The organism is Sediminibacterium sp. FW305-C-61, assembly GCF_058231065.1.
In genome coordinates this window covers 1-461,373 of the sequence record NZ_JBIQXR010000001.1, presented here as the reverse complement: position 1 = coordinate 461,373, position 461,373 = coordinate 1, and the positions used below count along the sequence as shown (strand labels likewise).

The window sequence follows — 461,373 nt, the reverse complement described above, 5'->3', positions numbered from 1 at the left end:
ACTATGCTTTTTAACATAAGCGGCAATATCTGCATCAGTTACTTTAACTGCGCTGTCAGAAATAGCAGCATAAGGCATATATACATAAGATATATTTGCTATTGCATTATTATCTGCCTGTTGTTTTTCAACCAGCCATTTTGGTACATAAGAAGCTTGTTGTAATAAAGCCAGGTATTTGCTTCTCAGGGTTTGCTCAATCGTTGGTTCGATATAAGCCTTGTTAATCATTTCAACCTGTTCCTTATTGGTACTTTTCTTAAGCTGATTAAAAGCTTGTCTGGCTTCGGCAACTTTAAATTCACCGGTATTAGGATCTGTGAACTCCTGACGTAAAGGGGAATTAGGTCCAAATAAAATATCGCTTAACTCTTTAGGGGAAACCTGTAAACCAAGTTTATTGTATTCCTGATCTAACACAATTCTTTCAACTTCCTGCATCCATAATGCACCAATTAATTGATCACGTTGAGCACCTTGTGCACCATACATACGCTCCTGCATAGCAAGCTTAGATTCAAAATCCTGGCGGTCGATTTTCTGACCATTTACTTTACCAATAACAGTTGTATTGGAAAAAGCGCTACCACCTCTTCCTACACCATCCTGGAGGATAAAAGCAATCAGGGCCAATGCAATAATAGCAAAAACGATCCAGGCACCTTTGTCACGAATTCTTTGAATAACAGACATAAATCAGTTTAATTGGTACAATAAATAAAACCGCCTATATGGCGGGAGGCAAAAATAGGGGATTAAAGCATTAGAACAAATTGTGGATAACCTATTTTAAGCTAGACTGGACAATGAAAGGAGAATGGTTGATGTCTGATCGCTAATGGAGGATATAAATAAAAAATATTATACAATATTATAAATCATAATACAAAAGCGTAAATCAATTGTCTGAGAACAAAAAGGAATCAACAAAATCCACATCCTCCTGTTCATAAATCAGTATTTCGGTGGAAAACTGCACTTTTTCAATTTTAAAATGTGGAAAGCACTCGAATAAATACACCCAAATCCTCCATCAGCGATCAGACATCAGAGATTCTCATCATTTTACCCCGTATTAACGCACAGTGAAACAAAAGTGAATTGTTAAAATAGGGGTATGTGTATTTACTTATTAACGGGTGTGGGTTAAAAGCAGTTTATTCAATATTACCGGAATGTTAAGCCGTGGAAAAACATGTTAATTAGGGTGGATAAACTCATACAGGTTAACTTTGCGCAATGGGGATAAATAAGTTATCCCGAAATCCACACCCCTAATAGTAATAAGTGATTTATATAAATAGGTATTATTAATTATTATTACCGTGATTATGAACATTGTTGAAGCAAAAGAAAAAATACAGGAAAAAGGTTTCCTTGATTTAGAAATAGATGCGCGTCTGGATATTTTTGCCGAGATTGAGCGACTAAAGAAAGAAAAAAATGCGGTTATACTCGCTCACTACTACCAGGAACCAGATATTCAAGACGTGGCAGACTTTATTGGAGATAGTCTTGGGTTGGCCCAAAAAGCCCGCGAAACCGATGCCAGCATTATCGTATTTGCCGGCGTTCACTTCATGGCAGAAACAGCCAAGATCCTGAATCCAACCAAAAAAGTACTCTTACCCGACCTAAAAGCGGGTTGTTCTTTAGCCGATAGTGCCCCTGCGGGACCATTTAAGGCATTCAGGGATAAACACCCCGATCATATCGTAATCTCTTACATAAACTGTACTGCAGAGATTAAGGCACTGTCTGATATCATTTGCACCAGCAGTAATGCAGAAAAGATTATTGAAAGTGTACCAAAAGATCAGCCAATCATTTTTGCACCCGATAAAAATCTAGGTGCCTACCTGAGTAAAAAAACAGGAAGAGAAATGTTACTTTGGAACGGCGCTTGTATGGTACACGAAATATTCAGCCTCGAAAAGATAACCAAACTAAAAGTTCGTCACCCCAACGCAAAAATAATCGCACACCCTGAATGCGAAGAAGCTGTGTTAGCAGTAGCAGATTATATTGGAAGCACAACCCAGTTATTAAAGTATTCTCAAACCGATAGTACCCAGGAATATATCGTTGCAACAGAAACGGGCATTCTGCACCAGATGCAACAAGCTAGTCCGGAAAAAACATTTATCCCTGCACCACCTACTAATAACTGCGCATGTAATGATTGTCCACACATGAAACTGAATACACTCGAAAAACTGTATTTATGTATGATGTATGAACAACCAGAAATCCACATGGAAGAAAATCTGCGCCTCGCAGCAAAAAAACCGATGGACCGAATGTTGGAGATTAGTAAAGCAGCAGGACTTATCGGATAAAGAACAGAAGAATAAGAAATAAGGAATATGAAATGAGAAAGTGATTGTGTAGGAGAAATTTAAAATTCTGCCTATTTCAAAAAAACTTCCTTATTTCATATTCCTTATTTCATATTCCTTATTTCTTATTTCTCATTTCCCTCCTATCTTACCTCTATGAACACTCCAGGTCCTATATTAATTGCCGACCGTATTCCGGCGCTTGATCAGAAATTGGTTGAGTTATTGGAAAACTTATCTCCAGAAGACTGGAAAAAACAAACCATTGTACCGAAATGGAAAGTGGAAGATGTGGTATTGCATTTATTGGATGGAAACATCAGGATCTTATCCATACAGCGAGATGGTTATTTTGGAGATCCTCCCGGAAGTATCAATAGTTATGATGATTTATTGGCTTACCTCAATCAGTTAAATGCTGACTGGATTAGGGCAGCAAAAAGAATGAGCCCAAAACTGGTGATTGAATTATTAAAACAAACCAATAAAGAAATAGCAGATTACCTCACTATTATAGATCTTTTTGCACCGGCTTTATTTTCTGTAGCCTGGGCGGGCGAAGAAACATCTGCCAACTGGTTTCATTGGGCAAGAGAATACACAGAAAAATGGCACCACCAGCAACAAATAAGACTGGCTCTAGGAAAAGAAAAAGAACTGTATAAAAGAGAATGGTATCACCCACATTTGGAAACATCTATGCGCGCACTACCACATCATTACAGAAATTTTCCGGCAAAGAAGGATGAAGTATTATCCTTTGAAATAACCGGAGAAGCGGGCGGCATCTGGCATCTATACCATGATGGGAATAAATGGATACAGGCAGAAAATCTGCCAATAACTGAAAACCTCATCACAATTGAAGGCGAAATTGCCTGGCGTCTATTTACAAAAGGAATAAAAAAAGAAGAAACCATAATCAAGATACAAGGCAATAAACTGGCAGGAGAATATTTACTTTCGATGCTCGCGGTGATGGCGTAGGAAAAGAAGAACAGAGGAACAGAGGAATGTCCAATTTCCAAGTATTTGGATATTGGGTGTTGGATATTTCTCTGTTCCTCTGTTCTTCTCCCGTCTCGTCTTATATTTACAGAACAACTATAAGTATGAAAAATCTACTCATTGTTTTCTTATTTATTTCAACAACTGCCATCGCCCAACAAACTCAAAAACCACCACTGCATGGAAAAAACTGGATGGCGATTACAGGAAAGCCACTGGCGGCTACTGCAGGGGCTATGATTTTTCAGAAAGGAGGTAATGCAGTGGATGCATCATGTGCCATGCTTGCTGCAACCTGTACCATGTGGGATGTGTTGAGCTGGGGAGGGGAAACACAGGCATTGATACATAATCCAAAGACAAAAAAAGTTATTGCTATTAATGCGATGGGAGTAGCTCCTACGGGCGCAACGCCGGAGTTTTTTAAAGCGAAGGGAATGAATTTCCCGCCACAGTATGGTCCGTTGGCTGCCACTACACCAGGTACACCCGGAGGTATATGCTATATGCTGGCAGAATATGGCACCATGAGTTTGAAAGAAGTATTAGCACCCGCTATGGATCTAGCTGCAGGTTATCCGATTGAAGCGCAGACGGCCAATAGTATTGAAAGAGGAAAAGACCAGATTAAACAATGGCCATATAGTAAGAAAGTTTTTCTTACCCATGCCGGACAAAAAAGAGAAGCACCGGAGGCAGGAGAAATATTTGTGCAGAAAGACCTGCTAAATACACTTACAAAAATGGTGGAAGCAGAACAGACTGCGCTGAAGGCTGGAAAGAACAGAAAAGCTGCTATCTATGCAGCTTATGACCGGTTTTATAAAGGAGATATAGCAGATGAATTTGTTCGTGGTGCACAGGAACAGGGAGGGCTGATCACCAAAGCAGACCTGGCTAATTGGAAGCCAATAGAAGAAGAGCCCCTGCAAACTAATTATAAAGGAATAGAAGTATACAAATTGAAACAGTGGACACAAGGACCGGTTATGTTACAAGCGTTGAATATCCTGGAAAATTTCGACCTGAAAAATATGGGCTATAATTCAGCGAAATATATTCATACGATTTATCAGGCGATGAACCTGAGTTTTGCGGATCGCGATTTTTATTATGGCGATTCTTATGCTGCACCAGAAGAGCCGATGAAAGGTTTATTGAGTAAAGCATATGCAAAACAAAGAGCAAAACTAATTGGTATGGAAAGAAATGATGCAAATGCTGGTCCTGGAGATCCATATCCATTTGAAGGAAAAACAAATCCATATATAGAATTATTAAAAAGTCGCGGATACGATGTAAAAGATACCAGCAGTAAGAGAGGATTTACACCTGCACATGATCAGCGACAAATGGCATCATTATCTGATGCGGAATATAAAGAAGCGCTATGGATGGGAACCACATCAGTGGAAGCGGCAGATAAAGATGGATGGGTTGTATCTATAACCCCCAGTGGAGGATGGCTGCCTGCATGTATCGCAGGAAATACCGGAGTAGGTATGAGCCAGCGCATGCAAAGTTTTGTATTAGACTCATCAATAAATCCTTTTAATGTAGTGGCACCCGGAAAAAGACCAAGAGTAACACTTACACCGTCTATGGCTTTGAAAGAAGGAAAACCATGGCTTTCTTTTGCTGTGCAAGGTGGTGATACACAAGATCAGAACCTGTTACAGTTTTTCCTGAACATGGTTGAATTCGGGATGACGGTGCAAGAGGCAAGCGAGGCGGCCAATATAAATACCAATCAATTATGGCTATCCCTCGGAGGAAATAAAACAGCAGACAGAGCACCACGCCCGGGAAACCTGTTGTTACACAGCAATACACCCGATTGGGTGCGAAAAGAATTAAGATCAATGGGATATACCCTAAGCTTTGAAGACCGCACCAGCGGTCCAATAAATGCTATCTGGTTCGATTGGAAACACGGGAGCTTCTGGGGAGGCAGTAGTAATCACGGGGAAGATTATGGGATTGGCTGGTAGACATATTTTGTGACAATAAAAACGTACAAAACGACCAATATCCTTTAGAAGCAGAAACGAAGATTAATTCATAATAATCTGTGGCTAAAATAATATATTCATACTACCAATCACACATGCTTGTATGAATACAAACACCCACTGGAATTTTACCCAAAAACTACTCTTCAGGTTTTTCTTCGTTTACTTCATGATATCCATAGCACCGTGGACATGGATCGAAAACCTGCCTTATGTTTCTGTCGTAACGCAACCTTGGTACTGGTTGCAGGAACAGCTTGTTCAGTTTGCGAATAAAAACATCTTTAAGGTATATAAAGAATTAGTACCACTAAATGGTAGTGGCGATACATCCTGGGCCTGGACACACTTATGGTTCTTTACGTTATTTTCTCTGCTTGTATCCTTAATATGGACGGTTGCAGATAAAAACAAAAAAGGATATCCCAAATGGAATTATTTACTGGTTACCATCGTACGCTATAATGTAGCCATGGTGGCATTTGGATATGGTATTATTAAAGTATTTGCCTTACAAATGTATTTTCCATCGCTAAGTCAACTTGCTACTCCATTGGGAGAGTTTTTACCAATGAGGTTATCGTGGTTATTCATCGGCTATTCAACCCCATACCAGGTATTTTCAGGAGTTGCAGAAGTAATAGTAGGACTATTGTTATTCAACAGAAAAACAGCCACAGCGGGGGCCTTAATGGCATTGGCCGTTTTTGCCAATGTAATGGCCATGAACCTGAGCTATGATATTCCTGTAAAATTATTTTCAACACATCTGGTGGTCATGTCGATGTTTCTGGTAATACAGGAGCACCAGCGAATTGCAGCTTTTTTTATACATAATAAAACAGCACCAGTAAGTACGATATATGATATTACGATCAATAAAAAATGGCAGCGCATTACCCGTTATGTATTAAAGGGCTTATTTGTTGTGCTGATCATTATACTACCATTTTATAATTCGTATGAACGTTACCAGGGTATGCAAAACATATCCGATCAAAAACCAATTCGTTCAGGAGTGTACGATGTAGCCGATTTCGTAGTAAACAAGGATACGATACCTGCTATCATCGGCGACTCAACACACAGATGGAGCCAGCTTATTTTTCAACCCGGAACAAGCGGCAGTATGCTGAGCGCTGATACCATGTTCAGACGTGTATATGGAAGAGCTTATTTCGGATATTTTGTTGATACGGTCAAACAACAAATGACTTTCCGTTGGGCGGGGCCTCAATCTGATAGCTTGTTCACATTGAAATACAGCATTCCAGACAGCAGCACCATAACCTTGAGGGGCCCGGTAAAAGGCGATACATTATTTATAAGACTCAAAAGAACCAATAAACAATACCGTCTTGCCGAAAAACAATTTCATTGGCTGAGTGAGTATAACAGATAAGCTATAAGCTTTGGGCTGTGAGCCACGAGCGGTTTGTATAAGTAAACAACTCTGCGAAATCCCCATTTCCTCTCGTTCTCTGCGGTGAATATTCGGGTAAAATCACCGCAGAGAACGAGAGGAAATGGAGTTAACGCAGGGAAAAAACCCTAACATTGCTTTATTATGAAAAAAATGATTTTCTCCTTGCTGGTTATCCTTTCTTTTACTGCTGCTGCACAAAAGAAACAACCATACATCATCTATAATGCTAAGGGCAAGAAAGTGAGCTATGAAAAAATGCTCAAAGCTATCGCAGATAAAGACATTTTACTTTTTGGGGAATTTCACAACAATGCTATTGCTCACTGGTTGCAGTTGGAAGTAACAAAAGACCTGAGTGGAAAACGCGACCTGGTGCTCGGAGCAGAAATGTTTGAGCAGGATAACCAGGAAGCCTTAGACCTATACCTTGCCGGATCCATTAAACAGAAACAACTTGATTCGATGGCAAGACTTTGGAAAAACTACCCGACTGATTATGCGCCATTGGTAAATTTCGCAAAGGAAAATAAAATTGCCTTTGCGGCAAGTAATGTACCACGCAGGTATGCTTCAATGGTAGCAAAGAGCGGCTTCGGTGTATTAGATAGTTTGCCTACCAAGGAAAAAGCATGGATAGCCCCATTACCGATTGCTTATGATGCGGAATTACCGGGTTATAAAAAAATGATTGAAATGATGGGTGGACACGGAGGCGAAAACTTACCCAAGGCACAAGCCATTAAAGATGCTACGATGGCGCATTTTATGCTGAAATATTATAAGCCAGGGTCATTGCTGATACATTATAATGGGGCATACCATTCTGATTTTTATGATGGATTAAACTGGTACCTCAAAAGACAAAACCCGTCATTAAAAATAGTCACTATTAGTACTGTTTCACAAAAAGACATCCACAAACTCAGCGCCGAACATTTAGGCCGTGCAGATTTTATTATTTGTGTAGATGAGGATATGACGAATACATATTAGTAAGGGGTCCGGAAGACCGAAAGTAGGCAAGACCGGCTTTAGAGGATGTTTTGGTTTTAATTCCTCCATGTAACGAAGAGCTTCACTTAGTGAAGCTATCGGACTTTCCGACTTTCGGTCTTCCGGACTCACCCGCAATGTGCAAAACTCGCCCCAAAATCAGGTATAAATACGCGATCCCGGCAAAAAACAAACCCCTACTTTAGCACAATAAGGCCAAACTAAAGACGTTAGTAAAAAAAATACTAAAAAAATTAGTTTATTTGATTCCCGGGAACTATTTTTACAGTCCCATTAAATTCAAAAAAGAAAACCATGAGTAACGCAGAAAAATTAAAAGCCCTGAAGCTGACAATCGATAAGATTGACAAAGATTTTGGAAAAGGCAGTGTGATGATGATGAATGAGAGAACACAAGATGCTATGGAAGTAATTTCCACAGGGTCTATTGGTCTTGATACAGCATTAGGTGTTGGCGGTTTACCCAAAGGAAGAATCATTGAAATATATGGACCAGAATCATCTGGTAAAACAACCGTTGCTATTCATGTAATTGCAGAAGCGCAGAAAAAAGGCGGTATGTGTGCCATCATTGATGCGGAACACGCATTCGACAGCTCATATGCAAGAAAGCTTGGGGTGGATGTAGACAACCTGCTTATATCTCAGCCAGACTATGGCGAACAGGCATTAGAAATTGCCGACAGGTTAATATTATCTGGTGCGTTAGATGTTGTAGTGATAGATTCTGTTGCCGCGCTGGTGCCAAAAGGTGAGCTGGAAGGCGAAATGGGTGATAGCAAAATGGGATTGCAGGCGCGTTTGATGAGCCAGGCTTTAAGAAAACTTACAGCAACCATTAATAAAACAAATACAGTTTGCATATTCATTAACCAGTTGCGCGAAAAAATTGGGGTAATGTTTGGCAATCCTGAAACAACAACCGGTGGTAATGCCTTAAAATTCTATGCTTCTGTACGACTTGATATTCGTCGTATGACACAAATCAAAGATGGCGATGAAGCTGTAGGAAACAGGGTAAAAGTAAAAGTGGTAAAAAATAAAGTAGCACCACCATTCCGCGCTGCCGAATTCGATATCATATTCGGAGGAGGTATTAGTAAAGTGGGAGAAATAATTGATATGGGCGTAGAACTAGGAATCGTTCAGAAAAGCGGATCCTGGTTCAGCTATGAAAGCAATAAGCTAGGTCAGGGTAGAGATGCCGTTAAACAGTTACTCAACGATAATCCAGAATTATCTAATGAGATAGAAGGCAAAATAAGAGCCAAACTGACAGAAGCCAAAGCCGTTGCCGAAGCCTAAATTTTTTTGAGATGGGTTAGTAAATATGAGCCGCCTCCTTTCCAGGAGGTGGCTTTTTCTTTGGAAAAATCTCCCTGCAATAGCTTATTACCAAATGACAATAGAAAAAAACTAAATAATAGCTGCTAAACCACCCTTTTTCCTCAGATCTTAATTTGAACTTACTGTATTTTTAAGCAAAACAACGGATTGATCTATAGCCTGATAAAACTGCCAATTAGACTTGCACTCAAAATTTTCTGTGTAGATATCCAATTGGTAAACCAGGAAAACGGGTATGCAAAAGGACCCCTATTACTTGTAGCAAACCACCCGAACTCATTCCTCGACGCCATTGTAATAGCCGCCCAATTTAAAGAACCGATTTACTTTCTGGCCCGGGGTGATGCTTTTCGTAAACCATGGCATCGCTTTTTACTTGGTCTGCTGCACATGATACCTGTTTATCGTTTATCCGAAGGAAAAGAAAACCTGCACCTCAATGAACATGCTTTTAACCGCTCTGCAGAATTGCTGGAAAAAGGGAAAATAGTATTGATTTTTATTGAAGGCATTTGTTTACATACACATCAACTACAACCATTCAAAAAAGGGGCAGCAAGAATAGCACTTACGGAAAAAAAGCAAGGCAGAATAACTGGAATAATGCCCGTATCAATCGCCTATAACAGCTTTCACCAATTTGGCAAAAACATTCGGATACAATTTGCAAAACCCTATAAAACAGAGGACCTGTTTAAGCATGAGCAAGATGCCCAAAACATGCAGGAATTTAATCGTATACTGTTTGATTCAATACAAGAAATGATTCAACTACCCGTAAAAGAGCAAAAAAATTCAAACCCGCTATATGCTTTATTGTCTTCCATTGGCTTGTTTTTACACATACCTATATATGGACTGATCAAACAATTCGTAAAAAGGAAAACCAGGAATACTGTTTTTTATGACTCGGTATTATTTGGTATGCTGTTGTTGCTTTATCCTCTTTATTTATGCCTCTTAACTGCTTTGCTTTTTACGCTGCATTTACCCAATTATCTTATTGCTATCATATTGCTAACCCATCCAATAACAGCGTGGTACGCGGTACACTATAAAATAAAACCGTAAACGTCAGCGAAGCAAAAAGAAAAAGTTATCTTTCTGTCGCATAAGAAACAACTGCAAAACATGTCAGCAATAAAGAAATTAGGACAGCGAAAAAAAATTGCGCTGGTGGCACATGACCATAAAAAAGCCGACCTCATGGAATGGGTTGCGCATAACCGAGAAGTACTTTCCAAACACGAACTATTTGCTACAGGCACTACCGGAAAACTTATTGAAGAAAAAATGGATCGACCGGTAAAAAAACTCATGAGCGGCCCGATGGGAGGTGATCAGCAAATTGGTGCGATGATAGCAAATGGTGAAATTGATATGATGTTTTTCTTCTGGGACCCAATGGAAGCACAACCACACGATAGTGATGTAAAGGCATTGCTGAGGTTATGTGTTTTATGGAATATTCCCATGGCATGCGACAGAGCAACGGCCGATTTCCTGATCACATCACCATTTATGCACCAGGAATACGAATCGCAATTACCCGATTATAGCGATTACCTGAACAGAACAATAAAGAAACAAGATGATTGATATTGTTTTGAGACCCTGGCAAAAGCAAGATGCCCAGTCCCTTGCATCAATAGCCAATAACCGGAATATTTGGAACAATATGCGTGATTTTTTTCCAAGTCCCTATACGGTTACAGATGCATTACAATGGATAACAAAATCAGCGACGGAAAAACCAGTTCAGCACTTTGCTATAGTATGGCAACAGAAAATTGTAGGTGGTTGCGGCTGTACTTTGAAAGAAGATGTATATAGGAAAAACATTGAAATCGGGTATTATATAGGAGAGCCATATTGGGGAAACGGAATAGCCACAGAAGCATGTAGATTGTTGTGTTCATACATCAGCGAACAAATGGAAATGAGCAGAATAGAAGCGTATACATTTCAAAACAATAAAGCATCCATGCGGGTATTGCAAAAGAACGGTTTTATCCTTGAGTCGATAAAGCGAAAAATGGTTTTCAAAAACAATGAATTATTGGACCAATATGAGTGGGTAAAAATGCTGGCTGAATAATTCGACAAACCTAAAATCAAAAATTCAAACATAATATGCGTTGGCAGGGAAGAAGACAAAGCGATAATATAGATGACCGGAGAGGGAATACAAATCCATTCTTTTTTACGGGTGGATTAGGTGCGGTTGCACTTATTGCAATCTATATTTTATTTGGAAGAGACCCGAATGAAGTAATACAACAAACCCTTCAGCAAACAAATGCGCCCACTCAGGTCTTTAGTGAACGCGAAGAAAAATTAGCCAGCTTCACAAAAGTAGTACTGGCAGATACCGAAGATGTTTGGGATTCAATCTATCAGTCTATCGGAGATCGTTATCAGCAACCTACATTAGTTTTATTTTCCGGCTCCACCTCATCTGGTTGTGGTTTTGCAAGTGCGGCTTCAGGACCCTTTTATTGCCCATCAGATAAACAGATATATATAGACCTGTCGTTTTTTGATGAACTATCACAAAGATTTGAAGTGGAAGGTGAATTTGCAATGGCTTATGTGATAGCGCATGAAGTAGGTCATCATGTACAACAACAAATGGGCACAACCACAAAATTACAGCAGATGAAATCTGGTATAAGCGAGATGGAATACAACAGGTTATCTGTAAAACTTGAATTACAGGCAGATTTTCTTGCTGGTGTTTGGGCACATCACGCACAGAAACTAAACAATATACTTGAAGTCGGAGATATTGAAGCGGCACTTAAAGCAGCCAATGCAATTGGCGACGACCACTTGCAAAAATCGGCAGGAAAAATGGTTAATCCCGATGCGTTCACCCATGGTACATCGAAACAAAGAATGTATTGGTTTAAAAAAGGATTTGAAACAGGAGATATTACAAAGGGCAACACTTTTTCTTCAACAGAATTGCCATAAAAATGTTAGTAGCTAAGCGACTACTATTTTTTCTACTATAACAAAATAAAAAAATGAGAAAATCCATAACTGCTGCATTATTACTATTTTCTTCTGTGATACAGGCCCAGGATACCCTTTCTAAAAAAGACATACCCGCTGCTGCAAGGTTATTCGACCTGAATTTTACACAGAAGGAAATCGATACCATGTATGGTGGTATAAAAGAAAATGTGGAAGTATACCAGCGAATGCATAAACTAACGTTGGCAAATAATATCGTTCCAACACTTTCGCATAGCGCTATTTTACCCGGAATGGTCTTTAATGAAAAGCAACAACCTATTAAATGGAATATTCCAGATAATGTGTCACTTCCTAATGATTTGAATGATCTTGCCTGGTACTCTGTTGCCCAACTTTCGTCTATCATCAAAAACAAAAAACTTAGTGCTACTGCCCTCGCTAAATTCTTTATCAATCGCATAAAAAAATATGGCGATAGTCTGCAGTGTGTAATTTCTATAACAGAAGATATTGCATTAGCAGAGGCGGCAAAAGCGGATGCAGAAATAGCGGCTGGTAAATATAGGGGTCCTTTGCATGGCATTCCTTATGGACTAAAAGACCTGTTTGCGGTAAAGGGAACCAAAACAACCTGGGGAGCTGAACCCTATAAAAACCAGGAGATTGACGAAAACGCATTTGTGTATAATCAACTAAAAGAAGCAGGTGCGGTACTGGTGGCCAAGTTTACCCTTGGTGCACTTGCTATGGGTGATTATTGGTATGGTGGCAGAACCAAAAATCCATGGAACACCAGATTTGGTTCATCTGGCTCATCAGCGGGGTCCGCTTCTGCAACGGTTGCGGGATTAGTACCCTTTGCGATCGGTACAGAAACCTGGGGATCCATTATTTCACCGGCATCAACCTGTGGGGCAACAGGATTAAGACCAACATTCGGAGCAATCAGCAGATCAGGCGCTATGACATTGAGCTGGAGTCTTGATAAAATTGGCCCAATATGCAGAAGTGCGGAAGACGCGGCAATCGTTTTTAATTATATCAGGGGTACAGACGGAAAAGACATGAGTGCGATAAATAAACCGTTTAACTATTCACCCAAAACAGATATAAAGAAACTGCGTATCGGTTATGCAAAAAACTACTTTGATCGTATTACAGATACAAGCAGAACGGAATGGAAGGTTTTAGAAACCTATCGTTCAATGGGAGTAGAATTAATTCCAATGGATTTTCCGGATAGTGCGGTCTACCCTTTTAATATTATGGATATAGTAATCAGTGCAGAATGTGCAGCAGCTTTCGACGATTTTACCAGAAATGATATTGACGATCAGATGACAAGACAAGGGCGCAACGACTGGCCGAATACATTTCGTATATCCAGGTTTGTTCCGGCTGTAGAATATATAAACGCTAACAGACATCGAAATATATTGATGCAAAAAGTAAATGAAGTAATTAACCAGTTCGATGTGATTATTTGTCCGACCCGAGGAAGCGGAAACCAGTCGGCTATAACAAACCTTACTGGTCATCCGGTTGTATGCGTTCCTACTGGTTTCGATAAGCGATCAAATACACCCACCAGCATTTCTTTTGTAGGTAGGTTATTTGGTGAAGCCAACATTTTGCTGGCCGCTAAATGGTACCAGGAGAAAACAGGTTGGGATGAAATGCATCCACCGGCATTTAAGTAATGAATAAAACTAATCACGAAAAGCCCGTAATCCGGGCTTTTTTCGTATTGTTATGTACTGAACGAGCGAAGAGCTATGTTATTAAAATCCATCCCCAAAATACCGTTGTTGATTACAGGCACTATCCTGCTTTTTATATTAATGTTCTGGGGTTCTTATAACCTAACCAACTTCAGCAAACACTTCAGCAAACCAATATTTAGCGTAACACCCGATAGTGTTAATTATAGTGTAGAAGAAGCCGCTAACGCAATTGAAAGCAATGCACAAAATATCAGTAACGGAATTTTTAATGCGGGGTTTACCAAGCAGGTTTGGTGGGTAAAGCTTTCTATAAATCCAACAGAAAAAAGCTGGATTCAGGTGGCCAACCCGCACATCAATGATATCAGCATTTATGAGCAGCAACAAGGAAAATGGCAAAGAGTATACCAGTCCGGTGATTATTATCCCTATGCGCAGCGCGTGCTTGATGCACCGGATTACTGGTATCCGGTTGAAGCAGTACCACATATCTATTTAATTCGGATTGATAAAAAAGGAGAATCCCTAAATATACCATTACGACTGATTAAGGACTCATCACTGGCATCGTATTTATCAGATCGTCATTTCTTTTTTGGTATTTTTTTGGGATGGATTTTTTTTCTGCTCGTGCTTAATTCCTTTTTATGGGTATCGCTGAAAGATCATATCCATTTATTTTACAGCTTATATGTAATCTGTTCTGTATGCTGGATTATTTCACAATGGGGAATCGGATTCAGAAGCTTATGGCCCGAATGGCCGGAATTTACAAGCAAATCTCGTCCGTTCTTTTCTAATATATCTTTTATCTTTTTACTTGAGCTAACAGCTCGCTTTTTTACCATACCTAATACACAAAGAAGTTATACCAAAACTATTCGCATATTACAGTTCCTCTTATTGTTTTCAAGTGTAGGTTTATTACTGACTGATATTCCCAGCAGCAGCACTTTACTTCGATATGGATACCTTACTACGATGAACCTCATTTGGGTATTTGTATTGGGACTGATCATAACCTTTATCTGGAAAGGATATGGAAAACAAAAATACCTGTCGCTTTTCTTCCTGATGGCGGTTTGTTTTTTTAGCGTATATATTTTGTTGATTTTATTATCTCAATATAATATTGGCGGCGACCTTATGTTTTATGCGAATATGTATGGATCTCCGGTAGGGTTTCTGGGAGAGAGCACCATTCTTTCATTTGGTTTGACACAACGATATAATTTTTATAAGAACGAAAAAGAAAAGGCCGAACAGGCGCTTGAAAAAGAGAAAAGAACCATTGCAGATAAAATGATCCAGACACAGGAAATTGAAAGAAACAGATTGGCAAGAGAATTGCATGATGGTTTAGGAGGATTACTAGGAGGTATTAGAATTGGGGCACATCATCGCCTGAAACCTTATCCGGAAGAACAGGTATGGGTATCTGATCAGCTAGACCAGGCAATTAATGACTTACGTAATATTGCACATGATCTGATGCCGGTTCACCTGGAGGAATCGGGGCTTGAAAGGGTACTGGAAAAAGCGATAGCAAGATGGAATACGGGTGAAACATTTAATATTAACTACCATAGTTCCATACCAAGACGCTACCCGCTTGAAGTTGAAGCAGCATTGTATCGGATTGTTTTAGAGTTAATACATAACATAAAAAAACATGCATCAGCATCCGAAGTAAATATTGAAATTTGGGAAGAAGAAAAAACAAACCGGCTGACTTTAATGGTTGAGGATAATGGAAAAGGCTTTCAACCCGGAGAAGGAGAAGGCATTGGCTGGAAGAGTATCAGACAAAGGGTAAAATACATGGAAGGGAAACTAAATGTAGACAGCAGCAAGTTTGGAACAACTGTTATTATTGAAATAATCATGGAAAAGGAAAGCGAATAGTATGAGAAAAATCAGCATAGCGATTATAGACGACCATAAAATATTTGCAGAAGGTATTCAAAGTGTAACCAAAGAAATTGGCTGGTTGAATTGGGTGGGTGAGGCCTTTAATGCAAAAGAAGGACTGGCATTATATAAAGAACAAAAGCCGGAGGTTTTACTGCTTGATTACCACTTGCCAGACGCCAAGGGAATTGATGTGGCAAGGACGATATTAAAAGAGAACCCATCGGCCATAATACTTATGTTGAGCATGGAAAACGATAATGATATCATTTACAAATGTAAAACCGAAGGGGTAATGGGCTACCTGATAAAAAACCTTTCTTCAGATGAATTATTATCGGCTATTGAAGAAGCTATTTCAGGTAACCCGGTATTTATGTGGTCAGCAGAGAAACAGGAGCTTAAATCAAACGCCGATGTACTGAGTAAAAGAGAGAAAGAGATCATTATGCTGATCAGGCAAGGATTAACAAGCCACGAAATAGCCAATAAATTATTTCTCAGTACTTATACAGTTGATACACACCGCAGAAATATTCTCCGCAAATTAGATTTAAAGAATACTGCCATGATGGTATTGTATGCCCAGCAGAATCATTTGTAGAGCAGAACCATTTATGTCTGGGGAAAACGGCTACAAGCCGCAAGCTACAAGCTACAAGGTTTGATGGGTGCTTATTATAGATTTTCTGCTTTAGATGGCTGTTATTGCCCAATCTGTTATTAATAGGAAACGGATCTTCATGATTTTCAAGATCTATCATGACAGATCATGAAAATCAGTGTTCCATCATACGCGATAAGTAAAGCTTTAAGTCAAATTTCTCAGGACAGCAGTGATTGCAAAATGTGGTTCTAAAGTACGTCTCTCCATTCGGGCGTTTTTTTGAAAACACTATTGGCAAAAGGACATAAAGGAATAATCTTAATACCCTTTTCTCTGGCAAATTCAACGGCTTTAGCCACCATTTGTTTTCCTGCATTTTTACCTTTCAGCACTTCGTTAACTTCCGTGTGGTCTATAATAAAGCGTTCTGTTCCTACCCAGGTGTAGGTCATTTCGGCTTCTGTTTTACCATTTATAAGTATATAAAACCGGCCTTTCTTACCATTATCTTCCTGTAGAACTTCCATAGTTTAAATAATTGAGGTGTTAATGCACTTTGGTAGGAAAGCATTTTTGAAAACCGATATTTCCTGATAACGTTTAATAAACGTTCCTTCATTCCTTCCCTGAATACTGTTTTACTATAGATTCGGTTTCATCTATAACAAATGTACCGTTGCGCCTAATAACTTCAATATAAATTTCTACCCACCATTGTTTGCGATAAAACTGCAGCCTATACGCAATACCCACAGGATCAATAATATCCTTATTTTAGGGTAGAGACAGATTATTTTTTTTGAAAACAGTCTCCTTACTGCGCTAATATTTTTTGTAGATTTATCTAAAGATTGCTATATGAAAAATATCCTGCTTATCGTGTTTATATTTTATGGTATAATGGTGAAGGCGCAGGATCTATCTGCCTTTGAATCAAAACTATTTATCCAGGGAAATGATACGCTCCGTTACCGGATTCTCTACCCGGAAAACTATAAAAAACACCGCGCTTATCCCCTGGTGATGTTTTTGCACGGAGCCGGGGAAAGGGGCAATGATAATAAAGCGCAGTTAACACATGGTGCAGCTTTGTTCCTCAAACCTGAGAATAGAAAATATTTCAAAAGTATTGTCATATTCCCTCAATGTCCAACGAATAAATCCTGGTCTAAATTTAAAAGAGTAGATGGCAAAATGATTACTGATTCTGAATCGGAGCCACCGGTTGAGCAATTATTGGTTAAAGCATTGATGGACAGCCTCCTGGAAAACAGGAAAATCCTTGAAAGACAAATATACCTTGGTGGGCTTTCCATGGGAGCATTCGGTAGTTATGATTTATTGATCCGTAACCCGGATTATTTTGCGGCAGCTTTTCCCATATGCGGCATACCTGATATTCCTAATTATGTAAGTAAAGTGAAAGATGTACCCGTTTGGATTTTCCACGGAGAGAAAGATCCCGTAGTTTCTCCGGAACCCAATCGGGAATTATACAAAGCATTGATGACAGCCGGCGCAACAGATGTTACTTACTCAGAATATCCAGGTGTAGGGCACGATAGCTGGAACAACGCATTCGCAGAACCCAAATTATTGCCCTGGGTTTTTTCACATAAAAAGAAATTGAAGAAGAAATAAACCAGTTCTAAGTTTAAAATTTAGGCCACAGATACACGGATTAGACATGATAAATCTGTGTGTCTGTGGCTTAAATTGCATTACTACAATACCAAAATATTGAAACTAATTCTTATTCCGGTCACCCTACTATTGCTGATTGCATGTAATGGCATTAAAAAAGCAGGTAGCGTAAAATTACCAGTATCATTAAAACTGCTGGATGTGTACACGATACCGCATGACTTTCGTTTTAAAGAAACAACTGTGGGCGGATTGTCGGGTATTGATTATGATGCTGGCTCGAATTCCTTTTATACTATCAGCGACGATAGATCAGACCGGGAACCGGCACGGTATTATCGTTTCAGTGTTTCCTTGTCGGCAGAAAAAATTGATACCGTTCTTTTACAGGAAGTCGTTTTCCTGCTGCAACCCAATGGAAAAACTTATCCATCTATAAAAGAAAACGGAAGCCTTACACCTGATCCGGAATCTATCCGTTATAATCCCAAAACAAAAGAACTGGTTTGGACAAGCGAAGGCGAAAGACTCATGAACGCTAATGATAGCCTGATACAGGATCCTGCTATTCATATTATTCAAACATCGGGTAAGCATAAACGTACACTACCATTACCAGACGGTTTAAAAATGCAAAAAACATTAAATGGTCCACGACGCAATGGTGTATTGGAAGGAGCTTCTTTTTCATCAGACTATAAAAAATTATACGTTAGCCTGGAAGAACCCAGATATGAAGATGGTTCACAGGCGGCTTTGGTAGCTAATGATGCATGGGTGCGTATTTATACATTCAACACAGTTGATGGAAAAAATACGGCACAGTATGCTTATAAGTTAGACCCAGTTGCTTATGCTCCAAATCCTCCGGGAAGTTTTATGGTAAATGGTATTCCTGATATATTATATGCAGGCAACAATAAACTGCTTGTGATGGAAAGATCTTTTTCAACAGGCCGAATTCCCTGTACCATCAAAATATACCAGGTTGATTTAAAAGAGGCGGAAGATATCAGGCACATCAATTCCCTGAAAAATAATCCACCCAATAAACCATTGCAGAAAAAATTATTACTGAACCTTGATGAATTGGGTATTTATACCGATAATGTGGAAGGTATGTGTTTTGGTCCAACCCTTCCGAACGGCAAGAGAACATTATGGATGATAGCCGATAATAATTTCTCAAAGGCAGAACAAACACAAATTTTTTTATTTGAATTGAAAGATTAGTCATGTACCGCAACCTGTTGATATTATTCGTTTTGTTATGCACGATAAGCTGTGCTGAAAAGAGCAACAAAGGAAATCCAGTTGTAGAAATAGAGACTAAATATGGTAAAATTGAAATCGAATTATATATCGACAAAGCGCCAAAGACTGCCGGGGCATTTCTAAGTTTTGTGGATGCTGGTTTATATGAAAACACTTCATTTTATAGGGTACTTAATGTGAGTAATCAACCATCCAATGCACCCAAAACTGAAATATTACAGGGTGGTTTATGGAGAACGAAAAACGAAAAAGCAAGAAGTATTCCCGGTATTCCACATGAAAGCACAGGAACTACTGGTATAAAACACAAAGACGGTGTTATATCGGTAGCACGTTTGGAACCAGGAACGGCCAATTGCGAATTTTTTATATGTATCGATGACCAGCCTGGTTTAGATGAAGGCGGAGAAAATGTAGCAGATAAATTGGGATATGCTGCTTTCGGGAAGGTAATTCATGGCATGAGTGTAGTTAGAAAGATATATATGCAAAATGACCGCAATCAATATCTCGACCCACCAGTTGCGATTTATAATATTCGGAGGAAATAGTCGATAGTCCATGGTTTATATACCATGGACTATCGACTTTCATCCCACATAAACTACTCATTTTCAGGTATTTTTTATAACTTACCTACAGCCTAATTTTACTATAATGCATACAGGGGGATTTCGGCTGCGGTTTATATTATTAGTCATGTTATTTGCGTGCTGCAAAACAGACCTTTTTGCTCAGGTAACCGATACCACACAGCAGGTTCAAAACGACAAGTTTGGAGATACAACCGGAGGATATGGTTTTATGTACCTGTCTACCACCTGTATCGAGTGTAATCCGAAAGGATCAGCGCATTATAAAAAATTTGCGATTATAAGTGGTATTTATAAGGCAAAGGATTTTTATAGTGCAATAGCAACGCGATCAGTAGGGCATTTCAAAACAAAGTTTGAAAAACTGGGCTATTTTAAAAATAAAGTAACACAAACATGGAAGTCGCCCAGATTATTTGAATCATTAGAAGAGATTTTGGAATATAAAAATGATCTTATTGCTAAACTGAAATCGGAAAACTATGTAGTGGTTTCCTTTGATGATAAGATCAACACAGAGGAGCTTGAGCGCGAAGAATAAAACATATACCAGGATTGCGTTGATATTGCTGCCCCTTATCGCAGGAACCTTGATATACCTGAAAGGAAGAAAATACCCGGTTCTTTTTGAAACCTGGTTCTACCAAACAAAAGAAACAAGTTCTTTTCCTGGTTCAGGATGGATTCCTGATTATCTATGGTGCGTTTCATTATGTTCTTGCTTTGTGTGGATATGGAATGGATGGCAAAATATTCCGCTGTTCTGGAAATGGTTTTTGTGGCTGCTCATCAGCTCAACAGAAATTTTTCAATGGTTGGGGTGGATAGCAGGAACGGGTGATTGGATAGATATATTGATGTACCAATTGGCTTTTTTAACTGTATATATGCTTCAAAAAAATAATCTCGTATGAAAAACAAAACCCACTTACTGGCATCATTTGTAGTAATCGCTTATGCTGCATTGTATATTGCCAGTTCTGCTCCTAAGCAGGCGGCGCCTCCTCCGGTACCTACTATTAAAGCACCTAACTACGACTATGAGCCACCTGAGAAAGCACCCGCTAAATCTGCACAGGTAGTTTTTCTGCTGGTAGACCCGGCTTATCAGGAGAAATTTGCTTTCTCTAACTATAAAATCTTCAGTGATTTTTCTAAAGCCATGGCTGCAGATTATAACGAATCACTAACTGCAAAGGGATATTCTGTTCGCGGACCATTTGAATATTATGACCAGGTGGTATATAACGATAAAAAAGAAAGCGACCTGCTATTACAGGTTGAAATAGACTTCGATATCAACGGTTCTAACGTAAACTGGAGTTCATACCAGGAATATGTATCTGGAAAAGGTCGTTATATCACTTATAGAACTGCTTATAAGTATGCCGGCTTTTTTATCTTATCCGGAAAAGTAAACCTGGTTGCTGCTGAGCCATTGACCAAAGAGAAACTATGGGCAAAAAGCATCCCACTGAAACAAAAACAGGTGTATATAGCCCCTGTTTACAATACCCTTGAAAGGACCTATAACGTAGGCTTTAGCCGCGATCCGGGAGTAATTAACCCTATGATTGAAGCATTACAAGACTACTATAAGCAGGTATTTAATACCTCCTGGAACCACCTCGACCCTAATGAACTTGCACCTTTGAAGAAAGAAGTGCTTGAAATCAGGGAGAAGAAAAAGTATTAAATAATCAATGTCCAACATCCAATATCCAACTTCCAAATTGGATATTGGACATTGGATATTGTGTGTTTAAAACACGTTTGGCGGCCTACACGGGCCGCTTTTTTTATTTCCAGGAAAAAAATCCGGGTAATTTGTGTAACATAGAGAAAAATCCTGCGATTAGATAACTACAAGTACTCAGGCAAACAGATTTGGAACAGGTTTTCATAATAAAACACGATGAGGTAGTGGAAAGATGTAAAAGGGGCGATTCGTCCGCTTTTACAGAATTGTACCACCAATATTCGAAAGAGGTATACAATACTATTTTCCGGCTGGTACAACATACCGGTGAGGCCGAAGACCTGTTGCAGGAGGTATTTGTGGCTGCTTTTCAAGCCATCCACAAATTTGAACACACGGGCGGATTCAGGGCATGGATAAAAAGAATTGCCATTAATCAATCCATCTCCTGGATGCGTAAACAGAAATTGAAACTCGTGGAAATAGATGATAGTAAATCTATACAAGCCGAAGAAGAACCCATCGATGAAGCACAGTTCAGTTTTAAGGTAGAAGAAGTTAAAAGAGCGATTGAAGAATTACCCGATTCGTATCGGACCATAGTTCAACTATATCTTTTTGAAAATATACCACAGGAAGAAATTGCGACGATGTTAGGTATATCTTATAACAATGTGCGGATACAATACCATCGATCGAAACAAAAAATTTTGAAAAGCCTTAGCAAAGGAGGTGAAGCATGAAACAAGGATTAGAAAAATTTATTACAGAAAACCGTGAGGCATTCGATGATCGGGTACCCAATCCGGATGTGCTTTCACGTATACAACAAAGAATGGCGCAGCCCGCCCAGGAGCCTTCAAAAAAAGGAATCGTAATTTCTTTTACTGCCATGCGTTGGGTAGCCGCGGCTTGTGTAGTGGTACTCGCCGGAATTGGTATTTGGTGGATGAATTCAGATAATAGCAACCAACAAACATTGGCTGGACTTACACCCAATAAGCAGGAGGTAAAAAAGGAAATACCTAATGATAGGGAAATAATAGAAAAAGAACCTGCGGTAATAACCGGTACAACAGATAAAGAACCAACAACAGCTTTTGTAACTGCAAAAGTGGATCAACGCAAAGAAATGTTGTTTGCAAGCTTAAACAATATGGAATCTGCCAGCACACGTATTGCTGCAGCCATGAAGGCATATGAAATGAAAAATGCCGACAAAGATATTGTGGATGCCCTGTTCCATTCAATGAACAACGACCCCAATACGAATGTTCGTCTGGCAGCACTGGAAGCCATTGCAAGATTTCACCGTGAATCGTATGTAAGAAAAAAACTTACTGCTTCACTCAAAAGCCAGAAAGATCCGGTAGTTCAGGTGGAGTTGATTCAACTTCTTACCAAAATGAAACAAACCAGCATATTGAGTGAGCTCGAAAAAATGGTGAAAGATGTAAATACTACTGAGGCAGTAAAAGACAGAGCTTATTCTAGCATCCTTACACTTGGATCCTAATATTTACCATAAACAACAAACGGAAATAAGTCGGTTCATGCATGACGATCAAATTCCGAAAACCCTCATCAAAAACGTAAAAACGAAAACAGCAATGAAAAAGATCATATTCAGCACAATCGCAGCATTATTGGTTACTGCCAGCTCATTTGCACAAGAATATAAACTAGCTAAATCTACCGGAAAACTGGTTATCAGCACTCCTGGTGTAACAGTAGAAGGTTATGATGGCAATGAAATTATCTTCACCGGTAAGGAAAAAGATGGTGATGAAGACGAAAGGGCCAAAGGACTTCGTCCTGTAAACGCTTCTGGTTTACAGGATAATACCGGACTGGGCATTAATGTAGCAGATAAGGGAACCACCGTTGAAGTTACCCAGGTAGGAAAAGGTGCCGAAAAAATAAAAATCAAAGTACCTAAGGGCATTTCAATTTCTTATTCATTCAACAAAGTAATGGGTAATACAACTGCAACATTCAAAAACATAGAAAGTGAAATTGAAGTATCAGTACAGTACAATAAAATAAACCTCGAAAATGTAACCGGCCCCCTCACCATTAAATCTGTATACGGCGGTATTGATGTGAAATTCGGACAGAACATTAAAGGACCTGTTTCACTTGTATCCGTGTATGGTTATGTGGATGTTTCAATGTCAACAGCTACCAAAGCCAACCTGAAAATGAATACATCATGGGGTGAAATACTGGCATCGGCTGACTTTAAAATTGAGATTGAAAAATCTGGTTCAGCCGATATGGTTAGCTACAGCGATAATCATATCAAAGGAAAACTGAATGGTGGTGGAATTGATATGACACTTACCTCAAGCTACGGAAAAGTATACCTCCGTAAATCAAACTAGTCGATTCAACATTCAGCAATAGAAATCCGTTTTTATTGCTGAATATAATACTGTTCCTCTTATCGATTTAGGTTAAAATCTATAAAACCAAGCAGATGAAAACAATATTAACCCTGCTATGCGGCATAATATGCTTAGCATCGCAGGCACAGCAAACTATTACCAAAACTTATCCGGTTAAAGCCGGACAAGAACTGGAGCTTTCTTTTGATTATCCTAAAGTAGTTAAAATAAGCACCTGGGATAAACCCGAAATATCAATCACCGCTACAGTAAGCATCAATGATGGTGAAAACAACGAAGCTTTTCAACTTGTTGAGTCTACTAACGGATCAGTATTGAGTATTAAGAATATTATCAAGGACCTGGAAAAACTTCCGAAACGTTATACAGTGATTCAGAATGGGAAGAAAACCGTATATGCTACCAAAGAAGACTTTAAAAAACTTACAGTCGATTTAAAAGGGGCAAGGTCATATTCCGAAGGGGTAGACATGGAAATAACCCTCGATATCAAAATACCGCAAAGCCAGCAAAAAACCTTTGTGAAAGCCAAATACGGAATCGTAGAGCTGGTAAATTATAAAGCACCGATAAAAGTTGATGCAACCTATGGTGGTATCGACGCATCGATCAACGAAACCGCAACAGGTAAACTATCAGCTACCACCCATTATGGCCAGATTTATTCAAACCTGAAACTCAATATTACCGATAAGGAAGAAAGGGATTTCTATACATCTATTACTTCCTCCATGGGTAATGGTCCAGCGTATGCTTTAAAATCAACCTACGGTAACTTATACCTCAGAAAATCGTTACAATAATACTTACCAACTGTTTCTACAGACAGTAATAGTTCTCATGTGTATCCGGGCCGCTACTCAGCGGCCCTTTTGTTGGTTTAATACCTATTCCTGGCAGGGGAAAATTGACAGCAAGCGTATGGCTTATGATTCTTAGCGAATGATATTTAGACCATAGTCCATAGACCATGGTCCATGGTCTATGGACTATGGACTATGGTCTTGGAGCTTTAACGCAATATTGACAAATATTTAGGCCATTTTTTGCAATTGCGGGCATGAAGATTGAATGTATATCAGTGTATACATATTCAATAATTAAAACCGCATACTATGAAAAGAGTTCAATGGCTGACCGCACTGGTAGTGGTAATGATATTAAGCAGTTGCGGAAGAACAGCATATGTACAGAAAGACAATGATGTTGACTTTAGTAAAATAAGAACCTATAGTTGGGTGTCTACTAAGGCAAATAAGGAAACAGCCTCCGATAAAATAAAAAATGACGACCTAACGAATCGAAAAATTCGTCAGGCAATCGACAAAAACCTTACAGCCAAAGGGTGGAAAGAAGTTAAAAGGAACCCGGATGTGTACCTGGTTTATGATGTGATGATTGAAGAAGAAAACAAACGAACAACCACGCCCGTATATGCACAACCTTTTACACGTTGGTTCTTTAACCCACGAAACAGAAGATGGGTACCTGTGTTTTACCCGTCAAGGTTTATGGGTTATGATGAAGACATTGAGAAGGTAAAAGAAGGCACACTAACCCTAACACTAATGGATGCTGATACAGATAAAACAATCTGGCAGGGTTGGACAACCTCCGAATTATCAGGAAGAAAATTAACCGATAAAGAAATTGAAAGTAAGGTAAAGGCAATTGTATCGAAGATTTCCAAATAGATAATTGATCTGGAATATTGAATTAATTCGAAGCAACTTTTTCAATTCGTAGCTGTAGTATTTTTTGTTCTGCCAGAGAGCTGGTTATGGATTGTGCTTGCTTCAGGTATGACAGAGCCTTGATATGGTTACTCAATTTCATATAGAGATAACCCAATACCGACGCATATTGGTGATCAGATCGGATAAGTTGATCGATTCCTGGAATTGCTAATACCTCAGTAATAGCTTTTTCAGTATCGCCCAACTGTGATAAAACAATTGCTCGGTTTAGCACGATTGCCGGACTGTCATTTGCCTGTATTAAAAGATTGTAGAGTGTCAGGATGCGATTCCAATTGGTAGAGGCAAATTCTTTTGCCATACAATGCTCTGCAGCAATGGCCGCTTCAATATGGTATTGACTGATGACTTTCGATGATGAGGCAAGGTTAAGGTAATGGTAACCTACTTTAATCAGCGCATGGTCCCAAAGCGATCTGTCTTGTTCTTCTAATAAGATTAACTCATTTGATTCAGAAATACGACTGTCGAATCGGGCAGCATGTAAACAGAAAACAGCAAGCAGTGCAAAGTTGATGGGATCTTTGGTAACAGGATGTTCTGTAATAATTTTTGTACACCTGATGGCTTCCATACAAAGATCGTGGCGGATAATTTTTTCTTTGTTGAGCGAGAGATAACCTTCGTTGAATAAAAGATACAGCGTGGTTCTGACGATGGCCATTCGTTCCTGCAGTTGTTTTCCGGAAGGAATTTCAAGCTTGATTTTCCCTTTTTTCAAAACGTCTTTTGCGCGTACCAGTCTTTTTTGCATAGCGGCATCTGTAACAACCAATGCTCTAGCAATTTCTGATACGGAAAATGAAAAGACCAGTTTAAGCGTTAAGGCAACCTGATCTTCTGCAGAAAAAGAAGGGTGACAACAGGCAAACATCATTCTAAGTTCACTATCACTTATTTCTTTTTCGTGAAAAAAGGCAGCAACTTCCTGATCGGGATTAAAATCGTTCTGCGATTGTACATAACGGGAATGATAATGCATTCTTCTAAGCAGATCAACGGCTTTGTTTTTGGCAACCTTCATAAGCCACGCTTCAGGATCCGGCGGAATACCTTTTAGTTTCCAATGCTGCAGAGCCCCAATAAAACTATCCTGCACCAGATCCTCCACCAGGTGAATTTGTTCAAGTCCTACGATATGACTCAATACAGCAACCATCTTTCCCGACTGGTGCCGGAAAAGATGGTCAATAAGTTGTTCTGTATGTTGTGGGGATGAAATCATCCGAATACCACTACATCGCGAACTTCAACAGAACCACCAAGTTCAAGATCAGGGCATCCCTTGGCGATTTCAATAGCGGCTTCCAGACTATCTGCTTTTACTACAAAGAAGCCACCTACCATTTCCTTGCTTTCCATATAGGGGCCATCTTTAATTACATGGTCCTTGTGTAATGTTTTTCCGGTAGGCATAAGTGCTTCACCGGCAACATACACACCAGATGCCTGTAGCTCTCCTACCCAGGCAAACCATTTTTCCATGTTTTGTTGCATGGCTTCAGGAGATGCGGTAAATGGATCCAGACCTCCGCGGAAAAGGAACATAAAATTGCTCATTGTTGTTGTTTTAAGGATTGAATGATTGGTTTACGATAACATAACGATTACCAGAAACCAGATCAGACAAAAAGATAAAAAATTTTTTTACCCGAAATACCAGGGTAGTGATGAGTGGGAAATATACTAGTTTGGCCTGTAGGCATAAACCACCTCATAAGCCTGCTTTTTTAAAGAAGGAAGTAGTTGACCTAGTTTAAGGTCCTTTTTTTGAGGAGTAGGTTCACATACCCAATAAGGTTCGCCGTTATAAAGTATTGGAGTGCCAACCGGTTTATCAAATTGTATCGCTACAGTAATATGGGTAGGATAGGATAAAACAATCATCGGTAATTTATAAATTTCTTTTACCAGGAAAAAGAAAAAAGCAGAGCGGTCTTCACAATCGCTGTACTCATAAAAAAGCGTTTGCTCTGGCGAAAGACGTTTTTCTTTACCATAAGCCTTGGTATCTGTTTCGAAAAGAAATGCTGAACGGGTAAAATGCATCAGATAATCAACACCTTTTTGCTGGTTCATGCCCTTCACGGCCTCTTTTAATAATGGCACCAGTGAGTTATAAGTCGTTTGGCTTAGTGGAATACTGAACTGAGAAGCATAGTCTACAACAGGGTAGTTTGTAAAAATCTTCTGCACCTGTTTATCCAACATTACATCGAATTTGTATTCCTTGTTTTGATAATCAAATTGCAGTTGTTTAACAGTAAAATTATTATTCCTGATTTGTGGAAGCTGTGTTACTTTATAGGAGAAACGATTGTTCCCCCCTTCGTTTAAAGCTATTGTAGTAAAAGGCTCCGCTTCAATATTGATCTTATTGTCATAATCATGATAGTTCAAACAAACATATTGCTTGTCGTTTACCATGTAATAAGGGATGTCGTAAATATTTTCTTCGCTTCTTACATACAATAACAAAGTGTCGTTCCGGAAACGAAGTGTTGCATTATACCCAGACTCATTTAGTAAAAACCATTTGTACAAAGTATACCGATGATAATTATCTGCTTTAGGACTTAATTTTTCCGCAGTAGTACGGATAAGCTGGTAATAAAACCAATCGTCTAGTTGTTTATTATCCCGAAAGGCAAGTAAATGTTGGATAACAGGTTTATAGTTACCGGATTTAAGCTGCGAATAAAAATCGGCAATAGTTTTCTTTGAAATCGGGTTGGTAAATTGAATATTTATAGAAGGGTCATTGTTCAGGTAAAGAGAATCGCCATAGAAATCCAATACAAGCTCACCGGTTTTATTAGCAATTTGTGAATAGCCCGTGGAAATGTATAAAGCCGTGATAATGAATAATATGTATGCTTTTTTAGGCAAATCCAAGTGTTTCAGTACACTATGAATTTACGAAATGGTAACAATTAATTAATATTAAGTTTTGCAAAAAGAACTTAACTCATTGATTTTCAATTAATAAATAGAGTGGGTTATATTCTGTTTATGTCGATAAAGCACATTTTTGCCGTTTTGACTGGCTGGTTTCCAGCGTGGACTTTCTTTAATAACCCGTAGCGACTCCATGTCTACGGACCATTCAATGGACCGATCAATAAATAAGTCGGTAACCTTACCCTCAGTATCAATTGTAAAGAGAACAACAACAGTTCCCTTACCCCCGTTACCTACAACACTTTTGAAACGCTCAGGTGTTTTGAGGTTTTTTTCGAGGTAGCGTGTCCAGCCCTGAATACCACCTTTAAATTCAGCAGGAGTTTGAACAACCGTAACTTTTTTTGCTTCAACAGTATCTTTTTTCGGGGCATTATGATCTTCAACGGTTCCATCAGCATAAAAAGTTTTTTGACTGACATAGTCTTTTGTCCAAACACGTTTGCCCTTATCAAATAATACGCTCATGGTTAATTTTCCATCAGCAGCTTTAAAGTCCCAGTATCTGTCTTTTTTGCCATTACTTACCATTCCCAAACTGTCTACCAGGCCTTGTTCATTATACCAAACAAAACGACCATGTGGTATTTCCAGTTTTTCGTCTTTATAGGTTTCACTTTTAACCATCGGACCAAACAACCGGTAAAAGCGACATACATAAGTAGTGTCGTTCTCTTTTACACGATGCATAAAATAGGTTGCGAGATTAATATTATTAATGGGTGACCAATCTTCCCGAAAGGCAAAAAAAGCTTCTTTTCCATTTTGTGCATAACCGATAACACTACTAAAAATCAGTAAACACAAAATTGCACACCTTGATTTTAGCATAAATATTTATATAGGTTAAATTTATTGATGGGGAAATTTAATGATAAAAGAAGTTCCCTTATCTGGCTCACTATTTACGGTAATTGCACCACCCATGCTAGTAATGTGGTGGTGTAAAAGGTATAAACCAATGCCTTTGCTGTCTTTTTCATCATGAAACCGTTGCTGCATCCCAAAAATGCGGTCTTTTACTTTATTCATATCAAACCCACGGCCATTGTCTGTAAAACTTAAAAGAAGCTGATCATTTTCTATCCAACTATGAAGTTCAATAAGTGGTTGTCTGCCAGGAAATGCGTATTTAATAGCATTTGTAATCAGGTTTAGGAAAATACTTTCTAAATAGGAGCGATTAAAATGTATAACAGGTAATGAAGCAAAATCTGTTCTAATCTGTGCTTTCGAGTCGGCAATTAATGTTTGAATTGACTGGGTAACTTTTTCAAACACTTCTTCCAAACGAATATCTTCTTGTTCAATTCTTACATGTTTGTTTGTACTAATAAGGTCAACATATTCGTTCAGTGTTTCTTTCAAGCGTTCAGTTCCTAACCTCAACATAGCCAGAAAACGATGCACTTCTTCGTCTTCAATAGTTCTATTGCTTAACAGGTTAAAAACGTTGAGCATATTGTTCACCGGCGATCTTAAATCGTGTGAAGTAGTGTACGATAATTGTTTTAAATCTGTATTTAGCTTGTTTAGTTCGGTAATTAATTTATTACGGTCTGCTTCTTCAGATTTTTTATGACTGATATTTTTGGCGATGGCATAAACCAGTTCTTCTTCAGGTACGGGCATGGAAGTCCAGGAAAGCCAAACAACTTCTCCCGTTTTCGTGATATATCGGTTTTCGAAATGCAGTAATGGCTCGCCTTGAATTAATTCATTCCGATAACGGGCTGTTATTTGGCGATCATCGGGGTGAATAAAACTCGAAATGGCAGAAGACATCAATTCTTGCTCCGTAAATCCAAGGGTTTTACAAACAGCGCTGTTTATTTTTCTGAAATATCCGTCATATCCGGCAATACAAAATAAATCAGCAGAGAGTTCGAAAAAATGTTCGAGGTTATAAACAACTGAAACAGTTTTTTCATCAGAAGCAGGGTGCATACAACACAGATATTTAATATCGTTCTTAACTAAAGTAAATATACAAAAGAGGATTACTTATTTCATAAGTTTTCCTTCAGCCATAATAATTAGGCAGTAACTTTATGATCTTTTCAAGTAACCAGTTATGCCTTTCAAATTACATTCATCCTACCAGCCGGCAGGCGATCAGCCTTCTGCCATTGCCCAACTTACTGACGGTATTTTGAATGGAGAGCAGTACCAAACACTATTAGGTGTTACGGGCAGTGGTAAAACATTCACGATGGCCAATGTTATCAATAATGTACAAAGGCCAACCCTGGTACTTACCCATAATAAAACACTGGTAGCGCAACTGTATGGAGAATTTAAACAGTTCTTTCCAGATAATGCAGTGGGTTATTTTGTTAGTTATTACGATTACTACCAGCCCGAAGCATATATGCCGGTTAGCGATACGTATATTGAAAAAGACCTCAGCATAAATGAAGAACTGGATAAACTGCGCCTGCAAGCTACTTCTCAATTATTAAGCGGAAGAAGGGATATTATAGTAGTAGCTAGTGTAAGTTGTATTTATGGCATGGGTAACCCTACAGAATATGAAAACGGAATTATCCGGATACATAAAGGACAGGTAATTTCCCGTCAAGGATTTTTACACCAACTGGTGAATGCATTATACAGCAGAAGTCAGGAAGAATTTAAAAGGGGAACATTCCGTGTTAAGGGAGATACTATTGATATTAACCTTCCTTATGTTGACTTTGGTTACCGTATTAGTTTTTTTGGTGATGAAATAGAAGAAATAGAAAGTATTGAAACAGCAACCAATAAACGCATAGGTTTAATGGATACTGCTGCAATCTTTCCAGCCAATCTATACCTGGCACCCAAAGACATGATTCAGCAGGTGATGAGTGAAATACAGGATGAAATGATGGCCCAGGTAGAATATTTTAAAAATATCGGAAAATTTATCGAGGCCCAGCGATTGAAAGAAAGAGTAGAATTTGATTTAGAAATGATTCGGGAACTTGGTTATTGTAATGGTATAGAAAACTATTCCCGTTTTTTTGACCGAAGAAACCCTGGTACCAGACCATTTTGCCTGTTAGACTATTTCCCAAAAGATTTTCTGTGTGTGATTGATGAAAGTCATCAGACCATTCCACAGGTAGCTGGTATGTATGGCGGCGACAGAAGCCGGAAAATGGTGTTGGTGGATTATGGATTCCGGCTACCTAGTGCTATGGATAACCGTCCGCTGAATTTTCATGAGTTTGAATCGCTTGTTGGACAAACCGTATTTGTTAGTGCAACTCCCGGCGACTATGAACTGGAAAAAACGGGAGGTGTTGTTGTGGAACAAGTGGTGCGTCCCACGGGCTTATTGGACCCTCCCATTGAAATACGCCCAAGTGTAAACCAAATAGATGATTTGTTGGATGAAATCGATAAGCGGGTAAAAAAAGGAGACAGGGTATTGGTAACAACACTTACCAAGCGGATGGCAGAAGAAATGGATAAATACCTGGGCCGTATCAATATCAAATCAAAATATATCCATAGTGATGTTGATACGCTGGAACGTGTAGAAATATTACGTGACCTTAGGTTGGGTGTTATTGATGTATTGGTTGGTGTTAACCTGCTCCGTGAAGGATTGGATCTTCCCGAGGTTTCATTGGTAGCTATTCTCGATGCTGACAAAGAAGGATTTTTGAGGAATGAAAGATCATTAACCCAAACCGCCGGAAGGGCAGCAAGAAACGTGGACGGACTGGTTATCTTTTATGCAGATAAGATGACGGAAAGCATGCAAAGAACCATTGATGAAACAAGTAGAAGAAGAGAAAAGCAGATAGCCTATAATATTACCCATAATATCACCCCAAAAACAGTGATCAAAAGCAAGGAACAGGTATTTGCCCAAACATCAGTGTTAGATATTAAAGGATATGACCCATCAAATCCATATGCTTTACAACAAGAACAACAATTAATTACCGCCGCAGCCGAAGAGCAGATAGAATACAAAACCATTCCACAAATTGAAAAAGCCATCGCTTCAACCAAAAAACAGATGGAAAAAGCTGCCCGCGACCTCGACTTCATAGAAGCAGCCAGGCTGCGCGACGAAATGTTTGCGCTGCAGAAGAAATTTGAAAATTTGAAAATTTGAAAATGAAAGAGCCTTGGTTAATGCGATTATTTTATAATTATAACATAAAATAACATGGCCGCAGGCCCTTTAATCATTTTCAAATTTTCAAATTTTCAAATTTTCAAATTATCTTGTCTCCAACTGCTTGCCCATGAGACTACTCTGGAAACTCTACCTGTGGATGACGGGATGGAAGATTCAGCCTGATTTCCCGCATCATATTCCTAAATATGTCATTATTGTTGCGCCCCATACCAGCGCCTGGGATTTTATCATTGGTTTGGCAGTACGCAGTGTACTAAGACTACATCATGTTAAATTCCTGGGTAAGGCAGAATTGTTTCAGGGGAAATTTGGTTTTTTCTTTCGCCGTTTAGGTGGTTATCCTGTTGACAGGTCGAATAAGCACAATATGGTAGATCAAGTTGTTTCATTGTTTAACCAACACGAAAAATTTGTATTGGCACTATCGCCGGAAGGAACGCGCAAAAAAGTAGACCGTTTAAAAACGGGCTTTTATCATATCGCCAAAAAAGCGGGAGTGCCGATCGTAATGGTAGCATTTGATTTTGGTAAGAAGCAGGTTTATTTTGATCAACCCTTTTATACGACGGAAGATGAGGAAGCAGACTTTAGAAAAATCCTTCGTTTTTATGCACCTGTTCAGGGAAAAATAGCAGAACAGGCTTTGACACACTTGCAACCTCCAACAACTTAATCATCCATCAAACGCCGGCTATGTACTATCCAAATATTGTAGAAAAATTTTGTCAATACGAGTCTGAAAAACCTCAGCAATTGTTTTTGGCAGAACCTGTAAAAGGTACTTATCGAACATTTACCTGGGAGGAAGCTGGAAATCAGATTCGAACAATGGCCGCAGCATTAAATGCCATGGGATTCGGTAAAGATGATAAGGTGGCAATATTGAGTAAAAACTGTGCACACTGGATCATGGCAGATTTAGCTATTGCAATGGCAGGTTGTGTTTCAGTACCGTTATACCCTAACATCAGTGCAGATACTTTACAAGAAATAATTTTACACAGTGAAAGCAAAGCCATTTTTACTGGCAAACTTGATCAGCCGGAAGAAATAAGGAAAGGTGTACCAAACAATCTTACACAAATTAGTTTCCCTTTTTATCCTAACCATGGTTGTTTGAATTGGGATGAACTGGTAGAGGCTCATGAACCAATAAGAAATATTCCTAAACTGGACCCACAGGCATTAGCCTGTATAGTTTATACTTCAGGAACAACTGGTCAATCGAAGGGGGTGATGCATACTTTTCATGCAATGGCATTTGCAGTTGATCAATTCTTAATGAATTTTCCAGACATCAAAACAGAAGTTTTCTTTTCTTATTTACCACTCTGCCATGTTGCGGAAAGAATGCTGGTAGAATGCGGAACTATTTTTACCGGAAGTACGGTTTATTTTGTAGAGTCAATAGATAGTTTTGCAGCAAACCTTGCCCACACACAGCCAACCGTATTTTTAGCTGTACCACGTATATGGGAAAAAATGCAAGAAGGAATCCTCAAAAAAATTCCCCAAAAGAAACTCGATACACTGCTAAAAATTCCACTTGTATCCTCACTCATTAAAAAGAAGATCAGGAAGAAATTAGGCTTGGGGAAAGCAAGACATATTTTCACCGGAGCATCGCCGATTAATCCCGCTTTATTATACTGGTATGCTAAACTTGGCATTATTATACAGGAAGCGTATGGTATGACAGAAAACGTAGCACTTTCACATGTCAATAAAAAGCACCATGCAAAATTTGGAACGGTGGGCCAGCCATATCCTTTGGTGGAAGTTCGATTAGGGAAAGACAATGAAGTACAGGTAAAAAGCGATGCCTCTATGTTGGGTTATTATAAAGAACCTGAACTATCAGCATCCTGTTTTGAAGACGGTTACCTGAAAACGGGCGACGAAGGTTCAATTGACGAAGAGGGGTTCTTAACCATCACTGGAAGAATCAAAGACCAGTTTAAAACAGGGAAAGGAAAATATATTACCCCGGCACCCATGGAGAATCAATTATCAGCACATGAGTACCTGGCCCAGGTATGTGTGGTTGGTTCCGGACAACCAGCAGCAATGGTTTTGTGTACTTTGAGCGAACAGGCGAGTGGACTAAATCCCGAACTATTGGCAACAACGCTCCTAAATTTATTGAACGAGGTGAATCAAAAAGTTGAACACCATGAACAACTGGCCCGGATTATTATTTGTAAAGAAGAATGGACGATTCAAAACGAGCTTTTAACCCCTACACTAAAGATTAAAAGAAAAAATATAGATGCGCGGTATAGTAGTCAATATGCAGACTGGTATAAGGCCGAAAGCATCGTTATTTTTGAATAGCATAGCATTTTTTCTTCTTGTGCAATATTTTGGTATGGTTTTTCGTTGTATAGCTGGATAAAAATGTAGAGCTATGAAAACCAATCATTTCATCGTGGCAGTGGCGTCGTCTATGCTGCTGTTTTCATGCGTAAGTACCAAGAAATTTAAAGAATCTGAGGCAAAATATACCCAGTTAAGCGGAGCCTATCTTGATATGCAGGGCAAATACCGCGAATTACAGGATCAGATCAAAGACCTCGAAAACCAACTGGCAAAATCAAAAAGTCAAAACAGCGAGCTTAACACCCGTAAACAGGCGCTTGAGGAGCAATTGGCTGATCTGAATAAACAAATCGATTTCTTAAAACAAAACAATACCACTGTTTTGAATCAGTTGAAAGACCTTTCTGTAGTAACAGGAGCTCAGGCTGAAAGCATCAAGAAATCACTTGAGAACATCGGTGCAAAAGACCTTTATATTAAAGACCTGCAGGGTTCAATTGCCCGTAAGGATTCCCTGAATATGGCCCTTGTTATGAATTTGAAAGGTGCTATAGGGAACCTTAATGATGAGGACATTAATATCAAAGTAGATAAGGGAGTAGTATACGTTGATATTTCTGATAAACTTTTATTTAAAAGCGCAAGCTATGAAGTAACCGACCGCGCAAAAGAAGTGTTGGGTAAAGTTGCTAAAGTATTGAATGCACAACCTGAAATTGAATTCATTGTTGAAGGTCATACAGACTCAGTTCCCATTAAAACCAATGGAATTCTGGACAACTGGGATCTGAGTGTTAAACGTGCTACAACGGTTGTACGTATTTTACAAGATACTTATGGTATAGATCCAAAAAGGATGACTGCAGCAGGAAGAAGCCAGTATATTCCATTGAAAGATAATGGCACCGCTGAAGGTAGAGCGGCTAACCGCAGAACAAGAATCGTTATCCAGCCAATGCTTGATCAGTTCTTTAAACTGCTCGAAACAAAGCAATAATAGCTTACTTACTAACCGACCATATACCAGAGAGGCCCTCCATTTGGGGGCCTCTTCTTATTTATACAGTTGAATAAGCTTATACCAACTCTACCAACAGAGCTTCCTGTATTTGCTGAAGTTGTGCATTCGGTAAAGCACTCGATGCCAGCGACATCATATTTTCAAATACAAAAGGAGGCGCCATTTGCTGAATGGTTTTAAACCAATCAATGATTTCGTGCGTTGCCAATCCTTTTAACATCCAATAGCTGTAACGGGCATTTTTTTCCGGCGGAATATCAGCAAGTATTTCATTCGTCATCTGATGTAACTGATCATCCGTAAAATGTTGCCATAAAAGATTTTTAATAATCACTTCTTCCATATTCATATGGCTGAGGTTAAACGCGGTAAACTCAGCAAGTGAAAATTGCAATTGGCGACCTGCAAAAACCTTATCCGATTGTTTTGATGCTGCTTCATATTGTTCGATACATCCTTGTAAATGGGTAGCCAGTATATGGTCTTTTTCATGTTGTTTTTCAAAATCGGCTACCACATCTGGTGCCTTTGATTCAATTAAACTGAAAACTTTAGTATCTTCTGTATGCGCATGACTTTCAAATAGCCAAATAAGTTCTTTAATTGATAAGATTAATTTTTCTGATTCTTTATCATCTAAAAAATCAGTCTGCTGAACTTGTAAAGAATTATGATAGAGCATGGCGCGTAGACCCTGGTGTATCATGTGAAAGGGATTGTAACGTGTTTCGTGTTTCATACTAAGCTTTTATAGATTGAAAGGCAAATCTGAAAGAAATATCAGCGCAGCAAAACCACATAAGAATGTGGTTGAGGATCAATGGTAATAAGGAAAGCTAGTCGGCATTATACTTACAGGAGTGAAAAGAACAAATTTTACAAGGAAAGCTGTTGATTAATTCGGAACTTCGCAAAAGTTTTAAGTAAATTTAAAGCGAAAGCATTGTAACACTTGCGGTTAACCTATACGTAAGCAGATGAAACTGTATCCAAGATCCCAAAACCTTCTAATAAAGGGTTTTATTTTTTTTATTGTCCTGAGCCTGACTGCCAACATGTATGCGCAAAAACCTTTGGCAGCTAAAGGAATTATTGACCTTCGATCAACAGATTTATCAAAACAAACAATAGCACTGGATGGAGAATGGGGTTTATGTTGGCAACAACTTTGTGAGCCAGGTAAGCCAGATGGTAAAATGACAGGTATGATCCCCTTTCCGAAAAGATGGGATGATACACTAATTAGTGGAAAACATATTTCAGCTAAAGGATACGCATCGTATATGTTAACTGTTTTGATGCCAAAAGGGGCAAAAAACATAGCACTCGATGTTCCTGATACTTATACCAGCTATAAACTTTTTGTTAATAATGACCTCTTTGTACAATCAGGTGTGCCTGGTATTTCTGCTGAAACAACCATTCCTCATTGGCAACAGTTTACCCGTGAAGTTTCAATTACAAGCGATACCTTAAAATTAATACTTCAGGTTGCCAATTTTCAGCACTCTAAAGGAGGTCCTTATAAATCAATTCTGATCGGAAATAAAGAAACACTTTTCAGGGAAAGAGAAAAAAACAATGCCCTTGATTTTATTTTAATGGGTAGTATCATAATGTGCGGGCTATTTTTTTTCGGTCTCTACTTTTTTGGACGCTATGATCGAACCATACTCTATTTTGCCTTATTCTGTATAACCTACAGCTATCGTATAGTAGGTTCATCTCAATATGCACTGCATAGTATTATTGGAAATGTTTCATGGATTGTTACGGTACACCTGGAATACCTTTCGCTATTCATCAGTGTAATATTCTTTACTCAGTATACCCAGAAGCTATATCCAAAAGATTCAAATAAATATATTACAGCCATTGAAATGTGGGCCTGTATTATACTCTCGCTAATTACCATCATATTCCCACCTTCCGTGTTCACACAGTTGATCAATCCTTTTCTGGTGGTAATGTTTTCCGTAATTGCTTACACGTTTTATGTTTATATAATTGCTTATAAGAAAAAAAGACTCGGAGCTGGATATGCATTATTGAGCACTGGAGTTGTAATGCTGGTTTTTGTAATCATTAACCTCCAGTATTTTGGTTTTGTTGCGCCACAAAAAGAAGTACTGTTTTTTGGTTATATCGCATTCTTCTTCCTGCAATCCTTGATACTTTCTTATCGGTATTCTTACCTTCTGAACAAAGCCAAGCGGGAAGCAGAAGAAGGATTACTTGCCAAGAGCGATTTTCTGTCGAATATGTCGCATGAAATCAGAACACCTTTGAATTCCGTGATTGGTCTGTCTCATATTTTATTAGAAGATAACCCAAGACCAGATCAGAAAGAACAGTTGAATGTGTTACTGTTTTCTGCTAATAACCTGCTTACAATTGTAAACGATATACTTGATTATAATAAAATCGAAGCTGGTAAAATTAACTTCGAATACATCGATATGGACTTGGTAAAAGTGTTTCAGGATATTTTATCCGGATTGAAAACACTGGCTGCCGAAAAAGATATTGAGCTGATCCTCGAAAAGGACCCGGCATTTAATACCCGAATTATTTCTGACCCCACGCGCATAAGCCAGGTGGTTGGAAATCTTTTACAGAATGCCATTAAGTTCACCAAAAAGGGACATGTGAAGTTGGTGATTAAGCAGGAGAAAATGAATAAGCAACACGTAACGCTTACCATTAAAGTAGAAGACACGGGAATAGGTATTGCCGCCGAAAAACAAAAACTCATTTTCGATCGCTTTACTCAAGCCGATACATCAACTTCAAGAAGCTTTGGCGGAACGGGATTAGGACTGGCTATCTGTAAAAAAATACTTGAGTTACAAGGCTCACAGTTACAATTGTCTAGTGAAGCTGGAAAAGGATCGGTATTTTTCTTCACACAAACCTTCCCTGTTTCACAGGCATTTTCATTTACCCAGGAAGACCAGCAACCAGTTGTTGAAATTGAAAAGGGAAGACCATTGAGTGGTGTTTCAATGTTGATGGCTGAAGACAATGAACTCAATGTTCTTGTGGCCAAAACCTTCCTGGAAAAATGGGGGGCAAATATTGATGTTGCTGTAAATGGAGAAGAAGCAGTAAAAAAATTAAATCCGGACATACATAAACTGGTACTTATGGATATGCATATGCCAGTTATGGATGGTTATGAAGCTATTTCCATCATTCGTTCAAAAGGAATCAATATACCCATCGTTGCGTTAACCGCCAGTCTTCCATCGGAAGTGGAAGAAAAAGCCAGAAACCTGTCCATCAATGGAATTGTAACCAAACCTTTTGAACCAGATGATTTTTTGAAATTGCTGATAAAAATTCTACATCGTCAGTGATGAAAGAAATTATTTAGTTGTTCCACTAACAAACCAATATTTACCTGTTCAATTGGATGAGGGGTACCTTGTAAAATGAAGATAGAACCCTGTTGTAGGCATTGCTTTGTTGCTTCTGTTTCTTCTATACTAACCATATTGTCTTTTTGGCCAATGAGTAATAAGACTGGCAGATCGATTTTTTGTAAAACATCTTTGGTCAGAAGCGGATTGTTGCCAAGCCCCGTCAGCATTGTAGCAGTATTATTTAATAATAGCTTCCAATAATCTTTGCCATGTCTGGTTGCGAGTATCTGCGCAAATGCAGGCACTTTTTCTTCAATGGCAGATGGGTTCAACATCTTTACTTCCTTAGCAGCAATTTCAGGAGTCCAGTTAAATTTGGTTCCCAAAGTGCATACTTTTTTAAATATACCAGGATACTTTGAAGCAAGGAAAAGCGCAACATATCCACCCATGCTATAGCCAAAAACTAGGAGTTTACCTAAACTATGTTCCTGAATATATTGATATACTTCTTCTCCAAACTGCTCTATTGAAAACTGATTGGTTGACGACTTTCCGCCATGTCCGGAAAAATTAATACTATGTACTTCGTAACCGGCTAAAGAAAGCTGATCGCGTAATGGATACAATTGTTCCTGCGAACCGATAGCGCCATGGAGTAAAAGGACCTGTTGCATAAGTCAAATATATCAACAGTGTTTCAATCAGCGGTTACAGGACTCCTTGGAGAAATGGCTTTAAGCTACAAGCCGCAAGCTGCAGGCTGCAAGCCAGAACTGTCCGGGGAAAATAGGCTGCGAGCTATTCCAAGAGAATCATTCTGACTAGCCTCTTGCCTTGCTTGCAGGCTGCAGCTTGTAGCCAATTCTTCCTGCTCAAATAATATCAGATGCAAAATTTTTGTTAAGGCCGAAGGGTTTGCGGCATTCATGCTTCTAATGAATAATGTTATAACCTAATAGCCTGCAGATGAAAACAAAAATCAGCCTGTTTATCATTGGAATAAGCGTACTGTTTCAGTATTGCTCGAGTAAAGAAACTGCAGCGCTAGTTACGAATACCGGACCTAACGAAACGAATACAAATTCAAATACTGCTCAAGCACCTAGTTTACCCGCAACACCCTATAGTTATGCAAATGTTGGTCTCCCCTCCCATATAGCAACGGCCCTGGCGCAACAGGATAATACACCTGTCGATAATCCGGTAACAGATCATGGGGCAACTTTAGGAAGGGTTTTATTTTATGATGTAAAGTTGTCGAAAACAAATACCATTAGCTGTTCCAGTTGTCATCAGCCATCATTATCTTTTTCAGATTCTGCTGTAAAAAGCAAAGGTTTTGCTGGCGGTTCAACAGCACGTCATTCCATGTCTTTGCTGAATCTTCGTTTCTATAAATCTGGTAAAATGTTTTGGGATGAAAGAGCAGCCAGTTTAGAACAACAGGTTTTAATGCCTATTCAAGACATGACTGAAATGGGTTTAACGCTTGATGAATTACAGCAGAAGGTCGCGGCACAAACATATTACCCCGCACTGTTTCAAAATGCATTTGGTACCACACAGGTAACAAGTGACCGGATTGCAAAAGCATTGGCTCAGTTTTTACGATCTATTATAACTACCCAATCAAAATATGACCAGGTGAAACAAGGACAGGCTCAATTTACCCCGGATGAAGCTGTTGGCGAGAATTTATTTTTGAATGCCGGTAATATAACCTGCGCTAGTTGTCATGCCCCGCCCATGTTTATTACTTCTTCTCCTGCTGCACCATTTGGATTGGCGGACCCCACTGATCAGGGAATTAATGGAACAAGAGCGTTTAAATCGGGATCACTCAGAAATGTAGCCAATACAGCGCCTTATTTTCATAATGGATCTATAAGCAATTTGCAAAATATGCTGGCAGGAGCGAATAACCCAATTCCACAACATACGGTTGCTCCGCAAGACAGGCAACGTTTACTTGCTTTTATGCAAACCCTAAGCGATGTAACCAGTATTCAGCAGGAAAAATTTGCCAACCCCTTTAAGTAATGTAAAAAACTGACAGCGTTATCTACGAAAACATCCGTTGAATAGGCTTGTTTAACTGTTCAACAGAATATGGTATCCTACTCTTTTGCCGGAACAGATATTTGGTTGATAAACGGATACTATGAGAAAAATTTACCTGTTTTTGGTATGCTTTGCATTGCTCTTTGCTAATGGTTATTCGCAAGTTCAGCGTGTAGGTAAAATTACCCTTACAGTTCAAACTGCACAATCAACAGGGGTTGAAAATGCTACTGTTGAATTATTAAGGGCCAGGGATTCTGGATTAGTGAAAGCAGCTATTTCTGACAAAACGGGATTGGTGTTATTTGATCAGCTTTTAATGGGCGAATACCGTATCAGGATATCAGGGGTAGGATTTACTACATTGATTACTGCACCAATTATAATTACCGCACAACAACCAGAGCAGCTTGCAGGTCCGTTTCAATTAACACCCGCACCCACATCGGTAAGTGAAGTAACCGTTACCAGCCGTAAACCATTTATTCAGAAACTTACCGACAGAATTGTAGTAAACGTTGAAAACAGTATTGTGAGTGCAGGAAGCTCTGCACTAGATGTGCTTGAACGATCTCCAGGGGTTACCGTGGACCAAAACGATGCGATTGGCTTAAGAGGAAGACAGGGGGTGATAATAATGATTGATGGAAAGCCTACGCCTATGACAGGTGCAGACCTTGCCAATTACCTTCGCGGACTTCCTGCCAACACCATTGACAGAATTGATATTATCACCAATCCATCTGCTAAATATGATGCTGCTGGTAATTCAGGTATAATAGACATCCGGATGAAAAAAGACCAGCGAATGGGAACCAATGGAACGGTAACCATGGGTTATGGTCAGGGTGTTTATCCGAAATCGAATGCCGGATTAACTTTTAATCACCGCAATAAAAAAATCAATCTCTTTGGAAACCATTCCTATGGTTATCGGATGAACCTGAATCACCTGATACTCGATAGAAATTTTTATGACAATAACCAGGTTTATACCGGCGGTGACCTAAAAGACAATTACACCAAAACACCCGTACACTTTCATAATACGAGAGTAGGACTCGATCTGTTTCCATCCAATAAAACGATTATCGGTGCAGTGGTTAGTGCAAACTTTAATAAGATCGGCAGAAAAAATATAAATGGATCAGAAGTGCTAAACGCACTTCGACAAAAGACATCCACATTTCAAACCATTGCTACCAATAATGACCATGCTGAAAATGTAGTGGCCAATATTAATTTTAAACATGCGTTTAATAATAACGGTAAAGAATTAACAGCAGATGTTGATTATGGAGAGTACAATTCAGCCTCACTTTCACGGGTAGCCACAAAATATTTTAACCTCAGCGGAGGAAGTCTGCAACCCGATTATATTCTTGATGGCGATCAGGATGGTAAACTGATTTTAAAAACGGCAAAAGTGGATTATACAAACCCCTTAAAATCAGGAGGAAGAATTGAAGCCGGAGCTAAAACAAGTTATGTTTCTGCAGATAATGATGCGAAGTTCTACGACATGAGTAACGGTACTCCACAGGATGATGTTAATAAAACAAACCGTTTTAAATACAATGAATATAATAATGCAGCATACCTGAATTTTAATAAGGAGTTTAAAAAGTTCAGTCTGCAATTAGGATTACGAGGCGAACATACTAAAATCAATACCCATCAGATAAAAGGAAATATACGTTTCGATAGCTCCTATTTCCAGTTGTTCCCAAGCGCCTTTTTTAATTACAAGTTGAAAGATGATCATACTATCGGTGTTTCTGTAAGCCGAAGAATCGACAGACCAGGTTATTCGCAGTTAAATCCATTTTTGTTTTTGATAGATGTAACGACTTACTCAACAGGCAAACCGGGTTTATTACCACAGCTTACCTGGTCTTATGAATTGAGCTATACCATGAAGCAACTAAACTTTACACTGGGTTATAGTCATACAAAACAAAACCAGAATATTGCCATAGCACGCTTTAAAGACGTGTTTCCGAATATACCATCCGATGATAATGTAACCGTACAAATTCCGGTAAACCTTAGTTCTCAGGATTACTATGGTTTAACCGTTTCCGCACCGATACGCATAAACAACTGGTGGAATATGGTTAACAACGGAAATGTATTCTACAATCATTTTAACGGGAAGCTTGGAGGTACTACACTCAATAATGGTAAACCTGCATTTGATCTGCGTACGAATAATAGTTTTACCATTGGAAATGGATGGGTGAGCGAACTAAATGTAAACTACAACTCTGGGGGACAATATGGCTTTATGGTGCTTGATCCGCAATGGGGGTTGGCTTTTGGAATACAGAAAACGGTACTGAAAAGAAAAGGAACCATTCGTTTCAATATTACCGATATCTTCTGGACAAGCTTACCGAAAGCAGTGATAACCTATAATAACTACATCGAAAAATGGAGGGCATACCGTGAAACAAGGGTAGCGAACCTCACTTTTACTTATCGATTTGGTAAGAACACGGTACAAGCTGCAAGGAGAAGAGCAACAGCATCAGAAGAAGAAAGAAGCAGAGCGGGGAACTAACGATGTGAATTGTCAATGGTGAATGGTCAATAGGAGTGGTTAATCATTCACAATTAAATTGACCATTCACCATTGACAATTCACTCCTATGTTTACCATGAAGCTTTTCCAGTAATTTCAGGTGTGGCTGTAATTTTTTGATCGTATTTTTTTGCAGAAAGCTTCTCAAGTGTTTGTAAAAATGGCTATGGTCGTAATAACCATAGTCAGCACTTTTAAAACTCGCTGGATCGTTTACCAGGTGTTCAGTAGCTTTTCGTATGCGCATGATTTGTATGGCAGTTTTTGTACTGATACTGGTTGCGGTTTCAAAATAGCGTTGAAGGGTTCTGGAAGAAATTCCATATTGTTTGGCAAAATCTTCTACGGGTGTAATAAAGTCACGTTTGGTTTCGCAATGCGCCAGAATTTCAGAAACAATCTGAATAGGTTTAAGCGACCCCGAATATTGTTCGATAATATTTTTAAAATATGCTGTAAGAATAGCTACCCGCTCTTCAAAGTTTTGCGCTTTTTTTACTTTGGCTATAATACCTGCATCCATCAGGTAGCTAAGCGGAAAAATATATTCCCTGTATTCAGAGAAGTTTATTTTCTTTTCGAAGATAACCGGCGAAATCTTGAATTTAATACCAAATAGTTTATTTCCTGGCTGATGAAAGCATTCAATTGCCCGATGTCTGGGAAGGAAACCATCGGTTTTCATTTCAAATTTCTTATCACCTACCTGCATTACAAAAGGAGTTCCGAGGTTTAGCAGGTAAGTATATCCCGTATTCGGAAATAACGCGTCGGAAAAACCTTTGGGAAACTGATCCCATAAATCATCAAAACTGGTTTCCCAGAAAAAATCGATGAAATAGGAAATAGCATCATCCGCTTTCAGGCGTTGATAGTTTTGGTTGAAATGTTCTGTATGAAAAAATTCTACGTGTTGCACCTTAAACTAAAGGTAGACAGTTGGCAAGGGCAAAAACTTGTTAAAATATGATGTTCGGTTATTAGGAAGGATCAAATTAACTTAGACAGTTTTGAATAAACTTTGACCGGGGAATAAATGAAGAGACAGGACTTGTTTTCGATGGTTTCAATAAGTGCTTTATGAACCTCTTCCGGTATGGCGGGACAACCCTGACTTCTTCCCAGATAACCCTGCTGAATGGCAAAAGTTTCAGAAGCATAGTCTGCACTGTGTATTACAATACCCCTTTTCATGGCCTGGTCATTGATTCCTTTTTCCATTCCAATCAGTCGTAATGAATAACCATGTTTGCCAAAATAGGTAGATCCGGTTGTGTATAATCCTAAACTGCTTTGGTAGCTGCTGCTTTTATTGGAAAAATTTTTAGCCATCAGCTTTCCGGAATTTTTTCCGTGGGAAACATAGGTATGAAAGAGTAGCTTATCGTTTTCCAGGTCAATAACAAAAAAGCGCTTTTGTGTGGAAGGAAGGCTGAAATCAATTACAGAAATTACCGCATCATTGAAAAGCTTTCCGGTTTTCTGTAAATGTTTATACCCCTTAAGTGCGTATAAAAATGCTTCACGCGAAAGCCCCATTTTTTCCAGGTCCAGGTTTTCGTAAAGATCCAGTGTTTCATTATGAGAAGAATCGGACCGGCTGTTTAATACGATTGCTGTGTTGTTCTTTTTTTCAGAGAAAGCGGTTAAGCCAAATACAAGACAAAGCAGCAACAGACTGATGCCACCGAGAAAAAGCCTTCTTTTTTGAAATATTACCATACGCACATTTATCCCTTAACACATTGGGGGAGGGCAAAAGTACAATTGATTGCTAAAGGGTAAACAAATCAGCCAAAGCTTTAACAGGGCATTGATAGATAAAAAAATCCCGTCATGTTGAAATGACGGGATCGCAGTTGGTTGTTGGTTGTTAAACTCTTATATAATTAAGACATTCTTTGGTCTATCTCGCTGCGTAGTAATGAAAATATTTCATCAACCGTTCCTTCCCCTTTAATATGCACCACTTTATCAAAACCTGCGTAATAGTTGGCTACTACAGTGGTTTTCTGGTGATATTCAGTAATTCTTGCACGTATAACTGTTTCATTCGTATCATCACTGCGGCCGCTGGTTTTACCACGGTTAAGCAGGCGCTTAACCAGTTCTTCCTCGCTAACATCCAGTGCAAGTACCACACCTATTTCCGTATTTTTAAGTTTTAGCAGCTTATCCAGCGCAATACTTTGGGCCTCTGTACGGGGAAATCCGTCGAAAAGAAAACCTTTTGCCTGTGGATTTTGTTCTAATGCTGAACTGATCATCCCAACCACAACCTCATCCGGAACAAGTTGGCCTTTGTCCATAATAGCTTTGGCTTCCATCCCAAGTGGTGTTTGGGCTGCAATTTCAGAACGTAATAAATCGCCGGTAGATAAGTGCTTTAATCCGTAAGTTGCAATCAGTTTCTCACTTTGTGTGCCTTTTCCGCTACCGGGAGGTCCAAACAGAATAATATTAAACATGTACAAACTAACCTTGCGTGAACTACAAATATAAGCCCAAACCCTTAAAAATCATTTAACAAACCATTAAAACATTGAATAAAACAGATTCGTAAGGAAAAAAACAAGTGTTCGTCTGTATTTAAGGGGCATTTTATAAGCGCAACAAGACAAAATTAATGTATAAAACAATTTATTATATGAAATTTTTAGCGGTAATAGTCCTGACAACATTCATTGCACAGGGTTGTTATTCACAAAATAACCAGGAGAAACAGCAAAAAATGGACACTACACAAAAAAATAATAACCCGGCTTATTCCCGGACCGATAAATCTAAAGTGATTTTGAAAGACGAAGAATGGAGAAAAATACTTTCACCAGAGGTATACTATATAGCCAGGGAAAAAGGAACAGAACGTCCTTATACAAGCAAGTTTGAGAATTTTAAGGAAATCGGTACTTATTATTGTGCGGTTTGTGGCAACGCATTATTTAAAAGCGATACCAAATTCGATAGTGGATGCGGATGGCCAAGTTTCTATCAACCGATTACCAAAAGTTCCATAATATACCTTCCGGATAATACCCATGGAATGGTAAGAACCGAAGTACAGTGCGGTAGATGTAAAAGCCATTTAGGCCATGTTTTTGAAGATGGTCCACCACCAACTGGTTTACGTTATTGTATCAATGGTGTAGTGCTCGACTTTGAAAAAGCAGAAGAGGCGAAGAAAAAGTATGAAGCAGGAAAAGATAAGAAAGGCTAATAAATAGAATAAACATTTCTCTGTCCTGCAGGTTCATAATTCAATGTTTTTTCAATGGTTAATCTGGCCATCAGATAACTTATAGTTGATTCTGCGCCCTGATTCAGGTTAACGTTGTGTTCTTCAATTCCATCATAACACCCACCGGTACAAGGATTATAAATAATTCTCTGAAGGTGATTGTTTCCGAGGAACCAACTGAAAGCCAGTTTCATTTTTTCAAGGTATACAGGTTCCTGAAAAGCATGATAAAATTTATCAAGCGTAATGATGGTATAGGCAACATCAATAGGTTGTTCACCTCCTTTAACTTGTAATATCGGGAAATTTGTTTTTTGTAACCAGGTTTTATTCGAGATCACACGAATACCTTTTGGTGTAAAAGTTTTTTCAATCAGGAAATCAAAAGAAGCTAAAGCAATGTCTTTGTATATGGGATTATCTGTAACAATCCAGGCACAAAGTAAAGCTTCAGGCAAAATGCTATTTGCATACGTCAGATAACTTTCAAACCAATGCCAGCCATCTTCACTTTCGTGGGTATACATTTTCACCAAGCGGTTAGCAAGTGTATCAAGTAAATTTATTTCTGATGTGGTATGCAACTGCAGGTTTCTGTAATAAAGTCCTTTTATTACAAAAGCAATAGCTCTTGTTGAAAAAATAGTAGTGCAATTCGTTAAAGTAGCCTGTAATAATTGCTCTGCATCGGTAATAACAGATTCAGGAAGAATATTTTTGAGCGAAATAAGATAACCCAGTGCCCATATGGCTCTGCCATTGGCATCGGCTAAATTTTCCTGATGATTCTGTTCTGAAAAAACCTGTTGATGATCAATATAATTCAGATAATGACCTGAAGGTTGAAGACAGTGTTTGATAAAGTTGAAATAGACATGAATGTACTGGAGATCAGAAAAATCATTGGTTAATTCGTAATGCTGACAAAAAGCAATTAATGCTCTTGCATTGTCGTCAAGGGTATATCCAGAGTCTAAAGCAGGACGATTTATCTGCGAGAACTGTATCATACCAAATCCACTAGTCATTTTCTTGATATGTAACAGATTAATCGGTGGAATCTGGTACTGCAGATTTAATTCTCCCAGGCTTATTTTTTCAAAAAGCATTACATGGGCAATAGCTACATTTTCCCAAGCTGTAGAAGCCATTTTATGTAAGCCATTTGAACTGATGGTAGCGCGTAATAAATCGTTTTCAAGTAAGCTGTTTACTACAGCCGCTAATTGATCTGATTGGCCAAAATCGAAGAGTACACCGGCATCCTCACTTAATACTTCTCTCGCATGCGGAATAGGTGTAGATACAACCGTACAACCGCAACTCATGGCATATGAAAAAGTGCCACTTACAGCCTGATTGGGATCGCGGGAAGTAAACAGATAAAGGTCGGTAAGCTGAAGGTATTCAAGTAATTCGGGTAACGGGAGAAAATAGTTGATCAGAGATACATGCTTTTCAATGTCTAACTCTTTTATTAATGCTTTTAATTGATTCCTGTACTTTTCTCCCTGTTTGATGAATACACCCGGATGTGTTTTGCCAATGATTAAAAAAAGAACATCCGGATGCTCAGGAATAATGGCAGGAAGCGCACGAAGTGTTGTTTCAATGCTTTTGCCTTCACTCAAAAACCCAAATGTGGAAAGTATTTTTTTATCGGTAAGTCCATATTTTTCTTTGAGTAAAGTTTTGTCTGCATGTACCACCAGGTGTGTTCCGTGCGGAATCACAGATATTTTTTCATCACTGATCTGATAATCTCTGATCAATATTTCAGAAGAAGTATGGGTCATCACAACAATGCCAGAAACCGTTTCGGCAATTGCCTTCACATAAGTCCTGAGTATTTCATTCGGATGTGGAAGCACAGTATGGAAAGTAATAATGACAGACTTATCTATGGCTTTCAGAAATAATAGAAACTCATTCATCGTCTTTTCAAAAAATCCAAACTCATGTTGAATCATTACTAGTATAATACGACGATTATTATTGATTAAACCGGCGAGGGTACAAAATGAACCAGGCACATCAGTGTTCAGCACATACTCTGTATCTGTATTATAAACATGTTTTTCATTCTCTGATTCAAGCGGACATATTTTAATACTAAAACCATCACCAATGGTTTTATTTAAAGCAGTTATCAGATCGTAAGAATAAGCAGCAATCCCACATTCCCGAGGGGGGAAAGAACTGATTAACAATAACTGACTGGCAGGTATTTCGTTGATAAGAGATTCATTATTTTTTATACTGATGCCGTGCATGGTTACAATAATATCGATACAAGGAATTGTTTATTTGGGCTCTGCATGTTGGTAGCTGAGCAATTCTTCCAATAAAGCAGATAAGTTAAGAGTAGCACAGGCAATCTGTTCATCGGCAGCACCATAATAGATATATAATTCCTCCCCGATTACAATAGCACCTGTAGGAAAGCATACATTATTGACTTCTCCTTTTAATTCCCACTCCTGATCTGGTTTAAAAAGCGCATAGGGTAATCTGGAAATTTCTTTTTTTGGTTCATTAAGATCCAATAAGGCGGCGCAGGCACAATATACATAACCTTTAATGGTATCGAATACACTGTGATAAATGACGAGCCATCCGTCTTTTGTTTCTATAGGGGGACAGCCACCACCGATATAACTAACTTCGTGTTTAAATTTCGGTGTAAGGAGAATATGTTCATCTAATTGCAGAAAATAATTTTCCCAGTACTCATTATTCAACTCAGCCAGTTCATTAACCATCACCAATTGGATATCAGGTTTAATTCTATGCATAAAGCATAGCTTACCATTGATTCTTCGGGGGAAGAAAATGACATTTTTATCCCACAGGTAAATGTCTTTATCCTCTTTATTCCTGAAACGCTGATTGTCATTGTAGCGTAAATACTTTTCGTTTACATCGTTCTTGGTATCTGTGAGATTATAAAAACAGTGATACGTCATTTTCGGAACAATAAGACCTGCTTTATCGAAATACTTGAGGTCTCTTGATAAAGCCAATGCACCTAACGCATTGTTTCCGTCGTAGGCTGTATAACTGAGATAAAATAAGTCATCTATTTTTACAATTCTCGGATCTTCAACACCGCGCGATTCATAATCGAATTGAGGGAAAAGAAAAGGCTCATCATTTCTGGTATCAACCACCAGCGGATCAATAAAACTGCAATAGCCAATAGTTGAATAATTACCCTTCCTCACTGCCCGGTAAAACATATGTATGATATTATCTTCCATGATAACAGCCGGATTCAAAACACCTTCATTTTCAAACTCCAGCTCTCTTTTTCTGAGCACAATTCCTTTTTTATTTACAGGGATCATTTCTTATATATAAAGGGTGAGATATTATTCTTTAGGTTCTTCCGTGCTGTCTGGTGTTTCTTTGGGATCTGAAAGATTGAATAAATCACTCCCCCATTTTTTTATGCTCTCTTGATTTTTAGAAATCAGACTGGTAACGCAATACATAGCGGCCGTACCCAGGAATTTTTTAAACACGCTCTTGGTTCCTGATTCAATCATTTTCTTCGATATGTAACCGGCAGAAATACCAATTAACATATTGGTAAGCGTGTCTTTTAGTTTTCCCGATTCAGCTACTTTAGTGAAGGTCTCTTTAATGAGTTTTATCGGTCTGAAAATATCCAGTGCATCTCTGAAATGTTGATGTAATTCTACTGCATCCTGTTTATGTGCAGATTCCATTTCACTAATGGTAAGTTGTAATTCTTGGTACAGATTCGGCTTTCCCATATACTATTTTTTCTTTAATACTTTTTTGATGATCAGATTGGCAAGAGGTTTTTTAATCCATTTATGCAGGAAGAAATAACTGATAATAAATACAACCAAATAAGACCCTGAAACAATAAAAAAGCCGTATGATAGTTTACCGAATAATTCACCTAAAAAAAGAGCAACACTTACAGATACCAGGAGAATAAAAAGAAACAAGACTAAAATAACACCAGAATAAGAAGCCAAATTGGTAAAGAGCTGTATGGAATGTTTAAGAAATTTTAGTTTGTAAAGCTCAAAACTTTTTTTGCCATAAAGCTCAATTTTTTCAATCAGTTTTTCAATAGGAGTACCTGAATCTGTCATGGTTGTTAAATATTAATGCCTGCTCAACAGGGAACTTATCTTTAGCTGATAAGCCACCTGTATGTTGCAGGCATATGATTTGATTAATATTAATGAATGGCTGACCGAATTTCTTCTCCTGCATTTTCCAGTTTAACTTCACCATTGGCAGCCATTTTCTTTGCCTCTGTTTTTATGGACTCTAATTTTTTACTGATCGAATCAATAAAACGGTCGAATTTTTCACCCAGCTCATCTGTGTAGTCGTGACCCTTGTCTGCAATTTTCTTTCTGGTTACAGAACCTTTATCCGGCGCAAATAAAATACCTAATGCGGCACCTACTACAGCACCAGCCAATACACCCACTAAAACTTTCCCTGTCTTCATAATTTATATTTTTAAAGTGATAATTAATACTGGCAAGTTGACTATAAATACCGGACTTTCTATTACACCATTTAGCAAAAGAATTGTAAGACTCACAGGTATCTAAACCATGGCAACTGAACTAACATGCACTTTTTCAGTAGTAATAGAATCTTCTGCTACTCCTAGTCTTGATAATTGCTCCTGAATAGCATCCATCATACCCGGAGGCCCGCAGACATAGTATTTTCTGTTTTTGCCACCATTATTTTTGCTGATAAAATTTTCAGTGATCTCGCCATTCGCAAAGCCAGACACTTTTTCATCTGAAAGAATATTTATAAAGTTGGTACCCAGTATGCTGATAAATTCTTTTTCTAAAATAATATCAGCTCTTGTTTTGTTTGCATAAATAAGTCTGTTACTTCCAATCTGCTCAATAGATTTGAGATACCTGAAAATCGAAATAAAAGGTGTTACACCTGTGCCACCTGCAATAAAAACACCTTCACCAGTGTATTTGATGGTACCAAAAACATCGTGCAGCATGAGGTCATCACCCACTTTAAGCCCCAATAATTTTTTTGTAAAGCCATTATGCTCAGGATAAGTTTTGATAGTAAACTTCATTAAATGTTGTTTAGGAAGAGAGGTAAATGAGAAGGGGCGCATCTCAGATATTTCTTCTAAGGGATAAATGGAAATATTGGCGGCTTGCCCTGGTTCAAATACCAGATCAAGCGGCTTTTGTGTTGTTATTCTGATTACATCGGGTGTCAATTGATCAATCGCGGTAATTTTTACAATGCTGTCTTTCATATAAGTACTAATGTATATCGCCACTTCAGCTAGAAACAGGATATTCTTTTGATTCCTAAAGATTGGAAAGAAATAAGCGGAACAGTTATAGTATTCAGTGAAAGAGTTTCACAAATCACAGGTCTTTCTAGCGACCCCGCTGTTTTATGTTAAAATAGAAGTAAAAGAGAAACTTCCATTTCTTCTTGCTATATAGTATTGTAATGAGTTCTGCTTCTGGTATCAGAAAAGCACCTATCTGCGGATAAAGACTGGGTAAGAAAGAATGGAACAGAGAAATATCTAATTTCTAAGTTGGAAGCTCGACATTCAATATAGTATTAGGCAGAATAAACACAAAACCTTCTCTGTATTAGTTTGTGCTTCCGGCCTAAGAAAAAAAGTAAACACACGGTAAGGCTTTAGTGATGAGGCCTTGAAATTAAAATACCTAACCTTACAGTCACTATTCATTATGCAGCAGATTGTACAAAAGCTTTTACGATATCCTCCACAGACTGATACAATAATGTTTCATTGATAGTAATCAGGGTCTGATTATTAGTATCGGGTCTTCCTATCCGAATATTGAATTTTTGGTTGAGGTTGCTCTGAAAATGTTTACCATCAATATTTTTTGCCAGTTGTAGTTTATAGATATTACTGCCATTATCTAATGCCGATACTGTAAACCGCCCCGTTTTTTGTAATGCAACGAATAATTTCTCTGCCTGTATTTTGGCGTCACTAAATCTTTTTTCTGCGCCCTCCATTCTGTGTAAAGCCATGGCGGCATTGGTCCAGTTACCATACATGGAGCCACCATGTATTTTAATAAGGTGCACCATCTGATCAATCACTGCAGCATCTCCACAAAGAATAGCACCACCACTTGCGCCCAGGTATTTATATAAGGAGATATATACTGTATCGAAATAACTGCTGTACTCTTTAATAGAAACACCAGACCATGCAGAGGCGACATACAACCTCGCACCATCCAGGTGCATAGGAATTTTTTGCTGCTGGCAATAGGCCCTGATCTTTTTTATTTCATCCAGCGGTACAAGTCCACCATCCGTTCTTCTTACCGGATTTTCAATTGAAACAGCACCAATGCCTGTGTTAAAAGCTTCTTCGTTTCCCATTTCACGAATAGCTGTTTCCAATTGTGCGGCTGTAAAATAAGTTTCATTTTTAGCCAAAGGCATTAACCTTTTTTGAAAAACCGTTTGCCCGGCATCAGCTTCATCGCGGTAAACATGACTTACCTCCTGCACAAAAACCTTGCTTTTTTGTCCGCTTAGAACAGCAATAGCAAGCTGGTTGGCCATGGTTCCGCTTGGCATGAAAATGGCTTTTTCTTTTCCGGTAAGCGCAGCGAAATTTTTCTCCAGTGCTTCTACTACACCTCCTACACCATAACGGTCTTTAGCGATGGCAACAGTTTTATCCGCTTCTGCCAACACACGTATATAATCCGATGGTTCATACATTTCACCATCTCCAAAAAACTTAACCAAAGGTTTTGCAGGTAAATCACTCTCCTGCTGATTGCTATTTGCGAGCAAGCCAGAAAATGGTAATACTGCTGGAATGGCAATGCTACCTGAACTACGTAAAAAATTTCTTCTGTTGATATTAGACATAGTAGGGTTTTTACAAGGATAACTTATGTTCTCGATGTTTGATTTCTTTATGATACTTCCTCCAAAAATACCATGCTGCATAAATAGTAATCAATGCGCCAACCACAGATAAAATCAGCACACTATTGGAGAAAAAGGTAACCCAGTTAAGTTGCACTTTAAATATTTCCTTGCTTAATAATACACTTACACTGCCAAGATAACCAAAAGAATCTGCTAGGTAAATCAAAAAACCAACATTTCCTGTAAACCTGAATGCAGCAATCATTCTTTCGAAGAATACGGCATTAAACGGAATATAAACCATGTAAAGTCCAAGTCCTACAAGAATCATCCACCACATCGGTGAAACCATCTCTTTGGTAAACATCCAAGTACTAATGCCTGCCAGTACAAAGCCTAAAGCAATCAATACATGTGCAACCATCAGTGCCCTGAAACTATTCTTAATCATTACCATGCTACCGATTAAGACCAGTACAATTAGCGAGATAGGTGTTTCTGTTTTAGAAAAGATGGCAGGTTGATTTATATAACCCATTTCCTTCCACATATCAGCACTGAAATTATCGCGTATATCACGAAACAGGGTAGCGAAAGTATATATCACAATACAGGTTATGATGCCGGGTAAAAATTGTTTTATAAAAGATTTTCTTTGGTCGGCGCTCATGGGTATACGGCTCATTCTCAAAGCCTCATCGGCCTCATCGGGAGGAGGAATTTTTTCCATCAGGTAGATAAAAAACAAAAGGGGCAATGCAAATACAAGTCCAGTACAAAAGGGAACCCAGAATTCAGAAACACCCCATTGTATCAACCAACCACCTACAGATTTCACAAATCCCGATGAAAATATAAAACTCACTGCCAGTGCTGCGCCAATGAAATCGGTACTTCTTCTGCCTTCAACATAAGAAAACACAACTCCCCATAGCATACCTAAAGGAAATCCATTGATGAATAGAAAAGGAATATTATAAGGAGCCGGAATTAATGCAAAACACAGCCATGCCATCCATGCTATGCCTACCAATAACAGGATGATTTTATTGCGTCCGAATCTTTTTAATTCAGCGATGAATTTTATGCCATAAAACTTAGCCATCAGATAGCCCATCATCTGGCTAAGCACTAAAACTGTTTTATAGCTAAGGCTACCTACGGTCATACCATCAAATGTGCAAACGGTAAAAGATTTACGGAAACCGAATATCATGGTATAAGTAAGAAATGCAGCGAGTGCTGCATAAATACCTACATATATGGGTGAGCCGGTTACAAAACGGTTCTTATTCAAAATGGATGTTTCGTTAAATATAGACCGAAAGTGGGGAAGTCCGAAAGTGAAGCAGCATCCATTCTGTGATTTTCTGCGTATTCTGTGGCAAATTTTAATGGCACTGAAAGCACAGAAATACACTGAATTTGTTTTCCGATCTTTTTGACGCTAATCTACCCACCCATCCTTCAGATTTGGCAGACTGCCCATCATTTCGGAAATTCCGAACTCCAAAAACCAATTGAATGAGAAAACTACTGTTAGGTGCAATGCTTTTCGGCACTGCACTTGTTTCATTTGCCCAGCAGGCAGATCTTTCCAAACATTTTAAAGAATTAAAGCCGAGAAGTATTGGTCCAGCAGGAATGAGTGGTCGTGTTACCGCTATAGATGCTGTATGGGCTAATCCAAACATCATTTTTCTGGGTACTGCCAGTGGTGGTGTATGGAAAACGGAGAATGGCGGAGCTAGCTGGAGTCCTGTATTTGATGATCAACCTATCTTAAATATAGGAGCAGTTGCCATAACACAGAGCAATCCAAGTATAGTATGGGCAGGTACGGGTGAGGGTAACCCCCGCAACTCTATCAGCCTTGGTGGAGGTTTGTATAAAAGTATTGATGGTGGCAGAACCTGGAAAATGATGGGACTGGAAAAAACCAGCAATATTCACCGTATCATCATCGATCCAACCAATCCTGATGTGGTTTATGTAGGTGTAATTGGTAATCCCTTTGCGGCACATCCTGAACGTGGTGTATATAAAACAACCGATGGCGGTGCTACCTGGAAACAAATATTATACACCAATGAAACATCTGGTGTGGGTGATATGGTGATGGATCCATCAAACCCGAATAAGCTGTTTGTAAATATGTACCAGCACCAGCGCACTCCATGGAGCTTACAGGGAGGTGGAAAAGGAAGTGGTTTTTATATGACACTTGATGGTGGTAAAAACTGGACCAAACTGGGTAAAGAACATGGTTTACCAGCCGGTGATTATGGTCGTATCGGTATTACGATTGGACGCAATGATCCAAATCGTGTTTTTGCCTTAGTAGAAGCAACTAAAAATGGTTTATATAAAAGTGATGATGGTGGTAATACCTGGGAGCTTGTAAATAGCGAATCATCTGTTGTTACCAACCGTGCTTTTTATTTCCAGGATATTGCTATTGATCCTACCAATGAAAACAGGTTGTATAATATCAACCAGATTATTACCGTAAGTGAAGACGCTGGTAAAACTTTCAAAACAGTAATACCTTATGCAGGTATACATCCTGATCACCATGCATTCTGGATACATCCTAAAGATGGCAACTTTATCATTGATGGTAACGATGGTGGTATTGCCATTACACGCGACCGTGGTAAAAACTGGCAGTTTGATGAGAAACTACCACTTGGACAATTCTACCACATCAATGTAGATAATAATATTCCTTACAATGTAATGGGTGGTTTACAGGATAATGGTAGCTGGCATGGTCCGGCCTATGTATGGAGACAAAGCGGTATCCGTAATGCTTTCTGGCAGGGAGTTGCTGGTGGCGATGGTTTCGATGTGATGCCCGATGCAGAAGATCCAAACTGGGTGTATTGTATGAGTCAGGGCGGTAGCGTAGGCCGTTATAATATTGCAACTGGTGAAAGATGGAGCATTCGTCCGCCAACTACTGCAAGCGGTATACGTCAGCGCTTTAACTGGAATGCTGCAATAGCGCAGGATCCTTTCGATAAAAAAACGATTTATTATGGAAGTCAGTTGCTGAACATGAGCACAGATAAAGGTGCATCGTGGACACAAATTTCTGGTGACCTGACTACCAATGACAGTGTAAAAATTGACCAGAGTAACAATGGTGGATTATCAGTTGATATTACCGGCGCAGAAAATTATTGCACGATAATCTCAATCGAACCATCAGCAAAAGAAAGAGGTGTTATTTGGGTTGGTACCGATGATGGAAATATTCAACTAACCAGAGATGGAGGTAAAACCTGGACCAATTTCCGCGGCAAACTACCTGGAATGCCAGCCGGAGCATGGGTGCCACAAATTCGTGCATCAAAACACAATGCAGGTGAAGCTTATGTGGTAGTGAATGATTATCGCAGGGGTAATAACAAACCCTATTTATACAGAACAACTGATTATGGTAAAACCTGGACAAATCTTGTAGATGAGAAAAAAGTTACAGGTTATACTTTATGTGTAATACAAGACCCAACTGAACCGAACCTGATATTTGTAGGAACTGAACAAGGACTATTTATCAGCTTTGATTATGGTACCAGTTTCCAGCAGTTTAAAAATGGATACCCATCTGTATCAACCTATGATATGGTTATACAAGAAAGAGAAGCCGATCTGGTAATCGCCACTTTTGGGCGTGCTATTTATATCCTCGATGATATCAATCCACTGCGCAAACTGGCTGCAAATAAGGGGCAGTTGTTTAGTAATAAACTTACTGCATTCGCGGCACCACAAGCTTATCAGGCAAAACGTAAACTGGCATCTGGTATTGAATATAGTATCTGGGGTAGTTATGAGGGTGAAAACAAAAGAGGCGGAGCACCTATCAGTTTCTTTGTTAACAAAACAGCCAGTGATACCGGTAAAAACAGGATCAGTGATACTGTAACCTTACGTATTTATGATGCAAAGAATGAGCTGGTAAGAACACTGCGCACCAAAGTAGATACAGGCTTTAACAAATACTATTGGGGAATGGAAGGTAAAGGTGTACGCACAGGTGGTGGTGCTGGTGGTCGCGGCGGCGGCGGTGGAGGAAGAGGCGGTGCAGGAGGTGGTTTTGGCGGATTTAATGCTGAACCTCCGGGATTGCCAGTTGATCCGGGAACCTATAAAGTAGTGCTTAGTTTAGGAAGAAACCTGAGCGATAGTACCATGGTGGTAGTAAATGACGACCCTTATGCACCAACTCCGAAAGAAGTACGTGATGCGATTCGCAAAGCAAACGATAGGCTGAATAATTCTGCTATTCGTTTAGGTAGCTTGAACGACAGGATGGTGGATGCTGAAACTATTATGAATAAAATAGAAACAGCTTTACCTAACCTTGACGCCAAGAAAGCAGATACCATACGCAAATCGATAAAAGCTGTTAAAGATGGTTTAACCAATATTCGCACTATGCTAAATGGTAAACCACAAACCAGACAGGGTTATGGAAATATTCCTCAGGTAACTGTAAATACTTACCTGAGTGAGGCCCGCTCTAATGTAATGGGTAAATCAACCATGCCTGGCGAACAGGAAGAAAGATTAATGAAAGCTGCAGAAGATAAAATCAGCGAAGTGATTACCATTGCAAATCAACTTTTTGATACCAAATGGAAAACACTGCGTTCAGTGGCAGATACCATTGAATTGAAATTATTTAAAGATTACAAGACACTAGAATAAACCAATTCAACGCATTATCTAAAGGGCCGCAAGAAATTGCGGCCCTTTATTTTTTCAATTCATTCACGAAGTATTAATAGAACACAGATTTTCATGATTCTCAAGATTTATCATGATAGATCTTGAGAATCATGAAAATCTGTGTTCCATCCTACGCAAAATTTGCCGTTTATAAATCAACCGTTTACTGCTACGCAATAAATTATTTATTTTACTACATGCTTACATTCCTTGTTTGGATAATATTATTTGTACTATGCTGGCCACTAGCCATTCTGGCCTTAGTTCTTTATCCGATATTTTGGATACTAACGCTTCCTTTTCGTTTACTTGGTATTGCGGTAGATGGCGTGTTCAGTTTGTTAAAAGGAATCATCCTGTTGCCCGGAAAGGTATTGCAGCGCAAATAACAATCGTAGATCATATAAACGACAGGTAAAAGGCCATAGATGCACCGATTGCAGCACGAATAATCTGTGCATCTGTGGCTTAAATATCAAGTCATACAAAGGTCAAATCTAATCTCAGCTCCTGTAACCCGATAGAAAATAGTAGTTTTGCCGCCGGATCAAATACTATGAATTATGAGTGCACCGAAACTGAGTCATTTAGCTGAAACATTATCTGGTAGTGAAATTGTAAAGCTGGGTAATGCCATCAGCGAGCGAATCCGCAATGGAGAGAAAATTTATAACCTCACTATCGGTGATTTTGATCCGGCTGTTTTTCCTATTCCTACCGAATTGGAAGAACTCATTATTGAATCATATCGTAACAGAAATACCAGTTACCCTGCTGCGGAAGGAGTACTTGATTTACGTAAATCTGTTGCTGCTTTTATCAAAGATTGGGAAGGACTTGATTTCGACACAAGCGAAATACAGATTGCTTCTGGTGGACGCCCGCTGATTTATACCTTATTCAAAGCAATTGTAGACAAAGGTGATAAAGTTATTTACGGGGTACCATCATGGAACAATAACCATTATGCACATCTTACCGATGCGGAACATTGTATCATTCAATGTTCTCCTGAAAACGATTTTATGCCTACCGTGGAAGATGTGCGTAAGCATATTTCCGGCACAACACTAATTTGTATCTGTACACCTCAAAATCCAACAGGTACTACCCTGAAAAAAGAAAGCCTGGAAGCTATCTGTGATCTGATATTGGAGGAAAATGCCAAGAGAGGTGAAGGTCAAAAGAAATGCTATCTCATGTTTGATCAGATGTACTGGACACTAACTTATGGTAACACTGTTCATTACAATCCACTCGCATTGAGACCAGCAATGAAGGAGTACACCATTTTTATTGATGGAATTTCCAAGGTATTTGCTGCAACAGGTGTACGTGTGGGATGGGCATTAGGTCCTTCAACGGTTATAGCAAAAATGAAAGCTATCCTGAGCCATGTGGGTGCCTGGGCACCAATGGCAGAACAGAAAGCTGTAGCGAAGTATTTATTACAGAAAGAAAATATTCAACGATACCTCCAGCATTTTAAAGCTGAAATAGAACTTCGTTTAAGAAATATACATGATGGCTTCAAATCCTTACAACAAAAGGGTTACAGCGTAGATGCCATTGCGCCACAAGCCGCCATCTATCTTACCATTAAATTAGACCTTACCGGTAAAAAAACTGCTGAAGGAAATATATTAGAGAAACAATCAGATGTAACTTCTTATATACTGGCGGAAGCCAAGCTAGCCGTTGTTCCATTCTCCGCATTTGGAGCAGGAGCCAATAACCCATGGTATCGCTTAAGCGTAGGTACCTGTAAAAAAGAAGAAATACCAGAAATGTTAGGTAAGCTGGAAGCTGCGTTGGAAAAACTTAAATAAGATTTTATAAAAGCTTCAAGCCGCAAACTACAAGCTGCAAGCCTTGATCGGAGTGTATTTAAGGCTATCAGTTTGCGGATTGATGCCATTCTTGTTCGTGGTAATTTAACCGCGAGCTGTAGGTGTCGCGTATGATGGAACACGGATCTTCATGATTTTCAAGATCTATCATGATAGATCCTGAAAATCATGAAGATCCGTGTTCTATTAATAGCAGATAGTGCATTTACAGCAATCAAAAATTTCTTTAAGCAACCGGCTTTAAATTTTCTAATTCACACGCCCCCTTTATTTCCATTAAAAGTAGAAAGTCTATAATAAGCACCCATCAAAGCTTGTCCGAAGGACTCCTGTGGAGTAGCTTGCGGCCTGCAGCTTGAAGCCTTCTTTACTTCAATTCAGGTTATTTACAAACACAAAGGCCTTCAATTCCCTTTCTTTCAAAATGCCTTGCATTAAATGAGGTTTGCGGATAATTTTATGTCGGTTAATATCGAGGATTTCGTGGGCCACGCAGAAGTTGGGCCAACTTTCGGTATGGTACAATATGGTATTTAACAGGTTCACCTGACGATCCAGCTCAGACTGGGTCATATAATCTTCTTTGCAAAGCAGCCAGAGATCCCGGTTCATGTCTTTCATACCAAACAGTGCTTTAACGAACATTATTGGGGCAGTTACATCCGCCTTTACTGTTTCTTCCTTTTTGGAAAATACCGCAAGAGCTGCCCGCTAATGCAATAACTAACAGTAAAACGATTATTTGGTTTATTTTCCGTTTCATAATGATGTTCTAAAGTACATCATTCACCCAAAAAATAAGAGTCATAGCCATTTTGTCTGCCGATTTTAACATACAAACCATCCTGATAGCCCCGCTCGACTGGGGTCTTGGACATGCCACCCGTTGTATTCCATTGATCCATAACCTGCAATTTTTAGGATATAAGGTTATAATCGCGAGCGATGGTCCCCAGGAAATACTCCTGAAAAAGGAGTTTCCAAACCTTGATTTTCTTCGGCTTCCAGGCTATCAAATACGTTATAGTCGAACCAAAGGTTGGCTGCCAGTAAAAATATTACAGCAAATTCCCGCAATTTACCTGGCGGTCAAGGCGGAAAACCGTTGGTTGGATGATGTAATTGAGCAGCACAAAATAGACCTGGTTATTGCTGATAACCGATATGGTTTATGGAGCACTAAAGTTCCTACCGTTTTTATTACCCACCAACTTACCATAAAAGCACCCTACCCCTGGTTGGAAAAGCTGATTCAAAAATTCAATTATCACTATATCAACCGCTTTACAACCTGTTGGGTACCCGATATGGAGGAAGGTGGTGGTTTGGCTGGCGTACTATCACACCCACAACAAAAACCCAACATTCCAATCGCTTACCTGGGCCTTCTAACCAGGTTTCAACGAAAAAAAAATCCCACGAAACAAGGTATTACCGTTTTGCTTTCTGGTCCTGAACCACAACGCAGCTTACTTGAGGAGAAAATAGTTGATCAGGCAATAGGTTTACAACAGCCTTTGACAATCGTACGTGGACTTCCATCTTCCAAAGAAAAATTGCCATTGCCCTCGTTTATAAAACAGTTTAACCATCTTAATGCTACCGAGCTGGAAGACTTGTTGGCGACATCCGAAATTGTCATTGCCCGTAGTGGATATTCAAGTTTGATGGACCTGATGCTACTTCAGGTAAAATCAATACTGATTCCAACTCCCGGACAAACAGAACAGGAATACCTGGCAAAAATTTTGGGTGAAAAAAATTATGCCTTATCGGCAAGTCAGGAAACATTCGATTTGGCCAAACTTATTGATCAGGCCCGATCATATGATTATAAATTTCCGGAAGTTTCACTTTTAAATACCGCCGATCTGCAACAATTGATAAAAACTGTTTCATCGCAATTCGAAAAATAGAGCCGCACAGAAAATCATATTTTTGTGTTTTACATGAGGAATCATACAAAAGCACATCTGGCCGTTTTAGGAGCCAACCTGATATTCGGGTCGGGATATGCAGTCGTAAAAACAATTACACCTCAATACATAGCACCGTTTGCACTGAACGTGGTTCGTGTATTATCGAGTCTTATTTTATTCTGGCTAGTCTTTTTAATGAAGCCCGGAAAAGCTGGTATTGATAAGAAAGACCTTCCACGCTTTTTATTATGTGCATTAACCGGTGTGGCCATCAACCAATTATTTTTTATCAAGGGCCTGTCTCTTACAACGGCTATACATAGTTCCCTGTTATCACTTGGCACACCTATTTTTATTACCATCATCGCTGCATGGCTGCTACGAGAAAAATTAACCATCAGAAAACTGATGGGCCTTGCTTTAGGTATCGGCGGCGCATCTATGCTGATTCTATCGAAAGATATGCAGCAAAATGGGAAAGACATATTACTTGGTGATCTGATGATTATTGTAAATGCCATTTCTTATGCATTTTACCTGGTGATGGTTAGACCATTAATGGAGCGATATAAACCCATTCATGTTTTAAGATGGGTATTTACATTCGGCACATTCATGATTCTTCCTTTTGGGATAGACCAGTTTATACATACCGACTGGCAGGCATTCGGAACAGCTCAATGGATAGCCCTTTCATTTGTGGCCCTGTTCCTTACATTTATTGCTTACTTATTGAATGTATATGGACTCGCCGTACTTAGCTCTTCAGCAACAGGATCATATATATACACACAACCCGTATTTGCTGCCATCATCGCAATGGTCTTCATGGGCGAACATTTCACTATCACCAAGGCCCTGGCAGCACTCAGTATTTTTGCTGGTGTATTTTTGGTGAACAGGAAAGCTCCATATACTTATGCATGCAAATTAAAAATGTGACATCTGGGATTTCAATTCAAAATTCAAAATTCAAAATTCAAAATTCTTTTGGGTATTGAAAAAACCAGAAACTTTTCTTTGCAGTACTGAAATCGCTCCAATGATCGCTATCTATCTGTATGGCAAAAATACCACAGGTAGGCATGTTATCGACCCGGGTTTCAGTCAAACCGTTTACAAAATCAGTGATACCTGGATTATGTGAGAAAAGAGCAGCAGTGGTAATGCTATCTGAAGTCTTTTTAATTACCTCATAAAAAACCGCTTTCGGAGCATGGTAAAGCTCAGGGAACAGCAGGATGTCATTTTGTGTTTTTCCATAAGCTTCCGCAAAATAGACTGCAGTAGTGAGGGCACGGTTAGCGGTACTCGACAGAAAAGCCTGTACATTAACGCCTCTCGCTTTAATTTTTTCTGCCATGCGAGGCGCATCTCTATGGCCCCTGTCGTTCAATGGTCTATCAAAATCGCCACTAAAAGCATTGGCCCAGCTACTTTTTGCATGCCGAATAATCAAAAGTTCTTTCATTACCGAAAAGTTACAATAAAGTCCGCTTACTTTGTAAATATGCCGATAACCCGACTTCTCATAGAAGATTTTATCACACAGTCTCAGGGACAGCCCGTCTTTGATGTTAGAAGTCCGGCTGAATACGAACACGCTCACATCCCATCTGCACATAGTTTACCACTATTCACCAATGAAGAAAGAAAAGTAGTTGGAACTGCCTATAAACAAGAAAATAAACAAAAGGCTGTAAAAATAGGGCTTGATTATTTTGGCCCAAAGATGGTGAAAATGGTAGAAGAAGTTGAATCAATAACAGGTGCTATAAATGAAAAATCGAAAAAGCCGGATCAGGTAAAAAAAGTATTTGTGTACTGCTGGCGTGGAGGAATGCGTAGTGCAGGTGTAGCCTGGTTATTGGATCTTTACGGTTTTAAAGTTTATACACTTGTTGGCGGATATAAAGCCTATCGAAACTGGGTATTGAAACAATTTGAAAAAGAATATCCCATCTCTATTATTGGTGGTTATACAGGAAGTGGTAAAACTGAGGTATTGCATCATTTGCATAACATGAAGGAATCTGTGCTTGATTTGGAAGGACTTGCAAACCACAAAGGCTCTGCATTTGGTAACCTCGGTTTACCCCCACAGCCAAAACAGGAAATGTTTGAAAACAAACTGGCAACAAGGCTCTACGAATTAATGGAACTGCAAAATGCTACGCATATTTGGACAGAAGATGAAAGCCAGCGCATTGGAGAAGTGAATATACCAATGAGTCTTTTTGCTTTTTTAAGAACCAGGAAGCTATATTTCCTGGATATTCCATTTGAAGAGAGATTGAATTATATCGTTGAGCATTATGGAAAATTTGAAAGAGAAAAACTGATTAATGCAACCATTCGAATTCAGAAAAGGCTTGGAGGACTCGAAACGAAAACAGCGGTGAATTGTCTACTGGAAAACGATATACATGGTGCCTTTGCAATACTCTTAAAGTATTACGACAAGTTTTACAACAAGAGTATGCACAACCAACGAGCGCAAGTTGAGGCAATCATGCAAAAAATAAGCATTGATAAAGTAGAGCCACTTGTTAATGCGCAAAAGGTGAAAAGAGCGCATCTAATGCTGGTTAACTCAACCAGCCTTTGATGGTTAAATAGCTCATATACGACATTAATCCAACTACGAGCCAGCCACTGACACTAAGCCAAACCGGATGTTTATATCCGTCTATTTTTTTCTTGTGCATCACAAATAAAATGGCTGCCAATGCTACAGGGAGTATTAAACCATTTAATGCACCTACGGTTACCAGTATTTTAACAGGGTTACCAACCGAAACATAAATTAATCCGGAAAGCAAAATAAATGCAGTGATTAACCAGCGATAATTTTTTTCAATGAAGGGATGAAAACTTCGCAGAAAAGAAACAGAAGTATATGCCGCACCAACTACTGAAGTAATAGCAGCGCACCACATAACCACACCAAAAAAACGATAACCTATTTCACCGGCTGCAATTCTGAATACAGAAGCTGGTGGGTTTGCAACATCAAGTTGATTGCCGGCACTTACTACACCAAGTACTGCAAGGAATAAAACGATGCGCATAATGGCAGTAACACAAATACCAGTTACCGCGCTTTTGGTAACAGAAGGAATTGCTTCTACTCCTTTATAACCCGCATCTAATAAACGATGTCCTCCTGCAAAACAGATATAACCACCCACAGTTCCACCAACCAATGTTACAATGGCTTTTGCATCTATGGTAAGGGGAACCATACTTCTTTGAATTGCTTCAGTAACGGGTGGATTTGAACTAATGGCTACATAAATCGTAAGCAGCACCATTAGTATTCCAAGTATTTTAGTAAAGCCATCCATAAACAAGCTGGCTTCTTTTAACCAAAAAATAAACAGGGCAATACCACAACTGATAACAGCACCATAAACATTCGGCAAACCGGTAAGTACTTCTATACCCAATCCACAGCCACCAATATTGCCAATATTAAAAGCAATTCCACCAGCTATAATAAGTGCAGCAAGTACGTAACCGAGTCCGGGTAAAGTCTCATTGGCTATATCCTGTGCGCGCTTACCGGTAACAGCCAATATGCGCCAGATATTTACCTGCGCAACAATATCCAACAAAATGGAAATAAGGATCACAAAGCCAAAGCTGGCCAGTAATTTTTGCGTGAAAACGGTTGTCTGCGTAAGAAAACCTGGTCCGATTGCAGAAGTAGCCATTAAGAAAGCGGCACCCGAAATGGCTGTATTTTTTACTTTTATTTTCAAGGAAGAACAGTGCTAACGCTTATTTGGTGATGTATTAATGATTCGCGAATCTGTTTCGCGAAGCTAACAGCATGTTCACCATCGCCATGAATGCAGATAGTGTCTGCCAGAATAGGAATAATTTTACCGTTGGCACTTACTACTTCTTTTTTCTGGATCATTTGTAAAATCTGTTGTTCACATTGTATAGGATCGGTAATTAGCGCATTGGAAAAACTGCGTTTTGTAAGTGATCCATCATCCTGATAGGTTCGGTCTGCAAAAACCTCATTGGCTGTTACAAGACCTATATCTTTTGCAGCCTGAATACTTACACTACCACTAAGGCCATATAGAACAAGGTTACTATCAATTTCATAAATGGCATTGGCAATGGCGGCAGCAAGTGAATAATTTCGGGCAGACATATTGTATAAAGCGCCGTGTGGTTTTACATGATGCAGTTTACCTCCCATAGCAAATACAAGATCCAATAGAATATAGACCTGTTCAGAAACAATGGAAACAATATCCTCTTCCGGAAAATCCATTTCAGTTCTTCCAAAATTTTCCTTGTCTGGAAACCCTGGGTGTGCGCCAATTGCAACATTATGTTTAATGGCCAGCTCAATGGTACGGCGCATGGTATCTTCATCGCCTGCATGAAATCCACAAGCAATATTGGTGCTGCTTATAAACGGCATCAATAAAGCATCGTTTCCCATGCCCTCACCCATATCGCAATTAAGATCAATAAACATAGAAGAAGATGTAGGATTTATGATCGCTGATGTCTGATTTGTTATTAATATCATGCATCAGCGATCATACATCCTCAATTTACAAGCTATTTCAATTTGTTTCAAATGTAAATTCAATGCCCGCAATCTGTTATGGGCCTCTGTTATTGAAATTTCTTTAAATTGGATAGTATCACCGGGTGCAAATTGTGCGAGTTTTGGGATATCGGCACTGATAACATGACCCATTCTGGGATAACCACCCGTTGTTTGGTGATCAGCCATTAAAATTAGTGGCTGTCCATTAGGAAGTAACTGAATGGTTCCTTTGGTAACAGCTGTTGAAATCAGCTCTGTTGCTACTGAAAGATGAACAGCTTCTCCATGTAAACGGTATCCCATACGATTGCTGTTTTGATCAATCTGGTACAAGCTTTGCTGAAACCTACTTCTTCCCGATTCATCTATTAACAACCATTCTTTTCCTGTTGTAAAATGAATAATCTTATCAGACAGGTTAATAGGTGATTGGATATGCCAAGGCAGAGAACCATTTGCTGAAACAGCATAGGCAGATGAATATTTATAAGACAATGTATCTCCTGATTTTAAAATTGCTCCACCATAGTTTAATTGTACATGAGTGCTATTGCTTTTTAGCCAAGGTTGAAGATCAAACCCACCGTGTACAGCCATATAAATCCGTGCACCGGATAATATTTTTTTAAAAGAAAGTTGGCTACCAGCTTTTACAAAATATTTTTTATTGTTCTCTACCAGTACCGTGTCATCTAAATGAGCAATAACGCTTGCCCCGGTGATGGCAAAACAAGTATCATGCTGAAATTGAATAACAGGTGCGGGCCAGTGCATTTCAATTACCGCTTCCTGTTCACTGTTTCCAGTTAAGGTATTGGCCAATCGCATAGAAATAAAATCCATCACACCATTCGGATTAATTCCCAGGTGCTGATAGCCATATCTTCCATAGTCTTGTATGGTATCCAGTAATCCCTTTTTTATAATACGGATACTCATAAAGGCTTGCAATGTTGAAATTCATCTAATGATATAGGGTAGAACTGCACTTCATCTCCAGGCTGTAATAAACAAGGCTTATGAGAAAGAGGATCAAATAAGGTAACGGTAGTTTTTCCGATGAGTTGCCAACCGCCAGGAGAGTCGAGGGGATAAATACCGGTTTGACTTCCTGCAATTCCAACACTGCCTGCTGGTACAACTTTGCGTGGACTTTGGTGGCGAGGAGCAGCGATACGATGATCGACCGAACCCATATAAGCAAAGCCTGGAAGAAAGCCATTCATAAAAACACGATAAGGTTTTGACGTATGAATGGATACAAGACTATCTGCGTTCATCTCCAGCTTGCTGCACAATGCTTCCAGATCTGGAGCAACAGAAGGGTGGTAACAAACAGGAATACGAATAACAGATGGATGTTCGATTGATTGATCCAGTGCAGATAGATGGATTGCATCTGTAAAGCATAGATGAATAATTTCTTCCGGATCCTCATGGGGTAATGCTAATGGATCGTATACAATAGTAATACTACTGTAAGCCGGAATTATATCGAGGATAAATGAGGGTTTATTATGTTGGAGTGCTTTAAAAAGACGGATTATAAAACGATTTGTACCAACATTAATTTGTTGGCCCAAATCTAATGTATAAGCATGGTCGCCACAGGCATATATTTCATAAGCAGGAAAAGAAAGCATGCCACAATTTAATACATTCCCCTAACCCACCATTGCCGAGGATTTAATTGCCAAGGTATTTTTTGTCGATTGGTTTTTTTGAATCCCCATCCCAGAAAATAGAAACGATATAAAATCTTTTTCCATCATTAAACAGTTGAATGCTGTTGATGCCACGTACCTGCTGCGGGCTTCCATTTACGGTTAGATCAGATTGATAAGTAGAAAACATTTGTGTAACAGCTCCATGGGTTTCTGTAATCCGGTGTAATTCTTTTTCAACAAAACCAATTTCCTGCAAGCGGGTGCCATTCCTCTGTATATATTGTTCAGGAGTTATAGTGCGTATTACCGTGCCACTGTCTTTATGGGGAACAGCCGTCATCAGGTGCGCATCATTGCCAAATAGAAAGCGAAACCGATTCCAATCGCGGGCCTGGGTACTTGGTCCGGAAATTACTTCATATAAAGCTTTAATGATAGCATCTGCAGAACTTACATCCAGCTGGTATTGTGCATTGGCTTGTATGGAAAAAAAGAGAAAGAGTACGAACAATATTTTTTTCATGCCCAGAATTTAAAACAAATTACTGATTCTAGGTTTGTTTAAAAAATGTAAAAACTTTTAAAACAACCTGGATACAAGAACCGGGAACGAGACTGATACGTACATATTAAATTTTTGTTTTCGCTACAACTGTTCGTAGTAAAGGCTTTTATGGCTTTTAAGATTTTTGGCACGGAACTTGAAAAGAGGTAAACAGAACACCAATTGATCACCAAAATCCATCTATCATGAAAACAATGATGAAAACCACCGCAGCATTAGCCGGTCTGTTCTTTTTTCAGGCAGCAGATGCACAGTTAGGATTAGGCGTACGAGGTACAACTACGGCAACAGCCAGAGCTACTGTAAATGCTACCAGGGCAGCAACTGCCGCTACCAATGCAGCAGCAAGAACCACGGCTACTATTGGTAAAACCACCAGAGCAACCGTAAACGCTACCAGAGCAGCAACTGTAATGGCAGCTAACTCGGTGCAGCGAGTAAAAGCGAATACCAATGTAAATGCAAATGCATCACTGAAAGCATCATCCAGTGCAGAACTTAACAGTAATGCGGGTGGTGAAGAAAGAGGACTTGTGCGTGCTGCTACACGCTCAGAAGCAGAAGTTCATGCCAATGCTAATGCACAGTTGCCAATGCGCGAAACTGCAGAAATTGTAGTTGAGCAGAAAGATATGGCAAAAGAAAAATTAGCAGATGCAAAAGAGAAAGCTGAAACTGCTAAAGAAGCCGGACTAGAAAAAGCACAACAAGCGAAAGCGAAAGTAAAAGACGCAACGCCGTCTGCCTCTGCAAGTGCAGAAGTAAAAGCGAAAGCAAAAGCAAAATCTGGTAAGTAATCAGACCCCTCCCCTTGATTTTTTGATAAGCCGCTGACTTAACCATACTAAAACGAAACTTATGAAACTGTCCAAAAGCAGGCAAATGCTTTGGTTAGCCATCGTATTGCCTTTTGTTTCCCTGGCACAAGATGCCGGCGAAACCAAGAATGAATTCAATGCATCCGTTAACTATCAGTCTGCACTCCATTTTTTTGGTCGCACAGATAGTTTAAGAAGCAGTGGACTATTTCCAATGTTGGGTTTCCAGTTCAAAAATGGATTGTATGCCCAGGGTAATTTCATATTCGTTCAAAATAGTATGCAGTCAGCGGCTTATACAGGGGCTACCATAGAAGCCGGGTATCGCTTTCCGCAAACCGATCATTTTGCGGGCAATATTTTCTTCTCCCGGTTTCTGTATAAAGACCAGAGCACACTTGTTCAATCAGCTATACGCTCACAAACAGGTGCAAACCTCAGTCTCCTGAATAAGGTGTTAAACCTTAATGGCGGACTTAGCCTGTTGTTTAGTGATAAAACAGATGTGAATACAAGTTTAGGTGTAGATCATTTTTTCATTTTTACAAAAGGTTTGAATGGTGCGGCTATAGCAATAGCACCATCTATTACCGCCAATCTGGGCACACAACAATTCAGCAATACTTATCTCGAAAGAAAAAATGTGCTGGGTATTCCTGTAACACAACAAACTACAGAACGAACAACCCAGTTCAATATATTATCCTATGAAATGTCCGTACCCGTTGTTTTTGTGAAAGGCAAATTCAACATGTCTGTCACACCATCCTATGTGATGCCACAAAACCTGGTAACCGTAGCTGGCCGACCCGATTTATCGGAGAGAGGAAAGAATATGTTTTATGTAACGCTCTCAGCAGGAATACGGTTGTGAAACTGAAGAATAATGAATAATGAATGTTGAATTTCCAATAAACTACAGTCACAACTTCGACATTGAAAATTGAATATTGAAAATTCATTATTCAAAGAGTCTCTCTGTTTTCCATAGGTTTCCCGCCAGGGAAGAGCCCGGTATTCTTGCCGGGCTTTTTTGTGAATGGTGAATTGTCAATTGTGAATGGTCAATATTAAAACGATTTCATTCACCATTCACAATTGACCATTCACTACCCGCCTATCACCTGCAACAACAATATCCATCCCGATACTTGTTTTGTCCATACGCGCATGTAGGGGCCAGTGGTGGTTTTACCATAGGTGTAGGCAAGATCTTTAGATGAGGCAATACCGCTATTGACGTATTGAAAATTGTCTGGTACTGTAATGGTTTTTAGTAAATCGCCAATATTTCTAGCGCCCATAGAAGGAGCATGGTTGTTTACACTGAACCAGCTTTGTGCGCCAAGAAAGGGTTGAAAAGCAGCACTGCCTTTTTCTTTTAGAGAGGTATTAAGTTGTTGGTCCAGGGTGGTAATATCTTCTAATGAAAATGTTTTGGCAACCGCTTTTTTCAGATCCAGTTCTGCAGCAGTATTTGGAATAGTACGGTCATCGTTATACCTGTTGCCCATATCAGCGAGTACTTTCCATTGTCCATCTTTGTTAATATGCCAGATACTATTGTATTGTCCACGGCCGCTGATGGTATCATTTGCAGATCTGCGTAAGTGATAGGGTCCTGTTGTAAAACCAAAATCGCCCGAAGCACTGATCACGGCATATTCTGGTCCCCAATTAAGTTGAGCGGCTCCTCCCGGATTTTTACTGTATAGGGTAAGTCCGTTTACCGCATCACCCGCTGGAAATACCACACCATTGCTGTCTAAAAACTGCAGAAATCCTTTTTTAATACCATTAGCAACAGTAAAAGAAGCAAAAGAACGTTCAGCATGAATGAGTGCAGTGATATTATTTTGAGCCTTAAGCGAAAGGGATGAAATGATTAAAAGTGTGCACAACAAGTGTTTCATTCTAAATGTATTTATGCGAAACTATTAAGCTGGATTTTATTATGCATTCAATTTCTATAAGCGGCAGGAAAATAGTCGTATTTTTAAATGAACAATATTAACTGATGCAAAAGATCATTTTTTTACCGGTACTATTGGTTTTGTTGATGGGTCATTTTATGGATGCATCTGCAAGTACATCGGTTATAAAAGATACAATTATTAAAAGCCAGATTACCCTGCAACAATTTCCGATAACCAACCTGACTGGTATTACAGATTTAAGCGTAAAGAAAGAGGATCCAAAACTGTATTATGGTAAATGGCAATGGACAAACAACGAACAGGATACATTTACCGTTACTATACAACCCAACAGAGGGCAGTCGGTTAAAAATGGTAAAAAAAGCAAATCAGATGTGCTTTGTTATTACAACATAATTAAAAAGGGGAAATTGGTATATAATTCGATGGGTAATGAAGGAAACAATCCCGAACAATCATTTTCTTGTGGATATGCATCAGAAAAAGCCCTGCTGATTGCACCTGAAGAAGCCAGAATACTGAATTTGGATGAATACAATTTTTTTGTGTTTCAGTTAGTATCAGATAAAAATGATTTTGCCAATCTAAACAAGGGTAGCTCACTTCCTTTTTTTGAAGCTGCATTTAATAAACAGATATATCCGTCTGCCAGAACTTTTCCGGTTGATTTAATCATGAAGAAAATTTCAGATAGTTACTAAAAATGAGAACAGGTTACACACTTGTTGTGTAACCTGTTGCTCTGCTTCTAACATACTGCTTATAAAAAACCCAAACTTGCCAAATTTGTTTTTGTTGGTCAACGACGACCAACAATGGCGTCCCTTTTCAGGGGTCCGGCTTACGGGCCGGACCGGTATATTGCTATAGATTCCTGGGTTAAAGGGTTGTCGCTTTTTTACCACCAGCCATCACCGCAATAATCAGGGCTGTGGTAATATATTTTCCTTTCATTTTTTTATTCTTTGTTTGATGATGCAAAAATGCAACGGAAAAAAAGCCTGTTCAACCGCATGTAAATGTGAAAGTTTATGCCTGCATGTATTTGCCGGAATCAGTTTTTAACACGCAAAACAACTCATCCCCTTTTCTCACCGTTTGTCAGTGAATTTGATAAAGCATGTTAAAAAACACATCACATAATTATGTGGTTTTACGGTGTGAAATTTTGTGGAGGGTTGAGGGAATGCTAACTTTAAAAGAAAGGAGGTGAATTGTCAATTGTGAATGGTCAATATTAAAACGATTTCATTCACCATTCACAATTGACAATTCACCCCCCCTCTCTAACATTATTATGCGATAGTCTGCAAAGCATTCATCTGTTAGCTTTGTAACTGTAAAAAGACCTTATGACCAAATTATTGATTTACGAAGACAACCCCCAGTTACGTGAAGGATTAACGATGCTCATCAACGGGTCTGATGGTTTTGAAGTGCTTTCAGCTTTTAAGAACTGTAACAATGTTGAAGATGAAGTGAGGGCCTTTAAACCAGATGTAATACTGATGGATATAGATATGCCAGGAACCAATGGTATTGAAGGACTAAAAAAAATACGTGAGATTGATACGGATGTAAAAATTCTGATGCTTACCGTATTCGACGACAACAAGAATGTTTTCGATGCCATTAGTAATGGCGCAAATGGCTATGTACTTAAAAAAACACCACCCGCCAGGTTACTGGAATATATTCAGGAAGCTCAAACCGGTGGAGCACCAATGACATCTTCTATCGCCACCCAGGTATTGAAAATGTTCTCTTCACTTAACAACGAAAAAGGACAAGACTACGATCTTTCTGAACGCGAAAAACAGGTTCTGCAATTATTAGTGAATGGGTACAGTTATAAAATGATCGCCGCAGAAATGTTTATCGCCATTGATACCGTTCGCTCGCATATAAAAAAGATTTACGAAAAACTTCATGTAAACAGCAAGAGCGAAGCTGTTGCGAAAGCTTTCAGGAATAAAATTGTGTAAGGGAAGTCCGAGGTCCGGAGACCGAAAGACTGAGGCTTGGGTGATTGCTACTTGGCTTATACGATTTTTCTTCCCGTCTTCCGGACTTCGGACTCCCGGACTTTCCGACTCTACAACCCATTCACCACTCACCATTCACATCCCCCTCTCATCCTAACCACATTTTTGTGTGATAGTTTGCAGGCTTTTGCGGGTTTATGTTTGTTGCATAATTGGAAATCAATTCCCATTTTACTGTATACAAAAACATTAACAATGACATTAAAAAACAAAACCCTGAACCTGGCAATCATTGCTTTGTCTGTTATGGCCACTGTTGCAGCCTGCAGCGAAGCCGGAAGCAAAGAAACAGCAACCAAGAAAGAAGATATCACTGAAGTAAGACAAAAAGAAAAAGACGAACTGATAGCAAGAGGAGAATACCTGGTAACCGTTGCCGGATGCAACGATTGTCATTCTCCTAAAGTCATGACACCAATGGGACCAATGCCAGACACCACAAAACTGATGTCAGGATACCCTTCTGAACATGGAATACCAACGCTTACAGAAGCATTGGCAAAAGACCAGCAATGGGTAAAAATGTCGCCCGATGTAACAGCTTTTGCAGGTCCATGGGGTATATCGTTTGGTGCAAACCTTACACCTGATGAAACAACTGGTATTGGTAACTGGACAGAAGAAGTGTTTGTAAAAACCCTTCGCACAGGAAAACACCTGGGTCAGGAAGGCGGTCGCCCGGTGATGCCACCTATGCCTTGGTATAATGTTGCAAAAATGACGGATGAAGATCTAAGTGCTGTTTATAGTTATTTAATGTCTTTGCCCGCTATTAAAAATCCTGTACCTGCACCAATTCCTCCTACTGAAGTAAAAGTGATTAAATAGTTGAAATAAAATGAAAAGAAGTTTACAGCAGACGATGAAACTAACAGGCGTATTACTGGCAATCGTTTTGATGATTACAGGTTGTACAAAAGAATTCGATCCAGGTACTGTGGTAGATCCCGGACCAATAGGCGGCCAGAAAAAGTTGAGCAAGATAAATTACGATGATGGCAGCTACCTGTCTGTGCAGTATAACAATGCCGGACAACCAAGTAAAATAACTACCCTGCAAAAAACAACCAGTGGGGATGATATTACTGTGTATCAACTGGCCTATAATGCCGACAAACTCACAGAAATGTCTGCAAGTGATGGTTCAAAATATAAGTACACTTACACTGGTGGTGATATCACTAAAGTAGAAGTGGTAACAGGAAATAATGTGGTTATTGCTACTTATCAATACACTTATAAAGAAGGTCGCTTATGGCGCACCGATATTTTCAGCAGTTTTGCTGGCCCTATCGGTACCGCTCCCTCGATGCGTTTTGAAGTAGATTATTATGCCAATGGCAATATTAAAACAATGAGTTCCTGGTACAAGGATTACAACACTGGTTCCCTTGAAAAAACCGATGTTTATGAAATGAGCAGTTATGATACTAAAAGGAATACCAGTCTTTTGTTTGAAAACAATCCTTACCTGCCTACATTGATCGCAATGCCTAATAACCCGCTTACCGAAAAACACTACGATAAATTGGGTCAGCAATATGCATCGGTAACGCACACATATAATTATGATAATGATGGCAACCCTTTAAAAAGAACAACGGTAGTAAAAGAAACAGGTCTGCCCGATGAGGTAACTGAAACAACATTTCAGTACTAATTAATTGAATTTCAATATTTTATAAAAATATCCCTGTGTAAACCAACCCCGACCAACTGCGTCGGGGTTCTTTTTTATGTGATTTACAAACCTGCAAAAACATGCATTTCACATGTTTGTGTGGTTGCAAACCGGCATAAACAGGAATACTTTTGCATCGTAACAATAAGGAATATGAAAGCAGCATTCAACAATTTACTCCGCTACTTGCTATGTCTGGCAAGCGTTGTATTGGCTGCCCCCAACCAATCAACCTTATGTACAGCAAACAACGACAAACAAGCAAGTAGCGATTATGCAACGCCGTTTGAACGGCAAAATCCAGTATTTACCCAGGCAAAAGAGCGGGTAAATAGTGAGACTTACATATTGGAAGGCTCAACCAGGTTTGCCATCTGGTAGGTTTTACAGGTTTTCGATATCCGAAAAAAGCCCCCCGACACTTTCGGTATTTTCCCTGATCCCCCAGCTTTTGATTATTTTTGTAGTATGACAGGCAATAGTCTGGCATAGGTTAAAAGACAAAATATGATCAAAACAGGAAATCCCGTAATCAGTATTTACACAGAAATGACTCCTAACCCGGAGACCATGAAGTTTGTTGCGAATAAACTGCTTTACCCGGGAAAAAGCATTGATTTTGCAGAAGAAGCATTGGCTGGTCCCTCACCGCTGGCAAAGGAACTGTTTAGCTTTCCCTTTATCAGAAGCGTATTTATAGCGAGTAATTTCGTTACACTTACCAAAACCGCAGATACCGAAGACTGGCAGGATATTATACCCACCATTAAAGAGTTTTTGAAAGAATACCTTGAAAATGGCGGTGTGGTGGTTAATGAAGAAGAAGTTGCAAAGGTTAAACAGGAAGCATCCAATGCGGTTAGCGCTGATGACGATGATATTGTAAAAAGAGTAAAAGAACTGCTCGAAAACTACGTAAAACCCGCAGTTGAAATGGATGGCGGGGCCATTCAATTTAAAAGCTATAACGATGGGGTGGTTAACCTGATGCTTCAGGGAAGCTGTAGTGGTTGTCCTTCGTCAATGATTACCCTGAAAGCCGGAATCGAAGGCATGATGAAAAGAATGATTCCGGAAGTAAAAGAAGTAGTAGCAGAAGCTGAATAATACTTTGTTTGTTTTTTTTGAAAGCGTTGTACCAATAGGGTACAGCGCTTTTTTTTGCAATCGGTAACAATACAAAAAGCGGGAAACATAGTACAATTAATCGCAAACTTTTAATTACCAAAGCACAACATCATTATATTTGCTTAGAACCCAACCCTGCTAAAACTACCAAATGGAGAAAGAGGCCATCCTGCAGCTCCTGCAGCAAAACTATGCTCAGTTAATTGAACAGGTATCTCAACTCAATGACCGTGCACTGTTATATGCACCCACAGACAAATGGAACGCACTCCAGCAGGTTGACCATCTCATCAAAAGTGTAGCACCCGTTAATAAAGCATTTTCTCTTCCCAATTTCATCCTTGGTTGGCGTTTTGGTTATGCAAACAGACCCTCCCGAACCTACGATGCCCTGGTAGATCGTTATCATATCAAATTACAGGCAGGAGGAAGAGCATCCGCTGCATTTATTCCCGGCCCTGACGTACCCGTATCAGAAAAAGACAGGCTACTGTTGCAGTTGGATGCGGAAGTTCGTCAGCTTATTAAGAAAACCAGCAGGTATAAAGAATTCTCCTTAGATAAATACATCCTGCCACACCCATTACTGGGTATGATTACCCTGCGTGAAATGATCTATTTCACTGCATACCACGCTTCGCACCATGGCAAGAGTATCGAACATGGACTCGTATCGCTTGTTTAATCAGGCATCCCAGATACCCTGTTTTCAATAAAAACAGTATTTTAGACGTTATCCTTACAAAATCTGTTAAAAGAAAGGAAAGGCAACCTAAATGGTATGCTGTTTGTAATATTGCCTATAATGAAACTGAAGCTCACGATATTGATGGTTTTGTTCGCGACTTCGCTGATAGCGCAAAGGACAACATTTTATGTGGCGGATACCAAGGCAGACTGCTACGGAATCAGCAATAAGCCTTGTTTACAGGTAAAGGAAAAACCAGGCGAACCCTATGCACTGTTTTATTCAGGGATCGAGGGATTTACATACGAAGAAGGATATAACTACAAACTGGAAATAATGAGGGTGAAAAGAGATAATCCACCCGCTGACGGTTCGGCATATGCTTATTACCTTATAAAAGTGCTTTCCAAAGAAAGGTCGAAAACCTATGTACAAAGAACCATTCCAATTCCAGACCAGGTTTCCTTGCCATTGGCAAGAATCAGCCGAAACGGGAAAATGGAACAGGTGAATGGTAGTAATATACCCGATATACAATTTGATAGAAAAACAGGCAGGATATCCGGAAAAGCAATCTGTAACCGTTATTTCGGGAAAGTAATCATCGACAATGGAAAGATGGCTATTTCCGGGGTGGCATCTACAGAAATGGCCTGCCTCGACATGCAAATGGAATCACTTTACTTAAAACATCTTTCCGCAGTTAACCGCTACCAGTTTAACAGCGGCATCCTTCAATTATATAAAGACCAGGAACTGCTTTTGCAATTTACCATTCCGGAAAACTAACACCATCATTACGGATACTATCCTTATTTGCAATTGAATCTGTATTTTGCTGCACCATGATGAGTTTCCAGGAATTGTTGCAACAGTTTACCAACGGCATTCAGCAAACAGGCCCACTTGAATTTATTGCAGTAATAGCAGGTATAGCCAGCGTATGGTTTAGCAGAAAAGAACATATACTTGTTTACCCCATCGGACTCATCAATACCCTGATCTATATTTACCTGAGTATTAAAGGACAACTTTTCGGAGAAGCCAGCGTTAATTTTTATTATTCGGTAATGAGTATTTATGGATGGATACTTTGGACAAGAAAAGATACACAGACAAAAGCATTCGTATTACATATTACCAATAGCACGAAGAAAGAATGGGTACAACAGCTTTTGTTCTTTGGTGCTTTTTATGTGCTGATTTTTATTCTGTTAAGCTGGTTAAAGAATGGGTTTGCTCCAGAAGCTATTCCCTGGGCCGATGCATTCGCAAGCGCTTCCGCATATACAGGCATGTGGTTGATGGCAAGAAAAAAAACAGAAAGCTGGATATGGTGGATCGCAACAAATATGGCTTCTATTCCGTTGTATTTTGTGAAAGGTTATGTTTTTACAAGTGTTCAGTTTCTTGTTCTATTAATTCTGGCTATTGCAGGACTAATAGAATGGAAAAAGAGAGCTAGGGATAAATAAGATATTCTGGCCCTCAGTGGCAATTAATTTGCCACAGAAGTCACTGAATACCACAGAAAGAGAAACATGATTCATAAGATCGTCATATTAGGTCCAGAGTCTACAGGTAAGAGTACGTTGTGTGAATTATTGGCACAACATTATAATACTTTGTGGTGCCCGGAGTTTGCGAGGGAGTATTTAACGACCCATGGAATGGATTACGATTTCGATGATCTTTTGTCGATCGCCAAAGGCCAGTTGGCATTGGAGAAAGAATATGAGAACATGGTCAATAGGCAATGGTCCATGGCAGAAGGATCAAATCCGGGAGAAGCAAAACGATGGGTTAATGTAAAAACACTTCGCTCACAAAATCATCCACCGCTTTTGTTTGTTGATACAGATATGTATGTGATGAAAGTTTGGTGTGAATACGTTTTTCAAAAATGCCATCATTTTATCCTCAATGAAATAATTCAGCAAACCACTAACTTCTACCTGCTCTGTAAACCCGATTTACCCTGGGCAGAAGATGTGCTTCGTGAATACCCTGATGAAAAACCACGTCTGGAATTATACCAGATATACCGCGATATTATGATCAATCAAAAAGTACCCTGGGTCGAAATTTTCGGTGATTATGATGCTCGTTTGGAAAAAGCAATATCAGCTATCGACAAATTTATCGGGGCTCAATAACTATTTTATTTTAGCAAGGATTGCAGTTCCGCATCATCTTCAATATTCTGCATTTGCTTTAGTATCTGTGGATAGCGCCAGGCAACACGGCGACTCATTGGTTTAGGTAAAAACTTTTTCGGATTAGGAAGACTCGCTACGATCATGGCAGCTTCTGCGCGGGATAATTTTTCGGCTGGTTTGTTGAAATATTTTCGTGAAGCTGCTTCTACGCCAAATAATCCAGGACCCATTTCAATTACATTGAGGTAAACTTCCAGTATCCTTTGCTTACCCCAGATCCATTCAATCATTTTCGTGAAATAGAGTTCCGGCACTTTTCGAATATACTTTGTAATGCCACCTGCCTGCCATAGAAAAACATTCTTGGCTGTTTGTTGTGAAATAGTACTTGCACCACCACCTAATGGGATCTTCGTTTTCTTACCTTTTTTCTTTGGCTTCATGCTTCTTTCGATCGCATCCCAATCGAAGCCGCTATGATCAGGAAAGGTTTGATCCTCACTTGCTATTACTGCGAGTTTAATATTATACGGAAGCTTATTCCAGGAGATATAATCACGATTCAACCCATAACTGAAACTATTGGATAATTGCGTAATGGTAATAGGCGGCATAACCCACCTGCAAATGATGATATAGGCCAGCGATGTAAGAAACATCCAAACAGCTGATCGCCATATAAAACGCCAGATTCTTTTTCCCAGGGGTCTTTTTTGTGCCATTATACAACAAGATACTGCTTAACCCTATTGGGTGGAAATGATCTGCATAGAATATTTTCTTCTTATGCGGATATATGATTTGTATTTGAGCGATTGAAGATGCCCGATTAAAAATACACCTGCGGCAATGCCAATATTCCTTAAGTTATTACTTGCAAAAAGGGGTTCGCCATTTTCAAGACTATTAAACAGGTTTAGAAAAACATAACCAGCGCTACCCAATTTTAATAATGAACCATTCGTAAAAATGCCACTCTTAAATTTGTTTCCGGGCATTCCGATGATCTCTGAAATATGAATACCCATAACGCCAAACCAGGAAGTATCTATTGTAGGAAAACCAAACTGGTTAGGTATTTGCCGGGTAATAAAACAATTCACAAAAATGGAATCTTTATCAATACGTTTGATTTTTCCATCGAGCCATTGTGTGGTAACGTATTGAAACCGGATAAAATTATCTTTTGTCCAACTCTGTATATTTTGGTTCTTTTTCTTAAATACTAAAATACCGGATTGTGCCTGGCTATGGGTGCAGGTAAATGCAAGTAAAAAAAGCAGTAGTAGTGCCGGCCTCATGGAACTGAAAGATAAAAAGGAAATATATCTTTTTCTTTAATCCTTTGTTAAACCTATTTAAACAGGGCAAGTACACCCCAGCATAAGGCAATGCCAAATCCTATAAGTATAAGTCCGGAAAGTTTATTAATAAAATGCAGGTTTTTGGCATTTAGTCTGGAACGAAGTTTTCCTGCAAGTACTACTTTTAAAATATCAGAAAGCAGTACAAAAACAAGACAGGTAGTAAATACAATAAAACGGTATTCTCCGGGATGGGTGGCAGTTTGTGAATCGGCCATAATTAAGGTTGTCCAGGCAAACCAGAAAAGAAACACACCCGGGTTAAGCATATTCATAAAGTAGCCCGACAGAAAAATTGCTGCATAATCTCTTTTGCGGAAGTTTTTTGTGATGAGTTTATTTTCTTCATCAACCGGCACTTTTTTAAAGAACAGGGTATAAATGCCGATCGCAACGAGAAAGATGCTACCCGCTATTGCAATGGTGTTCTTATATTCAAGTGCTATATTAAACAGGGAAGTAAAAAAATTACACACTAAAACCAAGGTAATATCGCTGGCAGATACACCCGCAACAAAAACATACCCGGCCTTGTGTCCATTATTGATACTTTGCTTGATGATGGCAAAGATGACGGGTCCTACAGAAATACTGAGAATAACACCCAGTATTAATCCTTTTATCAATGGAGCTAGCATTCAGTGGTCATTGGGTTATACACCAAAATAAGCGGATAATTTTGAAAAACCTTTTATCTGTGATTAACGGAAGAAATTAATGCAGAATTTTTGCTGAAATAATCATGTCAAGTCCAGGGAAATGATCATCCAGATAAGTATTTCCATACAGATAAATAGAATCCTGGATAGCTGCAATGGTTTTACCATATTTGCCGTTAAGGCGCGACAATACCTCCATTCCCTTTATCACTTTTCCAATGGGGGTATAACCTTTAACCCCCTCTCTAATGGTAGTATCCAGTTCAGGGTTGTCTTTCATATTGATGAAAAGCTGGGTGGTCCTGCTATTGGCTTTACCCCGCACAAATGCGACAATACCTTTTTTGTGAAGTTGTAAAACCGGTTCATCCTTTAATTTTTTGGTGTCCCAAAAAACATTCTTCTCAATATCATCTGCTATACCAAACTGAACCAGGTAATTAGGTTCAACCCTGAAGAATGCTGTTGAGTTATAATAACCTGTTATAACCAGTTGATAGAGGCGATCAACGCCTATTGGCGACCATCTTCTATAAGCTTCCAGGATAAAATCGCCCTTGGTGGTTTTAAACAATACCTGAAAACTTTCAGGTGCTTTTCTTTTCAGGATACTGATATTGGGTTCTTGTGCCGACGCAGTAACAGACACCATTAATAAAAGAAGGAAAATATATTTCATTAGGATACCAATTCTTTTTTTAAGAAAAGCTGCCAGTCTTCCAGCATTTTACCTTTTAATACCCTAGGAAATTTATGCTGCCCGCCCACTTTTCCTTTTGAACGCATAAACTCCATAAACTGTTCTTCCGACAAAACGTCGAGGAAAACCTCTTTTAGTGCGCTTTTTCTCTCCACAGCATAATCGTCGTTCAATTCTTTTAATTTATCATCAATCAACTGAATCAATCTCTTTTTATCTACCTGGTCGTTGCAGGCAACATACCAGTGATGCGCAAAAAAGCTATCGTAAGGTACGCCCGCTACGGTAAACTCCGGAATACAGATATTCAATTGCTCACTGGCCAGTTGAATAGCTTTATTCATATTGTCTACACTCAGGTGCTCACCTACCAGACTTAAAAAATGTTTTGTTCGGCCGGTAATAATGATTTCGCATTTCTCTTTATCTACAAAACGAACCGTATCACCAATTAAATAACGCCAAGCACCTGCTGCAGTGCTGATTAGTAATGCATAGTCTTTACCCTCTTCTACTTCATGTATCATTAATGCTTCCGGGTCTTTTACCATTTCGCCGTTAGCATCAAAGTTTTTATCATCGAAGGGAACGAACTCCATAAATATATGTTCACCCGTAACCAAACGCATGCCCTTACCAAACTGACGATCCTGGTAGGCGATAAAACCTTCACTGGCCAGATAGGTTTCTATATAGGTAATAGGTTTACCCAATAATTTTTCAAACCCTTTTTTATAAGGTTCGAAGCTTACACCGCCGTGTACAAAAAAGGCCAGGTTAGGCCACATTTCATGGATATTATTAAGCTTATAGCGCTCAATAACCATTTCCATACACATCTGTATCCAGGCAGGTACACCTACCACAAATCCGATATCCCATTCAGGTGCTTTGTCAACAATCTCTTCCAGTTTTTTGTTCCAGTCTTTTTGCTTGGCAATTTTTTTGCCCGGTTTATAAAAAGGCTGAAACCAGAAAGGCGCTTTTTTCTGCGTAATACCACTTAAGTCTCCGGCATAATAACCTGGACCTTCTTTCTGTAAATCAGTACTTCCACCAAGGGTTAACCAACCTTTACTGATAGAACTATAGGGAATGTTTTCATAATTCCTCAGACTAAGCAATTGCTTAATCATCACAATTTTATTACCACTCAGGAGATCGTTGGTAACGGGAATATATTTACTGGCAGCTTCACTGGTTCCGCTGCTCAGTGCGTAATAGCGGATTTTACCGGGCCAGCAGATATCAGGAATACCTTCGAGGGTTTTATGCCACCACTCTTTGTGAATGGTATTATAATTATAGGTAGGAACCAATTCCTGAAATTTTTTGCCTGGGTGTTTTGAAAGCAGGATCTCATCGAATCGAAATTGCTGACCAAAAGCTGTAAACCTTGCTTTTCTCAATAATTTTTTTAACACCTTGATTTGTTGCCTGCGTGGATTGTTTTGGGGAAGCCTTAATGCTTTTAAAATACGGTTAGGCAATTTAATATCAAGGATAGACATCGTTAGACTCGGGTTAATTGAATATACAAAATTACACTAAAACAGCTAAATCAATGGTATCGGTTGATAAAAGGTAACGCTATTGTTGGACAATGAATCTGTGGCTTAAAATTGCTTTTCAATAAAAAAACGGCTATTTGTTAAAGGGTAAGGCCCTTGAAACCGCAAACAAGAAACGGAAAAATACATTTTTCGATCCTTCCATCGCTGGTATGATCTCTTCTAAGGCATAATCGGGAACATACACCAGCACCTGCGACAACTGCTGTTGACTGATTACAGAGGCCAGTCCAGATATCAGATCAACTTTTCTACCATCTTGCTCTAATACCAATGCAGTTTGTTTAAGGATATCGCTATGCCCCTTTTCTGTTAACACGTTAATGATCTGCTCACAACCAAACTGTCCGGCCATCATACATGCTGTACCTGGCTTATTTAATAAAGTGAGCATGTTATCCTTCGGCAATAACCATTGTTTTACCAAACTTAATCCCTGAACGAAAAATATAAAGGGTATAAGTAACCACCCAGCTTTATAATGCTTATGTACAAACTGTCGCATAGCCTTATAAAACAACGCATGTTGTTTGCCTGATCTGTTCCGGGAGCTTTGTCCTTTATAATGAATAATGGAAACTTCGCCCAAATAATAAATATCATATCCCAGCTTACTTATACGAAGTGAAAGATCAATGTCTTCTCCATACATAAAAAAAACCGGATCGAAGCCCTTCATTGATTCAAGCAAGGCTTTCCGGACCATCATAAAAGCCCCAGCCAACACATCGATACGGTGGTTTTCATTTTTTGAAAGTTGTCCGAGTGCATAGTTATTAAACAACCCCGATGTCGGAAAAAGGGAGGCCATACCGGTAACTTTAAAAAAGGTATTTGAAAGAGAAGGTTTGGCTCTTTTGCTTTCCGGTAAAAAATTTCCAAAGCCATTGATCATTTTTACGCCTACTGCCCCGGTTTGCTGGTGATTATTAAGGAAGCTGACACAATAGGCAATGGTATTTTCAGGAACCAGTGTATCCGGGTTCAGGAAAAGAATATAATTACCCTTTGCCTTACTCAACCCCAGGTTACATGCCCTGCCAAATCCGATATTGGTTTCTGCTTGCAAAAAATGAACATCCGGAAAAAGGGGGGCCAACTTTGTAATACTATCGTCGGGTGAGGCATTGTCTACCACGATGATTTCGCCATTAAGCTGTTGCATGGCATTTTTTACCGTAATCAGGCATTGTTCCAGAAAATCGGGTACACAATAGTTTACTATAATAACGCTGAGTTCCAAATACTGCTTTTCACTGCAATAATAAGCAGGTTTAACGACCTTCTTAATTGCTTATTTCTTATTCCTAATTCTATATTCTTCTGCCGGTTTGTTACTTTTGCGGATATGTTGAAACAAACGCTCATCAAAGCTACCGAGGCCGGAGCTGCGGAATTACAACGCTTTTTTAATGGCCAGTTTAAAATAAGTAATAAAGAAGGGGTTAATAACCTGGTAACAGAGGCAGACCATGCGGCTGAAAAAGCCATCTTCGAAGTAATCAGACAAGATTATCCAGATCATTTTATTTTAAGTGAAGAAACAGGAGAAATTGTGCAAGACTCGGCCTATAAATGGATCATTGACCCCATTGACGGCACTGTAAATTTTGCCAATGGTATTCCCATTTGTTGCGTAAGTATTGGTATTGAGCAGAATGGGGAAATGATACTTGGTGCAGTATATAATCCATTTATCAACGAGTTTTTCTTTGCCCAGAAAGGATTTGGCGCCACGCTGAATGATAAAAAAATTCATGTAAGCGAAAAAACGCAGGTCATCAAAAGCTGTCTGGTAACCGGTTTTCCATATACCTATCTTGATATGGAAAATGGTCCGCTGCAGGTATTCGAAAAGCTTATTCGTAAAGGTGTACCAGTGAGAAGACTGGGAAGTGCTGCTATTGATCTGTGTTGGGTAGCAGCCGGTAGGTTTGATGGGTTTTATGAACACAAACTACAGGCATGGGATAGTGCAGCCGGATTTTTAATCGTAGAAGAAGCAGGAGGTAAAGTAACCGATTTCAAAGGCAATCATTACTCCCCCTATCAGCCACATATTATTGCCACCAACGGAAAAATACACGACGAGCTGGTAGCGATAGTAAATGGAGCACCTGTAACAGAAGAGTAAATAAACAGCGTAATATCCAATAACCAATTTCGAAATTGGTTATTGAACTTTCAATATTTTTTTATGAGTGAAGTTAGAACTGAAGTATCTGATCTGGGTGAGTTTGGTTTGATTGATCATCTTACCCGAAATTTTGAAATACACAATGCATCTACCGTATTAGGCGTAGGTGATGATGCAGCGGTGATTGATCATTTTGGAAAGCAAACTGTAGTTACAACCGATCTATTGCTGGAAGGGGTGCATTTCGATTTGATGTATACACCCCTGAAACACCTGGGTTATAAAGCCGTGATGGTAAACCTGAGTGATATCTATGCCATGAATGCTACTCCTACTCAGATTACCGTGAGTATTGGCATGAGCAATAGGTTTAGTGTGGAAGCCATGACAGAGTTATATGAAGGTATTCATATCGCCTGTGAAAAACATGGAGTTGATCTGGTAGGAGGTGATACATCTACTTCACAAAAAGGATTGATCATATCAGTAACAGCCATAGGAGAAGTAGCACCTGATAAGTTTGTAAAAAGGAGTACTGCATCAAAGGGAGACCTTATTTGTGTGAGTGGCGACTTAGGCGGTGCCTATTTAGGTTTAACTTTAATGGAAAGGGAAAAGAAAATTTATCTCGAGAATCCACAGATTCAACCAGACCTCGAAAACGAAAGTTATATCGTCGGCAGATTATTGAAACCAGAAGCAAGAAAAGATATCATCAATTTTTTCGAAACCAATAATATTACACCTACTGCAATGATGGATGTAAGCGATGGTATCAGCAGTGAAGTGCTGCACCTTTGTAAGCAAAGCAACCTTGGTTGCCGTATTTATGAAGAAAAACTACCCATTTCGGAACATAGCCGCAAAGCTGCATTCAAATTTGGATTAGATCCAACCGTTTGTGCACTGAATGGTGGGGAAGATTATGAACTCATCTTTACCCTGAAGCAGGAGGATCACGAAAAAATTACCTTAAATGAAGAGATCAGTGTGATCGGATATATGACCGAATTGGAAGAAGGTTGTAAATTACTGACCAAAGGAGGCAATACCTTTAATATTACCGCACAAGGCTGGAATGCATTTCAGCAATAAATAAATATGAAGACAGTCCGCATCACGCTATTTTTTCTTGCATTGATCATCGGACTATCTGCTAAGGTGGAGGGACAATACATTCCACCACCACTCCCTAAAATGGCGGCTAAGCCATTGGTAGAAGATATAGTGTTGCTGAAAAAAATACTGGAAGCCAATCATCCAAGTCTTTATTGGTACACACCCAAAGACAGCATCGATTACTATTTTAATGAAACCATTGCGGGCATCACCGATTCGCTGAATGAAGTGGAGTATAAAAACCGTGTGTCTAAACTTATTGCACATATAAGGTGCGGGCATACCACCGTTCGATTCTCAAAAGCCTATGGTAAAGTGGCGAATATGTACCGCTTTCCTCAATTCCCCCTTTCTTTAAAAGCATGGGATGATAGTCTGGTAGTATTGGGTAGTGCCTACCGAAACGATAGCATATTTAAAAGAGGTACTATCGTAACAGCGATTAATCAGCGTAAACCCGCAGCACTACTGGATACCATTTATCAATATATCAGTACCGATGGCTATGGGGTAAACCATAAAAGTCAGATTATCAGCAGCAATTTTCCAGGCTGGTATAAAACCATATTGGGTGATGCTGATTCAATATATAATATTCGTTATATCGACTCAACAGGTATCGAAAAAGAAACTACGATAAAAGCCTATCGTCCGGTAATAGATACAGGAAGAAAAAAGCCAACAGTCCGGGCTCCAGAGTTAACCAGAAGGGAGTTGAGAAAACTAAGCCTGCTGAATAAGCGAACGATGATTATTGATACTGCAACAAGTACGGCTTTTATTCGGCTTACCACATTTACCGGAGGAAGACTGAGAAGCTTTTTCAGGAAGTCTTTCAAAACACTTGCAAAACTATCTATACAAAACCTGGTAATTGATTTACGGGAGAATGGAGGAGGTAACGTAAGTAACAGCATTAAATTAACCCAGTATTTGGTTGATAAGCCATTTAAAATAGGCGATACAGTCGCGGCCATCAACCGAAAGTTTACCTATGGTAAGTATATAAAACCCAAACTGATTTATTGGTTTGCTATGAATTTCGGAGCAAAGAAAGAAGCAGATGGAAAAATTCATTACCGCCGTTATGAGCGACATTATTATTCGCCAATCAACAAACATCATTTTAATGGCAAACTGTATTTAATACAAGGTGGGTATACATTCTCAGCGGCAACGATGTTTATATCCCAATTACAGGGCCAGGCCAATGTAAAAGTTGTGGGTGAGGAAACAGGTGGCGGTTACTATGGAAATTCAGCCATGCATATCCCCAAAATCACTTTACCTAATTCCGGTATAGTAGTGAGTTTGCCGATGTATAGACTGGTAATGGATAAAGAACGCCCCAAAGGTTATGGTATTATGCCCGATATTTTCATTAAACCATCTTCTCAGGCTATTAAGGAAGGGTATGATATAAAGATTGCCGAAGTGCGAAAGATGATTGGAAGCGGAAATGATAAAAACTAATTGTCTCACTCACTTTCTATCCGACCGATTTCGTCCGTATTTTACATATTATAATAAAATGTAAATTTTACTAACTAATTCTCCTTCCTGTTTTATATTCACTGTAAATAAGGGCAAGCACTTTACACTTAATACACAACCAATATTTATGAAGCAGAGGTGTTTTTTGTACCTGCTCACGATGGTAGGGTTAACTTTTGTATGCAGCAGCTATATTAAAAAAACTGGATCAGCACAGAAAGCTGGTGAAACAGCCGACTATATTAAAAGTATAGACAGCCTGTTAAAAACCAGTTTACCCAGACCATTTAATGGCGTTGTTTTGATTACAAAAAATGGCAAACAGTTATATAAAAAAGCTGTTGGTTATGCTGATTTTTCTAAAAAAACGCCCCTTACATTAAGGGATAATTTTAGGATACAATCGAACAGCAAACAGATTACTGCGGTATTGGTATTAAAGGAAATTGAAAAGGGAAGTATAAAATTAGACCAGCCCATCCGGCAATATTTGCCCGATCTGAAACAGAGTTGGGCAGATACTGTTACGGTACACCAGTTATTGAATATGTCGGCTGGTTTAGTGCATCTCGAAAAACCATTGTCTTTTAAACCCGGTACCGGTTTCCATTATAGTAACCCAGCCTATGGCTTATTGGGACTGCTGATTGAAAAAACAACAGGGAAAACATATATCGAAGCAGCAAATAGTTTGTTCAAAGAACTGGGAATGCTGAATACGTTTTGTTATGAAATGGAAAAGTCCAATAAGGGACTGGTAAACGGATATTGGCGTACCAATGATTCACTAGAATTGGTGGATTTTAAAAGCATGAACTTCACAAATGAATCCTGGGCCAATTTTATTCCTGCTGGTGGAATAATTTCCAATGCCCTGGATCTGAATACCTGGGATACCAAACTGCATTCAGGAAAAATACTGCAGCCTGGGTCTTATACAGCCATGGTGAACTCTGGAATAGTAGATGAAGACTATACATTCAGTGCGCAAAAATCGAATTATGGTTATGGCGTAAATATAAATGAAGGATCACCGCATAAATATATTGGTCATGCAGGCAGGGGAATAGGCTTTGTAAGTCTGAAAATTTATGTGCCGGCTAAGGATTTAGACATCATTATACTCGAGAATGTTTACAACCGGGATGTAAGTATTGTCTATCATTTCGAAAAGAGTATCAGACAAATAGTAATGAATAGTAGTCTGGTGAAATAAGAAATGATTGATTCTTTTATGCATTTCAATCTGCAAGTCAAAGCCTGACCATGACCTGCATTGTTGAAATTCAATAAAATATTCCAGGGAAAGAGACTATGAAAAAATTATTTCAATAAAACAATTTTAAAAAATAAAGGTCGTTTTTGAGATGCGCTGCAACCAAGTAATCCCGCACCATCACAATTACATTCCCAGTGAAACATAAATTATACGGACTTGATCACTTAAGGGCCCTGGCCATTATTTTAGTTTTCTTTTTTCATTATTTCATCATCAGCGGTGGAGAGCCAGCATGGCTTCCGGATATTGCGTCTTTCGGATGGACGGGTGTGGATCTGTTTTTTGTATTGAGCGGATTTTTAATTTCGGCCCAACTATTTGAACAAATAAAACAGGGAGAGCTGGTTTCATTCAGAAAGTTCTTTTTAAAACGTTTTTTCAGGATTGTACCGGCATTTCTGGTTACCGTAGCACTTTATTTTTGGTTCCCCTTTTTCAGGGAAAAAGAAGCACTTCCGCCGTTATGGAAATTCCTGACTTTCACACAGAATTTAGGATTAAATCTAAAGGACTACGGCACTTTTTCTCATTGCTGGTCGCTCTGTGTAGAGGAACATTTCTACCTCTTCCTTCCACTTATTTTAATAGCCATTCAAAAGGGCAAAGGGATCAAAAATGCATATTGGCTATTAATAGGTGTATTTCTGGCAGGATTTGCAATAAGAATCTACAGCTTTAACCAGTTGTATTTACCTAATATATCGGATAAGAACAATTGGCTTTATTGGTATAAGTTTATTTACTACCCAACCTATAATCGTTTAGATGGATTACTAATTGGAGTAGTGATTGCGTCGATATATGTATTTAAATCAATCTGGTGGCAAAATATAGCTAAGTATGGGAATCTGCTGATCGTATTGGGCTTGATTACTTTAACAGGCGCCTATTTTTTATGCGAAGACCAACAAACATATGATGCATCTGTTTTTGGATTTCCGGTTATTGCAATTGGATTTGGATTGATGGTATCAGGAGCGATTAGCCCTGCAAGTTTCTTGTATAAATGGAACTCAAAGCTTACAACATTTATAGCAACTCTTTCTTATGCTATTTATCTAACACATAAAGGTGTTATTCACTCAACACAGCAGATTTTGTCTGAGTATAACCTCAACAGTAACATCGTACTGTTAATTTGTATCATCACCTGTATTGCTTTTGCCTATCTATTGCATCTGGTTGTAGAAAAACCGTTTATGAAACTGCGGGATAAAATTGTAAGTCGATGATTCCAAAAAAATACAAGACAGAAAATTTTCGGCAATCCTTATCGTAGAAGCACTCGTACTTCTGTATTTCTTTGAGCATTTGTTTTGGGAAAAAACGGCAAAACAAGAAGTAATTAAGAAGGAGTGCTATTTCTCCTTCCCATACGCTTAACTCATCGCTCATTGTTTAGCTATAGTTCTAATTTTCAATAATATCTTATTAAATTAGCATTTATATTTTGCCCTTTAACCAATTAATGATCTGCCTTCATAAATCCCAGAACAGTAAAGGCAATCATAACAAAACGAATACAACCTCAGATTGAAATGAAAATACTTATAACTATACTAGCACTTCTAAACGGTGGCTATATGCTGCTTGACGGAATTTTTGTAACAGTTAAGGGAAAATATATCGGTCCAGAAAAACCAGGACCCTGGGCTGAAATTTTTTACAAACTGAACGTTAATGTTTTTAAGCTTGGATGGCTCTTTATATTGTATGGGTTAATTTGGCTTACCTGGGTTTATGCCTTATCAACAAACAAAGAGTGGGCTTACAGTCTTGGATTAATCATTAGCTTACTTACAATATGGTATCTACCCTTCGGAACATTGATTTCTATTATAGTTTTAGCAACCCTTTTGTTTTGGAAACATAAAGTCGGCCTATGAAAATATTTATCATCGACTTTTCAAACGATACGGAAATTGAAAAAAGAATTTCGCAAGACATAGAAATCCATAGAGAAAATATGGACGGAGGCCAGGCGTATAAGTTGATAAGTGACATAATGCCTGACCTGATTTTTGTAAACGCTGACAAAAAGCCCAGTCACGGATTACAGACAGCTATATCTGTTAAACAGAGAAAGAAGACATCGAAAATTCCAATCATTTTTATAGGAAACGACCAAAAACAAAAAGATAAGCTGAACGAAATCGGTAAACTAATAAGCTTTGATCATATTGAGTCCTACCTGCAAGCGGCAAGAAATACCAAGCACTAAATCGGTTTGTGGTAAGAAAACTGAAGCTCTATATAAATAGGTTTGTGCTACCAATAAAGCGGAAAGCATACTAGCTTTTTGAAAAAATCCAACATTTTCGAAAAGCCTATCCTCATCACTCATCCACCACTTTCAACACTTCCAGTGTCTCCGTCAATCCCACCATCGCAACATTATATCCCTTTTCAATTCTTCCGGTTCTGTGAGATAAACCCATAACCTGTGCAGGGTACAAACTACACATACGCAATGATTCATCCATTGGTATCTGTGCTTTTTGTACCAGGTTTCGGGCACAGGCGGCCATATTTAATGCAGAGCCACTAAGCGTTCCATTAGACTCATACTTATCACCATTGAGTTTGTGTGGATAAGCACCGCTGGTGGTACCGGTTACTGCATCGGTAATAGCAAACAGTCTTTCTTTCATTTGTTTCTTGGCAATACGTATGGCTGCGAAATCTACATGATAACCATCGGGCACTATGCTACACATCACCGTTTCATGATCGAATATTGCACCAACCAATCCGGGTTCCCGATGTTGCAACGCACTCATGGCATTAAAAAGATGCGTGGCAGTAGGAATACCATTGTTAAATGCATCAATACCTTGTTGATAGGTGGCATTGCTATGTCCCGCAGAAATTACAACACCATAAGACCTGATCAAATTCACTATTTCTGGTGAACAAATTTCCGGAGCGAGGGTAATCATCGTAATAATACCTTTTCCATAATCCAGTAATGATTTTACCTGTTCTACAGTAGGTACATGAATAAATTCTTCCAGATGTGCACCTCTTTTTACCGGATTAATCCAAGGGCCTTCTATATGCAAGCCGATGCAACCTATACCCCTATTTTTCTGGTAAGCAGCAACTGCATCAATTGCCTGTTTAAATACCTCATAACTATTGGTTGCAACCGTTGGTTGAAAATAAGCAGCACCTCCTTCCCTGCAATACTTATACAACAATTCTAAAGATTCGATATTCGGATATACAGAAAATAGTTTTTCATAAGCACCATAAATCTGAATATCCATAAAAGCGGGTGCAATAATGGGGTATTGAGCCGTATAGGGCTCATGTATTACTTTAGCCGGAACAATATCAACTATAGCGCTACGCTCAGTAACAACAACCTGTTGTTCAAGCCAACGGCTACCAGTAAATAAACGGTTAGCAAAATAAGTATTGCGCTCACGCATAGAAAGCTTTTTTAAATTTCTTAGAGAAAGACATAATCAATATCGAATGATGAATATCGAATTCTCAATTATTCATATTCGTCATTCCATCTTCATCATTCAAACATCTGTAATCAAAAACTGATCAGCGTCTTTCCAGAAGGGGAATTTTGTACGAACATCGTCTACTGCATTTTTTTGCAGGGTGATGGTAAAAATGTCTTCATCGTGTTCCTTATGGTAAAGCACTTCCCCTAGCGGATCAACTACCATACTATTACCACTGTGGTAAATTTTATTACCATCATTTCCAACCCGGTTAACACCTACTACAAAAGACTGGTTTTCGATTGCACGCGCGGTGAGTAAAGTCTTCCAGGCATGGTTTCTTCTTTCCGGCCAGTTGGCAACATAAATAATGGCATCAAACTCCGGACCATGTTCATTAGTTTGCTGACGGGCCCAAACCGGGAAGCGCAGATCGTAACAAATCTGAAGGTTTATTCTCCAACCTTTTACCTGTGCTATCAGTCGTTTATTACCTGCAGCATAATGTTGGTCCTCACCCGCAAAAGCAAAACGGTGTCTTTTATCGTAATATCCCAATGTTCCATTCGGAAGCACCCATAATAATCGATTGTAAAATTGATCTCCATCCCGGATAATCAGGCTTCCGGTAATCACCACTTTCTTTTTAGCAGCAATATGTTTCATCCACTGAACCGATGGTCCGTCCATGGGTTCAGCCAATACTTCGGGGCGCATACTAAAACCAGTACTAAACATTTCGGGCAATACCACGATTTCTGTTTTTTCCGAAATGCTGTTAATCTTCTCCTCAAACATATTGAGGTTGGCGGTTTTGTCTTCCCAGAAAAGAGACGACTGTATCAAAGAAAAGCTAAGCGATGACATGTTTGCAAGGTAAGGAGAACAGAGGAACAGAAGAACAGAAGAACATCGAATATCCAATGTCCAAATAAATATTACTTGAACATTGGACATTCGATGTTCTTCTGTTATGTTCCTCTGTTCTTCCCTTCTTTTGTTTCAAAACATCAAAACCCCCATCTGAATAGATCCATAGCTTTGACTGTTAAGCTGGCCGGCGGTTTCTTTTGATTGATGTATAAAGGCAATCCTGGTATTAAAGCGTTTTTGGGCGTAGCAAATTCCCCATTCCTGTTCAAAAACCCATGTTTCCGGATTAGTAAGCACGGCCCCGTTTTTATTGCTGAATAATCCACCTTGTAAACTCGCATTATAAACCTGGGCTTGCATAGAGGGGTGGACATAAAGAAATAATTCCATTTTCTTTTTTGGGGCTGCATAACCACTGCTCATCCTGGTATTGAAAAGTAAAGAACTATGATTGCTTTCATAAGAACCGATACAAAAAACGGTTCCCAGTTTTGCGTTGGTAAACTGTGTCCCCAAACTCGCAGATAAAACCGGCACCATTTTGAATACTTGTCCAAGGTTAAACAAGGTTTGGGCATATGATGCAGTAAGATCAATACCCAGTGCATTCGGCACCTGGTATTTCCATCCCTCAAATTTTTTAAAATTCAGTAAGCTATGATAGCCATTCTGTAGCGCCTCACCAAGGGAAGATTTTCCTACTAAACCCAATGTTAGACCCCATTGCAATAAAGCATCGTTGCGATAGCTGCTGATGGAACGATAATCTGCATATAAATAACCGCAATAGGGCCGGTCTATTTCATGGGTGGTTTCTGCCTTTTTGGATAAGGGGGTAAATATTTTCTGTCCTAATTCAAAAGCATGAATACGTTTAACCCTGGTAGATGTATCAGCAATTCGGTAGTTTAATTTAATACCATTGGTATAATAAGCATCCTTTATCTGAAACAGGTATGCATCGTTTTCTGTGGTAACAGTAAACGCTTTTCGGGGAATAAATTTCTGCTGCGCATTACTGCATATCAACAATAACGAGCTGGCAATCGTTAAAAAAAACCTCATTAGGGGGAAGTAGTTTCTGCGTCTAAGGTAAACTTAATTAATGTTCAATGTCCAATGTTCAATGTCCAATTTCGAAATTGGACATTCAATATTCTACATTCATCATTCCTATTGCTTCCCTGATCAGGTCTTGTTCGAAACCTTTTTGCAGGAGGTATTGGGTGGTTTTTGCACGGCGGGAAATGGGGGTTTCCTTTTTTAGGGTAAGCCATTTGGTGCGGGCGAGTTTTTGTAAAATGGTCCGATAATCATCCTCATCTATTTCTTTTAAGGCAGATTTAATGTTGGGGGCACTGATCCTTTTTTGTTTTAATTCGTACACAATTTTAACCCGCCCCCATTTTTTTAAGCGGAAATGACCACCGGCAAATTGGGTGGCAAAACGGGCTTCATTCAGGTAATCTTCTTCAATTAAACGGCTTATCAGGGTTTCAACGGCTGTTTTTGGCAGACCATAGCCATACAGTTTTTCCCTAACCTCAAAATGGCATCGCTCCTGATAGGCACAATAATGCTTTATTTTTTGCCATGCCTGTTCTGGGGTAAGCTTGTTTCGAAGGGTCATGCGTACAATAAATTGTGTTATTATTAGTTATATTTGTTAGAAACCGAGAACTCTTTACATGAACCTTATTCAGCATGCAGTTTGTTTGATTGATGATGACAAGATCTATCAATTCACCGCACGAAAAATGCTGGAAGCTACCGGTATGGCCAAAACCATACAATCCTTCTACGACGGCAGTGAGGCACTCGCTTTTTTCACCAGTGAAAATAGTAAGGATGCAGCTAATTTACCCGATGTGATTTTTCTCGACATCAATATGCCGGTAATGAATGGCTGGGAATTTCTGGAAGAGTACGAGAAACTCAATAAAAAGCTGCCCAAAACCATGTCGCTCTATGTGGTAAGTTCTTCGGTAGATGATGCCGATATTCGCCGCTCACGCGAGTTTACCACCGTTACAGATTATATTGTAAAGCCTATTACACGCATGCGTTACCAGGAATTACTGGAAACCATTGGCTCAATTTCCTGAGTCAATTCACAACTGATTAACATTGACCGTTTTTTAGAACCAGGTACCTCCAATTTAGGTTGCGGAATATTAACAATTTGCATTAGGTTTGTTGCAAACCTAAATTCCACAGAATGAAATTTATTGTTTCTTCCTCTTCTCTCTTAAAACACCTGCAGCAGATCAGCGGTGTAATTAATGCGAATACGGTGTTGCCGATTCTGGAGGATTTTCTATTTGAAATACAGGATAAAAAACTGAATGTAGTTGCTACCGATCTGGAAACCGTGATGCGTGTTCAGATGGATGTTGAAAGTAAGGTAAATGGCAAGGTTTGTGTTCCAGCCAAAATATTGATGGATTCTTTAAAAAACATTGCAGATCAACCACTTACGTTTAATATCGACAAAAATTTCGCCATTGAAATCACCAGCGATAATGGTAAATACAAGGTAATGGGTGAAAACCCCGATAATTTCCCCAAAGAACCCGCTGCCGATGATACAACCGGTTTTGAAATGACGAGTGGAGGACTGCTTACCGCCATCAATAAAACACTGTTTGCTGTTAGTAACGATGATTTACGTCCGGCTATGACAGGTGTGTTCTTTGAACTGTCGAAAGAGGGTGTTCAGTTTGTGGCTACCGATGCTCATAGACTGGTTAAATATAAACGCACTGATGCAAAAGCTACCAAAACAGACTCTTTCATAGTACCTAAAAAGCCTTTGAACCTGTTAAAGAATGCCCTGCCAGACAACGACGATGCTATTACCGTTAGCTATAACAGTAACCATCTTTTTGTAAACCACGGTTCAACACAAATGATTTGTCGCCTTATCGATGCGCGGTTCCCGGATTATAAAGTGGTAATTCCAACAGATAATCCTTATAAACTGATTGTAAATAAAGCTGACTTCCAGAATGCCCTTCGTCGTGTAAACGTATTTAGTAATAAGAGTACCAATCAGGTAGCATTAAGTATTACCGGAAGCGAATTACAAATGGCTGCTCAAGACATCGACTTCAGCTTTGAAGGAAATGAAAGAATGAGCTGTCAATATGATGGAGAAGATCTGCAGATTGCTTTCAACGCGAAATTCCTGATTGAAATGCTTAACGCAGCGGATACAGAAGACGTTAAAATGGAACTTTCAACCCCTACCAAAGCGGGATTGATCAAGCCAACTGAACAAGCCGAAGGCGAAGACCTGCTAATGCTGGTTATGCCGCTGATGCTGAATAACTAGGCTTCTGATTTTAATAATTATAAGACCCCGGAGTTATTTCCGGGGTTTTTTTGCGTTAGTTCGAAAGTCCGGGAGTCCGGAAGACAGGAGGATTCGGCGTAAAGTTTTGAGACTCCTTAATAAGACAATCATCTTTCCGACTCCGGACTATCGGACTCCCGGACTTTTCAATTTCCCCCAACATTTACTAACTTGAAGCAACAATTGCACCCCATATGATCGACTCAATCATTCAATATTTCAGTAGCATTCCCAGTTTGCACAGGGCCTTGATTCTTGCGGGCGGCATTACTTTTTTCTGGATTATTGAAGGAGCTATTCCATTATTCAAATTCCGCTATAATAAATGGAAACATGCCTCCATTAATATATTCTTTACCATTACTACCATTGTCATCAATTTTGCTTTTGCCCTGGTGATAGTAAAATCGAGCGACTGGGCTATAGCAAATAAAATCGGCATCCTTCAATGGATTGAAATGCCGCAATGGGTATTTCTAATCGGCGGGTTAATGCTGCTCGACCTGGTCGGAGCCTGGTTCATTCATTTTATTGAACACAAGGTAAAATGGATGTGGAAATTTCACATGGTACACCATGCCGATACCCATGTAGATACCACCACCGCCAACCGACATCATCCGGGTGAAAGCGTATTCCGTGCTGTTTTTACTACGATTGGGGTAGTTGCTTGCGGGGCTCCTATGTGGCTGGTGATGTTATACCAAAGTTTGAGCGCGGTTCTATCGCAGTTCAACCATGCAAATATCCGCTTACCCCTTTGGCTGGATAAAGCCATAAGCCTGATAATTGTATCGCCCGATATGCATAAAGTGCACCATCACTACATACGACCACAAACCGATTCCAACTACGGCAATATCTTCTCTCTGTGGGATCGCCTGTTCGGTACGTTTAATTATACTCCGGTGGAACAACTTCGCTATGGACTTGATGTACTCGATGACAACACCGATGGTAAACTGGGCTATCAACTTAAAATACCGTTCGACAATAGCGTTAAGACGGATAGATAAAGAGAGGAATTTTGAATATCGAATATCCAATTTCCAAGTTAAGCAGTATCCTATTTCAAAATTGGACATTGGATATTGGATATTCAACATTCATTGTCCTTCCGATTGCTCATCTTTGCTGAAATTTGATCCATGAAAATTGCTGCTTTTATACCGGCACGATATGCCGCCACCAGGTTTCCGGCAAAACTCATGCAACTACTGGGAAACAAACCTGTTATCAGACATACCTATGATAATACGGTGGCAACAGGTTTATTCAATGATGTTTATGTAGTTACTGACAGTGATATTATTTTCCAGGAAATTACAAATAATGGTGGTAAAGCCATTATGAGTAAAAAGAACCATGAAAGCGGCAGCGATCGTATTGCAGAGGCAGTAGCAGATTTGGATATTGATATTGTAGTAAACGTTCAGGGTGATGAACCCTTTGTAAAAAAAGAGCCACTGGCACAGTTATTACAGGTTTTTGAAGGCGAAGAGGGTAAACAGGTACAAGTGGCCTCTTTGATGCAGGTACTGAAAGAGCAAAAGTTTATTGAAGATCCGAACTATGTAAAAGTGGCCATTGACCGAAACTTTAATGCACTGATGTTTTCAAGAAGTGTGATACCCTATCCCAGAAGCACTGAGAGCCCGATCACCTATTATGAACATATTGGTGTATATGCGTTTAGAAAACAGGCACTGTTGAATTTCACGTCCTGGGCCATGACTCCACTGGAATCAGCTGAAAAAATTGAATGTTTGCGCTATCTTGAAAATGGTGTTACTATTAAAATGGTGGTAACAGATTATATGGGTGTAGAAATTGATACCCCTGAAGACCTCGAAAGAGCTGCAGCCTTATTGGCTTGATAAAAGCGGGCAAATACATACAACAGTGGCGGGCAAAACCTATCTTTACAGAACCCCGGTTTTTACCCAAACTGATTGACGCATGAGTACTTCCCAAAAGAGCAAAGCACCTAAAATGTATGGCAGGGTTCGCTGGTTATTTTTTTTCTCAATACTTACCCTGGTATGTTTGGGTGGGGTGTTATACCAGCAACAGCAAAACCTAACTAAAACCGGTAACTGGCTTTCGCATACTTATTCTATACTGAAAGAAGTATCACAACTGAAATCGGTTATAGCCCAGGCTGAATCTTCCACAAAAGATTTCATGCTATCGAAAGATACTGCCTGGAAACCACAAGTGCTGCATATACAAGCCGAAGCAAAACAACTGATACAACAACTGGAAACCAGGTTTAAAGGAGATACAGCTTTTTCAATCGACCAGCTTTCAATCCTTAAACAATTGGTGGCTAATAAAAGTGAATTTCAAATAGGTGTACTCCAAGGTAACCAATCGCCCACAGCAATTTCGGATAGAATAGGTTATGATGGAGAAGGTAACATGGTTGCGCATTCAATCTATAAAATACTGGATGATATTACGGCAGAAGCAGAAACATTACTGATAGCCCGGGGTACAGTTAATGAAAAAACCTATTCCAGTATTGGTTACACTTCTTTAATTGGCGGTGTAATTGCATTTTTAGTTGTACTGATTTTAATCATACAACTGAACAGAGACTTGACCCTCCGTAAAAAAGCGGAAGAAAGTGTTGGCTATAGTGATGAAAAGTACCGTAACATCATCGAAAATGCCAGCGTGGTAATGTATACGACCGATGTAAACGGAACCATAACATTTGCCAATAAACAAGTAGGAGAGCTAACAGGGTATACAGTAGACGAATTAATTGGAAAAGACTTTTCTTTTTTATTACATCCATCCTGGTTACAACAGGTGTTTAATCATTATACCAACCAGTTTCAGCAAAGAATTCCCTCAACTACATTAGAATTTATTACCAGAACAAAAAATGGTCAGCAAAAATGGGTAGAACAAACTGCGCAACTACTTACCAAGGATAATATTGTAATCGGCTACCAGTGTATGGTAAAAGATATTACAGAAAAGAAAAAAATCGAACTCGAGTTAAAAGAATCAGAACAAAGAAGGAAAGAGAATCAATTAAGACTTGAATCAATCATGGAGAATACAACTTCCCTGATTTTTATCAAGAACCTCGATGGCAAATACATAATGATTAACAGGCGATTCAGGGAAGTAATGGGTGTTACCGACGAAATGGTGATCAATAAAACAGATTATGATTTTAGTGAAAAGGAAACAGCAGATCATTACAAACGCTTAGATGATGAAGTATTCAGCACAAGAAAACCGGTTGAGTCAGAAGAGTGGATCTATGGTCCGGAAGGAAGAAAAAACCTGTTGGTGATTAAATTCCCGCTGATGGATCATAAAAAGAAAATCTTTGGCATCAGTGGTATAGCAACAGATATAACAGACAGGGTACTCTATCAGCAAAAACTTATTGAAGCGCGAAAAAATGCGGAAGAGGCAAAGCAATTGCAGGAGCAGTTTCTGGCCAATATGAGCCATGAAATACGAACCCCTATGAATGGTATACAGGGTATGACAAACCTGCTTTTGCAAACCCAGCTTGATGAGCAGCAGAAAGAATTTACCGGAATGATTAAACGATCGGTGAATAATCTGCTGGTGATTGTAAATGATATCCTCGACTTCTCAAAAATAAAAGCTGGCAGGGTTACGATCGATAAAACAGCTTTCAATATTAGGGAAGTGATTAGTGGAATTAAAGCTCAGTTCGAACATGAAATCAATCGTAAAGAATTACAATTACTGGTTGAGTGCGAACCAGGTCTACCGGAAACAGTAATAGGAGATCCTTACAGGCTGAACCAGGTACTGGTAAATATTATAGGCAATGCCATTAAATTCACTGTTGCGGGTCAGGTTAAATTAACGGTTGAACAGTTAAATCTACAGGGAACAAAAGCTGAATTCCTGTTTACGGTAGCTGATACCGGGATTGGAATACCTGACGATAAAAGAGAAGTCATTTTCGATGCGTTTACACAAGCTGGTCCGGATATAGCGAGAAACTATGGTGGTGCCGGTTTAGGACTGGCTATATGTAAGGGTTTGGTTGAGTTACAACACGGTACTATTTCCGTAACAAATATACCCGGTGGTGGTTCTATCTTCTCGGTTAAATTACCCTATGAAATAGTCGCCAAAGAATCTGCAGAAGATGTTGAAGACGAATCACTCTTATTAAAGGGTAAAAATTTTCTGGTGGTAGAAGATAATGAGGTTAATCAGAAGCTGGTGAGTTATGTACTTAAAAAAGTTGGCGGTGTGGTAGACATTGCAAATAACGGGCAAATGGCGATCGACCTGGTCGAAAGCCATTTAGATAAATACGACCTGATCATTATGGATATTCAGATGCCAGTTATGGATGGTTATGAGGCCACAGAGTATATAAGAAAGACCTTACAGCTTAAAACGCCCATTATTGCTATGACGGCAACAGCCCTGAAAGGTGATCAGGAAAGGGCCGAACAGGTGGGAATGAATGAATTTATGCTCAAGCCATTTGAATTTGATGATTTGTATAAAAGATTATTAAAACTACTTTCACCAAAGAATGTATTGAACAACCCAAATACAACCATAATGAACGAAGAAAAATTGTATGATCTTTCTTTATTGGAAGGATTAGATGATAAAGATTCTTTATTGGATGTTTTAAACCTTTTCCTTGAAAACACGCCGGATCAGATTAAAGAGCTTCAGGCTATCGGAACTACGGAACAGTACGATGATATTTATAAACTGGCCCATAAACTTAAAGGAGCTTTGGCAATGCTGCAAGCATCCAGGATTTCAGAATTACTGGGTAAAATAGAAGCAGACGCAAGAGAAAAGAAACATACAGAAATGATTGAAGAAAAAATTAAAGAAGTGAGTCAGCTTTTTGATAAAATGCAGGCCCAGTTGTTGGAAGAAAAACAACATATCATGGGTCAATAAGAGAAAACACGTACTTTTAAATTCAATATCCAAATTACCCCGACCGAATATGAAAATTCTTGTAGCTGAAGATGAACCCATGTTGTTGAAAACAATCGAGCTTAAGCTTAAGAAAGAAGGCTATGAAGTAATTACAACACATGATGGTAGAGAGGCCATTTCACAAATAGAAGCACTTAATCCCGATCTGGTAATTTCTGATATCATGATGCCATACGCATCCGGATTAGAAATTACCGCTATGCTTAAACAAAAAACAGATAAACAAATACCCATTATCATCTTATCTGCAATGGAGCAAGAAAAAGTGGTAATGGAAGCATTTGAACTCGGAGCCGATGATTATATAACAAAACCATTTAGCCTGAACGAGCTATCCATCCGGGTTAAAAGACTGATGGCCCGTTCCGGAAAATCCTGATCAAAGATAATTTAGTCAGTAGCCATGCGATTATCAGCAATCTTTAAATACTGTTGTTTTTCAATCCTGTTTCTTATAGCTGAAAAAGCTATTTCTCAGATTGACACCACCAGCTCTGATGGTTTATTGATAGCAGCCAAAAAAGCCGCTTTTGATGAAGATAATTATCCTAAGGCTAAAACCTATTTATACAAAGCACTCGCGATTAGTCCGAATTATGCGGATCTGCGTGTGTTTCTGGGAAGAATTTATACCTGGACCAGAAACTATGATAGTGCAAAAATTTGCTTTGAAATAGTACTAAAGCAAACACCAGGTTATGAAGATGCCTGCAATGCCTATGCAGACATGACATTTTGGAAAGATGATTACCAGAAATCATTAAATGTAGCGGAGGAAGGTCTTTCACATCACCCCAAATCTGAAAGTTTACTATTAAAGAAAGCCCGGGCATTAAATGCCATGCGCAGGTATATAGATGCAGATAAGGCGGTGCAGGAACTGGTAACATTGAATAAAAACAACACAGAAGCCAGGGCTTTGGCCAACCGCATTCGGGAAAATGCTGCAAAGAATAAAATAGGGGTTAGCTACGATTTTGTAACTTTTGATAAACAGTTTGCTGACCCATGGCACCTGATTAGTGTAGATTATGGAAGAAATACAGGGATTGGTTCCATAACCGGCAGAATAACTTATGCAAACCGTTTTAAAACAAACGGATACCAATACGAACTGGAAGCTTATCCAAGAATATCGAATACCTTTTATAGTTATGTTGGTTTAGGTTATTCTGATCAGGTAGGTGTATTTCCGCAATGGAGAGGTGGATTTTCATTGTATGCCAATCTTCCCAAAAGTTATGAAGCAGAGCTTGGTGTTCGTTATTTAAAATTTACCGGATCACCTACCTGGGTATATACCGGCTATCTCGGCAAATATTATAAAAGCTGGTTGTTTGGTGCCAGAACCTATATTACCCCAAGTACATTTACCAGCACCGTTTCCTCTTCGTACAATATTTCTGCACGTTATTATTATGCGAGTGCAGACGATATGCTGGGATTTAATGTAGGCTATGGTATTTCTCCGGATGATCGATTTAATGCCATTCAAATCAACGGTAATACCAAACTTATCTCTTACAAAGCAGGCATTATATTTAAAAAGAAAGTAGCACGATTTAATGTATTTACGATCGACGGTGGCTGGTTTAACCAGGAATACCTACCGAAAACAATCGGCAATCAATATCAAATCAGCGTTGCATGGCTGAGAAGGTTCTAAAGAAAAATACAAAGCGAATCTCCATATCCTGGAGAGGCATGCTTGTGCTGTCTATTTTTTTATTCCCCTTCCTGATGATGTTGGTTTGGTACCTCACCCCCAACAGAAAATTATTAATCGCAATTGTTGATAAAACAGTCGTTCAATATCCCGGGCAAGAACATATCTCCTTGCATTGGGTCTTGAACCAGGAAAAGTTCACCAAGAATAAGTCTGAACGATACGACCCGGACATAGATTATTTTGGTTTTTTTCCAATGGATAAGGAAAAATATAGGTTGAAAGGACTCGAGCGGTTTGATTCTGCACAACTCGCAAACCTTAGTAAAACGGCTGATGCAGCATATATAACGGATGCTTATGGCGTATTTAGAACTGAATGGTTTAAGGTTGGGGATGTAAAAGATAGATCAGGACTGGTTTACGGTGGAATGAGTAAACAGGATCTACTTTTTTTAAAAATTATGAAAGCTCAAAAAAAGCTTATCATAACTGAGTTTAACTCCATTGGGTCACCTACCGATACATCTATCAGGCGACAATTTGAGGAAATGTTTGGCATGAAATGGTCGGGATGGATTGGCCGGTATTTCGAAACATTTGATACTACCATTAATAAGGAACTACCCCAATGGCTGATTAAAAACTATCAAAGAACACATAAAAACCAATGGCCGTTTAAAAAAAGTGGTATCGCCCTTATTCATGCAGGAAATGATCAGGTAGTCATATTGGAGAATGAAACACATCTTCAAAGAGCATTACCTTTTATCTATTCAACGAAAGAAGCAAAGGATCATTATGGTATACCGGAAAGTATCAAATATTCTTTTTGGTTCGACATTATTAGCGTCGATCATAAGCAAAACGAAGTACTTTCAAATTTTGATATCAGTGTGAATAACAATGGGGCAAAAGAACTGGCAAAATATAATATACCACAACGGTTTCCCGCTATTACTGCTCACCGGAACAATGATTATCGTTTCTTTTATTTTTCAGCCGACTTTTGTGACAATCCGGTTTCGCTTAATTCTTCCTATTTTAAAGGCATAGGTTATTTTAAATGGATGATGTATACAAGAGGAGAACCACTTGAAAGAAAGAGTTTTTTCTGGAATCTTTACCGGCCACTGCTCACTACTATTTTAAATGATTACTATCGCTCTTTGCATTAGTAATTATTGACCACCAAATTTTCTCACAAGGCTGTCTGGCATTAAGCGACCACTTTTCATAAAATCATTATTCATTTGTTTAAACCTGTTGAATGCAGATTTAAGGATCATGGTTTGTTCCGGATTATTATCTGGTTCAAGGTCCATTTTAGGAGAGATTTTGAATAAATTATCTCCGTTCAACATATAGTTACCGCGTACAAAATCATTTAAATCAGGTTTGGTTTGTTTTAACGGAATTGCATGAATATTCCTGAATCCTACAGCGGTATCAATACCATTACCGATCCATGCTCCGATAGAAGGCATATCAAGTCGATAACTATATTTCAGCCAGGCAGATAAGGTTGGTGCTATATCGAAATGACTTGAAACAGAAGAAAACTTTCTGGTAGTATTCAGCATTGGAGAGTAAATGAGCAAAGGCACGTGGTATCGGTCTAATTTTGTACTCATGGGTATTTCAGGCATACGGTGATCGCCTGTTATGAGAAACACTGTATTCGTAAAATCTGCCCTCTTACTATAAGCTTTGATAAACTGTTCTATAGCCTGATCGGCATATAGTATACTTGCATATTGTTTTGAATAATTCCGGTATTGTTTCTTTTTATCCTCAGAAAAATTAAGCTCTTGCATTCTTTGCTCAAAACGGTTGATGTAAAACGACTCATTATTGATCAGAAACGGATTATGCGTAGCAACGGTGAAAATAACTTTTAGAGAAGGAGTAATCGTATCAGTATCCGTAAGTACATATTTTAACAAAGAGGCATCGTCATAACCCCAACTGAAGCCAGCAGATGATTTTGGCAATTTTTGGTAACCTGTAGTTGGGAAAGTTTTTTCATCGTAAATATGTTTGATGCCGGATTTGTTTAAAAACCCGGACATGTTGTCGAATGAGGCGTCGCCACCATAATAAAAGGAGGTATTATATCCGTTATGGTTTAAAAGATTAACGAGTGAATTGTGTTTTGGCATTCCATTGCCAAGCTCATTGAATCCTGTTTGTGCAAAAGGAAGTGACCCTAAGATAGAAGGTAAACCTGCAAAACTTCTGCCACTTGTACTCAGGAAATTTTCCCAATAAAGGCTCCTGGTTGAAAGAGAATCCAGAAAAGGAGTAAAGCTTCCGAGGTATGCGTTTCGGTTACTGAATGCACGTCCCAACCCTTCAACCAATAGAATAACAATATTAGGTGGGGTTGAATCAGGACTATTGAAAAACGGCGCTAATACATTCGCGCTGCTATCTGTACGGTGTAGGAATGGATAATTTTTATCGAGTTGTATGTTTTCAAGTGTTTCGCTTGCAAAGTAATCATCACTATAAATATCCTGGTCTGTTGCAGATGGGAAAAAATGATCGAATGATGCTTTGTAAAAATGATAGGATTTATTCAGTGATAGATTATTACTGAATTCCTGTCCGGGCAACATATTATTGGTAATCTTCGTAATATCCCTAATACCTGCAATAGAGATCGAAAGGATAAAGAAAACTACGATGCCATCATTCGGAATGAGGAGACGAGGTAATTTGATCAGACTTATCAGATAAAAAAGGCAACAACCGATGATCAGTAAAATAGAATAAACGGAAACACTACCGGAAGAGCCGACGGTTTGCTCTATATCTGCCCATGAATAACTCCATAAATCCGCTCCTAAGGGAACAAGCGAGCTTACAAAGTATTGCGAAAGCATGAGCTGTGAAAGCATAAGCACGGCTCCAAATATGATAAAGCCAACATGTGCAACTTGTTTCCTGATAATAAACAATAAGGTAAAAGGCAGGTATCCCCAGATGGTAATTAAAGTTGCAAAAGCCACATCTTTAGCCATTCCATATAATAAAATCCGATCCAAGTGTTCAGGCTTTCCATGTGAATAGTAATCTAGACCCAACTCTATAGATCTTCCTACAAGTAACAGAAACAACAGTACCAATATATGTGCTATATAATAGCGGAAGGATTCAAATAATGTACCAGGTATTTTAGCAATAAAAGGTCCGATGTTTCTTTTATAGAAAGAAAGCTTTGGTTGCTCAACAGATTCTTCAATAATTACTGGTTCAGGTACAACAACTACAGGAACTTCTTCTATTGGTACTGGGGTATTGTCTGCCGTCTTCTTTGCAAAACCTTGTCTGGTCATTTCACCCCAGCTCTTTTTCTTCCTGAAATAATCAATATAACCTTTGATAGCACTCCACACTACAAATGGATGAAAATAGAAGGGCTCGGTTACTGCCGTTAATATAAGTATTAGTATATCCGTTCGCCGTTTATATTGGTTGTAGGTAATTACTTCCATTAAAATTGCGAAGGCAGAATAGAGATAACCAAAGGATATAATAAAAAGCAGGTAAGCAAAAAAGAAACCCCAGTCCATCAACCCGAATGCTGCAAAAATGAAGAAGCAGACAAATCCGAAGAACTCAATTACGGGTGCGCACATTTCAAAGAAAAACCAATAAGGGTAACTCAGCATTCCTAATAAACCGTACTTAGGATTGAAAAACATTTTTTTGTGAAACTTAAGTGTTTCAATAGTGCCTCGGGTCCATCTGTTTCTCTGGCGACCAAGGATATCAAAAGTGCTGGGCGCTTCTGTCCAGCAAAGCGGATCGGGAATATAGGTAACCCTGTATTTCTCATTACGCTCTTCCATATACCTACGCATGCGAACAACAAGTTCCATGTCTTCACCTACAGTATTATGGTCGTACCCGCCACATTTAATGGCAATTTCTTTATCAAAAGCACCAAAGGCACCGGAAATAAGCATTAACCCATTCAATCGGCTCCATGCCATTCTACCTAATATAAAAGCGCGGATATATTCAAGTATCTGCATCCGTGGCAGGTAGTCGGAAGCCAGTTTTACTTTAACGAGTTTACCATCTTCTATTACACAGGAATTGGCAATTCGAACCACACCACCGGAAGCAATTACTTTTTCTCCTGATTCTTCCAGGAATGGTTTAATCATTTTCAGCAAAGCATCTTGTTCCAGGATACAATCAACATCAATACAAACAAGGTATTTATTGGAAGAAATATTAATACCCACATTAAGTGCATCTGCTTTTCCACCGTTCACTTTATCAACTACCAATAGTTTCTGGTAAATAGGATTGCGACTTTTATATACACCTCTTACTTCTTTGGTTTTTATTTTATAGTCTACGAAGTAATCTACTTTTTCAAGCTCATAAGCTGTAATTAATTTTTGCAAACAATCATCTTTACTGCCATCATTGATAACAATTAATTCGAGGTTTGTATAATAAATAGATAAGAGAGATCTTACATTTTCAATAATAGTCATCCCCTCATTATAAGCGGGTGCCAGAATACTTACTGAAGGTGAATGTACCGAAGAGGCAAGTACCCGGTAATCGGTAAAACTATTTTTATTTACATACTTACGTGTTTCACCAATTGAAAATATGGCTATTGCTATATAAGATAATAATAGCAATGTGGAATATATAAATATCCCGTAAGTAAGTAGATCAAATAATATGTCCTTTATTAAAGTCCAGTTCATTTAACAGTTTTAACATGACCAAGTATTCGCAAAAATGGTTCAGGTTCCAGCGCAGCCTTTTTTTCGAGTATAGCTATACCGTCTGTACAATTATTTGCAAGAACGATGGCTGCTTTTAGTTTGATGATATTTTCCGGCGCATCTAATAATTTTTCTAAGAACGACTGCTGTTCATCGGTCGCCATGCTTGCGAGGCTATTTAAAATATGTACCTGGTTTTCTAATGTTTCTTTTGAATAATATCCGGTCAAAACAAAAGGAGTTTGCTCATCTGCTAGTACGATCAAGGTTTTAATGGCGCGTGTTCGTACAGCCGGAGAAGGATGTACCAGGCAGTTCATTATTGCATTTTTAACCCCAAATTGCTGGTATTCTGCTGCCAGCCTCAAAGCAAAAATAATAACCGTATCATTCTTTGAAAGCAGCCAGCGCGGAATTCTGTCAGACAGGTCTTCTTTCTTACCAAATAACCTCAATTGCTCCAATAGTTTAATCTGCTGCCAAAGGGTTAATGGGTAAGATATTACATCAAGAAAGCGAAGGCCTTTAAATCCGGTGAGGTATAGTATGGCAATTTGTGCTTCAGAACGAACAAATTCATTTGTACTATTGGTTTCCCGGTAAATTTTTGTCAGCAGCTTTTTCTGGTCCATTAAATAAAGCTCCTGTATGCCTTTAGCTTTCACATACCATTTTCGCTTATTATTCATTTTATTAAGCGAGTCTTCATTTAAGCCTAGTTTATTATAAAGGCTCACAATATTTTCTGCAACCAGTCCGGAAAAATTCTTTTTACAATTAACCAGTTCATCAATGGCTACCTGTCGGGCCTTTGGATCGTCGAGTAAGCGGTAAAATTTTTTGGGAATCTCAATGCCATCAACTGATTCTTCCAGAATAATCTGGCTGATCCACACTTCAATATTATTTCGGATGCGGGTTATATGAAAATGCATCCTTTTTTTGGCCATTAACTGGGCATAGATAAGAATGATAATCAGCATAATACCTACAGCCATTACCTGTACACCGATCAGTAGGTTCTCCGGACTCATAAAAGTCAGGAAGTCTTTACCAATCGAACCTTTAAGCAGAGGTGCTGTTAGTATTTGCTGCAACATTACAAACATGTAAACTTATCAATACTTTGAAGCAGTAAAATACATCAAACCTCGAAATAGAAGGAAAAAACCTTCCCTGTTAAATTCCTGAAAATTCCTTTCTCTTTGATTTTCGGGAAGTAAATGCTTCTGAGTATGTTTGCATAATCTTATTAAAAACAACGATCATGAGCTTCCGGAACTTTAAAATGGTTGATTACGTAGTGTTTGGACGTGGTGCTTTTAACCAGCTAGACGAAATACTTGCGCCCAGAAGAAAGGCTGATGCGCCAATGATATTCCTTGTTGACCATTTTTTCGAGGGGAAGCCCCTCGCTAGTCGTGTACCGCTGCGTGGGAAAGACGAAATTATCTTTGCAGATGTTACCTATGAACCCAAAACCACACAGGTAGATGCACTGGCGAATAGTTTAAAAGAGAAATTTGGAACCGTTAGTGGCGTAATTGGCATCGGGGGAGGTTCAACTATGGATTTGGCCAAAGCCGTGTCACTGATGATGAATAACCCAGGTTCTTCGGCCGATTACCAGGGTTGGGATCTGGTGAAATTTCCAGGCGTTTACAAAGCGGGTATCCCAACACTCAGCGGCACCGGCGCAGAAGTAAGCCGTACAACCGTTTTAACTGGTCCAACCAGAAAATTGGGGATGAATAGCGACTTTACTCCTTTTGATCAAATCGTACTTGATCCTGAACTAACCCAAAACGCGCCGGTAAATCAGCGTTTTTATACCGGTATGGATTGCTATATACATTGTATAGAAAGCCTCGAGGGCACATACCTGAATGAGTTCAGTAAGAGCTACGGCGAAAAAGCCCTTCAACTTTGCCAGAAAGTATTTGTAGAAAAAGATCACTGGGATGATGAAAGTGATGATCAACTGATGATGGCATCTTATGCAGGAGGTATGAGTATTGCCTATTCACAGGTGGGTGTGGCGCATGCAGTAAGTTATGGACTTAGTTACTTATTAGGTACTAAACATGGTATCGGTAACTGTATTGTGATGAACCACCTGGAAGAATATTATCCTGCCGGCGTGAAAGAGTTTAAATACATGGTTGAGAAGAACCATATTGAAATTCCACAGGGAATATGTAAAGGGCTTACCGACGAACAGTTCGACACCATGATCAATGTATCAATGGGCATGAAACCACTATGGGAAAATGCTTTAGGTAAGGATTGGGAGAAAATAATGACGAGGGAAAAACTCAGGAAATTATTTGAAAAATTATAACCACTCTTTCGTAGTACCTTTACCAGCAACGCTCAAATTATAATTCAACTATTTTGAAGTTTACTGACTTAGGACTGGATCAACGCATACTGGATGGTATAGACGCTATGGGATATGAAACAGCCACACCGGTTCAACAACAGGTGATGGTTCCCATACTGGAAGGAAAAGATATTATTGCATCCGCACAAACAGGCACTGGTAAAACAGCCGCCTTTTTATTACCACTGATACATAGGTTATTAACTGTTCCGCATTCAGTGAATGATATCAATGCCATGATTATTGTTCCAACCAGGGAGCTGGCTATTCAAATTGCTGAAGGACTTGAAGGCTTATCTTATTTTACCGATGTGAGTTCTATTGCAGTGTATGGTGGAGGTGATGGTAATTCATTCAACAGTGAAAAAAAGGCATTAACACAGGGAGTTGATATAGTGGTTTGTACACCTGGTCGAATGATAGCCCACCTGAATATGGGTTATGTGAAGCTGAAAGGACTCAAATACCTTGTATTGGATGAAGCCGATCGGATGCTGGATATGGGTTTTAATGATGATATCATGAAAATCATTTCCTTCCTGCCAAAAGAACGACAGAACCTGCTTTTTTCAGCCACCATGCCACAGAAAATGCGGGAGCTGGCCAGAAAAATATTGCATGAGCCTGTTGAAATAAATATCGCTATTTCAAAGCCACCAGAAAAGATTGTACAAAAAGCATTTATTGTATATGAAGCACAAAAAGTGCCGATTATAAAAGATATGCTGAGCAGTAAAAAATTTCAGAATGTAATTGTTTTTTGCTCGAAGAAACAAAATGTAAAACAACTTACTGCTGAACTAAAAAAAGCAAAACTTTCTGCAGAAGAAATTCATTCAGACCTCGATCAACAAAAACGTGAACAGGTATTACAAGACTTCCGCAACAAGAAATTAAATATCCTCGTTGCTACAGATATCCTCAGCCGGGGAATTGATATTGAAGATATTGACCTGGTAATTAATTACGATGTACCGAATGATGGAGAAGATTATGTACACCGTATCGGGCGAACAGCCCGCGCAGCCAGTACCGGCACTGCGTTTACATTGGTGGGTGAAAAAGAACAAAATAAAATGGCCGCAATAGAATCATTGTTAGGCGAGCCCGTTCCAAAAGGAAATGTTCCTGAAGAGTTTGGTCCTACACCAGCCTATTCTCCCCGGGCACCAAGATCTGGTGGGCAAAATAGGGGCTACCAGGGTAGAGGAAGATCTGGTTCAAACAGAAAACAACAGCGATAATAAGCTAGAAGATGAAATACCTTGTTTATATCCTTCCTTTAATGGCAGGATTAACCATTACAACCCAGGCTGGTGTAAACAGCCAGTTAAAAGTAGCTGTGAATAATCAATGGGTAGCAGCTTTTATCTCCTTCCTGGTTGGCACCATCGCACTGGCACTCATTATTGCCATTACCCGACAGCCACTGCCAGGCACACAGCAATTGCAACAAATAGAATGGTATAAATTCACGGGCGGACTGCTGGGTGCATTTTTTGTTACCGTTATCATCTATTCGGTTCAGCAAATAGGATCAGCCAATGTTTTTGCACTGGTTATTGCCGGGCAACTGCTCTTTGCACTGGTCTTTGACCATTTCGGACTATTTGGTTTTCGCCAAAGTCCTATTAACTGGACTAAATTACTAGGTGTAGCGATGTTAATCTGCGGCGCATACCTCATTAACAGAAAAGGCTGATTAAATATTATTTATTGAGCAATTTTCTATTTCATAACAGCGTTATAGGAATAAATAACCTGTTATGGCCTCTTTCAGAAGTTTTGTAGGTTCAGAATTGATGTCGTTCAGACAGCATATCGCCGCATTGAGAAATATGTTGCCGCAGAACATAAAACTGAAACCTACGGAACGCAGGAGTATGTTTAAACTGAACGACAAGAAAAAAGAATTTGTGGAAAAAGCGGTGCTTTACATGCGTAAAAATCCGGCAACAGTACCTTCTTATGTAGACGTAAACACCTGCAATAATTATGTTCAGTTATATAAACAATACAATGAACTGATTGCTGAACTGGATGAAGTAAGAACCAAAATGGAAGATGCCAAATTATTACTCGGTAATGAAATACTAAAACAAACAAGGGCATATTTCCATAATTCAAAAAATGCCGCATTATCTGGCAGTGAACAATTTAACCAGATATACAAAGAACTCAAACCACACTACGCTGTCGGCAGAAATACTTCTAAAAAAGAAAGAGAGACTTTTGAGTAATTATAGCAGTTAGCCTTTAGCTAATGATGCGAACCAAGAGTTCAAACTGTATGTAAGCGGAAAAGGAACGCAGATTTATCATGATAACCATGATAAATCTGCGTTCTATCTAAACAGCCTGATAAAATTGGGTCTATTTTTCAACACTTTACTCGCTTTAACAGCCGCTAATACCTAATACCTAACACCTAACACCTAATACCTAACTCCTAACACCTCATCCCTTACCTTTTTTCCCCTTACCCTTACTATGCCCAACGGCTCTGCCTGGGTGGTTTCTGTAACGGTCATCATCACTATCACGAATTACAATCTGTTTTGGGCCTTTCCATCCCTTGTATTTAACACGATATACATCGGCTCTTAAATATGGCTTGGGTTCATTGATAACAATTTTGGGAGTGGCATATAAATTAACTCTTCCAAACCTTGTTGGTAAAGAAGCTGCAAAAATCCAGCGACCAGCATCGAGGTAAATAAACCTGCGTTCAGGTACGTAATAATAAACATCCATGTCGGGCAGGTAATAATAATCTACATAATCATAACCCACAGGCCCCCACAAAGGCTGTGTACCGATATTAATGTTCGCATTGATGCGTATCTGTGCCTCAGACTTCTGAACGATAAACACACTAAATACAATTCCCAGAATGATAATAATCTTTTTCATGATGCATTGTTTTGTACCCATTAATAGGCAAATAGGATGCCAAAACAAATTTGATCAAGATAAAGTATTGGTTATCAATAGATTATTTTCCTGTTCCGTCCAATAATCATCCATTCGTTTTTTGCCTGTTGATCTTCAACAGCATAAGCTCTTTCATATAATGCGCAGGTTGGACAAATATGATAAGGCAATCCATATAAAATGTCACCTGGCTTGTAGGTATGATCTATGGGTGCTTTTAAAACCAGGTGCTCTTCACTTTGTGATACAGGTATAAGGTCTGTTGCATTTAAAAATATCACCCGCTTATCAATGGTGTTTTCTGCAGCAATTGATTTATGACCAAGGTCTGTACAAATCATACCAGGTGCAGGTAATGATACAATGCGTGTCATGACCAATGCAGCATGTTTAAATGGTTGTTCTGGAAAAGAATAACCATAACCATAATCCCAATACACGAATGTACCCGGACTGCATACCACTTCTTCTCTTTGGGCGTGAATGGGAAAACTTGGACTGCCACCTGCAATAATGGGGAGGTTAAATTGGTATTGCTGATTGATCTGTGTTTGTAAATCGGTCACTCTTTTAAATCCTTGATCACATTCCTGTTTTCTTTTTTCAGGATCAGGGTTACGTAAATGTCCATCATAAGCGTGTAACCCCATGAGTTTTAGACTGGGTTGCTGAAGGCAAAATGCAACCAGCTCTAAAGCAGACTCAGGTACAATACCGGTTCTGTTCATGCCAACGTTTAAATCGATGTAAACGGGTATTACAAATTTATGTTCCGCTGCTTTTAATGCTATGGTTGTAGCGGAGGTAATATTATCTGTAAGACAGGCATACACGGTATTCTTATAATGATGCATTAGCGCAATAAAGCGATCCAGTTTTGGTCCAAGGGGCTGATAGGCAAGCAATACATCTCTTGCACCGGACATACCAAGCAGTTCAGCTTCGGCAATGGTGGCGCATTTAAATTGGTGTACGCCATGCTTCATAAGTAAAGCCGTTACTTCTTTGGTTTTATGTGTTTTAATATGTGGTCTTAGTCTGTCAGGGTTGCCTGTCATGTTAATCGCCGCCACAATATTTTGTTCAACCCGGTCCGGGTAAACCAATAATGCTGGTGTATCTATTTTATCTGCATCCTGCAGCGCGTACCAGTTTGATGTTGAAAGCATGGGAATATGATTAGGTTCAGCTATGTAATTCAAAGATGGCTTCAATTTCAACAGGAATATTTCCAGGAAGCGAACTCATGCCCACTGCACTTCTTACGCCAATACCATTCTCTGGTCCCCATATAGCAGCAAATAATTCACTACATCCGTTGATGACAAATGGGTGATCTGAAAATCCCTGTACCGCATTAACCATTCCTAATACTTTGATGACCCTTTTTATTTTATTGAAGCTACCCAAAGATTGCCTGATGGTAGCCAACATGGCAAGCCCGACCTGTCTGGCTGCAAGTTTGGCTGTTTCATTGTCCATATCCAATCCAACGATACCAACAATCCAACTCCCATCATTTTGTAAAGTACCATGTCCGGAAAGGTAAAGGTGATTACCATCAACCAAACAAGGTTTATAAACGCCAAGTGGTGCAGGTGCAGGCGGAAGTGTTAATTGAAGTGCCTCGAACGCTTCATCAGGTGTAAGGATTTCCATAACAGCAGGTTTAGTGGATTGAAAATAATGGATTTCGTACAGTTACCAATATAGAGGGAAGTCCATGGTCCATGGTCGATAGTCCATATTTAAGCAGATTGTAGTACGATGTATTGTCTATGGTCTATGGACTATGGACCATGGACCATCTCCCATAGCCCCGCACCTATTGTGCATAATTCCCAGTTAAATGTGAACTAATACCCTTTCTATATCCCTATCGGTGCTAGAGTATTTTGTACTTTAAAGAGTTAATCCTGAGGCCTGATGATACCTTTACCATTGGTAATTCCGGAAGTACCGACCATTGCAAAAACAGAGTTTGCAAAAGTGTTCAGAAATCCTGCAAGTGGACAATTCTCTTTGCACGCAACTGCATTTTTTGATGCGGGAGATATCATCTGCACTTTTGCAGCGATTGAAACTTTCACTACACCCAATTATCTTACTTTACAAACAGGTTCACAAAAACATATTTCTTTATCACCTGAATGTTTGCAGTTCACAAATCATAGTTGTGACCCTAATGTTTTTTTCGATACAGATGCTATGGAACTGATTGCGTTAAAGCCTATTCAGCCTGATGATGAAATGGTATTTTTTTATCCGTCAACTGAATGGCAGATGGCATCACCATTTTCCTGTAATTGTGGTAGTGCAGCTTGCCTGGGAACCATTGGTGGCGCTGCTTCGTTAAGAGATGAACAACTAAATGGCTATCGCCTGACAAAATTTATTCAGATGCAAATTCAAAACAGATAGTTATTTATTCCGCATGTATAGTTACAAGTTAAGTTCGGCACAAATAAGTAAAATGCGCATTTGGGTACTTGCACCTTATCTGCAAACCAATGATCCTAATCTGGATTACTATTACGATTTTACCCAGAGCATCGCAGAATATACCAGAATATTTGAAGCATTAAATATGAGCTGGCAATGGCAACCGGTTACGTTGGATAATTATGCTTCAATCATAGCAAAAATACAGGCAGAAAAAGAATTGGGCGATATTACACCTGTTGTACTAAATCTTTGTGATGGGGATGAAATTAATGGTACACCGGGTATATCAGTAGTGCGGATGTTGGATGCTTCAGGACTAATTTACACTGGTGCCGATGCTTATTTTTATACAGTTACTACTTCTAAAATACCCATGAAAAAAGCTTTTGATGCTGCAAAGCTCCCTACTGCACCATGGGCCGCTATTTATAAACCGGATCAAATTCCCGATAAACTAATAGAGCAACTGGGCGCACCACTAATTGTTAAACCATCGGTATCTGGCGGTAGTATGGGAGTGGGTATTAGAAATGTTGTTGAAGATGAAGCGGCACTGGCCACGCAGGTAAAAGCGATGTTCAATGGGTATAGAGGATGGAACCTTGCCGCTGATGGCCTCATCGCTGAAACTTTTATTGAAGGTCCTGAATTTACAACCATGGTCGTTGGGTCCTGGACATCTCCGCAACATTGTACGGTATACAAAGCTGTTGAAAGGGTATTTCATTCATCGTTACCCGCGAAAGAAAAATTTCTTTCATTCGATCGACTCTGGGAAATTTATGAGGAAGAAACACCAATGCCCGGTAATGAACATTTTTATGAATACAGAGAAGCCCCGGCCGATTTACAGGATGCCCTTAAGCAATTAAGTCTGGAAGCATTTCTCTCTGTGAAAGGAACGGGTTATACGCGGATAGATATAAGACAGGATATACATACGGGCAAATTGTATGTGTTGGAAGTAAATGCGCAATGTGGTTTGAGTGAAGATGAAGATTATACATCTATTGGTGCTATTCTGAAAATAAATCACCAAAGCTTTGCAGATCTTATCATGGAAATAATAGGAGAAGCGGTGGATAGACATACCAAACAACAACATAAATCAACAGAAGTGCTTCGCAGTTCATCAGTCAGTTAAGGAAATGGAAAAACAAGGGAAAGACTTCGACAAAAATTGGGCGCAGGGAATGAAGATTGCGGTGTTGCAACCAGATTATTCAACAACCGATGTTGACTATAAAACTTATGATCCACCGCGTGACCTGAGTAAGCTGCTTCCCGGTGCAACAGTTGACCATATCTTTTTAAATAAGCTTACCACTTACAAGCAGTTGAAAGCAGTTCAACAAAAAGGCTATGATATTTTTGTAAACCTATGTGAAGGTTATCTTGAATGGGAAGTGCCATCTATTGATGTTATTTACACGCTTGATTTACTTGGTCTTCCTTATACCGGACCAAATACACAGTTATACGATCCATCCAAAGAAATGATGAAATACCTGGCTTATTGCGAAGGTATTAAAACACCGGCCTATATGCTGGTTGATGCTTCAACAGATATATCAAAAGCAACTGAACTTGGGTTTCCATTATTTGTAAAACCAGCTAAGGCTGGTGATAGTTTGGGTATTGATCAGGCATCGCTTGTGTATGATGAAACCGCACTTAGACAAAAAATTAACGCACTTCTTCCCGAGTATCCGCAATTATTGGTTGAACAGTATATAGCAGGAAGGGAGTTTACTATTTTAATTGCTGCCAATGAAGATGGTCAAACAGCAACAACATTTAATCCGGTAGAATTTATTTTTCCTGAAGGATATACATTCAAAACCTATGAATTAAAAACATCAGCCTTACATCCTTCTGCAAATATTCCGTGTACAGATCCGCATATCAATCAACAACTCAAAGAAGCTGCACAAAGAATTTTTAAGGGATTCAATGGAGTTGGTTATGCGCGTCTCGATTTCAGGATGAATGAAGATGGGGCATTATTTTTTCTGGAAATTAATTTCACCTGTTCTGTTTTTTATACAGATGGGTATGAGGGGTCGGCCGATTATATACTGCAATATGACGGAATAGGACAAGCAGGATTTTTAAAACATATAGTGCAGGAAGGAATTGCCAGACACTTACGCATGCAAAAAAACTACCAGATCAAAGGAAATGCAGTTGCTGGTTACGGTATTTATGCGAGTAGAGATTTAATGTGTAATGAATTGGTCTTCAAAGGTGAAGAGCTTTCCCAGCGCATCGTTACCCGCCGTCATGTAGAGCAAAATTGGAACGATGTTGAAAAAGAAATTTTCAGGAGATATGCCTATCCCCTGAGTAATGAAGTATTTTTGCTGTGGGATAATAATCCTGCAGCATGGGCTCCCCAAAACCATAGTTGTACACCAAACACTGCTTACGATGGTCTTAATGTAAAAGCCATCAAACCCATACAAAAAGGAGAAGAACTAACCCTCGACTACGCCAGTTTTCTGGATGAACACATGGAGCCCTTTCAATGCAAATGCGGTACTAAAAACTGTAGGCAATGGATAACCGGTACACCCGGTAATACCGTTACGCAAAGAGAAATGCAACAGCGTTCTTAAACTACCGCACGGGATTTGGGTCATAGGTGCTAGGTGTTAGGTATTAGGTGTTAGGTGTTAGGGTATTTCGCCAAAGGCGAGATACACAATTTGAAGGAAACGCCCTAAAACCTAAAACCTAATACCTAACACCTAGTACCTAGCACCTAGTACCTAGCACCTAACTGCTAGCCCCACTAAACAGGATAAAGGATTAACTATGTTGAACATGAGCGTATTGAAAAAACTGATCCGGCAACACAGGATGCGACTGGGGATTACCTATACCTTGTTTTCTTTGGAAATGACAGGTGCACTATTGCGTCCTTTTTTCCTGGGTATGGCCATTAATGATCTGATGCAAGGTTCGTATAGAGGGTTAATACTTTTATCAGTTGTGCATTTTGCATGGTTGGTAATCGGTACTTTGAGACATAGGTATGATACCAGAACCTATTCTACTATTTATACCGCACTGGTTACAAAATTTCTTTCAAGAAAAATTAAACAAGCAGAAGTATCAAAACTTAGTGCGCATTCAACACTTGCCAGAGAATTTGTTGATTTTCTGGAATTCGATCTCGTGTATATAATAGAAGCTGCCTACAATATTCTGGGATCAATGATCTTATTATTCTTCTATCAGTCTTCGGTTGTGTTTTTATGTCTGGGTATATTATTACCTGTTATGACCATCAGTTATATCTATGGCAAAAAAATGAAGCGGTTAACACGGCTAAAAAACGATGAACTGGAGAAGCAGGTGAATATTATTTCTTCCGGCGATAAAAAAGCCATTCACCAGCATTTTAATAACCTGCGCAAATGGCAGGTACGCATAAGTGATCAGGAAGCCTGGAATTTCGGTATTATGGAGATGATGGTTATGATCGTAATCGCACTATCCTTACTAATAACCTATAAAGTAGCCGGAACAACTGTTTTAGCAGGTAATATCATTGGTATCTATAATTATATCCTCAAATTTGTATCTGGCCTTGATACCATTCCATATACCGTACAGCGAATGGCCGCTTTAAATGATATTACACAACGTATACAATTGCAAATGAACGATAAGCCTGAAGCAGAAAACGTGATTCAGACACTTATTCCATCCATTAAAGCAAAAGAAACAGCAGCATAAGCATTCTGGTTTGCAGAAATCTTCCTAAATTATAGCCCCTAAAAGGAAGTATAAGCTTATGTCATCGAGAAGAAAATTTTTACACCAGTCTGGTCTATTAACCGGCGGTGCATTGCTGGCCTCCTCTTTAAGCCAGTATGGCTTTGCGCTTTTCAATAATGGTATTATGCCCAGTGATCAGGTACGTATCGGCGCAATCGGTATCAATGGAATGGGGTGGTCTAATTTAACTGCCGCTTTAAAAGTTCCGGGAGTAACCGTTGCTGCTATATGCGATGTAGATCAAAATGTAATTGACAAGCGACTGGCTGATCTTGAAAAAATGGGTATCGATACAAAAAAAGTACAGGTATACCGTGATTACAGAAAGCTACTCGATCAAAAAGATATCGACGCTGTAATTATCGGCACACCAGACCACTGGCATGCTTTACAAATGATTCATGCATGTGAAGCAGGTAAAGATGTATATGTTGAAAAGCCGGTAGGTAATTCCATCGTAGAATGTAATGCAATGGTGGCCGCACAAAAACGTTATGGCCGTATCGTACAGGCTGGACAATGGCAAAGAAGTCAACAACATTTTACCGATGCCATCAACCTTGTTCACAGCGGTCAACTGGGTAATATCCGAACAGTAAAAGTATGGTGTTACCTCGACTGGAAACAGCCCCTCGATCGGAAACCGGATGCTGCGGTTCCTCCGGGAGTTGATTATAAACAATGGCTTGGTCCGGCACAAAACCGTCCCTTTAACCCCAACAGGTTTCATTTTACCTTTCGTTGGTTTTGGGATTATGCGGGTGGACTAATGACAGACTGGGGTGTGCATTTACTCGATTATGCATTGATGGGTATGAAAGCCGATACACCTAAATCTATTGCAACCCTTGGAGGCAAATTTGCGAAACCAGATTCTGCTGATGAAACACCAGATACACTGATGGCAATGTATGAGTTCGATAATTTCAACATTGTTTGGGATCATGCACTGGGTATCGGTAATGGCAATTATAACCGCGATCACGGTATCGCATTTATTGGCAATGCCGGCACTTTGGTGCTCAACAGAAATGGCTGGGAAGTGATAGAAGAAAAGAAAAATGAACCGAAACTGGTAGTGCCATTCCAGAAATCATCAGATAACGGACTTAATAAGCACTGGGAAAATTTTATTGCTGTTGTACGCTCGCGTAAGGCAGAGCAGTTAAACTGTTCTATCCAGGAAGCAGCTAAAATTGCGCGCTTATCACAAATGGGTAATATTGCTTACAGGACCAATAGAAAATTATTCTGGGATAATGGCAAAGGTCAATTCACAGATAATAGCATTAACCAACAATACCTGGCAGCCAAATATCATAATGGATATAAGCTGCCCGTAGTTTAAACAGAAAAATCTCTCAGTGCCCTTCTGTGTCTTCAGTGGCAAATTAGTCCGGAAGTCGGGAAGTCCGGAAGACCGAAAGTCGGGTGGAGATTGCCACTGAAGACACAGAAGGGCACTGAATAAAAATATTAATTACTAACGAAGCAATAGTTCACATGAAAAAACAAACCATCTTATTACCACTGGCCATTATGGCTCTTGGTATTACACAAGCACAGAACAGAAATATTAATATGGATAGCCTGGTAAAGCTTTCCAGTAAAACAGAAGTATGGGAACCTGTTCCGGCTAAAGTAACGCCCGGGAAAACGGCAGCCGATGCTCCATCAGATGCCATCGTAATATTCAATGGCAAAGACATGAATGCTTTTCAGAAAAAAGGTGGCGGCGCTCCAGGGTGGAAAGTTGATAAAGACGGATCACTTACTGTTGTAAAAACATCCGGTGATCTTCAAACCAAACAAAGTTTCGGTAGTTGCCAGTTACATATTGAATGGAAGTCACCGGCAGTTGTTGCAGGAAGTAGTCAATCAAGAGGCAACAGTGGTATTTTTTTTATGGGTCAATACGAACTACAGGTACTCGATTCTTACGATAACCCCACATATGTAAACGGACAAGCGGGTAGTATTTACAAACAACATATTCCCCTGGTGAATGCAAGCAGAAAACCTGGTGAATGGCAGTCTTACGATGTAGTATTTACAGCACCTCAGTTTTACGCCGATGGAACCATACAAACTCCTGCACGAATAACTGTTTTTCATAACGGTGTATTGGTACAGAATAATGTAGAAATAAAAGGCGGTACCGTTTGGATCGGCACTCCTGTCTATAAAAAGCACAACGACAAAGAACCATTGGTACTTCAAGACCATGGAAATGATGGCGGCAACCCGATGAGCTACAGGAACATTTGGGTGAGAGAGCTGTAGGAACAGAAGAACAGAGAAATGTCCAATATCCAATGTCCAATTATAGTGTAGAAAATCATTTCTTCCTTGGAAGTTGGATATTGGACATTTCTCTGTTCTTCTGTTGATTTAGCGTATAAATACCTATTGTCATTCCCCCTTTTTCGGACTTATCTTGCAGGCCGAACATTTTTAACTGATTCATGAAGCGAATAGCAGAGCCAGCAGCGATTTTAGAAACCGTATTCGGATACAACGAATTCAGGCATAACCAGCAGGAAATTATAGAGCATATTTTGAATGCCCGCGATGCAGTTGTGTTGATGCCAACGGGTGGGGGTAAAAGTCTTTGCTACCAGGTACCTGCCCTATGTATTGAAGGGGTAACAGTAGTAGTGAGTCCGCTGATAGCTTTAATGAAAGACCAGGTAGACGCATTGATACTGAATGGTATTCCAGCAGCATTTTTAAACAGCACCCAGCATCCCTCTGAAAGAGAAAATATTTTGCAGCAACTCAGAAGGAATGAATTAAAGCTGTTGTATATAGCCCCTGAAAGATTAGTGGGTGCTGAAATTAATTTCCTTCAATTTTTAAAAACAGAAGCAAAACCCGCACTTTTTGCCATTGATGAAGCGCATTGCATCAGTCAGTGGGGGCACGATTTCAGACCGGAATACCGAGTACTTAGTGAATTGAAAACACAATTCCCTGAAATACCTGTAATAGCACTTACAGCTACAGCTGACTCATTAACAAAGAATGATATCATTGAGCAGCTTCACCTTAAAACATACAGGGTATTTGAAAATAGTTTTAATCGTCCCAATATCACCTATTATGTAAAGCCAAAGCGTAATTATTATGATGAACTGGTAGATTATATATCAGAACATAAAACAGATAGTGGCATCATTTATTGTTTAAGCAGAAACGCAACAGAGAAACTTGCGGAAGACCTGAAAGAAGATGGTTTTAATGCAGCAGCCTATCACGCAGGCTTAAACAAAGCCACCAGAGATGAGCGGCAGGATCTTTTTCTGAAAGATGATATACAGATTATTGTTGCAACCATTGCTTTTGGTATGGGTATCAATAAAAGCAATGTACGTTTTGTAATACATGCAGATCTCCCCAAAAATATAGAAGGCTATTACCAGGAAACAGGAAGGGCAGGGCGAGACGGACTACCCAGCGAAGCCATTTTATTCTATGGCGCAGGTGACGTGATGAAACTCAAACATTTTGCCCAGGTAGAGAATAACCCGGACCAAACCAGGATATTACTGGAGAAGCTTGACAAAATGGTTGCATTCTGCGAAACCAGACAGTGCAGAAGAAAATACCTGCTGAATTATTTCGGTGAAACAGCTGCCGAATATTGCGGTGCATGTGATACTTGTTTACACAAACCCGAACTCTCCGATCAGACCATTGTGGCACAAAAAATAATGAGCACCGTTGCCCGGATCAACGAAAGGTTTGGCTTAGGATATGTAGTAGATATATTGAGAGGAAGTGCCAGCGAAAAAATTAAAGCTGAACATAAACAGTTATCAGTTTATGGTATTGGAAGAGATAAACCAAAAGAAGAGTGGATACATTATACGAGAGAATTACTGGCAAGTGGCTATCTGGAAATGAGCGACGGACAATACCCGCTACTCAAACTAACCGAGAAAAGTAAAGCGGTATTATTTAAGGGTGAAAAAGTATACCTGCACGCTCCGATACAAATTGTAACGGCGAAAGAACCAGTTATTTACCAGCAGCATGCTTATGAAAAAGAGCTTTTCGAAAACCTGAAGAAGTTGCGCAATAAAATGGCACACGAGGAAAATGTGCCGGCATACCTTATTTTCAGTGATAGCAGTTTAATTGACCTGGCAACCTATTTACCATTGGTAGAAAACGACCTCAGTAAGATATCGGGATTCGGTGTTTATAAGATAGAGAAATACGGCCAGCCCTTTTTAGAAATGGTACAGGATTATTGTAATGAACATGGTCTTGATACCCGCATTGAACTCAAGCAACCGAAACGGGAAAGAAAAACATCTGCTGCAAGGGAAAGGGAGACAGATACAAAAAAAATCAGTTTCGATTTATTTAAACAAGGAATGAGTATTGAATCTATTGCCGAACACCGTAAGCTATCACCAAACACCATCGAATCGCATTTGGCATATTATGTTTCAAAATCAGCGTTGGAGTTAACATCATTGGTGCCGGAAGATAAAATTGAATTAATAGAAGCTGCCATCAAACGCTATGGCAAAAGCAGTTTGAAACAACTGAAAGAAAACCTGCCGGAAGAAATCAGTTATGGTGAAATTAGAATGGTTGTTGCAAGGGAAGGGAATATTACAGAGTAATGTTTGGTGGAAAGGAAATTCGGCTGCAGGCTTCATGCCGCAAGCTACAAGCCTTGATGGGTGCTTATTATAGACTTTCTGCTTTTACTGAAATAAATATTTAGGCTTGCGAATTCGATATATAAAATCAGCTTCTAAAGAAATACTTGATTGCAGTAGATGCACAATCTGCTATTAATAGAACACAGATCTTCATGATTTTCAAGATTTATCATGATAGATCTTGAAAATCATGATAATCCGTGTTCTATCCTACCCTTTACTTGTAGTTGTATTTACTAAACATAGCCGACTATTAAATTTTAATAACAAAACAATGCTACCAAGACGAATATCTATACTCATTGCCGACGATCACCTGATTTACCGGGAAGGATTAAAACTATTATTGGCGAGGGACCCGCAGTTTTATTTAAAGGGAGAAGTAACGAATGGAAAAGAGTTATTACTAAAAGTCAGACAACTGGCACCCGATATCATTATAACCGATATAAAAATGCCTTTTATGAATGGCATAGAGGCGGTAAAAAAATTGAGCAGGGCCTTTCCTGGAATCAGGATAATTGCACTTAGTTCATTTAGTGATGATTACCTGATTGTAGATATGCTGGAAGCTGGCGCAAAAGGTTTTCTTTTAAAGGGGGTGGGATTTGAAGAATTAGGCCTTGCCATTAGAACCGTTTATAAGCGCAAGCCTTATTTTTCTCCGGAAATAACAGAGAAAATCATCCGGATTGTGTCCGGTAAATTCAATGGACAAAAATTTCATTACCATATTTCGCTTACGGAAACAGAAAAGCAGATCATCAAACTGATCTGTAAGGAATTAACGAGCAAAGAAATTGCCGACAGCTTATCTGTCGGAAAAAGAACCATTGAAAGCTACCGGGTCCGGATAATGGATAAACTGGGAGCAAAAAGCGTGGCCACCATCATCACCTATGCCCGCAGGTCGGGTATATTAAGACCCGGATACTGATATTAACCAATAAATAGGCACTATTCAAGGGTAAAAAGATGGGAAAACAGTGATTTGACTAATTTTTAACCACTTCAATGCAGCCAATTCTGTTATTTTTGCGCCCTATTGCCATATATTGGCGCAACGAAAAGAGAACATGAAATAAGCCGCGACAAAATTCGATAAGATGGGAATTAAACATTGGCTAATTCCATGTGGCTATAATCAACGAAACGAACGCATGAAAAAGACATTATTACTGCTTTTGGCCTTTACAGGAACCCTGCTGGCTACCGCACAGAACAAAGAAACCAAGAAAAAGACTGATTGGAGCAAGATTGATCTGTCAGACCGCCCTGCAGACCACCTGATGATTCAATATGGTGGCGATAGCTGGACCAACCGTCCGGATAGCGTACGCACCGGAAATGGCTTTAGCAGACATTTCAATATTTATTTTATGGTAGACAAGCCATTCAAGAGCAATAAAAAGATGAGTATTGCTTTTGGTGCAGGCCTGGGAGCAAGTAATATGTTTTTCAAGAATACCAAAGTAGATATTAAATCGCCTACCACCCGTTTACCTTTTACCAATATAGACAGTACCAACCACTTCGATAAGTTTAAGCTTACAAGCATATACCTTGAAATACCGCTGGAATTGCGTTATTATTCAAATCCCGAGAATCCAAGTAAATCATGGAAAGCGGCTATTGGTATGAAACTGGGTACCCTGTTAAAATCTTATACCAAAGGAAAGAACTACGTAAATAAAAACGGTCAGAGTCTTTATGGTACTTCTTATGTTGAGAAAGAAAGCAGTAAAAGATTTATTAATGGAACCATGCTCGCAGCAACTGCCAGAATTGGTTATGGTATCTTTTCCATCGATGCCGGTTACCAGTTAAATGGAGTGCTGAAAGATGGTACTGGTCCAACAATGAGGAAGTTTTCTATAGGTGTTACCTTTAGTGGACTGTAGGAACAGAGAAACAGAGGAACAGAGAAACAGAGGAACAAAAGAACAACGGAACAGCAGGATATTCAATTTCGAAGTTGGAAGTTGAATATTCTGCTGTTCTTCATTTAATAATCCCGCAGGGATTATGTTTACCTTTGCAAAAAAGAGGAGTAGATTTTGATTGAGAAGCAACATAAAATTAAGGACGAAGAAACAGCCGTATTGGTGGGGGTAATTCAAAAAGAACAAACCCAGGAACAGGTATATGAATACCTGGATGAATTGGCATTTCTGGCAGAAACGGCTGGGGCCATTACGGTTAGAAAGTTTACCCAGAAACTGCCCCATCCCGATAGCCGCACATTTGTAGGTAAAGGAAAACTGGAAGAGATCAAAGCATATGTATCAGGAAAAAAAATAGACCTGGTAATATTCGATGATGAACTTACCGGTTCACAAATCACCAATATTGAAAAAGAACTTGGGGTAAAAACCATTGACCGTAGTGACCTTATCCTCGACATCTTCGCCCGCAGGGCTAGAACCGCCCAGGCAAAAGTGCAGGTAGAGCTTGCCCAATACCAATACCTGTTACCAAGGTTAAAAGGTATGTGGAAACACCTTGAAAGACAAGGTGGTGGTATCGGAACGAGGGGGCCGGGTGAAACCGAGATTGAAACGGATCGTCGAATTGTAAAAGATAAAATTTCATTACTCCGCAAGCGATTGGGTGAAATAGATAAGCAGTCGTTTACACAGCGCAAGGAAAGGGGTGAGTTGATTCGTGTATCGCTTGTAGGGTATACGAATGTGGGTAAGAGTACCCTAATGAATCTTTTGAGTAAGAGCGACGTATTTGCTGAAAACAAGTTGTTTGCAACATTGGATACAACTACCAGGAAGCTGGTGTTTGAAAATACCCCCTTCTTATTGAGTGATACAGTAGGTTTTATTCGTAAACTACCACACCATCTTGTAGAAAGTTTCAAGAGTACATTGGATGAAGTAAGAGAGGCAGATATTCTGTTGCATGTGGTAGATATATCGCATCCCCAGTATGAAGATCAGATAGGCGTGGTAAATAAGACATTACAGGAATTGAAAGCATTTGAAAAACCCATTCTCACCATCTTCAATAAAATGGATCTCTATGAGGAGAAGACATTCGATGAATGGCTGGAAGATGAAGTGAAACAGGAAATATTACTGGAGCTGCGTGAAAAATGGGAAAGGGCAACAGAGCATAATTGTGTTTTTATCTCAGCATTGGAGCGTAAAAATATTGATGCATTACGAGAATTGATATTAAACAAGGTAAGAGATATGTACCAGGTACGTTACCCATACAAAACAGTTCATTTCTAATCTCTCTCTCTCTCTGCGAAAACTTTGTGTTCTCATGTTCTCTGCGGTGTCCTTCCTTTGTCAGGATGACGTTAGGAATCCAACCGCAGAGAACATGAGGGAATGGAGTTTTCGCAGAGGGGTTAAAGTTCTTTCAGCCAATGAATGCTATAGGTGCGGTTATCGCTGGAAGCGCCGCGCATATTGAAGCCGAGACTCCACCTTGTTTCCCAGGCTTTACCCATTCTGATGCCCGCTCTGAAAACGGGATCGAAGCTATCGAAGGGAACTTTACCAACCGAAGTATAAATTTTGGTATAACTGTATTGGTAACCGCCACCTACATAAATACCGAGTGCACGTTTCGAATCGTCGGAAGCAGAAAGCAGTCCAAAGTTAAGGTCGGCTACCAGGGGAATTTCAAAAGCAAGATGACCACCATGTTTACCGGTAATGGTATCGTTTTTAGTGCCATCGAAATCGATGGAACGATAACGGTTGGTATAGCTTACGCCCAGCATCATGGGAGAGGCGATGCTTACAGAGCCCCATCCCCAGGTAACCAGTTGTTTCCGGATGGTATATACGATACCTATTTGTTTAACACGCATTGAATATTGTGCATCAATGGCAGAAGAATCGGTGCGGTACCTGGCTAGTCCATTTATATCTGCTTTGCTACCGAGTAAGCCAAAAGCCTGATCAACGCCGCGTTTTTGAGAAAAAGCCTGAAATTGAAAGAATATACATGTGATAAATAAACTAAGTATAGCTTTATACATCTATTGGATATTTAATAAAGGCGCGAAAGTAATTATATTATAATAAGAAAACATGTTAAAATGTTTGAATGGGTAAAAAAATGGCATAAGATCGGTGATTCGGTAGCAGAATTTCAGTGGCAGGGTAACCAGATGTGTATTATAGAAGTAGATGGAAAGAAAATTACCCTGGCAAGGTACCAGGAAGGGCTATTTGCGTTTGCGTATAAATGTCCGCATGCGAGTGGTATAATGGCCGATGGTTTTGTGGATGGGTTGGGTCAGGTGGTATGTCCGCTGCACCGGTATAGGTTTAGCTTAAAAAATGGCCGGAATACCAGTGGGGAGGGGTATTATTTAAAAACTTACCCAATAGAAGAGCGGGCAGATGGCATTTATGTATCATTTTGAGTATTTTTTTGGATATAGATTTTGCCGGAATGCATTTTTCCCTATTTTTGCCACCCCGAAAGGGAAAAGGTATTCAGAAAGTTTTGCTTTTGGATTACCATTACACTCCCAAATGGATCAGTTGGTTAGAGTATTCCGCCGCGGCGGATTAATCAACGGGTCTACGAAAGGAGAAACATAAAATTCCCAAATAGCTCAGTTGGTTAGAGCATTCCGCCTCAGGCGGATTAATCAACGGGTCTACCAAAGGAGACATATAATATTCCCAAATAGCTCAGTTGGTTAGAGCATCTGACTGTTAATCAGAGGGTCGCTGGTTCAAGTCCAGCTTTGGGAGCAGAAGCCTTCACAGAGATGTGAAGGCTTTTTGTTTTTTTGGATTTTGAAGTAAAAGGCTAGAGCATTCCGCCGCGGCGGATTAATCAGAGGGTCGCTGGTCCCGACGCTACGGTCGGGATGCAGACAAGATCGTCTGCATTCAAGTCCAGCTTTGGGAGCAGAAGCCTTCACAGAGATGTGAAGGCTTTTTGTTTTTTTGGATTTTGAAGTAAAAGGCTAGAGCATTCCGCCGCGGCGGATTAATCAGCGTATAACAAAAGCTTGAGCCTTATTCACCAGCTTGCTTTAAAGCTTGCAGTTCAACTTCAATAGATAATCTAAAGTCTGTTTTTTTGATTTCAGCCAATATCGGTTTGATACTGGGAATAAGGCCTTGTAATTTAGCTTTCACAATAATACCAATAGTACCGGTATAAGTGAGGCCAAGCTGACTGGCTATTTTTCTTGCTTTATAATCGTCAAGTATAATGGTGCTGTCGTGAATTTCTAAAGCCAATGCTATAGCACTGGATTCGCCTTTATCAATTTGAAGCTCCAGGAGTCTTTGTTTAGATATATCAGCAGGATTTACGATTTCTATCCATTCTGGAAGTACTTCCCCATATTCAGTGGCAATATCCAATGTAGTAGTGATATTCCCATAAAGCTTATGCAAGAGTTCAAGCTCACCAATATTAGACAGGATAATCAGACAACTTGTGTCAGAAATAATTGTTTTATGCATTGGCTACATCTCTGGATATGTCAGATGCGGGATAATTGAAAATAGAAACCTGATAAGATCCCAGTAATTCCGCAAAAGTTCTTTTTGTAAGTCCGGCGAGTTCTGCAGCTTGCCCGAGTGATAATTTTCCTTGCTCATACAATTTACTCGCAACAAGCATCGCTACCTGCATATCATCAAGATCTACATTGTCGGGTATATTGAGTGTGAGAACTTTCATGAAACAAATTTAACTATTTTGGCTGAATCATCAAATTACATGAATTTCAACTGTAACTATATGTGTTTTGGGGAAGTAACCAGTAAAACTATTAAAAATAAGATCTGTATTTAAACTTGAATTTTATCAAAAAATCTACGCAGAACCTTGAAAAAGCAACCCATTGGGGAAATAAAAATCATTTATTCAGCATTCTCAAAAGCTGATTGATGTTGCTAAGTAAAAGAGGTTGGTCCTGTTTCGCTTTATTTAATTTATCAACAATAACACTTAAATCAGCGGTCTTGAACAATATTGAACTTGCACCCATATATTTTTCACGCGTATTAAAATACCTGACTTCAAGGTCTTTTTTATAGAATAAAGGATATTTAAATGAATGATTCTCATAAGCTACATCAGCGGTAGTTGAATCTATATCAGGCATGATAATATCTATGTTATGGTAATTTGTATTTGTACTCAATGGTATTGTTAGTATATCAAATCCATCTATTTTTTTTACTATTGTTAAGTTTTGATTTCCCAAACTCCTTGCACGTACATTTGAAAAATAACCATTTCGATCTGAGCCGATTTCATATTTTCCATTCAAAACAACTGAAGCATTAGCGATGTCTTTTCCTGTAGCGCTTTTTAAATGACCTTTTATTATTACAGAATCAAATGGGGGTTTTGTTTCTGTTGTATATTGATAGCTGGCATTTTGTAAAATGGGAAAGATAGTTTCGCTAAAGGTGAATTTGATGAAGCCTGGTTTGGTAATACTCCATTTCCCTGCGTCTAAATATTTTATATACTTACCCTCAAAGCTTAAAAAAATAAATGTAGAGTCATGGTTCAAAATCCACGTTGTTGGAACATGGTCGAATGTAAATCCTTCATAAATGCCGTAGTTCAACTTGGCTTTTTGTCCATTTGCATGTAAGAAAATGCAAATGGCTAATAAAGTAATAATTAATGATCGCTTCATAACAAGTAATTTTATGGCCAAATATGCCTATTGGCCTCTGTGGCTGGCGCATAGCGGAGAATGACCGATAAATCTGCGGTTAAATTAATTATTGTCATTGATTTGATGCTGATTATAGGTCAGGCGACCAAACAACGCGAAGAAATTATGCTAAAAGAACTTCCGCAGGAATACTAAACTCCCTGTGAAATAATTTTGCCAGCTCCAGCGTAAGTGGTTTACGTTTATTCAATAATGCAGATACATAACCTTTGCTGCCAACTTTACCTACTAAATCTTTGTTCTTCAAACCCAGGTCCTGCATCTTCAATTTAATTACTTCTATTGGATCGGGCACAGGAATTGGAAAATGAATATCCTCATATTGTTTTATCAGCAAAAGAGCCACCTGCACTTTCTCTCCTTCAACACTGCCAGGCTTAATACGTTTATCAAATTGCTCGTCAACCCAATCCAGGTATTCCTGGTACTGCTTTTTAGTTTTTATTATTTTGAGTTCCATAATTAACTGTTTTTAAACTGAATCGTTTTAACATCTATCTTGTCATATTCGGCATGAGTTCCAAACCATTTAACCTGAATTGCCTTAAAATCAAATACTATTCTTACAACCAACCTGTATTTATTCCCCATAATATTAAAGACAACCCTGTTATCAGCCACAAGGCTGGCATTTCCATACACTTTTTTTAACTCATTAAAGTTTTTAAAATCAGCATTAACCAGTTCATGATACCACTCCTGTAATGCAGTTGAAGCAGCCGGATATTTCTTGCAATACTCCAACAATGTTTTTCTGGTTATAATATTAAACACGGCCCAAAGGTAAATAAAAGTTTTCTATTAGAAAACCATTTATTAATTTGTTAACATGGAACCTGGCTTATATAATAAGCATTAAATCTTCAAAGATCAGGTTCACAGTTATCTTTTAAAAGATAGCAAATGAGATGATGATTTACCAAATGACTTCCGGAAAATAGGAACTGAAGTGTTCCATTTAGCAATAACTTCAATAATCAAACCTTTCCCATGAAACAGGTATTAAAACTCGAATCCCTTGGATTATTCTTATTATTCACCGGAGCTTATTTTTATATGTATCCAGGCAGCTGGGGCTTTTACCTGGCCCTGTTTTTTGTGCCTGATCTTTCATTCCTTTTGTACCTGATTACCAAAAAACTGGGTGCCATTGCTTATAATATTTTTCATCACCAGGGGGTATGGGCTGCTATGTTAATAGTGGGTTATTATATCGAGATTGAAGAATGGATGAAAATATCGTTGGTATTCCTGGCGCATTCCACATTCGATAGAGTAGCCGGGTATGGACTTAAATACTTTGATAGCTTCGATCACACCCACCTGGGCTGGATCGGTAAAAGCAAACACCTGAATAAGGAATAGATATTTTATTCACTTTGTTAAGCGAGATTTGCTTTGAGGCAGATATCAGATTAAAAGGGTTATACTTGTTGTGTACATCCCTTTTTGTTTATGAATAAGTTGAATCAGATTTTTTACCCTAAGTATAGCTTCTTTGCTGCTTGCGTGCTTGCACTGATTACTTTAAACGCTGCTGGACAGTCAGCTCAGCAACGGAATTGGGTGGATACTAAAGTTACTTATAGTACTTCCTCTAAACAATCCATAATAGTAACCAATAGTTTACCCAGAGGAGGCGGCCTAGTGCAACATAAAGGGAAAGAATATCATTATTTTATTTTTTGGACCAGCATACTGAATGAGTCTGCCTCAACTATAGAATTGGATATTAAATTTCCCGCAATAAATTTCTTCCCTTCAAAGGAATCTCACTTTATGGTGGCATTTACTAAAGCTACTATGTCATTAGACAAATTGCAGGAATTAGACTACGGAATCACCGATGTGCCTTCTCTTTTAAACAGTGAATCAAATCGATTACCGCATCTTAGTAATAAGGTGTTATCGAAAAAGGAGTATTTGTTTTATACGCCCGTCTTTATTCATAAAACAAAATGGCCGGTTAGAACTGCGCTTATTGTAAAGGATAATAAGTTGTTGTTTAAAATTAAAGCAGGGGCGGATTCCGTTATGGTTCCTTGTGGAGCAATAAAGTTTATAAATTAAATATGTTGAAATTGCGCCGAAGCATCTACAAAAACAACTATAAATTTTCGTTTATTGGAGAGATTATTTTTTAGCCACAGATTCACAGATTATGTACGATTAATCTGTGAATCTGTGGCTAAAATAAATTAGCTGTGTTTATTGGTTAGGCTAACAACAATGGAGAAATCTGTATAGAACTAAAAAACGCGCCCCCCAACCGGGAGGCGCGTACCACTTATTCCACTTCCTCTTTCTTTACGAGCTGACTAACAGCACCCAATACACCACCAGCTACTGCTGCATAACCTGCTAAAGTTACCAGGGTTGCCGGTAGTGATACCGGGGCTGTAAGTATGGCGGCTGAGATACTGGCCAGTGCCACACCTATATTTCTTAGTCTGCGAAAGAAAAGAGGTGGGGGCGTTTTGGCCCTTTCTATCACTTCTTTCATACCATTGTTTTATGTATGCCCAGATGTTGAGCTTACGGTGAGTAAAATGGTTTCCTGTTCACTTAAGGCTTTGTTTACCAGCAGCATCAGCTTTTGAAGGGCTTTTGCTGAATCTGATCCCATACCTTCTCCGGTAATACGGGTTACCGGTGCAATACAACCACGTAGTTCTTTTATGGCGTTATTAGCGGGGTGTATGAGAATCATACTACGACCCGGTACATTTTGCAGGTGCAAGTGCCATCCGAACCGCTTGCTGTATCGCTTAAGTATTGGGTAAGACCCTTCAGGTATGCAGGAAACCTGTTGCTGGTTATTGCGCCAGGGCAATTCAATGCTGTAACAAACCTGTTGATCACCCAGGTAAATACAGCCATTCACGCCCTGTGCACCATAACTGCGCAAAAGCTTAAAGTGTACCATCAGTGTGTAACGGTAATTAATCCCGTATAACGACTGTCAGACGTATTCGCTTCATTATCTGACATAAAGAAGAACCAGCTATGCACTTCTTTGCCAGTAAAGTTTACTGCATCAACTACTAGTTCAAGGTAGTTTCTGCGCACATTGAAATCGCTGATGAGGAAGAGGTTGTCTTCGGGGCAGTACAATACACCAATTGCCTTGTCTACCTCACTGGCTTTATTACCTGCATCGAGGGCAAGGTCCCAACTGAACCTAACCATATTGTCGGCCATAGCGGCACAGTTAATGGTTGAAACTACCGGGAGACTTCCATGAGACAGTTTTACTTTTTCATAATCGATGCTGAAAGGAAATTCATCACCGAGTATGGCATTTTTGATGTTTTGAGAAAAGGCTTCCTGGAAACCGCTTCTGCCATTTTTCCCATTTTTAAATGAAAGGTTGAGCAGAAAATCAATATTGCGCAGGAAAGACATCATCAGTTTAAATTTTTCCTGCTGGTCTAACTGGGCAGTAGTGAAGGTTCTGTTCTTTTTAAACACTGGTTTTGCACGCATAACCGGTTTACCTCTCCATGAGCTACCGATAACGGGTCCGGCTTTTCCTGAAAAGCCACCCAATATGCCTTGTGAAATGATTGCCATAAAATGTTGTTTTTTGTAATGATTAAATTGGTTTTTTGTTATGCCTGCTGCAGTCAGGTACACCGGTGTTCATAACAATGCAAACCTAGCTATGAAAAAAACGCCCTGGGGGTGGCGGGGGTGGCGCCACCCCTTTTAACCAATTGAAAATGAGTTCATAGAAATTTTAAAATTGATATTTCTCAACGTAAAAAACAGGCAAAAGGGTGGCGGTCTTCGGAAGCGCTTCGGGAATATGGTAGTTTTCTTCGGGCATCCTTCACACATCCTTCGGGGATCCTTCGGGAAACCCCGAAGCCGCTTCGGGAATTACCGAAGAAACACTGAAGAAAACACGACTTTGATACGAGGAATATTCAGTGACCTTCTGTGCCTTCAGTGGCATTTTTTATTGCCACTGAAGGCACAGAAATACACAGAATAGAAGATCATCTATTTAAGTAATGCCATCAACACATTACGCATGAGGGTATTGTATTCCATCATTATTTGCACAGCTGCCCTGTCTGGCTGGTGGTAGTTATTGTATAAACTCTTAGGGCTTATAGTAGCAGCCCTGTTACTAACTGCGTGTTTGGCAAAGTGCCTAAGCATTTCTGTAAGGTTATTGGTTTTTATGGTGCCACTATCAACCAGCATCCTGAAATAAACAGCTAGTTGCGAAACGGTAAGATTGTATTCATAGGGAAGATTGTTTTCACTAACAACAGCAGTTTCAGTATAAAACTGATCTGCGTTTAATTCGTTACGAAACATGCGCAGTAAACATTTTTTACAATCTTCTTCCTCTTTAAGTAAACTACAACCAGATACCGGAACTATTCTGTTTATTTCCTGAAAAGCCTGTAGCCAGTAAAGGGCAGGTTTATCAGATAAGCAAATATTAGTTGCATAGTAATTAAACAAGTGATGAAGAAACAGACTATGGTTAAAATTAAAACGAAGCAGCGTGTACATCTCAACACTTAGCTTGCCTTCTGTATAAGGCTGTTTAAGTTGCAAAGCCTCCATTAATTTTTGCCAATAAATAGCATCGCTGTATGAAACCGAACCTGCTGAAGTTGTAATTTTAAACACATCATTAATAACATGTAACAAATCCGTATCAGTAATAGTATTTTGTAATAAAACGCAAAACTGTTCCTGTATAGGAAGCCAGAGTAGTCGCGGCATGGTGGCATCGTAATCGAAACATTTACCACCATAGTTTTTAAGAAATTGCAGAAAATTACAAAGGTGTAAGGCAATTTCTGCCAGTATGGGTTTATGCTCTATTTGTTGTTGTGTGTAAATTTTTTCTAACAGCCAGTAAACAATATGTTGAACCTGCTGTATATTTTTTTTCATCGACCTGTTACCGGCATCATGGTAAATATGTTGTTGAAAGTAGTTACTGAGTTTACTGGTTTCGGCAATAAGGTTGCGCTCCTGTATTTTGGTGAGTTTACGGGAGTCTTCAATTACATAAAGTAAATGTTCGTTACCAGGAAAGAAACTGAGTTCTTTCATTCAGTTTTTCTTGTTTGAACAAAAAAATTAGTTCAAAACCAAACTGAACACAACTAAATAGGGCATTAGTTTTTGCAAATTCAAAAAAAGAGTAATTACCACCAGATTTTAGGGTATTTCTACGTGATTTTTTATTGAATTTTTTTTCTTATTAAAAGAACTGAAACATTCGTTTAACATTTTTTGCAAAAAAGAACCCCGACGAGTTGTCGAGGTTTTTTTTGAAAGAAAAACGAATTAATCTAATGTTGTTTAGGTCTAAAGTGCACCCCCCGGCGTAAACCATTTAAAAACAACTCAACAATTAATTACGTTATTCAAACAAAGTGGTTGTTGCTGTTTTATAAACAATCAGCGTTTAATATAGTCCTAGGATTTGTTGGCAATGCACTACATTATTTTTTATCAGTTGAAGGAATTTGATCATTTGCGCTGTTCACCAAATGTTCAGGCAAACTTTTTTTGGCCTTTACGCCCAGTTCTTTCAGCTTGTTTGCCTGTGTAACCAGATTATCATTTCCGGTAGACAATTGCTTATATGCATCATCATATTTGTTTTGTGCTTTTTGCAAATGATCACCTACATCTTCCAGGTTGGCGACAAAGCCTACGAACTTATCGTACAATTTTGCGCCACGTTCTGCAATTTCATTGGCATGCAAGTTTTGGTATTCCCTTTTCCAGAGGTCGGCTATAAGCTTCAACGATGTGATGAGGTTGGTGGGGCTTAATAACAATATTCTTTTATCGTAAGCATAATTCCACAGTTCTGGGTCGGCCTGTAATGCTGCTATATAAGCCGGTTCACTCGGAACAAACATCATCACAAAATCAAGTGTTTTGTTATAGTCATCATATCCCTTAGCGCTAAGATTGTTGATATGTCTTTTTAGTGAAGCAACATGTTCATTCAACTCATTTAAGCGGGTAGCTTCGTCTGTTGCATCAACACAGCGGGTAAAGGCATTGAGTGATACTTTGGAGTCTATGATTACGTGGCGATTGTCGGGGTATTTGATCACCGCATCGGGACGCATCTTTTTATCTTCTGCATCTGAACGTAGAGGGTTACCCTGCTCATCATATAACTGGTGTTCCATAAAGTACTCACGGTCTTTTACGAGTCCCGACCGTTCCAGTATATTTTCCAATATCATTTCACCCCAACCGCCCTGGGTTTTCGATTCTGATTTTAAAGCACGGGTAAGGTTATTCGCTTCTTCACTTATTTTTTTATTCAATTCAGCAAGTTCTTTTACTTTTTCACCCAAAGAGAAACGCTGCTGCGATTCTTTTTGGTATACTTCTTCCACTTTTGATTTAAACTCGGTGATGTTTTTTCCTAGCGGTTCAAGAATGGAGTTTAGGTTTGTTTTATTGAGCTCAGTAAATTTTTCTGTTTTTGTTTCCAGTATGCGGTTGGCAATATTTTCAAATTCGGTGTTGAATTTCTTGTTCAGGGCTGCCATTTCTTCTTTCTGCGTGCTGAGTTTCTCCTGCAGGGCTTCGTTGTTGGCAGTTTGTGTGGCAAGCCGTTGAGATACAGTTGTAAACTCATGTTTTATTGATTGCAGTTCTGCTTTCAGGGTTTCTAACGCTTGTTGTTTATCTGCTATCAGTTTATTAGCTGCTACCAGCTCTGCCTTAGCACCTGCAAGCGATGCACCAGATGCTGCAAGCTGTTGCTGGGTGGCTGCGCTTTTTTGTTCCCATTCGGTGCGGGATTTTGATTTTGCAAGTAACCAGCCGATGAAGGTGCCGATTGTGATGCCGAGGATAAGGTATAGGATCATTTCCATATAATGTAATATAGTAAACGAGCGTTAGAAAAGATAAGAGGTCAATTAAGAGATTGACCTCTTATCGTTGAACATGAAAGGTCCTTTTTTCATCAAGCTAATTGAATAAGTATCCAAGTAACGGCTTTCCCATCATAAGGAGGCATGGTGTTACCCTTAGCAATAGGGGCCGTTGTACTAGGAGTACCTTGTACTTTCCAAATTCCACTTTCCGGACACTTTTCACCGGTTTTAGCTGTTGTTCCTACTGGCATTGTTATTCTAATTAAGTTGTTCCCAAAAGATGAGAGTGGGAACCTTCTCTCTGAATCAGCCAGTCGAAAATAAAAATCATAAAACAGGAAATTTTACGGGAAACCGTTGCAATGTGAAAAAGCTATGTGCTTACTTTACATCAAACCTTTGCAGTTCTGATTTTCTGATAATGATCTTATCATTCTCACAAGTAATGTCGATTGTATGACCAGCCTTAAAACCAGCATCTCGCAGCCATTTACCACATAGCAGTATGCTGGGGAAGTATACACAATTGCTGGGTTGGCGAATAAAGCCTTTATTGCATACAGTGAGTCGTCTTTTTTTTGCTGTTATCATAGGGAAAATTTTATGCAGCAAAGAACCACTACGCAGCCGTTGTATCCTACCGGGCTATCTTGTATTTTACGGGTTGTTATATGTATTTTACATTTTTATTGCCGGATAAATATTGTAATTTTCCATTTATTGTAACCTGAAACTTTTATATGCTACACAATACTAAAACGAACCATAAAGTGCACGAGGGGCGCAACGTTAAAAGATTTCGTGAAATGCTGGGTATTAAGCAAGATGTGCTGGCTCTTGAACTTGGAGATGACTGGAACCAACAAAAAATATCACTGCTCGAACAAAAGGAAACCATTGATGCTCCCCTGCTGCAACAAATTTCTGCTGCATTGAAAATACCGGTGGAGGCGATACAGAATTTTGATGAGGAACAGGTAGTAAATATTGTTACAAATACATTTACTGATTTTAAGGATAATGCGGTAGCATCGCCTGTTGCTATGAATTATCAATGCAATTTCAGCCCTATCGACAGGATTATTCAACTTCATGAAGAAAAGATTGCATTGTATGAGAGGATGCTGAAAGAGAAGGATGAGATGATGGGAAGGTTGGAAAAGTTGATTGAGACAAAATAATAGTTAGACTCATTCCTGGTTGTCGGACTATTCGCTCTTACTTCTTCACAAAGCCAACACACAAAACATTCAGCGTAGTATCCGTTACTATCTTTCATGTAACGAAGTCATCGTATATAAAATCCTTGAATAAAACTCTGCAATAACATTACCCTTCATAAAAGGTGCTTCTAATAGTTCAAAAATGTATCTATGAATGAATATGCTAGGACATTGTTGCAGAATAAAATAAGAAAGGTCTTATCAGATGCTAAAACGTTAAGTAGCATTAAACATCCAGGCTTGATAGGCCAATTGAAAGAGAGCTTTATTAGTAATTTGCTTTCTCCATTTTTGAATAAAGAGTATTCAATCGGTTCAGGAAAGGTAACTGATTATAAAGGGACAAAGTCTACGGAAATAGATTTATTAATCTATTCAAATTCAATACTGCCTCCATTTTTCTTTCAAAAAGAAGAAAAAATAAAAGTGTATCCAATAGAATCCGTGCTAAAGTGCATTGAAATTAAATCGACTTTAACTAAACAAACATTAGCATCAACATACAAAAAATGTAAGTATTTAGAAGATAACTTACTAATGACAAGCGGGTACTTTGACGATTTCGGTACACCAAAATCACATGTGTATACACAAGTCAAATATGAGTTTTTTGCTTTTGAGTGCAGTGCAAAATCCGATTTCAAAGATTATTTTCTAAACGCTTACAAAAAGATAGACCCATTATGGAATAGTGACCCTTTAATTACAAGTATATGCGTAGCAAATAGGGGGTGGTTTGCTTTTACAAACCTTGGTTGGACATATCTTCCTTACGACGAAGTCAACAACCAAAACGAAGAAATAATTGGATACTTATGTTCTTCTGTACATGGCCTAGAAAGTATTGCTTTAAGTAGGGGCTATCCCAGGATTGGTCAATACCTGATAAAGTCTAACAAGGGCTTCTTTGAATATACAAACACACCAATAGAGAAAAAGCCGACTATAGGTAAGCTAGGTTAATTCTTGTAGAAGAAAGAGGTTATAAATCTTCCAACTCTTTCTTTTTAATGATACTGGCCAACTTTGTACGGATTTCATGTCGATTGTATCCAAAGTGTGCTTCCCTATGACAATTGGGACAAATAGCAGAAACATTTGAAGGCAAATCAGGACCATCATCGACTAAACTGTATATATGATGCACTTCTAAAAAAGGATAATTGCTACTAGATATAAATGGTGCGTTTTTCCCACAAAGCTCACATATTCCATTTGCTCTTAAAAGTGCATATTTTTTAACTTGCGCACTTCGAGCTTTATATTCTGTAACACTTAATGACTTTCCTGCTACTGATTTTTGTTCATCAGTTAAAATTTTCTTTCTAAGATCGATAAGAAAATTAGGGGATTGTAAGCCAGTAAGCTCAAGGTTACTTTCATAAATATTAGCCGCAGGAATTAGGTGGAAAACTAATAACTTATCTCCTGCTCTTTTCCCCTCTTTAGGAGAATTGAAACCATAAGACAATACTTTGTAAATACCTTTAAATGTATATCGCTTTCGTTTATTGCCTCTTTCTCTTTGTTCTTTAGAAGAAGGTTCCCTGGTTACAAATAACAAAACATCACGCTTTTCATTTATAAGCAGGGCATTTGCATAATTGTTTACGCTCTGGTTGCCTGTTGAGCCTTGTCCAATATAGTTCCATGTACCATCAGGGTTCTCTATATCGCCATACCCTGCACTATCACTATGCTTTCCGCCAGAAGTGACAATTACGCATCCTGGTTCTTTATCGCCCCAGATAATACCCGATTGATTTTGCTTGCTTCCTATAAAGCTTAATAGCTCCTGACGATCGTATTCTAAGCCTTGTTTAAATAAAAATTCCATTATTGTAATAAAGGCAATTTATTGTCACCTAGTATTTTTATATCCATCTTCAGTTGGTATAAATAATCTGTTAGTAAGTGTCTTCCAGCCACTGTTTTATCTCCCCGTAAGTAATGAGCTATTCGTTGATTAGTTATGAAATGAATAATCTCTTTGAGCTGGCTGAAATTATAGTTATTATCAATGCCTAATTCAAGACTGCGTTTAATAATATAGTTCAACTCAGTTTTCATTAACCTGACAATATCGTTATTAACAGTAGGGAATCCATCATCTTGAAACTCCGATACAGAAGTAGGGATGTTCCCAAAACCAAGAAAAGTTTTAACCCCTTTATCCAAAGCATAGCTTGAGATTTTATCATTTGAATTACAAGCTAAACAAAACACTTTCTTTCCATCAAAAACGTCTATATTATCTTGATTAATAAAATTATCGTTATAATAATACCTATCCGGCTGTTCGGCTATTGCCTCTTGGCTTACAAACTCCTTATTTGCGTATAAATCTCCTTTACTTCCGTAAAGTTTTGTCGTTCGTCCATGTCCAAAAAAAATTACAACCCCTTTTTCATTATTCGCCTTTATCCTATCTAAACATTGTTGATGGGATTCATCATTGGGTTGGATATTGAAGTGATGAATTTTGTCTCCAAATTTTCCAAGTAAGTGACTTTTGACTTTGTCAAGAAATGAAGTGGTTTTATCATTTGGATGGACAATTAAAATTGGTTTAGCTATCATTTATATGCTTTCAGTTAGATGAGCTATAACCTGTTGAACAATTTCTTTTTTGAAATCGTTTCGTAAATGATCATGTTCCTCTAGCATTCCTGCTATTTCTTGAAAAGTTTTACCACTGAAACTTGCGTTAACAAACTTATTTGAAAATTTAAGATTAGGAAATTTTTCAAGTTCGTTCTCAATTATCAGATCCAAAGTGTCATCCGTTGCTTTCAAAACTTTAATAATATCGGTTTCATAATTTTCTCTTCCAACAAAGTCTTTGATATCTGCTCTTATGAGGGTCTTGATAATGTTAATTAAGCCCTTTCTATCAAGCTTACCATTCTTAAAGTCATCAATTTTGGCCGCTAGCTTTTCCTCTAATAAGCCTGAGTACAATAGCTTCGGTGTAGACTTCAGTATTTTATGATGCGGTAGTAATCTTATTAATTCTACTCCGTTGATATGATCATCATTGAGATCCCAGTCAAAAGCAGCAAGATCAAAAGTCTGCCCTTTAAACCTTCTTTTATACTCTGCGACAACTTTACTTATATCAATATTGCCATTTGTTAACAATTCACCTTCAGCCGCACTCCCTACATTAAACTGTTCACATTCAATAGTAATGCCTGTTTTTTGAGCATCACGCTTGAGTTTGATTATCTCATCAGATTGATCGTCGTTATCTATGATAATACATTTCTTTACCACCATCACTAGTTAATTAAAATTTCAAAACAAGCTCCTTTTAATCCTCCAACGTTGTTTCCTACAAATTCTATTGTTCCTTTAAGTGATTTCAAAGCAGTTCTTACTGAATTCAATCCAATACCAGACCCGTCTGTAGTAGTAATACCTAATTCAAATATCTTATCTGGGTTATCTAAAAATTTCTTTTGAACTCCTCGTCCGTTATCTGAAAACTGGATCAATAGCGTGTTATTCTTTGGATTGTTCATTTCAATCAAAACCTTTGATGCTCCTGCTTTTTCAGCATTCGAAATCAAGTCGTCAAGAATTAGTGATACGTCAAGTACGCTTAATTTCTTAGTTAACGAAGCCTCATCACTATTTACCGTAAACTCTAATTCACTTTCGGCATATATGTCCGAATAAATATCTATATATTGGTGAATGTACTTGACAATATCAATGACCTGCTCGTTTTTATCAGTATTGAAATTTGCTCTTGTTATAAGGTTACTTACTTTTAAGGCCTTCTCAGCTTGAAATTTAATAATCCCTAATGATCGTAAGATCTCGTTATTCTTAATAGACCCATTCAATATCTTATCGTATAAGTTATCTACGTTTGTGCTTATCTTTTTTGAAGTAATTTTTATATTATGAACCAATCCTTTTGCATCTTCACTCAAGCTTCTTGAAGATGTTCTTAAATATGTATTTTTTTCCCTCTCAAGCTCAAGCTCTCTTTCAGCATCTTCTTTCTCTTTCCTTTCTTTTTCCTTAGCTTCTTGTTCTTCTTTAAGTTGTTTTTCTAAATCTGTTTTTTCTTTTAATAACTCGGCATACTTTGAATCAAGTGCATTCTGTATATTCTTAAGTCCTTTAATTTCACTTTCATTTGCTTTGGAATAATTTTCTAGGATACTCGAAAAGTTATTTAAAACTTTTGAATTTCGTGATAGATTAGAAAGCACTTCTTCAAGAACACTAGGATCTATGTCGTCTGATTTTTCTTTTAATGTGTTTAAGACATTTTCAAGCTCTGCTTTTGCCCTCTCACTTTGCTCAATGATGATTTGCTTAACGAAATCATCATTAATTTTTAAGGAAATAATGTCGCCTTTTTTGGCATCTATAATATTTTTGACTACTGAAAGAACTCGCTTGTTCCTATCAAGGGAATCCTCAACATACTTCTCCTTTGATTCATCCCATTTCTTATCATAAACTTCTTTTTCAATAATATTCGAATCAACTGGTGTACTATCCCATTTTATACCTTCTACTACAAACCTTTCCAACCTTCTAAAGGTTTTATAATAAAATCCAAATGGATGTTCAGATTTAGTAAGCTGATCAAAGGCCGTATTGTTAACGACTCCCGACCTATTGGAAATGATTTTAAATTTTTCATTTTCATCAAATATTTCTATCCTTCCTACAATTTCTCTAGTTCCTAAATATCGACTATGCCCTTGCCCTTTTCTCATTTCAATACCTAACCAATCATCCCCCTCATCCCCGTAGGGTGGTATCCTGAAACCATTAATAAATAGAAATATCGAACCAAAGTTTACTGATTTAATTCCTGTTTGCCTCGTAAAGTAAGCTTTGGCATATGTACTTAAATAAAAGATGGTAATATCAATGTTATTTAAGGCACCAAAAGGATTCTTCTCTTTTAGTAGAAAGACCTCATTACCCCTATCTTGTAGTGTTGTAGTAATGTATTCGCCATTTGAATCAATAGATGCGTGAATACTTGTACTTTTAAAATCGAGATTTTCAAAAATCCTATTTTTAACAGGGCCATTGATTTTGTTATATTCTTCCTGTCCCTTGTCTTGTTGTAAAAAATCATTCGCAGTAATTTTTACTCCAAATTGATTTTTCTTAAACGCTTGGTTTGGATTTATGAGCCGCTCTAATTGACGTTTTAAACTTAGTACTTTATCTGGTTGCCAATATTCTCGCAAACAGGATATTTCGAGTATTGTACCATTAACAAAACCATTGTAACCTGTTTGTTCTACAAACTCCTTCTCTGACAGGTCGTCAATATCAAATTCAACATCCTGTATATTGAAGTCAATTTTAGGGTCCACTTCAAATACACTCCAATCAATGAATAGCTTATTATATGGCTTGCCTTTTTTTCGAGTATAAATAGTTAGAAAACGGCCGAGCCTATCACAAGAAAATCGACCAACTCCTTTATTTCCTGCTAGTACACGACCAAAATCTTCTTTTTTTTCTTTTTTTTCGGAGTATGCAATATTCAGCCACTTATCTTCCAAATCAGATTCAGACATTCCAATGCCTTTATCTTGTATAATTAGCTTAGAAGATTTTTCAGTAGGTTTTTTTAATTTTTTTGAGTCATCATTTTTTTGGATATTCTCGAAGACTATATCAACACTTTTAGAACCTGCATCAAATGAATTTTTAACTAGCTCTAATACAGCAAGATTATCATCTGTTATTAAATCTTTACCAATAATGCTTTTTAATAAGGCATTTGTTCGAAAGCTAGCTTTGCTCATCTATTTTATTAAAGATTTTAATGCGATACCGCTTTGTTCGCCAAATAAAGGAGGAATAGCGTTACCAATTTGAGTATAACGAGGGACTTCTTTTACACGCTGCTTGCCGCCTGTAGTATATTTACCTCGGAACTCATACCAATCTGGAAAACTTTGGATACGAGCATACTCCCTAACTGTTAGGATACGGGGTTCTTTGTAGTGAATATAATCATCAGGCAAAGTAGTAATTGTTGGAGCGGGCTTTTGAGCCGCCAATGGAATAATTACATGTTTATTAATATTTAAGGCTTTTTTAAAGTCTGCATGTAGATTTTTCCCTTGAGGCTCTTTTAAGAATGACTCAAATTTCTCAATAATATCAGGCCTGTGATTAGGAAAACTATGGCTATTTGGTATTTCATTTTTGTAGCCTGCTCTCAAATACACTTGGTAGGCAGATTGCGGCTCTACATATTTGCCGCTCGAAAACTTTTTACCCCTATCAGGAGTAGGTTTTACCCCATTTTTTTTAAATAGGTCTGAAATGGCATCTTTAAGTTTAGGGTTTTGAGGAAGATTTTTACTTACTAAAAACTGCTTTTTATGAGCTGTTATTCTTTTAAAAAAAGCCTTTGCATTTACTTCTTTTGATTCTGCAATATCTGTCCTAATGCCTACCAGTATAAACCTAGTCCTTTTTTGAGGGACACCATACTTTGAGAAATCGACCATCCTTCCCTCCACGTTATACCCAATTCGTTTTAGTATACTCACTACAAATTCTGAATAAGCAATACCCCTAGCCCTTGCAACTTTCTTCATCTCGGTTTTGTTCTTCTTAAATTCGAGGGTGAAGCCTTTTACATTTTCAAAAAAAATAACTTTAGGGCGAGTATACAGTATGAAGGTTAAATAAGAGCGAATTAAACCATTACGCACATCGTCTTCATTACGCCTGCCAGCAATAGAAAACCCTTGACACGGCGGCCCTCCAGCCACGAGATCTACCTTACCACGTAACGCAATTAATTGCTCCTTATAGTCGCTTAATACTTGATTAATATCGTGTTTTTGCTTGGGTAACCAATCAGGCCAGTTGAAGTGCTTTTTATTATTGATTAGGTTATGCTCGAGGGTATCAAATGCATCTTTACTTTTTTCTATAGCAAATAGACCCTTCCATCCTGCGTTATGTAGGCCAAGGGAGAGCCCTCCGCAACCTGCGAATAAGTCAATATACGAATATGTGGCAGCCATGGTATTTTACATAATATTATACAGATTTACCAAATTTAGTGATTTCGAATAAAAGACGCGAATATTAGATATTAATGTAATATCATATTTAATATACCTTTTCAGGCAAATAATAGATGCAAAGTCTAAAAGCCACTGGTTGTTCCGTACCGCTTTATTATAATAGACACTTGTATTCTTTGGATATTTTCCTAATATAGTTTCTTCATTTTAATAACAATACCCACATGCTTTCCTATGTCTTTCTTTTGCAGTAGCAATATTCACCGCTTCAATAGCAGTACTGCATTTTTGTAACCCTTCGCACTGGCTTGATTTATGATAAGCTTTTGATTGCGGGCCATTACATAGATACACTTTATCACTGTCGTTGCAACCCAATAGGCATATCATAATTAAAATGGACAGCTTACTCATTTATCATTTATCAACTACTACAATACTAATTTTTTAAAAAAGCCTCTACTTGCGTTTTTGTAATACCATTAGCTTGTTCTCGCTGAATAAAAGAAACTTTATTAGTTCCAAGTCGGTTTAACCAGTCTTCCCAATAGGCTTTTAAAATCTCAAAATCTTTAGTTTTACCTGATCGTCTTTCATTTACTTCACAAACCAAAACATCTGTATTCGACAGATCAATTGACACTTTTGGTATGCCTAAACCTGATATTGTAATCACATCTTTAATGTTTCCAATTGCAACTGATTTATAAAGCGAGGGGGTAAGTTTTGTATCAGTTCTATGTCCTGCTTCTAAATAACCATCTGTTATAATTATTATCTTATTAACATAGCTTTCAAACAGCGTAGATTTTTTGATGCGATTAACCAGGTATCTTTTAAAGTAGAATAGGTAATCGGCACCCAAAGGTTTTTGCTTTGCAGAATTGTACATTTCAACCACAGCACTTTCAAACTGTTTAGTTTTATCTTCCGTAAAGTACAGGCGATTACTTTTTCCTTTATGCAAGGAGAGGTCGAACCTCAACTTATCAGCTACTCTATTAAACTGCCCTTTAGCTTGATCAATATCAGTTACGTCTACCATCAAATAGTCTTTGGTGTCCTGCCTCAATTTGGAAAAATCCATAAAAGAATGCCAAATAGTATTCAACACAAATAGATCGTTTTCAATTTGTTTGGGATTATTTATGCTATCAGTGATACGTCTTGACAGATCAGGTATTACAATAACGTTCATACTCTTTTTTGATGGGGGAAGCCATGCTAAACAATCTTCAACTTCTTTATCTTTGAGATTGAACGAATTTAATTTGTTCCGAACCGCATCCTGAAACTCAATAGATACAATCTTATTACCATTGTCATCGCTTTCTAAAAGTTCGAATTTATACCGTTCAAAAAGAGATTTTACGTCATTCACATTACTGCAAGCTTGGATTTGATTTATAACTTTATTTTGTAATGAGGGTTTTGTAATGAAATAAATGAATACAATAAATAGTAACAGAAATGCCAAAAGAATATAAATGGGCTTTCTGTCTTTCTTTTTTCTTTTAATTTGTTGAAGCTGCTCCATTATTTAGTCTCAATATTTATACTGTCAATTTTATTACTTAACCACTTATTTTGATTTTTAATAGCGTCATCTACGAAATTTTTTGCCCTTATTTGCGAAAAATTTCCATATGTATAGTTTTGCCAGCCTCCCATAAATTCACCAACAGAGCCTCTTAATGAAGCAATATTTACCGGAATAACGCCGTTTTCATAACCGATAATATCTTTTTGCTTTGCTTCCACATTATCATCAATAGTTATGATTTCACTTTCCAGTTTATGAATTTTTGCAACGATCTCTGAAAGGTCATTGCGTCTTTCTGAGATTTTGCTGTTCAGATTCTCGATCAGCAGTTTCACTTTTTCACTTTCTGTTTTCAAATATGGATGGCTTAATACATAATGCAATAAGAAACCCCATATCACATAAACAACAAAGCCGAGAATAAGTACCAGATAAAAATTAATGTCAAAAAAGATCATATTAAATTTCCAGAGTTCATTTGTTCTGCCTGCATTAAATTCATTTGTATGAACCCCTTCGGAAATTTTATAGCCAATAAAAGAATCTGCAATCAGCGTAATCAGAAGTAAGGTAAAAATCAGCCCAAATCGCTTAGATTTTTTTTCACTGACTAGTTTTTTATTTTTTTCGAGAGAATCATGAATTAGAAACCCAAGACCTAGAAAAATAACTGGAAATAATATAATTAATGAAATTACACCACCTCCTTTATTTGTTGCATCTGCGAAGACATTTGGGTTTATAAATCCAAGACTTCCTGGTTTGATACCATAAAACGCGGAGTATCCTGACGAGGAATAAAATACAAACAAATAAAGCGTAAGTAATATTGTAATAAAAGCACCAATGACAAACGGTGCAGTGCTACCAGCTTCGTTATCTCCGTTTCGTACATCAATTTTTTCAAGTTCTAGTTCTTCTATTTCTTTTTCTTTATCTTCCTTATTCCGTTTGCTTGCATTTGAATTGGCAATAAGTTCTTGCTTTCTTGCCTTATCTTGTTGTACATCTGCTCTTAATTTTGATATCCTGTCTTTTATTCCCCTTTCATCCAACTTCTGGTCTTCTAAAAATTTGTCATAGACAATTTCAAGATAACCTTCTACCGCTTCAGGGTTTGACTGTGATTTTTGAGCCGACCGGAAACCAAGTTGGGTATAGGTGATTTTTTCAGAATTGTCGGCTTTTGTTTGTTGCTCGTTTATTGTTTGTTCTAACATTTTATAAATAGTATTTACAATTGAATTATTTGATAACCTATTCTCCAGAAATAACAGGTAGTTCAAGCTTTTTATCTAACTCCTCTTTCTTCTCTTTTTTTACCCTCACCTTTGCCGCCTTAAACGGCTTTATCAACCCCACATCCATCTTATCCGTCAAAATTTTATGTACAGACCCCAGTATGATATCGGCATCACATTTTTCATTGTATCTTGTTTTAATGAGTTTCTTAATGCATTGTAACACAGGTTCGGAGCAAATGATACCTGCAATATTGTAAGGGTCTGTTGCTTCACATTTATTCCAGAGTGGTTTAAATAAGTTTTTCACCACGCTTTCCTTGTGCAGGTGCTGTAGGTGATCGGCAGCATTTTTTAAAGTGCTGGCATCACTCAGGTCTAAGGCGAATATCAGGCGGGAGGAAATAGGTTGCTCAAAGATGATCTTATAAAACTCAAAGTTCTTTCCATTGGTGAGTAGCGCATATTCAATACCCTCATTAGCACCATAGTTAACGGTTTGCCTTAAATGTTTTTCGGAGAGCTGGAAAGAAAGGGCCTTTACTTCTACCAGAAAATGCCTGGTTTTATTTACCTGAATTACATAATCGGCATAAGTGCCCTTGATCATGTATTCTGTTTTTATTTCTTCGAGCTGCTTATAACCCAATACATCTGAAAGAAAACGGTTGATCATGATGCGGGTCCCCGATTCATCAAGCTCCGTGATATTGCCATCTAAAAAATCTTTACGATAAGCTTTTAATGATTGGAGAAGCTTTTGTTGTTTTAATGCAGTAAGCATATTATTCGTTTTGGTTGAAGAGAACAGGCTCAATCCAAAACTAATAGGCAGGTTGCATTTTATTTTACGGCAAACCGTAAGGGGAGATATAGCCATTAGCATTTAGCCTTTAGCTGTTAGCCATTATTTATTAAACGTTTGGAATAGCTAAAGGCTAAATGCTAACAGCTAATGGCTAACCCTAACCCCTACAACAACCCAGCATTATTGCAAAACACCATGAGCTGCTGGTTATTCAAAAAGCCCAGCTCATCTCTAATTTGGTTAAGGCGTTTTTCAATGCTGCTGAGACTGGAGGGTTTGATGTTGTGTTCTTTGAGATAATCGGGTATTTCTTTTTGCTGGTACCCTTCATTGAGTAAGCGGATGATGGTGATATCAAAATCTGTGAATTCGTAAGTGTTCGATTGCTTCACCTGTTGGGCCAACGACCTGGGATAGTATCGTTGTCTTTTTGAAAGTGCCTGCATGGCTGCTTTAAGTTCCTTAACATCATGCCGGGCCTTGCGTACATAGGCATCTATTTCATTGTTTTCGAAGAGATCATGTATATCTGTCGGGCGATGTTGACCCGATAAAATAAGGATAAGGATATCAGGCTGTATAGCCCGAACTGCCCGAATAAGTTCAATACCGTCTTTTAAATTTTGAGCCGTTCCATCATCTTCAAAAGAGAGATCGGTGATGAGCAGGTCGTAGGGAATACCTTTTTGTTTGGCCAGTTGGATTTTGGTAAAAGCTTCGTCGCAGTAAAATGCGTAATCGTACTGATTAACCTTTAGGTCGCCCAAGGTCTTCTGAACCGAAAGGTTGGCAAACTCCTGGTCTTCGGCTATAATAACTTTATCAATCATACTGAGCTGGATTGAAGCGGAAAGCGAATGGCAATAGATGCTCCCCCTTTCTCGCTTTTTCCAAAAATAATATCCCCGTTTAATGACTGAATACGGTTAACCGTATTGTTTAATCCATTGCCATAATTAATATCTGCGGGAAATCCTTTTCCATCGTCGCTATAGTTGATGGTTCCGTTGTGGTTATCTTCTTTAAATTTTATAACCACATTGGCGGCACCGCTGTGTTTTTTCATATTGGTCATTATTTCGCGGAGCACCAATAACAGTTGACTTTTTTGCCTGCCGGTTACTTTGTTCCAGAATACAGGCTGGTTACCTACTACAAATACATTGGTTTGCTCATTGGTAAATTCATTCAGCAGGCGGTGAATTTGTTTATCATAATCTGCATCATCGGTGTAAACAAGTTCTTCTTTTGATATATCCCTCGATTTTTCATACAGGTCTTCCATTCTTGTAAGAAAAGGGTCTTTTTCAATATTGTCGCTGTGCTCCAGTTCGTTCATAAGACTGTAAAGTCCGTTAGCCACTACATCATGTACTTTTTGAGAGGTTTTTAATTTGGCGTCTCTGATGGAGAGCTCTGCTTCCTGTTTAATGCGACGTTTGCGTTTATTATACCAGCTCCATAGTAGGGTTATGATAATTGCAGCAAGGGCGGCCAATCCATACATCCAGGTGCGTTGGGTAATAAACCTGGCTTTTAGTTCGAGGTTATCTGCTTTGCTTTTTTGTGAATCGTATCTTATGAGGGCAAAGCGGCTTCGGGTTGTATCTCTAGAAAGCTGCAGGCTGTCGTTCAGCATTTTAAATTCATTGTACCATTTCTTAGAAGCGACAGCATTGTCGAGCTTAATGAGTTTATCAATTGCTTCGAGTCTGTCTGCAGGACTTTGAATAATCTGTGCCTGCTGAAACATTTTGCGGGCATACCAAAGGGCAGAATCAGGTTTAATGTTTGCATAGTAATCAGCCAGATGGGCATAGCTGGCATTTAAGCCGCGGAGGTATTGGCTATCGGTGCGTATTTGCAGGGCCTTCCAGAATGACGGAAGTACCGGATAGCTGGGGTTAAGTTGCCACATTGTTGTAGCCCTGTTATCCAGCACCCTGGCAAGCAGTGAGAGGTTAGCAGGTTTTAGTTGAATGATGGAGTCATACACAGCAATGGCTTTGGTATGTGCACCTTTTTTTCGAAAGGCAACTGCTTTATCATTCATCAATTCAAGTGGAAAGCTATCGTCTGTTGCAAACTGCATAGCTTTATTATACATGTTGATGGCATCATCATAGTGTTGAAGATCAACATTTATATTGCCCAATAGGCGATAGGTATAACAAAGTTCAGTGGAATGGGATTTATTAAATGGGTCGAGCGTTTTTATGGCACCTGTGGCACTTTCTTCGGCACCATGCAGGTCACCAGCTTCCCACAGCATGTCGCCCATGTACCTGTAAGCAGTTCCTTTATTGAGGGTATCATCGGCATTAGCAACATAATTGTTGTACATGAGGAAGGCAGAATCCAGTTTTCCCTGGTCATTGTACCAGTTGCCCATGTTGTAGTCTGTATACTTGCGGGCAGTATTATCTTTCTTGATACCGCAGCTCAATGAAAACATGGTGATAATGGTAAACCAAAAGCTTTTAGGTAAATTCAAGAATTATTTTTTTCTTAAATGTATAAAAAAGGGTAGAAAAACTTCTACCCTTTTTTGCCAGCCATTAGTTCCCGGAGGGAGGTGGTGGAGGCGGAGGTGATGGTGGTTTGGGGTTACTTCCTGTTTCTCCACCGGTATCATCGAAAGTAGAAACGGTTGTGTTATGTACTTTCTTGCAGTTGCCGTGATTTTCGGCAGTATGGGTTGGGTTAAAGCATAAGAATGAAGCCAACCATATTAATAGTTCCAGCATTGTTGAATGTTTTAAAATTTGAAAAATGATTGCCCGTACCGGGTTGCGATCCTGGCAGAGACTGTTTTGTAAGAAGCGCTTCTTACGATGGGAAGGAGGGGCTTTGATCGCGGTTTGGTTAGCAACTTCCCATCCTTGCCAACCTCGCCGCGATCTCGGCACTCAACAGATCATTTGCTTTGTTGTTACACGTACCAAACGATCACAATGCAAACTTAGGATGGGCTAAAAGCCTTTACTGTATTGGATTCCAATAATTCCGATGATTCCGGAAATTCCGGGAAACCGTAAAGCATAACGATAGATAGGAGCTTATTTTGATCCGGTAATTCCAAAAATTCCGGTTATTGTTTATCTTAACCCGAGATAACTCCCTATGTCGTTCCTGTTTATAGACTATACTAACCTGGTATTAAAAGCTTATGAAGAAAAGCGAAATGCCAATCAGCTTTCTCATTTATTAATGCATCCGACAGCCGCTAATATTAAGCAGGAGTGTATTAATGTTTATACTGAAAGATTAGAAAGGGGGGAAAGGATAGAAGAAAGTGCTTTAAGAGCATTTTTTGGTATACTGCCGGAAGGAAAGGATTATGGTAATCTTATTGAATGGCATCCCCTTGGTAAATTCAAGTCCATTCAAAAGCTTCTTAAAAAAGAAGTGCAAAGCCCATCTTCTGCAAATGTTGAATTGCTGGCTTGGTTAATTGATTTCAAGCCAAGACCTCTAAGTCAGGCCCAGATAGCATTTCGAAACAAAGACGTAACCATTAACTCTGTTAGTCAGATAGCGGATAACAATGATGAAAAGTTCGGACAGTTGAGTCAGGGCGAAACAGATTTTGAAGTAATACCTCCTGATGCGACAACAAAAGGATCAGAAAGTATACTTCAAGAGACATCAAGCGAACCACCTACAAAGACCGAAGAACATCCTATTACAGTTTCAGGTCAAGGCCCAGGCATTAAGAAGAGGAGATTAATAATAGCTGTTACAATCAGCTTGGTTCTTGCAACACTATTGGGGGGAGGGTATATGATTGGAAAAAACGAAACAAACACTAACACCGGATGCATGTATTGGGCAGGAGATCACTACGAACCGGTATCCTGTAATGAAAATGGAAAGGGCTTGTTAGTTCCGTTAAATACGGAAAAGATAAAGAGCTTTAGAAGGATCACGCGTAAAGACACAATAACGGAATGGTCCGTCGGAAAATTATACTACATAAAAAATAATAATGATATTGAGTGTTACACAGAAGGAGGCAATTATCCTTTAGATATTACCCGCAATTTAAAAGTGCTTTCACAATACATGTTTGACACATACCTTCGAAAAAATAATGCAGTTGTGGACACATCAGCCAAATCGCAAACCCAAAGTCTAACCAACCGATAACAATTTGCTATGAAAGTTCTTGCTGCTATCTTACTGTTTATCATCTGCTGTTCTTGCACTGATACGGATAGCAAAACAAATGAACTGAACCAGCGTGTTACACGCCTCGAGCGAAGAGTAGATTCTTTAACACATACCAAAACTGCCATCTCAGGCGACCAGGCCAATACCGGCACAATTACAGAAAATGGTCGTTGCCAGGGAATCACCAAAAAAGGAGCACAGTGCAAGCGGAAAGCAAAAAGCAATGGTTATTGCTGGCAGCATGGGGGGTAAAGACGGTTGATAACAGGATCAATTAAGGGTAGCGTAATCATAAAATTTTGGTTTACAGGCGGAGATTATTTTTAGCCACAGATTCACAGATTAATCGTTCATAATCTGTGAATCTGTGGCAAAATAAATTATTGCAATTGAACCTGCTGTTTGTTTGTCAAGCTAGTTTGTTGGTCAGGCGACCAACAAAGGCGGAGATTTACTTACTTCCATAAATTAAATCATACATTCAGGAAAAATTTCACCATGTCTTTGAAAGCTGTCTGTACCTACACCCTACTCATCTCCTTGTTTTTCAGTTGTACCCCTTCTCAGAATAAACTCACCAGCGAAGAAACCAAACAAGGCTGGATATTATTATTCGATGGTAAAACAACCAATGGCTGGCATGGCTACAATAAAACCGGTGTACCTGAAGTTTGGATTGCCAAAAACGGCGAACTGCAATGTGTGCCCGAATTAAGAAAAGAGCTTGAAGTAACCGACCTGGTAACAGATAGCGCTTATGAAAACTATGAACTGCAATTCGAATGGAAAATTGGAGAAGGAGGAAATAGTGGTGTATTCATTAATGTACAGGAGAAAAAAGAACTACTGGCTTCCTGGATGACAGGCCCCGAATACCAGCTACTCGAAAAAACGCATGTTGATTTTGATAAGCCGGAGAAAAAACCAGGCAGTCTTTATGCATTCACAAAAGAAGCCGCCGCCGTTCCGGAAAAGAAAACGGGAGAGTGGAACCAGTCAATCATTAAACAACAAAATGGTGTTATTGAATTTTACCTGAATGGGGTATTAACAGCAAAGCAAGACTTGAAATCACAAAACTGGAAAGATGCAGTAGCCGCCACGCATTTTAAAGCCTATCCCGAATTCGGCACCTACACCGGCGGACATATAGCCCTTCAAGACTGGCAGAAGCCAGTTGCGTTTAGGAATATTAAGCTGCGACCGCTGTAAGGTGTTAGGTGTTAGGCGTTAGTCTGGCCTGTGGAGGCTGGATGGCCTGTGGTTAGTAGAAAGGGAACACTCTTAGCATCTGCTAACACCTAACCCCTAATACCTAACACCTAGCTTTCCTCATCAAAGTACAGCTTATAATAATGCTTGCCGCTCATTTCATCATAACCTTTTTCAATCAGGTCTTTTCGGCCGTGGATATAAATATGGAAGTTCTTGTCTAGTTTTAAAACGCTTTTGAAAACACGTTGTTGTTTTTTTAGTGCGGCCAAATGAATGTCGAAATTATCTTCGATATTAACCTGCCTGGCAACTTCATATTGTTGTTTGTATTGGGTAAAGCTGTCTATTACTTCAGGGTGATGTAATACTTCTTCCGCAAATTCATTCATGCTGAATGATTCTTTGGTGCTGAAATATTCAAGGCTGCGGTTGAGGTAATCTATCTGGTCGCTTTTGTTTACATCAAACTTTTCAGTAAGCTCATTACTGATAAACAGTTTACACATACCAATGGCATCACTGGTATTGTGATAGCTATTGGAAGTTCTGGCAACCTGTAAAAAATCGGAAACCCAATATTGGGTGTCTTGTTTATTGGTATTATCTACCACACAAACCACATAACCTTCTTCGCGGTTCTTTTTAAAGATCAGACAGCCTTTGTCGAGCTTGTTGATGTTCACCCCATCTTCTGCTATTACTTCCCAGCTTTGTCCATGTGGAAATACTTTCAGGAAAGTTTCTTTGGTTTCACTTTTAAATAAGCCGATGGCTTCTACGTATTCCGTTCCGAAGGGCACATTGCTGAAACGGGTTACATATAATTCACCTTCCTTTACGCGTGCATGTGTGCTTTTCTGGTAGAGAAAGCTGGCAAGCAAGGCAGACTGTGAAACAAAGCTTTTCGGATCATCGAAAATACCGTTCACATACTGGTACACTTCATTCAGCTCTAGACTGCTGATATGGGTAAACTGGTATTGTTCGTGTTCATTGAAGGGAGCAAGAAAATATTTGGTAAGTAATCCCCTCACAATTTCATCGTTAAGTGTTAAAGGGTTAACGGAGAGCTTAAGCTCCTCCCCACGGGTAGGGTTACCTACTTTATGCAGTATTACCTGCTCTAATTGTACACTATCTATTTGTGTCATGCTGCAAAATACAGCTTCTCTTGCAGTTGGAAGAAGGGAGCTGGGTACTAGGTACTAGGTGCTAGGTGTTAGTCCTAACACCTAATACCTAATACCTAGTACCTAGTACCCAGCACCCAAATTGACAATTCTTTTACAATTAAGTCTACTAAAATAGTAGGGAATTAGAAAATCTCCCTATATTTGTAGCCGTTCTTATACATCCTTATCAAGAAAGGCGGAGGGAATTGGCCCTGTGAAGCCTTGGCAACCACTTCCGCCTCGGGTGGAAAAAGGTGCCAAATCCAGTCCCGCTTAAGGCGGGATGAGATAAGTCAGTTTTCTTTTATGTACACAGCAACTGTAGTAATACGAGGCATTCTGACTGAGCATCAGGGTGCCTTTTTTTTGTTGCAAGCTACAAGCTGCATGCTGCAAGCAACTTTTCTTGAAGCTTGTGGCTTGCAGCTTGTAGCTGGAAATAAGAAAGAATAAAATGAAATGAGTATGACAGAAGTTTTGAATAATAATCAGGTACCAATACTTATTCAACAGATAAAGGATTTATCGGTTGAATCGGCTATTGGGGTATTTGTGCATTCATTTCCTGGTAAGGTTACCTTTTCTACCAGCTTTAGTTATGAGGATCAGGTTATCACCGATATCATTCAAACTAATAACCTGCCTGTATCATTATTTACACTAGATACAGGTAGACTATTTCCGGAAACTTATAGCACCTGGAGCAGGACTTTAGAATTTTATCAGACAAGCATCAAAGCTTATTATCCCGATGCAGATGCAATTGCAGCTTATGTTGAAACAAATGGTCCCAATGCATTTTATGATTCTGCTGAGTTAAGGAAATCATGTTGTAACATAAGGAAAGTAGTGCCCTTGCAAAAAGCCCTTGCTGGCAATTCAATATGGATTACAGGCTTAAGGGCAGAACATTCGGCAGCCAGGCAGGACCTATCTCCTGTTGAATGGGATGAAACCAACCAGCTTATTAAATACCACCCATTACTTCACTGGACAACAGAAGAGGTAAAAGAATATATCCATCAAAAAGCCATTCCCTACAATCCATTACACGACAAAGGTTTTGTAAGTATTGGTTGCGCACCCTGTACAAGGGCCATTAAACCGGGAGAAGATTTCAGGGCCGGACGTTGGTGGTGGGAAGACAATAGTAAAAAAGAATGCGGCTTGCATTCGCACAACGATCAAAAAACAACCGTAGCATGAGCACCTATAGATTAGATTACCTCGATCAGCTTGAGTCGGAAGCGATACATATTATGCGTGAGGTGGCAGGACAATTTGAGAAACCCGCCCTGCTATTCAGCGGAGGGAAAGACTCCATTACACTGGTTCATCTGGCATTAAAAGCTTTTCGTCCGGGTAAGTTTCCTTTTCCATTAGTACATATTGATACAGGACATAATTTCCCTGAGGCACTACAGTTTAGGGATGAATTGGCACAGACCATCGGAGAGAAACTGATTGTGCGCAATGTTGGAGATACCATCAAAGCAAAACAGTTAACAGAACCCAAGGGGAAATTTGCCAGCAGAAATGCCTTGCAAACCTATACCCTACTCGATACTATTGAAGAATTTGGTTTCGATGCCTGCATCGGCGGCGCAAGACGCGATGAAGAAAAAGCAAGGGCCAAAGAAAGAATATTCTCCGTAAGAGATGAATTCGGACAATGGAACCCAAAACTGCAAAGACCCGAACTATGGAATACCTATAATGGCAGAATCAATAAAGGAGAAAATGTTCGCGTGTTTCCCATCAGTAACTGGACGGAGCTAGACATCTGGAATTATATACGCAGAGAAAACATCTCACTACCATCTATCTATTTCGCCCATGAGCGTACCGTATTGCAACATGAAGGACAACTGATTGCTGTGTCAGAATTTATTCAACTGGAAGATACTGACAGCGTTGTCACTAAACGTGTGCGTTACCGTACAGTGGGAGATATGACCTGTACCGCAGCCGTTGAATCAGACGCTACGGGTATTGATGATATCATTCGTGAAATTACTGCCACCAAAACAAGTGAACGTGGTGAAACACGTATAGACGATAAAGTGAGCGAAGCGGCAATGGAAGACAGGAAAAAAAATGGTTATTTCTAAAACAACACAAACATGGACTTACTCCGATTTATAACAGCAGGTAGTGTAGACGATGGTAAATCAACCTTGATTGGTCGCTTATTATACGATAGTAAATCAATCATGATCGATCACCTGGAAGCATTGGAAAAACAAAGCAAAAACAAAGAAGACGGTGAAATAGATCTGGCCCTTTTAACCGATGGTTTGAGAGCCGAGCGTGAGCAGGGAATTACCATTGACGTAGCTTACAAATATTTTGCTACCCCTAAACGCAAGTTCATCATTGCTGATGCACCTGGGCATATTCAATACACGCGTAATATGGTTACCGGTGCCTCAAACTCGGACCTCGCCATCATTCTCATCGATGCCAGACATGGGGTGGTGGAACAAACCAGGCGACACTCTATCATCGCCTCTTTATTGAATATTCCGCATGTAGTAGTAGCAATCAATAAAATGGATCTGGTAAACTACTCTGAAGATGTGTACAATAATATTGTGATTGATTATGCAGCAGTGGCACAAAAGCTTGGCTTAAAAGATGTACAATACATTCCCATCAGTGCATTGAACGGAGATAATATTGTAGACAGAACAGCAGCACTAAACTGGTACGAGGGTCCATCTTTATTGGGTATTCTGGAAACGGTAGAATTAGCAGAAGATATTAACCTGGTAAAAGCACGTTTTCCGGTGCAATATGTAATTCGTCCGCAGACAGAAGAACTACACGATTACCGTGGCTATGCAGGAAAAATAAACAGCGGAATTTACCGGGTTGGCGATGCAGTAACTGTATTGCCTGCTGGTACCAGCTCTAAGATTAAATCAATTGAACACAATGGCAAAGAAGTACCTGAGGCATTTGCACCGCAAAGTGTGGTACTTCATTTGGAAGATGATATTGATATCAGTCGTGGAGACCTGATCGTACAAAACACTCACCAGCCTGCAGTTACCAATGAAGTAGAAGCTCTATTATGCTGGATGGATCATAAAGCACTGGTGCCGGGCAATAAATACCTTTTGCAATTAAATAGTAAGCTGGTACGGTCGGTAGTTAAGGAAGTAACGTATAAGCTGGATGTGAACTCTCTGGAACAAATTGCTTCTCCTGATACAGTGGCCCTCAATGATATTGTAAAAGTAACCATCAAAACCGCAAGCCCTATTGCTTATGATGCTTACCAGGATTTAAGAACCAATGGCGGTGCCATATTAATAGATGAAACAAGTCATGTTACCGTTGGTGCATGCATGATTCAATAGTAAACCATGAGTGAACAAGTATTTATAGAAGAGTTATTTCAGCGGAGCAGGAAATCGGCACAGCCATTTCCTGATAAACAACTTACAGAAAGATTTATAGATGAGCTGTTTAATTTTTTGTTCGGATCGTATGAGAAGAAATTCAATACACCCGATAAACTCGCATTGGAATATGTGGAGCTGAAACAGACTTTCTCAGCCATTCTCTTTGAACTGATACGGGAGGAAGAAAAGGTTAAAGAACATACCACCGTTTTTTTCGACCGGCTGCCTTCCATCTATAATGCATTAATAAAAGATGCACAAGCAGTGTTGGAATTCGATCCTGCTGCACAATCGATTGAAGAAGTGCTGGTAGCTTATCCAGGTTTTTATGCAACAGCGATATACCGTTTATCGCATCAACTGTATGAACAGGGCATTAAAACCCTGCCAAGGTTTTTATCGGAATATGCCCATAGTAAAACAGGCATAGATATTCATCCCGGAGCTGCTATTGGTGCTTCATTTGCCATAGACCATGGAACGGGAATTGTAATTGGAGAAACAACCGTTATAGGTGAGCAGGTTAAAATTTACCAGGGAGTAACACTTGGCGCATTAAATGTGGCAAAGGATCTGGCAAGTACCAAGAGGCACCCTACGATTGAAGATGATGTAATTATTTATTCCGGCGCAACCATTCTGGGAGGAGAAACTGTTATCGGAGCGGGAAGTATCATTGGAGGAAATATCTGGTTAACCCATAGTGTGGCACCTAATTCTGTTGTTTACCATAAAAGCGAAATAAAAATAAAAGACAAAGATCCATTTCCTGAACCACTAAATTTTGTGATTTAAAAAATACGTATGAAAGCAAATAACATTTTAGCAACCATCGGTAATACACCGCATCTGCGCGTAAATCGTTTGTTTGGAGACAAACATGAAGTTTGGGTAAAACTCGAAAGAAACAATCCCGGAAACAGCATCAAAGACAGGATAGCATTAGCTATGATAGAAGATGCAGAAGCTAAAGGCTTACTGAATAAAGATAGCGTTATCATTGAGCCAACCAGTGGTAATACAGGAATCGGACTTGCACTAGTAGCAGCAGTAAAGGGGTATAAGATTATTCTGGTGATGCCCGAAAGTATGAGTATTGAAAGAAGAAGATTGATGGCCTTGTATGGGGCTGAATTTGTACTTACACCACGTGAGAAAGGCATGAAAGGCGCTATTGAAAAAGCCACTGAGTTAACCCAGTCTACCCCCAATGCATGGATGCCACAGCAGTTCGATAATCCGGCCAATACAGAAGTGCACAGAAAAACAACGGCACAGGAAATACTAAACGATTTTCCTGATGGACTAGATTATATCATTACCGGTGTTGGTACCGGCGGACATATTACAGGCGTTGCAGAAATACTGAAAGCAAAATTTCCAACACTGAAAGTATTTGCCGTAGAACCGGAATTATCTCCTGTATTAAGCGGCGGATCCCCATCGCCACACCCATTGCAGGGTATTGGCGCAGGTTTTGTTCCCTCTATTTTAAATACAGCCATACTTGATGGAATTATCCAGGTAAGCAAAGATGATGCTTTCGCTTATGCACAACGGGCAGCAAAAGAAGAAGGCCTTTTGTTGGGTGTTTCATCAGGCGCTTCACTGGCGGCAGTAGCAAAGAAGTTGGCAGAAATACCAGCGGGCTCTAAAATACTTACGTTCAATTACGATACCGGCGAAAGATATTTATCAATAGAAGGATTATTCTAACCCCTCTGCGTAACCTCTGTAATCTCTCGTTCTCTGCGGTGGTATTCCTCACTCTGCAGAAGAAAGGAACCGCAGAGAACATGAGAGGCAGAGTTTACGCGGAGAGAAATTAAGAGAGCAAGGGCTCTTTTTTTTAGACAACTATAATCTACTAAAAAAGTAGACAATGAGTAAACAACCAACTTATGGCAAAGTAATCCTCGCATCAGCCGGCCCCGGTGATCCGGAATTGATAACGGTTAAAACCGTTCGCTGGTTAGCAAAAGCTGATGTTGTGCTTACAGATCGTTTGGTTAGCAGCCAGATTCTCAACAGTTATGTTAATCCAAACGCTGAGATTATTTATGTAGGGAAACAGTGCAGAAGAGGCATATCTACTCCACAACAAACCATTAATGAATTATTGGTAGAATATGCAGTGAAACATAAAATAGTTGTTCGCCTGAAAGGCGGTGATGTAAGTATATTCTCCAATGTGCTGGATGAACTGGAAACATTGGTGAAGTATCAGATACCTTATGAGATTGTACCCGGTGTAACTGCCGCATTAGGAGCTGCAGCTTATGCAGGTATTCCATTAACAGCAAGAGGATTATCAGTAGGTGTTCGTTTGCTGACTTATTACAAATCAGATACCGTTGCAGCCAATACCTGGAAAGACCTGGCACAAACAGATGATACTTTGGTGTTTTATATGTCTGGTGAAACATTGCCAGTTTTAGTTGACCAACTAATCGCCAATGGCATAGATAGTTCCAAGAAGCTGGCAGTATTGGAACAGGCCACTACGCCATTACAACAAATTCATGTTTGTGATTTACAAGATTATGCAACTCAACTAAGCGGGCAAATATTTCGTTCACCCACATTGGTTATGATTGGTAAAGTAGTAGCACTACACGAGCAATTCAAATGGTTGCCCAATATTCCAGGCACTGAACACTATTTTGAACCACTTACCGGCAGACTTACACAGATAGAAGAAAAAGCAACTGAAAAAAGACATGTTAGCAGAGCCTAAACTGAAAATATTAAACGAATTGGTGCACCAACTCAGTAAAGAAGAACTGATTTGGGTGAATGGATTTTTGTCTGGCTTAGTTGCTGAACCAATTGTAGCAACAAATACTACCATCCACAAAAAATTCACCATCGCTTACGGTACCGAAACAGGTAACGCGAAAAAGCTGGCTACCGATTTTGTAGCCAAAGCAAAGAAGAAAGGTATTCCTGTTAAATTAGTAGGATTAGATCAGTATAAACTTGCTGACCTGTCTAAAGAAGAATATTTCATCACGGTCATCAGCACACAGGGTGATGGAGAACCACCGATAGCGGCACAAAAGTTTTATGACCATATTCATTTGAATGGATTCAAATTGCCACAACTGAAATATGGCGTGCTCGCACTAGGTGATACAGCCTATCCTTTGTTTTGTAAAACAGGCGAAGATGTAGACAAGCAATTAGCGCATTTAGGTGGTCAGCGCATCACCCACCTACAAAAATGCGACCTTGATTACGAAGAGACTGCCCACCATTGGTTTGATGGTATCATCAGCCAGTTGAACCAACAAGAAACCCCTGCACTAAAAACAATAGCTCCTGTTCCAGCAAAAAAGCCGGCAGGTAAAGTGTATTACGACGCAGTGGTTCAAACCAATATCAACCTCACAGCAGAAGGATCAGCGAAAAAAATATACCATATTGAACTGGTAGCAGAAACTGTACCCTTTCTACCCGGTGATTCCATTGGCATCGTTCCAGAGAATGATGTATTAGTGGTGGATGAGATATTAGCAATGCATGCAATAGATGGAGCCAAAGTAATAAACTGGAAAAATGAAAACGCAAGCATCAGGGATTTGCTCTTGCACAAAATCAATATCAGCTACCTGCTGGATAAATCTGTGCAACACTATGCCAGCGTAGCCGGATATGAGATTCCTGCAGGTAAAGCTGACTTACTATCACTCCTGAAAAAATATCCATTAAAAAATGGGGACCAATTACTGCAGGTTGTAGAAGGCCTTACCCAAATTGTACCACGTATCTATAATATAGCTTCATCACCCACTGCACATGAAGGTGAAATACATATTACCGTATTGAGGGATGTATTTTCAAAGGACGAAAAAGAACAAACAGGTTTATGTACCTGGTTTTTAGAAAATAAAAAAGAAGGTGATACTCTTCGGTTCTTCATTCAAACCAATAACCGCTATCGCTTACCTGCTCCGGAGAAAGACATTATTATGATTGGTCCGGGTACAGGCATTGCCCCATTCCGATCATTTGTAGCAGAAAGAGACGCCACCGGGGCGAGTGGTCGTAATTGGTTATTCTTCAGTGAAGAAAAATTCACCACCGATTTCTTATACCAAACAGAATGGCAGTCATGGTTTGAAACGGATACATTAACTGATGTGAGTCTTTATTTCAAAGAAGGCTCCACCGATGTATCAAGCCTAGCTGAAAAAATCATTCAAAAAGGTAGTAAACTATTTGAATGGCTACAAAACGGTGCATTCCTATACCTCTGTGGTGAAAAAGAACCCGCAGGCAGGTTAATAGAAGAGGCACTACTGAAAGTATTTGAACAAGCCACCGGCTCAGAAACAAATGCCAAAGCCTATTTCGAAACACTGAAAAAAGAAAACCGATTCGCGAAAGACCTGTATTAGGTAAGTGAGTAGTGAATTGTGAATGGTGAATGGTGAATAGTAGTAGGAAGAAAAAACAACTATATACTACGATCACTCACCATTCACCATTCACCATTCACCACTCGCAATTCACAATTCACAATTCACCATTCACAACCATGCCCAACAAACCCTCCCCCATTGAAAAAATAAAAACTACCAGTAAAGGTCTACGCGGCACATTACAGGAAAGTTTGCAGGATGAAATAACCGGAGCCGTAAGAGAGCAGGATCATGCATTAATAAAATTTCATGGCATGTATGAGCAGGATGATCGTGACCTGCGGGAAGAACGTGCTGCCAAAAAATTGGATAAACTATACTCATTCATGATCCGGCTAAGAATACCGGGTGGAAGTATGACTGCCCAACAATGGGTAGCCGCACATCATATTGCGGGTAATTATTCAACAGGGGTGATCAAAATAACCACCAGACAAACGATACAGTTGCATGGAATTTTAAAGCATCAGATCAAACCAACTTTAAAGGATTTCAATTCCGTACAACTCGATTCAATAGCTGCCTGTGGTGATGTAAACAGAAATGTAGCCTGCACCAGTCACCCTTCAGAATCTCCTATACATAAGGAAGTACATGCTTATGCTGATAAAATAAGTCGTTTGTTGTTACCTAAAACCCGCGCTTTTTATGAGATATGGTTGGATGAAGAAAAATTGGCGGAGTATGACGAAACTGATCCATTGTATCAGGATCGATACCTGCCGAGAAAATTTAAGATTGGTATTGCGATTCCACCAAACAATGATGTAGATGTGTTGACGAACGACCTTGGACTCATTGCCATTATTGAAGCGGGTAAACTTATCGGATTTAATATCGCTGTGGGTGGAGGCTTGTCTACCACACATGGTAATCCGGAAACTTATGCAAGACTCGCAACAGTTATTGGTTTTACGGCAGGTGAGGAAAAAACACTGAAAGCGGTTTATGAAGTACTAACAATTCAAAGAGATTTTGGTAACCGCTCAGACCGGAAGTTGGCAAGGTTGAAATATACTGTAGATAAAATGGGCGTTGAAGCATTCAGGACGGAACTGGAAAAACGTTGCGGATTTGAACTGGAAGAAGCAAAACCCTATCAGTTTACCGAAAGAATAGATCGTTATGGATGGCAGGAAGATCACAAAGGGAATTGGCATTATACCTTATTTGTTGAAAATGGAAGGGTAACGGATGAAGCGGATGTTCCGCTAAAAACGGCCCTATTGGAACTTGCAGAAACAGGAAAACTTATTTTCAGGTTCACCAGTAACCAGAACCTGATCTTAAGTGAAATCAGTGCAAGTGATAAAACGATTATCGATGAAATTTTACAACGCTATGGCATCCTTAAAAGAGATGAGGCAATAAGTGCTTTGCGAAAAAATGCAATTTCCTGTGTGGCATTACCTACCTGTCCTTTAGCACTTGCTGAAGCACAAAGATACCTGCCAGTATTGATTGATAAAATCGAACCATTGTTAACCAAACATGGGTTGGCTGAAGAAAATATCGTTACCCGAATGACTGGTTGTCCAAACGGCTGTGCCAGACCTTATGCTGCCGAGATTGGGTTTGTAGGAACGGGTCCTGGCCGTTATAACCTGCACATTGGCGGTGACAGAGAGGGGACAAGATTAAATACAAAATATAAAGAGCAGTTGGATGAAGCTGGAATACTGGATGAGTTAGATAAGTTGTTTGGGTCCTATAAACAAAACCTATACCCAAAGGAAAGTTTTGGTGATTATGTAGAACGAACAATTATTACTGCACAATAACAAGCATGCATGTTGATTAACAATTACCAAGCCCATGAATGACGCAATAATAGAACAGAAACTTTCAGGAACTACCTGCAGGGATCCAAAACAGAATCATTTATTTCCGGTTTTTATACAATTGGAACGAATGCGTGTGTTGATTGTGGGTGGTGGTCCGGTTGCATTTGAGAAGTTTCAGGCTATATTAGTAAATGCGCCATCTACCAGGATAAAAATAATAGCAGAAACATTTCAGGAAGAACTGGTTACAGTTGCTGAGAAAAAAGCGCAGGTTGAACTTGTGCAAAAAACCTATTCATCGGGCGATTTATATGATGCTGATATTGTTATTGTAGCTGTTAATGATATAGAAACAGCAGAAGAAATTCGCAATGATGCAAAAGCCAGAAAACTATTGGTAAATGTTGCCGATAAACCGGCACTGTGTGATTTCTACCTCGGATCAATCGTACAAAAAGGCGATCTTAAAATAGCGATATCTACGAACGGAAAATCACCAACTATTGCAAAAAGATTGAAAGAAACACTGTATGAAGTTATTCCTGCAGAGCTCGATCAGGTTTTAGTGAATATGCAAATAATACGAAACAGGTTGAAAGGAGATTTTGCAGAAAAGGTAAAAAAGCTGAATGAGATCACTGAAGTGTTGGCTGTAACAGATAAAAAGAATCCATCCCTTGCCGAACGAAGATGGAAAAAAATTGCTTCAATATTTTTATTTGCTTTCTTCTTCATGTTTGTGGGTCATCTGGTACTGTCTTATGTTCCATTCACCCAACTGTTTTCACAATCCCGTGAACTGATTAGTTCATTGGATAGTACTTTTTACTGGATGATACTTGCAGGTTTTCTGGCCCAATTGGTAGACGGTTTATTAGGTATGGGTTATGGAGTAGTATCGGCAACCGTTTTATTATCGTTAGGTGTTAAACTACCTGCGATTAGTGGGAGTATACATACTGCCGAAATGTTTTCGAGTGCAGCATCTGGTTATAGTCATTATCGCTTCGGTAATGTGAACAAGAAACTTTTCAGGGCATTGCTTATTCCTGGTGTTTTAGGAGCCATACTTGGTGCGGTCGCTTTGTCGACTTTAGCCGATCACTATGCAGGATTCGTAAAACCATTGCTGGCGGTATATACGCTTTTTCTTGGGCTGCGGATATTGAGAACAGGGTTTAAGAAATTGAATAAACCGAAGAAATTTCGCAATGTTGGTTGGTTGGGTGCGGCCGGTGGTTTTCTGGATTCTTTTGGCGGTGGTGGCTGGGGACCTCTTGTTACCAGTACCTTGATATTGAAAGGAAGAACGCCCCGTTATGTAATAGGATCAGTTAGTATAGCCGAATTTTTTGTAACCCTCGCCAGTGCTGCTACATTCTTTTCCTTATTGGGCATATCACACTGGCCGGTAATAGCCGGACTGATTATTGGTGGTGTAATAGCTGCTCCCATTGCCGCCAGACTCACCGGTAAACTACCGCTGAAAACCATGTTTATTGCTGTAGGTATAATGGTAATTATTTGGAGTATCCGGATATTGATAAGCTCGGTGGTGTAATCTGCCCGCACTGCCTCATAAAAAAAGCCTTTGCTGGAAATCCCTGCAAAGGCCTCGTAGCGTTTGGTTTTTCAATTGCTGGATATTACCCGTTTAACTTACACTACAAGAGTCAACAGGCTGATTGGAATTTTTCAAAAGATTGTTGGATTCTAAACCTTGCAAAACGAGAAAAAGCATTTTACAAGTACAAAATAAAGTCATTTTGGGTTGGCGTTAGATAGTGGAGTAGTTGGTCTTACTGTAATTGTTTTACTACAAAGCCACCGTTTTTACCACCGTTATTTAAAGCTTTGCCTCCGTTAAATTACCGTAACGGATAGTTCTGGACAGCTCATCCTGGATCTTTCGGATTGAATTAGTGACTTGTGGAATAATGTATTGCTGTACATAATCCTGCCTGTTTAACCGCATTTCATTAAAAGCTTCCAGACCAAATTCGGGTGGCCTCATATTATTGCCGGCATTCGTGTTCGAGGAATAACATATTAAATCAGTGATATGGTTTTTATACCCTGAATCGGTAAAACTGATAGTCATGGTAAGGGTTACAAATGTCTGATCCATAACCAGTCCGGAAGCTTCTGCCGGGTGCATAACATAAAAACCATATTTCCCGGTGATACTTGTTTTGTTTTTGTTTTCTACCAGCATAATTGGTTTTCCCTTTCTGGTAATTTTAAAATGGTCTTCAAATCTGGATGTCCTGTAATAGTTTATAAACCAGGTTTTTGTTCGGTTATAAATGTTTGATTTGGATACCGGCATATTTTCCAGTCGAGTATAAAAGACTTTACCGGAATTTTCATCAACAGGAAAAAATACCTGTGCCTGTAGCTTTGCCAGTAAAATGAACGAAATAAAACCAGACAATAAATATTTCATAAGCAGTTGGTACAATTAAGTTATAACAATTGGCTAAGAATGCAAATTTTATTACAAATAGCGGTCATACAAGATAACCATGAATCACTCCTCTGCGAATCCTCTGCTTTCTCCGTGCCTTTGCGGTGAATATCTACGATTTTTCACCGCAGAGAAGTGAGATAACAAAGGTTTCGCAGAGAGTGGTGTAAAGCTATTTTTATTAATTTGATAGTTAAACCGCAACTTTATACCTAAATCCTGAAGCATGAAAAAGAAACATTCTGCGCAATTAAAAACCTGGCATGAAATACATAGTGCAGAGAGAACATTTGGTCAGCGAATTGCCGATAGTATTTCTGATGGTATGGGTTCCTGGACTTTTATCATCATCCAAACCATTTTTGTTTTAGGGTGGATGGCTTGTAACCTGATTGGTTACCTGATGCATTGGGATCCTTATCCTTTCATATTATTAAACCTCTTATTCTCTACCCAGGCTGCTTATGCAGCGCCAATCATTATGATGTCGCAAAAAAGACAAAATGAAAGAGACCGCCTGCAGGCCATGGATGATTACCAAACCAATCTCGAAGCCAAACAGGAAATTGAGGAATTACAAAGAAGGTTAAACAGGATTGAAACAGATAAGCTGGATAAAATACTGGCTATACTGGAAAGGGGGAAGTAGTAGCTAGCGGCTGTTGGCTTTTAGCTTTAGGCTATTAGCCATTAGCTTTTTGTGCGAAAAGCGAATTGTTAATATTTAGAAGAGTTAGAGGGGACACAGATTTATCATGATTATCATGATGATCTTGATAAATCTGCGTTCCATTTATTACTTTAGGAAAAGAATACTAACTATTCATTCCCACAAAAGCTAATAGCCCAAAGCTAATGCGGCAACCGCTCCCTAAAATACCCATATACCCAGGTGCCTGCAATAGCACTTAATAAAACTACAATCATTACGGTAATACCCATACCAATTTGTGCGAAGATCGGTCCGGGACATGCACCTGTTAAGGCCCAGCCTAATCCGAAAATTAATCCGCCGATTATCTGGCCCTTATTAAATTTTTTGGGTGTAAAATGAATCTCTTCACCGTGAATTGTTTTCACTTTGAATTTTTTAATCAGTGCTATGGATATAGCGGCCACCACTATAGCTGTTCCAATTACACCATACATGTGAAAACTTTGGAAGCGAAACATTTCCTGCATGCGAAACCAGGAGATGATTTCTGCTTTCACAAAAACAATTCCAAATAAAACACCAACAGCGAGGTATTTGAAATTATACCACCAGGGGTGTTGTTTTTCCGACTCGTTAACACACATTGTGTCTAAGGAGCGTACTTCAAAATCGGTTACTATTTCTGTTTGATTTGGGTTCATTGTTGCTGGATTACATTTTCATAATAAACGGAAGTAGGAAATTAGCCATGATGAAACCACCCACCATAAAACAACAGGTAGCTATAACCGAAGGCCATTGTAAATTGCTGATCCCCATAATGGCATGTCCACTGGTACAACCACCTGCATAACGGGAACCAAAGCCAACCAGGAATCCACCGCCCACCATCATTACAAAACCCCTGGCAGAAAATAAGGATTCCCAGGAAACAAGGTCCTGCGGTACCATGCTATTATAATTGGAAATTCCATACTCTTTCAACTCATCAACCAATGCAGGATTCACTACAATCGGGTTTGGATCTGGTATACCAAATGCAGCAATCATAGCACCGACTAATATACCTCCTACAAAAAACAGGTTCCAGGATTCTTTCTTCCAATCGTAGTTAAAGAAATTAATCTTTGCCGGAAAACAGGCGGCGCATGCATGACGCAGGTTAGCAGATATACCAAAATGTTTATTACCCAATAACAAAAGTATCGGAACGATTAATCCTATCAGTGCGCCGGCAATATACCATGGCCATGGCTGTTGTAAGAATTCCTTCATAAAAAATAATTGATGGCAAAAATGCCGATAAACAATTTTTTGAAGCGTGATTCATGTCACGCCGATCAGTTATCGTTGCTTAGCAGCTATTATCGGTAAAAAGGGCCCGTATTTGTGTTGTTGCTCACTAAAATTATCCGCATAGGGCCCAAATGGGTGATCGAAGGGCTTTTTGGAAATATTGGGCCAGTCTGACTTATTTGTAAAAACAGGTCGGGGTTGTGAATTTACATAAGCAGCCAGATCCCATGCTTCTTCATTGGTTAAACGATTTTGATGCGTTACCTCATTAAAGGGCATATTAGACTGAACAAAACCTGCAAAATTACTCAGGCGGTAAAGTCCTGCACCGGTATTATAACTATGGTTACCCCATAAAGGAGGATAACTGTATCCAATATTATCGGGGTTAAGCTGTCCTTCTCCATTGCTGCCATGACAGCGTTCGCAGTTCATAGCATATACATTTTTACCCTTTATCGGGTCGGCAGCACGGGTTAACAGTTCGGGTACTTTAATACCTGTTCCATTTGGCTTATCCTTTTTTGAGACGTCTTTACCTAGCCATTTTATATAGGTTTCAATAGCCTTATATTCACGACTGTTACTATCAGGGGCTTGTCCATTTAAGCTTCTTTCAAAACAATCACTTACCCGTTTATAAATACTTTCCATGCTTCCACTTCTTGCCCTGAACTTTGGATAGTTAGCCGCCACTGCTGCATAATTGTTTCCCCAAACTCGTTTACCTGCATCAAGATGACAGTTCTGACAATTCATTCCATTACTGATGGCTTTAATACTTCCTTTAGGACCAAAATAGGCTGCAGTATGTGCAATTAATTCTTCCCCATACAAAACAAGGGAACGGGTACTATCATCTTTTATAGGGTCTAAAAAATAACTGGGTGCATGCCAGTTACTGTCTGTCTGAACCTGCAGGTCTTTTTGAACATTGCTTTGCCATAGCCAGCCAGCAATAACAAAAAGCACCAATGCAAATAATATATAAGCCAACCAGTCTGCTTTAAATTTCTTCCACATAGCTTATAAATTAAAATCGATAGTTTAAAATTAGGTTGAATAAGGAAGTATTTACTTTATGGATCACATATTTATCATTATTGTAGGTATTTCCATTACCCCCTTTATAAACATATAAGAATTGTAGCTGCGCCCCGTTTAGTGCACCACTGAAATTATATTGTATATCCGCATTGAATTGCGTGTAGGAGGGCATTCCGTATTTGTTGAGTCTTGCGTCAAGTACATCCGGCAATTGGTAATAACCCAAACCAAATTGCGATTGAAGTCCCGTTTTACCATATTTGCGTTTATACTGTAACATCCAGGCATTTAAGTTACCAAAACCCTCATTTCTTTCACGAGGTAAAAATGTAAAGAAAGGATCGCGCCCCCACTCTCTTGGCATTAGGTATCGTCCGTTACCAGTAATACGATTATAATTCAATGATAAATCTTCTTCTTTGCTTTTATAACCAACCCTGACCCCAAAACTCAGTGCAGTGCTTCCTTTTTGGATATAAGTAAGGGCAGGGGAGGTATTGCCGTCATCTTTCAGGGATTGTTGCAGGATACCTTGGACAGCAGTATATGCATGGGCACTTTCATTTGATCCAAAATCCTGATCGGCCTGTAACAATACGGTGTTAAACATTTGATCAACCAATTGTTCCCATAACTGAATTTTTAAACGGTTATTCAGTTTTTGTGTGATACCGAATAGGGCAATATAATTACTGTTGAGATTATTTTTATAGGAAGATGGAGATCCGGATTCACTAACCCCTTGCGGGTAAACACCTATAGACTCTCCAACGTTAAACCAGCGAACGGTACTTCTGGGACTTATTTTCCATAAAACACCCGCATTGATCTGGGTTCGTTCCGATTTTTTTTGATACCAGATTCCTTCTACTCCTGTCGGACGCATTCTGCCATCTTGTGGGTTTATAAATGGAGTATTGATGATTTGTTTGCCAAATTTTATGGATTGGTTTCTCCATTCATAACGGATAAATAATTCTTCAAGACGATCAATATCATTTTTGTTCGATGGATGTTCTATATCAAATAAACCAATTTCATATCGGTTCACTTGTCCGGTAACGGGATCAGGTTTTAATAAATCAGAAGATCCTGTATTAAAAATAAAGAAGCCACCAATACCAAACTGAAAACCATGAAACGGGGCAGACTCAAATCGAAGTCCTCCACCGGTAGCATGTGCGTGATAATCTGTAAGCCCTTTTTTATTATCCGTTGCCATGAAAAAATACCGGAAATGTCCTTCTGTCTTTCCATGCTTGAAAGCCCCCAGCAGCGAACTACTATCGGCTTTTTGTTCATCATCTGCTGGTTGTGCCATTACAGAGATAAATGAAATGAAAAATAGGACTGCCAGGGCAGCATACTTTAAAACCATGCCTAATAAAACTTATAAATGATTATTTACCAGCCGAGCAGGATACGAAAGATAGGGCTTTGCTGAAGAATGAATTATGTCCGGATTCGGGATAACCAAGTTTTTTTAAAGTAGCAGTAATCTGTGCCCGATTGATTCCTATGCCCATTACAGCTATCTTCTTTTCCGGAACAGCTACAGTTACAGCCTGAACTCCGGGAATTTTCAGGAGTTCAGATTTTATTGTGTTTGCACAACCTTCGCAACGAATATTTTCAGCATAGAATTTTTCTGAAGTTGTCATGATAAATGTTGTTGTAGCAATTGTTGCAGTTGTCCGGCATTTTTTACGCCTGGTTCTCTCCACAATAACTGCCCTTTTTTAAAAATCATCAAGGTAGGGATACTGCTAACCTGAAAATGAGCCGCTACATCTGCATGTTCATCTACATTTACCTTGAATACCTGAACCTGATCTCCTAACCGGTCTTTCACTTCTTTTAAAACAGGGGGCATCATTCTACAGGGCCCACACCAGTCGGCATAAAAATCGACCAACACAGGCTTTTCACTGCTTATGATCTTTTCAAATGAATTATTCAGCATGGGTATTTTTTTTCGGTGTTTTTTTAAAAAGACTAAAAGCAAGTATACCTAATAAAGAAAAGTATAGCGTGCTGTTAATCGGTTTAGATGTTATGGCGCATGTGCCGGTTACACATCCTACATATTTCCAATAGAGGTATCCGGATAATGCTCCCAGAAGTCCTCCGGTCAGCAATAAATAATTATTACTAAAGAATTTCTTCATAAACGGATTCTTTTGTTGAAACAGTATTCTTCTTACTGGGTGTTGTGTAACAGCCAGTAGGCCCACAGCAACCGATATTAAAGATACCCATTGCCAATAACATGATCCCGATAATGGCAGTAGTACTATCCTTTGCATACCAGGATTGAACCAGCACAGCTATTGCCAGCACTACCCTTAACACACGCATGAAATGCCAGTTTTGCAGGATTGTTTTCATTATTTACTGATTTTATTAACCAAAGAATTCCAGGGACCGCCATTATATGCCTCCACACCAGCGCCTGTTAGCAATGATTTTGCCATACCACTTCTGTTTCCGCTTCTGCAAACGGTGATAATGGGTACATTCAATTGCTTAAGACGCGTTATCTCATTACGTAAGCGATCCAATGGAATATTCTTCGATCCTTTAATATGCCCCGCATCAAATTCCGATGCTGTTCTTACATCAATAACCAAACCTCCTTTGTCCATCAACATAGCATAGTCTACAGGAGCGGGGAATAACTTTTTAAAAAAGGATAACATTCAATTTAATTTTTATAGTACAACATATCAGATAATCCCCCGCCATTGTACACTTCCTTAAAGCCTTGCTGGTGCAGAAAATTCATGCCTATGCCGCTTCTGTTACCACTTCTGCAGTATAATACTACCGGCTTGTTCTCCTGTTTTAATTCATTCAGGTGTTTTGGAAGTTCATCAAGCGGAATATTGATCGCGCTTGGGTAATGTGAAGTGTTAAACTCACTATTAGTTCTCACATCAACAACAATTGGATTTTCATTGCTGAGTACTTCTTGTATTGTTTTCATTTTTATAATAAAGTTGTAGGGCATACATAATCGCTTACCCTGAATTTATTTGATTCTTTAATCGCTTTAAATCCACCTTTCACATCAATCAGGTTATCGAAACCTCTTGCACGAAGTATTGAATTAAAAATCATGGAGCGATAACCACCTGCACAATGCACATAATAGGTTTTGTTACGATCGATCTGACTCATACTATCGTTGATAAAGTCGAGTGGTGCATTTTCAGCATCCAAAACATGTTCGCTCAGGTATTCGCTATTTTTACGAACATCGAGGATATTTACTGCTTCTTCAGCAGCAATATCAGCCAGCTCTTCTGCACTGATAGACCTAATCTGATCTATTTCTTTTCCTGCTGCTACCCAACTTGCAAAACCTCCTGCCAGATATCCGATGGTGAAATCATAACCAACCCTTGCCAAACGGGTAATAACTTCTTGTTCTCTGCCTTCATCTGTTACAAGCAGTATTTCCTGTTTGATATCCGGAATCATAGCACCTACCCATGGAGCAAAATTGCCGTCGATGCCAATATTGATAGAGTTTGGTACAAAGCCTGCTGCAAATACCTGTGGGTCGCGTGTATCGAGAATTAATGCACCTGTTTCATTTGCCGCCGCTTCAAAAGCTTCAGGACTCAATGCATGCTGTCCTCTTTCCAACACAGTATCAATACTATCGTAACCATGAATATTCATCATTACATTCAACGGGAAATAAGCAGGTGGCGCAACCAGTCCGGTTGTTACTTCTTTGATAAACTCTTCTTTGGTCATATCTGCTCTTAAAGCATAATTGCTTTGTTTCTGATGCCCTAGTGTATCGGTTGTTTCCTTGCTCATGTTTTTACCACAGGCACTACCTGCTCCATGCGCAGGGTATACAATGATATCGTCGGCAAGCGGCATAATTTTGTTGCGTAATGAGTCGAACAAATATCCGGCAAGCATATCCTGTGTGAGTTCTGCTTTTACTTTCTGAGCGAGATCTGGTCTGCCAACATCACCAATAAAAAGTGTGTCTCCACTGAATAAGCCAACTGCTTTTCCTGTTTCATCTTTTAACAGGTAGCATGTGCTTTCCATGGTGTGTCCTGGAGTATGCAATACTTCGATGGAAGCATTACCCACTTTTAAAGATTCGCCATCTTTTGCTGCATAAAATGCAAAGTCCGGTACAGCATTTGGTCCATAAACAATTTGCGCACCTGTTTTTTTAGCGAGATCAAGGTGACCAGAAACAAAGTCGGCATGGAAATGGGTTTCCAGTACATACTTTATTTTGGCACCATTGCGTTCCGCTTTTTGAATATAAGGCGCTACTTCACGCAATGGGTCGATCACTACTGCTTCGCCATTACTTTCAATATAGTAGGCACCTTGTGCCAGACATCCGGTATAAATTTGTTCAACTATCATAAATGTTTGTTTTTATTTGATGAAGTAAAATTGAATCCTTTTTCAAGATTTTTTCGTGACCTGTATCACGTTGTTATCATTTTAACAATTGCCTTTTAGTAATTATAGTTTTGATTCAGCAACACAATACATTCTGAGGATAAAAATGAAAAAATCTGAGGTAATAAAACGTGATATTCGTCACATTAACACCTGTACTTTATCATAATTAGAAAGGCCCACATCGCTGCAGGCCTCTCATTTATTGGGGGGTAAAAGAAACTAGTGTGATGAACCGCCAGGAAAAACAATTTCCTTGACAATGATATAAATACCCATTACCAGTACAAACCAGCCAAATCCTTTTTTCAATTTGTTACCATCAATTTTTGTACTCATACGATTACCGATAAAAATACCACCAATTGCCAACGCTGTTACAGTGCCTAATAATTTCCAGTCCATATTAAAATGCGACAGGTCTCCGGTAAAACCAATCAGCGACTTGGCTGCTATAATCAGTAAAGAAGTTCCTACAGCCTGCTTCATAGGCAGTTTACTCAGTAGTACCAATGCAGGGATAATTAAAAAACCACCTCCAGCGCCAACCAGTCCGGTTAACATGCCTACAACGGCTCCTTCCAGTAAAATAAGTGGGTAGTTGAATTTCTGTGGACCGTTCTCTTGCTCTGTTGTTTTCTGTTTTTCACGGATCATTGAGATCGATGCAAACAACATTAACAAGGCAAATAAAACCATCATCAAAATAGACCTGGTAACAACGAACCCATTCACCGTGAATACCTCAAGCGGTATCATGGGAACAATGAATTTCCTTGTGGCAAACACAGCAGCAATGGATGGGATGCCAAAAATGATGGCAGTTTTTACATTGATAAAACCCTGTTTATACTTAGGGAATGCGCCCACCAGACTCGATGTGCCTACAATGAACAATGAATACGCTGTAGCCAATACAGGCTCAACGCCAAAAAGATATACAAGAACAGGTACTGTAAGTATTGAACCTCCACCGCCAATAAGACCTAGCGAAATACCAATGACCAGTGATGCGATATAACCAGCTATTTCCATTTTCTTAATTATTAGGGCAAAGATGGTTATAAGTCATTATTCGATTCGTGATAAATATCACGTGTCCCACTTATGCAGGTTCACGATCTCAATATGTGATTTATGTTGTGTAATCATGCCCTTTTCAGCCAGTTTCTTCATGAGCCTTGAGATTACTTCACGGGAAGAGTTTAACTCCTGGGCTATTTCCGTAAAGGAAATGGAAAGGAGGTTTGATTTAGTGGTAGCTTGGTGTTGTTTCAGGTAAAATACCAGTCTTTCATCCATATTCCTGAAAGCAATATGGTCGATCGTCTGTAACATATCTTCAAAACGATCGCGATAGCTGCTTACCACAAAATGATACCAGCTTTTATGATTGGCCATCCACTGGTCCATATAAGAAAGCGGAATGGCAATTACCTCGGTGTTCTTTACTGTTTTAGCCATAATCTGGCTGGTTTCCTGTTTAATGGCGCATACCATCGACAGGGCGCAGGCCTGTCCGGGTTGCAGGTAGTACATAAAGAACTCATTTCCTTCTTCGTCTTCCCTGAATATTTTAATAAGACCCGTAACAACCAGCATGGTAGAACGTATATTCTGACCCGTTTTCATGAGTATATCGCCCGGGTCGAACTCCTTTACTTCACCCACAGCAGCTATCTGCTCCTGCAGCTCTTTCTCAAAAAAAGGGAAATGTTTTTGTATGATCTCAATAGGTACCATGCACACAAGTTAGATAATCTACAAATCTAAACCGATAAAAAAAGCCGGGTGTGACTTTTATCACAGCCTATTTTTTCTTTGTAATGAGTAGCTGGTGAAATTTTTCAATTTCCTGTTGTTCCGCAGCAGACAGTAATTTCCTTTGTTCAAGCTGTGCTTTAAGGAACAATACCCGCTTATGCTGTGGGTATTTATCGAGGATACCAGCAATGAGCGCAGGCCATTTTTCGTCGGGCGCATCGTTAGTGGGTGAAACTTCTTTCAGCGGTGTTTTATCGCGTGTAGGCATTTTCAGCACGATGGCTTCTACAGCAGCAATCCAACCGGCTGGTATGTCGGTTACTTTTTTTGCTTTCAGTAATAGTCCTTCCAGTTGCTTTTTACTGAGGCTGCCCCTTTCTTCGTATTGGTGCATCAGGCTCATGATGAACAATGCATCTTTATTATGCTGGTAGCATGCTTCCAGCAATTTGTCGATCACATCAATCTTTTTCTTCTTTCCGGATTGGGCCATGATAAAAAAATAAAAGGGGAAGGTAGAAAAACTAAACTATTCAGACGAATCGGGATTGACGGGAATCTGGTGTATAGTCCATAGTCCATAGACCATGGTCCATGGACTATGGTCTATGGACATACCCCCCCCTTCCATGCTCGATTCACATTATTCCAGTAGTTTTAATGCTTACAAAACAGATTTATGTATCGTAATAGTATTGGTATTTGTTTGATAGGGTTATTGTTTTTTTGTTGTAACCCATCTAAGAGAGCAACCCATTCAGGTGATAAACTTCCGGCAAAAAGCTTTGCAGCAGATAGGGAGTTCAGGGCAGCCTGGATTGCAACAGTGGCTAATATTAATTGGCCCAGTAAGCCGGGATTGTCGGTTGAGCAACAAAAGAAAGAAGCTATTGAACAATTGGATTTCCTACAGGCACATCATTTTAATGCAGTTATTTTTCAGGTGCGTCCACAGGCGGATGCATTGTACGACAGTGCTTTGGAGCCTTGGTCGTATTACCTTACGGGTAAACAGGGAAAAGCACCCGATCCTTTTTATGATCCATTACAATTTTGGATTGAAGCCGCTCACGATAGAGGAATGGAACTACATGTATGGCTAAATCCATACAGGGCACATCATAAAGATGGAAAAGAAATCAGTAATCAATCTATTGTAAAAAAGCATCCTGAACTGGTGATGAAATTAAAGGAAGGATATTGGTGGATGGATCCGGCACAAAAAGCAACACAGGATCATACATCAGCAGTAGTAATGGATCTGGTAAAACGATATGACATTGATGGCGTTCACTTCGACGATTATTTTTATCCTTACCCTTCTTATAATGGAACAGATGATTTTCCGGATGATATAAGCTGGAAAGCTTACCAGCAGTCAGGGGGTAAACTTTCGAGAGGCGACTGGCGCAGAGACGCGGTCAATACATTGATTGAACGATTGTACAAGGAAATAAAAGCAGAAAAGAAACACGTGAAATTCGGACTGAGTCCATTTGGTATCTGGCGACCTGGATATCCTTCTTCCATTGAAGGATTTGATCAATACGATCAATTATATGCTGATGCCAAGCTTTGGCTTAATAAGGGCTGGATTGATTATTTCGCACCACAGTTATACTGGCCCATTAACCGTATGCAGCAAAGCTATCCGGTATTGTTAGGCTGGTGGCAACAGGAGAATACTTTACAAAGACATTTATGGCCGGGTATTAGTGTAGGAAGAGATACAAGTGCAAAAAATGTAAATGAAATCATGAGTCAGATCATGATTTCAAGGGGTATGTTGCCTTCGAGTATGGGTGTTTTACATTGGAATATTTTCTCTGTTTCCAAAAACCCGCCAATGGCTAAAGCACTGATTGAAGGGCCTTATAAAAAACAGGCACTGGTACCTGAAAGTCCATGGCTTGGAAGAGATAAACCCGCAAAACCGGCAGTAGATATCACAACTGAAAACGAAAAAGTAAAAGTCAGTTGGACACATCCAGAATCAAATAACGTTTTCAGGTGGGTAGTTTATTATCAATATGGCACACAGAAAAGATACCGGATATTAAATAAAAATGACAGAAGTATACTATTAGATCAATCTATTGTTTCAGGAAATAAAGAAAGTATTAAGATTTCTGATATTGTAGTAACGGCTGTAAACAGACTAGGTAACGAAAGTGAGAAATAGACCATGTAGCCAACGAAAAATAAAGGAATACTTATCAGATACAATACATGAGTGCCTGGTAAAGAAAGCTACGAACTATAGGTGTCGTGTATGATGGAACACGGATTATCATGATTTTCAAGGTCTATCATGATAAATCTTGAAAATCATGATAATCTGTGTTCTATTAATAACAGGTAGTGTATTTACTGCAATCAAATATCCTCGGACAGCAATGCATAAAACATATCCATAAAGATTAGCATCAACATTATCTTCAGTTTGTTGTTTGTATTAAAATATGCAGAAGTGTTTCTGTATGCATAATACTTTTTAACTTACTGGATAAACTGCCAAATGAAATACTTTTCTGGTTTGTTATGCCTGATTATCATGCAGCAAAATATTTACGCACAAACTAATTTTAGTGAATACCCAGCGTATACAGGAAACGATCTGGGTGTTAACTACTATCCCGCATATACTACTTTTCGCGTGTGGAGTCCAACTGCTACTACCGTTGAATTAAGGCTCTATACAACAGGAACAGGAGGTATGCTCTATAGGTCGGTTCAAATGCAGAAAGCTTCGGCTGGTACCTGGACGGCTGTTGTAAGAGAAAACCTCAAAGGTTATTTTTATACTTATCGGGCAGCCATTGATGGTAAGTGGAATAAAGAGGTAACAGATCCGTATGCCAAAGCGGTTGGACTAAACGGGCAACGGGCAATGATAGTTGATTTAAAAGAAACCAATCCTGAAGGGTGGGAGAAGGATAAAAGCCCTGACTTTTCTGCAAAGAACCTGCCTACAGATGCAATTATTTATGAACTGCATATTCGGGATGCAACCATTCACCCATCTTCAGGCGTAAAACAAAAAGGCAAATTTCTAGGTCTGGCAGAAACTGGTACTAAGAATGAAGCAGGCTTATCAACGGGGCTTGATCATATAAAGGATTTGGGTGTTACCCACGTTCACCTCTTACCATTTTACGATTATAATTCAGTTGATGAAACTAAAACAGAACAATATAACTGGGGATATGACCCCGTTCATTACAATGTACCTGAAGGCTCATATAGTACCAATGCAGCGGATGGGAATGTGCGTATCCGCGAATTGAAACAAATGATCCAGGCCTTTCATAAAAAAGGGTTAAGGGTTGTGATGGATGTAGTGTATAATCATACCGCACTCACTGAAACATCCAATTTCAATCAGCTTGTGCCTGGTTATTATTATCGGCAGAAAGCTGATGGTAGCTTCTCTGATGCAACTGCATGTGGTAATGAAACAGCGAGCGAAAGAGCTATGTTCAGGAAGTTTATGATGGAAAGTGTATTGTACTGGGTCAAAGAGTACCATGTTGATGGCTTTCGTTTCGACCTGATGGGTGTTCATGATATCACCACCATGAACCTTATTTCGGATACCCTTCATAAAATAAAACCAGATATACTATTATATGGTGAGGGCTGGACAGCCGGTGCTTCACCATTACCGGAATCGATGCGTGCGGTAAAGAAAAACGCTCATTTATTGAAAGGAATAGCTGTATTTAGTGATGATATACGAGATGGTATTAAAGGGAGTGTATTTGATATTAAAGACAGGGGCTTTGCAACAGGAAAAACAGCCAATACTGAGTCTGTAAAATTCGGCATAGTTGCATCCGGTAAACATAAACAGATTGATATGAGTAAGGTTAATTACTCAAAAGAGCCTTACACATCTGGACCGGATAATGTGATTACTTATGCAGAATGCCATGATAACAATATTCTTTGGGACAAAATAGCATTATCTTTTCCAGAGGCTTCGGAAGCCGATAGAAAAAAAATGCAGGAGCTGGCGTTCACCATAGTGCTTACCTCACAGGGGATACCTTTTTTACATGCCGGTTCAGAATTCCTCCGTTCTAAATTTGGAGAAGAAAATTCCTATAATAAAGGAGATAGTGTGAATGCTATAAGGTGGGATCAAAAGACAGTAAATAAAAATCTATTTGGCACTGTCCAGTCTTTAATCGATTTAAGAAAGACAAGATTTTCATTCCGAATGAGTTCCCAGGAAGATATCAGCAAGCATTTACATTTTTTGGAAAAAATACCTGAGGGAGTTATTGCTTATACCATTAATGCAAAAGAAGTAGGGGATAATCTTACAAAGTTTCTGATCATCTTTAATGGAACGTCTCAAAATCAAAAAATTAAGATACCTGAAGGGAAATGGTTCCCCTATTCTATAGAAAATATAGATAAGCTGAAACCTTTCGAAAATAGTATTGAGATTCACCCCTACGACAAGTTTATCCTGGTATGGGCTGGAAAATAACAGATACACCTATATTTGCACAAAATCAACAAAGGCATGACCATTGAAAGTTTTAAAGAACTGACCCACGAAAAGAAGTTATTGGAACTGAAGCACAACGGTGAAATACTGGGACCTTATGAGCGCAGAAGCGAGCATGGCGACAGTAAAACACCAGGTGATATTTTTGCTTTATATGAATTCTGGGTGTTTTTGAGTGAAGATGAAAAAATGATCATCCCTACCCGCAGAAACCCACTGTTCAAGGCAGAAGAAGAGTAAGTTTTATACTTTCTTTTATAAATAGCCACAGACGTATCAGGTTTACAGGAAAATTCCCTGGCAATCTTTTACGACTGTGGCTATATTTATATTATAAAGTCAGTATATGTCGCACCAGCTACCTGCATCAATTGTAAAAATGCAATTGAAATATGACCTTATAGGGAAAGACTCACAAAGAGGTATTACCCTTAGTTATGGTTGGCTTGCCAACCAATGCGGTCATTGTATGTTGGGTTTTATTCCCACACATTTGGTTTACCTGCTTTTAAAAAATGTTTTTCACGTAAAAGGTGCTTCATGGATTGCCGCTATAGCGATTGCTGTTTGCTGGACAGGTTTTGAAATTTATAATGTGGTAAAACCTTTAAAAAAACAAAAACTCGAAGGCGCATTATTCGAACCTGACTGGAAAAATATTATTTATGATACAGCAACAGATCTTGGCTTTTTCGCCATCGGTGCTTTTCTTGCGGGTGTTTTACTTGGGTTTAACTGGTATCTGCTGATTGGCTTATTGTTGATAGGGTTTTTGTTATACAATGCTTCTAAATGGTGGTATCATACAAAAATATACCAGCAGGCTTCCGAATACCCTTTTCAATTCCGGTTAAGTCAATGGAATTGGTTTATGAATGATGCAAACAGACAAACCGTACTATCCTATTTAACTAAACCTAAAGGCGGCTATCATTTACTTATTTCAGGGGCGTATAAAACAGGTAAAACTTCCTTGGGTGTAGCAATTGCAAATGAATGGTCCATTCAGCATAGAACCTGCAAATATGCAACTGCCATGAAACTATTTAGCTGGATGATTGAACCGAATTCAACTATGCCAGCTGTTCCAGGAAATATCTGGAACTGGCGCGAGGCAGATACACTGGTAATAGATGATTTGAATACAGGACTAAAGCATTCGGGTGAATTGATTTCACCGGCGGTTTTTATGCAACATTTGAACGGAGGAAATTACACGGCTGAGAATATACAGGCATTTAATAACCTGAATACCATTTGGGTATTGGGAGAAGTAAATGCTGTTTCTGCACATACCCTTCAAAATAGCTGGCAGCAGATATTATTACAAATGGGCATCCCTGAAGAAAAAATCTCTATGATAAACCTGAATCATCAAACGAATTAGTTGTAGGATGTTCAGGGAAGAATATGATTATCGTATGCAAAGCTTACAAGGTGAGTGAGACTTTTTACTTCGAATCTTTTATATAAAGGGATAATTCTTTTTTCAATAGCCGATTGGGAAACATTGAAATTATTTGCAATCTCTTTAAAAGAATAACCTTTTGCCACAAGTGCCAGTGCTTCTTTTTCTTTATCAGAAATGGCATACTGGTAAAATAAAGACTTGTTTAATTCTTCTTCAAAGCCGGATTTTTCAGGTCCAAATGCAGCATAACGCATCACTTTTCCAAAATAGATACTTCTATTTACCTGGAAGCGACCAATAATAGATAATACTTTACCGTTTGCATGTTCAAATACACCTACTCTTGCTACAATAGGTACTTCGGTGCCATTTTTGTGCAGCTTTTTTGATTCAATCATAAAGCTGTATTTGTCGAGATCGGTAGTGGTTTTATGAATAAACATAAGTGCTTTATCGTTCACTTCATGCACAAAGGGAGCATAATCGGGGGCAGTCATGTTAACGATCTTCAACATAGTAATTTCATCATCCTTATACCCTAATACTTCTTCCCATCCACTGGCATAGATCATTCTTCCTTTAGCAAAGGAATAGATATAAATACCTTCTTCCGGAAATTTTGGTATGGTTTGATTAAAATGTTTCACTTCCTCTGTAGAAAGATCTGCAGGGATATCAGTGATAAAACTTTTGGAATAACTACCTAATCCAGTTGGTGCTGTCTGACTCATAACAATATCATAAATACTCCCCTTTCCAGCACCTGCGTCTTTTCACAGTTGACCCGTATACAGGTCTATTGTAATTTTGGTCTTAGAAAGGAGGGGTTATTAAACTTCGCCGGTTTAACAGTTTAAAATTAGTAATCATATGCTAATACACCAAGAAACTGTGATTCCTCCTATCTCATTGATAATCAGGCACTGCCTTTATCTTATAAACCTATTGAGGCTGTTACTGATCACGTCGGGGGGTGTGATTCTGTAACAGCCGCTAGGTTGAGCAAGCAATAATTGGTCCTATGTAAACCTACTGCCTGTTGTTAAAACAGGAAAACCCGGGTATTTTATCCGGGTTTGGTTTTTAGTCCATGGTCCATGGTCAAAAAAACTGTGAACAATTCGCTATAAGAACCCAGTCAAACTTCAATACTTAATTTTCTACCTGGTTTTAGGTTTGTTCAGTAGAAACATTCGCATGCGGACTTCATTAAGTGGTCTGTCGCTTTTGGTGGGTACTGCTGCAATAGAATCGAGTACTTCAAAACCCTGGAGTAATTCTCCAAAAACAGTGTAGCCCCCATCAAGATGTGGGGTGCCACCAACAGTTGTATACAATGTTTTTTGTTCGTCTGTTAATACCAGTTTTCGGGCTGTAATTGTACTGTCTAATTCCGATTTTCGCCAGGCAGGTCTTTGTACAATATAGAACTGGCAATTACTACTTGCTTTCTCTGGGTTTTCACTACGGGCAGCAGCCAGTGCACCGCGTTGATGAAAAATATGCTGATCTGTTCTGAATTCAGCAGGAATAAGACCGCCAGGTGCAGCACCACCACCAATGCGTGTATCTGCCTTGGCATATTTACTATTGGGATCTCCTCCCTGAATCATAAAACGATTAATTACCCTGTGAAACAATAAGCTATCATAAAAGCCGGCATTAACTTTTGAAAGAAAATTATCGCGATGTAATGGGGTTTGGTTGTATAGTTTCACAACCATATTTCCTTTAGTGGTCATAATGAGTATATGGGCTTCATCTTTTGAAACCTGAACCCATTTTTTGTTTTCCCTGATGGCTTGTTTTTCCTCTTTATCCAGTTTCCTGAAATATTTGGTTGATGAACAAGAGCAGAGGAAGACAATAAGTGCTGGTAATATTTTTTTCATATCTGTGCTTGGCTTAAAGTAATTTATGCTTCACCATTCCATTCGCGGTAGAACTGGTTCAGGAACTTTTCCATAAATAAGTGTCTTTCTAAGGCTAGTTTTTTACCGGTTTCGGTATTCATTCTGTCTTTCAATAAAAGTAACTTTTCATAAAAATGATTAATGGTGGGAGCGGTGCTGTTTTTATAAGCTTCTTTGGTCATGTTTAAATCAGGTGCAACAGCGGGATCATAAATTTCCCTGTTCTTATAGCCGCCATAATGAAAAGCACGTGTTATGCCAATGGCGCCAATAGCATCTAACCTGTCTGCGTCCTGCACCACGGATAATTCAGGTGAATGGAATGTCTGGTCATGATTACCGCCTTTGAAAGAAATATTGGCCACAATATTTACAACATGATCCTGAATAGCCGTTTCTATAGGAAGCGTTTGCAAAAATGCTTTCGCGGTAGCCGGGCCAATTTCTTCATTACCATGATGAAATTTTGAATCTGCAATATCATGTAATAAAGCAGCCAGTTCAGTAACCAGTAAATCAACAGGCTCTGAAGCAGCTATTAGTTTTGCATTTCGCCAGACTCTTTCAATATGAAACCAGTTATGACCTGATTCGCTACCTGATAAAGTATGCTTAACATACGCAACCGTGGTTTCAATAATTTCCTGATTACTCATTATTGTTTTGATTCTAGTACTTCTCTTTTGGTCCAACATTCATCCAGCGGTCCACCGGTAGATTTTTGTCCTTTGTGTCGCCAGTCACCATCCACAAAAGAATATTCGAAGCTAAGTGACTTACCAACACTTTCGGCTGTTTTGGTAAAGAAATGAATCGTTTCTGTGTATTTACCATTTTCGGTGGTATAAGTTCCGCCTCCTGTATCAATAAATTGTTTGGTTACAACATTATAAGCGATCCATTGAAAGTGTTTGCCAGATAATATTTTCATTGTACGGCGTGGAAAAAATGGACTTCTTCTTTTTGATACCTGGTCGTTTGAATAACTGCCGGTAATAATCCAGGCACCTGCAAGGGCACCCGGTGTGCCATCATCAAGCCTCTCTAGCTTTTTAGGCAAGCCATTCAGACTTAATTGGTTTTTAGAGGTAGTAAATGTACTATTCCAGTCTGTTCCCACTTTAGCACTATCCAAACTGTTCCATTCTGTTTTTAGCATTAGTTGGCTACCATTAATAGTGTAGCTGCCACCATAAGAAGAAATGAATTTTTTCTCTTCAAGGTTATAGGTAGCGGAAGAAAAAATATGGGGTGTGATGATGATAACGGTTTGTTCTTTTCCTTCTGTAAACCGCCACGCACCCTGTATGTTTTGCTCTTTATAGTTTTTATTGGTGAAAGACAATATCAGCACCGATATAAAAGTAATGGTAGCTAAACCGAGTCTGGAAATAGATTTTCTCATGAAGTAAGGTTTTTATAAAAATAAACATAGATGTGTAACCTTCAACATACTGATATAAAAAAAGCCCTGTTTCATTCGAAACAGGGCTTTTCCAAGGTACAGAATATTTATTGCTCGTTATTATAATACTCCATGAGTTTAATAAGATCCGTTTCAAGCTTAAGGTTCAGCTTATTGTCTTTAATAAACTGCTCTAACTGATGAGCTTTAGTTGGGTGAATTGCCTCGGGTATATTTTGTATAGTTTTAGGAAGCTTAATCATACCCATAGCATCATTGAAAAGATAGTAGCTCTCCACCTGCTCATATTTTCTGGTAGTTGCAGCTTCATGATATGCACGTGAATCTGACCAGTAAAGGGTAATGGCTTTTAATAAATTTATTTTCCCTGGAACCAATAGCTCATAAAAACTTTTTTCAGTTCGTTTATCAATGGCGGGTAATCCGGATAGCAAGGTTCTTTCTTTTCCGGTTTCTGCGTCATCAAATACCACTCTATACACAGGTACAGATATGGCGTATAGTTTTCTTTTTTCATCCAATACCAACACTTCATTGTATCGGAAATCTACATTGGCAATTATACTGTCAATTACTTTATTGTGCTCTACGTAAATAGTAGCGTTCGAAAATCGTTTTAAAAGAAAAGGGGTGCCTTCGGTTTTTCGGTTGAAAGCAATTCGATCGGGTGGTATAGGTAAATAAGAAAGGTTTGAATTCGTAAAATAATTCTGAGCTTCTGCTGCAAAAGGAATAGCTGCAACCAGTATGAGATAAAATAACTTTTTCATAATTACCCGCTTTATATACTCAAAGTATATTATAGGCTATTGTAATAAGCGATCAACTTAATCAAATCAGCTTCGTTGCGCGATTTTAATTGGTTAGTTCTGATAAAACTATTGAGTTTATCTTTTTTCTCCTTTTCAAACAAACCCGGCACATCAGAAATGGAACGAGGTACTTTTACCAGTCCGGTTGCCGGCAGAAATAGATAGTAGGCCGTATTTTGCTCATACACTCTGGTGGGGGTAGATTCTGAATATCCCCTGCTTTCTGTGAAACTTACCTGATAAGATTTTAATAATAATACAGTTCCGGAGTCGAGTAACTGGTAAAAACTACGGTCTGTTAACCGGTCAATCGGACTAAATCCGGAAAGGAATGTTTGTTTGCTATTTGTTTCGGGATCTTCGAAAATGATACGAGATACGGGTATGCTTACCGCCATTTTTTTGTTATCAGGTGTTTCGAAGATGATTTCATTTGTTTCGAGGTTTATATTGGCAGTAATATTTGCATAAGATTTACCTCTTGAATTAATAATACTAGCGCTTTTAAAAGATTTTAGCAGATAGGGTGATCCCTCCATTTTGTAACCTGCACCCAGGCCATCAACCAGCCGGCCATTTGCGTCTTTAATAAAAATTGAAATGGGTACTTCAGTTTGTGCATTTAAAATCTGAGGGGCAAAAAAAAGGATTGAGCAGATCAGGTATTTCATTTGTTAGTTTTAATATGGGTTCAAAATATTATATATACAAAAATCAAGCCAGCAATAAGTGCCCACCAGGATATAACACTCAGTATGGCAACTGCCAGCGATTTTAATGCACCTTTATTACCCGTTTCGTTTATGAACCGGTAGTAGAAAATAGTTCGATAACCTATTTCAAAAAGGGCAAACAGGTAATTAGGCCATTGTACCCTTGGATGTATATGCAATAATGCAAGGAGCGGTATCCAGATTAAACAACGAACCAGGTTGGTGAATCCGATAAGATAAAGGTTGGCAACCAGGTGTTCTGTAAAATTATATGCTCCCTTTTTGTAAATCAACCAGATAATAAGGCTGATAAAAGGTGCGGCAAACATAGCAACGAAGTTGGCGTATTTCGATAAAAACCGACCTACAGCAATACGTTTTTCCATGCTTTTGTAAGATGTTGCTGTACCTGTATTTTGTGTACTGTTTTTGTATTGAGCCGACGCTGTTGATTGTGAAACAGGGCCGGTTTGTTTTGGAACAATAGATTCCATGAAAACGTACAAAGCTGCTACAATGAGGAAAAAATTAAGTGGCGGGAAATATTTTTTTCTTTTTCCTTCCACATACTCTTTAGCAACTATCCCAGTTTTAGTAACCAACTGTTTCAATAACTGGAAGATACCTTTATCAGCGTGCGTAAAGTAATGAACTACATCATGCCAGATATCGTGCAGGTTAAGTCGTTTAAGGGCTATTTTTTGTCCGCAATTGGCACAAAAATGTTGTCCTTCCGTAAGTGGGTGATTACAGTTTAAGCAGTTGGTCATGGTATTAACGAATATAAAAAAGAAAGCCCGCTTTCTGACTATGCTTTTAAAGAATCATGCTTATTTAATTATCTTACAAAAAAACACGGGATGGATCAGGAGAAAATTGCTTTTATCAAAGAAGGATTCGTATTGAAAATCAAAACATTGACACCGGAATCAATGGCATTATGGGGAAAAATGAATGCACAGCAGATGGTAGAACATGTGACCGGCTTCTTTAAAGTATCGACCAATGAAATACATTTTCCATTAGTTACACCTGAAGAACATTTACCCCGTTACCGCGAATTTTTGTTCAGTGATAAACAGTTCAGGGAAAATACCATAGCACCAGTATTGCCCGAAGACCCCCTTCCACTTACTGAACCGGATTTAACAACGGCAATAAATAAACTTTCAGGTACCATCCAGCAATTCTTCGATTTTTTTGATGCCGATACTTCAGTAAAAACGGTTCATCCGGTATTTGGACCACTGAACTTTGAAGAATGGGTGCTCCTGCACCATAAACATATCACCCATCATGCCCGACAGTTTGGATTGTTACTGCGTTTATAATCAATTTTAATTTCCTGGATTACAAGTTCTCCTCTGTCTAAACCAAAGCTTTCAATTATTGCTGTCAGAGGAAATTTGGCTGCGAGCTGGAAGTGAAGCGTATGAGGGAACGCAGATCTTCATGATTGTCAGGATTTATCATGATAGGTCTTGACAATCATGAAGATCTGTGTTCTACTAATAACAGATAGTGCATTTAGGCAGCCAAATATTTCTTTAAGCAACTGATTTTAATATTCTCCCTCTATTTAATTTCATTAAAAGCAGAATGCCTATAACAAGCACCGATCAAGGCTTGAAGCTTGCGGCTTGCAGCTTGAAGCCAAATTTCCCCAAACAGTACTGACTATCAATCGTTAGCTTTGTGCCCTAAACGATTGATATGTCAAAACTGGAGAATTATGTGCTTGGGAAATGGATACAGGGTGATGGGGCCGGACAAGCACTTTACAATGCCGTAACCGGCGATCAGATTGCAAGTGCATCGACTAGTGGATTGGATTTTAATGCCATCCTTCAATACGCGAGAACAACAGGTAATCCGGCACTTCGGAAAATGAGTTTTCATGAAAGAGGACTTATGCTTCGCCGCCTGGCAATACATTTAAGAAATCACCTTGATTATTTTTATCAGGTAAGCTACCAAACTGGAGCTACGAAGGCAGATAGTTGGGTAGATATTGAAGGCGGTATCGGGAATCTTTTTTCTTATGCTTCATTAAGGAGAAAATTTCCGGATGAGCCTTATTGTCTGGATGGTGAGCAACATATTTTGGGCAAAGCGGGAACTTTTATGGGGCATCACTTATTGGTTCCTAAAGAAGGAGTTGCCATTCATATCAATGCTTTCAACTTTCCTGTATGGGGAATGCTCGAAAAAATTGCCGTAAACCTATTAGCAGGGGTTCCGGCAGTAGTAAAGCCGGCAACAGTTACCGCTTATCTTACAGAAGCAGTTGTAAAAGAAATCATTCGTTCGGGTATACTTCCGGAAGGTGCATTACAACTGATTTGTGGCAGTGCGGGTGATATGCTGCAATATGTGAACGAACAGGACATTGTAACTTTTACTGGCTCAGCTTCGACGGGTTTAATGTTAAAATCTTCTCCAGCAATTCTTCAAAATAGTGTACCATTTACAATGGAAGCAGATTCCCTGAACTGTATTGTTTTGGGAGATGATGTTACACCCGACATGCCTGAATGGGATATTTTCATTAAGGAAGTGAGGAAAGAAATGACCACCAAATGTGGTCAGAAATGTACCGCTATCCGCCGCATATTTGTGCCTGAAAATAAAATAGAAGATGTACAAATCGCATTAGGCAAAGCGCTTGCTCAAACAACCATCGGTAATCCATTGAATGAAAAAGTTAGAATGGGTTCTCTGGCAGGATCGTCGCAACTTAAAGAAGTAAAAACACAGGTACAGAAACTACTTGCATCTTCTCAAATCGTATATGGTTCTTTAGATAGTGTAGAGTTGATAGATGCAGATATGCATAAAGGAGCTTTTATAAGTCCGATTCTTTTGCTGAATGAAAATCCTTTCGGAGCAAAAGAAGTGCATGAAGTGGAGGCTTTTGGACCTGTTTCAACATTGATGCCTTATAAAAACCTTGATGATGCTATTGCCCTGGCCAAAATGGGTAAAGGATCATTGGTAAGTTCCGTGGTTACGGCTAAACAATCTATCGCTAAACAATATGTACTTGGGGTAGGTGCATACCATGGTAGAATTTTAGTGCTTAATCAGGATTGTGCCAAAGAAAGTACTGGTCATGGTTCCCCACTTCCGTTATTAGTGCATGGTGGTCCGGGTAGAGCCGGTGGAGGTGAAGAGATGGGCGGTATGCGTGGCGTAAAACATTATATGCAAAGAGTTGCTATCCAGGGTTCTCCTGATATGATAACCGCTATCAGCAATGTTTACCAGGCAGGTGCTAAAGGAATTACAGGCAATGTACATCCTTTTAAAAAATATTTTGAAGAGTTGAAAATCGGCGATCAAATCCTTACAGACAAGCGACTTATTACAGCAGAAGATATAGATCGTTTTGCCGATCTGAGTGGCGATCATTTCTATGCACACTTACGCGATACAGATTTTTCAGGCACCATGTTTGAAAAGCAGGTAGCGCACGGTTACCTGATCATGAGTATTGCTGCTGGTTTGTTTGTAAGCAGCTATGAAAAAAATCCCGTATTGCTGAATTATGGTATCGATGAATTGCGTTTCACCAAACCAGTTTATCCCGGTGCTGAAATTCAGGTGCGATTTACCTGTAAGGAAAAAATACGCCAGGAGAAAAAAGAAATAACGGATATAGACAAGGGTATTGTAAAATGGCTGGTAGAAATAATGGATGAAACTGGGGAGGTCACGGGTATTGCAACCATTTTAACAATGGTGGCTTTGAAAGAAAGCAAAGATTAATTAATTTTATTAGAGACTAAATATTCATAACGAAGAAGAAAAGAAAATGATAGAAGAGATTAAAGAAGGCTATGTAAAAGTAGAGCGCGAGCATGGTATTGCAACCATAGAATTTTACCACCCACAACGAAATTCATTACCCGGTCAGATATTGGATGCCCTTGCAAAAGACATTCACAGCGAAGGCTTAAATTCCTCAACAAAAGTTATTGTATTGCGTTCAGCAGGAGATAAGGTTTTCTGTTCCGGCGCTTCTTTTGATGAATTGGCATCTATTGATAATGAAGCTGCAGGTACAAAATTTTTCAATGGATTTGCACAGGTAATTAATGCCATGCGAACCGTTCCTCAACTGATCGTTGCACGTATACAGGGTAAATGTGTGGGCGGAGGTGTAGGTATTGCAGCAGCAGCGGATTATGCCATCGCAGTTGAAGGTGCCGATGTTAAGCTAAGTGAACTTGCTGTAGGAATTGGTCCATTTGTAGTAGGCCCGGCAGTAGAAAGGAAAATAGGAACCTCTGCATTTTCACAATTAGCAATTGATGCTTCTACCTGGCGACCTGCCGACTGGGCAAGACGAAAAGGTTTATTTGCAGAATTACATGCCGATGTTGCCGGTATGGATGATTCCATCAGCAGACTTACCAATACCTTATCGCATTCAAGTCCGGAAGCCATGCGTGAAATGAAAAAAATATTCTGGCAGGGAACAGAGCATTGGGATGAATTACTCAAGGAAAGGGCTAAAATCAGCGGTAGATTAATCCTAAGTGAATACAGTAAAAACGCCATTGCAAAATTCAAGGTAAAGCAGTCATAAAAATGGCGGATAGTTTCAATGAGGGAAACTTCATTTCACTATGTAACAAGCTTGCCCGAAAAGACCATTGCTTTAAAGCAATCATTAAAGCATACGGATACCCGCCTATATGGAAGCGTAATCCCAGTTTTGAAACACTTATTCATATTATACTGGAACAGCAGGTATCATTAGCATCTGCAAAAGCAGCTTATGATAAACTGAAAGCAACTGTTGGTACAATTAGTCCGGAAGCTATTCTGGGCATGTCTGACGAAACCTTTAAATCCTGCTACTTCAGCCGACAGAAAACCATCTATGCCCGCTGTCTGGCAAAGTCAATCGTGGATGGAGACTTGGATATAGATATACTTAATCAGCAGGATGCAACTACCATTCGAACTGAACTCAAAAAAATAAAAGGTATTGGCGACTGGACGGTTGATGTTTATTTGATGATCTGTTTACATCGTACCGATCTATTTCCTTTGGGAGATATAGCTTTGATAAATAGTATAAAGCACATCAAAGAACTTTCTTCAAATACAACAAAAGATGAGATTGCTGAATTAACGGTTAAATGGGCGCCATATCGAACAATAGCAGCTTATTTGTTATGGCATGCTTATATCTGCAGGAAAGGGGTTGTATTTTAATTACCTCAATAAACCGGCAGACCATTCAACTGCGTATCTCGATTTCAGGTATTTTATGCGTAAGGAAACAAGTTTTTCTGCAATTTCTATCAGTTTATTTTCCCTTGTATTAATGAGAAACAATGAACTTTCGCCGTTATAGAATTTGAGGTTTTCAGCATTTAACATTGCCTGGTAATTCCTGTAAGCCTGCTCACTAATGATAACCTGCTGTTGAAGCTGTCGGGTTTCGTTGAAGTAGGACCTCAGTTTATTCTCAGTTTCTCTGCGTTTTAGTGAAAGCTCATAATTTGTTTCGCTGATTTTAAGGGTAGCTTTTTTATACTCACCTCGCCCTTCCCGGATAAATAATGGAAACTTAAAATCAATTCCCCAGGCATAATTATTTTGAAACAAGGCACTATTCCACCCTTTGAAAACATTATATCCTTTATTAAGCAGGTTTGCTTTTAAATCTATGGAAGGCAAAATATTCTGCCGCTTAAGTTTTCGATCAATCTCCAATGCATTGAGTTTATAGTCATAAATTCTTAATTGGGGATTTGTAGACAATGCTTCTCTTATTAGTGAAGCTTCATCTGGAAGTACCACAAATTTTGCAAAACTTAAAGTATCTGGTATGTATTGTGGTGAAAGCAGGAAAGCACTGTCTTTTTCATCCCATATATAATTTGATAGCTCAAGCGCGCTATTTGTTAATTCAAGTAATGCCTCGTTTTGCATCAATGAAAATTGCTGAACCTGAGTTAGTGCCTCAATGGTATCAACTGCTGATCTGTCTCCATTCTGAAAACCTATTTTTACCAGTCTGAACCTGTTTTCGGCTATGGTAACAAATTTTGAATAAATACTCAGCAACTGATACCTGCCTGCCCATTGCCAATAAGCTTGATAGGCATTGAAAAGGAGATCGTTGACAGCACTTAGCTGTTCCTGTTCACTTTGTTCACGTAATATCCTGGCTTGTTGTAGTGTTGCTCTTCTTTTGTCTAATAATAAGCCTTTCGCAACCGGCAATGTAACACCGAGATAGCTGGTTTGACCAGAAGTGCTCTCTGAACTTAAAAACTGGCCACCATTATTTTCCAAACCTGCTTTAATATCTGCACCGATCCAGGTGGGTATTTTTATTTCAGGGTTGGTGTAGAAATAATAATTCTTTCCATCGAATGTTTTTCTGCTGGCATTTGTATTGATGATAGGATCAAAACCTCCCTTGGCAGTTAATAAATCTGCTTCGGCTTTTTTAATTCCTATTAAAGCCTGTTTAGCAATGGGATGATTACTACGTACAACTTTTAAATAATCATCGATATAAAAAACCTGACTAAAACAAAATTCTGTCAGAAGTAAACCAATAATTGTATAAACTAATTTCATGCTTACTTATTTACCGCTGCTCATTTCTTTGGTAGCTGGTTGATAATATTCCGGTGGGAATCCATTAATGTTTCGCCACAATTCATATCCTACTGTTACATCTTTCAATAATGCAATTCCATTAGCTCCACCACCTATTCTTAATTGTTTCGGCCATGCTTTTTCGGTCGTGTCCTCTGTAACCAATACCCTGAATTTTCCATTATAGCTAACTGAGTTTTCAATGGCTGATACAACACCACCAAAAGTTCCATAAGAACTAGCTGGCCAGCCGCTAAATACAATTGCAGGAAAGCCATCGAATACAAAACGTATTTTTTGTCCTTTTGAAAGCAAGGGCATATCCATAGGAGAAACAAACATTTCTACTGCATATTGAATTTTATCAGGCACAATTTCAACAATCATGTCGCCCTCTTTCAATATTTCGCCAATACCTGCTTTACGGGCCTTGGTAATTTGTCCGCTTTGCGGGGCCGTTACATAATATAGTTTGTTTCGGATATCGTAGTTGGCATAGGCGTTTTTGAGTTTTGCTACTTCAGCATCACTACTCGCTTTATCTGATATAGCACTGAACTGATCACCTCTTGCTTTGGCAATTTTATCAGCATATTCCTGTACTACCGCATTTTTTTCAATCTTTAATGCGGTTAGTTCCTGCTTGCTTTGTAAATATTTATTCTCTGCTCCGATGCGTTTGGCAGTTGCATTCTGGAAGTTTATTTTCCTTCTTTCATAATCTATCAAAGCAATAACTCCACTGTCGAGCATTGCTTTGGCTGCATCAATTTGCCTTTTAGCTACATTCAACTCGTTTATTACGGCTGATAAATCGATACTATCACTTTCAACTTTCAGATTTTGTTGTCTGAGTTTAATATCAATCTGTGATAATTTTAATACCCTTCCCTCTTCCAATGCAGTAACTTGTTGAGAAGCGGTTTGTGCTTTGCTTTCATAGCCGGATGCTGCACTTTCTTTTGCAGTAATCTGTAAGTCGGTTCTTTCTAATAATGCCGGATCAAAGTATTCTACTTTAACCTCGCCCAGTTGCATGATGGTATCTCCCTTTTGTACAAAATCTCCTTCTTTCACCCACCATTTTTCAACCCTACCGCCGATTACAGAGTTTAATTGCTGGGGTCGTTGTTCTTGACGGAGTGTAGTAATTAAACCGCTGGCACGAATATTTTGTGTCCAGGGTAAAAACATTGATAACAGTAATAACAGCAAAGAACCCCAAAGCCAATTTTTAACCTTACTTCTGCGTGAAATATGGTAAATATTGTCAAAGGAACTAATCGAGCGGTTCGCTATTTCTATCTCAGGTTCACAAGTCAGGTATTTGCTCATTTGATTATGCATTAATTATTTTAGAAACAGTATTCCAATCGCCGAATGCAATTACTTTCCCTTGTCTTAGGTATAATATTTTAGTACATTTTTTAGCTACTTCATCATCGTTTGAAGCGATGATAACGGTTGATTCCCTTTCATTGTTTAGGAAGTCCATCACTTTTAGCTTATAATCTCTTTCAATACCAGTAAATGGTTCTTCCATCAGTACCAATTGGCGCTGTCCAAGCAAAGCCCTTGCCAGTAGTATTCCCTGGCGGGTTTTCGTTGGCAACCTTTTCCCCGTTGGGTCAAGTCTTGAATCCAATCCTTCGGGCAGCGATTCAAGAAACGGGACAAGACCACATTTCTCAATTACTTCAGTAATAGCAGCTTGAGATAGCTTTTTATTACCCATGGTGATATTTTCCCAAAGGCTTCCCTGAAATATATCCTGTTGGCTAAGTAAAATACCTGTTGCGGCTCTTAAGCTGGATAACTCATAATTACCAATTGGGATATCGTTGATGAGTACACTTCCCTCAAAGTTTTTGAATGCCCCGGTTAATAATCGCAACAAAGTCGATTTTCCGGATCCTGAATTACCCATGATACAGATCTTCTCTCCACTATTTACGGCGCAGTTAATTTCTGTCAATACATTTTGTCCGGGCTGGTAGCCAAAACTAAGGTTGCTGAACCTTACACGAAGTCCACCAGAATTTGTGTCTATAGATTCAGATCCACTTTTTTCTGTTTCGGCCCCTGTAATCTTATCAAGCTTTTCGATGGAGGTAAGCGAATCGTATACTTTATCGAGATTGATGATCAGTTTTTCAACAGAGTTCATCACGGTGAGTATCACAATTTCAGCGGCGATGAATTGACCAATATTAATCTGCTGATCAGTTAACAGTAGCACACCAACAATGAGCATGGCTGCTGTGATGATTACTTTAAAGGCTACAAGGCTCCAGAATTGGGCAAGTAATATTTTAAAATAAGAAGTTCTGGAAGAAAGATAACTACCTACCAGGGTATCAGTTTTTTCAATATTTAAGGAAGTACCCCTGGAATATTTGAAAGATTTTATGGACCTGGAAATTTCCTGTAGCCAGGATGCGGTCTGGTATTTGAATTCACTGGCTTCCATACTGGCTGCAAAGCCTTTAGGTAGGGTATTACGAAGTATTACATAAAGTAATAACAGTAATAAAGCGCCAAAACCAATAAAAACGGGGTGATAGAAAGACAATAAGATGATACCAAATATGATCTGAATAATGGCGGAAGGAACGTCGAGGAGGATTTTTTCAATACCTTTTTGCAAAGAAACAGTATCAAAAAATCGGTTAACCAACTCAGGCAGATAGTATTTATCCAATTTTTCGATATTTAACTTTGGAATACGATCTGCAAACTCAAAAGCATAGCGTGTATATATTTTCTGTTTTATTTTTTCAATAATCTGCATTTGCCGTACCTGCAGTAAACCGAAAATAAAAACCCCAGCTACAACCAGAACGATAAGTACAATAATAGAAGTAGAGATAGATCCAGCCATTACAAAACTTATAATGGTTTGTATCCCTAAAGGAAGCGATAGCTGAACAAGTCCTGCAAGTATTGAAAAGGCATAAATTGCCGATACATCCTTCCTGTCTAAACGCAACAAGGCATAAAACTTCCCTGCAGCCCCGTAAGCTGTGCTATTCGATTTTTGAGCCATAATGGTAGATTGTCAAAGAAAGTTACTGTTAATATCTAAGCCTTGAAACACAATTCATTTTTTGTCATGTGTTTCAATCACCATAAATGACCCTGAGGTCATTTATGGTGATATTTAACTATTTTAAAGATCATTGTATTCATACAAACTATCAATGTTTGTATTAGCCGCCATTTCAAATACCGGTTTAATTAAACCATCTTTTAACCCGTAAACCCAACCGTGTAAATGTGGTCTTTGTTCATTCTTCCACGCACGTTGAATAATAGATGTTTTGGCTAAATGCATAACCTGTTCCTGAACATTTAGTTCAACGAGACGATCAAATTTTTGTTGTTCGTCTTCAATATTGTTCAATTCCTGACGATGCGTGCGGTACACATCCTTGATATTACGCAACCACATGTTTAATACCTGCTTGAAATCATGGTTGGTCATTGCAGCTTTAACACCACCGCATCCATAATGTCCGCAAACGATTACATGTTTTACTTTTAAATGGGTTACAGCATATTCCAATACACTTAGCAGGTTTACATCTGTATGTACAACCATATTGGCGATATTTCTATGTACGAATATTTCACCTGGCTGGGTATTGGTAATTTCATTGGCTGGTACACGGCTATCACTACATCCTATCCATAAAAATTCAGGACGCTGTATATCTGCGAGCCTTGAAAAATACTCGGGATCTACCAGTACTTTTTCGTTTGCCCATGCTTTGTTTTCTAATAATAATTTCTCGTAAATTTTCATTCTGCTGAATTTTTAGGGATAACAAATAGATTGTGCATCGATTTATGCTGGCTTGTTTTTACTTCGACCTTAATTTTTTTAAGATAGGCATGACAAAGGAAATTATTTATTTCTTCAATTACATCTTTATCAATAAAATCAGCCCTTGTGGCATCGATTATAACAAAAGCGTTAGCGGGTACATCTTCCAGTTTTTTCTTTACAATGGGTTTATTCAGAAATGAAACATCTTTCCTGAAACGTATCAGGTAATTATTTGCGTCATTTACCACCATAACTGCCGACCTGAAATTACTTCTGATGAGGAAAAAGAGTCCAACACCAATACCAATTAAAATACCCACCAATAAATCAGTAAACAGTATAGCTGCAATGGTAACAACAAATGGCACAAACTGATCCCAACCCTTTTTGTAAAACTCCTTAAATAAAGTGACTTTCGCCAGTTTATATCCCGTAAATATTAAAACAGCCGCGAGGGCGCTCAATGGTATCTTGTTCAAAATACCGGGAATAAACATCACGCAAAGCATCATCAGGATGCCATGGTAAATAGTAGACATTTTTGATTTTGCACCGGAAGATATATTAGCAGAGGTTCTTACTACAACAGAGGTAAGCGGAAGTCCGCCAATAAGTCCTGATACCATATTACCTACTCCCTGGGCTTTTAATTCCCGGTTTGTAGGGGTAACCCTTTTCAAAGGATCCAATTTATCCGCGGCTTCAATACCTAATAGTGTTTCCAGGCTGGCTACAATGGCAATAGTAATTCCTGAAATCCATACATCCGGATTTTTCAAGAATGCAATATCTGGGAAGGTAAGGAACGAAACAAAAGAACTTACATCGTTGGCAACCGGTAATGCTACCAGGTGTTTTGCTTCCAAAGCATATGCTGGTTGGGAAGTTTTAAAGTATTCATTGAGTAATGTTCCTACTAATACAACAACCAGTGGGCCGGGTAATAGCTTAAGCGATTTTTTAGACTTGATAAATGGCCGCTCCCAAAGGGTTAACAATACCAAAGAGATGGTACCAATGATCATGGCGGATGGGGTTATATACTTCACAGCCTGAAACAAGGCGGTGAAAGTGTTTTCATGATCGGGTTGAAGAAACGATTCATCGCCTTCAAAATCTGTATCATATCCAACAAGGTGCGGCAACTGTTTCATGATCAGGATAAGTCCAATAGCCGCCAGCATTCCCTTGATAACTGCATTCGGAACATAGTCGCCAATAACTCCAGCTTTGATAAAGCCAAATATTAGCTGAAATATACCCGCGATAACAACTGCGAGTAAGAATGCCTCGTATACCTGTAATTTTGTTATAGCCGTGGCTACAATTACTGTTAGACCAGCAGCCGGACCACTTACACTTAACTGCGAACCACTTAAAATACCGATTACAATACCACCTACTACTCCGGCAATAATTCCAGAAAAAAGTGGAGCCCCAGATCCAAGTGCAATACCCAGACAAAGAGGTAATGCCACCAGAAGAACAACTATAGATGCCGATAAATCGGCACCTACATGCTTTAAATATTTACTCATGCAAATGTTTATAATAATAAAGATAGAAATACCAACCAGCTATAATATGGGCTAGCAATTGGGAGGAGGAACATGAATTTCCGTAGTATGATTCTGCGGAATTACTGCATCAGTAAAGGGGAAAATAAGACCTAAACAGTCTTTGCGATGAACCAATGAAAGTTCTGGTGTTGAGATAAAATCACTTTTCGCATCAGATTGCTGGGAAGGCTCTCCGGATGAGTCAAGATTATGGGGTATTTCCTCTGTAAACTGGTTGGTAAACAAAAGCTTGCCCATTTGCTGAATGGGAAGAATTTGTACCGCCAGTACAAGGATGAGGAAGATATTGATAATACGTTTACCCATAATGAGTTGCAAATGTAATAGCCTGCAATACAACATACAAGCTTAAACATTTGTTTAACAAAATAATAAATAAACCGAAACTGCCTAGTATGTTGTAAATCAATTACTTAGAATGTAATTGTGAAAGAAGTAAGGTTAAACAGTATAATTATGATGGCAGTTATTGTATGAAAAAACAATAACTGCCATCCTATTTAAATATTTAACCCACCGCAGGCGCTTAAAACCTGACCGGTTATATAGGAGCTCATAGGGCTTGCCAGAAAAAGGGATGTATTTGCAATTTCTTCTGCTTTACCAAAGCGACCCAGTGGAATTTTTTTCAAAAACTCAGTTGCACCATCTCCATCCTGCAGGTAATGGGTCATATCTGTTTCAATAAATCCGGGTGCAATAGCATTGCAACGTATATTTCGGCTACCCAATTCATGTGCAACGGATTTGGTAAAACCAATGATTCCGGCTTTACTGGCTGCATAGCTGCTTTGTCCGGCATTACCTCTGATACCTATAATTGAACTCATGTTGATAATGCTTCCAGATTTTGCTTTCATCATGGGACGGATTACCTGTTTAGTCATGTTGAAAACACTTTTCAGGTTAATATCCATCACATCATCCCATTGCTCCGGAGTCATTCTTAATAATAGATTGTCTTTCGATATGCCTGCATTGTTTACACAAACATCAACTGCGCCAAATTCCTTTAGTACATCGTTTACAAAACTTTCACTTTCAGCAAAATCACCCGCATTACTTTTCCAGGCTTTTGCATTTACACCCAGGGCGCGTAATTGTGTTTCAAGTGCAGCTGCTTTTTCAGCACTGCTGTCGCTAACATAAGTAAATGCAATATGGCTGCCATGTTCAGCGAGTTTTAATGCGATTGCGGCACCAATACCTCTGGCGGCACCTGTTACGATCGATACTTTACCTTCAAGTAATTTCATAATTAATGTATTTGATAGAATACAGTTACAAATAAAAAGAATTTATACATAGTGTAAACAATAAAGCTATGTATGAGGATAAATATAGTTGCTGAAACGATTCTTTGCACGAGATTAAAACCATAAAAGCGCTTAAATGCATGCGCAGAATAAATCCCCGTTATTATCTGCCCGGTAAAAGTATAGACATCATCATTTAGCCATGCTGAAGATGCATCAAACAATTTACTCGTTAGTCGAATAATGATTATAACCAGGGGAAGAATAAAAAAATTTATCATCAGGAAAAATGAATTAATCTCCGATGATAGTACCATATGATCAAAGAAGAACTTCTTCCTGAAAAAACTTATGGGCCATAAAACCAATGCACAGACTGGAATGATAAATAGCAACAATATTTTCGATAGCTTTTCACTTTTTGTAGTGAAATGTTCTTGAAGACTTGCTAAATTCTGGTCAGGATGGGCAGCCAGGTAGTTGTTTACCTTTGTTGTTGCATATTCACCATACTTCCCATTTTCCATATGCGATTCGAGTGGCATATTTAGTCCATTGGCCAGAGGAAACAAAAGGTAGAGTACTACCAACAGCAAGAAAAGTGATAGAGGTTTGAAATATTTTTTTCGAATACCATCACAGTAATCCATTGAAACCAGTCCGGGTTTTGTGAATATGGTTTTAATGGTTGTAAAAAAAGTTCCTTCAAAATGGGTTATGAAGTGAAATACTTCCTCAAACAGGTGTATGATTTTTCTGTCTTTTTCCTGATATACTTTTTCACCACAATGATTGCAATATTTTCCTACAAAGTTATTATTGCAATTTTTGCAGGTAATTGTGGGCTTGTTCATAGAATGCTTTAGGCTTGGTCAGTAATAATTCTAAATCATTTGTTTTATCTCATCAATATATTTTCTGTCATTACTCAACCGAGGAATTTTGTGTTGACCGCCAAGCTTCCCTTTACTTTTTAACCATTTATTGAATAACCCTTTTGGTACAGCATGAACCTGTGGCAGCGTTAACGCGATGTCTTTATATCTCTTGGCTTCGTAGTCACTGTTCAAAGATTTGAGCGCACAATCCAGCTCGAATGCAAATACATCTGTTCCAATTGAAGATTCTTCAAACTCAATCAGCCATTCGTGGGCACCTTTGCTATGGTCACCAAAATAAACAGGGGCGGCAGTATAATCCTTTACAGTTAATCCTGTTTTTTCAGAAGCTATTGCAATAGCTTTATCGGCATTATCGGCAATCACTTCCTCCCCGAATGCATTGATATATTGTTTAAGCCTGCCACTAACTTTTATCCTGAATGGATATGTAGAAGTAAACTGAATGGTATCTCCAACCAAGTATCTCCATAATCCACCGTTGGTACTAATTACAAGTGCATAATTTTTTCCTAACACAACTTTATCTAGCCCAATTGTTTCCGGATCTTTCTTGCCATATTCTTCCACCGGCATAAACTCATAAAAGATTCCATGATTTAAGAAGAGTAACATTCCTTCTTCATTTGGATCATCCTGTGCCGCAAAAAATCCTTCACTGGCATTATACATTTCCAGATAGGTACAACCTTCGCCAATTAATTTTTTAAACTGCTCTCTATATGGCGTAAATGAAACACCTCCATGTATATATAGTTCCAGATCTGGCCAAACTTCTTTTAAGGATTGCTTACCGGTAATTTCAAGAATACGTTTAATAAGCACCAGGGCCCAGGTAGGCACACCTGAAATAGAAGTAACATTTTCCGGAATAGTTGAAGCGGCTAATTTTTCAATCTTATCCTCCCATTCATCCATCAGTGCGATAGATAGTTCAGGAGTTCTGATCCAGTTAGCCCAGATAGGTGAGTTTTGTAATAATACAGCACTTAGGTCGCCATAATTTACGGCTTCATTTATTTTACTTATCTGATGACTACCGCCAATCACCAATCCTTTGCCCGTGAGCAGGTGGCTCTCATTGTGATAATTGTAATACAATGTGAGTACATCTTTGGCGCCCTGGTAATGACAATCTTCGAGGCTTTCCTGGGTTATAGGAATGAATTTGCTTTTATCGCTGGTAGTTCCACTGCTTTTGGCAAACCAGTTAACAGGGGTATTCCATAAAAGCTGTTCTTCGCCCTGCATCAGTCTTTCGATATAGGGCTTTAGGTCATCGTATTCATGAATTGGAACCGCAGCCTTGAATTTCCGGATATTAAATAAATCAGAAAACCCATACTTACGACCGAACTCTGTGTATTGACCATGCGTAACAAGATCTTGTAATACCTCTCGCTGGGCTGCAATAGGATCACTCATCCATTGTTCTATGCGCCAATGTCTGAATCGGGCCAAACGTGATATAGCTGGACTAAACAGTTTCATGTTAGATACCAGCAAAATAAGGAATCAGGTTGATAAATGCTAATCTGTAAAATGGTAAATCAAAAATCCGGGATCTGAATATCACTATTCACTTGTAGCTGAAGGTGCAATATGTGTTTTACCCATTTCAATGATCCAATCTTTTCTTCTCAGTTCAAAATTGGTTCCAAGGTATAAACGTCTTACCTGTTCATCATCGGAAAGTTCTTCTGCAGTACCATGTTTAAATATTTTTCCTTCTATGAGTAGGTATGCCCTATCGCAAATGGAAAGTGTTTCATTTACATTATGGTCAGTAATCAGAATGCCGATATTTTTATATTTCAGGCGGGCAACAACTCCTTGGATGTCTTCAACTGCTATTGGGTCAACGCCAGCAAATGGTTCATCCAGTAAAATAAATTTAGGATCAACGGCTAAAGCGCGGGCTATTTCAGTTCTTCTTCTTTCACCTCCACTTAAGCTGTCGCCATTGTTCTTTCTAACATGGTGCAGGTTAAACTCATCGAGTAACTGGTTTAATTTATAAATGCGCTCCTTTTTAGTCAGTTTGGTCATCTCAAGCACTGAAAGGATATTGTCTTCCACGCTTAAGCTTCTGAATACGCTGGCTTCTTGTGGCAGGTAACCAATGCCCATCTGAGCACGTTTATACATAGGAAGCCTGGTAATATCGGTATCGTTCAAAAAAACGGTTCCCTCGTCGGGCTTAATAAGCCCCACAACCATATAGAAAGTGGTGGTTTTACCGGCCCCATTTGGGCCAAGTAAACCTACAATTTCACCTTGATTTACATCAATACTCACTTGTTTTACAACGGTTCTTCCCTTGTAACTTTTAACCAACTGGCGTGTATGTATAGTAAGGCTCAAAAAATTGATATTTCAACAAAAATAGGACTTTGGATTTGCAGTATGGCATTACCCCTCCGGATTAACAGATGTTTTTATATAAAGCCATTAAGGCTGTATATTGCAGCCATTTAAAACCCGCAAGCAAGCAGGCATGAAGATTACAGAGCATATTCAACAGGCAAAAGATACCCTGATTTCTTTTGAAGTATTACCTCCTTTAAAAGGGAAAACAATCGTTTCATTATACGACCACCTCGATCCTTTAATGGAATTCAAGCCATCCTGGATCAATGTTACCTATCATAGAAGTGAAACGATGTTCAAGAAAAAATCTGACGGTACATTCGAAAAAGTGGAAGTTAGAAAACGACCTGGAACAGTAGGTATTTGTGCGGCCATTATGAACCACTATCAGGTAGACGCTGTACCACATATCATCTGTGGCGGGTTTACCAAACGAGAAACGGAAGATGCGCTGATTGACCTGGATTTTCTTGGCATAGATAATGTGCTTGCACTGCGTGGCGATGCTGCAAAGAATGAGTCTTCTTTCGAACCAGAGCCAGGCGGTAACCATTATGCAATTGATCTTATACAGCAGGTTAACAATATGAATAATGGGTTATACTTGGATGAAGACATTAAAAATGGCGGCAAAACCAAGTTCTGTATAGGTGTTGCAGGCTATCCTGAAAAACATTTTGAAGCACCCAACCTTCAGATAGACCTTTCAAAACTTAAAGAAAAAGTAGATGCCGGTGCAGAGTATATCATGACTCAAATGTTTTTTGATAACCAGAAATTTTTCGACTTTGTAAAAAGTTGTAAAGCTATTGGTATCAATGTGCCGATTATTCCAGGACTAAAACCTATTACCAATAAAAAACAGCTCTCTGTTTTACCTAGAATTTTCCATGTAGATATACCAACGGATCTTTCGAATGCTATTATGAAATGTAAAACAGATGCTGAATGCGAGCAGGTAGGAACTGAATGGCTGACCCAACAAAGCCGTGAATTGAAAGCATTTGGAGTACCTGTGTTGCATTATTATACACTTGGTAAACCCAAAGTAATCTGGAACGTAGTAAAAGAACTAGTATAAAAAAATCCCGGTCTAAAAGCCGGGATTTTTTTATCAGGTTCCTTTCTTTTTGATTTTTGTTTCAATCAGGTCATCAAATTGTTCCAAACTCAATTGTTTGGCAATAATGCGTTTGTCTTTATCGAGTAGATAGAGGGTTGGTGTTTTAAAGATATCATACAACTGTCTGTAGTTTGCTATACCAGCTTTTTCTTCAGTCTCTTTATCTTTTTTGGTTTGATAAGTGTGTATCCAACCTTCGAGCTTTTTTTCATTGATGAATCGCTTCCATGCCGGAATTTCATTTTCATAAATATTCACCCCATAAATAGCAACATTCTGTCCTTTCCACTTATTACGATAGAATGAATCGAGGCGGGGCATTTCATCTTTACAATGTCCGCAGTTGGGGTCCCAGAAAGCAACAACTGTAAAATCTGCTTTGATATTATATAAGGGAGCATATTTACCCGTTGTGTCTGTAAGGTTTAAAACAGGTGCGGGTTTACCAAGTTGGTTAGCCATTAAACTATACGCTCTTTCAATCACGGTTTTACGCGATGCGGCATTCAGAATGGTCGTATCTCCTTTGGCATAAAAGTTTTCAAAGAGGTATACAAATACTTTATCCTGACCCATGAACTCTGGGTTCATGTATTTATTGGTAAACTTGGTAAGCAGATATGGGTAAATCTCTTTTCCTGTGCGGGCAGAAAGGAGAATATATTTTACTTCCTCAATAATTGAATCTGGTTCAGGTGAAACATAATACCGGAAATAATCATCCATTTTCGGTTCAAAAAATGGAGTCCTTAGTAGTCTGTCATCACTAAAAAGCACATCATCCCAAAAATGCTCTTTTACGAAGCGATATGGATAAGCAGAATCGGGTTTGCCATTCACAACAGGAACAGGAGGAACTTCAGGCCTTTTCATTGTGGTGAATAGCATAGCCAGCAAAGAGTTAGGCTGTTTCTGAATGATATTGGTCCTGTAATCCTGCAATTCTTTGTCGGCTTTGGTTAGCGCCGCCAGCAGACGGGTAGAATCTTCTTTATTGGAAGCCGTTTTATACGCATTGCTTAACTGTTGAATCAATTCTCCTTTCTCTACGGAAAAGGCGGTATAAGTCTTAAAGAGATCATTATCTGCAGAACCCTTTATAATGGCCTGATCCTTTCGGGAAGTATCACCAATGATGCTGAACTGTTGAATATTATCCATCAACAACTCAAATTGTATGGTCATTTGAGGTGATACCACAAAATAAATACCTCCGGTAAGTTTCTTTGGTCCGGAAAATACTCCCTGACTTTTTTCATTTAAAAAGGCCGAGTCCACAAGTGTTCGCCCTGTACCCATATAACTGCCGAGGTATACCTTACAATTTTTTAGTGGGGTAAGGGTTATAGATATTTTTCTTCCACTGGTTGAGTTGGGTTTAGCAGTTACTTTAGGTTTTGACTTAGTTGCTCCACCCGCTTTTTGTGAAAAGACCGGGACAGACAAGAACAAACAGGCGATCCATACAAAACAATACTTCATATCCTAGAATTGGGCATAAATTTAATTAAATACTCTAATGGGTTCGTTAATCATCTGCGAAATACTGAATTTCAGGATCTTACTGGTTACATTTGCAGCGTGAGAAAGCAAAAGAAAAGAATCGTTTTAGAAAATATCAGGGTAGAAGACTATGCTGCCGAAGGTCGCTCACTGGCCAGGGTTGATGGTAAAGTTATTTTTATTGAAGGTGCCGTACCGGGCGATGTGGTAGACATACAACTCACTAAAAATAAGTCAGACTGGGCTGAAGGTCATACCATTCAAATCAATGAATATTCTCCAGACAGGGTTAGTCCATTTTGCTCCCATTTTGGCGTTTGTGGTGGTTGCCAATGGCAAATGCTGCCCTATGAACAGCAATTAAAGTATAAACAAAAACAGGTTACCGATAATCTTACCCGTATTGGGCGGATTTCTTTACCTGAAATAATGCCGATTATCGGGGCTGCTGAAACAAGTTATTACCGTAATAAAATGGAATACACATTTGCTACCCGCAAATATATTCCCTCAGATATGTTTAGGCAGATGAAGGCAGACGGAGTAAATCCAGATGACCTTCCAGGAGCGGCAGGTTTTCATGCAAGGGGTTTTTTTGATAAAGTGGTTGAAATAGATACCTGCCACCTTCAGGCAGAACCTACTAATTTTATCCGCAAATATGCAGCAGATTATGCCCTTCAGCACAACCTGCCTTTTTATGATATTAAGCAACACCAGGGTTGGTTAAGGAATATGTTTGTAAGAAATACCAGTACAGGTGAGCTGATGGTAAATGTGATCCTGGGATATGAAGACAAAGCACAACAGGAAAACCTACTGAAAGGAATGCTGGAAGCTTTCCCGGCAATTACAACCCTGCTCTATACAATTAATACCAAACGTAATGATAGCCTCTTTGACCTGAATCCACAGGTATACAGTGGGAAAGGATACATCATAGAGCAGCTCGAATCATTCAAGTTCAAAATCAGCCCGAAATCATTTTTTCAAACAAATACCAAACAAGCCGAAAAATTATACCAGGTTACAAGAGACTTTGCTGAACTGGATGGTAGTCAGGTTGTTTATGATTTGTATTGCGGAACAGGGAGTATTGGTATTTTTGTTAGTAAGCAGGCTGCTAAAGTAGTAGGAGTTGAAGTGGTTGCAGATGCAATTGAAGACGCCAGGGAAAATGCAAAACTAAACGGTTTGGAGCACACGACTTTTTTTGCTGGAGATGTTGTTGATATTTGTGATGACCATTTTTTTAATTCACATGGCCGCCCCGATGTAGTAATTACAGATCCACCAAGAGCTGGTATGCACGATAAGCTGGTTAGAAAACTACTTGATATCGCTGCACCAACACTGGTATATGTAAGTTGCAACCCGGCCACACAGGCAAGAGATCTGGCTCTGCTGGATGAAAAATACAAGGTTACTAAAATTCAACCGGTAGATATGTTTCCGCATACTTTGCACATTGAAAATGTGGTGCAACTAAAGTTGAAAGATTAATTTTTTTTGAAGCCTTTAAATACGCAAATGCGTTATAGATATGACAGAATTCAGACCGGGGAGATTTGAAATATTACCGATCATCATCAAAAATCTGTTGATTATTAATGGTATTTTTTTCCTGGCGCAGGTAACTTTCTCAAGGGGTGCGGTACCCGTATTTTCCTTTGAAGACAATTTTGCCTTACATGCATGGCAAAGTGAATTGTTTAAACCCTGGCAACTAATTACACACATGTTTCTGCATAGCACGAGCGATTATTTCCACATCATAGGAAATATGTTTGCCTTGTGGATGTTTGGATCAGTTTTGGAAAATGTTTGGGGTGCAAAGAGATTTCTAACTTTCTACCTTATATGCGGACTCGGTGCTGCATTAATGCACTTGCTGTTCTTATCTTATGAACTGGCACCACTTATACGTGATTATAATCTGGTAGCCCAGCAGAAAGACGATGCTGTTGCATTTATGGATGGATTGCTCAGCTTCGGAAAAAAATACCAAATGAACTGGTATCAGCCAGAACTACTTAACTACATACGTACTACTCCTTACAATGAACAGGTAGCAGAACAAATTTTAACGAGTATTACTTCTTATTACGATGGCCGTTTAAATACGGCGACAGTGGGTGCCAGTGGTGCTGTGTTTGGTATTCTGGCAGCTTTTGTTTATCTCTTTCCGAATACTTATATCTACCTGTATTTTCTTGTTCCAGTTAAAGCAAAATGGTTAGGTATAATATATTTTGGGTATGAAGTGTTCTATGCAATTCAAAATTCAGCAGGTGATAATGTAGCTCGGTGGGCACATATTGGGGGTGCAATTGTAGGACTACTCATTGTTATTACCTGGAACAAAACCAACAGAAAAACGTTGTATTAATAAAGCAATGTCATTAATATGACCAGACTATCATATAACAACAATAAAAGGAAAATATTATTAGGACAGGATAATAATGCGTTGGTGTTTTTATTCGCGGTGAATATGCTGATGTTCGTAATTGTAACCTTTATAAAGGTTGTTTATTACCTCACTGATACACCCGACGAACTTTTTTTTCGACAGGTATTAAACTGGCTTAGCATGCCGGCAGATACTAATTTGTTTTTTACACGCCCCTGGACACTAATCAGTACTATGATTACCCATCATAGTGTATGGCAGCTTATTAGCAGCATGTTGTGGCTTTGGTGCTTTGGGTTTATTTTACAAGACCTTGCAGGAAACAATAAACTCATTCCCTTATACATTTATGGTGGATTGATCGGCGCCCTTTCTTATTTGCTAAGCAATAATTTGATTCCCGTTCTGGCAAACAATGTCTCCAGTACAGCTCCCTTACTTGGAGCCGGAGCGGCAGTAATGGCCATTGCAGTTGCAACAACTACATTGGCTCCTGGTTACCGCATTTTTCCATTGATAAATGGTGGGATACCACTTTGGGTTATAACCCTCATATTCGTTGCAATAGATTTTGCTACTATGGCAAGTAACAATGCTGGGATAAGCATAGGTCATTTATTAGCAGGTTTAACCGGTTTTTTCTATATACGCCAATTAAATAAAGGAAATGATTGGGGCTCCTGGATGAACAGGTTCGCCAACTGGCTGGATGATCTCTTTAATCCGGAAAAAAAACATACAGAAGCTAAATCTTCCAATAAACATTTTTATAAAGTTGGAACAAGTCCTTTTGAAAAGAAGGCAAACCTTACCCAACAAAAACTAGATTCTATCCTGGATAAAATCAATCAAAATGGCTTTGAGAGCCTTTCAGATGACGAAAAGAAGTTTTTGGAAAGGGCCAGCAAGGAAGATATCTAGGACTATAAACAAGCTTTTGTTTAATAAATAAAAAAGCTTCTTTCGAGTATTATTTTTTCAACTACATACTGGCAGAATCAGTATTTTAGCTCATGGCAAGGAGCTTTGTTCGGCGGGCAACCAAAACCCTGGTCGTTATCATTAATTTGACGATCATAGTGCTGTTCCTTTTATCCTGTCTTAGCCCTTTTTTAAATACAGCAAAATGGTGGGTGATTGGCTTTACAGGGCTTATTGTTCCCTACCTGATTCTGGGGCTGGTCTTTTTTATTATTTTCTGGCTTATTGTAAAACCTAAACTCGCACTGGCGTCACTTATCACCCTGATAATTGGTATACAACAGGTAAATGTGGTGTTTGCGTGGCGACCGGGTTCTGCGGCAGGTGAAATGAAGCCTGCTGGTGTTTTACGTGTGGTAAGCTGGAATATCCAAAGCTTTAATGGCTTCACCAAAAACAAAACAGCCCGAAAGTTAGCGAGAACGGAACTGGTAGCGTCTATTTTAAAATTTGAACCAGATGTGGTTTGTTTACAAGAATTCAACCATAAAGAAGGACATAATCCGGAAACAGATAATCTTTCACTATTTAAAAAAACGTACCCTTTTAATCATTTTTCAAAAGATTACCAGAGAGATGGAGGTGAGTATCAGTCGGGTTGTATCATTTTCTCCAAATATCCCATCATTGCAACTGGTAAAGTAAAATATCCCGTAGCAGAGAGCCTGATTTATGCCGACCTGTTAAAAGGCGACGATACGATCAGGGTATTCAATACCCATTTGCAATCTTTTAAATTTAAAGATGCTGATTATTCCGACCTCGAAAAAATACGAGAGCAGGATGATGAAGGGCTGAAAGCTTCCAAAAACATAGTTAAAAAAATGCGACTGGCTTTCAAACGCAGAGGAGTACAGGCAGGAATTGTGCGGTCAGAACTGGATAAAAGCCCATATCCCTCCATTATCTGTGGAGATTTTAATGACGTGCCAAATTCATATACTTATTTTCATATCAAAAACAATTGGCAGGATGCATTCCTGAAAAAAGGATTTGGCATTGGCCGTAGTTTTATTGCACTGGCACCTACGCTGCGTATAGACTATATACTTGCTAACCCCTCTTTTAATGTAAAAATGTTTGATATGATAGATGAGGGGCTGAGTGATCATATTATGCTGGTTGCTGACCTGCAATTGAAAAATTAGTATCTTTGTATTATCATGAAGTTTTTGCACGTGTATACCTGTTGTTGTTGCTGCTGATCTTATTCAGATTCGTACGGAATCTCATACGCCATTATACACAGTTATTTCCCCTAATTCAACATCATGTCACTCAAAGTATACAACTCACTTACCCGAAAAAAAGAAGTATTTGAACCCATAAATGCACCCTATATCGGGATGTATGTCTGCGGACCTACCGTAAGCGGGGAAAGCCATCTCGGGCATGCCCGCCCATTCATTACGTTTGACGTAGTGTACAGATACCTCATGCATCTGGGCTATAAAGTACGTTATGTAAGAAATATTACAGACGCAGGTCATTTTGAAGAAGAAGGCAGAGAGGCCGAAGACAAAATCAGTAAAAAGGCGGTATTAGAGAAGTTGGAGCCGATGGAATTAGTTCAGAAGTATACTAATCTCTACCATTGGGCAATGGCGCAATTTAATAATCTGCCACCCAGTATTGAACCAACTGCAACCGGACATATTGTTGAGCAGATTGAAATGATAAAAAAGATCATTGCAGACGGATATGCCTATGAGGCCAATGGGTCCGTTTACTTTGATGTAGAAAAGTACAATACTGATTATTCCAAAAAGGGAATGCCTTATGGCATATTAAGTGGTCGTGTACTTGATGATCAACTCGATACAACAAGAGAACTCGACAACCAGGATGAAAAAAGAAATAAAAGTGATTTCGCACTTTGGAAAAATGCACCACCGGAGCATATAATGCGCTGGCAAAGTCCATGGGGAGAAGGTTTCCCAGGCTGGCATATTGAATGTTCAGCAATGAGTACTAAATACCTGGGCGATGAATTTGATATTCATGGCGGTGGAATGGATTTACAATTTCCTCACCATGAATGTGAAATAGCACAAAGTACTGTTTGCAACCATAAAACACCAGCCCGTTACTGGTTACATAATAATATGATTACCATCAACGGAAAGAAGATGGGTAAGAGTTATAACAATGTAATTAAGCTTAGTGAATTATTTGAAGGCACACACCCAATTCTGGAACAGGCTTATCATCCGATGACGGTACGCTTCTTTATTCTGCAAAGCCATTACAGAGGAACACTCGATTTTAGTAATGAAGCTTTACAGGCTTCGGAAAAAGCCTTACGCAGGCTCTGGGAAGCTTATGAGTGGTTGTCTAAATATGAGATCAATAAAGATAGTTCAGCATCTGATAAAAGCCTGGATGAAAAAGTGCAGCAACTCGTTCGGGAATTCGATGAATTCATGAACGATGATCTGAATACGGCTAAAGTATTGGCAAATATGTTTGAATTAAGCTCAGTTATTAATTCAATCAAAGACAAACATATTAAAGCAGATGCAGTAAGCGGTGCTACCATTCAACTGATGCAGCAACAACTGAAACTCTATATTGAAGATATTTTTGGATTAACCGGTGAACGAAGAGCAGATGATGGGAAATTGGATGGTGTTCTTCAATTACTGATTGATATTCGTAAGGAAGCCAAGCTGCGAAAAGATTTTGTAACCAGTGATAAGATCAGGAATGAACTTGCAGCATTAGGTGTTCAACTCAAAGACGAAAAGGATGGCGGCGTGAGTTATTCAATTCAGTAAAGACCATAAGCTCATCAAAATATAGTAAAGAGAGTAATGCCGTATATTTTAATACGGCATTACTCTTTATCCATAATAAGTTTCACTTGTTTTTCTAGTAATTTCTTATCCGGTAAATACAGTTTATACTGTGAAACGAAAATTTTATTAGAAATACCTCCGGTTGCATATTCTATTAGTACTTCATCCTTATCTGCTGAAAGTATAATGCCAATAGGCTCATTATCATCATCTACATTCTCTTCTGTTTTAAAATAGTTTAAGTAGAGATTCATTTGACCAATATCTGTATGTTTTACAGCTTTTGTTTTAAGATCAATTAAAACAAAACACTTCAGGATCCGGTGATAAAAAACCAAGTCGATATAAAAATGCTTATTGCGAAATGAAATTTTATACTGACGACCCACAAATGCAAATCCTTTTCCTAATTCAAGTAAAAAAAGCTGCAGGTTATCAATAATTTTTTGCTCAAGTTGTTTCTCTGTAATCTTGTAACTGCGCGGAATTTTTAAAAAATCTAAAACATAGGGATCTTTAATTAGCGCTGCAGGATGGTTTGTAGTCTTTTGTTTTTTCGGTACTGATGCTATTGATTTTTTACTTTTACTGAATGTGAGCCTTTTAAATAATGATGAATCTACTTGTCTTTCTAATTCACGTGTTGACCAGTTCTCCCTGATGGCTTGTTTTTCATAAAATTTTCTTTCACGGATATCTGCGATACTTAGTAATATGATATAATGACTCCAACTCAAAATGGCAGACACTGTCTGCCATTTTTGATAAGCCAGGTAAAATCTTCGCATATCAAGTACATTTCTTCTTCCAAAACCCTTACCATATAATAATCTTAAGTCTTTCGACAGCTTTGTTAATAACTCAGTTCCATACTCTGCCCTTTCCTGACCTTGTTGCTCAAATTCAACTATATGCCTTCCAATTTCCCAATTAATTTGTACCAGTGTAGCATTTACAGTTTTGAGTGTATGTAGTCTTGCTTTGTCAATAGATAACCCAATATTCTTAAGTAGGTTATTATATTTATTCCTTGTTGATTTCATATTACAGTATTAAGGGTTACAAATAGTTGCTTAAAACAACTATGTTGAATTACCTTCCTCTGTAATTATCTGATGATGCCTTTTTGGACAGATCCGACTTAAAAAAATATCATGCAATAAACTAAAAAAAGTAGTCGATAATTTTTCTTTAATCGGTAGAAAGAATTTTAGAAAAATGATTTTTTTCTATCTTAATCATTTATTTAATAGAAATCCTGATCCCTAAAAAGAATCTTCTGCCCTGATTTGGTGCATAAACATAAGTAGGATCGAAGCTAAGTGCATAAGGATTTTCAGTAGTCGGAATAATTTGCCCGTTTGTATTGTATTGCACCTGCTTATCAAATGGGTCATGTGTGCGTGCAATCAGAAAAGGGTTGCCACGGTTGGGTGTCCAGTTCAGGAGATTTTTTATTCCTCCGTATATTTCAATTTGTTGTATGCCAGTGTATACAAATTGTAGATTCTGAATGCTCCAAAGAGGAGAATTTGGTTTTCGTGGGTCCAGTGGACCAAGCAGTGGTAACCGCATAGGGCCATAGAAATTTCCCGTATAATCAATGGAAAAATTCCAGGGTTTTATTTTATAAGATAAAGACCAGGTACCGGTAATTTTTTCTGTAAGTATTTGTTGTGTTTTAATTCCATTTTCTACGAGTGATACATCCTGGATGGTGATACCAGCCATACCTTTAAAACCGTTTACCATATTGAAATCTGTATTTATGGTAACCCCTTTGCTAACTGCATAACCTTTTAAGTTATCGTAATTAATTTCATTGGGATTGGTTTCGTAATCCCCAATAATTCGATTTGAGAAATGCGTATACCATGCTGAAATATCGAATCCGATAATTGTAGCATTTCCGGTTAGCAACTTTCTAGTAAAGTTTAGATTCACATTAAAAGATTGCTCTGGTTTCAGTTCATTTTTAATCACTACTTTTCTTGCACCAGTTAAAGCAGCATGGTCTTCCGTAAATAAGTTCACGACTCTGAAGCCTGTACCAGCATTTAATCTTAAACTTTGGCCTTCATCAATCTTCCATTTGTAGGCAATTCTTGGCGTGAATATATTTCCATGAATCGAATGTCGGTCATAACGCAGTCCAAGTAGTAATTGCTGCTTACCAAGTTTCAATTCATCCTGCAGAAAAATGCCTGGTAACCAGGTTTGCTGTGGTGCGTTTTTTGGATTTGTTGGATCCGTATTTAAGGTCGCTGTTGTATTATCATCATAATAAGTATACCTTACTGCTATACCAGCTAATAAATCATGGTTGGCTATTTTCTTATCCCAGGTAAGCTGATTAAATAAAATTTTTTGATCTGCTATATAAGAGATGTTTCCATAGCGACTGTCTTGCTGATGTGAGTTATACGAAACAGAATAGAGTAATTTTTCTTTTGTAGGTAGTTGATATTGACCTGTTAGTTCCCATCGTTTGGTGTAAATACTTTCTCCATAAATACTATCCCCCCCCCTGAATAATTTATTCCAACGCATATCGCCACCCCATCTGTCTTCATTATAATACCTTACTGCAAAACTCAATAAGCGATTTTGTTTCCTTGAAACGGCCCATTTCTGAAAAACAGATAATCTTTTTTGAAGGGTAACATCTGTAAAACCGTCTTTATTATTATCTATGGGTTGGTTATACAGATAGCCATTTAATCCGGTCAAAACACGGATTTTATCAGATACTTTTAAAACAAATCCGAGGTCAGCGTTTTTTTCATTCCAACTGGTATGCATGTAATCTGCATAAAACCTGGCAGCATGTGAGGTGTTTTTGGTAATAATATTTATTAATCCACCTACAGCTTCACTTCCGTATAATGAGGACGCTGGTCCTTTAACAATTTCAACTCTTTCAATCAAAGCATTCGGAATACCAGACAACCCGTAGACTGTAGATAAACTACTCACAATAGGCATTCCGTCAATTAAAACCATTGTATATGGTCCTTCTAATCCGTTGATATGAATATCTCCGGTATTACAGATATTGCAGTTTAACTGTGGTCTTACGCCATTTACCTGTTGAAGTGCATCAAAAATATTAGGGGTCGGATTTTTTTTGAAAAAGACAGGTGTATAAACTTCAACCGGAACAGGGCTTTCCATTTTTCTAACCTCTTTTAAAGTGCCAGTGACTACAACATCATGGATCTCTGTTTCTTTTATACTTAGTGGAATATCAATGATCATTGGTTCCATTGCTGATACATGGATCTTTTTCCGAAATGGGTTATATCCCACTCTTTCTGCTACCAATGTATAATGTCCTTGAAGGGGTATTTGCATATGATAGAAGCCATTGCTATCGGTAATAGTTTGAATAGCTGTATTGAGAAGTCTGATCGATACTGTTTCTAATCCAGAACCAGCATTGGTTACCCTACCTGAAATATTAGCTTGTTGTGCATTCAGAGAGGTTGCAATTAAGAAGGAGGTAATTAATAGCCAGGGTTTCATACAAATACTATAGTTCGGGGAGTAAAATTATAAAAGTTAGACAAACCTAACAAAAATAGTTTGCCTTTTCTTTTATCTTTGTAATATGTTATCAACTACGGAAGAAAATTACCTGAAGGCCTTATTGCAGCTTACGATGATGCAGGAGGAAAAAGCAGAAGCGGGAACCAATGAGTTGGCAACCCAGTTAGGGGTAAAACCGGCAACGGCCAATGATATGCTGAAAAAACTTCGGGAAAAGGGGTTGATCAACTATGAAAAATATGGTAAATCCAGTTTAACTGAAACAGGTAGAAAGATAGCCATTGAAGTAGTGCGTAAGCATAGGCTTTGGGAAACATTTCTATATGAACATCTTGGTTTTACCTGGGATGAAGTTCATGAAGTTGCGGAGCAACTGGAACATATACAAAGCTCAAAGCTTATTGATCGTCTTGATCAGTTTCTGCATTATCCAGCATTCGATCCGCATGGGGATGTGATTCCTACTTCGACTGGTGAAATGAAGATACCGGCAAAGAAAACACTGAATGAAGAAGCAGTTGGTCACCAATGTAAAATGGTGGGTGTAAAAGATAATTCAGCAACCTTTCTTCAATACGTTGACCGTGTAGGATTACGTATGCACGATCATATAAAAGTATTATCGCGCCAGCCTTATGATGAATTGATTGAAATAGAGGTTAATGGCCGCAAATCCAGTGTGAGTCCACGGTTTGCAGAAAATATTGTAATCGTATGTCAGGATTGTGAAGCCAAAACAAGCGACCATTAATGATTGCAATCGTCGCTATGTGCATGGTTATGCGAACGGCACATACGGTAATTCAGGTAATGTGATGCCACGATAAAAATAACAGCAGGAATTAATAACCAAAGCTGCCAGTGATGCCAGATTACTTTGCTTAGTAATAAAACAATTCCAATACTGAATAAGACCATCGGCAGCCAGCTATGGTGATGTTTCTTTCTGCCATGAAAAAGGGAAAAAGTGCCCACTGCAAATGCGAGGGCAATCATACCGTATTCAAACCACTTGTTATCAATAATATTATAGCCAAATAGGGGCATACTGCTTAAGAAAAGCGGTAAAATGGCACAATGTATAGCACAGGCAATTGAAGTGGCAATACCGAAAGCGTCCCAATTAATCTTAAAATTCATTCGACTGCAAATATATAACAATGCAACATTGTTGCAAAATTATTTTCTATCATTTTTTCATTGGGGGGAATGAACTGAATGGGGTGTAACTTTGTGTTTTAATAGAATTATGCGTAAGAAATATATTGGTTACCTCCTGTTTTTTGTAGTACTCGTTGCTGCTTTTTATTATTTCCTCTTTCGTGGAACGGATAATTGGAAAGTAAAGCTGGCGCAACTGGGTTATGTAAAACCATTTATGTTTAAAAATCAGGATGGTGTTCCGGTAACGGAAAAAGACCTTTTGGGTAAGGTAACAGTTGTGGAATATTTCTTTACCACATGCAAGGGTATTTGTCCGAGAATGCATGTCGGTATGAAAACGGTTTATGAAGCCTTTAAAGATGAACCAGACTTTATGATACTGGCCCATACCTGTGATCCGGAAATTGATTCGGTTGCCAGATTAAAAGTATATGCAGATTCAATGCAGATAGATACAAAGAAATGGGTGCTGGTAACAGGCAGAAAGGACAGCTTATACCAGATGGCAAGGAATTCGTACTTATTGGATGATCCTAAGAATAATGTTGAAAAAATCGAAGATCAATTTATTCATACACAGTTTTTCGCACTTATTGATAAATCCGGAAAAGTGCGCGGTCAGGTTTACGATGGCTTGAAATCTGAGGAACTTGAAAAATTAAAAAAAGATATTGGGTTATTATTAAAAGAAAAAGGCTCTGGTAATTTTGTGAACGGCATTTTTACCAATAACCCAAATTAGGGAGGGAATTTATGCAGGAAAGAATTGTTGATTTATTGAAAAGAAACCACCTGAGTATCACTGAAAGCAGGAAAAAAATACTGGGTCATTTCTTAGATGCTAATGGTGCACTTGCACATGCAGATATTGAACATAAGAGTGGCACTGAGTTCGATCGGGTAACTATTTACAGAACCCTTCAAACATTTGTAGAGAAAGGAATCATACATACAATACCTACCACTGATAATTCAGTGCGATATGCCCTTTGCAAGGATGAATGTTCTGCAGGCCATCATCACGATGACCATGTTCATTTTTTGTGTGATGATTGCGGAACAACCTATTGCCTCGATCATGTTACTGTACCAAAAGTTACGTTACCAGAAGGTTTTGTAGCTACACAAAACGATCTGGTAGTAAGCGGTCTCTGCAATAAATGCTCCTGAGTAAAAAAGCTTTTCCGTTACATTCCTATAACTTCGTTCAAACTTTATTCATGATCCTTGTTACCGGCGCTACAGGTTTGGTAGGTTCTCATTTGCTTAGTCGACTGGTTCAGGGCGGACAAAAAGTACGTGCCATTTATCGGTCTGTGATACCCAACTTAACCATTAGTAATCAGGTAGAATGGGTAAAGGCAGATATCCTTGATATACTTTCAATGGAAGATGCCATGGAAGGCATTCAACAGGTTTATCATTGTGCTGCAGTAGTATCTTTTAATCCTACACAGAAAAAACAATTACACCAGGTAAATATCGAGGGAACGGCCAATGTGGTGAATGCAGCATTGGAAAAAGGCATTGAGAAAATGGTCTTCATGAGTTCAGTGGCTGCCTTGGGGAGAATTAGAGAAGATATTCCGATAGATGAGAGCATGAACTGGACACCCGAAACCAGTAACAGCGAATACGGCAAAAGTAAATACCTCGCTGAGATGGAAGTATGGCGTGGTATCGGAGAAGGATTGAATGCAGTAATAGTAAATCCCGTTATAATTCTCGGTGCAGGTGATTGGAATAATGGGTCTACTGCCATTTTTAAATCGGCTTACAATGAATTTCCTTGGTACACTGAAGGTGTGAGTGGTTTTGTGGATGTTGCAGATGTGGTTAATGCCATGATTGCTTTAATGGAAAGTAATATTCACAGCCAGCGATTTATTCTTAGTGGAGAAAACTTATCCTATCGTACTGTGTTCAATGAAATTGCAAATGGGTTTGGAAAGAAACTTCCTTCCCGAAAGGTTACCCCTTTTTTGGCTGCATTGGTATGGCGGATAGAAGCAATAAAAGCATGGTTTACTAAAAAATCGCCCCTGCTTACCAAAGAAACTGCAAAAACAGCTCAGGCCAAAGTTCATTTCAACAATACCAAAATAATGAAGGCCTTACCTGCATTTTCTTATACGCCTATAAATGTGGCGGTCAAGAGAATTTGTAAAGAACTAAAAGTAAAATATCAGTTGCCATAACCGGAATGAGGTAGATATAATGTATCTTGTATTACTTCATGAAGTACCTGGTTACATTAATATTATCCATATCGCTTTATGCACCACAGGTAGCTAAATTGCTGGCCTATGCAGAATGTTCGGCACTAGCCATAACCTATGCAGATAAATATTGGTGTGATTGTATGCTTACTGCTGATAATAATCCTGATGAGATTCCTGCAACAGAAAAACAAAAAGACATTCAACTAAAGACGGACTGGAAGTTCAGGATTGATAATCATTTCTGCATGGGTATGACCATGTTTGATAAAACCACGGTTAACAACTGTTTTGTTATTGCAGCTCTCCCTTCCCCTATACCACAGGCTGTATTTCACCCGCCACTTGCTTAAATAAATAATCCTTTTTTCAGTGAGACCCTGTTAACGATAGGGTCTGTTATTTATTTAATACACTTAATCCATCTATCATGAAATCATTGATATGGGTTGTGGCCGTAATATGTTTGGCCGCAACCAGCACGCACGCCTATACCCAGGTGCAACCTGTTTATGCCAATATTGAAGTAAAAAATACCAATGGCGATCCAATGCTATTAGGATGTTGTGAAGTTTCCCTGCTCAAACAAAATGTCTATAAACAATGGTTCGAACCGGCATTCACCAACTACCAACCCGACTCAGTATATATCAGACAGATACAACCATTATTAGCGAATAAAACGATTGAAATATTTTTAGGCACCTGGTGCGGAGATAGCAGAAGAGAAGTACCCCGTATGTTGAAAATACTCGAATCGGCAGGAATGAGTACGGAAAAAGTTAAACTAATTTTCGTGAGTAATGCACCTGAAATGTATAAGCAAAGCCCCCAACATGAAGAACAGGGTAAAAACATTAAACGTGTACCTACCCTGATTATTTACAGCAAGCAGCAAGAAATTGGCAGAATTATAGAATATCCGGTTGAAACGCTCGAAAAAGACTTGTTGAAAATATTAACTAGGGAGAACTATGTTCCGAATTATAGTGGAATGTAAAGTGTGAATTGTCAATGGTCAATGGGGAATAATACTCCTTTTTCACTCACTACTGACTACTCACTATTGACCATTGACAATTCACTTCCCCTCCATTACTTTCTTCCACAATTCAGGTATTCTTTTAATCCATACAAGTTCCCTTCTTTTAATGGATGCATCTTCTGCCGGGTAACCGAAATAGGTTTTACCGCCTTCCAGTGAAGAAGGTACCCCACTTTGTGCCAGTACAACAGCATTGGCCCCAATAGTTAAAGTTTTACTGACGCCTACCTGTCCCCATAAGGTTACACCATCTTCAATAACGGTACCTCCGGCAATACCAACCTGAGCAGCGAATAAGCAATTTTTTCCAACCGTTGTATCATGGCCTATATGTACCATATTATCCATACAAGTACCTCTTCCGATTCTTGTTTCGGCAGTTACACCCCTGTCGATGGTACAACCAGCACCTATTTCAACATGATCCTCTATTACAACATTCCCACAACTCAGCATTTTTTTAAACCAGACTTCACGATTCTTTTTGGTATTATAATAAAATGCATCGCTACCAATCACGGTACCAGATTGAATTACTACATAATCACCAATAATGGTATGATCGAGGATGGTAACATTTGGATGAATGATACAATGATTACCGATAACAACCTGATCACCGATAAAGCAATTAGGCATAACAATGCTGTTTTCACCTATAACTGCAGTGTTGCTTATACTTGTTTGAGCAGGAGCAAAAGGACGAAAATGTTTGACTATTTTTAAATAGGCTTCGAATGGTTCAGTGCAGATTAAAATTGTTTTTCCTTCAGGAACAGTAACATCCTCAGTGTTAATGATGATAAAATCTGCAGCACTATTCAAACAAGTTTCATAATACTTTGGGTGATCTACAAAAACCAAATCACCGCTTTCAACCTTATGAATTTCATTGATACCAGTGATCATTGCATGAGGATTTCCTTTCACCTGTGCATTGATTAAGGAGGCTATCCAGCTTACGGTAACGGGTGCGGGGAACTTCATAAGGCCATTTTTTGTTAAAATCAAAGGTAATGCGTAGCGCTGATGAGAAATTATTTTGGCTGAAATTTAGCTTAAAAATGAGCATGTTTTTTTCGTTTTAAAAACAGTTTGGCTATAAAAATATTACCGGTAGTTAGTACTTACAATTCTTTGAAACACTTATGAATAAAGGTTCTCAAAGGATTGCTCATAATTATTGTTGCATTCTTTTGTTTAAGATTTACTACATAATAAAGACGGTTTGCCCTTTTTTAAAGGGCGGTAAATTCACAGCACTGTCTAAAATGTGAATAAAATTGTTTAAAAATTTTTTTGCTTTCGATGAAACTCTTTTTAATATTGTGTAGGGAAATTTATTTCCCAGTACTTACTAACCCATCCATATACAAAGTCTCGCTTATGCGGGACTTTTGTTTTTTATGTATCACTACTTCATTATCTACAAACCTTATCTGGTACAATCTCAGTTTTCTTCTGTGGAAGGAAAACAAACCCTTGCTGATTTTTTTGATGTTCCCAAAGATGTTTATCCGGTTGGAAGACTTGACTACGATAGTGAAGGTTTATTGATTTTAACCAATGACAAACAACTGAATCATCGATTATTAAATCCAATGTTTAAGCATGAACGAGAGTATTGGGTTCAGGTTGATGGTGATATTAATGATAAAGCAATTGGTCAGTTGGCAAAAGGTGTTATTATAAATGTTGATGGTAAGCAATATAAAACTTCAAGTGCCAGGGTTCACAGGTTTAATAATGAACCCATCGTTCCGGTTCGTAATCCCCCCATCCGATTTCGGAAATCAATTCCTGCTCCTTGGATCAGTCTTTGTTTAACAGAAGGTAAAAACAGGCAGGTAAGAAAAATGACTGCAAGTGTTGGATTCCCAACTTTACGACTTATACGATACCGGGTTGAAAAAATAACCGTTGATGGATTGCAACCGGGAGATTTAGTAAGTTTATCAAAAAGAGATTTATATAAACAGTTGTTCAATGAATAGTTTTCAGACCATCACGGGGGAGGAATATTTTATTTCGACAGATATTGATAAAATGGATGTAGACACGATCCATCGATATTTATCAGAATCATCTTATTGGGCAAAGGGAATCCCGAAAGAATTAGTAGGGAAATCGATCAAGCATTCCCTTTGCTTTGGTGTTTTTAGTGGAGATGAGCAAGTTGGTTTTGCAAGGGTTGTTACAGACAGAACCAGTTTTGCCTACCTGGGCGACGTGTTTATTTTACCAACACACCAGGGAAAGGGATTGTCAAAATGGTTAATGCAAACCATTCATGACTATCCCGACCTGCAGGGACTGCGCAGGTGGATGCTTTTTACCAGAGATGCGCATGGCTTATATAGCCAGTTTGGTTGGAAACAAGTGCCAGAAGAACAAACCGGCAGGATTATGCAGATACATAATCCGAATATATACCAGTAAGAGATACTAAAAGTCGGTACATATACCCGAATTATCTGATAGGCTTTCACTATTCTTGCGCTTGAAGCGTTAATTTTGCAGCTCTTTATGTAATCGAAAATTTATGAGTCAAGCACATTTATCAGAACAGGAACAGATTCGTCGTGAGAAACTGGCTAAGTTACAAGAGGCCGGGATAGACCCATTCCCCGCGCCATTATACCCTGTAAGTCATTATTCAACTGATATAAAGGAAAAATATACAGAAGAAACAAAAGATGCATTTACCGGAATTTGTGTAGCTGGAAGGGTAATGAGTATAAATGATAAGGGAAAGGTATTCTTCATTAAAATACAGGATAGCAAAGGTATAATCCAGTTATACGTTAAGAGAGATGAAATCTGTCCGGAAGAAGATAAATCTTTCTGGGATACGGTCATTAAGCATGGTTTAGACCTTGGAGATATTATTGGTGTAACTGGTTTTGCCTTTATCACCAAAACAGGGGAAACATCTGTTCATGCGCAAAGCTTTACGCTGTTGGCTAAATCACTAAAGCCATTGCCGGTAGTAAAACGCGATGAGGAAGGAAATGTATTTGATGCAGTAACAGATCCTGAATTCAGGTATCGTCAGCGGTATGCTGACCTTATTATCAACCCTGACGTAAAGGAAACTTTTGTAAAAAGAACTAAACTTATAAATACCATTCGTACTTTCCTGAATGAGCAGGGCGCATTGGAGGTAGATACTCCCGTATTACAAGCCATTCCTGGGGGTGCGGCTGCCAGACCCTTCATAACCCATCATAACGCACTGGACGTGCCCTTTTACCTCCGTATTGCGAATGAGCTATACCTTAAGCGACTTATTGTAGGCGGGTTCGATTGGGTATATGAATTCAGTCGCAATTTCAGGAACGAAGGGATGGATCGTACGCATAACCCTGAATTTACCGTTCTGGAGTGGTATACGGCTTATAAAGATTATTTCTGGATGATGGAAATAACAGAGCAGCTATTTGAGAAGATAGCCATTGCCCTGCATGGCACAACGGATGTTCCATTAGGCGATAAAATAATCAGCTTTAAAGCGCCATTCAAAAGAATAAGTATTCATGATGCGATTAAAGAAAATACGGGTATTGATGTAAGTGGTTTAGGCGAACCAGGATTGAGGGATGTTTGTAAGCAACTCAACATAGATGTGCCTTTGAATATTGGTAAAGGCAAGCTGATAGACGAAATTTTCGGGGCAACCAGCGAGCATACTTTTATTCAACCCACTTTCATCATAGATTATCCGGTAGAAATGAGTCCGCTCACTAAAAAGCACCGTAATAAAGCCGGATTGGTGGAAAGATTTGAATTAATGGTGAACGGAAAAGAAATTGCTAACGCCTATTCGGAATTAAATGATCCGATTGACCAGCGTGAGCGTTTTGAAGAGCAACTTAAACTGATGGAAAGAGGTGATGACGAAGCGATGTTTATTGATCACGACTTTTTACGTGCGCTTGAATACGGTATGCCTCCTACCTCTGGTATTGGTATTGGTATTGATCGTTTGTGTATGATGATGACCAATCAATCATCTATTCAGGATGTATTGCTGTTTCCACAGATGCGCCCGGAGAAATTAGCCGAATAATCTGTATGTTAATATTTAGGGATGTTTTGCAATAATTCCCGTGCAAATTCAGCAGCATCCTGGCTATTTGCAAACCGTATAGGTAACTTGCTACGGACCTCATATTGAGGTCCTTTTTTTTGCGCAGTATAGGATGTTGTAAAAAAGAATTTCTGACTACTAAGATTAACGATCATTGAAGACGGATCATTTTTATCAATGATAGCACTTTCATTATCCATATCTGATAACCGACTCCAGAGTACGGAATACTTGCCAATTTTACTACTACCGTTTAGGCTTTCTTCAATCCAAAACCAGACATAACCATTTCTGTTGTCTATTTTGTAGTAGGTGTTAACATGAAATTTATCTGTTCCTGAATTAATATCCACAGAACTGATAAGTTTACCATCTATACTATAGCGGAAATTGCCACAATGACCGTTATATTGGGCATAAGCGGACACGACCATGCAGGTCAACAGGGTTAGTAGAATTATTTTAGTTCGCATTGGGGGTACACGATATTACCACCTTTTTTGCGAATTTTCTACTATTCGGCCTTTAAATTTCGATTAATGTCTAAACAAAAAGGTCATTATAAAGCTGTCCGCCGGGTACAACTGCATACTTTTCCAAATCAGTTATTCCGGCTGAAGCCAACACTTCTTCGTCTATAAAGGTATTTCCTGAACATGCGGAAGCGGTTTGCTGCAGTATGATATGAACTGCATCTGCAATGATTTCTGGCGTGCGACTCATTTTTGCCAGGGCTTCGCCTCCAAGTAGGTTACGAACGGCAGCGGTATCAATGGTTGTTCTCGGCCATAGGGCATTGGAGGCTATTCCCGCTCCTTTAAATTCAGCAGCCCAGCCCAGTGCCAGCATACTCATATTGTATTTAGTAAGCGTATAAGCTATATGCCCACCCAACCATTTTGGTTGCAGGCTGATTGGTGGTGATAAGGTAATGATATGAGGATTCTTGCCTTTTTTTAACCATGGGATGCAATGTTTAACGACTAAAAAAGTACCCCTTACATTGATACTATACATCAGGTCGAAACGTTTGCTATCGGTTTGCTCTGTAGGAGTGAGTTGAATGGCAGAAGCATTATTTATAACAACATCAATTCCTCCAAATTTTGCAACCGCCTGTTCAACCATTGCCTGTATCTGATCTTCCTGCCTGATATCAACCTGAACTGCCAGTGCTTTACCGCCGGCAGCTTCAATTTCAGCTGCTGCAGTATATATTGTTCCGCCAAGGCGCGGATCCTCAGTAACACTTTTAGCAGCTACCACAATATTGGCTCCTTCTTTTGCCAAACGCAAGGCTATCGCTTTACCGATACCTCGACTTGCACCCGTAATTAATACTGTTCTGTTTTGGAACGACATAATAATAGAGATTGATATACCTAAATTTAGGCAAACATCATTACCAACCTAAGAAATCTTTGATCAAACCCTCTGTTGTGATACACGCTTTTGGAAGGTCATCATTTACTACGGTATGGTGAAAATGGTGACTGAAAGAAATTTCGTAGCTGGCCTTATTTACCCTGTCTGAAAGGCTCTCAGGGGTTTCTGTTCCGCGGCTCTCCAATCTCCTCTTTAATTCTTCTACCGAAGGAGGCTGGATAAATATAGACAGGCAATTGCCTTCGAATTGTTGCTGTACATGAATGGCACCTTTTACATCGATATCCAGTACCGGCGTTTTTCCTTCGCTCCAGATACGTTCCAGTTCAGATTTTAAAGTGCCATAATATTTTCCTTCATAAACCATCTCCCATTCAATAAAAGCATCTTCCTTAATTTTTTGCTGAAAACGTTCGGCAGACATAAAATGATAATCTACGCCGTCTTTTTCCTGTCCTCTGGGTTGTCTGGTTGCTGCTGAAATAGAAAAACAAAGCAAAGGATACTTATTCAAAAGGTAATGTGTAATAGAAGTTTTACCCGAGCCGGATGGGGCTGTAATAATGATGAGTTTTCCCTTGTTAGCTTGCATGCGCAAAGAAACAGAATTTTCTAACGTTTTGAATAGTCATAACAACCTAAAAGCCTGTTTTTTAGAACTAAGAAAATATTACAGATGAATTATTCAAACCAACTGATTTTATCAGCAAGCGGGATATTTCTTTTTCCGGATGTTTTCGGTTCATCGGTATACCCCAGATAAATCAATCCCAAAACCCGGTCTTCTTCAGACAACCCAAGCATTTTTTTCATGTTGTCATGGTGGGTCATGCCGCCGGTACTCCAAAGACTTGCCATTCCAAGTGCCTGAGCACCTAATAGGATATGTTCAACAGCAGCCGCTGTTGCAGCAATTTCTTCAATAAGCGGAATTTTTTTCGTAGCCTGTCTTTTCATGTAAACAAGTACAAGATGAGAAACAAGCTCACCTTGTTTGATAATTCCTTCATATTTAGAGGATAGGAACAAATCTTCGTGGGTATTTGCTTTATATAAATCAGCATGTTCACGACAAAATGTTTTTAACCCTTCTCCTGTATAAACATTAAATCGCCAAGGCTCTGTTCTACCATGTGTTGGGGCCCAATCTGCAAGAGAAAGTAAGTTGCGAATCGCTTCATTTTCAGCCTTTTGGCCATTCATTAGTGTTGGCTTAACGCTTCTTCTATCAAGGATAATATCCTGTAAATTTTTAAAAGTATCCATAGCGCAAAAATAGGTGTAGCCTATCTTATAAATTAATTTAAATAAGCAGGCGGGTTACGAATAATGATAAAATGTTTATATTCATGTATAGCGGATTTTCCTGCATGATACTCTTATAGCCGCTAAATAGTTTGCCATGACGGTCAAAGAATTCCAATCAGTATTTGACAATCTTCCGGGTATGTATCTTTTATTACGACCCGACTATCCCTCTTTTACAATTATTACAGCTAATAAAGCGTATTTACAGGTTACAAATACAAACTATGATATTCTAAAGGGAAACCCCGTATTCTCTGTTTTCCCAGACACCCCTGGTGCCCATAACCAGGGTAATAAAACGCGATTATTAGCATTGTTTAAAGAGGTTGTTGAATTAAGACAAACAAACGAGCTGCAAAATTTCAGATACGATATTCCGGCAAATGATGGAACCGGAAATTTTGTAGAAAGATACTGGCGTATCATCAATACACCTGCTATAGATGATAATAACCGGGTAACGCAAATCATAGTTTCAGTAGAGAATGTAACGGAAAAAGTATTGACTGAAAGACAAATCAATGAAAAACTTGAGCGAACCAATTTATTAATGGATAATATCTTGTCCAGCATTTCAGATGGTTTTGTGGCAGTAGATAAAAACTGGTGTTACAGTTATCTCAATGAGCGAGGAGCAGCGATGCTGCTGAATCATAAACCGGATGATTTATTGGGTAAACATATCTGGACTGTTTTCCCTGAAGGAGTTGGACAACCATTTTATTTTAATTATTATAAGGTAATGGAGAGCAGGCAGCCATGTGTGATGCAGGAATATTACGAGCCATGGGATAAATGGTTTGAAAACAGAATATACCCTTCTCCGGATGGCGGAATCACTATTTTTTTTACCGATATAACCATAAGTAAAAAAGCAGAAGAACAGTTACAGGATTCCAAGAAACATATGCGCATGATTCTTGATTCTACCGAAGAAACTTTTCTTGTAATTGATAAAAATTATTGCCTGATAACTTTTAATAAAGCAGCAGAAAAAATGGCAGAACTCTTTTTCCGACAAAAACTGGGGAAAGGACTGTCATTACTAACGATGTCTTTACAAAAAATTCACCCTGAAATACTGAAAAATTTTGAGCAGGGGTTTCAAGGAAAAAAAACAAGCTTTGATTATCAAATTAGTGACACCAACGATCAACAGCATCATTTTGTAATTACTTGCATTCCCCTGTTAAATGAAGATGGGCAACCTGACAAATTAATGTTGACGGCGCGAGATGCCACTAGTGAAATTATGAGCATACATGCATTGGCGGAATCAGAATTACGGTATAAAAAATTATTTTATGCCAATCCAATGCCCATGTGGATTTATGAAGAAGCAACCTATAAATTTTTGGAAGTAAATGATGCAGCTATTGAAAAATATGGCTATAGCAGAGATGAATTTACCTCAATGACGATCTTGGATATTCGCCCACCTGACGAAATTGAAAAGGTAAAATCTGCAAAGAAAAGGCGGTCTAACGAATATTTAATACATCATGGTACATGGCGTCACTTGACAAAAGATGGCGAGTTGCTATTTGTAGAAATAACAGCTTATCATATCATTTATAATAATAGGGCCTCTGTTCTTGTGTTGATCAATGATATTACTGAAAAATTAGCCATAGAGACAGCAAGCAGGTTTGAAAAAAACAATAAAGAAGCCTTAATTAATAATACAAATGATTTAATATGGAGCATTGATAAAAACTTTCAATTGCTAAGTGCGAATAAAGCATTCCTTCAATCTATTGAAAAACAAACCGGCAAAATATTAGAACCTGGAGATAATGTTTTATTGTTGGCCAATATTGTACCAGAATTTATTGAGTTCTGGAAGAAATTATATGAACGGGCATTCCTAGGTGAATTTTTCAAAGAAATAATTCATAATCCGGAATTAGCGCGGCATACAGGAGAATGGATAGAAGTTAACTTTAACCCGATTATTACCCAGGAAGAAATTATAGGTATCGCTTGTTATGGAAGAGATATTTCAGAAAATATTCGCTACCAGCAAAAACTTGAATCAGTTAATACGGAGCTTACCCAGAAAATAAAGGAAATATCTGATTATAAGTTTGCACTGGATCAATCGAGTATTGTAGCAATCACTAATCAGAAAGGAATCATACAATATGTGAATGATAATTTCTGTGCAATATCCGGTTATAGTAAAGAAGAATTGATAGGGCAAGATCATCGTATTATTAATTCCGGGTATCATCCGAAATCATTCCTCAAAGAGCTGTGGATTACCATCGCAAATGGGAAAGTATGGAGAGGTGAAATTAAAAACAAAACCAAAGCAGGTACTTATTACTGGGTTGATACCACCATTGTGCCTTTTTTAAATGAAAAAGGTAAACCATATCAATTTGTTGCCATCCGTAATGATATAACCAATAAAAAAGCAGAAGAAGAAAGACTTCATCTCATGCGAATGGTTATCAATAATACCAAGGATGCTGTTCTAATTACAGAAGCTGAACCGGTTGAGGGTGATGGTCCTCGAATTTTATATGTGAATGAAGCTTTTACAAAGGTTACAGGTTATACGGCAGAAGAAGTCATTGGAAAAACACCCCGCATTTTGCAAGGTGTTGATTCTGACAGAAATGAATTGGATAGATTAAAACAGGCACTGAAAAATTGGGAATCATGCGAAATAGAAATTATCAACTATAAAAAAAATGGGGAACCATTTTGGAACAATTTTACTGTATCACCAGTTGCAGATGAAAATGGCTGGTATACACATTGGGTAGCAGTTCAACGTGACGCCACAGATAGAAGGAAAATAGATAGCCTGATACGTGATAACGAAGAGAAAAGAAGGCTTATCATGAATGCCGCATTAGACGCCATAATTTGTATTGATACTGATGGAATGATCACATTTTGGAATCCTAAAGCCGAACAAATTTTTGGATGGAAACAGGAAGAAGTAATGGGGAAAAGGCTTTCTCAGATCATTATACCGGAATCGTATCGAATTTTACATGATCAGGGGATGGAGAATTATAAAGTAACAGGGCATGGGCCTGCATTAAATACGCTATTGGAATTAAATGCAATCAACAGGGAAGGAATAATGTTTCCTGTTGAATTAACTGTATTACCAATTAAACAGGAGAATGAATCATTCTTCTGCGCCTTTATACGAGATATTACCGAGCGTAAAAAAGCGGAAACAACTATTCGCAGGTCAAATGAACGTTATGAGTTGGTGGCTAAAGCTACCAGTGACGCAATATGGGATTGGGATATGAGAACAGGAATTGTTGTAAGATCGGGCGATGGCTTATTTAAATTGTTTGGCTATAATACTTTGGAAGCTAGTATCGACAATGATTTCTGGATAAAACATGTGCATCCTGATGATTTAATACAAGTGCAGGAGAGAAGAGAGTTATTATTTGATAATCCCAATGAACAGTTCTGGGAAGATGAGTATAGATTTGAACGAAAAGATGGTAGCTATGCTAATGTGTATGATCGTGGTTACATCATCAGGGATAAACAGGGTAAACCGGTTCGCTTGATTGGATCTACACAGGATATCTCTGCGATTAAGCAATCTGAAAAACAATTACAAGAGTTGAATGAAGCATTGCAAAAACGGGCAACAGAACTGGCTAGGTCTAATGCTGAACTTGAACGCTTTGCTTATGTAGCTTCACATGATTTGCAAGAGCCCCTCCGCATGGTAAGTAGCTTCTTGCAACTACTTGATAAGCAGTATACTGCACTACTTGATGAGAAGGCTAAAGAGTATATTAAATTTGCTGTCGGTGGAGCCGAAAGAATGAAAAGATTGATATTGGACCTGCTAGCATACTCAAGAGTAGATGCTGTAAAAGAAGTATTTCAGCCTGTCGATTTAGATAGCGTATTGCAGCAGGTTCTTCAAATATTTGCTTCGCGATTTGAAAAAGAAAATGTAACTTTAAAGGTAGACAAGCTACCAACCGTTCTTGGAAATACATTACAGTTGCAGCAGCTAATGCAGAATCTGATTGGCAATGCAATAAAATATAAGAGCAGTAACCCCCCCCGCATTGAAATAGGTTGTATTTCAGAATCAGATCGGCATGTGATTTTTATTAAAGACAATGGCATTGGTATTAACCCCCGTTATTTTGAAAAAATATTTGTAGTATTTCAGCGACTTCAACCAATTGATGATCATTCTGGAACAGGAATCGGATTGGCAATTTGTAAGAAAATAGTTGAAAGACATCATGGAGAAATTTGGGTTACGTCTGAGGAAGGAGTAGGTAGTACTTTTTATTTCAGCCTGCCCAGGATAGCAACCAATTAAAACCAGTTTTATGTCAGAAATACAAGACCTTGAAATCTTACTTGTTGAAGATAATGAAGGTGATATAAGACTCACTATTGAAGCTTTTAAAGAAGCTAAAATCAGGAACTTAATTAAAGTAGTAAGAGACGGGGAAGAAGCATTACATTATTTGAGGAGAGAAGGTAAATTCAGCGAGGTTCAACTTCCAGACATCATTTTATTGGATATAAACTTACCCAAAATTGACGGCAAAGAAGTTTTAAATGCCATTAAGAATGACCCAATATTAAGGGTTATTCCGGTGATTATGTTAACTACTTCTTCTGCAGATTCAGATATTCAGGAATCATATGCAAACCATGCAAACTGCTATGTATTAAAGCCGGTAGATCTAAATAAATTTATGGATGTAATCAGAAGTATTGAAGAGTATTGGATCTCAATAGTAAAATTACCTGCTAAGCCGTAATAAAGTTTTATATGCGTTTGATATCTGCTCCAATTTTTCTCAGGCGCTCATCAATTTGCTGATAACCTCGGTCTATCTGTTCAATATTTTGAATCACACTTTTCCCTTCTGCACTTAAAGCCGCAATCAACAATGCCTGACCTGCACGAATGTCGGGGCTACTCATGGTAATGCCACGTAGATTATATTTTCTCCCTAATCCGATAACGGTTGCTCTGTGAGGGTCGCATAAAATAATTTGGGCACCCATATCAATCAGCTTATCTACAAAGAATAACCTGCTTTCAAACATTTTCTGGTGCACCAACACACTGCCTCTTGCCTGTGTTGCTACTACCAGTACAATACTTAATAAATCAGGCGTAAAACCTGGCCATGGGTGGTCATAAATGGTGAGAATGCCACCATCCATATAAGTTTGTATTTCATATACATCCTGAGCAGGTATATAAATATCATCGCCCTGAATGGAAAACTGAATACCGAGTTGACTAAACTTTTCTGGAATAATACCCAGGTGTGCAACGCCTGCATTTTTTATGGTGAGTTCACTTTGGGTCATGGCAGCCAGACCAATAAAACTGCCTATTTCAATCATGTCGGGCAACATGCGATGTGTGGTTCCCTGTAATTTAGTTACCCCTTCAATGGTTAATAAATTACTGCCTATACCACTGATTTTTGCGCCCATGCGGTTTAGCATACTGCATAACTGTTGTAGGTAAGGTTCGCATGCAGCATTGTAAATCTGGGTAATACCCTCAGCTAATACCGCTGCCATTACAATATTGGCAGTACCTGTTACAGAGGGTTCATCCAATAACATATAAGCTCCTCTCAATTGAGGGGCTACCAATTTGAAACAATGTTGTTCATCATCGAATTCAAAACTTGCTCCAAGCTTCTCAAAACCTATGATATGTGTATCTAATCTTCGTCTGCCAATTTTATCACCACCAGGTTTTGGGATATAGGCTTTTTTAAATCTTGCAAGCATTGGTCCTGCAAGCATTACACTACCACGTAACCTGCCTCCTTTTTTCCTGAATGCGTCAGAAGATAAATAATCGATATTTATATCATCTGCCTTAAAGCGGTAAGTATCTGAATCCAGTTTATCTACTTTAACACCCATATCCACTAATAATTCTATCAACAGGTTTACATCGAGGATATCAGGAATATTTGAAATGGTCATTTCGGCATCAGTCAGTACAACGGCCGATAATATTTGTAGTGCTTCGTTTTTTGCGCCTTGCGGAATAATTTCTCCCTGAAGGCGATTGCCGCCACGTACTTCAAATGATCCCATAATGAAAGCTTAGTTTTTATAAATACGAATGTAATAAATGACCCGCTGTTTGGTGGAAGATTGAAATGAAAAAGCCCCGATAAATTTTACCGGGGCTCCTGAAAAGGTAAATACTTTAGTATCGTTTCTTAAATTGACCGCCGTTATTGTTATTGCGGTTATTATTATTATTTCTTCCGCCGCCATTGTTGCTGCGGTTGTTGTTATTGTTTCTTCCACCTCCGCTATTGTTCCGGTTATTGTTACCGCCATTACGGTTACGTCCACCAAAGTTTTGTTGCCAGCGGCCACCACGTCCTCCGGTACCATATTCGTCGCGTTCGAAATTCTGGTTGCGGTGTTTAATGTAAGGTGTATTGCTGAACTCAAGTTCGCCACCAGTAATACTGTTCAACTCGCTCCTGATAGCATCATCATGTACCAGCTCTTTGTGCCAGTTGCTATAGGCCAGTTTCATATAATAAGCAATTGCATGAGCAAAACCTGCTTTTTTCTCAGGGTCTTCCTCTTTCAAAGCTTTGTCGATTACCACTTCCAGGTTTTTACCCAGGTGCGCATATTTTGGATGACGCTTTGGGTAAGGCAGTGGATCGGGTTTTAATTTATAGGTTTCTTTTTGTGGGATGGGGTAGGGACTGTCAACATCAAGCTTAAAATCGCTGATAAAGAACAGGTGATCCCATAATTTATGACGAAAATCTTCCACATTTTTCAGGTGTGGATTCAAAAAACCCATTAGTTCAATAACGGCTTGTGTTTGTTGTTGTCTTTTATCTCTGTCCTCAATGGTCAGTAAATAATCTACCATTTTATGCACATGACGACCGTATTCACGCATGCCCAGGTAACTTCTCGCTGTATTATATTCCATGTAAAATTTATAAATGCAGCAACAAATGTAGGCATTTCAAGGGGTTAAGTGGCAGAATTCGGGCCAAGATGCGTTAAAGAAATCATTTTTTCAGCACTCCGCCCGGCTGTTTATCTTCGCAATATGGAACAGATCGTGCAACAGATAGAGCAGTATAAGCAGGAAATGCTCGCTTTTGAAGCCCAAACCCCAGAACAGGTAGAAGCTTTTCGTATTAAATACCTTGGTACCAAAGGATTGGTAAAAGCTATAATGGGTGAAATGAAAAATGTACCCGTAGATCAAAAAAAAGCTTTTGGTCAAACCCTGAATGAATTCAAGGAGTTTGCTGAGGGGCGTTATGCATTCCTAAAAGAACAGGCTGGTGAACAAACAGATAGTGCTGCTTCTTCAAAAGATATTAGTTTGCCGGGAGACCTGTTTCCTGTTGGTACCAGACATCCCTTGAATCTGGTGCGTAACCAGATCATTGGCATATTCCGTCGTCTTGGTTTTGCAGTAGCGGAAGGCCCGGAAATAGAAGATGACTGGCATAATTTCGGTGCGATGAATCTGCCCGAAGATCATCCGGCCCGCGACATGCAGGATACATTTTACATCAGTCAGAACCCAGACTGGTTATTACGCACCCATACAAGTAGCGTACAAGCCAGGGTAATGGAAACCCAAAAGCCGCCAATTAGGGTAATTTGTCCGGGTCGTGTATATAGAAACGAAACTATAAGTGCGAGGGCGCATTGCTTCTTCCATCAGGTAGAAGGATTGTATATAGATGAAAACGTAAGTTTTGCCGACCTGAAACAAACCCTTTACTTTTTCGTACAGGAAATGTTTGGAAAACATGTGAAAGTGCGTTTCAGACCCAGTTATTTCCCTTTTACAGAACCAAGTGCCGAAATGGATATAAGTTGTCAGATCTGTGGCGGTGATGGATGTAATATCTGTAAACATACCGGATGGGTAGAAATATTGGGTAGTGGTATGGTACACCCTAAAGTGCTGGAAAATTTTGGTATCGATTCAACTAAGTATACCGGTTTTGCATTCGGTATGGGCGTTGAACGTATCACACAATTAAAATACCAGGTAAACGACCTGCGACTATACTCTCAGAATGATGTACGTTTTCTGAAGCAGTTTACGGGAGTTGTAGGGTAAGTAATGGTCCATGGTTGATAGTCCATGGTACATAGTTAATAACGCATAGTTTTATATTCACCGTAGACCATGGTCTATGGGCTTAACCTCCCTTCATGCTCCACGCAACAAAAGGAATAGTGCTGCGAACAGTTAAATATGGTGATACCAGTATTATCACAACTGTTTACACCGAACTTTTTGGCATACAGAGCTACCTGGTTAAAGGAGTGCGCCAGACCACAAAAACCTCCGCTGGTAAAGCAGCTTATTTTCAGCCATCAGCTTTGCTTGATATGGAAGTATATCATAATGAGCTGAAACAATTACAATTCGTAAAAGAATACCGATGGAGTTATCTGTATGAATCGGTGCTTTCAGATGTGGTAAAAAATACTGTGGCCATGTACATGATAGAAATGTTACAACATAGCCTTAAACAACCCGAAGCAAACCCGGAATTATTTTACCTTATAGAAGATAGTTTAAAACAACTTGATCGGGGAACTGAAACACTAACGGCGAATTTGCCGCTCTATTTTATTTTACACCTAGCTACTGAACTGGGCTTTAAACCACAAGGAACTTATTCTACTGCTACACCCTATTTCGATTTACAGGAAGGACAGTTTGTAGCTGATATACCTGCACACCCCTATTTTCAGGAAACACTTCAGGCTTCTGTTACCTCGCAATTGATGGAACTTCAGTTTTATAATGATTTAGAAAATTTAAAACTCAATAGAGCCACAAGAAGAAATCTGCTTGAATCTTATCAAACTTTTATGGCCTTGCATATAGCTGATTTCGGCGAGTTAAAAACATTACCCATTCTTCAGGAAATACTAAGTTAATTGACTGATACCCTGCCCCAGATTTAAGTCAGGTTTAGATAAGCCTTGTAACTTTTGTATTACTTTCTAATAAAAGCACACCTGGCTTTTTACCTTTTTCAAAACTACCCAACCGATCATCCATTCCCAGGGCTTTCGCACCATTTAATGTAGCTGCCTGAAGCCAAACTGAAAGGGGTACGTCTTTAAAATGTAATTGCAGTGTTTTTATTTCTTCTAAAATACTTAGACCGTGATTGCTGGCCAGGCTATCGGTGCCAATGCAGATGTTTAAATTATTTTTTAACAACAGTTCTACAGGCGGTAATACATTTTCAATGTAAAGATTGGCATTGGGACATAAACAGAATGAAACAGGAGTTTGGTAATGTAATACTTCATCAATATCTCCCTGATTAATAAAACTATTGTGCACAAGCATTACCTGTTTTGCATTAACTAGCTTTTTAAAATATGCCGGAAGACTATTGGTGCCTGAAGCACTGAAGTCTGTATAGCTGATTTGCATGGCTTCATACAAACGAATAAAATCTCCAGTACCCTGTTGAAACAATTCATTTTCAGCGATGGTTTCCTGGTTATGTATGGTTACTACCTGATCAGTTAAATATGGATGCATCAGTTGCCATAATGCATCAGCAACAGAATAGGGAGCATGTGGTGTAAGGCTCGTATGTGCTGGGAAAGCCTCATGGAAAAGATGATAATATTCCAGCGATTTTTGCATTCTCGTATTTGCAAAAGCCGGATTCCATCCGCTTACTTCAATAAAATTATGATACGTTAATCTTTGCGCTTTTTTTTGTGAAATTGTAATAGTGTTATTACAGATATCACCTACTGCAACAATACCAGCAGCAAGCATATCATCTTCTGCCCTTGCAATGGCATTTTTAATTATTTCTTCTGGTAAATGTCTTTGTTGAACTACCTGTAATACAAAATTCACGAGGCCGGTATGTTCTGGTATTAATCCTTTCATGTGACTTAATTCCAGGTGGCAATGAGCATTGATGAAGCCTGGACATAGAATACCTTTTATAGATTGTACGTCTTCGCCTGCTTCATCTTTACTTATGATATCTTCTATGGTGCCGTCGGGTTTGGCAACCAGCACTGTGCGATCATCCAGCATGGTGGTACCGGTGAATAACTGATCTGCTTTGAATTTGAGGTAAGACAAAATAATAATGAATTGTAAGCGAAGTTATTGGATATAGCAATGATCTTAAGGAGATATTTTAGATAAGATGCTGGTATTCCATTTAATCTTTTCCTATCTTGATTCCATATTGAATGCTTCAATAGTAAAACATGAAAAAGATAATACTACTTATCTTATTGCTGATCAATTTTGCAGCTATTGCCCAAAAAGTTGACGCGTTAGCCGAACTGGCAATCAAAAAAACAATCCATACATTTTTTCTTTCATTGGAAAAGCAAGACTCTATATTATATAAATCAGCCGTATTACTGGATGGACAAATATGGCGGATCAATAATACTTCAAACCCCCAGAAATATGACATGAGGGATTTTAGAACCGATATCACAAAGTTGGTCTCAAAGAATAAGCTAAAAGAAATACCTTACCGGTTTGATATTAAAATACTCAATGGAATTGCCATGGCATGGGTACCTTATGAGTTCTACTTAAATGAGCAATTCACGCATTGTGGAATCGATGTATTTTCGTTGATTGAAACACAGGATGGATGGAAAATTGTAAGCTTGTCGTATTCGATCGAAAAAACCGGCTGCGAGGTATTAAAAAAAGTAAACTAAAATTTATTACTACTGGTAAGCAATTCATTTAAATTTTTTTGTGTATGAAATTATCGGCTAAACAAAGCAAAGAACTGCTTGAAACCTTAAAAATCAGGTTCGAAAAAAACACGAAACGACATAAAGGCATTGAATGGAACGATGTAGCTGCCAAACTCAATAAAAATGCAGATGCTTTATGGTCGCTCAGCGAAATGGAAAGAACAGGTGGAGAGCCAGATGTGGTTGCACAGGATAAAAAAGCAGGTACTTTTATTTTTATAGACTGTTCTGCTGAAAGCCCTGCTGGAAGAAGAAGTCTTTGCTACGATAGAGAAGCGCTGGATAGCCGAAAAGAGTTTAAGCCTGCAGATACAGCAATTGATATGGCCAAAGCCATGGGTGTTGAAATATTAGATGAAACTGCATACCGAAAACTACAGGAGTTGGGAACTTTTGATACTAAAACATCCAGTTGGTTAAAAACACCTGACGCCATACGTAAACACGGGGGTGCTATTTTTGGTGATTGGCGTTATCACCACGTATTTGTATACCATAATGGTGCAGGCTCTTATTATGCCGCAAGAGGTTTCAGGGCTTCACTTATAGTATGATATCTTTTTATGTGATTGTTAAATGATTTAGTTTTATTGTGTTGATATATCCAATCCAATCCAATATATTTTTGTCATGATGCAATTACTACGTCTTTTATTACTGGCTATTTTTCTTATGTTGTTCTCATCAATAAATGCGCAACAATACACATTGGCAGGCATTAATTTCACCACCGAAACTCACGGGGAACAACTAAGGCCTGGAATAGGATTGGTTGTTGAACGTAAACTCACCAGAAAAAATGGTATTGAAAGCGGCATTTATTATAGAACCTATCATTCAGACTGGTCTACAACAGTAAGTGGTGGATCTAATCCTCCGGTAACATTTTATTATATAATAGCTGAACGATTTATATCACTTCCTTTCTTATATAAGTTTTATTCGCGTCTTGTAAACATTAGCGCTGGTCTCAGTTTTGATTTTTATATGGGTTTTCGCCAAAAAAATAAACAACAGCAATTTATTGTTAATGATTACAGCATCGACCCAAATATGGCCGTAGGCGTGCAGTTAAAAATAAGTAAACCGATAAAAATAGATGATAAATTAATACTTGAACCGGAGCTGCGATTTAATCCTGTCATTACATATCTAAGAGCTTATGGAGGATTGGGTATCACGGCTAAATACAGATTAAAGTAAAAAAACTAAAAGCAATGGATTCACTTTTCAAAATCTGGGAAACCAGCCGCAACAATTACCTGCGTTTTATAGAACCTTTTACGCTGGAACAATTGAATAAAATTCCAGAAGGTTTTAATAATAATATTATCTGGAATGTTGGCCATATTATAGCTGCACAGCAGTCGCTGGTATATCGTTTATCTGGCCAGCCTATGCATATAAGCGATGATTTTTTTGAACTGTATAAGCCAGGAACCAAACCGGAAAGGGCAGTAACTCAGGCTGAGGTTGATGAAATGAAAGCTTTGCTGATTTCGCTTTGCGACCAGACTAAAAAAGATATTGAAAATAAAATTTTCACCAGTTTTACAGAGAGAATGACAGTAACCGGATTTCATCTTGGCACCTTGGCTGATGCATTGGAATTTAATAATTATCATGAAGGATTACACCTAGGTATGATGATGAGTATCAGAAAGTTCTTGTAAGTTTTATGGTAAACTGGTAAACAGATGTTAGTTTTTTAATATCAACCTCTAACGGCCATCTTTTATCGATTTTTAATGCCAATAAAACGTGAAAACAAATTTTCTGCCATTTAAAAGCAGATTTATGGGTATTTTTGCTAATTGATATGGCATTGTTGAGTAAACACCGTAAGTATAAAAACATAGGAAATACCATTAAAACCATTGTAGGTTCAGTGGCTTTAATGGCATGGCTTCTTTTGTTTTTTGCAGGTTCACTAAAGGCCAACTCCGTATCTATCCCTTTTACCAAGTCTGCCAAAACAGTTGTTGTAGATAAAACAAGTTCAACCAAACTTCCAACTGATCCTTCAGAGCCACTTCCATTACCTGAAGATCCGGAATCAAAGGAAGCAGAGCTTGATGATGAGACTGATAACGACAAAAGATTCACTTTTACCGCTTACCTTATTCAATTAGTTGTATTACAACAAACAGCTGAAATACAAGCGGTTCAATCTTTTCATTATAATCAGGCTATACAGCAACGTATTGCTATCCCTCTTTTTGTACTCCACCATTCGTGGAAGAGTTATCTGATCTGATTTTTTTGATGTGAATCTGTATACACTGCTTGGCACTGTATACCCAAATGTTATGTGATTCTTCGCATAATATACCCTCTTTATCCTCTTTAGTCAATCAAAAAAATCATGAAGCAATTTTTTAGTTCCATTATTGCTGCAACCACTTTATTAGCCGCAGGTTGCAAAGAACACAAGGAAGAAAAACACGAAGAAATACAGTTTATTGTTACTAGTCCAATTGAAAGAGATACTACGATCAATAAAGAATATGTTAGTCAGGTACATTCCATTCAGCATATTGAATTAAGGGCACTTGAAAAAGGTTACCTGGAGAAAATTTATGTGAATGAAGGGCAATTTGTAAAAAAAGGGCAGCTGTTATTTCAGATTATGCCGCTTATTTATCAGGCAGAAACACAGAAGTCTGAAGCAGAAGTAAACTTCGCCAAAATTGAATACCAGAATACAAAACAACTGGCAGACAGTAATATCGTATCGAAGAATGAGTTGGCTTTGGCAAAAGCCAAGCTCGATAAGGCACAGGCAGAATTATCTCTTGCGAAAGCACACCTTGCATTTACAGAAATACGCGCACCATTCGATGGCATACTCGATAAATTCAATGTGCGTTTGGGAAGTCTGCTCGATGAGGGTGAGTTGTTAACCACACTGGCAGACAACAGCAAAATGTGGGTGTATTTTAATGTACCCGAAGCTGAGTACCTCGATTATATTTCGCGCGATAAAAAAGGCAATAATGAAAGTGTATTACTGGAAATGGCCAATCATAAGGTATTCGATCAGAAAGGCATTGTTGAAACAATAGAAGCAGATTTTAATAATGAAACCGGTAACATCGCTTTTCGTGCCACGTTTCCCAATCCAAAGCGCATTCTGCGACATGGCGAAACAGGTAATATTCTAATGCCGGTAGCTTTCAAAAAAGCCATCCTCATCCCACAAAAAGCAACATTCGATGTACTCGATAAAAAGTTTGTGTATGTGGTTGATGCCAATAATATTTTAAAAGCGAGACAGATCACCATTGCTCAGGAAATGTCACATGTATATGTAGTGGCTTCGGGGTTAAGTCCGCAGGATAAAATTCTGGCAGAAGGGTTGGGTAAGGTAAAAAATAATGAACACATTAAATACAGCTTTGTACCCTTCGAAAAAGAATTATATGAGTTAAACAATTTACACGCAGAATAGCGGAGAACCCTAAAATATAAAACGATGTTTAATAAGTTTATTAAAAGACCGGTTCTTGCTATTGCATTGTCTGTAGTAATTGTGTTTATGGGGCTGCTGGCAATTAATACATCACCGGTTGCCCAGTTTCCTGAAATTGCCCCTCCCCGTGTAAATATTTTTATTGAGTTTCCGGGTTCCAATGCAGATGTATTGGTAAAATCAACCCTTACTATTCTTGAACGTGCTATCAATGGTGTACAGGGTATGCAATACATACTATCTGATGCTACCAGTGCAAGTGAAGCAAGTATTGAAGTAATCTTTGAACCTGGTACCGACCCAACTCTGGCAGCCGTAAGGGTGAAATCGAGGGTGGATCAGGTAATGACCAACCTCCCGCCACTGGTACAGCGGGAAGGTGTTATTATTTCGCCTCTGCAGCCAAGTATGCTGATGTACCTCAACCTGTATAGTGAAGACAATAGTGTTGATGAGAAGTTTTTATTCAACTATGCCAACACCTATATCCTGCCAGAATTACAGCGGATAAACGGAATGGGATTTGCACAGGCTATCGGTAGCCGTGCATTCGCAATTCGTGTATGGCTTGATCCGGAAAGAATGCGTGCTTATAATATTTCTGCTGAAGAGGTATTGAAATCTATAGATGAGCAAAGCGTATTGGCCAGACCCGGACGTGTGGGTCTTAGTTCAGGTAAAAAAGCACAGTCGCAGGAATATGTGTTTACTTATAAAGGATGGTACAATAAACCGGAACAATATCAGGACATTATTATCAAAGCCAATGCAGATGGTGAGATATTGAAATTAAAAGATATTGCTGAAGTGGAAGTGGGTAGTGAGTTTGTTGATATCTATTCAAATAAAGATGGTCATCCGTCAGCATCACTTGTACTGAAACAAAATCCTGGTAGTAATGCCAATACGGTTATTGCAAATGTAAAAGCCAAGCTGGAGGAATTGAAAAAGGATTTTCCTCCAGGAATCAATTATGAAATTAACTACGATGTGTCAAAGTTTGTAGACGCATCTATTGAAAAAGTATTGCATACTTTATTGGAAGCATTTGTGCTGGTAGCTATCGTGGTATTTGTTTTTCTCGGCGACTGGCGCTCTACTTTCATTCCCATTCTTGCAGTACCGGTATCATTGATTGGAGCTTTTGCACTGATGAAATTTTTTGGGTTGAGTATTAACCTTATTACTTTATTCGCACTGGTTCTTGCCATCGGGGTTGTGGTAGATGATGCCATTGTTGTAGTGGAAGCGGTGCACGTGAAGATGGAAGAAGAAAATCTATCACCCTTTGCAGCAGTTAAAAAAGTAGTTCGTGAAATCAGCGGAGCTATCATCGCCATTACACTGGTAATGACTTCCGTGTTTGTACCTGTGGCCTTTATGACAGGGCCCGTAGGGGTACTCTACCGGCAGTTCTCACTTACTATGGCAAGTGCGATTGTGATCTCTGGTTTCGTAGCACTAACACTTACCCCCGTGTTATGTGCTATGCTATTAAAAAATACACATGGCAAACCCAAAAGAAAAACACCAATTAGCCTGTTTATTGACTGGTTCAACAGAACCTTTGAACGTGTTACGGGTAAGTACACAAAATTCTTAACACTTATTGTTAACAGAAGGCTGATTACTTACGGACTGCTGATTATTTTTTCTTTTGGGATCATGAGTGTCAATAAAATCTTACCTGCGGGTTTTATTCCCAGTGAAGACCAGGGTCAGATTTATGCCATCATTCAAACACCTCCCGGTACTACACTGGAACGTACAAATGAAATTTCCAGAAAACTACAGGCTATCGCAAAAAAAATTGAAGCGGTTTCCTCTGTTACATCTTTGGCAGGATATGAAATTCTTACAGAAGGCCGTGGGTCCAACGCAGGTACCTGTTTGATAAATCTGAAAGACTGGTCGGAAAGAAAACAGTCTGTAAAAGAAGTGATCGAAGAACTGGAGAAAGCATCAAAAGATCTGCCGGCAAATATTGAATATTTTGAACCACCAGCAGTACCGGGTTACGGTACATCAGATGGTTTCTCCTTGCGTTTATTGGATAAAAGCAGTGATGTTGACTACCAGGAATTCGACAAGGTAAATGCAGATTTTCTGGCGGCACTTCGTAAAAGAAAAGAGCTGTCGGGTTTATTTGCCTTCTATTCTGCAAAGTATCCGCAATATGAAATTACGGTAGACAATAAGCTGGCTATGCAGAAAGGTGTTTCATTGGGCAATGCCATGGAAAACCTGAATATCATGATTGGTAGTACCTATGAGCAAGGATTTATCCGGTTCAATAATTATTACAAAGTATATACACAAGCAGGTCCTGAATTCAGAAAGCAACCCTCTGACCTGTTGAACATGTTTGTGAAGAATGATCATGGAGAAATGGTTCCTTATTCAGCTTTTATGAAGATTACCAAAACACAGGGACCCAATGAAATTTCGCGCTATAATCTCTATATCTCCTCACTTATCAATGGTACACCTGCCAAAGGATATTCATCAGGCGATGCCATCAAAGCTATTAAAGAAGTAGCAGCTGAAACACTACCTCGCGGTTATGATATCGCGTGGGAAGGACTTTCTTATGATGAGGCCAGAAGAGGTAATGAGGCACTGTACTTGTTCATAATTGTAATCTTCTTTGTGTATTTAATTCTTGCAGCGCAATATGAAAGTTTTCTGCTTCCGTTTGCGGTATTGTTATCCTTACCGCCGGGCATTTTCGGTTCTTTCCTCCTACTGAAGGGACTGGGGCTGGCAAATGATATCTATGCACAGGTAGGTATGATTATGCTCGTGGGTTTGTTAGGCAAAAACGCAGTATTGATTGTAGAGTTTGCGGTACAGAAACATAATAAAGGCGCTACGGTAGTGGCAGCAGCCATTGAAGGTGCCAAAGCCCGTTTCAGACCCATCCTTATGACCTCCTTTGCCTTTATCGCCGGGTTGATTCCACTGGTTATTGCAACAGGGCCAGGCGCTGTAGGTAACCATACCATTGGTGCATCTGCATTGGGTGGTATGCTGTTTGGAACGGTGTTCGGTGTAATCGTTGTGCCAGGACTCTACTTCATCTTTGGAAAACTGCAGGAAGGCAGATATCTCATCAGAGATGAAGATAAGAACCCACTGAGCGAAGATTTTGTTGAAAACAACGAATCATCGCTAACCAAAAAAATCAAAAAAATTATTGCAAGAATCAGAAATAAAAAAGATGATGAAACGAACATTTAAATACCTTTTTCTTGTAAGTACTATTGTTGGGTTCGGTGCATGTAAAGTACCCGCCATCACCAGTAAAGAAGAAGATAAAACCGTACCTGTGAGTTACACCAACTCACAGGATACTACCAATATTGCCCGTATACCATGGCGACAATATTTTACAGATCCATATCTGATAGCACTCATAGATACGGCTCTCCTAAATAATCAGGAACTGAATATTACACTGCAGGAAATTGAAATGAGTAAGAATGAAATTATGCAGCGAAGAGGGGAATACCTGCCTTTTGTAAACATCAGAGCCGGAGCAGCCGTAGACAGGGCCGGTAAATATACCTGGGATGGTTTTTCGGAAGAAGACTTGAAAGCCAATCCCGATAAAGGGCCTAAGTATATCGGTGATTTTATGGGTGGAGCTTTTTTTTCCTGGGAGCTCGATGTATGGAAAAAGCTGCGCAATGCACAAAAGTCTGCCGTGTTGAGAATGGCATCCAATGTTGAGGGCCGGAATTTTATGATTACACAGATCATTGCCGAAATAGCCAGCTCTTACTACGAGTTAATGGCATTGGATAACCAGTTACAGATTATTGAGCAGAACATTACACTACAGAGCAATGTGCTGAAAATAATTCGCCAACAGAAAGAAGCGGCAAAAGTTACCCAACTGGCAGTGAACCGATTTGAGGCGCAGTTACTGAATACACAAAACCTTCAGTACGAAATTAAACAGCAGATCACGGAAGCAGAAAACAGAATCCGTTACCTCACCGGAAAATTTACACCGGTAATTGAGCGAAACTCAGCACAGTTTAATACCATGCCTGTTGATGATATGCAAACAGGTGTACCTGCACAGTTGCTGGTAAATCGACCTGATATCAGACAGGCTGAACTGGATATTGCAGCTGCTAAGCTGGATGTACAGGTAGCAAGGGCTAACTTTTATCCTTCGTTCAGTCTACAGGCAGGACTGGGTTTTCAGGCATTTAATCCATTGTATCTTATCAGACCGGCTTCTATTATCTATAACCTGGCGGGAGATATGATGGCACCATTGGTGAATAAGAATGCCATTACAGCTACTTATTATAATGCCAATGCACAGCAAACGCAGGCCATTTTCAAGTACCAGCAAACTATTTTGAATGCATATACAGAAGTGCTGAACCAGATTGCAAAAGCAGTCAATTTCAAAACAAGTTATACCCTCAAGGCAAAAGAGGTAGATATATTGTTACAATCTGTGGGCATATCTAATAATCTTTTCAACTCTGCACGTGCAGATTATATGGAAGTGTTGTTAACCCAAAGAGAAGCACTGGAATCAAAAATGCAGTTGATAGAAATCAGGATGAAACAACTCAGTGCTAAAGTAAATATTTATAAAGCCCTTGGCGGGGGCTGGAACTAAGACGTTGAGAAACCGATAGACTGGTATAAGAATCATAAGCTAGGATTTTCGATTGACAAAGAGGGCGGTCGGGCGAGAGCCCGGCCGTTTTTTTTGGGATTATCTTCTTTTCCTTTACTAGTACCTGACTAGATTTCTGCACCGGACTTCAGTCCGGTGTAAAATTTGTAATTTGAGGCAAACTTAATAGGTATGCGTAAGCTATGTTTACTATCTGTATTCTTTTTGCTGCAAATGATGGGCACCCTGTATGCACAGGAGGTGGTAAAAATATATGAAGGCAAAGCACCTGGTTCTGAAAACTGGAACTGGTCTGAAGCCTATATTGAAAAAACCAGTTGGAACACACCTGTTGTTTACAATGTTACAGACCCTACACTAACTGTTATCAGACCGGAAGCGGGTAAAGCCAATGGTACTGCTGCGATTATTTGCCCGGGTGGAGGATTCTTCGCATTATCTATCGAAAACGAAGGATTGGGAGTGGCGCGTTTTTTAGCAGAAAAAGGCATCACTTGTTTTGTTTTAAAGTACAGGCTTGCAAAAGCATCTGGTGATGATCCGATTAAAGATTTCAATGGTGCGTTTGGTGATAAAGAGTTACAGGCAAGGCAGCAGGCTTCTATTCCAATGGCAATAGCAGATGGTAAACAGGCGGTAGCTTATGTTCGCAAGCATGCTTCAGCATTGGGAGTAAACCCGAATAAAATTGGCATAATGGGTTTTTCTGCCGGTGGTACGGTTGCCGGATCGGCGGGATTTGGCTATACAGTAGAGAATAAACCCGATTTTGTAGCTCCGATTTATGCATTCCTTCCTCCGGAAATGCAGGGTACAGTAGCTGCAGACGCGCCACCTATGTTTATAGCAGTAGCATCGAATGATCAGATAGGACTTCAAACGCACAGTGTGGCATTGTATTCTAAATGGAATAATGCTAAGCGTTCGGCAGAGTTGCATGTGTATTATAAAGGAGGGCATGGTTTTGGTATTCGCAAGCAGCAGCAACCCTCCGATGCCTGGGCCGATCAATTTGCGGCATGGCTGGAATATCAGGGGTTTCTTAAAAAATAGGCGTGTTTTAAGCTAAATACTACCTGTGTTTATAAATTAAAATGTCTCTGTTTAATTGAATCAGGCCACAGATTCACAGATTGATCGACCAAAATCTGTGAATCTGTGGCTTTTTTTGTCGATCAATATAAAATTCAGTACAAATTTTTTATTGAAAATCAATTAGTTGCAAAGGTGTCTTTTAAAATAGACCCTAAAATCCTTGGAAAATCGTGTAACTCAGGCGTACCTTTGCCATCCGAATTTTTTCGGGATATTATACAGCCGGTGGGATAGCGCCGGATTCACTTAAAAAGAAATATTATGAGTAAACTTCATTTCACCACCAAGCATGCAAATGCGGCTACCGTTCAGCACAACTGGTATGTGGTTGACGGTACTAATCAAACCGTAGGTCGTATTGCTTCAAAAATTGCTTCAGTTCTTCGTGGTAAGAACAAAGCTTATTACACACCGCACGTAGATTGTGGTGACTACGTAATTGTTATCAATGCTGAAAAAGTTGTTTTCACAGGTAACAAATTCGAAGACAAACAGTACATCAACTTCTCTGGTTACCCAGGTGGTAAAAAAGAAGAAGCTGCACAGGATCTGATCAAACGTCGTCCAGAAGTTATTATGGAGAGAGCGGTAAAAGGTATGTTACCTAAAAACCGTTTAGGTCGTAAAATGATCAAGAAATTGTTTGTTTATGCAGGTACTGCTCATCCTCATACTGCACAGCAACCTAAAGAACTGAAGTTCTAATCCACAACAAATTAGCTAATTACAAATTCCTGATAAATGGAAAAACAAAAAAACGCAGTTGGTCGCCGTAAAGAAGCTGTTACCCGTGTATTCATAAGCAAGGGTGATGGTAAGATCACTGTAAACGGTAAAGATTATAAAGAATATTTTCCGCTGGTTTACCTGCAGAACCAGGTAGAAGCGCCTCTGAAAACTGCTGAAGTACTGGATAAGTATGATGTGGTAATCAATGCACAAGGTGGTGGTTTAAAAGGCCAGGCCGAAGCTGCAAAATTGGGTATTGCCCGTGCGCTGCTTGAAGTAAACGCTGAGTTCCGTCCGTCGTTAAAAGCTGCCGGTCAACTGAAGCGCGATCCACGTGGTGTTGAGCGTAAGAAATTCGGTCACAAGAAAGCACGTAGAAGCTACCAGTTCAGTAAGCGTTAATGGAAGAAGCCACAAGCTTCAGGCTACAAGCTACAAGCAGATTCAGCTTGCAGCCTGAGGCTTGCAGCTTGAAGCTGATAAAATAAATTCAAAAAATTACAATAATCATACAAGATGGAAAATAACACTTCATTGCAGCAACAACTTCTGGAGGCCGGCGTACACTTTGGTCACCTGAAAAAGAAGTGGAACCCTAAGATGTTACCATACATCTTTGCTGAGAAGAAAGGTATTCACATCATTGATCTGAATAAAACTGTTGACCACCTGCAGGAAGCTGCGGCTGCGGTTAAGCAGATCGCAAAAAGCGGTAAAAAGATCATGTTCGTGGCTACTAAAAAGCAGGCGAAAGAAATCGTTAGCGAATGCGCTAAACGTGTAAACATGCCTTTTGCAACAGAACGTTGGTTAGGTGGTATGTTAACCAACTTCAACACTGTTCGTAAGAGTGTGAAGAAAATGCAGAGCATCGAAAAAATGCTTGCTGATGGCAGTGCTGAAAGCCTGACTAAAAAAGAACGTCTCACCTTGAGCCGCGATAAAGACAAAATGGAAAAAGTACTCGGTGGTATCGCTCAACTGGGTCGCTTACCAGCAGCTTTATTCCTGGTTGATATCGGGCACGAGCATATTGCTTTGGCTGAAGCCAAGCGTTTAGGTATCACAACATTTGGTATGGTAGATACCAACTGTGATCCTAATAAAGTAGACTTCGCTATTCCTGCGAATGACGATGCTACTAAATCTATTGCAATCATTACTAACTATATCGTTGCTGCAATTGCTGAAGGACTGGCTGAGCGTCAGGCTTCTAAAGATGAAGAAGAAACAGAAGAGAGCAACAACGAAAACGAAGCAAAAGCCCGTCGTTTAGAAGCTGAAGCACAAGCTGAAGCCGGACGTGGTGGTCGCCGTGGTGCTGGTAACACTGCAGAAGCCGGAAGCGGTGCGCCTAAGCGTCGTGTTCCAGGAAACCGTCGCCCTGCTGGCGGTGGAGGCAGATAATGAAGTAAACTGATTGGGTCATTACGTCATTATCTTTCCTGGTAATGACATAATGACCCAATTTATATATACACTTCAAGCATTTGCTGCTCAGGCATTGTATTTGACAATGACTGTTCACAATTTAATAAAACGGGAATGGTGTAGAAACTGGTAGTTTTTACAACCTTACAGAACCCAAAGTATTCACTATAATAAATTACAACATACTATGAGTACGGTAACAATAACAGCCGCTGATATTAACAAATTGCGCCAGGCTACAGGTGCCGGCATGATGGATTGTCGTAAAGCTTTGACTGAAACCAATGGCGATTTTGAAGCTGCCATCGATTGGTTACGTAAACAAGGCCAGAAAGTTGCTGCAAAACGTAGCGACCGTGAAGCGAAAGAAGGTGTGATTATCGCTAAAACTTCTGCTGATAACAAAACAGGTTTTGTAGTTTGTATTAGCTGCGAAACTGACTTCGTATCTAAAAATGCAGACTTCGTAGCATTTGCTCAATCTATTGCAGATGCTGCTGTTGCCAATGATGTAAAATCAGCAGAAGAACTGAATGAAGTGGTGATCAATGGCGCTAAAGTTGCTGATATGATCAACGATAAACTGGCTTCTATCGGAGAAAAAATCGGTATCGCAAGATTCGAAAGAATCGAAGCTCCTTATGTAGCATCTTATATTCATGGTGCCTACCGTATGGGTGTTCTTGTAGGACTTAGCAGTAATGCTCCTGAAGCTGGTAAAGATGTTGCAATGCAAATTGCAGCTATGAACCCACTTGCAGTTGATGCAAACAGCATTCCTACTGAAACCATTGAAAGAGAGAGAGCTATCGTAGTAGATACTATGAAAGCCGATCCTAAAATGGCAGGTAAACCAGATGATATGATCGCTAAGATTGCAGAAGGTAAACTGAATGCTTTCTTCAAAGAAAATACACTACTTGCACAAGCTTTTGTGAAAGATGGTGGTATGACTGTAGAAGCTTACCTGAAATCTGCAGGTGATGTAAAAGTTACAAGCTTTAAGCGTGTGGCTTTAGGTTAATATAATTTTGAGTGGATTTTATACCAGGGAGATGAAAAATCATCTCCCTTTTTTTGTCTATAGGCTACCAACCGCGGATAAACTAACTAAACAAAAATGAATAAGTATCTGCCGAATGCTCGTTAATCACTGGCGCAAACAAGTACCACAACAGAAAATCAAGTAAAACATGTTTATTGCCATTATCAGTAATGCGCACACTTATTTTATGATTGGTGGTGTCCAAACCATAAGCCAGCAATTCCTGTTCATGTTCACTGATCACAAATTCTGCCAGCGGATTATTTCGAATTTTTAGTTTTAGTTGCCTGTCCTCCAATTCAATGATTGATGTATTTGCATACCATTTTTCAGGATACAATTTTAGTACCACCTCATTTAGGTCATTTGTGATTGTTAGCTGCGATTTCCAGAACCCAGTACGCTTTATTTCAAATACCTGATCATCAATACTGAAATTACCTTTGCATTCGAGTGTGTTGGGGAAAATTTCAAGTTTCCCTACCACTTTTTCTTCCATTATAAAGGTATAACTGGTATCATTGATTTTATTCCACGCTCTTTTCATGGGCTCTTTTTTTTGTACTACAATTAATCAGGAAAAAAGTTGCCCAACACTTAAATCATCCTATTTAATGAATGGTTGAAACTGTGTTAAGTTGATGGGTAGTTATGCTACCCATAATCTTATGTAGCAGGTTAGTTTTGAATCGTTTCTTTTACTTCTTTCAAAAGCGCTGTATTTCTGGCATTAATGATCAGCTTAATACCATGACTTACTAAAAGTAATGTCAACCCTTTTCCAATGCCTGGTGAAACTCCAGCTAACATTGCGCAATCACCATTAGCTATAATTTTGAATATTTCAACACCACACCTCCGGTAGTTAGTTGTTGTATTGAAGTGAGAGATAATTTTTTCGTATCCATTCCTTTTCTGAAAAGTGGCCTCCCACTACCTAAAATAACTGGTGCAATTCCAATTCTATATTCGTCAAAAAGATCATCATTGATAAATGTTTCCGAAAGATTTACACTGCCAAAAACATAAATATCCTTTCCACCCTGCTGTTTTAGCTGTTCAATTTCAGCAGAAGCATTTTCCTTAATGATCGTTGTATTGTTCCAATCTGCGGATTTTAAGGTTTTAGAAAATACAAGTTTCGGCAAATCGTTCATTAGATTAGCAACTGTTGATGCTGTATTTTCTGCTTTTGTCCAATAGGCTGCCATACCTTCGTAGGTTTTACGTCCGAATACCAGATAATCGGCAGATGCTAATTGCTCGATACTTAATTTTTCTAGTTCTGGTCCCCAAACAAGTTGATGAAATGATAGGTCCCAGTTTTGCTCCCCTTGAAAATATCCATCAAGGGACATTAGATTCCACATGATAAGTTTTCTCATGATTATTTTTTCGTCCTAAGTAATACAGGCCTTTATGCTGCCTCTAATGACTAAATTTACAAAACATTCTCCACCATATCTTATTCCGCCAGATCGACTAATTTCCGGATGGTGATACAACTTTAAAACTTGTTAAAGCAGTAGTGTTTGTCTGATTGTACATAATATAAACACTAACCGTCTATTGACCTAAACCTTATAATGAATTACCCAAATCCCATTACTAATCTGATTAACCAACAAAATATTCATTCCTCTATAAACTCATTCACTCCTATTTTTTTTATAACCACATAAATATGTGATCCTGTATAATGTAACAGAAAATGCTACTTTACGTTAAGAAAAAAAATGGCTACATGAAATACCTAACTGTTGTCCTTACCATCTGTCTTTGTATGCCTGCTTTTTCGCAGGTAAAAATCCATGTTCAGATAGATAGTTCTATTCATAAGAGTTTTACCGGAAAACTATACATATTTACCCAAAACGATACCTCTAAAAGGGTGCCCAATAACCCCGACCCATCGCAGGCCATGTTTGCCTGGGAGATCAATAACCTGGAAAATAGCACCACGCTGTCTTTAGATAAAGCCAGCAGCCGATTGCTGCCTGCAGGCAGTGCCAGTCTTAAGCCTGGCTATTATAAAATAGCCGGTATTATCGATACCGATTTCGAAGAAAGAGGCAGCTATAACACGGGTAATATTTATGCCCGTAAAGAGGCTCTGTTATATGTAAATGAAGAGGGGGTAGGACATTCAACCCTTGTTTTTGAAACCCAGATTGGAGAAAGAAAATTCAGGGAAACTGACGTGCAGAAAGAAATAAAACTGCAAAGCAAGCTGCTTTCAGCATTTCGAAAGAAAGCTATTTTTATGCAAGCGGCCTTGCGTTTACCTGCATCATACCACACCGATACCAACCGGCTTTACCCGGTGGTATTTGTAATACCCGGCTGGGGTGGTACACATTACGACCTCATGAGCAATAACCCTGTACAACGTTATGGAATGACGGAAGGGAAGGAAAAAATTTATGTATACCTGAACCCAGAAACACAATCGCCCTTTGGCCTACATGCATTTGTAGACTCAAGGGTTAACGGACCCTGGGGTAAAGCACTGGTAGAGGAAATGGTACCATACCTGGAGAAACATTTCAGGGTCATACCAGACGCCAGCCAGCATTTTGTAATGGGACAAAGCACAGGTGGCTATGGTTCTTTGTGGTTACAGTTGAATTATCCGGATGCATTTGGCGGATGTTGGGCAGTATCGCCAGATCCGGTTGATTTTAGTTCTTTTACGGGTGTTAATCTTTATGAACCAAATGCTAATATGTATACCGATAAGGAAGGAAAGGAAAGAGGATTTTTTATTATTGATGGCAAACCCCTGTATACAACACGCAGTTTTATCAGCACCGAAATATTTATTGGCGATGGCGAACAGTTTCAGGCATTTGAAGCTGAGTTTGGTATGCCAGATAAAAAAGGAAGACCACGTGAAGTATTTAATCGTACAACGGGTAAAATAGATGCGGCTGTGGTTAAAACATGGCAAGACTACGATCTTGGTTTGTTCATTAGTAAACATGCAAAATCACTGGCAAACAAACTCGAAGGAAAAGTACATGTATACGCTGGTTCGATTGATAACTTCTTTCTTCAGGAGGCAGTGAATGCATTTGGTGCTAAAGCCAAAGCAGCAAACCTGCCACTGGTAGCCGAACTAATACCCGGTGCCGATCACTGGAGCATCTGGTCACCTGCATTCACCACACGGGTACAAAAAGAAATTGATGTGCGCATAAAATAAGCTGATTCTTATTTGCAGGAAATTATTTAGCCACAGATTCACAGATTAGGCATCATTAACTGTGAGTCTGTGACTATAATCTGTATGCAATTAACGCCTGCTAAGCGTAAACTCGCAGTTAGGGTATGTTTTTTCCCATGTTTCACCACGAAGCATATCGTTTTCGTTAAGGTGTACACCGAAGTTTTCTAAATGTTGGAAGGTCTTTAATAACAACTCTGCACCATCTGCAGAAACCTCAGTATGCCTGATGTGTAGGTGCTGTAGCATAGTGAGGTGCAGTATACAATCTAAATTATCATCGTTGAGTGGCAAAGAGCCCAGGTCGAGAAATAAAACATGTTTGAGTTTTTTGAGTAACTGCAATCCATCTGCGGTTACAAATGAGCCGCGCAAATCCAGGCGATCGATACTGTCTACGTATTTTGTAATAAAAAACAATGTTTCATCTGAAGTATCTGAATCCGGAGCACCAAATTGTGCGATATGCGTGGGGATGTTCTTATTGTTTTTTGTGTTGAAATAAGTCTGCAGCAGATGTTTTTCCTGGCTTTTCGAGAGCATGTGTTCGTCGTTTGGATAAAGCTAGGGATTGATTGCCACTGAAAGCACAGAAGTACGCAGAAAACTTTCAATGCTCTTCTGTACCCTCAATGGCAATAACTTAAATTTTATAGACTTTCTGATTATATATATACGAAGTAATACCTGCTGCAAAAACCAGTAGCATAATACTCATACCCGGATCCAGTCCGCCTACTTTAATAGCAGAATACATAGCGCCAATTAAATCGAAAGCCAATCCCGCATAAGCCCATTCTTTTATTTTTTTGAATGAAGGAACAAGTATGGCCAGTGACCCCAATACCTTTGCTACCCCAATAAATGGGATAAAATAGGCAGGGTAACCCAGATAATCAGTAATAAGTTGTTTAGACGCTGTATCCATCATGATATTTGGGACAGCAGTAAAAATCATGAATCCCGAAAATAAAATGGTGGTGATCCAGTAGATTAATTTGTTTGTTTTCATATAGCAGTGTTTTTTAAGAAGTCTGAAAGTCCGAAAGTCCGAAAGTCCGAAAGTCCGAAAGTCTGAAAGTCCGAAAGTCCGAAAGACCGGAAGACCGGAAGTGGGTTATAAAATTAGTGATCTGCTCCGGACTTTCCGACCCCCGACTTTCGGACTATTTTTTAGCCACACAGTTAATCATCCAGTTAATGCCATACTTATCTGTGAAGCTGCCAAAATAAGCACCAAAGAACATATCTTCTAATGGCATGTCAATCTTTCCTCCCTCTGATAGTGCATTGAATAATCGTTCTGCTTCGGCCCTTGTTTCAGGTTCAACACAGATATGCATGTTGTTACCAGTATTAAGAGTGAATCCCATTTCTTTGGGTGCATCAGTTCCCATGAGAATATGATTGCCTGTAATTGGCAACTCAACATGTAATACCATTTTTTTTATTTCATCAGCTACCGGTGGATGATTCGAATCAGGTGGTAAATCTCCAAATCGCTGAATACCGCCTGCGATAAAAGCCGTTTTGAATACAGACTGGTAAAACCTAAAAGCTTCTTCAGTTTTTCCATCAAAATTCAGATACGTGCATACCCTGGCTTTAGTATCTGTTTTCATTTCAGCATGTAGTTGAAATTTCGCCTGAATGTATTGATCAAGGTTTTCCATCGCCATTGAAAATCCTTCTTTGAAACCAAGTGATACTATTTTTTCCAAATCGGCAAGCGACTGATAGGCAATTACAATACTTACAGTAGTAGTTTCGTGATTTTCACTAAATCGGTTGGTCCAGTGTGCTCGAGGGAAAGCTGTATTGATATTACCTTCTTCATCACAAAAAGCATCAAGGCCGGAGAAAGTAACTTGCGGATCAATATGTTCGTAATCGGCACGACACCAGTGACAATCACTTTCTGGTCCAACCATACGGTAATGCCAGTGACCACCTTCGCGGAAATCCATCGTTTTGGTAATGGTCTTGTAGGGCTTGGGTGCCCACCACTGGTCGAGTAGTTCGGGTTTGGTCCAGGCATCCCATACAAAATTTACTTTGGCAGCAAATTCGCGTTGTACATGAATGGTGTTTGTTTCTTTGTTTACTGTGAAGTCGAATAGCAAAGCACGGTTCATTTCTTTTGTGTTTTAAGTGTATTTAATACTTTGTCAAGCTGATTGAACCTGGTTTCCCATAGTTGACGAAACTGTTCAAGCCATTTATCGATCTCTTTCATTTTTTTGGCATTGAGGGTATAATAAATTTCCCGCCCCGTTTGTGCCTGTTCTACGAGCTGGCACTCAGCAAGAATGCGAAGATGTTTTGAAACTGCCTGTCTGCTTGAATCAAAATGCTCGGCAATGGCATTAGGTGTCATAGCCTGGAAAGCAATTAAAGCGATTATCGCTCTTCGTGTAGGGTCTGCAATAGCCTGAAATACATCACGTCTCATCTTTAAAGTGGATTATGGTTGACAGAACGGTACCTTAAACTATAATGCTGTATATAACTAAGCACCAACTTTATGAAACTGTTCGGTTGCAAATATATATGCAACTATTTGGTTTCGCAAAATTAATTTTCAGCACACGCATTATGAGCTGATAATTAAAGCTTTGTGCGCTTCATGCTAGTGCTTAATTCAGTTATCGAAAATGAAAGAGAGAGATATTGCGAGGATTATTACGATAAGAAAAAAAGAGCAGGGCATTGCCCTGCTCTAAACTACTTGTGATATTTCGGTTATTTTAATGTAAACCCTTTTTCTTTGGTATGTTCTGAATCAGGACCTATCATCAGTTTAAATTCACCGGTTTCATTCACCCATTTCAAGTTGCTGTTGTAAAACTTAAGGTCTTCGGGTGTAATGGTAAAAGCTACTGTTTTGCTTTCTCCTTTTTTCAGGAAAATTTTCTGAAACCCTTTCAATTCTTTTACTGGTCTTGTAACACTTCCTACCATATCTCTGATGTACAACTGCACTGTTTCTTCACCATCGTAATTACCGATATTACTCACGGTAACGGTTGCAGTAATTTTCTGTCCATTACTCAGGTTGTTGCTGCTTAAGTTTATATCGCCATAGCTGAACTGTGTGTAACTTAATCCATAACCAAAGGGGTACAATGGTTCATTGCTTACATCAAGGTAATTCGATTTGAATTTGGCAGATGGCTCGAGGTTAAACGGGCGTCCGGTATTTTTATGACTATAATAAATAGGAATCTGACCAACATTTTTAGGGAATGTCATACTCAGTTTGCCGGATGGATTGTAGTCGCCAAATAATACATCGGCTACTGCATTGCCTGTTTCTGTTCCACCAAACCAGATATCGAGTATAGCGTCTGCATTGGCAGCCTCCCAGTTAAGGGTAAGCGGTCTTCCGTTTAACACTAAAATTACCAATGGCTTACCTGTTTGTTTTAGTGCTTTCAGTAATGCCATCTGGCTTTCAGGTATACCAATATCACTGCGGCTCGATGCTTCACCACTCATATCGGCAGCTTCTCCAACTACGGCAACCACTACTTCTGAAGCTTGCGCTGCTTTCACAGCTTCTGCAATCATGGTTTCTGCACTTCTGGTATCTTTTTCTATTTCTACACCTAAGGCATTGGCGCGTGCAACAAGCATAGAGTCGGTACTGATATCGGCTCCTTTTGCGTAGTTGATTTTTCCATTACTGCCCATGGCTTTTTTCAATCCTTCAAGAATGGTAACTGCTTCTTTCCAATCGCCCGATACTGACCAGGTGCCGAGCATATTTCTCCTGTTATCGGCTAGTGGTCCTACCAGGGCAATATTTTCCGATTTTTTTAATGGCAAAGTCTGCGCAGTGTTTTTCAGTAATACAAATGATTTTGTAGCTGCCTCGCGAGCTTGCTGGCGAGTAGCTGCAGTCATAATTTCTACTGACGCACGTTCATTACTTGTATTGCGGTGAGGTGATGTAAATAAGCCCAGTTTATATTTGGCCTCCAGTATTCTTCTACAAGCTGCATCAATTTCCTGAATGGTTATTTTTCCTTCCTGTAAAGATTTTTTTAGTGTGGTGAGAAATCCTTCACCCACCATATCCATATCCAAGCCTGCTTTTAATGAAAGTGCTGAAACGGTTTGCAGATCGCCCATACCATGTGCAATCATTTCATTTACTGAAGTATAGTCAGATACCACAAAACCATTGAAACCCCATTCTTTGCGAAGCAGGTCTGTGAGCAACCATTTATTTCCTGTTGCTGGTATGCCATCTATTTCATTGAATGAACTCATTACGCTGGCAGAACCTGCTTTTACTGCTGCTTTATAAGGAGGAAGATAATCCTGGTACATGCGCAGGCGACTCATATCGGTGGTGTTATAATCTCGTCCTGCTTCTGCAGCACCGTATAAAGCAAAGTGTTTTACACAGGCCAATACAGCATCTTCTTTACTAAGATCGTTACCCTGGTAACCTTTTACCATTGCAGCAGCGATTAGTGATCCCAAAAATGGATCTTCACCCGAGCCTTCAGCTACACGCCCCCAGCGTGGGTCCCGGGCAATATCAACCATAGGTGAGAATACCCAGTTCAGTCCATCGGCACTGGCTTCCTTTGCCGAAGTGCGAGCCATACCTTCAATCAGCGGTATATTCCAACTGCATGACATGGCTAATGGAATAGGGAATGTGGTTTTATGTCCATGAATAACATCAGATCCAATTAATAATGGAATACCCAGTCTCGACTGACTAATAGCCAGTTCCTGAGCCTTGCGTACTTTCTCTTGTCCAACTACGCCAAATAGTCCACCAACTTTTCCTTCTTTGATTTTCTGTTCTACGTTTTTACTCACCACTTCACCTGTGGCTACACCACCTCCGGGTGTTAGCAGGTTTAGTTGTCCGATTTTTTCCTCAAGGGTCATTTTCTTCATGAGGTTGTCTACAAACTGCTTCATGCCCTCCTGCTTTTGAGAGATAGCAGCCGACGAAACAGTTACAAATACGATGATTGCAAGCTTCTTTATCATGTCTGAAAGTTGAATTAGGACCGAAAGTTAGGCTGATTCCGGCATATTGGTTGCTATTTCCTATCACATTATCGATTACGAAAATCAACAGTGCCAGGCTTCTTCTAATGTTTTCCTGAAAAGATGATTAAGTAGTTCTGTATCTGGCTGTATAGGAGTGTCAAGTGTTTTTACGTATTCATTGTAGAAGTGAATCTTCGCATCCAAGAATGTATTCAATATATCAATTCTTGACCCTTCATTCAATTCTTCCCCAACTATTTTTCTTTTCAGTAACCCTTCAATCTCTTTTTTCACGAGCGGGTCCTTTACCTGTGTATCTAACAGTTGCTGAAATTCCATTGGGGCCATTGAATTGGTCTGCATGATCCAGTCGCATGCAAGGATTGGTCTTAATACATAGAAATATTTTTTTATCCTAACCTGTTCACGCTGTAGGTATTCTTTATAATTACCTTCTGCCATGTGCAGATAATGATGCAGGCAGGATTTTGGATTGAAATAGGTATTGGTTAATTCTCTTAGCTGTTTTGCTGTAGTATAGTTTTCTGAATAGATAATGGGGCTGCGCAGCCATTCGAGCATAGGTGGGTTAGATTTACGGAAAAGTCGTAATGCTTTTCTTAGCTCCCATCCAGCAAGGTCAATATCGTTTGGCAATATTTTTTCCTGGCTGTCTTTTTTATCATCAATGCTTAAGTACCAGTTGGGCTGGTGAACATAAATATACCTTACATCCCAGTCGCTGTTGGTAGAGGCAAAGCCCCATGCCCTGCTGCCGCTCTCTACTGCGTATAGAATTTTAATATTATGCTCTTTTTCTAATAGTATTAGTTCCTCTTGAATAGCGTCTTTCATGTATAGCTAATTGTCGGGTGATCGATTTTTATAGCCGTAGATTCTTGATGATGAATATCTAATCTGCGAATTTGTGGCTAAAATTTTATTGTCCTGTTTCAAAAACAGCAATCAGTTTCGGATCGCTGAAAATAGTCAAATTGTTTTTTAAATATGCCTAGTTATTCAAGAAGCATTACTGATCTGAAGACTAAAATTCCGGCTAATCCATTATCCAATTTTGCCCATCCCCAAAAAATCATGTTATTTGCACACAAATCAATCCCATGCTTCCTAAGTTTAAGCGTATCCTGCTCAAGTTATCCGGAGAAGCCCTGCTGGGTGACCAGCGAAACGGTGATCCATTCAATCCACAGATCATTGAACAATATGCACACGATATTAAACTGGTAACCAATCTAGGTGTGCAGGTGGCCATTGTAATTGGAGGTGGAAATATCTATAGGGGTATGAATGAGGCAGATAGCGGTATTGAACGCGCACATGGCGATTATATGGGAATGCTGGCAACGGTTATCAATGCTATGGCTATGCAGGCCATGCTTGAAAAAATAGGCGTGTACACGCGTTTGCAAAGTGCCATTAATATGGAACAGGTAGCTGAACCCTATATACGCAGGAAAGCATTACGACACCTTGAAAAAGGCAGGGTAGTAATTTTTGGCGCAGGAACAGGTAACCCATACTTTACTACCGATACAGCAGGGTCATTAAGGGCCATTGAAATGAAAGCCGATGTTATCTTAAAAGGAACCAGGGTAGATGGCGTTTATACGGCTGACCCGGAAAAGGACCCAACAGCAACCAAATACGACAAAATCAGCTTCCAGGAATGTATTACCAATAACCTGAAAGTAATGGATATGACCGCTTTCACCCTTTGTATGGAAAACAAGCTACCCATTATTGTTTTTGATATGAATAAGCCCGGAAACCTGCTAAAAGTGGTGGAGGGGATGAATGTAGGGACTTTTGTAAGCTAATGGCCCATTGGTGTAAAATAAAATTTACCCATCCGGTCCGTTGTTAACTTCATATTGATGAAAAAAATCCTGATTCTAATTTGCTGTGCCACTGTTAGCCTGGGTTATGCACAGGGACGTCTAACTTTAACGGATGCCATTCAAATAGCACTTAAAAACAGCCTTGATATTCAGCTTGCCAAAAACAATCTGGAAATCAGTACCATCAACAACCATCAGGGGATAGCCGGAGCTCTACCAACGGTTACAGCTACTGCAAATGATAATGAACAAATTATTTCTATTAATCAGAAGTTTTCTGATGCTTCCAGAAATACCACAAGAAACAATGTAGGATCTAATAACCTATCTGTGGGTGTAACCGGTACTATTTTATTATCAAATGGCTACCGTGTTGTTACAACTAAAAAAAGACTCGGTGAACTAGTTGCCCAAAATGAGCACCTGCTGAATGTGCAAATTCAGAATGCGATGGCGGCTGTGGCTACCCGATACTATGATATTGTTCGAAACCAGGGTTTTATCAAAACAATCGAACAGTCAATAGATGTATTTCAGAAAAGGCTCGATATTTTACTTGCAAGAAAAGAAGCAGGGTTATCAAATAACGCCGATATTTTTCAAGCGAGGCTCGATCTGAATGCACAACTACAACAAAAGCTTCAACAGGAACTCGTTATTCAACAAGGTAAAACAGATTTATTAAACCTGCTTTTTCTGAGTCCCGACTCTACTATTAATGTTGTTGATACCATTTTGGTAGATAAGAATATACTGTTAACCACGGTACAGACAGCTTTGAAAAATAATCCTCAACTATTAAGTGCGGAACAGCAGATAAAAATCAATGAACTGATCGAAAAAGAAACTGCAGCATTGGGTAAACCTACCTTGCGTGCAAACACCGGATATAATTTTAATAACACAAAGAGCGGTGCAGGTTTCGCTTTATTGAACCAGAGTTATGGACCTTTTTTAAGTATTAATCTGAGCGTACCGATATATAATGGTTCTATCTTTAAAAAACAGCAACAGGTTGCTGAAATTAACTCCAGGAATGCTGTTATACAAAAGGAAACCCTTGTACAAAACCTTGAAACAGGCGCGGTAAGAACTTATCAGGCATATAAGAATGCACTTCAACAACTCGAAACGGAAGTTGAAAATTATAAACTTTCCATGCAACTACTTGACCTGGTTTTAAAAAGGTTTGAATTAAACCAGGCAACCATTATTGATGTTCGTCAGGCCCAACAAAGTTTTGAGGCAACGGGTTTTAGGATGATGAACCTGACTTATACCGCCAAATTGGCTGAAATTGAATTAAAAAGACTGGCCAACTCGCTAACACCATAGTGTTATGATTACGGGTAGCAGTTGTATTTCAGCAGGTATACTTTGCTGGCTTTAAAATCGATTGAAAAAATGCTACTCAAACCTGTAGATTCCAAGCTGCCAAATGTTGGCACCACAATCTTTACCGTGATGAGCCAGTTAGCAGCACAACATAATGCTGTAAACCTCGGTCAGGGATTTCCGGATTTTCCGATGGAAGCAGCATTAACTGAATTGGTTGATAAAGCTATGCGTGATGGATACAACCAATATACCCATATGAATGGTTATCCATTATTGCGGGAGCAATTAGCAGCTAAAGTAGCAAGCATATATGGCACGGTTATCAACCCTGATACTGATATTACTATTACACCCGGAGGTACTTATGCTATATACACTTCTTTAACCACTGTACTACAACCCGGTGATGAAGTGATCGTTTTTGAACCGGCATACGATAGCTATATTCCAAATATTACTATCAATGGAGCAATACCTGTCCGTATTCCCTTAATCTATCCCGATTATTCTATACCATGGGATATTGTGCGGGAGAAAGTGAATGCGCGCACACGCATGATTATGATCAACTCACCCCATAATCCTACCGGTGCAGTGCTTACTGCAGCAGATATGCAGGCGTTAACAGCCATTGTTGCGGATACCAATATATTGATACTAAGCGATGAGGTTTATGAACACCTGATTTTCGACGGGCTGCGTCATGAAAGTATTTTGCGTTATCCTGAATTACTGAAAAGAAGTTTTGTTTGTTTTTCTTTTGGTAAAACCTATCACTGTACCGGCTGGAAACTAGGCTATTGTATCAGTGCTCCTGAGCTGATGCATGAGTTCAGAAAAGTACACCAGTTTAATGCATTTAGTAGCGATACACCCAAGCAGGTTGCATTAGCTACCTATTTGCAAAATGAAGCAGCTTACCTTGAACTCGGTGCAGCTATACAGGTTAAAAGGGATTATTTCAGGGAAAAAATGCTTGCTACCCCATTTGCCTGTATTCCTTCGCACGGTAGTTATTTTGAATGCTACAGTTATGCGGCTATCAGTGATGAGCCTGATACTGTTTTTGCCAAAAGATTAACCATCGATTATGGTGTAGCGACTATTCCGGTATCTGTATTTTATCAGGATGGGAAAGATGATAAAGTGGTGCGCTTTTGTTTTGCAAAAAAAGAAGAAACGCTGGATATAGCAATTCAAAGATTAATGCGATTATAAAAGCGCGGTACATTAAACCCCATTTTTTATTTTTTTCTTGTAGTGCCACTACCGTGCACGGAAATATCTGTGGTTGCCGGATTACCATAGTAATCAACTGTTCCTGAACCTTCAATATTAATTTTCAGGTGCTGGGTACAATTCAGTTCTATATGCCCTGATCCATGAATACTAACTTCAACCTGCTGTGCAGGTATGGTAGCGCCAAACATAGAGCCTGAACCATTAATATGGTAGGCCATTTTAGGAAAAGATGCATTCTGTATTTGAACTTTCCCTGATCCGTTAATAAAGGAAGTTAGCTCGGTACCATGCGTGAAATTGCTAATGATGATGTCACCAGAGCCATTTAAATAAACTGATCTTATATCAGCTACTTCAATCTTTATTTTAATATTGTCGTTTTTAATATTGTAACTGCTTTTATATCCAAGTGTTAATTCTCCATCTTTTACAGATGATTCATAGATGTTTAACAAATTTGCATAGCCACTTATACTAAGTTTCTGTGAATTTGATTCGACGATTTCAACATCCGCAGATCCATTCACACGGAGTTTTGTAAAACCTGGCACTGTTCTGTCTTCTGTTAGCACTGGTCCATCTCCAACAATACTCTTCGTGCATGATTGTAATATGGATAATACAGAAAATAATACTAAAATGCCTTTTACATATTTCATTGCTCGATTCATTAAGGCAACAAAATTCTGCCATAGTTTAAAATGCAAATGCAGCATATGGATAGGATCATTTTTTTTAGGGATGAACAGTAAATGTGAAGGATGAGCAATATGAATAATGTCTCCAAAAAGAAGCGCATCACATATTTATGTGATGCGCTTCTTTTGTAAAATTGATTAATCTTATTAGCCTCTGCGAAACCTCTCTTTCTCATATTCTCTGCGGTGAACTGACCTGAATGTTTACCGCAGAGAACATGAGAACGCAATGATTGAACAGAGTAACCCTTTATCCTATTGCTGCATTCAAATCATTGATGAGGTCATCTATATCTTCAATACCTACACTAAGGCGGATAAGGCTATCGCTTAATCCATTTTTTATACGTTCTTCACGTGGAATAGAAGCGTGTGTCATGGATGCAGGATGATTGATCAGTGATTCAACACCCCCTAAACTTTCTGCCAATGCAAAAACTTTGGTAGAGGATAAAACCCTTCTTGCATTTTCAACGCTATCGTCTTTCAAAGTAAAACTCATCATACCACCAAAACCACGCATCTGTTTACTGGCTATTGCATAGCCAGGATGATCTGTAAAACCACACCAATATACCTGACTCACTTTTGGATGGTTGCGCAGGAACTGGGCCATTTTCTCTCCATTCTCACAATGACGTTGCATGCGAACATGTAATGTTTTAATACCCCGTAAAACAAGGAAACAATCCATTGGGCCCGGTACTGCACCGCAACTTTTTTGAATAAAATATAACTGCTCTCTAAGGTTTGCATCATTCATTACCAGACAACCCTGTATAACGTCACTATGTCCACCAAGGTATTTTGTAGCAGAATGCATTACAATATCTGCCCCAAGATCGAGTGGGTTTTGTAAATAAGGGGAAGCAAAAGTATTGTCAACACAAAGTAATACACCTGCTTTTTTGGCAATTGCTGCAACGGCAGCAATATCCGTAATATTCATGAGAGGATTGGTTGGCGTTTCAATCCATATGAGTTTTGTGTTAACAGACAATGCTGATTGAATATTTTCTGCATTGGTAGTGTCTACATATTTAAAGCTGATGCCGAATTTCGCAAATACTTTGGTGAACAGTCGATAGGTGCCACCATACATATCATTGGCAGCTATTACTTCATCACCGGGTACCAGTAGTTTAATAACCGCATCAGTAGCAGCCACACCACTGCTGAAAGCAAGACCAAATTTTCCGTTTTCAATCTGAGCATAAGCGTCTTCCAGTGCCTTTCTGGTTGGGTTTTGGCTACGGGCATATTCATATCCTTTATTTACACCCGGTGCTTCCTGAACATAGGTAGATGTTTGGTAAATGGGTGTCATGATTGCACCGGTAGAAGGGTCGGGCTCTGTACCCGCGTGAATGTATTTAGTGGCAAGTTTCATAGTATTTTTTTAAACTGGTTGGCTTGGCAACCTTAGTTGTTTATTAAGCCCAATATGAGGTAGTAGTATTAATTTCTTTTTGCCTTAGTGGCCGGCTCTTCCGTGAAGCTGATTGGAAGTCCTGCTTTCAGGTCATCCCAAAGAATTACCATCTGTGCGCCATTTTTGGTTTCTTCAAAGTACATGGTAAATGCTTCAGTATTATCTGAATTTCTGCTGATTTCAACATCAGTTCTCAACAGATCTTTTTTGGCATCATAACTAAAATTTCCCCAGCAGAAATTATCCTTATTTAAGATTAGGGTCCATTTTTTCTCTGTTGGAATGCAGTATAATGTATAGCGACCTTTTGGAATGCTTTTTCCATCGATTTTTACATTTTTGAAAAATTCGATTTCAGAAGCTTCATTTGCTCCAAGCCGCCATAATTCATTGTATTTGATTATTCCGCCAAATATGTCACGTCCGCTTTTAAGGGGTCTACCATAAATAACCCGGGCTACCGGAACATCTTTGGCTTTACCACTCATTTTCAGGATGGGGTAATTAGCTGGCCAATAGCTCATATCCATAGGTGACTTGTCGAGATCGGTTGGTTTTTGTTGTGCTGAAAGACATACGGAGAGACATAGTGAAACAAACAATAATAAACACTTCATGGAATAACGATTTTACAAAGTATAAAGTTGCTTTTTTTTACGCTTCTTTCAGCAAATCAAGGGCCAGTTTTTTAATATCAGGAAAAAAATTGCCATAATTGGTACTTAAATCTGCATAATGGGCCTCAAAGAGTTCAAACGCATTGTTTTCGGGGGGAAGATATCGGGCTCTGCGTCCAATGCCATGGAAACTTTTTTCTATACCCCAGCTAAACCGGTAATTATACAACCAGTTCTGTTTTTTCATGAATGGATACATCTGCGCGAATTTTTCAGGGAACAGGGATGTATAAGGATCAAGCAATTGATAGGTTTCGGCTGAAAAAGACATCCATTCTTCTTCAGTATAAATTGCAGGATCGATTGCCAGGAAATGATCATAAACTACATCTATAAAAGCGCCTGCATAAGCACCCACCGCCGGGTACAATAAAGATTTTGCATTTTTTGTAGCGAAATGGTGATCTGTGAATTCGTCGATTTTACGGTGCAGTCTTATGCCTTTCTGAATTCCTGGCGGGTAATCGTATTGTTTTTTCCCTTTTACAAAATCACTGATCATATTTCCAACCAACACTTCAGGATTGCCAAACGACAAATAAGCATGTGCCAGGTAGTTCATGTTTGTTTACGCTTAAAAAACAGGAAAGAATAAATTGAAGGAATGATTACAATGGCCAATGTTAAACAAATAAAACCAATAAAGGCAGTCATAAACGGTAATATAAATGGTAATACAGCCATCAATAACCCACCCGGTATCCAAAGTTTGGCAGCCAGTTTATGTGTTGCGGCCCAGTTAGCTTCATCTTCCAGGGTCCAGGGTAAACGCAATCCTATAAAGTAATTGGGCTTAATGTCGCGCATGAAATAGCCGAGTATTGCCATCAATAAACCAACAGAAGGCAATACAATATTTCCAACACCAAAATTTGAAAGACGGTCGCTCATCGACAAAACTATACTGGTACTTACCAAAGAAAGAAATACAGTAATTATCAGAGCCAACTTTTTATGGGTTTCGGCAGAAACCTGGGCTGTTTTTTTAGGATCTATTTTATGCAGATTACTGATCAGCATGTATACACCAAAGCCAACTACAAACAATATGCTTGTGTGTATGAAAATATTTGATTTTGAACCAAAGCGATCTGCTACTCCATCTGCATTAAAATGAACTGGAATAGTAGCTGGTAAACCCGGATAAAAAAAGGCTGCTAATAACAGAGGAATAGCCAATATTATTAGTGCCAACAACGGAGATGTAAAAAAACGTCTCATTTGCATGGTTTTCTTAAAGATACGAAACCTGGAATAATTCGTCTGAAGGCTTGCCACTGCTAAAAATTAACCGCATAATAACGGCTTTTATGTTTTTTTTATGAAATCGCTTATAATTCAGTGCTGTATTGCATTACAGCCGATTATTAACATGGCTTAACATAGCTTTTAACACCGTTCATAACAATCAATCTGCAAGTCAATCTACTTAATCACAATTCATAAAATAGGGTGAGAGACATTTTTACTTTTGGATTGTCAATGGAAACAAATAACTCAAAATACAATCATCAAAAAAGACCATTATGAAAAAGTTTATTCTAGCCACACTTATCACAGTTGCAATTGGCGGCAGCGCATTAGCTGCAGATGTTAGCAAAGTAAGTTTTCGCGTATTAAATGCTTTTGAAGCACAGTATGCGGATGCAAAAGATGTTAACTGGACAGTTACCCCAGATTACACTAAGGTTAAATTTACCATTGAAGGACAAAGCGTTGAAGCTTTTTACAGCAGCAATGGTGATGTAATTGGTACTTCCAGAAAAACTGAATTTGAGCGCCTGCCATTACTTGCTATTCAAAAAATCAAAAAAAATTACAGCAAATTCACCGTTACAGAAGCAATTGAATTTGAACTGAAAGACGAAAGAAAATATTATGTATCCATTGAAAATGGTACAGACAGAAAAATCCTGGAAGTATCTATGTATGGACAGGTAAGCGTATTCGAAAAGAAGAATTAAGTTGGTGTTTGGTTAATCTGAAAGGTCCCCGGTAGAAGCAGCTACCGGGGCTTTTTATTTACAAAGGATTGCATACTAATAAACTCTCCCTCCAGTTTCAAGGTTTGAATTGTCTTATGGAGTCGCTCAAGTAAATATCCATCGCACCAGCGCCTTGTAAATAATGGCAATCCATAATTTTCGATAGGTATAAACTCCCATGGATGAAAATAAAGGCAGATATAACCATCTTTTTTTAAGGTTTGAATAGTCAGGGTTTTAAATAGCAGCCAGGGCATATTTTTGAAAGTGAGCCAGAATAAGGGAATGCGTAAATTGGGTGAAACAGATGCAGGAACCCGGGTTATGCCCGCTTCTGTATAGGTTATACGAGGCAGGTGTAAATTATTATATCTTCCAGGTAACCAGGTTGGGTTAATGGAGGAATCGTATGTATAACCTGCAGCTTTTACTGCTTCCATTTCAACTTTTCGCATTCTGGGCATTCTCAGACCTGTGACGGATTTTCCGGTAATTGATTCCAGTTTTTGTTTTGAATGTAATAAATCTGGTTCCGAAAAACTTGAGTGGTAATAGGTATGGGAAGCTATTTCATGTTGCTCAGCGAGTGTTTTTATTGCATCCGGGAAAACAGATGCAAAATTTGCCGTTGTAAAAAGGGTAGTTTCAATTGACTTATCCGTTAAAATTGAACTTAGACTGTCTAATCCTTTTTTACCAATATTGAGTTGTTCATCTTCTGTTATTGCATGTCCATATTCAAGGGGCATATCAAATTCTTCCACATCAAAACTCAATAAAATAAATCTGCTGGAATTCATAGGTTTGACTCTCTAATAATATAATGTGGCCTGTTTTTGCTCTGCATAAATAATTTACCAAGATATAATCCAATAATACCAAGGATCATTAGCTGAAGCCCTCCAAAAAATGCAATGGTTGCAATGAGTGAGGTCCAGCCCGAAATAGTTTTCTCAAAGAAATAGCTATACACAATATAAGGAACATAGAGCAGGGATAACATCGAGAACGCAAATCCAAGATATGCGGCTATATAGAGTGGTTTAGTACTAAAAGAAGTGATCCCTTGCAATGCAAACCGAACCATTTTCTTAACGGTGTATTTTGATTGACCATTTTGTCTTATACCGGGTGTATAGGAAATGGCAACCTGACTAAATCCCACCCATCTTGACAACCCCCTCAGGAAAAGATCATTTTCATTGAAATTGCGGAAAGTAGGCAATACCTTTTTATCCAGCAATCTGAAATCTGCCGCACCGGGGTCAAGTTCAATGTCTGATACTTTATTCAGCAAGTCGTAAAATAAGGCAGAAGTTTTCTTTTTAAATAAGGGAGTTTTGAAATCGTCTTGTCTTGTGGTATATACTACTTCGAATCCCGATTCCCACTTTTCGATCATAACAGGAATTAATTCAGGAGGATGTTGTAAGTCACCATCCATCATAATAACTGCATCTGCTGAATCGGTAACAGAATCAATGCCTGCTTTTAGTGCGTTCTGATGTCCAAAATTTCTAGAGAGTGAAATATAAAACAAGTGTTTGTCAACTACTGCTAAAGATTTTAATAATTCAACCGAATGATCTGAACTTCCGTCATCTACAAAAGTAATGGTATAATCATAGGCAGTTGGTTCCATCACTTTTTTAACAGCATTTATAACCGCTGGTATATTACCCGCTTCATTGCATACCGGTATTACAATGCTAATTTGCTTTTTCATAGTGTATTAGCATTTTGGGTTGAAATAAATTTTTTGAATGTGAGCTCTTTTATCATCAACAACCAGATAATAAAACAAGGGAGTGCTTTCATAGCATACTTAACAAAAAAGCCATCCCGTATACTTTTCGGAAACAGATCAGTAGGAGAGAGTATGGTAAAGAGAAAAAGCAGCAATAACAGTAGTGTTTCTTTTTTATTGAGTGGTAATTTCTGTGAAAACCAGATGGCTATTCCGGTTAGGGCAATTATATAGGTCGGTGATTCAGCAGATGAACTGAAAATCACAACAGTCACCAAAAGCATGCAGTAATAAGTAAGGGAAAACTCTTTTACAGCAAATAACTTATACCTTGTGAGAGGTGCCAGTAACATTATTGCGGCTGGGACAATAATGGCATAATTAGGGAGGTTCTGCAAATTGAAGATTCTTCTGAGCATTCCACCAACAGAAATATCCTGCATGCCAGATCTTACTGAAATATCAATATTAGTTCCATTTTTCTCCACAAGTGAATGAAACCAATCTTTATATGATTGAATGATAAATTCAGGGGAAGAAATCAGCATAGGAAGTACAACAAGTACTAATAACCACCCTATAAAAGAAAGTACAAATGTTTTCTTCTTACTGGTAAACAGGAAAAGTACCAACCCAACGATACTGTAAAGCTTTATCAAAAATCCGGCAGCAAGTAAAAAAGTAGCTGGAATCGGTTTGTTTTCTTTTATTAAAACATACGCAAGCAACATCGAACCTGCCAACATTGGATTGAACTGTACACTATGAGTTGAAGTCATTAGTTCAATGCATGCAATAAGCAGAACGGTATAAAATTGATTTGTTGGGAGGTTTAATCTCCTGATTGCATAAAATAGCACCCAGGCATTAACGATGCACCAAATGGCACAACCAAGGTAAACTGGAACCAAGGTGAAAGGGGCAATCAATAAACTAAATAGAGGGCCGTAATGATTACTATCGGCATATTCGGCAGGATAAAGCTGGTATAAGTTAACCTGTTGCAGTGTATGTTCATATACACCCTTATAAATGAGAAAATTATTGATTTCTCCATATCCACGACCTATTTCTAATAGTGCGGCAATTAGGGTTGTAACAAACCATACAACCACCGGTAAGGCAATCGTTAGCTTACCGATTGTTTTTTCGGAGTAGAGAATTTTCATGCAGGTAGTACAAGGTTATCAATTTTTATTGGAAATTGGAGATTAAAATGAGATTAGAAATCCTGCGTAAACATTTGAAAATCTTGCATATATGAAGGATAGACCTTTTGAATATCCATCATTGACAAAAGGGTAAAAGAGGGAGAATATTTTAAAAAAAGTACCTTTGCACCCTTTAACTGAATAATTATGAATAAAGGGCCTGTTTCTCAGTTTATTTTACATCATTACCGCCATTTCAATGCTGCTGCATTGGTGGATGCTGCCAAAGGGTATGAAACTCATTTAATGGAGGGTGGTAAAATGCTGGTTAGTCTGGCAGGAGCCATGAGTACCGCAGAGTTGGGCATCAGCCTGGCAGAAATGATTCGCCAGGATAAAGTGGCCATTATAAGTTGTACAGGTGCAAACCTGGAAGAGGATGTAATGAATCTTGTTGCGCACAGCCATTACAAGCGTGTACCTAATTACCGCGACCTCACCCCGCAAGATGAATGGGATCTTCTCGAAAATCACTATAACCGTGTTACCGATACCTGTATTCCGGAAGAAGAGGCTTTCCGCCGTCTTCAGAAGCATTTAGTAAAACAATGGAAAGATGCTGAGGCAAAAGGAGAAAGATATTTTCCGCATGAGTTTTTATACAAAACGGTATTAAGCGGTGAGTTGGAACAGTATTATGAAATTGATCCAAAGAATAGCTGGATTGTAGCTGCTGCTGAAAAAAACCTTCCAATTGTTGTTCCTGGATGGGAAGATAGTACAACAGGGAATATATTCGCCAGTTATGTTATTAAAAACGAACTAAAGGCGAGTACTGTAAAAAGTGGTATTGAATATATGGTGTCACTTACTGAATGGTACCGTGAAAATAGTGGTGGTAAGGGAGTGGGCTTCTTCCAGATTGGGGGTGGTATTGCGGGAGATTTTCCGATATGTGTTGTACCAATGATGTACCAGGATCTTGAATGGCATGATGTTCCTTTCTGGAGCTATTTCTGTCAGATTAGTGATTCAACCACTTCTTATGGTTCTTATTCAGGAGCCGTACCGAATGAAAAAATTACCTGGGGTAAATTAGATATCAATACGCCTAAATATATTGTTGAAAGTGATGCTACGATTGTGGCCCCTTTGATATTTGCTTATTTGTTAGGTTGGTAACTAAATTATCCAATCTCTCTGCGTAACCTCTGCATTCTCCTTTCTCAGCGGTGAAAAACGCGTGCATTCACCGCAGAGAAATGAGAACACAAAGTTTGCGCTGAGTTAAAATAAAAACGTCCCGATAAAAAATATCAGGACGTTTTTATTTATGGGAATAATTTAATTATCTCGGAGGCATATTCAAAGGAATATCGCGTTTCAGCATTGTATCCTTATTAGCAATTACCCATGCAGTGTGGTAAATTAATCTTGCTCTTTTCTCCATCACGTCAAAATTAATTTTTTCAACTGTATCAGTTGGGCGATGGTAATCGCGGTGTGTACCGTTGAAATAGAAGATTACAGGAACTCCTTTAGCTGCAAAATTATAGTGGTCGCTTCTGTAATAGAAACGGTTAGGATCTTTAGGATCATTAAACCTTCTATCCAATTCCATATTGCTGTATTTCTTGTTTACATCATCTGTAATTGGTTTTAAGTCGCTGCTTAATTTATCATCACCAATAACATAAACATAGTTCATAGAATCGCCTTTATAAGTAGGGTCAATTCTGCCGACCATATCAATATTCAGGTCAACGGAAGTTTTATCTAATGGAAAAATCGGGTGCTCTGAATAATAGCGGGATCCCAATAATCCTTTTTCTTCCCCTGAAACATTCATAAACACCATGGTTCTGCGTGGACCATCTCCTTTTTTCTTTGCAGCAGCAAAAGCTTCAGCGATTTCCAATACACTAACGGTACCAGAACCATCATCATCAGCACCATAATAAATCTGCCCGTTAATAATACCTTCATGATCGTAATGGCTTGTTACAAAAACATATTCATCAGCTTTATCTGTGCCTGGTAAAACGGCTATTACATTGCTGCTTTCAAGGTCATTTACTTTTTTATCCGCCTTGATTTTTAACTCAGAGCGATATACACCTTTATTTAACTCAGCCATTTGTTCGATGGTAAGTTTCGACATACGACCCAATAAAGCGCTAGCCACTTCTTCAGAAACAGTGATTGCAGGAACTGGTTCAGTGGTTGGCTTAGTAAGCGACATGCCACCTTTTGTCTGGCTCGGTGTTGTTTTTGGAAATGCTTTTGATACGACCAGGATTCCTGCAACATTTTTACTTCTTGCTGTAGTCATTTTACTGAAAATAGATCCTGCACCTCTTGGGTTAGCATTACCAGCGCCGCCCGGAACTCCATCAAGTATCAGCACAATTTTACCTTTTACATCGAGGTTTGCATAATCATTGCGTGAAGAATCGCTGAGGCCATAGCCTGCAAAAACTACTTCAGTATAAGTATTGCTTCCACCAGCAATATTGCCTACAGAAGCAGCATAATCTTTATCGGCAGTAAAAGGACGACCGTTCACAGATAATGAACTACTGATAAGTTCGAGCTGGTATAAAGGAAATGAAGCCTGGTAGCTGCTGCCATTTCCTGGTTTTAAGCCCATTTTTTTATACTCTGCTTCCAGATAAGCTGCAGCTTTACGCTGGCCTTCCATAGCAGTTTCACGGCCTTCCATTTCAGGACCGGCAACAATGGTCAGGTGTTTTTTAAGATCACCCATGGTAATTCCTTTGGCATAAGTAGCCGGATCACCTTTTTGTGCGATACCCATAGTCGTAGACAACAGGAATGCAGATAGTACAATAATTCGCATAGTTATTAGTGGTGTTTAAAGATTATGAACAAGCAATTTTTCCAACCCGGGTTGCATGGCGCCCACCTTCAAAAGGAGTACTCATAAAAACTTCGATCATCTGTTGTGCCAGTGCTAAAGCTACAAATCTGGCTGGAATACAAATAATATTCGCATCATTATGCATTCTGATCAGGGAAGCTACATCATTTTGCCAGGCAAGTCCGGCACGGATTTGTTGGTGCTTATTAGCTGTAATCGCTACACCATTGGCACTTCCGCAAAAAAGGATGCCAAAAGCCGCTTCTCCACTTTCAACACTGCTGGCAGTAGGGTGCGCAAAATCAGGATAGTCAACAGAATCGAGTGAAGGGGCTCCAAAATCTTTTACCGTATAGCCCTTACTGATAAGCCAATGTTTAATAGCTTCTTTATATTCAAAACCTGCATGATCTGAGCCGATCGCTATAGGTTTCGACACATCAAAAACATAATTCATGTGTAAGAATTGAGGAATGAAATTAAAGGATTCATGTAAGAGCCGTATAAAAAATATTTAAACGGACTAATCAAATTAGCTCCACTCTTCCTGATCCCTTCTTTCCTGCTCCTTTGAAACCCTTGCAGAAATGATAATACTTAACTCATAGAGAAAGAATAAAGGAAGAAATACCAGTAGCTGGCTCATCCAGTCTGGACTAGGTGTAATTATCGCAGCAGCAATCAGAATAATTACCACCGCATATTTTCTGATTCTTCTTAAATAGGAAGGAGTAATCAAACCAATTTTGGTAAGTAAGTATGCCAATACCGGTAATTCAAAAGCAATACCACAACCCAGGATAATATTAACCAGGTTATCTAAATAATCTGAAAAGGTAGGTATGGTGATGATGGTTCCTTTGTTTCCTAATTGAAATCCGGCCAGGAAATTAAATGTGAAGGGCCCCAGCAGAAAATAACCAAATGCAGCTCCCAGGAAAAAGAAAAAGGATACCCAGAATATGATAAACCTGGTACTTTTTAACTCTTTTTCTTTCAAAGCTGGTTTTACAAAGCGCCAGAATTCCCAGAATATATAAGGGAAAGCCGCAATAATACCACCTACAATCGCAATACTAATGCTGCCCATGAACTGCCCACCAAATGTGGTGCTTTGCAGGTTCACCGTAACGGGTGGCATGCATAGTGCATCTCCCATATGTGCCCAATGACTGAAATCACACAAGGCTTTATAGCTTACAAAATCAGGATTAATTGGGCCTTTGATGATGTTTTCAAATATCCAGTCTATATATATGAAGATGACAATGGCAAAAATCAGGATAGCAAGAATAGAGCGAATGATATGCTTTCTCAATTCTTCCAGATGGTCTATAAAACTCATCTCTGCCTGTTCTGTACCCTGGTTTCTTTTAAATAAGGCCATGCCTGTCAACTACTTTTGGAGTGGGCAAAGTTAGTGGTAAGAGCAACACAAAAGCGCCTGTTTTTCAGCTATTCTTTTGTAACTCCCTTTTTATCTGGTTACCAAGATCGGCAGTGTCGGAATAAATAAAGGATTTTTGGGCTGCACCGCTAAGGGTGGTAGAATGAGGGCTGTTAATCTGACGCAGGTACCAGACATTCTTACCCTTTCCCAATGCATAGCCAGCTTCAATTCCTACACCGATTGCTTTTTCGGAGCATTCGGCAATTAATAGATCTGCATGGTCAATCTCCTGAAATGCCTGCTGCATCATTGCGGACTCTTCGGCAGGGGTAAAACTAAAATGGTCAACAAAAACAAATAATGCTATGCCCTGCTCTTCTAAAATTTCCCGAAGAACTTCCACAACCTGATTCAGCATGGGGCGCATTGAAAGACTTAGAGCCAGGTATGCACGTTGCATCAACGTAATATTTTAAGCTTCACAGTGTCGATCCTGGTTTCACTAACACTGAGAATATCAAAACGGTAGTCGTCAATGATGATGGTTTCTTTTAGTGTTGGAATTGATTCGTGTTTCTGAATAATATAACCACTTAAAGTTTCAGAATCATTTTCCGGAAACTCCAGGTTGTATTTTTCTTTGAGATAATCAAGTTCCAGACGACCACTTAATATAAACTCATCATCCGCCAATTGTTTTTCTACAAATTCCTCCACATCATATTCATCATGAATTTCCCCAAAAATTTCTTCGAGCAGATCTTCCATGGTAACAATACCCGCAGTACCTCCGAATTCATCAACTACCCAGGCAATGCTTTTGCGTTCTTTGGAAAACTTATTTATCAAATCGGCAGCACTCATACTTTCAGGTACGGCAAGTATGGGGTGCAATATTTCTTTAATGGAGCCTGGTTTTTTAAACAGGTCTGTTTGGTGAACATAACCCAGGATATTGTCGATATTCTCATCAAAAATCAACAACTTGCTAAGTTTGGTTTGAACAAATTTTTGTCGTAGTTCTTCGAGTGAAATGTCTTTATCAACCCCTTCAATCTCAGTTCTGGGAACAAGGCACTGTCTGATTTTAATTGTTGGCAGACTTAAGGCGTTCTCAAACAGTTCTGTATTGAGTTCCTGGTTGTCTTCATCCTGTTCTTTGGTTTGCTGAAAAAAGTGTTCTAGGTCAACTTTTGTAAATGCATTATGCTTATCGTTAACCCGAATATTGAAAATATATTTTAGTATCCACTGTGCCAGGTTTACAAACAAGTTGGTCAGTGGCTCGAAAATGGTATGAAAAAATTTAGCCAGTGGTGCAAAAAAACTCAGCAAGCTATCATTTCTTGCCCTGAAAATGGCCTTGGGAATAAACTCGCCAAAGATTAATACAACAACCGCTGAAATAACTGTATCAATAAAAAGTTTGAGGTATTCATTCTTCACATTAGCCGGATTCCAAGCAATGCCTTTGAGGAACTCATCAAAGAGTAATCCATAAATTACAAGTATGGAATTGAGCCCTATTAAACAAGTGCCGATAAATTTGGCAGGATTATCAACAAAATCAGAGAGGATAATACCGCTTTGTTTTCCCTGTTTTTTTTTCAGTTCAATGCTTAACCGGTTTGCTGAGACAAAGGCAATCTCATACCCGGCAAAAAAACCGATAAAAATAAGTGATATAATGATCCATACTATTGTATAGAGTTCCGTCATGCGAAGGATTGTTTATGCTAAGATAAGCGAAATATAGCTTTTGGGGGATAGTCCATGGTCCATAGACCAATGGTTTTTCGTTCAAAAAAAAGTGCCCCGTAAAAACGGGGCACGGACCGATCGTTAACAACATGAGAATCGGCTGTGTGAGATTATAATGCACATGAAGAAACAAGCAATCGAAAAAGAATGGGTAGCCGGCAAGTGACCACCCATCCGGGGTATATAGATCCGAGTTGGTATATTATTGCTATAGGTAATTAGCTATATGCTATTTAAAATCAACGGTACAATTCTGGCACTTCATATCTATTTTCAACCCTTTTCCGTCTCCAACTGTTGCCGAGAATTTAACAGGTGTATTTGATCCGCTGCGGTTTAACATTAAAGTACCACCAGTTGCAGGTTTTGGAGCTGTTGAAGCTACTAATGGTGCAGTTGAAGCCTTCATAGTACCTTTAACAACGATTTCATCAGCATATAGTACAGTTTGTGAATTGGTTGAACTTTTTGTCATAGCGGTGATATCAGCCTCAGTAACTTGTTCTGCGGTTTTCTCAAAATCGCCATATACTGTACTGTAACTTCCGAGGAAGTTAACTCCGTAATTTTTAGTATCGCGTAGTGGAATACGAATATCAGCATACCTGTTGTCTATTTTAATAAGCTTAACATTACTGCCTACATTTCTGATTTTAACATCTGCATTACTACCATCCATTTCAAGCGAACCGGTTAAACGGGTGATGCGCAGGTTACCATAATTTTTACGACCCCTTACTTCTCCGGCATCTTCTACTTCAAACTCGTCGTTTGTACTAACCATTTTAACTTTTTTGGCAGATGCCATCTCAATGGTAGCGTATTTACTTTCAATATCAAGATCATCAATATTGTTCGCACTTAGGCGTCCATTAGCAAACTCAATCTCAGCTTCTTTTATATCGCGCATATTTGCATTGGAATATTTTGAGCGAAGACGAAGTTTATTCAGGTTCTCCGCTTCAAAATTGCCATTTGAAATATCGAGCAGCACATCACCAATGCCTGAGGGTAATTGTACATCTGCATATTTGCTTTCGATATCCATTTTGCTGCCGGCAGGCACATAAATAACCAGTAATTTTTTCTGTGTTTTAATGTTAGCAACGCGTACATTGCTGGATTGGGTTCGGAATCCAGATACTATAACAGGCTCAAGTGAGTAACGACCGTTGGTAGAAATGTTGTAGGTTGAACCGAATGAACCGAATCTTGTATTATTTGATTTTATTTTCACAGATGTTCCGAGCGCTTTCAGGCTTATTCCAACCTTTTCAAACCACTCTGTATCAGTTAAGGTACTTTCATTCTCATAATATACGGTGGTAACCAGTTTCACCTTAGCCTGATCCCAGGTTTTTACCTGTAAAGCAATAGAACTGTTTTCAACATAAATTTCACCGCCTTTTGGCATCGCAATTTCCTGACTGATTTCTTTTGATTTAAGTTCCTGTGGTTTAGTAGTATCATTTATAGTATAAGAATAACCATTATCCGATATTACTATTGCATTACCCGGAGTTGTTCTTACATTGGCTAACTGAATGTTCCCTTGTCCTGAAGAATAGGTTTGTGCCAAACCGGCAGATGCTAGCAGGATGCCTAACAAAGAACCGGTGATTTTTACATTACTGAATCGCATATCATAGATGTTTTAGATGTGTATGAAATAGGTTTTAATACTGTCAACCGGACGCCTGATTTGTTTTACCCGGTTGTTTATTTTATTCATTTCGGTTTGTAATTGCTTTAAAGTGCCAAGCTTTATCTGGTATAGATTAATTAACTGATTTAATAAATCATCTGTAAGACCCTGCTTCACTACTTCAGCTTTGATACTTTTTTCTTCTTTTTCCAATTGTTTCATTTGGGTCTTGAAATCAGCGAAATATTCTGCTGATTCTGCATACATTGGAATAGTGCCTACTTTATTGCGCTGAAGATTGATCACCTGTTTAAAGCTGTTTTCAACATTTTGTAAAACAAGTAAATCAGCTCTTTGTGTTTTAGTTTTGGAAGGGAGCGTTTTACTTTTATGCATGCCAGCTGAAGCAAGCGTATTGATAGGTGCCGGAGTAGTTTCCACTGCTTCAATAGCTGGTTCAGTTGGATTTTCAACAGGTTGTTTCTTCAACTCTTTCACGGCAACTGCTTCTTTCAAAATATGCTCATTGTCTGATTTTGATAAGATCGTCCAGGTACCAATTCCTGCCAAAACCAATATACAAGCAGCAGCTACCCACCTGGTAATACTGACAACCGTAATGGTTTTTATTACCGGTTGCTGAACTTGTATCCTTTCCCAAACCATTGGAGATGGTTCGTCGGAATCAAGTGCTTCCCTGTTTTGTTGCAGGTATTTTTTTAACTCATCCATTTACCTGTATTTGTTTTATAATTCTTTCTTTTAATAATTGTCTTGCCCGATGGTATTGACTTTTACTCGTTGATTCAGATATACCAAGGTTTGAGGCGATGTCTTTATGACTAAAATCTTCCAATACATACAGGTTAAAAACCTGTCTGCATCCGTCCGGGAGATTTTTAATTTCTTTATGCACAATTGAAAGATCTATTGTTTGCCACCAGCCTGGCTCCTCGTTACTTATGGTGTTGTTCCACTGTTCATCCATAGGAGCCCAGTAGGTATTTTTTTTACAAAAACGAATACACTCATTCACAACGATTCTTTTGAGCCATCCTCCAAATTGTGCTGGTTCCTTTAATTGTTTCAGGTTCCGGAACGCAATCATAAAAGCTTCCTGCAACAGGTCCTCAGCATCGCTTGTATTCCCCGTCATACGGGTACATATATTAAACATTGCTTTACTATACTGTTTATATAGCCAAGCCTGCGATGCCTGATCCCCCAGGCAGGCTTTTCTCACAACAGCCGTTTGTATGTTTATTTCCTGTTCCAATGATTCGTTCCTGTATTAAGAGTATAGAGGGTTAAAAAGGTTGGAAATAAGGTATAACTTTTTTCAGTGGGTAAACTTACGCCATAAAAAAAGCGGGAAATCAATCTGTTCCCCGCTTTCAAGTATTTGCATTTCAACCACTTATGCTAAATCCATCACTGGCTTGTTTTGCAGTATTGCTTCTATTTTCTCTAAAACCTCGCTGCTAAGCATGGGTAATACCTGCAATGCTTTCAGGTTTTCTTCCAACTGTTGCTTTTTTGTGGCACCAAGTATTGCAGTAGTTACATTAGGGTTTTTAATGGTCCATGCAATGGCCAGCTCTGCAAGACTTACATTCATTTCTTTTGCAAGTAGCGCTAGTTTTCTGGTTTTCTCAATTTTGGCCTCCTGTACCCATCTTTCTTTTAGCCAGTCGAACCCTTCGATTGCCAGACGGGAATCTGCAGGGATCCCATCATTGTATTTTCCGGTTAGAAATCCTGCCGCCAACGGACTCCAGATGGTTGTTCCTAATCCTACGTTTTTAAATACCGGTAAATAATCCTGTTCCATTTTAAAACGTTCAAACATATTGTACTGAGGTTGTTCAACTGTTGGACCAATTAAACCGTATTGCTGTGCAACCCTGTGTGCTTCCATTATTTCTGCACCACTCCACTGGCTGGTACCCCAGTAAAGTATCTTACCCTGTTGAATAAGGTTGTGCATGGTCCACACTACTTCTTCAATAGGTACATTGGTATCGGGGCGGTGACAAAAATATAAATCAAGATAGTCGAGCTGAAGGCGGGTTAATGCTTCATGACAAGCTTCTATTAGATGTTTGCGGCTAAGACCTGTTTGGTTGGGTTTGTTTTCTTTTCCTCTCCATCCAAAATAGGCTTTCGAAGAAACGGTATAAGAGGTGCGGTCCCAGTTTTTCTTTTTGAGGATTCTACCCATCATTTTTTCACTTTCACCCAAAGCATAAGCTTCCGCATTGTCGAAAAAATTAATACCCTGGTCATAGGCAATACCCATCAGTTCATCGGCAATACTATCATCAATCTGTTTGTGAAATGTTACCCAGCTACCATAACTCAAAACACTTAACTGCAAGCCTGTTCGGCCCATTCTTCTGTATTCCATATATTAACTTTTTAAATTGGTGAGATGTCTGTTGCGACTGAAAGAGTATGCAATTTATTAAAAAAGCTTCTTTCAGCTTGCTCTTTTATGTACCTTGTATATATGTCGAACGATTTGCTTTCTTCATTGGGTGCAATGCGCACATTTCATCAAACCGGAGCTACCCGTACCTATAGTTTTCGCAAACAGCAGTTACTTGCCTTGAAAAATGCGATTAAAGCGTATGAGCAGGAAATTTATGCAGCCCTTCATGCCGATTTAAAAAAGAGTGCAGAAGAAGCATGGATTACTGAAAATGGATTATTACTGCATGAAATCGATCATGCTATTAACTGGCTTAGCGCCTGGATGGAACCAGAAAGAAAGAAGACCAACTTATTAAATTTTCCTTCACGCAGTTATATAATAAAAGAACCTTTAGGAGTAGTACTCATTATTGGCCCCTGGAATTATCCGCTTCAATTATTATTAATGCCATTGGTTGGCGCTATTGCTGCAGGAAATTGTGCCGTACTGAAACCAAGTGAATTCGCTCCAGCAACCGCATTGGTAATGCAGCAAATTATTGAACAAACATTTCCCAAAGAATATATATTGTTTGTGCCTGGTGACGGTGCTGCAGTTATTCCGTCAATGATGAATCAGTTTTCTTTTGATCATGTTTTTTATACTGGAAGTACAGCGGTAGGAAAAATCATTTACAAAATGGCTGCTGAGCGGCTAGTGCCTGTTACATTGGAACTTGGTGGAAAAAGTCCATGCGTGGTTACTGCAGACGCAAATATTAAGGTAGCTGCTAATCGCATTGTAATTACCAAGTTTTCAAATGCAGGGCAAATGTGTGTGGCACCAGATTATGTATTGGTACACAAGTCTGTAAAAGAGACCTTGATAACTGCTTTAAAAGAGCGTATTGTTCGCTTTTTTTCTGATCATCCACAACAAAGTGATGAATATGGAAAGATTATAAATGAAAAACAGTTTCATCGGTTACTTATTTATTTGAATGAAGCTACCATTATTCATGGGGGCGATCACGATATTAATACATTATATATATCTCCTACGCTATTGGATAATGTTAAGCCTGACAGTCCTATTATGCGTGATGAAATTTTTGGACCAATTTTACCAATCATTGAATACTCAACAGAAGAAGAGGCATTAACTATTATTCAGCAGAACCCAAATCCATTGGCATTTTATGTTTTCTCTAATAGCGACAAAACAGCCAAACATTGGATAGAGCAGGTTCCATCGGGGGCGGCCTGTATCAATAATGCAAGCTGGCATGTAACCAATCAGCATCTTCCATTCGGTGGAAGAGGTTTTAGCGGAACGGGGCATTATCATGGTAAGTATTCTTTTGATACGTTTAGTCATGCGAAAGCTGTATTGAAAACACCTACATGGTTCGATCCTTCCTTAAAATATCCTCCATTTAAAGGGAAACTAAAACTCTTCAAAAAGTTTTTATAATACAGTATAACACAGATGAACACTTCAATATTTATAAGAAAATTACTGATCACAGTGCTAATATTGTTAATCGTAATTTTACTCCTTAAAAGAAAAGATATGACATGGCGCCAATCATTGTTAAAAACATTCTATCCTATCATCATGTTGCCTGGTAAAATTTTTGGCGGAGCTTCTAAGGGTTTATTAAACAAGCAAAAAATGCAACCAATTACTTCTTTTTACCAACTTCAAATTATACTTAATAATGGGACCACCCTTTCAATGGATTCATTAAAAGGGAAAAAGATATTACTGGTAAATACTGCGAGTGATTGTGGTTATACAGGACAATACGCAGAACTAGAAGCACTTTATCAGCAATATAGTCATCAGGGATTGGTAGTAATTGGTTTCCCCGCAAATGATTTTAAACAACAAGAACAGCGTGATGATGCGGCAATAGCAGAGTTTTGTAAAGTAAATTATGGTGTTAGTTTTTTATTGGCTAAAAAAAGTAGTGTAATAAAGGGGGCAGATCAGAATCCTGTGTTTCAGTGGCTAAGTACGAGTTCATTAAATGGCTGGAACAATCAGGAGCCTACCTGGAATTTCTGTAAGTATATCGTAAATGAAAAGGGTGTTTTGGAAGCATTTTTTCCACAAGGTGTTTCGCCGATGGACGAAAGTGTCCTCAAGATTCTTTCAACTCACCCCTAACCCCTCTCTGCTTCGCAAAGAGGGGGATGTATTTGCAATACAAATGCAAGTTAATATGATTGAAGTGGAGTGCGTGGTTCGGATAGAGATGTTGTTGTTTTGTAGATACAAATAAAACAACAAAATGAAACAAACGCCAATATCTCCTTTGAGTTCAAAATACTTCTCAAGGTATCTACGCAAGAATCAAACACCTGAAGAATCAATCATCTGGCAACTTTTAAGAAACAGACAGTTGGATGGGTTTAAATTTTTAAGACAGCACCCAATTAAAGTCTGGAAAACTTCAGGTCGGTTTCATTTTTTTTACGCTGATTTTTATTGTGCAGAAAAAAAATTAGTACTTGAGATTGATGGATTGATTCACGAACAGCAAAAGGAGTATGATGCATCCCGTGATTATATCATGAATGAACTAGGTTTAAAAGTATTACGAATCCTAAATCATGAGGTTAACCATGACATAAAAGGGACCCTTCAAAAAATCCGTCACGCCTTAAAATAGTAAGCTATAATATACTCCTCATTATCCCCTCTTTGCGAAGCAGAGAGGGCCAGGGTGAGTTAAAGAGGGCAATTTTCGTGGTAATTTACCAGTTCAATGGTCTGTCTTTCCATTACAAAATCTTTGTAATTTTCAGCTACTTCATCTAAAACAGCTTCTACTTCTTCCATTGTTTTTAAAGTAACCAGTCTGTTACGATAGTCTTTTATGCCGGGTAACCCTTTCAGGTAGTTGGCATAATGTCTGCGCATTTCATTAATGCCAACTATTAGCCCTTTCCATTCAATCGATTTCCGTAAATGCTGTCTGCAAACGCTTACTCTTTCTACCACGGTAGGTGGGGCAAGTAGTTCTCCTGTTTGCACAAAATGTTTTATCTCACGAAATATCCATGGATAACCGATCGCGGCCCGACCGATCATAATACCATCAACACCATATTTGTTTTTATAAGCCAATGCTTTTTGCGGGCTATCAATATCTCCATTACCAAAAATGGGAATATTGATTCTTGGATTGTTTTTTACTTTGGCAATAAGTGTCCAGTCTGCCTCCCCTTTATACATCTGAGCCCTTGTACGGCCATGAATACTTAATGCCTTGATACCAACATCCTGCAACCTTTCAGCTACTTCTTCAATATTTTTTGAAGTGTCATCCCAACCAAGCCTTGTTTTTACCGTTACAGGCAAGCGGGTAGATTTTACTACCGCATCGGTAAGTCGCACCATCAGGTCAAGGTCTTTGAGTACACCTGCACCTGCACCTTTTCCGGCTACTTTTTTTACCGGGCATCCGAAATTAATATCGAGCAGATCTGGATTGGTTACATCTACAATTTTTGCTGCCAGGGCAAGACTTTCTTCGTCACCCCCAAATATCTGTATGCCAATTGGACGTTCATAATCGAAAATATCCAGTTTGCGGCGGCTTTTAATGGCGTCTCGAATCAACCCTTCACTGCTTATAAACTCGGTATACATCAGGTCGGCCCCATTTTCTTTACATACTGCCCGGAAGGGAGGGTCACTTACATCTTCCATAGGTGCCAGTAAAAGCGGGAAATCTGGTAATGTTATCGTATCAATTTTAACCATGATGTAAAAAGCGGTGTTTTCTCTTTTTCTTAACTGGTAACTTATTTTAAACAGGATACCTGTATCTTAGTCTGCCAGCCAACCGGCTGCAAATTTACGAGCTTATTTTTCAACCACATGAATCAGAAGGCACAGTTTAGTTTTCCTGTTCAGTTTTTAATCTTACTTGGCCTTGTTGGCACCGGAATGATTGTCGGGTCTTTGCTGAGTTTGGCAATAGGAGCCAATATTTTTGATGTTCCAATGCTTAGGGTGCCAGAAGCCATGAATAAACCCGAAAATGCCCATATTTCAAGAATACTTAATACGGGAGCAACTTTCATTGCTTTTATGCTTCCTGCAATATTTTATGCAAAAATCATAGGGAAAAAGCCTTTTTCCTATTTTGGTTTTAACCTGAATATAAAAGGAAGGCAAATAGGCCTGGTAGTATTGATCACATTTGCCGGTATGATTTTCAGTGGTGCATTGGGTTTACTGAACCAGGAAATTCCATTGCCGGAAAGTTTATTGAAGAAAGCAAAGGAAATGGAACAAGCTTACAAAGATGTAATGCTGAACATGGCCTATATGCGTAATGTTACTGATTATATAATGGCTGTAATTGTTATGGCATTAGCCCCGGCAGTTTTTGAAGAAATTTTATTTCGTGGCGCCGTTCAGCAATTATTTGTTCAATGGACAAAAAATGCCTGGTATGGCATTATTATAACCAGTATCCTTTTTAGCGCTATCCATTTCTCTTATTTTGGATTTCTACCCCGGATTGCATTGGGGGTTACACTTGGTTTGATTTTCTATCTTACCAATAACTTATGGTTGAGCATCTTACAGCACTTTTTGCATAATGCTTTTATTGTAACCCAACTTTATCTTGCTCAGGCAAAAGGTAAATCGATTGAAAAAACGATGGATGAAGCCATGCCTTTGTGGTGGGGATTGATAGGGCTTGTATTATTAATACTTCTTTTCAAACAATTATATCAATTCAGACAAACCCCGGTTCCAATTTCATCCAACGAAATACCCAACGACGAACATGCATAATTGGAAAAAAATATTTTCAACGAGGGTTTATCCTGAAGCTGCTATTATAAAAGGTATGCTGGAGGAGAATCAGATACCAGTGCAGCTATTAAATAAACAGGATAGCAGTTACCCTATGTTCGGTGATATTCAACTTTTTGTACCGGATCATCTTGAAATAACCGCAAAAGAACTGATTAATAAAACTTTATTAAGCTAGCATATGGCAAATAGACTATAGACCATAGTCCATTGTAAATGGACCATAGGTCATAGATCATATGTGATGAACCATAAGCTATCTGTATTACCTTCGTGCCATGGCATTTAACTTTCAAACCTTTCGTACGCGGGCATTAACGGCCATTGTATTTGTGGTGGTTATGTTGGGTGGATTATTATGGAATCAATGGAGTTTTCTGGCTTTGTTTATGGTTATTCATATAGGATGCTGGTTAGAATATAAATCGCTCATCGCAAAAATTGATTTCCGGTATAAAAATATTTCCCCCATTCACTTGGGGGGAGCAATTGGGGCAGGACTTGGTTTTATGTGCTGGATGACGGGAGATGAATTTAAGCTTGGTAATTATTTCCTGCATGAAATTGGCTGGTGGGCCCTAATCATTTCATTAGCTGGCTTGTTACTGATTAAAATAATTAAATGGCGAATACCAGATTGGAAAATCATTGCCTATACCATTGGAGGATTATTATATATCTCATTGTCATGGGCCCTTCTGCTTGATTTATATAATAAAATGTATTCTCCAAAATTTCCTGAAGCGGGTTGGTTATTGCCAATGATCATTATCGCTACAATTTGGATCAACGATACCATGGCTTATATAGTAGGTTCATTGATCGGTAAAACACCTTTTTCCCCCATTTCACCTAAAAAAACCTGGGAAGGCACTGTTGGTGGCGCAATACTGGCAGTGGTAGTAATAAGTGCAGTTTGTGTTTACTGGCTTGAACTAAGCCTTTTCAAAATAATTTTAGTAACAGTTACTGCCGCTGTAATGGGTACTATCGGCGACCTGTTCGAAAGTAAATTAAAGCGAATGGCAAGCGTTAAAGACAGTGGCAGCTTTATGCCCGGTCACGGTGGTTTTCTTGACAGATTCGATTCCTTATTGCTGGCAACACCCTATGTATGGTTGATATTGTTTTTAGCGCGCTAATAAACCACCAATTTATTCCTTCATTCGTTTAACTTTGTTGCTTAATTCATTATCATGACCATTCATCGTGAAGGCTACCAGACTATTGGCATCAGTGCTTTGATTTTCGGGATAGTAAATGTGGCCTCGTTTACCCTTTTCAGCGCCTCAATGCCCTGGCTGGCGATCGTTATTTTTATCATTACACTTGGGCTGTTATTATTCCTGGTATCCTTTTTCAGGATTCCCAACCGCGTCCATACCATGGATGATAAAAAGTTGATTTGCCCGGCAGATGGCAAAGTAGTGGTGATTGAAGAAACAGTCGACGAGGAATACTTTAAAGACAAAAGAATTCAGGTAAGTATTTTTATGAGTCCGGCAAATGTTCATGTGAACCGTAATCCAATGAACGGTGAAGTGATTTACAACCAATACCATAAAGGAAAATATCTGGTGGCATGGCATCCAAAATCTTCTACTGAAAATGAGAGATGGAGCGTGGCAGTAAAAAATAATTACGGCACCATTCTTTACAAACAAATTGCAGGAGCATTGGCCAAACGCATTTGTAATTATACTTCTGTAGGACAGCAGGTAAAACAGTGTGATGAATATGGTTTTATAAAATTTGGCAGTCGTGTCGATATTTTATTACCTATCGGTACCAAGATAGATGTAACCATGAACCAGGTAGTACAAGGCGGTGTAACCGTACTTGCAAGCTGGGAATAAATTCTTCTCTAAACACCCCTCTGCGAAACCTCTGCTTCTCATATTCTCTGCGGTGATTTTACCGAATATTCACCGCAGAGAATATGAGAAGCGGAGGTTTCGCAGAGTAAAAGAAACAAATGAAAACGATCGACATCAGTTCTTTACCTGTTATGGAAAAACAGCAGTGGTTGCAACATGCGATTGCACCAAGACCCATTTGTCTGGCAAGTACAATTGATAAGGCAGGAAACGTAAACCTGAGTCCATTTAGTTTTTTCAACTTGTTTTCTTCTAATCCACCCATCGTTATTTTTTCACCTTCAAGACGGGGACGCGATAATACCACCAAACACACACTGGAAAATGTACTTGAAGTTCCTGAGTGCGTAATTAATATTGTTGATTATGAAATGGTACAACAGGTAAGTTTATCTAGTTGTGAGTTCCCAAAAGAGGTGAACGAATTTGTGAAAGCTGGGTTTACCGCAGAACCATCCACCAGGGTAACACCACCAATGGTGAAAGAAGCAAAGATCAAATTAGAATGTAAAGTAAACGAAGTAAAAAGCCTGGGTGAGATCGGTGGTGCGGGTCAATTGGTAATTGCCGAAGTACTCTGTATGCATGTAGATGAAACCATTCTGGATGAGCAGGGGAAAATAGATCAACAAAAATTACAGCTTGTAGCCAGACTTGGTGGCGACTGGTATTGTAAGGTTTCGAAAGATAATTTATTCAAAGTGCCCAAGCCTAACACCCAGCTTGGAATCGGTATTGATCAACTTCCGGATGCTATTAAACATAGCCCTATTCTTACCGGAAATCATTTAGGGATGCTAGGCAATGTGCATGAGCTTCCTGATATTAATGCCGCTTTTGCAGACGACAGGGTAAAAAATATCTTTCAGTATTATGCTGTTAGTCCTACCGAAATGGAAACAGAATTACACAAGTATGCCGCAGAGTTATTAAATGAGGGCAAAATAGACCATGCCTGGCAGGTTTTGCTTTGCCTTTAAAAAAGGAGGTTATTGACTTGTTTTATTTCTGGTAAGAAAATATTTCAGGCATTAGTGTTATGTCTGATTCTTTTCTAAGACTTCTTCCCAATTCTATTGTTTTTTGAACAATCTCATAAGTACTGTGAGTGATTGTTAATTGTTTCACGGCTGTATTTTGAATCCAATTCATTACCTGCTGCTGAAAGGATGTGTTAATCTTATCAATGATTGTTACGTTGAAATCTTTCAGGGCAGCAGCGTTACACAATTGCTCATATTGCCCCCGAATAGGTAAGCACAATAATTGCTTTCCAAGATAAAGCGCTTCGGCGGGGGTTTCAAATCCGGCACCTGTAATTACACCAGCGGCATTAATCATACTGTGGCTAAATCCATCGTTACTGATTGGTATAAGGGTAATATTTCCAGTTTGTTTTTTTTGAGTTGCTTTTTTAGAAAATATTTCGAACTGAATATCTTTTATACCAGCCAGCGCCTGTATTACTACTTCATCGCTATAATGTGATAAATAAACGGTTACATGATTCCCTTTTACAGGCTGTGCTTGTAATACCTCTTCTTTTAGTATCGGCGCATAAATAAAATCATCATACTGACTAAAATGCAATCCGATATAAGCTGTTGCTTTTGCATAATGCCTGAGAATCATTTCTCCGGCAATATCTTTTTTGCCTGCTCTTGGTGTTAAACTACTCTGAAAACTTGCCTGATGTCCAAATCCTACACTTGGTACTTTTTTAAGTGCACAGGCCAGGGAAGTGATGCTGTCGAAATCATTAAGTACAAGGTCATATTTTTCAACTGGTAAAGCTTTTGCTTCTTTCCAAACTCTTCTAAGATTCAACTCCTTCCACATGCGCCAGTAATCTAATCCACCGGTATTTCCATAAAATAAACTCAACCCATTGCTACGATATCTGATAGGTAGATTTGGTGTCAGATTGCTATTACTCCCACTCAGAAATACATCTACTTCCCCATATTGCTGCAGGTAGGGCATTAGTTCCATGGCACGACTAATATGTCCGTTTCCGGTGGCCTGTACCGCATATAATATTTTCAAACTCATGATTGTATGGCTAAGGAGTGAATGAATAATGCTATCTCATCCGTTACTACATTCAATTGTGGTAATTTCTTTTCCATCGTTACCACAGGAGTGTTTGCAGCTTCAAACTCTTTTTCATCATAGTGGTAAATGGTCCATTCATTATGCTGGTATTCTAAAGCGGTAAGATTCTCTATCCAGTCACCACTGTTTAAATAGGTAACTGATCCTTCTTTTGTACTAATGATGCGTTTCTGAGGTTGATGTATATGTCCGCAGATAACATAGTCGTATTTTTTTTCAATGGCCAATTCTGCTGCAGTCTGTTCAAAATTTCCGATCCATGCTACTGCCTTTTTTACACTGTTTTTTACCTTTTTGCTGAAGCTCATCTTCTCTCTGCCTATCATTTTTAAGCATCGATTAATCAGGCTGTTGATCAGTATAAGAAGATCGTATCCGTGTCCGCCAAGTTTGGCCAGGAGTTTAGCGCTTCCTTTGGTAGTGGCATCAAACACATCACCATGAAAGATCCAGGTCATTTTACCATTAATTTCCATCACTACTTTATCTGTAAGCTGGAAATTACCCATATGCATGTCTGAATATCTGCGTAATGCCTCATCATGATTGCCGGTAATATAAATCACGCGGGTACCTTTACTAAGCAGGTTCATAATTTCTTTAATTACCTGCATGTGTGCAACGGGGAAATAGCGTTTGTTGAATTGCCAGATATCGATGATGTCGCCATTCAAAACCAGGATCTGTGGCTGAATGCTTTTGAGGTAATTGACAATTTCTTTGGCATGACAACCATAAGTGCCCAAATGAAGATCGCTCATCACCACCACATCTAAAGTACGTCTGTCCATACACTGTGGAGTTTAGCAAAATTGCTCCGGTAGTATGAAGAGAATGTTAGGAGTGGATGAAGGAATTGTTATTTAGTGAATGGTGAATAGTCAATGGTGACTGGTCAGCAGTGAGTTTAATGCTGCTTTACTTCATCATTCAACGTTCATCATTCATTATTCTTCTGTTGTCAAAGGTCTCCCAACTGCGGACGAATAACAATGTCTTCTGTTACTGCCATGGGAGATAACTGGCTGGCGGCAAATACCATTTTGGCAATATCGGCGGCTTCCATTATTCTGTTGGGATCTATATCGAAACCATCCCAGCTTGATGTTAGAACAGCACCAGGATATACAGCAGTTACTTTAATGCCATGTGGTTTCATTTCTTCGCGAAGGTTTTTACTGAATCCTGCCAATGCATATTTACTAATACTATAACTGCCTCCATTTGCATAAGCATGGAGCGATGCTATTGAGCAAATATTAAAAATATGCCCCTTCTTAGCATCCATCATTGCCGGAATAAGTTTTCTGGTAAGGTGGTAGGCGCTGAATAAATTCGATTGAAGCATGGCTTCCAGTGTACCTTCAGCTTCGTTGTGAATACTTCCGGGTATAAAATAACCGGCATTGTTTACGAGTATATCGGGCGTTCCTTTTTGTAAACACCAATCAGCAAAAGCATCAATTGCTGTCTTGTCAGCCATATCTGCAGGCATACCTGAAATGGCTGCATTGGGATATAAAAGCTGTAATTCAGCTACTGTATCGTAAAGCGATTTTTCTCCACGACTACATAAAAACAAGTTGTTTCCACTTGCGGCAAATTGTGTAGCAATGGCTTTGCCAATTCCTTTGGAAGCTCCGGTAATGATTACGTTCATGGTAGAATAGTCTGTTTACAACTGCTAAATAAAACATTTATTCTTAATTTCTCCTGTTGCATATTGTGTTGCGCCAGCTTGTTATTACATTTGAGCATGCGTTACAAACACCTGTTTTTCGACCTGGATCATACTTTGTGGGATTTCGAGACCAATGCAAAAGCTACTTTACAGGATTTATATCATTTACATGAATTAAAGAACCGAGGGATCGACGATTTTGATGCCTTCTTTGCACGCTATAGTTACCATAATGAGCGATTGTGGGATAGATATACCAAGGGTTTTATAAAGCAGGATGAATTAAGATGGAAAAGAATGTGGTTGTCTTTATTGGATTATAAACTGGCCGATGAGCAATTGTCTAAAACAATGTCGGTATCATTCCTGGAAACCTTACCATCCAAAACGGCCATCTTTCCCTATACATTCGAAATACTCGATTACCTGAAGGGAAAAGGCTATAAGCTTCATCTGGTAACAAATGGGTTTGAAAAGGTTCAACATAATAAATTACAGCATTCAGGTCTGCATACTTACTTTGAAGCGGTGATTACTTCCGAGGCCAGTAATAGCCTAAAGCCTCAGAAAGAAATTTTTGAATATGCTTTTCAACAAACAGGTGCTACAGAAAGTGAAAGTATTATGATCGGTGATAACCTGGATGCAGATATTCAAGGAGGGATTAATGCTGGTATCGATACAATTTTTGTCAATCACCTGAATGTAACAGCTCATGTAAAACCTACTTATACTGTTTACCACCTAAAGGAACTTGAAGATATTTTCTGAGTAGATAAAAAATAAATAAAAAAGGATGCAGTATTTGCTGCATCCTTTTTTATTTATGAAGAAAAGCTAATTAAGCTTTTGCAGTTGTTTTCTTAACTGCTTTCTTTACTTCTTTTGTTTCTTTCTTAGCATCTTTACTGCAACAGCTTTTACCTTCTTTGCTGCATTCTTTTGCTTTGGCACATTTTTTTCCATCATGCTTATGATCGCCACCGGCAAATGCTGCACCAGAAACCAGGAAAGCAGCTACAGCGAGTACAATTACTTTTTTCATATGAAATCGTTTTAAAGTTTATATGTATTTACCAAATATAAGTATTTGATTGGTTAGATTCCTGTTAAAAGCGTTTTTGACGGGTTTTTACCTATAGGAAGATATTCATCGCAGAGGACCTGCAGCTTTGATAGCTACTTATAAGTGTAACTTTTAGCAGGGAGAAAGGGAGAAGGAGAGTTTTTTAGTGACGGTTAACAATGCGGCGAAAACCGTCTTTTAACAGAGGGGTATTGAAGTTGATAAGGTAGCCTATTTTATGCTTGGATAGTTTCAGATAAGTAATAAGTTGAGCTATATATACTGGGTTCATTAATTCAGTTGCTTTTACTTCTATTACAATCTTGTTTTCTACTAGAATATCCATCACATATGCTTTGCCGAGTGGAACTCCTTTGTAATTGAGTTCAATGGGTACCTGCAGTTTAATGTAAAGATTTCTTAGCCTTAACTCATGTGCCAAAGAAATTGCATAAGCAGACTCTAATAGACCCGGCCCTAATTCACGATGAACTGTTATTGCAGCATCTAATATAATGCCTCCAATTTTAGTAAATTCGATATCCTCCATACGACTCTACGCCAACTCCCTTTCTCCCTTTCTCTTTGTTAAAAAAGTTTCAGAAGTCAACGCAATAAAACTAAACAGTCGAAAGGGTAAAAAATAGCGTATAAATACCTGTTTTTACAGCTTCTTTTTAGCGAGGATGGAGAAATCTGTATCTTCTTTTACAATGGTATTTTCGAGGACGCCAATACCATCAATTTCCATTTTTACCACATCGCCAGGCTGCAACCATTGTTCCTGATAATTGGGATCGTTGAGTTTTCCGGTACCATTGAGTTCAAGGAAACAACCAGTTCCAACTGTACCACTACCAATTACGTCGCCAGGGTGTAATTGCACACCATAAGCACAACGTTCAATGATTTCAGCAAAGGTCCAGTCCATATCACCGACATTTCCATTACTTACCTGTATACCGTTAACCCAGCATTTCATACCCAGGTTCCAGTTTTTACCTATATGGCCGGGTTTTGCCGGAATTTCAAATGCTTCGAGTTCATCAAGGGTAACCAGACATGGGCCGATAACAGTAGAAAAATCCTTACCCTTTGCTGGTCCGAGGTTCAGCAACATTTCTTCCATCTGAAGCCTGCGTGCACTCATATCATTCATAATCATTAAACCGCCAATATATTGATCAGCTTCATCTGCCGGAATATTTCTGCCGGGCTTACAAATAACAATCGCAGCTTCAAGTTCAAAATCAAGTTTTTCAAAATGATCAGGCATGCAATGAATATCTCCGGGCCCTTGAATGCTGAGGTGGTTGGTAAAATAAAAAATCGGATACTGGTCAAATTCTGGTATCATCTCTACTTTTCTGTTTCTGCGGGCAGCGGCCACATGTTGACGAAAAGCATACCCATCTCTGCAAGAAGTAGGAAAAGGAACTGGAGCAAGTACTTGCTGGTCTTCTATTTTAACACCCTTTTCTTTGCTGATTCGTCCGTCTTTAATAGCCTGATTTACCTGTTGCGCAATCGGAAACATATCATCCCAATATTGGAGAAACATCGTCATGGTTGATGGTAATTCAGGATGGATTAGGTCACAATCAAATAAATAACCATCAACAAGAAAAGCAAGTTGATCACGCTCATCAGATAAATAAGAAACCAGTTTCATAGTACAATCGTTTGAGGGGCGAAAATACTTGAAATCTTTCTGCTAAATGGATTTTCTCTTTCATGAAATGAAAGCCTAGTGTAAAAGTTGTATGTGGAGGCTGATTAAACTGGTATCTTTAGTCATAGAAAACAAGTATATGCGTAGGATATTATTACTGGCAGGAATAGCACTCATAATAATGAGTCAGGCATTTAAACAAACTGAAAAAGAAGAGAATTGGATACGCATTAACCAGTTAGGTTATACGCCGAAAGGTATAAAGGAAGCTGTTTGGTGTAGTAAATCAAATACACTCCCTGAAGAAGTGGAGCTTGTGGATGATGCCACAAAAAAAATAGTATATACCGTAAAACAATTAAAAGCATTTGGTTCTTACGGACCATTCAACCAAACATCCCGGATCAGGTTTACAGATTTTAAAGTAAATGGCCGTTATTTTTTGCGTGCCGGAAATACCCAGTCCCCTGTTTTTGTAATAAATGATACTGTTTATAAAGGTGCTGCAGATTTTTGTCTTCGTTATATGCGTCAGCAACGCAGTGGGTTTAACCCATATTTGAAAGACAGTTGTCATACAAGAGATGGATATACCTTATACGGTCCAATGCCAGACAGCACCTATATTAATGTAAGTGGGGGATGGCATGATGCAAGTGATTATTTGCAATACACTACCACTTCTGCCAATGCTGCATGGCATTTGCTAAAAGCCTATAAAAACTTCGGAGAAGTTTTCGGGGATGAAAAACAGGCGAATGGATTAGATGGAAAAAATGGTATAGCAGATATATTAGATGAAGCTAAATGGGGACTTGATTGGTTATTGAAAATGAACCCTGAAGATAATATCATGTTCAATCAGTTGGGTGATGACAGGGATCACATGAAAATGCGTATTCCTAAAGAAGATACCAACTATTATGGACGTGGAATTGAACGGCCTGTATACTTTGTTTCGGGGAAGCCTCAGGTAAGGGGAAAATTTATGAATGCCACTACCGGCACTGCCTCTACTGCTGCAAAATTTGCCAGCACTTTTGCCCTGGCTGCACAGGTATATCAGGAAAGAGATGCGGCATTTTCAAAAAAACTTATTCAAAAAGCAGAAGCAGCTTATGGATATGGTAAAAAATATCCCGGTGTTGCGCAAACAGCTTCGGTAAGGTCACCCTATATATATGCAGAAGGAAACTGGACAGACGATATGGAGCTTGCAGCTGCTACCCTTGCACAAACAAAAGGTGTAAAGGTTGAAACATACACTGAGGATGCATTTACTTTTGCGTTTCAGGAACCCGTTACACCCTGGCTGGGGAAAGATACTGCCAACCATTACGAATGGTATCCTTTTGTAAATGCTGGCCACTTTGTGCTGGCCTACGGTGCAGTAAGCAGTAACAAAAGAGATTCCCTACATGATTTTTATGAAGCAGGTATTAAAGCAGTATGGAATAAGGCAAAGCAAAATGCATTTTATCGTGGTATACCCTTTATCTGGTGCAGTAATAATCTAACCACTTCATTTGCCATTCAATGCTATTGGTATCGCATTATGACGGGCGATAAAACTTATGCAGCATTGGAACAGGCGAATATCGATTGGCTTTTTGGCTGCAACCCATGGGGCACCAGTATGGTATATGGTTTGCCATCCTGGGGCGATACACCAGCCGATCCTCATTCTGCATTCACACACCTCAAAAAATATCCGATTGATGGTGGTTTGGTAGATGGCCCGGTATACACTTCTATTTATAAAAACCTGATCGGTATTACCTTGAATGAACCGGATGAATATGCTGCATTTCAAAGCGACCTGGCTGTATACCACGATGATTATGGCGATTACAGTACCAATGAACCTACGATGGATGGTACAGCTTCACTGATTTATTTACTGGCAGCGAAAGAACATGAAACAAGACCCATAGCTGGTAATGGGTGGACCGCCTATCCTCCCGTAAATCCGGATTTCACCATGGAAGAGCTTGCGATTGTCAGAGGCGATGTTTCTAAAAAATCAATTGCACTAGTGTTTACAGCCGATGAATATGCAGAAGGCTTGCCAGCTATTTCAAAAACACTGGACGAACAAAACATAAAAGCATCTTTCTTCTTCACTGGTCGCCTTTATCGCAATAAACAATACCAGACTGCGATTAAACAATTGTTTCAGAAACAACATTACCTGGGGCCACATTCAGACCAGCATATATTGTATAATGACTGGAACAATCGCGACAGCATGCTTGTAACAAGAGATTCTTTAGAGCGGGATTATAATGCCAATTTACAAGCAATGAAAGATATTGGAGTGGAAAATAACAGCCCGTTCAGTTATTTTATTCCACCCTATGAATGGTGGAATAAACGCATTGGTAAATGGTATGCAGCACAACTCGTGCGGTTGTTTAGTTTTACGCCTGGCACCAGAACCAATGCAGATTATACCTGGCCTGAAATGGGGGCTGCTTACAAATCGAGTGAAACACTTATAAAACTGCTACGCGAATTTGAGGCAAAAGAAACACTGAATGGAGCCATACTTTTAATACATGCAGGAACAGATCCAAGAAGAAAAGACAAACTGTACAATCAGTTATCATCAATTATCAATGAATTGAAAGCGAAGGGGTATACATTCTGTACCATCGATAAATTATAAACCTTATTGATTTTTTGTATTAAAATAGTACACAGTATTACCGACATCTACAATATTGATGTTGTTTTCCGCAGCCCATAATTCCAGGTTAGGGTGCCCGGAAGCCTCCCAGTTTATATAAGTCTGAATAAGGTGAAGGCTGTATGTCAGTTTTTCTGTCCAACCTTTTTTTAAAGCAGGCGATATCAATTGTTCAATTTGCTCTTGTACTTTTTCTCCAACTGCTATGCTGTCGGCCGGATTGCCAATAAAGCATTCGGGGAAATGGTGAAGTGAAAAATCAATCAATGCCATCCACTCTTCTATCAGGTAACTCCTTGCAAGGTCATCTGTAGGGTTGATGGTAATTGCTTTCTCAAGGTGCGCTTTGCTCTTATAAAACCTGCCATACCAGCGAAATGGGTTGCTGTCGGAAGGTGAAGTTTTACACCATTTATCCAAAGCCGGTTCTACCAATTTTTTACTGAGTGGTTGCGGGAAAGGTCCGTAATTAGCTTCTGGTATATTTTCAAACAAGGGAAAGATGAAGTTGAGAAAATCAATTGTTGCTTCGGTAGACCATCGTGAAGCGGCTTCCAAAAATTTATCCATTTCATGCAAAGCCTCTTTACGTTTCCCCTTTTCTTTTTCAAAGCAGTAATTGGCATAATGAGTCCATGCCTCATTTTTTGCAGCTATAGTGCCAACGGTAATTAATGCACGATTTTGTTCTGCTGTAATCATGTATCTCTAAATGTTTGAAAGAGTTGCTAATGCATTCGTTTCTGCTAGCTCTTAACCGAACGCATGCGAAGATGTCTGGTGTTGATTAAATAGATGCAAAAGCTAATCGGACCTAGTACCGGAATAAATATTAACACAATAATCCACTGCCATAATTGTTTCTTATCATGCGTATTTTTTCTGGTAAGCAAAACAACGGTTATTATTAAAAGTATCAGACTTATGCAAGCGAAAAAAGACCAAATAAGAAGTATGGGATCAAATAAATTAAGTTCCATTTTCAGGTAGATGATTGCAAGGAGTTGTACAACTGTATCACTAAAATACGAATAAGGTTTCAATCTTTACATTTCTTACCCAGGGGGGTCGAGGAGGGTAATGATATTTGCAAGTACGGATATGTGTTATGCAGGCTTGTAATTTCAGTAATGTTTTCCTGAATACATCTACAGGATAATAACAGTATTTCAACACTTCAAAACACTAATATGTGTTGTGCTGTGTTGTTGATGTGTTGATGGTGTGTTGATGATACGGATAAATCATTGATAATGTGCGAATTAGAATTGCATGTTTTATAGCGGAAATTGCCACGAAAGAGCTATTAAAGCCAAGCACGTAAAAATTCTCTTTTGCCGCACAGTATTGGCTTGCAGCTTTTTTTTACCGGATGACAATGGTCACCATCGCTCAACTTCCGATTCGCCCCAGTCTTTCTTACTGTATTCATCCCTGCTTTTACGTTTTGCTTCGAGGCGGTCAATAATCATTTGTGTAATCAATGTGCCTGTATGCGCATTTGGGTTGGTTGCAAGCATGTTTTTTAGCTTGGCTTCGCTGATATCCAGCCGGTAGAGTATCTGGATAAGCATTGGGAAGTCTTGGCTGATCAGTGTTTCGATGTATATAGCCAAGTCTTCTTTGCTGAGTGATTCAAGCGGAATCAGTTGATTTCCCGGATCCATACCTAAAATTACGACATTATCCGACGAGATTGGCATTGACAGTCAATATTTTGTAAAATAATTTATACAAAAAGTAAAATAAACTTGACAAAATGAAATGTTCATTTTACTTTTGTCAGATCAAAACATTTAAAATGAAACAAATCAAATTATTTCCGCACAGATTTCAGCGAATAGGATACTTGTTGCTGGTACCTTTTCTGGCTTTGGGTATTGCTAACATGTTTTTTGAATACAATGCCAGCTGGCTTCAGTTTAGTTTCTTTAAAACACCCAAGCTCGAGTTTTTTGGCACGCACAATTTTACCGATGAACTGGCAGCTGTGGGCCTGATTATCAGTCTGGTATTTATTGCTTTTTCAAAGGAAAAAATTGAAGACGAAGCCATCCAGTTTTTTCGTCTCGAAGCCCTGCAGTGGGCAGTTTATGCCAATTACCTTGTTTTGGTGATCAGCATTTTAACCGTTTATGGCAGTGAGTTTTTCCAGGTGATGACTTATAATATGTTTACCGTACTCATCATTTTTATACTTCGCTTTCGTTATGTATTATTTCAATATAATAAAGCCAGTTTATGAAGAACAAGATTAAAGTGCAGCGGGCCATTCACAACCTCACACAGGACGATCTGGCCAGAAAAATTGCGGTGAGCAGGCAAACCATCAATACTATGGAGGCCGGAAAATATGTGCCATCTACAGCCCTGGCCCTTAAAATGGCGAAACTTTTCGGGGTTCCGGTAGAAGAACTTTTTGAACTGGAAGAGGGAGATTAAAAAAAATCACCATTTTTTCCAACCTTTTGCTGTAACATATCTCCTTATATGGAGTTTAGTAAATATCATATACCTCAGTGTACATGTTGGGGTCTCTTTTTGCTGTATCACCTGATTTCTACCCTGAAATCTGGTTGCAATAATGGAGAATGGCTGTATCTGGGTAAAAGAAAATCAAATGCTTAATATTAGAAAATGGATCCCGCTCTTGATGCTGTTGTTTACAGCCGCTACAGTGGTTGGAGCTATTACGCTATGTAAGCAGCCTTCCTGCACCGGAAAAAATAGCAATCCGGAAACATCAAGATTTGAATGGATGGGTTTGCCCTCAGTTGCATACCTCAGTATTTGAATGGATGATTTCCTATTAATTAATTGTTTAAGAGAAATGCATCATCATGCGTAACAGGATTTTCATGCTTATACTTAGCATGTTTTTTTCAGGCATCTTATCCGCTCAGACGAATTCAACCGGATCAATTAGTGGAAAGCTGATTGACTCAGCTTCCAAACAACCCATGAACCTTGCTACTGTTTCTGTATTCAGGGCTGTTGATACGGTTTTAATTACCTACAGACTCAGCAGTGAAACAGGAGAATTTAAAGTAACCGGATTACCATTGGATGTTGACCTACGCATGGTAATATCCTATTCCGGTTATACTGTATCACGCAAGGAATTTAAACTAAGTGCAGATGGCAATAGTTTAGATGCAGGAACTATTTCAATGGCACCGAATAGCGGACTTACACTGGATGATGTATTGGTTATTGCAGAAAGACCGCCTGTTGTCGTAAAAAAAGATACCATCGAATTTAACGCAGCATCTTTCAAAACACTTCCTACCGCATTGGTTGAGGACCTTTTGAAGAAATTACCCGGTGTACAACTTGATGCAGATGGAAATATCACCGTGAACGGAAAGAAAGTAAACAGGATAATGGTGGATGGAAAAGACTTTTTCGGCGGCGACCCTAAAATGGCAACCCGAAACCTGCCTGCTAACCTGATCGATAAAGTACAAGTATCAGATGATAAAGATGAACTTGAACTCAACCCCGATAAAGCGAAAGCGGATGTTGGTCAGGTAATTAACCTCAAATTGAAAAAAGCGATTAAACAGGGTATGTTCGGTAAAGCATATGCTGGTAAAGCAGATGCAAACCGTTATGAAGCAGGTGGGATAGTAAATATGTTTCGCGATACTTTGCAGGTGAGTGTTTTGGGTTTTAGTAATAACCTCAATAAAGCTGGCTTTGGTTTTAATGATATACGATCATTGGGCGGCTTCGACAGAAGTGGCATAAATTCTATCTCAATCAATGGTAATGGAGGTTTAAACGTAAATGGTATCTCCTTCGGTGGAACAGGCCAAGGCATTCAGCAATCTGGCGGAATTGGTTTTAACCTGAACAATGAATTCAAAAAAGGACTTACACTCAATACCCAATATTTTTACGGTAGTCTAAGGAACGATATTGCTGAATTAGAAAACAGACAGCAATTTTTCGGCGATACTATTTTAACCAGCCGTACCAATAAATCTGAAGTAGCTTATTCTAAAACACACAGACTTGGATTTGGACTTCGTTGGAAAATTGATACTACTTCAAGAATGGAATTCCGTCCGGTATTAACTGTGGCAAATAATACAAGCGACAGACTTAGTGATATCAGTACAAACAGCAGTGTAGATGGCTTATTGAATACAAGTTCAAATCTGCAAACTTCTAAAGCAAGAGATCTTGGATATAGCCATGTATTGAGTTATTTTAAAAGCTTTAAAAAGAAAGGGCGCTCGTTCAATTTTGTAAATTCTGTACAATTGAACGCTGTAAATACAGATCAGTTTAATAATGTAGCCAATATATTTTATCCAACAGGCTCAAGTAATATAGATCAGTTGCGCGATCAGGAAAGGGCTAATTTTTCAACAAGCACTAACCTGAATTATGCAGAACCACTTCTGAAAGACCTGACTCTGCGTCTTGGATATAATCTTACCTTTTTTGAAAACAAAGATGCATTAGCTACCTATAATAAAGATGCAGGAAGCGGTAAGTATGATGTTATCAATAGCCTCCTTACCAATCATGTAGAAAGAACCAGTTGGAGAAATAATTTATCGAGCGCCCTGAATTTCAGGTATAAAAAACTTAGTATCACAGCCAGTTTAAATTTTCTTTGGTTAGATCTGTTCAATCGTTATGTATCTATTGGGCAAAAACTTGATCAGCATTATAATTATATTTTACCCGGAGCAAATATTAGCTGGAAAGAATTCAACCTCAGCTATAATGCCAATGTAAACCCTCCTGGTATTAGTGATATACAGCCAGTGCCAGATAATAGTAATCCCCTGTATATTGTAAAAGGTAATCCAAACCTTAAACCCGGTATATCTCATGGCTTTAACCTGAACTTCTTTAAGAATGTTACCCAAAAACAGATGTTTATCAGTGCTTATTTAGGCGGGTATATAGGTAATAATGGTGTAGTCAGAAGCAGGGATATTGCGCCAAATGGTGTGCAGACTACTACTCCTTTAAACGCAGATGGTATCCATAATTTTTATACTAATTTGTATTTCAACAAACAACAAAAAGTTAATCAAAAATTTTCGTTCAATTATGGTACTGGATACAATGTGAACTATACAAGGAATTTCCTGATCATCAATTCTAAAAAGAGTTATGTTAAAACCGTTGATTTCAATCCTTTCATCCGTACCGGTATAAACTTGAATGATAAATTTGAATGGAATATCAGCTATAGCAGGAATTATAACAACTCTTACTATGAAAGCAACGAGTTCAAAAATTTGAATGTTGAACGCCAAAGTCTCAGTTCTGATATGGTAATCCGATTACCTAAAAAATTTGTATGGGAGCTGACACTTGATCATCGTTACAATTCTCAGGTAGCACCGGGTGTTCAAAAAACGATATCATTACTGAATGCCGGACTCACCTATCTTTTCCTGAAGGATGATAATGGCCAATTGAAGTTCTCTGTATCTGATTTACTCAATCAAAACAGATCAGTTTATCGCTACTCATCCGAGAATTTTATTACCGACAAACAGGTGAACATTCTCCAGCGTTATTTTATGCTTACGTTTACTTATAATATCAGAAGCTTCGGTGCGGCAGGAAAGGGTGGAGGAAATAAAGTAGGTGGAAGACAAAGTTTATTCTTCTTTTGATGCAACGACCCCTGCGCTGAACCAAATTTCGGAGCAGGGGTTTATTTAATATTTCTCTATAACGCCTAAACCAAAAAGGGCAAAATCATATTTCACAGGGTCAGCAGGGTCAAGTTCGCGCAGATAATTTGTTAGCTCAATGGCTGCCTGCCAGTCCATCTGCTTTCTGTCTAATAATTGAAATCGTTTGGCAACCCTTGCCACATGTAAATCAATGGGACAAATAAGCTCAGCGGGTTTTATTTTCTGCCAGAGGCCAAAATCAACCCCATTTTTATCTTTTCGAACCATCCAGCGTAAGAACATATTCAATCTTTTGCAAGAAGAGCCTTTGTATGGTGTGGCAATATGCTTTCTTGTTCTGTTTGGTGCATCTGGTAATGAAAAGAAATAATCATGAAATACGGTTAACCTGATTTCCATCGAATCTCCTTTGGTCGTTACAAAAGCATCTTCGAGCGACTCGTATTGGTTGTAATGAAATTTCAGGAAGGCAATAAAATACAACAGATCGGTTGTATTAAAAGTCCGGTGTTTAAATTGGAGTAATTGTTGAAGATCTTGCTCGCTATGATGCATACAGAAATGATAAGGCTCATTTCCCATTAATTGCATCAGCTCAAATGATTTTTGGATTATAGTTGTGCGGTTACCCCAGGCAAAAATGGAAGCAAAAAAACCTGCGATTTCAATGTCCTGTTTTTTTGAAAAATAATGGGGAACAACTATAGGATCATCTTTGATAAAGGAGGGCTGATTGTATTGCGCAACCTTGCTATCAAAGAAATCTTTTAAAGATGCTTCGCTGTTAACTTTCATTATTCGCTAAGATAAAGAGAAATGCTTCCGAGATGGTGGTGCTGGGCTATGAGTGGAGTTCTTAGTCCATAGACCATAGACCATGGACTATGGTCTATTCCTCACCTCCATCCATCCCCATCCAAAATGTTACCAATACCTTCTAAAATACTTCCCTCTTCTTTTCTACTATAAGTGCCATAGGCGAGGATACGACCGGCAAGGCGGCTGATTGGCAGGGTTTGAATCCAAACTATGCCTGGTCCTCGGAGGGTAGCGAAGAACAATCCTTCACCTCCGAAAATGGTATTTTTAATGCCTCCAACGAATTGTATATCGTAGTCGATTCCTGAAGTAAATCCAACAATACAGCCTGTATCTACTTTCAACACTTCACCTGGTTGTAACTGTTTTTGCACAACATGTCCGCAGGCATGCAAGAAACACATTCCATCACCTTCCAGTTTCTCCATGATAAAACCTTCACCGCCAAACAATCCTGTTCCTAGCTTACGCTGAAATTCTAGTCCTACACTCACACCTTTGGCAGCACAGAGGAAAGCGTCTTTTTGGCAAATCACTTTGTTTTGAAACCTGGATAGATCAACCGGAATAATTTTACCCGGATAGGGGGAGGCAAAACTTACGGTTTTAATTCCGCCACTAACATTGGTAAATGCAGTCATAAAAAGGTTTTCACCAACAAGAACCCTTTTCCCGGCATTGAGTAGTTTACCCAGCAGGCCACCTTGTTGTTTACTGCCATCACCAAACAGGGTTTCCATCTGGATACCATCTTCCATCATCATAAACGCCCCAGGTTCAGCAATAGCAGTCTCATTCGGATCAAGCTCAACCTCTACATACTGCATTTCCTCCCCGTAAATTTTATAATCTATTTCATGGTTTTGTTTCATATAATAAGCGTTTTAAAAATTAGTAGTGACTCTTACAAAAATATTACATAATTTCTGTGTGTTTCTGTGTTTTCAGTGGCAATCCATCCTACAATACTACTCTTTTAATCCCAAGTCTGTCTTCTCCAAAATTAACGATCAGTCCAACTTTACAACCGGAAACTTTTAGGTAATTAATTGTTTGTTTATATTGTTCATCTGCTATTCCAGATTGAGCCTTAACCTCTAATATAATTTGATTACAAACTACAAAGTCGGCAAAGAATTTATGCGGTAAGATTATATTTTTATATTCAATTACATATTGTTTTTCTCTGGTGTAAGTAATATCTCTTTTTCTAAGTTCATATTCGATGGCATCTTTATAAACTATTTCGAGAAATCCTTTACCTAGAATGCGGTGAACTTCAATGCAGATTGATAATATTAAACCAGTCTCTGTTTGAAGTGGATAATTTGAGGGGTTATATTTATGCATGTTTATTGTCATTTATTGCCACTGAAAGCACAGAGTTACACAGAAAATGATAAGTATATACCGCAAAAAAAGCCGCCCCTGAGAGCAGGGGCGGCGTGGATTATTACCAAAACCAACTGTAAAGACTCTTTAGAACCAGCTACCTGTAAAAGCCTGGTTAACCGTTGCCACATTTTTCAATCTTTTCTCACGTTTCTTTCTGGCAATCCTGTTTCTGATCAGTGCTGCAACCATCAGGAACAAGAAGATAATTGTCAAAGGTGGTATACCCATAAAGCTGATCCACTTACCTCCAAACATTCTGCGCATTGGTCTGCGTAAACGTTCTGCAATAAGGTACATAGCTGGTACAATAATCAACGTCATAAAGAAAGCGAATGCAAGACCAAAGATGATGGTCCAGCTTAATGGCTTCCAGAATACAACGTTATCACCACCAAAGAAAATTCTTGGATTCAACTCTGAGAACAGTGTAACAAAGTTGATGTTGAAACCAACAGCAATCGGAATAAAGGCGAGAATAGCAGCAAGAGCGGTTAACAATACCGGAATGATACGTGTTTTACCTGCTTCAATAACAGCTTCCCTGGTTTTCATACCCCTTGCTCTCAACTCATCAGCAAATTCAATTACGAGGATACCATTTTTAACTACGATACCTGCAAGACCAACAATTCCCAATCCAGTCATCAATACCGATACTTCCATTCCTGTGATGGTAAACCCGATGAACACACCGATCACACTGAATATAATTTCAGTTAAGATGATGACTGGTTTACTTACACTGTTGAATTGTAGCACAAGGATCAACAGAATAGAAGCCAATGCGATAAGTAGTGCTTTGAAAAGGAATGCACCTGTTTCAGCCTGTTGCTCACCCTCACCTGTTTGCTTAATAGTTACACCATCCGGTAAACCTTTAAAAGCAGTGATGTGTTTTGCAAGTTCCTGGTTTACGGCAGTTGCATTAAAGCCCTCTGTTGTCAAAACGTTTGAACGTAGGGTGATCAGTCGTTTCTGGTTCTTTCTTTTTACACTTCCTAATGTACTGGTAGGTTCTACCTTTACCAGCGCACTGATTGGAATATGCTTAACCGCACCACCAGCAGCCATATCACGGAATGAAATACGCATGTTTAACAGATCGGTTAAACTTTTACGTTGCATTTCATTGTTGCGTAATTGAATTTTATATTCTTCTTTTCCTTCTTTTATTTTAGATACTTCCCTTCCAAATAAAGCCGTACGTATTTCCATGCCAATCTGTGCGGTAGAAACACCTTCAATTAAAGCACGCTGTCTGTCAACTATCAAAGTAATCTCCGGATTTTTCAAATCAATATCCATTTTCAGTTCTTCAACTCCGGGCACCTGAATAGAATCAAGGTAGTTTTTCATTAAGCTGGCGCCTTTGATAAGGGCATCAAAATCCTCACTGGCAATTTCAATATTGATTGGAGGATCAGTGGGAGGCCCACCATTTTCCTGATCAACACTTATTTCTGCACCAGGAATTCCTTTCATTTGAGCACGAATCTGATCAAGGAATGGCCTTGTAGAAACACCATGTCTTTTTTCAAATTCCACAAAAGACACCTGAATTCTTCCCAGCTCACTTCTTGTACTTCTATCGCCTGCCGTAGGATCACCTGCGCCAACAGCTACGTTACTGATGATACTTTCAACGATCGGATTATGCTTTCCGTTTTCTGTACCAAGCACTTTATTTACACGACCCTCTAAAATTTTAGTGATAGAATCTGTGTATTCAACATCCGTACCTACGGGTAATTTGAGGTACACAAAAATCTGGTTAGGATCACCTTTCGGGAAGAAAGTAACAGGGATACGACCACTGCCAATAGATCCCACAAATAAGAACATTGAAATAAAGAATAAAGCAATAGTGCCTAACAATAAATGTACAGGTCTCCATCCATTCAATGCCCAACGAAGAAGGCTTTCGTAATGACTCATGATCCATGGTAAAGCCTTGTTCTGGAAATTATGAATAGCATCATCCAGTATATAACGGTTTAATACCACCAGTATCATGAAGAATAATAAAAGATTACCCCAGAAAGTAGCGCCTGCAACGTCTAGTAGAATACCTAAAACAATGGCAATCCAAAAACCTTTCTTTCTGAAAATCGCACTTTTCGCTTCTTTCACATCGCTTTCAGGATGGTTCATGAAGTCCACAGCGAATATGGGGTTCATGATAAATGCTACCACCAGTGATGCTGCTAGTGTAAAGATGAGCATGGTGGGGAGGTAAACCATGAATTTACCAATGATACCTGGCCAGAAAAGTAGCGGGAAAAACGGTGCCAGTGTAGTAAGTGTACCTGCTAATACAGGAATAAATACCTCACCAGCAGCAATTCTTGCAGAGAATGCTGTGCTAAGTTTACCTTTTCCTTCAATAAATATCCTGTGTGTATTTTCTATCACCACAATGGCATCATCCACGATAATGCCCAATCCGAATAATAGGGCAAATAGTACGATGAAGTTCAGGGTAACATGGGTGCCAACAATCAGATCGGCTCCTGGTAGAAATACAAATGCCACAAACATACTCAGTGGAACAGAAAGGGCCACAAAGAAGGCATTAACAACACCCATAAAGAACATCAATACAATCAATACCAGCACAAAGCCAATGATGATTGAGTTAACCAGATCGTTGAATGAAGTACGAGTTTGTATACTCTGGTCACCTGTAATCACCACTTTCATATCTGTGGGATAAATCACACTCTTACCTTCTTCTACTATCTTCTTTACTCCATCACTTGTTTCAATCAGGTTCTCACCACTTCTTTTGATGATATTCAGTGTTACCACATTTTTACCATCTAAGCGAGCATAGCTTTCTTTCTCTTTGATGGTATCAACAATATGGGCAATATCTTTCAGATAAATTGGGGCACCGTTTGTGTTTCTAACAATAATTTGCTGGATATCAAAAGCAGTTTTCAGTTGACCTTTCAATTGAAGGTTACGCTTCATATTTCCCACTTCTAACAAACCACCCGAAATATCAACGTTTTCGCGTTGTATCGCAGCGTTGATGTCGTCGAAAGTAATACCGGCACTTTGCATACGATAGTTGTCGATATTTACCTGAAATTCTCTTTCCGGTGCACCAACGAGGTCTACCCGATTAATTTGAGGAAGATCTTCCAGTTTGTCTTTCAGATCATCCGCATATTTTTTCAACCTTGGTAAATCATAATCACCACTAAGGTTTACATACATGATCGGCTGCTCACTAAAACTTACTTCAAGAACGGTTGGTTCCTGTGTAAGGTCTGTAGGCAGATCCTGCTTGGCTTTATCAACTGCATCCTTTACTTTCTGTAAAGCAATATCTGTTTTTACATCAGTATCGAATTCTACCATGATGGCAGAAAAGTCTTGCTGGGATGTACTTGTAAACTTTTTAATTTTCGCACCTGTGATACCTTTAATCTGTTTTTCGATCGGTCTGGTAACCAGGTTTTCTATGTCTTTCGGAGAGTTACCTACATGTATGGTCTGAACATAAATAGTAGGGATAACAATATCCGGAAATTGTTCTTTAGGTAAGGTTACGAATTGGAATATACCCGCAAGACTCACAAACAACATCATCAGGTAGATGGATGTTTTATTTTTGATACTCCAGGTAGTCGGCCCAAATTCTTTGAACTTACCTTTTATATTTTCTAATGCACTCATACAATTAGTTTAAATGATCTTCAATCTTTCAAAAGGCATTAAGTTGATTACTTAGTGCTGCTGATTATAACCTGTCCATCGTATAAGCTCTGGTAGCCATCAATGATCACAAGGTCTCCGGATTGTAATCCAGACTTGATTTCAAGTTTATCACCATAAAATTCACCTGGTATTACCATTTTCTTTCTGGCAACCATTTTACCTTTTTCATTGGATGCAACCATTACATATTTACCTTTCTCATCATTTTGCAAAGTATTCAGGGGTACTACTATTGCATTATTAACAGCATAATCCTGAATTTGAACCATTGCAATCTGATTTGGTCTAAAATCTTTGTTATTAGGCACTTTTGCTTCTATGAAGAAACTACGGCTGATAGGATTAATGATTTTACCAGAAACACCTACGCTTGACTCAACTGTTTTTTGGATATCAGGTAAAGTAATACGGAGTTTGGTTCCTTTGCCAACCCTGTCAAGGTAATTCTCCGGAACTTCTGTGGTTACCTTAAGGTTGCTGGTATTCACAATTTTAATCTGACCAGACCCAACAAAAAGTTCACCAACACGAATGTTTACATCTTCTGCTACGCCACTTACATCGCTGTAAACAGAAGTGAATTGTAATTGTTCTTTTGATATTTTAACTTGCTCCTCTGCACTTTTCAATTGGTTCTCGAGGGTTTCAACATTGTTTTTTGCAGTAATCAGTTGTACTTCAGTACCAATATTCTGATCCCAGAGATTTTTTTGTTTCTGGTACAATGTTTTTGCAAAAGATAACTGGGTTTTCAAGGTTTCGAGTCCTTTTTCAGCAGCTAATAAACTTTGGCGGGGTAAAGCGTCATCAAGTTTTAAAATGAGCTGACCTTTTTTTACTTCGTCGCCACGCTTAATAAAAAGTGCTTTTACCTGGCCACCACCACCACGTGGGGTTACGAAAGAGATATTTTCCGATTCGATTTTACCCTGTAAATCTATATAGTGGGTAAAAGATTCAGGAGTAATAGCAGCAAATGCAACCAGTTTTGCATTTTCAGGTTTAGCAGAAGAAGGGTCAAGCTTTACAATCAATGCCTCCAGCTCACTGATTTCACCTTCAATTTTTTCTTTTTGCTTTTTTAATTCAGCAAGCTTTGCTTTCTGTTCTTTTGCTGCTCCGGAACCTTCCGAAGTACTTGCACCACAGGAGGCAAGCGTAACAGTAGCAGCCAATACTGCAATAGAGAATATTTTTTGCATATAGTTAGGTTTATTGGTCATTATAATTTTCCAATTGCTTTTAAGTAATCTACCCTGGCAATAATTGCACTGTACAGGGCACTGATATAATTTGTTTGTGCTGTTACGAGGTCGGTTTGAGCGGCCGTGATCTCCGTATTTGATCCGGTACCGACTTCATATTTCTTCTTTGTTTGATTATACACGCTTTCTGCCAGTTGCATATTTTTCTTTTGGAAATTCATGGTAGCAATAGCAGTTCTGAAATTCACACGTGATTGAGCTACTTCGTTATCAATAGTTAATTTCAGGTTGTCGAGCTGGTTTTCGGTTTGCTTCAATTCGAAACGGGCTTTTTTGATGCGTGCATCTTTTCCGAATCCATCAAAAATGGGAACGGAGATATTCAATCCGATGAATGATGTAGTAAACCAATCGCCTTTACCAAAAAAATCAAACTTATTACGCTGGGCATTTTTGGTATAAGAACCTGATAAAGAAACGGTAGGCAGATAACTTAACTGGTAACGCTTAATATTGAATTCATTTAATTTTTTACCCAGACTCAGGTATTGAAAATCCTTTCTGTCTGTGTAATTATAAGCTGTATCCAATGTAAAATCACGGCTTATCTGGTCTTCGGTTAATTTATCAACTAAAACCAGGCTATCAGTAACAGGCATTCCCAGTAAGGTTTTTAGTCCCATGTATCCAAGATCAATACTGTTGAGTGCTTTTAATTTCTCTGTTTCAAGATTAGCCACCTGTACAGCAATTTTATCCAGATCCAGTTTTTCGGCGAAACCGTTTTTGTAAAGCTCTTTAGTGTCGTGTTCCAGTTTGCTTAACCTGCTGATATTAGCATCGAGTAAATCAATCTGGGTTTTACTAACAACCAGTTGGTAATAGATTTTGTAAATATTGGTCTTGATCATTTCTTCGGTTACTTCTTTGTTCTTCGCCTGGAATTCCATAGACGTTTTTCTTGCCTGAAGTCCGATAAATACCTGACCATCAAATAACAACTGCTGGAGTTGCAAAGTAGCGGAGGCATTGTATTTAACCCCAAACCGAACGGGAATAAAAGTACCGGGTGCACTACCAAAAAATTCACCTGGTAGTAAGGATACTGGTAGTTGTAAGTAATCATTACCAGATAAGGTACCACTTACGGTAGGCAGTGCTGCCGAAGTAATGTCGCGATTGGTTTGCTGTTGTACCTGAATATTTAACAAGGCATTTTTAACCTGCACATTGTTTTTATAGGCATAATCTACACATTGCTGAATGGTAAATTCATGGCGTGTAGCATTTTGAGCAGATGTAATTGTACTAATTACCAGCCCCAACAGTAAAACCATGTTTTGTATTTTTCTTCGTTTACTCATAGTTTACTTTTTAGTCTTTGTTGCTTGTATTTTTGAATCAGTTTAAGTCCTTTGGCTGATGCCATCCCATAAAGAAAATTATCCGTTATTTCTGCGATAATCTGTGCGGCAGTGAACTTTGAGGGGGGGAAGCTTTCTGTGTCGAACATCAGGAATATCGTAGCAAGTCTGAATCGGGTTAGTATTTCTACATTGATATCATCTCTGTATAATTCATCTTTAATTCCCCATTCAAGATTCGATTTTATGAGGTCATAAAAGAATTTGTTTTTATGATCAAGAAATTTACGATAGGCCTTCGGATGATATTTTTCAAGATCAAACATCACGGAAGGGTTCATGTGTTTCAACATTTCGAGTGCGCGGTCGATTGTCATAAAAAGTTCATGGACCGCATTTTCACTCGATTCACGAAAGCAAGTGCAATCCGTTTTACTTTTTTCAATTTCAATACCGATTGCTCCTTCAACCAGTGCATCTTTATCGGCATAAAACTGGTAAATGGTTTTTTTGCTCATGCCCAGGTGGTTGGCAATCTCATCCATACTCACACTGCGCAGGCCATAACGCATGAATAATTCATGTGCTTTGGTTAATATTCTTTCTTGTGTTTCCATACGCGTAATTCGGGCGCAAAACTATGGAAACTTTAAACGTAACCAAAGTTTCCATGTTTTTTTTGGATTAAATCTGTGTTAAACGGTCACAAAATCTGATGAATGAAATGCTTATAATCGTTAGTTTTTTGCCTTTCCCAACCGTTTAAAACGGTTGATTTGTATAATTCTTAGTTATTTTACATTCTAATAAGACCCAATGAACTTTAAAACGATCATCCGTATTTACGGAAAAAAATTGCTGCAATTTTTCTTCCAGGGACTTATTGTACTGGCTCCAATCGGTATTACGCTATGGGTGGTAATTGGACTTTTTACCTGGATAGATGGTATTTTACCTAATCTTATTCATGCACTGTTTCCGAGTTTATTAGAGAAAGATGCGGCTGGTAACCTAAAAAGCTTGCCTGGACTGGGTTTTGTTGTAGTAATAGCACTGGTATTGTTGGTGGGTTGGATATCTTCTTTATTTGTTGTTGGAAGGCTGGTTACCCTGCTTGATACGGTGTTGGAGAAAACGCCGGGTATAAAATTTATTTATTCCTCTGTAAAAGATTTTCTGGAAGCTTTTGCGGGTAACAAAAAGAAATTTGATAAACCTGTACTTGTGAATGTAGATGCTCCTGATGTTTGGAGGGTTGGATTCATTACCCAGCAATCAGCAGCAGACTTTGGTATGGAGGATCATGTAACTGTTTATGTACCACATTCTTATGCCATATCTGGTATAACCTATATCGTATCCAAGGACCGTATCAAACCCTTGAATGATGTAAGCGCAGCCGATGCCATGAAATTCGCAGTATCGGGTGGGGTTACTGATGTTCATGAGTAGCTATTGTACATAGACCATAGACCATGGTCCATGGACTATGGTCTCTTGACTATTTCCTACCTTGCGGCTTCAAGCAACCGAAATGAGCATACATAATTTTAATTCCGGGCCTTCTGTACTGCCTAAAATTGTTATGGAGCAGGCATCACAGGCCATTCATGATTTTAATGGTACTGGTTTATCTATTCTGGAAATAGGTCACCGCACCAAACATTTTCAGGCTGTAATGGATGAAGCAATCTCTTCTGTTAAACAACTGATGGATTTAGGTGATGACCATGAAGTACTGTTCCTTCATGGTGGTGCCACTACCCAGTTTATGCAGGTGCCGATGAATTTGTTGGATGATGCTGCCACGGCGGCCTATCATATTAATGGTATATGGGGTAAAAAAGCGGCCACTGAGGCAAAACTCTTTGGGAAAGTGGAAATTGTTGCAGATAGTTCAGACAAGAACAATACTTATATACAGAAAGATTTTGCAATTCCAGCGAATGCGGCTTACCTGCATTTAACCACTAACAATACTGTTGAAGGAACTCAGTGGCATCAATTTCCTGATACCAATATTCCCTTAGTGGCAGATATGAGTAGCGATATTTTTTGCAGACCAGCTGATTACAAGCGTTTTGGGTTGATATATGCCGGCGCTCAAAAAAACATGGGAGCTGCAGGTGTAAACCTGGTAGTGATTCGTAAAGACCTGCTCGGTAAAGTAAAGCGTACAGTGCCAACGATCATGGACTACCAAAAACATATTGCTGCTGGTTCTCTGATGAATACCCCGCCTGTTTTTGCTGTATATGTCAGCATGCTAACCCTGAGATGGATAATACAAGAAGGCGGTCTTGCAGAAATGCAAAAAAGAAATGAAGCAAAAGCAAACCTATTATACCAAACCATCGATAGCCTTCCCATCTTTAAGCCAACGGTGGAGAAAGAAGACAGAAGCTTGATGAATGCCGTATTCTTCCTGTCAGACCCAAATTTAGAACCTGAATTTCTTGAAGTATGCAAAAATGAAGGGATGATTGGTGTAAAAGGCTACCGCACAGTGGGGGGCATTAGAGTAAGTATGTACAATGCTTTGGCATTGGAAAGCGTAGAAGCTATCTGTGATCTGATGAAAGACTTTTCCCTAAGAAAAGGCTAATATTTTTATAAGCGGTAGAAGTGGCATTCGGATTTTTCCTAATTTTGGACCGAAAAACGATTTTGGTCGAAAAATGATATTGTCCGCAAAAGAAGAGATCGTTAAAGACGACATCCTTAAAGAAGCACAGAAACTATTCCAGCAATTTGGTCTTAAAAAGACCACCATGGAAGATATTGCCCGTTCCATGGGAAAAGGGAAAAGCACACTTTATTATTATTACTGCAGCAAAGAAGAAATTTTCGATGCGGTAATCAGTAAAGAAATGAATGAAGTGTTTAATGAGGCTAAAGAAGCCACTGAAAAAGCCAGATCGGCTGAAGAAAAACTACGGTCGTTTACCATTACAAAAATCAGGGCACTTCAAAAAAAATCAAATTTATATAAAGTAGTTAAGGGTGAAATGCAGGAGAATATGCGCTGTATGAAACACCTGCATACCGAATATGACCAACAGGAAGTAAAGCTGGTAACAGATATCCTGGCATTTGGCGTAAAGAGTGGAGAGTTTGCTACATCCCTAAAAAAAGAATTGGATATCCTTCCTTTAATTATTGTGAGCTCATTGCGTGGATTAGAGCGTGATCTGTTTGCGGGTAATAAATACCCCAAAATGGAAACCCGTATCGATTCTATTGTTAATATAATGGTGAAGGGGTTAAAAAAATAAAATTGGTTCTGAAACGTCCCGTCACAGACGGGACTATTTTAATAATTGAGAAAAACGATTACATGAAAACACAAATACAACCCGCAAGCGGAAAATTAGGCATACTGCTGCCGGGGTTAGGAGCAGTCGGAACCACCGTAATTGCTGGTGTAATGGCTGTAAATAAAGGAATTGCACAACCAATCGGAGCATTGACCCAAATGGGAAATATCAGGTTAGGTAAGAGAACAGAGAACCGTTACCCGCTTATCAAAGACTTTGTACCCCTGGCACCATTATCGGATGTGGTTTTTGGAGGATGGGATGTGTATAGTGATAATGTGTATGAAGCTGCCATGAATGCAAAAGTGCTGGATCCATTATTGCTTAATGCTATCAAACCCGAACTGGAATCAATTAAACCCATGAAAGCGGTGTTTGATAAATCCTATATCAAAAACCTGGATGGCACACATATTAAAGAAGCTGCCAGTAAATGGGATCTTGCCAATGAAGTAATCAGTGATATTGAAAACTTTAAATCGGCTAATGGATGTGACCGTATTGTTATAGTATGGTGCGGTTCAACAGAAAAATATATAGAACCTTCTGCTGTTCATGAAACCATTGCTTCCTTTGAAGAAGGCTTGCGTAATAATGATCCTGCTATATCACCAAGTATGATCTATGCTTATGCTGCCATTAAAATCGGCGTTCCCTATGCAAATGGCGCACCTAATTTAACCTGTGATATCCCTGCATTGATAGAGCTTTCAAAAGAAACGAATACACCTATCGGAGGAAAGGATTTTAAAACAGGCCAAACATTGATGAAAACCATACTGGCACCAGGGTTACACGCAAGGGCGCTGGGCGTTAAGGGTTGGTTCTCTACCAATATATTAGGTAACCGAGATGGTTTAGTATTGGATGATCCGGATAATTTTAAAACCAAAGAAGTATCTAAACTAAGTGTACTGGAAGATATATTCCAACCTGATATTAATCCTGCATTGTATGGTGATCTTTACCACAAAGTGCGCATCAATTATTATCCGCCACATGGTGATAATAAGGAGAGCTGGGATAATATCGACATTTTCGGATGGCTTGGTTATCCTATGCAGATTAAGATAAACTTCCTTTGTCGTGATTCTATTCTTGCGGCACCCATTGTTTTAGATCTGGCCATTTTTATGGATCTCGCAAAACGTGCCAATATGAGTGGTATCCAGGAATGGTTATCCTTCTATTTTAAATCGCCACAAACAGCACCTGGGTTGAGACCTGAGCATGATATCTTCAAACAACTCATCAAATTGCAGAATACATTAAGGCATATTATGGGAGAAGATTTGATCACGCATCTTGGACTTGATTATTACCAGGATTTGGTAGAGGCTTTATGATGATTAAGATGCATAAAACAATTGCCAGTCTCTTTGGTATTGGTTATATAAAAGGAGGTGGAACAATTGCTGCGGCAGTTTTCTGCGTGCCTTGGTACCTGCTCCGTGAATCGGAATCATTTGGAATTGTAAGTATTATACTTACGCTAATGGTTACCGTGATAGGCATTTGGACGGCGCAGTCTGTTGAGAAAGATTGGGGTAAAGACAGTGGAAAGGTAGTGATAGATGAGGCAGCGGGAATGATGATCAGCCTGCTTTTTGTTCCACCAACCTTACCTTATATAATAACAGGATTTGTACTGTTTCGAATATTGGACATAACAAAGCCATTATTGATCAGAAAAACAGAATCGCTGCCCGGTGGATGGGGTGTAATGTTAGATGATGTGATAGCTGGCATATATGCAAACCTGTTATTACACACAATTATGTGGTTAAATATTTTTTAATTGATGGTTACTTTTGTAAAAGCACAAGCTGCTTCACTGGCAGCTACCATTGTTGATTTTACTGTTTTCATTTTATTGACAACAGTATTCAGTTGCTGGTACCTGGCTGCAAGTATAACTGGAACCATCTCTGGGGGTATTGCTAATTTTTTACTGGGTAGGGTATGGGTGTTCGAAGCCAGGGAAGGCAGGGTTCCCATGCAGGCATTTAAATACCTGCTGGTATGGGCAGGTAATTTGTTACTGGTTACAGGAGGCGTATTTGTAGTAAAAGAATATATTGGCCTGGCACCCCTAACCTCAAAAATTATCGTATCTCTAATTGTAGGGTTCACCTATAATTATATGTTACAAAAAAAATTCGTGTTCAAATAATAACAAAAAATGAAAAGTAAAAGAGCAGTTGTAAGGTGGGTGTTGCCGGTTATACTGATGCTGTTTGGATTTATGCAGGGTATGGCTCAAACTGTTATCACCGGAAAAGTGGTAGATGCGGTAAGCAAAACACCATTACAATATGTAAGCGTCGTATTTAAAGGAGGAAGAGGTACTGTTACGGATAGTCTTGGACAATTTACACTCCGTTCAAATGGTAATATCAATATCATTATTGCTTCTTATGTAGGATACCTGAATGTTCCAAAAACCATTATTCCTGGGAAGGAGCAGACCATTGATTTCGAATTAGAAGTTGATCCTAAGTCCATCAATAACGTTACTGTATCAACCAATAAAAGAGCCAAATACAGAAACAAAAACAATCCGGCAGTAGACCTGATCAGGAGAGTGATTGATAATAAACCCCTGAACAGACCGGAAAAGTATGACTATGTTGAATACGACCAGTACGAAAAACTGGAAGTCTCACTTAGTAGTGTACCAGAGAAACTGGCCAATAACCGAATGCTTCGTAAATACCAGTTTCTTTTTGAAAACAGGGATACGGTTAAACTGAAAGGAAAAACTTTGTTACCTGTTTATCTTGAAGAGAAACTAACCCAAAAGTATTATCGTAAAAAACCGGAAAAAACAAAGTCGATTGTAAGGGGCGAAAAAAAGGTGAATTACGGTGAATACATCGATAATGATGGGGTAAGCCAATACCTGAACAGGTTAATCATGGATGTAGATATCTATGATGATAATATACCATTATTCACCTATCAGTTCCTGAGTCCGATTGCAGATCTTTCCCCAACATTTTATATGTTCTATATCCGTGATACCATCACAGATGATAGCGGAAAGAAACTCATTAAAATGTATTTCACTCCAAGAAATACCAATGACCTCCTGTTTCGTGGTAATATGTATATCACATTAGATGGTAACTATGCGGTACAAAGGCTGGATATGTTCCTCAGTAAGAATGTAAACCTCAACTTTGTTAGGGAATTACATATCGATCTTGATTTTGAACAAAACCCGGATGGACGTTATCATTTAAGCAGAAGTAATGTAATGGCAGAAGCCGCTGCCACCAAAGGTGCAAGCGGAGGATTCTTTGGAGAAAGGACGGTTTCTTTTAAAAACTATAAAATCAATGAAGCAAAACCTGATACATTATACGACGGACCTTCATTGGTAAAAACTGATAAGGTAGATAAACTCCCTGATAGTTTCTGGGAGCAGAACAGGCATGATACACTTAGTGGAACTGAATCGAAAATTTACTCCAATATTGATAGCCTGGAGAAAATGCCCTCATTCAGAAGAACCATGGCAATCGCAACTTTCTTATTTTCAGGGTATACTTCATTAGGGCCGGTAGAAATTGGTCCAGCCGCTGCATTCTATGGATTTAATCCCATAGAAGGTTTTAAACTAAGACTCGGTGGCCGAACTACACCTAAACTGAGTAAACGTATTTATTTTGAAACCTATGGTGCATATGGCTTCAAAGATGAAAAGTTCAAATACTTTTTTGGAACTACCTATTCTTTGAACAATAAATCAATTTATACGTTCCCGTTAAAATTTATCCGGGCCAGCTATCAACATGATACAAAGATTCCTGGTCAGGAACTACAGTTTGTACAGGAGGATAATTTCTTCCTTTCATTTAAAAGAGGTAACAACGATAAATGGATTTACAACGACATATTCAAGTTAGAATATGTTCATGAACTCCGGAACAGACTTTCCTATACACTTGCCTTTAAAAACTGGCGACATACTCCTGCTGGATCTATTATTTATAATAAAATAGTGAATGGTAATGTGGTGAATGTACCATCTATTAATACCTCAGAATTTTCTGCCCAATTGCGCTGGGCACCAAATGAGCAATTCTATCAGGGTAAAGTGTTCCGTATTCCTATCATTAATAAGTATCCCATTTTTACCTTGCGTTTTACGGCGGGTGTAAAAGGGGTATTTAAAAGCGAATACAATTACCAGAACATTAATCTGAGAGCAGAGAAAAGAGTATTCATGTCTCAGTTAGGATATAGCGATGTAGTATTAGAAGGTGGATATACTTTCGGAACTGCACCATATCAGTTATTAACTGTGCATAGGGCTAACCAAACTTATGCATATCAACTGAATTCTTATAACCTGATGAACTTCCAGGAATTTGTAAGTGATCGTTATGCTACTTTATTGGTAGATCACCATTTTAATGGTCTCATCTTTAACAGGATTCCTTTATTGCGTAAATTGAAACTAAGAGAGTTACTGTCGATGAAGATTATTTATGGAGGCATTAGCGATAAAAACAATCCCGATAAAAATCCGGACCTGATTAAGTTCCCGACAGCCGCGGGTGTTCCAACTACATTCTCACTCAGCAAGAAACCATATATTGAAGGAAGTGTGGGTGTTGGTAATATCTTTAAACTTTTCAGGGTAGATCTGATCAGAAGATTTAATTATAAAGAAAATCCAAATATCAGTACATGGGGAGTAAGGGCACGATTTAAATTTGATTTCTGATTTAGTACTTAATTTGCGTCATCAAATAAAGCATGGAAAAAGTTCCTTTAAGAATTAAACTTCAAAAAGCCATTTATGTTGTTATCGACCCCTTCGTTAAGGGGTTGATTAAACTGGGCCTTACCCCTAATATGGTAACGCTTATTGGGTTTGTATTAAATATTGGTGTTGCTATAATATTTATTGAAGGGGGTGAAAGAGGCCACAGAGGCGATTTATCTTATGTTGGATGGGCTGGTGCATTGGTGCTATTTGCTGGTTTATTTGATATGCTTGATGGACAAGTAGCCCGTCTTGGAAAAATGAGTTCCTCTTTCGGTGCACTGTTCGATTCAGTATTAGACAGATATAGTGAATTGGTCATGTTCCTTGGTATTTGTTATTACTTAATTGCCCATCATTATTTCCTGAGCTCATTATTTGCATTTATTGCCATGATCGGGTCAATGATGGTCAGTTATACAAGGGCAAGAGCAGAAGGTTTGGGTATTGAATGTAAAGATGGATTAATGCAACGTCCTGAGAGAGTTGTATTAATAGGTGTATCTGCAATTGCATGTGGTATAGCCGGTGAATATATTGGCGGCGACTGGAAATGGTATGTTAGTGGAATAAAGTTTCATGTGCTTGAAACCATGTCAATCTTTACTCTTCCACTTACACTAATGGCTGTATTAACCAATATAACTGCAATTAATAGGTTACGTAGTTCAAAAAAAGCATTAGATGCAAAAGATGGACTAGTGAAAGCATCCCAAAAAATGGGAGCCCCTGCGTTGATCATTGCTATTGCCTCAATTTTTATGCTGGCACCCCTTAGTGAAACAAAAGCACAGGGAGAAACACCAGGTGCAAATGCTCCAACCCACCGCACAGCTATTGAGCCTCAGGATACCTTCCCGGTGCCTAAGGGGAATAGTAAACAATTATTTTACCTGCAGCGAACTTCAAACACAAACACTATTGTTTGTGAACTGAGGTATAATAAACAGGGTGAAGTAGACGAAGATGATCCTGTGCATGTATTTTGGATTCGTTATCCGGAAGGCGGACAGAAAAAGGAGCTATCTTATATACAGCGTGTTTTTGCCTATGGTATAAAATCACAGGCGGTCGGAAAGGATTCCTATAAAATACATTTTGTATCCTATAAAAAACGTCCGCTATACCTGATGCGTTCCCCAAAAGATAACCAGTTCAAGGTATATACTACCATTAATAACCAGCAGGCAGTGCTTACACGTATTTTTATCAAGATTGATGGAGGTACTTTCTGGTCGCCGAATGTAGTGTATATGGAAATGAAAGGGATAGACGAACAAACTGGTAAAGAAGTAATGCAAAGATTTAAACCCTGATATGACAGGTAAGTCTACATTAAATGAGTCTTTTTTTTCGGTAAGGCATGTGCTGGCAACTACCCTGGCATCGCTGACTTATTTAGTACTTAGTTATTGGTTGATTGGTTATAAACAAGATCAGTTGACACTGGTGTTGTTTTTTAATATTTGCTACTATCTCTCTCGAATAACCAGGAAATTTATTTTAGGGTTCTCCATTTTTATTATTTTCTGGATCATTTTCGATTTCATGAAAGCTTTCCCTAATTATCAGTATCAACAGGTACATATTGGAGATTTATATACAACGGAGAAAAGCCTTTTCGGTATTAATGATCATGGTAAATTACTTACCCCGAATGAATATTGGTTGGCTAATCACACAACATGGCTTGATATAACAACTGGTTTTTTCTACCTCAGTTGGGTGCCGGTACCATTAGGTTTTGCTGCTTTCCTTTTCTTTAAAAACAGAAAATGGTTCTTGCAGTTTTCACTTACTTTCTTATTGGTAAACATCATCGGCTTTATTATTTACTATGTTTATCCTGCCGCACCGCCATGGTATATCCAGGAATTCGGGTTTAATTTTCAAGCAAATACACCTGGAAATACTGCAGGTTTAGGCAGGTTTGATGCATACTTTAACGTACAGGTATTTCAATCATTATATGCTAAAAGTTCAAATGTATTTGCGGCAATGCCATCATTGCATTCCGCATATCCTTTAGTCGTATTATTTTATGGATTGAAATTCCGGTTAAAGTGGATCAATATCATTTTTGCAATGATTATGGTAGGAATTTGGTTCTCAGCAGTATATACGAGTCATCATTATGTGCTGGATGTATTAGCTGGTATTTTATGTGCAATAACAGGAATAGCACTTTTTACCTGGCTTTCTGAAAAACAATCGTTTGTTAAACGGGCAATTGAAAAATACACGCTTAATATAAAGTAATGCCCCCGGCTTTCATAACTTTTCTTTTATAATTATTTACGGATATTTGCGCAATGGCAATTATTAAACCCTTTCGGGCATTACGTCCGCAACCACAGTTGGCTAAGCAAGTAGCCAGCAGACCCTACGATGTATTAAACAGTGCAGAAGCTAAAATAGAAGCACAAGGAAATCCAAGTTCTTTTCTGCATATCACCAAAAGCGAAATAGATTTGTCAGACAGTATCGATATTCATGCTCAGGAAGTATATGAGCAAGCGAAAGCAAATCTGGATGCATTCATGAAGCGTGATGTGTTGTTTCGCGAATCAAAGCCTTGTTACTATATCTATCAATTAATAATGAACGGACGCTCGCAAACAGGACTTGTATGTGTGAGTAGTATTGATGATTATGAAAATGATATTATTCGTAAACATGAATTTACCCGTCCGGAAAAAGAGCAGGATCGTATAAATCATATCCGTATTTCCGGAGCACAAACAGGCAATGTTTTCCTGGCATACAGAAGTAACGCATCCATGGATGAATTAATTTCAAAGTGGAAAGAAACTAAGTCTCCCGTTTATGATTTTACTGCCGACGATGATATTCAACATACGATCTGGATTGTAAATGATACGACTGTATGTGATCAGATTACCCAGATTTTTCAAGAACAAATACCCTATACCTATATTGCTGATGGTCACCATCGCGCCGCATCTGCAGCAAAAGTTCGTAAGGCATTAGGAACCAATGCAGGTCCTGAAGCGGATTATTTTCTTACCACATTGTTTCCTTCCAATCAGTTGCAAATAATGGATTACAACAGGATTGTTAAGGACCTTAATGGGCTTTCAACCGCTGATTTCATCAAGGCATTGGAAAAGGATTTTGATGTTCAACTTAAGGGTGCCGATGCTGTTAAACCAGCAACATTGCATGAGTTTGGCATGTATTTGGAAGGTAACTGGTATATATTAAATGCAAAACCGGGAACTTACGCTGATGATCCTATAGGTGTACTTGATGTAACCGTTTTACAAAATCATGTATTGGATAAAATATTAAACATAAAAGATCCAAGAACCGATACCAGAGTTGAATTTGTAGGGGGAATCAGAGGGTTATCTGAATTAGAGAAAAGAGTAAATAGTGGCGATTTTGCTGCGGCTTTTAGTTTATATCCGGTTACTATTGAACAACTTTTTGACATCTCAGATAGTGGTAATGTAATGCCACCCAAGAGTACCTGGTTTGAGCCAAAGTTGAGAGATGGTCTGCTTACCCACCTGATTGGTGAATAAATTATTTTAAAAAGAGGGCTATGCGTATTGTTATACTGTTTGTTTTTTTGCTTTCAAGCTGGAATTTAATGGCACAGGAACCTGGAAAAAAACTTCAGGAAACCGCCAAATCCATGCTGATGCAGGGCGACTTTGAAAATGCTGTGGCCGTATTAGAATCAGCAGCAAAACAAGCTCCTGGTGATATTTCCATCCAGAAGGACCTTGCCTATGCCTGCTACCTCAAACGCGATTTTGGCAAATCGATACAGGTCGGTAAAATTTTGGCAGAAAGGTCCGATGCCGATGAGCAGGTTTTTCAAATACTAGGGTTGTCATATAAAGCCATTGCTGCCTATAAAGAAGGAGCACGTTTGTATAAATCAGCCTTGAAAAAATTTCCAAACAGTACCATCATCTATAATGAGTATGGAGAGCTGCTGGCAATGGATAATGCAGTAAATGAAGCAATTGAACAATGGGAAAAGGGTATTAAAGCAGATTTGAACTATAGTAGCAATTATTATAATGCCTGCATTTACTATACAAAAACTAGTAATTGGTTGAAAGTAGCACTTTATGGGGAAATCTTTGTAAACCTGGAAAGTTTTACGGAAAGAACTGCCGAAGTAAAAAAGGCACTGCTGAATGCATGGCAAAAAATGTTTTTACCAACGGTTGTGTCACAGTTATTGAAAAACAATTCTACTACATTTGAAAAAGCTGTGTTGCAAACAATTGAAAAAATAGTTCCTTCAACAAGTGCAGGTTTTCAACCAGAAACAAGCACATCTATCCGCTCTAAATGGATGCTCGACTGGTTTAAAACTTATACAAATTACCCTTTTGCACTTTTTGACCAGCAACAATATTTTATTCGGGAAAATATGTATGAAGCCTATAACCAATGGTTATTTACCGAATCTGTTAACCCAGATGCCTATAAAATTTGGAAAGAAACCCACGCAAAGGAAGCAGCAGCATTTGAGGCTTACCAAAAAACAAGGTTATTTAAATTGCCTGCCGGGCAGTATTATTTCTAAATAGGGGCACAAAATTGGCAAAGAAGCCTGTATCAAGCGATACGGGCTTTTTTATTTGTTTGCTTTTACTTAAATTACTCTTATAAACTAACTACCATGGAGAATCAAAAAGATGAAAGACTTTGGCGAATTGCCAAAAAACGGGCCTCCTTTAAAAGAAACCTTTACGGATATATTGTTATTGTAGCTTTTTTGTGGGCCATTTGGTGGTTAACCTATGGGAAGGAGCATGGATTTAAAGGCAATATATGGCCAATTTGGGTGATGTTGGGTTGGGGTATAGCTTTGGGCTTCCAATATTTTAATGCATACAATGGTAGTGTAACAGATATTGCCGAAGAGGAATACGAAAGATTGAAAAAGAAGGAATGATTATCAGGGTTTGATTTTTGAACTTTATTGAAAGATTGCCATATGACTGTAAAACGACTTTTTGATTGTCTTGAACACCAGGCAAAGCATTTTCCTAAAAAAGATATGCTTGCAGCCAAAGAAAATGGAGAATGGGTTTCTTATAGCACTGAGCAGGTAACTGATATCGTAAATAAGTTTAGTGCAGGGTTATTGCAATTGGGTGTAAATGCTGGCGCTATGACACCCGAATCGAGTCATAAAATTGCTATTATCAGTAATAACAGACCAGAGTGGATATTTACCGACCTGGCTGTTCAGCAAATCGGCGCAATTTTAATTCCTGTATACCCTACTACCAGTTCACATGAATTGGAGTTTATTCTTAATGACGCCAATGTTCAATACCTTTTTGTAAGCAACGCTGAATTACTTGAAAAAGCGAAAGCAGTAAAAGAGAAAGTACCTTCTATAAAAGACATTTATACTTTTGAGAAATTAGAAGGGGCAAAATATTGGAAAGAAGTTACAGCGTTGGCAAATCCCGAGCTAATCGCTAAGGTAAAATCAATAAGTACGTCAATTCCTGTTTCGCATCTTGCTACAATAATTTATACCTCAGGAACAACAGGTACGCCAAAAGGGGTGATGTTGAGTCATAAAAATATTTATTCAAACCTTCAGTTTTCAAAAGAGAGTTTTCCTTTTAATGATGCGCCAGACTCAAAAGTGTTAAGCTTCTTGCCGCTAAACCATATTTTTGAAAAAACAGTTACCTATATCTATTTATACAGTGGTATTAGTATTTATTATGCCGAAAGCCTTGAAACCATTGGAGATAATTTGCGTGAAATAAAACCAGATGGATTTACCACTGTACCACGACTACTGGAGAAAGTATTTGAACGGATTATGCTCAAAGGAAACGAGCTGACTGGAATCAAACGCAAACTGTTTTTTTGGGCAGTAGCACTCGGTGAAAGATATGATAACTTAAAAAGCGGTGGATTATGGTATAATATCCAATTGTCAATCGCCAATAAACTTATTTTCAATAAGTGGCGGGAAGCTTTAGGCGGAAATGTATCATTTATTGTAACAGGTGGAGCCGCTTGTCAGGTAAAATTGTTGCGCATTTTCAATGCTGCAAGAATACCCGTGTATGAGGGTTATGGACCAACAGAAAACAGTCCGGTGATTAGTGTAAACAGACAGGCGAAAGGGCTAACCAAATTTGGTACCGTAGGTCCGGTAATCAATGGTGTAACCTTGCAACTCGCTGAAGACGGAGAAATTTGTGTATCAGGCCCCTGTGTGATGGAAGGCTATTATAAAAGACCCGATCTTACAGCCGAAACAGTTATCGACGGCTGGCTGCATACAGGTGATATTGGTGTAATCGAAGACGGTAAATTTTTAAAAATTACCGACCGCAAAAAAGAATTATTTAAAACAAGCGGTGGTAAATATGTAGCACCACAACCCATTGAAAACAAACTAAAAGAAAGTGCCTTTATTGAACAGGTAATGGTGGTTGGTTCTGAAAGAAAATTTGTAGGTGCATTAATTGTTCCAGCCTTTGTTACCCTAAAAGAATGGATGAAAGAAAAGGGTATTAATTATACAACAAACGAAGATACCATACATCATCCCCGTGTTTTGGAATTATACCGGGAAATCGTAGAGAGCTATAATGCTAATTTTAACCATGTAGAGCAAATTAAAAAGTTTGAATTACTACCACAGGAATGGACAATAGATACCGGAGAAATGACACCGAAGCTTAGCTTAAAAAGAAAAGTAGTCATGGAAAAGTTCAAAACTGCTATAGAACATATCTATTCCTGATATACTTTTACGACTTAAACTTCGCGATTGATCCCCGATTTAGAGGGGTCATGTTTGACGATATATTGTCCTTTTTAAATAAAGTTGTGCCCAATGATTGAATCAGGTGTTTATCGAGCTATGATTGAGAATGCGCTTGATGCTTTCTTTCTTACCGACATAAATGGTTTTGTTTATGATGCAAATAGTGCTGCCTGTGAAATGTTCGGATATACCCTGGAGGAAATAAAAGGGGTGGAACGAAAACAAATTATTGATCTCGCTTCCCCTGGATTAGAAGAGTACCTTAAAATAAGGGAAGAAAAGGGAAAAGTTACCTGTGAATTGATTGGAATAAAAAGTAATGGTGAGAAATTTCCAATCTGGGTTTCTTCAGTGTTATTTAATGAATCCTCCGATAATCCTAAAACATTTACCATTATTCACGATATCACAGAGTTAAAGAAAAAGGAAAAGCAGTTAGATGAATTAGAGATGAACATGCGGGTGGTGATGAATAATACTGACGAGCTTTTTATTGTTCTGGATAAAGACCTCAAGATTATTAATTTCAATAAAGCAACAGAAGAAAAATCCAAAAAGCTACTTGGAGTTCCTTTTGAAAGAGGAAAATCAATTCTTGATAGTGCAAGTCCGGAGCGGGTAGCATATCTAAAGGAATTATACGCTGATGTTTTAAATGGAGCGGTTCGTAACAACACGGTTGAAATTCCGCCTACAGATCAACATCCCAAGGTTATTGTGGAAATCCGGTATGCGCCTATTTACGATAATGGAACAGTCACCGGCATTATCATTAATATTCATGATGTAACAGCTGCAAAAGAAAAAGAAGCAGCCTTATTAAAGGCAAATGAACGATTCTTCTATGCAACGAAAGCAACAAATGATGCTATTTGGGACTGGGATATCGAAAATGATAAAGTGTTTCGGGTGGGAGATGGATTGAAAACGATGTTCGGGTATGAGTTAAGTGAAGCGGAAAATGACCAGCAATTTTGGACCAAGAGGGTTCATCCTGATGATCTGGGAAACATGATTGAAAAAAGAACGGCTATTCTTTTCCAGACCAGAGAATTATACTGGGAGGATGAATATAGGTTTCAAAGGAAAGATGGCACTTATGCATACGTCTTTGATAAAGGCTATATCATTCGCTCTGAAGATGGAAAGCCGGTAAGAATGATTGGCGCAACACAGGATGTGTCTCAACGTAAAGAATCAGAAGCTTTGTTGCTTGAATTAAACAACCGGATGAAGAAAAGGGCAGAGGAACTGGCTAATTCAAATGTTGAACTGGAAAGGTTTGCTTATGTGGCATCGCATGACTTACAGGAACCCTTGCGAATGATTACCAGTTTTTTACAGTTGTTTCAGAAACGCTACAAAGATAAAATTGATGCCACTGCCGATCAGTATATTCATTTTGCCATTGATGGTGCCGAGCGAATGAAAGTGTTGATAATGGATTTACTCGATTATTCAAGGGTAGGATCAAGTGTGGAAGTATTTCAGGAAGTAGATCTTAATGTATTGCTGGGTGAACTACAGGAAATGTTCACCAAAACCTGTGAAGAAACCAACGCTATCATACGGGTTAACAAAATGCCGGTTGTAAAAGCCAACAAAACCCAGCTGTTTCAACTTTTCCAGAACCTGGTATCCAATGGCTTAAAATACCATAGCGATCAGGCTCCTGAAATAGAGATAAGCTACGAAGAAAAAGAAACAGATCATCAATTCGTCATAAAAGACAATGGTATTGGAATAGACCCTATGTTTCATGAAAAAATATTTGTTATTTTTCACCGGTTACACAGTAGAACCGAATATGGGGGAACGGGTATTGGCTTGGCGGTATGCAAGAAAATTGTTGAACGACATGGTGGCAGAATATGGGTGGAATCAGCGCCTGGAAAGGGAAGTTCGTTTTATTTTACCCTGGCCAAGCGAATATAGCCCTGGAAAATATTTATTTCTTAAAATGTTTAGTATCTTGTTTATTCTCCGTGTTCATCGTTTAGGAATTTGTACTCATCAATTGAACGCTCATGTCTGAAAGCAATCAAGCATTGACCATATTGATCGTAGAAGACAACCCCGGCGACCTGTTCCTCCTGGAAGAACTGTTAAAGTCATCTTCAATACCTATTGGGCGATTAATCAAAGTTTTAAATTCAACTGATGCAATTAAAACCTTACAAAATGAAAACGTCAACCTCGTTTTATTGGATCTGAGTTTGCCAGATAGTAATGGACTACAATCTTATGAATCCATTAATGAATATGCGGCTTCAATACCTATAATTGTACTTACGGGCCTTATTGACATGGAAGTTGCTCTTGAAACCATGGCAAGCGGCGCACAGGATTACCTTATAAAAGGCGAGTTTGATGAAAAACTACTCGATAAATCAATACAGTATAGTATTGAAAGGAAAAAAAGTCAGGAAAACCTCAGGGAAAGCAATGAGCGATACAAATTTGTTACAAAAGCTACTAACGATGTAGTATGGGATATGAATCTGGAGACCAAAAGAATATTATGGGCAGGTGAAAGTTTGAAAAGACTTTTTGGGTATGAACTACCAGATGACGAAAGTGATTTTGAATTTTGGTCTTCTAAAATTCTGGAAGAAGAACGAGATAGTGTAGTACAAAGATTATTGACGGCTTGTAATGGTACCGGAAACGAATTGTGGAATGATGAATACAGATTTAAGAAGGCCGATGGCACTTATGCTTATATACTGGATAAAGGATACCTGATATACAAAAACAATAAGGCCATCAGAATGATTGGCTCAATGCAGGATATTACTGAAAGAAAACTAGCTGAGTTACAGGTTGTAAATAGTGAAAGAAGGTTTCGTTCATTAGTTCAGAATGGATCAGATATGATTAAGATTCTGGACAAAAAAGGTGTGTTCACTTTCGCAAGCCCAAGTGTTGAGCATGTACTTGGCTTCTCTTTAGATTCAATTGTTGGGAAAAGTACATTTGAATTTATTCATCCTGATGAAATTGAGGAAATCAGGAGGCAGTTTGAGATTATTAAACAAACTGATTACCATGAAATTCAATATTTCCGTTTTAAAAATAAAGAGGGTGAATGGCGCTGGCTCGAAACCAAATTAACCAATTTACTGGACGATCCTGCAGTAAAAGGTATCGTATCTAATTCAAGGGATGTTACAGAAAAGAAAAAAGCAGAAGAAGCTATTCGGGCTTCAGAAGAAAGATACCGTAACCTGTTTTTTAATAACCCAATGTCAATCTACATATGGGATATTAATACTTTTGAAATCCTGGAAGTAAATGATACTGCACAAAGGGAATATGGTTATACAAGAGACGAATTCCTGAAATTATCTACGCTCAACCTCAGAAATGAAGAAGAAATACCCGGTTATAAGGAGTTTGTAAAGAAGTTTGCTTTTACAGGTAATGATACGATTATGCGTATTATCTGGAAACACCTTAGAAAGAATGGTGAGCAAATTTTCATGGAAGTATTTTCCCAAAAAATTGAGTTTAAAAACAGGAAAGCTGTAATTGCACTGGCTAATAACATTACAGATAAAATAAAACTTGAGAAAAAACTTGAGGATGAACGTAATGCCAAGCAAAAGGAAATAACAGAAGCTGTAATCCGTGTACAGGAGAAAGAGCGTTATGAAATTAGCCGTGAACTACACGATAATGTAAACCAACAGCTTACCGTTGCTATGATGTATATAGCAACAGTTGAAAAAGGTAGCGAGAATGCAGAGGCCTTATTAAAACAATCATCCGGATTTATTTACAATGCTATTGAAGAAATCAGAAAATTATCTAAAGCACTTGTTACACCACTGATCAAAGATTTTGGTTTATGCAAAGCTATAGATGGCCTGCTCGAAGACATACTCGTGACTAATACCATGCACCTTGATTTTTTCTACAATGATTTTTATGAAGAAGATATCAGTTATGAGTTTAAACTGAATATTTTCCGGATTATACAGGAGCAAATGAATAATATTATTAAGCATGCCAATGCAAAGCAGGTGGTTATTGAACTATATCGCGATACCGAGATTAAACTTTCCATCATTGATGATGGAGTAGGTTTTGATCCAACCTCAAAAAGAAAGGGTATTGGTTTAAATAATATCCAAACCAGAACAGAATTATATACGGGAGAAATGGAAATTAAATCAGCTCCAGGTTCAGGTTGTACCGTACGTATTAAATTTCCTGTATCAAACGAAATTCTTTTGTATAAATAAAAAACCTGTAGAAATATCCTTGGCTAATTGTATATAATACAAATCTAGGGTTGAAGCGATCAGGGGTATGGTCCATGGTCGATATTCCATGGACCATAAGAGCGATCCTTTTATTCTATTCCTGGTTGTTTAAGTTTCCAGCCATTTTTAGCTTTTTCAACATCAACCATTTTCTTAACATCAGACAGAAGTTTCTTTGCATCATATACTATCCCATCCTTAATAGTAAACCGTACACCTCCTTTTCGAACAATCTTATTATCCTTTGTCAATTCAATGGCACCAGTGCCATATAATACCTGTAGATTTTTTAATGGATTAGCATCAACGATTATTATATCTGCAAGTTTTCCAACTTCAATGCTGCCAATTTCTTTTTCCATACCCAATGCTTGTGCACCATATAATGTTGCTGAACGAATTACCTCTAAAGGATGAAACCCGGCTTCTCTTAATAATTCCAGTTCACGTATATAGCCAAATCCATAGGTTTGATAAATAAATCCATTATCTGAACCTGCAGTAACCCTTCCTCCCCTGTTTTTATATTCATTAATGAAAGTCATCCACAACCTGTAATTATTTTTCCATTCCACTTCCTGTTCTGTTCCCCATTCATGCCAGTATGAACCATGACTTTGGTAGCTTGGTTCATAGAATTTCCAAAGAGAAGGTAATGTATAATCTTCATGCCACTCCGCTCTTCTGGCCCTATGGAGGTCTCTATTTGCTTCATAGATGTTGAAAGTAGGGTCAAGCGTAAAGTCAAGTGAAATGAGTTCATTCATTACTTTGTTCCAATGATCAGAATATGGCGCAGCAGCCTGTTTCCATAATTTACCAGCCTCTTCAAAGCGATGTTGCTCATTGTTATAATTATAGTCAGGCGGATAATTTTGAATGGTTTTATCTGTGAATAAAGCCTCTGGCAAACCATACCAGTGTTCCATACTAGTCATACCAGCCTTAGCTGAATTCAACACATTCCATCTTGCTACATCTGTTTGTGCATGGTGGGCAGTAGAGCGAAGTCCAAGAGCTTTATTTTCACGTATCGCCGCATCCATAACTTCCGGAGATGCACCAAAAAATTTAATGCCATCAGCGCCTTTTTTTGCATTCTCCCGAACCCAGTTACGCGCTTGCTCCGCATTGGTAATCGGGCCACGATTACCTTGTCCGAATGCTGTATAAGCAAGTATTCTTGGAGCGGTAATGGTATTGGCTGCACTTTTTCTTTTATGTTCCAGTACCCATTCTAATCCATTTCCAGCTGAAGGGTCGCGGATAGTAGTAATACCATGGGCCATCCATAACTTAAATACATATTCCGCAGGTGTACCTTGCGCGGTTCCTCCGATATGACCGTGCATGTCAATTAAACCAGGAAGGGCGTACATGCCCTCGCAGTTCAATTCTTTTCCACCCGCTTTTAGTGCAGGCCTTCTGTTCTGATTAATAGGCAAGCCTGGACTTCCTACTCCCTGAATTTGCACAATACGATTGTTTTCAATTACAATATCTATTGGGCCCATGGGGGGAGCACCAGTTCCATTTATAAGTGTAATTCCACGAATAATCAACTGTGTGTAAGGCCCATCTCCATCTTTAACTTCAGGAGCTTTGGTTATTTGAGCTTTAGCTGAAATTAAAATAAGCGGAAGGGTAAAAGCAAGCAGTAGTAGTTTCTTCATAAACGGCAATTGAGTATGAATATAAATTTAAGTTTGTGAAATCAAATACTTCTCTCTGATAACTTGTTGTACCGGTATTCCCTCAATCTTACTTTCAAGCCAGGATATAACATCCAGATACATAAATGCTCTGTTCTCCAGGTTGTTTTTCTCAAGGGGCTTTAATTTCTGAAGCAAGTTTTCAAATTGGGGCTTTAATTTTCTGGGCGTAAGTTTAAAGGACTGTTTAAGAAAGGAAAATATTTCAACCTCTACAGTGCTGAGGTTTTGCATTTTTGCCATAAACCGGTAAACAGATTTTAGCAAATATTCTAATAAGTCGAAATTCCCTAATTCATAATGTGCAATCAGGTGCAGCAAGCGGGCATAACATTGTAAATCGGTCCGAAGATCAACTTTAAGGTTGATGATTTTATTCAGGTAATCAATACTTTTTTCATGATTTCCCGAACCAAAATACAAGGAAGCGAATTTGTAATAGAAAACCAGGATGCGATGACGGTCGAGGTAAATCTCGTATTCTTTTAATTTCTCCTCTATTTCTGGTACAAGCGATAAGCCTTCTGTAAATGTGCCCTCCATAAAATGTTTATTCAACTTCGCCGTATAGAGGTATAGAAAGGTTTGTATAAGGTTATTATGGTTATGCTGAACAACAGGTTCCAGGGTAAATCTTTCAAACTGAAGAATTGTTTCTCCGAATTTTTTATGGTTCCGTAAATCAAAATGTGCGCTCAACAGGTTATGCATGCCTTTGATATAATGAGCGGTCTCAACTTCGATCATCTTTGGCATGGCGTTGAAAAGATCAACCCATTTCTGGCAATACCTGTAATACAGCAAGAAATCCTGTACAATAAAACCATACCAACAATAACATTGATAACGGTATAATTTTTCATAAAACCCATCGCAACTTTTAACCTGTTCTAATAAGCCCTGATCAAAAATATGGTCAACTTCAGCTCTGTCCTGGTCATTTCTAACATGTCCATTTTGTATGTACCAACTATATAAACGAAGGGATAGATCAGATAACTGTCCGATCAATTTTAGTCTTCCATTAATTTCTTCTGATTCCGCGCTTAGTTTTTCTGCCCTGTCTTGCATACTTCTGGTAATATGCAATGCCTCTATTTTTTTCTCGAGTATTATTACTTGTAGTATATAAGTAACCTGCTGATGGTTACGGGCCATGTCTTTTATTTTGTCCAGCACTTTCAAACTCTGCAGGTATAAACCTTTGTTGTAAAGTAGTCGGGCAAAATCTAATTGCTCATGTAACTGAAGATCAATATTTTCTTCTTTTTTTAATGAGCGGAGAGAGGTTAATACTTCCTGGTATAATCTGGCTTTCAAATTTGAAAGCTGCTGTTTTTGAATGCCGGGGTGTTTTTTTAGCAGCAAATCTTCATCATACTGCTTCATTTTATCCAAAGCATCGAACAATTGCACCACTTTTAAATCTCCAGAACCGGTGGAATGGCTTTTCATATGGAGCTTAAAATGCCTTTTTTCGGCCGTTTCGAGCGACTGAATCAGTTGAAAAAGCGTGTCTGTACTTCGGTTAGGCATGGTAATTCGTACTTACAAAAATCCTTTATTATCAATGGTTTCGATCGATTATAAGCCCTTTATACAGTGTAAAATAACATCAATTTTGATCTGTTTGGCCTTTATAAGTCTTATAAATTCGAAGATAAGCAGGCTGATGGTTTGTTAATACAGGCAATCGTTAACAAAATCATACAGCTTGCTTTTTTATCCAAACTATAAAAAGAACAGGGAATGGGTCAGCAGGTTTATATTTTCGATACCACATTACGCGATGGTGAGCAGGTTCCAGGTTGTAAACTCAATACAAAGGAAAAACTGGAATTGGCACTCAAACTGGAAGCATTGGGTGTTGATATAATTGAAGCCGGTTTCCCGATTTCTTCTCCTGGCGATTTTGAATCAGTAGAACAAATAGCAAAAGCAGTTAAAACAGCTACAGTTTGTGGGTTAAGTCGTGCAGTTCAAAAAGACATTGAAGTAGCGGCCCAGGCTTTAAAATATGCCAAACGTCCACGTATACATACCGGAATCGGTACTTCAGATTACCATATAAAAGCTAAATTTAATGCTACCCAGGATGAAATACTGGCAAGAGCAGTACAAGCTGTAAAATGGGCAAGGAATTTTACCGATGATGTTGAATTTTACGCTGAAGACGCAGGCCGTACTTCTAATGAATACCTTGCAAGGGTAATCGAAGCTGTAATAGCTGCTGGTGCAACAGTGGTAAATATTCCTGATACTACTGGTTATTGCCTGCCTCACCAATACGGTGAAAAAATAGCTTACCTGAAAAACAATGTATCTAATATCGATCGTGCAGTAATATCCTGTCACTGCCATAATGATCTTGGACTAGCAACTGCAAATGCCATTGCTGGTGTAATTAGTGGTGCCAGACAAATAGAATGTACCATTAATGGATTGGGAGAAAGAGCAGGAAACACTTCATTGGAAGAAGTAGTAATGATTCTTCAACAACATAAAGACCTTGGCTTTTATACAAATGTTCAGTCGCAACAATTAAATCCTATCAGCAGAGAAGTGTCTGATGTTATGCGTATGCCAGTTCAGCCAAATAAAGCGATTGTTGGTGCTAATGCATTTTCGCATTCTTCAGGTATTCACCAGGATGGGTTCCTGAAAGATGCACAGACTTACGAAATTATTAATCCGGAAGAAGTAGGAGCTGAAGGAAGTAAAATTGTTTTAACAGCAAGAAGTGGAAGAAGTGCCCTGGCACACCGTTTTCAAAAATTAGGTTATCAGTATAACAGAAATGATATTGATGTTTTGTATCAGTCTTTTTTACAGGTAGCAGATAGAAAAAAAGAAGTAGAGGAAAGTGATCTGCATGCAATGGCTCAGGCATATAAACAAGAGCCTGCAATAGCATAGGATTTTCTCATCAGCATAGTTTTAGTTTTTCAGCCTGGCATATTAATGCCAGGCAATTTTAAAAATTGTATGGCAAAGACATTATTTGAAAAAATTTGGGACAAACATGTTGTCAAACAAATTGACGGAGGACCGTCTGTATTGTATATTGATAAACACTTCATTCATGAAGTAACAAGTCCCCAAGCTTTTAAAGGCATCGAAAAAAGGGGGCTTTCTGTTTTCAGGCCAGACCAGGTTGTAGCAACAGCAGATCATAATGTGCCAACCCTGAATCAACACCTTCCTATAAAAGATGAGTTATCTCGTATTCAGGTGCAGCAGCTTATTGAAAACTGCAAAAAGCATCATATCGAATTATACGGACTTGGACATCCATTTCAGGGTATTGTACATGTAATCGGGCCGGAACTTGGCATAACCCAGCCAGGTATGACGATTGTATGCGGCGATAGCCACACTTCTACACACGGCGCATTTGGTGCTATTGCGTTTGGTATCGGAACCAGTGAGGTGGAAATGGTATTTGCTTCTCAATGTCTGATGCAAAGCAAACCTAAATTGATGCGTATTAATATTGATGGGGCATTGAATATGGGGGTTGTATCAAAAGATATTATTCTGTACATCATTTCAAAAATATCAGCCAGCGGAGCTACTGGATATTTTGTTGAATATGCAGGATCGGCTATAAGGGATTTATCCATGGAAGCCAGGATGACGATCTGTAATATGAGTATTGAAATGGGCGCACGTGGCGGAATGATTGCCCCTGATGAAGTTACATTTAACTACATGAAAGGCAGACAGTTTGTACCCTCAGGTGATCAATGGGAAGCAAAACTGTTGGAATGGAAAGAACTATACAGTGATGCTGATGCAAAATTCGACCTTGAAATAAATATCAATGCCGGAGAAATTGAACCTATGATTACCTATGGTACGAATCCTGGCCTCGGTATCGCCATCAATGGCGCTGTGCCAGTTGCGGAAACTATTCCGGATGAAGGAGAAAGAAACAATATAATCAAGGCTTTGCAATACATGGGTCTGGAAAGTGGTAAACCATTATTGGGAATGCCTGTACAGCATGTTTTTATTGGTAGTTGTACCAATTCAAGAATTGAAGACCTCCGTATGGTAGCTTCATTGGTAAAAGGTCGCAAAAAACATGAACAGGTGCAGGTAATGATTGTACCTGGTTCACAACAGGTATCCAAGCAGGTGCAGGCTGAGGGATTGGATAAAATATTTAAAGAAGCTGGTTTTGAAATTCGTCAGGCAGGATGCAGTGCCTGTCTTGGTATGAATGAAGATAAAATACCAGCAGGAGAATATTGTATCAGTACCAGCAACAGAAACTTTGAAGGAAGACAAGGAGCAGGTGCAAGAACCTTACTGGCAAGTCCGCTTACAGCAGCAGCAGCGGCCATTACAGGAGTAGTAACAGATGTTCGGGAATTAATATAAGGTTCTGACTGCCGTTGACTGGTAGTAAGAAACGCAAAATTTAAAAATGAATAAAGTAACAACCATACATAGCAGATTCGTTCCGGTAACCATCGAAAATGTTGACACGGATCAGATTATTCCAGCACGCTTTTTAAAAGCTACAACAAGGGATGGATTTGGTAAGAATTTATTTCGTGACTGGCGTTATTCAAATGATGATGAACAACAACCCAAAGCAGACTTTGTGTTGAACCAGACGATATATTCAGGTGAAATTTTGGTAGCCGGTAAAAATTTTGGTTGTGGTTCATCCAGAGAGCATGCAGCATGGGCCATCAAAGACTATGGATTTGCAGCAGTTGTTTCCAGCTTTTTTGCTGACATTTTTAAAAACAATGCCCTGAATAATGGATTGCTGCCTGTTACAGTAACAGAAGCATTTCTGCAACAGATTTTTGCACAACCCGCTACTTCAACTTTAACGATTGACCTTGCAGCCCAAACGATAACTATTGATGGTACCGGAGAGACAGCATCGTTTGATATAAACAATTACAAAAAAACATGTCTGTTGAACGGATATGACGATATAGATTACCTGATTAGCATTAAACAGGAAATCGAACAATTTGAAAAGGAACGCATATAAACAATAAACTACCCGAGCCATGAATAAAAAGATTGCCGTAATTCCAGGAGATGGTATTGGTCCAGAAGTAACCAACCAATCCGTAAAAGTATTGGATGCAATAGCCAAACGATTTGGTCATCAGTTCGATTACCACTATGCCGTGATGGGCGCTATTGCTATTGACCAAACAGGAAATCCATTACCCGACACCACCATTGAAACCTGTTTGCAAAGCGATGCAATATTATTTGGTGCAATCGGAGACCCAAAGTATGATAATGATCCGGCAGCGAAAGTGAGGCCAGAACAAGGATTATTGAAACTTAGAAAAGTGCTCCAGCTGTATGCTAATATAAGGCCCATCGATACCTACAAAGCTTTGCAACACATGTCGCCACTTAAGGCAAAGCAATTGGAAAATGTTGATTTTGTCATCTTCAGAGAACTTACAGGCGGTATTTATTTCGGGAAAAAATCATTACAGGAAGACGGTAAAGTTGCAGTAGATGAGTGCACTTATTCAGTAGAAGAAATTGAACGAATAGCGCAACTTGCATTTCAATACGCAAAAAAAAGAAGAAATAAACTTACACTGGTAGATAAAGCCAACGTCCTGGAAACATCCAGACTTTGGAGAAAAGTAGTTCAAGAGATAAGTGCCCAATATCCTGAAGTAAGTGTTGATTATATGTTTGTAGATAATGCTGCAATGCAGATTATTCTAAATCCGGCGCAATTCGATGTGATACTGACTGAAAACATGTTTGGCGATATCATCAGCGATGAGGCAAGTGTATTAAGTGGATCTTTGGGATTATTACCCTCTGCTTCAGTTGGTAATACGGTTGCATTGTTTGAACCTATTCACGGATCATACCCGCAGGCAGCAGGAAAAGATATCGCAAACCCTTTAGGATCAATACTTTCAGCAGCAATGCTTTTAGACCATTTTGGGCTTCAACAGGAAGCAACGGCGGTTAGGCAGGCTGTAGAGTGGACACTGGTAAATGGGTTTGTTTCAAAAGATATAGATCCAATTAATAATTATTCAACCACTGCTATTGGCGATCTGATAGCAGATCATATAGAAAGAAATAAGGGAGCTGAAATAGAAACAAATACCAGCCTAAATAAATCAACGATTATTTAGTAGTTAAATAAAAAGGTTAAAGAAGTGCGGCAAAATACCCATGGTATGCGCCGCACTTGTTGTTTATGAACCAGTGATAACAAACGCTTGTTCGCTAAATGACAAATGGTTTTAAAAATAAATAACAGAGTTCTTTGTTTTTTCGAGAGGTGGGACTATCTTCGTTTTTCAAGAGTACCACTCTATGTTAAGAAACGGAATCAATATTGTCAACAGCATCAACACGATTATTATTGTGGTTGTCATTATTATTATTCCCGCACTAACTGGAGGAGGAGCCCTTATGTAACTATAAAAAAACGAATAAGCATACAGCCCCGCCTCCAAAAGGCGGGGCTTTTTTATTTACAACAAAACAAACAATATGTATTACGGCGAGTCTACGGTACTTTACTTTAATGGGGAATTCCTGAATGCAAAAGATGCAAAGATCGATCTGTATAGTCAATCGCTCCATTATGGTTATGCCGTATTTGAAGGTATCAGGTCTTATAAAACAGAAAATGGCACAAAAATTTTCAAAGCTAAAGAGCACTACGACAGGCTTCGATACTCCGCAGAAGTTATGGGAATACCATTCGAAACTTCTACAGATACTTTAACGGAATTATCCTACGAAGTACTTAGGCTTAATAATTTCAGTGATGCTTATATACGACCTGTTGTGCTATGCTCACCCAATATGTCTCTCTCTAAAGGGAAAGAAAGCTATTTGACAATAACAGCATGGGAATGGACAAATGGCTACCTGAGTAACCAGATGCGCATCATGACCTCCTCTTACCGAAGACCAAATCCTTCAGGATTCAAGATAAATGCAAAAGTATCCGGCCACTATGTAAATTCTATTCTTGCCTGTCAGGAAGCAAAAGATAATGGCTACGATGAAGCATTGTTACTAGATGTAGAAGGCAATGTAGCAGAAGGCCCTGGTGCTAATGTGTTTTTTGAAAAAGATGGCGTATTGTATACACCAGCCGCAGGAAATATTTTACCCGGCATTACAAGAGCAACGGTATTGGAACTGTGCCAGGAACTACAAATACCGGTACAAGAAAAGAAATGTTCACCAGAAGAAATGAGAGGAGCTGACAGTGCATTCTATTGCGGAACGGCTGCTGAAGTTGTTGCATTGGAATCAATGGATGGAGTACACTTTACACAACCATGGGAAAATAGTTACGGAAGCCTGTTACAGCAGGCTTATAAAGCAAAGGTTTTAGAAAAATCATTTACAAGAGAAACAGTAGAAGCATAATAGTATGAAGGAACTCAACAAATATTCCAAAGCAATTACACAGGATGTAACACAACCTGCTGCTCAGGCTATGTTTTATGGCATTGGTCTTACAGAGGAAGACCTGAAAAAAGCACAGGTAGGCGTGGTGAGTATGGGTTATGATGGTAACACCTGTAACATGCACTTGAATGATCTTGCCAAACTGGTAAAACAAGGTGTTTGGGATAATGATCTGGTAGGCCTCATTTTTAATACTATTGGTGTAAGTGATGGAATGAGTAATGGAACCGATGGTATGCGTTATTCATTGGTAAGCAGAGATATTATTGCTGATTCAATTGAAGCTGTTTGTGGTGCACAATATTATGATGGTATTATCGCTCTGCCAGGTTGCGATAAAAATATGCCCGGTTCACTTATAGCAATGGGTAGATTAAACAGACCTGCCATAATGGTATATGGAGGAACAATTGCACCCGGTCATTATAAAGGACAAGACTTAAATATCGTTTCTGCTTTTGAGGCACTTGGTCAAAAAATTGCCGGAGACTTATCAGAAGCAGATTTTAAAGGCATTGTGCAACATGCTTGTCCTGGTGCAGGAGCCTGTGGCGGCATGTATACCGCTAATACCATGGCATCTGCTATAGAAGCATTAGGAATGAGCCTTCCTTATTCTTCCTCTAATCCTGCATTAAGTGACGAGAAGAAACAGGAATGTCTTGAGGCAGGTAAAGCAATTCGCCATTTGCTTGAACTGGATATCAAACCAAAAGATATCATGACCCGTAAAGCTTTTGAAAATGCTATTACGGTGATCATGGTGTTGGGTGGAAGCACCAATGCTGTATTGCACTTAATAGCAATGGCAAAAGCAGTTGATGTAGCACTTACCCAGGATGATTTTCAGCACATAAGCGACCGTATTCCTGTATTGGCAGATTTTAAACCAAGCGGTAAATACCTGATGCAAGACTTGCACCAATACGGTGGTTTGCCAGCCGTGATGAAATACCTGTTGCAAAAAGGGATGTTACATGGTGATTGTTTAACCGTTACCGGGAAAACATTGGCCGAAAATCTGGTAGATGCACCTGAATTAAATTTTGAGGCACAAAAAATTATCCTGCCACTCGAAAATCCTGTCAAGCAAACAGGTCACCTGCAAGTATTATATGGTAATCTGGCTGAAAAAGGAAGTGTTGCAAAGATCAGTGGGAAAGAGGGAGAATTATTTGAAGGACCTGCAAGGGTATTCGATGGAGAACATGCTTTGATCGATGGCATTAATACTGGAAAGATCAAAAAAGGAGATGTGGTTGTAATACGATATGTTGGTCCAAAGGGTGGACCGGGAATGCCGGAAATGCTGAAACCTACATCAGCCATAATCGGTGCAGGATTGGGGAAATCTGTTGCATTAATAACAGACGGAAGATTTAGTGGCGGCACCCATGGTTTTGTGGTAGGCCATATTACACCGGAAGCTTATGACGGCGGACTTATTGCATTGGTGCAGGATGACGATATGATAGAAATCAATGTAGCCACAAAAAAGATGACACTAAAAGTGACTGAATCAATATTGACAGAAAGAAGAAGGCAGTGGGCAAAGCCTTCATTGAATGCACGAAAGGGCGTATTGTTTAAATATGCTCAGGTAGTAAAAGATGCGTCCGAAGGTTGTGTAACTGATGAACTATAATGAATAACATTTATAACTGAAATAAAATGGAAGCAGCCGAATTGGTTAAAACCTCTGCAAAACAAACAGAAACCACCACATTAAGTGGCTCTCAGGCAGTACTGGAAGCATTCATTGCTGAAAGTGTGGATACTGTTTTTGGATACCCGGGTGGAGCGATAATGCCTATATATGATGCGTTATACGACTACCATGAAAAACTAAAGCATGTATTGGTCAGACATGAACAAGGCGGTATTCACGCAGCACAAGGATATGCACGTTCCTCGGGGAAAGTAGGAGTGGTATTTGCTACGAGTGGTCCTGGTGCAACCAATCTGGTAACAGGATTGGCTGATGCGCAAATTGACAGTACACCTTTGGTATGTATTACCGGGCAGGTATTTGCTCATCTGCTAGGTACCGATGCATTTCAGGAAACAGATGTGATAAACATTACTGCTCCGGTTACTAAATGGAACTACCAGATTACTGATGCGGAAGAAATTCCCGAAGTATTGGCTAAAGCATTTTATATAGCAAAAAGTGGCAGGCCTGGCCCTGTATTGATTGATATCACCAAAAATGCACAGCTCCAAAAATTTGTCTATAATGGTTATAACAAGTGTAATCATATTAGAAGCTATCGGCCAAAGCCAATCGTTCGGAATGAATTTATTGAAGAAGCAGCTAAACTTATTAATGCAGCAGAAAAACCTTTTGTGGTATTTGGTCAAGGTGTGATACTCGGAAAGGCTGAAAAGGAATTTAAATGCTTTATCGAAAAATCAGGTATACCTGCAGCTTGGACAATACTAGGACTTAGTGCTCTGCCAACAGATCATCCGTTGAATATGGGGATGTTGGGTATGCATGGAAACTATGGTCCAAATGTTATGACGAATGAATGCGATGTACTGATTGCCATCGGTATGCGTTTTGATGATCGGGTTACTGGACGTCTGGATAAATATGCAAAACAGGCTAAAATAATTCACCTCGATATCGACCCCTCTGAAATTGATAAGAATGTAAAAGCAACAGTTGGCGTTTGGGGTGATTGCAAAGAAACCTTGCCATTACTTACGAAACTGGTACAGGCCAAAGTTTATCCGCAGTGGGTGGAGAAATTTAAAACCTTTCAGCAGGAAGAAGAAACACAGGTAATATTTGATGAATTACATCCCGATACAGAACAGATGACGATGGGTGAAGTAATTCGGGTGCTTAATGAACTAACCGGCGGAAATGCTATCGTTGTAAGTGATGTTGGTCAGCACCAAATGGTTGCATGCAGATATGCACGCTTTAATGAAACAAGAAGCAATATTACATCCGGTGGATTAGGTACCATGGGGTTTGCGCTACCTGCAGCGATCGGGGCAAAATTTGGCGCACCATCTCGTACCGTAGTTGCAGTAATCGGAGATGGGGGTGTACAAATGACTATTCAGGAATTAGGCACCATCATGCAAACAGGAATCGATGTCAAAATATTGATCCTTAATAATCAATTTCTGGGTATGGTTCGTCAGTGGCAGCAATTATTTCACGATAAACGCTACTCTTTCGTTGATATAGCCAGCCCAGATTATGTAATGGTTGCTAAAGGGTATGGAATAGCTGGTAATTCAGTGAATCAACGCGAACAATTGAAACCCGCACTCGAAGCAATGTTGCAACATGATGGATCTTACCTGCTTGAAGTAATGGTAGGAAAAGAAAACAATGTATTCCCAATGGTGCCACAGGGTTGTAGTGTAAGTGAAATCAGATTAAAATAATTGTATGAATAAACAGGAATTTACCATAACCGTATATACCGAGAACCATATTGGTCTCTTGAATCGTATTGCTATTATTTTCTCCAGAAGAAAAATAAATATCGAAAGCCTGAATACTTCACCTTCTGAAGTAGAAGGAATACATCGATTTACTATTGTAATTGATGAATTGGAGGAAGTGGTTAGAAAACTTGTTCGACAAATTGAAAAACAGGTTGAAGTTTTAAAAGCATACTACAATACCAATGACGAAATCGTTTGGCAGGAGCTTGCCCTGTATAAAGTATCAACCGATGAAATTGCGGAAAAAGTAAAAGTAGAACGATTACTGCGCGAGTATGGTGCAAGGGCGGTGGTAATCAGGAAAGATTATACCATTTTCGAAACCAGTGGTCATCGGGAAGAAACCAATAAGCTGATCGCTGTTTTAGAACCCCATGGACTGATAGAATTTGTAAGAAGTGCCAGGGTAGCCATTATTAAAGCAAGCAGAGGATTCCATGAAAAAATAAAAGAGTTCGAAGCCCGTGATCCGGGTGAGGAAGTCATTGAGAATGAGTACCTGGGTAAAAGAGAAGAAGTATTTACAATGTAATAATAATAACCACCATAAAAACTTATAAAACAAACATCATGGCAAAATTAAATTTCGGCGGCGTAGAAGAGAATGTAGTTACCCGCGAAGAGTTTCCACTCGAGAAAGCACAAGAAGTTTTAAAAAATGAAACTGTGGCCGTAATTGGTTATGGTGTTCAGGGTCCAGGTCAGGCATTGAACCAAAAAGAGAACGGCATCAATGTTATCGTAGGACAGCGTAAAAATTCCAAAAGCTGGGATAAAGCTGTTCGCGATGGTTTTATACCTGGAGAAACATTGTTTGAAATCGAAGAAGCGCTGGAACGCGGAACAATTATTTGTTACCTGCTCAGTGATGCAGCACAGATTAAATTATGGCCAACAGTACAAAAATACCTTACACCCGGAAAAGCCTTGTATTTCTCTCACGGCTTTGGAGTAACCTATAAAGAGCAAACAGGAATTGTTCCACCTGCAGATGTAGATGTATTCCTGGTAGCACCAAAAGGATCAGGCACATCATTACGTCGTATGTTCTTACAAGGGCGAGGATTAAATAGTAGCTACGCTATTTTTCAGGATGCAACGGGTCGTGCGTTTGAAAGAGTTGCGGCGCTTGGTATAGCCATCGGTAGTGGTTATTTATTTGAAACAGATTTCAAAAAAGAAGTATACAGTGATTTAACAGGAGAAAGAGGTACACTGATGGGTGCTATTCAGGGAATATTTGCAGCTCAATATCAGGTGCTTCGCTCAAAGGGTCACTCACCTTCTGAAGCCTTTAATGAAACAGTAGAAGAACTTACCCAATCCTTGATGCCATTGGTTGCTGAAAACGGAATGGATTGGATGTATGCAAACTGTTCAACCACTGCACAACGCGGAGCATTAGACTGGTGGAAAAAATTCAGAGATGCTACCCTGCCTGTTTTCACTGAATTATATGAGAGTGTAGCAGCAGGAAAAGAAGCAGCAAAATCTATTGAAAGCAACAGTAAACCAGATTACCGTGAAAAACTGGAAGAAGAGCTGAAAGAGCTACGTGATAGCGAGCTGTGGCAGGCTGGTAAAACAGTAAGAAGCCTTCGTCCGGAAAACCAGAAGGTGGCAGAAGTCGCAGAAGCTTAATAATTGAATTCACAAGGTCCTCTTCTAAAAAGAAGAGGACCAATTATACTGGATATGAGTACAGTAACAGCATTTAACCTTGACTATCAGGCAGCAGCGGATCGGTTAAAAAAAGTAGTGAATAGAACACCGCTTACATTTAACCAGGCACTGTCGCGCAGATATGGTTGCAATGTATATCTCAAAAGGGAAGATTTACAGGTTGTACGCTCCTATAAGCTCCGTGGTGCGTATAATATGATGAGTACTTTAACTCCAGAGCAACTGGCACAAGGAGTTGTTTGTGCAAGTGCCGGCAATCACGCACAAGGATTTGCATATAGTTGCAAACTGTTAAACGTGAAAGGCGTTGTATTTATGCCCATCATTACACCTAACCAGAAAGTGAGTCAAACAAAAATGTTTGGGGAAGGTTTTGTAGAAGTGAAACTGGTGGGAGATACTTTTGATGATTGTGCAAATGCGGCCAAAACGTATACGGCTGCTCATAAAATGACCTTTATTCCTCCATTCGATGATCTGCGGATCATTGAGGGACAGTCTACAGTTGGCATTGAAATACTGGAAGATCTTTCTGATATCGACTATTTATTTGTTCCGGTAGGTGGTGGCGGATTAAGCGCTGGCGTGGGGAGTTATTTTAAAACATTTTCACCCAGAACTAAAATAATTGGATTAGAACCAGAAGGGGCTCCTTCTATGACAGAAGCTTTGAGAAACGGGCAACCTGTTTTGCTTAATGAAATTGAACGTTTTGTAGATGGAGCTGCTGTAAAAAGGGTAGGCGATATCACTTTTAATATCTGTAAAGATGTTTTAGATGATATGAAACTGGTGCCGGAAGGAAGGGTTTGCTCAACCATTCTTCGTATGTATAATGAAGACGCTATCGTAGCTGAACCCGCAGGAGTACTATCGATAGCTGCACTTGATGACTATGTAGATGAAATCAGAGGTAAAAATATTGTTTGTGTAGTAAGTGGCAGTAATAATGATATTGACCGCATGCAGGAAATAAAAGAAAGATCACTGCAGTATGAAGGACTGAAACATTATTTCCTGATCAGCTTTGCACAAAGACCAGGTGCCTTAAAGGAATTTGTAAACTTTGTGTTAGGTCCAGATGATGATATTACCCGGTTTGAGTACATGCAGAAACATAATAAAGAAGCAGGTCCGGCATTGGTAGGTATTGAATTGAAATCAAAAAAAGACTACCATTTACTTATTAATAACCTGGATAAACATCAGATTAATTATACTGAGCTCAATAAAAACGATCATCTTTTTGGATACCTTGTTTAATTTTCACAAAACTATACTATCTTTATAGAGTAATGCAGGCACAGCTATCATATCATCACTTCTCACAAACAGTTTCACTGTTTGCTGCTGCTATTATTACTACAACAACAACCCTGTAAAGGGTTAACTATTTCCATATCATACCTTGGGTCTTTTGACTGTTTTACCTAAAACAGTTCTGTCATTTTCTTTTTTTCATTTTCAAAATATTTTATGAAGGTTCTCAAATTTGGCGGTAGCTCAGTAGCAAATGCAGGGAATATTGAAAAAGTAATCAATATAGTATTTGATCAATCTGCAGCAGAGAAAAAACTGGTGGTAGTTTCAGCATTGGGAGGAGTTACAGATAAACTATTACAACTTGCAGCTCTGGCATCGGTTGCCGATGAGGGGTATAAAAAGGTTCTGGAAGAAATAGAACAAAAACACCTTGAATTGGTAAGGGCATTGCTGCCGATACAACAACAAAGTGCTACATTAAGTCTTGTAAAACAACAATTAAACGACCTGGAAAGTGTTTGTGATGGTGTTTATCTCCTGAAAGAATTATCACTCCGTACACAAGATAAAATTGTAGGATATGGCGAGCTTCTATCTTCACTGATTATTGCTGCGAAATTTCAAACACTTGGTAATCAGCAGTTGTGGGTTGATTCAAGAAACCTCATTGTAACAAATTCAAATCATTCAAGTGCTTTGGTCGATTTCACCATCACTAACGAAAGAATTGTTTCCTGGTTTAAGGCAAATGAATCCAATTATTATATAGCACCAGGTTTTATTGCAGCAAACCTTGCTGGACATACTACCACATTAGGTAGAGGCGGTTCTGATTATACAGCTGCTATTTATGCAGGGGCACTTGACGCTTCTACACTGGAAATTTGGACAGATGTAAGTGGTATGATGACTGCGGATCCCCGTATGGTTTCGAATGCAAAACCTATTGCCCAGATCTCTTATCAGGAAGCAATGGAGTTATCTCATTTCGGCGCAAAGATTATTTATCCGCCAACGATTCAACCTGTTATGCTGAAGAATATTCCTGTCTGGGTAAAAAATACTTTTGAACCGGAAGCACATGGTACATTAATAGAAAGCCGTTCATCTTCTACAGGTGAATTTATCCGGGGTATATCAAGCATAACAAGTATTAGTCTTTTAAGTTTGGAAGGTAGCGGCATGGTAGGAATACCCGGTTTTTCAAAACGATTGTTTGAATCACTTGCGAATGAACAAATCAATGTAATCCTAATTACACAAAGTTCATCTGAACATTCTATTTGTGTGGGTATTAATGAGGCAGATACCTTAAAAGCAAAAAGAGCAATCGACAACGCTTTTAGTTTTGAAATACAGACAGGGAAAGTAGATCCTTTAATCGTTGAAACCAATCTTGCTATTGTGGCACTGGTGGGCGAACAAATGAAAAGCCATCCAGGTGTAAGTGGAAAAATGTTCGGTTCGCTTGGGCGTAACGGTATTAATATTCGTGCTATAGCACAGGGCTCATCAGAAAAAAATATATCTGCAGTAATAGCCACGAAAGATGTTCGTAAAGCTATCAATGTATTGCATGAAGCATTTTTTGAAACCAGTTATAAACAACTCAATGTATTCATAGCTGGTGCCGGTAATGTTGGAAGCAAGCTGCTTAACCAAATAATGCAGCAACAAGAGGTGTTAAAGGAGCAACTGAACTTACAGTTGCGGGTTGTTGGGATAGCTAATAGTAAAAAAGCCCTGTTTGCAGAACAGGGTATTGAGTTGAATCAATGGCAATCATTATTAAATGACGCGCCTGCTTCTACCATTATGGATTTTGTGCAGCAGATAAAGGATAAAAATTTAAGGAACAGTGTATTTGTAGATGTTACTGCAAATGAATCGGTAGCTGGCGTATATGGCAATCTGTTAGAGAAAAGTATTTCCGTAGTTGCTTGTAATAAAATAGCCTGCTCTTCAGATTATGCAGCCTACAAAAGACTGAAGTCATTGGCACGTGAATACAATTCACTTTTCCTGTTTGAAACAAATGTAGGTGCAGGATTACCTGTTATTGGCACACTGAATGATTTATTAAGGAGCGGTGATAAAATTAATAAGATCAAAGCGGTTTTATCCGGAACCTTAAACTATGTTTTTAACCATTACGATGGCACAAAACCATTTGCAGAAATCGTTCGACAGGCACAAACCGAAGGATATACTGAACCAGATCCGCGTCTTGATTTAGGCGGAACAGATGTAATGCGTAAAATAATGATACTTGTGCGAGAAGCTGGACAGGTTCTGGAAATGGATCAAATTAATAATGAGTACTTCCTACCAGCGTCATGTTTTGAAGGATCAGTTGAAGATTTTTATGCAGAGATGGCCAATCAGGAAATGCATTTTAAAGCATTATTTGAAAAAGCTTCAGCAGAAAATGCCAAGTTGAAATTTGTGGCAACTTATGAAAATGGCAGAGCGGGTGTAGGACTTGAGCATATTCCACCAACATCTGATTTTTATCACTTGTATGGGAAAGATAACCTGGTATTGTTTTACACTGACCGCTATCCTGAACAGCCTTTGGTAATTAAAGGTGCTGGTGCGGGTGCCGATGTAACTGCATCTGGGGTTTTCGCAGACATTATTCGTGTAGCAAGAATATAATTTATGCAAGTAGGAAAACAAATAAAAGTACATGCTCCGGCAACTGTAGCCAATATGGTATGCGGTTTTGATATCCTTGGTTTTGCAGTGAAAGAACCATATGACGAAATGTGGCTAAGTCTAAAAGAAGAGCCCGGGATTACTATTATCAATAAAGATCCATTCGGTTTACCAGTACATCCCGATAAAAATGTAGCAGGAGTTGCCTTACAGGCTATGTTGTCAGTTTTAAATGTTTCGGTTGGTTTTGAATTAGTGATAAACAAACACATTAAACCCGGTAGTGGCGTTGGATCAAGTGCAGCAAGTTCAGCAGGGGCAGTAGTTGCCGCGAATGCTTTGCTAGATAAGATGTTTACCAAAGAAGACCTGGTAAGATTTGCCATGCACGGTGAAAAACTGGCTTCCGGAGTAAAGCACGCCGATAATATTGCACCTTGTATTTATGGAGGTGTAACCCTGGTTAGGTCAATTCATCCGCTTGATATTATACCACTTACTTCCCCTCCTTTATATATCACTATTGTACATCCGCAGATCGAAGTACGCACTGCCGATGCGAGAAGTATTCTAAAAAAACAAGTGTACCTGAAAGATGCAATTAAACAATGGGGAAATATAGCAGGGTTGGTAGCTGGATTATTACAGAGCGATTACTCTTTGATAGGACGTTCGCTGGAAGATGTATTGATAGAACCCGTAAGAAGTATACTTATTCCCGGTTTTGATAATATAAAACGGAAGAGTAAAGAAGCTGGCGCATTGGGTGGCGGTATATCCGGATCCGGCCCATCAATATTTATGCTAAGCGAAGCGGAATCAACCGCCCATGAGATTGCAGAACTGATGCAGGACGAATACCGGCTATTAGGCCTGGATAATCATACTTACGTAACAACACTAAATACTACCGGAGTAGAAATGGTGAATTTATAAAAGAGAATATGTATGCGTTATTATAGTTTAAACAAACAATCAAAAGATGTTGATTTTAGAACTGCTACCATCCAGGGGCAGGCACCTGATAAAGGACTCTATTTTCCTGCAGAACTACCAAAGCTGTCGCCATCGTTTATTGCAGCTTTGCCTGATTTGGACCGGGAAGAACTGGCTTATGAAGTGATGAAGCCTTATGTGGGAGAAAATATTCCTGCTAATGAACTGTATTCGATCATTAAAGAAACAATCGACTTTCCATTTCCACTGGTTCAATTGAATGAAACATATTATTCGCTTGAACTATTCCATGGACCTACACTGGCATTTAAAGATGTTGGGGCAAGGTTTATGAGCAGATGTCTTGGTTATTTTTCAAAAGACAGGCAAACAAAAACTACGGTACTTGTAGCAACTTCCGGTGATACTGGCGGAGCGGTTGCAAATGGGTTTCTTGGTGTGGAAGGAGTAGAAGTGGTTATTCTATACCCATCCGGTAAAGTTAGCAATGTGCAGGAATTACAACTAACTACCTGCGGCCAAAATATTACGGCCTTAGAAGTTCAGGGAAGCTTTGATGACTGCCAGGCCATGGTAAAAGAGGCATTTATGGATTCAACGCTTCAAACCAGCTTAAGTCTTACCTCAGCAAACTCTATTAATGTTGCACGCTGGCTTCCGCAACAACTGTATTATTTCTTTGCCCTGCAACAGTGGAAGGATAAATATACCCCCCCTGTTATAGCCGTTCCCAGTGGAAATTTTGGCAATATCTGTGCAGGCTTATTAGCCCGTTATTCAGGATTGCCGGTTAATAAATTTATTGCAGCTTGTAATATTAATGATACGGTTACTCCTTACCTTGAAACAGGTGTATTTAGACCTAAGGCTGCTATTCAAACCATTTCTAATGCAATGGATGTGGGTAATCCCAGCAACCTGAGCAGGATTATTGAACTATTCAAGCAGGAGGGTATAGCCATTCAGGACATAGTACAAACAGCCTGTGTTACGGATGCAGCAACCATGACTTGTATGCTGGATGTATATAAAGAGTATGGTTATACCCTTGACCCGCACGGTGCTGTTGCTTTTGCAGCGTTACAAAAATTATTGAAACCTGGTGAAAAAGGGATATTCCTTGAAACTGCGCATCCTGTAAAATTTCCTGATACGGTCACCAGGACTATCGGCAAATCACCGGAACAGCCTGCCGCGATAGAACCACTGTTTAAAAAGGAGAAAAAAAGTATTCTAATGCATGCATCATTTCATGCCTTAAAAGAATGGTTGATGGACAGATAAAAATTAGTGATGCTTTGCGTTGAAGTAAACAATGAAAGTGCTTCCTTTATCAACGTCACTTTCAACTGTAATGGACCCACCCATGGCTTCAACCTGTGTTTTTGTAATAAAAAGGCCAACTCCTTTGGCTTCTTCGTGACGATGGAATGTTTTATTAAGACCAAATAATTTGTCACTATGTCTGTTGAGATCAATACCAAGCCCATTGTCTTTAAACCTGAGTATCAGTATGCCGTTTTCAAAGAGTGTTTCAGCAAATATTACAGGAGTACGCTGTGGCGATCTGTATTTAAGTGAATTAGACAGAAGGTTTTGCAAAATACTTTCCAGATAAAGTCTCGGATATTCAATGGCCGGAGCTTTGGTAAAATTGTAACTCACCACAGCTTCTGTTTCCATGATCTTCCCGATCATACTATCCCGTACTTTTTTAAATATATCTTCAAACAGTAATGATTCCCTTTTTCTGCCTGTGTCTTCCTGTATTTTTAAGGCATCAACCAACTCATTCAATGTGGCGGAAAGATTATGGATAACCGTTTCGAATTTTTCGAATAAAATTGCCCTTTCTTCTTCTGTCTGACTTTCTTTATACAACCATAATAATGAGTTAAGGTTGCTTACGGGAGAGCGTAAGTTGTGTGATGTGATATGGGCGAAATTCAGCAATTGCTGGTTTTTTTGCTGTAATTGAAAAGATAGTATTTCCTGATCTGTTCTTGATTTTCTTATATCAGAAAAATCAGTAGCCATACCACAAATTGCGAAAACCTCATTGTTTTCATCAAATAAAGGGAATTTGTTAATCAGGAGTGTCTTTGAACTTCCGTTAAATACTGCAGTCGTTTCAGCCGTTTGCGATTCCTTTGAAGCTATAATGGCTGATTCGTTGCTGACCAGTTTTGAGGCAAAGTCTTCCGGAAAAATTTCAAAGGATGTTTTACCAATGATCTCATCAATTTGCATATCAAAATCTTCAGCAAAACGTTTGTTGACCAGTAAATATATTCCTTTGATATCCTTAACAAAAATTGCAGCATCTGCATTATTAATAATACCTTTTAGGAGTTGCTCACTTTTCCATAGTTCATTCTTACTATCCTGGAGTGCATTTACTGACTCGTGAAGTTCGTCGGTTCTTTTTTGTACAATCAGCTCAAGATTTTTATTAAGATCAGATATCTGGTCTTCCGCTATGTTTTTTTTGATATTGATTTTATTAAGCTGTTTTGCAGATAGTGCAATGCTTATTAATCCTATAAGAATAAATACTGTGGTTAATGATATGAAGCCAAGTTCTACGCTTAGAATACCCTTTTGAAATAAATATACCCTGAGTGTACTGATTAATATTACCGTGATGGTTAAGGCGGGAAATAATTGGCGGGCCATGATATTTCCAACCCCATTTCCTGTAAATAAACCGGTGAACCCTAATTTTTCATTCCATAGCGAAGCAGCAATTGAGCTTATAAAGAATATAAGCGCTGTGTGAAAAGACATTGTTTTTAGGGTTGGTATTTCACTAAACACAGGAACTTTTAAAAGAAACCCAATGATCACAAGAGAGGATATCAATGTAATTGTATGAAAGCAATATTGGGCGAATTTTCTCAATGACTCTCGATGTGACTTCATTATTAAAAAACCGATCCCAAAAAGTATAAAAGAAAATGAAGCACCATGCGCCATTCTTCCGGGTGGATAATTAGTTGTTCTGGTGATAAAATTATCTTTTACAAAAAATTCGTCGATGCCCAGATCGGCAGCTATAAAAACTTGTAACAGGGTTGTAAACCCTGTTAATATTAATATAAGACTGAATACAAGTTTGAGTGTATGCCATTTTTCAACTGTAATAGCAATTAATATAATATTCGTAAGTATGAATAGTAAAGCTGCATTAAATTTCATTTCCTGATGTCCGGGCAAAAAGCTGGTAAGGGTTGGAATGCGCAGAAACCAGCCTAAAGCTACGATGGTGCTTAGTATAAGACCAAGAACTGCTGCCAACCTGATATACTTTTTTTTGTCGGCTAAATTCATGGGAGAGAAAGCGTTTGTAAAGTGATTTTAAAGGTAAAGTAATAAAAGTATTGCAAGAATTTTAATCTGTTATGGCTTCACCTTGCCTATTAATAAGCCAACAGATCATTTTCAGCAAGATTTGTAAGGATAATATTTAAGTCCCGTCCATTAGTTTTTACTATCATCAAGAAATTAAAAGTAAATTATATGAAGCCGTTTATCATGAAGCTTAAATATGCATTAATAATTACCGGCCTATTTAGTATAGGAATTCTATTTGGTCAGGATCAAGCTGTTAGAATAAAAAACTTTAATCTGTCGGGTCAGGGAATTGCCATTGAAGGATATGATCCGGTGTCATATTTTTTAGAAAAAAAACCTGTAAAAGGGAAAAAAGAACTGGCAGTATATTACCAGGGGGTTAGCTATTGGTTTAGCACTCCTGAACACAAGGCTTTATTTCTTAAAAATCCAACTACTTATGAGCCGGCTTATGGAGGTTGGTGTGCTTATGCGATGGGTGCAAAGGGTGAAAAGGTAAGTATTGATCCCGAAACGTATAAAATAGTTAATAATAAGCTTTACCTCTTTTATAACCGTTTTTTTAATAATACCCTGAAAGAGTGGAATAAAGATGAAACTAACCTCAAATCAAAAGCTGATCAATCCTGGAATAAAATCATTCAACAATAATTTATGCAACCAAAACTACAAACAATTTTACAGTGGGTTCTAAGGTTTATTGCCGCCATTATAATGCTGCAAACCTTATATTTTAAATTTTCTGGTGCTGAAGAATCGGTTTATATATTTACCCAAATGGGTATAGAACCCTGGGGAAGATATGTTACTGGTATTGCGGAACTTATTGCCTCTATCTTAATTTTGTACAAACCACTTACCGCATTTGGGTCACTTATGGCAGTGGGCATTATGAGTGGAGCATTGGTTTCTCATATTTTAGTACTGGGAGTAGTGGTAAAGGATGATAATGGCTTGTTATTTTCCTATGCCCTGATTGTTTGGCTTGCCTCAGTAATACTTGCCTGGTTAAACAGGGCTCAACTAGTCGATTTTCTTAAAAAATTTAAAAAAGGCAATTGATTTACTTTATATTGCTATAGCAGGTATCATTAAAGTGTCGGCAGGATTTGAACTTTAGTCGGTGAAAATAGGCGCTTCATTAGAAAATTGCCCGGAAAATAGGGTTTTCATAAAAGAACACTATTTTCACCGGAAAGATGATAAATACAGCAGGCAAAACCTAGTTGTATAAGAAATCGTATCTAACTTATAAACAGTTGAAAGAAAAAAACTGATTCTACCAATTTTAAAAAGATAGAACCCGTTAATATGCAAATTGCCTACGCTATTAAAAATGTATTTGTTCAGTTACATGAAACATTAGATAAGTTAACCCCTGAGCAATATACTGCCTGCAGTAAATCTCTTTTTAATGCTACTATTGGACAGCATGTAAGGCATATTGTAGAGCTTTTTCAATGTCTTGAATCAGGGTATGAAACAGGCCTGGTTAATTATGAAAAAAGGAAGAGAGATAAAGCCATTGAAACTGACAAAGATCTGGCCATCTCATTATTGCACCAGATCAGTAACAATCTTATACGTGCTGATAAACCCATTCAACTCGAAATGAGTTATGATGATGTGTCGAATGAAACAATCAATGTAGAAAGTAACTATTATCGGGAAGTTGTTTATAACCTGGAACACACTGTGCATCATATGGCCCTGATCAGGGTAGGTGTTGGTGAATTATCAGATATTATCCTTCCTGAAGGCTTTGGTGTAGCCACTTCTACTATTAAACATAGGGAAGCATGTGCACAGTAACCTATATCCCGCTCCAAAATAAAGTACTACTTACCTCTAATCGCGATGAAAAAGGAACACGCGAGAAGGCCATTCAACCTGGCATTACCAGTTATGGCAACAAAAAACTTCTTTTCCCAAAAGATGCTCAGGCAGGTGGTACCTGGATAGCGGCATCTGATGCCGGATCGATCATGGTATTGTTAAACGGTGGTTTTATTAAACATGAACCTGCTGCACAATACAGGAAAAGCAGAGGCCTGATATTCCTCGACATTTTAACGGAAGAGAAAGCGATTCCCGCCTTTAAAAAAATACATTTATTAGGTATTGAACCATTTACACTGGTAATTTGGGAGGACGATAAACTATTTGAATGCAGGTGGAGCGGCGAGGAAAAATATATCCGGGAAATGGATGCAACAAAACCCCATATCTGGTCGTCGGTAACATTATATACATCTGATATCATACATAAAAGAGAACAGTGGTTCAATGAATGGTTAACACAATTTCCGCAACCAACTGTTTCAGATATTCTTTCATTTCACCTATTTGGCGGAGAAGGAGATAAAGAGAATGATATTCGAATGAACCGGAATAATACCATGTTTACGGTAAGTGTAACAAGTGTTGAGTGTAATCGAAATAAGGCAGTAATGCATTATGAAGACCTTGTTAGCCAACAAAAAACGGAAGCTTCAATTGCATTTGTTCAGGAACAACCGGTAGCCTAACTTTCCCTCATGTTATTGATCAACAAGCTAAAGGATCATCCATTATTTATAAAAATATTTCATTGGGAATATTGGCCTTTTGCGGTGCTCTATGCACCTATGTATCCCTATTGGTTTTGGCTTTGCCTTAAAGCAAGGGCATTCTTCTTTATAAATGCCGCAAACCCAACTATTCGAAATGGAGGCTTTCTTATGGAAAGCAAAAAAGAGATCTATGATCTTCTTCCTAAAGGCACTTATCCGGAAACCTTATTTTTTGCTGTAGGCACCGAAGGTAATATTGTATTAAATAAGGTAAAGAATGTCGGTATCGCTTATCCTGCTATTGCAAAACCTGATATTGGAATGCGGGGAATGAGTGTAAAAAAGATCGAAAATGACCAGGAGCTACTTGAATATGCAAAAAACAGCAAAGTAGATTTTTTGGTTCAGGCCTATATACCTTATGAAGACGAACTAGGGATATTTTATTGTCGCATCCCTGGTGAGGAGAAAGGAAGCATTACGGGTATCGTTGGAAAGGAGTTACTGGCGGTTACCGGAGATGGTTGTTCAACCGTAGAGAAATTATTACTACAAAACACCAGATTTATTCTTCAGTTGCCTGCATTAAGAAAAACAATTCCAACTGAATTATCAGTTGTACTACCAAAAGGGGAACGAAAAATATTGGTTCCTTATGGCAACCATGCCCGGGGGGCGAAATTTTTAGATGTCAGCTATCTCGCAGATGTACAGCTAAGTGAAACAATTGATCAACTGGCAAAAAAAATCAACGGATTTTATTATGGCAGAATGGATGTCAGGTACGATACAATTGAAGCATTGAGAGAAGGAAAAAACTTTTCAATCATTGAATTAAACGGATCTGGCAGCGAACCAACCCATATTTATGATCCGTCACATTCTGTTTTCTTTGCGTGGAAGGAAATTATCAGGCATTGGAATATAATGTACCGAATAAGCAAAATCAATCATAAAAATGGGGTGCCTTATATGACCAGAAAAGAAGGACTGGCAATGCTTAAAGCCAATCGTCAGTTGGTAGAAGATATTTCCTGATTTTCTTACTTACCCTTTCCCAAAATGATTTTCAAGATCTATCATGATAAATCCTGAAAATCATGAAGATCTGTGTTCCATCATACACGAACTTATAGCTCGCGCACAAATTTCTCCAGTCATTAATAATTTACATGGCAAAGTTCCCCCGATAAAGTAATTTGCGCGCACAAAGTATCGAAGCTATATGTTACAAAATGCAAAGGCTTTTCTGTTCGATTTGAATGGAACCATGATTGATGATATGCATTATCATAAACAGGTTTGGTTTGATATTCTCACCAAAGACCTGGGTGCTGATTTAAGCTGGGAACAGGTAGCTTCTCACATGTACGGGAAAAACGTAGAATTATTAATCCGCATTTTTGGTCCAGATAAGTTTACACCTGAAGAAATGGATCGGCTATCAGTAGAGAAAGAAAAAAGATACCAGTCACTTTACAGACCTCATCTGGCACTACTACCCGGGTTAGATATTTTCCTTGATCAGGCAAAAGCAAAGAACATTAAAATGGGGATCGGCTCTGCTGCTATTTTATTTAATATTGATTTTGCGATAGACGGGTTATCAATCCGACATTATTTTGATTCTATAGTTGGAGCTGAAAATGTAAAAGACAGTAAACCCGATCCTGAAACCTATTTAAAAGGAGCTGCTGAACTGGGGCTCAATCCTGCCGATTGTATTGTATTCGAAGATGCACCTAAAGGGGTGGAAGCCGCTTATAATGCCGGAATGAAAGCAGTAGTATTGACTACGATGCATACTGCGGATGAATTCAGTGAGTATCCGAATATCCTTACATATGCAAATGATTATAAAAGTTTAATCCCGCTGCTGGGTTAACTTTCAAAATAAAAGGGGTTCTTTTCGGAACCCCTTTTATTTTGAAAGCTGGTAATCAATTACCAGAATCTTACATACAATGCGGTAAGCAGCAACAATGTTATAATGATTAACACTAAAACGGAGTTACTTACTTTAAACATACCTTTCTCGAAAATGAATGCTTTCGGATTAATTTTTGGTCCGCCAAGGCTAATACCAATCATTAATGCCATGGTAAAGAAGAAAGACCAACCCATGTTAATGAGGAATGGTATTTCAAATCCACCTTTTCCATTTGGATAAGCTGTATACAGAATGGTTTCATTACCCAACAATGCTGGAGCATAGTTGTTGAAGAATACAGAAAGTACAAAACCACAGATTACGCCCGCGATGGCAGCAGCACCAGTGGTTCTTTTCCAGAACATACCCAGTATAAACATTGCGAATACACCAGGACTAATAAAACCAGTGTATTTCTGAATAAAGGTAAATCCACCTTCACCACCAATACCTAATGTATCGTTCCAGGTAAATAAAACACTCACAATCATTGCAATAAAAATGGTAAGTCTTCCTGTCCACACCATTTTCTTTTCGTCAGCAGAAGGTTTCAGGTATTTTTTATAGATATCCAGGGTAAAAATGGTTGAGATGCTGTTAGCCTTACCTGCAAGGGAAGCAACAATTGCGGCAGTTAGTGCGGCAATAGATAATCCCTTTAATCCACTTGGCAAGAAGCTAAGGATAGCAGAATAGGCACCGTCTTTACTACCTCCTTCAAGTTGAGGAAGGTGACCATTTTTATATAAAACATAGGCTGCAATACCAGGTAACATTACAATTACCGGCATCATCAGTTTTAGTAAACCTGCAAATAAAATACCTGTTCTGGCGGTTTGCAGATTAGCGCCAAGTGCACGTTGTGTAATATATTGGTTACAACCCCAATAATTTAGGTTAACGATCCATTGTCCCGCGAAATACATTGCTATACCGGGAAGTACGAGGTATTTATTAATTTCTTCCTGAGTGGCATTTGGACCAGGTTTATCAAGAATCATGTGAAAGTGATCGGGAGCTTCCTTGAGCAATGTGTTAAACCCAGCGATCACATCTTTACCCAAACCAAATTTTTCACTCACGATCAGTAATGCCATATAGGTTGTAGCCAGACCTCCGATGATTAGTACTGCAACCTGTATAACATCTGTGTAACCAATTACTTTCATACCGCCCAGGGTAATTACCAGTGCAAATACTGCCAGTAATACCATGATCAGGTGAAGGTATTGCCCACCAACCAAACCATTGATGGCAACTGCTCCGAGATAAAGAATGGAAGTGAGGTTTACAAATACATATAAGAATAGCCAAAATACCGCCATGATCAAGGCCACCGTTTCATTATAACGGTTGGTAAGGAACTGGGGCATGGTAAAAATCTTATTCTTAAGATAGATTGGCATGAACCAGATGGCAATAATGATTAATGCCAGGGCTGCGATCCATTCATAGGCAGCAACTGCAGTTCCCACAAAAAAGCCCTCTCCGCTCATTCCAATAAATTGCTCCGCAGAAATATTGGAAGCAATCAATGAAGCGCCGATGGCCCACCAGGTAAGTGAACCTTCTGCAAGGAAGAAATCCTTGGTATCGGTTGTTGCTTTCTTCTTTCGAAGGTAAATCCAGTACCCATAGCTGGCTACAATGATAAAGTAGAACAGAAAGACAATAATGTCAATGGTGGCAAGTCCTTTCATTGGTTTTTGGTTTTCGTAGATTGTAATTTCGCTTTTTATTGATAAAATTTATCATTCCAGCGTAATTCATTTTTAAATTGATACAGTTTGGTATTATTATTTATGCATACAAACTCAATTCCAGCCATTCCTGCAAAGTCTTCCATTTGCTCAGCATTGATATTCTGGGAGTAGCAGGTATGGTGAGCGCCTCCGGCCAGAATCCAGGCTGCGCAGCCATTATGCATGTCTGGATAAGGCTTCCAGAGAACCCTGGCCACTGGTAGTTTCGGTAGACTGCTGATTGGAGCCACTGCCATTACATCGTTCACCAGTAAACGGAAACGATTACCCATATCAACAATAGAAGCATTAATGGCAGGCCCTGATCCGGAGTTGAAAACAAGTCTTACAGGATCAGCTTTACCCCCAATTCCCAGAGGATGTATTTCACAGCTGGGCTTACCATCTGCAATTGATTCACAGATTTCAAGCATGTGGGCGCCAAGTACGAGTTTATTATCCGGGTTAAAGTGGTAAGTATAATCCTCCATAAATGAATTGCCCCCTTTCAATCCACTACCCATTACTTTCATGGCACGAACAAGTGCGGCAGTCTTCCAATCGCCCTCTCCTGCAAACCCATAACCCTTACTCATTAAACGCTGGGCTGCAATACCAGGTAATTGTTCAAGTCCATGAAGATCTTCGAACGTGGTTGTAAAGCCCTTAAAATTTCCTTGCTTGAGGAATCGTTCGATACCCAGCTCTATTTTGGCTGCCGCTTTTAAGGAAGCATGCTGGGCCGCCCCCTTTTGCAAGCTATCCATTAATGTATAACTGGCGATGTATTCTTCTACGAGCGTACTAATATCACCTTCAGTTACTTCTTCCATTACCTGTACCAGATCACCTACACCATAAGTATTTACTGAATAGCCAAACTTTATTTCTGCTTCTACTTTATCGCCTTCAGTAACGGCAACAAAGCGCATATTATCTCCGAAGCGAACAAAGCGTGCACCCTGCCAATCATTCCAACCGGCTGCAGCTCTTATCCAGCCATTGATTTTTTCTATGCATTCAGGATCACTCCAGTGACCCACTACTACTTTCCGCTCAATACGCATACGACTCATGATAAAACCGAATTCTCTGTCACCATGCGCACTTTGATTCAGGTTCATGAAATCCATATCAATGGTAGCCCAGGGAATATCACGGTTAAACTGTGTATGAAAATGCAACACAGGTTTACGTAATATTTTTAGACCACCGATCCACATTTTAGCCGGAGAGAAAGTGTGCATCCAGGTAATAATACCAATACAGTTTTCGGTATTATTTGCTTCCTGGCATATTGCATATATTTCTTCTGATGATTTTACAGTAGGCTTATAAACTATTTGAACCGGCATGCTAGGCGTTTGGTTCAAGGCGTCGGCAATAACGGTAGAATTTGCTGCTACCTGCTTAAGAGTTTCTTCACCATACAAATGTTGGCTTCCTGTAACAAACCAAACTTCCAGTTGCTTCAGATTAATCATGTTGATTGTCTTTGTTGATATAAATATTATTGGCCATAGTAAGAATCGGGGCCATGTTTTCTTTCAAAATGTTTTTTAATAAGTGCGTCTTTTAAAACAGGTGCTTTGGGGTTAATCTGCAAAGTGAGGTAAGCCATTTTTGCCAGTTCTTCCAATACTGCTGCATTATAAACTGCTTTGTGAGCTGTTTTACCCCAGGTAAAAGGCGCATGATTTCCAACCAGCATCATTTCAGTTTCAGCCGGGTCGAGCGATTTTTCTTTGAAACAGTTAAGTATTTGAAAACCGGTTTCGGTTTCATAGTCACCCTTAATCATTTCATCGCTCATAGGTGCTGCACAGGGAATCGATGCTGTTGTATGATCAGCATGAGTAGTACCAAAAACCGGGATATCCATTTGTGCCTGGGCCCATGCTGTTGCATAAGTAGAGTGTGTATGAACGATGCTGCCTATTGCGGGCCAATGTTTATATAATACCGCATGGGTTTTGGTATCGGATGAAGGACGCAGGTCTCCTTCCACCACATTGGCATCAAAATCTACGATGACCATTTTATCAGGACTTAATTCTTCATAAGGAACGCCACTGGGTTTTATAGCAAAAACATTGAGCTGTCTGTCTACCACACTTACATTACCAAAGGTGAATAGTACCAATCCAAGTTTTGGTAATTGCATGTTGGCATCGTAAGCTGCCTGTTTTAAATCATTGTATTTACTCATGCTATTCTATTTAAATACAGTTGCCTATTGTTTTTGTGTATGTGCTTCGGTAAACGCACCGGCTTGCTGATAACGCTGATATCTTTGCTGGTAGTAGTCAATTTTATCTGCCTCGGGAGTATAGGTAGCGTCGAAACCCTGACCCATGGCTTCCATGGCATCTGATACTTTTTCATAAACACCGGCTGCTGTTGCTGCGAACATAGCAGCACCCAATGCACATGTCTGTTCGCTCTTATGAATTCGAATCGGCATATTCATAATATTGGCCATCACCTGCATGATATATGGTGAACGTTTAGCAACGCCACCAAGACCAATCAATCCTTTAACCGGAACGCCTTCACTGATAAACCTGTCGACAATCATTTTTGCGCCAAAGCAGGTGGCTTCAACGAGTGATTTAAAAATGGCAGGTGCATCTGTTCCTAAATTTAGTCCATGTAAACTACTGGTTAAAAACTGATTGGCGTCTGGTGTTCTTCTTCCATTGAACCAGTCCAAAGCAAGTTCATCATCTGCCTGTAAAGGTAGTTTGGAAGCTTGTTCTGATAAATAAGGTATTAATTTATCTGCTAGTTCCTGCTCCAGTAAGGCAGCAGTTTTTTCATCTAGTAAAGAGGAAGATGCGATCAGTGTCTTGATAGGTTTTAGAATTAATTCCCTGAACCATGCATAGGTATCACCAAATGCAGACTGGCCAGCTTCAAGGCCAAGCATGCCAGGAATTACAGAGCCATTTACCTGTCCGCAAATACCTTTAACGGTTTTATCGCCCAGGTCTGCGCCCGGCGCAACTAAAATATCACAGGTTGAAGTACCCATAACCTTACTGAGGTGATATGGTTCTATTTGTCCGCCAACCGCACCCATATGTGCATCAAAAGCACCAACAGCTACTATAACTGTTTTCTGAAGACCTAGTTTTTCTGCCCATTCTTTTGAAAGGGTTCCTGCAGATTGGTCAGATGCATAAGTGGCAGTGCCAAGTGTATCGGCATATCCATCTAATAATGGATCGAGTTGCGCAAAAAAGCTATTGGGTGGGTATCCATTAAAAGCCTCGGCCCATAAGCCTTTATGTCCTGCAGCACACACACTTCTTTTCAGGTTTTCAATACCATTACCTCCTGTAAGGAGGAAAGGAATCCAGTCGCAATGTTCAACCCAGGATACACAAGCTTTTCGAACAGCTTCATCTGTTCTTAAGATATGCAAAAGCTTGGCCCAAAACCATTCGGAGGAATAAATACCTCCAACGAACTGAAGATAGTTTGTCGTAAATTTTTTCGCGTGCAGATTAATTTCTGCGGCTTCCTGAACGCTGGTATGGTCTTTCCATAATACGAACATAGCGTTCGGATTTTCTGCAAATGCAGGGTCCAATGCCAGTGGTTGACCTTTAGCGTCAACCGCAACAGGCGTAGACCCGGTGGTGTCGATACCAATCGAAACAACTTGTCCGGCAATTTCAGGCCCAGCTTTCTGAAGGCAACTGGTAATAGTTGCGGTAAGTCCTTCTATATAATCCAACGGGTGTTGTCTGAATTGACTTTCAGCCGCATTGCAATAAAGTCCTTTTTTCCAGCGGGTATAATGGTGAACAGCAGTGGCAATTTCTTCACCGGTAGTAGTGTTAACAATAATCGAACGAACAGAGTCGGTACCGTAATCTACACCAATTACGTAGTTATCTTTTTTCATTTGCAAGCAATAAGCGTTGTCTAATTCGTGTCAAATTAACACTTAAAATTTGAAAACAAAAAAAACAGGAAGAATTTTTCCTGTTTATTTAAGATTGCCCGGGTTTGGTATCAGGTTCAAAAAGGCATGAAAATTAGCTGCATAGCGCCTTTTATCTAGCTTATAGTAAAATGCGCCTTTTTTGGAACTTTCCTTGTCTTTGTCTTTTTGTTTGATAAGTAATTTAGTAGACTGTAATTTTCGGCTAAAATTGCGTTTATCGAATTCATAGTCGAAAATGCCTTCATAAAGACTTTGTAATTGAGGAAGGGTGAATTTCTCTGGTAAAAGCTCAAACAGGATGGGATGGAAAGCTGCTTTATAGCGCAGTTTTTCCTTTGCCATATCTACCATTTGCTGGTGGTCAAAAATGAGTTTGGGTGTATTATTTATCGGAAACCATTCGGCGTGATAGTCTGCATTTAATTGTTTTTCATATTTATGAATATCAATTAAAGCAAAATAGGCTACTGAAACGGTTCGCTCAATCGGGTCACGGTTTACATCACCAAAAGCGTATAGTTGTTCCATATAAACGCCTTCAAGACCGGTAAGTTCATTCAGGATACGGGCAGATCCTTTGGCAAAATCTTCATCTTTTTGGATGAAACCACCCATCAGACTCCATTTACCTTTCTCGTATTCCAAACCACGTTGTACCAGTAGCAGTTTTAACTCGGAACCATCAAAACCAAAGATGATACAATCTATGGCAACCAATATGCGTGTCTGTTTGTGATACCTGACCATATTAATAAGCTATCTCAAAAGCGTTAGTACTTTCATCCAAAATAACAAATCTCAGGATAAAATATAAGTATTCCGCAAAAAATAATAAGTGTTTCTTTTACAATTAATATTTTTTGGCTATTTTGGTTCAAGTTTTAAGGATATTTACACCGATTGCAAACCAACCATCTCCGCCATATGAAAAAGATACAATTCTTAGTCGCTATTTCAGCCATTATTCTCTTTACCTGTTGTAAATCTGGTTCAACTGAAACCGAAGCCAGTAAAGACTTTCCAATTGATACTACAGCATTGAAAGCTGCTTATGAAGCTACTGTTGACGGAAAGCAGGTAAAGTTATTTATCCTTAAAAACAGCAAAGGGGTTGAAGCAGCAATTACCAATTTTGGCGGAAGAGTGGTAGCATTGGTTGTTCCGGATAAAAATGGTGTAATGACAGATATTACACTTGGCTACGATAGTTTGAACCATTATCGCACAAGGAGTGAAACCTATTTTGGGGCTTTAATCGGACGTTACGGAAACCGTATAGCCAAAGCAAAATTTTCGCTAAACGGCAACAGTTACCAGCTTGCGGCAAATAATGGTGTAAATAGTTTGCATGGTGGTCCTACAGGTTTTCATAACCGTGTATGGGATGCTGTGCAGCCAGATGAGCATACCCTTGAACTAACTTATGTATCTCAAGACGGAGAAGAAGGATACCCAGGTAACCTGACTGTTAAAGTAACTTACACATTAACTGATGCTAATGAGTTAAAGATAGATTATGATGCAAGTACGGATAAAACAACCGTAGTGAATCTTACCAACCATGCCTATTTTAATCTGAATGGACAAGGCAATGAAACCATCACCGATCATATGTTGATGATTAATGCGTCAAACTATTCTGCGGTAGATGCAACCCTTATCCCGGATGGAAATCCTGTAACAGTGGAAGGCACTCCATTCGATTTTAGAACAGAAAAACAAATCGGCAAAGAAATCGGTGCAGATAATGCCCAGATTAAAAACGGACTTGGCTACGACCATAATTTTGTTTTGGATAAAAAGCAGACTGATGCTATGGAAAAAGCTGCATCTGTATATGCACCATCAACCGGCATTCTTATGGATGTATATACAATCGAGCCAGCTATTCAATTCTACAGCGGTAATTTCCTGGATGGGAAACTCATTGGTAAACACCAAAAAGTATATGGACATCGTTCCGCTTTCTGCCTTGAAACGCAGCACTATCCTGATTCTCCGAATCAGCCATCATTTCCTTCAACCACATTAGAGCCCGGAAAAAAATACCAGACAACTACGATCTATCAGTTTGGAATCAAGAAATAACAAAATAGATTGAGGATTGGTTAATATCTGAAAATAACAACCCCGCAAGGGGTTGTATTTTTAAGTGATTGTCATACTTGGCAAATCAAACACTGCATGTACATCGGATTTTATATAAATACCGGTAAATAGATCATTCATAAATTTTGAACAATGCTTAGCTCCAAAAGTAAATTCTTTGTTGCTGGATTTTTATTGTCAGTAGGTAACCTGAAAGCGCAGGTGAAAGACTATCCAATCCAGCCCGTAACATTTAATCATGTACATGTACATGATCAGTTTTGGGCACCACGTATTACTACCAATGCTGAAATAACCATTCCTTATGTTTTACAGAAATGCCGCGAAACAGGAAGGGTAGATAATTTCCTGAAAGCAGCTGGTAAAATGGCTCCAGAAAAATTAACAGAATATCCGTTCGACGATTCAGATATATTTAAAGTAATAGAAGGTGCGGCATATGCATTACAGGTAAAATTCAATCCGGATTTAGATAAGTCGGTTGACTCACTCATTGCTATAATTGCCGAAGCCCAGGAACCAGATGGATACCTGTACACTTTCCGCACAATGAAGCCCGCGAAGTTACATCCCTGGATCAGTCCAAAACGCTGGGAAAAAGCACCGGATCTAAGTCATGAGTTATACAATGCCGGGCATTTATATGAAGCAGCAGCAGCGCATTATCTTTCAACAGGAAAGAAGAATCTCCTCAATATTGCAACTAAAAATGCAGACCTGATTGTGAAAGATTTTCTGCATGATAAAGCACCTTATTTTCCAGGTCACCAGGTAATTGAAACCGGCTTATCAAGACTGTATCGTGTAACAGGAAAAAAAGAATACCTCGATCTGGCTAAATACTTTTTAGATATCCGCGGTAATAATGAGATTAAAGGTTCACAATATAGTCAGTCACACAAACCTGTAGTACAGCAACACGAAGCTGTTGGTCATGCAGTACGCGCTGCATACATGTATACCGGTATGGCAGATGTGGCCGCACTTACAGGAGATGCATCTTATATAAAAGCCATCGATGATATCTGGTCGGATGTGGTAACAAAGAAAATGTATTTAACTGGTGGCATCGGTGCTACAGGAGCTGGCGAGGCATTTGGGGCTGCATATGAACTGCCTAATATGTCGGCTTATGCAGAAACATGTGCTTCCATTGCCAATGTTTATTGGAACATCAGGATGTTTTTATTACATGGTGATGCCAAATATGTTGATGTAATGGAACGTGTGCTTTATAATGGAGTGCTTTCAGGCATTGCACAGGATGGAAAAAAATTCTTCTACCCCAACCCATTGGCATCGATGGGGCAACATCAGCGTAGCGCATGGTTTGGTTGTGCATGTTGTATTTCAAACGTAACACGTTTTATGCCTTCTGTGCCAGGTTATGTATATGCGCAGGATAAAAACAATGTTTACGTAAACCTGTTTATGACCAATGAAGCAGATGTATCATTACCGGCAGGTAAATTGAAAATTGCCCAGGAAACTGCCTACCCATGGCAAGGTGGTGTAAAAATTACTTTAAATCCAGAGAAAGCATTAGAGTTTGCCCTGAGGGTGAGGATACCGGGTTGGGCCAGGCAGGAAGCAGTTCCCGGCGACTTATACAAATTCGCTGATCAGCAACAAAAGGATATTCAGATAAGCATCAATGGGAAACCAGTAAGCTATTCACTTGAAAAAGGCTATGCGGTGTTTAACCGTACATGGAAAAAAGGGGATGTTGTAAGTTTTAATTTACCCATGGATATTGAAAAAGTTCTTGCAAATGAAAAAGTAAAAGATGATCAGGGAAGATTTGCATTACAACGCGGCCCATTGGTTTTTTGTTTAGAAGGTCCTGATCACTCAGATAAAGTAGTACAAAATATAGTAGTACCTAAGGAGGCATCACTAATGGAAACCTTCAATCCAGATATGCTGAATGGCGTTTTATTGTTGAATGGAAAAGGTAGCGCAACAAGCAGGCAACTTAATACAGACGCATTACTTAAAAAAGAAGAACCGATCAAAGCCATCCCCTATTATTCATGGAATAATAGAGGTGCCGGCGAAATGGTAGTCTGGATTCCTTATGTTGAAACAGCAGCGCGTCCAAAGCCAGCACCAACAATTGCTTCAAAAAGCAGGGTGAGTAGTTCTATTAATAATCCAAGAATGTTGAATGCATTGAACGACCAGTTTGAACCATCCAGCTCAGAAGATAAGTCGGCATTATACCTGCATTGGTGGCCTAAGAAAGACACGGAAGAATGGATTCAATATGATTTCGATGGGGAGCAAACTATAACTGAGTCACAGGTGTATTGGTACGATGATAGTCCCTTTGGCGGTTGCAGAATACCAGCTTCCTGGGAAATCTTGTACAAGCAGGGTGACAAATGGGTTCCGGTAACAACTACTACATCCTATGAAATTGCTAAGGATAAATACAATACGGTAAAATTTAATCCAGTTAAAACAACCGCCGTTCGTATGAAAATTCGCTTGCCGAAAGAACATGCTACCGGTGTACATGAATGGATTATAAAATAATTTCAAGCAAATGACTATGGGTGTGATTTCATCTTTACGATTAACGATTGCAGGAGTTTTTTTATTACCGGTTGTATATAGTAATGCGCAGCAAAAAGCTTCCATGAAAATATTCACAGATAAGGTAAAGAATACCGTATCACCAAACCTGCATGGTATTTTCTTTGAAGAGATTAGTCATGGTGGAGAAGGAGGTTTGTATGCGGAGATGATTCAGAATCGTGGATTTGAAGAAAGCCGGATTCCTCCGGGATCAATTGTAGAAGATGGAATGCTGAATGCCAATCCGGAAAAAAAACCTCATTATAACCTGAATGGCAAAGCAAGTGATTGGAGAATGCCTTGGCCTGTAAAAACGACAATGCCCTATTGGAAGTTAAGCGTAGGTGAAAATGCTAAAATAAATGCAACTATTTCAACTGACCAGCCACTTACTTCTGCAACACCACAATCCGCACTTTTAAAAATTGACCAGCTATCTGGATCGGGTAAGGATTATTTTGTGAATGAAGGGTTTTGGGGTATGGATGTGAAGAAAGGAGAGTCATATCTGCTGAATTTTTATGCGAAAACAAATATTGATTACAATGGTCCATTAACAGTGGTATTGCTATCTTCTTCCGGAAAGGAAATAGCTGCCTATACTTTCCCCTCTGTTAAAAGTGATCAATGGAAAAAATACAGTTGTACTTTAACCGCTAATGAAACGGATGGTAAATCAAGCTTTGCATTCAGGCTTGGATCAACAGGAACAATTTCATTTGATTTTGTATCACTGTTTCCTAAAAAGACCTTCAAAAACAGATCAAATGGCTTGCGTGCAGATTTAGCACAATACCTTGCAGATTTGAAGCCTGCATTTTTACGTTGGCCGGGAGGTTGTTTTGTGGAAGGAGTAAATGTGGAGAGTGCTCCTAATTGGAAAAATTCAATTGGTCCTTTAGAGAACAGACCCGGAACTTTTAGTGTATGGGGTTACTGGTCGAGTGATGGTTTTGGATACCATGAATACTTGCAATTTTGTGAAGACATACAATCTGATGCCCTCTATGTTTTTAACGCAGGAGTATCTTGTGAGTTTAGGAGTGGAACATTTATCAGCGATGATAAAGTACAGGCTGTAATTGATGATGTTTTAGATGCAATTGAATATGCTGTTGGCCCTGTTACTTCTAAGTGGGGTAAAATACGCGCACAAAATGGTCATCCAAAACCCTTCCCGCTTAAATATGTTGAAGTAGGCAATGAACAGCATGGTTCCTGGTATGCAAAGAGGTACAACCGTTTTCATGAAGCCATAAAAGCAAAATATCCAAATATTAAAATAGTATCCAGTATGGGTATCGGCGATATCAATCGTCGTACGCTAGATAGTATTAAAACAACAGATATAGCAGATGAGCATGCATACAAAAGTGCATTCTGGTCTTTCACCAACTACGATCATTTCGATCAATATAAGCGTGGCGATTATGAAGTATATGTAGGTGAATATGCAACCAATGCAGGTGTTGGAAATGGTAATATGCAGGCTGCATTGAATGATGCAGCATATATTCTTGGAATGGAAAATAATGGTGATCTGGTAAAAATGTCGAGCTATGCACCCTTATTTGAAAACGTAAACACCCGTCATTGGCCGGTAAATCTCATAAAATATAAATCTGACAGCAGTTTTGCTCGGATATCCTATTACACGATTCAACTGATGAACCAACAGCGATCAGATGAAAACTTTGTTATATCGTTAAAAGAAACGGAAGCTACAGTTAAAAAACCCAAAAACAAAGGGGGTATTGGATTGGCAACCTGGGATACACAAACGGAATACCGAAATATTACTGTTGTACAAAATGGTCGTACTGTTTACCAAAGTGATTTTATCAATAAACCCGAAGAGTGGGAATCTATCAGAGGCAACTGGCTGGTGAAGGATGGGGCTATGGCACAAACAGCGCAGGGACCACAGCGATTAATGATATTGAAAAATCAATCATTCGATACCTATACGTTAACACTGGAAACAAGAAAAACAGGAGGAACCAATGCCTTTATTATTCCTTTTGCAGTAAATGGTACTGGTTCTATGTTAAGGGCTCATATCGGGGCACTTGTAAACAATAGCACCATATTTGAAATTGTAAACGAAAATTCGGTTGCGAATATATCACAGGCTAAAAGACTTGCAAAGCCCATTGAGACAGGCAGGTGGTATAAAATCAGGTTAGAAGTAGGTTACGATAAAGTAGACTGTTTCCTTGATGATGAATTACTCTTGTCTTATACAGAACCCAAAAAACTGATTGGTATAGCAGGCCGTGATAAAGAAACAGGAGACCTGATTATTAAAATGGTGAATGGCAATGAAGAAGATTTTGAAACAACCATAGAACTTGATGGTGCTGTTAATGCAACAGGGGTCTATACCAGTTATACCATCTCATCAGATCAAACAAAAGCAGAGAATTCTTTCGCAGAACCTAAGAAATATATTCCGGTAGCTATGAAGAGTAAAATGCAGACTACCAAACAGGTAGTGCATAGTTTCCCTAAATATTCAATAACGGTATTGCGAATCCCCACTAAAAAATAATACATAATGAAAAAGTTGTTGCTATTTACTTCTTTGTTAGCTGTTACAGGTCTGCAACTGAATGCACAACAAAAATCACTGGCTGCTTTTGCTCCTTCACGTGATGAAATGCTGGTTAGGTATAAAGCAGCAAATGAGAGAGATAGTTTGGCAAGAAGAACCGCATTTAAGCTGAATGTAAATCCAATTTGGAGTGGACCTTCTGCATTTTGGTATAGAAATGCATTGCCAGACAGTCAATCAGAATATATTTTTATTGATCCCGTTAAACAAGTAAAACGCCCTTTGTTTGATCCTTCAAAAATGGCTGAGGCAATAAAAATAGCGGAGGGAAAAGCAGTAGATGCCAATCGTCTTCCAATAAGGAATGCCTATTTATATCCTGACGGAAAAAAATTGGCGATATCCTTAGGTAATAAATTTTATGATGTAGACCTGGCATCCTATCAGGTGTCGAAAATAGATTCATTGCCTGTTGATAAAACCGAATATCCATCCTTAACAAGGGTCGCAGGTCGATGGCAACGTAACCGGGGTGCAAGAACATCTCCTGATAAACAATGGAATGTATCGGTAAAGGACTACAATATTTATTTAGAGCCTGCATCCGGAGGTGCGGCTGTGCAATTTACAACCGATGGAACAGCAGCCTTGCCTTATGGAGACATTACCTGGTCTCCGGATAGCAAGTACCTGGTAGCTTATAAAATTAAGCGGGTAGTTGATAAACCAGTATACTATGTACTTACATCAGTACCTGGCACCACCCGTGGAGAAATGAAAGAGCGTCCGTATAAACAACCTGGTGATGATTTTTCAACTTATGAAATGCATGTAATAAAAGTTGCAGATAAGTCGGTAGTAAAAGTACAGACAGACATCATCGATTTTTTTGATGCGCCAAAACTAAACTGGAATAAAGGGGATAACGATCATTTTATGTACGAAAGAGTAGATCGTGGTCACCAAAGATTCCGGATCATCGAAGTGAATGCCAATGATGGCACTACTCGGAACCTGGTTGATGAAAAGACCAACACATTCATTTATGAACAACGCATTTTTACATATTATTTACCTGAAACAGCAGAGATAGTATGGGTAACGGAAAAAGATGGTTGGAGGCATATTTACCTGGTTGATGCCAGGAAAGGAACGGTAAAGAACCCAATCACAAAAGGCGAGTGGGTGGTACGTTCAATAGATAGCGTAGATGTTAAGAGACGGGAAATCTGGTTTCAGGCGAGTGGTATGAATAAAGAAGAAGACCCTTATTTCCTCCATTATTACCGAATTGGTTTCGATGGAAAGAATATGGTAACCTTAACTAAGCCTGGATTTAATCACCGGATTACCTGGTCGCCGGATAAGCAATATTTTGTGGATACCTATTCAACAGTTGATCAGCCTCCTGTTACTGTGCTGGGGCGGGTTGCAGACGGAAAGGAACTAATGGAAATTGAGAAAGCGGATATCAGTAAACATCGTGCAGCGGGTTTCAGGTTACCAGAGCCGTTTTATGCAAAGGGAAGGGATGGTGTTACCAATATCTGGGGAATAATTTGCAGACCATCAGATTTCGATCCTTCAAAGCGTTACCCTATTATAGAAAATATTTATGCCGGACCACAAGATGCGTTCGTGCCTAAATCGTTTAGTGCTTTTGGCGAAATGCAAAGTATGGCAGAACTAGGTTTTATTGTTGTGCAGATCGATGGAATGGGTACTGCAAACAGATCCAAAGCTTTTCATGATGTGTGCTGGAAAAACCTGGCTGATGCAGGCTTCCCGGACAGAATCTCGTGGATGCGCGCACTGGCGGCAAAGTATCCGCAAGCCGATACTACGAGAGTGGGTTTATATGGAACATCTGCTGGTGGACAAAATTCGCTGGGTGGTTTATTGTTTCATCCTAACTGGTATAAGGCTGCTGTGTCTGCCTGTGGTTGTCACGACAACCGGGTAGACAAACAATGGTGGAATGAGCAATGGATGGGTTATCCGATAGGCAAACATTATGAGGAACAATCAAACATTACCAACGCGCATAAATTAAAAGGTAAGTTATTGTTGATTGTAGGTGAAGCTGATACGAATGTGCCGCCTGAATCAACTTATCGTGTTGCAGATGCTTTGATTAAAGCAAGAAAGACATTCGATTTTCTCGCGGTACCCGGAATGGGACACAGTGATGGCGGACCTTATGGCAGGGTCAAGAAAAGAGACTTCTTTGTGAAAAGCTTGTTGGGTGTTGATCCACCAGATCGTAATACCGATGAATTAGCAACAGCCGAGTAAGCTTTTTAGCAGTTAGCTATTAGCCTTTAGCCAATTTACGTAAGTAGTATATACTTACTTCAACTGAAAAAGGCTAATAGCTAATGGCTAACTGCTTATAACTAAACCTTGCCCTTTTATACAGTCGTATGTTCTTCGTAAGTACTTCGGAAATAATCATCAACATATTCGCTGGGCGATTTGCCGATTACTGTTTTGAATACCCGGTTAAAATTGGTAACAGTATTAAAGCCACAATTATACGCGATGGTTGAAATGCTTACACTATCGTTATCTCCAGTTGTTAGTTTTTTGCACGCTTCATTGATCCTGACTTCATTCAGGAAGGAAACGAAAGTGTGTAAGGTTCTTTTCTTGAAATAACGACAAAAAGCTTGTGGGGTCATGTGTGCCTGTTGGGCCACATCTTCAAGGGTAATATTTTTAGCATAATTTGCCATTATATAATGGTATATATGGCTTAACCTGATTCCATCATGCTCACTAACTGTGGTGAGGTTTGATATACTCGATAATTCTTTTAACCTTGGTATGCTGGTAAATTTTTTGAATAAATCGATGAAGGCAAGCATCTGATCTGTCCCCGAGTTTTTACTTACCTGCTGAATTCTATGCGAGATATCGGATACCTGTTCTGAAGGAACAACAAACCCGTTATTGTGTTTTTGTAGGAATGTTTGAATATGTTTCATTTCCGCCAAATCAAAAAGCGAAGCGAGTTTTCCATTGGGATTAAAGTGAATAGTAATGGCTTGCACTTTGCGTTTGCTTTTCGGAGAAAAATACATGGGGTCGCTCTTGAAAACATGTGGCTGATTCGCACCCAGGTAATAAATTTCGTTAGGGCCAAATGAATACATGTTATTATCTACCACTAAAGTGCCTTCGCCTTTTTGTATCCAGGTTAGCTGGATCTCATCATGTCTGTGCAGATGAGGATAGAAATAAGGCAGCAGGTCGTGTTGGACGATGATGTTTTTATCACCTGGAACAGGAATGGTAAATTGTAAAACTTTCATCAGAAACGGTTTTAAGTGTTTCAAGAAGAGAAATATCCTATTTTATCTCTTACCAGTACTTAAGTCTACTTAGACAGTTAATATATTAGATATGCTGCGTGTAATTCAGATTTAATAAACCATTACATATAAGCTACTGAAAAGACTGGGAAAGATTAAATTTTATTTAAATTCATCCTTAAATCCAATACAGGTATATTTAGTGTCAAATTAACGCTTAATATTAATATATTTGAAAAGGATAAAAAGCGGTTTTTTTCGGGAAGGTAAAATATGCGGAACAGTGCTTCTTTAGACTGAATTAAGCTTTTTATAGAACGATCTTCTAAAATGACCGCTCAGGTAGTAAGAAAAGGTGAAATACAGGGTTTGTGTTAAATAAACGGGAGATAGGGAGGTTTTGTTTTATAAATTTAAACAAGGAACAACTTAACGCATTTAAACATCCTTTTCAACAGAGATGCTGTGGAAATGAAGTGAGCTGAATCTGAAGTAACCAAATATGATTAAAAATTGTATGGGCATAGTAAATAAAAGATGAGATAATAACCGGTATCATAAGCGTAAATAAAAAAGCAGTTAAAATCTGTATAGAATTTATTAATACCGAAAAACAGGCACGCAAAAGTTCCTGTTAGTTTTGCAATAATAAAATAAACTGTATGGCTAAAGTAACATGGAAGGGTGTTTATCCTGCACTCCTGACTCCATTTAAAGCAGATGATTCTGTAGATTTTGAAGTGTATAAAATCAATCTACAGGCACAGATGGATGCAGGTGTTGATGGCATTATTTTAGGTGGTTCACTTGGAGAGGCAAGTTCTTTGTCTAATGAAGAGAAAAGGGATTTATTGTTTTATTCCAAAGAAATGATCCCCGACGATTTTCCTGTAATCATCAACATCGCAGAGCAAACAACCAAAGCTGCCATACAATTGGCAAAAGATTCAGAAAAAAATGGTGCAGATGGACTGATGCTCCTGCCCCCAATGCGTTATAATGCTGACAGCAAGGAGACGCTGGAGTATTTCAAAGCTGTGGCTAAAGCTACTTCTCTGCCAATTATGATTTATAATAATCCGGTTGACTATAAAATCATGGTTACACTGGATATGTTTGAGGCAATGACGCCGTATGAAAATATACAAGCGGTGAAAGAATCTACACGTGATATATCGAATGTTACACGTATGATTAATCGTTTTGGTGATCGCTACAGTGTTCTTACAGGGGTTGACCCATTGGCAATGGAAAGTCTTTGCATGGGAGCCCATGGGTGGGTAGCTGGTCTGGTTGACGCATTCCCCGCAGAAACAGTAGCGATTTTTCATTTGGTAAAAGCAGGCAGGATCGAAGAAGCACTCAAAATTTACCGGTGGTTCCTGCCAGTACTCGAATTGGATATTCATCCAAAACTGGTACAGTATATTAAACTGGCAGCCCAATATACAGGTATTGGCACAGCACATGTTCGTGCACCACGCTTACCACTCGAAGGAGAAGAATTAAAAGCTGTATCAGCGGTAATTGAAAAAGCATTGGCAAACCGTCCTATATTGCCTGATTATTTAAACCTGAAAACTAAGAAGGATGCTGCATGGGCATAATATAATCGGATACGAATCAACCAAAAAGGGAGCTGAAACATTTGAATCTTTCAGCACTTTACAAGGAACTTTACTCCCTGGTTCGTTTCATATAGCAACAGAAGAAGAAGTTGAAGCAGCTATCGCCAAATCGGTAGCTGCTTTTGACATATACAGTAAAACAACTTATCTGCAACGCGCCATATTTTTAGAAACCATTGCAGAAAAAATTTTATTGATTGGAGATAATTTGCTGGAGCGTGCAAACCTTGAAACAGGCTTGCCACTTGCCCGATTAACGGGTGAGAGAGACAGAACCATGAATCAATTAAAACTTTTTGCCACTCTTTTGCGTGAAGGATCATGGGCCGATGCTGTTATCGATACTGCTTTACCAGACCGAAAACCACTCCCAAGATCTGATATACGCAGATTATTACAGCCAGTTGGCCCAGTAGTGGTTTTTGCTGCAAGTAATTTTCCTTTTGCATTTTCTACTGCAGGCGGTGATACCGCCTCTGCACTCGCTGCAGGCTGTCCGGTAATAGTAAAAGCACATAGTTCACACGCGGGCACCAATGAGTTAATGGCAACTGCAATACAGCAAGCTGCTAAAAAATCAGGAATGCCTGATGGGGTGTTTTCTTCACTTAATGGAGAAGGGGCCACACTTGGACAAAAACTAGCTATGGAGCCGGCTGTTAAAGCCATTGGTTTTACCGGGTCCTATCGTGCTGGTATGGCATTGTATGCTACGGTTACACAAAAAAGAAAACAACCAATCCCATTATATGCTGAAATGAGTAGCATAAATCCGGTTGTATTATTACCAGAAACATTGGCAGCAAGAATAAGTGAAACGGCAGCCTCTATCGCAGGTTCGATGACACTTGGTGTTGGTCAGTTTTGTACCAACCCCGGACTTTTATTCCTGATCAAATCCGATGCTTCGGATGCATTTGTTGAATCACTCATTGCTGCTCTTTCTAATGCAGCCCCGGGAACCATGTTAAATCAGGTAATCTGTAAATCCTATTATAGCGATCGAAATAAAACAGGTGGAGCGAAAGGGGTTAAACAGTTGTACGCTGGTGAAGACCTTTCTGCTAGTTATAAAGCTAGTCCTGCATTGTTATCCGTAAATGCTGCTGATTTTATAGCTGATGAAAACCTGCAACAGGAAGTGTTCGGTCCATGTTCAACAATCGTGGTATGTGATGATAAAACACAACTTAACGCTGCTTTGCAATCTTTACATGGACAGTTAACCGGTTCTGTATTCGGTAACACCGAAGAATTACTACTATTTAGTTCAACGATCGATATTTTGCAACAGAAGGTTGGAAGACTAATCTTCAACAATGTACCAACGGGTGTTGAAGTATGTCATGCTATGGTACATGGTGGACCATTCCCTGCAACCACAGATGCAAGAACTACTTCTGTAGGAACTGAAGCAATCAGAAGATTTGTGCGCCCTGTATGTTATCAGGATTGTCCACAAAACCTTTTACCCATTTACTTACAGAATGCAAATGAAGCAGGCATAATGAGAAAAGTAAATGGCGAATTTACCAGAGAACCAATTGTTTAGTTTTTGAACCTGATGTTTGCTAATGGCGCATAAGAAATTTTTCTGCATTGATGCTCATACCTGCGGTAATCCTGTTAGACTGGTAGCCGGCGGTGGTCCATTATTGGAAGGGAATTCCATGATGGAAAAACGATTACATTTTCTTGCTCAATACGACTGGATAAGAAAAGGACTCATGTTTGAACCCAGGGGACATGATATGATGAGTGGGAGTATACTTTACCCGCCTCATGATCCTCAAAATGATATTGGTGTATTATTTATCGAAACAAGCGGCTGCTTACCTATGTGTGGTCATGGTACAATCGGTACTATAACCATTGCTATTGAAGAAGGACTTGTTATTCCCAAACAGCCAGGTCAGCTTCGCATTGAAACACCTGCTGGACTTGTACTGATTGAATACAAACAAGAGGGTAAAAAAGTACAATCTGTAAAACTTACCAACGTTCCGGCATTTTTATATGCCAGTGATTTGGAAGTTGAATGTCCGGATCTGGGTCCGATAAAAGTTGATGTGGCTTATGGGGGTAATTTTTATGCAATCGTAGACCCTCAGACAAATTTTCACGGGATAGAAAACCATACGGCAGATCAACTTATTTCATGGAGCAGGGAGTGTAGGAAAAGATTGAATGAAAAATACAGTTTCATTCATCCTGAAAATGAAAATATCAAAGGATTGAGCCATTTATTATGGACAGGTAAAACATTATCGCCTGCATCAACTGCACGTAACGCTGTTTTCTACGGAGATAAAGCGATTGATCGTTCACCTTGCGGCACAGGAACTTCAGCGAGAATGGCACAATGGTATGCAAAAGGTAAATTAAAGAAGGGGGACGCGTTTATTCATGAAAGCATTATCGGCTCAACGTTTACCGGAAGAATAGAAGCAGAGACAACCGTTAACGGACAGCCAGCTATTGTTCCAAGTATTGAAGGATGGGCAATTGTAACTGGCTATAACACCATCATCATTGATGATGAAGACCCCTATGCACACGGTTTCCAGGTTATATGATTATTGAACTGATTTATTTATGAAAGTTGTTATTATAGGCGGAGGCATTATCGGACTAAGCTCGGCATACTACCTGGTTCAGGAAGGTTGTGATGTTACCATTGTAGATAAAACAGACCTAAGCGATAGTTGCTCATATGGTAACCTGGGAATGATTGTTCCCAGTCATTTCGTGCCTTTAGCCGCCCCGGGTATAGTAGCTCAGGGAATCAGATGGATGTTTAATTCAAAAAGTCCTTTTTATGTAAAGCCGACATTAAGTGGACAATTGATTAACTGGGGTTTAAAGTTTATCAAATCGGCCAATGAGTCGAATGTAAAAAAAGCAGAAAAACCACTCACCGATATTAACCTGCTAAGCAAACAACTTTATGAAGCACTGAGCAAGGAACCTGGTTTTGATTTCGCTTTTGAAAAAAAGGGAATCATCATGTATTATAAAACAGAGAAAGTAGCAGAAGAAGAAATTCATCTCGCTGAAAAAGCAAGATCAATGGGGTTGGATGTTGAGGCACTTTCTGCTGAACAGGTACAGCAACTCGAACCAGATGTTAAATTAGATGTATTGGGTGGTGTTCATTATCGTTGCGACGCACATTTGTATCCAAATAAACTGAATGAACAATTGATCCATTATCTTAAGGAGAAAAGAGTTCGTTTTGTTACTGGTAGTGCCGTAAAACAGATTAACCGAAAAGGGAATAAAATAATATCCATACAGGCCGGGGATCATTTACTAGATGCAGATGTATTTGTAGTGGCAGCAGGTTCATGGATGCCGCAATTATTACAAATGGCTGGTTTGCATTTACCATTGATGCCTGGCAAAGGGTATTCATTCACCCAAAAAAATACCAGTAACCAGTTACAGGTACCTGCGATCTTATGTGAAGCACGGGTTGCCATAACACCGATGGGTAAAGATCTTCGCTTTGGCGGCACGATGGAAATCGGGGCAATTAATGATAAAGTGAACATGAACCGGGTGAAAGGCATTGTGGAATCAGTACCCGCTTATTTGCCAGGTCTGAATTTAAGCATGCCTGAAGAGAAAGAAGTGTGGTATGGGTTTAGGCCTTGTTCGCCGGATGGACTTCCCTATATTGGCTATGGAGCGAAATATGACAACATGTTGTATGCGGGTGGCCATGCAATGATGGGACTTAGCTTAGGTCCTGCAACCGGTAAACTGATTACAGAATTAGCATTAAGAAAACCTACAACTATTGATATAAAAGCTTTTGACCCTGCAAGATTCGATTAATTGTCAAAACCAAAAATGCTATATGAAATACGCCATTACGATTGCTAATTCAACTGCGATGTTAATGGGCTGAATTCATGTGGCTAAAATCAACAAAAGGTTAACCCATGAAAAAACACACCTACTCTTTACTGCTATTGCTAACTGCAGGCACAATGTGTACTACAGTACAGCCAACAATGGCACAGGTATCAAAAGAAGCTTATGTTCCTTGTCAGGAAATGCCTTCCCTAATACAAGGCTTTGCAACAGATAACAGAACATTGAACAGGTTTTACACCCCTGCTGTAAACAGCCGCGGTGGTGGTGGTTTTGGTGGCGGTGGTAATGATGCAGTAGGCTCACCTGAAAGAAACCAACGTTTACAGCAACTGGTAAAAGATTACCAGAAAAAACTGGCTGCGGTGAATTTTAAAGGACTTTCTCAAGAATGTAAAGCAGATTATATTCTATTTAAAAGAGACCTGCAGGCTAAGTTAGAACAACTGGTAGCCGAGGAATCAGAAGTAAAAAAAATAAGCAAGTGGATGCCCTTTGCAGATAAAATATATGCACTGGAGCAAACACGTAGGAGAGGACACCAAATCAATGGAGAGCAGGTGGCTAAAGAATGGGCAGCTATCATCAAAGAACTGAAAGAACTGCAGGTAAAACTGAAAGCAGAAAAAGTAATTGAACCAGAATCTGTTTATACTGCCGGTGAATTGATCAGCAATATAAAACTGGCTGCACAGAGTGTATTTGAGTTTTATAATGGATACGATCCCATGTTTAGCTGGTGGGTTCCAACTGTTCATAAATCGCTTGATGAGGCCCTCACGGCTTATGCAGGAGTATGGAAAAGCAAAGCCAACAGCGGACTTACCGCTACCGATAACAGTGGTATTGTTGGTGTACAGGCAGGTAGAGATAACCTGGTAAAGCAATTACAGCATGAAATGATTCCTTATACACCTGAAGAATTGATTGATATTGCGAATAAAGAATTTGCATGGTGTGATGCGGAATTGTTGAAAGCATCTAGGGAAATGGGTTTTGGTGATGACTGGAAAGCAGCTCAGGAAAAAGTAAAGAATGCTTATGTACCGGCAGGTCAGCAACCGGAAGCTATTTTGAAGTTATATAACGAATCGATTGATTTTCTCAAAAAGAATAACCTGATCACCATTCCACCATTGGCCGAAGAAACATGGGGTATGATGATGATGTCGCCCGAGCGTCAATTACAGAACCCGTTCTTTTTAGGTGGATCAGATATCATCATTTCTTATCCTACCAATACCATGGCATATGAAGACCGAATGATGAGTATGCGTGGCAATAACCCACATTTCTCTAAAGCTACCGTACACCATGAACTGATTGCCGGTCATAACCTGCAACAATTTATGAATTCACGTAACAGAACCTACCGCAATTTTGGTACGCCTTTCTGGACCGAAGGATGGTCGTTATACTGGGAGTTGATTTTATGGGACATGAAATTCGCAAAAACACCGGAAGATAGAATCGGTATGCTTTTCTGGCACATGCACCGTTGTGCAAGAATTATCTTCTCTCTTAATTATCATATGGGTAAATGGACGCCACAGCAATGTATCGACTTTCTGGTAGACAGGGTTGGACATGAACGCGCCAATGCAGAAGGAGAAGTACGTCGTTCATTTACAGGTCGCTATCCGCCATTGTATCAATTGGCTTATTTAACAGGAGGCAGACAGTTTTATGCGCTTAAGAAAGAGTTGGTAGATAGTGGTAAAATGACCTACAAGCAATACCATGATGCTATTATTACTATGAATGCTATGCCAGTTGAAATGATACGTGCTATTCTTACCGGACAGCCTTTGACGGAAGATTTTAAAACAAACTGGAGATTTTATAACGAAAAATAACACCAATCATAATCCATTTAAAAGCATCCACCTTATTCTGAAACCATAACTTTCAGCATTAAGTGGATGCTTTTCAAATATTTTCTGGTTCAAGGAATGCTTAAATGAGCAATCCATTACTGCCTAAATATTTAATGAATGTTCGGAAAAAGATGGGTTGTAGTTATAGGTTGCCTGGTGCTTGCAACATTCCTGTTTCAATTTTGTATGCAGGCAAAACATGCCATGCCTAAAGATCCTCGGGGTATTGGTTATGCAGGTTCATCATCCTGTGGTAATTGTCATGCTGCAATTGTAGACGCTTATAAGCAAACAGCTCATAATCGCACCACAAGTTCAGCTACTGCAGAAAATATAGCGGGTAGCTTCCAAGCTGGCGAAAACCAGTTTCATTATACAACTGATGTAAAGGTTTTAATGGAAGCACGTGAAGGAAAATTTTTCCAGACAGCTTTTGAGGCTGACCAACAAAAAGCGTCATTTCCCTTTGATATTGTAATTGGATCAGGAAGAAAAGCCCAGACTTATTTGTATTGGCAAGACAGTAATGTGTACCAACTGCCCGTTAGCTATTCGATTATTGGTAAATGTTGGGTGAATAGTCCAAATTACCCAACCGATAGGGTTCGTTTTGATCGCGTAATTCCGATCGGTTGCTTTGAGTGCCATGCATCTTTTGTTGAGCGTACAGGAATGCGCGAAGAAAAGGGATACCGGGTAGATCAGTTAAACCCTAATTCGGTTATATATGGAATAGACTGCGAACGATGCCATGGTCCGTCTGCTGCACATGTTGCTTATCAACAGGAACATCCAGCGGAAAAACTGGCTAAATATATTTTGACTTATAAAGAACTTACCAGTACACAGAAGATAGAGAATTGCGCTACCTGTCATTCAGGGTTGCGGGAACCTATTCGTTCTCCTTTCCTTTTCAAGCCGGGTAACTTGCTGAAAGATTTTTACCGACCCGATACTGTTAAACAGGAACCTGCGAAGTTAGATGTACACGGAAACCAATATCAATTATTGATGGCGAGCAAATGTTACAAGGGAGCGGTAGAAATCATGTCGTGTAATACCTGCCATAATCCACACAAAACAGAAAGAAACGATCTCAAAGTTTTTTCAACACGCTGTATGAGTTGTCATCAGCAGAATAGTAAGCAGTTCTGTAAAATGGCACCCAAACTGGGAGCAACTATCGTAAATAACTGTATCGATTGTCATATGCCGGCAACGCCCTCTAAACTTATTAGCCTGCAAACAGAGCAGGCGGGTAATATTGCCAATTTGGTTCGCTCGCATTTAATAGCGAAATATCCTGATGCTACAGTAAAGTATTTAAAAAGTGTTCGGGATTAGTCTGCGAAAAAATAAACCATAAAACTTTGTAAGAAATCGACAAATAGTGATTTTAAAAATCGCTGCATCAAAATGTTTGCAAAAATTAACCTTCCCTTTTCCTTTATTAACCAATAATCCTCTTTTGTGTAAAGCATCGTACAAGCCAGTCATATAAGTGTTCATTTGACACAATCCTTGTATATCAACGCTTTCAGACGTATAATTTAAACTGGTTAAAATACGTTTAGGATTAGTTAAAATATTAGCCGGAAGCGTGAAACTTAAAAAATAATTTTAAGTGTCAATTTGACCTTTAATAAAACGCTTGCGTATGAAAAATCTACTTGGATGTTTTCTGCTTCTTTCGCTGCTGTTTACAAATGCAGCGACTGCCCGTTTGGGAGGACCCCCAAAAACAGTTACGGGTGTAGTTACGGACGCTTCTTCTGGTGCACCTCTTCAGGGTGCAACTGTATCAGTAAAGAATACTGCTACAGTTACCAGTTCAGATGCAGATGGTAAATTCAGTATTACAGTTCCTTCAGATGATGCTGTTGTGGACATCAGCTTTGTTGGCTATGTTACACTTTCATTGCCTGTAAAGGGAACCAATTCCTTATCCGTAAAACTTAATAAAGACATTAATAGTCTTGATGAAGTAGTTGTGGTAGGTTATGGAACACAAAAGAAAGGCGACCTAACCAGCGCCGTTGCCAGTGTTAAACAGGAAAGCTTTGTTAAAGGGTTTGTGCGTGATGCGGCCCAGTTAATTCAAGGTAAAGTAGCCGGTTTATCCGTATCTACTTCTTCTGGTTCTCCAACTGCTGGTACACAAATTCAATTACGTGGTATTACAACGCTGAATGCTTCAACAGCGCCATTAGTATTGATTGATGGAGTTCCCGGAAACCTAAACTCGGTTTCACCGGAAGATATTGAGTCAATTGACGTTTTGAAAGACGGATCTGCAGCCGCCATCTATGGTACACGTGGTACCAATGGTGTAATACTAATTACTACCCGTAAAATACAGGGTGGTGGAAAATCAGTGGTGGAATACAATACCTATGCAAGTATTCAAACAATCGCAAGACGTCCACGCTTCTTGAATGCAGAAGAGTTTCGTCAATTCAGCAAAGACGGCTATCCATTTATAGATTATGGTCTGAATACAGATTGGTTCAAAGAAATTTCAAGACCGACTCCATTCAGTCAAACCCATAACCTTACATTCCAGGGTGGTAACAGACAAACCAGTTATACAGCGAACATTAACTACCGTAATTGGGAAGGTATGTTCCTGAAATCTGTAAACCGTCAGTTAACACTAAGAGCAGACGTTAACCATACTATGTTAGATGGTAAGGTGAAAGTAAACCTGAATGTTATCAGCCGTCAGCGTAATGATGATGGTGGATTCAATAGCTATGTTTACCGCCAGTCTGTAATCCGTAACCCTACGGATAGTGTGTATGATTATCAGGGTAACTGGAAAGAACGTAATATCTATTTCTATGATAATCCACTGGGATATATCATGGAAACACTCGCTAGAAACGAATCACAGGAAACCCGTTTGTCTGCAAGCGTTACAGCAAATATTGCTCGTGGGTTAAATGCTAAATTATTGGTTGCTAATGTTAAAAGCGAGTCGCTATCTGGTTTCTCAGAAACCAAGAAACACGTTTCTACTACAAAAAATGGCAGAAATGGTAATGCTTCCAGAAGCACTAGTGCAAGCGAGGATAACCTTTTAGAGTTTACTTTGGATTACACCAAAAGCTTTGGTAAACATCGTTTAGTAGCCCTGGCTGGTTATAGCTATCAGGATGCTCAGGATGAGGACTTCTCTGTATCGAACTGGGATTTTCCTACAGATGAATATTCTTACAACAGACTTCAGGCAGGTAATGCTTTAGGAAGAGGTGAAGCTTCTATGAGCAGCTTCCAGTCATCAAGCAAACTCATTGGTTTCTTCGGTCGTATCAATTATAATTTCAGCGATAGGTATTTATTGTCTGCAAGTGTACGTCGTGAAGGTTCATCTAAATTTGGCGCCAACCATAAATGGGGTACATTCCCGGCTATTTCAGCCGCATGGCGTGTAAAGAACGAGTCGTTCCTTCGCGATGTTAAGTTCATTCACGATTTGAAAGTACGTGCTGGTTTTGGTGTTACAGGTATTGCTCCGGGAAGTTCTTATCTGTCTCAAACAAGTTTGAATTATGGCACACGTTTCCTTGATAACGGTGTATGGATCCAATCTCTCTCACCTGTTCGTAACCCTAACCCGGATTTAAGATGGGAGAAAAAAGAAGAGGTGAACTTTGGTATAGACCTTTCTATCCTGAAAGGCCGCCTGAGCACTACTATCGATATATACAAGCGTACTACCCGCGATATGTTGTATAACTACAGTGTTCCTGTACCTCCTTATTTATTTAACAGCATCCTTGCAAACGTTGGTGTGATGGAGAATAAAGGGGTGGAAGTATTGATTAATTACAATGCTATCCAGAAAAAGGATTTCTCTTGGGAAACAAGTGTAAACTTTTCTACCAACTCAAACAAGCTGGTTAGTTTATCAAACAATCAGTTCAGAACTACTGCTAACTTCTTTACTGCAGGCGGTACTGGTGAGCCGGTTCAGGATTATACCCACCGCGTAGATATCGGAGGTCCAATTGGTAATTTCCATGGATACAGATCAGTAGATATCGATGCAAATGGTTTATGGATCATTGAAGGTGCAGATGGTAAACCTAAGCCGTATAGCCAGGCGCGTCAGGAAGATAAAAAAATCCTGGGTAATGGATTACCTAAGTATTATGCAGGTTGGAACAACACCGTTCGTTATAAAAATTGGGACCTGAGTGTATTGATGCGTGGTGCTTTTGGATTCCAGATCCTGAACTTCCAGCGTATGTTCTACGAAAACTCACAACCTCAGATTCTTGGCAACTACAATGTGCTCTTATCTGCCTTTGACAAAGTATATGGCAAAACCAGACTTACTAACTCACAGGCTTATGTAAGCTACTATGTAGAAAATGGCGATTACTGGAAAGTAGATAACATCACTTTAGGTTATAACGTAAACCTGAAGAGTAATAAGTATGTAAAATCATTGCGCATTTATGCATCAGGATTGAACATGTTTACCATAACTGGTTATAAAGGAATCGATCCTGAAGTAAACAGAAGTGGATTAGCTCCAGGAAACGATGAGCGTGATAAATATCCAACAACACGCACATTCACTTTAGGTGCATTGGTAACATTATAATCTGAAAAAAGAAACGCTAAATCATGAAAAGAATAAATAATCATAAATGGTTCCTTGCAGCAGCGCTTGCTGGTACCATGTTAATGAATAGCTGTACAAAGCTAGATGAGGAAGTATATTCTGAATTGCTCGCACAGAATTTCCAGGCAACTGCTAAAGATGTTCCGGCATTGATAGCTCCTGTTTATACTGTACTGCGTGCTAATACAGCAAGCTGGCAAGGACTTTTTGACCTGCAGGAAGAAGCAGCCGATCAGATCGTAACTCCAGCCCGTCCTAATGGTTGGGTTGATGGCGGTACCTATCGCCGTATGCACGAACATGTTTGGACACCAACCCAGGGTCAGCCAAATGGCTTGTATAATCGCTGTTACTCAGGTATCAACAATGCGAACAGGGTATTGTTCCAGATTGAGTCAGGTGAAATACCTGTTCCTACTGGTAAAGAAGCCATTATCGCAGAATTGAAAGCCGCACGTGCTTACTATTATTACCTGTTACTCGATAACCATGGCAATGTGCCTGTTGTAACAGACTTTAAAGACACGAGTCTGCCAGTGCAAAAAACACGTCAGCAGGTATATGATTTTGTAGTGAAAGAATTTACTGATGCAATTCCCAATTTGTCGCCTGTTGTTTCTAAAGCAACTTATGGCCGCATGACACGTTGGGCGGCAAAAGCATTCCTGGCGCGTGTTTATCTTAATGCAGAAGTTTATACCGGTACAGCTAAATGGGCAGAGTGTATACAACAATGTAATGATATCATCGCAGCAAATGCATATAGTCTTACAACACGTTATAAAGACAATTTTGCTACCAACAACGACACTTCTCCAGAAATCATTTTTGCCGTACCCTATGATGAGATTTTTGCAACGGAGAATAACATGCACATGAAAACCCTCGACCCACTTATGCAATTGGTTTACCCAATGCAGGTACAGCCTTGGGGCGGTAACTGTGCAGTTCCACAGTGGATTGATACTTATGATACCGATGACCAGCGTTTAAAAGATACCTGGATCATGGGACCTCAGTACAATGCTACAACAGGTGCGCTGGTAATCAACTACGTGAAAACAGTAACCAGTATCGCATCCAGTACCTCTAACCAGGGTTTCCGTATTGGTAAATACGAAATCAAAGCAGGTATGCGTGGTGGTTCTAGTGTTGATTTTCCGCTGATGCGTTATGCAGATGTTCTGATGATGAAAGCTGAATGTTTGCTCCGCACAGGTGATGCAGCACAGGCAGCAACTATTGTAACACAGGTACGTCAGAGAAATTTTGGCGGCAATCCGGCCAAAGCAATTGTAACTGGTGCCCAATTACAACAAGGCAGTAGCTACTCTTATGGCGAGTGGGCCAATGGTGCACAAACAACTGTAGAAGGTGGTGCAGATATTCCTTTCGGAAGAATGCTGGATGAGTTAGGATGGGAATTTGCCGCAGAAGCAAAACGCAGACAAGACCTGATCCGTTTTGGTGTATTCCATAGAAAAAGCTGGTTCTCTCATAAACCATCAGCTACATTCAGGAATATCTTCCCAATACCGGCTAACTCATTGCTTACAAATACAAATTTGAAGCAGAACCCCGGCTACTAATTAGTTTTTTTTCTCATAGTCTAGGTTTAGGTTTTAAGCAATAGCAAGGCCTGCAAAATATTGCAGGTCTTGCTGTTCAATACCTGAGTATCTTCACGAGAGAAAAGCATATTATATGAAATACCCAATCTTATTTGCATTCGTTTCGATTTTTTGTGCTACAACTGTTGTTGCACAAAACCAGCGTCCTTTAACCAAGGTCGATACACTGAGAGGAACTATTACACCCGAAAGAGCCTGGTGGGATATAACACGATATGATCTGGAAATACAACCAGACTATACCACTAAAACTTTAAAGGGTTCCAATACCATCAGTTATACAGTTGTACAAAACAATGCAGGTAGAAAAATGCAGATCGATTTAAAAGAACCACTGCAGATTAATGAGGTAACCGATCAGCAAGGGAAACAATATAGTTTCAATAAATCAGGCTCTGTTTGGTTGATTGATATGCCTAATCAACAAAAAGGATCAAAAGGAAAAATCAGCATCCGCTATAGTGGCAAACCACATGAAGCCATCCGTGCCCCCTGGGATGGTGGGTGGACTTTTACCAAAGATTCGCTTGGTCGACCATGGATGACAGTTACCTGTCAGGGAGGAGCCGGCGCATCAATCTGGTATCCCTGTAAAGATCACCAAAGTGATGAGCCCAATAATGGAGCGTCATTAACCATGCGTGTGCCTGATACACTGATGGCAGTAGGGAACGGTCGTCTTAAAAAAACAACACCACATGGCGATGGTACTACGAGTTACAGATGGGAAGTAATCAACCCGATCAATAACTATAATATCATACCCTATATTGGTAAATATGTAAACTTCAAAGAAGAATACCAGGGCGAGAAGGGCAAGTTGGACCTTAACTATTGGGTACTTGATTATAATGAGCAAAAAGCAAAAAACTATTTGCCGAAGGAAGTACACAATACCATGAAAAGTTTTGAATACTGGTTCGGTCCTTATCCTTTTTATGAAGATGGTTACCAATTAATAGATGTACCACATACTGGTATGGAACACCAGAGTGCAGTTGCTTACGGAAACTGGTACCAACCTGGTTACAGAAAACGCGATGGTTCAGGAACCGGATGGGGTTTGAAGTGGGACTTTATCGTTATTCATGAAAGTGGCCACGAGTGGTTCGGAAATAATATTACATCAAATGATCTTGCTGATATGTGGGTGCATGAAGGTTTTACCAATTACAGTGAAACATTGTTCATTGATTATATTTTCGGCGAGCAGGCAGCAAATGAATATAATGTAGGTATTAGAAATGGCATAAGAAACGATAAGCCAATCATACCACAAACTTATGGCGTAAATGCACAAGGTAGTGGCGATATGTATCCCAAAGGAGGTAATTTATTACATGCTATAAAACACAGCCTCAATAACAACGAAAAATTCAGACAAATACTTCGCGGATTAAATAAAGATTTCTACCACCAAACCGTGAATTCAACACAGGTAGAAAATTATATTTCAAAAAAAGCAGGTTTTGATTACAGTAAAGTATTTGACCAATACTTAAGAAATACAGCAATTCCAAAATTTGAATTTCAGGTAAATGGTAATGTTGTGAGGTATAGGTATACCAACTGTATTCCTGGATTTAATCTTCCAATCGTATTAAAAAGCAATGAAACTGTATTAAAGTTATTGCCAACTGATGAATGGAAAACAACAACACTGCCCGCTAATGAGCTTTCGCTTTTATCAGCAGATGCAGTGAAGAAAATGTATTATGTAGACCCTGTACCAATAAAATAAATCATCAAAATTCGGGATCAATGAAAAACATTCGAATCTCTTTTACAAAATTGTTGCAGGCCATCTTATTGTTTGGTGCGGTAACTACTGTAAAAGCGCAACAGTCAATAACCAGCAAACCCAACCTTGCACTGGTAGCTAAAACAAGCTCTAGTCGCGGAGGGTTTGGGGTCGATGCATTGAATGACCAGAAAACACCTGTTAATGCTGGTAATAACCGTGGTGGATTTAACAATAACAATAACCGTCCTCCCCGTGCCAATATCTGGGTGCAATACGAATGGCAGGAGCCGGTTAGTACAAGTGAAATAGGCTTATTCTGGTGGAACTTCAATAATAATGTTCGTTTACCTGAACAATACCGTATTTCTTATTGGAATGGATCTGCTTTTGTTCCTGTTGAAAATGCACAGGGAATGGGTAAAGAAAATAATCAATACAATACAACTACTTTCAAAGAAGTAACCACAACGCGTATGCGTATTGAGCTCGATTCAGCAGATCGTGGGGTTACTACTTTATTAGAGTGGGTGGTAGCAAAATCGCCGAACTCAGCCAATCCAAAACCACTTGTTTCGGCTGGTATAGACAGAGACCTGATCATTAATGGTAAAACATACCTTGATGCATCGGTTAAATCTGTTTCTCCAGTTTCTAAAATTGAATGGAAAAAAGTATCAGGACCAGGTAATGTTCAGTTTAGTGATGCGGGTTCTCTTAAAGGGACTGCAAGTTTTAGTGCAGTTGGTGATTATGTTCTTGCTATGACCGCAACTGAGGGAAATCTCACACAAACTTCTTCGATTAATGTAAAAGTACATAACCCACCACCGGTGAACAGACTGGATGTGGTCTACACCAAAAAATATAAAATCGATAATAAACTCTGGAACGATCGTGCAAAAGCCATGATCGTAAACTGGATTCCTTATTGTATTGCACAGAATGAACGTACAGATTTAACCATTGGTCAGGGTGGACTCGATAATTTTATAGAAGCTGCTAAAGCAATACGCGGAGAGCCTCATGCCCGTCATAAAGGATATGTATTCTCTAATGCATGGGTACACCAAACAGTTGAATCAATCTGTATTGCTTTGATGGTTGATCCTCAGGGTGATAAAGAAATTATAGCTGCTCAAGCCAAAATGAAAGAAGCATTGGAAAGATGGATACCCATCATCCTTGCTGCACAGGAATCAGATGGATACTTGCATACAGCTTACACTTTGCGTGATACCACACGTTGGAAAGAACGCTGGGCACCTCGCAACCGCGGTGATCATGAAGGATATGTAGCGGGTTATTTTATTGAATCTGCTATTAACCATTATACATTAACCAATGGTAAAGACAAACGCTTATACGATGCTGCTAAAAGACTAGCCGATTGTTGGGTAAAAAATATCGGTACTGGTCCGGGACAAAAAGAATGGTATGATGGTCACCAGGAAATGGAGCAGGCATTGGTTCGTTTTGGACGTTTTGTGAACGATATGGAAGGCAACGGCAAAGGCGACAGTTATGTGAAGCTGGCCAAGTTCCTGCTCGATAGTCGTAAAAACGGCTCAGAATACGATCAAAGTCATGTTCCCGTTCAACAACAGTATGAAGCAGTAGGTCATGCGGTAAGGGCTACTTATAACTATTCTGCTATGGCAGATGTGGCGGCTGAGACAGGCGATGTGGATTATCAAAGTGCAGTAATGAGTTTGTGGAATAATATGATCAATAAAAAATATTATTTCACCGGAGGTATCGGAAGTGGAGAAACATCTGAAGGTTTTGGTCCGAATTATTCATTACGCAACAATGCTTATTGCGAATCCTGTTCAAGTGCCGGCTTAATTTTCTTCCAGTATAAAATGAACCTGGCATACCACGATGCGAAATATGCCGACCTCTACGAGGAAACCATGTACAATGCATTGTTGGGCTCATTAGACCTGGATGGCAAGAATTTTTATTATACCAACAGGTTATCAGAAGCTCAGCCAAGAGACCCATGGCATGTATGTCCTTGCTGTGTAGGAAATATTCCACGTACATTATTGATGGTGCCAACCTGGACCTATGTTACTGACCCTAAAGCTATTTATGTAAACATGTATATCGGAAGTACCATAAATGTTGAGCGTGTTGCAGGGACAGATATTGAGATGATACAGAAAACCAATTATCCCTGGGAAGGTGCAGTAGCTATTACGGTGAATCCTAAAGTAAGCAAAGAATTTACGGTATATGTTCGTGTTCCAAACAGAACAACCAGTGAATTGTACACGCCTGATAAAGAAGTAAAGGGACTGAAATACCTGAAAGTGAATGGCAAAGCTGTTCCTGTGGTAATAGAAAAAGGATACGTGGCAATTAAGCGAGTTTGGAAAAAAGGGGATAAGATTGAACTGGAAATGCCAATGGAAGTACAGAAGTTTTATGCCGATAAAAGAATCGAAGCCAACCAGGGTCGTGTGGCACTGCGTTTTGGGCCATTGATTTATAATGTGGAAACTGCAGATGGACAAGACATTAACAAAGCCATTGATACCAAAAAACCTTTGGCGATCGAATGGAGAGATAATTTCCTGAGAGGAATGATGGTGATTAAGGGACAGTGGGAAGATGGTACACCATTGGTGGCTATTCCTAATTATGCCCGCACTAACCGTCTTGATGGTAAAGAGCCAGCAGCAGTAACTACCACCTTGCCTGTAGAAGCCAATGAGCCACCGCAGCGTATACAAAACAGACCACTGGCTTCTCAGATATGGATTAAAGAGAAAGGAAAGAACTAATTCTCATACACATTTTGTTTTGGCGTTTTTCGTTAAGCCTGTATTCGTTAGAATGCAGGCTTTTTTAATGCATTTATGGTTGAATGTAAAATTGCAGTTGTTGTTAGTAGGAGCTCTCGTGCTTCTGAGTCTAATTGCAGAACCAACACAGGCAATTCAATATAGAAAATTCAAAATCGAGTAAAGTTTTTCGAAATTTTATACAGGCGGTCTTTTTAAGTGCATCTTGGGGGTTAATTTCAACAGGTATTATTCATCATCAACTCAAGTAATTTCAATGGCATACGATACAAAACTGGCAGACAGGGTACGGGAATACCTTGCACAGGTTACCTCACTTAATATTGAAGAGAAGGAAATGTTTCGAGGAATTGCGTTTATGGTTAATGATAAAATGTGTGTAAACGTAAGTGGTGACAACCTGATGTGTCGTTACGATCCGGTTTTAACGGAAGAACTGGCAGAGCGAAACGGATATTTGCCCATGATCATGAAAGGAAAAGAAATGAAGGGCTATTGTTATGTTGAGCCAATCGGTTTTAAAACTAAAAAAGACTTCCAATTTTGGATAGGGATCTGTCTCGACTTTAATGGGAGAGCAAAATCATCAAAGAAACGATCCAAATCCTGATATACTTTAGATAGAAAAGAACCTTTCCGCGCAAGATGTATTTCATGTTTGCGGTTACGTGCATCTTTTCACTTATTAGGCAACAACCGTATCTTTGGCAAAACAGCTAAATGACGATTTACTTAGCACTAACCGTACTTATTTGCCTATCTGCAGCATTTGCCTATATCAATCAGCGGTTTTTAAAACTGCCCTTTGTTATAGGGTTATTTTTTCTATCAACCATTTTGTCAATTGGTGTAATCAGTTCAAAACTTTGGCTCAATATTCAAACAGAACAAATTCAAACCTATATTGAACAGGCGCATCTTGATAAGATCATCCTCAATTACCTGTTAGGCTTTTTATTATTTGCTGGTGCTTTACATACCAACTGGAACAACCTGAAACAGCAGATTAAACCCATTGCCGCATTTGCAGGTGGGGGCGTGTTGCTGTCTACAATAATTATTGCGGGACTTTTTTATGGGATCACCCAGGCATTTGGTCTGCAGGTAAGTTTTATTTACTGCCTACTCTTTGGCGCATTGATTTCTCCTACAGACCCCATTGCCGTATTGGGTATTCTTACCAAAGCCAATGTGCCTAAAAAAACAGAATACACTATTGTAGGTGAAAGCCTGTTTAACGATGGTGTTGGAGTAGTGGTATTTATTGCTTTATTAGACACGTTAAATACCGGGGTATTCAGCTTTGGTCATTTCGGCTGGCTCTTTGTACAGGAAGCCATAGGCGGTATTGGTATGGGATTGGTATTTGGTTATTTTCTGCACCTGCTGTTAAAATCAATAGACCATTACGAAACAGAAATTCTGCTTACACTGGCATTTGTAATGGCTGGCTATGGATTGTTTAACTATTTCCATATTTCCGGTGCATTGGCCATGGTGGTAATGGGTTTGATGGTGGGTAATTTCAGGCAGGAAATTGCCATGAGTGATACCACGCAGGAATATGTGCATAAATTCTGGGAACTGGTAGATGTAATACTCAATGCCATTTTATTCATCCTCATTGCATTTGTATTGATTGTGATAGACTTTGAAACCAAATATGTACTGGTCGGCTTAATCTCCGTATTTATTGTATTGGGGTCCAGGTTCATCATCGTTTACTTACCACATCTGGTTTTCCCCAGACTCATGAAACTAACCAATAAGGAAGCTAAAGTAATCAGTTGGGGAGGTCTGCGTGGCGGACTTTCGCTGGCATTGGTGCTTTCGTTACCGGATAGTGAAACCAAAAATATTTTATTGATCACCACTTATTTCTGTGTGCTCTTTAGCATCATCATTCAGGGGCTGACGATAGAGAAAGTGGCGAAGCAGGGTTAAAGCAACCTTCTGCTTTGGATAGGCATTTGCATTTTGCTTAAGGTTTACGCTAGGTTAAACCTTTATGGAACCCAACCATTCTCCCCTTTTACTGTTAAATTTGTACTTCATTTACAGATTATGCAGGCATATTGTCACTCACTTACGGAATATAAACGCTTAAAGACTAGGGAAGTACGTATCGGAGACCTGTTGATGGGTAATTTTCATCCCATCCGCCTACAAACCATGACCACTACCGATACCATGGATACCCTGGCTACGGTGGAACAAAGTATCCGTTGCATAGAAGCTGGTGCCGAACTGGTACGTATTACTGCCCCCAGCAAAAAAGAGGCAGAAAACCTGCTACATATTAAAAATGAGCTAAGGAAAAGAGGATATAACACACCTCTGGTGGCCGATATTCATTTCACCCCCAATGCCGCTGAAATAGCTGCCAGAATAGTAGAAAAAGTAAGGGTGAACCCGGGTAATTATGTTGATAAGAAGAAATTCGAATTGATTGAATATACCGATGCAGATTACGCCGAAGAGATAGAAAGGATTCAGGAAAAATTTACGCCACTGGTTCGTATCTGTAAAGAACATGGTACCGCCATGCGTATCGGCACCAACCATGGTTCTTTGAGCGACCGCATCATGAGCCGTTATGGTGATACACCGATGGGTATGGTAGAAAGTGCGATGGAGTTTTTACGTATTGCCCGGTATGAGAGCTTTCATAATATTGTATTGAGCATGAAAGCCAGTAACCCACAGGTGATGGTACAAGCCTATCGCTTACTGATTCAGCAAATGGATGCTGAATTTGGCGAATGTTATCCTCTGCATTTGGGTGTTACAGAAGCTGGTGATGGTGAAGACGGTCGAGTAAAAAGCGCTGCAGGTATTGGTACTTTATTAGAAGATGGAATTGGTGATACTGTTCGTGTAAGTTTAACAGAAGACCCCGAATTTGAAATACCGGTTTGTAAAGACCTGGTTAAGAGGTATACAGCAAAAACAAGTACGGCATCCCCAATACCTGCTATTGAAAAAATACCTTACGATCCGTTTAATTATAAGCGCAGAATATCCATCGAAGTGGGCAATATAGGAGGTAAACAAGTTCCTGTTGTAATAGCCGATCTGAGTAAAGCAGGGGAGATCGTTCCGGCTACTTTGGAAAGGGTCGGGTACCAATACGATGCAGCTACCGATAAATGGAATATCAGTGATACTGCTGCTGATTATATTTTCACCGGCGATCAACTACTCGATTTTGCTTTGCCAGGCACATTAAAAGTGATTGTTTACCCTCAAGCCTGGAAACTGGCAAAGGATCAGTCCAAATATTTTCCTATAGATGGACTTGACACTTATCTCTCCGGAAACATCAAAAGTGATTGGCTGAATTTTGTAATGATTGATTGTTACAATGATGGAACAACTGTTTCAACAAATGCTCTGGAGCAAATCGCTAAAGATACCACTGCTGTTCTTTGTTTAAGCAGTACCAATAACCACGCCATGCCATCGGTGCGGAGAATGCTGATGGAACTGGAGGAACAAAAAATAAACAATCCGGTGGTATTGATAGTAGACAGCAACTGGCAAACAACGGATGAGCACTTAATTCATTATGCAACCGAAGCAGGAGCATTATTATTAGATGGGTTTGGAGACGGTGTATGTTTTGGTATGACCACAAACAGCTACCAGCAGGCTTCTTCAGCCAGTGCAGATACAAGTGGCAGGAATTATATCTCTAATACATCCGTAGAACAATTCATTAATTCAACCGCATTCAGCATATTACAGGCAACACGTACGCGTATTTCTAAAACGGAATATATATCCTGTCCAAGCTGTGGCCGAACTTTATTTGATCTGCAGGAGACCACTGCAAAAATTCGTTCTGTTACCAACCATTTGAAAGGTGTTAAAATTGCCATCATGGGTTGTATTGTAAATGGTCCCGGTGAAATGGCAGATGCAGACTTTGGCTATGTAGGTAGCGGTGTTGGAAAAATTACCTTATATAAAGGCAAGGAAGTAGTAAAAAGAAATGTAGCCAGTGAGGTGGCGGTAGATGAGCTGATTAATATTTTAAAAGAAAACGATGCCTGGGTTGAGCCGGCATCATAAATAAGAACCCTGCGTAATCTCTTTTTCTCTTGTTCTCTGCGGTGAAAAATAGCTTATATTATTATCGTAAGCTTTTTTTCACCGCAGAGAAGTGAGAGCGCAGAGATTACGCAGAGCGAAAGAAGCGATTATGCAAACAGATTTTTTAGTTATAGGATCAGGAATCGCAGGTTTAACTTATGCACTTAAAACGGCGCGTCAGTTTCCTGATAAAAAAGTGACCGTCATCACCAAAACCCAGGCCGATGAAACCAATACCAAATATGCCCAAGGCGGTATCGCAGGTGTTTGGGATGAGAACAGAGACAGTTACGATAAACATATTGAAGATACCCTGATAGCTGGTGATGGCTTATGTAATGAAGCTATAGTAGAAATAGTCGTAAAAGAAGGTCCTGAACGCATCAAAGAAATAATTTCCTATGGTGCGGAATTCGATAAAAACGAAAGCGGCGAATATAGTTTGGGTAAAGAAGGTGGGCATAGTGAAAACAGGATATTGCACCATAAAGATGTAACAGGGCAAGAAATGGAGCGGGCATTACTGGAAGAGCTTGCTCAGGTAAAGAATATTGAATTGATCAATCATTGTTTTGTCGTTGATATACTAACTCAACACCATTTGGGATACCTCGTTACCAAATCAACAACAGATATTACCTGCTATGGCGTGTATGTGTTGAATCTCCATACCAATCAAATTGAAAAGATACTCGCAAAAGTTACCTTGCTCGCCACTGGTGGGTGCGGACAAGCATACCGTACCACTACCAATCCTAAAATTGCCACCGGAGATGGTATTGCAATGGTTTATCGTGCGAAAGGGAGGATAGAGAATATGGAATTCATACAGTTCCATCCAACTGCCCTATATGAACCAGGTATATCCCCATCTTTTCTGATTACAGAGGCAGTAAGGGGTGATGGGGGTATTCTCCGAAATAAATACGGTGAAGCATTTATGGAAAAATATGATTCCCGTAAAGATCTTGCACCACGTGATATTGTAGCACGCGCTATCGATAATGAAATGAAGCAAACAGGTACTGAACATGTTTACCTCGATTGTCGCCACATGGATAAAGAGAAATTTATTCATCATTTCCCCAATATTTATGAAAAATGTCTGAGCATTGGAGTAGATGTTATGCAACAAATGATACCTGTTGCTCCTGCGGCACATTATAGTTGTGGTGGAATTAAAACGGATGAATGGGGAAGAACTTCTATCAGAAACCTTTATGCATGCGGAGAATGTGCCAGCACAGGCTTACACGGCGCAAATCGTTTAGCAAGTAATAGTCTGCTGGAAGCAATGGTATTCGGACATCGTTGTTACCTGGATAGTATAGAAGCAGTTGTAAATATTTCTTTTGAAACTACCATTCCCGACTGGAAAACAACCGGTACAACAGACCCAAGAGAAATGATCCTGATAACGCAGAGTCTTAAAGAATTACAACAAATCATGAGCGATTATGTCGGAATCGTTAGAACTGATGTGCGTTTGGAGCGTGCTATGAAAAGACTCGATTTATTATATACCGAAACAGAAGCATTATACCGGTCAACAAAAGTGTCGCCCCAATTGTGTGAATTGCGAAACCTGATAACAGTGGGTTACCTGATAGTAAAAGGTGCGCAATTCAGAAAAGAAAGCAGGGGCCTGCACTATAACACTGACCACCAGGGCAAAAGCGAACTGCTGCAGAATATTATTTTGTGATCGTTGATTTTTTGATCTTTGATTTCTTGATTTGAATTCAAAGGCCAAAAATTCAAAGATCAAAAATTAAAAGATCAAAAATTCACCGAATGTACCCCATTGTTTACGGACTATTTTACCTTTTATCGTTATTGCCCTGGCGTATATTGTATTTGATCAGTGACGCTTTGTACATGCTTGTGTATTGTGTTATCGGCTATCGGAAAAAGGTAGTGTTTGATAACCTGAAAATTGCTTTTCCGGAAAAGACAACAGCCGAAAGAGAAAGAATAGCGAAAGATTTCTATCATAATTTTATTGATAGTTTTATTGAAATCATCAAACTGTTATCTGTTTCCGAGCAAAGGTTCAGGAAAAGATTTACCATCAACATTGATGTACTGAATGATTTATATGCCGGTAACCAGAATGTAGAAATTGTTTCCGGACATTATTTTAACTGGGAGTATGCTAATCTTGGAGTTTCATTGGATAGTAAATTCCCCTTTATTGGTGTCTACATGCCTTTAAGTAACAAAGTATTCGACAAATTAATTTATCGCCTGCGTACCAAATTTGGTAGTCTATTGGTACCGGCAAGTGAGTTCAAAAGCAATTTTCACCAGTATGCAAAAAACAGGTATGCATTGGGTTTGGTAGCAGATCAAAATCCTGGTAATCCGGGGAAAGCATATTGGACCAATTTCTTTGGTAAACCTGCGCCCTTTGCAAGAGGGCCGGAGAAAGGTGCTAAAATGAACAATACCGCGATTGTATACGCTCATTTCTATAAAATAAAAAGAGGCCATTACCGCCTCGATTTTGAACTGGTAACAACCACCCCTAATGATTATCCGGATGGTGCCCTAACAAAACTACTGGTAAAGAAAGTAGAAGAATCTGTACGAAAAATACCCGCGAATTACTTATGGAGCCACAGAAGATGGAAATGGTCGCATGAGGCGGGGAAGTATGAGCATTTAATGGTTTAAGATAAATGTCGGATGTCGGATGTTGGATGTCGGATGTCGGATGTCGGATGTCGGATGTCGGACAATTTTTGGGAATCCAAGTTAACAAAGTTCCTGGAATGTCCCCTAAATCCGACATCAGACATCAGACATCAGCCATCAATTCAGTACTTCTTTCGATTTTTCAAAATCAAACTTATCCGTCAGTTCTTTTATCTTGCCCCAGCCGCCTACTACATTGCGGAGGTTATGGATGCCTTGTCTTTTCATGAGAGAGGCTGCAATAACACTTCTGTATCCGCCTGCACAATGCACATAGATATTATGGTTGTCTTCGAGGTTTGCCATACTACCTGGGTCCGTCAGTTCATCTAAAGGAATGTTCAGTGCTTCTTTGATATGGCCATCTGCATATTCCGGTACTTTTCGAACATCTACAATAACCAGTTGGTCATCGAATGGCATATCCATCGCCAATTCATCTGCTTCTACATCAATGATCATATCAATTTGTTCCTGGTTATTTTTCCAGGTTTCAAAACCACCGGACAAATGCCCACCAAATTTTTCGAAGCCGACGCGGGTTAATCTGATGATACTTTCTTTTTCACTGCCGGTTTCAGTAACCAAAACAATTTCTTTATCGAATGGTAACAAACTACCTGCCCATTCCGCAAAGCGACCTTCAAGTCCGATAAAGATGGAGCCTGGAACAAAACCTTCTGTAAATACATCGGCTTTTCTGGTGTCAACGATGATTACATTCGGGTCTTTCATTTTAAGTTTGAAAGCTGGAATATCTAAGGTATTCATACCTGTGGCCAGCACGGCTTCAAGATTATTATATCCTTCTTTATTGATGCGGGCATTAATCGGAAAATATTGAGGAGGAGCTGCTAATCCTTCTGTAACCGCTTTAATAAAGTCCTCTTTACTCTGTTGTTGTAAGGCGTAGTTACTTTTTTTCTGTTCACCAATGGTACTGAATGTTTCAGGACCAAGGTTTTTGCCGCAACTGCTACCGGCACCATGAGCAGGATAAACAATGATTTCATCTGCCAGCGGAAGTATTTTGGTTTGAATACTTTCGTACATCATTCCCGCAAGGTCTTCCGTTGTTATTTCATTTGTTTTTTGGGCAAGATCGGGTCTACCAACATCACCAACAAACAAAGTATCACCGGTAAAGAGGGCATAATCTTTACCAGTTTCCTCTTTCAATAAATAACAACTGCTCTCCAGAGTATGACCTGGTGTGTGTAATACAGTTATACTCAGTTTTCCTATAGAAAATACCTCCCCATCCTTTGCAACATGAACAGGGAAGTTGGTTTGGGTGGCTGGTCCATAAACAATTGTAGCACCTGTTGCAGCAGCAAGATCAAGGTGGCCACTTACAAAATCGGCATGAAAATGCGTTTCGAAAATGTATTTTATTTTGCTGTTCCTTTCTCTTGCAAGGCTGGTATACGCTTCAATGTCGCGCATAGGGTCTATCACTGCTGCGATTCCATCACTTTCAATATAATAGGCTGCTTCGCTGAGACAGCCAGTATATAGTTGTTTTACAAACATATTTTGGCGAGTTTAGGCAAAGATACACCCAAGGATCAGGCCAGACCCTTATGAATTATGGAAAAACAGGCGTTTTGTCAGTTAAACTGTCAACCAACCAGCGATTCTACAAACCCGACTACTTCGGATAATCGGCTGTAGTTGACTGAATAGAAGATGAACTTACCGTCTCTTGTAGTACTTACAATACCGGCTCGTCGGAGGATGGCGAGGTGTTGTGAAGCTACAGATTGCTCCAGCCTAAGCTTTACATAAATTTCTGTAACCGTCATTTTTTGATGATCGTCGAGTAATTTGATGATTTGCTGTCGGAGCTTGTGGTTGATCGAGCGGAGTATCAAAGCAGCCTTCTTCGTATGGAGGAAGTCCACCTTTACCGCGTTTTTGCCGTTGTTTAATACAACGGATTGTAATGATTGACTCATGACAATTAAGTTATGATGGGGGGTTAACAAACTAAAATTGCACTTATAAAGATATATAAATCTTTATACTTTATAGGCATATTTTTTAGGTCCAAGATTTTTGACGTGTTTGTTCACTTTTTCGCCGTATCAAAAAATGGCTTGAGATACAATGGTTCGCTGTAAGCAAGGTCGGCGAAATCCTTTCGGAAAAAGGCTTTTAGCGAAAGGGAAGCAAGGTGACTACTATCATGTTTCACCTCCTCAAAACGGGCATTTGGGTGGGATAAAAATTTGCTTAATTTTTTCATTCCTGATCCTGAAAAACAAACAGTTTCCTTCTCCAAAAAATCCGCAAACGTTTGCTCTTCCAATACCAGTGCCTGTGGTTCCAACCGAACTTTGAGTTCTCGGTTGTAAATGGCCGTAAATACTTCCATTCTCCTGGCATCTATTAGTGGACAAAAACAGCTAATAGCCTCATCCACAGCTTCTATGGCAGCAATAGCCATTACTTCCAGTGTGTTTACTATGATCAGGGGTTTATTTATAGCAAAGCATAGACCCTTGGCCGTGGCCATGCCAACCCTTAATCCTGTATAGCTACCCGGACCGCCAGTAACTGCAATCGCTGACAAGTCGGTAAGTTGGAGGTCAGATTTTTGTAAAATTTCAGCAATGGCGGGTTGAATAAAACCAGCATGGTTTTTTTGATCATCGCTTGTCAGCATAAACAACACAGTATCCTCTTTGCTAAGGCAAACACTGGCACTCTCAGTTGCGGTATCAATATTTAGGATATAACTCATTTTGCGGCAATCGATTGTACATATTCATTTTCAAGAGCCGGCGCAGGGGTATAGCGCTTGTCTTCTTCTGAAAGCATCGACAATAACTTGTAAACCTTTTCGATCCCAATTTTTTCACACCATTCAAAAGGACCCATCGGATAATTAGTACCCAGTTTCATCGCTGTATCTATATCCGCCTTACTACTCACATTATCGCCCCAGGCAAAATAAGCTTCATTAATAATCATAGAAATTACCCTTGCTGTAATCATACCAGGTACATCAGGTACAAACGTATAGGGCCAATGTAGCTGATTCAATATGTCTTTTACTTCTTCTTCATGACCACCAGCTACAAGTTCTACAATTGGTCTTTGCAAAAAACCATTCCATGCATTGATGCGCACGTAATTCGGAGGTAATTCAGACTGAGTAAGCAGCACAGCATTCGCAAAAACAATACTGTCGCCCGCTTCAGGAATCGGCTGGTCATCTTCTTCAAAATTTAGATTGAACCAGATCGCTTTTTGTTCGGGCAAACTATCATAACCATACCTGTAAATCTGGCAACCAGCCGGTATGGGTTTTGATAAAAATTCCTGGTATTGCTCTGTTGTTCCTTTTACCACTATTTGCATCTTGCAAATTTAGGTTGGTGGGTTGATAGAAAAACACCAAATTGCCGGCATAAATAAAGTATCCATGTCAAAACAAGTCATCAATACCCCGAAAGCACCCGCCCCCATTGGTCCTTATAGTCAGGCAGTTAAAGCAAATGGTATGGTTTACCTGAGTGGTCAGGTTGCCTTCGATCCTGCTACGGGAGAGTTGCTCACGAGCGATTTAAAAACAGAAACCCACCGGGTAATGCAAAACCTTGCAGCAGTACTCGAAGAAGCCCATATAACATTCGAACATGTTGTAAAAACGACCATATTCCTCAGTGATATGGGGCATTTCGGAGAAGTGAATGAAGTATATGGCAGCTATTTTAAAGGAGATTTTCCTGCACGTGAAACAGTAGCAGTAAAAACACTCCCCAAAAATGTGAACGTAGAAATCAGTATGATTGCTGTGGTAGATTTATAATAGTGTGATTCGATAACCAGTTGTACAGTTAATTGATTCTCCCGGTTGTAAATATTTCAACCCAATTTTATTATTAAAAGCATCAGGTGCAGCGGTAAGATTTTCTATCGCTATACTCTTGCGATGCGGTGGTGTATATACCTGTAAATATGGATAAGTTGAATCAGGTTCGATACTGATCATTATGTTACTATTCTTTAAAATGCAGGTTACTGGTTCGTTTTGTGATAATGCATAGCAATTATCTAGTTCAATACCAGCCAGTAAAGTACCATTCAGAAATCGACCATCTTGTTCTTCTTCACCAGTAGGTAATAAATCAGCATCAAAAACCAGTTTTTTAGCTGTATTAAACTGAAGTGTAGCTGTATCAATTGATTCTCCAACGGTAAAATAAGGATGCCAGCCATCCGTAAATGGAATACGATTTGTGTGCAGGTTGGTAGCTTCTGTAGTTACGGTGAGGTAGTTGTTGGCGTATAAGGTCCAGGTAATAGCAAGCCTATATTCAAAAGGGAATCCTTTATCGGTCCCCTTGTAATGGTAGGATAAACATACCCATGCTTTTTCACCGTTTGCACCCTTTTCTGTGATGGTAAAATCTGCATGGCATAAAAGTCCATGTATGGCATGTCCATTCAAATAGAAGCCTTCGATTTTGAAGTTTTGTTGTTCGAAGCTGTATTGTCCATCCCGCATCCTGCATACAAATGGACTCAGTTTTGCACTTTTGAAGCCATTATTCATTTCCAGCCTTGCATTTGCCACATCTACAAAGCCATCGATGATATTATAACTTAGTCCTTCTTTTTGCGCAGTAAAAGCATTTAATAATGCACCAAAGCAGAAGATTTCTGCCGTAGTTCCCAAGGTTTCGTCACAAAGAATGATCTTCTTATCGTTGCTTAGCCCCTCTTCCCTGATGCTGAATGCCATTTTATTCTTTTTGTAAACTTATGCATCAAAAAACTAACGATTGTTAACCATTTGAAGGAAAGCCGTAAATTTGCATCTCAGTGAAAAGAAAGGATATGTCGTACCAACCACAGCATAAAATACGCATTGTAACTGCAGCCAGCCTGTTCGACGGGCATGATGCGGCCATTAATATCATGCGCAGGATTTTACAATCGAAAGGAGCAGAAATAATACACCTTGGTCATAATAGGAGCGTGGCAGAAATAGTGGAGTGTGCCATCGAAGAAGATGCTCAGGGAATAGCCATTACCAGTTACCAGGGCGGTCATGTGGAATTCTTTAAATACATGCGTGACTTACTGGATCAGAATGGCTGTGGACACATCAAAATATTTGGCGGCGGCGGTGGTACTATCTTACCGGAAGAGATCAGGGAACTGCATCATTATGGCATTACCCGGATTTATAGTCCGGATGATGGTCGCCAAATGGGACTGGAGGGAATGATTGAAGATGTGATTCGTCAATGTGATTTTAACCTGAATGGGAGTGGTGTTTATACCAAACCCATGACTTTGGGTGAAGTAAAAGACATTCGCACCATTGCGCGTCAGATTACCAATGCAGAAAATGGAGTAAATAGCAAACAGGTTGAGAAAAACATACAAAAGGAAGATAAACCAATACCTGTTTTAGGCATTACAGGAACAGGTGGTGCAGGAAAGAGTTCAGTAACAGATGAGATAGTACGTAGGTATCTCCAACTATTTGAAAATAGTACCATCGCTGTTATCTCGGTTGATCCTTCCAAGAAAAAAACAGGTGGTGCACTATTGGGCGACCGTATCCGCATGAATGCCATATCACATCCACGTGCTTATATGCGCAGCCTGGCAACACGCGATGATAATACCGCATTAAGTGCGCATGTACAGGATGCTATTGATATCTGCAAAAAAGCTGCATTTGATTTTATAATTCTTGAATCAGCCGGGGTAGGACAAAGTGATGCCTCTATCCTCGATTTCTGCAATGTGAGTCTTTATGTAATGACACCGGAATACGGTGCTGCATCTCAACTCGAAAAAATCAATATGCTTGATTATGCGGATGTGGTTTGTATCAATAAGTTTGATAAAGCAGGTGCATTAGACGCACTACATGATGTACGTAAACAATATAAACGCAACCATGGTTTATGGACCGCAAAAGATGAAGATCTTCCCATTGTAGGTACTATCGCAGCTCAGTTTAATGATGCAGGTGTAAATACATTGTTTGAAAAAATAATGCAGGTTGTCGAAACAAAAACCAAAGTAAAATTTGGGGATTATTCAAAGGAAGTTACATCTGGCGAAACAACCACCAAATCGCAGATCATTCCTCCCAAGCGTGTTCGCTATCTGGCAGAAATTGCAGATAATAACCGTTCTTATGATGTTTGGGTAAATGAACAAACAACACTGGCAAGCAAACTTTATCAAATCACCGGAACACTTGCTTCGGTAGAAGGTGAGCTGGCAAAGGGGTTGGAAGAAGTAAAACAATCATTCGAAAAGCAATTGCACCCAGATTGTAAATCACTTATCGATCAATGGCCCTCACTGGTTAATAAATATGAAGCCGACTTTTTTGAATATAAAGTACGCGATAAAATAATCAGACAGCCACTCACAACTACTTCACTTAGTAAAACACGTATACCTAAAGTAGTATTACCGAAGTACAAGGATTGGGGCGATATTCTACGCTGGCAGTTACAGGAAAATGTACCAGGCTCATTTCCTTATACCTCAGGTGTGTTTGAATTGAAAAGACAGGGTGAAGATCCAACTCGTATGTTTGCAGGTGAAGGTGGACCAGAGCGCACCAATAAACGATTCCATTATGTGTCTTTAGGGCAACCAGCTATTCGGCTTTCTACAGCTTTCGATAGTGTAACACTTTATGGGGAAGACCCTGCGGTACGTCCGGATATTTATGGTAAAATTGGTAACAGTGGTGTAAGTATTGCCACTGTTGATGACGCCAAGAAATTATACAGCGGTTTTGATCTGTGTGATCCAAAAACTTCGGTTAGTATGACCATTAATGGTCCAGCACCTATACTGCTTGCATTCTTTATGAATGCAGCAATTGATCAGTTATGTGAAAAGTATATCGCAGAAAATGGTTTAAGAGACAAGGTTGAAGAAGTGTTTGCGCACAAATACAAACATGCACCAAAACCGGTTTACTATAATCCGGCTTCACCAGAAAGATTACCCGAGGGCAATAGTGGGCTTGGACTGGGCTTGCTTGGTTTAACGGGTGATGAAGTGTTACCTGCAGATGTATATGAAAAAATTAAAGCAGAAGCTTTATCACAAGTGCGGGGAACCGTACAGGCAGATATTCTTAAAGAAGATCAGGCACAGAATACCTGCATATTCTCTACAGAATTTGCTTTGAAACTAATGGGTGATGTACAATCTTATTTTATCGATCATAAGGTTCGTAATTTTTATAGTGTAAGTATTAGTGGTTACCATATAGCGGAAGCTGGCGCTAACCCAATTACACAATTAGCCTTTACATTGGCAAATGGCTTTACTTATGTAGAGTACTACCTAAGCAGGGGAATGTATATCGATGATTTCGCACCTAACCTTTCTTTCTTCTTCAGCAATGGAATGGATCCTGAATATAGCGTGATAGGCCGTGTAGCCAGACGTATTTGGGCGAAAGCCATGAAAAATAAATACAAGGGAAATGAGCGTTCTCAAAAATTAAAATACCATATTCAAACCAGTGGAAGAAGCCTGCATGCACAAGAGATAGATTTTAATGATATCAGAACTACGCTGCAAGCACTTTATGCCATCTATGATAACTGTAATAGCCTTCATACCAATGCTTATGATGAAGCGATCACCACACCAACGGAAGAAAGTGTGCGGAGGGCAATGGCCATTCAATTGATTATTAACAGAGAACTTGGAACAGCTAATACAGAAAACTTTATCCAGGGAAGTTTTGCAATTGAAGAACTGACTGATCTGGTGGAAGAAGCAGTATTGACGGAGTTTGAAAGAATCAGTGAAAGAGGTGGTGTGCTAGGTGCAATGGAAAGAATGTACCAGCGAAATAAGATACAAGAAGAAAGCCTTTACTACGAAACCTTAAAACATACGGGAGAATTACCACTGATTGGAGTAAATACTTTCTTGAATAAAAAGGGAAGTCCTACAGTGTTGCCTGGCGAAGTGATTCGTTCTACTACCGAAGAAAAGGAACAACAAATTCAGAACCTGCAGGCATTCTGGAAAAGAAATGAAGACAAATCTGCCTCTGCAATTGCAACACTCAAACAAACGGCCCGTCAGAATGGAAACCTGTTTGAAGCATTGATGGAAACGGTGAAATACTGTTCATTAGGACAGATAACACATGCGCTGTATGAAGTTGGCGGACAATACCGACGTAATATGTAAGGCTTCCAAAAAGTTTCAGTATTTTGAGTGCTCAATAATATTGATCTGATGCATAATCTGTTGACCCGTATTATTATCGTTTGTTTTCTTGCATGTCCATTTGTTTCAAATGCGCAACAAGCTGCCCGTAAATACGATTCTACCATGAAAATTGGTAAAGCAGGCTATAAAGTAGTTTGCAATAATCGTAATGCAGATAAAAATACCATCAGCATTTCTCCTATTGGTTTTGATAACAGTGTTCGTGATTTCAGTTTTGAAATCATGGGACGGGTTCGCAGGGCAGAAGTGGATGATGTGAACCGCGATAATTTCCCTGATCTCGTATTATACGTATATAATGGCGATACACTAAATAAAGGAACAGTTATTTGTATCAGCTCTGAAGGAAATAACAATGTAATGCCAATTACTTTTCCCGATATCCTCGACGACCCTAAACTGAGAGATGGCTACAAAGGGAACGATGAATACTTACTTATGGAAGGTATTCTCACGCGCAGGTTTCCATTATTCGCAGCCGATAGTTCCGGGGTTTCAGTGCCTACCGGAAAAACCAGGCAGGTGATGTACCGAGTTATACCGGGTGAAAAAGGGGGACAGAAATTTACGGTTATGCGTACTTATGATTATGTGAAGCAGTAATTTTTAGCTACAAGCTACAGGCTGCAAGCTGCATGCCTTGATTGGTGCTTATTATGGACTTTCAGTTTTGGGTGTAATAAATTAGAAAACGTGCTAAATAGATATTATACCAAGTCCTGTAAATAAACACTTGTTTATATAGACGAATTTAAATAAGCGATTTGCAGCCACATTCATTTATTCCAGTATTAGCACATAGTTTACGATAAGTACCAATCGAGGCCTGCAGCTTGCAGCTAGAAGCTTGCGGCCTAACTATCTACTTGCAATATTCCTTTACTTCAAATTTGTAATAACAATTTTCGTGGCAACTTTTTCCTGTCCATCATCGTCCCTGATGATTACCAGATATACACCACTTGATACTTTAGTGCCGAGGTAATTTTTACCATCCCAAATTGCTTGTCCACCCAGTGATCTGGTCTGATAAACAAGCCTGCCGTTCATTTCAGTAATTTTTACCAGTGCATTATTAACTAAACCTCGAATGGCAATAGTTCCACTAAAGCCCGGGGGAACCGGATTGGGAAATACCAATACCTGCTGGGTTGTATTTGTACCCTCGGTAGCAGTACTCCTGAAGCTACAGATGCCGTTGTATGTTGCCATAAATACTTCACCGCTTACCGGATCAATGGCTAATTTGCGCACATCATTGCTGAGGAGGGGACTATTTTCTTCTGTAAATCGATAGATAATTTTTTCTCCATTTGCACTGATTAACCATACACCATTTCTGGTACCCACCCATTTTCTGTTTGCTCCATCAACAGCAATGCATTGTACAACTTCATCACGAAATAATAGTCCGGCAAACTGACTTTGCTGTACTATGGGTTGAATGGCATCACATCCACTTCCTTCGAAAATATTTTCGGTACACTGAATAATGCATAATCCCTTATCGGTTCCAACCCATATATATCCATTCTTATCTTTTGCAAGTGAATAAACATTGTTTGAAGGAAGATTACCGCTGCCTGGTCCCTCCCGATAATATTTCCATCTGTCATCATTGGGATTATCGATATTATTTCCAGGGTTATAGCAAAAAAGCCCATTTCCTTTTGGGCTCATGATCCATACATGATCATAATCATCCACTACAATTTGTGCAACAGCGTTTTCTGCGTTGTTTAAAGGGATAGTGAATGAAGCCCAGGTACTATCCTGTTTTCGGACCTGCAGATTTTGTGGTGCACCATAATTACTGATCCATAACCGTTGCTTGCTGTCGAATGCCAGTCCGCTTACTCGTACACTGCCAGGATCGCCTATGGCAGCACGCAGACTGCTATTATATTCTTTGAATATCCGGATACCTGATTCTTTAAATTGTACAAGACCACCTCCATAGCTACCTGCCCAGATACTCTGATCGCGTGGATCTTGTGTTAGGGTGATAAAATCAAGTACTGAGTCGAGTACACTGGTGTTATAGTATCCGCGAAATGACCACTGGTCTTCTTTTAATTGAAAAATACCATCTCTGTTGTATAGATAGTTCCATGCGTCATTAACACTACCCGCGGCAGCAAATAGGGAAGATCCATTGGCTAATAATTCTCCAGTGGCAATACCTGGTGGGCCATTAGGAATAAAGCGATCTACTGAGCTACTGAAATGAGAGAGACCACCAAACTGATCAGCAACCCAAACAGTGTTATTGTCGAGCAATGCAGAACCCGGAAGAGAAATAACACCTGGTTGAGCGCGGGTTTGCTCTATGTTACCGTTTGTATTCAAACTGATTACACGGGCAATACCGGTATTGGTACGTTGACATACTAACAGACGGTTTTCGCTTGTTGAAGTATTTATAATTGGCCATGCCGCATCAAAATACAAGAGTTGCCAGCTATTGGCATTGCGTATGAGCAATGAATCGTTTCGTTGCACAACTATACTTCCATTTACTAATAGAACCTCTTGGCAGGGCCCGTTTGGTAACCCTCCTGCACCACTCAGGTTTTGCCAATTGCGATAGTCGGCCAGGTTACTGCTATTAATGGTAGCTGTTTTTAGTCCTTCAGCAGTTGCTGCATACCACTGGTTACTAAAGAAGGTTGTTCCTGATACAGCAACCTGTGTACCATTAGTGCCAATGATCCAGGTATCTTTTATTTCGTTTTTTGTAAGATCAACTACGATGATGCCTAGTCCGGTAGATAAATACGCGAAACCATTACTACAGAAAATATGTTGAATTATTTTGTTTCCTGAAATATTACTCCGCTTAATGTCGCTAATGTTTTTAACGGTATTTTCTTTAAGCAGATCGATATTACTGTTTTTATAAGCAATGACGAGTTGATTAGTTGTTTGATCCCATCCGATTGCGCTAATCCCAATATCATTTAAGCCTGTTACTTTAGAGAAACGTTGGGCTTCATTTTTTTCGTTGATAGCGAATAGCGCTTGTTCGGTTGCACAATAAATACGATCGCCCTTTATAACCTGGATCGCTTTTTGGTAGTTAAGGTGTTCGCGCCATTGCCCAATTGGTGGAATTTGTGCATATGCATTTGTAATGGAGAATAGGGAAAAACAACAAAGAAGGATTGATGTAAATATTTTTCTCCTTTTAAACATAGTTAAAGTTAGTGAATCTGTGAGTAATGATGGTGTATAGAAAGGAGATAGTAATTGATTGGAAGGTATTTACCACATCAATGGTATCGGAAAGATGCTTTTTAAAATCAGGTATTTCTACGTGATTTTTCAATGGAAAGGATTTTTATTTTGGCAGTTAAAATAAAAGCTATGAAGAGTAGAATAGCCATTGATACATTCAGGAAAATTGACGAACTGATTGTTAGGAAATGTACTGGTAAGCCTGCAGAAATGGCAGTAAGGATCGATTGTTCTTTGACCACTTTATTTACTTACTTATCAATGATGCGCGAGATGGGGGCACCGATTAAGTACAATAAATACAAGCAAACTTATTACTATGAAGAAGAGGGAAGTTTTGTAGTTGGTTTTAAAACCAGGAAATAACAAAACCGAAGAAACCTTTATACGCTGACAATACCATGTTTAATGGCAAAGATGGCGAGTCCAACCCTTGTTTTGATATCCAGTTTTTTAAACAGGTTATCACGGTAGGTATCTACGGTACGTGGACTGATATGCATTTCTTCAGCGATTTCTTTGTAGGTTTTATCGCTGCAGATCCATTGCAGGAAGATGGTCTCATTTTCTGTGAGGCTGCTCAACGGAGAGCCGTCGCCCAGGAATGAATCTTCGTTGCTGATATAGTGCATTAGCTTGTCGCTAACCAATTCATTGATAAAATACCCTGTATCGCGAATATTTTCGAGTGCCTGTTTAAAAACCTTTGGTTTACTGTCTTTGAGGAGATAGCCTCGGGCGCCATTTTTTAGCATACGGATGATGGCTATATCGTTTTCCAGCATACTCAGTACAAGTACACGGGTATCCGGAAGGTTGGCTTTAATCCATTCTGCTGTTTCAAAGCCATCCATCATGGGCATATTGATGTCTAGTAATACGATGGCTGGGGGTTTGTTGGTCTTTAAAGCCTCGATGAACTCTTTACCGTTGCCAGCTTCCATAACTACCTTAAAGCCTTCGAATGAGTTAATCATCGAGGCCAACCCGCTGCGCAGTAATTCATGGTCGTCCACTAAGGCTACAAAAGTCATACAAATTGGAATTATTTGGATTTTGCCTGCAATATAATAGCTGTTCCGTTTCCGGGCTCACTTTTTATATCAACAGTGGCATTTATCATTTTTGCCCGGTTAAAGATATTCTGTAATCCGATACCGGGGCCTGCTGTTTTAAATTTCTCCATATCGAAACCAATACCATTATCTGCGATGCTGAGCTTAACCTCATTCTCATTCCCTTCCACATCTACCGAAATATGGTCGGCTTTGGCATGTTTCATGATATTATTGATGATTTCCTGAACCATCCTGAACATGATCAGGTCTGTGTTTTTATCGATACCGGTAAAATTTTCTTCTACTTTCAGATCTGTTTTATATCGGCCACTTTTCTGGAGGTTATTGAGTAATTGGCGGATTGATTCAACGATGCCTATATCCTGGATCCGGTTGGTTTGTAAGCTGTGGCTCAGGTCGCGAAGATCTTTGATGGCTTTCCCCAGCAGTTCATCGGTATGTTCCAGTTTTTCATGTTCAGAGATATCGGTAAAAGTGCTCAGGTTTAATCTAACCAAACTTAATACCTGGCCGATATTGTCATGAATTTCGCGGCTGATATGGCTGAAAGTCTGTTCCTGTATTTCCAGTTGCGATTTGAGGATGGTTTGCTCAAATCTGTTCTTCATTTCATCGCGCTCCTGTTGAAACTTTCGCTGTCGGCGCAGGAAAACGAATACTATAAGCAATAAAAAAAATCCTATCAGCACCAAAAATACTGAAGCGATTACGATGGTGATTAGGATGTCTTCCTGTTCTTTCGGCATAATATAAATGCAATGCTGAATGAGCCGTAAAGCACCACATTCAGGCTGTTATTGATAAAGGAGTAAATCGTAGTTCCCTGCTTTTTTAAGGCAGTGCTTGTAAGATATTCAAAAAGTGCATTAATTATTACTGATCCCAGGTAAAAAATCAATAACCCAATACAAACCCAGAAGAAGGGATGTAAAGATAACTTTGTATCCAGGGAATCAGGTAATATTGACTCGTAGAGAAAGAAACAACTGTACACGACCATTAAAAAAGCGCCAACAAGAAAGGTATAAGTATGGAATTTGTAAATCCCCTGAATGAAAGCAATATTCAATACAACCAAAATGATATAAACAGGGATCAAGAAAATAATTGTTTTTCTAAGGGCTTTGCTGGAAATATAAAAAAGAAATACCCAGGAATAAAAAATGAACTCACAGGTTGTAAAAACATTAAACATCATATATCGTACAGATCGATCTATACGGTCAATGTTTTCATTCTCTGCTGTCAGGAGAAATTTAGCTGTAAGTTCTACTAGTACAGTAATTATTAAAAATGGGATGAAATATACAAATCCTTTATTTCGCTTGAGGTACCTGAAATTAAGTAAAGCAATAAGAAGGCAAAGTATTTCAAGGTAAAGGTGTGAGTAGAGTCTTAGATGTTCAATCATGAGCCTGGCTTAAGATATAAACCCCTTCCAATGTGGAAAGGGTTTATAAAAATTCTTTAATGTATTATGTTAAGAACTGATAGCATCGATTAAGGAACCAAGCCACCATGATTCAGGAAATCTTCTCCATTAGAAGGACTACCAAAATCACTGTTTCTTATGCTGCCTGAACCACTTCTCTTATCACCAGAGAAGAAAACTGTCAGACGACCATTATCATACAAACCGAAGTTTACATAGATATTTTTTGAACCAGCTTTTCTAAGCAGGTAAAGATAGTTTTGGATATCTTTTACTGAGAATGCTACAGCAGTACTTTTATTAATACGGGCAGCAGCATAGCGAGCCGCTAAGCTAGCTGCTTCATTTTTGTTGATAATACCAGGTATATCAGATGCGCTTACCTGAATTGCAGTTACTGATTCTTCATCAGTAGCTTTTTTGCTTACTTCATTCGTAACACCATCCTGTTCTTTCTGGCAGGCTACCAGAAGGGTGGTAACAACTGACAGCAGTAAAACTGTGCCTAAGATTTGAAACTTTTTCATCTAAACTGTTTTTAATAGGTTTTGACCAAGGTTTTTTGAATGGGTATTACAAGGTTTTTGAAGGGAACTATTCAATATCTAATTCCCATCAAGTACAAAGTTCTACTTTTTTTCTTATGTATCAGCAGTTTAATCACGGAATTATTATGTTTTTTTCACTGAATTTACGTACGGTGTTTTCACCGAATATTATTAATTAAACTGCATAATTAATTGATATACATTGTATTTAAAAACTATTTTTTATGTGTTTTCTTATGTTGATAAAGTTGATTGCACCAATAAATAATAAAATAAATAATGCTGTCAGGGCAGTTTGAACACTTAAATAAGGGGAAATATGGGCCTGCTGTTGCCCTAAAATACTGTGTAACCAGTATTGTAATAGCCCTACTGCTACTAATGAAACAACAACAATCAACACATTTGAAGGGAAAAATTGACGCATTAAAAATCGGGTCAATTGTTTTGGTGAAGCACCTAAAGTTAACAACAATGCAATCTCTTCTTTACAAGAACTAATGGTAAGTTGAATGAAAAGTGTAAAGATCAATATTGCAAACAGGAGCATCAGTAAACCAGTAGCTCCGGAAATATTCACCACCATATCTACAATTTGGCGATACCTGCTGAATCTTGTTTTATCTCGATCTGTGCTTAAATTTTTTTCTTTCAAATATTTTTCAAGCAAAGGATTTCCGGGGTCTTTTGTTCTTATGATAATTCTTGATGGGGCATTATAACTACCTGTGCCAAATGCATTATTTGCCCAATCCATAAATGATTGTGGAACGAGTAATGACGATATCCTGTCACTAAAACCAACTACACGACCACGCATGCTGTGTGCAACTCCATTCTCATCGTAAAGGTTCACCTGGAAAAAAATCATTTTCACCACTTCTCTTGTTAACTGAGGCAACCCCTGAGATAGGGAAAATTGAAAATTGTAAATATCCAGAAACATGCCGGGTACGATAATCGGAACGAAATTGCTGGATTCGTTCCAGGCCCATTCTTTCGTACTTACATCGAGGAAACTATCTGGTACACTTTCAAAAGCGATATCAGTGTAAAATGGGAATTGTGCACTACTGCTTTGTATGGATGCTTTAAACCGGCTACTTTGCAGGATGCCAATGGCATCTGTAAAACTTTGCGCTTTTATATCAGCAATTTCCGCAGCAGATAAAGTGGCATTTTTTAAATTCTGATCGGTAAGGGTTTTATTGATCACCATAAAATTCGCGATACTATCCCTGTTGCCACTGCCATTCAGTAATTCATTATAATTACTTTGTAGCTGAACTGCAGAAAGTATCAGCAACATAGCTACGGATAAACCAATAACTGCCATGGCAAAACGAAATCGTCCTGCACCGGTTTTGATAAGCTTCTTTAAAAGTATTTGAAGACCTTTCATAAGCAATTATAAATCGAGTTTCCTGGTGTATTCAAAGTATTGGTCGTCGTGCAGATCAGTAATAATTAATCCTGCCTTTCTTTCTTTACAGGCCATAGCAATTAGTGCAGCGGCTTTCAATGTATTGGCTTCGTCTAAATGACTAAAAGGTTCGTCCATAATCAACCATTCAAAGGGTTGAACAAGTGCCCGGATGATGGCAATTCTTTGCTGCTCACCATAACTGCAAATTGAAGCGTTTTGGTGGAGAATATGGTCCACACCTAATTGCTTTGCCATTGCATCAATGCTTTCACGCGAACAATAGGGTTCCTGTAAAACCCTGTTTAATTCAATGTTTTCAAAAGCTGTGAGATTTGCAAATAGACGAAGATCCTGAAATACAACACTGATTTTTTGCTGCCTGTATGCAGCAAGTTTCTCAGCAGATATTTCTTTTAAAGGTTGATTATCCCACAAAATCGATCCGGTATAATCAGTTCTTAATTTGTAGAGAGAATGAATAAATGTTGTTTTGCCCGTACCACTGGGAGCTTTTATTTTAACCCAATCTGGTGTAGTAAATTCAACATTATTGTTCCAGATACCAGACGGTTGCCGGAGTAATTTATCTTTTAAAGGAATGGGAACTACCTGCTTCAGTTGAATATTCATACGGAACCATCAATTTTGGAAACCAAAGAAAAAGTCCTGCATTAGCAGGACCTTTCCCTATCGTGTATTCAATATTAATTTGTTCTGATCATCGCGGGAATGCCACCTGGGAAAGCTCTTTCTTCCAGTAATTTCTGTCTTTTATTGGCTACACGCATATCAACAGCGATATCTGTTATTAAACTGGTTAGTGTTACCAGGCTATTTTGTTTTTCGTTTTGCATACGAACTTCAAAAACACCTTTTATACTATTACCATCAAAATTATCAGAAGTACCAATTACATCTTTGAAAGTTTCTTTTGCAGTTTTCATCGACTTATTATAGTCACCATTGCTACCCATAAAACCAGCCAGGGTATTGGCGATATCAAAATAAACAACCGAAGATTTTCCTTTGAATTGATTCAATACTTCTGTACTAATTACCGCCTTGTTATTATTCGACATATACTGTGTATAGGTAATTGAATCGCTGGCGATGATAAAGTTTTTGTCATCAGCAACCATATAAATACCCAGCATTGCCATTAAGTCACCACTTTTATACGTGCTGCCTACTTTCTTGATATAACCTGATTCTGCTGCTTTATCCATCAGTTTGGCAAAACTTACTTTATCACCAACAGGGGCATTGAAAATCATTTTACCCATTGGCTTTTTGCCCATCATATCTTTTTCATCCTTTTTTTCCTGTGGTTCTGGTTGACTGGTACCTAGATCAGAAACAACAACAGCAATATCACCTTTCAGTGATTTATATAAATCCTGCGCACTAAAACCAGTTTTTTCCATCATGCCATTCACAAGGCCTTCAACCTCCAGTTGTTTGAGGAGTCCACCGAAAATTTCAGGATTGAATGAAGCCATAACGATCCCGTTTATTTTGTCGGAAGGGTATTTTTCAATCATGGAAAGATTTACTGTAGGACCTGCATATTGTTTCAGCACATTGCTGAGTACAGGATTGGTATAGGTGGCAGATTTTGCTACAATTTTACCATCTTCAAAACTCAAAGTAGCAGTTGAATAATTGTCTTTTAAGAGTTCTTCAACTTTTGGAAGTGATAATGGCAGCATACTCAATGCATTCAGTGATGCATTTGATGAACTGAAGAAATAACCATCTGCCCTGTCTTTGAACATTTTGGTAAATGCAGCAACATCAGCCATAGAAGCTGATTTTTCCTGTGTGAAATAACCATCGACTTCTTTTTTCAGATCTGCTTCTACATTCTTTTTTTCTGGTATGTTGAATTGTTCTGTAATCGTGTCATATTTAGGCACTTCCACATGATTATAGATTGTTACCAGCACATTTTTATCTGTCCACGATAGCATGGTATTATCTTCCGCTAATACATAACTATAGTTTTTTTCTTTGGTGATGGTTTTTTTAGAAAGTTCTTTTTGCGTTTTAACCCATTGTTCAAACTTGCTTACATCAGCTATGCCCCCCATTACATTCATAACAGTGGTTGATGCTTCTTTTGGATTGCCTTTCTGAGAGAAGAAGAAGAACAACTGGCTTTTCCAGTTGATGCCGGCATTATTCCTGAACTCGTCTAATTCTTTCCTGTTTTCTGAATCACTGGAATCGCGGGTGAATACACGGCTTAATAAAGTGTCTACACTTATACCTCCTGCAGTTAATTTATCCTGCATGGAACCTGGATCCAGTACTAGAACAACACTGGCCGTTTTTGGTATAAGACCCGCTTCTTTTGGTCCTTTATTGGAGCATGAGCTGAAAAAAAATACCAATAGGGCGGATGGCAGTAGATAACGCAGAGCAGACTTCATATGCTTATATTATTTTATAGCTTACGAAGTTAACGGCTAACAGCGAGAAATACCAGAAATATGGTTCTACTTCTTTATAGCTCCATAAATGGCTTCCTGAATGTTTGGACGCACATTCATTTTGCCCAGTTTATTGTCGTTTCTGGTCGGATTTACCCTGCTTGACAGAAAAATATAAACCAGTTGCTGCTCAGGATCAACCCAAACGCAGGTTCCGGTAAACCCGGTATGTCCAAATGTTGCAGCAGAAACACTTAGTGAAGGATAGGGTTCTTTACGGGTAGCATTGTCTTTTTCAGGTTTATCGAACCCCAGCCCTCTGCGGCTGATTTCACTATTATAGGCGGTAAATAAGTCGATAGTAGCTTTTTTTAATAGTCTCACCCCATTAAGCTCTCCTCCGTTCAATAAAAGCTGGTATAGTTTGGCAAGGTCATAGGCACTACTGAACAAACCGGCATGTCCGGCAATACCACCAAACATAGCCGCACCTTCATCATGTACATCGCCATGCATTTGCTGTCTGCGAAAATGTGCTTCTACTTCAGTAGGAACCAAATCACTTAATGGCATGGTATTACGTGGTCTGAAGCCGGTTGTTGTCATGCCAAGCGGTTCATAAAAAGTTTTGCGTACATAACTATCGAGCGAGATACCGCTGACTGCTTCAACAATTTTACCCAGGAAAATAAAATCGTTATCACTATAAACATATTTCCCTTGTGCAGTTAATTTACTTTTCAGGATACGGCTATACATGGTATCCTGCCAATCGTTGCGCAGGTAAAGGTTCTCAGCCACTCTATAAGCATATTGTGGGGTAGGTGACTGCACAAAATATTGTGGCTTTGGAGCTCCTGTTGCAGTATCAATTACTTCGCGGTAAAAGGGGATAAAAGGATTTAAACCTGCCTGGTGCAATAAAATATCCCTTAATCTTAATCCTGCTTTATCAGTTCCTTGAACCCATGTGAGGTAATCTCCCAGGGTTTTGTCCAGTTCAACTTTTCCTTCTTCATACAATTTCATGATGGCCACTGTGGTTGCCGAAACCTTGGTAACAGAAGCAAGATCAAAGACCATTCCATTGCTCATCGGAACCTGCTTGTCGGTATTTACATAGCCAAATGATTTATGATAAACCAGCTTGCCATTTTTTGCAATCAGTACAACCATGCCAGGTGTGGCACCACTGTCGATAGCAGCCTGGGCAATGGTGGCAATTTTATTCAGAGAATCGCTGATTAATCCTACTGACTCTGGAACGGCAATAGGCAAACTGTTGTTGTAGACTATGCCATCACCAAAATGAAATCCATCACATACGGTTACAGGTAGTTTACCCTTTGCGGTTATTTTGCCAAATAAAAGATCTGCAGCAGCTTCTTGTGTGATGGCATCATCTTCGTAGCACGCAACCAGGTTTGTGGCATTACATATGTATTGAACAGCATAAGGGTTGCCAAATGCAAAAGTGATACTGTTGTTTTGCTGGAGCTTCGATAATAATTCGATACTGTTTTTGCTCAATCCAAACTGGTTAGCTGGCCTGCGATTGTAATTATGAAAGCCTACAACTACGGCATCATAATTAGTAAGTTGTTGTAAAATATTGGCTGCTTTTTCACTGTTGTCTTTGTTTTCAAAAAAGAAAAACTCAGCATTCAGTTCCTGTTTTATGCGGTTGGCAAAATTATTGGGCTTATCAATCCCAATGCCGACAAATGCTACTTTACGTGCTTTCATCGGAAGCAGGTTATCATTTGTTTTACGCAATAAGGTTAGTGCATTTGCAGCGAGTGCTTTTTTAATTTCTTCCGTTTTTGCATTGAGGTCTGCCGCAATATTATTAGTATCAATTACCTGTTTTTTATTTAGTCCAAGATGGTATTTAGCAAGTAATACTTTTTTTACCCGGGCATTAATATCATCCCAATTCAGTCGGCCATCTTTTATGGCTTTTCTAACTGCTGCGATACTGCCGGGAATATCTCCGGGCAGACAAAGCATATCATTTCCTGCGATCAGCGACATTACGGAAGCATCACCTTTCGGAAAAAATTTAGCTACACCCTGCATTTCCAAAGCATCTGTAAAAGAAATACCCTGATAACCAAGTTCGTTGCGTAATAAGTCTGTTACGTTTTTTACTGAAAGAGAGGTTGGCAGGTTGGCGGTTGTGTCGATGGATGGAATGGCGAGGTGAGCAATCATCATGCTACCTACGCCTGCTTTAATCAGTTCGCGGAATGGATACAACTCAAGCTGATCAAGTTGTGCACGTGATTTATTGATTACCGGTAGATCGTAATGTGAGTCTACGCTTACGTCGCCATGTCCTGGAAAGTGTTTGGCGCAAGCCATTACGCCCATGTCTTGCATTCCTTTCATATATTGAACACCATAGAGTGCAACTTTGTATTTGTCTTCTCCAAAACTCCTGTCGTTGATAACAGGGTTCATCGGGTTATTATTAATATCAATATCCGGAGCATAGTTTACATGGATGCCAATTCTTTTACATTGTTCACCTACTGCAACACCAAACTGATAAATCAATCGTGCATCCGGCACCGCTCCCATCATCAGTTGTCTTGGGAAGTTGATCACACTATCGAGACGCATGCCTAATCCCCATTCACCATCGATAGCAATCATTAATGGTGTTTTGGCAATGCCCTGGTAGAAATTAGTCAGCTTAGCCTGACGAACAGGCCCACCCTGGAAAAAACAAAGTCCACCTACGTTGTATTTCTTAATAAGATTTGTTACTTCTTTTACATGATCCGGCCCCAGGTTACTATGTGCCCTTATAATCATAAGTTGGGCAATACGTTGGTCTTTCGAAAGTTTACGAAACTGTTTCCTCACCCATTTATCAGCGGCAGGGGTATGCTCATAAAACTGTTGGGCCGATAAACTGCTCAAAAGCAACATACATATAACAGCAAGAAGCGATCTTTTCATATAAAAATGTTCAGCCCACAAGTTAAGGATTCTGCTTAATCTTGCGGTTTTTTGCGGTTTTTTTAAGGCTTTGCCCCAAAATACTGCCTTATATAGGGTCAAAAAAGCCGCACTTTTGGGTGCGGCTGATATAATTAGAGGTCTTTTGAAGTTTAGGCTTCAGTTTCTTCTTCTTCGGTTTCCTCCGTTATTTTTAATTCTACTTCATTCGCTTTCAGGATACCGAACCATTTCACCATTTTCTTCATATCGCTGGCATAAACGCGCGAAAAATCCATATCAGGATATACTTTTTCAAAATAGGCTTTTACTGCTTTTGGATCTCCCTCAGCAGGCAAAGCTTCCTTGCTAGCGAGCATTGCTTGAAATACTTCTACCAGGTTCACGTTTTCACGAACGGTATATACTTCAATGCTCTCAAGATGCGAGAAATTATGTACCCGGCTGCTTACGAATTTGGTTGTTTTGTCGTCTAAAGAACGAACAATAGCACCATCTGTTTTACTGCCTACCATTTCAAATAAACCACTAAGGCCGGTAATTGATATCAGTTTACTATACTCCATATACATATTATTAGGGCTGCAAAGTAAGGGAAAAAGGGTTAGACTCGGAGCTGGTTTATGATTTATTCTATAGGTTTCTTCCTGCCCTTTTCTGATGCGGTTTCCTGCATTTCTCTACCAGACAACTTGCTTATGGACCTCTATCTGCAGCCGGCTATCAAAATTGTACCGAAACGGTAGGATTCATCGATGAGAGGTTATAATTTGTGACAAGCGATGCATAATTGACAAGCTGTTCTTTGTCTTCTGAAAAATTGCCTGCTATGAAAACCGTATTGCTCACGCTATTATTATTACCACTTTTTTCTATCTCTCAAAATGCGAAACGTCCTCATTGCGCCGATCAGCCTGTATATCAGCAATTTGATTTTTGGATCGGGGAATGGGATGTATTTGCTACTAACGGTCAACTGGCGGGTACCAGTAAAGTGGAACGTTTACTCGACAGTTGTGTGCTACTAGAAAACTGGTACAGCAAAGGTGGCTCAAGCGGAAAAAGCTTTAATACTTATAATGGTGCAAAAGGGAAATGGCAACAATATTGGGTTGATAACAGCGGTGGCGTTACTGAATACCTGAACGGATATTTTGAAAATGGATCGATGATCATGGAAACAGCCAAGATGCCGCAGCCAGATAAAACATTTAAAATTATGCGAATGGTGTTTACACCACTTTCAAAAGATAAGGTTAGGCAGCATGGACAAAGTTCAACAGATGAAGGGAAGACCTGGAAAACAGATTTTGATCTCGAATATCGTCGTAAATAATAAATGTTACGCAGAGCTATTGCGTACAATATATAATGGAACGTAAAACATTTATAAAAACATTTTCGGCTGGGGCAGCTTCATTATATGTAGCTGGTGCAGCCATTGGACAAACGAATCGGCCGCCGCAACTTGACAAACAAATGATTCAGGAATTTGTAAGTGCCGGACATAATAACCTTGCAAAAGTGAAAGAAATGTATGCGGCCCAACCGGAATTAATTTATGCAGCACATGATCTTGGAGGAGGTGATTTTGAAACTGCACTGGAAGGTGCGGGTCATGTAGGTAATAAAGAAATTGCTTTGTATTTGATAGATAAAGGAGCAAGAACAAATTTGTTTGTACTTACTATGTTAGGTAAAACAACGATTGTAAAACCCTATCTGGAATCATTTCCTTCTTATGTTTTTGCAAGAGGGCCACATGGACTAACCCTCTTACATCACGCGCAGAGAGGTGGGGAAGAGGCAAGGGAACTACTTGAATATCTTCAGGGTAAAGGATTAAAAGAAACAAAAACAAAACTCTAAACTAAAACAAAAAATTATGCAACATGCCATTAGTTGGTTTGAAATACCCGTATCGAATATTGAAAGGGCGCAGAAATTTTATGAAGCTATCTTTCAATTCAGTATGATACCACTCGATTTCCCTAATATAAAAATGCGGATGTTTCCGGTGAGCAGTCCGGAATCAATTGCTGGTGCTCTTTGTGATAGTGGAGGTTTTCACCAACCATCTGCAACGCATGGTCCACTCGTGTACCTGAATGCTAATCCTGATGTACAAATTGTACTTGACCGGATTGAGGCAGCAGGCGGTAAAATATTGGTTCCAAAAACTGAAATTTCACCTGAATATGGTTGTATGGCTGTATTTCTGGATACTGAAGGAAACCGTGTTGCATTACATAACGTACCTCAATAAAATAATAACCAAAATAAACAAACAATGAAAAAAATGATGACTTGCTGCATGCTGTTTTTGCTTTTCGCAAAATTTTCAGATGCGCAACTATCCAATGAATCGATTAAAGCAAATTTGATCAAGGATTGGGAAAGAGCTAAAGCGTATACAGATGAATACCTGGCTGCAATGCCTGCGGATAAATACACGGTGAAACCTGTTGATGGTATTCGAAGTTTTTCACAACAAATGTTACACCTTGCACAAGGAACGATTGGACTAAGTGCAAATGGAACAGGTAAAGCAAGAATTTTTCCAGGATTTAATATGGAACAATCGGCAACCGCGCAAACAAAAGATTCGGTAACCTATTATGTAAATGCGGCTTATGATTTTGCTATTGCCGGCATTAAAGAAATGGATGCTTCCAAATTTGGTGAAATGGTAAAACGCGGCAACTTTGATGAGTCGAGATTAAGTTGGATCTCAAAAGCACACGAACACCAGACACACCATCGCGGTCAATGTACTATTTATATTCGTTTTCAAGGTGTTACACCTCCTGCAGAGAAATTGTTCTAATGCTTTAATACATGATTAACAAAGTATTTTATATTTTTAAATATGCGGAAGTTAAAAATATTGGCTACACCCAGGAGAGTAATATTGTTCCTGATTCTTGCGGTGCTGGTTTGGTTTATCTTATTACCTAAAGTGGATAAACTTGAATTCATCGGAGCAGTACTTATTACGCTGTTATCTTATGAAGGCATTTGTCTTTTGTTGCCAGACGATTTGTTTAAACGTTTCAGGAGAAAGGAAAGAAATCCTCTATTAGAAGAATAGTAAACGTGCCAGCGGCTATTATTAAAAGCCACAGATTCACAGATTATGCGATTATAATCTGTGAATCTGTGGCTTTACAATTTATACTAATCAGGAAACAATGTTTTATCAATATTGGGTATAATGCGTAGGGCGTTTTTATAATATACTTTTTTCAGTACCTCATCACTTAACCCCATTCCGTACATTTTCCAAAAAGCATGGTATTTTTTATGGTAAGGAAAATATTCGTCATTCGTTTCTAAAACCCTGAAGTAAGTTGGATATTCTTCTGGCACCCAACTGTCTTTACCAAACATTATCCTGTCCTGGTATTTATCAAAAAAGGCTTTTGCCATACGGGGTTGTCTACCAAGTTCCGCAATGATTGCCCCAAATTCAACATACATATTGGGCATTGCATCTAGTAAGCTCCCCAGTTTAGCCAGATCATTCGGATACCAACCAAAATGCGCTGCAATGAAATTTGTTTTTGGGTGCCGCTTAATGATATTATGTTGTTGTTGAATCAGGTCGGCCCAGGGTGCGGGGTCGGTATCACTGCGTTTTCTATCCGGACGGGTAGCCAGCTCAAGCCAACGTTCGTTTTTATCATCTAAGGGTTCCCAAAATGGTTCGGGATCGGCGCTGTGGATGAGTACAGGAATTTTCAACTCACCACATTTAGCCCAGATTGGATCGAGCCTGGGATCATCGATACGTAATAATTTACCTGTATTATCCTTAAAACTGAAACCAAGGTTCTTGTATATTTTTAAACCATTCGCACCAGCTTTCACATCTCTTTCAAGTTCTTTTACGGCATTATCGGCCCAGCCGGCTTCACCAACTCCAATAAATGAAACGTTGGTAAATTGAATAACACGATTAGGAGTCGCTTTTTTTACATTAGCTATTGCATCAACAAGGTATTGCGGGTCCTGGATACCAAACTGTCCGCCAACCGATTTAAAACCTCTTCCACTCAGGTTAACCATCACACGCATATTGAGTTCATCCATCTGTTTCAATAAAGCCTTTACATCTTGTGTGGGCATACTGAACTGGTGATTATGCACATCAATAAAAGGAAATTTTGCTCGTAAAACTTTATGTTCAGGAACAATCAGCTTACTTATTGGCTCATATTTTTCGAAATCCATGGTAGCTTTTTGTGCAGTAGCCAGTAATGTAAACAGTGATAAGGCAATCGTAAAGGTCTGTTTCATGTGTGTTAGGTTTGAAAATGGAAACTATTATTCATCAGCTAAATGCTTGCGCCACTCTTAAATCTTAACGTTTTCTTTCGTAATTTAATTACCGTTCATTAATTCGTTCAAAACTGCATCCAGCCTTGCTTTCAAGGTTTCATAGTCAGTATAGCCTCGTGCAAGCAAATGAAATTTAGATTCGCTAACCTGCAATAACAAACATGGATAACCTGTAACCTGAAGCTGCTTCACCAACGAAAACTCATAATAGGCCTGCTCTTTATATTCCTCACTTTTTAGTTTGGTATAAAAGGTTTCAGGGTTTATACTGTATTTCTCTAATAAATGTCTATAAGCTTCATCATCGGTAAGATCTCTTCCTTCAAAATGCAATGCATATTGTAAATCTGAGGCAAATGCAACCTGTTTATCGGGATAGAATTCTTTGAAAATACATAAAGCTATAGCAGGCTTTTCTGAGTTGGGAAACCAGTCGCTTAAATCAGGGTTATTAATATGCCATAAATAGTCTGGTCCAAAACTAATACCGGTATATTCCTCCACTGTTTTATAGGCCTTTTGAATATAACCAGCTGTAGCAGCTATAGATACAGGTTCTTCCGGCAAAATCATACCACCCGATAAAACTTCAACCGGTAACTGAGGGTAATTCTGATGAATCTGCTGTATAACAGGGCTAAACCCATAGCACCAACCACAATAGGCGTCGTAACAATAGAATAATGTAGGTGTCATGGTGTAAAGGTACATTTGAATTTGTTGATGTCAGATCTCAGATGGCAGATGTAAAATAAATCTGCCATCTGAGATCTGACATCAGACATTGGAATTTCCTTTCTATTTTTGCTTCCTAAATCAATTTTATGCCCGGTTTTGAACTATTTGGTGATGAGGAAAGAAAAGAAGTGAATGACGTCCTGGAAACAGGGATCCTGATGCGTTATGGTTTTGATGGGCCTCGCAAAGGAATCTGGAAGGCACAGGAACTTGAAAAAGCCATTACAGAAGTATTTGGCTGCAAATATGCACAGTTAACTTCAAGTGGTACAGCAGCACTTACCACTGCCATGGCTGCTTTGCATATTGGTTATGGGGATGAAATTATTATGCCTGCATTCACTTTCGTTGCGAGTTTTGAAGCCGTATTAAGTGTTGGTGCTGTACCTGTACTTGTTGATATTGATGAAACACTCACTTTAGATCCAGCCGCTGTAAGGGCCGCAATAACACCGAGAACCAAATGTATCATGCCGGTACACATGTGTGGAAGCATGGCAGATCTGGATGCATTGAAAGAAATTTGTAAAGAACATAACCTTATTTTATTGGAAGATGCCTGCCAAAGTATTGGCGGTACTTATAAAGGCAAAGCCCTTGGTACAATCGGAGATGCAGGTACTTTCTCTTTCGACTTTGTAAAAACCATTACATGTGGGGAAGGTGGGGTTGTTATGACAAATAATGAAGCGGTTTATACCAAGTCTGATGGGTATACTGACCATGGACATGATCACTTAGGTGCTGATCGTGGTGCCGACCTGCATCCCTTCCTTGGTTATAATTTCAGGATCAGTGAATTGCATGCGGCTGTTGGACTTGCACAAATTCGCAAGTTGGATACATTCCTCGCATTACAACGAAAAAACAATAAAGCTTTACGCGCTTATCTCGAAGCAATACCTGAAGTAAGTTTCAGAAAAGTACCTGATGAAGCAGGTGATAGTTGTTCATTTCTTTCCTGGTTCTTACCTACTGAAGCACTCACAAAAGCAGTAGTAGCTGAATTAAAAGAGCAGGGAATACTTGCAGGTAATTTTTACTGGTATGCCAATAACTGGCATTATATAGCCAAATGGGATCACCTCAAAACCGCCGCCAGCCTGAATAAATTAAATGAACAACAGGAAAAAGCTCTATTGAAATTGCAGTCAACCCATTTTGCAGCAAGTGATGCCGTAATGAGCAGGTGTATTTCTACAGCCATTGGATTATTGTGGACCGATGAACAAATCAAAGAAAAGGGAGAGAAATTATCGGCAGCTATTCGCAAAGTACTTGCTGGTAGCACAATACATGCATAGTAAATAATCTGGCTCCTTATTGGGATCAAAATAATGTACAATTATTATTTGTGAAGCAGATATTGCTGCTTCATGGAAGCAGGCAGAAAGCGCTGATGTTTACCTTCAAGTTTGTTAACCTGATCGAGACTTCCTAACCTGAAACGTAAAGGCAATTTGGTGATTTTTTCGATTTGCAATTCCTTCTTACAAAAAAAGGTAAGGTTGTTGCTATAATAGTTTTCAGGTACCAAACGAAATCCAGTGTATATAGTACTATCAGACAATGGCCGGGTAAGCATAACGGGTTTGCTGGTCATCTGAGCTTTGGCCGATATGACAGTAATTACTAATAAATTCACAAACAAACAAATCCGTTTCGCCATCATCTTGCATTGATTGTATGTAAATTTACAGCGTTTTATATTTAAGCGCTGTTAAAGCCAGGTTATGGAATACCTGATGTTTATTTTTGTATTTAGATTGTAATATGTCGTTAAGCCAGTCACTACAACAGAAATTGCTGCAAAAGCTGTCACCACAACAGATTCAGTTAATGAAACTGTTGCAGGTACCTACTGCCAATCTGGAAGAAAGAATTAAGGAGGAGCTAGAAGAGAATCCAGCATTGGAAATGGATGAAGAAGGTCATGCAGATGAGTTTGGTGATGAAATGAAAGATGAATTTGAAACGCAGGACGATGATATAGAACGGGATGGTAGTGAAGAGGATTATGAAAATGTAGATATCAGTGAATACGTAATGGATGATGATGGAGAGATTGCGGATTATAAATTAAAGGATGATAATTATCCTGAAATGGATGATCAGAAAGTGATTCCTATTCGGGTTGAAACTAGTTTTCATGAATTGGTGCTAAACCAGCTTGGCATGCTCGAGCTAGATGAGCGTCGCTATAAGATAGCTGAACAAGTTGTTGGTAGTTTGGATGATGATGGATACCTGCGCCGTGAACTCAGTTCTATTTCAGATGACCTTGCTTTTCGTCAGGGACTTTCCGTAGACGAAAAAGAAATTGAAGCCATTATTCAGGAAATACAACAATTCGATCCACCAGGTGTTTGCGCCCGTGATCTGAAGGAATGTTTGTTACTGCAACTAAAAAGGAAATTGTCAGAAGGAGGTGCTGTTGAATTGGCTATTCAGGTGCTCTCGAAATATTTTGATGAGTTTACTAAAAAGCACTACGAGAAAATACAACGGGGTCTGAACCTTACAGACGATCAGATAAAAGAGGTGATCAACCAGATCATTAAACTCAATCCCAAACCCGGGGGTAATGTTGGCGAAATCAACAAAGCAGAAAGTTATATTGTTCCTGACTTTTTCATGCTCAACAACAACGGTAAACTCGAACTTACCCTAAACGCCAAAAATGCACCCGACCTCAGGATTAGTGAAGGATACAGGGATATGCTGAAAGAATATGAAAGGGGGAGCAAGAAGGATAAAAGACAGAAAGAAGCTGTTTTATTCATCAAACAGAAAATTGATTCTGCCAAATGGTTTATTGATATGATCAAACAAAGGCAGGATACATTGATTGGTACCATGAGTGCCATTATGAAACACCAGCAGGAATTTTTCCTGACAGGCGATGAAACAGCCATGCGCCCGATGATATTAAAAGATATAGCTGAATTAACTGGTCTGGATATATCTACTGTTAGTCGTGTTGCGAACAGCAAATTTGTGCAAACAGAATTCGGCACATATCGCCTTAAATTTTTCTTCAGCGAATCACTCAGTACAGATAGTGGGGAAGAAGTAAGTACGAGAGAAGTGAAGAAAATTTTGAGTGATATTATTGAAGCAGAAGATAAGCGTAAACCACTGAGTGATGAAGTGCTGACAGACATGTTGCAAGAGAAAGGATACAATATTGCTAGAAGAACTGTTGCCAAATACCGGGAGCAATTGAACATACCCGTAGCAAGATTACGCAAAGAGTTGTAGTGATATCCCTACTTTATTCTTCATTTACTTTAATCTTTTAATTTTCTGTTGTTTTACGACAACTAATCTCATTTATTTTTCTGCTTTTAGCTACCTTTATTTTAACCTGCTAAGGCAGTTAAAATTCAATATCCATCCACGTGAAAAAGCGAAAGGTTTTATTTGCTTTATTCATGGCTATAGGTATAGCCATGCCTCAACACTATCTGCTCGCCTCAATTCGGCCAGATACTTCCCGATTTATTATTCAGTCTGATACAACTATTTGTAAAGGTGTTACAGTTGAACTTCAATTGCGTGACCCATTACCAAAAGATACTATTTTGCCTGGGGTATGGAAACTGTTGATTAGTAGTACACAAATCAATCCGGCTTTTTTCAATATCAAACCATTTGGTTATGATAGGGTAAATCAATTTCTCTATTCCATTATTAATCGGACTGTTACAAGATTTGACCTTAAAAAAAACGAAGTAAAAATTATTCCTGCTGCTAATTGGCCTGGTGACTATTCGGAGTTTGTATATGACCCGGTCAATAATCGTTTATTGTGTTCACGAAGTGGTCGTGATAATATATATGCACTTCCGGCAGATGGTGGCACTTGGTCGCTTGTGGGTAGCGGTGCAGCAGATAATGAATGTTATGGTGCATCAGTTTATTGGAATCCATTGTTACAACAACCAGGACTTTACGGTGGATACGGCTCAGCACAGGTTAAAAGCTGGATTTATGAACATGATGGGATAGCCTGGCAGATGAAAAAAAACAATCCGGCAATAGATATGGCTCCCCCTAAGGGTGGAAATATTGTAGCAGGTAATAAAGATGGGTCTAAACTCTATCTTTTTTCAGGACAAGGTAATTATAGCGGTAGCGAGTTAACAGGTAGCTGCACATTGGGAAGTCCATGGGCAACAGCAACAGGCATTTTTTGCTGGCTCAAAGATTTATGGGAATTAGACCTGGCTACTTATCAGTTCAAAAATATATTACCGATAAATGATCCTTCTATTCAATATGAAGGAGCATTGGCCTATGATTATGAAAAATCACGGTTTTATTTATTTGGTGGATTTCAACCTACCGGTGATTTTATCACCAATCAGTTTCTTACGAATACACAAAAAACATTTCGCTTTACTCCTTCCAAAGACGCAGGTTTTGTTGAATTCGATCCCGAAGGAACTGTTCGACCACCGGCAATGCCAAGAACTACCTTAAATAATTATGCCTATTATGATGAAGTAGATAAAAGAATTATCTGGGCCAGGTATGATGGGATATGGGCATATTATCCCGACTCAACAAGTGCCCCAAAGCCAGATACAATATATACATGGTCTACAGGGGCCACAACAAAGAATATTTCTGTTGAACCCGATAAAACAACCCGATACACCGTTACCAGAACCATTGGTTCGGAAATAGCTAAAGACAGTATACTTATAACAGTGCATGCAATAACACGATCCTTAACTGATAGTGTAAAGGTTTGTGCTGATAGTACACTTATAGATGCAGGTGCCGGTTTTAATACTTATTCATGGAACAATGGATTTTCTTCACAAACACTCTGGGTTAAACAAACCGGAAAATATACCGTAACAGTTGATGACGGAATTTGTACTGCTAAAGACAGTACTGAAGTAGTATTGGGAGAAGAGATAAAAGATTTTATTATCCTTTCGGCAAAAGATTCTGTATGTAGTGGGGAATCAGACTCTTTGTTTATTGAAAATCCACAAGCAGGCATTACCTATCATTGGTATATGCCCGGTAATGCAACAGCAATTGCTACGGGTAATTTTATTAAACCAAGTAATATAAAAGCTGATTCCAGTTATGTGGTAAATGCCACAGGAATACTCAATATATGTCAGGCCAAAGCAGCCAATACAACCGTTTTTGTACGAAAGAAATTAGCTGCTCCTGTTGTATTGACTGATAATATTACCGGTAATTCAATTCGTTTTCGATGGAATGCAGTGGATGATGCATTGGGGTATAAACAAAGTACAGATAGTGGGTTAATTTATAATGATCCCTCTTCGGGTTTTCAGGGACTTACACACAGCATCAGCGGATTACAACCTAATCAAACCATAAAATTATGGGTGAAGGCAATTGGCAGGTTTGCTTGTGAATCAAGCGATAGTGTTAAAGTAGTGGCAACTACCCTGAATCCATTTGGAGATGGAATTTATGTGCCGAATGTATTTACACCCAATGGAGATGGCGTAAACGATATTTTTCAGGTATATGGTAATACGATAGAAACAATGCGATTGGTTATTTATAATCCATGGGGACAGGAATTATTCATTACAACAGATAAACAGAAAGGTTGGGATGGTTCTTATAAGGGAAGTCAATCGCCGACAGGCAGGTATACTTATGCGCTCGAAGTAAAAACACCAACTGGGAACAGTATTAAAAAAGCAGGTTCATTTAACCTGATCAGATAATTGATGGATAAAATTTGTGAAGCATGCGTAAACATTTACTAATAACAATTATGCTCCTTACACTTATAGCCGGTAAAAGCCTGGCACAGATGGATGCTCATTTCACGCAATACTATGCGCATCCACTTTGGCTTAATCCGGCTTTAACAGGTGTAAATGATGGCTATTACCGGGTTTCCGCGAATTATCGATATCAATGGCCCAGTATTTCCGCTCCATTTATTACCAAAGGTATTTCTGGCGATATAGCAGTTTCAGATGCTTTTTCTGTTGGTCTAACCTTATTAAACCAAACTACTGGGGATGGCGGTTATCATTATAATAACGGATACCTGTCGCTGGCATATAAAGCAAGACTAACTGAGTACAAAATTATCAGTGGTGGTTTTCAGGTAGGTATGCTGAACAGAGGAGTTGATCCGGGGAAATTTCAATATGGTAATCAGTACAATCCATTGATTGGATATGATCCTACTCTTCCTTCCAATGAACAGTTTTTAAGAACCAATGCCACCGCATTGGATGGAAGTATTGGTTTGGTTTATTATGATGCCGAACCAGATAAGCGAACAAATGTGTTTTTTGGTGTAAGTATGTATCATCCTACCAAACCAGGAAATCAGTTTCTTACAAATGGTAATGATAATAAAATACCCATGCGATTTGCCGTACATGGCGGTATGCGTATTAATATGACGGATAAGCTCGCGCTAACACCACATGCCGTATTGCTGAAGCAGGGAGATGCTCATGAAATAACCGGTGGTTTATCACTTAATATGCAAATTCAGGATGGTGCTGATTTGTTGTTGGGAACAGCTTATCGCTTGAATGATGCAGTAGCACCTAATATAGGTATTCACCTGAATGGATTAACCATCGGTTTTAGTTATGATATTAATATGTCTAAGATAAAATCAGCTTCAACCGGAAATGGTGGATATGAATTGTCGATCAGTTTTATTGGCAGAAAAAAAATCACAGATACTAAGTTTGTATGCCCAAGATTGTAGCCCCAAAATATAGCTTACATTATTTATTGTTCATACTATTTGCGCTGGTACTTCATCAGCAATCTTTGTATGCCCAACGTGCAAAGAAAATATTGAAAAAAGCAGACGCTTCCTTTGCATCCAAAAATTATTACCAGGCTGCAAAACTATATGAGGCTGTTTTGTATGATAGTCCACTGGTAAAAACAACCAATAAAATGGTTTATCCATATTTGCCTGTTAGGGGTAAGGCGAAAATTAAACCTACAGAAAGAACCAGGGCTGTCTATCAATTGGCAGAATCTTACCGGCTTCACGATAATTATCAGGCAGCTATGCTGCAATACAAAACCTATCTTGGTTTAAGAGATAACCGATACCCATTGGCAAAGCTTTGGTATGGCTCTATGCTACTCGCTTCTGGTGATCCGCAAAATGCCAAAATAGCTTTCACTACTTATCTTGATAATAATAAACAGGAAGACCAATACACAGAAATAGCCAAAACAGGCTTGGCTTCTAGTTTATTTGCCATAAAAGCAGTGAATGAATCACCGGTAGCTACTGTACAAAAAATCAGTTCTACCCTCTCTGCAGATGGATCGAATTTTGCCTTTGAAAAATTTAATGATAGTAGTTTTTTGTTTACAAGCTCAAGACATGAAAAACGCGGCAAACAAAAAACCTATCCTGTTCGTCTTTATGGAGGTAATGAACTTTCACCAACGGTACAAAAGTTGGTTATTGAAGTTCCAGATAATTTTAATATTGGGGCGAGTTCTTTATCTGCGGATGGACTAACCATGTATTTTACCGGATGGAAATCTGAGGAGGCAAAACCAGACCAATACAATATTTATTTCACACAGCGACCTTCGCAACAGGCAAAATGGGGGAAACCGGTAATTTTACCTGAACCGATTAATCAAAAAGGAGCGAGATCAAAGCAACCATTTATAACTCCTGAGGGAGAATTTCTTTTTTATGCGTCTGACCAGGCTGGCACAAACGGCGGTTTTGATATTTGGATTATTAAGATGAATGGCATAGAACCGAATGGTAATCCGATAAATGCCGGAATAAATATCAATACAAAAAACGATGAGGTCTCGCCCTATTATGATGTTGCAGATAGTACCTTATACTTTAGCTCTGATGGACGAATAGGCATCGGAGGAATGGATATATTTAAGACCAAAGGATTGCCAGATGTTGGAGAATGGTCCCTGGCAGTTAATCTTGGTATGCCTATAAATTCACCTAAGAATGACCTGTATTACAGAAACTACAAAGGTTCTGATACCATATCATTCAGTTCCGACCGAAATTCTTCCTGTTGTCTGGAAATCTTTAATGGATTGCTGATACCGTATCAACCTAAAGTAGATAGTGTTAAGCATATAGTAGATACACCTTTAAACACTAAACGCATTGAAATACCTTTAAAAGATACAGTTGTACCTGTTACATTGGTAGATACTATAAAGCAGGAAACAGATTCTATATCATTGGTTACCACGGCTCGTTATAATATCAATTACCATTTTGCAAGTGCTAAGATTCGTAAAGTTGATATTCCGGTACTTGATCAAATGGTTAAACAGTTGAAAGAAAATCCAACATTGAATATCCTGATTGCATCATTTACTGATTGTATTGGAAGCAGAGAAGCTAATGTAAGTATGTCGAAGAAAAGATCTGCATCGGTAAAAGCTTATCTTATTAAAAAAGGTATTACAGCAGATCGTATTAATACTGATTTCTTCGCTAAAAGATATTTCCTGATGGCGTGTAAAGAAGATGCTACTTATGATAAGGCTGCTCAAATAGCTAACAGAAGATCGGATCTGATATTAACGACCGACAAACACCCAACATGGAAGCCTTCAGGAAATGAAATAGATGTAGATGGGCAATCAGATAACAATCAGACTTTAACTGTCAAACCTACATCTCGTGAATCTAATGTAATCATAGAAAAAACGATATCTCCTGCTGCAGAAACCAAATCAGCTTCTGTTATAAAGAATAAGAATTCAACCAAGGATAAAACAAAAGCTTCCACTAATACCAAATCAGTTGATAAATCGACGGAAAAGAGTGGGTTTAACTTTAAGAAACAAGCACCAGTTAATGACGATAAATTATCGAAAGGAACAACAGCATTAAAAAATGCTAACAAAGCAAATAGAAAGCTTGAACAAAAAATTGATATTGGCGAACTATTGGAATTTGTTCCGAAAGTTAAAGAATCAAATCTGGTAGATGAAATGAAAATGCGTATTCCAAGTAAGCCATTGTTTGTGTATACAAAATCGGATTCGGTTCGAATTGATCTTTACGACAATGGAAGTTTTGATTACGACACGCTCTCAGTAATTTATAATAAAGAGATCGTTGTTTATAAACAGTTATTGTTAACGCGTAAACCGGTAACCTTCTATGTTAAACTGGATACTGATCAACGTAAAAATGAAATGATTTTCTTTGCAGAAAGCCTTGGTATCACACCACCCAACTCAGCATTAATGGTAATCACCGATGGGGATAATAAACGTACAGAAGTAAATATTTCAAGCGATTTCAACACGAATACGGTGGTGTATTTCATCAAAGTCAACAAGTAGTCGTAGATTTGCGGTGTTAAAACCTTAAGTCTTATATGAAAGATGTTGTTGGAATTCAGGAAAACAGGCAGCCACTCATTTTAGTGTTGTTAGGGAAAGTTGTTTCATATGTGTTTCACCCTTTATTTATTCCAACCTATGTTTTCTTCTTTTTAATGACACAAGTGCCTTATGAGTTTGCGGGTATCACTAACTGGCAACTGAAGATGAGGTTATTTGGTTTGTTTTGGTTAACAGCTTTTTTTCCGGCATTCGCTGTATTTCTTTTGTGGCGCTTAAAATTCAGTGAAAGCATATTCCTGAAAACCCAAAAAGAACGCATCATTCCTTTTGTGATCACCATGTTTTTTTACTGGTGGATGTACTATCTAAGCAGGAATTTTACAGACCAGCCCATTGTGCTTAAGTTTTTCTTTATGGGGATTTTTATTGCAACCTCTGTTGGACTGGTATTTAATAATTTCATGAAAATCAGTCTGCATGCTATGGCAGCGGGCGGTGCGGCTGCTGCTATTATTTTATTTTCCTATTATTACCAAACCCCATTCGGTGTGTTTATTAGTATTGCCCTTTTGCTTACCGGAATCATATGTACCTCCCGTTTACTGGTAAGTGATCATACGGAAAAGGAAATTTATTTTGGATTACTAGTGGGTGCCGGATGCCAATGGGTCTCCTATATTTTTGTGATGTAATCAATGCCTTTTAGAATCGTACACACCTTGTTTTATCAATAGTTGAATTCCTGATTTTGAGAAAACCTTTATAGGTAGCAGTAAGTTCTAGTCCACCACGCCAGTTGGATACGACTTTCAGTTTTGAAATATTCACATCATAGCTTACCCCAACACTGAAATGTTCAAATTCCATTTTAACCGTTGGTATCAAAGCATCTCCCCAGCGCATAAAGCTACCGATGTAGAAAAGGTCAGGTTCATTTCCATCATCATATTCTCTGATGGTCATGCCGTATAACAGGCCTCCCAGTATTTGTTTATTATTATTCTGGGTGAAATAATCCACAAAGCCCATAATTCTTCCTCTTTCTCCTGAAGGGGCACTGATACCTGCATTCAGAGATAGCCTTGGCGATAAAAAGTTTTCCGTAGACCCTGTTACAGATTTAATAGTCGGATTGGTTACATGTGATAAACCAGCAGCAATGTATACCCTTGTTTTATCGTTGAATGAAGTACTGAAAGATAAACCAGTGCTCAAATCCCAGTAATTATACCCCGTATTCGTAATCGGTTGTGCTGTGGGGTTTGCTGAATTAAATTCTCCTCCCCGATACTGATCACCCAGTTTTAGTTTGGAAGCATCAAACTGACTTGATACAGGTCCGCCCATAAATGCTAAAGACAAATAAGTATCATTATCATTACTCAACGATTTATGATAGTTAATAGCAGGAAGAATTTGTGTTCTTCTTAGTCTTAAATCACCTGCAACATCAACACTCATCTGAGATGCGATTGTTAGGTAATCGTTTTTTCCTCCCATTGGTAGTTTATGTTCTATGCTTAACGAGGATGTTTTATATGGTACGGTTACACTTCCCCATTGACTTCTATGCACCATAGATGCTCTTATGTCGCCGGTAAATACACCTGCCAATGCCGGATTTCGTAATAGGGGTTGTTCATAAAATTGTGAGAAGGTGAAGTCTTGTGCTTCAATTTTGCTAACCAGTAATACAGTAGTCAGCATAAGTAGTTGTCGTGTATAATTTTTCCTCATTTGAGTATGGTTATATTGCCTTTAAATATGGTTGGTAATCCTTTTTCACAGATCACTTCAGAAACATAAACAAATACATCAGGGGTTGCTGCTTTTCCAAAAGCCTTTCCATCCCAGGCATAAGCAGGGTCGCCGGGAGAGAAATTTGATTTTTCAAAAACCAGCTGACCCCATCTGTTGTATATCCTAAAGCTTTTAATGAGTTTTATTCCTTTACCTTGTACAAGGAGTATATCATTGATACCATCACCATCTGGTGAAAATGCATTCGGCACAAACAATTCTGTAGCTGGGCAGAGTGTTTTAATACATAATGTATCGGTACTTATACATCCATAATTGTTGACTACAGTACAAGACACACAGGCATCGTTCGAAAGTTTTACCTCAGGGGTAGCACAGGTTGGGCAACTGATAGAACCAGCGGCACTGCTACCCCAGCGCCATTTTCTTATTTGGTCGTTTCCGCCGTTGATATTAGTCGTTGCCAATACACGAAGCTGCAGGCTTGTACCCGCGGTAATTGTTGTGTCACTACCTATGTTGATTGGGGTTGGACGACCAACCACTACTTTAATTTGAGCTGTATCTGCAAAACAGTTGTAATCGTCTTTACCAATTACATTATAAATGGTTGTTTCTACTGGTCTTGCTATAGGATTAGCAACGGCGCTGTTGCTTAAGCCTGTTTCTGGATACCATTTATAACTGCTTGCACCTGTGGCAACCAGTTGTTTGCTTTCGCCGATACAAAGTGTGTCACCCTGTGCTGCAAACATTTTCAGTGGCTGAATAACACGAATGCTGGTAGATTTTATTTCGCTACATCCAAATTGATCATATCCGATTACGCGAATTGTGGTAGAGCCAACAGGTTTCACCGTATTTGTATTTGGCCCGGAAGCAGTGATATTGTTAAGCTGATCATACCAGATATACCTCATGGCACCTGTAGCAGTTAATTGAAGAGACTCACCTTTACAAATCGTGCTATTTGGTGTTACATTAATTACAGGTAATGGGTGAACGCTCATTGTTTTAACGGCAGAGTCGAGGCAGTGGTTTACAGTAGATGCGGTTAACCTGACTGTGTATTGTCCATCTACCAGGTACCTAACGGTGATGATAGAATCTGAACTTTTAGTGCCATTACTCAGGTTCCATAAAATCATGGCAATGCTGTCTCTGGAATTCAGTATTGGAGAAAGTTGTGTTAGCTGTCCCTGACAAACATCTCTGATGGCATCAATATCAACGTGAGGGAATTGGTAAACCTTAACTGAAAACTGCGCCTGTAAATTGCTAATACATCCTGCTTCACTCTTAACAGTAAGGTTCATGGTATAGGTACCTTCAGCAGTAAAACTGTAGCTGTGTTCTTTTGTATTAACCGTGTCGCCGGGTGCAATGCTCCATTTCCAGTCATTTATTCCAAAATTTGAAGTGCTTCTATCGTTAAATTGGTAGACTGTATTTCCGCAGTTATTTACGCCTGTTAATGTAAAGTCTGCAGTTGTTTTATCTACTTTAATATTTACCGTATCACTGGAACTGATACAAACTCCGTTCGATATCTCCCAGATAAATTGATAACTACCTGGTAACAGACCGCTGATCACTGTTTGAGGATTTGAGGGATCTGCGATAACAGCGCTATTCGAACCAGGAACCTGTCTCCAGGAACCAGTTCCTGAGACAGGCATATTCGCCTTCATGGTAGTTGTGGTTCCAGCATTACAAATTACAATATCAGCTCCTGCATCTGCAATGGTAACAGGAGGTGTTACCATAATACTTACCGGGTTTGTATACATAATGGCACAAGTGCCATTTTTTACCAGGGTACGGTATAAAGTATTTTGCGTAAGGTTATTGTACCTTAAAGTATCTGTATTTGTTACGTTAAGTACATTCCATGTAGTGCCACTTGTTTGAGAAGCTTCCCATTGGACAATATTCCCCAGCTTTCCCGAAAGTATGATAGATCCATTATTTGTATTGTAACAAACAGTATCGATTCCATTTAATGTACCTGCAACGGTTGCAGCATCAACAGTTATATTTACTGTGTCACTAAATGCTGCCGAACAAACACCACTTTGAACCATAACCCTGAAGAGGGTAGAAGTAGAAAGGTTGTTAAAACTGTATCTGTCTCCAGTATAATTTATCAGACTCCAGTTGTTACCATTATCAATAGAAGATTCCCAGCGGATAAGATCACCCACATAATTTGTTAATTGCAATGTGCCATTGTTAGCTGTTACACAAACTGTATCATCGGCGGCAATATGTCCACCTACTGTGAATGGATTCACTGTAATAGTTACGGTATTAGAATACAAGGATGCACAAACACCGCTTTGTACCAGTACCCTAAATCTGGTTGTACTGTTGAGATTGGAATAAGTATATGTTGACTGATTATTGTTGATAATACTCCAGCTATTACCATTATCGTTTGAGCTTTCCCATCTGATAATGTCACCTGTATAATTAGTAATTGACAAAGTTCCCTGATTCAGGTTCGTGCAAACTGTATCGTCGTTTCCAAGTATGCCTGCAGAACTTGGTGGATCAATCCGTATTTCTGTTTCATTGGATGATGCAGGACAAACTGTATTGTCAATGGTCCACCTGAAACGATAAGTTCCGGTTGTTAACCCAGACAGGTTTGTGGCAGCCTGGTTATTATATTCAAAGATGGCAGTAGTCGGGCCACTTATCTGACTCCATAAGCCATTACCCGAAGATGGGGTATTGCCATTTAATCTGGCTGTAGTATTGTTACAAATAAACTGATTCATACCGGCAACAGCAGGAGTAACAGTTGGCATAACTGTAATTAATACTGTATTTGAATAGCTTGTTGCACAAACACTATTTTTTACTAAAACCCTGAATAAGGTAGATGTGGTAAGATTTGTATAATTATAAGACGAAGAAGTATTTGATAGTACTGTCCAGCTCGATCCATTGTCGGTGGAGAATTCCCAGTGTAAAATATCCCCGGTATTTCCTGTTAGCTGAAGCGTTCCGCTATTTGAATTTGCGCAAACAGTTGCATTTGAAGATAAATTACCAGGCACTGTTAATGGCGCAATGGTAATGCTTACCGTGTCTTTTGAATCAGCGCAAAGCGTATTTGAGATTGTCCACACTAAAGTATACGTACCCGCAACAAGTCCGGATACAACTGTATTAGGGTCGGTATCATTTGCAAATACAGGTGTTGACGGACCAGAAACATAGTTCCATTTGCCGGTACCAGAGGTAGGTGTATTAGCCTGAAGCATAGTTGCAGGAGTACTGCATAAAGTCTGATCCGCTCCTGCATTTGCAATAGTTACTGGCTGTAATACAGTTATGGTTACTTCATTGGTAAACATCGGAGCACAAACACCACTTTGTACTAAAACCCGATAGCTTGTTGTTGTATTTAAGTTGCTATAAGTATAGGTATTACTTGTATTGTTGATATTAGTCCAGGAATTACCGCCAGTTGTTGAATATTCCCAGCGAAGAATATCTCCGGTATAAGCATTATGTGAGAGTAAGTTGCCATTGCTTGTAGCACACACTGTAGCATCAGCAACTAAATTACCAGGTGCAGTTTGTGGGTCTATTGTAATAGTAACCGTATCTTTTGAATCAGTACAGGTGCCATTTGCAATGGTCCACACAAACTGGTATATGCCGGTTGTAAGTCCATTAACGGTAGTAGTCGGGTCTGTAGCATTCGTGAAATTGGCGACCGTTGGGTTACTTGTTAAGGCAGACCATGTTCCGGTTCCTGATAATGGTGAATTGGCGTTTAATGTGGCCGATGTGGTATTACACAAACGCTGATCAATACCTGCATTAGCAGCAGTAACAGGAGGAATTACCGTGATGGTTATTTCATTTGAATAAAGCGATGAACAAACTTCATTTTTTACCAGTGCCCTGTAAGCGGTAGTAGTATTGAGATTGTTATAGGTATATGTATTTGTAGTATTTGAAATATCGTTCCAGTTGGCGCCATTGTTTACAGAAAATTCCCATTTAAGTATATTTCCCTGCATGCCGGAAAGGGTAAGTATGTTGGTATTATTCGTTGCACAAACGGTTGCAGGTGCAACCAGGTTTCCTGCAATAGTAGGCGCGGCAATATATATGGAAACAGTATCTACAGAGTTGGCACACATACCATTTGAGATAGTCCATATAAACTGGTATGTTCCGTGGGTAAGTCCGTTTACAGTTGTATTTGGATCATTTGGATTGGTGAAACTAGCAGCAGACGGTGCGCCTGCAACCACTGTCCATGTACCAGAACCAACACCAGGTGTATTTGCATTTAGGGTTGCTGATGTTACATCACATAAAATCTGATCAGTTCCTGCATTGGCATTTGTAACAGGTGGTATAACTGTAACGGTTACCTCATTTGAATACAAGGCAGTGCAGATTTCATTTTTTACAAGAGCTCTATAAAGGGTTGTTGTATTTAAGTTGGTATAAGTGTATGTATTACTGGTATTTGAGATATTGGTCCAGCTACCACCGTTATTAATCGAAAATTCCCATTGTAAAATGCTTCCATTATTACCAGACAAGCTTAATATATCTGAATTGTTGGTAGCACAAACTGTTGCAGAGGCAACAAGATTTCCTGCTGTTGTTGGTGGGATAATACGAATTTCAACAGTATCTGTTGAACTGGCACATAACGCATTTGAGATGGTCCAAACAAAACGGTATGTACCAAATGTTAACCCATTTACTGTACTATTTGGATCTGCTGCATTGGTAAAACTAACAGCAGAAGGAGCGCCAGATAGTAATGTCCAAACACCTGTTCCAGAAACAGGTGTATTACCATTTAAAGTAGCGGCAGTTACATTGCATAATAACTGATCTGAGCCTGCATCAGCAGGTGTTACTTCAGGTAGAACAGTAACTGTAACGATATTCGTATACAATGCAGGACAAACACCATTTTGAATCTGAGATCTGAATTGGGTAGTTTGTGATAGATTATTGTAGTTTACCGTAGCGGTATTTGAAGTATTACTTATTGTAGACCAATTCAATCCATTATTAATGGAATATTCCGTTCCGACAATAGTTCCAAAATAACCGGTTAGTGTAAGTGAACCGATATTGCTGGTAATACAAACAGTGTTGTCGGTATTTAGGTTTCCGGCAATTGTCGGTTCTTGAATAGTAACAGTTACTGTGTCTTTAGAGTCAGAACAAATACCATTTGAAATAGTCCATACAAATTGATAAGTGCCAAAAGTTAATCCGCTGATTACTGTATTTGGATCTGCTGTATTTGAGAAAGATGGTATTGTTGGACTACCAGCCAATGCAGACCATGTTCCCATTCCTGAGGTAGGTGTATTGGCAGCAAGTACAGATGAAGTTGTATTACATAGTAATTGATCCGGACCTGCATTTGCAGGTGTTACCAATTCAAGCACAGTAATAGTTGCGGCAATACCTGAATAAAGTTCAGCACCTACGCCGTTTTTAACCAAAGCGCGGAATAGGGTTGTCTGTGTGAGGTTTGAATATGAATAATTATCCTGATTAGTGCCAACAGTAGAACTGATGACAGACCAGTTAACCCCATTATCAACAGATAGCTCCCATTGAAGAATGGTTCCTAAATAATCAGTGAGGTGTAAAGTGCCACTATTGTTTCCGGTACATACAACAGCATCAGGACCGATAACACCAGGATTTGTAGGAGGCTGTACTGTTATTTGCATAGTGTCGCTTGATACCGGGCAGTATCCGTTTGAGATAGTCCATACCAGCAAGTATTTACCATCTGTTGGTGGTGCACCATGTACATAATCTAAACCGGTAATAGTAGCTTTTGGATTGGTTGTGCCTGAGAAATTTAAAGGGCTGGTTGCACCAGGCACTACAGACCAAACGCCAGTACCTGATACTGGTGTATTTCCGTTAAGCGTATAACTGGATACACCATTGATAAAAGTGGTATCAGGACCTGCATTTGCAGGTGTTACTGGTTGTAATACAGTGATGGTGTTTAAATTACTGTATAAGGTTGGGCAATTTTGATTTTGTACTGCTGCCCTGAACACGGTTGTAGCACTGAGGTTGGTATAGTTTAATGTATTGGTAGTATTAGAAATGGTAGTCCAGGAACTACCGTTATCAATAGAAGATTCCCAACGTATAATATTTCCGGTATTACCCGATAATGTTAGCGTGCCATTATTTGAAATGGCACAAACTGTAGCAGCGGCAGTTATGTTTCCAGGAACTGAAGGTGGGTAAATAGTTACTTCAACTGTATCTTTTGAATCAGCACAGGTTCCGTTTGAAATAGTCCAAACAAACTGATAGGTGCCGGCAACCAATCCATTTACAGTTGTGCCAGGGTTCGATGCATTGGTAAATACAGGTGTAGAAGGTGCACCCGGTAAAACAGTCCATGTACCGGTTCCGTTTATTGGGGTGTTGCCATTTAATGTAACTCCTGCAACATTACATACAAATTGGTCAGTACCTGCATTAGCGCTTGTTACAGCGGGTAATACAGTTATGGTAATAATATTGGAATATTGTGGACTACAAACACCACTTTGAACGGAAGCTCTATACTGCGTAGTTGTACTGAGGTTAGTATAGTTGAGCGTGTTGGTAGTATTACTGATAGTGCTCCAGTTGGCGCCATTATCAACAGAAGATTCCCAATGCAAAATATTACTTGTATATCCTGTTAGTGTAAGTGTGCCATTATTAGCAGTGGCACAAACGGTATTACTTGCAGACAATGTTCCAGGAACTGTTTGCGGATCTACTGTTATGGTTACCGTGTCTTTAGAATCGGTACATGTACCGTTTGAAATGGTCCAGATAAACTGATAGGAACCAACGACCAAGCCATTTACGGTTGTATTAGGGTTATTACTATTTGTGAAACTTACTGCTGATGGGGCACCTGCAGCCACAGACCATGTGCCGGTTCCATTCACAGGTGTATTTGCAGAAAGAATGGTAGCGGTTGTAAAACATATATGGGTATCTGTACCGGCATTAGCAGGTGTCACCGCAGGTAAAACCGTAATGGTAACGGAATTGGAATATTGAGGATTACAAACACCGCTTTGAACAGAAGCTCTGTATTGTGTTGTTGTACTGAGGTTAGTATAGTTGAGCGTGTTGGTAGTATTACTGATAGTGCTCCAGTTCGTGCCATTATCAATAGAAGATTCCCAATGTAAAATATTGCTGGTAAATCCTGTTAGTGTAAGTGTGCCATTATTAGCAGTGGCACAAACAGTATTACTTGCAGATAATGTACCTGGTACAGTTTGAGGATCAACTGTAATGGTTACCGTGTCTTTAGAATCAGCACATGTACCGTTTGAAATGGTCCAGATAAACTGATAGGAACCAACCACTAAACCATTTACGGTAGTATTAGGGTTATTACTATTAGTAAAACTTACTGCTGATGGAGCGCCCGCGGCCACAGTCCATGTACCGCTTCCATTAACAGGGGTATTTGCGGATAAAATGGTAGATGTGGTAAAACAAACATGGGTATCTGTTCCTGCATTCGCAGGTGTTACAGCAGGTAAAACCGTAATGGTAATGGTATTGGAATATTGAGGATTACAAACGCCGCTTTGAACAGAAGCTCTATACTGTGTAGTTGTGCTGAGGTTATTATAATTGAGGGTGTTGGTAGTATTGCTGATAGTGCTCCAGCTAGTTCCATTATCAATAGACGATTCCCAATGTAAAATGTTTCCAGTATACCCTGTTAGTGTAAGCGTGCCATTGTTTGCAGTAGCACAAACGGTATTATTAGCAGATAAAGTGCCTGGTACTGTAGCAGGATAAACAATTAGTTGAACAGTGTCTTTTAAGTCGGTACATATTCCGTTGCTGATTGTCCATTCGAATTGATAAGTTCCTGCAATTAATCCATTTACGGTAGTATGCGCATCAGCAATATTGGTGAAACTAACTGCTGAAGGTCCTGTTACCATACGCCAACTGCCACTTCCTGCAACAGGCGAAGTTGCATTAAGTGCAGTTGCGGACACATTACAAACACTCAGGTCATTTCCTGCGTTTGGCGTTTCAACAGGTGGAACAACGGTAATTGTACTGGTGTTTGAATACAGGGATGGACAAACGCCACTTTTCACCAGAACCCGGTATGCTGTTGTTGTATTCAGGTTATTATAACCCTGTGATGTGCTCGTATTTGAAATGGTTGTCCAGCTTGTACCATTGTTAATAGAAAACTCCCATTGAAGAATTGAGCCGGTATAAGTATTCAAATTTAGAGAACCGCTATTTCCTGTTGCACAAACTGTTGCGTCACTTGATAGAATACCAGGTACGGTAACAGGGTTAACGGTAATAGTAATTTCATTGGTATAGGCAGGGTTGCAATTGCCACTTTGTACTACCGCTCTGTAGGTAGTTGTTTGTGTGAGGTTGTTGAAAGTAAAACTACTGGTGTTAACTGCATAGCTTGTCGGCCAGGTTGTGCCACCATCAGTTGATGATTCCCAACGAATAATATTTCCTGTATAGCCGGAAAGAGTCAATGTGCCGGTATTACTTCCTGAACAAACAATAGTGGTTCCGGTTAGTGTTCCAGGTACTGTTAGCGGATCAACAGTAATTAATACATTGTTGGAATACTGAATACTGCAATTTCCACTTTGAACAACCGCCCGGTATAAAGTGGAAGTGGTAAGGTTATTGAATGTCAGCGTAGTTGTTGTATTATTGACAGTAGTCCAACTGTTTCCGTTATCGATTGAATATTCCCAACGAATGATATTACCAATATTTCCGGCAAGCGTTAATTGACCAGTATTATTTCCAAAACAAACATTGGTTGCGCCACTAAGTGTGCCTGCAACAGTTTCAGGGCTAATGATAATCGTTACACTGTCTGCCGATACATTACAAGGACTGTTTGAGATAGTCCATGCAAAAGTGTAGCTACCTGGAATTAATCCGCTAACCTGACTGTTTGGAAGTGAGGCATTACTAAACGTTACTGTTGAAGGGCCATTTACTATTGTCCAGGTACCTGATCCAACCAATGGTGTATTCCCGTTTAATTGAGCAGCAGTAAGATTACAAAGTGCCTGATCGGTACCTGCTAAAGCAATAGTAGGCTGAGGCTTAACGGTTACATCAGTTGAATCGGTTGTACTACATCCATTAGAAGATGTTGTAGTGATTTTGTACCGTACAATCGCATTCACCAGGGTTGTATTGCTGAGTATATCAGTAACGGAGTTTGTGTTTGATGGGCTATTATTATTTGTTTGTCCCGAACTTACACCGGAAATATTTGAAGCAGACCAGGTAAACAATGATCCTGGAAGAGAGCTGCTGAATTGAATATTTGTTGCCGTTCCTGAACAGATTATATGGGCATTATTAGTAATGGTAATAGCAGGATTTGGATTAACAGTAGCTGTAAGTGTAAATGGTGTGCTGCTACATCCGCCATAATATGGGGTAATCGTATAGGTAACTACAGCGGCATTTGTGGTAGATGTGTTTATCAGCAAGTCATTAATGGATCCAGATCCATTAGCAGTGTTACCACTACCTGAACCATTTGTAAAAGCGGAAGTCCATAAGAAAGTGCTACCAGGTTGTGCTGAGATTGGTGAATAAGACAATAGTTGGTTAGAACAAATAGATCTGGTAGTGTCTGTACCAATATTATTTGGATAGATCCTGAGTATCATTGAATCCTTACTGGTATTAGTACCGCAATTACCAGTAGCGTTATAAGTTGATGTTCCGTTAAAGTACAGTTTTACTAAACCGGCGTTTTTATCTGCGATACTAGGTGTATAGGTAGGGTTTAATGAATTTATGTTAGAGAATGTACCTGTACCAGAGCTGCTCCATGAATAGGAGTTTGTTACGTATGAAACTGCTGCGGAAAGATTAACGCTATTAGTGTTGTAACATATTGAAGTGTCTTTTGAATTTTGAATACTGGCTAAGGCTACCGTGTTTTTAAATACAACCTGTGTATCACTACAACTTACCCCGTTGGTAGTAAACTGTACACTTACAATATATGCTGCTGAACTGTTAAACTGGAAACGTGGGTATTGTGAATTAGCATTGTTAGAGCCCTGAAAACTCCAAGATCCGGAGCTTGACACATTCCATAAATAGCTATTACCCGCATTGCTATTACTATAAACAACTTTGTAATAGGTATCTGTGGCACTATAACTGGTAATACCATTGTTACATTCTATTACGTCGGAATTTAGTTTTACTGAGGCTACCGTAAGTGCAACTGCTGATGATGCAGTAACACAAGTACTGGAACTTAAACTGGAAACATCCGGTCCAACAAGTACCCGGTAAGATGCACCATCTGTATCTGTAACACTGTTGATAGTATAACTACTGGTGGTACTTGCAGTACCAATATTTGTCCAGGTAGTTCCACCATCTGTACTTTTTTGCCATTGATAGGCTGGTGTGGTGAATGGATTATTGACAATGGAAGCATTGATGGTAGTACTCGTGCCAGAACAAACTGTGGTACCATTGCTGAATGAAATTGAAGCAGTAGGGGTACAGGCTGTAAAAAGAATATCATCAATAGCAAGGTCATTACCACACTGCGGTTGCCCACCATAGGCGTCTACCATTTCAAGTACTAAGGAAGTAGTACCTGAAGGCAATGAAAAACTGAAACCATATTGCTGCCAGTTTGGGGCAACAGATCTGTTGGCTGTCAGCGGAAGATTTCCAGTGCTATAAGTAGCTAAAACTGTTCCGGAAGTATTTTTAATGTTAAAAGTTACATTAGGATAAACATAGCCACTGCCACATATAGGTAAAGTGTTACTGGTTGTATTTACGTTTGCCAACCATGCGGAAAAATTATAGGTAGAACCCGGACATAGATCATTAACCTGTTGCGTAAAGAAAACAGAACCACCAGTGCCAGCATTCACCAGAAACATATTGCCATTTGAGTTGCCGGTATGGTCGGTGCCTTGTGCCCAATCGTTACGACCAGAATTTTGAACACGTGGTGTAACCATATATTTCCCGTCATCAAGTGCACCACTGCTTTGAAAAGAATAGTTGGTATTAAAGCCAGATGGAACAGTAGTTTTTGAAGAAGAATTGGTACCCTGTCCAAATGTTTGTGAAAAAACAGGTGCTAAAGCATTGCTGGAGCAAATACCTTGTGCTTTTGTCAATATACAGGTATATAGACAAGAACACAGTAGCACAACATGGTATGTGTACTTCCGGGGGATCATGGATATTGGATATAAGGTGTTATCAGAAAAAAGCGGATAGTTTACTTTTCTCTGTATACAGCTCTCACAGGATGATGCAATGTACAATACTGCCCGCGCTAATCAATGTTATCTGTATATGACATATTCTTCTTTTCTTTGTAGTTCAATTCCTACATAGTTAGTTACAGTGATTGTATCTTTTATACATTAAGAAAAATTCTATTAATAGATCATGTGGTATAGATTGGGTCAATTTATTCTGAGAAGACGTATCATTTTATTGTTTTTGCTGTTGATGGCTACAGGTGTTATGACCTATTATGCCACTCAGGTAAAACTTAGCTATGAATTTACAAGGGCGATTCCTACCGATAATCCCAAGTACCAGGAGTATCAATCATTTCTAAAAAAATTTGGTGGTGATGGTAATATGCTGGTATTAGGTTTTGATAGTAAAGATTTTTATTCTGTAGCTTATTTTAATGAGGTAGCGATTTTGCAGCAGTCATTAAAACAGGTAGTAGGCGTTACCGGAATATTAAGTATTCCGGACGCGGTAAATCTTCGCAATGATCGTGAGCAACAACAACTTGTTCCGGAGAAAATATTTCAGTACCCATTTCAGGGGCAGGCGGAGTTAGATTCTGCCAAACAGGTTTTCAATCAATTGCCTTTTTATAAAACCTTACTGTATAGTGATTCTGGCAATGCTTATCTAATGGGCGTTTCGGTAAATGGTGATACTATTAACAGTAAAGGGAGAACAAGACTGATCAATGATATCATGAAACAGGTTAACCTGTTTGAAGAAAAAACAAAGAGTAGTTTGCATATTAGTGGACTTCCCTTTATCAGAACAACAGTGGGAAATAGGATCAAAGATGAAATGAATTGGTTTCTGATAGGATCCCTTGTTTTATCTGCAGTTACTTTATTGATTTTCTTCCGATCATTGAGTGCAATGTTGATGAGTCTTGTAGTAGTTGGTATTGGTGTGGTTTGGAGTATTGGAACAATGGTGTTGTTTGGTTACAAAATAACATTGTTGAATGCATTGATCCCACCATTGATTGTGGTGATAGGTATTCCCAATTGTATTTACTTCCTCAATAAATACCATACAGCGTATCGGGAGATAGGCGATAAGGATAAAGCCCTGATTACAATGGTAGGCAGAATGGGTATTGTAACGCTGTTTTGTAATATTGCTGCTGCTATTGGATTTGCCGTTTTTGCGCTTACCAAAAGTGCTTTATTACAAGAGTTTGGAATAGTGGCTGGCATTAATATCATGGCGTTGTTTGTGATATCACTTATTTTCATTCCTGCTGTATTAAGTTTCCTGAAACCACCGAAAAACAGGCATACTAAGTATTTGGATAATGCATTTTTAGAGAAAGTGTTGGTAAAAATTGAACGGTGGACTTTTCATCATGCCAAATGGGTATATGGTATAACGATTGTTATCAGTGTATTTGCCATTGCAGGTATTTTCCGTTTAAAGAGCGAAGGTTTTATTGTTGATGATCTTCCTAAGAACGATAAAATCTATACCGATTTAAAATGGTTTGAAGCACATTTCGGCGGTGTGATGCCACTCGAAATTTTAGTTGATACAAAAAAGAAAAATGGGTTGTTGCGTAATACTGGTCCTGTTTCAAAAATCAATGAACTCTCGGCATATATTGGTGCAAGACCAGAAACGGCTAGGCCTTTATCTTTTGCAGAAGGATTAAAATTTGCCAAACAGGCTTATTATGATGGTGATACATTAAGCTATGATGTTCCTTATGAAGGCGATCTTGCGTTTATGTCGCCCTACCTTAAACAGCGTTCAGATAGTAATGCCGGAACAGGTGTTTCAAAAATCATCAGCAGCTTTATGGATAGTACCAAGCAGGTTGCGCGCATTACGGTAAACATGAAGGATGTAGGAAGTGCACAATTGCCCCTTATGATTGCGGATTATCAAAAGAAGGCAAGTGAGATTTTCGATACTGCATCTTACCACATTACATTTACCGGAAGTAGTATTACTTTTTTAGAAGGTTCAAGTTTTATCATCAGGGGTTTAAAGGAAAGTATATTCTGGGCGTTTTTACTTATTACGTTGTGTATGCTTTATTTATTCCGTTCATTCCGCATTTTGGTATGTTCATTGATACCAAACCTCATTCCATTATTGATTACTGCAGGAACAATGGGATGGATCGGTATAACTTTAAAACCATCCACTGTGTTGGTATTTAGTGTGGCATTGGGTATTGCGATTGATGTAACTATACGATTCTTAATAAACTATAAACAGGAATTACCGCATTATAATAACCAGGTTGCTCAAACGCTGGTTCAGACTATCAGGCATACTGGCATCAGTATAATTTATACATCGTTGGTGTTGATAGCCGGTTTTATTATTTTCTGTATCAGTGATTTTGGAGGAACGAAGGCTTTGGGATGGCTTACTTCTCTAACGCTGGTAATTGGTACCCTTACAAATCTGGTACTATTGCCGGTACTCATCTTACATTTCCAACAGAAACGCGCAAATAAAAAGTAAATGACCTTATTGCAGGGTTAGTGGTGGGTGTTTTAGTTTTTTATATTAAATATATGCACCATATAATTAGTTAAACAATTCTATATTGAACATTTAATGTTATAAATCATATCATGGTTTTATATATTGATTTATAATATATTAAATGGTATAAAATTAAATAATACAAAATTCTTTCCTGATTTTTCGGCGAATCAATCTTTTTTTAGGGTAAAACAGCGTTTTGTTTAACCCTGCTGTCTATTTTTATTACTTCTATAAACCTAAAAACCAAATGCGCATGAGAAAAGTATTGGCACTTGCTGCCAGTGTTGTGCTTTTTATGGTACAACTTCAGGCACAAACTAGCCGGACCTTCACAGGAAAGGTCACAGATTCGAAGGGTTCGCCGCTATCTGGCGTAACTGTTTCAGCTGGTTCAGACAGGAGGACTGTTACAGACAATTCGGGAAACTTTACCATCCAGGTAGGTTCGAATGTTAAGTCGCTCCGCTTTAGTTATGTTGGCTACAACATCCTCGAAGCCAGCATCTCCGACAAAAATTCCATCACCGTAAGCATGACTGAAGAAGACAAGTCTTTGTCTGAAGTAGTTGTGGTAGGTTATGGTACCCAAAAGAAAAAGGAAATTACCGGTAGCATTGCCAGTGTAAAAGGCGATGCATTGGCCAACAAACCAACACAGAGCTTTGATCAGGCTTTGGGTGGTCGTGCGGCTGGTGTGCAGGTAACCATTCCGAGTGGTGTATTGAATGCGCCACCTGTATTGCGTATTCGCGGTACCAATTCAATTTCCTTATCTTCTTATCCTTTGATTGTATTGGATGGAGTTCCAATGTTCACAGGCGATTTCAGTGCTACCAGTTCTGCTGGTAATATCCTGGCGAGCATTAACCCCAACGATATTGAAAGTGTAGACGTTGCAAAAGATGCAGCAGCTACAGCGATTTACGGTAGCCGCGCTGCGAACGGGGTTCTGTTTATCACAACTAAAAAGGGTAAAGCAGGTCGTTCAAAAGTTACATTAGACAGTTGGGTTGGCTTCAGCCAGGTTCAGCGTTTGCCGGAATTATTAGATGCATTCCAATACACTGATTACAAAAATGAAGCATTAAAAAATCAGGGTACATATAATGCAGCAACTAATAGATTTGGATTAATGAATGGTCCGGACGGACAACCTATCAACACACGTTGGTACGATAAAATTTACCGTACTGGAGTTCAACACAGCAATACTATCAGCATTTCTGGTGCTAATGAATCTACCAGTTATTATTTTTCTGCCGGTTATACTGCACAGGAAGGTATTATCAAAAGAAATGATTACAGACGACTATCACTTACAATGAATGTAGATCATAAAGTAGGTAAGGCTGTAAATATTGGAGGTAAAATTCAATATTCTTCAGAAAAGAATCTGGCAGCAGTTAGTTCAGGTTCATTAGGAGATGCTTTTGCTACTGCAGGTCTTGGTAGGGTAGCACTGGTAACTGCTCCTAATATTTCGCCATATAACAATGATGGAACTTACAACTACAGTGGTGCATTAATGGGAGTTGGTGGAAACATATTAAATGTGTCTGGTAACCAGGTTAGTTTTAATAACCCTGTTATTCAATTAGACCTTAACAGAAACGATAACTATATTGAACATATCATCAGCAATGTATATGCACAGATCAAACCATTCAGTTGGTTAACAGGTCGTACTACTTATGGTATTGACTATGTATTATCAGACAATGATATCTTTTACCACCCGATTTCCGGGGAAGGTTTTGCTTCAAACGGTTCTGTAACTGCTACTTATAGCAAGAACAAAAGATGGGTTTGGACAACCACTTTACAATTCGATAAGAATTTTGGTGAGAAGCATAGTGTAAGTGCTCTTGCAGGTATTGAGCACCAAAAATCTGACAACAATGGTTTCGGTTTGAACCGTATTACGGTTTCTGACCCTGCTTTCACCAATATTCAGGGTGGATGGGCAACACCAAATACTTCTGGATTAAGTATTGGTGAAAACTACCTGTATTCTGAATTTGGTCGTGTACAGTATAACTACGATCGTAAATATTATATCACTGGTAACCTTAGAAGGGATGGTGCATCTCAATTGGGTGCCAATGTAAAATATGGTACATTCTGGGGCGTGTCTGCAGGATGGGAAGTGATGAACGAAAAATTCTGGACTGCAGCAAAACTGGATCGTATTTTCAGCAGTTTCAAAGTTCGTGCTAGTTACGGTAAAGTAGGTAATATTGGAGGCTTAGGAAACTTTGCTTCATTATCTCAGTATGGTTCTGGTTTGTATGGTGGCGGTGCTACAGTACAATATAGCCAGGCTGGTAACCCTAACCTTACCTGGGAAACCAGTAAGAAAACCGATATCGGAATTAATTTCGGTATCTTAAAGGATAAGATTACCGCGGAAATTGGTTACTACAATAGTAACAACAATGGTTTGTTGTTATTTGTACCTCAACCTCCATCTGCTGGTCTACCTTCTTCTATTCCTCAGAATATCGGAACCATGTATAACAGAGGTTTCGAGTTCCAGGTAAACTGGAATGCTGTAAACAAAAAAGATTTCAGCTGGAACACTTCTTTCAATTTAGCTACTAATGCCAATAAAGTAACTTCACTGGCTCCTGGTATCAACAGCATTATCAGTTCAACAGGTGGTTTGGAAAATCCAAGTATCACTGTTCCTGGTCAACCAATCGGGATGATATTTGTGACCCGTACAAAAGGTGTAGATCCTGCAACCGGACGCAGGATATTTATAAACTCACAAGGTAGAGAAGTTTATTTCCAGCATGTGGCTCCTGCTGGTCAGTCAAGATTTATGTATGCAGATGGTACTACAGCCCCAACTGTTAGTAATGCTGATGCAGTTGTTTATAAAAACACCAACCCTAAAATCTTTGGTGGTTGGGAAAACACATTCCGCTACAAAGGTTTTGAGTTAACAGCCTTGTTAACCTACCAGTTTGGTAACTACATTTATTATGGTACACAAGCAGGTTTAAGAGACCAGCGTTTCTGGAACAATGAAGTGGCTGTTTTGAGAAGGTGGCAGAAAGCCGGTGATGTAACCGATATACCAAAAGCAGTTTATAGTGATAACGTATCAAATGGTTCATCATTCCCGCTTGATATCAACGTATTCAAAGGCGATTTTGTTAAGTTGAGAACACTAACCATTGGATACAATCTGCCTAAGTCTTTACTTGAGAAAGTGAAGATCACCAGTGCACGTTTCTATGTGAATGGAAATAACCTGTTAATCCTCACCAAATATCCTGGTCCAGATCCAGAGGTTTCCTCAAATGGTAATGGTACTACCAATTTTGGTGTAGACAGAAATACAGTTGCTAACCAGCGTACACTCACTGTTGGTCTGAATGTAGGATTTTAATTGTTAACCTATTAATGCAGTAAAATGAAAAAGAAACTATTATATGTGATCATGGCTGCAGCGGTGGTTCAATTGACCTCCTGCGCCAAAGACAAATTTCTAAGCCCGGTACCAACCAATGCAATTTCTGACCTTACCGCTTTCGATAGCAAAGAAAGGATTGAAGGTCAGGTTCGTTCTATTTATGCATCTATTAAGAATGCAGGTATGTATGGCGGACGTTATCAGATTTTCAACGATATCCGTGGAGAAGAATTCATGAATGATCGTACAAATGTGGTAACAGGGTTTGATGTATGGAACTATACACCAGCCAATAGCTCAACCAATAGTGTATTGAATCATTGGTCAAGGGCCTATTATGTAATTAACCTTGCGAATGTATTCATTGACGGTATGGCCGCAAAGGGAACCGCTGTAGTAGGTGCTACTTTGTCTAATAATTTTCTTGGTGAAGCAAGATTGCTTCGCGCATTAAGTTATTATTCTTTGTTGCAATTATATGCCCGCCCTTTTTGGGATGGTAACGGTAGTAAACCTGGTGTTCCACTTCGTTTAACCGGTAACACAGGATCTGGCGATTATGCACTTGCCCGCGCAACTGTTGCGGAAGTATATACACAGATTTTGGCTGACCTGACTTTTGCAGAACAAAACCTGCCATTAACAAATGCAAATGCAACGCTGAACACTACACGTGCACACAGGAATACTGCTATTGCACTTAAAACCCGTGTATTGCTTAGTATGCGTCGCTATGCTGATGTTATCACAGAAGCAAATAAAATTGTTAGTGCAACAGCTCCGTTCGTAGCGAGCTCTGGTGTGCCTCATGCATTACAGGCTGATTACAGAACAATGTTTACCTCTAACTATTACACAACTGAATCAATTTTGTCGATGCCATTTGCTTCCAATGAAACACCTGGTACACAAAATCAGTTGGGTTATTATTATGGTCCTTCTGCCTTTAATGGTGGTAATGGTGAATATTCATTGCTGTCAACCGGTATTATTTCCGATGCTGGTTGGTTACCTACCGACAGAAGAAGAAGCTTTATCGGCGTATACAGTGGTAAGAGCTACCTGACTAAATACAGTGTACCCTCTAATTTTATCGACCCTGCTCCGGTAATGCGTTACTCAGAAGTATTGCTTAACCTTGCAGAAGCACGTGTTCGTTCTACTAATACCGTAGACGCACAAGCTATTGCATTGTTGAATGCAGTGCGTGGTCGTTCTGATGCTACTACTGTATTTACAGCATTGAATTTTGCCAATGCTGATGCACTTGCTGATGCAATTGTAAAAGAAAGAAGAATCGAATTCCTTGGTGAAGGTTTACGCGGAACGGATCTTACCCGTTTAGGTTTACCATTGCCTGCAAAACCAGGAGTGTCTGCTATCGCTGCTACAGCACAGCAATATATCTGGCCGATTTCTTCCAGTGAATTATTATTGAATCCGTTATGCGTAGATAACTAAGATGATTACGGAATAGATAATTGTTAGGATTATTTTACAAGGGGTCGTATCAGTAATTGATACGACCTCTTTTTTTTGTATGAGCGCTCCTTTAAAATTTTCCAGATTTGAATCTATACTGTTCAGAGAAATTTGGCTGAGCGCTTCTCCACAGGTGTTATTATAACTAACCATTGCTCTCTGGACAATAATATTTTTTATTTATCTGGTTGGTCAGTGTAAACAGGCAATCTCCCATTTTTAAAGCATAGATACTGTTCTTGAGTGCCAGCTTACTTAATATTCCTTACCCCTAGGAGTTTTTAGGTCTTTTCCTCAGTATATCTACAAGCTAGTAACAGTATTTAAACACTTCCAAACACGAACTATATGTTGTGCTGTGTTGTTGCTGTGTTGATGATGTGTTGATGATACGGATAAATCATTGATAATGTTCGAATTAGAATTGTGTGTTTTGGGGTGAAAATTGCGCCGAAGGAATCTCTAAAACCCAATTACTTTAACCGCAAAACAACTCGCTCAAATCAGAAACTCCACCGTTCTTCATCACCAGGCCCAAAACCGATACATTTATTTTTTATTAATATTAAACTCGCGTTACTTATTTATGAACATTATATGAATTACAAATAATTATATTCGTTGTTTTTTTGATCAAAAACGCAGCTTTTTCTAGTCTAAACATGTCCATTAATGTGCATTTATGTTTTCTTTAACTAAATTGCGACTCGCATTTTTTATTTAAAAACTGAAATATGAGAAAATTCGTTACAGTCTTTCTGTGCGCGATGCTAACCATTGCGCAGGTTTGGGCACAAAACCAAACCGTTACAGGTAAAGTAACAGACCAAAAAACAGGGCAACCCCTGGTTGGTGTTACAGTATCTTCAGGCAGCACGAATGCATTAACAGATGGAGCCGGTACTTACCGTATCTCTGTTCCTGCAGCTGCTAAAACAATCTCTTTTATGTTTGTGGGTTACGATCGCATCGAGCTTCCTATCAGAGGAGCTGTGGTGAACGCTTCATTAAACCCTGAGACAAAATCTCTGGAAGAAGTGGTTGTAACAGGTTATTCTCGTGAGAGAAAAACACAGTTCGCTGGTGCTGCATCTGTGATCAGTGCAAAAGCAGTTGAAACTGTACCTGTAGGTTCTTTCGACCAGGCTCTGCAAGGTCGTGCTCCAGGTATGCTGGTAAACTCTAGTTCTGGTCAGCCAGGTTCTAGCCCTACCATCACTATCCGTGGTGTTCAATCTATCCAGGGTGCTGGTGCGCAGCCTTTGTACATCATCGATGGTGTACCTACTCCTGCTGCTGATTTCCAAACCATTAACCCTAACGATTTCGAATCACTGACCGTATTGAAAGATGCGAACGCTGCTGCACTGTATGGTGCACGTGGTGGTACTGGTGTAATCGTTATTACTACCAAAAGAGGTAAAGCTGGTACTTCAAACTTCCAGTACCGCACTCAGGTAGGTTTTACCCAGCGCCCAAGCTTTGAGCGTCTGAACCTGATGAACACTAAAGAAATGCTCGCTTATGAAGAGCGTGAAAAAATCGGTGGTACACCAGGATGGGTTTATTCTCCATTGAACCCTGCTATTCCTACTGGTATGACTGCCGCTCGTAAGCAACAAGTGCTCGACAGTATCAGTGCTATTGATATTGATTATGCAAATATTTTCTACCGTCAGGGTATTACTCAGTCGCATGAACTGAATATGTCTGGTGGTAACGAAAAAACAAGGTTCTATCTTTCTGGTTCTTATTTTGATCAGCAGGGTATTGACCTTGGATCTAGCCTGAAACGTTATACTACACGTTTCAACGTAGACCATACTGCTGATAAATTAACCGTTGGTTTAAGTGCTACTGTTGGTTTCTCAAAAACAAGGTTCTCTGAAGGTGAGCAACTGGGTAACAGCCCACGTAACCCCTTCCAGATGACTTACCGTGCAAAAACTTATGAGAACCCTTACAATGCAGATGGTTCACTTCGTTTTGGTACAAGCACTGCACTGGCACTTCGCCAGGTGGCTAACCTGTTGGAAGGTATCCAGAACTCTCAGTTACAGCAAAATCAAATCAAGATCAATGCTGGTCTGAACCTGGCTTACAAAATCATGCCTTACCTGACTTTACGTAATATCTTTGGTCTGGACGTTTCTAACGACCAGTTCTCCCGCTACGTAAATCCAAACTCTTATATTGGTTCTTTACAGTCATTCCAGTCTGGTCTGGCGCAGGAATCAAACAGATTGGTTTCTCAGTTCATCAATACTTCAAGTTTGATTTTCAACAAACGTTTCGGTATTCATGAAGTAGAAGCCGGTGCATATTTTGAAGCAGTAAGAGGTTATTCTAAAGCACTTGGTTTTACCTTGTTTAATTTAGATCCTCGTTTGACTGAAACTGGTCAGGGTGCTGGTGCATTACCTGTAGGTGCTGGTCAATCTACTTATCCTCAGAATGCATCTAGTGCAAAGAGTGGTTTTGGTATCCGTTCTTATTTTGCTACTGCAAAATATACTTACGACAACCGTTACACCATCAATGCTAATATTCGTCGTGACGGTACTTCCCGTATCGTTAACTCAGCTAACCGTGAGATCACCAGCTGGTCTGCAGGTTTTATCTGGAACAGCTTACAGGAGAAATTCCTGGCTAACCAGAAAATATTCAATGAGTTGAAAGTACGTGCGAGCTATGGTATCGTACCGAATATCGGTTCTATTCCAACCAATGGTTATGGTGTACCTCTTTCAGGTATTACCAACTACCAGGGTCCTCAGTTACCACAGTTTGGTGTAACTAACTATGCTGGTTCTACCATTACTGGTCAGGCGCCAACTTCACCAGGTAACCCTGATCTGAAAATTGAGCGTATCCAGAAATTCAATATCGGTGTTGACTTTGCCGTATGGAACAACCGTGCCAAATTCAGCATTGAGTACTACAAAAACAAAACCATTGACTTGTTTGTTAGCCAGCCATTATCAGGAACTACTGGTTTCGGTAGCCTGAGCATCAATGCCGGTGTAATGACCAATAAAGGTTTTGAATTTGCAGGTAGTGTTGATGTGGTTAGACAAAAAGATTTCAATTTGAATCTAAGTATTAACCACGCCATCAACAAGAATACCATTGAAGACCTGGGTCTTGTAAACGAGTACTTCCTCGGAACATTCGTGATCAGAAAAGGTCTGCCTTATGGTTCACACTACACTTACAATTACTTAGGAGCAGATCCTGCTACAGGTCGTCCACGTTTCGAAACTCCGGATGGAAAAGAAACACTGGATCCTGCACAAGCTGGTCAGTTTGCTAAATTCGGTACTTACCTGCCTAAACATGTAGGTGGTGCTACTTTGGAAATTCGTTACAAAGCCATCACTGTTTCTGCATTGTTCTCTTATCAGTTTGATGTAGTAAGAAGTGATAATACCCGTAACTGGATTACCCGCGGTACTCCTGGTTACCATGGTGCTGTGCGTGCTTCTCGTGAACTGATCGATGGTCAGTGGCAGAAAGCAGGTGATGTTAAACCATACCAGGCTTCAGCTTATGACAGAGGATTTACTTCTTCTGACCTGAGAGATGCTAAGTTCCTGCGTTTCAGAAACCTGAACATTTCTTATGCTATCCCTGCAATCAAACTGGGTAATGGCACAAACCTGATCAAAGGAGCTCGTTTCTATGTGCAAGCACAGAACCTGGCTATCTGGAGCCCATGGAAAGGTATAGATCCTGAAGATGGTAACAACATCAGCTTAAACGAATATCCTAACCCTAAAATGTTCGTAGCTGGTCTGGATATTAA

408 protein-coding genes, 1 tRNA gene and 1 riboswitch (1 of these 410 only partly in view) are annotated in these 461,373 nt (G+C 39.1%); of the genes, 228 read left to right on the top strand and 181 right to left on the bottom strand.

What is annotated here, in order from left to right; genetic code table 11:
• Nucleotides 1-693, bottom strand: partial view of a peptidylprolyl isomerase gene (locus tag ACH30E_RS02045; protein WP_490823446.1) — the 5' portion only. Its footprint begins 1,398 nt before the window's first position; 693 of the gene's 2,091 nt are visible here — the first part of the coding sequence; the start codon lies at nucleotides 691-693; its stop codon lies off the left edge, out of view.
• Nucleotides 694-1,331: 638 nt separating this feature from the next.
• Between ACH30E_RS02045 and nadA the strand changes: the two genes are divergently transcribed.
• From nadA to ACH30E_RS01980, 13 genes are all read left to right on the top strand, one after another.
• Nucleotides 1,332-2,339 (top strand): quinolinate synthase NadA, encoded by a 1,008-nt coding sequence (gene nadA / locus ACH30E_RS02040; protein WP_490823445.1) that lies wholly within the window; start codon nucleotides 1,332-1,334, stop codon nucleotides 2,337-2,339.
• Between the two features lie 156 nt (nucleotides 2,340-2,495).
• Nucleotides 2,496-3,326 carry a maleylpyruvate isomerase N-terminal domain-containing protein gene (locus ACH30E_RS02035; RefSeq protein ID WP_490823444.1) on the top strand — a complete coding sequence of 277 codons (831 nt, stop codon included), beginning with the start codon at nucleotides 2,496-2,498 and terminating at the stop codon, nucleotides 3,324-3,326.
• Nucleotides 3,327-3,451: 125 nt separating this feature from the next.
• A complete protein-coding gene (locus ACH30E_RS02030; RefSeq protein ID WP_490823443.1) occupies nucleotides 3,452-5,338 on the top strand; it encodes a gamma-glutamyltransferase family protein in 1,887 nt (628 codons plus the stop codon).
• A gap of 124 nt (nucleotides 5,339-5,462) precedes the next feature.
• Nucleotides 5,463-6,761, top strand: a complete 1,299-nt coding sequence (locus ACH30E_RS02025) for a hypothetical protein (protein WP_490823442.1) — start codon at nucleotides 5,463-5,465, stop codon at nucleotides 6,759-6,761.
• A gap of 165 nt (nucleotides 6,762-6,926) precedes the next feature.
• Nucleotides 6,927-7,778 (top strand): ChaN family lipoprotein, encoded by an 852-nt coding sequence (locus ACH30E_RS02020; RefSeq protein ID WP_490823441.1) that lies wholly within the window; start codon nucleotides 6,927-6,929, stop codon nucleotides 7,776-7,778.
• 315 nt (nucleotides 7,779-8,093) lie between these two features.
• On the top strand, nucleotides 8,094-9,104 hold the full coding sequence (gene recA, locus ACH30E_RS02015) for a recombinase RecA (protein WP_294989825.1): 1,011 nt from the start codon (nucleotides 8,094-8,096) through the stop codon (nucleotides 9,102-9,104).
• Nucleotides 9,105-9,293: 189 nt separating this feature from the next.
• On the top strand, nucleotides 9,294-10,217 hold the full coding sequence (locus ACH30E_RS02010; protein WP_490823440.1) for a lysophospholipid acyltransferase family protein: 924 nt from the start codon (nucleotides 9,294-9,296) through the stop codon (nucleotides 10,215-10,217).
• Nucleotides 10,218-10,277: 60 nt separating this feature from the next.
• Nucleotides 10,278-10,745 (top strand): methylglyoxal synthase, encoded by a 468-nt coding sequence (locus ACH30E_RS02005; protein WP_294989819.1) that lies wholly within the window; start codon nucleotides 10,278-10,280, stop codon nucleotides 10,743-10,745.
• Nucleotides 10,738-11,244, top strand: coding sequence for a GNAT family N-acetyltransferase (locus tag ACH30E_RS02000; protein ID WP_490823439.1), 507 nt, complete (start codon nucleotides 10,738-10,740; stop codon nucleotides 11,242-11,244). Before ACH30E_RS02005 ends, ACH30E_RS02000 begins: the two co-directional genes overlap by 8 nt.
• A 35-nt stretch (nucleotides 11,245-11,279) precedes the next feature.
• Entirely contained in the window at nucleotides 11,280-12,122 is an 843-nt protein-coding gene (gene ypfJ, locus ACH30E_RS01995; protein ID WP_294989813.1) for a KPN_02809 family neutral zinc metallopeptidase, read from the top strand.
• A 53-nt stretch (nucleotides 12,123-12,175) separates the two neighbouring features.
• Nucleotides 12,176-13,828, top strand: a complete 1,653-nt coding sequence (locus tag ACH30E_RS01990; RefSeq protein ID WP_490823438.1) for an amidase — start codon at nucleotides 12,176-12,178, stop codon at nucleotides 13,826-13,828.
• A gap of 108 nt (nucleotides 13,829-13,936) precedes the next feature.
• Nucleotides 13,937-15,757 (top strand): sensor histidine kinase, encoded by a 1,821-nt coding sequence (locus tag ACH30E_RS01985; protein ID WP_490823436.1) that lies wholly within the window; start codon nucleotides 13,937-13,939, stop codon nucleotides 15,755-15,757.
• A 1-nt stretch (nucleotide 15,758) separates the two neighbouring features.
• Entirely contained in the window at nucleotides 15,759-16,367 is a 609-nt protein-coding gene (locus ACH30E_RS01980) for a response regulator transcription factor (protein WP_490823435.1), read from the top strand.
• 251 nt (nucleotides 16,368-16,618) lie between these two features.
• On the opposite strand, the gene ACH30E_RS01975 is transcribed toward ACH30E_RS01980, so the two are convergent.
• Nucleotides 16,619-16,897, bottom strand: a complete 279-nt coding sequence (locus tag ACH30E_RS01975) for a GNAT family N-acetyltransferase (RefSeq protein ID WP_490823434.1) — start codon at nucleotides 16,895-16,897, stop codon at nucleotides 16,619-16,621.
• Between the two features lie 331 nt (nucleotides 16,898-17,228).
• Between ACH30E_RS01975 and ACH30E_RS01970 the strand changes: the two genes are divergently transcribed.
• The 11 genes from ACH30E_RS01970 (at nucleotide 17,229) to ACH30E_RS01920 (ending at nucleotide 25,683) form a co-directional block, all read left to right on the top strand.
• The gene (locus ACH30E_RS01970) at nucleotides 17,229-18,011 is read left to right on the top strand and encodes a carboxylesterase family protein (RefSeq protein ID WP_490823433.1); all 783 of its coding nucleotides are present in this window, start codon (nucleotides 17,229-17,231) and stop codon (nucleotides 18,009-18,011) included.
• A gap of 99 nt (nucleotides 18,012-18,110) precedes the next feature.
• A complete protein-coding gene (locus ACH30E_RS01965; RefSeq protein WP_490823432.1) occupies nucleotides 18,111-19,247 on the top strand; it encodes an esterase-like activity of phytase family protein in 1,137 nt (378 codons plus the stop codon).
• 2 nt (nucleotides 19,248-19,249) lie between these two features.
• A complete protein-coding gene (locus ACH30E_RS01960) occupies nucleotides 19,250-19,840 on the top strand; it encodes a peptidylprolyl isomerase (protein WP_294989793.1) in 591 nt (196 codons plus the stop codon).
• A gap of 148 nt (nucleotides 19,841-19,988) precedes the next feature.
• On the top strand, nucleotides 19,989-20,423 hold the full coding sequence (locus ACH30E_RS01955; protein WP_294989791.1) for a hypothetical protein: 435 nt from the start codon (nucleotides 19,989-19,991) through the stop codon (nucleotides 20,421-20,423).
• Entirely contained in the window at nucleotides 20,407-20,796 is a 390-nt protein-coding gene (locus ACH30E_RS01950; protein WP_490823431.1) for a hypothetical protein, read from the top strand. The genes ACH30E_RS01955 and ACH30E_RS01950 overlap by 17 nt, the downstream gene beginning before the upstream one ends.
• Nucleotides 20,793-21,578: a hypothetical protein gene (locus ACH30E_RS01945; protein ID WP_490823429.1), complete on the top strand. Its 786-nt coding sequence runs from the start codon at nucleotides 20,793-20,795 to the stop codon at nucleotides 21,576-21,578. Before ACH30E_RS01950 ends, ACH30E_RS01945 begins: the two co-directional genes overlap by 4 nt.
• A gap of 227 nt (nucleotides 21,579-21,805) precedes the next feature.
• Nucleotides 21,806-22,324 carry an RNA polymerase sigma factor gene (locus tag ACH30E_RS01940; protein WP_490823428.1) on the top strand — a complete coding sequence of 173 codons (519 nt, stop codon included), beginning with the start codon at nucleotides 21,806-21,808 and terminating at the stop codon, nucleotides 22,322-22,324.
• A complete protein-coding gene (locus ACH30E_RS01935; RefSeq protein WP_490823427.1) occupies nucleotides 22,321-23,097 on the top strand; it encodes a HEAT repeat domain-containing protein in 777 nt (258 codons plus the stop codon). Before ACH30E_RS01940 ends, ACH30E_RS01935 begins: the two co-directional genes overlap by 4 nt.
• A gap of 94 nt (nucleotides 23,098-23,191) precedes the next feature.
• On the top strand, nucleotides 23,192-23,965 hold the full coding sequence (locus tag ACH30E_RS01930) for a DUF4097 family beta strand repeat-containing protein (RefSeq protein WP_490823426.1): 774 nt from the start codon (nucleotides 23,192-23,194) through the stop codon (nucleotides 23,963-23,965).
• A gap of 95 nt (nucleotides 23,966-24,060) precedes the next feature.
• On the top strand, nucleotides 24,061-24,792 hold the full coding sequence (locus tag ACH30E_RS01925; protein WP_490823425.1) for a hypothetical protein: 732 nt from the start codon (nucleotides 24,061-24,063) through the stop codon (nucleotides 24,790-24,792).
• Nucleotides 24,793-25,104: 312 nt separating this feature from the next.
• The gene (locus ACH30E_RS01920; protein WP_490823424.1) at nucleotides 25,105-25,683 is read left to right on the top strand and encodes a DUF4136 domain-containing protein; all 579 of its coding nucleotides are present in this window, start codon (nucleotides 25,105-25,107) and stop codon (nucleotides 25,681-25,683) included.
• A gap of 22 nt (nucleotides 25,684-25,705) precedes the next feature.
• On the opposite strand, the gene ACH30E_RS01915 is transcribed toward ACH30E_RS01920, so the two are convergent.
• The 5 genes from ACH30E_RS01915 to ACH30E_RS01895 form a co-directional block, all read right to left on the bottom strand.
• Complete coding sequence (locus ACH30E_RS01915) at nucleotides 25,706-26,971, bottom strand: RNA polymerase sigma factor (RefSeq protein WP_490823423.1); 1,266 nt, start codon at nucleotides 26,969-26,971, stop codon at nucleotides 25,706-25,708.
• Complete coding sequence (locus tag ACH30E_RS01910; protein ID WP_294989765.1) at nucleotides 26,968-27,306, bottom strand: YciI family protein; 339 nt, start codon at nucleotides 27,304-27,306, stop codon at nucleotides 26,968-26,970. The genes ACH30E_RS01915 and ACH30E_RS01910 overlap by 4 nt, the downstream gene beginning before the upstream one ends.
• A gap of 126 nt (nucleotides 27,307-27,432) precedes the next feature.
• Nucleotides 27,433-28,635 carry a hypothetical protein gene (locus tag ACH30E_RS01905; protein WP_490823422.1) on the bottom strand — a complete coding sequence of 401 codons (1,203 nt, stop codon included), beginning with the start codon at nucleotides 28,633-28,635 and terminating at the stop codon, nucleotides 27,433-27,435.
• A gap of 93 nt (nucleotides 28,636-28,728) precedes the next feature.
• Nucleotides 28,729-29,538: an energy transducer TonB gene (locus tag ACH30E_RS01900; protein ID WP_490823421.1), complete on the bottom strand. Its 810-nt coding sequence runs from the start codon at nucleotides 29,536-29,538 to the stop codon at nucleotides 28,729-28,731.
• 21 nt (nucleotides 29,539-29,559) lie between these two features.
• A complete protein-coding gene (locus tag ACH30E_RS01895) occupies nucleotides 29,560-30,654 on the bottom strand; it encodes a PAS domain-containing sensor histidine kinase (RefSeq protein ID WP_490823419.1) in 1,095 nt (364 codons plus the stop codon).
• A gap of 127 nt (nucleotides 30,655-30,781) precedes the next feature.
• On the opposite strand from ACH30E_RS01895, the gene uvrB reads away from it, so the two are divergent.
• From uvrB to ACH30E_RS01875, 4 genes are all read left to right on the top strand, one after another.
• Nucleotides 30,782-32,821, top strand: coding sequence for an excinuclease ABC subunit UvrB (gene uvrB, locus ACH30E_RS01890; protein ID WP_490823418.1), 2,040 nt, complete (start codon nucleotides 30,782-30,784; stop codon nucleotides 32,819-32,821).
• A 133-nt stretch (nucleotides 32,822-32,954) separates the two neighbouring features.
• A complete protein-coding gene (locus ACH30E_RS01885; protein ID WP_490823417.1) occupies nucleotides 32,955-33,521 on the top strand; it encodes a lysophospholipid acyltransferase family protein in 567 nt (188 codons plus the stop codon).
• A 20-nt stretch (nucleotides 33,522-33,541) separates the two neighbouring features.
• Nucleotides 33,542-35,182, top strand: a complete 1,641-nt coding sequence (locus ACH30E_RS01880; protein WP_490823416.1) for an AMP-binding protein — start codon at nucleotides 33,542-33,544, stop codon at nucleotides 35,180-35,182.
• 73 nt (nucleotides 35,183-35,255) lie between these two features.
• A complete protein-coding gene (locus ACH30E_RS01875) occupies nucleotides 35,256-36,164 on the top strand; it encodes an OmpA family protein (protein ID WP_294989745.1) in 909 nt (302 codons plus the stop codon).
• 79 nt (nucleotides 36,165-36,243) lie between these two features.
• Here the strand turns inward: ACH30E_RS01875 and ACH30E_RS01870 are convergent, their stop codons facing one another.
• Nucleotides 36,244-36,927 carry a hemerythrin domain-containing protein gene (locus ACH30E_RS01870; protein ID WP_294989742.1) on the bottom strand — a complete coding sequence of 228 codons (684 nt, stop codon included), beginning with the start codon at nucleotides 36,925-36,927 and terminating at the stop codon, nucleotides 36,244-36,246.
• Nucleotides 36,928-37,243: 316 nt separating this feature from the next.
• Between ACH30E_RS01870 and ACH30E_RS01865 the strand changes: the two genes are divergently transcribed.
• Nucleotides 37,244-39,547, top strand: a complete 2,304-nt coding sequence (locus ACH30E_RS01865; RefSeq protein ID WP_490823415.1) for an ATP-binding protein — start codon at nucleotides 37,244-37,246, stop codon at nucleotides 39,545-39,547.
• Here the strand turns inward: ACH30E_RS01865 and ACH30E_RS01860 are convergent.
• Entirely contained in the window at nucleotides 39,541-40,230 is a 690-nt protein-coding gene (locus ACH30E_RS01860; protein ID WP_490823413.1) for an alpha/beta fold hydrolase, read from the bottom strand. The two genes, ACH30E_RS01865 and ACH30E_RS01860, sit on opposite strands and share 7 nt — an antisense overlap.
• 292 nt (nucleotides 40,231-40,522) lie before the next feature.
• On the opposite strand from ACH30E_RS01860, the gene ACH30E_RS01855 reads away from it, so the two are divergent.
• Both ACH30E_RS01855 and ACH30E_RS01850 read left to right on the top strand, forming a co-directional pair.
• The gene (locus ACH30E_RS01855) at nucleotides 40,523-41,596 is read left to right on the top strand and encodes a cytochrome-c peroxidase (protein WP_490823412.1); all 1,074 of its coding nucleotides are present in this window, start codon (nucleotides 40,523-40,525) and stop codon (nucleotides 41,594-41,596) included.
• Nucleotides 41,597-41,717: 121 nt separating this feature from the next.
• Nucleotides 41,718-44,180 (top strand): outer membrane beta-barrel protein, encoded by a 2,463-nt coding sequence (locus ACH30E_RS01850; RefSeq protein ID WP_490823411.1) that lies wholly within the window; start codon nucleotides 41,718-41,720, stop codon nucleotides 44,178-44,180.
• 43 nt (nucleotides 44,181-44,223) lie between these two features.
• On the opposite strand, the gene ACH30E_RS01845 is transcribed toward ACH30E_RS01850, so the two are convergent.
• From ACH30E_RS01845 to ACH30E_RS01835, 3 genes are all read right to left on the bottom strand, one after another.
• Nucleotides 44,224-45,120, bottom strand: a complete 897-nt coding sequence (locus tag ACH30E_RS01845) for a helix-turn-helix domain-containing protein (RefSeq protein WP_490823410.1) — start codon at nucleotides 45,118-45,120, stop codon at nucleotides 44,224-44,226.
• Between the two features lie 71 nt (nucleotides 45,121-45,191).
• Nucleotides 45,192-45,923, bottom strand: coding sequence for a murein L,D-transpeptidase catalytic domain family protein (locus ACH30E_RS01840; RefSeq protein ID WP_294989725.1), 732 nt, complete (start codon nucleotides 45,921-45,923; stop codon nucleotides 45,192-45,194).
• A 167-nt stretch (nucleotides 45,924-46,090) separates the two neighbouring features.
• A complete protein-coding gene (locus ACH30E_RS01835; RefSeq protein ID WP_294989722.1) occupies nucleotides 46,091-46,669 on the bottom strand; it encodes an adenylate kinase in 579 nt (192 codons plus the stop codon).
• Between the two features lie 179 nt (nucleotides 46,670-46,848).
• On the opposite strand from ACH30E_RS01835, the gene msrB reads away from it, so the two are divergent.
• Entirely contained in the window at nucleotides 46,849-47,418 is a 570-nt protein-coding gene (gene msrB / locus ACH30E_RS01830; RefSeq protein WP_490823409.1) for a peptide-methionine (R)-S-oxide reductase MsrB, read from the top strand.
• On the opposite strand, the gene ACH30E_RS01825 is transcribed toward msrB, so the two are convergent.
• The 8 genes from ACH30E_RS01825 to ACH30E_RS01790 form a co-directional block, all read right to left on the bottom strand.
• The gene (locus tag ACH30E_RS01825; RefSeq protein ID WP_490823408.1) at nucleotides 47,415-49,712 is read right to left on the bottom strand and encodes a glycosyltransferase; all 2,298 of its coding nucleotides are present in this window, start codon (nucleotides 49,710-49,712) and stop codon (nucleotides 47,415-47,417) included. The two genes, msrB and ACH30E_RS01825, sit on opposite strands and share 4 nt — an antisense overlap.
• 30 nt (nucleotides 49,713-49,742) lie before the next feature.
• Complete coding sequence (locus tag ACH30E_RS01820) at nucleotides 49,743-50,786, bottom strand: glycoside hydrolase family 130 protein (protein WP_490847322.1); 1,044 nt, start codon at nucleotides 50,784-50,786, stop codon at nucleotides 49,743-49,745.
• 24 nt (nucleotides 50,787-50,810) lie between these two features.
• Nucleotides 50,811-51,218, bottom strand: coding sequence for a hypothetical protein (locus ACH30E_RS01815; protein ID WP_490823406.1), 408 nt, complete (start codon nucleotides 51,216-51,218; stop codon nucleotides 50,811-50,813).
• A 3-nt stretch (nucleotides 51,219-51,221) separates the two neighbouring features.
• Nucleotides 51,222-51,569, bottom strand: coding sequence for a hypothetical protein (locus ACH30E_RS01810; RefSeq protein ID WP_490823405.1), 348 nt, complete (start codon nucleotides 51,567-51,569; stop codon nucleotides 51,222-51,224).
• An 89-nt stretch (nucleotides 51,570-51,658) separates the two neighbouring features.
• Nucleotides 51,659-51,937 carry a YtxH domain-containing protein gene (locus ACH30E_RS01805; protein WP_490823404.1) on the bottom strand — a complete coding sequence of 93 codons (279 nt, stop codon included), beginning with the start codon at nucleotides 51,935-51,937 and terminating at the stop codon, nucleotides 51,659-51,661.
• A 102-nt stretch (nucleotides 51,938-52,039) separates the two neighbouring features.
• Nucleotides 52,040-52,735, bottom strand: a complete 696-nt coding sequence (locus ACH30E_RS01800; RefSeq protein WP_490823403.1) for a ferredoxin reductase domain-containing protein — start codon at nucleotides 52,733-52,735, stop codon at nucleotides 52,040-52,042.
• 452 nt (nucleotides 52,736-53,187) lie between these two features.
• Nucleotides 53,188-54,363, bottom strand: a complete 1,176-nt coding sequence (locus tag ACH30E_RS01795; protein WP_490823402.1) for a threonine aldolase family protein — start codon at nucleotides 54,361-54,363, stop codon at nucleotides 53,188-53,190.
• A gap of 10 nt (nucleotides 54,364-54,373) precedes the next feature.
• Nucleotides 54,374-55,663 (bottom strand): DUF5690 family protein, encoded by a 1,290-nt coding sequence (locus ACH30E_RS01790; RefSeq protein ID WP_294989714.1) that lies wholly within the window; start codon nucleotides 55,661-55,663, stop codon nucleotides 54,374-54,376.
• A gap of 227 nt (nucleotides 55,664-55,890) precedes the next feature.
• Between ACH30E_RS01790 and ACH30E_RS01785 the strand changes: the two genes are divergently transcribed.
• Both ACH30E_RS01785 and ACH30E_RS01780 read left to right on the top strand, forming a co-directional pair.
• On the top strand, nucleotides 55,891-59,085 hold the full coding sequence (locus ACH30E_RS01785) for a WD40/YVTN/BNR-like repeat-containing protein (protein WP_490823401.1): 3,195 nt from the start codon (nucleotides 55,891-55,893) through the stop codon (nucleotides 59,083-59,085).
• A 584-nt stretch (nucleotides 59,086-59,669) separates the two neighbouring features.
• Complete coding sequence (locus ACH30E_RS01780) at nucleotides 59,670-60,935, top strand: pyridoxal phosphate-dependent aminotransferase (RefSeq protein ID WP_490823400.1); 1,266 nt, start codon at nucleotides 59,670-59,672, stop codon at nucleotides 60,933-60,935.
• Nucleotides 60,936-61,328: 393 nt separating this feature from the next.
• Here ACH30E_RS01780 and ACH30E_RS01775 read toward each other — a convergent pair whose 3' ends face one another.
• Complete coding sequence (locus ACH30E_RS01775; protein ID WP_294989702.1) at nucleotides 61,329-61,601, bottom strand: hypothetical protein; 273 nt, start codon at nucleotides 61,599-61,601, stop codon at nucleotides 61,329-61,331.
• A 170-nt stretch (nucleotides 61,602-61,771) separates the two neighbouring features.
• Here ACH30E_RS01775 and ACH30E_RS01770 point away from each other — a divergent pair, with 170 nt between their 5' ends.
• Both ACH30E_RS01770 and ACH30E_RS01765 read left to right on the top strand, forming a co-directional pair.
• Nucleotides 61,772-62,872 carry a glycosyltransferase gene (locus ACH30E_RS01770; RefSeq protein WP_490823399.1) on the top strand — a complete coding sequence of 367 codons (1,101 nt, stop codon included), beginning with the start codon at nucleotides 61,772-61,774 and terminating at the stop codon, nucleotides 62,870-62,872.
• Nucleotides 62,873-62,905: 33 nt separating this feature from the next.
• Nucleotides 62,906-63,817 (top strand): DMT family transporter, encoded by a 912-nt coding sequence (locus ACH30E_RS01765; RefSeq protein WP_490823398.1) that lies wholly within the window; start codon nucleotides 62,906-62,908, stop codon nucleotides 63,815-63,817.
• A 37-nt stretch (nucleotides 63,818-63,854) separates the two neighbouring features.
• Here ACH30E_RS01765 and ACH30E_RS01760 read toward each other — a convergent pair whose 3' ends face one another.
• Nucleotides 63,855-64,346, bottom strand: coding sequence for a SixA phosphatase family protein (locus ACH30E_RS01760; RefSeq protein ID WP_490823397.1), 492 nt, complete (start codon nucleotides 64,344-64,346; stop codon nucleotides 63,855-63,857).
• A gap of 39 nt (nucleotides 64,347-64,385) precedes the next feature.
• On the opposite strand from ACH30E_RS01760, the gene mnmH reads away from it, so the two are divergent.
• The gene (gene mnmH / locus ACH30E_RS01755) at nucleotides 64,386-65,483 is read left to right on the top strand and encodes a tRNA 2-selenouridine(34) synthase MnmH (protein WP_490823396.1); all 1,098 of its coding nucleotides are present in this window, start codon (nucleotides 64,386-64,388) and stop codon (nucleotides 65,481-65,483) included.
• Here mnmH and ACH30E_RS01750 read toward each other — a convergent pair.
• Genes ACH30E_RS01750 through ACH30E_RS01730 form a run of 5 tightly spaced genes read right to left on the bottom strand, consistent with a single transcriptional unit; the run spans nucleotide 65,464 to nucleotide 69,647 of the window.
• A complete protein-coding gene (locus ACH30E_RS01750) occupies nucleotides 65,464-66,639 on the bottom strand; it encodes an NRAMP family divalent metal transporter (protein ID WP_490823395.1) in 1,176 nt (391 codons plus the stop codon). The genes mnmH and ACH30E_RS01750 overlap by 20 nt on opposite strands.
• Nucleotides 66,636-67,433, bottom strand: coding sequence for a 5-oxoprolinase subunit PxpA (locus ACH30E_RS01745; RefSeq protein ID WP_490823393.1), 798 nt, complete (start codon nucleotides 67,431-67,433; stop codon nucleotides 66,636-66,638). Before ACH30E_RS01745 ends, ACH30E_RS01750 begins: the two co-directional genes overlap by 4 nt.
• Nucleotides 67,434-67,436: 3 nt before the next feature.
• Nucleotides 67,437-68,396, bottom strand: coding sequence for a 5-oxoprolinase subunit C family protein (locus ACH30E_RS01740; RefSeq protein ID WP_490823392.1), 960 nt, complete (start codon nucleotides 68,394-68,396; stop codon nucleotides 67,437-67,439).
• Nucleotides 68,393-69,100 carry a 5-oxoprolinase subunit PxpB gene (gene pxpB / locus ACH30E_RS01735; protein WP_490823391.1) on the bottom strand — a complete coding sequence of 236 codons (708 nt, stop codon included), beginning with the start codon at nucleotides 69,098-69,100 and terminating at the stop codon, nucleotides 68,393-68,395. The genes ACH30E_RS01740 and pxpB overlap by 4 nt, the downstream gene beginning before the upstream one ends.
• A 43-nt stretch (nucleotides 69,101-69,143) precedes the next feature.
• Nucleotides 69,144-69,647 (bottom strand): hypothetical protein, encoded by a 504-nt coding sequence (locus tag ACH30E_RS01730; RefSeq protein ID WP_490823390.1) that lies wholly within the window; start codon nucleotides 69,645-69,647, stop codon nucleotides 69,144-69,146.
• Nucleotides 69,648-69,874: 227 nt separating this feature from the next.
• Here ACH30E_RS01730 and ACH30E_RS01725 point away from each other — a divergent pair, with 227 nt between their 5' ends.
• Complete coding sequence (locus ACH30E_RS01725; protein ID WP_490823389.1) at nucleotides 69,875-70,486, top strand: hypothetical protein; 612 nt, start codon at nucleotides 69,875-69,877, stop codon at nucleotides 70,484-70,486.
• A gap of 61 nt (nucleotides 70,487-70,547) precedes the next feature.
• A complete protein-coding gene (locus ACH30E_RS01720; RefSeq protein WP_490823388.1) occupies nucleotides 70,548-71,381 on the top strand; it encodes a hypothetical protein in 834 nt (277 codons plus the stop codon).
• Between the two features lie 235 nt (nucleotides 71,382-71,616).
• Here the strand turns inward: ACH30E_RS01720 and ACH30E_RS01715 are convergent, their stop codons facing one another.
• Nucleotides 71,617-72,420 (bottom strand): Cif family virulence factor, encoded by an 804-nt coding sequence (locus ACH30E_RS01715; RefSeq protein WP_490823387.1) that lies wholly within the window; start codon nucleotides 72,418-72,420, stop codon nucleotides 71,617-71,619.
• Between the two features lie 104 nt (nucleotides 72,421-72,524).
• Here ACH30E_RS01715 and ACH30E_RS01710 point away from each other — a divergent pair, with 104 nt between their 5' ends.
• From ACH30E_RS01710 to ACH30E_RS01665, 10 genes are all read left to right on the top strand, one after another.
• Nucleotides 72,525-73,145 (top strand): hypothetical protein, encoded by a 621-nt coding sequence (locus tag ACH30E_RS01710; RefSeq protein WP_490823385.1) that lies wholly within the window; start codon nucleotides 72,525-72,527, stop codon nucleotides 73,143-73,145.
• 651 nt (nucleotides 73,146-73,796) lie between these two features.
• Complete coding sequence (locus ACH30E_RS01705) at nucleotides 73,797-74,429, top strand: response regulator (RefSeq protein WP_294989658.1); 633 nt, start codon at nucleotides 73,797-73,799, stop codon at nucleotides 74,427-74,429.
• Between the two features lie 255 nt (nucleotides 74,430-74,684).
• Nucleotides 74,685-75,317 carry a c-type cytochrome gene (locus ACH30E_RS01700; RefSeq protein ID WP_294989656.1) on the top strand — a complete coding sequence of 211 codons (633 nt, stop codon included), beginning with the start codon at nucleotides 74,685-74,687 and terminating at the stop codon, nucleotides 75,315-75,317.
• A 10-nt stretch (nucleotides 75,318-75,327) separates the two neighbouring features.
• Nucleotides 75,328-76,149, top strand: a complete 822-nt coding sequence (locus tag ACH30E_RS01695; protein WP_490823384.1) for a hypothetical protein — start codon at nucleotides 75,328-75,330, stop codon at nucleotides 76,147-76,149.
• Nucleotides 76,150-76,323: 174 nt separating this feature from the next.
• Entirely contained in the window at nucleotides 76,324-76,551 is a 228-nt protein-coding gene (locus ACH30E_RS01690; protein WP_490823383.1) for a hypothetical protein, read from the top strand.
• A gap of 126 nt (nucleotides 76,552-76,677) precedes the next feature.
• Nucleotides 76,678-77,277, top strand: a complete 600-nt coding sequence (locus tag ACH30E_RS01685; protein WP_294989647.1) for a NifU family protein — start codon at nucleotides 76,678-76,680, stop codon at nucleotides 77,275-77,277.
• Between the two features lie 172 nt (nucleotides 77,278-77,449).
• On the top strand, nucleotides 77,450-77,983 hold the full coding sequence (locus ACH30E_RS01680; RefSeq protein WP_490823381.1) for a DinB family protein: 534 nt from the start codon (nucleotides 77,450-77,452) through the stop codon (nucleotides 77,981-77,983).
• A 120-nt stretch (nucleotides 77,984-78,103) separates the two neighbouring features.
• Nucleotides 78,104-78,775, top strand: a complete 672-nt coding sequence (locus ACH30E_RS01675) for a DUF4377 domain-containing protein (protein WP_294989642.1) — start codon at nucleotides 78,104-78,106, stop codon at nucleotides 78,773-78,775.
• A 56-nt stretch (nucleotides 78,776-78,831) separates the two neighbouring features.
• A complete protein-coding gene (gene pnuC / locus ACH30E_RS01670) occupies nucleotides 78,832-79,461 on the top strand; it encodes a nicotinamide riboside transporter PnuC (RefSeq protein ID WP_294989639.1) in 630 nt (209 codons plus the stop codon).
• A gap of 66 nt (nucleotides 79,462-79,527) precedes the next feature.
• Nucleotides 79,528-80,142: an AAA family ATPase gene (locus tag ACH30E_RS01665; RefSeq protein WP_294989636.1), complete on the top strand. Its 615-nt coding sequence runs from the start codon at nucleotides 79,528-79,530 to the stop codon at nucleotides 80,140-80,142.
• A gap of 5 nt (nucleotides 80,143-80,147) precedes the next feature.
• On the opposite strand, the gene mtgA is transcribed toward ACH30E_RS01665, so the two are convergent.
• The 6 genes from mtgA to ACH30E_RS01635 all read right to left on the bottom strand — a co-directional run bounded on the left by mtgA (nucleotide 80,148) and on the right by ACH30E_RS01635 (nucleotide 85,682).
• Nucleotides 80,148-80,867 (bottom strand): monofunctional biosynthetic peptidoglycan transglycosylase, encoded by a 720-nt coding sequence (gene mtgA / locus ACH30E_RS01660; RefSeq protein ID WP_490823378.1) that lies wholly within the window; start codon nucleotides 80,865-80,867, stop codon nucleotides 80,148-80,150.
• A 24-nt stretch (nucleotides 80,868-80,891) separates the two neighbouring features.
• Nucleotides 80,892-81,446, bottom strand: coding sequence for a hypothetical protein (locus tag ACH30E_RS01655; RefSeq protein WP_490823376.1), 555 nt, complete (start codon nucleotides 81,444-81,446; stop codon nucleotides 80,892-80,894).
• 53 nt (nucleotides 81,447-81,499) lie between these two features.
• Nucleotides 81,500-82,147 carry a LysE family translocator gene (locus ACH30E_RS01650; RefSeq protein WP_294989628.1) on the bottom strand — a complete coding sequence of 216 codons (648 nt, stop codon included), beginning with the start codon at nucleotides 82,145-82,147 and terminating at the stop codon, nucleotides 81,500-81,502.
• A gap of 76 nt (nucleotides 82,148-82,223) precedes the next feature.
• Nucleotides 82,224-82,847, bottom strand: a complete 624-nt coding sequence (locus ACH30E_RS01645) for a peptidylprolyl isomerase (RefSeq protein WP_490823374.1) — start codon at nucleotides 82,845-82,847, stop codon at nucleotides 82,224-82,226.
• On the bottom strand, nucleotides 82,847-84,379 hold the full coding sequence (locus tag ACH30E_RS01640) for a GH3 family acyl-acid amido synthetase (RefSeq protein WP_490823372.1): 1,533 nt from the start codon (nucleotides 84,377-84,379) through the stop codon (nucleotides 82,847-82,849). Before ACH30E_RS01640 ends, ACH30E_RS01645 begins: the two co-directional genes overlap by 1 nt.
• 133 nt (nucleotides 84,380-84,512) lie before the next feature.
• Nucleotides 84,513-85,682 carry a glycosyltransferase family 2 protein gene (locus ACH30E_RS01635; RefSeq protein ID WP_490823371.1) on the bottom strand — a complete coding sequence of 390 codons (1,170 nt, stop codon included), beginning with the start codon at nucleotides 85,680-85,682 and terminating at the stop codon, nucleotides 84,513-84,515.
• A gap of 105 nt (nucleotides 85,683-85,787) precedes the next feature.
• Here ACH30E_RS01635 and ACH30E_RS01630 point away from each other — a divergent pair, with 105 nt between their 5' ends.
• The 7 genes from ACH30E_RS01630 to ACH30E_RS01600 all read left to right on the top strand — a co-directional run bounded on the left by ACH30E_RS01630 (nucleotide 85,788) and on the right by ACH30E_RS01600 (nucleotide 92,689).
• Complete coding sequence (locus ACH30E_RS01630) at nucleotides 85,788-86,573, top strand: inositol monophosphatase family protein (RefSeq protein WP_294989617.1); 786 nt, start codon at nucleotides 85,788-85,790, stop codon at nucleotides 86,571-86,573.
• 63 nt (nucleotides 86,574-86,636) lie between these two features.
• Nucleotides 86,637-87,671 carry a thiamine-phosphate kinase gene (gene thiL / locus ACH30E_RS01625; RefSeq protein ID WP_490823368.1) on the top strand — a complete coding sequence of 345 codons (1,035 nt, stop codon included), beginning with the start codon at nucleotides 86,637-86,639 and terminating at the stop codon, nucleotides 87,669-87,671.
• 6 nt (nucleotides 87,672-87,677) lie between these two features.
• Nucleotides 87,678-89,168 carry a S41 family peptidase gene (locus ACH30E_RS01620; RefSeq protein ID WP_490823367.1) on the top strand — a complete coding sequence of 497 codons (1,491 nt, stop codon included), beginning with the start codon at nucleotides 87,678-87,680 and terminating at the stop codon, nucleotides 89,166-89,168.
• 148 nt (nucleotides 89,169-89,316) lie between these two features.
• The gene (locus tag ACH30E_RS01615; RefSeq protein WP_490823366.1) at nucleotides 89,317-90,405 is read left to right on the top strand and encodes a serine hydrolase domain-containing protein; all 1,089 of its coding nucleotides are present in this window, start codon (nucleotides 89,317-89,319) and stop codon (nucleotides 90,403-90,405) included.
• A 197-nt stretch (nucleotides 90,406-90,602) separates the two neighbouring features.
• Nucleotides 90,603-91,700 carry an acyltransferase family protein gene (locus ACH30E_RS01610; protein ID WP_490823364.1) on the top strand — a complete coding sequence of 366 codons (1,098 nt, stop codon included), beginning with the start codon at nucleotides 90,603-90,605 and terminating at the stop codon, nucleotides 91,698-91,700.
• A gap of 306 nt (nucleotides 91,701-92,006) precedes the next feature.
• Complete coding sequence (locus ACH30E_RS01605; RefSeq protein ID WP_490823362.1) at nucleotides 92,007-92,354, top strand: hypothetical protein; 348 nt, start codon at nucleotides 92,007-92,009, stop codon at nucleotides 92,352-92,354.
• The gene (locus ACH30E_RS01600; protein WP_294989601.1) at nucleotides 92,351-92,689 is read left to right on the top strand and encodes a PleD family two-component system response regulator; all 339 of its coding nucleotides are present in this window, start codon (nucleotides 92,351-92,353) and stop codon (nucleotides 92,687-92,689) included. Before ACH30E_RS01605 ends, ACH30E_RS01600 begins: the two co-directional genes overlap by 4 nt.
• A 115-nt stretch (nucleotides 92,690-92,804) precedes the next feature.
• On the opposite strand, the gene nagA is transcribed toward ACH30E_RS01600, so the two are convergent.
• The 4 genes from nagA to ACH30E_RS01580 form a co-directional block, all read right to left on the bottom strand.
• A complete protein-coding gene (nagA, locus tag ACH30E_RS01595) occupies nucleotides 92,805-93,902 on the bottom strand; it encodes an N-acetylglucosamine-6-phosphate deacetylase (protein WP_490823360.1) in 1,098 nt (365 codons plus the stop codon).
• Between the two features lie 99 nt (nucleotides 93,903-94,001).
• Nucleotides 94,002-94,796, bottom strand: coding sequence for an amidohydrolase (locus ACH30E_RS01590; RefSeq protein WP_490823358.1), 795 nt, complete (start codon nucleotides 94,794-94,796; stop codon nucleotides 94,002-94,004).
• Nucleotides 94,797-94,931: 135 nt separating this feature from the next.
• A complete protein-coding gene (locus ACH30E_RS01585; RefSeq protein WP_490823357.1) occupies nucleotides 94,932-95,867 on the bottom strand; it encodes a lipid A deacylase LpxR family protein in 936 nt (311 codons plus the stop codon).
• A gap of 85 nt (nucleotides 95,868-95,952) precedes the next feature.
• Complete coding sequence (locus tag ACH30E_RS01580) at nucleotides 95,953-96,432, bottom strand: regulatory protein RecX (RefSeq protein ID WP_294989590.1); 480 nt, start codon at nucleotides 96,430-96,432, stop codon at nucleotides 95,953-95,955.
• A 58-nt stretch (nucleotides 96,433-96,490) separates the two neighbouring features.
• Between ACH30E_RS01580 and ACH30E_RS01575 the strand changes: the two genes are divergently transcribed.
• The 8 genes from ACH30E_RS01575 (at nucleotide 96,491) to ACH30E_RS01540 (ending at nucleotide 105,981) form a co-directional block, all read left to right on the top strand.
• Complete coding sequence (locus ACH30E_RS01575) at nucleotides 96,491-96,907, top strand: response regulator (protein WP_294989587.1); 417 nt, start codon at nucleotides 96,491-96,493, stop codon at nucleotides 96,905-96,907.
• A gap of 113 nt (nucleotides 96,908-97,020) precedes the next feature.
• On the top strand, nucleotides 97,021-98,136 hold the full coding sequence (dnaN, locus tag ACH30E_RS01570; protein WP_294989584.1) for a DNA polymerase III subunit beta: 1,116 nt from the start codon (nucleotides 97,021-97,023) through the stop codon (nucleotides 98,134-98,136).
• Nucleotides 98,137-98,351: 215 nt separating this feature from the next.
• Nucleotides 98,352-99,173 carry a sterol desaturase family protein gene (locus ACH30E_RS01565; RefSeq protein ID WP_490823354.1) on the top strand — a complete coding sequence of 274 codons (822 nt, stop codon included), beginning with the start codon at nucleotides 98,352-98,354 and terminating at the stop codon, nucleotides 99,171-99,173.
• A gap of 132 nt (nucleotides 99,174-99,305) precedes the next feature.
• Nucleotides 99,306-100,034: a 3-deoxy-manno-octulosonate cytidylyltransferase gene (gene kdsB, locus ACH30E_RS01560; RefSeq protein ID WP_490823352.1), complete on the top strand. Its 729-nt coding sequence runs from the start codon at nucleotides 99,306-99,308 to the stop codon at nucleotides 100,032-100,034.
• 82 nt (nucleotides 100,035-100,116) lie between these two features.
• The gene (locus tag ACH30E_RS01555; protein WP_490823351.1) at nucleotides 100,117-103,095 is read left to right on the top strand and encodes a PAS domain S-box protein; all 2,979 of its coding nucleotides are present in this window, start codon (nucleotides 100,117-100,119) and stop codon (nucleotides 103,093-103,095) included.
• 49 nt (nucleotides 103,096-103,144) lie between these two features.
• Entirely contained in the window at nucleotides 103,145-103,516 is a 372-nt protein-coding gene (locus ACH30E_RS01550) for a response regulator transcription factor (protein WP_294989574.1), read from the top strand.
• Nucleotides 103,517-103,540: 24 nt separating this feature from the next.
• Nucleotides 103,541-104,803 (top strand): YaiO family outer membrane beta-barrel protein, encoded by a 1,263-nt coding sequence (locus ACH30E_RS01545; protein ID WP_490823349.1) that lies wholly within the window; start codon nucleotides 103,541-103,543, stop codon nucleotides 104,801-104,803.
• Nucleotides 104,785-105,981 carry a hypothetical protein gene (locus ACH30E_RS01540; RefSeq protein WP_490823347.1) on the top strand — a complete coding sequence of 399 codons (1,197 nt, stop codon included), beginning with the start codon at nucleotides 104,785-104,787 and terminating at the stop codon, nucleotides 105,979-105,981. Before ACH30E_RS01545 ends, ACH30E_RS01540 begins: the two co-directional genes overlap by 19 nt.
• 3 nt (nucleotides 105,982-105,984) lie before the next feature.
• Here ACH30E_RS01540 and ACH30E_RS01535 read toward each other — a convergent pair whose 3' ends face one another.
• Together ACH30E_RS01535 and ACH30E_RS01530 are read right to left on the bottom strand one after the other, a co-directional pair.
• The gene (locus ACH30E_RS01535; protein ID WP_490823345.1) at nucleotides 105,985-109,542 is read right to left on the bottom strand and encodes a sulfatase-like hydrolase/transferase; all 3,558 of its coding nucleotides are present in this window, start codon (nucleotides 109,540-109,542) and stop codon (nucleotides 105,985-105,987) included.
• Nucleotides 109,539-110,663 (bottom strand): hypothetical protein, encoded by a 1,125-nt coding sequence (locus tag ACH30E_RS01530; RefSeq protein ID WP_490823343.1) that lies wholly within the window; start codon nucleotides 110,661-110,663, stop codon nucleotides 109,539-109,541. Before ACH30E_RS01530 ends, ACH30E_RS01535 begins: the two co-directional genes overlap by 4 nt.
• A gap of 167 nt (nucleotides 110,664-110,830) precedes the next feature.
• On the opposite strand from ACH30E_RS01530, the gene ACH30E_RS01525 reads away from it, so the two are divergent.
• The 4 genes from ACH30E_RS01525 (at nucleotide 110,831) to ACH30E_RS01510 (ending at nucleotide 114,186) form a co-directional block, all read left to right on the top strand.
• Nucleotides 110,831-111,904 (top strand): iron-containing alcohol dehydrogenase family protein, encoded by a 1,074-nt coding sequence (locus tag ACH30E_RS01525; RefSeq protein ID WP_294989560.1) that lies wholly within the window; start codon nucleotides 110,831-110,833, stop codon nucleotides 111,902-111,904.
• Between the two features lie 53 nt (nucleotides 111,905-111,957).
• On the top strand, nucleotides 111,958-113,190 hold the full coding sequence (locus ACH30E_RS01520) for a DEAD/DEAH box helicase (RefSeq protein WP_490823341.1): 1,233 nt from the start codon (nucleotides 111,958-111,960) through the stop codon (nucleotides 113,188-113,190).
• Between the two features lie 11 nt (nucleotides 113,191-113,201).
• Nucleotides 113,202-113,648 carry a DMT family transporter gene (locus ACH30E_RS01515; protein WP_490823339.1) on the top strand — a complete coding sequence of 149 codons (447 nt, stop codon included), beginning with the start codon at nucleotides 113,202-113,204 and terminating at the stop codon, nucleotides 113,646-113,648.
• Between the two features lie 64 nt (nucleotides 113,649-113,712).
• Nucleotides 113,713-114,186, top strand: coding sequence for a hypothetical protein (locus ACH30E_RS01510; protein WP_294989551.1), 474 nt, complete (start codon nucleotides 113,713-113,715; stop codon nucleotides 114,184-114,186).
• A 217-nt stretch (nucleotides 114,187-114,403) separates the two neighbouring features.
• On the opposite strand, the gene ACH30E_RS01505 is transcribed toward ACH30E_RS01510, so the two are convergent.
• The 3 genes from ACH30E_RS01505 to ACH30E_RS01495 all read right to left on the bottom strand — a co-directional run bounded on the left by ACH30E_RS01505 (nucleotide 114,404) and on the right by ACH30E_RS01495 (nucleotide 116,539).
• Complete coding sequence (locus tag ACH30E_RS01505; RefSeq protein ID WP_490823336.1) at nucleotides 114,404-114,859, bottom strand: hypothetical protein; 456 nt, start codon at nucleotides 114,857-114,859, stop codon at nucleotides 114,404-114,406.
• 74 nt (nucleotides 114,860-114,933) lie between these two features.
• On the bottom strand, nucleotides 114,934-116,049 hold the full coding sequence (locus tag ACH30E_RS01500; RefSeq protein WP_490823334.1) for a D-TA family PLP-dependent enzyme: 1,116 nt from the start codon (nucleotides 116,047-116,049) through the stop codon (nucleotides 114,934-114,936).
• A gap of 16 nt (nucleotides 116,050-116,065) precedes the next feature.
• On the bottom strand, nucleotides 116,066-116,539 hold the full coding sequence (locus ACH30E_RS01495) for a RidA family protein (protein ID WP_490823332.1): 474 nt from the start codon (nucleotides 116,537-116,539) through the stop codon (nucleotides 116,066-116,068).
• A 267-nt stretch (nucleotides 116,540-116,806) separates the two neighbouring features.
• On the opposite strand from ACH30E_RS01495, the gene ACH30E_RS01490 reads away from it, so the two are divergent.
• The 10 genes from ACH30E_RS01490 to hflX all read left to right on the top strand — a co-directional run bounded on the left by ACH30E_RS01490 (nucleotide 116,807) and on the right by hflX (nucleotide 129,035).
• A complete protein-coding gene (locus ACH30E_RS01490) occupies nucleotides 116,807-117,301 on the top strand; it encodes an SET domain-containing protein-lysine N-methyltransferase (protein WP_294989539.1) in 495 nt (164 codons plus the stop codon).
• Nucleotides 117,302-117,314: 13 nt separating this feature from the next.
• Nucleotides 117,315-118,469 carry a D-alanine--D-alanine ligase family protein gene (locus ACH30E_RS01485; protein WP_294989536.1) on the top strand — a complete coding sequence of 385 codons (1,155 nt, stop codon included), beginning with the start codon at nucleotides 117,315-117,317 and terminating at the stop codon, nucleotides 118,467-118,469.
• A gap of 4 nt (nucleotides 118,470-118,473) precedes the next feature.
• The gene (locus tag ACH30E_RS01480; RefSeq protein WP_294989534.1) at nucleotides 118,474-119,943 is read left to right on the top strand and encodes an SET domain-containing protein-lysine N-methyltransferase; all 1,470 of its coding nucleotides are present in this window, start codon (nucleotides 118,474-118,476) and stop codon (nucleotides 119,941-119,943) included.
• A 208-nt stretch (nucleotides 119,944-120,151) separates the two neighbouring features.
• Complete coding sequence (locus tag ACH30E_RS01475; protein WP_294989531.1) at nucleotides 120,152-121,069, top strand: ABC transporter six-transmembrane domain-containing protein; 918 nt, start codon at nucleotides 120,152-120,154, stop codon at nucleotides 121,067-121,069.
• A gap of 58 nt (nucleotides 121,070-121,127) precedes the next feature.
• Entirely contained in the window at nucleotides 121,128-122,459 is a 1,332-nt protein-coding gene (locus ACH30E_RS01470) for a Gfo/Idh/MocA family protein (RefSeq protein ID WP_490823330.1), read from the top strand.
• Nucleotides 122,460-122,614: 155 nt separating this feature from the next.
• A complete protein-coding gene (locus ACH30E_RS01465; protein ID WP_294989526.1) occupies nucleotides 122,615-123,394 on the top strand; it encodes a 3-keto-disaccharide hydrolase in 780 nt (259 codons plus the stop codon).
• 182 nt (nucleotides 123,395-123,576) lie between these two features.
• Nucleotides 123,577-125,748, top strand: a complete 2,172-nt coding sequence (gene recQ / locus ACH30E_RS01460) for a DNA helicase RecQ (RefSeq protein WP_490823328.1) — start codon at nucleotides 123,577-123,579, stop codon at nucleotides 125,746-125,748.
• Nucleotides 125,749-126,064: 316 nt separating this feature from the next.
• Nucleotides 126,065-126,727: a response regulator gene (locus ACH30E_RS01455; RefSeq protein ID WP_294989520.1), complete on the top strand. Its 663-nt coding sequence runs from the start codon at nucleotides 126,065-126,067 to the stop codon at nucleotides 126,725-126,727.
• A 223-nt stretch (nucleotides 126,728-126,950) separates the two neighbouring features.
• Nucleotides 126,951-127,691, top strand: a complete 741-nt coding sequence (locus tag ACH30E_RS01450) for an outer membrane beta-barrel protein (protein ID WP_490823327.1) — start codon at nucleotides 126,951-126,953, stop codon at nucleotides 127,689-127,691.
• A 156-nt stretch (nucleotides 127,692-127,847) separates the two neighbouring features.
• Entirely contained in the window at nucleotides 127,848-129,035 is a 1,188-nt protein-coding gene (hflX, locus tag ACH30E_RS01445; RefSeq protein WP_294989515.1) for a GTPase HflX, read from the top strand.
• 122 nt (nucleotides 129,036-129,157) lie between these two features.
• Here hflX and ACH30E_RS01440 read toward each other — a convergent pair whose 3' ends face one another.
• Entirely contained in the window at nucleotides 129,158-129,796 is a 639-nt protein-coding gene (locus tag ACH30E_RS01440) for a hypothetical protein (RefSeq protein ID WP_490823326.1), read from the bottom strand.
• 60 nt (nucleotides 129,797-129,856) lie between these two features.
• Here ACH30E_RS01440 and ACH30E_RS01435 point away from each other — a divergent pair, with 60 nt between their 5' ends.
• Entirely contained in the window at nucleotides 129,857-130,186 is a 330-nt protein-coding gene (locus ACH30E_RS01435; protein WP_294989509.1) for a Rieske (2Fe-2S) protein, read from the top strand.
• A 263-nt stretch (nucleotides 130,187-130,449) separates the two neighbouring features.
• Nucleotides 130,450-130,523 (top strand) — tRNA-Asn (locus ACH30E_RS01430).
• A 270-nt stretch (nucleotides 130,524-130,793) separates the two neighbouring features.
• Here the strand turns inward: ACH30E_RS01430 and ACH30E_RS01425 are convergent.
• The 5 genes from ACH30E_RS01425 to ACH30E_RS01405 all read right to left on the bottom strand — a co-directional run bounded on the left by ACH30E_RS01425 (nucleotide 130,794) and on the right by ACH30E_RS01405 (nucleotide 133,258).
• A complete protein-coding gene (locus ACH30E_RS01425; RefSeq protein WP_490823325.1) occupies nucleotides 130,794-131,249 on the bottom strand; it encodes a PIN domain-containing protein in 456 nt (151 codons plus the stop codon).
• The gene (locus tag ACH30E_RS01420; protein ID WP_490823324.1) at nucleotides 131,242-131,469 is read right to left on the bottom strand and encodes a UPF0175 family protein; all 228 of its coding nucleotides are present in this window, start codon (nucleotides 131,467-131,469) and stop codon (nucleotides 131,242-131,244) included. The genes ACH30E_RS01425 and ACH30E_RS01420 overlap by 8 nt, the downstream gene beginning before the upstream one ends.
• A gap of 178 nt (nucleotides 131,470-131,647) precedes the next feature.
• Entirely contained in the window at nucleotides 131,648-132,442 is a 795-nt protein-coding gene (locus tag ACH30E_RS01415; RefSeq protein ID WP_490823323.1) for a hypothetical protein, read from the bottom strand.
• Nucleotides 132,443-132,587: 145 nt separating this feature from the next.
• A complete protein-coding gene (locus ACH30E_RS01410; RefSeq protein ID WP_490823322.1) occupies nucleotides 132,588-132,944 on the bottom strand; it encodes a helix-turn-helix domain-containing protein in 357 nt (118 codons plus the stop codon).
• A 2-nt stretch (nucleotides 132,945-132,946) separates the two neighbouring features.
• Complete coding sequence (locus tag ACH30E_RS01405) at nucleotides 132,947-133,258, bottom strand: type II toxin-antitoxin system HigB family toxin (protein ID WP_490823321.1); 312 nt, start codon at nucleotides 133,256-133,258, stop codon at nucleotides 132,947-132,949.
• Nucleotides 133,259-133,474: 216 nt separating this feature from the next.
• Here ACH30E_RS01405 and ACH30E_RS01400 point away from each other — a divergent pair, with 216 nt between their 5' ends.
• On the top strand, nucleotides 133,475-133,849 hold the full coding sequence (locus ACH30E_RS01400) for a DUF4260 domain-containing protein (RefSeq protein WP_490823319.1): 375 nt from the start codon (nucleotides 133,475-133,477) through the stop codon (nucleotides 133,847-133,849).
• A 90-nt stretch (nucleotides 133,850-133,939) separates the two neighbouring features.
• Nucleotides 133,940-134,554 (top strand): hypothetical protein, encoded by a 615-nt coding sequence (locus ACH30E_RS01395; RefSeq protein ID WP_490823318.1) that lies wholly within the window; start codon nucleotides 133,940-133,942, stop codon nucleotides 134,552-134,554.
• Nucleotides 134,555-134,771: 217 nt separating this feature from the next.
• Here ACH30E_RS01395 and ACH30E_RS01390 read toward each other — a convergent pair whose 3' ends face one another.
• From ACH30E_RS01390 to ACH30E_RS01360, 7 genes are all read right to left on the bottom strand, one after another.
• On the bottom strand, nucleotides 134,772-134,987 hold the full coding sequence (locus ACH30E_RS01390) for a hypothetical protein (RefSeq protein WP_490823317.1): 216 nt from the start codon (nucleotides 134,985-134,987) through the stop codon (nucleotides 134,772-134,774).
• 9 nt (nucleotides 134,988-134,996) lie between these two features.
• Nucleotides 134,997-135,410 carry a DUF5675 family protein gene (locus ACH30E_RS01385; protein WP_490823316.1) on the bottom strand — a complete coding sequence of 138 codons (414 nt, stop codon included), beginning with the start codon at nucleotides 135,408-135,410 and terminating at the stop codon, nucleotides 134,997-134,999.
• The gene (locus ACH30E_RS01380) at nucleotides 135,410-136,057 is read right to left on the bottom strand and encodes a DUF6266 family protein (RefSeq protein WP_490823314.1); all 648 of its coding nucleotides are present in this window, start codon (nucleotides 136,055-136,057) and stop codon (nucleotides 135,410-135,412) included. The genes ACH30E_RS01385 and ACH30E_RS01380 overlap by 1 nt, the downstream gene beginning before the upstream one ends.
• 432 nt (nucleotides 136,058-136,489) lie before the next feature.
• Complete coding sequence (locus tag ACH30E_RS01375) at nucleotides 136,490-137,566, bottom strand: hypothetical protein (RefSeq protein WP_490823313.1); 1,077 nt, start codon at nucleotides 137,564-137,566, stop codon at nucleotides 136,490-136,492.
• 395 nt (nucleotides 137,567-137,961) lie between these two features.
• Entirely contained in the window at nucleotides 137,962-139,365 is a 1,404-nt protein-coding gene (locus tag ACH30E_RS01370) for a DNA recombination protein RmuC (protein ID WP_490823312.1), read from the bottom strand.
• A 92-nt stretch (nucleotides 139,366-139,457) separates the two neighbouring features.
• The gene (locus tag ACH30E_RS01365) at nucleotides 139,458-139,619 is read right to left on the bottom strand and encodes a hypothetical protein (protein WP_490823311.1); all 162 of its coding nucleotides are present in this window, start codon (nucleotides 139,617-139,619) and stop codon (nucleotides 139,458-139,460) included.
• 130 nt (nucleotides 139,620-139,749) lie between these two features.
• Nucleotides 139,750-139,959, bottom strand: a complete 210-nt coding sequence (locus ACH30E_RS01360; RefSeq protein ID WP_490823310.1) for a SymE family type I addiction module toxin — start codon at nucleotides 139,957-139,959, stop codon at nucleotides 139,750-139,752.
• A gap of 149 nt (nucleotides 139,960-140,108) precedes the next feature.
• Here ACH30E_RS01360 and ACH30E_RS01355 point away from each other — a divergent pair, with 149 nt between their 5' ends.
• Complete coding sequence (locus tag ACH30E_RS01355; RefSeq protein WP_490823309.1) at nucleotides 140,109-140,549, top strand: helix-turn-helix domain-containing protein; 441 nt, start codon at nucleotides 140,109-140,111, stop codon at nucleotides 140,547-140,549.
• A 192-nt stretch (nucleotides 140,550-140,741) separates the two neighbouring features.
• Nucleotides 140,742-141,554, top strand: coding sequence for a DUF6602 domain-containing protein (locus tag ACH30E_RS01350; protein WP_490823308.1), 813 nt, complete (start codon nucleotides 140,742-140,744; stop codon nucleotides 141,552-141,554).
• A 19-nt stretch (nucleotides 141,555-141,573) separates the two neighbouring features.
• On the opposite strand, the gene ACH30E_RS01345 is transcribed toward ACH30E_RS01350, so the two are convergent.
• From ACH30E_RS01345 to ACH30E_RS01295, 11 genes are all read right to left on the bottom strand, one after another.
• On the bottom strand, nucleotides 141,574-142,428 hold the full coding sequence (locus ACH30E_RS01345) for an HNH endonuclease (RefSeq protein WP_490823307.1): 855 nt from the start codon (nucleotides 142,426-142,428) through the stop codon (nucleotides 141,574-141,576).
• Nucleotides 142,428-143,171, bottom strand: a complete 744-nt coding sequence (locus ACH30E_RS01340; RefSeq protein WP_490823306.1) for a hypothetical protein — start codon at nucleotides 143,169-143,171, stop codon at nucleotides 142,428-142,430. Before ACH30E_RS01340 ends, ACH30E_RS01345 begins: the two co-directional genes overlap by 1 nt.
• Nucleotides 143,172-143,870, bottom strand: a complete 699-nt coding sequence (locus ACH30E_RS01335; RefSeq protein ID WP_490823305.1) for a hypothetical protein — start codon at nucleotides 143,868-143,870, stop codon at nucleotides 143,172-143,174.
• Between the two features lie 2 nt (nucleotides 143,871-143,872).
• A complete protein-coding gene (locus ACH30E_RS01330; RefSeq protein WP_490823303.1) occupies nucleotides 143,873-146,386 on the bottom strand; it encodes a sensor histidine kinase in 2,514 nt (837 codons plus the stop codon).
• Nucleotides 146,387-147,625, bottom strand: coding sequence for a DNA cytosine methyltransferase (locus ACH30E_RS01325; RefSeq protein ID WP_490823302.1), 1,239 nt, complete (start codon nucleotides 147,623-147,625; stop codon nucleotides 146,387-146,389).
• Between the two features lie 442 nt (nucleotides 147,626-148,067).
• The gene (locus ACH30E_RS01320; RefSeq protein ID WP_490823301.1) at nucleotides 148,068-149,165 is read right to left on the bottom strand and encodes a hypothetical protein; all 1,098 of its coding nucleotides are present in this window, start codon (nucleotides 149,163-149,165) and stop codon (nucleotides 148,068-148,070) included.
• A complete protein-coding gene (locus ACH30E_RS01315; protein WP_490823300.1) occupies nucleotides 149,165-150,391 on the bottom strand; it encodes a hypothetical protein in 1,227 nt (408 codons plus the stop codon). The genes ACH30E_RS01320 and ACH30E_RS01315 overlap by 1 nt, the downstream gene beginning before the upstream one ends.
• 37 nt (nucleotides 150,392-150,428) lie before the next feature.
• Complete coding sequence (locus ACH30E_RS01310; protein ID WP_490823299.1) at nucleotides 150,429-151,196, bottom strand: type I restriction enzyme HsdR N-terminal domain-containing protein; 768 nt, start codon at nucleotides 151,194-151,196, stop codon at nucleotides 150,429-150,431.
• A gap of 188 nt (nucleotides 151,197-151,384) precedes the next feature.
• Nucleotides 151,385-152,050 carry a response regulator gene (locus ACH30E_RS01305; protein ID WP_490823298.1) on the bottom strand — a complete coding sequence of 222 codons (666 nt, stop codon included), beginning with the start codon at nucleotides 152,048-152,050 and terminating at the stop codon, nucleotides 151,385-151,387.
• Entirely contained in the window at nucleotides 152,047-153,714 is a 1,668-nt protein-coding gene (locus ACH30E_RS01300; protein WP_490823297.1) for a tetratricopeptide repeat-containing sensor histidine kinase, read from the bottom strand. The genes ACH30E_RS01305 and ACH30E_RS01300 overlap by 4 nt, the downstream gene beginning before the upstream one ends.
• A 64-nt stretch (nucleotides 153,715-153,778) precedes the next feature.
• A complete protein-coding gene (locus tag ACH30E_RS01295; RefSeq protein WP_490823296.1) occupies nucleotides 153,779-153,967 on the bottom strand; it encodes a hypothetical protein in 189 nt (62 codons plus the stop codon).
• Between the two features lie 376 nt (nucleotides 153,968-154,343).
• Between ACH30E_RS01295 and ACH30E_RS01290 the strand changes: the two genes are divergently transcribed.
• From ACH30E_RS01290 to ACH30E_RS01280, 3 genes are all read left to right on the top strand, one after another.
• Nucleotides 154,344-155,369 (top strand): hypothetical protein, encoded by a 1,026-nt coding sequence (locus ACH30E_RS01290; RefSeq protein WP_490823295.1) that lies wholly within the window; start codon nucleotides 154,344-154,346, stop codon nucleotides 155,367-155,369.
• A gap of 9 nt (nucleotides 155,370-155,378) precedes the next feature.
• The gene (locus ACH30E_RS01285) at nucleotides 155,379-155,645 is read left to right on the top strand and encodes a DUF5763 domain-containing protein (RefSeq protein ID WP_490823293.1); all 267 of its coding nucleotides are present in this window, start codon (nucleotides 155,379-155,381) and stop codon (nucleotides 155,643-155,645) included.
• Nucleotides 155,646-155,891: 246 nt separating this feature from the next.
• Entirely contained in the window at nucleotides 155,892-156,605 is a 714-nt protein-coding gene (locus ACH30E_RS01280) for a 3-keto-disaccharide hydrolase (protein WP_490823292.1), read from the top strand.
• Between the two features lie 110 nt (nucleotides 156,606-156,715).
• Here ACH30E_RS01280 and ACH30E_RS01275 read toward each other — a convergent pair whose 3' ends face one another.
• The gene (locus tag ACH30E_RS01275) at nucleotides 156,716-157,759 is read right to left on the bottom strand and encodes a nucleoid-associated protein (RefSeq protein ID WP_490823291.1); all 1,044 of its coding nucleotides are present in this window, start codon (nucleotides 157,757-157,759) and stop codon (nucleotides 156,716-156,718) included.
• A gap of 202 nt (nucleotides 157,760-157,961) precedes the next feature.
• A riboswitch (SAM riboswitch) is annotated at nucleotides 157,962-158,075 on the top strand.
• A 170-nt stretch (nucleotides 158,076-158,245) separates the two neighbouring features.
• On the opposite strand from ACH30E_RS01275, the gene ACH30E_RS01270 reads away from it, so the two are divergent.
• The 9 genes from ACH30E_RS01270 (at nucleotide 158,246) to ACH30E_RS01230 (ending at nucleotide 168,959) form a co-directional block, all read left to right on the top strand.
• Nucleotides 158,246-158,986, top strand: coding sequence for a phosphoadenylyl-sulfate reductase (locus tag ACH30E_RS01270; RefSeq protein WP_490823290.1), 741 nt, complete (start codon nucleotides 158,246-158,248; stop codon nucleotides 158,984-158,986).
• Nucleotides 158,983-159,891: a sulfate adenylyltransferase subunit CysD gene (gene cysD / locus ACH30E_RS01265; RefSeq protein WP_490823289.1), complete on the top strand. Its 909-nt coding sequence runs from the start codon at nucleotides 158,983-158,985 to the stop codon at nucleotides 159,889-159,891. The genes ACH30E_RS01270 and cysD overlap by 4 nt, the downstream gene beginning before the upstream one ends.
• A 12-nt stretch (nucleotides 159,892-159,903) precedes the next feature.
• Nucleotides 159,904-161,145 carry a sulfate adenylyltransferase subunit 1 gene (locus ACH30E_RS01260; RefSeq protein WP_490823288.1) on the top strand — a complete coding sequence of 414 codons (1,242 nt, stop codon included), beginning with the start codon at nucleotides 159,904-159,906 and terminating at the stop codon, nucleotides 161,143-161,145.
• A 6-nt stretch (nucleotides 161,146-161,151) separates the two neighbouring features.
• The gene (locus tag ACH30E_RS01255; RefSeq protein WP_490823287.1) at nucleotides 161,152-161,985 is read left to right on the top strand and encodes a serine O-acetyltransferase; all 834 of its coding nucleotides are present in this window, start codon (nucleotides 161,152-161,154) and stop codon (nucleotides 161,983-161,985) included.
• Between the two features lie 9 nt (nucleotides 161,986-161,994).
• Nucleotides 161,995-162,906, top strand: a complete 912-nt coding sequence (cysK, locus tag ACH30E_RS01250) for a cysteine synthase A (protein ID WP_490823286.1) — start codon at nucleotides 161,995-161,997, stop codon at nucleotides 162,904-162,906.
• Between the two features lie 166 nt (nucleotides 162,907-163,072).
• On the top strand, nucleotides 163,073-163,927 hold the full coding sequence (gene cobA, locus ACH30E_RS01245; protein WP_490823285.1) for a uroporphyrinogen-III C-methyltransferase: 855 nt from the start codon (nucleotides 163,073-163,075) through the stop codon (nucleotides 163,925-163,927).
• Nucleotides 163,911-165,590, top strand: a complete 1,680-nt coding sequence (locus ACH30E_RS01240; protein WP_490823284.1) for a diflavin oxidoreductase — start codon at nucleotides 163,911-163,913, stop codon at nucleotides 165,588-165,590. Before cobA ends, ACH30E_RS01240 begins: the two co-directional genes overlap by 17 nt.
• A gap of 140 nt (nucleotides 165,591-165,730) precedes the next feature.
• Entirely contained in the window at nucleotides 165,731-167,395 is a 1,665-nt protein-coding gene (gene cysI, locus ACH30E_RS01235; RefSeq protein WP_490823283.1) for an assimilatory sulfite reductase (NADPH) hemoprotein subunit, read from the top strand.
• Nucleotides 167,396-167,429: 34 nt separating this feature from the next.
• Entirely contained in the window at nucleotides 167,430-168,959 is a 1,530-nt protein-coding gene (locus ACH30E_RS01230; protein ID WP_490823282.1) for a TSUP family transporter, read from the top strand.
• A gap of 285 nt (nucleotides 168,960-169,244) precedes the next feature.
• On the opposite strand, the gene ACH30E_RS01225 is transcribed toward ACH30E_RS01230, so the two are convergent.
• The gene (locus ACH30E_RS01225; RefSeq protein ID WP_490823281.1) at nucleotides 169,245-169,844 is read right to left on the bottom strand and encodes a DUF4468 domain-containing protein; all 600 of its coding nucleotides are present in this window, start codon (nucleotides 169,842-169,844) and stop codon (nucleotides 169,245-169,247) included.
• Between the two features lie 247 nt (nucleotides 169,845-170,091).
• On the opposite strand from ACH30E_RS01225, the gene ACH30E_RS01220 reads away from it, so the two are divergent.
• Nucleotides 170,092-170,514 (top strand): DUF1003 domain-containing protein, encoded by a 423-nt coding sequence (locus ACH30E_RS01220; protein ID WP_490823280.1) that lies wholly within the window; start codon nucleotides 170,092-170,094, stop codon nucleotides 170,512-170,514.
• Between the two features lie 203 nt (nucleotides 170,515-170,717).
• Here ACH30E_RS01220 and ACH30E_RS01215 read toward each other — a convergent pair whose 3' ends face one another.
• The 14 genes from ACH30E_RS01215 to ACH30E_RS01150 form a co-directional block, all read right to left on the bottom strand.
• On the bottom strand, nucleotides 170,718-171,221 hold the full coding sequence (locus ACH30E_RS01215) for a DUF6691 family protein (RefSeq protein WP_294989451.1): 504 nt from the start codon (nucleotides 171,219-171,221) through the stop codon (nucleotides 170,718-170,720).
• Between the two features lie 10 nt (nucleotides 171,222-171,231).
• Nucleotides 171,232-171,795, bottom strand: a complete 564-nt coding sequence (locus tag ACH30E_RS01210; RefSeq protein ID WP_490823279.1) for a YeeE/YedE family protein — start codon at nucleotides 171,793-171,795, stop codon at nucleotides 171,232-171,234.
• Nucleotides 171,796-171,864: 69 nt separating this feature from the next.
• Nucleotides 171,865-172,839, bottom strand: coding sequence for a c-type cytochrome (locus ACH30E_RS01205; RefSeq protein WP_490823278.1), 975 nt, complete (start codon nucleotides 172,837-172,839; stop codon nucleotides 171,865-171,867).
• 10 nt (nucleotides 172,840-172,849) lie between these two features.
• Complete coding sequence (locus ACH30E_RS01200) at nucleotides 172,850-174,184, bottom strand: OprD family outer membrane porin (protein ID WP_490823277.1); 1,335 nt, start codon at nucleotides 174,182-174,184, stop codon at nucleotides 172,850-172,852.
• Between the two features lie 79 nt (nucleotides 174,185-174,263).
• The gene (locus ACH30E_RS01195; RefSeq protein ID WP_490823276.1) at nucleotides 174,264-174,524 is read right to left on the bottom strand and encodes a heavy-metal-associated domain-containing protein; all 261 of its coding nucleotides are present in this window, start codon (nucleotides 174,522-174,524) and stop codon (nucleotides 174,264-174,266) included.
• Entirely contained in the window at nucleotides 174,521-174,826 is a 306-nt protein-coding gene (gene trxA, locus ACH30E_RS01190; protein WP_490823275.1) for a thioredoxin, read from the bottom strand. The genes ACH30E_RS01195 and trxA overlap by 4 nt, the downstream gene beginning before the upstream one ends.
• A complete protein-coding gene (locus tag ACH30E_RS01185; protein ID WP_490823274.1) occupies nucleotides 174,816-175,031 on the bottom strand; it encodes a hypothetical protein in 216 nt (71 codons plus the stop codon). The genes trxA and ACH30E_RS01185 overlap by 11 nt, the downstream gene beginning before the upstream one ends.
• Nucleotides 175,015-175,251, bottom strand: a complete 237-nt coding sequence (locus ACH30E_RS01180; protein WP_490823272.1) for a hypothetical protein — start codon at nucleotides 175,249-175,251, stop codon at nucleotides 175,015-175,017. Before ACH30E_RS01180 ends, ACH30E_RS01185 begins: the two co-directional genes overlap by 17 nt.
• Entirely contained in the window at nucleotides 175,251-175,562 is a 312-nt protein-coding gene (locus tag ACH30E_RS01175; protein ID WP_490823270.1) for a rhodanese-like domain-containing protein, read from the bottom strand. Before ACH30E_RS01175 ends, ACH30E_RS01180 begins: the two co-directional genes overlap by 1 nt.
• A 5-nt stretch (nucleotides 175,563-175,567) precedes the next feature.
• Entirely contained in the window at nucleotides 175,568-175,849 is a 282-nt protein-coding gene (locus tag ACH30E_RS01170; protein WP_294989426.1) for a rhodanese-like domain-containing protein, read from the bottom strand.
• Nucleotides 175,850-175,851: 2 nt separating this feature from the next.
• Nucleotides 175,852-177,270, bottom strand: a complete 1,419-nt coding sequence (locus ACH30E_RS01165; protein WP_490823268.1) for an MBL fold metallo-hydrolase — start codon at nucleotides 177,268-177,270, stop codon at nucleotides 175,852-175,854.
• A 261-nt stretch (nucleotides 177,271-177,531) separates the two neighbouring features.
• Nucleotides 177,532-178,344, bottom strand: coding sequence for a sulfite exporter TauE/SafE family protein (locus tag ACH30E_RS01160; RefSeq protein ID WP_490823267.1), 813 nt, complete (start codon nucleotides 178,342-178,344; stop codon nucleotides 177,532-177,534).
• Between the two features lie 57 nt (nucleotides 178,345-178,401).
• Nucleotides 178,402-179,052, bottom strand: coding sequence for a Crp/Fnr family transcriptional regulator (locus tag ACH30E_RS01155; protein WP_490823266.1), 651 nt, complete (start codon nucleotides 179,050-179,052; stop codon nucleotides 178,402-178,404).
• A gap of 67 nt (nucleotides 179,053-179,119) precedes the next feature.
• A complete protein-coding gene (locus tag ACH30E_RS01150; RefSeq protein ID WP_490823265.1) occupies nucleotides 179,120-179,566 on the bottom strand; it encodes a hypothetical protein in 447 nt (148 codons plus the stop codon).
• 186 nt (nucleotides 179,567-179,752) lie between these two features.
• On the opposite strand from ACH30E_RS01150, the gene ACH30E_RS01145 reads away from it, so the two are divergent.
• The 4 genes from ACH30E_RS01145 to ACH30E_RS01130 all read left to right on the top strand — a co-directional run bounded on the left by ACH30E_RS01145 (nucleotide 179,753) and on the right by ACH30E_RS01130 (nucleotide 184,979).
• Nucleotides 179,753-181,255 carry a glycoside hydrolase family 10-like protein gene (locus ACH30E_RS01145; protein WP_490823264.1) on the top strand — a complete coding sequence of 501 codons (1,503 nt, stop codon included), beginning with the start codon at nucleotides 179,753-179,755 and terminating at the stop codon, nucleotides 181,253-181,255.
• Between the two features lie 336 nt (nucleotides 181,256-181,591).
• Nucleotides 181,592-183,571, top strand: a complete 1,980-nt coding sequence (gene pulA, locus ACH30E_RS01140; protein ID WP_490823263.1) for a type I pullulanase — start codon at nucleotides 181,592-181,594, stop codon at nucleotides 183,569-183,571.
• Between the two features lie 36 nt (nucleotides 183,572-183,607).
• A complete protein-coding gene (locus tag ACH30E_RS01135) occupies nucleotides 183,608-183,832 on the top strand; it encodes a hypothetical protein (RefSeq protein WP_294989405.1) in 225 nt (74 codons plus the stop codon).
• A 106-nt stretch (nucleotides 183,833-183,938) separates the two neighbouring features.
• Nucleotides 183,939-184,979 (top strand): hypothetical protein, encoded by a 1,041-nt coding sequence (locus ACH30E_RS01130; RefSeq protein ID WP_490823262.1) that lies wholly within the window; start codon nucleotides 183,939-183,941, stop codon nucleotides 184,977-184,979.
• An 11-nt stretch (nucleotides 184,980-184,990) separates the two neighbouring features.
• Here the strand turns inward: ACH30E_RS01130 and ACH30E_RS01125 are convergent, their stop codons facing one another.
• From ACH30E_RS01125 to ACH30E_RS01095, 7 genes are all read right to left on the bottom strand, one after another.
• A complete protein-coding gene (locus tag ACH30E_RS01125) occupies nucleotides 184,991-185,734 on the bottom strand; it encodes a LuxR C-terminal-related transcriptional regulator (protein WP_294989399.1) in 744 nt (247 codons plus the stop codon).
• A gap of 429 nt (nucleotides 185,735-186,163) precedes the next feature.
• On the bottom strand, nucleotides 186,164-186,895 hold the full coding sequence (locus tag ACH30E_RS01120; protein ID WP_294989396.1) for a peptidylprolyl isomerase: 732 nt from the start codon (nucleotides 186,893-186,895) through the stop codon (nucleotides 186,164-186,166).
• A 23-nt stretch (nucleotides 186,896-186,918) separates the two neighbouring features.
• Nucleotides 186,919-187,572 (bottom strand): HD domain-containing protein, encoded by a 654-nt coding sequence (locus ACH30E_RS01115; RefSeq protein ID WP_490823260.1) that lies wholly within the window; start codon nucleotides 187,570-187,572, stop codon nucleotides 186,919-186,921.
• Entirely contained in the window at nucleotides 187,572-188,321 is a 750-nt protein-coding gene (locus tag ACH30E_RS01110; RefSeq protein ID WP_294989391.1) for a hypothetical protein, read from the bottom strand. Before ACH30E_RS01110 ends, ACH30E_RS01115 begins: the two co-directional genes overlap by 1 nt.
• A gap of 107 nt (nucleotides 188,322-188,428) precedes the next feature.
• Entirely contained in the window at nucleotides 188,429-189,112 is a 684-nt protein-coding gene (locus tag ACH30E_RS01105; RefSeq protein ID WP_490823258.1) for a hypothetical protein, read from the bottom strand.
• A gap of 29 nt (nucleotides 189,113-189,141) precedes the next feature.
• Nucleotides 189,142-189,825 (bottom strand): hypothetical protein, encoded by a 684-nt coding sequence (locus ACH30E_RS01100; RefSeq protein ID WP_294989385.1) that lies wholly within the window; start codon nucleotides 189,823-189,825, stop codon nucleotides 189,142-189,144.
• 20 nt (nucleotides 189,826-189,845) lie between these two features.
• Nucleotides 189,846-190,637 carry a DUF3667 domain-containing protein gene (locus ACH30E_RS01095; protein ID WP_490823257.1) on the bottom strand — a complete coding sequence of 264 codons (792 nt, stop codon included), beginning with the start codon at nucleotides 190,635-190,637 and terminating at the stop codon, nucleotides 189,846-189,848.
• Nucleotides 190,638-190,727: 90 nt separating this feature from the next.
• On the opposite strand from ACH30E_RS01095, the gene ACH30E_RS01090 reads away from it, so the two are divergent.
• The 4 genes from ACH30E_RS01090 to ACH30E_RS01075 all read left to right on the top strand — a co-directional run bounded on the left by ACH30E_RS01090 (nucleotide 190,728) and on the right by ACH30E_RS01075 (nucleotide 195,093).
• The gene (locus ACH30E_RS01090; protein WP_490823256.1) at nucleotides 190,728-191,198 is read left to right on the top strand and encodes a DUF1569 domain-containing protein; all 471 of its coding nucleotides are present in this window, start codon (nucleotides 190,728-190,730) and stop codon (nucleotides 191,196-191,198) included.
• A 382-nt stretch (nucleotides 191,199-191,580) separates the two neighbouring features.
• A complete protein-coding gene (paaZ, locus tag ACH30E_RS01085; protein WP_490823255.1) occupies nucleotides 191,581-193,635 on the top strand; it encodes a phenylacetic acid degradation bifunctional protein PaaZ in 2,055 nt (684 codons plus the stop codon).
• 46 nt (nucleotides 193,636-193,681) lie between these two features.
• Nucleotides 193,682-194,458, top strand: coding sequence for an enoyl-CoA hydratase/isomerase family protein (locus ACH30E_RS01080; protein WP_490823253.1), 777 nt, complete (start codon nucleotides 193,682-193,684; stop codon nucleotides 194,456-194,458).
• Nucleotides 194,459-194,460: 2 nt separating this feature from the next.
• Nucleotides 194,461-195,093, top strand: coding sequence for a DNA-3-methyladenine glycosylase family protein (locus tag ACH30E_RS01075; protein ID WP_294989371.1), 633 nt, complete (start codon nucleotides 194,461-194,463; stop codon nucleotides 195,091-195,093).
• Here ACH30E_RS01075 and ACH30E_RS01070 read toward each other — a convergent pair whose 3' ends face one another.
• The 10 genes from ACH30E_RS01070 to lptB all read right to left on the bottom strand — a co-directional run bounded on the left by ACH30E_RS01070 (nucleotide 195,094) and on the right by lptB (nucleotide 206,422).
• Nucleotides 195,094-196,473: a TolC family protein gene (locus ACH30E_RS01070; protein ID WP_294989368.1), complete on the bottom strand. Its 1,380-nt coding sequence runs from the start codon at nucleotides 196,471-196,473 to the stop codon at nucleotides 195,094-195,096.
• Nucleotides 196,474-196,479: 6 nt separating this feature from the next.
• Nucleotides 196,480-197,829, bottom strand: coding sequence for an HlyD family secretion protein (locus ACH30E_RS01065; protein ID WP_490823251.1), 1,350 nt, complete (start codon nucleotides 197,827-197,829; stop codon nucleotides 196,480-196,482).
• 4 nt (nucleotides 197,830-197,833) lie between these two features.
• Nucleotides 197,834-199,540, bottom strand: coding sequence for a peptidase domain-containing ABC transporter (locus ACH30E_RS01060; RefSeq protein ID WP_490823250.1), 1,707 nt, complete (start codon nucleotides 199,538-199,540; stop codon nucleotides 197,834-197,836).
• 123 nt (nucleotides 199,541-199,663) lie between these two features.
• Entirely contained in the window at nucleotides 199,664-200,299 is a 636-nt protein-coding gene (locus ACH30E_RS01055) for a carbonic anhydrase (RefSeq protein ID WP_294989360.1), read from the bottom strand.
• On the bottom strand, nucleotides 200,296-201,861 hold the full coding sequence (locus ACH30E_RS01050) for a SulP family inorganic anion transporter (protein ID WP_294989357.1): 1,566 nt from the start codon (nucleotides 201,859-201,861) through the stop codon (nucleotides 200,296-200,298). Before ACH30E_RS01050 ends, ACH30E_RS01055 begins: the two co-directional genes overlap by 4 nt.
• A gap of 51 nt (nucleotides 201,862-201,912) precedes the next feature.
• A complete protein-coding gene (locus ACH30E_RS01045; RefSeq protein WP_490823249.1) occupies nucleotides 201,913-202,209 on the bottom strand; it encodes a hypothetical protein in 297 nt (98 codons plus the stop codon).
• 194 nt (nucleotides 202,210-202,403) lie between these two features.
• A complete protein-coding gene (gene fabG / locus ACH30E_RS01040; RefSeq protein WP_294989351.1) occupies nucleotides 202,404-203,159 on the bottom strand; it encodes a 3-oxoacyl-[acyl-carrier-protein] reductase in 756 nt (251 codons plus the stop codon).
• Nucleotides 203,160-203,161: 2 nt separating this feature from the next.
• Nucleotides 203,162-204,013: a DUF3667 domain-containing protein gene (locus ACH30E_RS01035; protein ID WP_490823247.1), complete on the bottom strand. Its 852-nt coding sequence runs from the start codon at nucleotides 204,011-204,013 to the stop codon at nucleotides 203,162-203,164.
• Between the two features lie 30 nt (nucleotides 204,014-204,043).
• Nucleotides 204,044-205,549: a GH3 auxin-responsive promoter family protein gene (locus ACH30E_RS01030; RefSeq protein WP_490823246.1), complete on the bottom strand. Its 1,506-nt coding sequence runs from the start codon at nucleotides 205,547-205,549 to the stop codon at nucleotides 204,044-204,046.
• An 84-nt stretch (nucleotides 205,550-205,633) separates the two neighbouring features.
• Nucleotides 205,634-206,422 (bottom strand): LPS export ABC transporter ATP-binding protein, encoded by a 789-nt coding sequence (lptB, locus tag ACH30E_RS01025; protein WP_294989342.1) that lies wholly within the window; start codon nucleotides 206,420-206,422, stop codon nucleotides 205,634-205,636.
• Nucleotides 206,423-206,555: 133 nt separating this feature from the next.
• Here lptB and metF point away from each other — a divergent pair, with 133 nt between their 5' ends.
• The gene (metF, locus tag ACH30E_RS01020) at nucleotides 206,556-207,509 is read left to right on the top strand and encodes a methylenetetrahydrofolate reductase [NAD(P)H] (protein WP_294989339.1); all 954 of its coding nucleotides are present in this window, start codon (nucleotides 206,556-206,558) and stop codon (nucleotides 207,507-207,509) included.
• 33 nt (nucleotides 207,510-207,542) lie between these two features.
• Here the strand turns inward: metF and ACH30E_RS01015 are convergent, their stop codons facing one another.
• Complete coding sequence (locus tag ACH30E_RS01015) at nucleotides 207,543-209,033, bottom strand: redoxin domain-containing protein (protein WP_490823244.1); 1,491 nt, start codon at nucleotides 209,031-209,033, stop codon at nucleotides 207,543-207,545.
• A gap of 99 nt (nucleotides 209,034-209,132) precedes the next feature.
• Between ACH30E_RS01015 and rlmD the strand changes: the two genes are divergently transcribed.
• The 5 genes from rlmD (at nucleotide 209,133) to cysS (ending at nucleotide 215,225) form a co-directional block, all read left to right on the top strand.
• On the top strand, nucleotides 209,133-210,557 hold the full coding sequence (gene rlmD, locus ACH30E_RS01010; protein WP_490823242.1) for a 23S rRNA (uracil(1939)-C(5))-methyltransferase RlmD: 1,425 nt from the start codon (nucleotides 209,133-209,135) through the stop codon (nucleotides 210,555-210,557).
• Between the two features lie 40 nt (nucleotides 210,558-210,597).
• Nucleotides 210,598-211,443, top strand: coding sequence for a rhomboid family intramembrane serine protease (locus tag ACH30E_RS01005; RefSeq protein ID WP_294989330.1), 846 nt, complete (start codon nucleotides 210,598-210,600; stop codon nucleotides 211,441-211,443).
• 18 nt (nucleotides 211,444-211,461) lie between these two features.
• A complete protein-coding gene (locus ACH30E_RS01000; RefSeq protein ID WP_294989327.1) occupies nucleotides 211,462-212,388 on the top strand; it encodes a rhomboid family intramembrane serine protease in 927 nt (308 codons plus the stop codon).
• 92 nt (nucleotides 212,389-212,480) lie between these two features.
• Complete coding sequence (locus ACH30E_RS00995) at nucleotides 212,481-213,596, top strand: endonuclease/exonuclease/phosphatase family protein (protein WP_490823239.1); 1,116 nt, start codon at nucleotides 212,481-212,483, stop codon at nucleotides 213,594-213,596.
• Nucleotides 213,597-213,719: 123 nt separating this feature from the next.
• Nucleotides 213,720-215,225 carry a cysteine--tRNA ligase gene (gene cysS / locus ACH30E_RS00990; protein ID WP_490823238.1) on the top strand — a complete coding sequence of 502 codons (1,506 nt, stop codon included), beginning with the start codon at nucleotides 213,720-213,722 and terminating at the stop codon, nucleotides 215,223-215,225.
• Nucleotides 215,226-215,284: 59 nt separating this feature from the next.
• Here cysS and ACH30E_RS00985 read toward each other — a convergent pair whose 3' ends face one another.
• Complete coding sequence (locus ACH30E_RS00985) at nucleotides 215,285-216,289, bottom strand: PDDEXK nuclease domain-containing protein (RefSeq protein ID WP_490823237.1); 1,005 nt, start codon at nucleotides 216,287-216,289, stop codon at nucleotides 215,285-215,287.
• A 199-nt stretch (nucleotides 216,290-216,488) separates the two neighbouring features.
• The gene (locus ACH30E_RS00980) at nucleotides 216,489-218,771 is read right to left on the bottom strand and encodes a TonB-dependent receptor (protein ID WP_490823236.1); all 2,283 of its coding nucleotides are present in this window, start codon (nucleotides 218,769-218,771) and stop codon (nucleotides 216,489-216,491) included.
• Nucleotides 218,772-218,856: 85 nt separating this feature from the next.
• On the opposite strand from ACH30E_RS00980, the gene ACH30E_RS00975 reads away from it, so the two are divergent.
• Nucleotides 218,857-219,546, top strand: coding sequence for a metal-dependent transcriptional regulator (locus ACH30E_RS00975; protein WP_490823235.1), 690 nt, complete (start codon nucleotides 218,857-218,859; stop codon nucleotides 219,544-219,546).
• Here ACH30E_RS00975 and ACH30E_RS00970 read toward each other — a convergent pair.
• Entirely contained in the window at nucleotides 219,543-219,935 is a 393-nt protein-coding gene (locus tag ACH30E_RS00970; RefSeq protein ID WP_490823234.1) for a MerC domain-containing protein, read from the bottom strand. The genes ACH30E_RS00975 and ACH30E_RS00970 overlap by 4 nt on opposite strands.
• A 109-nt stretch (nucleotides 219,936-220,044) precedes the next feature.
• Here ACH30E_RS00970 and ACH30E_RS00965 point away from each other — a divergent pair, with 109 nt between their 5' ends.
• The 5 genes from ACH30E_RS00965 to ACH30E_RS00945 all read left to right on the top strand — a co-directional run bounded on the left by ACH30E_RS00965 (nucleotide 220,045) and on the right by ACH30E_RS00945 (nucleotide 223,178).
• Nucleotides 220,045-220,701: an SCO family protein gene (locus tag ACH30E_RS00965; RefSeq protein ID WP_294989307.1), complete on the top strand. Its 657-nt coding sequence runs from the start codon at nucleotides 220,045-220,047 to the stop codon at nucleotides 220,699-220,701.
• 11 nt (nucleotides 220,702-220,712) lie between these two features.
• Nucleotides 220,713-221,129: a Fur family transcriptional regulator gene (locus tag ACH30E_RS00960; RefSeq protein ID WP_294989304.1), complete on the top strand. Its 417-nt coding sequence runs from the start codon at nucleotides 220,713-220,715 to the stop codon at nucleotides 221,127-221,129.
• 50 nt (nucleotides 221,130-221,179) lie between these two features.
• The gene (locus ACH30E_RS00955) at nucleotides 221,180-222,157 is read left to right on the top strand and encodes an NAD-dependent epimerase/dehydratase family protein (protein WP_490823233.1); all 978 of its coding nucleotides are present in this window, start codon (nucleotides 221,180-221,182) and stop codon (nucleotides 222,155-222,157) included.
• Between the two features lie 38 nt (nucleotides 222,158-222,195).
• Nucleotides 222,196-222,531, top strand: coding sequence for a hypothetical protein (locus tag ACH30E_RS00950; protein ID WP_490823232.1), 336 nt, complete (start codon nucleotides 222,196-222,198; stop codon nucleotides 222,529-222,531).
• Between the two features lie 77 nt (nucleotides 222,532-222,608).
• Nucleotides 222,609-223,178: a hypothetical protein gene (locus ACH30E_RS00945; RefSeq protein WP_490823231.1), complete on the top strand. Its 570-nt coding sequence runs from the start codon at nucleotides 222,609-222,611 to the stop codon at nucleotides 223,176-223,178.
• An 81-nt stretch (nucleotides 223,179-223,259) separates the two neighbouring features.
• On the opposite strand, the gene ACH30E_RS00940 is transcribed toward ACH30E_RS00945, so the two are convergent.
• Nucleotides 223,260-224,210: a UDP-3-O-(3-hydroxymyristoyl)glucosamine N-acyltransferase gene (locus ACH30E_RS00940; RefSeq protein WP_490823230.1), complete on the bottom strand. Its 951-nt coding sequence runs from the start codon at nucleotides 224,208-224,210 to the stop codon at nucleotides 223,260-223,262.
• Between the two features lie 419 nt (nucleotides 224,211-224,629).
• Between ACH30E_RS00940 and ACH30E_RS00935 the strand changes: the two genes are divergently transcribed.
• The 3 genes from ACH30E_RS00935 to lysS all read left to right on the top strand — a co-directional run bounded on the left by ACH30E_RS00935 (nucleotide 224,630) and on the right by lysS (nucleotide 227,292).
• Nucleotides 224,630-225,217, top strand: a complete 588-nt coding sequence (locus tag ACH30E_RS00935; RefSeq protein ID WP_490823228.1) for a pseudouridine synthase — start codon at nucleotides 224,630-224,632, stop codon at nucleotides 225,215-225,217.
• Nucleotides 225,210-225,662, top strand: coding sequence for a GNAT family N-acetyltransferase (locus tag ACH30E_RS00930; RefSeq protein WP_490823227.1), 453 nt, complete (start codon nucleotides 225,210-225,212; stop codon nucleotides 225,660-225,662). Before ACH30E_RS00935 ends, ACH30E_RS00930 begins: the two co-directional genes overlap by 8 nt.
• A 103-nt stretch (nucleotides 225,663-225,765) precedes the next feature.
• Nucleotides 225,766-227,292, top strand: a complete 1,527-nt coding sequence (gene lysS / locus ACH30E_RS00925) for a lysine--tRNA ligase (RefSeq protein WP_490823226.1) — start codon at nucleotides 225,766-225,768, stop codon at nucleotides 227,290-227,292.
• Between the two features lie 8 nt (nucleotides 227,293-227,300).
• On the opposite strand, the gene ACH30E_RS00920 is transcribed toward lysS, so the two are convergent.
• The 4 genes from ACH30E_RS00920 to ACH30E_RS00905 all read right to left on the bottom strand — a co-directional run bounded on the left by ACH30E_RS00920 (nucleotide 227,301) and on the right by ACH30E_RS00905 (nucleotide 229,965).
• Entirely contained in the window at nucleotides 227,301-227,747 is a 447-nt protein-coding gene (locus ACH30E_RS00920; RefSeq protein WP_490838975.1) for a hypothetical protein, read from the bottom strand.
• 109 nt (nucleotides 227,748-227,856) lie between these two features.
• Nucleotides 227,857-228,675, bottom strand: coding sequence for an SDR family oxidoreductase (locus ACH30E_RS00915; protein WP_490823224.1), 819 nt, complete (start codon nucleotides 228,673-228,675; stop codon nucleotides 227,857-227,859).
• 40 nt (nucleotides 228,676-228,715) lie between these two features.
• On the bottom strand, nucleotides 228,716-229,291 hold the full coding sequence (gene gmk, locus ACH30E_RS00910; protein ID WP_490823223.1) for a guanylate kinase: 576 nt from the start codon (nucleotides 229,289-229,291) through the stop codon (nucleotides 228,716-228,718).
• A gap of 89 nt (nucleotides 229,292-229,380) precedes the next feature.
• Nucleotides 229,381-229,965, bottom strand: coding sequence for a nitroreductase family protein (locus ACH30E_RS00905; protein ID WP_490823222.1), 585 nt, complete (start codon nucleotides 229,963-229,965; stop codon nucleotides 229,381-229,383).
• 136 nt (nucleotides 229,966-230,101) lie between these two features.
• On the opposite strand from ACH30E_RS00905, the gene ACH30E_RS00900 reads away from it, so the two are divergent.
• On the top strand, nucleotides 230,102-234,337 hold the full coding sequence (locus tag ACH30E_RS00900) for a PAS domain-containing sensor histidine kinase (RefSeq protein WP_490823221.1): 4,236 nt from the start codon (nucleotides 230,102-230,104) through the stop codon (nucleotides 234,335-234,337).
• Between the two features lie 10 nt (nucleotides 234,338-234,347).
• The gene (locus tag ACH30E_RS00895) at nucleotides 234,348-234,788 is read left to right on the top strand and encodes a response regulator (RefSeq protein WP_294989266.1); all 441 of its coding nucleotides are present in this window, start codon (nucleotides 234,348-234,350) and stop codon (nucleotides 234,786-234,788) included.
• Nucleotides 234,789-234,795: 7 nt separating this feature from the next.
• Here ACH30E_RS00895 and murA read toward each other — a convergent pair whose 3' ends face one another.
• A complete protein-coding gene (murA, locus tag ACH30E_RS00890) occupies nucleotides 234,796-236,100 on the bottom strand; it encodes a UDP-N-acetylglucosamine 1-carboxyvinyltransferase (RefSeq protein WP_294989264.1) in 1,305 nt (434 codons plus the stop codon).
• 115 nt (nucleotides 236,101-236,215) lie between these two features.
• Nucleotides 236,216-236,971 carry a DUF4290 domain-containing protein gene (locus ACH30E_RS00885; protein WP_294989262.1) on the bottom strand — a complete coding sequence of 252 codons (756 nt, stop codon included), beginning with the start codon at nucleotides 236,969-236,971 and terminating at the stop codon, nucleotides 236,216-236,218.
• Between the two features lie 123 nt (nucleotides 236,972-237,094).
• Here ACH30E_RS00885 and pheS point away from each other — a divergent pair, with 123 nt between their 5' ends.
• A complete protein-coding gene (gene pheS / locus ACH30E_RS00880; RefSeq protein ID WP_294989260.1) occupies nucleotides 237,095-238,129 on the top strand; it encodes a phenylalanine--tRNA ligase subunit alpha in 1,035 nt (344 codons plus the stop codon).
• A 95-nt stretch (nucleotides 238,130-238,224) separates the two neighbouring features.
• Complete coding sequence (gene recO / locus ACH30E_RS00875; protein ID WP_490823220.1) at nucleotides 238,225-238,962, top strand: DNA repair protein RecO; 738 nt, start codon at nucleotides 238,225-238,227, stop codon at nucleotides 238,960-238,962.
• Between the two features lie 34 nt (nucleotides 238,963-238,996).
• Here the strand turns inward: recO and ACH30E_RS00870 are convergent, their stop codons facing one another.
• A complete protein-coding gene (locus ACH30E_RS00870; RefSeq protein WP_490823218.1) occupies nucleotides 238,997-240,145 on the bottom strand; it encodes an amidohydrolase family protein in 1,149 nt (382 codons plus the stop codon).
• A gap of 131 nt (nucleotides 240,146-240,276) precedes the next feature.
• Here ACH30E_RS00870 and ACH30E_RS00865 point away from each other — a divergent pair, with 131 nt between their 5' ends.
• From ACH30E_RS00865 to tsf, 13 genes are all read left to right on the top strand, one after another.
• Entirely contained in the window at nucleotides 240,277-240,747 is a 471-nt protein-coding gene (locus ACH30E_RS00865) for a hypothetical protein (protein ID WP_490823217.1), read from the top strand.
• A gap of 44 nt (nucleotides 240,748-240,791) precedes the next feature.
• Nucleotides 240,792-241,343: a DUF4256 domain-containing protein gene (locus ACH30E_RS00860; RefSeq protein ID WP_294989249.1), complete on the top strand. Its 552-nt coding sequence runs from the start codon at nucleotides 240,792-240,794 to the stop codon at nucleotides 241,341-241,343.
• A 76-nt stretch (nucleotides 241,344-241,419) separates the two neighbouring features.
• Nucleotides 241,420-241,992, top strand: a complete 573-nt coding sequence (locus ACH30E_RS00855) for an outer membrane beta-barrel protein (protein WP_490823215.1) — start codon at nucleotides 241,420-241,422, stop codon at nucleotides 241,990-241,992.
• 14 nt (nucleotides 241,993-242,006) lie between these two features.
• Nucleotides 242,007-242,462 (top strand): DinB family protein, encoded by a 456-nt coding sequence (locus ACH30E_RS00850; RefSeq protein WP_294989243.1) that lies wholly within the window; start codon nucleotides 242,007-242,009, stop codon nucleotides 242,460-242,462.
• Nucleotides 242,463-242,608: 146 nt separating this feature from the next.
• Complete coding sequence (locus ACH30E_RS00845; protein ID WP_490823214.1) at nucleotides 242,609-243,046, top strand: hypothetical protein; 438 nt, start codon at nucleotides 242,609-242,611, stop codon at nucleotides 243,044-243,046.
• 108 nt (nucleotides 243,047-243,154) lie between these two features.
• The gene (locus ACH30E_RS00840; protein WP_294989238.1) at nucleotides 243,155-244,240 is read left to right on the top strand and encodes an efflux RND transporter periplasmic adaptor subunit; all 1,086 of its coding nucleotides are present in this window, start codon (nucleotides 243,155-243,157) and stop codon (nucleotides 244,238-244,240) included.
• A 24-nt stretch (nucleotides 244,241-244,264) separates the two neighbouring features.
• Nucleotides 244,265-247,501 carry an efflux RND transporter permease subunit gene (locus ACH30E_RS00835; protein WP_490823213.1) on the top strand — a complete coding sequence of 1,079 codons (3,237 nt, stop codon included), beginning with the start codon at nucleotides 244,265-244,267 and terminating at the stop codon, nucleotides 247,499-247,501.
• Nucleotides 247,482-248,906, top strand: a complete 1,425-nt coding sequence (locus ACH30E_RS00830) for a TolC family protein (protein WP_490823211.1) — start codon at nucleotides 247,482-247,484, stop codon at nucleotides 248,904-248,906. Before ACH30E_RS00835 ends, ACH30E_RS00830 begins: the two co-directional genes overlap by 20 nt.
• A 192-nt stretch (nucleotides 248,907-249,098) precedes the next feature.
• Complete coding sequence (locus ACH30E_RS00825; RefSeq protein ID WP_490823210.1) at nucleotides 249,099-249,980, top strand: alpha/beta hydrolase; 882 nt, start codon at nucleotides 249,099-249,101, stop codon at nucleotides 249,978-249,980.
• 303 nt (nucleotides 249,981-250,283) lie between these two features.
• Entirely contained in the window at nucleotides 250,284-250,727 is a 444-nt protein-coding gene (gene rplM / locus ACH30E_RS00820) for a 50S ribosomal protein L13 (RefSeq protein WP_250686801.1), read from the top strand.
• Between the two features lie 36 nt (nucleotides 250,728-250,763).
• Nucleotides 250,764-251,153 carry a 30S ribosomal protein S9 gene (rpsI, locus tag ACH30E_RS00815; RefSeq protein ID WP_294989223.1) on the top strand — a complete coding sequence of 130 codons (390 nt, stop codon included), beginning with the start codon at nucleotides 250,764-250,766 and terminating at the stop codon, nucleotides 251,151-251,153.
• A 114-nt stretch (nucleotides 251,154-251,267) separates the two neighbouring features.
• On the top strand, nucleotides 251,268-252,158 hold the full coding sequence (gene rpsB / locus ACH30E_RS00810; RefSeq protein ID WP_490823209.1) for a 30S ribosomal protein S2: 891 nt from the start codon (nucleotides 251,268-251,270) through the stop codon (nucleotides 252,156-252,158).
• A gap of 211 nt (nucleotides 252,159-252,369) precedes the next feature.
• On the top strand, nucleotides 252,370-253,206 hold the full coding sequence (tsf, locus tag ACH30E_RS00805) for a translation elongation factor Ts (protein WP_490823207.1): 837 nt from the start codon (nucleotides 252,370-252,372) through the stop codon (nucleotides 253,204-253,206).
• An 82-nt stretch (nucleotides 253,207-253,288) separates the two neighbouring features.
• Here tsf and ACH30E_RS00800 read toward each other — a convergent pair whose 3' ends face one another.
• Both ACH30E_RS00800 and ACH30E_RS00795 read right to left on the bottom strand, forming a co-directional pair.
• Complete coding sequence (locus ACH30E_RS00800) at nucleotides 253,289-253,774, bottom strand: hypothetical protein (RefSeq protein WP_490823206.1); 486 nt, start codon at nucleotides 253,772-253,774, stop codon at nucleotides 253,289-253,291.
• Nucleotides 253,775-254,054: 280 nt separating this feature from the next.
• Nucleotides 254,055-254,612: a dihydrofolate reductase family protein gene (locus ACH30E_RS00795; protein WP_490823203.1), complete on the bottom strand. Its 558-nt coding sequence runs from the start codon at nucleotides 254,610-254,612 to the stop codon at nucleotides 254,055-254,057.
• A 359-nt stretch (nucleotides 254,613-254,971) separates the two neighbouring features.
• On the opposite strand from ACH30E_RS00795, the gene ACH30E_RS00790 reads away from it, so the two are divergent.
• Nucleotides 254,972-256,432, top strand: coding sequence for an alpha/beta hydrolase-fold protein (locus ACH30E_RS00790; RefSeq protein ID WP_490823202.1), 1,461 nt, complete (start codon nucleotides 254,972-254,974; stop codon nucleotides 256,430-256,432).
• A gap of 90 nt (nucleotides 256,433-256,522) precedes the next feature.
• On the opposite strand, the gene ACH30E_RS00785 is transcribed toward ACH30E_RS00790, so the two are convergent.
• The 6 genes from ACH30E_RS00785 to ACH30E_RS00760 all read right to left on the bottom strand — a co-directional run bounded on the left by ACH30E_RS00785 (nucleotide 256,523) and on the right by ACH30E_RS00760 (nucleotide 262,327).
• Nucleotides 256,523-256,996, bottom strand: a complete 474-nt coding sequence (locus ACH30E_RS00785; protein ID WP_490823201.1) for a hypothetical protein — start codon at nucleotides 256,994-256,996, stop codon at nucleotides 256,523-256,525.
• Nucleotides 256,997-257,096: 100 nt separating this feature from the next.
• Complete coding sequence (locus ACH30E_RS00780) at nucleotides 257,097-257,465, bottom strand: DoxX family protein (RefSeq protein WP_294989200.1); 369 nt, start codon at nucleotides 257,463-257,465, stop codon at nucleotides 257,097-257,099.
• A 154-nt stretch (nucleotides 257,466-257,619) separates the two neighbouring features.
• Nucleotides 257,620-258,588, bottom strand: coding sequence for an SRPBCC domain-containing protein (locus ACH30E_RS00775; RefSeq protein WP_490823200.1), 969 nt, complete (start codon nucleotides 258,586-258,588; stop codon nucleotides 257,620-257,622).
• The gene (locus tag ACH30E_RS00770) at nucleotides 258,585-258,905 is read right to left on the bottom strand and encodes an ArsR/SmtB family transcription factor (RefSeq protein ID WP_294989194.1); all 321 of its coding nucleotides are present in this window, start codon (nucleotides 258,903-258,905) and stop codon (nucleotides 258,585-258,587) included. Before ACH30E_RS00770 ends, ACH30E_RS00775 begins: the two co-directional genes overlap by 4 nt.
• 290 nt (nucleotides 258,906-259,195) lie before the next feature.
• Entirely contained in the window at nucleotides 259,196-261,469 is a 2,274-nt protein-coding gene (gene bglX / locus ACH30E_RS00765) for a beta-glucosidase BglX (protein ID WP_490823199.1), read from the bottom strand.
• Nucleotides 261,470-261,553: 84 nt separating this feature from the next.
• Nucleotides 261,554-262,327 (bottom strand): nucleotidyltransferase domain-containing protein, encoded by a 774-nt coding sequence (locus tag ACH30E_RS00760; RefSeq protein ID WP_490823198.1) that lies wholly within the window; start codon nucleotides 262,325-262,327, stop codon nucleotides 261,554-261,556.
• 266 nt (nucleotides 262,328-262,593) lie between these two features.
• On the opposite strand from ACH30E_RS00760, the gene pyrH reads away from it, so the two are divergent.
• The 3 genes from pyrH to ACH30E_RS00745 all read left to right on the top strand — a co-directional run bounded on the left by pyrH (nucleotide 262,594) and on the right by ACH30E_RS00745 (nucleotide 265,887).
• On the top strand, nucleotides 262,594-263,310 hold the full coding sequence (gene pyrH / locus ACH30E_RS00755; RefSeq protein ID WP_294989185.1) for a UMP kinase: 717 nt from the start codon (nucleotides 262,594-262,596) through the stop codon (nucleotides 263,308-263,310).
• Nucleotides 263,311-263,367: 57 nt separating this feature from the next.
• Nucleotides 263,368-264,666, top strand: coding sequence for a TolC family protein (locus ACH30E_RS00750; protein ID WP_294989182.1), 1,299 nt, complete (start codon nucleotides 263,368-263,370; stop codon nucleotides 264,664-264,666).
• Between the two features lie 69 nt (nucleotides 264,667-264,735).
• Entirely contained in the window at nucleotides 264,736-265,887 is a 1,152-nt protein-coding gene (locus ACH30E_RS00745; RefSeq protein WP_294989179.1) for a methionine aminotransferase, read from the top strand.
• Between the two features lie 26 nt (nucleotides 265,888-265,913).
• On the opposite strand, the gene ACH30E_RS00740 is transcribed toward ACH30E_RS00745, so the two are convergent.
• The 5 genes from ACH30E_RS00740 to ACH30E_RS00720 all read right to left on the bottom strand — a co-directional run bounded on the left by ACH30E_RS00740 (nucleotide 265,914) and on the right by ACH30E_RS00720 (nucleotide 269,939).
• Nucleotides 265,914-266,570: a GIN domain-containing protein gene (locus ACH30E_RS00740; RefSeq protein ID WP_294989176.1), complete on the bottom strand. Its 657-nt coding sequence runs from the start codon at nucleotides 266,568-266,570 to the stop codon at nucleotides 265,914-265,916.
• Nucleotides 266,571-266,859: 289 nt separating this feature from the next.
• Nucleotides 266,860-267,999 carry a cystathionine gamma-synthase gene (locus tag ACH30E_RS00735; protein WP_294989174.1) on the bottom strand — a complete coding sequence of 380 codons (1,140 nt, stop codon included), beginning with the start codon at nucleotides 267,997-267,999 and terminating at the stop codon, nucleotides 266,860-266,862.
• A gap of 68 nt (nucleotides 268,000-268,067) precedes the next feature.
• Nucleotides 268,068-268,658, bottom strand: a complete 591-nt coding sequence (locus ACH30E_RS00730; RefSeq protein ID WP_294989170.1) for a DUF2911 domain-containing protein — start codon at nucleotides 268,656-268,658, stop codon at nucleotides 268,068-268,070.
• Between the two features lie 37 nt (nucleotides 268,659-268,695).
• The gene (locus ACH30E_RS00725; RefSeq protein ID WP_294989166.1) at nucleotides 268,696-269,280 is read right to left on the bottom strand and encodes an acyl carrier protein phosphodiesterase; all 585 of its coding nucleotides are present in this window, start codon (nucleotides 269,278-269,280) and stop codon (nucleotides 268,696-268,698) included.
• Nucleotides 269,277-269,939: an SdpI family protein gene (locus tag ACH30E_RS00720; RefSeq protein WP_490823196.1), complete on the bottom strand. Its 663-nt coding sequence runs from the start codon at nucleotides 269,937-269,939 to the stop codon at nucleotides 269,277-269,279. The genes ACH30E_RS00725 and ACH30E_RS00720 overlap by 4 nt, the downstream gene beginning before the upstream one ends.
• 305 nt (nucleotides 269,940-270,244) lie before the next feature.
• Here ACH30E_RS00720 and ACH30E_RS00715 point away from each other — a divergent pair, with 305 nt between their 5' ends.
• Nucleotides 270,245-270,682 carry a hypothetical protein gene (locus ACH30E_RS00715; RefSeq protein ID WP_294989159.1) on the top strand — a complete coding sequence of 146 codons (438 nt, stop codon included), beginning with the start codon at nucleotides 270,245-270,247 and terminating at the stop codon, nucleotides 270,680-270,682.
• A 41-nt stretch (nucleotides 270,683-270,723) separates the two neighbouring features.
• Here the strand turns inward: ACH30E_RS00715 and ACH30E_RS00710 are convergent, their stop codons facing one another.
• From ACH30E_RS00710 to ACH30E_RS00700, 3 genes are read right to left on the bottom strand one after another with little or no spacing between them, the layout of a single operon-like run.
• On the bottom strand, nucleotides 270,724-271,503 hold the full coding sequence (locus tag ACH30E_RS00710) for a polysaccharide deacetylase family protein (RefSeq protein WP_490823195.1): 780 nt from the start codon (nucleotides 271,501-271,503) through the stop codon (nucleotides 270,724-270,726).
• Nucleotides 271,500-272,429 (bottom strand): glycosyltransferase family 2 protein, encoded by a 930-nt coding sequence (locus ACH30E_RS00705; RefSeq protein ID WP_490823194.1) that lies wholly within the window; start codon nucleotides 272,427-272,429, stop codon nucleotides 271,500-271,502. The genes ACH30E_RS00710 and ACH30E_RS00705 overlap by 4 nt, the downstream gene beginning before the upstream one ends.
• The gene (locus tag ACH30E_RS00700; protein WP_490823193.1) at nucleotides 272,426-273,619 is read right to left on the bottom strand and encodes a glycosyltransferase family 87 protein; all 1,194 of its coding nucleotides are present in this window, start codon (nucleotides 273,617-273,619) and stop codon (nucleotides 272,426-272,428) included. The genes ACH30E_RS00705 and ACH30E_RS00700 overlap by 4 nt, the downstream gene beginning before the upstream one ends.
• Before the next feature lie 189 nt (nucleotides 273,620-273,808).
• Here ACH30E_RS00700 and ACH30E_RS00695 point away from each other — a divergent pair, with 189 nt between their 5' ends.
• Nucleotides 273,809-274,783, top strand: coding sequence for a deoxyhypusine synthase family protein (locus tag ACH30E_RS00695; protein ID WP_294989148.1), 975 nt, complete (start codon nucleotides 273,809-273,811; stop codon nucleotides 274,781-274,783).
• A 166-nt stretch (nucleotides 274,784-274,949) separates the two neighbouring features.
• Here the strand turns inward: ACH30E_RS00695 and ACH30E_RS00690 are convergent, their stop codons facing one another.
• The 9 genes from ACH30E_RS00690 to ACH30E_RS00650 form a co-directional block, all read right to left on the bottom strand.
• Complete coding sequence (locus tag ACH30E_RS00690; RefSeq protein ID WP_490823192.1) at nucleotides 274,950-276,461, bottom strand: M28 family peptidase; 1,512 nt, start codon at nucleotides 276,459-276,461, stop codon at nucleotides 274,950-274,952.
• A gap of 22 nt (nucleotides 276,462-276,483) precedes the next feature.
• Nucleotides 276,484-276,939, bottom strand: coding sequence for a ribose 5-phosphate isomerase B (rpiB, locus tag ACH30E_RS00685; protein ID WP_294989143.1), 456 nt, complete (start codon nucleotides 276,937-276,939; stop codon nucleotides 276,484-276,486).
• A 75-nt stretch (nucleotides 276,940-277,014) separates the two neighbouring features.
• Nucleotides 277,015-277,869 carry a twin-arginine translocase subunit TatC gene (tatC, locus tag ACH30E_RS00680; protein ID WP_294989140.1) on the bottom strand — a complete coding sequence of 285 codons (855 nt, stop codon included), beginning with the start codon at nucleotides 277,867-277,869 and terminating at the stop codon, nucleotides 277,015-277,017.
• Between the two features lie 64 nt (nucleotides 277,870-277,933).
• Complete coding sequence (locus ACH30E_RS00675; protein ID WP_490823191.1) at nucleotides 277,934-278,332, bottom strand: nucleoside 2-deoxyribosyltransferase; 399 nt, start codon at nucleotides 278,330-278,332, stop codon at nucleotides 277,934-277,936.
• Nucleotides 278,332-279,591 carry a hemolysin family protein gene (locus ACH30E_RS00670; protein WP_294989135.1) on the bottom strand — a complete coding sequence of 420 codons (1,260 nt, stop codon included), beginning with the start codon at nucleotides 279,589-279,591 and terminating at the stop codon, nucleotides 278,332-278,334. Before ACH30E_RS00670 ends, ACH30E_RS00675 begins: the two co-directional genes overlap by 1 nt.
• A 271-nt stretch (nucleotides 279,592-279,862) precedes the next feature.
• Nucleotides 279,863-281,275: a DUF4097 family beta strand repeat-containing protein gene (locus ACH30E_RS00665; RefSeq protein ID WP_490823190.1), complete on the bottom strand. Its 1,413-nt coding sequence runs from the start codon at nucleotides 281,273-281,275 to the stop codon at nucleotides 279,863-279,865.
• A gap of 12 nt (nucleotides 281,276-281,287) precedes the next feature.
• Nucleotides 281,288-282,010 carry a hypothetical protein gene (locus ACH30E_RS00660; protein ID WP_490823189.1) on the bottom strand — a complete coding sequence of 241 codons (723 nt, stop codon included), beginning with the start codon at nucleotides 282,008-282,010 and terminating at the stop codon, nucleotides 281,288-281,290.
• Nucleotides 282,003-282,521 (bottom strand): RNA polymerase sigma factor, encoded by a 519-nt coding sequence (locus ACH30E_RS00655; RefSeq protein ID WP_490823188.1) that lies wholly within the window; start codon nucleotides 282,519-282,521, stop codon nucleotides 282,003-282,005. The genes ACH30E_RS00660 and ACH30E_RS00655 overlap by 8 nt, the downstream gene beginning before the upstream one ends.
• Before the next feature lie 174 nt (nucleotides 282,522-282,695).
• A complete protein-coding gene (locus tag ACH30E_RS00650; RefSeq protein WP_294989125.1) occupies nucleotides 282,696-283,685 on the bottom strand; it encodes a potassium channel beta subunit family protein in 990 nt (329 codons plus the stop codon).
• Nucleotides 283,686-283,787: 102 nt separating this feature from the next.
• Between ACH30E_RS00650 and ACH30E_RS00645 the strand changes: the two genes are divergently transcribed.
• The 3 genes from ACH30E_RS00645 to ACH30E_RS00635 all read left to right on the top strand — a co-directional run bounded on the left by ACH30E_RS00645 (nucleotide 283,788) and on the right by ACH30E_RS00635 (nucleotide 286,368).
• On the top strand, nucleotides 283,788-285,164 hold the full coding sequence (locus ACH30E_RS00645) for an aldehyde dehydrogenase (protein ID WP_490823187.1): 1,377 nt from the start codon (nucleotides 283,788-283,790) through the stop codon (nucleotides 285,162-285,164).
• A 99-nt stretch (nucleotides 285,165-285,263) separates the two neighbouring features.
• Nucleotides 285,264-285,863, top strand: a complete 600-nt coding sequence (locus tag ACH30E_RS00640) for a glutathione peroxidase (RefSeq protein ID WP_490823186.1) — start codon at nucleotides 285,264-285,266, stop codon at nucleotides 285,861-285,863.
• 124 nt (nucleotides 285,864-285,987) lie between these two features.
• Nucleotides 285,988-286,368, top strand: coding sequence for an endonuclease domain-containing protein (locus ACH30E_RS00635; RefSeq protein ID WP_490823185.1), 381 nt, complete (start codon nucleotides 285,988-285,990; stop codon nucleotides 286,366-286,368).
• A gap of 59 nt (nucleotides 286,369-286,427) precedes the next feature.
• On the opposite strand, the gene dusB is transcribed toward ACH30E_RS00635, so the two are convergent.
• Nucleotides 286,428-287,465 carry a tRNA dihydrouridine synthase DusB gene (gene dusB / locus ACH30E_RS00630; protein ID WP_490823184.1) on the bottom strand — a complete coding sequence of 346 codons (1,038 nt, stop codon included), beginning with the start codon at nucleotides 287,463-287,465 and terminating at the stop codon, nucleotides 286,428-286,430.
• 117 nt (nucleotides 287,466-287,582) lie between these two features.
• On the opposite strand from dusB, the gene ACH30E_RS00625 reads away from it, so the two are divergent.
• The 5 genes from ACH30E_RS00625 (at nucleotide 287,583) to ACH30E_RS00605 (ending at nucleotide 291,390) form a co-directional block, all read left to right on the top strand.
• The gene (locus ACH30E_RS00625) at nucleotides 287,583-288,512 is read left to right on the top strand and encodes a CPBP family intramembrane glutamic endopeptidase (protein ID WP_490823183.1); all 930 of its coding nucleotides are present in this window, start codon (nucleotides 287,583-287,585) and stop codon (nucleotides 288,510-288,512) included.
• Complete coding sequence (locus tag ACH30E_RS00620) at nucleotides 288,505-288,711, top strand: putative signal transducing protein (RefSeq protein WP_294989109.1); 207 nt, start codon at nucleotides 288,505-288,507, stop codon at nucleotides 288,709-288,711. The genes ACH30E_RS00625 and ACH30E_RS00620 overlap by 8 nt, the downstream gene beginning before the upstream one ends.
• A gap of 100 nt (nucleotides 288,712-288,811) precedes the next feature.
• Nucleotides 288,812-289,675 carry a phosphatidate cytidylyltransferase gene (locus tag ACH30E_RS00615; RefSeq protein WP_490823182.1) on the top strand — a complete coding sequence of 288 codons (864 nt, stop codon included), beginning with the start codon at nucleotides 288,812-288,814 and terminating at the stop codon, nucleotides 289,673-289,675.
• A gap of 54 nt (nucleotides 289,676-289,729) precedes the next feature.
• A complete protein-coding gene (locus ACH30E_RS00610; protein WP_294989103.1) occupies nucleotides 289,730-290,389 on the top strand; it encodes a phosphatidylserine decarboxylase family protein in 660 nt (219 codons plus the stop codon).
• Nucleotides 290,390-290,508: 119 nt separating this feature from the next.
• Nucleotides 290,509-291,390 carry a flavin reductase family protein gene (locus tag ACH30E_RS00605; RefSeq protein ID WP_294989100.1) on the top strand — a complete coding sequence of 294 codons (882 nt, stop codon included), beginning with the start codon at nucleotides 290,509-290,511 and terminating at the stop codon, nucleotides 291,388-291,390.
• Nucleotides 291,391-291,412: 22 nt separating this feature from the next.
• Here the strand turns inward: ACH30E_RS00605 and ACH30E_RS00600 are convergent, their stop codons facing one another.
• The 3 genes from ACH30E_RS00600 to ACH30E_RS00590 form a co-directional block, all read right to left on the bottom strand.
• On the bottom strand, nucleotides 291,413-292,462 hold the full coding sequence (locus ACH30E_RS00600) for a glycosyltransferase family protein (protein ID WP_490823181.1): 1,050 nt from the start codon (nucleotides 292,460-292,462) through the stop codon (nucleotides 291,413-291,415).
• Nucleotides 292,459-293,316, bottom strand: a complete 858-nt coding sequence (locus ACH30E_RS00595) for a UDP-2,3-diacylglucosamine diphosphatase (protein WP_490823180.1) — start codon at nucleotides 293,314-293,316, stop codon at nucleotides 292,459-292,461. The genes ACH30E_RS00600 and ACH30E_RS00595 overlap by 4 nt, the downstream gene beginning before the upstream one ends.
• A gap of 170 nt (nucleotides 293,317-293,486) precedes the next feature.
• The gene (locus tag ACH30E_RS00590; protein WP_490823179.1) at nucleotides 293,487-294,185 is read right to left on the bottom strand and encodes an SDR family oxidoreductase; all 699 of its coding nucleotides are present in this window, start codon (nucleotides 294,183-294,185) and stop codon (nucleotides 293,487-293,489) included.
• Between the two features lie 96 nt (nucleotides 294,186-294,281).
• On the opposite strand from ACH30E_RS00590, the gene ACH30E_RS00585 reads away from it, so the two are divergent.
• Complete coding sequence (locus ACH30E_RS00585) at nucleotides 294,282-294,977, top strand: YjjG family noncanonical pyrimidine nucleotidase (protein ID WP_490823178.1); 696 nt, start codon at nucleotides 294,282-294,284, stop codon at nucleotides 294,975-294,977.
• A gap of 70 nt (nucleotides 294,978-295,047) precedes the next feature.
• Here the strand turns inward: ACH30E_RS00585 and ACH30E_RS00580 are convergent, their stop codons facing one another.
• The 3 genes from ACH30E_RS00580 to ACH30E_RS00570 all read right to left on the bottom strand — a co-directional run bounded on the left by ACH30E_RS00580 (nucleotide 295,048) and on the right by ACH30E_RS00570 (nucleotide 296,944).
• The gene (locus ACH30E_RS00580) at nucleotides 295,048-295,251 is read right to left on the bottom strand and encodes a hypothetical protein (protein ID WP_490823177.1); all 204 of its coding nucleotides are present in this window, start codon (nucleotides 295,249-295,251) and stop codon (nucleotides 295,048-295,050) included.
• A 184-nt stretch (nucleotides 295,252-295,435) separates the two neighbouring features.
• Nucleotides 295,436-295,822, bottom strand: a complete 387-nt coding sequence (locus tag ACH30E_RS00575) for a GxxExxY protein (protein ID WP_294993252.1) — start codon at nucleotides 295,820-295,822, stop codon at nucleotides 295,436-295,438.
• Between the two features lie 114 nt (nucleotides 295,823-295,936).
• The gene (locus ACH30E_RS00570; protein WP_490823176.1) at nucleotides 295,937-296,944 is read right to left on the bottom strand and encodes a fumarylacetoacetate hydrolase family protein; all 1,008 of its coding nucleotides are present in this window, start codon (nucleotides 296,942-296,944) and stop codon (nucleotides 295,937-295,939) included.
• A gap of 139 nt (nucleotides 296,945-297,083) precedes the next feature.
• On the opposite strand from ACH30E_RS00570, the gene ACH30E_RS00565 reads away from it, so the two are divergent.
• The gene (locus tag ACH30E_RS00565) at nucleotides 297,084-299,612 is read left to right on the top strand and encodes a glycoside hydrolase family 9 protein (RefSeq protein ID WP_490823175.1); all 2,529 of its coding nucleotides are present in this window, start codon (nucleotides 297,084-297,086) and stop codon (nucleotides 299,610-299,612) included.
• Between the two features lie 3 nt (nucleotides 299,613-299,615).
• Here ACH30E_RS00565 and ACH30E_RS00560 read toward each other — a convergent pair whose 3' ends face one another.
• Nucleotides 299,616-300,335: a hypothetical protein gene (locus ACH30E_RS00560; RefSeq protein ID WP_490823174.1), complete on the bottom strand. Its 720-nt coding sequence runs from the start codon at nucleotides 300,333-300,335 to the stop codon at nucleotides 299,616-299,618.
• Between the two features lie 680 nt (nucleotides 300,336-301,015).
• Nucleotides 301,016-301,300: a hypothetical protein gene (locus ACH30E_RS00555; protein WP_490823173.1), complete on the bottom strand. Its 285-nt coding sequence runs from the start codon at nucleotides 301,298-301,300 to the stop codon at nucleotides 301,016-301,018.
• Nucleotides 301,301-301,434: 134 nt separating this feature from the next.
• Here ACH30E_RS00555 and ACH30E_RS00550 point away from each other — a divergent pair, with 134 nt between their 5' ends.
• The 3 genes from ACH30E_RS00550 to ACH30E_RS00540 all read left to right on the top strand — a co-directional run bounded on the left by ACH30E_RS00550 (nucleotide 301,435) and on the right by ACH30E_RS00540 (nucleotide 305,281).
• Nucleotides 301,435-301,878, top strand: coding sequence for a hypothetical protein (locus tag ACH30E_RS00550; RefSeq protein ID WP_294993267.1), 444 nt, complete (start codon nucleotides 301,435-301,437; stop codon nucleotides 301,876-301,878).
• Complete coding sequence (locus ACH30E_RS00545) at nucleotides 301,875-302,075, top strand: helix-turn-helix transcriptional regulator (RefSeq protein ID WP_294993270.1); 201 nt, start codon at nucleotides 301,875-301,877, stop codon at nucleotides 302,073-302,075. The genes ACH30E_RS00550 and ACH30E_RS00545 overlap by 4 nt, the downstream gene beginning before the upstream one ends.
• 398 nt (nucleotides 302,076-302,473) lie before the next feature.
• Nucleotides 302,474-305,281 (top strand): outer membrane beta-barrel protein, encoded by a 2,808-nt coding sequence (locus tag ACH30E_RS00540; RefSeq protein WP_490823172.1) that lies wholly within the window; start codon nucleotides 302,474-302,476, stop codon nucleotides 305,279-305,281.
• A gap of 45 nt (nucleotides 305,282-305,326) precedes the next feature.
• Here the strand turns inward: ACH30E_RS00540 and ACH30E_RS00535 are convergent, their stop codons facing one another.
• The 7 genes from ACH30E_RS00535 to ACH30E_RS00505 form a co-directional block, all read right to left on the bottom strand.
• Complete coding sequence (locus tag ACH30E_RS00535; protein WP_294993307.1) at nucleotides 305,327-306,100, bottom strand: TIGR02757 family protein; 774 nt, start codon at nucleotides 306,098-306,100, stop codon at nucleotides 305,327-305,329.
• A 101-nt stretch (nucleotides 306,101-306,201) separates the two neighbouring features.
• Nucleotides 306,202-306,996: a TIGR00266 family protein gene (locus ACH30E_RS00530; RefSeq protein WP_490823171.1), complete on the bottom strand. Its 795-nt coding sequence runs from the start codon at nucleotides 306,994-306,996 to the stop codon at nucleotides 306,202-306,204.
• Between the two features lie 88 nt (nucleotides 306,997-307,084).
• Complete coding sequence (locus tag ACH30E_RS00525; RefSeq protein ID WP_490823170.1) at nucleotides 307,085-307,474, bottom strand: GxxExxY protein; 390 nt, start codon at nucleotides 307,472-307,474, stop codon at nucleotides 307,085-307,087.
• Nucleotides 307,475-307,603: 129 nt separating this feature from the next.
• A complete protein-coding gene (locus tag ACH30E_RS00520; RefSeq protein WP_490823169.1) occupies nucleotides 307,604-311,203 on the bottom strand; it encodes an efflux RND transporter permease subunit in 3,600 nt (1,199 codons plus the stop codon).
• Nucleotides 311,204-311,250: 47 nt separating this feature from the next.
• Nucleotides 311,251-312,447 carry an efflux RND transporter periplasmic adaptor subunit gene (locus tag ACH30E_RS00515; protein WP_490823168.1) on the bottom strand — a complete coding sequence of 399 codons (1,197 nt, stop codon included), beginning with the start codon at nucleotides 312,445-312,447 and terminating at the stop codon, nucleotides 311,251-311,253.
• Nucleotides 312,448-312,467: 20 nt separating this feature from the next.
• Nucleotides 312,468-313,814 (bottom strand): TolC family protein, encoded by a 1,347-nt coding sequence (locus ACH30E_RS00510; protein WP_294993322.1) that lies wholly within the window; start codon nucleotides 313,812-313,814, stop codon nucleotides 312,468-312,470.
• Nucleotides 313,811-314,431 carry a TetR/AcrR family transcriptional regulator gene (locus tag ACH30E_RS00505; RefSeq protein ID WP_294993325.1) on the bottom strand — a complete coding sequence of 207 codons (621 nt, stop codon included), beginning with the start codon at nucleotides 314,429-314,431 and terminating at the stop codon, nucleotides 313,811-313,813. Before ACH30E_RS00505 ends, ACH30E_RS00510 begins: the two co-directional genes overlap by 4 nt.
• Before the next feature lie 199 nt (nucleotides 314,432-314,630).
• Here ACH30E_RS00505 and ACH30E_RS00500 point away from each other — a divergent pair, with 199 nt between their 5' ends.
• From ACH30E_RS00500 to ACH30E_RS00430, 15 genes are all read left to right on the top strand, one after another.
• On the top strand, nucleotides 314,631-315,266 hold the full coding sequence (locus ACH30E_RS00500) for a DUF502 domain-containing protein (protein ID WP_490823167.1): 636 nt from the start codon (nucleotides 314,631-314,633) through the stop codon (nucleotides 315,264-315,266).
• Between the two features lie 82 nt (nucleotides 315,267-315,348).
• Complete coding sequence (gene serC, locus ACH30E_RS00495; protein WP_490823166.1) at nucleotides 315,349-316,419, top strand: 3-phosphoserine/phosphohydroxythreonine transaminase; 1,071 nt, start codon at nucleotides 315,349-315,351, stop codon at nucleotides 316,417-316,419.
• A gap of 73 nt (nucleotides 316,420-316,492) precedes the next feature.
• The gene (locus tag ACH30E_RS00490; protein ID WP_490823165.1) at nucleotides 316,493-317,089 is read left to right on the top strand and encodes a TetR/AcrR family transcriptional regulator; all 597 of its coding nucleotides are present in this window, start codon (nucleotides 316,493-316,495) and stop codon (nucleotides 317,087-317,089) included.
• 62 nt (nucleotides 317,090-317,151) lie between these two features.
• The gene (locus ACH30E_RS00485) at nucleotides 317,152-318,477 is read left to right on the top strand and encodes an inositol-3-phosphate synthase (protein ID WP_490823164.1); all 1,326 of its coding nucleotides are present in this window, start codon (nucleotides 317,152-317,154) and stop codon (nucleotides 318,475-318,477) included.
• Nucleotides 318,478-318,485: 8 nt separating this feature from the next.
• Complete coding sequence (locus tag ACH30E_RS00480) at nucleotides 318,486-318,929, top strand: phosphatidylglycerophosphatase A family protein (RefSeq protein ID WP_294993340.1); 444 nt, start codon at nucleotides 318,486-318,488, stop codon at nucleotides 318,927-318,929.
• Between the two features lie 3 nt (nucleotides 318,930-318,932).
• Nucleotides 318,933-319,304 (top strand): GtrA family protein, encoded by a 372-nt coding sequence (locus tag ACH30E_RS00475; RefSeq protein WP_294993343.1) that lies wholly within the window; start codon nucleotides 318,933-318,935, stop codon nucleotides 319,302-319,304.
• Nucleotides 319,305-319,313: 9 nt separating this feature from the next.
• Nucleotides 319,314-321,866, top strand: a complete 2,553-nt coding sequence (locus ACH30E_RS00470; RefSeq protein ID WP_294993346.1) for a DUF5686 and carboxypeptidase-like regulatory domain-containing protein — start codon at nucleotides 319,314-319,316, stop codon at nucleotides 321,864-321,866.
• Between the two features lie 32 nt (nucleotides 321,867-321,898).
• Nucleotides 321,899-323,224: a DUF4833 domain-containing protein gene (locus ACH30E_RS00465; RefSeq protein WP_294993349.1), complete on the top strand. Its 1,326-nt coding sequence runs from the start codon at nucleotides 321,899-321,901 to the stop codon at nucleotides 323,222-323,224.
• A 1-nt stretch (nucleotide 323,225) separates the two neighbouring features.
• Nucleotides 323,226-324,167 carry a phosphatase PAP2 family protein gene (locus tag ACH30E_RS00460; protein ID WP_490823163.1) on the top strand — a complete coding sequence of 314 codons (942 nt, stop codon included), beginning with the start codon at nucleotides 323,226-323,228 and terminating at the stop codon, nucleotides 324,165-324,167.
• 53 nt (nucleotides 324,168-324,220) lie between these two features.
• Nucleotides 324,221-325,456 (top strand): DUF1015 domain-containing protein, encoded by a 1,236-nt coding sequence (locus tag ACH30E_RS00455; protein WP_490823162.1) that lies wholly within the window; start codon nucleotides 324,221-324,223, stop codon nucleotides 325,454-325,456.
• A 20-nt stretch (nucleotides 325,457-325,476) separates the two neighbouring features.
• Nucleotides 325,477-326,478, top strand: coding sequence for a tetratricopeptide repeat protein (locus ACH30E_RS00450; protein WP_490823161.1), 1,002 nt, complete (start codon nucleotides 325,477-325,479; stop codon nucleotides 326,476-326,478).
• 96 nt (nucleotides 326,479-326,574) lie between these two features.
• A complete protein-coding gene (locus tag ACH30E_RS00445) occupies nucleotides 326,575-326,850 on the top strand; it encodes a 2TM domain-containing protein (RefSeq protein ID WP_294993361.1) in 276 nt (91 codons plus the stop codon).
• A gap of 42 nt (nucleotides 326,851-326,892) precedes the next feature.
• Complete coding sequence (locus tag ACH30E_RS00440) at nucleotides 326,893-328,677, top strand: AMP-dependent synthetase/ligase (protein WP_490823160.1); 1,785 nt, start codon at nucleotides 326,893-326,895, stop codon at nucleotides 328,675-328,677.
• 93 nt (nucleotides 328,678-328,770) lie between these two features.
• Nucleotides 328,771-330,636, top strand: coding sequence for a PAS domain-containing sensor histidine kinase (locus ACH30E_RS00435; protein WP_490823159.1), 1,866 nt, complete (start codon nucleotides 328,771-328,773; stop codon nucleotides 330,634-330,636).
• Nucleotides 330,637-330,728: 92 nt separating this feature from the next.
• Nucleotides 330,729-332,948, top strand: coding sequence for a PAS domain S-box protein (locus tag ACH30E_RS00430; protein ID WP_294993371.1), 2,220 nt, complete (start codon nucleotides 330,729-330,731; stop codon nucleotides 332,946-332,948).
• Between the two features lie 110 nt (nucleotides 332,949-333,058).
• On the opposite strand, the gene ACH30E_RS00425 is transcribed toward ACH30E_RS00430, so the two are convergent.
• Nucleotides 333,059-334,642, bottom strand: coding sequence for an amidohydrolase family protein (locus tag ACH30E_RS00425; protein ID WP_294993374.1), 1,584 nt, complete (start codon nucleotides 334,640-334,642; stop codon nucleotides 333,059-333,061).
• Between the two features lie 27 nt (nucleotides 334,643-334,669).
• Nucleotides 334,670-336,217, bottom strand: coding sequence for a hypothetical protein (locus tag ACH30E_RS00420; protein ID WP_294993377.1), 1,548 nt, complete (start codon nucleotides 336,215-336,217; stop codon nucleotides 334,670-334,672).
• A gap of 213 nt (nucleotides 336,218-336,430) precedes the next feature.
• Here ACH30E_RS00420 and ACH30E_RS00415 point away from each other — a divergent pair, with 213 nt between their 5' ends.
• The 13 genes from ACH30E_RS00415 (at nucleotide 336,431) to thrC (ending at nucleotide 353,446) form a co-directional block, all read left to right on the top strand.
• The gene (locus ACH30E_RS00415) at nucleotides 336,431-337,597 is read left to right on the top strand and encodes a 2-isopropylmalate synthase (RefSeq protein ID WP_294993380.1); all 1,167 of its coding nucleotides are present in this window, start codon (nucleotides 336,431-336,433) and stop codon (nucleotides 337,595-337,597) included.
• Nucleotides 337,598-337,666: 69 nt separating this feature from the next.
• The gene (gene leuC, locus ACH30E_RS00410) at nucleotides 337,667-339,067 is read left to right on the top strand and encodes a 3-isopropylmalate dehydratase large subunit (protein ID WP_490823158.1); all 1,401 of its coding nucleotides are present in this window, start codon (nucleotides 337,667-337,669) and stop codon (nucleotides 339,065-339,067) included.
• A 46-nt stretch (nucleotides 339,068-339,113) separates the two neighbouring features.
• Complete coding sequence (gene leuD / locus ACH30E_RS00405) at nucleotides 339,114-339,698, top strand: 3-isopropylmalate dehydratase small subunit (protein ID WP_294993385.1); 585 nt, start codon at nucleotides 339,114-339,116, stop codon at nucleotides 339,696-339,698.
• Between the two features lie 19 nt (nucleotides 339,699-339,717).
• Nucleotides 339,718-340,830 carry a 3-isopropylmalate dehydrogenase gene (gene leuB, locus ACH30E_RS00400; protein WP_490823157.1) on the top strand — a complete coding sequence of 371 codons (1,113 nt, stop codon included), beginning with the start codon at nucleotides 339,718-339,720 and terminating at the stop codon, nucleotides 340,828-340,830.
• 364 nt (nucleotides 340,831-341,194) lie between these two features.
• On the top strand, nucleotides 341,195-342,088 hold the full coding sequence (locus ACH30E_RS00395) for a branched-chain amino acid transaminase (protein WP_490823156.1): 894 nt from the start codon (nucleotides 341,195-341,197) through the stop codon (nucleotides 342,086-342,088).
• Between the two features lie 4 nt (nucleotides 342,089-342,092).
• Complete coding sequence (gene ilvD / locus ACH30E_RS00390; protein WP_490823155.1) at nucleotides 342,093-343,775, top strand: dihydroxy-acid dehydratase; 1,683 nt, start codon at nucleotides 342,093-342,095, stop codon at nucleotides 343,773-343,775.
• 26 nt (nucleotides 343,776-343,801) lie between these two features.
• Nucleotides 343,802-345,538 (top strand): biosynthetic-type acetolactate synthase large subunit, encoded by a 1,737-nt coding sequence (gene ilvB, locus ACH30E_RS00385; RefSeq protein ID WP_294993395.1) that lies wholly within the window; start codon nucleotides 343,802-343,804, stop codon nucleotides 345,536-345,538.
• 4 nt (nucleotides 345,539-345,542) lie between these two features.
• Nucleotides 345,543-346,133 carry an acetolactate synthase small subunit gene (gene ilvN / locus ACH30E_RS00380; protein WP_294993399.1) on the top strand — a complete coding sequence of 197 codons (591 nt, stop codon included), beginning with the start codon at nucleotides 345,543-345,545 and terminating at the stop codon, nucleotides 346,131-346,133.
• Nucleotides 346,134-346,171: 38 nt separating this feature from the next.
• The gene (ilvC, locus tag ACH30E_RS00375; RefSeq protein ID WP_490823154.1) at nucleotides 346,172-347,242 is read left to right on the top strand and encodes a ketol-acid reductoisomerase; all 1,071 of its coding nucleotides are present in this window, start codon (nucleotides 346,172-346,174) and stop codon (nucleotides 347,240-347,242) included.
• Between the two features lie 54 nt (nucleotides 347,243-347,296).
• Nucleotides 347,297-348,547 carry a threonine ammonia-lyase gene (ilvA, locus tag ACH30E_RS00370; protein ID WP_490823153.1) on the top strand — a complete coding sequence of 417 codons (1,251 nt, stop codon included), beginning with the start codon at nucleotides 347,297-347,299 and terminating at the stop codon, nucleotides 348,545-348,547.
• A gap of 213 nt (nucleotides 348,548-348,760) precedes the next feature.
• Nucleotides 348,761-351,205: a bifunctional aspartate kinase/homoserine dehydrogenase I gene (gene thrA, locus ACH30E_RS00365; protein ID WP_490823152.1), complete on the top strand. Its 2,445-nt coding sequence runs from the start codon at nucleotides 348,761-348,763 to the stop codon at nucleotides 351,203-351,205.
• Nucleotides 351,206-351,208: 3 nt separating this feature from the next.
• Entirely contained in the window at nucleotides 351,209-352,141 is a 933-nt protein-coding gene (locus tag ACH30E_RS00360; RefSeq protein WP_490823151.1) for a homoserine kinase, read from the top strand.
• A gap of 12 nt (nucleotides 352,142-352,153) precedes the next feature.
• Nucleotides 352,154-353,446 carry a threonine synthase gene (gene thrC, locus ACH30E_RS00355; RefSeq protein WP_490823150.1) on the top strand — a complete coding sequence of 431 codons (1,293 nt, stop codon included), beginning with the start codon at nucleotides 352,154-352,156 and terminating at the stop codon, nucleotides 353,444-353,446.
• 3 nt (nucleotides 353,447-353,449) lie between these two features.
• Here the strand turns inward: thrC and ACH30E_RS00350 are convergent, their stop codons facing one another.
• Nucleotides 353,450-355,492 (bottom strand): ATP-binding protein, encoded by a 2,043-nt coding sequence (locus ACH30E_RS00350; RefSeq protein ID WP_490823149.1) that lies wholly within the window; start codon nucleotides 355,490-355,492, stop codon nucleotides 353,450-353,452.
• A 189-nt stretch (nucleotides 355,493-355,681) separates the two neighbouring features.
• Here ACH30E_RS00350 and ACH30E_RS00345 point away from each other — a divergent pair, with 189 nt between their 5' ends.
• The 6 genes from ACH30E_RS00345 (at nucleotide 355,682) to ACH30E_RS00320 (ending at nucleotide 359,953) form a co-directional block, all read left to right on the top strand.
• Nucleotides 355,682-356,167: a YHS domain-containing (seleno)protein gene (locus tag ACH30E_RS00345; protein ID WP_490823148.1), complete on the top strand. Its 486-nt coding sequence runs from the start codon at nucleotides 355,682-355,684 to the stop codon at nucleotides 356,165-356,167.
• A gap of 3 nt (nucleotides 356,168-356,170) precedes the next feature.
• Entirely contained in the window at nucleotides 356,171-356,578 is a 408-nt protein-coding gene (locus ACH30E_RS00340) for a DoxX family membrane protein (protein ID WP_490823147.1), read from the top strand.
• Between the two features lie 249 nt (nucleotides 356,579-356,827).
• Nucleotides 356,828-357,328: a hypothetical protein gene (locus ACH30E_RS00335; protein WP_294993426.1), complete on the top strand. Its 501-nt coding sequence runs from the start codon at nucleotides 356,828-356,830 to the stop codon at nucleotides 357,326-357,328.
• Nucleotides 357,316-358,044: an NRDE family protein gene (locus tag ACH30E_RS00330; RefSeq protein WP_294993429.1), complete on the top strand. Its 729-nt coding sequence runs from the start codon at nucleotides 357,316-357,318 to the stop codon at nucleotides 358,042-358,044. Before ACH30E_RS00335 ends, ACH30E_RS00330 begins: the two co-directional genes overlap by 13 nt.
• Nucleotides 358,045-358,053: 9 nt before the next feature.
• Complete coding sequence (locus ACH30E_RS00325) at nucleotides 358,054-359,106, top strand: ATP-grasp domain-containing protein (RefSeq protein ID WP_490823146.1); 1,053 nt, start codon at nucleotides 358,054-358,056, stop codon at nucleotides 359,104-359,106.
• A gap of 187 nt (nucleotides 359,107-359,293) precedes the next feature.
• Entirely contained in the window at nucleotides 359,294-359,953 is a 660-nt protein-coding gene (locus ACH30E_RS00320) for an HAD family hydrolase (protein ID WP_294993435.1), read from the top strand.
• A gap of 59 nt (nucleotides 359,954-360,012) precedes the next feature.
• Here the strand turns inward: ACH30E_RS00320 and ACH30E_RS00315 are convergent, their stop codons facing one another.
• The 5 genes from ACH30E_RS00315 to ACH30E_RS00295 form a co-directional block, all read right to left on the bottom strand.
• Complete coding sequence (locus tag ACH30E_RS00315; RefSeq protein ID WP_294993437.1) at nucleotides 360,013-361,698, bottom strand: sodium:solute symporter family transporter; 1,686 nt, start codon at nucleotides 361,696-361,698, stop codon at nucleotides 360,013-360,015.
• A gap of 35 nt (nucleotides 361,699-361,733) precedes the next feature.
• Nucleotides 361,734-363,224, bottom strand: coding sequence for an L-arabinose isomerase (gene araA / locus ACH30E_RS00310; RefSeq protein ID WP_490823145.1), 1,491 nt, complete (start codon nucleotides 363,222-363,224; stop codon nucleotides 361,734-361,736).
• A 26-nt stretch (nucleotides 363,225-363,250) separates the two neighbouring features.
• Nucleotides 363,251-363,949: an L-ribulose-5-phosphate 4-epimerase gene (locus ACH30E_RS00305; protein WP_294993443.1), complete on the bottom strand. Its 699-nt coding sequence runs from the start codon at nucleotides 363,947-363,949 to the stop codon at nucleotides 363,251-363,253.
• Between the two features lie 24 nt (nucleotides 363,950-363,973).
• Nucleotides 363,974-365,653, bottom strand: coding sequence for a ribulokinase (locus tag ACH30E_RS00300; RefSeq protein WP_490823144.1), 1,680 nt, complete (start codon nucleotides 365,651-365,653; stop codon nucleotides 363,974-363,976).
• A gap of 84 nt (nucleotides 365,654-365,737) precedes the next feature.
• On the bottom strand, nucleotides 365,738-366,442 hold the full coding sequence (locus tag ACH30E_RS00295; RefSeq protein ID WP_294993448.1) for an NUDIX hydrolase: 705 nt from the start codon (nucleotides 366,440-366,442) through the stop codon (nucleotides 365,738-365,740).
• A 177-nt stretch (nucleotides 366,443-366,619) separates the two neighbouring features.
• Between ACH30E_RS00295 and ACH30E_RS00290 the strand changes: the two genes are divergently transcribed.
• From ACH30E_RS00290 to ACH30E_RS00275, 4 genes are all read left to right on the top strand, one after another.
• A complete protein-coding gene (locus ACH30E_RS00290) occupies nucleotides 366,620-367,783 on the top strand; it encodes an aldose epimerase family protein (RefSeq protein ID WP_490823143.1) in 1,164 nt (387 codons plus the stop codon).
• A gap of 153 nt (nucleotides 367,784-367,936) precedes the next feature.
• Entirely contained in the window at nucleotides 367,937-370,342 is a 2,406-nt protein-coding gene (locus tag ACH30E_RS00285) for a glycoside hydrolase family 127 protein (protein ID WP_294993453.1), read from the top strand.
• 16 nt (nucleotides 370,343-370,358) lie between these two features.
• Nucleotides 370,359-372,935, top strand: coding sequence for an alpha-L-arabinofuranosidase C-terminal domain-containing protein (locus tag ACH30E_RS00280; protein WP_490823142.1), 2,577 nt, complete (start codon nucleotides 370,359-370,361; stop codon nucleotides 372,933-372,935).
• A gap of 6 nt (nucleotides 372,936-372,941) precedes the next feature.
• Nucleotides 372,942-375,233: a S9 family peptidase gene (locus ACH30E_RS00275; protein WP_490823141.1), complete on the top strand. Its 2,292-nt coding sequence runs from the start codon at nucleotides 372,942-372,944 to the stop codon at nucleotides 375,231-375,233.
• A gap of 116 nt (nucleotides 375,234-375,349) precedes the next feature.
• Here ACH30E_RS00275 and ACH30E_RS00270 read toward each other — a convergent pair whose 3' ends face one another.
• Complete coding sequence (locus ACH30E_RS00270) at nucleotides 375,350-376,252, bottom strand: helix-turn-helix domain-containing protein (RefSeq protein ID WP_490823140.1); 903 nt, start codon at nucleotides 376,250-376,252, stop codon at nucleotides 375,350-375,352.
• 662 nt (nucleotides 376,253-376,914) lie between these two features.
• On the opposite strand from ACH30E_RS00270, the gene ACH30E_RS00265 reads away from it, so the two are divergent.
• From ACH30E_RS00265 to ACH30E_RS00195, 15 genes are all read left to right on the top strand, one after another.
• On the top strand, nucleotides 376,915-377,859 hold the full coding sequence (locus tag ACH30E_RS00265) for a dihydrodipicolinate synthase family protein (RefSeq protein ID WP_294993467.1): 945 nt from the start codon (nucleotides 376,915-376,917) through the stop codon (nucleotides 377,857-377,859).
• Nucleotides 377,843-379,432, top strand: a complete 1,590-nt coding sequence (locus tag ACH30E_RS00260; protein ID WP_490823139.1) for an aldehyde dehydrogenase (NADP(+)) — start codon at nucleotides 377,843-377,845, stop codon at nucleotides 379,430-379,432. The genes ACH30E_RS00265 and ACH30E_RS00260 overlap by 17 nt, the downstream gene beginning before the upstream one ends.
• A 22-nt stretch (nucleotides 379,433-379,454) precedes the next feature.
• Nucleotides 379,455-380,456: a 4-hydroxyproline epimerase gene (locus ACH30E_RS00255; RefSeq protein WP_294993473.1), complete on the top strand. Its 1,002-nt coding sequence runs from the start codon at nucleotides 379,455-379,457 to the stop codon at nucleotides 380,454-380,456.
• A gap of 19 nt (nucleotides 380,457-380,475) precedes the next feature.
• The gene (locus tag ACH30E_RS00250) at nucleotides 380,476-381,720 is read left to right on the top strand and encodes an NAD(P)/FAD-dependent oxidoreductase (protein WP_490823138.1); all 1,245 of its coding nucleotides are present in this window, start codon (nucleotides 380,476-380,478) and stop codon (nucleotides 381,718-381,720) included.
• Nucleotides 381,721-381,827: 107 nt separating this feature from the next.
• On the top strand, nucleotides 381,828-383,615 hold the full coding sequence (locus ACH30E_RS00245) for a DUF885 family protein (protein WP_490823137.1): 1,788 nt from the start codon (nucleotides 381,828-381,830) through the stop codon (nucleotides 383,613-383,615).
• Between the two features lie 138 nt (nucleotides 383,616-383,753).
• Entirely contained in the window at nucleotides 383,754-384,980 is a 1,227-nt protein-coding gene (locus ACH30E_RS00240) for a multiheme c-type cytochrome (RefSeq protein ID WP_490823136.1), read from the top strand.
• Nucleotides 384,981-385,293: 313 nt separating this feature from the next.
• Entirely contained in the window at nucleotides 385,294-388,248 is a 2,955-nt protein-coding gene (locus ACH30E_RS00235; RefSeq protein WP_294993486.1) for a SusC/RagA family TonB-linked outer membrane protein, read from the top strand.
• A gap of 23 nt (nucleotides 388,249-388,271) precedes the next feature.
• Entirely contained in the window at nucleotides 388,272-389,858 is a 1,587-nt protein-coding gene (locus ACH30E_RS00230) for a RagB/SusD family nutrient uptake outer membrane protein (RefSeq protein ID WP_294993489.1), read from the top strand.
• Nucleotides 389,859-389,973: 115 nt separating this feature from the next.
• On the top strand, nucleotides 389,974-391,641 hold the full coding sequence (locus tag ACH30E_RS00225) for a M1 family metallopeptidase (RefSeq protein WP_490823135.1): 1,668 nt from the start codon (nucleotides 389,974-389,976) through the stop codon (nucleotides 391,639-391,641).
• A 20-nt stretch (nucleotides 391,642-391,661) separates the two neighbouring features.
• A complete protein-coding gene (locus ACH30E_RS00220; protein ID WP_490823134.1) occupies nucleotides 391,662-394,433 on the top strand; it encodes a glycoside hydrolase family 127 protein in 2,772 nt (923 codons plus the stop codon).
• 277 nt (nucleotides 394,434-394,710) lie between these two features.
• Nucleotides 394,711-395,064 carry a TfoX/Sxy family protein gene (locus ACH30E_RS00215; RefSeq protein WP_490823133.1) on the top strand — a complete coding sequence of 118 codons (354 nt, stop codon included), beginning with the start codon at nucleotides 394,711-394,713 and terminating at the stop codon, nucleotides 395,062-395,064.
• 110 nt (nucleotides 395,065-395,174) lie between these two features.
• On the top strand, nucleotides 395,175-396,398 hold the full coding sequence (locus ACH30E_RS00210; RefSeq protein WP_294993499.1) for a cation:proton antiporter: 1,224 nt from the start codon (nucleotides 395,175-395,177) through the stop codon (nucleotides 396,396-396,398).
• A gap of 120 nt (nucleotides 396,399-396,518) precedes the next feature.
• A complete protein-coding gene (gene ispG / locus ACH30E_RS00205; protein WP_490823132.1) occupies nucleotides 396,519-398,528 on the top strand; it encodes a (E)-4-hydroxy-3-methylbut-2-enyl-diphosphate synthase in 2,010 nt (669 codons plus the stop codon).
• A gap of 130 nt (nucleotides 398,529-398,658) precedes the next feature.
• Entirely contained in the window at nucleotides 398,659-400,254 is a 1,596-nt protein-coding gene (gene nadB / locus ACH30E_RS00200; RefSeq protein ID WP_294993505.1) for an L-aspartate oxidase, read from the top strand.
• Between the two features lie 89 nt (nucleotides 400,255-400,343).
• A complete protein-coding gene (locus ACH30E_RS00195) occupies nucleotides 400,344-401,225 on the top strand; it encodes a lysophospholipid acyltransferase family protein (RefSeq protein ID WP_490823131.1) in 882 nt (293 codons plus the stop codon).
• A gap of 138 nt (nucleotides 401,226-401,363) precedes the next feature.
• Here ACH30E_RS00195 and ACH30E_RS00190 read toward each other — a convergent pair whose 3' ends face one another.
• The 4 genes from ACH30E_RS00190 to ACH30E_RS00175 all read right to left on the bottom strand — a co-directional run bounded on the left by ACH30E_RS00190 (nucleotide 401,364) and on the right by ACH30E_RS00175 (nucleotide 404,612).
• Nucleotides 401,364-402,779, bottom strand: coding sequence for an MBL fold metallo-hydrolase (locus tag ACH30E_RS00190; protein WP_490823130.1), 1,416 nt, complete (start codon nucleotides 402,777-402,779; stop codon nucleotides 401,364-401,366).
• Between the two features lie 89 nt (nucleotides 402,780-402,868).
• Entirely contained in the window at nucleotides 402,869-403,120 is a 252-nt protein-coding gene (locus ACH30E_RS00185; protein WP_490823129.1) for an ArsR/SmtB family transcription factor, read from the bottom strand.
• A gap of 197 nt (nucleotides 403,121-403,317) precedes the next feature.
• The gene (tsaB, locus tag ACH30E_RS00180; protein ID WP_490823128.1) at nucleotides 403,318-403,992 is read right to left on the bottom strand and encodes a tRNA (adenosine(37)-N6)-threonylcarbamoyltransferase complex dimerization subunit type 1 TsaB; all 675 of its coding nucleotides are present in this window, start codon (nucleotides 403,990-403,992) and stop codon (nucleotides 403,318-403,320) included.
• Nucleotides 403,989-404,612: a 3-hydroxyacyl-CoA dehydrogenase family protein gene (locus ACH30E_RS00175; protein ID WP_294996240.1), complete on the bottom strand. Its 624-nt coding sequence runs from the start codon at nucleotides 404,610-404,612 to the stop codon at nucleotides 403,989-403,991. Before ACH30E_RS00175 ends, tsaB begins: the two co-directional genes overlap by 4 nt.
• A 64-nt stretch (nucleotides 404,613-404,676) precedes the next feature.
• Between ACH30E_RS00175 and ACH30E_RS00170 the strand changes: the two genes are divergently transcribed.
• Nucleotides 404,677-405,063: a RidA family protein gene (locus tag ACH30E_RS00170; protein ID WP_294996243.1), complete on the top strand. Its 387-nt coding sequence runs from the start codon at nucleotides 404,677-404,679 to the stop codon at nucleotides 405,061-405,063.
• Here the strand turns inward: ACH30E_RS00170 and ACH30E_RS00165 are convergent.
• Entirely contained in the window at nucleotides 405,058-405,999 is a 942-nt protein-coding gene (locus ACH30E_RS00165; protein WP_490823127.1) for an aldose 1-epimerase, read from the bottom strand. The genes ACH30E_RS00170 and ACH30E_RS00165 overlap by 6 nt on opposite strands.
• Nucleotides 406,000-406,094: 95 nt before the next feature.
• Between ACH30E_RS00165 and ACH30E_RS00160 the strand changes: the two genes are divergently transcribed.
• Both ACH30E_RS00160 and ACH30E_RS00155 read left to right on the top strand, forming a co-directional pair.
• On the top strand, nucleotides 406,095-409,454 hold the full coding sequence (locus ACH30E_RS00160) for a methylmalonyl-CoA mutase family protein (RefSeq protein WP_294996251.1): 3,360 nt from the start codon (nucleotides 406,095-406,097) through the stop codon (nucleotides 409,452-409,454).
• A gap of 48 nt (nucleotides 409,455-409,502) precedes the next feature.
• The gene (locus tag ACH30E_RS00155) at nucleotides 409,503-410,099 is read left to right on the top strand and encodes a hypothetical protein (RefSeq protein ID WP_294996253.1); all 597 of its coding nucleotides are present in this window, start codon (nucleotides 409,503-409,505) and stop codon (nucleotides 410,097-410,099) included.
• A 276-nt stretch (nucleotides 410,100-410,375) separates the two neighbouring features.
• Here the strand turns inward: ACH30E_RS00155 and porZ are convergent, their stop codons facing one another.
• Nucleotides 410,376-412,691, bottom strand: a complete 2,316-nt coding sequence (gene porZ, locus ACH30E_RS00150; RefSeq protein WP_490823126.1) for a type IX secretion system anionic LPS delivery protein PorZ — start codon at nucleotides 412,689-412,691, stop codon at nucleotides 410,376-410,378.
• A gap of 171 nt (nucleotides 412,692-412,862) precedes the next feature.
• Here porZ and ACH30E_RS00145 point away from each other — a divergent pair, with 171 nt between their 5' ends.
• The gene (locus tag ACH30E_RS00145; protein ID WP_294996259.1) at nucleotides 412,863-413,099 is read left to right on the top strand and encodes a hypothetical protein; all 237 of its coding nucleotides are present in this window, start codon (nucleotides 412,863-412,865) and stop codon (nucleotides 413,097-413,099) included.
• Between the two features lie 17 nt (nucleotides 413,100-413,116).
• Here the strand turns inward: ACH30E_RS00145 and ACH30E_RS00140 are convergent, their stop codons facing one another.
• From ACH30E_RS00140 to ACH30E_RS00105, 8 genes are all read right to left on the bottom strand, one after another.
• Complete coding sequence (locus ACH30E_RS00140; protein WP_294996262.1) at nucleotides 413,117-413,767, bottom strand: response regulator transcription factor; 651 nt, start codon at nucleotides 413,765-413,767, stop codon at nucleotides 413,117-413,119.
• 11 nt (nucleotides 413,768-413,778) lie between these two features.
• On the bottom strand, nucleotides 413,779-414,558 hold the full coding sequence (locus ACH30E_RS00135; RefSeq protein WP_294996266.1) for a sensor histidine kinase: 780 nt from the start codon (nucleotides 414,556-414,558) through the stop codon (nucleotides 413,779-413,781).
• A gap of 754 nt (nucleotides 414,559-415,312) precedes the next feature.
• The gene (locus tag ACH30E_RS00130) at nucleotides 415,313-415,771 is read right to left on the bottom strand and encodes a hypothetical protein (protein WP_490823125.1); all 459 of its coding nucleotides are present in this window, start codon (nucleotides 415,769-415,771) and stop codon (nucleotides 415,313-415,315) included.
• Between the two features lie 229 nt (nucleotides 415,772-416,000).
• Nucleotides 416,001-417,194: an FtsX-like permease family protein gene (locus ACH30E_RS00125; RefSeq protein ID WP_490823124.1), complete on the bottom strand. Its 1,194-nt coding sequence runs from the start codon at nucleotides 417,192-417,194 to the stop codon at nucleotides 416,001-416,003.
• Between the two features lie 6 nt (nucleotides 417,195-417,200).
• On the bottom strand, nucleotides 417,201-417,848 hold the full coding sequence (locus tag ACH30E_RS00120; RefSeq protein ID WP_294996275.1) for an ATP-binding cassette domain-containing protein: 648 nt from the start codon (nucleotides 417,846-417,848) through the stop codon (nucleotides 417,201-417,203).
• Between the two features lie 74 nt (nucleotides 417,849-417,922).
• The gene (locus tag ACH30E_RS00115; RefSeq protein ID WP_490823123.1) at nucleotides 417,923-419,650 is read right to left on the bottom strand and encodes a hypothetical protein; all 1,728 of its coding nucleotides are present in this window, start codon (nucleotides 419,648-419,650) and stop codon (nucleotides 417,923-417,925) included.
• Between the two features lie 66 nt (nucleotides 419,651-419,716).
• Nucleotides 419,717-422,617 (bottom strand): serine hydrolase domain-containing protein, encoded by a 2,901-nt coding sequence (locus ACH30E_RS00110; RefSeq protein WP_490823122.1) that lies wholly within the window; start codon nucleotides 422,615-422,617, stop codon nucleotides 419,717-419,719.
• 152 nt (nucleotides 422,618-422,769) lie between these two features.
• Nucleotides 422,770-423,183, bottom strand: a complete 414-nt coding sequence (locus ACH30E_RS00105) for a DUF5606 family protein (protein ID WP_294996282.1) — start codon at nucleotides 423,181-423,183, stop codon at nucleotides 422,770-422,772.
• A gap of 263 nt (nucleotides 423,184-423,446) precedes the next feature.
• Here ACH30E_RS00105 and ACH30E_RS00100 point away from each other — a divergent pair, with 263 nt between their 5' ends.
• From ACH30E_RS00100 to ACH30E_RS00080, 5 genes are read left to right on the top strand one after another with little or no spacing between them, the layout of a single operon-like run.
• The gene (locus tag ACH30E_RS00100; RefSeq protein ID WP_490823121.1) at nucleotides 423,447-423,953 is read left to right on the top strand and encodes a hypothetical protein; all 507 of its coding nucleotides are present in this window, start codon (nucleotides 423,447-423,449) and stop codon (nucleotides 423,951-423,953) included.
• Nucleotides 423,954-423,988: 35 nt separating this feature from the next.
• Complete coding sequence (locus ACH30E_RS00095) at nucleotides 423,989-424,486, top strand: hypothetical protein (RefSeq protein ID WP_294996288.1); 498 nt, start codon at nucleotides 423,989-423,991, stop codon at nucleotides 424,484-424,486.
• Nucleotides 424,487-424,502: 16 nt separating this feature from the next.
• Nucleotides 424,503-424,883, top strand: coding sequence for a VOC family protein (locus ACH30E_RS00090; RefSeq protein ID WP_294996291.1), 381 nt, complete (start codon nucleotides 424,503-424,505; stop codon nucleotides 424,881-424,883).
• Between the two features lie 24 nt (nucleotides 424,884-424,907).
• Nucleotides 424,908-425,444, top strand: coding sequence for a DinB family protein (locus ACH30E_RS00085; protein ID WP_294996294.1), 537 nt, complete (start codon nucleotides 424,908-424,910; stop codon nucleotides 425,442-425,444).
• A 42-nt stretch (nucleotides 425,445-425,486) separates the two neighbouring features.
• Complete coding sequence (locus tag ACH30E_RS00080) at nucleotides 425,487-425,708, top strand: hypothetical protein (RefSeq protein ID WP_490823120.1); 222 nt, start codon at nucleotides 425,487-425,489, stop codon at nucleotides 425,706-425,708.
• Between the two features lie 86 nt (nucleotides 425,709-425,794).
• On the opposite strand, the gene ACH30E_RS00075 is transcribed toward ACH30E_RS00080, so the two are convergent.
• On the bottom strand, nucleotides 425,795-426,916 hold the full coding sequence (locus ACH30E_RS00075; protein WP_490823119.1) for an amidohydrolase family protein: 1,122 nt from the start codon (nucleotides 426,914-426,916) through the stop codon (nucleotides 425,795-425,797).
• Between the two features lie 84 nt (nucleotides 426,917-427,000).
• On the bottom strand, nucleotides 427,001-427,654 hold the full coding sequence (locus ACH30E_RS00070) for a DsbA family protein (protein ID WP_490823118.1): 654 nt from the start codon (nucleotides 427,652-427,654) through the stop codon (nucleotides 427,001-427,003).
• 128 nt (nucleotides 427,655-427,782) lie between these two features.
• Between ACH30E_RS00070 and ACH30E_RS00065 the strand changes: the two genes are divergently transcribed.
• Nucleotides 427,783-429,000 carry a DegT/DnrJ/EryC1/StrS family aminotransferase gene (locus ACH30E_RS00065; protein ID WP_490823117.1) on the top strand — a complete coding sequence of 406 codons (1,218 nt, stop codon included), beginning with the start codon at nucleotides 427,783-427,785 and terminating at the stop codon, nucleotides 428,998-429,000.
• A gap of 44 nt (nucleotides 429,001-429,044) precedes the next feature.
• Here the strand turns inward: ACH30E_RS00065 and ACH30E_RS00060 are convergent, their stop codons facing one another.
• Complete coding sequence (locus tag ACH30E_RS00060; RefSeq protein WP_294996308.1) at nucleotides 429,045-429,368, bottom strand: hypothetical protein; 324 nt, start codon at nucleotides 429,366-429,368, stop codon at nucleotides 429,045-429,047.
• Nucleotides 429,369-429,469: 101 nt separating this feature from the next.
• On the opposite strand from ACH30E_RS00060, the gene rpoN reads away from it, so the two are divergent.
• From rpoN to ACH30E_RS00035, 5 genes are all read left to right on the top strand, one after another.
• Entirely contained in the window at nucleotides 429,470-430,957 is a 1,488-nt protein-coding gene (rpoN, locus tag ACH30E_RS00055) for an RNA polymerase factor sigma-54 (protein WP_294996311.1), read from the top strand.
• A 140-nt stretch (nucleotides 430,958-431,097) separates the two neighbouring features.
• Nucleotides 431,098-433,425 (top strand): T9SS type B sorting domain-containing protein, encoded by a 2,328-nt coding sequence (locus tag ACH30E_RS00050; protein WP_490823116.1) that lies wholly within the window; start codon nucleotides 431,098-431,100, stop codon nucleotides 433,423-433,425.
• Nucleotides 433,426-433,448: 23 nt separating this feature from the next.
• The gene (locus ACH30E_RS00045) at nucleotides 433,449-434,438 is read left to right on the top strand and encodes a PorP/SprF family type IX secretion system membrane protein (protein ID WP_294996316.1); all 990 of its coding nucleotides are present in this window, start codon (nucleotides 433,449-433,451) and stop codon (nucleotides 434,436-434,438) included.
• Complete coding sequence (locus ACH30E_RS00040) at nucleotides 434,423-437,044, top strand: OmpA family protein (RefSeq protein WP_490823115.1); 2,622 nt, start codon at nucleotides 434,423-434,425, stop codon at nucleotides 437,042-437,044. The genes ACH30E_RS00045 and ACH30E_RS00040 overlap by 16 nt, the downstream gene beginning before the upstream one ends.
• A 35-nt stretch (nucleotides 437,045-437,079) precedes the next feature.
• Nucleotides 437,080-437,739 carry a hypothetical protein gene (locus tag ACH30E_RS00035; RefSeq protein WP_294996321.1) on the top strand — a complete coding sequence of 220 codons (660 nt, stop codon included), beginning with the start codon at nucleotides 437,080-437,082 and terminating at the stop codon, nucleotides 437,737-437,739.
• A 10-nt stretch (nucleotides 437,740-437,749) separates the two neighbouring features.
• On the opposite strand, the gene ACH30E_RS00030 is transcribed toward ACH30E_RS00035, so the two are convergent.
• Together ACH30E_RS00030 and ACH30E_RS00025 are read right to left on the bottom strand one after the other, a co-directional pair.
• On the bottom strand, nucleotides 437,750-438,784 hold the full coding sequence (locus ACH30E_RS00030; protein ID WP_490823114.1) for a PorP/SprF family type IX secretion system membrane protein: 1,035 nt from the start codon (nucleotides 438,782-438,784) through the stop codon (nucleotides 437,750-437,752).
• The gene (locus tag ACH30E_RS00025) at nucleotides 438,781-450,033 is read right to left on the bottom strand and encodes a DUF8696 domain-containing protein (protein WP_490823113.1); all 11,253 of its coding nucleotides are present in this window, start codon (nucleotides 450,031-450,033) and stop codon (nucleotides 438,781-438,783) included. Before ACH30E_RS00025 ends, ACH30E_RS00030 begins: the two co-directional genes overlap by 4 nt.
• A gap of 277 nt (nucleotides 450,034-450,310) precedes the next feature.
• Here ACH30E_RS00025 and ACH30E_RS00020 point away from each other — a divergent pair, with 277 nt between their 5' ends.
• The 4 genes from ACH30E_RS00020 to ACH30E_RS00005 all read left to right on the top strand — a co-directional run.
• Nucleotides 450,311-452,638: an efflux RND transporter permease subunit gene (locus ACH30E_RS00020; protein ID WP_294996328.1), complete on the top strand. Its 2,328-nt coding sequence runs from the start codon at nucleotides 450,311-450,313 to the stop codon at nucleotides 452,636-452,638.
• A gap of 280 nt (nucleotides 452,639-452,918) precedes the next feature.
• A complete protein-coding gene (locus ACH30E_RS00015) occupies nucleotides 452,919-456,062 on the top strand; it encodes a SusC/RagA family TonB-linked outer membrane protein (RefSeq protein WP_490823112.1) in 3,144 nt (1,047 codons plus the stop codon).
• Between the two features lie 24 nt (nucleotides 456,063-456,086).
• Nucleotides 456,087-457,547 (top strand): RagB/SusD family nutrient uptake outer membrane protein, encoded by a 1,461-nt coding sequence (locus tag ACH30E_RS00010; protein ID WP_490823111.1) that lies wholly within the window; start codon nucleotides 456,087-456,089, stop codon nucleotides 457,545-457,547.
• A gap of 755 nt (nucleotides 457,548-458,302) precedes the next feature.
• Nucleotides 458,303-461,373, top strand: a 3,071-nt coding sequence (locus tag ACH30E_RS00005; protein WP_490823110.1) for a SusC/RagA family TonB-linked outer membrane protein, incomplete at its 3' end; no start/stop codon positions are given.

Bases quoted from the DNA above. Each gene is read 5' to 3' on its own strand.
- ACH30E_RS01425 (WP_490823325.1), bottom strand. From the start codon at position 131,249: ATGCATAAAACAATTATTTCTGACACAAGTTGTCTGATTATCCTGTCT.
- ACH30E_RS00715 (WP_294989159.1), top strand. From the start codon at position 270,245: ATGAAAAAGTTTATTCTAGCCACACTTATCACAGTTGCAATTGGCGGC.
- ACH30E_RS00930 (WP_490823227.1), top strand. From the start codon at position 225,210: ATGAATAGTTTTCAGACCATCACGGGGGAGGAATATTTTATTTCGACA.
- ACH30E_RS01320 (WP_490823301.1), bottom strand. From the start codon at position 149,165: ATGGAGCAGCTTCAACAAATTAAAAGAAAAAAGAAAGACAGAAAGCCC.
- ACH30E_RS01620 (WP_490823367.1), top strand. From the start codon at position 87,678: ATGAAGACAGTCCGCATCACGCTATTTTTTCTTGCATTGATCATCGGA.
- ACH30E_RS00895 (WP_294989266.1), top strand. From the start codon at position 234,348: ATGTCAGAAATACAAGACCTTGAAATCTTACTTGTTGAAGATAATGAA.
- rpsB (WP_490823209.1), top strand. From the start codon at position 251,268: ATGGAAAATAACACTTCATTGCAGCAACAACTTCTGGAGGCCGGCGTA.
- ypfJ (WP_294989813.1), top strand. From the start codon at position 11,280: ATGCGTTGGCAGGGAAGAAGACAAAGCGATAATATAGATGACCGGAGA.
- ACH30E_RS00155 (WP_294996253.1), top strand. From the start codon at position 409,503: ATGCATAATCTGTTGACCCGTATTATTATCGTTTGTTTTCTTGCATGT.
- ACH30E_RS00625 (WP_490823183.1), top strand. From the start codon at position 287,583: ATGAATCAGAAGGCACAGTTTAGTTTTCCTGTTCAGTTTTTAATCTTA.
- ACH30E_RS01130 (WP_490823262.1), top strand. From the start codon at position 183,939: ATGTCGCACCAGCTACCTGCATCAATTGTAAAAATGCAATTGAAATAT.
- ACH30E_RS00160 (WP_294996251.1), top strand. From the start codon at position 406,095: ATGTCGTACCAACCACAGCATAAAATACGCATTGTAACTGCAGCCAGC.
- ACH30E_RS00960 (WP_294989304.1), top strand. From the start codon at position 220,713: ATGCAGGAAAGAATTGTTGATTTATTGAAAAGAAACCACCTGAGTATC.
- ACH30E_RS00235 (WP_294993486.1), top strand. From the start codon at position 385,294: ATGAAAAATCTACTTGGATGTTTTCTGCTTCTTTCGCTGCTGTTTACA.
- ACH30E_RS01100 (WP_294989385.1), bottom strand. From the start codon at position 189,825: ATGAAATACCTGATCTGCTCAATCCTTTTTTTTGCCCCTCAGATTTTA.
- ACH30E_RS00660 (WP_490823189.1), bottom strand. From the start codon at position 282,010: ATGGATGAGTTAAAAAAATACCTGCAACAAAACAGGGAAGCACTTGAT.
- ACH30E_RS00610 (WP_294989103.1), top strand. From the start codon at position 289,730: ATGACCATTCATCGTGAAGGCTACCAGACTATTGGCATCAGTGCTTTG.
- ACH30E_RS01975 (WP_490823434.1), bottom strand. From the start codon at position 16,897: ATGGAAGTTCTACAGGAAGATAATGGTAAGAAAGGCCGGTTTTATATA.
- ACH30E_RS00425 (WP_294993374.1), bottom strand. From the start codon at position 334,642: ATGAAGAAACTACTACTGCTTGCTTTTACCCTTCCGCTTATTTTAATT.
- ACH30E_RS01675 (WP_294989642.1), top strand. From the start codon at position 78,104: ATGAAACTGAAGCTCACGATATTGATGGTTTTGTTCGCGACTTCGCTG.
- ACH30E_RS00970 (WP_490823234.1), bottom strand. From the start codon at position 219,935: ATGAATTTTAAGATTAATTGGGACGCTTTCGGTATTGCCACTTCAATT.
- ACH30E_RS01690 (WP_490823383.1), top strand. From the start codon at position 76,324: ATGAAAGCAGCATTCAACAATTTACTCCGCTACTTGCTATGTCTGGCA.
- ACH30E_RS01150 (WP_490823265.1), bottom strand. From the start codon at position 179,566: ATGGCCCAATCCGGAAAGAAGAAAAAGATTGATGTGATCGACAAATTG.
- ACH30E_RS01530 (WP_490823343.1), bottom strand. From the start codon at position 110,663: ATGTTGCAGCAAATACTAACAGCACCTCTGCTTAAAGGTTCGATTGGT.
- ACH30E_RS01745 (WP_490823393.1), bottom strand. From the start codon at position 67,433: ATGATATTAATAACAAATCAGACATCAGCGATCATAAATCCTACATCT.
- murA (WP_294989264.1), bottom strand. From the start codon at position 236,100: ATGGGATCATTTGAAGTACGTGGCGGCAATCGCCTTCAGGGAGAAATT.
- leuC (WP_490823158.1), top strand. From the start codon at position 337,667: ATGGCAAAGACATTATTTGAAAAAATTTGGGACAAACATGTTGTCAAA.
- ACH30E_RS01455 (WP_294989520.1), top strand. From the start codon at position 126,065: ATGCTACCAAGACGAATATCTATACTCATTGCCGACGATCACCTGATT.
- ACH30E_RS00775 (WP_490823200.1), bottom strand. From the start codon at position 258,588: ATGAACCGTGCTTTGCTATTCGACTTCACAGTAAACAAAGAAACAAAC.
- ACH30E_RS01065 (WP_490823251.1), bottom strand. From the start codon at position 197,829: ATGAGCAAATACCTGACTTGTGAACCTGAGATAGAAATAGCGAACCGC.
- ACH30E_RS00850 (WP_294989243.1), top strand. From the start codon at position 242,007: ATGGATTCACTTTTCAAAATCTGGGAAACCAGCCGCAACAATTACCTG.
- ACH30E_RS00840 (WP_294989238.1), top strand. From the start codon at position 243,155: ATGAAGCAATTTTTTAGTTCCATTATTGCTGCAACCACTTTATTAGCC.
- ACH30E_RS01795 (WP_490823402.1), bottom strand. From the start codon at position 54,363: ATGTCTAATATCAACAGAAGAAATTTTTTACGTAGTTCAGGTAGCATT.
- ACH30E_RS01500 (WP_490823334.1), bottom strand. From the start codon at position 116,049: ATGCTTTCAACATCAAACTGGTACGCGCTGCAGGATGCAGATAAAATA.
- ACH30E_RS01535 (WP_490823345.1), bottom strand. From the start codon at position 109,542: ATGAACTGGACTTTAATAAAGGACATATTATTTGATCTACTTACTTAC.
- ACH30E_RS00060 (WP_294996308.1), bottom strand. From the start codon at position 429,368: ATGATGGCGAAACGGATTTGTTTGTTTGTGAATTTATTAGTAATTACT.
- ACH30E_RS01925 (WP_490823425.1), top strand. From the start codon at position 24,061: ATGAAAACAATATTAACCCTGCTATGCGGCATAATATGCTTAGCATCG.
- ACH30E_RS00945 (WP_490823231.1), top strand. From the start codon at position 222,609: ATGAAATCATTGATATGGGTTGTGGCCGTAATATGTTTGGCCGCAACC.
- nadB (WP_294993505.1), top strand. From the start codon at position 398,659: ATGCAAACAGATTTTTTAGTTATAGGATCAGGAATCGCAGGTTTAACT.
- ACH30E_RS00835 (WP_490823213.1), top strand. From the start codon at position 244,265: ATGTTTAATAAGTTTATTAAAAGACCGGTTCTTGCTATTGCATTGTCT.
- ACH30E_RS01495 (WP_490823332.1), bottom strand. From the start codon at position 116,539: ATGGAAATCCTTACACCTGATGAAGCGTTCGAGGCACTTCAATTAACA.
- ACH30E_RS00460 (WP_490823163.1), top strand. From the start codon at position 323,226: ATGACAGGTAAGTCTACATTAAATGAGTCTTTTTTTTCGGTAAGGCAT.
- ACH30E_RS00280 (WP_490823142.1), top strand. From the start codon at position 370,359: ATGGGTGTGATTTCATCTTTACGATTAACGATTGCAGGAGTTTTTTTA.
- ACH30E_RS00605 (WP_294989100.1), top strand. From the start codon at position 290,509: ATGAAAACGATCGACATCAGTTCTTTACCTGTTATGGAAAAACAGCAG.
- ACH30E_RS01765 (WP_490823398.1), top strand. From the start codon at position 62,906: ATGAGGAATCATACAAAAGCACATCTGGCCGTTTTAGGAGCCAACCTG.
- paaZ (WP_490823255.1), top strand. From the start codon at position 191,581: ATGTCAAAACTGGAGAATTATGTGCTTGGGAAATGGATACAGGGTGAT.
- ACH30E_RS01230 (WP_490823282.1), top strand. From the start codon at position 167,430: ATGAATGACGCAATAATAGAACAGAAACTTTCAGGAACTACCTGCAGG.
- ACH30E_RS01070 (WP_294989368.1), bottom strand. From the start codon at position 196,473: ATGAAATTAGTTTATACAATTATTGGTTTACTTCTGACAGAATTTTGT.
- nadA (WP_490823445.1), top strand. From the start codon at position 1,332: ATGAACATTGTTGAAGCAAAAGAAAAAATACAGGAAAAAGGTTTCCTT.
- lysS (WP_490823226.1), top strand. From the start codon at position 225,766: ATGAGTCAAGCACATTTATCAGAACAGGAACAGATTCGTCGTGAGAAA.
- ACH30E_RS01005 (WP_294989330.1), top strand. From the start codon at position 210,598: ATGACAGAATTCAGACCGGGGAGATTTGAAATATTACCGATCATCATC.
- ACH30E_RS00690 (WP_490823192.1), bottom strand. From the start codon at position 276,461: ATGCGAATTATTGTACTATCTGCATTCCTGTTGTCTACGACTATGGGT.
- ACH30E_RS00720 (WP_490823196.1), bottom strand. From the start codon at position 269,939: ATGAGACGTTTTTTTACATCTCCGTTGTTGGCACTAATAATATTGGCT.
- ACH30E_RS00730 (WP_294989170.1), bottom strand. From the start codon at position 268,658: ATGAAGTGTTTATTATTGTTTGTTTCACTATGTCTCTCCGTATGTCTT.
- ACH30E_RS01685 (WP_294989647.1), top strand. From the start codon at position 76,678: ATGATCAAAACAGGAAATCCCGTAATCAGTATTTACACAGAAATGACT.
- ACH30E_RS01510 (WP_294989551.1), top strand. From the start codon at position 113,713: ATGGCCTCTTTCAGAAGTTTTGTAGGTTCAGAATTGATGTCGTTCAGA.
- ACH30E_RS00415 (WP_294993380.1), top strand. From the start codon at position 336,431: ATGGGTCAGCAGGTTTATATTTTCGATACCACATTACGCGATGGTGAG.
- ACH30E_RS00240 (WP_490823136.1), top strand. From the start codon at position 383,754: ATGTTCGGAAAAAGATGGGTTGTAGTTATAGGTTGCCTGGTGCTTGCA.
- ACH30E_RS01155 (WP_490823266.1), bottom strand. From the start codon at position 179,052: ATGGTACCTATTGAGATCATACAAAAACATTTCCCTTTTTTTGAGAAA.
- ACH30E_RS00035 (WP_294996321.1), top strand. From the start codon at position 437,080: ATGAAAGATGTTGTTGGAATTCAGGAAAACAGGCAGCCACTCATTTTA.
- ACH30E_RS01760 (WP_490823397.1), bottom strand. From the start codon at position 64,346: ATGAAAGAACTTTTGATTATTCGGCATGCAAAAAGTAGCTGGGCCAAT.
- bglX (WP_490823199.1), bottom strand. From the start codon at position 261,469: ATGATAAAGAAGCTTGCAATCATCGTATTTGTAACTGTTTCGTCGGCT.
- ACH30E_RS01550 (WP_294989574.1), top strand. From the start codon at position 103,145: ATGAAAATTCTTGTAGCTGAAGATGAACCCATGTTGTTGAAAACAATC.
- ilvC (WP_490823154.1), top strand. From the start codon at position 346,172: ATGGCAAAATTAAATTTCGGCGGCGTAGAAGAGAATGTAGTTACCCGC.
- ACH30E_RS01210 (WP_490823279.1), bottom strand. From the start codon at position 171,795: ATGAAGGAATTCTTACAACAGCCATGGCCATGGTATATTGCCGGCGCA.
- ACH30E_RS00695 (WP_294989148.1), top strand. From the start codon at position 273,809: ATGAATAAAGGGCCTGTTTCTCAGTTTATTTTACATCATTACCGCCAT.
- ACH30E_RS00565 (WP_490823175.1), top strand. From the start codon at position 297,084: ATGCGTAGGATATTATTACTGGCAGGAATAGCACTCATAATAATGAGT.
- ACH30E_RS02025 (WP_490823442.1), top strand. From the start codon at position 5,463: ATGAATACAAACACCCACTGGAATTTTACCCAAAAACTACTCTTCAGG.
- ACH30E_RS01700 (WP_294989656.1), top strand. From the start codon at position 74,685: ATGACATTAAAAAACAAAACCCTGAACCTGGCAATCATTGCTTTGTCT.
- ACH30E_RS01695 (WP_490823384.1), top strand. From the start codon at position 75,328: ATGAAAAGAAGTTTACAGCAGACGATGAAACTAACAGGCGTATTACTG.
- recO (WP_490823220.1), top strand. From the start codon at position 238,225: ATGCTCCACGCAACAAAAGGAATAGTGCTGCGAACAGTTAAATATGGT.
- ACH30E_RS00015 (WP_490823112.1), top strand. From the start codon at position 452,919: ATGAGAAAAGTATTGGCACTTGCTGCCAGTGTTGTGCTTTTTATGGTA.
- ACH30E_RS00555 (WP_490823173.1), bottom strand. From the start codon at position 301,300: ATGGATCCGGGAAATCAACTGATTCCGCTTGAATCACTCAGCAAAGAA.
- ACH30E_RS00645 (WP_490823187.1), top strand. From the start codon at position 283,788: ATGTCGAACGATTTGCTTTCTTCATTGGGTGCAATGCGCACATTTCAT.
- ACH30E_RS00465 (WP_294993349.1), top strand. From the start codon at position 321,899: ATGGAAAAAGTTCCTTTAAGAATTAAACTTCAAAAAGCCATTTATGTT.
- ACH30E_RS00735 (WP_294989174.1), bottom strand. From the start codon at position 267,999: ATGAAACTTGCCACTAAATACATTCACGCGGGTACAGAGCCCGACCCT.
- ACH30E_RS01275 (WP_490823291.1), bottom strand. From the start codon at position 157,759: ATGACACAAATAGATAGTGTACAATTAGAGCAGGTAATACTGCATAAA.
- ACH30E_RS01415 (WP_490823323.1), bottom strand. From the start codon at position 132,442: ATGAAGCGATCATTAATTATTACTTTATTAGCCATTTGCATTTTCTTA.
- ACH30E_RS00245 (WP_490823137.1), top strand. From the start codon at position 381,828: ATGAAAAAACACACCTACTCTTTACTGCTATTGCTAACTGCAGGCACA.
- ACH30E_RS00950 (WP_490823232.1), top strand. From the start codon at position 222,196: ATGAAGTACCTGGTTACATTAATATTATCCATATCGCTTTATGCACCA.
- ACH30E_RS00315 (WP_294993437.1), bottom strand. From the start codon at position 361,698: ATGAAAGGACTTGCCACCATTGACATTATTGTCTTTCTGTTCTACTTT.
- ACH30E_RS01815 (WP_490823406.1), bottom strand. From the start codon at position 51,218: ATGGGAAAGCCGAATCTGTACCAAGAATTACAACTTACCATTAGTGAA.
- dusB (WP_490823184.1), bottom strand. From the start codon at position 287,465: ATGGTTAAAATTGATACGATAACATTACCAGATTTCCCGCTTTTACTG.
- ACH30E_RS00420 (WP_294993377.1), bottom strand. From the start codon at position 336,217: ATGCCTAACCGAAGTACAGACACGCTTTTTCAACTGATTCAGTCGCTC.
- ACH30E_RS00090 (WP_294996291.1), top strand. From the start codon at position 424,503: ATGCAACATGCCATTAGTTGGTTTGAAATACCCGTATCGAATATTGAA.
- ACH30E_RS00530 (WP_490823171.1), bottom strand. From the start codon at position 306,996: ATGAAACAAAACCATGAAATAGATTATAAAATTTACGGGGAGGAAATG.
- ACH30E_RS02020 (WP_490823441.1), top strand. From the start codon at position 6,927: ATGAAAAAAATGATTTTCTCCTTGCTGGTTATCCTTTCTTTTACTGCT.
- thiL (WP_490823368.1), top strand. From the start codon at position 86,637: ATGAGTGAAGTTAGAACTGAAGTATCTGATCTGGGTGAGTTTGGTTTG.
- ACH30E_RS01825 (WP_490823408.1), bottom strand. From the start codon at position 49,712: ATGCACGGCATCAGTATAAAAAATAATGAATCTCTTATCAACGAAATA.
- ACH30E_RS00220 (WP_490823134.1), top strand. From the start codon at position 391,662: ATGAAAAACATTCGAATCTCTTTTACAAAATTGTTGCAGGCCATCTTA.
- ACH30E_RS01325 (WP_490823302.1), bottom strand. From the start codon at position 147,625: ATGGCTGCCACATATTCGTATATTGACTTATTCGCAGGTTGCGGAGGG.
- ACH30E_RS01655 (WP_490823376.1), bottom strand. From the start codon at position 81,446: ATGAGGCCGGCACTACTACTGCTTTTTTTACTTGCATTTACCTGCACC.
- kdsB (WP_490823352.1), top strand. From the start codon at position 99,306: ATGAAAATTGCTGCTTTTATACCGGCACGATATGCCGCCACCAGGTTT.
- ACH30E_RS01310 (WP_490823299.1), bottom strand. From the start codon at position 151,196: ATGCTTACTGCATTAAAACAACAAAAGCTTCTCCAATCATTAAAAGCT.
- ACH30E_RS00505 (WP_294993325.1), bottom strand. From the start codon at position 314,431: ATGGAAACACAAGAAAGAATATTAACCAAAGCACATGAATTATTCATG.
- ACH30E_RS01630 (WP_294989617.1), top strand. From the start codon at position 85,788: ATGTTGAAACAAACGCTCATCAAAGCTACCGAGGCCGGAGCTGCGGAA.
- ACH30E_RS00980 (WP_490823236.1), bottom strand. From the start codon at position 218,771: ATGAAACCCTGGCTATTAATTACCTCCTTCTTAATTGCAACCTCTCTG.
- ilvA (WP_490823153.1), top strand. From the start codon at position 347,297: ATGAGTACAGTAACAGCATTTAACCTTGACTATCAGGCAGCAGCGGAT.
- ACH30E_RS00795 (WP_490823203.1), bottom strand. From the start codon at position 254,612: ATGAGAAAACTTATCATGTGGAATCTAATGTCCCTTGATGGATATTTT.
- ACH30E_RS01080 (WP_490823253.1), top strand. From the start codon at position 193,682: ATGATAGAAGAGATTAAAGAAGGCTATGTAAAAGTAGAGCGCGAGCAT.
- ACH30E_RS00750 (WP_294989182.1), top strand. From the start codon at position 263,368: ATGAAAAAAATCCTGATTCTAATTTGCTGTGCCACTGTTAGCCTGGGT.
- ACH30E_RS00635 (WP_490823185.1), top strand. From the start codon at position 285,988: ATGAAACAAACGCCAATATCTCCTTTGAGTTCAAAATACTTCTCAAGG.
- ACH30E_RS00675 (WP_490823191.1), bottom strand. From the start codon at position 278,332: ATGCAACGTGCATACCTGGCTCTAAGTCTTTCAATGCGCCCCATGCTG.
- ilvD (WP_490823155.1), top strand. From the start codon at position 342,093: ATGAAGGAACTCAACAAATATTCCAAAGCAATTACACAGGATGTAACA.
- ACH30E_RS01385 (WP_490823316.1), bottom strand. From the start codon at position 135,410: ATGGTACACTTTAAGCTTTTGCGCAGTTATGGTGCACAGGGCGTGAAT.
- ACH30E_RS01335 (WP_490823305.1), bottom strand. From the start codon at position 143,870: ATGGTGGTAAAGAAATGTATTATCATAGATAACGACGATCAATCTGAT.
- ACH30E_RS00395 (WP_490823156.1), top strand. From the start codon at position 341,195: ATGTATTACGGCGAGTCTACGGTACTTTACTTTAATGGGGAATTCCTG.
- ACH30E_RS01835 (WP_294989722.1), bottom strand. From the start codon at position 46,669: ATGTTTAATATTATTCTGTTTGGACCTCCCGGTAGCGGAAAAGGCACA.
- ACH30E_RS00290 (WP_490823143.1), top strand. From the start codon at position 366,620: ATGAAAAAGATACAATTCTTAGTCGCTATTTCAGCCATTATTCTCTTT.
- ACH30E_RS01350 (WP_490823308.1), top strand. From the start codon at position 140,742: ATGAATGAATATGCTAGGACATTGTTGCAGAATAAAATAAGAAAGGTC.
- ACH30E_RS01195 (WP_490823276.1), bottom strand. From the start codon at position 174,524: ATGACAACTTCAGAAAAATTCTATGCTGAAAATATTCGTTGCGAAGGT.
- ACH30E_RS01555 (WP_490823351.1), top strand. From the start codon at position 100,117: ATGAGTACTTCCCAAAAGAGCAAAGCACCTAAAATGTATGGCAGGGTT.
- ACH30E_RS00165 (WP_490823127.1), bottom strand. From the start codon at position 405,999: ATGGCATTCAGCATCAGGGAAGAGGGGCTAAGCAACGATAAGAAGATC.
- ACH30E_RS00580 (WP_490823177.1), bottom strand. From the start codon at position 295,251: ATGAAAAAAGTAATTGTACTCGCTGTAGCTGCTTTCCTGGTTTCTGGT.
- ACH30E_RS00350 (WP_490823149.1), bottom strand. From the start codon at position 355,492: ATGAATTTAGCCGACAAAAAAAAGTATATCAGGTTGGCAGCAGTTCTT.
- ACH30E_RS01970 (WP_490823433.1), top strand. From the start codon at position 17,229: ATGAAAAATATCCTGCTTATCGTGTTTATATTTTATGGTATAATGGTG.
- ACH30E_RS00340 (WP_490823147.1), top strand. From the start codon at position 356,171: ATGCAACCAAAACTACAAACAATTTTACAGTGGGTTCTAAGGTTTATT.
- porZ (WP_490823126.1), bottom strand. From the start codon at position 412,691: ATGTTTAAAAGGAGAAAAATATTTACATCAATCCTTCTTTGTTGTTTT.
- ACH30E_RS01135 (WP_294989405.1), top strand. From the start codon at position 183,608: ATGACCATTGAAAGTTTTAAAGAACTGACCCACGAAAAGAAGTTATTG.
- ACH30E_RS01810 (WP_490823405.1), bottom strand. From the start codon at position 51,569: ATGACAGATTCAGGTACTCCTATTGAAAAACTGATTGAAAAAATTGAG.
- ACH30E_RS00825 (WP_490823210.1), top strand. From the start codon at position 249,099: ATGCGTAAGCTATGTTTACTATCTGTATTCTTTTTGCTGCAAATGATG.
- ACH30E_RS01450 (WP_490823327.1), top strand. From the start codon at position 126,951: ATGAAAAAGACATTATTACTGCTTTTGGCCTTTACAGGAACCCTGCTG.
- ACH30E_RS01575 (WP_294989587.1), top strand. From the start codon at position 96,491: ATGAACCTTATTCAGCATGCAGTTTGTTTGATTGATGATGACAAGATC.
- ACH30E_RS00545 (WP_294993270.1), top strand. From the start codon at position 301,875: ATGAAGAACAAGATTAAAGTGCAGCGGGCCATTCACAACCTCACACAG.
- ACH30E_RS00525 (WP_490823170.1), bottom strand. From the start codon at position 307,474: ATGCATAAATATAACCCCTCAAATTATCCACTTCAAACAGAGACTGGT.
- ACH30E_RS01780 (WP_490823400.1), top strand. From the start codon at position 59,670: ATGAGTGCACCGAAACTGAGTCATTTAGCTGAAACATTATCTGGTAGT.
- ACH30E_RS00125 (WP_490823124.1), bottom strand. From the start codon at position 417,194: ATGAAAGGTCTTCAAATACTTTTAAAGAAGCTTATCAAAACCGGTGCA.
- ACH30E_RS01115 (WP_490823260.1), bottom strand. From the start codon at position 187,572: ATGAGTAATCAGGAAATTATTGAAACCACGGTTGCGTATGTTAAGCAT.
- ACH30E_RS01185 (WP_490823274.1), bottom strand. From the start codon at position 175,031: ATGAAGAAATTCTTTAGTAATAATTATTTATTGCTGACCGGAGGACTT.
- ACH30E_RS00475 (WP_294993343.1), top strand. From the start codon at position 318,933: ATGGTTACTTTTGTAAAAGCACAAGCTGCTTCACTGGCAGCTACCATT.
- pyrH (WP_294989185.1), top strand. From the start codon at position 262,594: ATGCTTCCTAAGTTTAAGCGTATCCTGCTCAAGTTATCCGGAGAAGCC.
- cobA (WP_490823285.1), top strand. From the start codon at position 163,073: ATGAGTAAACAACCAACTTATGGCAAAGTAATCCTCGCATCAGCCGGC.
- ACH30E_RS01305 (WP_490823298.1), bottom strand. From the start codon at position 152,050: ATGATTGATAAAGTTATTATAGCCGAAGACCAGGAGTTTGCCAACCTT.
- ACH30E_RS00670 (WP_294989135.1), bottom strand. From the start codon at position 279,591: ATGACGGAACTCTATACAATAGTATGGATCATTATATCACTTATTTTT.
- ACH30E_RS01285 (WP_490823293.1), top strand. From the start codon at position 155,379: ATGAAAGTTCTTGCTGCTATCTTACTGTTTATCATCTGCTGTTCTTGC.
- cysD (WP_490823289.1), top strand. From the start codon at position 158,983: ATGAGCACCTATAGATTAGATTACCTCGATCAGCTTGAGTCGGAAGCG.
- ACH30E_RS00705 (WP_490823194.1), bottom strand. From the start codon at position 272,429: ATGAAAAAGCAAATTAGCATTGTAATACCGGTATGCAATGAAGCGGGT.
- ACH30E_RS01540 (WP_490823347.1), top strand. From the start codon at position 104,785: ATGGCTGAGAAGGTTCTAAAGAAAAATACAAAGCGAATCTCCATATCC.
- rpsI (WP_294989223.1), top strand. From the start codon at position 250,764: ATGGAAAAACAAAAAAACGCAGTTGGTCGCCGTAAAGAAGCTGTTACC.
- ACH30E_RS00210 (WP_294993499.1), top strand. From the start codon at position 395,175: ATGACGATTTACTTAGCACTAACCGTACTTATTTGCCTATCTGCAGCA.
- msrB (WP_490823409.1), top strand. From the start codon at position 46,849: ATGAAATTTTTAGCGGTAATAGTCCTGACAACATTCATTGCACAGGGT.
- ACH30E_RS01515 (WP_490823339.1), top strand. From the start codon at position 113,202: ATGAAATACCTTGTTTATATCCTTCCTTTAATGGCAGGATTAACCATT.
- ACH30E_RS01990 (WP_490823438.1), top strand. From the start codon at position 12,176: ATGAGAAAATCCATAACTGCTGCATTATTACTATTTTCTTCTGTGATA.
- ACH30E_RS01475 (WP_294989531.1), top strand. From the start codon at position 120,152: ATGAGCGTATTGAAAAAACTGATCCGGCAACACAGGATGCGACTGGGG.
- ACH30E_RS00975 (WP_490823235.1), top strand. From the start codon at position 218,857: ATGTTATCAACTACGGAAGAAAATTACCTGAAGGCCTTATTGCAGCTT.
- thrA (WP_490823152.1), top strand. From the start codon at position 348,761: ATGAAGGTTCTCAAATTTGGCGGTAGCTCAGTAGCAAATGCAGGGAAT.
- ACH30E_RS01165 (WP_490823268.1), bottom strand. From the start codon at position 177,270: ATGATAGTTGAACAAATTTATACCGGATGTCTGGCACAAGGTGCCTAC.
- ACH30E_RS01920 (WP_490823424.1), top strand. From the start codon at position 25,105: ATGAAAAGAGTTCAATGGCTGACCGCACTGGTAGTGGTAATGATATTA.
- ACH30E_RS01170 (WP_294989426.1), bottom strand. From the start codon at position 175,849: ATGAAAACAATACAAGAAGTACTCAGCAATGAAAATCCAATTGTTGTT.
- ACH30E_RS01900 (WP_490823421.1), bottom strand. From the start codon at position 29,538: ATGCTAAAATCAAGGTGTGCAATTTTGTGTTTACTGATTTTTAGTAGT.
- rpiB (WP_294989143.1), bottom strand. From the start codon at position 276,939: ATGAATTATGTTTTTGATGTGTCGAAACCTATAGCGATCGGCTCAGAT.
- ACH30E_RS00040 (WP_490823115.1), top strand. From the start codon at position 434,423: ATGCCCAAGATTGTAGCCCCAAAATATAGCTTACATTATTTATTGTTC.
- ACH30E_RS01490 (WP_294989539.1), top strand. From the start codon at position 116,807: ATGATACCTTTACCATTGGTAATTCCGGAAGTACCGACCATTGCAAAA.
- araA (WP_490823145.1), bottom strand. From the start codon at position 363,224: ATGATTAATCTGAAGCAACTGGAAGTTTGGTTTGTTACAGGAAGCCAA.
- uvrB (WP_490823418.1), top strand. From the start codon at position 30,782: ATGCCTTTCAAATTACATTCATCCTACCAGCCGGCAGGCGATCAGCCT.
- ACH30E_RS00325 (WP_490823146.1), top strand. From the start codon at position 358,054: ATGTTATTGATCAACAAGCTAAAGGATCATCCATTATTTATAAAAATA.
- recA (WP_294989825.1), top strand. From the start codon at position 8,094: ATGAGTAACGCAGAAAAATTAAAAGCCCTGAAGCTGACAATCGATAAG.
- ACH30E_RS00230 (WP_294993489.1), top strand. From the start codon at position 388,272: ATGAAAAGAATAAATAATCATAAATGGTTCCTTGCAGCAGCGCTTGCT.
- ACH30E_RS01930 (WP_490823426.1), top strand. From the start codon at position 23,192: ATGAAAAAGATCATATTCAGCACAATCGCAGCATTATTGGTTACTGCC.
- cysI (WP_490823283.1), top strand. From the start codon at position 165,731: ATGCCCAACAAACCCTCCCCCATTGAAAAAATAAAAACTACCAGTAAA.
- ACH30E_RS01505 (WP_490823336.1), bottom strand. From the start codon at position 114,859: ATGAAAAAGATTATTATCATTCTGGGAATTGTATTTAGTGTGTTTATC.
- ACH30E_RS00710 (WP_490823195.1), bottom strand. From the start codon at position 271,503: ATGAATTCCAGCAGATTTATTTTATTGAGTTTTGATGTGGAAGAATTT.
- ACH30E_RS00560 (WP_490823174.1), bottom strand. From the start codon at position 300,335: ATGATTACAGCAGAACAAAATCGTGCATTAATTACCGTTGGCACTATA.
- ACH30E_RS00140 (WP_294996262.1), bottom strand. From the start codon at position 413,767: ATGACTTTTGTAGCCTTAGTGGACGACCATGAATTACTGCGCAGCGGG.
- ACH30E_RS01565 (WP_490823354.1), top strand. From the start codon at position 98,352: ATGATCGACTCAATCATTCAATATTTCAGTAGCATTCCCAGTTTGCAC.
- ACH30E_RS00485 (WP_490823164.1), top strand. From the start codon at position 317,152: ATGAAAACACAAATACAACCCGCAAGCGGAAAATTAGGCATACTGCTG.
- ACH30E_RS00785 (WP_490823201.1), bottom strand. From the start codon at position 256,996: ATGCTCTCGAAAAGCCAGGAAAAACATCTGCTGCAGACTTATTTCAAC.
- tsf (WP_490823207.1), top strand. From the start codon at position 252,370: ATGAGTACGGTAACAATAACAGCCGCTGATATTAACAAATTGCGCCAG.
- ACH30E_RS00615 (WP_490823182.1), top strand. From the start codon at position 288,812: ATGGCATTTAACTTTCAAACCTTTCGTACGCGGGCATTAACGGCCATT.
- ACH30E_RS01710 (WP_490823385.1), top strand. From the start codon at position 72,525: ATGCAAAAGATCATTTTTTTACCGGTACTATTGGTTTTGTTGATGGGT.
- ACH30E_RS00225 (WP_490823135.1), top strand. From the start codon at position 389,974: ATGAAATACCCAATCTTATTTGCATTCGTTTCGATTTTTTGTGCTACA.
- ACH30E_RS01885 (WP_490823417.1), top strand. From the start codon at position 32,955: ATGAGACTACTCTGGAAACTCTACCTGTGGATGACGGGATGGAAGATT.
- ACH30E_RS01910 (WP_294989765.1), bottom strand. From the start codon at position 27,306: ATGAGCAATTTTATGTTCCTTTTCCGCGGAGGTCTGGATCCATTTACC.
- ACH30E_RS01125 (WP_294989399.1), bottom strand. From the start codon at position 185,734: ATGAGTCAGACAGCACCAACTGGATTAGGTAGTTATTCCAAAAGTTTT.
- pnuC (WP_294989639.1), top strand. From the start codon at position 78,832: ATGATGAGTTTCCAGGAATTGTTGCAACAGTTTACCAACGGCATTCAG.
- ACH30E_RS01030 (WP_490823246.1), bottom strand. From the start codon at position 205,549: ATGAAACTGTTTAGTCCAGCTATATCACGTTTGGCCCGATTCAGACAT.
- ACH30E_RS01955 (WP_294989791.1), top strand. From the start codon at position 19,989: ATGTTATTTGCGTGCTGCAAAACAGACCTTTTTGCTCAGGTAACCGAT.
- pulA (WP_490823263.1), top strand. From the start codon at position 181,592: ATGAAATACTTTTCTGGTTTGTTATGCCTGATTATCATGCAGCAAAAT.
- ACH30E_RS00080 (WP_490823120.1), top strand. From the start codon at position 425,487: ATGCGGAAGTTAAAAATATTGGCTACACCCAGGAGAGTAATATTGTTC.
- ACH30E_RS01440 (WP_490823326.1), bottom strand. From the start codon at position 129,796: ATGTATAAAGCTATACTTAGTTTATTTATCACATGTATATTCTTTCAA.
- ACH30E_RS00535 (WP_294993307.1), bottom strand. From the start codon at position 306,100: ATGAAAGTTAACAGCGAAGCATCTTTAAAAGATTTCTTTGATAGCAAG.
- ACH30E_RS01665 (WP_294989636.1), top strand. From the start codon at position 79,528: ATGATTCATAAGATCGTCATATTAGGTCCAGAGTCTACAGGTAAGAGT.
- ACH30E_RS01800 (WP_490823403.1), bottom strand. From the start codon at position 52,735: ATGAAAGACAGCATTGTAAAAATTACCGCGATTGATCAATTGACACCC.
- ACH30E_RS00275 (WP_490823141.1), top strand. From the start codon at position 372,942: ATGAAAAAGTTGTTGCTATTTACTTCTTTGTTAGCTGTTACAGGTCTG.
- ACH30E_RS01400 (WP_490823319.1), top strand. From the start codon at position 133,475: ATGAAACAGGTATTAAAACTCGAATCCCTTGGATTATTCTTATTATTC.
- ACH30E_RS01280 (WP_490823292.1), top strand. From the start codon at position 155,892: ATGTCTTTGAAAGCTGTCTGTACCTACACCCTACTCATCTCCTTGTTT.
- ACH30E_RS01590 (WP_490823358.1), bottom strand. From the start codon at position 94,796: ATGTCATCGCTTAGCTTTTCTTTGATACAGTCGTCTCTTTTCTGGGAA.
- ACH30E_RS01470 (WP_490823330.1), top strand. From the start codon at position 121,128: ATGTCATCGAGAAGAAAATTTTTACACCAGTCTGGTCTATTAACCGGC.
- ACH30E_RS00345 (WP_490823148.1), top strand. From the start codon at position 355,682: ATGAAGCCGTTTATCATGAAGCTTAAATATGCATTAATAATTACCGGC.
- ACH30E_RS00515 (WP_490823168.1), bottom strand. From the start codon at position 312,447: ATGCAAAAAATATTCTCTATTGCAGTATTGGCTGCTACTGTTACGCTT.
- cysK (WP_490823286.1), top strand. From the start codon at position 161,995: ATGAAAGCAAATAACATTTTAGCAACCATCGGTAATACACCGCATCTG.
- ACH30E_RS01960 (WP_294989793.1), top strand. From the start codon at position 19,250: ATGTACCGCAACCTGTTGATATTATTCGTTTTGTTATGCACGATAAGC.
- ACH30E_RS00830 (WP_490823211.1), top strand. From the start codon at position 247,482: ATGATGAAACGAACATTTAAATACCTTTTTCTTGTAAGTACTATTGTT.
- leuB (WP_490823157.1), top strand. From the start codon at position 339,718: ATGAATAAAAAGATTGCCGTAATTCCAGGAGATGGTATTGGTCCAGAA.
- ACH30E_RS00550 (WP_294993267.1), top strand. From the start codon at position 301,435: ATGAAACAAATCAAATTATTTCCGCACAGATTTCAGCGAATAGGATAC.
- ACH30E_RS01615 (WP_490823366.1), top strand. From the start codon at position 89,317: ATGAAGCAGAGGTGTTTTTTGTACCTGCTCACGATGGTAGGGTTAACT.
- ACH30E_RS00305 (WP_294993443.1), bottom strand. From the start codon at position 363,949: ATGAGTAAATACAATGATTTAAAACAGGCAGCTTACGATGCCAACATG.
- ACH30E_RS00145 (WP_294996259.1), top strand. From the start codon at position 412,863: ATGAAGAGTAGAATAGCCATTGATACATTCAGGAAAATTGACGAACTG.
- ACH30E_RS00650 (WP_294989125.1), bottom strand. From the start codon at position 283,685: ATGGAATACAGAAGAATGGGCCGAACAGGCTTGCAGTTAAGTGTTTTG.
- ACH30E_RS00915 (WP_490823224.1), bottom strand. From the start codon at position 228,675: ATGTCGTTCCAAAACAGAACAGTATTAATTACGGGTGCAAGTCGAGGT.
- ACH30E_RS01035 (WP_490823247.1), bottom strand. From the start codon at position 204,013: ATGAACAAGCCCACAATTACCTGCAAAAATTGCAATAATAACTTTGTA.
- ACH30E_RS01240 (WP_490823284.1), top strand. From the start codon at position 163,911: ATGTTAGCAGAGCCTAAACTGAAAATATTAAACGAATTGGTGCACCAA.
- ACH30E_RS00430 (WP_294993371.1), top strand. From the start codon at position 330,729: ATGTCTGAAAGCAATCAAGCATTGACCATATTGATCGTAGAAGACAAC.
- ACH30E_RS00045 (WP_294996316.1), top strand. From the start codon at position 433,449: ATGCGTAAACATTTACTAATAACAATTATGCTCCTTACACTTATAGCC.
- ACH30E_RS00115 (WP_490823123.1), bottom strand. From the start codon at position 419,650: ATGAAGTCTGCTCTGCGTTATCTACTGCCATCCGCCCTATTGGTATTT.
- ACH30E_RS00010 (WP_490823111.1), top strand. From the start codon at position 456,087: ATGAAAAAGAAACTATTATATGTGATCATGGCTGCAGCGGTGGTTCAA.
- ACH30E_RS01095 (WP_490823257.1), bottom strand. From the start codon at position 190,637: ATGACCAACTGCTTAAACTGTAATCACCCACTTACGGAAGGACAACAT.
- ACH30E_RS00665 (WP_490823190.1), bottom strand. From the start codon at position 281,275: ATGCGATTCAGTAATGTAAAAATCACCGGTTCTTTGTTAGGCATCCTG.
- ACH30E_RS01045 (WP_490823249.1), bottom strand. From the start codon at position 202,209: ATGGGTAAACGTATTATCAATATCTTCCTCATCCTTGTACTGGCGGTA.
- ACH30E_RS01375 (WP_490823313.1), bottom strand. From the start codon at position 137,566: ATGAAAGAACTCAGTTTCTTTCCTGGTAACGAACATTTACTTTATGTA.
- ACH30E_RS01120 (WP_294989396.1), bottom strand. From the start codon at position 186,895: ATGAAAAAAATATTACCAGCACTTATTGTCTTCCTCTGCTCTTGTTCA.
- ACH30E_RS00095 (WP_294996288.1), top strand. From the start codon at position 423,989: ATGGAACGTAAAACATTTATAAAAACATTTTCGGCTGGGGCAGCTTCA.
- ACH30E_RS01145 (WP_490823264.1), top strand. From the start codon at position 179,753: ATGTATCGTAATAGTATTGGTATTTGTTTGATAGGGTTATTGTTTTTT.
- ACH30E_RS01775 (WP_294989702.1), bottom strand. From the start codon at position 61,601: ATGTTCGTTAAAGCACTGTTTGGTATGAAAGACATGAACCGGGATCTC.
- ACH30E_RS01160 (WP_490823267.1), bottom strand. From the start codon at position 178,344: ATGGAAATAGCTGGTTATATCGCATCACTGGTCATTGGTATTTCGCTA.
- ACH30E_RS00190 (WP_490823130.1), bottom strand. From the start codon at position 402,779: ATGTTTGTAAAACAACTATATACTGGCTGTCTCAGCGAAGCAGCCTAT.
- ACH30E_RS00360 (WP_490823151.1), top strand. From the start codon at position 351,209: ATGCAAGTAGGAAAACAAATAAAAGTACATGCTCCGGCAACTGTAGCC.
- ACH30E_RS00920 (WP_490838975.1), bottom strand. From the start codon at position 227,747: ATGGTCGTGTCCGCTTATGCCCAATATAACGGTCATTGTGGCAATTTC.
- ACH30E_RS01600 (WP_294989601.1), top strand. From the start codon at position 92,351: ATGAAAATATTTATCATCGACTTTTCAAACGATACGGAAATTGAAAAA.
- ACH30E_RS01410 (WP_490823322.1), bottom strand. From the start codon at position 132,944: ATGGAACTCAAAATAATAAAAACTAAAAAGCAGTACCAGGAATACCTG.
- ACH30E_RS01580 (WP_294989590.1), bottom strand. From the start codon at position 96,432: ATGACCCTTCGAAACAAGCTTACCCCAGAACAGGCATGGCAAAAAATA.
- ACH30E_RS01355 (WP_490823309.1), top strand. From the start codon at position 140,109: ATGCTACACAATACTAAAACGAACCATAAAGTGCACGAGGGGCGCAAC.
- ACH30E_RS00725 (WP_294989166.1), bottom strand. From the start codon at position 269,280: ATGAACTACCTGGCACATGCTTATTTGTCGTTTGGCAATCCTGAAGTG.
- ACH30E_RS00490 (WP_490823165.1), top strand. From the start codon at position 316,493: ATGATATTGTCCGCAAAAGAAGAGATCGTTAAAGACGACATCCTTAAA.
- ACH30E_RS00285 (WP_294993453.1), top strand. From the start codon at position 367,937: ATGCTTAGCTCCAAAAGTAAATTCTTTGTTGCTGGATTTTTATTGTCA.
- ACH30E_RS00435 (WP_490823159.1), top strand. From the start codon at position 328,771: ATGATTGAATCAGGTGTTTATCGAGCTATGATTGAGAATGCGCTTGAT.
- ACH30E_RS01260 (WP_490823288.1), top strand. From the start codon at position 159,904: ATGGACTTACTCCGATTTATAACAGCAGGTAGTGTAGACGATGGTAAA.
- ACH30E_RS00175 (WP_294996240.1), bottom strand. From the start codon at position 404,612: ATGCAAATAGTGGTAAAAGGAACAACAGAGCAATACCAGGAATTTTTA.
- ACH30E_RS00030 (WP_490823114.1), bottom strand. From the start codon at position 438,784: ATGAGGAAAAATTATACACGACAACTACTTATGCTGACTACTGTATTA.
- ACH30E_RS01345 (WP_490823307.1), bottom strand. From the start codon at position 142,428: ATGGAATTTTTATTTAAACAAGGCTTAGAATACGATCGTCAGGAGCTA.
- ACH30E_RS01290 (WP_490823295.1), top strand. From the start codon at position 154,344: ATGTCGTTCCTGTTTATAGACTATACTAACCTGGTATTAAAAGCTTAT.
- ACH30E_RS01585 (WP_490823357.1), bottom strand. From the start codon at position 95,867: ATGAGGTTTTTTTTAACGATTGCCAGCTCGTTATTGTTGATATGCAGT.
- nagA (WP_490823360.1), bottom strand. From the start codon at position 93,902: ATGCGTGAGCGCAATACTTATTTTGCTAACCGTTTATTTACTGGTAGC.
- ACH30E_RS01370 (WP_490823312.1), bottom strand. From the start codon at position 139,365: ATGGAAATGATCCTATACCTTATCCTCGGCATCACAATCGGCACCTTC.
- tatC (WP_294989140.1), bottom strand. From the start codon at position 277,869: ATGGCCTTATTTAAAAGAAACCAGGGTACAGAACAGGCAGAGATGAGT.
- ACH30E_RS01215 (WP_294989451.1), bottom strand. From the start codon at position 171,221: ATGAACCCAAATCAAACAGAAATAGTAACCGATTTTGAAGTACGCTCC.
- ACH30E_RS00620 (WP_294989109.1), top strand. From the start codon at position 288,505: ATGCATAATTGGAAAAAAATATTTTCAACGAGGGTTTATCCTGAAGCT.
- ACH30E_RS01545 (WP_490823349.1), top strand. From the start codon at position 103,541: ATGCGATTATCAGCAATCTTTAAATACTGTTGTTTTTCAATCCTGTTT.
- rplM (WP_250686801.1), top strand. From the start codon at position 250,284: ATGAGTAAACTTCATTTCACCACCAAGCATGCAAATGCGGCTACCGTT.
- ACH30E_RS00600 (WP_490823181.1), bottom strand. From the start codon at position 292,462: ATGAGTTTGAAAATATTATATGCGGTACAGGCCACCGGAAACGGACAT.
- mnmH (WP_490823396.1), top strand. From the start codon at position 64,386: ATGCCGATAACCCGACTTCTCATAGAAGATTTTATCACACAGTCTCAG.
- ACH30E_RS00800 (WP_490823206.1), bottom strand. From the start codon at position 253,774: ATGAAAAGAGCGTGGAATAAAATCAATGATACCAGTTATACCTTTATA.
- ispG (WP_490823132.1), top strand. From the start codon at position 396,519: ATGCAGGCATATTGTCACTCACTTACGGAATATAAACGCTTAAAGACT.
- ACH30E_RS01175 (WP_490823270.1), bottom strand. From the start codon at position 175,562: ATGTTATCCTTTTTTAAAAAGTTATTCCCCGCTCCTGTAGACTATGCT.
- ACH30E_RS00935 (WP_490823228.1), top strand. From the start codon at position 224,630: ATGTATCACTACTTCATTATCTACAAACCTTATCTGGTACAATCTCAG.
- ACH30E_RS00320 (WP_294993435.1), top strand. From the start codon at position 359,294: ATGTTACAAAATGCAAAGGCTTTTCTGTTCGATTTGAATGGAACCATG.
- ACH30E_RS01870 (WP_294989742.1), bottom strand. From the start codon at position 36,927: ATGAAACACGAAACACGTTACAATCCCTTTCACATGATACACCAGGGT.
- tsaB (WP_490823128.1), bottom strand. From the start codon at position 403,992: ATGAGTTATATCCTAAATATTGATACCGCAACTGAGAGTGCCAGTGTT.
- ACH30E_RS00445 (WP_294993361.1), top strand. From the start codon at position 326,575: ATGGAGAATCAAAAAGATGAAAGACTTTGGCGAATTGCCAAAAAACGG.
- pxpB (WP_490823391.1), bottom strand. From the start codon at position 69,100: ATGCTTTCTTTTCCTGCTTATGAAATATATGCCTGTGGCGACCATGCT.
- ACH30E_RS01200 (WP_490823277.1), bottom strand. From the start codon at position 174,184: ATGGCACAACCAGCAGATGATGAACAAAAAGCCGATAGTAGTTCGCTG.
- ACH30E_RS00270 (WP_490823140.1), bottom strand. From the start codon at position 376,252: ATGAAAGTTTTACAATTTACCATTCCTGTTCCAGGTGATAAAAACATC.
- ACH30E_RS01015 (WP_490823244.1), bottom strand. From the start codon at position 209,033: ATGAAGTATTGTTTTGTATGGATCGCCTGTTTGTTCTTGTCTGTCCCG.
- ACH30E_RS00105 (WP_294996282.1), bottom strand. From the start codon at position 423,183: ATGGAGTATAGTAAACTGATATCAATTACCGGCCTTAGTGGTTTATTT.
- ACH30E_RS01725 (WP_490823389.1), top strand. From the start codon at position 69,875: ATGAAAACAATGATGAAAACCACCGCAGCATTAGCCGGTCTGTTCTTT.
- ACH30E_RS01715 (WP_490823387.1), bottom strand. From the start codon at position 72,420: ATGAAACACTTGTTGTGCACACTTTTAATCATTTCATCCCTTTCGCTT.
- ACH30E_RS01875 (WP_294989745.1), top strand. From the start codon at position 35,256: ATGAAAACCAATCATTTCATCGTGGCAGTGGCGTCGTCTATGCTGCTG.
- ACH30E_RS01880 (WP_490823416.1), top strand. From the start codon at position 33,542: ATGTACTATCCAAATATTGTAGAAAAATTTTGTCAATACGAGTCTGAA.
- ACH30E_RS00470 (WP_294993346.1), top strand. From the start codon at position 319,314: ATGAAAAGTAAAAGAGCAGTTGTAAGGTGGGTGTTGCCGGTTATACTG.
- ACH30E_RS01980 (WP_490823435.1), top strand. From the start codon at position 15,759: ATGAGAAAAATCAGCATAGCGATTATAGACGACCATAAAATATTTGCA.
- ACH30E_RS00455 (WP_490823162.1), top strand. From the start codon at position 324,221: ATGGCAATTATTAAACCCTTTCGGGCATTACGTCCGCAACCACAGTTG.
- ACH30E_RS00985 (WP_490823237.1), bottom strand. From the start codon at position 216,289: ATGAAATCAACAAGGAATAAATATAATAACCTACTTAAGAATATTGGG.
- ACH30E_RS00700 (WP_490823193.1), bottom strand. From the start codon at position 273,619: ATGAAAATTCTCTACTCCGAAAAAACAATCGGTAAGCTAACGATTGCC.
- ACH30E_RS00520 (WP_490823169.1), bottom strand. From the start codon at position 311,203: ATGAGTGCATTAGAAAATATAAAAGGTAAGTTCAAAGAATTTGGGCCG.
- ACH30E_RS00135 (WP_294996266.1), bottom strand. From the start codon at position 414,558: ATGCCGAAAGAACAGGAAGACATCCTAATCACCATCGTAATCGCTTCA.
- fabG (WP_294989351.1), bottom strand. From the start codon at position 203,159: ATGAAATTACTTGAAGGTAAAGTATCGATCGTAACAGGTGCCGCCAGA.
- ACH30E_RS00110 (WP_490823122.1), bottom strand. From the start codon at position 422,617: ATGAAAAGATCGCTTCTTGCTGTTATATGTATGTTGCTTTTGAGCAGT.
- ACH30E_RS01180 (WP_490823272.1), bottom strand. From the start codon at position 175,251: ATGAAAACAATCCTGCAAAACTGGCATTTCATGCGTGTGTTAAGGGTA.
- ACH30E_RS02005 (WP_294989819.1), top strand. From the start codon at position 10,278: ATGTCAGCAATAAAGAAATTAGGACAGCGAAAAAAAATTGCGCTGGTG.
- ACH30E_RS00085 (WP_294996294.1), top strand. From the start codon at position 424,908: ATGAAAAAAATGATGACTTGCTGCATGCTGTTTTTGCTTTTCGCAAAA.
- ACH30E_RS00070 (WP_490823118.1), bottom strand. From the start codon at position 427,654: ATGACACCTACATTATTCTATTGTTACGACGCCTATTGTGGTTGGTGC.
- ACH30E_RS00330 (WP_294993429.1), top strand. From the start codon at position 357,316: ATGTGCACAGTAACCTATATCCCGCTCCAAAATAAAGTACTACTTACC.
- thrC (WP_490823150.1), top strand. From the start codon at position 352,154: ATGCGTTATTATAGTTTAAACAAACAATCAAAAGATGTTGATTTTAGA.
- ACH30E_RS01645 (WP_490823374.1), bottom strand. From the start codon at position 82,847: ATGAAATATATTTTCCTTCTTTTATTAATGGTGTCTGTTACTGCGTCG.
- metF (WP_294989339.1), top strand. From the start codon at position 206,556: ATGAAGATTACAGAGCATATTCAACAGGCAAAAGATACCCTGATTTCT.
- ACH30E_RS01055 (WP_294989360.1), bottom strand. From the start codon at position 200,299: ATGAAAATTTACGAGAAATTATTATTAGAAAACAAAGCATGGGCAAAC.
- ACH30E_RS01225 (WP_490823281.1), bottom strand. From the start codon at position 169,844: ATGAAATATTTATTGTCTGGTTTTATTTCGTTCATTTTACTGGCAAAG.
- ACH30E_RS01380 (WP_490823314.1), bottom strand. From the start codon at position 136,057: ATGGCAATCATTTCACAAGGCATATTGGGTGGCTTTTCAGGAAAAGCC.
- ACH30E_RS00250 (WP_490823138.1), top strand. From the start codon at position 380,476: ATGAAAGTTGTTATTATAGGCGGAGGCATTATCGGACTAAGCTCGGCA.
- ACH30E_RS00540 (WP_490823172.1), top strand. From the start codon at position 302,474: ATGCGTAACAGGATTTTCATGCTTATACTTAGCATGTTTTTTTCAGGC.
- ACH30E_RS01270 (WP_490823290.1), top strand. From the start codon at position 158,246: ATGACAGAAGTTTTGAATAATAATCAGGTACCAATACTTATTCAACAG.
- ACH30E_RS01680 (WP_490823381.1), top strand. From the start codon at position 77,450: ATGGAGAAAGAGGCCATCCTGCAGCTCCTGCAGCAAAACTATGCTCAG.
- rpoN (WP_294996311.1), top strand. From the start codon at position 429,470: ATGTCGTTAAGCCAGTCACTACAACAGAAATTGCTGCAAAAGCTGTCA.
- ACH30E_RS00590 (WP_490823179.1), bottom strand. From the start codon at position 294,185: ATGAACGTAATCATTACCGGAGCTTCCAAAGGAATTGGCAAAGCCATT.
- ACH30E_RS01435 (WP_294989509.1), top strand. From the start codon at position 129,857: ATGTTTGAATGGGTAAAAAAATGGCATAAGATCGGTGATTCGGTAGCA.
- ACH30E_RS00020 (WP_294996328.1), top strand. From the start codon at position 450,311: ATGTGGTATAGATTGGGTCAATTTATTCTGAGAAGACGTATCATTTTA.
- ACH30E_RS01060 (WP_490823250.1), bottom strand. From the start codon at position 199,540: ATGGCTCAAAAATCGAATAGCACAGCTTACGGGGCTGCAGGGAAGTTT.
- ACH30E_RS01855 (WP_490823412.1), top strand. From the start codon at position 40,523: ATGAAAACAAAAATCAGCCTGTTTATCATTGGAATAAGCGTACTGTTT.
- ACH30E_RS00335 (WP_294993426.1), top strand. From the start codon at position 356,828: ATGCAAATTGCCTACGCTATTAAAAATGTATTTGTTCAGTTACATGAA.
- recQ (WP_490823328.1), top strand. From the start codon at position 123,577: ATGAAGCGAATAGCAGAGCCAGCAGCGATTTTAGAAACCGTATTCGGA.
- ACH30E_RS01395 (WP_490823318.1), top strand. From the start codon at position 133,940: ATGAATAAGTTGAATCAGATTTTTTACCCTAAGTATAGCTTCTTTGCT.
- ACH30E_RS01605 (WP_490823362.1), top strand. From the start codon at position 92,007: ATGAAAATACTTATAACTATACTAGCACTTCTAAACGGTGGCTATATG.
- ACH30E_RS00595 (WP_490823180.1), bottom strand. From the start codon at position 293,316: ATGGACAGACGTACTTTAGATGTGGTGGTGATGAGCGATCTTCATTTG.
- ACH30E_RS00260 (WP_490823139.1), top strand. From the start codon at position 377,843: ATGCTGCATGGGCATAATATAATCGGATACGAATCAACCAAAAAGGGA.
- ACH30E_RS00780 (WP_294989200.1), bottom strand. From the start codon at position 257,465: ATGAAAACAAACAAATTAATCTACTGGATCACCACCATTTTATTTTCG.
- serC (WP_490823166.1), top strand. From the start codon at position 315,349: ATGAGCATACATAATTTTAATTCCGGGCCTTCTGTACTGCCTAAAATT.
- ACH30E_RS01840 (WP_294989725.1), bottom strand. From the start codon at position 45,923: ATGGTAATATTTCAAAAAAGAAGGCTTTTTCTCGGTGGCATCAGTCTG.
- ACH30E_RS00760 (WP_490823198.1), bottom strand. From the start codon at position 262,327: ATGAAAGACGCTATTCAAGAGGAACTAATACTATTAGAAAAAGAGCAT.
- ACH30E_RS00745 (WP_294989179.1), top strand. From the start codon at position 264,736: ATGCTACTCAAACCTGTAGATTCCAAGCTGCCAAATGTTGGCACCACA.
- ACH30E_RS00865 (WP_490823217.1), top strand. From the start codon at position 240,277: ATGAAAAAGATAATACTACTTATCTTATTGCTGATCAATTTTGCAGCT.
- ACH30E_RS00065 (WP_490823117.1), top strand. From the start codon at position 427,783: ATGCCCGGTTTTGAACTATTTGGTGATGAGGAAAGAAAAGAAGTGAAT.
- ACH30E_RS01640 (WP_490823372.1), bottom strand. From the start codon at position 84,379: ATGTCTATCCTTGATATTAAATTGCCTAACCGTATTTTAAAAGCATTA.
- ACH30E_RS01365 (WP_490823311.1), bottom strand. From the start codon at position 139,619: ATGCCAGTAGGAACAACAGCTAAAACCGGTGAAAAGTGTCCGGAAAGT.
- ACH30E_RS01390 (WP_490823317.1), bottom strand. From the start codon at position 134,987: ATGAAAGAAGTGATAGAAAGGGCCAAAACGCCCCCACCTCTTTTCTTT.
- ACH30E_RS00510 (WP_294993322.1), bottom strand. From the start codon at position 313,814: ATGAGTAAACGAAGAAAAATACAAAACATGGTTTTACTGTTGGGGCTG.
- ACH30E_RS00100 (WP_490823121.1), top strand. From the start codon at position 423,447: ATGAAAACCGTATTGCTCACGCTATTATTATTACCACTTTTTTCTATC.
- ACH30E_RS01720 (WP_490823388.1), top strand. From the start codon at position 70,548: ATGAAACTGTCCAAAAGCAGGCAAATGCTTTGGTTAGCCATCGTATTG.
- ACH30E_RS00440 (WP_490823160.1), top strand. From the start codon at position 326,893: ATGACTGTAAAACGACTTTTTGATTGTCTTGAACACCAGGCAAAGCAT.
- ACH30E_RS01935 (WP_490823427.1), top strand. From the start codon at position 22,321: ATGAAACAAGGATTAGAAAAATTTATTACAGAAAACCGTGAGGCATTC.
- cysS (WP_490823238.1), top strand. From the start codon at position 213,720: ATGTCACTCAAAGTATACAACTCACTTACCCGAAAAAAAGAAGTATTT.
- ACH30E_RS01420 (WP_490823324.1), bottom strand. From the start codon at position 131,469: ATGAAAGTTCTCACACTCAATATACCCGACAATGTAGATCTTGATGAT.
- ACH30E_RS00770 (WP_294989194.1), bottom strand. From the start codon at position 258,905: ATGAGACGTGATGTATTTCAGGCTATTGCAGACCCTACACGAAGAGCG.
- ACH30E_RS01105 (WP_490823258.1), bottom strand. From the start codon at position 189,112: ATGAAAAAGTTATTTTATCTCATACTGGTTGCAGCTATTCCTTTTGCA.
- ACH30E_RS01485 (WP_294989536.1), top strand. From the start codon at position 117,315: ATGTATAGTTACAAGTTAAGTTCGGCACAAATAAGTAAAATGCGCATT.
- ACH30E_RS00480 (WP_294993340.1), top strand. From the start codon at position 318,486: ATGCATAAAACAATTGCCAGTCTCTTTGGTATTGGTTATATAAAAGGA.
- ACH30E_RS00575 (WP_294993252.1), bottom strand. From the start codon at position 295,822: ATGGAGGATATCGAATTTACTAAAATTGGAGGCATTATATTAGATGCT.
- ACH30E_RS00740 (WP_294989176.1), bottom strand. From the start codon at position 266,570: ATGAAATATGTAAAAGGCATTTTAGTATTATTTTCTGTATTATCCATA.
- ACH30E_RS01330 (WP_490823303.1), bottom strand. From the start codon at position 146,386: ATGAGCAAAGCTAGCTTTCGAACAAATGCCTTATTAAAAAGCATTATT.
- ACH30E_RS01295 (WP_490823296.1), bottom strand. From the start codon at position 153,967: ATGCTGGAACTATTAATATGGTTGGCTTCATTCTTATGCTTTAACCCA.
- ACH30E_RS01255 (WP_490823287.1), top strand. From the start codon at position 161,152: ATGAGTGAACAAGTATTTATAGAAGAGTTATTTCAGCGGAGCAGGAAA.
- ACH30E_RS00790 (WP_490823202.1), top strand. From the start codon at position 254,972: ATGAAATACCTAACTGTTGTCCTTACCATCTGTCTTTGTATGCCTGCT.
- ACH30E_RS00900 (WP_490823221.1), top strand. From the start codon at position 230,102: ATGACGGTCAAAGAATTCCAATCAGTATTTGACAATCTTCCGGGTATG.
- ACH30E_RS00170 (WP_294996243.1), top strand. From the start codon at position 404,677: ATGTCAAAACAAGTCATCAATACCCCGAAAGCACCCGCCCCCATTGGT.
- ACH30E_RS00255 (WP_294993473.1), top strand. From the start codon at position 379,455: ATGGCGCATAAGAAATTTTTCTGCATTGATGCTCATACCTGCGGTAAT.
- ACH30E_RS00300 (WP_490823144.1), bottom strand. From the start codon at position 365,653: ATGAAAAAAGATAACTACGTAATTGGTGTAGATTACGGTACCGACTCT.
- ACH30E_RS01895 (WP_490823419.1), bottom strand. From the start codon at position 30,654: ATGCACCCTGCTTCTGATGAAAAAACTGTTTCAGTTGTTTATAACCTC.
- ACH30E_RS01705 (WP_294989658.1), top strand. From the start codon at position 73,797: ATGACCAAATTATTGATTTACGAAGACAACCCCCAGTTACGTGAAGGA.
- ACH30E_RS01050 (WP_294989357.1), bottom strand. From the start codon at position 201,861: ATGAGTAAATATTTAAAGCATGTAGGTGCCGATTTATCGGCATCTATA.
- ACH30E_RS00265 (WP_294993467.1), top strand. From the start codon at position 376,915: ATGGCTAAAGTAACATGGAAGGGTGTTTATCCTGCACTCCTGACTCCA.
- ACH30E_RS01465 (WP_294989526.1), top strand. From the start codon at position 122,615: ATGAAAAAACAAACCATCTTATTACCACTGGCCATTATGGCTCTTGGT.
- ACH30E_RS00885 (WP_294989262.1), bottom strand. From the start codon at position 236,971: ATGGAATATAATACAGCGAGAAGTTACCTGGGCATGCGTGAATACGGT.
- ACH30E_RS02000 (WP_490823439.1), top strand. From the start codon at position 10,738: ATGATTGATATTGTTTTGAGACCCTGGCAAAAGCAAGATGCCCAGTCC.
- ACH30E_RS00845 (WP_490823214.1), top strand. From the start codon at position 242,609: ATGGCATTGTTGAGTAAACACCGTAAGTATAAAAACATAGGAAATACC.
- ACH30E_RS00195 (WP_490823131.1), top strand. From the start codon at position 400,344: ATGTACCCCATTGTTTACGGACTATTTTACCTTTTATCGTTATTGCCC.
- ACH30E_RS01110 (WP_294989391.1), bottom strand. From the start codon at position 188,321: ATGAGAAAATCTATTTCCAGACTCGGTTTAGCTACCATTACTTTTATA.
- ACH30E_RS01480 (WP_294989534.1), top strand. From the start codon at position 118,474: ATGGAAAAACAAGGGAAAGACTTCGACAAAAATTGGGCGCAGGGAATG.
- ACH30E_RS01075 (WP_294989371.1), top strand. From the start codon at position 194,461: ATGGCGGATAGTTTCAATGAGGGAAACTTCATTTCACTATGTAACAAG.
- ACH30E_RS01945 (WP_490823429.1), top strand. From the start codon at position 20,793: ATGAAAAACAAAACCCACTTACTGGCATCATTTGTAGTAATCGCTTAT.
- ACH30E_RS01205 (WP_490823278.1), bottom strand. From the start codon at position 172,839: ATGTGGAAGAAATTTAAAGCAGACTGGTTGGCTTATATATTATTTGCA.
- ACH30E_RS01740 (WP_490823392.1), bottom strand. From the start codon at position 68,396: ATGAGTATCCGTATTATAAAAAAGGGATTACTGGATACCATACAAGAC.
- ACH30E_RS01820 (WP_490847322.1), bottom strand. From the start codon at position 50,786: ATGATCCCTGTAAATAAAAAAGGAATTGTGCTCAGAAAAAGAGAGCTG.
- ACH30E_RS00995 (WP_490823239.1), top strand. From the start codon at position 212,481: ATGGCAAGGAGCTTTGTTCGGCGGGCAACCAAAACCCTGGTCGTTATC.
- ACH30E_RS00500 (WP_490823167.1), top strand. From the start codon at position 314,631: ATGAACTTTAAAACGATCATCCGTATTTACGGAAAAAAATTGCTGCAA.
- trxA (WP_490823275.1), bottom strand. From the start codon at position 174,826: ATGCTGAATAATTCATTTGAAAAGATCATAAGCAGTGAAAAGCCTGTG.
- ACH30E_RS00640 (WP_490823186.1), top strand. From the start codon at position 285,264: ATGACATGGCGCCAATCATTGTTAAAAACATTCTATCCTATCATCATG.
- ilvB (WP_294993395.1), top strand. From the start codon at position 343,802: ATGGAAGCAGCCGAATTGGTTAAAACCTCTGCAAAACAAACAGAAACC.
- ACH30E_RS01785 (WP_490823401.1), top strand. From the start codon at position 55,891: ATGAGAAAACTACTGTTAGGTGCAATGCTTTTCGGCACTGCACTTGTT.
- mtgA (WP_490823378.1), bottom strand. From the start codon at position 80,867: ATGGCACAAAAAAGACCCCTGGGAAAAAGAATCTGGCGTTTTATATGG.
- ilvN (WP_294993399.1), top strand. From the start codon at position 345,543: ATGAATAAACAGGAATTTACCATAACCGTATATACCGAGAACCATATT.
- dnaN (WP_294989584.1), top strand. From the start codon at position 97,021: ATGAAATTTATTGTTTCTTCCTCTTCTCTCTTAAAACACCTGCAGCAG.
- ACH30E_RS01730 (WP_490823390.1), bottom strand. From the start codon at position 69,647: ATGAAAAAAATATTGTTCGTACTCTTTCTCTTTTTTTCCATACAAGCC.
- ACH30E_RS01360 (WP_490823310.1), bottom strand. From the start codon at position 139,959: ATGATAACAGCAAAAAAAAGACGACTCACTGTATGCAATAAAGGCTTT.
- gmk (WP_490823223.1), bottom strand. From the start codon at position 229,291: ATGCAAGCTAACAAGGGAAAACTCATCATTATTACAGCCCCATCCGGC.
- ACH30E_RS00905 (WP_490823222.1), bottom strand. From the start codon at position 229,965: ATGGATACTTTTAAAAATTTACAGGATATTATCCTTGATAGAAGAAGC.
- ACH30E_RS00585 (WP_490823178.1), top strand. From the start codon at position 294,282: ATGCGTTACAAACACCTGTTTTTCGACCTGGATCATACTTTGTGGGAT.
- ACH30E_RS01000 (WP_294989327.1), top strand. From the start codon at position 211,462: ATGACCAGACTATCATATAACAACAATAAAAGGAAAATATTATTAGGA.
- ACH30E_RS01860 (WP_490823413.1), bottom strand. From the start codon at position 40,230: ATGCAACAGGTCCTTTTACTCCATGGCGCTATCGGTTCGCAGGAACAA.
- ACH30E_RS01315 (WP_490823300.1), bottom strand. From the start codon at position 150,391: ATGTTAGAACAAACAATAAACGAGCAACAAACAAAAGCCGACAATTCT.
- ACH30E_RS00120 (WP_294996275.1), bottom strand. From the start codon at position 417,848: ATGAATATTCAACTGAAGCAGGTAGTTCCCATTCCTTTAAAAGATAAA.
- ACH30E_RS00965 (WP_294989307.1), top strand. From the start codon at position 220,045: ATGCGTAAGAAATATATTGGTTACCTCCTGTTTTTTGTAGTACTCGTT.
- ACH30E_RS01915 (WP_490823423.1), bottom strand. From the start codon at position 26,971: ATGATTTCATCCCCACAACATACAGAACAACTTATTGACCATCTTTTC.
- pheS (WP_294989260.1), top strand. From the start codon at position 237,095: ATGGAACAGATCGTGCAACAGATAGAGCAGTATAAGCAGGAAATGCTC.
- leuD (WP_294993385.1), top strand. From the start codon at position 339,114: ATGAATAAAGTAACAACCATACATAGCAGATTCGTTCCGGTAACCATC.
- ACH30E_RS01850 (WP_490823411.1), top strand. From the start codon at position 41,718: ATGAGAAAAATTTACCTGTTTTTGGTATGCTTTGCATTGCTCTTTGCT.
- ACH30E_RS01650 (WP_294989628.1), bottom strand. From the start codon at position 82,147: ATGCTAGCTCCATTGATAAAAGGATTAATACTGGGTGTTATTCTCAGT.
- ACH30E_RS00130 (WP_490823125.1), bottom strand. From the start codon at position 415,771: ATGAAAAAGTTTCAAATCTTAGGCACAGTTTTACTGCTGTCAGTTGTT.
- ACH30E_RS02030 (WP_490823443.1), top strand. From the start codon at position 3,452: ATGAAAAATCTACTCATTGTTTTCTTATTTATTTCAACAACTGCCATC.
- ACH30E_RS00860 (WP_294989249.1), top strand. From the start codon at position 240,792: ATGAAATTATCGGCTAAACAAAGCAAAGAACTGCTTGAAACCTTAAAA.
- ACH30E_RS02035 (WP_490823444.1), top strand. From the start codon at position 2,496: ATGAACACTCCAGGTCCTATATTAATTGCCGACCGTATTCCGGCGCTT.
- ACH30E_RS01525 (WP_294989560.1), top strand. From the start codon at position 110,831: ATGAGCTTCCGGAACTTTAAAATGGTTGATTACGTAGTGTTTGGACGT.
- ACH30E_RS00215 (WP_490823133.1), top strand. From the start codon at position 394,711: ATGGCATACGATACAAAACTGGCAGACAGGGTACGGGAATACCTTGCA.
- ACH30E_RS01090 (WP_490823256.1), top strand. From the start codon at position 190,728: ATGGATCAGGAGAAAATTGCTTTTATCAAAGAAGGATTCGTATTGAAA.
- ACH30E_RS00295 (WP_294993448.1), bottom strand. From the start codon at position 366,442: ATGGTCAGGTATCACAAACAGACACGCATATTGGTTGCCATAGATTGT.
- ACH30E_RS01340 (WP_490823306.1), bottom strand. From the start codon at position 143,171: ATGATAGCTAAACCAATTTTAATTGTCCATCCAAATGATAAAACCACT.
- ACH30E_RS00075 (WP_490823119.1), bottom strand. From the start codon at position 426,916: ATGAAACAGACCTTTACGATTGCCTTATCACTGTTTACATTACTGGCT.
- ACH30E_RS01220 (WP_490823280.1), top strand. From the start codon at position 170,092: ATGAAAAAGAAACATTCTGCGCAATTAAAAACCTGGCATGAAATACAT.
- ACH30E_RS00570 (WP_490823176.1), bottom strand. From the start codon at position 296,944: ATGAAACTGGTTTCTTATTTATCTGATGAGCGTGATCAACTTGCTTTT.
- ACH30E_RS00955 (WP_490823233.1), top strand. From the start codon at position 221,180: ATGATCCTTGTTACCGGCGCTACAGGTTTGGTAGGTTCTCATTTGCTT.
- ACH30E_RS01865 (WP_490823415.1), top strand. From the start codon at position 37,244: ATGTATGCGCAAAAACCTTTGGCAGCTAAAGGAATTATTGACCTTCGA.
- ACH30E_RS00940 (WP_490823230.1), bottom strand. From the start codon at position 224,210: ATGAAGTTCCCCGCACCCGTTACCGTAAGCTGGATAGCCTCCTTAATC.
- ACH30E_RS00855 (WP_490823215.1), top strand. From the start codon at position 241,420: ATGATGCAATTACTACGTCTTTTATTACTGGCTATTTTTCTTATGTTG.
- ACH30E_RS01805 (WP_490823404.1), bottom strand. From the start codon at position 51,937: ATGAAGACAGGGAAAGTTTTAGTGGGTGTATTGGCTGGTGCTGTAGTA.
- ACH30E_RS00450 (WP_490823161.1), top strand. From the start codon at position 325,477: ATGCGTATTGTTATACTGTTTGTTTTTTTGCTTTCAAGCTGGAATTTA.